At 55.7% G+C, this 461373-nt stretch carries 405 protein-coding genes, 5 tRNA genes, 3 rRNA genes, 1 other RNA gene, 6 pseudogenes, 1 riboswitch and 1 other annotated feature (2 of these 422 running past the window's edge); of the genes and pseudogenes, 239 read left to right on the forward strand and 181 right to left on the reverse strand.

Annotation, left to right across the window (positions count from 1 at the left end; genetic code table 11):
* The 9 genes from fkpB to folA form a co-directional block, all read left to right on the forward strand.
* Positions 1-205, forward strand: the final stretch of a protein-coding gene (gene fkpB, locus DG357_RS03635) for an FKBP-type peptidyl-prolyl cis-trans isomerase (protein ID WP_003856450.1). It extends 245 nt beyond the left edge of the window; the window shows 205 of its 450 coding nt (coding positions 246-450); its start codon lies off the left edge, out of view; it ends in the stop codon at positions 203-205.
* 1 nt (position 206) lies between these two features.
* Positions 207-1157 carry a 4-hydroxy-3-methylbut-2-enyl diphosphate reductase gene (gene ispH, locus DG357_RS03640; protein ID WP_028015471.1) on the forward strand — a complete coding sequence of 317 codons (951 nt, stop codon included), beginning with the start codon at positions 207-209 and terminating at the stop codon, positions 1155-1157.
* Positions 1158-1362: 205 nt separating this feature from the next.
* Positions 1363-2184: a 4-hydroxy-tetrahydrodipicolinate reductase gene (dapB, locus tag DG357_RS03645; RefSeq protein ID WP_088204586.1), complete on the forward strand. Its 822-nt coding sequence runs from the start codon at positions 1363-1365 to the stop codon at positions 2182-2184.
* A 454-nt stretch (positions 2185-2638) separates the two neighbouring features.
* Positions 2639-3787, forward strand: coding sequence for a glutamine-hydrolyzing carbamoyl-phosphate synthase small subunit (gene carA / locus DG357_RS03650; RefSeq protein WP_041911264.1), 1149 nt, complete (start codon positions 2639-2641; stop codon positions 3785-3787).
* A gap of 18 nt (positions 3788-3805) precedes the next feature.
* The gene (gene carB / locus DG357_RS03655) at positions 3806-7030 is read left to right on the forward strand and encodes a carbamoyl-phosphate synthase large subunit (RefSeq protein ID WP_041911263.1); all 3225 of its coding nucleotides are present in this window, start codon (positions 3806-3808) and stop codon (positions 7028-7030) included.
* Positions 7031-7170: 140 nt separating this feature from the next.
* Positions 7171-7404 (forward strand): YgdI/YgdR family lipoprotein, encoded by a 234-nt coding sequence (locus DG357_RS03660; RefSeq protein WP_003856439.1) that lies wholly within the window; start codon positions 7171-7173, stop codon positions 7402-7404.
* A 105-nt stretch (positions 7405-7509) separates the two neighbouring features.
* Positions 7510-8040, forward strand: coding sequence for a glutathione-regulated potassium-efflux system oxidoreductase KefF (kefF, locus tag DG357_RS03665; RefSeq protein WP_088204585.1), 531 nt, complete (start codon positions 7510-7512; stop codon positions 8038-8040).
* Positions 8033-9898 (forward strand): glutathione-regulated potassium-efflux system protein KefC, encoded by a 1866-nt coding sequence (gene kefC, locus DG357_RS03670; protein ID WP_048960661.1) that lies wholly within the window; start codon positions 8033-8035, stop codon positions 9896-9898. Before kefF ends, kefC begins: the two co-directional genes overlap by 8 nt.
* 114 nt (positions 9899-10012) lie before the next feature.
* Complete coding sequence (gene folA / locus DG357_RS03680; protein WP_006173915.1) at positions 10013-10492, forward strand: type 3 dihydrofolate reductase; 480 nt, start codon at positions 10013-10015, stop codon at positions 10490-10492.
* Between the two features lie 35 nt (positions 10493-10527).
* Here the strand turns inward: folA and apaH are convergent, their stop codons facing one another.
* Genes apaH through lptD form a run of 6 tightly spaced genes read right to left on the reverse strand, consistent with a single transcriptional unit; the run spans position 10528 to position 17257 of the window.
* On the reverse strand, positions 10528-11376 hold the full coding sequence (gene apaH, locus DG357_RS03685) for a bis(5'-nucleosyl)-tetraphosphatase (symmetrical) ApaH (RefSeq protein WP_047367308.1): 849 nt from the start codon (positions 11374-11376) through the stop codon (positions 10528-10530).
* A gap of 4 nt (positions 11377-11380) precedes the next feature.
* Complete coding sequence (gene apaG / locus DG357_RS03690; protein WP_014882505.1) at positions 11381-11758, reverse strand: Co2+/Mg2+ efflux protein ApaG; 378 nt, start codon at positions 11756-11758, stop codon at positions 11381-11383.
* Positions 11759-11761: 3 nt separating this feature from the next.
* Positions 11762-12583 (reverse strand): 16S rRNA (adenine(1518)-N(6)/adenine(1519)-N(6))-dimethyltransferase RsmA, encoded by an 822-nt coding sequence (gene rsmA / locus DG357_RS03695; RefSeq protein WP_028015479.1) that lies wholly within the window; start codon positions 12581-12583, stop codon positions 11762-11764.
* Positions 12580-13566 (reverse strand): 4-hydroxythreonine-4-phosphate dehydrogenase PdxA, encoded by a 987-nt coding sequence (pdxA, locus tag DG357_RS03700; protein ID WP_041911259.1) that lies wholly within the window; start codon positions 13564-13566, stop codon positions 12580-12582. Before pdxA ends, rsmA begins: the two co-directional genes overlap by 4 nt.
* Positions 13566-14852 carry a peptidylprolyl isomerase SurA gene (gene surA, locus DG357_RS03705; RefSeq protein WP_049137722.1) on the reverse strand — a complete coding sequence of 429 codons (1287 nt, stop codon included), beginning with the start codon at positions 14850-14852 and terminating at the stop codon, positions 13566-13568. The genes pdxA and surA overlap by 1 nt, the downstream gene beginning before the upstream one ends.
* A gap of 53 nt (positions 14853-14905) precedes the next feature.
* A complete protein-coding gene (lptD, locus tag DG357_RS03710) occupies positions 14906-17257 on the reverse strand; it encodes an LPS assembly protein LptD (protein WP_088204584.1) in 2352 nt (783 codons plus the stop codon).
* 239 nt (positions 17258-17496) lie between these two features.
* On the opposite strand from lptD, the gene djlA reads away from it, so the two are divergent.
* Entirely contained in the window at positions 17497-18312 is an 816-nt protein-coding gene (djlA, locus tag DG357_RS03715; protein WP_028015483.1) for a co-chaperone DjlA, read from the forward strand.
* 30 nt (positions 18313-18342) lie between these two features.
* Here the strand turns inward: djlA and rluA are convergent, their stop codons facing one another.
* The 6 genes from rluA to araB form a co-directional block, all read right to left on the reverse strand.
* On the reverse strand, positions 18343-19002 hold the full coding sequence (gene rluA / locus DG357_RS03720) for a bifunctional tRNA pseudouridine(32) synthase/23S rRNA pseudouridine(746) synthase RluA (RefSeq protein WP_088204583.1): 660 nt from the start codon (positions 19000-19002) through the stop codon (positions 18343-18345).
* Positions 19003-19014: 12 nt separating this feature from the next.
* Entirely contained in the window at positions 19015-21921 is a 2907-nt protein-coding gene (gene rapA / locus DG357_RS03725; protein ID WP_088204582.1) for an RNA polymerase-associated protein RapA, read from the reverse strand.
* A 128-nt stretch (positions 21922-22049) separates the two neighbouring features.
* Complete coding sequence (gene polB / locus DG357_RS03730) at positions 22050-24407, reverse strand: DNA polymerase II (RefSeq protein ID WP_088204581.1); 2358 nt, start codon at positions 24405-24407, stop codon at positions 22050-22052.
* 73 nt (positions 24408-24480) lie between these two features.
* A complete protein-coding gene (araD, locus tag DG357_RS03735) occupies positions 24481-25176 on the reverse strand; it encodes an L-ribulose-5-phosphate 4-epimerase (RefSeq protein WP_088204580.1) in 696 nt (231 codons plus the stop codon).
* A gap of 47 nt (positions 25177-25223) precedes the next feature.
* The gene (gene araA / locus DG357_RS03740; protein WP_048960667.1) at positions 25224-26726 is read right to left on the reverse strand and encodes an L-arabinose isomerase; all 1503 of its coding nucleotides are present in this window, start codon (positions 26724-26726) and stop codon (positions 25224-25226) included.
* Between the two features lie 10 nt (positions 26727-26736).
* Positions 26737-28446 (reverse strand): ribulokinase, encoded by a 1710-nt coding sequence (gene araB, locus DG357_RS03745; RefSeq protein ID WP_088204669.1) that lies wholly within the window; start codon positions 28444-28446, stop codon positions 26737-26739.
* Positions 28447-28781: 335 nt separating this feature from the next.
* On the opposite strand from araB, the gene araC reads away from it, so the two are divergent.
* Together araC and DG357_RS03755 are read left to right on the forward strand one after the other, a co-directional pair.
* A complete protein-coding gene (gene araC, locus DG357_RS03750) occupies positions 28782-29627 on the forward strand; it encodes an arabinose operon transcriptional regulator AraC (protein WP_028015490.1) in 846 nt (281 codons plus the stop codon).
* Between the two features lie 118 nt (positions 29628-29745).
* Positions 29746-30513, forward strand: a complete 768-nt coding sequence (locus tag DG357_RS03755; RefSeq protein WP_045259445.1) for a DedA family protein — start codon at positions 29746-29748, stop codon at positions 30511-30513.
* Between the two features lie 43 nt (positions 30514-30556).
* Here the strand turns inward: DG357_RS03755 and thiQ are convergent, their stop codons facing one another.
* The 4 genes from thiQ to sgrR all read right to left on the reverse strand — a co-directional run bounded on the left by thiQ (position 30557) and on the right by sgrR (position 35635).
* Positions 30557-31258: a thiamine ABC transporter ATP-binding protein ThiQ gene (gene thiQ / locus DG357_RS03760; protein WP_088204578.1), complete on the reverse strand. Its 702-nt coding sequence runs from the start codon at positions 31256-31258 to the stop codon at positions 30557-30559.
* Positions 31242-32852, reverse strand: a complete 1611-nt coding sequence (gene thiP, locus DG357_RS03765) for a thiamine/thiamine pyrophosphate ABC transporter permease ThiP (RefSeq protein WP_063943832.1) — start codon at positions 32850-32852, stop codon at positions 31242-31244. The genes thiQ and thiP overlap by 17 nt, the downstream gene beginning before the upstream one ends.
* On the reverse strand, positions 32828-33811 hold the full coding sequence (gene thiB / locus DG357_RS03770) for a thiamine ABC transporter substrate binding subunit (RefSeq protein WP_048960671.1): 984 nt from the start codon (positions 33809-33811) through the stop codon (positions 32828-32830). Before thiB ends, thiP begins: the two co-directional genes overlap by 25 nt.
* 31 nt (positions 33812-33842) lie before the next feature.
* Positions 33843-33943: riboswitch (TPP riboswitch) on the reverse strand.
* A gap of 36 nt (positions 33944-33979) precedes the next feature.
* Positions 33980-35635, reverse strand: a complete 1656-nt coding sequence (sgrR, locus tag DG357_RS03775) for an HTH-type transcriptional regulator SgrR (protein ID WP_088204577.1) — start codon at positions 35633-35635, stop codon at positions 33980-33982.
* Positions 35636-35723: 88 nt separating this feature from the next.
* Between sgrR and sgrT the strand changes: the two genes are divergently transcribed.
* The 3 genes from sgrT (at position 35724) to DG357_RS03790 (ending at position 37545) form a co-directional block, all read left to right on the forward strand.
* Positions 35724-35876, forward strand: a complete 153-nt coding sequence (sgrT, locus tag DG357_RS03780; RefSeq protein ID WP_088204576.1) for a glucose uptake inhibitor SgrT — start codon at positions 35724-35726, stop codon at positions 35874-35876.
* A 120-nt stretch (positions 35877-35996) separates the two neighbouring features.
* Complete coding sequence (locus DG357_RS03785) at positions 35997-37175, forward strand: sugar efflux transporter (protein WP_028015496.1); 1179 nt, start codon at positions 35997-35999, stop codon at positions 37173-37175.
* A gap of 217 nt (positions 37176-37392) precedes the next feature.
* A complete protein-coding gene (locus DG357_RS03790; protein WP_010427008.1) occupies positions 37393-37545 on the forward strand; it encodes a Hok/Gef family protein in 153 nt (50 codons plus the stop codon).
* Between the two features lie 92 nt (positions 37546-37637).
* On the opposite strand, the gene leuD is transcribed toward DG357_RS03790, so the two are convergent.
* The 5 genes from leuD to leuL all read right to left on the reverse strand — a co-directional run bounded on the left by leuD (position 37638) and on the right by leuL (position 42497).
* Entirely contained in the window at positions 37638-38243 is a 606-nt protein-coding gene (gene leuD / locus DG357_RS03795; RefSeq protein WP_028015497.1) for a 3-isopropylmalate dehydratase small subunit, read from the reverse strand.
* A gap of 10 nt (positions 38244-38253) precedes the next feature.
* Positions 38254-39654, reverse strand: a complete 1401-nt coding sequence (gene leuC / locus DG357_RS03800) for a 3-isopropylmalate dehydratase large subunit (protein WP_088204370.1) — start codon at positions 39652-39654, stop codon at positions 38254-38256.
* A gap of 2 nt (positions 39655-39656) precedes the next feature.
* On the reverse strand, positions 39657-40748 hold the full coding sequence (leuB, locus tag DG357_RS03805) for a 3-isopropylmalate dehydrogenase (protein WP_088204371.1): 1092 nt from the start codon (positions 40746-40748) through the stop codon (positions 39657-39659).
* Positions 40748-42319, reverse strand: coding sequence for a 2-isopropylmalate synthase (gene leuA / locus DG357_RS03810; RefSeq protein WP_088204372.1), 1572 nt, complete (start codon positions 42317-42319; stop codon positions 40748-40750). Before leuA ends, leuB begins: the two co-directional genes overlap by 1 nt.
* Positions 42320-42410: 91 nt before the next feature.
* Positions 42411-42497: a leu operon leader peptide gene (gene leuL, locus DG357_RS23320; protein WP_108780318.1), complete on the reverse strand. Its 87-nt coding sequence runs from the start codon at positions 42495-42497 to the stop codon at positions 42411-42413.
* Between the two features lie 609 nt (positions 42498-43106).
* On the opposite strand from leuL, the gene leuO reads away from it, so the two are divergent.
* From leuO to mutT, 23 genes are all read left to right on the forward strand, one after another.
* Entirely contained in the window at positions 43107-44051 is a 945-nt protein-coding gene (gene leuO / locus DG357_RS03820; protein WP_041911249.1) for a transcriptional regulator LeuO, read from the forward strand.
* Positions 44052-44431: 380 nt separating this feature from the next.
* The gene (gene ilvI / locus DG357_RS03825) at positions 44432-46156 is read left to right on the forward strand and encodes an acetolactate synthase 3 large subunit (protein WP_045259451.1); all 1725 of its coding nucleotides are present in this window, start codon (positions 44432-44434) and stop codon (positions 46154-46156) included.
* Between the two features lies 1 nt (position 46157).
* Entirely contained in the window at positions 46158-46649 is a 492-nt protein-coding gene (ilvN, locus tag DG357_RS03830; RefSeq protein WP_045259452.1) for an acetolactate synthase small subunit, read from the forward strand.
* 179 nt (positions 46650-46828) lie between these two features.
* Positions 46829-47836: a catabolite repressor/activator gene (gene cra, locus DG357_RS03835; protein ID WP_014168621.1), complete on the forward strand. Its 1008-nt coding sequence runs from the start codon at positions 46829-46831 to the stop codon at positions 47834-47836.
* Between the two features lie 599 nt (positions 47837-48435).
* On the forward strand, positions 48436-48894 hold the full coding sequence (gene mraZ, locus DG357_RS03840) for a division/cell wall cluster transcriptional repressor MraZ (protein ID WP_014882537.1): 459 nt from the start codon (positions 48436-48438) through the stop codon (positions 48892-48894).
* Positions 48895-48896: 2 nt separating this feature from the next.
* On the forward strand, positions 48897-49838 hold the full coding sequence (rsmH, locus tag DG357_RS03845; protein WP_028015503.1) for a 16S rRNA (cytosine(1402)-N(4))-methyltransferase RsmH: 942 nt from the start codon (positions 48897-48899) through the stop codon (positions 49836-49838).
* The gene (gene ftsL, locus DG357_RS03850) at positions 49835-50200 is read left to right on the forward strand and encodes a cell division protein FtsL (protein ID WP_006173860.1); all 366 of its coding nucleotides are present in this window, start codon (positions 49835-49837) and stop codon (positions 50198-50200) included. Before rsmH ends, ftsL begins: the two co-directional genes overlap by 4 nt.
* 15 nt (positions 50201-50215) lie before the next feature.
* Positions 50216-51982 carry a peptidoglycan glycosyltransferase FtsI gene (locus DG357_RS03855; protein ID WP_028015504.1) on the forward strand — a complete coding sequence of 589 codons (1767 nt, stop codon included), beginning with the start codon at positions 50216-50218 and terminating at the stop codon, positions 51980-51982.
* On the forward strand, positions 51969-53456 hold the full coding sequence (murE, locus tag DG357_RS03860) for a UDP-N-acetylmuramoyl-L-alanyl-D-glutamate--2,6-diaminopimelate ligase (RefSeq protein ID WP_014882540.1): 1488 nt from the start codon (positions 51969-51971) through the stop codon (positions 53454-53456). Before DG357_RS03855 ends, murE begins: the two co-directional genes overlap by 14 nt.
* Positions 53453-54811, forward strand: coding sequence for a UDP-N-acetylmuramoyl-tripeptide--D-alanyl-D-alanine ligase (gene murF / locus DG357_RS03865; protein ID WP_088204373.1), 1359 nt, complete (start codon positions 53453-53455; stop codon positions 54809-54811). The genes murE and murF overlap by 4 nt, the downstream gene beginning before the upstream one ends.
* Positions 54805-55887 carry a phospho-N-acetylmuramoyl-pentapeptide-transferase gene (gene mraY, locus DG357_RS03870; protein ID WP_008501985.1) on the forward strand — a complete coding sequence of 361 codons (1083 nt, stop codon included), beginning with the start codon at positions 54805-54807 and terminating at the stop codon, positions 55885-55887. The genes murF and mraY overlap by 7 nt, the downstream gene beginning before the upstream one ends.
* A gap of 2 nt (positions 55888-55889) precedes the next feature.
* Positions 55890-57206, forward strand: a complete 1317-nt coding sequence (murD, locus tag DG357_RS03875; protein ID WP_088204374.1) for a UDP-N-acetylmuramoyl-L-alanine--D-glutamate ligase — start codon at positions 55890-55892, stop codon at positions 57204-57206.
* Entirely contained in the window at positions 57206-58450 is a 1245-nt protein-coding gene (ftsW, locus tag DG357_RS03880) for a cell division protein FtsW (protein ID WP_028015508.1), read from the forward strand. The genes murD and ftsW overlap by 1 nt, the downstream gene beginning before the upstream one ends.
* Positions 58447-59511 carry an undecaprenyldiphospho-muramoylpentapeptide beta-N-acetylglucosaminyltransferase gene (gene murG / locus DG357_RS03885; RefSeq protein ID WP_028015509.1) on the forward strand — a complete coding sequence of 355 codons (1065 nt, stop codon included), beginning with the start codon at positions 58447-58449 and terminating at the stop codon, positions 59509-59511. The genes ftsW and murG overlap by 4 nt, the downstream gene beginning before the upstream one ends.
* A gap of 56 nt (positions 59512-59567) precedes the next feature.
* Positions 59568-61043, forward strand: a complete 1476-nt coding sequence (gene murC / locus DG357_RS03890) for a UDP-N-acetylmuramate--L-alanine ligase (RefSeq protein WP_028015510.1) — start codon at positions 59568-59570, stop codon at positions 61041-61043.
* Positions 61036-61956 (forward strand): D-alanine--D-alanine ligase, encoded by a 921-nt coding sequence (locus DG357_RS03895; protein ID WP_041911244.1) that lies wholly within the window; start codon positions 61036-61038, stop codon positions 61954-61956. The genes murC and DG357_RS03895 overlap by 8 nt, the downstream gene beginning before the upstream one ends.
* 1 nt (position 61957) lies before the next feature.
* Positions 61958-62800 (forward strand): cell division protein FtsQ, encoded by an 843-nt coding sequence (gene ftsQ / locus DG357_RS03900; RefSeq protein WP_045259458.1) that lies wholly within the window; start codon positions 61958-61960, stop codon positions 62798-62800.
* Positions 62797-64053: a cell division protein FtsA gene (gene ftsA / locus DG357_RS03905; RefSeq protein WP_006173845.1), complete on the forward strand. Its 1257-nt coding sequence runs from the start codon at positions 62797-62799 to the stop codon at positions 64051-64053. The genes ftsQ and ftsA overlap by 4 nt, the downstream gene beginning before the upstream one ends.
* 63 nt (positions 64054-64116) lie before the next feature.
* Positions 64117-65268 carry a cell division protein FtsZ gene (gene ftsZ, locus DG357_RS03910; protein ID WP_008501978.1) on the forward strand — a complete coding sequence of 384 codons (1152 nt, stop codon included), beginning with the start codon at positions 64117-64119 and terminating at the stop codon, positions 65266-65268.
* A gap of 101 nt (positions 65269-65369) precedes the next feature.
* Positions 65370-66287: a UDP-3-O-acyl-N-acetylglucosamine deacetylase gene (gene lpxC / locus DG357_RS03915; RefSeq protein WP_006810110.1), complete on the forward strand. Its 918-nt coding sequence runs from the start codon at positions 65370-65372 to the stop codon at positions 66285-66287.
* A 280-nt stretch (positions 66288-66567) separates the two neighbouring features.
* The gene (secM, locus tag DG357_RS03920) at positions 66568-67071 is read left to right on the forward strand and encodes a secA translation cis-regulator SecM (protein WP_048960901.1); all 504 of its coding nucleotides are present in this window, start codon (positions 66568-66570) and stop codon (positions 67069-67071) included.
* Between the two features lie 58 nt (positions 67072-67129).
* Positions 67130-69835 carry a preprotein translocase subunit SecA gene (secA, locus tag DG357_RS03925; protein ID WP_047367326.1) on the forward strand — a complete coding sequence of 902 codons (2706 nt, stop codon included), beginning with the start codon at positions 67130-67132 and terminating at the stop codon, positions 69833-69835.
* 57 nt (positions 69836-69892) lie between these two features.
* A complete protein-coding gene (gene mutT, locus DG357_RS03930) occupies positions 69893-70285 on the forward strand; it encodes an 8-oxo-dGTP diphosphatase MutT (RefSeq protein ID WP_028015515.1) in 393 nt (130 codons plus the stop codon).
* Between the two features lie 34 nt (positions 70286-70319).
* On the opposite strand, the gene yacG is transcribed toward mutT, so the two are convergent.
* Genes yacG through coaE form a run of 3 tightly spaced genes read right to left on the reverse strand, consistent with a single transcriptional unit; the run spans position 70320 to position 71887 of the window.
* Positions 70320-70514, reverse strand: coding sequence for a DNA gyrase inhibitor YacG (gene yacG / locus DG357_RS03935; protein ID WP_028015516.1), 195 nt, complete (start codon positions 70512-70514; stop codon positions 70320-70322).
* A gap of 9 nt (positions 70515-70523) precedes the next feature.
* A complete protein-coding gene (zapD, locus tag DG357_RS03940) occupies positions 70524-71267 on the reverse strand; it encodes a cell division protein ZapD (protein WP_028015517.1) in 744 nt (247 codons plus the stop codon).
* Positions 71267-71887: a dephospho-CoA kinase gene (gene coaE / locus DG357_RS03945; protein ID WP_041911241.1), complete on the reverse strand. Its 621-nt coding sequence runs from the start codon at positions 71885-71887 to the stop codon at positions 71267-71269. The genes zapD and coaE overlap by 1 nt, the downstream gene beginning before the upstream one ends.
* A gap of 228 nt (positions 71888-72115) precedes the next feature.
* On the opposite strand from coaE, the gene DG357_RS03950 reads away from it, so the two are divergent.
* Positions 72116-73159, forward strand: coding sequence for a GMP reductase (locus DG357_RS03950; protein ID WP_028015519.1), 1044 nt, complete (start codon positions 72116-72118; stop codon positions 73157-73159).
* A gap of 41 nt (positions 73160-73200) precedes the next feature.
* On the opposite strand, the gene hofC is transcribed toward DG357_RS03950, so the two are convergent.
* The 4 genes from hofC to nadC form a co-directional block, all read right to left on the reverse strand.
* The gene (gene hofC / locus DG357_RS03955; protein WP_063943824.1) at positions 73201-74385 is read right to left on the reverse strand and encodes a protein transport protein HofC; all 1185 of its coding nucleotides are present in this window, start codon (positions 74383-74385) and stop codon (positions 73201-73203) included.
* Positions 74375-75757 carry a type II secretion system protein GspE gene (gene gspE / locus DG357_RS03960; protein WP_063943822.1) on the reverse strand — a complete coding sequence of 461 codons (1383 nt, stop codon included), beginning with the start codon at positions 75755-75757 and terminating at the stop codon, positions 74375-74377. Before gspE ends, hofC begins: the two co-directional genes overlap by 11 nt.
* Before the next feature lie 10 nt (positions 75758-75767).
* Positions 75768-76205, reverse strand: a complete 438-nt coding sequence (gene ppdD / locus DG357_RS03965; protein ID WP_045259464.1) for a prepilin peptidase-dependent pilin — start codon at positions 76203-76205, stop codon at positions 75768-75770.
* 174 nt (positions 76206-76379) lie between these two features.
* Positions 76380-77273 carry a carboxylating nicotinate-nucleotide diphosphorylase gene (nadC, locus tag DG357_RS03970; protein ID WP_045259465.1) on the reverse strand — a complete coding sequence of 298 codons (894 nt, stop codon included), beginning with the start codon at positions 77271-77273 and terminating at the stop codon, positions 76380-76382.
* 87 nt (positions 77274-77360) lie between these two features.
* On the opposite strand from nadC, the gene ampD reads away from it, so the two are divergent.
* Both ampD and ampE read left to right on the forward strand, forming a co-directional pair.
* Positions 77361-77912, forward strand: coding sequence for a 1,6-anhydro-N-acetylmuramyl-L-alanine amidase AmpD (gene ampD / locus DG357_RS03975; protein ID WP_028015524.1), 552 nt, complete (start codon positions 77361-77363; stop codon positions 77910-77912).
* A 9-nt stretch (positions 77913-77921) separates the two neighbouring features.
* The gene (gene ampE / locus DG357_RS03980) at positions 77922-78776 is read left to right on the forward strand and encodes a beta-lactamase regulator AmpE (RefSeq protein ID WP_088204375.1); all 855 of its coding nucleotides are present in this window, start codon (positions 77922-77924) and stop codon (positions 78774-78776) included.
* 18 nt (positions 78777-78794) lie between these two features.
* Here the strand turns inward: ampE and DG357_RS03985 are convergent, their stop codons facing one another.
* The 4 genes from DG357_RS03985 to DG357_RS04000 form a co-directional block, all read right to left on the reverse strand.
* On the reverse strand, positions 78795-79745 hold the full coding sequence (locus tag DG357_RS03985) for a glycoside hydrolase family 43 protein (protein WP_048960896.1): 951 nt from the start codon (positions 79743-79745) through the stop codon (positions 78795-78797).
* Positions 79746-79755: 10 nt separating this feature from the next.
* A complete protein-coding gene (locus DG357_RS03990) occupies positions 79756-81153 on the reverse strand; it encodes a glycoside-pentoside-hexuronide (GPH):cation symporter (protein WP_049000515.1) in 1398 nt (465 codons plus the stop codon).
* 164 nt (positions 81154-81317) lie between these two features.
* Complete coding sequence (aroP, locus tag DG357_RS03995; RefSeq protein WP_028015528.1) at positions 81318-82688, reverse strand: aromatic amino acid transporter AroP; 1371 nt, start codon at positions 82686-82688, stop codon at positions 81318-81320.
* A gap of 46 nt (positions 82689-82734) precedes the next feature.
* Entirely contained in the window at positions 82735-82962 is a 228-nt protein-coding gene (locus DG357_RS04000) for a hypothetical protein (RefSeq protein WP_088204376.1), read from the reverse strand.
* Between the two features lie 263 nt (positions 82963-83225).
* On the opposite strand from DG357_RS04000, the gene pdhR reads away from it, so the two are divergent.
* The 4 genes from pdhR to lpdA all read left to right on the forward strand — a co-directional run bounded on the left by pdhR (position 83226) and on the right by lpdA (position 90290).
* On the forward strand, positions 83226-83990 hold the full coding sequence (gene pdhR / locus DG357_RS04005) for a pyruvate dehydrogenase complex transcriptional repressor PdhR (RefSeq protein WP_006173806.1): 765 nt from the start codon (positions 83226-83228) through the stop codon (positions 83988-83990).
* Positions 83991-84113: 123 nt separating this feature from the next.
* Positions 84114-86777, forward strand: coding sequence for a pyruvate dehydrogenase (acetyl-transferring), homodimeric type (gene aceE, locus DG357_RS04010; RefSeq protein WP_028015529.1), 2664 nt, complete (start codon positions 84114-84116; stop codon positions 86775-86777).
* Positions 86778-86791: 14 nt separating this feature from the next.
* Positions 86792-88690 (forward strand): pyruvate dehydrogenase complex dihydrolipoyllysine-residue acetyltransferase, encoded by a 1899-nt coding sequence (aceF, locus tag DG357_RS04015; RefSeq protein ID WP_045259471.1) that lies wholly within the window; start codon positions 86792-86794, stop codon positions 88688-88690.
* Positions 88691-88865: 175 nt separating this feature from the next.
* Entirely contained in the window at positions 88866-90290 is a 1425-nt protein-coding gene (gene lpdA, locus DG357_RS04020) for a dihydrolipoyl dehydrogenase (protein ID WP_023332094.1), read from the forward strand.
* A 52-nt stretch (positions 90291-90342) separates the two neighbouring features.
* Here lpdA and DG357_RS04025 read toward each other — a convergent pair.
* Positions 90343-91134 (reverse strand): annotated as a pseudogene (locus DG357_RS04025) (DUF2950 family protein).
* Positions 91135-91144: 10 nt separating this feature from the next.
* Entirely contained in the window at positions 91145-92701 is a 1557-nt protein-coding gene (locus DG357_RS04030; protein ID WP_048961411.1) for a DUF3300 domain-containing protein, read from the reverse strand.
* Between the two features lie 892 nt (positions 92702-93593).
* Between DG357_RS04030 and acnB the strand changes: the two genes are divergently transcribed.
* Entirely contained in the window at positions 93594-96191 is a 2598-nt protein-coding gene (acnB, locus tag DG357_RS04040; protein WP_048338844.1) for a bifunctional aconitate hydratase 2/2-methylisocitrate dehydratase, read from the forward strand.
* Between the two features lie 190 nt (positions 96192-96381).
* Entirely contained in the window at positions 96382-96744 is a 363-nt protein-coding gene (gene yacL / locus DG357_RS04045; RefSeq protein WP_041911228.1) for a protein YacL, read from the forward strand.
* A 31-nt stretch (positions 96745-96775) separates the two neighbouring features.
* Here yacL and speD read toward each other — a convergent pair whose 3' ends face one another.
* The 3 genes from speD to DG357_RS04060 form a co-directional block, all read right to left on the reverse strand.
* Positions 96776-97570 carry an adenosylmethionine decarboxylase gene (speD, locus tag DG357_RS04050; protein WP_028015535.1) on the reverse strand — a complete coding sequence of 265 codons (795 nt, stop codon included), beginning with the start codon at positions 97568-97570 and terminating at the stop codon, positions 96776-96778.
* Positions 97571-98440, reverse strand: a complete 870-nt coding sequence (gene speE, locus DG357_RS04055; protein ID WP_028015536.1) for a polyamine aminopropyltransferase — start codon at positions 98438-98440, stop codon at positions 97571-97573.
* Positions 98441-98555: 115 nt separating this feature from the next.
* The gene (locus tag DG357_RS04060; protein WP_014882582.1) at positions 98556-98903 is read right to left on the reverse strand and encodes a YacC family pilotin-like protein; all 348 of its coding nucleotides are present in this window, start codon (positions 98901-98903) and stop codon (positions 98556-98558) included.
* A 145-nt stretch (positions 98904-99048) separates the two neighbouring features.
* Between DG357_RS04060 and cueO the strand changes: the two genes are divergently transcribed.
* Positions 99049-100608, forward strand: coding sequence for a multicopper oxidase CueO (gene cueO / locus DG357_RS04065; RefSeq protein ID WP_088204377.1), 1560 nt, complete (start codon positions 99049-99051; stop codon positions 100606-100608).
* 74 nt (positions 100609-100682) lie between these two features.
* Here cueO and DG357_RS04070 read toward each other — a convergent pair whose 3' ends face one another.
* Positions 100683-103073: a glucose/quinate/shikimate family membrane-bound PQQ-dependent dehydrogenase gene (locus DG357_RS04070; protein ID WP_063154793.1), complete on the reverse strand. Its 2391-nt coding sequence runs from the start codon at positions 103071-103073 to the stop codon at positions 100683-100685.
* Positions 103074-103281: 208 nt separating this feature from the next.
* Here DG357_RS04070 and hpt point away from each other — a divergent pair, with 208 nt between their 5' ends.
* Positions 103282-103818 (forward strand): hypoxanthine phosphoribosyltransferase, encoded by a 537-nt coding sequence (gene hpt / locus DG357_RS04075; RefSeq protein ID WP_032644976.1) that lies wholly within the window; start codon positions 103282-103284, stop codon positions 103816-103818.
* Positions 103819-103879: 61 nt separating this feature from the next.
* Here the strand turns inward: hpt and can are convergent, their stop codons facing one another.
* Complete coding sequence (gene can / locus DG357_RS04080) at positions 103880-104542, reverse strand: carbonate dehydratase (RefSeq protein ID WP_014882586.1); 663 nt, start codon at positions 104540-104542, stop codon at positions 103880-103882.
* A gap of 107 nt (positions 104543-104649) precedes the next feature.
* Here can and DG357_RS04085 point away from each other — a divergent pair, with 107 nt between their 5' ends.
* The 4 genes from DG357_RS04085 (at position 104650) to DG357_RS04100 (ending at position 108199) form a co-directional block, all read left to right on the forward strand.
* Positions 104650-105576: an ABC transporter ATP-binding protein gene (locus tag DG357_RS04085; RefSeq protein ID WP_028015540.1), complete on the forward strand. Its 927-nt coding sequence runs from the start codon at positions 104650-104652 to the stop codon at positions 105574-105576.
* A complete protein-coding gene (locus DG357_RS04090; protein ID WP_023334536.1) occupies positions 105573-106343 on the forward strand; it encodes an ABC transporter permease in 771 nt (256 codons plus the stop codon). Before DG357_RS04085 ends, DG357_RS04090 begins: the two co-directional genes overlap by 4 nt.
* A gap of 104 nt (positions 106344-106447) precedes the next feature.
* Complete coding sequence (locus tag DG357_RS04095; RefSeq protein WP_088204378.1) at positions 106448-106888, forward strand: PTS sugar transporter subunit IIA; 441 nt, start codon at positions 106448-106450, stop codon at positions 106886-106888.
* Between the two features lie 63 nt (positions 106889-106951).
* Positions 106952-108199, forward strand: a complete 1248-nt coding sequence (locus DG357_RS04100; RefSeq protein ID WP_049137768.1) for a polysaccharide deacetylase family protein — start codon at positions 106952-106954, stop codon at positions 108197-108199.
* A 1-nt stretch (position 108200) separates the two neighbouring features.
* Here the strand turns inward: DG357_RS04100 and DG357_RS04105 are convergent, their stop codons facing one another.
* The 16 genes from DG357_RS04105 to thpR all read right to left on the reverse strand — a co-directional run bounded on the left by DG357_RS04105 (position 108201) and on the right by thpR (position 122492).
* Positions 108201-109283 carry a fimbrial protein StkG gene (locus DG357_RS04105; protein WP_047367342.1) on the reverse strand — a complete coding sequence of 361 codons (1083 nt, stop codon included), beginning with the start codon at positions 109281-109283 and terminating at the stop codon, positions 108201-108203.
* A 34-nt stretch (positions 109284-109317) separates the two neighbouring features.
* On the reverse strand, positions 109318-109950 hold the full coding sequence (locus DG357_RS04110; protein WP_309264704.1) for a fimbrial-like protein: 633 nt from the start codon (positions 109948-109950) through the stop codon (positions 109318-109320).
* The gene (locus DG357_RS04115; protein WP_088204379.1) at positions 109950-110507 is read right to left on the reverse strand and encodes a fimbrial protein; all 558 of its coding nucleotides are present in this window, start codon (positions 110505-110507) and stop codon (positions 109950-109952) included. Before DG357_RS04115 ends, DG357_RS04110 begins: the two co-directional genes overlap by 1 nt.
* Before the next feature lie 23 nt (positions 110508-110530).
* Positions 110531-111109, reverse strand: coding sequence for a fimbrial protein (locus tag DG357_RS04120; RefSeq protein ID WP_047367345.1), 579 nt, complete (start codon positions 111107-111109; stop codon positions 110531-110533).
* Positions 111110-111122: 13 nt separating this feature from the next.
* Positions 111123-113702, reverse strand: coding sequence for an outer membrane usher protein (locus DG357_RS04125; protein WP_048961414.1), 2580 nt, complete (start codon positions 113700-113702; stop codon positions 111123-111125).
* 65 nt (positions 113703-113767) lie between these two features.
* Positions 113768-114505, reverse strand: a complete 738-nt coding sequence (locus DG357_RS04130; RefSeq protein WP_088204380.1) for a fimbrial chaperone — start codon at positions 114503-114505, stop codon at positions 113768-113770.
* Positions 114506-114567: 62 nt separating this feature from the next.
* Entirely contained in the window at positions 114568-115155 is a 588-nt protein-coding gene (locus DG357_RS04135) for a fimbrial protein (protein ID WP_048961416.1), read from the reverse strand.
* A gap of 399 nt (positions 115156-115554) precedes the next feature.
* Entirely contained in the window at positions 115555-115935 is a 381-nt protein-coding gene (panD, locus tag DG357_RS04140) for an aspartate 1-decarboxylase (RefSeq protein ID WP_003856284.1), read from the reverse strand.
* Positions 115936-115967: 32 nt separating this feature from the next.
* Positions 115968-116819 (reverse strand): pantoate--beta-alanine ligase, encoded by an 852-nt coding sequence (panC, locus tag DG357_RS04145; protein ID WP_088204381.1) that lies wholly within the window; start codon positions 116817-116819, stop codon positions 115968-115970.
* Between the two features lie 11 nt (positions 116820-116830).
* Positions 116831-117622 carry a 3-methyl-2-oxobutanoate hydroxymethyltransferase gene (gene panB, locus DG357_RS04150; RefSeq protein WP_045259479.1) on the reverse strand — a complete coding sequence of 264 codons (792 nt, stop codon included), beginning with the start codon at positions 117620-117622 and terminating at the stop codon, positions 116831-116833.
* Between the two features lie 123 nt (positions 117623-117745).
* Complete coding sequence (gene folK / locus DG357_RS04155; protein WP_047367349.1) at positions 117746-118225, reverse strand: 2-amino-4-hydroxy-6-hydroxymethyldihydropteridine diphosphokinase; 480 nt, start codon at positions 118223-118225, stop codon at positions 117746-117748.
* Positions 118222-119619 carry a polynucleotide adenylyltransferase PcnB gene (pcnB, locus tag DG357_RS04160; protein WP_028015552.1) on the reverse strand — a complete coding sequence of 466 codons (1398 nt, stop codon included), beginning with the start codon at positions 119617-119619 and terminating at the stop codon, positions 118222-118224. The genes folK and pcnB overlap by 4 nt, the downstream gene beginning before the upstream one ends.
* 42 nt (positions 119620-119661) lie before the next feature.
* A complete protein-coding gene (gene gluQRS / locus DG357_RS04165; RefSeq protein WP_088204382.1) occupies positions 119662-120552 on the reverse strand; it encodes a tRNA glutamyl-Q(34) synthetase GluQRS in 891 nt (296 codons plus the stop codon).
* A 59-nt stretch (positions 120553-120611) separates the two neighbouring features.
* Positions 120612-121067, reverse strand: coding sequence for an RNA polymerase-binding protein DksA (dksA, locus tag DG357_RS04170; protein WP_013095632.1), 456 nt, complete (start codon positions 121065-121067; stop codon positions 120612-120614).
* Positions 121068-121243: 176 nt separating this feature from the next.
* On the reverse strand, positions 121244-121948 hold the full coding sequence (gene sfsA, locus DG357_RS04175; RefSeq protein ID WP_041911210.1) for a DNA/RNA nuclease SfsA: 705 nt from the start codon (positions 121946-121948) through the stop codon (positions 121244-121246).
* Entirely contained in the window at positions 121938-122492 is a 555-nt protein-coding gene (thpR, locus tag DG357_RS04180; protein WP_047367352.1) for an RNA 2',3'-cyclic phosphodiesterase, read from the reverse strand. The genes sfsA and thpR overlap by 11 nt, the downstream gene beginning before the upstream one ends.
* A 73-nt stretch (positions 122493-122565) precedes the next feature.
* On the opposite strand from thpR, the gene hrpB reads away from it, so the two are divergent.
* From hrpB to fhuB, 10 genes are all read left to right on the forward strand, one after another.
* Positions 122566-124995, forward strand: coding sequence for an ATP-dependent helicase HrpB (hrpB, locus tag DG357_RS04185; RefSeq protein WP_088204383.1), 2430 nt, complete (start codon positions 122566-122568; stop codon positions 124993-124995).
* A gap of 145 nt (positions 124996-125140) precedes the next feature.
* Entirely contained in the window at positions 125141-127666 is a 2526-nt protein-coding gene (gene mrcB, locus DG357_RS04190; RefSeq protein WP_088204384.1) for a bifunctional glycosyl transferase/transpeptidase, read from the forward strand.
* A gap of 333 nt (positions 127667-127999) precedes the next feature.
* Positions 128000-128572, forward strand: coding sequence for a fimbrial protein (locus DG357_RS04195; RefSeq protein ID WP_088204385.1), 573 nt, complete (start codon positions 128000-128002; stop codon positions 128570-128572).
* A 43-nt stretch (positions 128573-128615) separates the two neighbouring features.
* On the forward strand, positions 128616-129329 hold the full coding sequence (locus DG357_RS04200; protein ID WP_041911205.1) for a fimbrial biogenesis chaperone: 714 nt from the start codon (positions 128616-128618) through the stop codon (positions 129327-129329).
* Positions 129330-129348: 19 nt separating this feature from the next.
* Positions 129349-131829 carry a fimbria/pilus outer membrane usher protein gene (locus tag DG357_RS04205; protein WP_088204386.1) on the forward strand — a complete coding sequence of 827 codons (2481 nt, stop codon included), beginning with the start codon at positions 129349-129351 and terminating at the stop codon, positions 131827-131829.
* An 8-nt stretch (positions 131830-131837) separates the two neighbouring features.
* Entirely contained in the window at positions 131838-132842 is a 1005-nt protein-coding gene (locus DG357_RS04210; protein ID WP_080351183.1) for a fimbrial protein, read from the forward strand.
* Between the two features lie 201 nt (positions 132843-133043).
* Positions 133044-135299 (forward strand): ferrichrome porin FhuA, encoded by a 2256-nt coding sequence (gene fhuA / locus DG357_RS04215; RefSeq protein WP_045259489.1) that lies wholly within the window; start codon positions 133044-133046, stop codon positions 135297-135299.
* A 50-nt stretch (positions 135300-135349) separates the two neighbouring features.
* Positions 135350-136147 (forward strand): Fe3+-hydroxamate ABC transporter ATP-binding protein FhuC, encoded by a 798-nt coding sequence (fhuC, locus tag DG357_RS04220; protein ID WP_028015563.1) that lies wholly within the window; start codon positions 135350-135352, stop codon positions 136145-136147.
* Entirely contained in the window at positions 136147-137037 is an 891-nt protein-coding gene (fhuD, locus tag DG357_RS04225; protein WP_088204387.1) for a Fe(3+)-hydroxamate ABC transporter substrate-binding protein FhuD, read from the forward strand. The genes fhuC and fhuD overlap by 1 nt, the downstream gene beginning before the upstream one ends.
* Positions 137034-139016 (forward strand): Fe(3+)-hydroxamate ABC transporter permease FhuB, encoded by a 1983-nt coding sequence (gene fhuB, locus DG357_RS04230; RefSeq protein WP_047367358.1) that lies wholly within the window; start codon positions 137034-137036, stop codon positions 139014-139016. The genes fhuD and fhuB overlap by 4 nt, the downstream gene beginning before the upstream one ends.
* 84 nt (positions 139017-139100) lie before the next feature.
* Here fhuB and hemL read toward each other — a convergent pair whose 3' ends face one another.
* A complete protein-coding gene (gene hemL, locus DG357_RS04235) occupies positions 139101-140381 on the reverse strand; it encodes a glutamate-1-semialdehyde 2,1-aminomutase (RefSeq protein ID WP_041911201.1) in 1281 nt (426 codons plus the stop codon).
* A gap of 177 nt (positions 140382-140558) precedes the next feature.
* Between hemL and clcA the strand changes: the two genes are divergently transcribed.
* Complete coding sequence (clcA, locus tag DG357_RS04240) at positions 140559-141959, forward strand: H(+)/Cl(-) exchange transporter ClcA (protein ID WP_041911200.1); 1401 nt, start codon at positions 140559-140561, stop codon at positions 141957-141959.
* A 79-nt stretch (positions 141960-142038) separates the two neighbouring features.
* A complete protein-coding gene (gene erpA / locus DG357_RS04245) occupies positions 142039-142383 on the forward strand; it encodes an iron-sulfur cluster insertion protein ErpA (RefSeq protein WP_008501923.1) in 345 nt (114 codons plus the stop codon).
* Positions 142384-142441: 58 nt separating this feature from the next.
* Here erpA and DG357_RS04250 read toward each other — a convergent pair whose 3' ends face one another.
* Genes DG357_RS04250 through mtnN form a run of 3 tightly spaced genes read right to left on the reverse strand, consistent with a single transcriptional unit; the run spans position 142442 to position 144578 of the window.
* Complete coding sequence (locus tag DG357_RS04250) at positions 142442-143065, reverse strand: TRIC cation channel family protein (protein WP_028015568.1); 624 nt, start codon at positions 143063-143065, stop codon at positions 142442-142444.
* Between the two features lie 21 nt (positions 143066-143086).
* Positions 143087-143887 (reverse strand): vitamin B12 ABC transporter substrate-binding protein BtuF, encoded by an 801-nt coding sequence (btuF, locus tag DG357_RS04255; RefSeq protein ID WP_088204388.1) that lies wholly within the window; start codon positions 143885-143887, stop codon positions 143087-143089.
* Positions 143880-144578 carry a 5'-methylthioadenosine/S-adenosylhomocysteine nucleosidase gene (mtnN, locus tag DG357_RS04260; RefSeq protein ID WP_028015570.1) on the reverse strand — a complete coding sequence of 233 codons (699 nt, stop codon included), beginning with the start codon at positions 144576-144578 and terminating at the stop codon, positions 143880-143882. The genes btuF and mtnN overlap by 8 nt, the downstream gene beginning before the upstream one ends.
* A gap of 82 nt (positions 144579-144660) precedes the next feature.
* Here mtnN and dgt point away from each other — a divergent pair, with 82 nt between their 5' ends.
* The 3 genes from dgt to cdaR all read left to right on the forward strand — a co-directional run bounded on the left by dgt (position 144661) and on the right by cdaR (position 149047).
* Positions 144661-146175 (forward strand): dGTPase, encoded by a 1515-nt coding sequence (dgt, locus tag DG357_RS04265; RefSeq protein ID WP_028015571.1) that lies wholly within the window; start codon positions 144661-144663, stop codon positions 146173-146175.
* Between the two features lie 131 nt (positions 146176-146306).
* A complete protein-coding gene (gene degP, locus DG357_RS04270; RefSeq protein ID WP_028015572.1) occupies positions 146307-147743 on the forward strand; it encodes a serine endoprotease DegP in 1437 nt (478 codons plus the stop codon).
* Between the two features lie 146 nt (positions 147744-147889).
* Positions 147890-149047 (forward strand): DNA-binding transcriptional regulator CdaR, encoded by a 1158-nt coding sequence (cdaR, locus tag DG357_RS04275; protein WP_032644978.1) that lies wholly within the window; start codon positions 147890-147892, stop codon positions 149045-149047.
* A gap of 92 nt (positions 149048-149139) precedes the next feature.
* On the opposite strand, the gene DG357_RS04280 is transcribed toward cdaR, so the two are convergent.
* From DG357_RS04280 to DG357_RS04290, 3 genes are all read right to left on the reverse strand, one after another.
* On the reverse strand, positions 149140-149526 hold the full coding sequence (locus DG357_RS04280) for a DUF3461 family protein (protein WP_014168696.1): 387 nt from the start codon (positions 149524-149526) through the stop codon (positions 149140-149142).
* 213 nt (positions 149527-149739) lie between these two features.
* Positions 149740-151422: a hypothetical protein gene (locus tag DG357_RS04285; protein WP_159087772.1), complete on the reverse strand. Its 1683-nt coding sequence runs from the start codon at positions 151420-151422 to the stop codon at positions 149740-149742.
* A gap of 9 nt (positions 151423-151431) precedes the next feature.
* Positions 151432-151968, reverse strand: coding sequence for a hypothetical protein (locus DG357_RS04290; RefSeq protein WP_088204390.1), 537 nt, complete (start codon positions 151966-151968; stop codon positions 151432-151434).
* A 251-nt stretch (positions 151969-152219) separates the two neighbouring features.
* Here DG357_RS04290 and DG357_RS04295 point away from each other — a divergent pair, with 251 nt between their 5' ends.
* Positions 152220-152852, forward strand: a complete 633-nt coding sequence (locus DG357_RS04295) for an ECs1377 family protein (RefSeq protein WP_088204391.1) — start codon at positions 152220-152222, stop codon at positions 152850-152852.
* On the opposite strand, the gene dapD is transcribed toward DG357_RS04295, so the two are convergent.
* From dapD to map, 3 genes are all read right to left on the reverse strand, one after another.
* Complete coding sequence (gene dapD, locus DG357_RS04300) at positions 152849-153673, reverse strand: 2,3,4,5-tetrahydropyridine-2,6-dicarboxylate N-succinyltransferase (protein WP_008501915.1); 825 nt, start codon at positions 153671-153673, stop codon at positions 152849-152851. The genes DG357_RS04295 and dapD overlap by 4 nt on opposite strands.
* Positions 153674-153705: 32 nt before the next feature.
* The gene (gene glnD, locus DG357_RS04305) at positions 153706-156381 is read right to left on the reverse strand and encodes a bifunctional uridylyltransferase/uridylyl-removing protein GlnD (protein WP_088204401.1); all 2676 of its coding nucleotides are present in this window, start codon (positions 156379-156381) and stop codon (positions 153706-153708) included.
* Positions 156382-156443: 62 nt separating this feature from the next.
* Positions 156444-157238 carry a type I methionyl aminopeptidase gene (gene map, locus DG357_RS04310; protein ID WP_028015578.1) on the reverse strand — a complete coding sequence of 265 codons (795 nt, stop codon included), beginning with the start codon at positions 157236-157238 and terminating at the stop codon, positions 156444-156446.
* A gap of 322 nt (positions 157239-157560) precedes the next feature.
* On the opposite strand from map, the gene rpsB reads away from it, so the two are divergent.
* From rpsB to tilS, 20 genes are all read left to right on the forward strand, one after another.
* A complete protein-coding gene (gene rpsB / locus DG357_RS04315) occupies positions 157561-158286 on the forward strand; it encodes a 30S ribosomal protein S2 (RefSeq protein WP_003856207.1) in 726 nt (241 codons plus the stop codon).
* Positions 158287-158403: 117 nt separating this feature from the next.
* Positions 158404-159255, forward strand: coding sequence for a translation elongation factor Ts (tsf, locus tag DG357_RS04320; protein WP_028015579.1), 852 nt, complete (start codon positions 158404-158406; stop codon positions 159253-159255).
* A 150-nt stretch (positions 159256-159405) separates the two neighbouring features.
* Positions 159406-160131 carry a UMP kinase gene (gene pyrH, locus DG357_RS04325; RefSeq protein ID WP_008501910.1) on the forward strand — a complete coding sequence of 242 codons (726 nt, stop codon included), beginning with the start codon at positions 159406-159408 and terminating at the stop codon, positions 160129-160131.
* A gap of 167 nt (positions 160132-160298) precedes the next feature.
* Complete coding sequence (gene frr / locus DG357_RS04330) at positions 160299-160856, forward strand: ribosome recycling factor (protein ID WP_003856180.1); 558 nt, start codon at positions 160299-160301, stop codon at positions 160854-160856.
* Positions 160857-160951: 95 nt separating this feature from the next.
* Entirely contained in the window at positions 160952-162151 is a 1200-nt protein-coding gene (ispC, locus tag DG357_RS04335; protein ID WP_088204392.1) for a 1-deoxy-D-xylulose-5-phosphate reductoisomerase, read from the forward strand.
* Between the two features lie 185 nt (positions 162152-162336).
* Positions 162337-163095 carry a (2E,6E)-farnesyl-diphosphate-specific ditrans,polycis-undecaprenyl-diphosphate synthase gene (gene ispU / locus DG357_RS04340; RefSeq protein ID WP_028015581.1) on the forward strand — a complete coding sequence of 253 codons (759 nt, stop codon included), beginning with the start codon at positions 162337-162339 and terminating at the stop codon, positions 163093-163095.
* A 12-nt stretch (positions 163096-163107) separates the two neighbouring features.
* Positions 163108-163965, forward strand: coding sequence for a phosphatidate cytidylyltransferase (gene cdsA / locus DG357_RS04345; protein WP_048960351.1), 858 nt, complete (start codon positions 163108-163110; stop codon positions 163963-163965).
* An 11-nt stretch (positions 163966-163976) separates the two neighbouring features.
* Positions 163977-165329: a sigma E protease regulator RseP gene (rseP, locus tag DG357_RS04350; protein WP_041911192.1), complete on the forward strand. Its 1353-nt coding sequence runs from the start codon at positions 163977-163979 to the stop codon at positions 165327-165329.
* Positions 165330-165360: 31 nt separating this feature from the next.
* Complete coding sequence (gene bamA, locus DG357_RS04355; protein WP_088204393.1) at positions 165361-167793, forward strand: outer membrane protein assembly factor BamA; 2433 nt, start codon at positions 165361-165363, stop codon at positions 167791-167793.
* A 122-nt stretch (positions 167794-167915) separates the two neighbouring features.
* Positions 167916-168410 carry a molecular chaperone Skp gene (gene skp, locus DG357_RS04360; RefSeq protein ID WP_014882635.1) on the forward strand — a complete coding sequence of 165 codons (495 nt, stop codon included), beginning with the start codon at positions 167916-167918 and terminating at the stop codon, positions 168408-168410.
* Positions 168411-168413: 3 nt separating this feature from the next.
* Positions 168414-169439, forward strand: a complete 1026-nt coding sequence (gene lpxD / locus DG357_RS04365) for a UDP-3-O-(3-hydroxymyristoyl)glucosamine N-acyltransferase (RefSeq protein ID WP_088204394.1) — start codon at positions 168414-168416, stop codon at positions 169437-169439.
* A 102-nt stretch (positions 169440-169541) separates the two neighbouring features.
* On the forward strand, positions 169542-169997 hold the full coding sequence (gene fabZ, locus DG357_RS04370; protein ID WP_010426706.1) for a 3-hydroxyacyl-ACP dehydratase FabZ: 456 nt from the start codon (positions 169542-169544) through the stop codon (positions 169995-169997).
* A gap of 3 nt (positions 169998-170000) precedes the next feature.
* Positions 170001-170789: an acyl-ACP--UDP-N-acetylglucosamine O-acyltransferase gene (lpxA, locus tag DG357_RS04375; RefSeq protein ID WP_041911189.1), complete on the forward strand. Its 789-nt coding sequence runs from the start codon at positions 170001-170003 to the stop codon at positions 170787-170789.
* Positions 170789-171937 carry a lipid-A-disaccharide synthase gene (gene lpxB / locus DG357_RS04380; protein WP_088204395.1) on the forward strand — a complete coding sequence of 383 codons (1149 nt, stop codon included), beginning with the start codon at positions 170789-170791 and terminating at the stop codon, positions 171935-171937. Before lpxA ends, lpxB begins: the two co-directional genes overlap by 1 nt.
* Complete coding sequence (gene rnhB, locus DG357_RS04385) at positions 171934-172530, forward strand: ribonuclease HII (protein ID WP_028015588.1); 597 nt, start codon at positions 171934-171936, stop codon at positions 172528-172530. The genes lpxB and rnhB overlap by 4 nt, the downstream gene beginning before the upstream one ends.
* A gap of 38 nt (positions 172531-172568) precedes the next feature.
* Positions 172569-176051, forward strand: coding sequence for a DNA polymerase III subunit alpha (dnaE, locus tag DG357_RS04390; protein ID WP_041911187.1), 3483 nt, complete (start codon positions 172569-172571; stop codon positions 176049-176051).
* 12 nt (positions 176052-176063) lie between these two features.
* Positions 176064-177023: an acetyl-CoA carboxylase carboxyl transferase subunit alpha gene (accA, locus tag DG357_RS04395; protein ID WP_013095666.1), complete on the forward strand. Its 960-nt coding sequence runs from the start codon at positions 176064-176066 to the stop codon at positions 177021-177023.
* 100 nt (positions 177024-177123) lie between these two features.
* Complete coding sequence (locus DG357_RS04400) at positions 177124-179256, forward strand: lysine decarboxylase LdcC (protein WP_088204396.1); 2133 nt, start codon at positions 177124-177126, stop codon at positions 179254-179256.
* 65 nt (positions 179257-179321) lie between these two features.
* Positions 179322-179711, forward strand: coding sequence for a VOC family protein (locus DG357_RS04405; RefSeq protein ID WP_088204397.1), 390 nt, complete (start codon positions 179322-179324; stop codon positions 179709-179711).
* Between the two features lie 58 nt (positions 179712-179769).
* A complete protein-coding gene (tilS, locus tag DG357_RS04410; RefSeq protein ID WP_088204398.1) occupies positions 179770-181059 on the forward strand; it encodes a tRNA lysidine(34) synthetase TilS in 1290 nt (429 codons plus the stop codon).
* A gap of 28 nt (positions 181060-181087) precedes the next feature.
* Here the strand turns inward: tilS and rof are convergent, their stop codons facing one another.
* Together rof and DG357_RS04420 are read right to left on the reverse strand one after the other, a co-directional pair.
* Positions 181088-181348: a Rho-binding antiterminator gene (rof, locus tag DG357_RS04415; RefSeq protein ID WP_028015593.1), complete on the reverse strand. Its 261-nt coding sequence runs from the start codon at positions 181346-181348 to the stop codon at positions 181088-181090.
* A complete protein-coding gene (locus DG357_RS04420) occupies positions 181335-181535 on the reverse strand; it encodes a YaeP family protein (protein WP_008501889.1) in 201 nt (66 codons plus the stop codon). Before DG357_RS04420 ends, rof begins: the two co-directional genes overlap by 14 nt.
* A 196-nt stretch (positions 181536-181731) precedes the next feature.
* Here DG357_RS04420 and DG357_RS04425 point away from each other — a divergent pair, with 196 nt between their 5' ends.
* From DG357_RS04425 to nlpE, 3 genes are read left to right on the forward strand one after another with little or no spacing between them, the layout of a single operon-like run.
* Positions 181732-182277 (forward strand): YaeQ family protein, encoded by a 546-nt coding sequence (locus DG357_RS04425; RefSeq protein WP_049000573.1) that lies wholly within the window; start codon positions 181732-181734, stop codon positions 182275-182277.
* On the forward strand, positions 182274-182696 hold the full coding sequence (arfB, locus tag DG357_RS04430; protein ID WP_028015595.1) for an alternative ribosome rescue aminoacyl-tRNA hydrolase ArfB: 423 nt from the start codon (positions 182274-182276) through the stop codon (positions 182694-182696). Before DG357_RS04425 ends, arfB begins: the two co-directional genes overlap by 4 nt.
* Before the next feature lie 34 nt (positions 182697-182730).
* On the forward strand, positions 182731-183429 hold the full coding sequence (gene nlpE / locus DG357_RS04435) for an envelope stress response activation lipoprotein NlpE (protein ID WP_048960338.1): 699 nt from the start codon (positions 182731-182733) through the stop codon (positions 183427-183429).
* A 47-nt stretch (positions 183430-183476) separates the two neighbouring features.
* Here nlpE and proS read toward each other — a convergent pair whose 3' ends face one another.
* From proS to metN, 6 genes are all read right to left on the reverse strand, one after another.
* Positions 183477-185195 carry a proline--tRNA ligase gene (gene proS / locus DG357_RS04440; RefSeq protein ID WP_028015597.1) on the reverse strand — a complete coding sequence of 573 codons (1719 nt, stop codon included), beginning with the start codon at positions 185193-185195 and terminating at the stop codon, positions 183477-183479.
* A 112-nt stretch (positions 185196-185307) separates the two neighbouring features.
* Complete coding sequence (tsaA, locus tag DG357_RS04445; protein WP_041911179.1) at positions 185308-186015, reverse strand: tRNA (N6-threonylcarbamoyladenosine(37)-N6)-methyltransferase TrmO; 708 nt, start codon at positions 186013-186015, stop codon at positions 185308-185310.
* Positions 186012-186416 (reverse strand): Rcs stress response system protein RcsF, encoded by a 405-nt coding sequence (rcsF, locus tag DG357_RS04450; RefSeq protein ID WP_008501883.1) that lies wholly within the window; start codon positions 186414-186416, stop codon positions 186012-186014. Before rcsF ends, tsaA begins: the two co-directional genes overlap by 4 nt.
* Before the next feature lie 106 nt (positions 186417-186522).
* Positions 186523-187338 carry a methionine ABC transporter substrate-binding lipoprotein MetQ gene (gene metQ / locus DG357_RS04455; RefSeq protein WP_014168729.1) on the reverse strand — a complete coding sequence of 272 codons (816 nt, stop codon included), beginning with the start codon at positions 187336-187338 and terminating at the stop codon, positions 186523-186525.
* A 40-nt stretch (positions 187339-187378) separates the two neighbouring features.
* Positions 187379-188032, reverse strand: coding sequence for a methionine ABC transporter permease MetI (locus tag DG357_RS04460; protein WP_003856130.1), 654 nt, complete (start codon positions 188030-188032; stop codon positions 187379-187381).
* Positions 188025-189056, reverse strand: a complete 1032-nt coding sequence (gene metN, locus DG357_RS04465) for a methionine ABC transporter ATP-binding protein MetN (protein ID WP_028015600.1) — start codon at positions 189054-189056, stop codon at positions 188025-188027. Before metN ends, DG357_RS04460 begins: the two co-directional genes overlap by 8 nt.
* A 188-nt stretch (positions 189057-189244) precedes the next feature.
* Here metN and gmhB point away from each other — a divergent pair, with 188 nt between their 5' ends.
* The 8 genes and pseudogenes from gmhB to dkgB all read left to right on the forward strand — a co-directional run bounded on the left by gmhB (position 189245) and on the right by dkgB (position 196347).
* Positions 189245-189811, forward strand: a complete 567-nt coding sequence (gene gmhB, locus DG357_RS04470) for a D-glycero-beta-D-manno-heptose 1,7-bisphosphate 7-phosphatase (protein WP_028015601.1) — start codon at positions 189245-189247, stop codon at positions 189809-189811.
* Positions 189812-190180: 369 nt separating this feature from the next.
* Positions 190181-191720 (forward strand): 16S ribosomal RNA (locus DG357_RS04480).
* Positions 191721-191789: 69 nt separating this feature from the next.
* Positions 191790-191866 (forward strand) — tRNA-Ile (locus DG357_RS04485).
* Positions 191867-191904: 38 nt separating this feature from the next.
* Positions 191905-191980 (forward strand) — tRNA-Ala (locus DG357_RS04490).
* A 181-nt stretch (positions 191981-192161) separates the two neighbouring features.
* Positions 192162-195066, forward strand: a 23S ribosomal RNA gene (locus DG357_RS04495).
* A gap of 67 nt (positions 195067-195133) precedes the next feature.
* Positions 195134-195249, forward strand: a 5S ribosomal RNA gene (gene rrf, locus DG357_RS04500).
* The 16S, 23S and 5S rRNA genes sit together here with 3 tRNA genes alongside, the layout of an rRNA operon.
* 56 nt (positions 195250-195305) lie before the next feature.
* Positions 195306-195382: transfer RNA gene (locus tag DG357_RS04505), tRNA-Asp, on the forward strand.
* Between the two features lie 160 nt (positions 195383-195542).
* Positions 195543-196347, forward strand: a pseudogene (gene dkgB / locus DG357_RS04510) (2,5-didehydrogluconate reductase DkgB).
* 28 nt (positions 196348-196375) lie between these two features.
* On the opposite strand, the gene yafC reads toward dkgB, so the two are convergent.
* A complete protein-coding gene (gene yafC, locus DG357_RS04515) occupies positions 196376-197281 on the reverse strand; it encodes a DNA-binding transcriptional regulator YafC (protein ID WP_028015603.1) in 906 nt (301 codons plus the stop codon).
* Between the two features lie 104 nt (positions 197282-197385).
* Between yafC and DG357_RS04520 the strand changes: the two genes are divergently transcribed.
* The 3 genes from DG357_RS04520 (at position 197386) to DG357_RS04530 (ending at position 200347) form a co-directional block, all read left to right on the forward strand.
* Positions 197386-198561, forward strand: a complete 1176-nt coding sequence (locus tag DG357_RS04520; RefSeq protein ID WP_028015604.1) for an MFS transporter — start codon at positions 197386-197388, stop codon at positions 198559-198561.
* 136 nt (positions 198562-198697) lie between these two features.
* Positions 198698-199498, forward strand: coding sequence for an endonuclease/exonuclease/phosphatase family protein (locus DG357_RS04525; RefSeq protein ID WP_028015605.1), 801 nt, complete (start codon positions 198698-198700; stop codon positions 199496-199498).
* Positions 199499-199573: 75 nt separating this feature from the next.
* Positions 199574-200347, forward strand: coding sequence for a class I SAM-dependent methyltransferase (locus tag DG357_RS04530; RefSeq protein ID WP_088205277.1), 774 nt, complete (start codon positions 199574-199576; stop codon positions 200345-200347).
* A 52-nt stretch (positions 200348-200399) separates the two neighbouring features.
* On the opposite strand, the gene mltD is transcribed toward DG357_RS04530, so the two are convergent.
* Positions 200400-201764: a murein transglycosylase D gene (gene mltD / locus DG357_RS04535; RefSeq protein ID WP_028015607.1), complete on the reverse strand. Its 1365-nt coding sequence runs from the start codon at positions 201762-201764 to the stop codon at positions 200400-200402.
* A 68-nt stretch (positions 201765-201832) separates the two neighbouring features.
* Positions 201833-202591, reverse strand: coding sequence for a hydroxyacylglutathione hydrolase (gloB, locus tag DG357_RS04540; RefSeq protein ID WP_049137417.1), 759 nt, complete (start codon positions 202589-202591; stop codon positions 201833-201835).
* 32 nt (positions 202592-202623) lie between these two features.
* Here gloB and DG357_RS04545 point away from each other — a divergent pair, with 32 nt between their 5' ends.
* Complete coding sequence (locus DG357_RS04545) at positions 202624-203340, forward strand: class I SAM-dependent methyltransferase (RefSeq protein ID WP_028015609.1); 717 nt, start codon at positions 202624-202626, stop codon at positions 203338-203340.
* On the opposite strand, the gene rnhA is transcribed toward DG357_RS04545, so the two are convergent.
* Complete coding sequence (rnhA, locus tag DG357_RS04550; RefSeq protein ID WP_028015610.1) at positions 203341-203808, reverse strand: ribonuclease HI; 468 nt, start codon at positions 203806-203808, stop codon at positions 203341-203343.
* Positions 203809-203872: 64 nt separating this feature from the next.
* Here rnhA and dnaQ point away from each other — a divergent pair, with 64 nt between their 5' ends.
* Both dnaQ and DG357_RS04560 read left to right on the forward strand, forming a co-directional pair.
* The gene (gene dnaQ, locus DG357_RS04555) at positions 203873-204604 is read left to right on the forward strand and encodes a DNA polymerase III subunit epsilon (protein WP_088205276.1); all 732 of its coding nucleotides are present in this window, start codon (positions 203873-203875) and stop codon (positions 204602-204604) included.
* 132 nt (positions 204605-204736) lie between these two features.
* Positions 204737-204813: transfer RNA gene (locus DG357_RS04560), tRNA-Asp, on the forward strand.
* Positions 204814-204850: 37 nt separating this feature from the next.
* On the opposite strand, the gene DG357_RS04565 is transcribed toward DG357_RS04560, so the two are convergent.
* Positions 204851-205783 carry a DMT family transporter gene (locus tag DG357_RS04565; protein ID WP_088205275.1) on the reverse strand — a complete coding sequence of 311 codons (933 nt, stop codon included), beginning with the start codon at positions 205781-205783 and terminating at the stop codon, positions 204851-204853.
* A 101-nt stretch (positions 205784-205884) separates the two neighbouring features.
* On the opposite strand from DG357_RS04565, the gene DG357_RS04570 reads away from it, so the two are divergent.
* Together DG357_RS04570 and DG357_RS04575 are read left to right on the forward strand one after the other, a co-directional pair.
* Positions 205885-206799, forward strand: a complete 915-nt coding sequence (locus DG357_RS04570) for a LysR family transcriptional regulator (RefSeq protein ID WP_041911171.1) — start codon at positions 205885-205887, stop codon at positions 206797-206799.
* A 144-nt stretch (positions 206800-206943) separates the two neighbouring features.
* Positions 206944-208890, forward strand: coding sequence for a TonB-dependent copper receptor (locus DG357_RS04575; protein WP_088205274.1), 1947 nt, complete (start codon positions 206944-206946; stop codon positions 208888-208890).
* A gap of 78 nt (positions 208891-208968) precedes the next feature.
* On the opposite strand, the gene DG357_RS04580 is transcribed toward DG357_RS04575, so the two are convergent.
* The 3 genes from DG357_RS04580 to DG357_RS04590 all read right to left on the reverse strand — a co-directional run bounded on the left by DG357_RS04580 (position 208969) and on the right by DG357_RS04590 (position 213671).
* Positions 208969-209655, reverse strand: a complete 687-nt coding sequence (locus tag DG357_RS04580) for a LuxR C-terminal-related transcriptional regulator (RefSeq protein WP_041911170.1) — start codon at positions 209653-209655, stop codon at positions 208969-208971.
* An 84-nt stretch (positions 209656-209739) separates the two neighbouring features.
* Positions 209740-213072 carry an ATP-binding protein gene (locus DG357_RS04585; protein ID WP_088205273.1) on the reverse strand — a complete coding sequence of 1111 codons (3333 nt, stop codon included), beginning with the start codon at positions 213070-213072 and terminating at the stop codon, positions 209740-209742.
* Between the two features lie 2 nt (positions 213073-213074).
* A complete protein-coding gene (locus DG357_RS04590) occupies positions 213075-213671 on the reverse strand; it encodes a response regulator transcription factor (RefSeq protein ID WP_028015617.1) in 597 nt (198 codons plus the stop codon).
* 536 nt (positions 213672-214207) lie between these two features.
* Between DG357_RS04590 and DG357_RS04595 the strand changes: the two genes are divergently transcribed.
* The 4 genes from DG357_RS04595 (at position 214208) to DG357_RS04610 (ending at position 217738) form a co-directional block, all read left to right on the forward strand.
* Positions 214208-214948 carry a winged helix-turn-helix domain-containing protein gene (locus DG357_RS04595; RefSeq protein WP_159087774.1) on the forward strand — a complete coding sequence of 247 codons (741 nt, stop codon included), beginning with the start codon at positions 214208-214210 and terminating at the stop codon, positions 214946-214948.
* Complete coding sequence (locus tag DG357_RS04600) at positions 214918-215397, forward strand: hypothetical protein (RefSeq protein ID WP_126296587.1); 480 nt, start codon at positions 214918-214920, stop codon at positions 215395-215397. Before DG357_RS04595 ends, DG357_RS04600 begins: the two co-directional genes overlap by 31 nt.
* Before the next feature lie 208 nt (positions 215398-215605).
* Positions 215606-217147 (forward strand): glycosyl hydrolase family 18 protein, encoded by a 1542-nt coding sequence (locus DG357_RS23245; RefSeq protein ID WP_063942888.1) that lies wholly within the window; start codon positions 215606-215608, stop codon positions 217145-217147.
* Between the two features lie 63 nt (positions 217148-217210).
* A complete protein-coding gene (locus DG357_RS04610) occupies positions 217211-217738 on the forward strand; it encodes a cytochrome b (RefSeq protein ID WP_041911166.1) in 528 nt (175 codons plus the stop codon).
* Here DG357_RS04610 and DG357_RS04615 read toward each other — a convergent pair.
* Entirely contained in the window at positions 217701-218897 is a 1197-nt protein-coding gene (locus DG357_RS04615; RefSeq protein WP_088205271.1) for a hypothetical protein, read from the reverse strand. The genes DG357_RS04610 and DG357_RS04615 overlap by 38 nt on opposite strands.
* Positions 218898-219064: 167 nt before the next feature.
* Here DG357_RS04615 and DG357_RS22915 point away from each other — a divergent pair, with 167 nt between their 5' ends.
* Positions 219065-219283: an ANR family transcriptional regulator gene (locus DG357_RS22915; RefSeq protein ID WP_120247323.1), complete on the forward strand. Its 219-nt coding sequence runs from the start codon at positions 219065-219067 to the stop codon at positions 219281-219283.
* 45 nt (positions 219284-219328) lie between these two features.
* Positions 219329-220078, forward strand: a complete 750-nt coding sequence (locus DG357_RS04620; protein WP_088205270.1) for a prepilin peptidase — start codon at positions 219329-219331, stop codon at positions 220076-220078.
* Positions 220079-220195: 117 nt separating this feature from the next.
* Here DG357_RS04620 and DG357_RS04625 read toward each other — a convergent pair whose 3' ends face one another.
* The 3 genes from DG357_RS04625 to DG357_RS04635 form a co-directional block, all read right to left on the reverse strand.
* Positions 220196-221962, reverse strand: coding sequence for a lytic polysaccharide monooxygenase (locus DG357_RS04625; protein WP_126327432.1), 1767 nt, complete (start codon positions 221960-221962; stop codon positions 220196-220198).
* A 16-nt stretch (positions 221963-221978) separates the two neighbouring features.
* Entirely contained in the window at positions 221979-222416 is a 438-nt protein-coding gene (locus DG357_RS04630) for a hypothetical protein (protein WP_041911163.1), read from the reverse strand.
* A gap of 378 nt (positions 222417-222794) precedes the next feature.
* Complete coding sequence (locus DG357_RS04635) at positions 222795-224516, reverse strand: S8 family serine peptidase (RefSeq protein WP_224222666.1); 1722 nt, start codon at positions 224514-224516, stop codon at positions 222795-222797.
* A gap of 739 nt (positions 224517-225255) precedes the next feature.
* Between DG357_RS04635 and DG357_RS04640 the strand changes: the two genes are divergently transcribed.
* Both DG357_RS04640 and DG357_RS04645 read left to right on the forward strand, forming a co-directional pair.
* Positions 225256-231978 carry an inverse autotransporter beta domain-containing protein gene (locus DG357_RS04640; protein WP_159087775.1) on the forward strand — a complete coding sequence of 2241 codons (6723 nt, stop codon included), beginning with the start codon at positions 225256-225258 and terminating at the stop codon, positions 231976-231978.
* A 97-nt stretch (positions 231979-232075) separates the two neighbouring features.
* Positions 232076-232336, forward strand: a complete 261-nt coding sequence (locus DG357_RS04645) for a hypothetical protein (protein WP_048960600.1) — start codon at positions 232076-232078, stop codon at positions 232334-232336.
* Between the two features lie 20 nt (positions 232337-232356).
* On the opposite strand, the gene DG357_RS04650 is transcribed toward DG357_RS04645, so the two are convergent.
* Entirely contained in the window at positions 232357-232551 is a 195-nt protein-coding gene (locus tag DG357_RS04650; protein ID WP_045259773.1) for a hypothetical protein, read from the reverse strand.
* Between the two features lie 60 nt (positions 232552-232611).
* A complete protein-coding gene (locus DG357_RS04655; protein ID WP_048960602.1) occupies positions 232612-232983 on the reverse strand; it encodes a hypothetical protein in 372 nt (123 codons plus the stop codon).
* 225 nt (positions 232984-233208) lie between these two features.
* On the opposite strand from DG357_RS04655, the gene DG357_RS04660 reads away from it, so the two are divergent.
* Positions 233209-234168, forward strand: a complete 960-nt coding sequence (locus DG357_RS04660) for a hypothetical protein (protein WP_136486565.1) — start codon at positions 233209-233211, stop codon at positions 234166-234168.
* 80 nt (positions 234169-234248) lie between these two features.
* On the opposite strand, the gene DG357_RS04665 is transcribed toward DG357_RS04660, so the two are convergent.
* The 13 genes from DG357_RS04665 to gspG all read right to left on the reverse strand — a co-directional run bounded on the left by DG357_RS04665 (position 234249) and on the right by gspG (position 244991).
* Positions 234249-235802 carry a hypothetical protein gene (locus tag DG357_RS04665; RefSeq protein ID WP_088205265.1) on the reverse strand — a complete coding sequence of 518 codons (1554 nt, stop codon included), beginning with the start codon at positions 235800-235802 and terminating at the stop codon, positions 234249-234251.
* Positions 235803-235929: 127 nt separating this feature from the next.
* The gene (locus DG357_RS04670) at positions 235930-236418 is read right to left on the reverse strand and encodes a type II secretion system protein (RefSeq protein ID WP_047367555.1); all 489 of its coding nucleotides are present in this window, start codon (positions 236416-236418) and stop codon (positions 235930-235932) included.
* On the reverse strand, positions 236405-236767 hold the full coding sequence (locus DG357_RS04675) for a type II secretion system protein (RefSeq protein ID WP_080339181.1): 363 nt from the start codon (positions 236765-236767) through the stop codon (positions 236405-236407). The genes DG357_RS04670 and DG357_RS04675 overlap by 14 nt, the downstream gene beginning before the upstream one ends.
* Positions 236754-237230: a type II secretion system protein gene (locus DG357_RS04680; RefSeq protein ID WP_028012053.1), complete on the reverse strand. Its 477-nt coding sequence runs from the start codon at positions 237228-237230 to the stop codon at positions 236754-236756. The genes DG357_RS04675 and DG357_RS04680 overlap by 14 nt, the downstream gene beginning before the upstream one ends.
* Positions 237230-239023, reverse strand: coding sequence for a secretin N-terminal domain-containing protein (locus tag DG357_RS04685; protein WP_223824739.1), 1794 nt, complete (start codon positions 239021-239023; stop codon positions 237230-237232). The genes DG357_RS04680 and DG357_RS04685 overlap by 1 nt, the downstream gene beginning before the upstream one ends.
* Positions 239024-239115: 92 nt before the next feature.
* Positions 239116-239628, reverse strand: coding sequence for a hypothetical protein (locus tag DG357_RS04690; protein WP_063155402.1), 513 nt, complete (start codon positions 239626-239628; stop codon positions 239116-239118).
* The gene (locus DG357_RS04695; RefSeq protein WP_028012056.1) at positions 239625-240143 is read right to left on the reverse strand and encodes a hypothetical protein; all 519 of its coding nucleotides are present in this window, start codon (positions 240141-240143) and stop codon (positions 239625-239627) included. The genes DG357_RS04690 and DG357_RS04695 overlap by 4 nt, the downstream gene beginning before the upstream one ends.
* Complete coding sequence (locus DG357_RS04700; protein WP_088205264.1) at positions 240127-240642, reverse strand: hypothetical protein; 516 nt, start codon at positions 240640-240642, stop codon at positions 240127-240129. Before DG357_RS04700 ends, DG357_RS04695 begins: the two co-directional genes overlap by 17 nt.
* A complete protein-coding gene (locus tag DG357_RS04705; protein WP_088205263.1) occupies positions 240620-241336 on the reverse strand; it encodes a hypothetical protein in 717 nt (238 codons plus the stop codon). Before DG357_RS04705 ends, DG357_RS04700 begins: the two co-directional genes overlap by 23 nt.
* Positions 241320-242939 (reverse strand): GspE/PulE family protein, encoded by a 1620-nt coding sequence (locus DG357_RS04710; protein ID WP_028012059.1) that lies wholly within the window; start codon positions 242937-242939, stop codon positions 241320-241322. Before DG357_RS04710 ends, DG357_RS04705 begins: the two co-directional genes overlap by 17 nt.
* Positions 242939-244108 (reverse strand): type II secretion system F family protein, encoded by a 1170-nt coding sequence (locus tag DG357_RS04715; RefSeq protein ID WP_088205262.1) that lies wholly within the window; start codon positions 244106-244108, stop codon positions 242939-242941. The genes DG357_RS04710 and DG357_RS04715 overlap by 1 nt, the downstream gene beginning before the upstream one ends.
* Entirely contained in the window at positions 244105-244569 is a 465-nt protein-coding gene (locus DG357_RS04720; RefSeq protein WP_032644836.1) for a lytic transglycosylase domain-containing protein, read from the reverse strand. The genes DG357_RS04715 and DG357_RS04720 overlap by 4 nt, the downstream gene beginning before the upstream one ends.
* A gap of 2 nt (positions 244570-244571) precedes the next feature.
* The gene (gene gspG, locus DG357_RS04725; RefSeq protein WP_045630682.1) at positions 244572-244991 is read right to left on the reverse strand and encodes a type II secretion system major pseudopilin GspG; all 420 of its coding nucleotides are present in this window, start codon (positions 244989-244991) and stop codon (positions 244572-244574) included.
* Between the two features lie 316 nt (positions 244992-245307).
* On the opposite strand from gspG, the gene DG357_RS22920 reads away from it, so the two are divergent.
* The 8 genes from DG357_RS22920 to DG357_RS04765 all read left to right on the forward strand — a co-directional run bounded on the left by DG357_RS22920 (position 245308) and on the right by DG357_RS04765 (position 255277).
* On the forward strand, positions 245308-247137 hold the full coding sequence (locus tag DG357_RS22920; RefSeq protein WP_088205261.1) for a glycosyl hydrolase family 18 protein: 1830 nt from the start codon (positions 245308-245310) through the stop codon (positions 247135-247137).
* A 365-nt stretch (positions 247138-247502) separates the two neighbouring features.
* Positions 247503-248222: a FadR/GntR family transcriptional regulator gene (locus DG357_RS04735; RefSeq protein WP_028012064.1), complete on the forward strand. Its 720-nt coding sequence runs from the start codon at positions 247503-247505 to the stop codon at positions 248220-248222.
* On the forward strand, positions 248219-249232 hold the full coding sequence (locus tag DG357_RS04740; protein ID WP_047367562.1) for an ABC transporter ATP-binding protein: 1014 nt from the start codon (positions 248219-248221) through the stop codon (positions 249230-249232). Before DG357_RS04735 ends, DG357_RS04740 begins: the two co-directional genes overlap by 4 nt.
* Complete coding sequence (locus tag DG357_RS04745; RefSeq protein ID WP_088205260.1) at positions 249229-250311, forward strand: ABC transporter ATP-binding protein; 1083 nt, start codon at positions 249229-249231, stop codon at positions 250309-250311. Before DG357_RS04740 ends, DG357_RS04745 begins: the two co-directional genes overlap by 4 nt.
* A gap of 2 nt (positions 250312-250313) precedes the next feature.
* The gene (locus DG357_RS04750) at positions 250314-251828 is read left to right on the forward strand and encodes an ABC transporter substrate-binding protein (RefSeq protein ID WP_028012067.1); all 1515 of its coding nucleotides are present in this window, start codon (positions 250314-250316) and stop codon (positions 251826-251828) included.
* Between the two features lie 18 nt (positions 251829-251846).
* On the forward strand, positions 251847-252788 hold the full coding sequence (locus DG357_RS04755) for an ABC transporter permease (RefSeq protein ID WP_028012068.1): 942 nt from the start codon (positions 251847-251849) through the stop codon (positions 252786-252788).
* Positions 252789-252790: 2 nt separating this feature from the next.
* On the forward strand, positions 252791-253666 hold the full coding sequence (locus DG357_RS04760; RefSeq protein WP_028012069.1) for an ABC transporter permease: 876 nt from the start codon (positions 252791-252793) through the stop codon (positions 253664-253666).
* Between the two features lie 9 nt (positions 253667-253675).
* Entirely contained in the window at positions 253676-255277 is a 1602-nt protein-coding gene (locus DG357_RS04765) for a gamma-glutamyltransferase family protein (RefSeq protein WP_088205259.1), read from the forward strand.
* A 56-nt stretch (positions 255278-255333) separates the two neighbouring features.
* Here DG357_RS04765 and DG357_RS04770 read toward each other — a convergent pair whose 3' ends face one another.
* Both DG357_RS04770 and fadE read right to left on the reverse strand, forming a co-directional pair.
* Positions 255334-256104 carry an amidohydrolase gene (locus tag DG357_RS04770; protein ID WP_041911141.1) on the reverse strand — a complete coding sequence of 257 codons (771 nt, stop codon included), beginning with the start codon at positions 256102-256104 and terminating at the stop codon, positions 255334-255336.
* Positions 256105-256212: 108 nt separating this feature from the next.
* Complete coding sequence (fadE, locus tag DG357_RS04775; RefSeq protein ID WP_088205258.1) at positions 256213-258657, reverse strand: acyl-CoA dehydrogenase FadE; 2445 nt, start codon at positions 258655-258657, stop codon at positions 256213-256215.
* 239 nt (positions 258658-258896) lie between these two features.
* Here fadE and lpcA point away from each other — a divergent pair, with 239 nt between their 5' ends.
* Both lpcA and DG357_RS04785 read left to right on the forward strand, forming a co-directional pair.
* Positions 258897-259475, forward strand: a complete 579-nt coding sequence (gene lpcA / locus DG357_RS04780) for a D-sedoheptulose 7-phosphate isomerase (protein WP_003863232.1) — start codon at positions 258897-258899, stop codon at positions 259473-259475.
* A 48-nt stretch (positions 259476-259523) separates the two neighbouring features.
* Positions 259524-260291, forward strand: a complete 768-nt coding sequence (locus DG357_RS04785) for a class II glutamine amidotransferase (RefSeq protein ID WP_028012073.1) — start codon at positions 259524-259526, stop codon at positions 260289-260291.
* On the opposite strand, the gene dpaA is transcribed toward DG357_RS04785, so the two are convergent.
* The gene (gene dpaA, locus DG357_RS04790; RefSeq protein WP_041911140.1) at positions 260262-261002 is read right to left on the reverse strand and encodes a peptidoglycan meso-diaminopimelic acid protein amidase; all 741 of its coding nucleotides are present in this window, start codon (positions 261000-261002) and stop codon (positions 260262-260264) included. The genes DG357_RS04785 and dpaA overlap by 30 nt on opposite strands.
* Before the next feature lie 298 nt (positions 261003-261300).
* Between dpaA and DG357_RS04795 the strand changes: the two genes are divergently transcribed.
* From DG357_RS04795 to nqrM, 7 genes are read left to right on the forward strand one after another with little or no spacing between them, the layout of a single operon-like run.
* Positions 261301-262644: a Na(+)-translocating NADH-quinone reductase subunit A gene (locus DG357_RS04795; RefSeq protein ID WP_088205257.1), complete on the forward strand. Its 1344-nt coding sequence runs from the start codon at positions 261301-261303 to the stop codon at positions 262642-262644.
* 2 nt (positions 262645-262646) lie between these two features.
* Positions 262647-263882 (forward strand): NADH:ubiquinone reductase (Na(+)-transporting) subunit B, encoded by a 1236-nt coding sequence (locus DG357_RS04800; RefSeq protein ID WP_088205256.1) that lies wholly within the window; start codon positions 262647-262649, stop codon positions 263880-263882.
* Complete coding sequence (locus DG357_RS04805; protein WP_063942698.1) at positions 263875-264669, forward strand: Na(+)-translocating NADH-quinone reductase subunit C; 795 nt, start codon at positions 263875-263877, stop codon at positions 264667-264669. Before DG357_RS04800 ends, DG357_RS04805 begins: the two co-directional genes overlap by 8 nt.
* A complete protein-coding gene (locus DG357_RS04810) occupies positions 264662-265300 on the forward strand; it encodes an NADH:ubiquinone reductase (Na(+)-transporting) subunit D (protein ID WP_028012078.1) in 639 nt (212 codons plus the stop codon). Before DG357_RS04805 ends, DG357_RS04810 begins: the two co-directional genes overlap by 8 nt.
* Before the next feature lie 6 nt (positions 265301-265306).
* Positions 265307-265903 (forward strand): NADH:ubiquinone reductase (Na(+)-transporting) subunit E, encoded by a 597-nt coding sequence (gene nqrE / locus DG357_RS04815; RefSeq protein WP_003863217.1) that lies wholly within the window; start codon positions 265307-265309, stop codon positions 265901-265903.
* Positions 265904-265913: 10 nt separating this feature from the next.
* Positions 265914-267137, forward strand: a complete 1224-nt coding sequence (gene nqrF / locus DG357_RS04820) for an NADH:ubiquinone reductase (Na(+)-transporting) subunit F (protein ID WP_045259789.1) — start codon at positions 265914-265916, stop codon at positions 267135-267137.
* Positions 267138-267139: 2 nt separating this feature from the next.
* Complete coding sequence (gene nqrM, locus DG357_RS04825) at positions 267140-267340, forward strand: (Na+)-NQR maturation NqrM (protein ID WP_041911135.1); 201 nt, start codon at positions 267140-267142, stop codon at positions 267338-267340.
* Between the two features lie 30 nt (positions 267341-267370).
* On the opposite strand, the gene DG357_RS04830 is transcribed toward nqrM, so the two are convergent.
* A complete protein-coding gene (locus DG357_RS04830; protein WP_088205255.1) occupies positions 267371-268234 on the reverse strand; it encodes a glycerophosphodiester phosphodiesterase family protein in 864 nt (287 codons plus the stop codon).
* A gap of 158 nt (positions 268235-268392) precedes the next feature.
* Between DG357_RS04830 and dinB the strand changes: the two genes are divergently transcribed.
* Positions 268393-269451 (forward strand): DNA polymerase IV, encoded by a 1059-nt coding sequence (dinB, locus tag DG357_RS04835; RefSeq protein WP_041911133.1) that lies wholly within the window; start codon positions 268393-268395, stop codon positions 269449-269451.
* 55 nt (positions 269452-269506) lie between these two features.
* Here dinB and pepD read toward each other — a convergent pair whose 3' ends face one another.
* Positions 269507-270964: a cytosol nonspecific dipeptidase gene (gene pepD / locus DG357_RS04840; RefSeq protein ID WP_088205254.1), complete on the reverse strand. Its 1458-nt coding sequence runs from the start codon at positions 270962-270964 to the stop codon at positions 269507-269509.
* Positions 270965-271224: 260 nt separating this feature from the next.
* On the opposite strand from pepD, the gene gpt reads away from it, so the two are divergent.
* From gpt to crl, 3 genes are all read left to right on the forward strand, one after another.
* On the forward strand, positions 271225-271683 hold the full coding sequence (gpt, locus tag DG357_RS04845; RefSeq protein ID WP_003863205.1) for a xanthine phosphoribosyltransferase: 459 nt from the start codon (positions 271225-271227) through the stop codon (positions 271681-271683).
* Between the two features lie 104 nt (positions 271684-271787).
* Positions 271788-273032: an esterase FrsA gene (gene frsA / locus DG357_RS04850; protein ID WP_028012084.1), complete on the forward strand. Its 1245-nt coding sequence runs from the start codon at positions 271788-271790 to the stop codon at positions 273030-273032.
* A gap of 57 nt (positions 273033-273089) precedes the next feature.
* Positions 273090-273491, forward strand: coding sequence for a sigma factor-binding protein Crl (gene crl, locus DG357_RS04855; protein ID WP_008500249.1), 402 nt, complete (start codon positions 273090-273092; stop codon positions 273489-273491).
* Positions 273492-273602: 111 nt separating this feature from the next.
* Here crl and phoE read toward each other — a convergent pair whose 3' ends face one another.
* The gene (gene phoE / locus DG357_RS04860) at positions 273603-274655 is read right to left on the reverse strand and encodes a phosphoporin PhoE (RefSeq protein WP_028012086.1); all 1053 of its coding nucleotides are present in this window, start codon (positions 274653-274655) and stop codon (positions 273603-273605) included.
* A gap of 305 nt (positions 274656-274960) precedes the next feature.
* Here phoE and proB point away from each other — a divergent pair, with 305 nt between their 5' ends.
* The 5 genes from proB (at position 274961) to DG357_RS04885 (ending at position 280673) form a co-directional block, all read left to right on the forward strand.
* Positions 274961-276064, forward strand: coding sequence for a glutamate 5-kinase (proB, locus tag DG357_RS04865; RefSeq protein ID WP_014882684.1), 1104 nt, complete (start codon positions 274961-274963; stop codon positions 276062-276064).
* A gap of 11 nt (positions 276065-276075) precedes the next feature.
* Positions 276076-277329, forward strand: coding sequence for a glutamate-5-semialdehyde dehydrogenase (gene proA, locus DG357_RS04870; protein ID WP_088205253.1), 1254 nt, complete (start codon positions 276076-276078; stop codon positions 277327-277329).
* 111 nt (positions 277330-277440) lie between these two features.
* Positions 277441-277516 (forward strand) — tRNA-Thr (locus DG357_RS04875).
* A 389-nt stretch (positions 277517-277905) separates the two neighbouring features.
* Positions 277906-278397: a DNA-binding protein gene (locus DG357_RS04880; protein WP_224222667.1), complete on the forward strand. Its 492-nt coding sequence runs from the start codon at positions 277906-277908 to the stop codon at positions 278395-278397.
* A 560-nt stretch (positions 278398-278957) separates the two neighbouring features.
* A complete protein-coding gene (locus DG357_RS04885) occupies positions 278958-280673 on the forward strand; it encodes an AIPR family protein (protein WP_088205252.1) in 1716 nt (571 codons plus the stop codon).
* 606 nt (positions 280674-281279) lie between these two features.
* Here the strand turns inward: DG357_RS04885 and DG357_RS04890 are convergent.
* From DG357_RS04890 to DG357_RS23365, 5 genes and pseudogenes are all read right to left on the reverse strand, one after another.
* Positions 281280-282026, reverse strand: a complete 747-nt coding sequence (locus tag DG357_RS04890) for an SAM-dependent methyltransferase (RefSeq protein ID WP_088205251.1) — start codon at positions 282024-282026, stop codon at positions 281280-281282.
* 10 nt (positions 282027-282036) lie between these two features.
* Entirely contained in the window at positions 282037-282294 is a 258-nt protein-coding gene (locus tag DG357_RS04895; protein ID WP_028012097.1) for a YjhX family toxin, read from the reverse strand.
* A gap of 239 nt (positions 282295-282533) precedes the next feature.
* Positions 282534-284471, reverse strand: a complete 1938-nt coding sequence (locus DG357_RS04905; protein ID WP_047367578.1) for a putative bifunctional diguanylate cyclase/phosphodiesterase — start codon at positions 284469-284471, stop codon at positions 282534-282536.
* 17 nt (positions 284472-284488) lie between these two features.
* Entirely contained in the window at positions 284489-284983 is a 495-nt protein-coding gene (locus DG357_RS04910; RefSeq protein ID WP_028012099.1) for a molybdopterin-dependent oxidoreductase, read from the reverse strand.
* Positions 284984-285330: 347 nt separating this feature from the next.
* Positions 285331-285477 (reverse strand): annotated as a pseudogene (locus DG357_RS23365) (L-dopachrome tautomerase-related protein); the annotation flags it as partial.
* On the opposite strand from DG357_RS23365, the pseudogene DG357_RS23095 reads away from it, so the two are divergent.
* Positions 285454-285555: pseudogene (locus DG357_RS23095) on the forward strand (LysR family transcriptional regulator); the annotation flags it as partial. The pseudogenes DG357_RS23365 and DG357_RS23095 overlap by 24 nt on opposite strands.
* A gap of 36 nt (positions 285556-285591) precedes the next feature.
* On the opposite strand, the gene DG357_RS04920 reads toward DG357_RS23095, so the two are convergent.
* A complete protein-coding gene (locus tag DG357_RS04920; RefSeq protein ID WP_088205249.1) occupies positions 285592-287376 on the reverse strand; it encodes a diguanylate cyclase in 1785 nt (594 codons plus the stop codon).
* 119 nt (positions 287377-287495) lie between these two features.
* Positions 287496-288605 (reverse strand): AI-2E family transporter, encoded by a 1110-nt coding sequence (locus tag DG357_RS04925; protein WP_047367583.1) that lies wholly within the window; start codon positions 288603-288605, stop codon positions 287496-287498.
* 337 nt (positions 288606-288942) lie between these two features.
* Between DG357_RS04925 and mmuP the strand changes: the two genes are divergently transcribed.
* The 6 genes from mmuP to tauD all read left to right on the forward strand — a co-directional run bounded on the left by mmuP (position 288943) and on the right by tauD (position 294846).
* A complete protein-coding gene (gene mmuP / locus DG357_RS04930; RefSeq protein ID WP_041911121.1) occupies positions 288943-290343 on the forward strand; it encodes an S-methylmethionine permease in 1401 nt (466 codons plus the stop codon).
* Positions 290330-291262 carry a homocysteine S-methyltransferase gene (gene mmuM, locus DG357_RS04935; RefSeq protein WP_048959544.1) on the forward strand — a complete coding sequence of 311 codons (933 nt, stop codon included), beginning with the start codon at positions 290330-290332 and terminating at the stop codon, positions 291260-291262. Before mmuP ends, mmuM begins: the two co-directional genes overlap by 14 nt.
* A 174-nt stretch (positions 291263-291436) precedes the next feature.
* A complete protein-coding gene (gene tauA, locus DG357_RS04940) occupies positions 291437-292399 on the forward strand; it encodes a taurine ABC transporter substrate-binding protein (protein WP_088205248.1) in 963 nt (320 codons plus the stop codon).
* Positions 292400-292409: 10 nt separating this feature from the next.
* Positions 292410-293177, forward strand: a complete 768-nt coding sequence (gene tauB, locus DG357_RS04945; protein ID WP_048957570.1) for a taurine ABC transporter ATP-binding subunit — start codon at positions 292410-292412, stop codon at positions 293175-293177.
* Positions 293174-294001: a taurine ABC transporter permease TauC gene (gene tauC, locus DG357_RS04950; RefSeq protein ID WP_041911117.1), complete on the forward strand. Its 828-nt coding sequence runs from the start codon at positions 293174-293176 to the stop codon at positions 293999-294001. Before tauB ends, tauC begins: the two co-directional genes overlap by 4 nt.
* On the forward strand, positions 293998-294846 hold the full coding sequence (tauD, locus tag DG357_RS04955; protein ID WP_041911116.1) for a taurine dioxygenase: 849 nt from the start codon (positions 293998-294000) through the stop codon (positions 294844-294846). The genes tauC and tauD overlap by 4 nt, the downstream gene beginning before the upstream one ends.
* A 69-nt stretch (positions 294847-294915) precedes the next feature.
* On the opposite strand, the gene DG357_RS04960 is transcribed toward tauD, so the two are convergent.
* Positions 294916-296616, reverse strand: a complete 1701-nt coding sequence (locus DG357_RS04960; protein WP_088205246.1) for a lysophospholipid acyltransferase family protein — start codon at positions 296614-296616, stop codon at positions 294916-294918.
* A gap of 72 nt (positions 296617-296688) precedes the next feature.
* Positions 296689-297663, reverse strand: a complete 975-nt coding sequence (hemB, locus tag DG357_RS04965) for a porphobilinogen synthase (protein ID WP_045259875.1) — start codon at positions 297661-297663, stop codon at positions 296689-296691.
* 445 nt (positions 297664-298108) lie between these two features.
* On the opposite strand from hemB, the gene DG357_RS04970 reads away from it, so the two are divergent.
* Both DG357_RS04970 and DG357_RS04975 read left to right on the forward strand, forming a co-directional pair.
* Complete coding sequence (locus DG357_RS04970; protein ID WP_088205245.1) at positions 298109-300883, forward strand: autotransporter outer membrane beta-barrel domain-containing protein; 2775 nt, start codon at positions 298109-298111, stop codon at positions 300881-300883.
* An 89-nt stretch (positions 300884-300972) separates the two neighbouring features.
* Positions 300973-301599 carry a helix-turn-helix domain-containing protein gene (locus DG357_RS04975; RefSeq protein WP_048959626.1) on the forward strand — a complete coding sequence of 209 codons (627 nt, stop codon included), beginning with the start codon at positions 300973-300975 and terminating at the stop codon, positions 301597-301599.
* Between the two features lie 2 nt (positions 301600-301601).
* Here DG357_RS04975 and ampH read toward each other — a convergent pair whose 3' ends face one another.
* The gene (ampH, locus tag DG357_RS04980) at positions 301602-302762 is read right to left on the reverse strand and encodes a D-alanyl-D-alanine-carboxypeptidase/endopeptidase AmpH (protein WP_047367588.1); all 1161 of its coding nucleotides are present in this window, start codon (positions 302760-302762) and stop codon (positions 301602-301604) included.
* A gap of 204 nt (positions 302763-302966) precedes the next feature.
* On the opposite strand from ampH, the gene DG357_RS04985 reads away from it, so the two are divergent.
* From DG357_RS04985 to DG357_RS04995, 3 genes are all read left to right on the forward strand, one after another.
* A complete protein-coding gene (locus tag DG357_RS04985; RefSeq protein WP_048959627.1) occupies positions 302967-303500 on the forward strand; it encodes an isochorismatase family protein in 534 nt (177 codons plus the stop codon).
* 114 nt (positions 303501-303614) lie between these two features.
* Entirely contained in the window at positions 303615-304835 is a 1221-nt protein-coding gene (gene sbmA / locus DG357_RS04990; RefSeq protein ID WP_028012117.1) for a peptide antibiotic transporter SbmA, read from the forward strand.
* A 14-nt stretch (positions 304836-304849) separates the two neighbouring features.
* Positions 304850-305947 carry a DUF1615 domain-containing protein gene (locus tag DG357_RS04995; RefSeq protein ID WP_045259878.1) on the forward strand — a complete coding sequence of 366 codons (1098 nt, stop codon included), beginning with the start codon at positions 304850-304852 and terminating at the stop codon, positions 305945-305947.
* On the opposite strand, the gene DG357_RS05000 is transcribed toward DG357_RS04995, so the two are convergent.
* A complete protein-coding gene (locus DG357_RS05000; RefSeq protein WP_014882725.1) occupies positions 305944-306243 on the reverse strand; it encodes a DUF2755 family protein in 300 nt (99 codons plus the stop codon). The genes DG357_RS04995 and DG357_RS05000 overlap by 4 nt on opposite strands.
* A gap of 249 nt (positions 306244-306492) precedes the next feature.
* Here DG357_RS05000 and DG357_RS05005 point away from each other — a divergent pair, with 249 nt between their 5' ends.
* On the forward strand, positions 306493-306723 hold the full coding sequence (locus DG357_RS05005) for a DUF2754 domain-containing protein (protein WP_028012119.1): 231 nt from the start codon (positions 306493-306495) through the stop codon (positions 306721-306723).
* On the opposite strand, the gene ddlA is transcribed toward DG357_RS05005, so the two are convergent.
* Positions 306720-307823: a D-alanine--D-alanine ligase gene (ddlA, locus tag DG357_RS05010; RefSeq protein WP_088205244.1), complete on the reverse strand. Its 1104-nt coding sequence runs from the start codon at positions 307821-307823 to the stop codon at positions 306720-306722. The genes DG357_RS05005 and ddlA overlap by 4 nt on opposite strands.
* Positions 307824-307926: 103 nt before the next feature.
* Here ddlA and DG357_RS05015 point away from each other — a divergent pair, with 103 nt between their 5' ends.
* The 5 genes from DG357_RS05015 to adrA all read left to right on the forward strand — a co-directional run bounded on the left by DG357_RS05015 (position 307927) and on the right by adrA (position 312267).
* A complete protein-coding gene (locus DG357_RS05015; protein ID WP_088205243.1) occupies positions 307927-308610 on the forward strand; it encodes an extensin-like domain-containing protein in 684 nt (227 codons plus the stop codon).
* Positions 308611-308778: 168 nt separating this feature from the next.
* A complete protein-coding gene (locus tag DG357_RS05020) occupies positions 308779-309993 on the forward strand; it encodes a multidrug efflux MFS transporter (RefSeq protein WP_041911106.1) in 1215 nt (404 codons plus the stop codon).
* A gap of 211 nt (positions 309994-310204) precedes the next feature.
* Positions 310205-310465: an anti-adapter protein IraP gene (gene iraP, locus DG357_RS05025; RefSeq protein ID WP_049001853.1), complete on the forward strand. Its 261-nt coding sequence runs from the start codon at positions 310205-310207 to the stop codon at positions 310463-310465.
* A gap of 275 nt (positions 310466-310740) precedes the next feature.
* Positions 310741-311061, forward strand: a complete 321-nt coding sequence (psiF, locus tag DG357_RS05035; protein ID WP_041911105.1) for a phosphate starvation-inducible protein PsiF — start codon at positions 310741-310743, stop codon at positions 311059-311061.
* A gap of 102 nt (positions 311062-311163) precedes the next feature.
* Positions 311164-312267 carry a diguanylate cyclase AdrA gene (gene adrA / locus DG357_RS05040; RefSeq protein ID WP_047367591.1) on the forward strand — a complete coding sequence of 368 codons (1104 nt, stop codon included), beginning with the start codon at positions 311164-311166 and terminating at the stop codon, positions 312265-312267.
* A gap of 14 nt (positions 312268-312281) precedes the next feature.
* Here adrA and proC read toward each other — a convergent pair whose 3' ends face one another.
* Positions 312282-313091, reverse strand: coding sequence for a pyrroline-5-carboxylate reductase (gene proC, locus DG357_RS05045; RefSeq protein ID WP_041911103.1), 810 nt, complete (start codon positions 313089-313091; stop codon positions 312282-312284).
* Positions 313092-313188: 97 nt separating this feature from the next.
* On the opposite strand from proC, the gene DG357_RS05050 reads away from it, so the two are divergent.
* The 5 genes from DG357_RS05050 to ppnP all read left to right on the forward strand — a co-directional run bounded on the left by DG357_RS05050 (position 313189) and on the right by ppnP (position 315826).
* Positions 313189-313647 carry a YaiI/YqxD family protein gene (locus DG357_RS05050; protein WP_010428006.1) on the forward strand — a complete coding sequence of 153 codons (459 nt, stop codon included), beginning with the start codon at positions 313189-313191 and terminating at the stop codon, positions 313645-313647.
* A gap of 144 nt (positions 313648-313791) precedes the next feature.
* Positions 313792-314316 carry a shikimate kinase AroL gene (gene aroL / locus DG357_RS05055; protein ID WP_028012127.1) on the forward strand — a complete coding sequence of 175 codons (525 nt, stop codon included), beginning with the start codon at positions 313792-313794 and terminating at the stop codon, positions 314314-314316.
* Positions 314317-314360: 44 nt separating this feature from the next.
* Positions 314361-314552, forward strand: coding sequence for a protein YaiA (gene yaiA, locus DG357_RS05060; protein WP_003859135.1), 192 nt, complete (start codon positions 314361-314363; stop codon positions 314550-314552).
* Positions 314553-314789: 237 nt separating this feature from the next.
* Positions 314790-315467 carry an AroM family protein gene (locus DG357_RS05065; RefSeq protein WP_028012129.1) on the forward strand — a complete coding sequence of 226 codons (678 nt, stop codon included), beginning with the start codon at positions 314790-314792 and terminating at the stop codon, positions 315465-315467.
* A 71-nt stretch (positions 315468-315538) separates the two neighbouring features.
* Positions 315539-315826: a pyrimidine/purine nucleoside phosphorylase gene (ppnP, locus tag DG357_RS05070; RefSeq protein ID WP_008503270.1), complete on the forward strand. Its 288-nt coding sequence runs from the start codon at positions 315539-315541 to the stop codon at positions 315824-315826.
* 46 nt (positions 315827-315872) lie between these two features.
* On the opposite strand, the gene rdgC is transcribed toward ppnP, so the two are convergent.
* A complete protein-coding gene (gene rdgC / locus DG357_RS05075; RefSeq protein ID WP_014882739.1) occupies positions 315873-316787 on the reverse strand; it encodes a recombination-associated protein RdgC in 915 nt (304 codons plus the stop codon).
* Between the two features lie 123 nt (positions 316788-316910).
* Here rdgC and mak point away from each other — a divergent pair, with 123 nt between their 5' ends.
* Positions 316911-317816 carry a fructokinase gene (gene mak / locus DG357_RS05080; RefSeq protein WP_088205242.1) on the forward strand — a complete coding sequence of 302 codons (906 nt, stop codon included), beginning with the start codon at positions 316911-316913 and terminating at the stop codon, positions 317814-317816.
* A gap of 80 nt (positions 317817-317896) precedes the next feature.
* Here the strand turns inward: mak and sbcC are convergent, their stop codons facing one another.
* Positions 317897-321028 carry an exonuclease subunit SbcC gene (gene sbcC, locus DG357_RS05085; RefSeq protein ID WP_088205241.1) on the reverse strand — a complete coding sequence of 1044 codons (3132 nt, stop codon included), beginning with the start codon at positions 321026-321028 and terminating at the stop codon, positions 317897-317899.
* Entirely contained in the window at positions 321025-322230 is a 1206-nt protein-coding gene (gene sbcD, locus DG357_RS05090) for an exonuclease subunit SbcD (protein ID WP_048957502.1), read from the reverse strand. Before sbcD ends, sbcC begins: the two co-directional genes overlap by 4 nt.
* 187 nt (positions 322231-322417) lie before the next feature.
* Here sbcD and phoB point away from each other — a divergent pair, with 187 nt between their 5' ends.
* From phoB to DG357_RS05125, 7 genes are all read left to right on the forward strand, one after another.
* Complete coding sequence (phoB, locus tag DG357_RS05095) at positions 322418-323107, forward strand: phosphate response regulator transcription factor PhoB (protein WP_008503265.1); 690 nt, start codon at positions 322418-322420, stop codon at positions 323105-323107.
* Between the two features lie 21 nt (positions 323108-323128).
* Complete coding sequence (gene phoR / locus DG357_RS05100) at positions 323129-324424, forward strand: phosphate regulon sensor histidine kinase PhoR (RefSeq protein WP_047363942.1); 1296 nt, start codon at positions 323129-323131, stop codon at positions 324422-324424.
* A 410-nt stretch (positions 324425-324834) separates the two neighbouring features.
* Complete coding sequence (gene brnQ, locus DG357_RS05105) at positions 324835-326154, forward strand: branched-chain amino acid transporter carrier protein BrnQ (protein ID WP_028012134.1); 1320 nt, start codon at positions 324835-324837, stop codon at positions 326152-326154.
* 81 nt (positions 326155-326235) lie between these two features.
* On the forward strand, positions 326236-327609 hold the full coding sequence (proY, locus tag DG357_RS05110; protein ID WP_088205240.1) for a proline-specific permease ProY: 1374 nt from the start codon (positions 326236-326238) through the stop codon (positions 327607-327609).
* A gap of 141 nt (positions 327610-327750) precedes the next feature.
* Complete coding sequence (malZ, locus tag DG357_RS05115; RefSeq protein WP_088205239.1) at positions 327751-329568, forward strand: maltodextrin glucosidase; 1818 nt, start codon at positions 327751-327753, stop codon at positions 329566-329568.
* Positions 329569-329653: 85 nt separating this feature from the next.
* Positions 329654-332275 (forward strand): DUF2339 domain-containing protein, encoded by a 2622-nt coding sequence (locus tag DG357_RS05120; RefSeq protein WP_088205238.1) that lies wholly within the window; start codon positions 329654-329656, stop codon positions 332273-332275.
* Entirely contained in the window at positions 332272-333657 is a 1386-nt protein-coding gene (locus DG357_RS05125) for a DUF3999 domain-containing protein (RefSeq protein ID WP_088205237.1), read from the forward strand. The genes DG357_RS05120 and DG357_RS05125 overlap by 4 nt, the downstream gene beginning before the upstream one ends.
* A 42-nt stretch (positions 333658-333699) precedes the next feature.
* Here the strand turns inward: DG357_RS05125 and DG357_RS05130 are convergent, their stop codons facing one another.
* Positions 333700-334302 (reverse strand): peroxiredoxin, encoded by a 603-nt coding sequence (locus DG357_RS05130; protein ID WP_008503347.1) that lies wholly within the window; start codon positions 334300-334302, stop codon positions 333700-333702.
* A gap of 127 nt (positions 334303-334429) precedes the next feature.
* Entirely contained in the window at positions 334430-335011 is a 582-nt protein-coding gene (gene acpH / locus DG357_RS05135; protein ID WP_041911095.1) for an ACP phosphodiesterase, read from the reverse strand.
* A 92-nt stretch (positions 335012-335103) separates the two neighbouring features.
* Between acpH and queA the strand changes: the two genes are divergently transcribed.
* The 7 genes from queA to DG357_RS05170 all read left to right on the forward strand — a co-directional run bounded on the left by queA (position 335104) and on the right by DG357_RS05170 (position 341770).
* Positions 335104-336174, forward strand: coding sequence for a tRNA preQ1(34) S-adenosylmethionine ribosyltransferase-isomerase QueA (queA, locus tag DG357_RS05140; protein ID WP_047367601.1), 1071 nt, complete (start codon positions 335104-335106; stop codon positions 336172-336174).
* 53 nt (positions 336175-336227) lie between these two features.
* A complete protein-coding gene (gene tgt / locus DG357_RS05145) occupies positions 336228-337355 on the forward strand; it encodes a tRNA guanosine(34) transglycosylase Tgt (RefSeq protein ID WP_045259930.1) in 1128 nt (375 codons plus the stop codon).
* A gap of 22 nt (positions 337356-337377) precedes the next feature.
* Positions 337378-337710: a preprotein translocase subunit YajC gene (yajC, locus tag DG357_RS05150; RefSeq protein ID WP_000007630.1), complete on the forward strand. Its 333-nt coding sequence runs from the start codon at positions 337378-337380 to the stop codon at positions 337708-337710.
* Positions 337711-337737: 27 nt separating this feature from the next.
* Complete coding sequence (secD, locus tag DG357_RS05155) at positions 337738-339585, forward strand: protein translocase subunit SecD (RefSeq protein WP_072031998.1); 1848 nt, start codon at positions 337738-337740, stop codon at positions 339583-339585.
* Between the two features lie 10 nt (positions 339586-339595).
* Positions 339596-340567: a protein translocase subunit SecF gene (gene secF, locus DG357_RS05160; protein ID WP_088205236.1), complete on the forward strand. Its 972-nt coding sequence runs from the start codon at positions 339596-339598 to the stop codon at positions 340565-340567.
* A gap of 142 nt (positions 340568-340709) precedes the next feature.
* Positions 340710-341075, forward strand: a complete 366-nt coding sequence (locus tag DG357_RS05165; RefSeq protein ID WP_045259891.1) for a VOC family protein — start codon at positions 340710-340712, stop codon at positions 341073-341075.
* 14 nt (positions 341076-341089) lie between these two features.
* Positions 341090-341770, forward strand: coding sequence for a helix-turn-helix transcriptional regulator (locus tag DG357_RS05170; RefSeq protein WP_088205235.1), 681 nt, complete (start codon positions 341090-341092; stop codon positions 341768-341770).
* A gap of 118 nt (positions 341771-341888) precedes the next feature.
* Here DG357_RS05170 and DG357_RS05175 read toward each other — a convergent pair whose 3' ends face one another.
* Complete coding sequence (locus DG357_RS05175) at positions 341889-342773, reverse strand: nucleoside-specific channel-forming protein Tsx (RefSeq protein ID WP_028012146.1); 885 nt, start codon at positions 342771-342773, stop codon at positions 341889-341891.
* A 270-nt stretch (positions 342774-343043) separates the two neighbouring features.
* Positions 343044-343583 (reverse strand): SadB/YajI family lipoprotein, encoded by a 540-nt coding sequence (locus DG357_RS05180; RefSeq protein WP_028012147.1) that lies wholly within the window; start codon positions 343581-343583, stop codon positions 343044-343046.
* 152 nt (positions 343584-343735) lie between these two features.
* Here DG357_RS05180 and nrdR point away from each other — a divergent pair, with 152 nt between their 5' ends.
* The 5 genes from nrdR (at position 343736) to thiL (ending at position 347341) form a co-directional block, all read left to right on the forward strand.
* The gene (nrdR, locus tag DG357_RS05185) at positions 343736-344185 is read left to right on the forward strand and encodes a transcriptional regulator NrdR (RefSeq protein ID WP_008503337.1); all 450 of its coding nucleotides are present in this window, start codon (positions 343736-343738) and stop codon (positions 344183-344185) included.
* A gap of 4 nt (positions 344186-344189) precedes the next feature.
* Entirely contained in the window at positions 344190-345293 is a 1104-nt protein-coding gene (gene ribD / locus DG357_RS05190) for a bifunctional diaminohydroxyphosphoribosylaminopyrimidine deaminase/5-amino-6-(5-phosphoribosylamino)uracil reductase RibD (RefSeq protein WP_069733284.1), read from the forward strand.
* An 87-nt stretch (positions 345294-345380) separates the two neighbouring features.
* Positions 345381-345851, forward strand: coding sequence for a 6,7-dimethyl-8-ribityllumazine synthase (gene ribH / locus DG357_RS05195; protein ID WP_006176874.1), 471 nt, complete (start codon positions 345381-345383; stop codon positions 345849-345851).
* A gap of 21 nt (positions 345852-345872) precedes the next feature.
* Positions 345873-346292 carry a transcription antitermination factor NusB gene (gene nusB / locus DG357_RS05200; RefSeq protein ID WP_006809908.1) on the forward strand — a complete coding sequence of 140 codons (420 nt, stop codon included), beginning with the start codon at positions 345873-345875 and terminating at the stop codon, positions 346290-346292.
* 77 nt (positions 346293-346369) lie between these two features.
* Positions 346370-347341, forward strand: coding sequence for a thiamine-phosphate kinase (gene thiL, locus DG357_RS05205; protein ID WP_041911088.1), 972 nt, complete (start codon positions 346370-346372; stop codon positions 347339-347341).
* Positions 347342-347390: 49 nt separating this feature from the next.
* Here thiL and DG357_RS05210 read toward each other — a convergent pair whose 3' ends face one another.
* From DG357_RS05210 to xseB, 4 genes are all read right to left on the reverse strand, one after another.
* Positions 347391-348365: an aldo/keto reductase gene (locus DG357_RS05210; RefSeq protein WP_088205234.1), complete on the reverse strand. Its 975-nt coding sequence runs from the start codon at positions 348363-348365 to the stop codon at positions 347391-347393.
* A 62-nt stretch (positions 348366-348427) separates the two neighbouring features.
* Positions 348428-350290, reverse strand: a complete 1863-nt coding sequence (gene dxs, locus DG357_RS05215; RefSeq protein WP_088205233.1) for a 1-deoxy-D-xylulose-5-phosphate synthase — start codon at positions 350288-350290, stop codon at positions 348428-348430.
* Between the two features lie 24 nt (positions 350291-350314).
* On the reverse strand, positions 350315-351214 hold the full coding sequence (gene ispA / locus DG357_RS05220; protein WP_028012152.1) for a (2E,6E)-farnesyl diphosphate synthase: 900 nt from the start codon (positions 351212-351214) through the stop codon (positions 350315-350317).
* On the reverse strand, positions 351215-351457 hold the full coding sequence (xseB, locus tag DG357_RS05225; RefSeq protein ID WP_003859094.1) for an exodeoxyribonuclease VII small subunit: 243 nt from the start codon (positions 351455-351457) through the stop codon (positions 351215-351217). It lies immediately after the preceding gene.
* A 178-nt stretch (positions 351458-351635) separates the two neighbouring features.
* Here xseB and thiI point away from each other — a divergent pair, with 178 nt between their 5' ends.
* Positions 351636-353084 carry a tRNA uracil 4-sulfurtransferase ThiI gene (gene thiI / locus DG357_RS05230; RefSeq protein ID WP_045259896.1) on the forward strand — a complete coding sequence of 483 codons (1449 nt, stop codon included), beginning with the start codon at positions 351636-351638 and terminating at the stop codon, positions 353082-353084.
* 87 nt (positions 353085-353171) lie between these two features.
* Here the strand turns inward: thiI and yajL are convergent, their stop codons facing one another.
* Both yajL and panE read right to left on the reverse strand, forming a co-directional pair.
* A complete protein-coding gene (gene yajL, locus DG357_RS05235; RefSeq protein WP_045259897.1) occupies positions 353172-353765 on the reverse strand; it encodes a protein deglycase YajL in 594 nt (197 codons plus the stop codon).
* Positions 353728-354639 (reverse strand): 2-dehydropantoate 2-reductase, encoded by a 912-nt coding sequence (gene panE, locus DG357_RS05240; RefSeq protein WP_041911083.1) that lies wholly within the window; start codon positions 354637-354639, stop codon positions 353728-353730. The genes yajL and panE overlap by 38 nt, the downstream gene beginning before the upstream one ends.
* Before the next feature lie 121 nt (positions 354640-354760).
* On the opposite strand from panE, the gene DG357_RS05245 reads away from it, so the two are divergent.
* Entirely contained in the window at positions 354761-355252 is a 492-nt protein-coding gene (locus tag DG357_RS05245; protein ID WP_023293165.1) for a YajQ family cyclic di-GMP-binding protein, read from the forward strand.
* A 34-nt stretch (positions 355253-355286) separates the two neighbouring features.
* Here the strand turns inward: DG357_RS05245 and DG357_RS05250 are convergent, their stop codons facing one another.
* The 8 genes from DG357_RS05250 to DG357_RS05285 all read right to left on the reverse strand — a co-directional run bounded on the left by DG357_RS05250 (position 355287) and on the right by DG357_RS05285 (position 364158).
* Positions 355287-356648, reverse strand: a complete 1362-nt coding sequence (locus DG357_RS05250) for an MFS transporter (RefSeq protein WP_088205232.1) — start codon at positions 356646-356648, stop codon at positions 355287-355289.
* Between the two features lie 148 nt (positions 356649-356796).
* Entirely contained in the window at positions 356797-357684 is an 888-nt protein-coding gene (gene cyoE, locus DG357_RS05255; RefSeq protein ID WP_003859062.1) for a heme o synthase, read from the reverse strand.
* Between the two features lie 11 nt (positions 357685-357695).
* Positions 357696-358022 (reverse strand): cytochrome o ubiquinol oxidase subunit IV, encoded by a 327-nt coding sequence (locus DG357_RS05260; protein ID WP_006176899.1) that lies wholly within the window; start codon positions 358020-358022, stop codon positions 357696-357698.
* A complete protein-coding gene (locus DG357_RS05265) occupies positions 358022-358636 on the reverse strand; it encodes a cytochrome o ubiquinol oxidase subunit III (protein WP_003859057.1) in 615 nt (204 codons plus the stop codon). The genes DG357_RS05260 and DG357_RS05265 overlap by 1 nt, the downstream gene beginning before the upstream one ends.
* Positions 358626-360617, reverse strand: a complete 1992-nt coding sequence (gene cyoB, locus DG357_RS05270; protein ID WP_028012157.1) for a cytochrome o ubiquinol oxidase subunit I — start codon at positions 360615-360617, stop codon at positions 358626-358628. Before cyoB ends, DG357_RS05265 begins: the two co-directional genes overlap by 11 nt.
* A gap of 16 nt (positions 360618-360633) precedes the next feature.
* On the reverse strand, positions 360634-361581 hold the full coding sequence (cyoA, locus tag DG357_RS05275; RefSeq protein WP_048999051.1) for a cytochrome o ubiquinol oxidase subunit II: 948 nt from the start codon (positions 361579-361581) through the stop codon (positions 360634-360636).
* 477 nt (positions 361582-362058) lie between these two features.
* Positions 362059-363534: a muropeptide MFS transporter AmpG gene (gene ampG / locus DG357_RS05280; RefSeq protein ID WP_028012159.1), complete on the reverse strand. Its 1476-nt coding sequence runs from the start codon at positions 363532-363534 to the stop codon at positions 362059-362061.
* Positions 363535-363579: 45 nt separating this feature from the next.
* A complete protein-coding gene (locus DG357_RS05285) occupies positions 363580-364158 on the reverse strand; it encodes a lipoprotein (protein WP_028012160.1) in 579 nt (192 codons plus the stop codon).
* Positions 364159-364464: 306 nt separating this feature from the next.
* Between DG357_RS05285 and bolA the strand changes: the two genes are divergently transcribed.
* The 9 genes from bolA to DG357_RS05340 all read left to right on the forward strand — a co-directional run bounded on the left by bolA (position 364465) and on the right by DG357_RS05340 (position 374825).
* Entirely contained in the window at positions 364465-364782 is a 318-nt protein-coding gene (gene bolA, locus DG357_RS05290) for a transcriptional regulator BolA (RefSeq protein ID WP_003859051.1), read from the forward strand.
* 330 nt (positions 364783-365112) lie between these two features.
* A complete protein-coding gene (tig, locus tag DG357_RS05295; protein WP_008503318.1) occupies positions 365113-366411 on the forward strand; it encodes a trigger factor in 1299 nt (432 codons plus the stop codon).
* 260 nt (positions 366412-366671) lie between these two features.
* Positions 366672-367295: an ATP-dependent Clp endopeptidase proteolytic subunit ClpP gene (gene clpP / locus DG357_RS05300; protein WP_014069126.1), complete on the forward strand. Its 624-nt coding sequence runs from the start codon at positions 366672-366674 to the stop codon at positions 367293-367295.
* Positions 367296-367420: 125 nt separating this feature from the next.
* On the forward strand, positions 367421-368695 hold the full coding sequence (gene clpX, locus DG357_RS05305; RefSeq protein WP_028012161.1) for an ATP-dependent protease ATP-binding subunit ClpX: 1275 nt from the start codon (positions 367421-367423) through the stop codon (positions 368693-368695).
* A 183-nt stretch (positions 368696-368878) separates the two neighbouring features.
* Positions 368879-371233, forward strand: coding sequence for an endopeptidase La (gene lon / locus DG357_RS05310; RefSeq protein ID WP_023334706.1), 2355 nt, complete (start codon positions 368879-368881; stop codon positions 371231-371233).
* A gap of 210 nt (positions 371234-371443) precedes the next feature.
* A complete protein-coding gene (gene hupB, locus DG357_RS05315; RefSeq protein ID WP_002444653.1) occupies positions 371444-371716 on the forward strand; it encodes a nucleoid-associated protein HU-beta in 273 nt (90 codons plus the stop codon).
* 212 nt (positions 371717-371928) lie between these two features.
* On the forward strand, positions 371929-373800 hold the full coding sequence (ppiD, locus tag DG357_RS05320) for a peptidylprolyl isomerase (RefSeq protein WP_088205231.1): 1872 nt from the start codon (positions 371929-371931) through the stop codon (positions 373798-373800).
* 148 nt (positions 373801-373948) lie between these two features.
* Complete coding sequence (locus DG357_RS05330) at positions 373949-374329, forward strand: helix-hairpin-helix domain-containing protein (RefSeq protein WP_041911079.1); 381 nt, start codon at positions 373949-373951, stop codon at positions 374327-374329.
* A gap of 97 nt (positions 374330-374426) precedes the next feature.
* Entirely contained in the window at positions 374427-374825 is a 399-nt protein-coding gene (locus DG357_RS05340) for a YbgC/FadM family acyl-CoA thioesterase (RefSeq protein ID WP_014830880.1), read from the forward strand.
* A gap of 61 nt (positions 374826-374886) precedes the next feature.
* On the opposite strand, the gene queC is transcribed toward DG357_RS05340, so the two are convergent.
* Entirely contained in the window at positions 374887-375582 is a 696-nt protein-coding gene (queC, locus tag DG357_RS05345) for a 7-cyano-7-deazaguanine synthase QueC (protein WP_088205229.1), read from the reverse strand.
* 66 nt (positions 375583-375648) lie between these two features.
* Positions 375649-377349, reverse strand: a complete 1701-nt coding sequence (locus DG357_RS05350; RefSeq protein ID WP_088205228.1) for an SgrR family transcriptional regulator — start codon at positions 377347-377349, stop codon at positions 375649-375651.
* 101 nt (positions 377350-377450) lie between these two features.
* Between DG357_RS05350 and cof the strand changes: the two genes are divergently transcribed.
* Positions 377451-378269 carry an HMP-PP phosphatase gene (cof, locus tag DG357_RS05355; RefSeq protein ID WP_028012168.1) on the forward strand — a complete coding sequence of 273 codons (819 nt, stop codon included), beginning with the start codon at positions 377451-377453 and terminating at the stop codon, positions 378267-378269.
* Positions 378270-378310: 41 nt separating this feature from the next.
* Here the strand turns inward: cof and DG357_RS05360 are convergent, their stop codons facing one another.
* A complete protein-coding gene (locus DG357_RS05360; RefSeq protein ID WP_048999055.1) occupies positions 378311-379357 on the reverse strand; it encodes a PLP-dependent cysteine synthase family protein in 1047 nt (348 codons plus the stop codon).
* A gap of 115 nt (positions 379358-379472) precedes the next feature.
* Between DG357_RS05360 and DG357_RS05365 the strand changes: the two genes are divergently transcribed.
* The 5 genes from DG357_RS05365 (at position 379473) to amtB (ending at position 385390) form a co-directional block, all read left to right on the forward strand.
* Positions 379473-379931, forward strand: coding sequence for an Lrp/AsnC family transcriptional regulator (locus DG357_RS05365; protein ID WP_008503307.1), 459 nt, complete (start codon positions 379473-379475; stop codon positions 379929-379931).
* A 30-nt stretch (positions 379932-379961) separates the two neighbouring features.
* A complete protein-coding gene (locus tag DG357_RS05370) occupies positions 379962-381734 on the forward strand; it encodes a SmdA family multidrug ABC transporter permease/ATP-binding protein (RefSeq protein ID WP_045259904.1) in 1773 nt (590 codons plus the stop codon).
* On the forward strand, positions 381727-383508 hold the full coding sequence (locus tag DG357_RS05375) for a SmdB family multidrug efflux ABC transporter permease/ATP-binding protein (protein ID WP_049137520.1): 1782 nt from the start codon (positions 381727-381729) through the stop codon (positions 383506-383508). The genes DG357_RS05370 and DG357_RS05375 overlap by 8 nt, the downstream gene beginning before the upstream one ends.
* A gap of 221 nt (positions 383509-383729) precedes the next feature.
* Positions 383730-384068 carry a P-II family nitrogen regulator gene (gene glnK / locus DG357_RS05380; protein WP_088205227.1) on the forward strand — a complete coding sequence of 113 codons (339 nt, stop codon included), beginning with the start codon at positions 383730-383732 and terminating at the stop codon, positions 384066-384068.
* Positions 384069-384103: 35 nt separating this feature from the next.
* On the forward strand, positions 384104-385390 hold the full coding sequence (gene amtB / locus DG357_RS05385) for an ammonium transporter AmtB (protein ID WP_014882787.1): 1287 nt from the start codon (positions 384104-384106) through the stop codon (positions 385388-385390).
* Between the two features lie 94 nt (positions 385391-385484).
* Here amtB and tesB read toward each other — a convergent pair whose 3' ends face one another.
* Positions 385485-386345, reverse strand: a complete 861-nt coding sequence (gene tesB, locus DG357_RS05390) for an acyl-CoA thioesterase II (RefSeq protein ID WP_028012172.1) — start codon at positions 386343-386345, stop codon at positions 385485-385487.
* Between the two features lie 203 nt (positions 386346-386548).
* Here tesB and DG357_RS05395 point away from each other — a divergent pair, with 203 nt between their 5' ends.
* A complete protein-coding gene (locus tag DG357_RS05395; protein ID WP_028012173.1) occupies positions 386549-387076 on the forward strand; it encodes a YbaY family lipoprotein in 528 nt (175 codons plus the stop codon).
* A gap of 33 nt (positions 387077-387109) precedes the next feature.
* On the opposite strand, the pseudogene DG357_RS05400 reads toward DG357_RS05395, so the two are convergent.
* A pseudogene (locus tag DG357_RS05400) lies at positions 387110-387506 on the reverse strand (MGMT family protein).
* Between the two features lie 84 nt (positions 387507-387590).
* Here DG357_RS05400 and ffs point away from each other — a divergent pair.
* The 3 genes from ffs (at position 387591) to DG357_RS05415 (ending at position 388409) form a co-directional block, all read left to right on the forward strand.
* Positions 387591-387687: signal recognition particle sRNA small type (ffs, locus tag DG357_RS05405), an RNA gene on the forward strand.
* Between the two features lie 258 nt (positions 387688-387945).
* Entirely contained in the window at positions 387946-388197 is a 252-nt protein-coding gene (locus DG357_RS05410) for a hypothetical protein (protein WP_006176926.1), read from the forward strand.
* Complete coding sequence (locus tag DG357_RS05415; RefSeq protein ID WP_028012176.1) at positions 388194-388409, forward strand: hypothetical protein; 216 nt, start codon at positions 388194-388196, stop codon at positions 388407-388409. The genes DG357_RS05410 and DG357_RS05415 overlap by 4 nt, the downstream gene beginning before the upstream one ends.
* 80 nt (positions 388410-388489) lie before the next feature.
* Here DG357_RS05415 and yczR read toward each other — a convergent pair whose 3' ends face one another.
* On the reverse strand, positions 388490-389911 hold the full coding sequence (gene yczR / locus DG357_RS05420; RefSeq protein WP_048961232.1) for a MocR-like transcription factor YczR: 1422 nt from the start codon (positions 389909-389911) through the stop codon (positions 388490-388492).
* An 86-nt stretch (positions 389912-389997) separates the two neighbouring features.
* Here yczR and yczE point away from each other — a divergent pair, with 86 nt between their 5' ends.
* From yczE to DG357_RS05435, 3 genes are all read left to right on the forward strand, one after another.
* A complete protein-coding gene (yczE, locus tag DG357_RS05425) occupies positions 389998-390609 on the forward strand; it encodes a membrane protein YczE (protein WP_028012178.1) in 612 nt (203 codons plus the stop codon).
* A gap of 76 nt (positions 390610-390685) precedes the next feature.
* Positions 390686-391756, forward strand: coding sequence for a LacI family DNA-binding transcriptional regulator (locus DG357_RS05430; protein ID WP_028012179.1), 1071 nt, complete (start codon positions 390686-390688; stop codon positions 391754-391756).
* A 102-nt stretch (positions 391757-391858) separates the two neighbouring features.
* A complete protein-coding gene (locus DG357_RS05435) occupies positions 391859-394951 on the forward strand; it encodes a beta-galactosidase (RefSeq protein WP_088205226.1) in 3093 nt (1030 codons plus the stop codon).
* Positions 394952-394984: 33 nt separating this feature from the next.
* Here the strand turns inward: DG357_RS05435 and DG357_RS05440 are convergent, their stop codons facing one another.
* Positions 394985-395803, reverse strand: coding sequence for a nickel/cobalt efflux protein RcnA (locus DG357_RS05440; RefSeq protein WP_088205225.1), 819 nt, complete (start codon positions 395801-395803; stop codon positions 394985-394987).
* 135 nt (positions 395804-395938) lie between these two features.
* On the opposite strand from DG357_RS05440, the gene DG357_RS05445 reads away from it, so the two are divergent.
* A complete protein-coding gene (locus DG357_RS05445; RefSeq protein ID WP_028012182.1) occupies positions 395939-396211 on the forward strand; it encodes a metal/formaldehyde-sensitive transcriptional repressor in 273 nt (90 codons plus the stop codon).
* Here the strand turns inward: DG357_RS05445 and DG357_RS05450 are convergent.
* Complete coding sequence (locus DG357_RS05450; protein ID WP_088205224.1) at positions 396204-397769, reverse strand: EAL domain-containing protein; 1566 nt, start codon at positions 397767-397769, stop codon at positions 396204-396206. The two genes, DG357_RS05445 and DG357_RS05450, sit on opposite strands and share 8 nt — an antisense overlap.
* A 219-nt stretch (positions 397770-397988) precedes the next feature.
* Here DG357_RS05450 and DG357_RS05455 point away from each other — a divergent pair, with 219 nt between their 5' ends.
* Together DG357_RS05455 and ykgO are read left to right on the forward strand one after the other, a co-directional pair.
* A complete protein-coding gene (locus tag DG357_RS05455; protein WP_006176933.1) occupies positions 397989-398249 on the forward strand; it encodes a type B 50S ribosomal protein L31 in 261 nt (86 codons plus the stop codon).
* 2 nt (positions 398250-398251) lie between these two features.
* Positions 398252-398392 carry a type B 50S ribosomal protein L36 gene (ykgO, locus tag DG357_RS05460; RefSeq protein WP_003859006.1) on the forward strand — a complete coding sequence of 47 codons (141 nt, stop codon included), beginning with the start codon at positions 398252-398254 and terminating at the stop codon, positions 398390-398392.
* Here the strand turns inward: ykgO and DG357_RS05465 are convergent.
* On the reverse strand, positions 398389-399099 hold the full coding sequence (locus DG357_RS05465) for a GNAT family N-acetyltransferase (protein WP_088205223.1): 711 nt from the start codon (positions 399097-399099) through the stop codon (positions 398389-398391). The genes ykgO and DG357_RS05465 overlap by 4 nt on opposite strands.
* Before the next feature lie 101 nt (positions 399100-399200).
* On the opposite strand from DG357_RS05465, the gene pdxR reads away from it, so the two are divergent.
* Positions 399201-400661, forward strand: a complete 1461-nt coding sequence (gene pdxR, locus DG357_RS05470) for a MocR-like pyridoxine biosynthesis transcription factor PdxR (protein ID WP_088205222.1) — start codon at positions 399201-399203, stop codon at positions 400659-400661.
* Here the strand turns inward: pdxR and DG357_RS05475 are convergent.
* The 6 genes from DG357_RS05475 to acrA form a co-directional block, all read right to left on the reverse strand.
* Positions 400633-401100, reverse strand: coding sequence for a YlaC family protein (locus tag DG357_RS05475; protein WP_028012186.1), 468 nt, complete (start codon positions 401098-401100; stop codon positions 400633-400635). The two genes, pdxR and DG357_RS05475, sit on opposite strands and share 29 nt — an antisense overlap.
* A gap of 116 nt (positions 401101-401216) precedes the next feature.
* On the reverse strand, positions 401217-401768 hold the full coding sequence (gene maa / locus DG357_RS05480) for a maltose O-acetyltransferase (RefSeq protein WP_028012187.1): 552 nt from the start codon (positions 401766-401768) through the stop codon (positions 401217-401219).
* A 209-nt stretch (positions 401769-401977) separates the two neighbouring features.
* A complete protein-coding gene (locus DG357_RS05485; protein WP_008499287.1) occupies positions 401978-402196 on the reverse strand; it encodes an HHA domain-containing protein in 219 nt (72 codons plus the stop codon).
* Positions 402197-402223: 27 nt separating this feature from the next.
* Positions 402224-402598: an Hha toxicity modulator TomB gene (gene tomB, locus DG357_RS05490; RefSeq protein ID WP_028012188.1), complete on the reverse strand. Its 375-nt coding sequence runs from the start codon at positions 402596-402598 to the stop codon at positions 402224-402226.
* 509 nt (positions 402599-403107) lie between these two features.
* Positions 403108-406254: a multidrug efflux RND transporter permease subunit AcrB gene (gene acrB / locus DG357_RS05495; protein ID WP_047367620.1), complete on the reverse strand. Its 3147-nt coding sequence runs from the start codon at positions 406252-406254 to the stop codon at positions 403108-403110.
* Positions 406255-406276: 22 nt separating this feature from the next.
* The gene (gene acrA / locus DG357_RS05500; RefSeq protein ID WP_028012190.1) at positions 406277-407470 is read right to left on the reverse strand and encodes a multidrug efflux RND transporter periplasmic adaptor subunit AcrA; all 1194 of its coding nucleotides are present in this window, start codon (positions 407468-407470) and stop codon (positions 406277-406279) included.
* 141 nt (positions 407471-407611) lie between these two features.
* Between acrA and acrR the strand changes: the two genes are divergently transcribed.
* Positions 407612-408265: a multidrug efflux transporter transcriptional repressor AcrR gene (acrR, locus tag DG357_RS05505; protein WP_088205221.1), complete on the forward strand. Its 654-nt coding sequence runs from the start codon at positions 407612-407614 to the stop codon at positions 408263-408265.
* 112 nt (positions 408266-408377) lie between these two features.
* The gene (mscK, locus tag DG357_RS05510) at positions 408378-411725 is read left to right on the forward strand and encodes a mechanosensitive channel MscK (RefSeq protein WP_048957834.1); all 3348 of its coding nucleotides are present in this window, start codon (positions 408378-408380) and stop codon (positions 411723-411725) included.
* A 1-nt stretch (position 411726) separates the two neighbouring features.
* On the opposite strand, the gene rsmS is transcribed toward mscK, so the two are convergent.
* Positions 411727-411903: a pleiotropic regulatory protein RsmS gene (gene rsmS / locus DG357_RS05515; RefSeq protein WP_063155348.1), complete on the reverse strand. Its 177-nt coding sequence runs from the start codon at positions 411901-411903 to the stop codon at positions 411727-411729.
* Between the two features lie 14 nt (positions 411904-411917).
* A complete protein-coding gene (gene priC, locus DG357_RS05520; protein WP_088205220.1) occupies positions 411918-412445 on the reverse strand; it encodes a primosomal replication protein N'' in 528 nt (175 codons plus the stop codon).
* Between the two features lie 50 nt (positions 412446-412495).
* Between priC and DG357_RS05525 the strand changes: the two genes are divergently transcribed.
* The 9 genes from DG357_RS05525 to DG357_RS05570 all read left to right on the forward strand — a co-directional run bounded on the left by DG357_RS05525 (position 412496) and on the right by DG357_RS05570 (position 421864).
* The gene (locus tag DG357_RS05525) at positions 412496-412873 is read left to right on the forward strand and encodes a DUF454 family protein (RefSeq protein WP_028012194.1); all 378 of its coding nucleotides are present in this window, start codon (positions 412496-412498) and stop codon (positions 412871-412873) included.
* Positions 412874-413024: 151 nt separating this feature from the next.
* Positions 413025-413576 carry an adenine phosphoribosyltransferase gene (gene apt, locus DG357_RS05535; RefSeq protein ID WP_000127359.1) on the forward strand — a complete coding sequence of 184 codons (552 nt, stop codon included), beginning with the start codon at positions 413025-413027 and terminating at the stop codon, positions 413574-413576.
* 88 nt (positions 413577-413664) lie between these two features.
* On the forward strand, positions 413665-415593 hold the full coding sequence (gene dnaX / locus DG357_RS05540) for a DNA polymerase III subunit gamma/tau (protein WP_041911056.1): 1929 nt from the start codon (positions 413665-413667) through the stop codon (positions 415591-415593).
* Positions 414923-414987: a sequence feature (DnaX frameshifting element), on the forward strand. It overlaps the preceding gene by 65 nt.
* A 54-nt stretch (positions 415594-415647) precedes the next feature.
* Positions 415648-415980 carry a YbaB/EbfC family nucleoid-associated protein gene (locus DG357_RS05545; RefSeq protein ID WP_003858972.1) on the forward strand — a complete coding sequence of 111 codons (333 nt, stop codon included), beginning with the start codon at positions 415648-415650 and terminating at the stop codon, positions 415978-415980.
* Complete coding sequence (gene recR / locus DG357_RS05550) at positions 415980-416585, forward strand: recombination mediator RecR (protein WP_047367625.1); 606 nt, start codon at positions 415980-415982, stop codon at positions 416583-416585. The genes DG357_RS05545 and recR overlap by 1 nt, the downstream gene beginning before the upstream one ends.
* A gap of 110 nt (positions 416586-416695) precedes the next feature.
* Complete coding sequence (gene htpG / locus DG357_RS05555; RefSeq protein WP_088205219.1) at positions 416696-418570, forward strand: molecular chaperone HtpG; 1875 nt, start codon at positions 416696-416698, stop codon at positions 418568-418570.
* Between the two features lie 195 nt (positions 418571-418765).
* Positions 418766-419410, forward strand: coding sequence for an adenylate kinase (adk, locus tag DG357_RS05560; protein WP_006809841.1), 645 nt, complete (start codon positions 418766-418768; stop codon positions 419408-419410).
* Positions 419411-419534: 124 nt separating this feature from the next.
* Entirely contained in the window at positions 419535-420497 is a 963-nt protein-coding gene (hemH, locus tag DG357_RS05565; protein ID WP_088205218.1) for a ferrochelatase, read from the forward strand.
* A 62-nt stretch (positions 420498-420559) separates the two neighbouring features.
* A complete protein-coding gene (locus DG357_RS05570) occupies positions 420560-421864 on the forward strand; it encodes an inosine/guanosine kinase (RefSeq protein WP_045260696.1) in 1305 nt (434 codons plus the stop codon).
* Between the two features lie 93 nt (positions 421865-421957).
* Here the strand turns inward: DG357_RS05570 and ybaL are convergent.
* Together ybaL and DG357_RS05580 are read right to left on the reverse strand one after the other, a co-directional pair.
* Positions 421958-423635 (reverse strand): annotated as a pseudogene (ybaL, locus tag DG357_RS05575) (YbaL family putative K(+) efflux transporter).
* A 232-nt stretch (positions 423636-423867) separates the two neighbouring features.
* Positions 423868-425076 (reverse strand): MFS transporter, encoded by a 1209-nt coding sequence (locus tag DG357_RS05580; protein WP_088205217.1) that lies wholly within the window; start codon positions 425074-425076, stop codon positions 423868-423870.
* A 164-nt stretch (positions 425077-425240) separates the two neighbouring features.
* On the opposite strand from DG357_RS05580, the gene ushA reads away from it, so the two are divergent.
* Entirely contained in the window at positions 425241-426893 is a 1653-nt protein-coding gene (ushA, locus tag DG357_RS05585; protein ID WP_088205216.1) for a bifunctional UDP-sugar hydrolase/5'-nucleotidase UshA, read from the forward strand.
* Between the two features lie 119 nt (positions 426894-427012).
* On the opposite strand, the gene ybaK is transcribed toward ushA, so the two are convergent.
* From ybaK to copA, 3 genes are all read right to left on the reverse strand, one after another.
* Complete coding sequence (gene ybaK, locus DG357_RS05590) at positions 427013-427492, reverse strand: Cys-tRNA(Pro)/Cys-tRNA(Cys) deacylase YbaK (protein WP_008499307.1); 480 nt, start codon at positions 427490-427492, stop codon at positions 427013-427015.
* Positions 427493-427690: 198 nt separating this feature from the next.
* A complete protein-coding gene (locus DG357_RS05595) occupies positions 427691-428485 on the reverse strand; it encodes a TraB/GumN family protein (protein WP_045631425.1) in 795 nt (264 codons plus the stop codon).
* Positions 428486-428535: 50 nt separating this feature from the next.
* Positions 428536-431034, reverse strand: coding sequence for a copper-exporting P-type ATPase CopA (copA, locus tag DG357_RS05600; RefSeq protein ID WP_069733264.1), 2499 nt, complete (start codon positions 431032-431034; stop codon positions 428536-428538).
* Positions 431035-431142: 108 nt separating this feature from the next.
* On the opposite strand from copA, the gene cueR reads away from it, so the two are divergent.
* Positions 431143-431553 (forward strand): Cu(I)-responsive transcriptional regulator, encoded by a 411-nt coding sequence (cueR, locus tag DG357_RS05605; protein ID WP_028012206.1) that lies wholly within the window; start codon positions 431143-431145, stop codon positions 431551-431553.
* Here cueR and DG357_RS05610 read toward each other — a convergent pair.
* From DG357_RS05610 to DG357_RS05620, 3 genes are all read right to left on the reverse strand, one after another.
* The gene (locus DG357_RS05610; RefSeq protein ID WP_028012207.1) at positions 431550-432002 is read right to left on the reverse strand and encodes an NfeD family protein; all 453 of its coding nucleotides are present in this window, start codon (positions 432000-432002) and stop codon (positions 431550-431552) included. The genes cueR and DG357_RS05610 overlap by 4 nt on opposite strands.
* The gene (locus tag DG357_RS05615; protein WP_008499312.1) at positions 431999-432913 is read right to left on the reverse strand and encodes an SPFH domain-containing protein; all 915 of its coding nucleotides are present in this window, start codon (positions 432911-432913) and stop codon (positions 431999-432001) included. The genes DG357_RS05610 and DG357_RS05615 overlap by 4 nt, the downstream gene beginning before the upstream one ends.
* Positions 432914-433023: 110 nt before the next feature.
* A complete protein-coding gene (locus DG357_RS05620; RefSeq protein WP_041911048.1) occupies positions 433024-433881 on the reverse strand; it encodes a hypothetical protein in 858 nt (285 codons plus the stop codon).
* Positions 433882-434127: 246 nt separating this feature from the next.
* Here DG357_RS05620 and fetA point away from each other — a divergent pair, with 246 nt between their 5' ends.
* Positions 434128-434799, forward strand: a complete 672-nt coding sequence (gene fetA, locus DG357_RS05625; RefSeq protein WP_088205215.1) for an iron efflux ABC transporter ATP-binding subunit FetA — start codon at positions 434128-434130, stop codon at positions 434797-434799.
* Positions 434792-435574: an iron efflux ABC transporter permease subunit FetB gene (gene fetB / locus DG357_RS05630; RefSeq protein WP_045260704.1), complete on the forward strand. Its 783-nt coding sequence runs from the start codon at positions 434792-434794 to the stop codon at positions 435572-435574. The genes fetA and fetB overlap by 8 nt, the downstream gene beginning before the upstream one ends.
* 50 nt (positions 435575-435624) lie before the next feature.
* Here fetB and DG357_RS05635 read toward each other — a convergent pair whose 3' ends face one another.
* The 3 genes from DG357_RS05635 to tesA are packed head-to-tail and all read right to left on the reverse strand — an operon-like array spanning position 435625 to position 437960.
* Positions 435625-436479, reverse strand: coding sequence for a co-chaperone YbbN (locus tag DG357_RS05635; protein ID WP_088205214.1), 855 nt, complete (start codon positions 436477-436479; stop codon positions 435625-435627).
* 58 nt (positions 436480-436537) lie between these two features.
* The gene (locus tag DG357_RS05640) at positions 436538-437347 is read right to left on the reverse strand and encodes an SDR family oxidoreductase (protein ID WP_088205213.1); all 810 of its coding nucleotides are present in this window, start codon (positions 437345-437347) and stop codon (positions 436538-436540) included.
* Positions 437337-437960, reverse strand: coding sequence for a multifunctional acyl-CoA thioesterase I/protease I/lysophospholipase L1 (tesA, locus tag DG357_RS05645; RefSeq protein ID WP_028012213.1), 624 nt, complete (start codon positions 437958-437960; stop codon positions 437337-437339). Before tesA ends, DG357_RS05640 begins: the two co-directional genes overlap by 11 nt.
* On the opposite strand from tesA, the gene ybbA reads away from it, so the two are divergent.
* The 3 genes from ybbA (at position 437931) to DG357_RS05660 (ending at position 442356) form a co-directional block, all read left to right on the forward strand.
* Entirely contained in the window at positions 437931-438617 is a 687-nt protein-coding gene (ybbA, locus tag DG357_RS05650) for a putative ABC transporter ATP-binding protein YbbA (protein ID WP_041912055.1), read from the forward strand. The genes tesA and ybbA overlap by 30 nt on opposite strands.
* On the forward strand, positions 438614-441028 hold the full coding sequence (ybbP, locus tag DG357_RS05655; protein WP_088205212.1) for a putative ABC transporter permease subunit YbbP: 2415 nt from the start codon (positions 438614-438616) through the stop codon (positions 441026-441028). Before ybbA ends, ybbP begins: the two co-directional genes overlap by 4 nt.
* Before the next feature lie 182 nt (positions 441029-441210).
* On the forward strand, positions 441211-442356 hold the full coding sequence (locus DG357_RS05660; protein WP_047367634.1) for a porin: 1146 nt from the start codon (positions 441211-441213) through the stop codon (positions 442354-442356).
* A gap of 122 nt (positions 442357-442478) precedes the next feature.
* Here DG357_RS05660 and mnmH read toward each other — a convergent pair whose 3' ends face one another.
* From mnmH to ppiB, 5 genes are all read right to left on the reverse strand, one after another.
* Positions 442479-443549 (reverse strand): tRNA 2-selenouridine(34) synthase MnmH, encoded by a 1071-nt coding sequence (gene mnmH, locus DG357_RS05665; RefSeq protein ID WP_088205211.1) that lies wholly within the window; start codon positions 443547-443549, stop codon positions 442479-442481.
* Positions 443550-443633: 84 nt separating this feature from the next.
* The gene (gene purK / locus DG357_RS05670) at positions 443634-444701 is read right to left on the reverse strand and encodes a 5-(carboxyamino)imidazole ribonucleotide synthase (protein WP_028012218.1); all 1068 of its coding nucleotides are present in this window, start codon (positions 444699-444701) and stop codon (positions 443634-443636) included.
* Positions 444698-445207, reverse strand: coding sequence for a 5-(carboxyamino)imidazole ribonucleotide mutase (gene purE, locus DG357_RS05675; RefSeq protein ID WP_006809824.1), 510 nt, complete (start codon positions 445205-445207; stop codon positions 444698-444700). The genes purK and purE overlap by 4 nt, the downstream gene beginning before the upstream one ends.
* A 119-nt stretch (positions 445208-445326) precedes the next feature.
* Positions 445327-446049 (reverse strand): UDP-2,3-diacylglucosamine diphosphatase, encoded by a 723-nt coding sequence (gene lpxH / locus DG357_RS05685; RefSeq protein ID WP_045260708.1) that lies wholly within the window; start codon positions 446047-446049, stop codon positions 445327-445329.
* Positions 446050-446052: 3 nt separating this feature from the next.
* On the reverse strand, positions 446053-446547 hold the full coding sequence (gene ppiB, locus DG357_RS05690) for a peptidylprolyl isomerase B (RefSeq protein ID WP_000256009.1): 495 nt from the start codon (positions 446545-446547) through the stop codon (positions 446053-446055).
* Positions 446548-446722: 175 nt separating this feature from the next.
* Between ppiB and cysS the strand changes: the two genes are divergently transcribed.
* Positions 446723-448108 (forward strand): cysteine--tRNA ligase, encoded by a 1386-nt coding sequence (gene cysS / locus DG357_RS05695; RefSeq protein ID WP_041911037.1) that lies wholly within the window; start codon positions 446723-446725, stop codon positions 448106-448108.
* Between the two features lie 42 nt (positions 448109-448150).
* On the opposite strand, the gene DG357_RS05700 is transcribed toward cysS, so the two are convergent.
* The 5 genes from DG357_RS05700 to folD all read right to left on the reverse strand — a co-directional run bounded on the left by DG357_RS05700 (position 448151) and on the right by folD (position 452649).
* Positions 448151-448672, reverse strand: a complete 522-nt coding sequence (locus DG357_RS05700; RefSeq protein ID WP_088205210.1) for a metal-dependent hydrolase — start codon at positions 448670-448672, stop codon at positions 448151-448153.
* Between the two features lie 73 nt (positions 448673-448745).
* Positions 448746-449762 (reverse strand): Mal regulon transcriptional regulator MalI, encoded by a 1017-nt coding sequence (gene malI, locus DG357_RS05705; RefSeq protein WP_028012222.1) that lies wholly within the window; start codon positions 449760-449762, stop codon positions 448746-448748.
* Positions 449763-449845: 83 nt separating this feature from the next.
* Entirely contained in the window at positions 449846-451345 is a 1500-nt protein-coding gene (locus DG357_RS05710; protein ID WP_028012223.1) for a PTS transporter subunit EIIC, read from the reverse strand.
* A 223-nt stretch (positions 451346-451568) separates the two neighbouring features.
* The gene (gene ybcJ / locus DG357_RS05715) at positions 451569-451781 is read right to left on the reverse strand and encodes a ribosome-associated protein YbcJ (protein WP_045356450.1); all 213 of its coding nucleotides are present in this window, start codon (positions 451779-451781) and stop codon (positions 451569-451571) included.
* 1 nt (position 451782) lies between these two features.
* Positions 451783-452649 (reverse strand): bifunctional methylenetetrahydrofolate dehydrogenase/methenyltetrahydrofolate cyclohydrolase FolD, encoded by an 867-nt coding sequence (gene folD, locus DG357_RS05720; protein WP_028012225.1) that lies wholly within the window; start codon positions 452647-452649, stop codon positions 451783-451785.
* Positions 452650-452959: 310 nt separating this feature from the next.
* On the opposite strand from folD, the gene fimA reads away from it, so the two are divergent.
* The 6 genes from fimA (at position 452960) to sfmF (ending at position 458971) form a co-directional block, all read left to right on the forward strand.
* On the forward strand, positions 452960-453523 hold the full coding sequence (gene fimA, locus DG357_RS05725; protein WP_028012226.1) for a type 1 fimbrial major subunit FimA: 564 nt from the start codon (positions 452960-452962) through the stop codon (positions 453521-453523).
* Between the two features lie 68 nt (positions 453524-453591).
* Positions 453592-454137 (forward strand): type 1 fimbrial protein subunit FimI, encoded by a 546-nt coding sequence (fimI, locus tag DG357_RS05730; RefSeq protein ID WP_088205209.1) that lies wholly within the window; start codon positions 453592-453594, stop codon positions 454135-454137.
* Between the two features lie 34 nt (positions 454138-454171).
* Positions 454172-454864, forward strand: coding sequence for a type 1 fimbria chaperone FimC (fimC, locus tag DG357_RS05735; protein ID WP_028012228.1), 693 nt, complete (start codon positions 454172-454174; stop codon positions 454862-454864).
* Positions 454865-454878: 14 nt separating this feature from the next.
* Complete coding sequence (locus tag DG357_RS05740; RefSeq protein WP_088205208.1) at positions 454879-457440, forward strand: fimbrial biogenesis usher protein; 2562 nt, start codon at positions 454879-454881, stop codon at positions 457438-457440.
* Positions 457433-458440: a type 1 fimbria D-mannose specific adhesin FimH gene (gene fimH, locus DG357_RS05745; RefSeq protein WP_088205207.1), complete on the forward strand. Its 1008-nt coding sequence runs from the start codon at positions 457433-457435 to the stop codon at positions 458438-458440. The genes DG357_RS05740 and fimH overlap by 8 nt, the downstream gene beginning before the upstream one ends.
* Before the next feature lie 9 nt (positions 458441-458449).
* On the forward strand, positions 458450-458971 hold the full coding sequence (gene sfmF, locus DG357_RS05750) for a fimbria assembly protein (RefSeq protein WP_028012231.1): 522 nt from the start codon (positions 458450-458452) through the stop codon (positions 458969-458971).
* Positions 458972-459022: 51 nt separating this feature from the next.
* On the opposite strand, the gene fimZ is transcribed toward sfmF, so the two are convergent.
* The 3 genes from fimZ to DG357_RS05765 form a co-directional block, all read right to left on the reverse strand.
* Positions 459023-459655: a fimbria biosynthesis transcriptional regulator FimZ gene (gene fimZ / locus DG357_RS05755; RefSeq protein WP_088205206.1), complete on the reverse strand. Its 633-nt coding sequence runs from the start codon at positions 459653-459655 to the stop codon at positions 459023-459025.
* 812 nt (positions 459656-460467) lie between these two features.
* On the reverse strand, positions 460468-461184 hold the full coding sequence (locus tag DG357_RS05760) for a helix-turn-helix transcriptional regulator (RefSeq protein WP_028012233.1): 717 nt from the start codon (positions 461182-461184) through the stop codon (positions 460468-460470).
* A gap of 24 nt (positions 461185-461208) precedes the next feature.
* On the reverse strand, positions 461209-461373 hold the final stretch of the coding sequence (locus tag DG357_RS05765; protein ID WP_049001006.1) for an EAL domain-containing protein. The gene runs 534 nt beyond the window's last position; only the last 165 of its 699 coding nucleotides appear in the window; the start codon falls outside the window, past its right edge; it ends in the stop codon at positions 461209-461211.

The raw sequence follows: 461373 nt of genomic DNA on the forward strand, positions 1-461373 counted from the left end.
CTCGCGCCGCGAGTTTATGGACGCGGGCGAACCGGAAATCGGGGCGATTATGCTCTTTACCGCTATGGACGGCAGCGAAATGCCTGGCGTGATCCGCGAGATTAACGGCGACTCTATTACCGTTGACTTCAACCATCCGCTTGCCGGGCGTACCGTTCATTTTGATGTTGAAGTGCTGGAGATCGATCCGGCACTGGAGGCCTGAAATGCAGATCCTGTTGGCTAACCCGCGCGGCTTCTGCGCCGGTGTAGACCGCGCTATCAGCATTGTTGAAAACGCGCTGGAGATTTACGGCGCGCCGATTTACGTGCGTCACGAAGTGGTGCATAACCGCTATGTGGTGGACAGCCTGCGCGAGCGCGGGGCGATTTTCATCGAGCAGATCAGCGAAGTGCCGGACGGCGCGATCCTGATCTTCTCCGCGCACGGCGTCTCTCAGGCGGTCCGTAACGAAGCGAAAAGCCGCGATCTGACCGTATTCGATGCCACCTGTCCATTAGTGACAAAAGTGCATATGGAAGTGGCGCGCGCCAGCCGTCGCGGTGAAGAGTCGATTCTGATTGGCCACGCCGGTCACCCGGAAGTTGAAGGCACCATGGGCCAGTACAGCAACCCGGAAGGGGGAATGTACCTGGTGGAGTCGCCGGAAGATGTCCTGACGCTGAACGTGAAAAACGAAGCGCGTCTGTCGTTTATGACCCAGACCACGCTCTCCGTAGACGACACCTCAGACGTGATTGACGCCCTGCGCCAGCGCTTCCCGAAAATCGTCGGGCCGCGTAAGGATGATATCTGCTACGCCACCACTAACCGTCAGGAAGCGGTGCGCGCGCTGGCTGAACAGGCGGACGTGGTGCTGGTTGTCGGCTCTAAAAACTCCTCTAACTCCAACCGTCTGGCCGAACTGGCGCAGCGTATGGGGAAAGCGGCGTTTTTAATCGACGACGCGACGGACATCCAGGAAGCGTGGGTGAAAAATGCGGCCTGCGTTGGCGTTACCGCAGGCGCTTCCGCGCCGGATATCCTGGTGCAGAACGTGATTGCTCGTCTGCAGGAGCTGGGCGGGGGCGAAGCGGTTCCGCTGGAAGGACGCGAAGAGAATATCGTCTTCGAAGTGCCGAAAGAGCTGCGTATCGACGCCCGCGAAGTTGAATAATTTCTTTTCTGATGAAAGGCCAGCACCTCCTGTGCTGGCCTTTTTTTTGCCCCGGACTTTATCGTGACGACAAAATCATGTCTTTTACTGATATCTGAGTCGGTTTCACGTTAAATTCTAATTATTGGTGTTTTCAGTTGGCAGCCTTTACGAAGGCTGGTTAATCTGAAAACGGTTTACATCATTTTAACGTAAGAGAATAACTATGCATGATGCACAGATCCGTGTCGCCATTGCGGGCGCGGGTGGACGTATGGGTCGCCAGCTGATTCAGGCGGCAATACAAATGGATGGCGTGGCACTCGGCGCGGCGCTGGAGCGTGAAGGTTCATCCCTGCTGGGATCCGATGCGGGTGAACTGGCCGGCGCGGGCAAGACAGGTGTTACCGTTCAGAGCAGCCTTGATGCGGTGAAAGATGACTTTGACGTGTTCATCGACTTTACCCGTCCCGAAGGCACCCTGTCTCACCTGGCGTTTTGCCGCCAGCACGGTAAAGGGATGGTGATTGGCACTACCGGCTTCGATGATGCGGGTAAACAGGCCATTCAGGATGCAGCTACCGACATTGCGATTGTCTTTGCCGCGAACTTTAGCGTAGGCGTTAACGTCATGCTGAAGCTGCTGGAAAAAGCGGCGAAGGTGATGGGCGACTACACCGACATTGAGATTATTGAAGCGCACCACCGCCATAAAGTTGATGCTCCATCAGGCACGGCGCTGGCGATGGGCGAAGCGATTGCTTATGCAATGGATAAAGATTTAAAAGACATCGCGGTCTATTCCCGTGAAGGGCATACCGGAGAACGCGTGCCGGGCACCATTGGTTTCGCAACCGTCCGGGCGGGCGATATCATCGGCGAACACACGGCGATGTTCGCCGATATTGGCGAACGTGTTGAGATTACGCACAAAGCGTCAAGCCGCATGACGTTCGCCAATGGCGCAGTACGCTCCGCATTGTGGCTGAAATCGAAAGAAAAGGGTCTTTTTGATATGCGAGATGTGCTGGATCTCAACAATTTGTAAGCTTTATTACCCATCGTGATGTGGTTATTGCAGTCGTAATGTATTGATTGCATAGGGCAATAATTTATTGCCCTCTTATTTTATTTGTTTTAAATGGATTTTGATTGTTAATGGTCATAAATCTGAGTTTTATGCCATTATTATGTGAATTGAATGTAAATTTTGACCATTTGGTCCACTTTTTGTCGCTCGCATCTCTTAAATTCCATAAAACCTACCGCGCAAGCGTTTTCCAGGATGATTTACCTGATCTTTTTGCCCATTAAATCCCATTCAAGCCGCCAGTCCTGCAAAAGAATAAACAAAATATCCGTTTTAAGTTGACTTTTACCCACCAAATCTCCAGAATGCCGCCGTTTGCCAAAAATCCGCTGGCAACACATTTGCATTGATCTATGACATAGTCATGAATTAATATGCAAATAAAGTGAGTGAATATTCTCTGGAGGGTGGTTTGATTAAGTCAGCGCTATTGGTTCTGGAAGACGGAACCCAGTTTATCGGTCGGGCCATAGGGGCAACGGGTTCGGCGGTTGGGGAAGTCGTTTTCAATACTTCAATGACCGGTTATCAAGAAATCCTCACTGATCCTTCCTATTCTCGCCAAATCGTTACTCTTACTTATCCTCATATCGGCAATGTCGGCACCAATGCGGCTGACGAAGAATCCTCTCAGGTACATGCGCAAGGCCTGGTCATTCGCGACCTGCCGCTGATTGCCAGCAACTTCCGCAACACTGAAGACCTCTCTTCTTACCTGAAGCGCCATAACATCGTGGCGATTGCCGATATCGATACCCGTAAGTTAACGCGTCTGCTGCGCGAGAAGGGTGCACAGAACGGCTGCATCATCGCGGGTGATAACCTCGATGCGACGCTGGCGCTGGAAAAAGCGAAAGCCTTCCCGGGCCTGAACGGTATGGACCTCGCGAAAGAAGTGACTACCGCCGAAGCCTACAGCTGGACGCAGGGGAGCTGGACGCTGGAAGGCGACCTGCCGGAAGCGAAAAAAGAGAACGAACTGCCGTTCCACGTGGTGGCCTATGATTTTGGTGCCAAGCGCAACATCCTGCGCATGCTGGTTGACCGCGGCTGCCGCCTGACGGTGGTACCGGCGAAAACCTCCGCTGAAGAGGTGCTTAAGATGAACCCGGACGGCATCTTCCTCTCTAACGGCCCAGGCGACCCGGCACCGTGCGATTACGCTATCGACGCCATCAAGTCCTTCCTGGAAACCGACATCCCGGTATTCGGCATCTGCCTCGGCCATCAGCTGCTGGCGCTGGCGAGCGGTGCGAACACCGTCAAGATGAAGTTCGGCCACCACGGTGGTAACCACCCGGTGAAAGACATTGATAACAATACGGTGATGATTACCGCGCAGAACCACGGTTTCGCCGTCGATGAAGCCTCTATGCCAGCTAACCTGCGCGTGACGCACAAATCACTGTTCGATGGCACCCTGCAGGGTATCCACCGTACCGATAAGCCAGCGTTCAGCTTCCAGGGCCACCCGGAAGCCAGCCCGGGCCCGCACGACGCCGCGCCGCTGTTCGATCACTTCATCGAACTTATCGAGCAATACCGTAAGACCGCTAAATAATCAGGAGCCGAGAAGACCATGCCAAAACGTACAGACATAAAAAGCATCCTGATCCTTGGCGCTGGACCGATCGTCATCGGCCAGGCCTGCGAATTCGACTACTCCGGCGCGCAGGCGTGTAAAGCGCTGCGCGAAGAGGGTTACCGCGTTATCCTGGTTAACTCTAACCCGGCGACCATCATGACTGACCCGGAAATGGCGGATGCCACCTACATCGAGCCGATTCACTGGGAAGTGGTGCGTAAAATCATCGAAAAAGAGCGCCCGGACGCGGTGCTGCCAACCATGGGCGGCCAGACGGCGCTGAACTGCGCGCTGGAGCTGGAGCGTCAGGGCGTGCTGGCAGAATTTGGCGTCACCATGATTGGTGCGACCGCCGACGCGATTGATAAAGCCGAAGACCGTCGCCGCTTTGACGTGGCGATGAAGAAAATCGGCCTCGACACCGCGCGTTCCGGTATTGCGCATAACATGGAAGAGGCGCTGGCCGTTGCGGCTGAAGTGGGCTATCCGTGCATCATCCGTCCATCGTTCACCATGGGCGGCACCGGTGGCGGTATCGCCTACAACCGCGAAGAGTTCGAAGAGATTTGCGAGCGCGGTCTGGATCTCTCCCCAACCAAAGAGCTGCTGATTGATGAATCGCTGATTGGCTGGAAAGAGTACGAGATGGAAGTGGTGCGTGATAAAAACGACAACTGCATCATCGTCTGCTCCATCGAAAACTTCGATGCGATGGGTATCCACACCGGCGACTCCATCACCGTTGCGCCAGCCCAGACGCTGACCGACAAAGAGTATCAAATCATGCGTAACGCCTCGATGGCGGTACTGCGTGAAATCGGCGTGGAAACCGGCGGCTCTAACGTGCAGTTCTCCGTTAACCCGAAAACCGGCCGTCTGATTGTTATCGAAATGAACCCGCGCGTGTCCCGCTCCTCCGCGCTGGCCTCCAAAGCCACCGGCTTCCCGATTGCGAAAGTGGCGGCGAAGCTGGCAGTGGGTTACACCCTCGACGAGCTGATGAACGACATCACCGGTGGCCGCACGCCTGCGTCCTTCGAGCCGTCCATCGACTACGTTGTGACTAAAATTCCTCGCTTTAACTTCGAGAAATTCGCGGGCGCGAACGACCGTCTGACGACCCAGATGAAATCTGTGGGTGAAGTGATGGCGATTGGCCGCACGCAGCAGGAATCCCTGCAAAAAGCGCTGCGCGGTCTGGAAGTGGGCGCCACCGGCTTTGACCCGAAAGTGAGCCTGGACGACCCGGAAGCGCTGACCAAAATCCGCCGCGAGCTGAAAGACGCGGGCGCAGAGCGTATCTGGTACATCGCCGATGCCTTCCGCGCGGGCCTGTCCGTCGACGGCGTATTTAACCTGACCAACATCGACCGCTGGTTCCTGGTGCAGATTGAAGAGCTGGTGCGTCTGGAAGAGAAAGTGGCGGAGCTGGGTATCAACGGCCTGGACGCAGACTTCCTGCGCATGCTGAAGCGTAAAGGCTTCGCAGATGCGCGTCTGGCTAAGCTGGCGGGCGTGCGCGAAGCGGAAATCCGCAAGCTGCGCGACCAGTATGACCTGCACCCGGTTTACAAGCGCGTGGACACCTGCGCGGCCGAGTTCTCGACCGATACCGCGTACATGTACTCCACCTATGAAGACGAGTGCGAAGCGAACCCGTCCGTCGACCGCGACAAGATTATGGTGCTGGGCGGCGGTCCAAACCGTATCGGCCAGGGCATCGAGTTCGACTACTGCTGCGTACACGCCTCGCTGGCGCTGCGCGAAGACGGGTACGAGACCATCATGGTCAACTGTAACCCGGAAACCGTTTCTACCGACTACGACACCTCTGACCGTCTCTACTTCGAGCCGGTTACCCTGGAAGACGTGCTGGAAATCGTGCGCATCGAGAAGCCAAAAGGCGTTATCGTGCAGTACGGCGGTCAGACCCCGCTGAAGCTGGCGCGCGCGCTGGAAGCGGCAGGCGTACCGGTTATCGGTACCAGCCCGGACGCGATTGACCGCGCGGAAGATCGTGAGCGTTTCCAGCAGGCGGTTGACCGTCTGAAGCTGAAGCAGCCGGCGAACGCCACGGTGACCGCCATTGAAATGGCCGTTGAGAAGGCGAAGGAGATTGGTTACCCGCTGGTGGTGCGTCCTTCCTACGTCCTGGGCGGCCGCGCGATGGAAATCGTCTACGACGAAGCCGACCTGCGTCGCTACTTCCAGACGGCGGTGAGCGTTTCCAACGATGCGCCAGTACTGCTTGACCGCTTCCTCGACGACGCGGTTGAGGTGGACGTTGACGCCATCTGCGACGGCGAAATGGTGCTGATTGGCGGCATCATGGAGCACATCGAGCAGGCGGGCGTGCACTCCGGCGACTCCGCCTGTTCTCTGCCGGCCTACACGCTGAGCCAGGAAATTCAGGACGTGATGCGCCAGCAGGTGCAGAAGCTGGCCTTTGAGTTGCAGGTTCGTGGCCTGATGAACGTTCAGTTCGCGGTGAAAGACAACGAAGTTTATCTGATTGAAGTCAACCCGCGTGCGGCGCGTACCGTACCGTTCGTCTCTAAAGCGACCGGTATTCCGCTGGCGAAAGTGGCGGCGCGCGTGATGGCTGGCCAGACGCTGGCTCAGCAGGGCGTGACAAAAGAGATCATCCCGCCGTATTACTCGGTGAAAGAGGTGGTGCTGCCGTTCAACAAATTCCCGGGCGTTGACCCGCTGTTAGGGCCAGAAATGCGTTCAACCGGGGAAGTGATGGGCGTGGGCCGCACCTTCGCAGAAGCGTTTGCCAAGGCGCAGCTGGGCAGCAGCTCAACCATGAGAAAATCGGGCCGTGCGCTGCTCTCCGTTCGCGAAGGCGATAAAGAGCGCGTGGTTGACCTGGCCGCCAAGCTGCTGAAACAGGGCTTCGAGCTGGACGCAACCCACGGTACGGCGATTGTGCTGGGTGAAGCCGGTATTAACCCGCGTCTGGTGAACAAGGTGCATGAAGGTCGTCCGCACATTCAGGATCGTATCAAGAATGGCGAATATACCTACATCATCAACACCACCGCAGGACGCCAGGCGATTGAAGACTCCAAGCTGATTCGCCGCAGCGCGCTGCAATACAAAGTGCACTACGACACCACCCTGAACGGCGGTTTCGCAACAGCGATGGCGCTGAATGCGGATGCCACCGAAAAGGTGATTTCGGTGCAGGAAATGCACGCGCAGATTAGCAAGTAACCCCCATTGCCCGGTACCGTTCGGTTACCGGGCAATTTTCTCATCTTAAGAACCTTCTGGTTTTTCATCCGCTTTCAGTCAGTTAGCCTAAAATAGTTAGGTCGATAACGAAAATTCAACTGAGAGCAGGGGAAAACACCATGCAAAATAAATTACTGATCGCTTCCGTTCTGGCTGCCACCGCAATGTTTACCGTCGCGGGCTGTTCGTCCAATCAGGCAGTAAAAACCACCGATGGTAAAACCATCGTGACTGACGGGAAACCGCAGGTGGATGACGATACCGGCCTGGTGTCGTACAAAAACGCCGAAACCGGTCAAACTGAACAGATTAATCGCGACCAGGTGAAATCCATGGGCGAGCTGGATAACTAATTCAGAATTCTGACGTAAGCCCGTCAATAATATTCACTATTAGCCTGTTGAATTACTGACTACACTCTTCTGGTAAAAGAAGGCAGTAAAACAACAGGCTACTCAATGATTGTGATAATTTATGCGCACCCTTATCCGCAGCACTCGCATGCGAATAAGCGGATGCTTGAGCAGGCAAGGACGCTGGATAACGTAGAGATACGTTCCCTCTATCAACTCTATCCCGATTTTAATATCGATATCGCCGCCGAACAGGAGGCGCTCTCCCGTGCCGATCTGATCGTCTGGCAGCACCCGATGCAGTGGTACAGCACGCCGCCGCTCCTGAAGTTGTGGATTGATAAAGTCTTCTCCCACGGCTGGGCTTACGGCCACAACGGCCATGCGCTAAAAGGAAAAAGCCTGATGTGGGCGGTCACTACGGGCGGAGGAGAAAGCCACTTTGATATTGGTACCTTCCCGGGGTTTGACGTCCTGGCGCAGCCGCTGCAGGCTACGGCGCTTTACTGCGGGCTGAACTGGCTCCCGCCTTTTGCGATGCATTGCACCTTTGTTTGCGACGATGAAACGCTGCAGGCGCAGGCTCGCCATTATAAACAACGCTTGCTTGAGTGGCAGGAGACGCATCATGGATAGCCATACGCTGATACAGGCGCTGATTTATCTCGGCGCGGCGGCGCTGATTGTGCCGGTGGCGGTACGTCTGGGGCTGGGGTCGGTTCTCGGCTACCTGATTGCGGGCTGCGTCATTGGGCCCTGGGGCTTTCGACTGGTAACGGATGCGGAGGCGATCCTCCATTTCGCTGAAATTGGCGTCGTGCTGATGCTGTTTGTGATTGGTCTGGAGCTGGATCCGCAGAGGTTATGGAAACTTCGCGCCTCGGTATTTGGCGGAGGCGCGCTGCAGATGGTGGCCTGCGGCCTGCTGCTCGGTGGGTTCTGCATCCTGTTGGGCATGGACTGGAAAGTGGCGGAGCTTATCGGCATGACGCTGGCGCTCTCCTCGACGGCCATCGCCATGCAGGCGATGAACGAGCGAAATCTGACGGTCTCGCAGATGGGACGCAGCGCGTTCTCGGTGCTGCTGTTCCAGGATATCGCCGCTATTCCGCTGGTGGCGATGATCCCGTTGCTGGCGGCAAGCGGCTCATCCACGACGCTGGGGGCGTTTGCGCTGTCGGCATTAAAAGTCGTGGGGGCGCTGGCGCTGGTGGTCCTGCTTGGCCGCTACGTGACCCGCCCGTTACTGCGGTTTGTTGCCCGTTCAGGTCTGCGCGAAGTGTTCAGCGCCGTGGCGCTGTTCCTGGTGTTTGGCTTTGGTTTGCTGCTGGAGGAAGCCGGGCTGTCGATGGCGATGGGGGCGTTCCTCGCAGGCGTTCTGCTGGCGAGCTCTGAATATCGTCACGCCCTAGAAAGCGATATCGAGCCGTTCAAAGGGCTGCTGCTGGGGCTGTTTTTCATCGGCGTGGGGATGTCCGTCGACTTCGGCACGCTGGTCACGCACCCGCTGCGGATCGTCATCCTGCTCGTCGGTTTCCTGGTGATTAAAATGGCGATGCTGTGGCTGATTGCGCGTCCATTGAAGGTGCCGAACAAGCAGCGCCGCTGGTTTGCCGTACTGCTGGGTCAGGGGAGCGAATTTGCATTCGTGGTCTTTGGTGCCGCGCAGATGGCAAACGTGCTCGATCCCGAGTGGGCGAAAGCGCTGACGCTGGCGGTCGCGCTGTCGATGGCGGCAACGCCTGTTCTACTGGTGGTGCTGACGCGTCTGGAAAAATCAGGCAGCGAGCAGGAGCGCGAAGCCGACGAGATCGATGAGGAGCAGCCGCGCGTCATCATCGCCGGATTTGGTCGCTACGGGCAGATCGTCGGGCGTTTACTGCTGTCAAGCGGGGTGAAAATGGTGATTCTCGATCACGATCCTGACCATGTCGATACCCTGCGTAAATTTGATATGAAGGTGTTTTACGGCGATGCGACTCGCGTCGATCTGCTGGAATCCGCCGGGGCGGCAAAAGCTGAGGTATTGATTAACGCCATTGACGATCCTGAGACCAGCATGCAGATGGTGGAGCTGGTAAAAGAGCATTTTCCGGGGCTGACCATTATCTCCCGCGCGCGCGATGTGGATCATTACATCCGGCTGCGTCAGGCGGGCGTAGAGGCGCCGGAGCGTGAAACGTTCGAAGGCGCGCTGAAGTCTGGCCGCCTGGCGCTGGAGAATCTGGGGCTCGGCGCGTATGAAGCGCGCGAACGTGCGGACCTGTTCCGCCGCTTTAACACCGGGATGGTGGAAGAGATGGCGGCGATGGCCGGCAGTACGGCCACGGAGCGTGCGGCGGTGTTTAAACGCACCAGCGCCATGCTGACAGAAATCATTAACGAGGATCGCAATCACCTGTCGCTGATCCAACGTCATGGCTGGCAGGGCACGGAAGAGGGCAAGCATACCGGCGATCCGGCTGACGAGCCCGAGAGTAAACCTTCCGCGTGAAGTGGAGTTGCCAGCAATAATAAAAAATTTCTGTATCTTTACTCTGCCGCCAGTCGACGAAAGATTAAGCTTTCCGTATAGTGGCGGCAATTTTTTGCATCCGGGAAATTTTCAATGATCAGTCTGATTGCAGCGCTGGCGGTGGACCGCGTTATCGGTATGGAAAATGCCATGCCGTGGAACCTGCCTGCCGATCTCGCATGGTTTAAACGTACTACGTTAAACAAGCCGGTAGTGATGGGCCGCCTGACCTGGGAGTCGATTGGTCGTCCATTGCCGGGCCGTAAGAATATCGTTATCAGTAGCCAGCCGGGCACTGACGATCGCGTCGAATGGGTTAAGTCCGTTGATGAAGCGATTGCCGCCTGCGGTGACGCCGAAGAGATCATGGTGATCGGCGGCGGCCGAGTGTATGAGCAGTTCCTGCCTAAGGCGCAGAAGCTGTATCTGACCCACATTGATGCGGAAGTGGAAGGGGACACCCATTTCCCGGATTACGATCCGGACGAGTGGGAATCGGTATTCAGCGAGTTCCACGACGCGGATGCACAGAACTCCCACAGCTACTGCTTCGAGATTCTGGAACGTCGTTAAGTGATGTCCCTCTCCCGCCCGGGAGAGGGAATGATTCAGGAGGCAACGGCCTCACTTCCCCCTAAGTCCAGCTGTCGGTTGGACGGCTGAACAAAGTAAGTTTTATCTTCCCAGCGTAAGCAGGTCAACTCTCCGCCCCAGCAGCATCCGGTATCCAGACCGTAGATCCCGTCCGGCGTGCCTTTTCCTTCCAGCGCAGCCCAGTGGCCAAAGACGACGTTGTACTCGCTTGTCACGGGTCCAGGAATGGCAAACCACGGTTTGAGCGGGGCAGGCGCGCTTTCCGGCGTCTCTTTGGAATACATGTCCAGCTGCCCGTTCGGGAAGCAGAAACGCATGCGCGTAAAAGCGTTGGTAATAAAGCGCAGGCGGGCCAGACCGCTGAGATCCTCGCTCCAGTGATTCGGCATATCGCCGTACATGGCATCAAGGAAGAAGGGGTACGAGTCGCTCGCCAGCACCGCCTCAACGTCACGCGCGCAGGTTTTAGCCGTCTCAAGATCCCATTGCGGGGTGATCCCGGCATGAGCCATGACCAGCTTTTTCTCCTCATCGACCTGCAGTAAAGGCTGGCGGCGCAGCCAGTTAATCAGGTCGTCCGCGTCTGGCGCATCCAGCAGGGGAGAGAGGCGATCTTTAGGTTTGTTGCGGCTGATCCCGGCAAATACGGCCAACAGGTGAAGATCGTGATTGCCCAGCACCATGCGCACGCTGTCGCCCAGAGATTTGACGAAACGTAAAACCTCAAGCGAGCCCGGACCACGCGCGACTAAATCGCCCGTCAGCCAGAGCGTGTCCTGTCCTGGCGTAAAGTCGACCTGTTTTAACAATGCGATCAGTTCATCGTAGCAACCGTGAACGTCGCCAATCAGATATGTAGACATTAGATTAATGAATGAGTGTGGTTACGGCGAGACGGAACACAGGAATAGCAACGCGGAACACATTGCCATCGACGTCGACCATTTCATAATGGCCTTGCATGGTACCCAGCGGCGTTTCAATTACCGCGCCGCTGGTGTACTGATACTCTTCGCCAGGGGCGATGTGGGGCTGTTCACCGACCACTCCTTCACCCTGAACTTCAATTTCGCGGCCATTGCCGTTGGTGATAAGCCAGTAGCGCCCGCGCAGCTGCACGGGCATCCGCCCCAGATTGCGAATGGTCACGGTGTAAGCAAAGACAAAACGCTCTTCATCCGGCGAGGATTGCGATTCAACATAGACGCTTTGTACATGGACACATACGCGGGGCGAATCAATCATGGCTTAACTCTCCTTCGGCGGCGCATTTTCGCTGATGTAATTAGCCAGCTTGCAGTACTGCTCTACGGAAATGTTTTCCGCACGCATTGCCGGGTCGATCCCCAGCTCTGCTAACACCTCAACGGTAAACGAATTGCTCAGACTGTTACGGATCGTTTTACGGCGCTGGTTAAAGGCTTCCGTGGTGATGCGGCTGAGTACACGCAGATCTTTAACCGGATACGGTTTCGTTTTGTGCGGCACAAGGCGCACAACCGCAGAATCTACTTTCGGTGGCGGCGTGAACGCTGATGGCGGTACTTCGAGTACCGGGATCACGTTGCAGTAATATTGTGCCATCACGCTTAAACGACCATACGCTTTACTGTTCGGCCCTGCAACCAGACGGTTAACAACCTCTTTTTGCAACATGAAGTGCATGTCGGCAATGGCATCAGTATAGCTAAAGAGGTGGAACATTAGCGGCGTGGAGATGTTATACGGCAGGTTGCCGAACACGCGCAGCGGCTGGCCCATTTTTTCCGACAGTTCGCCAAAATTCATGGTCATGGCATCCTGCTGATAGATGGTCAGCTTTGGTCCGAGGAACGGGTGCGTTTGCAGGCGTGCGGCAAGGTCGCGGTCCAGTTCGATAACGGTCAGCTCGTCGAGGCGTTCGCCTACCGGCTCGGTCAGTGCGGCAAGGCCCGGGCCGATTTCGACCATAGCCTGACCCTTCTGCGGATTAATAGCAGAGACGATGCTGTCGATCACGAATTGATCGTTGAGAAAGTTTTGCCCGAAGCGTTTACGGGCTAAGTGGCCCTGATGGACTCGATTAGTCATTGAGTATTAACAATCATTTTGATGGCGAGATTAAGCGCCGTAATAAAACTGCCGACATCCGCTTTCCCCTGGCCTGCCAGATCCAGCGCAGTGCCGTGGTCAACGGACGTTCGAATAAAGGGTAAACCGAGGGTGATATTCACCCCGCGGCCAAAGCCCTGGTATTTTAGCACGGGCAGACCCTGATCGTGGTACATCGCGAGGACGGCGTCGGCATTATCCAGGTATTTTGGCTGGAAAAGGGTGTCCGCAGGCAGCGGCCCGCTGAGATTCATCCCTTTGGCGCGCATTTCTTCAAGCACCGGAATAATGGTGTCGATCTCTTCGGTGCCCATGTGCCCGCCTTCGCCGGCGTGCGGATTGAGGCCGCAGACCAGCACATGCGGCTGCGGGATCCCGAATTTTGTCTGCAGATCGTGATGCAGGATCCCGATGATCTCCCGCAGCAGTTCCGGGGTGATGGCATCAGGAATGGCCTTGATCGGTAGATGGGTGGTCACGAGAGCAACGCGCATCGCTTCCGTCGCCAGCATCATCACCACTTTCGGGCTGTGCGAGCGCTCTTCGAAAAACTCGGTATGCCCGGTAAACGGTATGCCCGCTTCGTTGATGACGCCCTTATGCACGGGGCCGGTGATCAGAGCGGCAAATTCCCCCTTCAGGCAACCGTCGCAGGCGCGGGCAAGGGTTTCCACGACGTAGTGGCCATTTTCCGTGCTGAGCTGGCCTGGAACAACGGGAGTACGAAGGGGAACAGAAAGAAGAGTGAGCGTACCGGCCTGCTGTGGTGCGGGCTGTTGGCCTTCAACGTAAGGGATGAGCGTTAAGGGCAGACCGAGCAGATTCGCCCGGTCTTGTAACAGTGTTGCATCCGCGCAGACAACCAATTCTACTGGCCAGCTGCGCTGGGCGAGCTGGACAACGAGGTCAGGCCCAATCCCGGCGGGTTCGCCGGGAGTGATAACAACACGATGCTGTTTCATTAGTTGCTCAGGACTTTCACGTAAGCACTGGCGCGCTGTTCCTGCATCCAGGTTGCCGCTTCTTCGGAGAATTTACGGTTAAACAGCATACGATAGGCTCTGTCTTTCTGCGCCGCATCCGTTTTGTCCACGTTGCGGGTGTCCATCAGCTCGATCAGATGCCAGCCAAATGAAGAGTGAACCGGGGCACTGATCTGGCCTTTATTCAGCTTCATCAGCGCATCGCGGAAGGCAGGATCGTAAATGTCCGCAGTCGCCCAGCCCAGATCGCCGCCCTGGTTCGCAGAGCCAGGATCCTGAGAGAACTCTTTCGCTGCATTGGCAAACGACGTTTTACCGCTCTTAATATCTGCGGCAATTTGCTCCAGCTTCGCACGCGCCTGATCGTCAGTCATGATCGGTGACGGCTTCAGCAGAATGTGGCGAGCGTGAACTTCAGTCACGGAGATATTCTGGCTCTGACCGCGCAGATCGTTCACTTTCAGAATGTGGAAGCCCACCCCTGAACGGATTGGACCGACGATATCGCCTTTCTTCGCCGTGCTCAGCGCCTGAGCAAAGATAGATGGCAGCTCCTGGATACGTCCCCAGCCCATCTGACCGCCTTTCAGGGCCTGTTGGTCAGCAGAGTAGGTGATAGCCAGCTTGCCAAAGTCGCCGCCGTTACGCGCCTGGTCGACAATTGAACGTGCCTGACTTTCTGCTTCAGCAGCCTGATCTGACGTTGGGTTCTCTGGCAGTGGGATCAGAATGTGGCTCAGGTTCAGCTCTGTGCTCGCATCGTTCTGGTTGCCCACCTGTTTTGCCAGCGCATCCACTTCCTGAGGCAGGATCGTGACGCGACGACGCACTTCATTGTTACGCACTTCCGAGATCAGCATCTCTTTACGGATCTGGTTACGGTAGGTAGCGTAGCTGATGCCGTCATAGGCCAGACGGCTGCGCATCTGGTCCGGCGACATGTTGTTCTGCTTTGCAATGTTAGCGATAGCCTGATCAAGCTGCTCGTCAGTCACCTTCACGCCCATTTTCTGACCCATCTGCAGGATAATCTGATCCATGATCAGACGCTCCAGAATCTGGTGGCGCAGCGTGGCGTCATCCGGAAGTTGCTGACCCGCTTCGCCCGAATTGAGCTTCACGGATTTCATCAGACCATCAACGTCACTTTCGAGCACGACGCCGTTGTTAACGACAGCGGCGACCTTATCAACAACCTGGGGGGCCGCGAAGCTGGTATTCGCAACCATAGCGACACCAAGCAGCAGCGTTTTCCAGTTCTTCATACTTTTTCCATTTCAATTAACCGCAAAGCGGATTACGTTGTAAATCAAGCACATTACAAAGAACTACTGTACGGCAGAATGTTCGAACGCAGCATCTGATGCGTGCCCAGGCCGTAGTTGGAGCTCAGGCCGCGCAGTTCGACATTAAAGCCAATCACGTTATCGTATTTGCTCTGATTGTTTACAGTGTCCCAGCCGTTAAGCTTACGCTCGTAACCGACGCGCAGCGCGTAACAGCAGGAGTTATATTGCAGACCAACCATCTGGTCCGCTGGCTTATTCGCGTTGGTGTCAAAGTAGTAAGCGCCTACGATTGACCAGCGGTCGGCGATAGGCCAGCTAGCTGCACCACCAACCTGCGAGATGCCGTCTTTATACTGTTCTGCGCCTGCATAAGAAGGCAATGTTGCCTGAATATATTCCGGGCTGGCATAACGATACGTCAACTGTACCATGCGGTCTTCATCGCGACGGTACTCAATAGCGGCACTGCTTGTGGCGATATTATCGAGGCGAGTGTCATATTGCACACCACCACGCAGGCCCCAACGGTCAGTCATGCGCCAGTACGTATCTCCCGCCCATACCAGCGATCCCGTTTTGTTGTCTTTCTCCCACTGAATGTTGTCATCACCGGTACGTGACTCGGTGAAATAGTAGATTTGACCAACAGAAACGTTAAAACGTTCAACGGCGGCATCATCATAAACGCGTGTTGTGACGCCGGTCGTTAACTGGTTAGCGGAGGCGATACGGTCCAGACCGCCGTAAGTACGGTCACGGAACAGGCCGCTGTAGTCAGACTGCAGTAAAGACGAGTCGTAGTTCTGAATCTTGCTCTGATCGCGGTACGGTACGTACAAATACTGCATACGTGGCTCAAGCGTCTGGGTATAACCATCCGCCAGCAGGCCCATATCACGCTCGAAGATCAGCTTCCCGTCCATTTTGAACTGCGGGAGCGTTCGGTTAACCGACTCTTCCAGATGCGCATTCTTCGTGGTGTTGTAATTATCAATATTTTTTTGCTGATAGTGCGTCGCCATCAGCTTGGCTTCGGTATTCAGGCTTGCCCAGTCGTTAGACCACGGCAGATTGATCGTCGGCTCCAGGTGAACACGCGTAGCTTCCGGCATGTCCGAATCCGTGTTCACGAAATGTACCGCCTGAGCGTAAACCCGGGTGTCGAATGGACCTACATTATTCTGATACCAGTTAACGTCCAGCTGCGGCTCTGCACCATAGGTAGGCGTGGACTGGTCAGAGAATACCTGGAACTGCTTGGTTGAGACGGTTGCATCAAAGTTCTGCACCGCATAGCCTACGCTGAACTTCTGCGTGGCATAGCCATCCGTGCTCGAACCGTATTTAGACGAGAAGTCGTTAAAATAAGATGAGTCGCTGACTTTGGTATAGTCAACGTTAAAGCGCCACACCTGATCCATCACTCCGGCATGCTGCCAGTAGAATAGCCAGCGGTGTTTATCGCCTTCTGTAGGGTGCTCATCCTGGAAGACCTTATCCGACGGCAGATAATCCAGCTCCATCAGGCCAGCACCGGCCTGAGTCAGATAGCGGAACTCGTTTTCCCACATGATGTTGCCGCGCTTGTGGATATAATGCGGCGTGATCGTGGCGTCCATGTTGGGCGCGATGTTCCAGTAATACGGCAGGTAGAACTCAAAGTAGTTCGAGGTGCTGTATTTGGCATTCGGGATCAGGAAGCCCGAGCGACGCTTGTCACCCACGGGAAGCTGGAGATAAGGGCTGTAGAATACCGGCACCGGACCCAGCTTAAAGCGTGCGTTCCAGATCTCTGCGACCTGCTCTTCACGGTCATGGATAACTTCGCTCCCGACCACGCTCCAGGTATTTGAACCCGGCAGACATGATGTAAAGGAGCCATTCTCCAGAATCGTATAGCGGTTTTCACCGCGCTGTTTCATCAGGTCCGCTTTACCGCGTCCCTGGCGACCCACCATCTGGTAATCACCTTCCCAGACGTTAGTATCTTTGGTATTCAGGTTTGACCAGGCTTTCGGACCTTTCAGGATGACCTGATTGTCGTCATAGTGCACATTACCCAGCGCATCCACCGTTCGTACCGGCTCGACCGCGCCTTCCGGCTGCTTCTGGTGCAACTGCACTTCATCAGCCTGCAGGCGGCTATTGCCCTGGTTAATATCCACATTGCCCGTAAACGTGGCATTGTCAGGATAAGTACCTTTGGAGCTATCGGCAGTAATGGTTACCGGCAAGCTATTTGTATCGCCCTCCACCAGTGGGCGATTATAACTTGGGACGCCAAGCATACACTGCGAGGCGAGATCGGCCGCCAGCCCCTGTTGACTGTACAGGGCGGAGCCAATCATTGTGGCCAGGAGGGTGGGGATACGTTTTTTCATACGTTATATTTTATTGTTCCGTCATCAGTGGCTACGGCTTACAAACGCTCAGAGACTATCTTACTCATCAGCGCAGTACCAGCGTTAATCCTGCCCGTTTGCGCGCCAGAGTGTTAGGCTCGCTATCGAATGACGAGTATGATAAAGCAAATTATAGGCGATGTCCTTCAATTGACCGTGGCTTGAACACTGTGATGATGACGTTGCGTCGGCAGGGAATATGACTATCCGGGGAGTATATGCAGTATTGGGGTAAAATAATCGGCGTTGCGTTCGCCATCATCATGGGTGCCGGGTTCTGGGGAATTGTGCTTGGGCTTATCATTGGCCATATGTTTGATAAGGCACGCAGCCGCAAAATGGCCTGGTTTGCCAATCAGCGCGAGCGCCAGTCGCTCTTTTTCTCCACCACCTTTGAGGTCATGGGGCACTTAACCAAATCCAAAGGCCGCGTGACCGAAGCGGATATTCAAATTGCCAGCGTTTTTATGGATCGCATGAACCTGCATGGTGAGTCCCGCCTGGCGGCGCAGAATGCGTTTCGCATCGGTAAATCGGATAACTATCCGCTGCGTGAAAAGATGCGCCAGTTCCGTAGCATCTGCTTCGGACGTTTTGATTTAATTCGGATGTTTCTGGAAATCCAAATCCAGGCGGCGTTTGCCGACGGCTCGCTTCACCCCAATGAACGCGATGTCCTGTACGTTATTGCGGAAGAACTGGGTATTTCCCGTATGCAGTTTGACCAGTTCCTGCGCATGATGCAGGGCGGCGCCCAGTTTGGCGGCGGCTATCACCAGCAGTCTTCCGGCGGTGCATGGCAGCAGGCGCAGCGTGGCCCGACGCTGGAAGATGCCTGCAACGTGCTTGGCGTGAAGCCCACGGACGATCAAACCACGATTAAACGTGCCTACCGTAAGCTGATGAGCGAGCATCATCCTGACAAGCTGGTGGCGAAAGGTTTACCGCCGGAAATGATGGAGATGGCGAAGCAAAAAGCGCAGGAAATCCAGAAGGCGTACGAGCTCATTAAAGAGAAGAAAGGTTTCAAATAAGAAAAAGCCCGACAATGTCGGGCTTTTTTTTCAGAAGTCCACCGGGGCTTTAAACGTCATCGCGTTACCGAAAGTAGGGTGGGTGATGGTGAGCGTCTGCGCATGGAGCTGCAGGCGTGGCGCTAACGCCAGGGCCTCTGGCGGGGCGTAGAAACGGTCACCCAGAATCGGGTGACCCAGCGCAAGCATATGCACGCGCAGCTGGTGTGAACGTCCGGTAATCGGCTTAAGCAGGACGCGCGCGGTGTTATCCGGCGCGTACTCCAGCACTTCATATTCGGTTTGCGCGGCCTTGCCGGTTTCATAACACACCTTCTGCTTTGGCCTGTTCGGCCAGTCGCAAATCAGCGGTAAATCCACCAGCCCTTCCGCCTGCACCGGGTGGCCCCAGACGCGGGCAACATACTGCTTCTTCGGCTCGCGCTCGCGGAACTGACGCTTCAGCTCGCGCTCCGCCGCTTTATTCAGCGCCACCACAATCACGCCGCTGGTGGCCATGTCCAGGCGATGGACGGACTCGGCCTGCGGATAATCGCGCTGAATGCGCGTCATCACGCTGTCTTTGTGCTCATCCAGACGGCCCGGCACGGACAACAGGCCGCTCGGCTTGTTGACCACCATAATGTGTTCATCCTGATACAGAATGACCAGCCAGGGATCCTGCGGCGGATTATACGGCTCCATCACCATCTTGCGCTCCGTTTACTGATGCGTCACAACGATAAGACGCAGGGCATCCAGACGCCAGCCTGCCTGATTCAGGCTTTCCAGCACCTGCTGACGGTTGCTTTCAATTGCCGCCAGTTCGTCGTCGCGGATGTTCGGGTTGACCGCTTTTAACGCTTCCAGACGGGACAGCTCGGCAGACAGTTTCTCGTCGGCTTCATTGCGCGCGGCGTCAATCAGGTCTCGGGCCGCTTTTTCAATCTGGATTTCGCCCTGCTGGAGAATGGCGTGCACGTCCTGCTGCACCGCGTTCACCAGCTTGCTGCCGGTATGGCGGTTCACCGCGCTCAGCTGGCGGTTGAAGCTTTCGAACTCCACCTGTCCTGCCAGGTTCGTACCGTTTTTATCCAGCAGCAAACGCACCGGCGTTGGCGGCAGGAAGCGGTTGAGCTGAAGCTGTTTCGGCGCCTGTGCTTCCACAACATAGATCAGCTCCAGCAGCAGCGTGCCTACGGGCAGCGCCTTGTTTTTCAACAGGGAGATGGTGCTGCTGCCGGTATCACCGGAGAGGATCAGATCCAGCCCGTTGCGGATCAGCGGGTGTTCCCAGGTGATGAACTGAGCATCTTCACGGGACAGCGCCACGTCACGCTCGAAGGTGATGGTACAGCCATCTTCCGGCAGGCCCGGGAAATCGGGCACCAGCATGTGGTCTGACGGGGTTAACACGATCAGGTTCTCGCCACGATCGTCCTGGTTAATCCCGACAATGTCGAACAGGTTCATGGAGAAGCCGATCAGGCTGGTGTCGTCATCTTGTTCTTCAATGCTCTCGGCAAGCGCCTGCGCTTTTTCGCCACCGTTGGAGTGGATCTCCAGCAGGCGGTCGCGCCCCTGTTCAAGCTGCGCCTTCAGCGCTTCATGTTTCTCGCGGCAGGATTTAATCAGATCGTCAAAACCGTCGGTATTTTCCGGCGCGGCCAGGTAACCGATCAGATCGCCGTGTACCTGGTCATAAATGGTGCGACCCGTCGGGCAGGTATGCTCAAACGCATCCAGACCTTCGTGGAACCAGCGCACCAGCACGGACTGAGCGGTTTTTTCCAGGTACGGCACGTGGATCTGAATATCATGCGCCTGGCCGATACGATCCAGACGGCCGATACGCTGCTCCAGCAGATCCGGGTTGAACGGCAGATCGAACATCACCAGATTGCTGGCGAACTGGAAGTTACGCCCTTCAGAACCGATTTCGGAGCACAGCATCACCTGCGCGCCGCTGTCCTCTTCACTGAACCACGCCGCCGCTCGGTCGCGCTCGACGATGGACATGCCTTCGTGGAACACGGCGGCACGAATGCCTTCGCGCTCGCGCAGAACCTGTTCCAGTTGCAGAGCGGTGGCGGCTTTGGCGCAGATCACCAGCACTTTCTGGGAGCGGTGCGCGGTGAGGTAGCCCATCAGCCACTCCACGCGCGGGTCGAAGTTCCACCAGGTGCCGGTATCGCCTTCAAATTCCTGATAAATCTGTTCCGGGTAGAGCATGTCACGCGCGCGCTCTTCCTGAGTTTTGCGCGCGCCCATAATGCCGGAGACTTTAATCGCCGTCTGATACTGCGTCGGCAGCGGGAGCTTGATGGTGTGCAGTTCGCGTTTAGGGAACCCTTTCACGCCGTTACGGGTGTTGCGGAACAGCACGCGGCTGGTGCCGTGACGGTCCATCAGCATGTCGATCAGCTCTTTACGCGCGGATCCCGCATTCTCGCTGTCGCTGTTCGCAGCCTGCAGCAGCGGTTCGATATCCTGCTCGCCAATCAGATCGCTCAGGGTGTTGAGTTCATCGTTTGAGAGACGTTTACCCGCCAGCAGCAGCGCGACGGCATCCGCAACCGGACGGTAGTTGTTCTGCTCTTCCACGAACTGAGCGAAGTCGTGGAAACGGTTTGGATCGAGCAGGCGCAGACGGGCGAAGTGACTTTCCAGACCGAGCTGCTCCGGCGTTGCGGTCAGCAGCATGACGCCGGGCACGCGCTCGGCAAGCTGTTCAATCGCCATATATTCGCGGCTTGGGGCATCTTCGCTCCACACCAGGTGGTGCGCTTCGTCGACGACCATCAGGTCCCATTCGGCATCGCACAGATGCTCAAGACGCTGCTTGCTGCGGCGCACGAAATCCAGCGAGCAGATCACCAGCTGTTCGGTTTCAAACGGGTTGTCCGCGTCGTGCTGCGCTTCGGCATAGCGCTCGTCGTCGAAGAGGGAGAAGCGCAGGTTAAAGCGGCGCAGCATCTCCACCAGCCACTGGTGTTGCAGCGTTTCCGGCACGACAATCAGCACGCGCTCGGCAGCGCCGGAGAGCAGCTGCTGGTGCAGGATCATGCCCGCTTCGATGGTTTTACCCAGGCCCACTTCGTCAGCCAGCAGCACGCGGGGCGCATGGCGACGGCCCACGTCATGGGCGATATTCAACTGGTGGGGGATCAGGCTGGTGCGCTGGCCGCGCAGGCCACTCCACGGCATGCGGTACTGTTCGCTCTGGAACTTACGCGCGCGGTAGCGCAGCGAGAAGCGATCCATACGGTCGATTTGCCCGGCAAACAGGCGGTCCTGCGGCTTGCTGAACACCAGTTTGCTGTCGAGCAGTACTTCACGCAGGATGACGTTCGTCTCTTCGGTATCAAGACGCGTTCCGATGTAGGCGAGCAGTCCATTCTCTTCTTTTACGTCTTCAACCTTTAGCTGCCAGCCTTCGTGGCTGGTCACGGTGTCGCCCGGATTGAACATTACGCGGGTCACAGGGGAGTCATTGCGGGCGTACAGGCGGTTTTCACCGGTAGCAGGGAAGAGGAGGGTAACCATGCGCGCATCAACGGCAACGACGGTTCCTAATCCAAGTTCGCTTTCTGTATCGCTGATCCAGCGTTGACCAAGTGTAAAAGGCATAGTTGTTCGGCTCTAATCTTTAATTGCAGGCAATAGTTCGACCCCCGTCAAAAAAGACGGTCATCGAAAAATGGGTCCGGGAATGGAAAGGGCGCTATGGTACTGGATGGCAGCCATTTCGTCACGCGTCAAAATAGGCCAAGTTGCCCTGTCACAAGTGTAGCAAAATCGTCGTCGATGAACGGTAAAATTCCCTCCGCAACCGGCTGAAGCTGGCGGGTCAGGTAGTGATCGTAATCGAGAGGCGACTGCTGGTAATCAACGGGCTCCGGCCCGTTCGTTGTCCAGACGTATTTTATCGTCCCCCGGTTCTGATACTGCGGCGCGCGTCCCCGGCGCACATTCTCTTCGTCCGCCAGGCGCGCGGCGCGCACGTGGGGTGGGACGTTGCGCTGGTACTCCGCCAGCGGGCGGCGCAGGCGCTTGCGATACACCAGCTGGTCATCCAGCTCGCCGGCCATCAGGCTGGCGATGGTTTCGCGGATGTAGTCCTGATAGGGCTCGTTGCGGAAAATCCGCAGATAGAGCGTCTTCTGGAACTGCTGGGCCAGCGGTGTCCAGTCAGTGCGCACCGTCTCCAGCCCCTTAAACACCATTCTCTGCTTTTCACCCTCCTGGATCAGCCCGGCGTAGCGCTTCTTGCTGCCCTGGTCAGTACCGCGGATGGTGGGCATTAAAAAACGGGCAAAATGGGTTTCAAATTCCAGTTCTAATGCGCTGGTTAACCGCTCTTTTTGCAAATGTTCCTGCCACCAGTCGTTTACGAAGGCCACCAGTTCTTTGCCGATTCGTGAGGCGTCGTCTTCTGAATGTGCGCCCTTAAGCCACACAAAGGTTGAATCCGTGTCGCCGTAGATAACGTCATAGCCCCGGGATTCAATCAGCGCTTTGGTCTGACGCATGATGTCGTGTCCGCGCATGGTGATGGACGACGCCAGACGCGGATCGAAGAAGCGGCAGGCGCTGGTACCCAGCACGCCGTAGAAAGCGTTCATAATAATTTTCAGGGCCTGCGAGAGCGGCTTGTTGCCATGACGTTTCGCCTCGTCGCGGCCGTGCCAGATGTTCCCCACAATCTCCGGCAGACAGTGTTTTTCGCGCGAGAAGCGTGCCCCGAGAAAACCTTCGGTGCTGTGCGCGTCGTCTGGCTGCGCCATCCCCTCCACCAGCCCCACCGGGTCAATAAGGAAAGTGCGGATAATTGACGGGTAGAGGCTTTTGTAGTCCAGCACCAGAACCGAATCATACAGTCCTGGGCGGGAGTCCATCACGTAGCCGCCGGGGCTGGCCTGCGGCGGTACGTCCCCGAGGTTGGGCGCAACATAGCCCGCACGGTGCATTCGTGGGAAATAGAGGTGGCTAAAGGCGGCTACCGAGCCGCCGTGCCTGTCAGCCGCGAGGCCATTTACCGTCGCGCGCTCCAGCAGGAACGGCATGATCTCGGTTTTGTGGAATATCTGCGTCACCAGCTCGCAGTCTTTCAGGTTATAGGTGGCGAGCGCCGGTTTGTCTTCGTTGAAGCGCCGGTCAATCTCGTCCATGCGGTCCCACGGATTGTCGATGGATTTGCCTTCACCGAGCAATTCCTGCGCTACCGCTTCCAGAGAGAAGGAGGAGAAATTCCAGAACGCGGATTTCAGCGCCTCGATGCCGTCGATAATCAGGCGGCCGTTGGCCTGCGCAAAGAACACGCCGTTCTTAAAGCCGTGCTCACGCCACTCCAGCTCCGTATTTCCGCGCCCGAGCATCAGTGGGATGCGATACCGCTCTGCGTGTTTTTGCAGTACGCGCAGGTCAAACTGCACCACGTTCCAGCCGATCAGCACGTCCGGGTCGTGCTCGGCAAACCACTGGTTAAGCTTCTCCAGCAGCTGCGGTCGGCTGTTGACGTACTCAAGCTGAAAATCGAGCGCGGACGCATCGCCGTTCGGCGGCCCGAGCATATAGACAACCCGCTGCCCGCAGCCTTCCAGGCCGATGCAGTATAGCTCGCCGTGACGGGTGGTTTCGATATCCAGGGAAACCCACTTTAGCGGGGGGCGATAATGCGGATTAGGCTTCAGGCGAGCGTTGATAAGGGTGCCGTTTTGCTCAGCGCCGTCAACCCAGACGGGGGCGGTAATAAACCGCTCCATCAGAAAGCGTTCCGGCGGACGAATGTCCGCTTCGTAGAGCGTCACGCCCGCTTCGCGTAGTAATTTTTCGTAGCGCATCAGTTGGCGATGGGCGCGGCAGTATAGGCCATACACCGGCTGACGATGGAAATCTTTTAGCTCAAGAGGAGTGAGGCGCCAGCCGTTCTCATCGCGCAGCAGTTGTTTTACCTTCTCGACGTAATGTTCAGGGATAAACGCCACGGATTCCTGAGGAGGAAGCGTAACGTGCAGCGGGCCGTTATCTGTCGCCAGCCAGAACGCAACCTCGGTGCCCTGAGGGGTATCCCGCCAGTGTCGGGTCAGTAAAAAGCCTTCTTGCGCCTGTGCCACGCCATTATCCCAAAAACAAAACCAGGCCTGATTATAGCCTGGTTGAATGTTTTATGCTGGGGATATATACAGTTTATTGTCCGTAATAGGCCTTCGCGCCGTGCTTGCGCAGGTAGTGTTTATCCAGCAGGGTTTGCTGCATATCCGGCAACTGCGGTGCCAGCTGGCGGCAGAAGATCCCCATATAGGCGATTTCCTCCAGCACTATTGCGTTATGCACCGCGTCTTGCGCGTTTTTACCCCAGGCAAACGGGCCGTGAGAATGCACCAGTACGCCGGGCATTTGCGCCGCGTCGATCCCCTGTTTTTCAAAGGTTTCGACGATCACGTTCCCGGTTTCCCATTCGTACTCACCGCTAATCTCCGCATCGGTCATCAGACGCGTGCAGGGAATGGTGCCGTAAAAGTAGTCCGCGTGGGTGGTGCCGGTGGCCGGAATGGACTGGCCCGCCTGCGCCCAGATGGTCGCGTGACGCGAGTGGGTATGCACGATGCCGCCGATAGTCGGGAAGGACTGATACAGCAGACGGTGGGTGGGCGTATCGGATGACGGTTTTTTGTTACCTTCCACCACTTCACCCGTTTCGATGCTGACCACGACCATATCCTCTGCGGTCATCACCGTGTAATCCACGCCCGAAGGCTTGATCACGAATACCCCTTTATCCCGGTCAACGGCGCTGACGTTGCCCCAGGTCAGAGTCACCAGGTTATGTTTTGGCAGCGCCAGGTTGGCTTCAAGTACCTGACGTTTGAGATCTTCTAACATCGTTGTCTCCCTGCCCGGCGAGCGCAGCGCCACCGGGCATTACGTACTTAGCGTTTTGAACCGTAATAGACTTCGTTCCAGCGCAGCGCGTCTTTAAAGGCTGGCAGACGGGTGTCGTTATCAATCACGGTCAGCTCGATATCGTGCAGCTCGGCAAACTGGCGCATATCGTTCAGGTCCAGCGCGTGGCTGAAGACGGTGTGGTGCGCGCCACCCGCCAGGATCCAAGCCTCTGACGCGGTTGGCAGGTCCGGCTGCGCTTTCCACAAGGCATTGGCGACCGGCAGCTTCGGCAGAGAGTGCGGGGTTTCAACCGCATCGACGCAGTTCACCAGCAGGCGGAAGCGGTCGCCGAGGTCGATCAGGCTGGCGTTGATGGCCGGACCGGTACGGGTGTTGAAGATCAGACGGGCCGGATCCGCTTTGCCGCCGATGCCGAGGTACTGCACGTCAAGGATCGGTTTCTCTTCAACCGCGATGGAGGGACACACTTCCAGCATGTGCGAACCGAGCACCAGATCGTTGCCGTTCTCGAAGTGGTAGGTGTAGTCCTCCATAAAGGAGGTGCCGCCCTGCAGACCGGTCGACATCACCTTCATGATGCGAAGCAGAGCGGCAGTTTTCCAGTCGCCTTCACCCGCAAAGCCGTAGCCCTGCTGCATCAGACGTTGTACTGCCAGACCCGGCAGCTGTTTAAGGCCGTGCAGGTCTTCAAATGTAGTGGTAAAAGCGTGGAAGCCGCCCTGTTCCAGAAAACGCTTCATGCCCAGCTCAATGCGTGCGGCATCCAGCACGTTCTGGCGCTTGTCGCCGTTGATTTGTGCCGCAGGCGTCAGGCGGTAGCTGCTTTCGTACTCGTCCACCAGCGCGCTCACGTCGCCGTCGCTGATGTCATTCACCACCTGCACCAGGTCGCCCACCGCCCAGGTATTCACGGAGAAGCCGAACTTGATCTGCGCCGCGACTTTATCGCCGTCGGTCACCGCCACTTCACGCATGTTGTCGCCGAAACGCACCACTTTCAGGTGACGGGTATCCTGCTTAGAGACCGCCTGACGCATCCAGGAGCCGATACGCTGTTGTGCCTTGCCGTCCTGCCAGTGGCCGGTGACCACAGCGTGCTGCTGGCGCATGCGCGCGCCGATGAAGCCGAACTCGCGGCCGCCGTGCGCGGTCTGGTTCAGGTTCATGAAGTCCATGTCGATGCTGTCCCACGGCAGGGAGGCATTGAACTGAGTGTGGAACTGCAGTAGCGGTTTGTTGAGGATTGCCAGGCCGTTGATCCACATTTTGGCCGGTGAGAAGGTGTGCAGCCACACGACCAGGCCGGCGCATTTGTCGTCGTAGTTGGCGTCACGGCAGATATTGGTGATTTCGTCCGGCGTCGTACCCAGCGGCTTCAGCACCAGTTTGCACGGCAGTTTGGCTTCCGCGTTCAGCGCGTTAACCACGTGCTCCGCGTGTTTCGTTACCTGCTGCAGCGCTTCCGGTCCGTACAGATGCTGGCTGCCAATCACAAACCACACTTCATAATTATTAAAAATGGTCATCATCGTGTCCTTAATGGGTCAGGGTTGCCGTAGTGTCCGCGGTGCTTTTGGCCGGGGCGGCGACAGGGAGATAGTGAAGCTCGGCGCTTTTTGCCCATTGCTGGTAGCGCTGATAAAGCTGTTCAAAGCGTTGTGCCTGCTGGACACGCGGCTGGAGCGTGTTTTCGACGGCGCTTGCCATGTGCTGCTGCGCGGTCGGGATATCCGCATGAACGCCTGCGGCCACGGCAGCGAAAATCGCGGCGCCCAGCGCGCAGCACTGATCGGAGGCCACAATCTGCAGCGGACGGTTCAGCACGTCGCAGCAGGCCTGCATAATCACCGGGTTTTTACGGGCGATACCGCCCAGCGCCATCACGTTGTTCACGTCGATGCCCTGTTCGGTGAAGCACTCCATAATGGCGCGCGCGCCGAACGCGGTGGCGGCAATCAGACCGCCGAACAGCGCCGGGGCATCGGTCGCCAGGTTGAGATCGGTAATCACCCCTTTCAGGCGCTGGTTGGCAAACGGCGTGCGGCGACCGTTAAACCAGTCCAGCACCACCGGCAGGTGGTCGAGAGACGGATTTTTTGCCCAGGCTTCGGTGAGCTGCGGCAGGAGCTGTTTTTTGCTCGCGGTAATCTGCGTTTTCAGCTCAGGATGCGCGGCAGCCAGCTGATCCAGCGGCCAGCCGAGCACCCGGCCAAACCAGGCGTAGATATCGCCAAATGCGGACTGACCGGCTTCGAGGCCGATAAAATCTGGCACCACGCTGCCGTCAACCTGGCCGCAAATCCCTTTCACCGCGCGGTCGCCGACGCTGGCTTTATCTGCCGTCAGAATGTCGCAGGTGGAGGTGCCAATCACTTTCACCAGCGTGTTAGGCTGCGCACCCGCGCCCACGGCGCCCATGTGGCAGTCGAACGCGCCGCCGGAAATGGTCACGTTTTGCGGCAGGCCGAGACGCGTCGCCCACTCTTCGCAGAGCGTGCCGACCGGAATATCGGCGGTGAAGGTGTCGGTAAAGAGCGGGTATTTCAGGTTTTTGTTGATGATCGGGTCAAGTTCATCGAAGAACGCTGCCGGAGGAAGACCGCCCCAGCCTTCATGCCACAGGGATTTATGCCCGGCGCTGCAGCGGCCGCGGCGGATATCCTGCGGGCGAGTGGTGCCGGAGAGCAGGGCGGGAACCCAGTCGCACAGCTCAATCCAGGATGCCGCGGCCTGGGCGACCGAAGCGTCCGTGCGGGTAACGTGCAGGATTTTGGCCCAGAACCATTCGCTGGAGTAGATGCCGCCGATGTAGCGCGAGTAGTCGGTTTTGCCCGGCTGATGGCATAAGCGGGTGATGGCTTCCGCCTCTTCCACGGCGGTATGGTCTTTCCAAAGCACGAACATGGCGTTCGGGTTGTCGGCAAACTCCGGGCGCAGCGCCAGCACGCGGCCTTCAGCGTCCACCGGGGCTGGCGTTGAACCGGTGCTGTCGACGCCAATCCCCACGACGTCGGCCCGCTGGGCGTCCGTCAGTTCAGCCAGCACGGTTTTGACCGCCGCTTCCATCGATTCAATGTAATCGCGCGGGTGGTGACGGAACTGGTTGTTTGGCGCATCGCAGTAGCGCCCCTCTTGCCAGCGCGGATACCACTCAACGCTGGTTGCTATCTCCTGGCCAGTCGTACAGTCCACTGCCAGCGCGCGAACCGAGTCGCTGCCAAAATCGAGGCCAATTGCAATTGCCATGGTGTTGCTCCATCCGAAACAGGTATGGAAGAACATTAGAGACTGGGGATAAAAATCGTCAGGCAGGATCCGCTAATCTTATGGACTAAATTGCTGTTACGACGGAAAGTGTGACGCCGTGCAAATATTCAATGTGGACATTTCTGCCGCACTTATAGACACTTTTGTTACTGCTTCTCTGCCCGTGTCGGCAGAAAAATCAGGGGAAAAGGCTGAAACATGGCGGACGTAAAAGAGGCGTGATGCTTTTTGGATCTTTTCGCAGGCCATTTTTATACTGCTTTTATCGATATGGACAAATGGTTTCCTTCAGGACCCTTGGGAGAACTGAATCTATGGCCGAACCGCAAAACGATCCCCTGCTGCCGGGATACTCATTTAACGCCCATCTGGTGGCGGGGCTGACGCCAATTGAGGCCGAGGGGTATCTCGATTTTTACGTTGACCGGCCGCTCGGCATGAAAGGGTATATTCTGAACCTGACCGTACGCGGGGAAGGGGTGATAAAAAACGGCGATCGGCAGTTTGTTTGCCGCCCGGGCGATATGCTGCTGTTCCCGCCGGGGGAGATCCACCACTACGGGCGTCACCCGGACGCCAAAGAGTGGTATCACCAGTGGGTCTATTTCCGTCCGCGCGCCTACTGGCAGGAGTGGCTCTCATGGCCGGCTATTTTCGCGCAAACGGGTTTTTATCGTCCGGATGAGGCGCATCTGGCGCAGTTTCGTGAACTGTTCGCACAAATTATTGAGGCGGGGCAGGCGGGCGGGCGCTATGCCGAACTGCTGGCGATCAACCTGCTTGAGCAGGTGCTGCTGCGCCGCATGGAGGCGATCAACGAGTCGCTTAACCCGCCGCTGGATAACCGCGTCCGCGACGCCTGCCAGTACATCAGCGACCATCTGGCCGACAGCCAGTTTGATATCGCCAGCGTTGCCCAGCACGTCTGTCTTTCGCCGTCCCGCCTGTCACACCTGTTCCGCCAGCAGCTTGGCGTGAGCGTGCTGAGCTGGCGTGAGGATCAGCGCATCAGCCAGGCAAAGCTGTTGCTCAGCACCACCCGGATGCCTATCGCGACCGTCGGACGCAACGTGGGCTTTGAAGATCAGCTCTATTTCTCTCGCGTGTTTAAGAAGTGCACCGGCGCCAGTCCCAGTGAATTCCGCGCGGGATGTGAATAAACGGTAAACATTCAGGTGAACTTCAGGAGCATCCTGTAAACTATTCAGACAATTGATGCCTTGACGCGGTGCGGGGCGCTAAGCAGAATCGCTGATTCGTTTTCTGACCGGAATAGTTATGCAGGCATTGCTGGAACACTTTATTACCCAGTCCGTTATGTACTCGCTCATCGCCGTGGCGCTGGTGGCGTTTCTGGAATCGCTGGCGCTGGTTGGGCTGATCCTGCCTGGCACCGTGATGATGGCGGGGCTTGGGGCGCTGATCGGCAGCGGTGAGGTCAATTTCTGGCAGGCGTGGCTGGCCGGGATTATCGGCTGCCTGCTGGGGGACTGGATCTCCTTCTGGCTGGGCTGGCGCTTTAAGAAGCCGCTGCACCGCTGGTCGTTCATGAAAAAGAACAAAGCGCTGCTGGATAAAACCGAACATGCGCTGCACCAGCACAGCATGTTCACCATTCTGGTAGGCCGCTTTGTCGGGCCAACGCGTCCGCTGGTGCCGATGGTGGCGGGGATGCTGGATCTGCCCGTCGCAAAATTCGTGGTGCCGAACATTATCGGCTGCGTATTCTGGCCGCCGTTTTACTTCCTGCCGGGGATCCTCGCGGGTGCGGCCATTGATATCCCTGACGGTATGCAAAGCGGTGAGTTCAAGTGGCTGCTGCTGGGAACGGCGGTACTGCTGTGGCTGGCGGCCTGGCTCTGCTGGCGGCTATGGCGCAGCGCGAAAGCCAGCGTCGATCGCCTGACGCGCTATCTCCCGCGCGCGCGCCTGCTCTGGCTGGCCCCGCTGACGCTGGGCGTGGCGGTGGTGGCGCTGGTCGCGCTGATTCGTCACCCGCTGATGCCGGTGTACGGCGAGATCCTGCTGAAGGTGGTGAGCCGTTAAGGTGTTTTCCCTCTCCCCGTGGGAGAGGGCCAGGGTGAGGGCGTCAGACCGCACGAATGCCTAACAATGAAGACGCCTCCGCGTTACCACTCAGAAGTTCTTGTGTTTCTCCATCCCACAAAATCCGTCCCTCCGCGATCACTACCGATCGCGGCGCAATGCGTGCGGCATCTTCAATGCTGTGCGAAACCATCAGCATCGTGATCTGCTGGCGCTGGCAAACCTCTTCCACCAGCGAGAGCATCTCCTGGCGCAGGGCCGGGTCGAGTGCCGAGAAGGGTTCATCGAGCAGCAGCAGCGGCTGCTCGCGCACCAGACAACGTGCCAGCGCCACGCGCTGACGCTGGCCGCCGGAAAGCTCACCGGGCAGTCTGGAAATCAACGCGGACAGGCCCATTTGTTCGGCAATCTCCTCCAGCTTCTGACGCTGCGCAGCATTGAGTTTTAACCCCGGATCGATTCCCAGCGCGATGTTCTGCCACACCGTAAGGTGATTAAACAGATTGTTTTCCTGAAACAGCATCGACACCGGGCGCTTAGCCGGCGGAGCGTAGGTATACTCGCCATTATCAATGACTATCGACCCGCTGACAGGCTGCAAAAAACCGGCAATCAAATTGAGCAGGGTACTTTTACCGGCCCCGCTTGGGCCAAGCACCGCAATTCGCTCTCCCTGACGAACAGAGAGGGTAAAACGCATCGGCAGATGCTGGTAAAGCCAGGTTACATCAGTCAGTTTTAACATCACGCCCCGGAAGTTTTTCGATAACGGTAAATAAGGCAAAGCACAGCAGTAACAGGAGCAGCGCCGTGACGGCACCGTCCTGGCTGCGGTAGGAGCCAATTTGCTGGTAAAGCCAGAACGGCAGCGTGCGGAAATCCTCGTTGCCAAAGAGGGCCACCACGCCAAAATCCCCAATCGACAGCACGCAGGCGAAGGCCATCGCCTGGGCGAGCGGCCGCTTCAGGGCGCGTAGTTCGACCACTTTCAGCCGCCGCCAGCCCATAATGCCAAGGGACTGACACAGGGCGCTGTACCGGCTGTTAACATCCCGCATCGGGTTTTCCAGTACCTTCAGCGCGTACGGTATGGCCATTAAGGCGTTGGTAAAAATGACGATGCCGTCGGCGCTTTCCGGCAGGCCGATGGTGCTGTTAAACAGTAAAAAGAAGCCGGTCGCCAGCACAATGCCCGGCATCGCCAGGATCAGCATGCCCGTCAGTTCCAGCGCGTGTCCGGCTTTACGGGCATGTCGCGCGTACAGCTCGCGGCTGCTCCAGAGCAGCATCATGGTCAGCGTCACGCAGATTAGCCCGGCTGCCAGCGCGATACGCAATGAGGTCCACGTGGCCTGCCACAGGACCGGCTGTTGAAGTACCGATACCACATTCCGGTTGAGGCCATCGGCGATCACGGCCAGCAGCGGCGGCAGCAGAAGCAGGAGCGCCAGCGCGATCAGCATCACGTCCGAGATGCGGCTGTGCAGGCTGTCCTGCGGATCGCGCCAGCCAGAAAGATTATTGCTTCCTGCGGGGATCGCTTTGCTCAGCCGCTGGCTGAGTAACACCAGCGCCAGGCAGCACACCATCTGTACGATCGCCAGCAACGCGGCGCGGCCCGGATCGTAGTCGTAACTTAATGCCTGATAGATCGCCAGCTCAATAGTGGTGGCCTGCGGGCCGCCGCCGAGAGAAAGCACGGTCGCAAAGCTGGCGAAACAGAGCATAAAGATCAGCGCGGCCACCGGGGCAATCTGGCGTCGCAGCCACGGCCATTCGACAAAGCGGAAGAATGACCATCCGCGCATGCCAAGCTGGGCGGCAATCTGGCGCTGCTCGCCGGGTATGTTCTCCAGCGCCTGCAAAAAGAGGCGCGTCGCCATCGGCATATTGAAGAAAATGTGTGCCAGCAGGATGCCCTTCAGGCCGTAAGGGGAGAAGGTCCATTCCAGGCCTAAAGACGCGAAGAGCGAGGCCAGCCAGCCCTGGCGACCGTATACGCTCAGAATACCAAAAACGGCCACCAGTACGGGCAGGATCAGCGTCATGGCGCACAGGCGCAGCAGGGCCAGCCTGCCGGGGAAACGTCTGCGATAGAGGGCGCGCGCAAGGAAAATGGCCGGGATGACTGACAGCAGCGCGGAAAGAAACGCCTGCCAGAAGGAGAAACGGATGACGTGCCAGAGATAGCTATCGTGCCAGAGCGCGAGCAGATCGCTCTCTGGCGCGTTAAACCACAGCGCCAGAAACGCTCCCAGACTGACGACCACCATCAGTATGGCGGCAATCAGTCCGGGAACTAACCAGCCGGGGATCAGCGGCTGACGGCGCGTTGCCATTCGCTTATCCATGCGGCGCGCTGAGCGGCAACCTGCTGCGGCGTAAATTCCAGCGCGGTCTGCGGTTTGTTCAGCTGCTCAAAGCCTGCCGGCAGCGCCGCGTCGGTGACCGGGTACATCCAGTTGCCCGTCGGAATGGCGTTCTGGAATGCCGGGGAGACCATAAATTTCAGGAACTTCTCGGCCAGTTCCGGCTGTTTGCTGGCGGCGGTGCGGGCAGCCACTTCAACCTGCAGGTAGTGACCTTCAGCGAAATTCGCAGCCGCGTAGTTGTCTTTCTTCTCGGCAATAATATGATAGGCCGGAGAGGTGGTGTAGCTCAGCACCAGATCGCTTTCGCCTTTCAGGAACAGGCCGTAGGCTTCGCTCCAGCCTTTAGTGACCGTAACTGTTTTCGCAGCCAGCTTTTGCCACGCCTCCGGCGTTTTGTCGCCGTAGACTTTCTGCATCCACAGCAGCAGCCCCAGGCCCGGCGTGCTGGTGCGCGGATCTTCATAAATCACGCGCCATTTCTGGTCGCTTTCGACCAGCTCTTTCAGGCTCTTCGGCGGGTTCTTCAGCTTGTTTTTATCGTAGACGAATGCAAAGTAGCCGTAATCGAAGGGAACGAAGGTGTCGTTTTTCCAGCCGCCCGGCACGTTGACGGCATCTGCCGCTACGCCGCTTTTGGCAAACAGTCTGGTTTGCGTGGCGGCTTCCAGCAGGTTGTTATCCAGACCGAGCACCACGTCGGCCTTGCTGTTTTTCCCTTCCATGCGCAGGCGGTTAAGCAGCGACACGCCATCTTCCAGCGCCACGAACTTCAGCTCGCAGTTGCAGTCGGCTTCAAAGGCTTTTTTAACCACCGGGCCGGGGCCCCAGTCGGCGGAGAAGGAGTCGTAGGTATAGACCGTCAGAACAGGCTTAGCAAAAACAGGCAGCGCAACCAGCGCCAGCAGAGGAAGAACGTTTTTTAACACTTTGCACCTCAGGGTTGAGTGGCAAAGGATTTTGAGAAACAGCCTCAAATCCCTTCGCCGGCGTTATCCGGATCAGGTTCGACGGGTATTATCTCAGCGCACATCTGTGATGCAGCACCCCGTTGAGAACGGCGCTATTGTAATGATTTGGTGAATATTACGAAAGCGTTATGGCTCCGGCGGCGCAAACCAGGCGGATTTAAAATCAAACCAGCCCAGGGTATTCATCCGCAGGCCGCGCATGCTGCGCTGTCCCTGGATCAGCAGCCAGTGGTGGATCAACGGTACGATCGTCTGCCCGGCCAGCAGCTCCTGGCACCACGCGGCCAGATCCATCTCTCCTGCCCGCCACTTCGCGGCGTCCTGCTGCCAGTCCCGGCTGATGCAGTGCTGAATGAGAGGCACTTCATACAGGTGTGAAAAGAGCGAGAAATCCAGCGGCAGCGTGAAGTTGGCGCTGTTGAGCCAGATATCGCTGACGACATCCCCGCGGTGCCATTCATCATAATCGACTTCCTGTATCGCCAGCGTCACGCCTTCGGCTGCAAGCAGCTTGCTCATGATCCTCGCGATAAACCGGTGCTCAATGTGATCGCGATAGTAGCTGAGGGTGATGGTTTCCAGCCCGGCGGGTTTTTCACTGCGCACCGGCTGAGCATGGTGCCAGCGCGGAAGCAGGCCATAGGCCGGAAACCACCAGGTCTGGTATTGCTCTTCAGCATGATAAATCAGGTTAGCCGGGGCCAGAATATGGCTGATCCACTTGCGGACGTCGTGATTCGCCCCGCGATGGCTGCGGCTGTCAAAAAGAAGATAGTAGCAGCCCTCCTCCAGGCGACTCTCGAACGCCTTTTCGCTGGTTGTGGGCCCCTCCAGGGTGAGGCCTGCACTCAGCTCTTCGTTGAGGTCCGGTAACACCCAGACGTTCACTTCGTCGATCAGCGCCCGATAGCCAAAATAGTCATCAAAGGCGCGGATCTTCAGCTGATTATTGTTATTGCGCGACACGGCGTAGGGGCCCGTTCCAATCGGCTGGCTGGAAAAATTGTTCAGGGATCGCCACTCGGCAGGCAGGATCATCGAGGGCACATAGCCAAGAAGCCACGGAAGCCAGTTGTCCGGCTGCGATAGCTCAATATCCAGCGTCCAGGCCGTGGGGGAGTGGATCCGCGTGATATGCGAATAGAGCGGCAGCGTGCGGGCACGCTCCAGAGAGGTGATGACGTCACTCATCTCCAGTTCGCGGCCATGGTGGAAGTGAATGCCCGGGCGTAAAAAGAAACGCCAGTGCAGGGGGGAAAGCTGCTGCCAGTGGTGCGCGATATCTGCTTCCAGTTCCCCGTTTTCCTCATTTATTTTCGTCAGACCGCTGAATATCTGCCGGGCCATGTGGGTTTCAGAACGTCGCAATGCCGTGCCGGGCAACAGGTTTTTCATCGGACGATAGTAGAGCACCCGCAGAATGTGGCGTCCCTGACGAAAGCTGCGTCCCAGGTGTGAGACCAGCATCTGGCGCACGGCGGCTTTGTCGCCCACCAGTTGGACCAGCTGATCGATGCGGTCCTGCTCCAGCAGATCCTCCGCCCGCTGCTGCTGCAGGGCCAGGCCGGTATACAGGAAGGTCAAGCGTGAGCGCTTGCCGCGTCCCGCCTCGGCCTCCCAGCTTAGCCAGCCCTGCTGCTGCATAGTGTTGAGTAACGTGCGCATATGGCGGCGAGAGCAGTTGAGGAGTTCTGCCAGCTCGTTAAGCGTGGTCTCCTGCGATTGACCCTCGCAGCACTGCCACAGGCGAATGAATTGTTGTTGCAGTCGACCGGACGGCATAAAAGAGGAACTCCTGACAAAAAATCAGCAATTTATTAATCCCTATATTAAGCCAATAATGCTTCCCGATGAAGTGAGGAGGTAAATTATGAAGAGGTCTACCGCACGTCAGTTTTATCAGCAGTACTTTTCAGCGACAAAGGGAATGTCCTGGCTGGCCCGCCAGTGTGCAGAGCAACGGCTGAGAATCCTGGAAGATCTGATGCAGTGGGACGTTACGAAGCCGACCTCTTCTCGCTAACTCGCCTCGATCATGTGTGACTGAGTATTGGTGTTTATCACCCGCCAGCAAAATGTTTTTGCTGGCTTTTTTCGTTTATTCTTTCACCCAATTTCGATTCGCTTTCACAAGGACTTGCGCATGCTGTGGTTGATGACGATGGGGCGCCGCCTGAATGGCGTGTACGCTGCTTTTATGCTGGTGGCCTTCATGATGGGCGTGGCCGGTGCGCTACAGGCACCGACGCTGAGCCTGTTTCTCAGCCGCGAGGTGGGGGCGCAGCCGTTTTGGGTGGGCCTGTTTTATACCGTTAACGCGATTGCCGGGATCCTCGTTAGCCTGGGGCTGGCGAAACGATCCGACAGCCAGGGCGATCGCCGCAGGCTGATCCTCTTTTGCTGCGCCATGGCCGTGGGCAACGCGCTGCTTTTTGCCTTTAACCGTCATTACCTGACGCTCATCACCTGCGGCGTGCTGCTGGCCTCTCTGGCGAACACCGCCATGCCGCAGCTGTTCGCGCTGGCCCGTGAATACGCCGACAGCTCGGCGCGAGAGGTAGTGATGTTCAGCTCGGTGATGCGCGCACAGCTCTCGCTGGCGTGGGTCATCGGCCCGCCGCTGGCCTTCATGCTGGCGCTGAACTATGGCTTTACGGTCATGTTTTCTATCGCGGCAGGCATTTTTATTATCAGTCTGGCTCTGATTGCCTTTGCGCTGCCGTCTGTCGCCCGGGTTGAGCAGACGACGGATAAGCCCATCACTCAGGTGAGCGGCTGGCAGGATAAAAACGTGCGGATGCTGTTTATCGCCTCCACGCTGATGTGGACCTGCAACACCATGTACATTATTGATATGCCGCTGTGGATCAGCAGCGATCTAGGCCTACCGGACAAGCTTGCGGGGATCTTAATGGGGACCGCCGCCGGGCTGGAAATTCCGGCGATGATTCTGGCGGGGTATTACGTTAAGCGCTTCGGAAAGCGTCGGATGATGATCGTTGCCGTAGCGGCTGGGGTGCTGTTCTACGCGGGGCTGCTTCTTTTCCATTCGCGTGAAGCGTTGCTGGCGCTGCAGCTGTTTAATGCCGTGTTTATTGGCATCGTTGCCGGGATCGGCATGCTCTGGTTCCAGGATCTCATGCCCGGCCGCGCCGGCTCTGCGACTACGCTTTTTACCAACAGTATTTCAACGGGCGTTATTCTGGCGGGAGTGATTCAGGGCGCGCTGGCGCAAAGTTATGGTCATGCCTCGGTTTACTGGATGATTGCGGCGATTTCGGTGGTAACGCTTGGGCTGACCTGCCGGGTCAAGGATGTTTGATTCTGGAAGGCGGCTTCACGAAATGAAACGATTTTCTGACAGATACAGAGAAGGCGCATAGAGTGCGTGACGGGTGCTTGAGGCTGTTTGCCTCAAGCTTTCGCAAGAGGCAAACAGTGGAGAGTCCCACATCAAAAAAACTGATGGGGAGACAAACTTCACAACCAACATTGCGAGGTTAGTCTCTTCATTGCCGAAAAGCAATAAGGAGGCTGGAATGCCAAAACGTACTCTGCTGTTAGGTTTGTTTCTGATCTGTACGACGCTATTGATCTTCACCTGGATGGTGCGTGATTCGCTGTGTGAGTTGCACTTCAGACAGGAGAAAACAGAGCTGGCGGCAGTGTTGGCTTACGAAGCAAAACGTTAGCGGTATTGGCGGGGGAAGTGTCCCCGCCTCTCCAGAGTGGTTGAGCCTCAACGCACCCTTATCAATGGCCCGCGCCCTGCGGGCCATTGCCTTTAGCCCATAAACGCAGGCTGTTTTTTCTCGTACGCTGAGATGGCGTCCTCGTGCTGGAGCGTCAGGCCAATGCTGTCCAGACCGTTCAACATGCAGTGGCGACGGAAGGCATCAATGCTGAAGCTGTAGGTCTTATCCCCGGCTTTCACCACTTCCGCTTCCAGATCCACCTCAAACGCCATCCCCGGATTTGCTTTAACCAGCGCGAACAGTTCATCGACCTGCTCGTCGCTCAGCGTCACCGGCAGCAACTGGTTGTTGAAGCTGTTGCCGTAGAAGATATCCGCGAAGCTCGGGGCGATAACCACCTTAAAGCCGTAGTCGGTCAGCGCCCAGGGCGCATGCTCACGCGAGGAGCCGCAGCCGAAGTTTTCCCGCGCCAGAAGAATGGATGCACCTTTGTATTCCGGGAAGTTCAGGACGAACTCCGGGTTTGGCACTTCGCCTTTGTCGTCCAGAAAACGCCAGTCGTTGAACAAGTGTGCGCCAAAACCGGTGCGGGTCACTTTCTGCAAAAACTGCTTCGGAATGATCGCGTCCGTATCGACGTTAGCGGCGTCCAGCGGGACAACACGGCCCGTATGTTGGGTAAATTTCTCTGCCATGATTGTCTCCTTATTTCAGGCTGCGAATATCGGCGAAATGGCCGGTAACTGCCGCAGCGGCGGCCATTGCCGGGCTGACCAGGTGAGTGCGTCCACCCCGGCCCTGACGGCCTTCAAAGTTACGGTTGCTGGTGGAGGCACAGCGCTCACCCGGGTTCAGGCGGTCGTTGTTCATCGCCAGACACATGGAGCAGCCCGGCAGACGCCATTCGAAGCCTGCTTCGATAAAGATCTTATCCAGTCCTTCCGCTTCCGCCTGGGCTTTCACCGGACCGGAGCCAGGAACCACCAGCGCCTGCACGCCCGGCGCCACTTTGCGGCCTTTGGCAATCTCTGCCGCCGCGCGTAAGTCCTCGATACGGGAGTTGGTGCAGGAGCCGATGAACACCTTATCAATGTTCACCTCGGTCAGCGGTACGCCGGGTTTCAGCCCCATATAGGCCAGCGCTTTTTCCGCACTGGCGCGTTCGACCGGATCGGCGAAGGAAGCCGGGTCAGGAATGCTGTCGTTGACGGAGATGACCTGGCCAGGATTGGTACCCCAGGTGACTTGCGGCGCAATCTCTTCCGCCTGCAGCGTGACAACGGTATCAAAGTTGGCACCGTGGTCAGTTTTCAGGGTTTTCCAGTACGCGACCGCGTCGTCAAAATCCTGACCTTTCGGCGCGTGCAGACGGCCTTTCACATAGTTGAAGGTGGTTTCGTCCGGTGCGACCAGGCCTGCTTTAGCACCCATCTCAATCGCCATGTTGCACAGGGTCATACGGCCTTCCATGCTCAGCGCCTGAATGGCTTCACCGCAGAATTCCACCACGTGACCGGTACCGCCTGCGCTGCCGGTTTTGCCGATAATCGCCAGCACGATATCTTTCGCGGTGATGCCCGGCGCGGCTTTGCCCTTCACCTCAATCTTCATGGTTTTGGCGCGGCCCTGTTTCAGAGTCTGCGTCGCCAGAACGTGCTCAACTTCCGATGTGCCGATGCCGAACGCCAGCGCGCCAAACGCGCCGTGGGTCGCGGTATGGGAGTCGCCACAGACGATGGTCATGCCCGGCAGCGTAATACCCTGCTCAGGTCCCATCACGTGGACGATGCCCTGATACGGGTGGTTCAGATCGTACAGCTCCACGCCAAATTCGTTGCAGTTCTTGATCAGCTCCTGCATCTGGATGCGCGCCATCTCGCCGGAAGCATTGATGTCTTTGGTCTGGGTGGAGACGTTGTGATCCATCGTGGCAAAGGTTTTACCCGGCTGGCGCACCGGACGCTTGTGCGCGCGCAGGCCGTCGAAGGCCTGCGGAGAGGTCACTTCGTGCACCAGGTGGCGGTCAATGTACAGCAGCGGGGTTTCGTTTGGCGCCTCGTAGACAACGTGCGCATCAAACAATTTTTCATATAACGTCTTGGCCATGATTACACCCCTTCAGCGACATAGCGGGCAATGATGTCGCCCATTTCATCAGTACTGACTGCTGCCGTGCCGCGCGCTAAGTCACCGGTACGGACGCCTTCTTCTAACGCCCGGTTAATGGCGTTTTCAATTGCGGTTGCTGCGTCGCCTGCATCGAGGCTGTAGCGCAGCAGCAGGGCCAGGGAGAGGATCTGCGCAATCGGGTTCGCAATGTTCTTGCCTGCGATATCCGGCGCGGAACCGCCCGCCGGTTCGTACAGGCCAAAGCCTTCTTCATTCAGGCTGGCGGATGGCAGCATGCCCATAGAGCCGGTGATCATCGCGCACTCGTCAGACAAAATATCGCCGAACAGGTTGGAGCAGAGCAGCACGTCAAACTGGGACGGATCCTTAATCAGCTGCATGGTCGCGTTGTCGATGTACATATGCGACAGCTCAACGTCCGGGTACTGCTTAGCGACTTCACTGACGATCTCGCGCCACAAAATGGACGACTGCAGCACGTTCGCTTTATCAATAGAAGTCACCTTATGGCGGCGCTTGCGTGCAGATTCAAAGGCGATATGGGCGATACGTTCAATTTCGAAACGGTGGTACACCTCGGTATCAAACGCTTTCTCGTGCTGACCGCTGCCTTCGCGACCTTTTGGCTGACCGAAGTAGATCCCGCCCGTCAGCTCACGCACGCACAGGATGTCGAAACCGTTGGCCGCGATATCCGCGCGCAGCGGACAAAACTCTTCCAGCCCCTGATACAGCTTAGCCGGACGCAGGTTACTGAACAGTTTAAAATGTTTACGCAGCGGCAGGAGCGCGCCGCGCTCTGGCTGCTCTGCTGGCGGCAGGTGTTCCCATTTTGGACCACCGACGGAGCCAAACAGCACGGCATCGGCATTTTCGCAGCCTTCAACGGTGGCTTTCGGCAATGGCGTTCCGTGGTTATCAATCGCAATACCGCCCACGTCGTAGTGGCTGGTGGTAATTTTCATCGTAAAACGCGAGCGAACGGCTTCCAGTACTTTCAGCGCCTGTGCCATCACTTCCGGACCAATACCGTCACCCGGCAACACAGCAATATGGTAGTTCTTCGACATTACACGGTTTCCTTGTTGTTCTCTTTATTCTGAGCTTTGCGTTGCAACTCTTTTTCGACTTCAGCGGCGCGCCAGATGTTGTTCAGGACGTGCACCATCGCTTTCGCGGAGGATTCGACAATATCCGTCGCCAGGCCCACACCGTGGAAACGGCGGCCATTATAGTTGACGACGATATCCACCTGACCCAGCGCGTCTTTACCGTGCCCTTTCGCCGTCAGGTCGTATTTCACCAGCTCTACGTCGTACTCGGTAACGCGGTTGATCGCCTGATAGATGGCATCCACAGGGCCGTTACCGTTGGCGGCTTCCGCTTTAGTTTCATCACCGCAGGCCAGCTTGACCGAGGCGGTAGCGATGTCGCTGGAGCCGGACTGCACGTTGAAGTAGTCCAGACGGAAGTGCTCTGGCTCTTCCTGCTGCTTGTTGATGAAGGCCAGCGCTTCCAGGTCGTAATCGAATACCTGGCCTTTCTTGTCGGCCAGCTTCAGGAACGCGTCGTACAGTTGATCCATGTTGTAATCGCTGTCCTGATAGCCCATCTCTTCCATCCGGTGTTTCACTGCCGCACGACCGGAACGGGAGGTCAGGTTCAGCTGAACCTGGTTCAGGCCGATGGATTCCGGAGTCATGATTTCGTAGTTTTCACGGTTTTTCAGCACGCCGTCCTGGTGAATACCGGAGGAGTGGGCGAACGCGCCGGTTCCAACAATCGCCTTGTTAGCCGGGATCGGCATGTTGCAAATCTGGCTGACGGTCTGGCTGGTGCGCCAGATTTCATTGTGATTGATGCGGGTGTGCACGTTCATGATGTCTTTGCGCACCTTGATCGCCATGATCACTTCTTCCAGTGAACAGTTGCCCGCGCGTTCACCGATACCGTTCATTGCACCTTCTACCTGACGTGCACCGGCGTGCACCGCAGCGATGGCATTGCCTACGGCCAGGCCCAAATCATCATGGGTATGTACTGAGATGATTGCTTTATCAATGTTAGGTACGCGCTCATACAGGCCGGTAATGATGCTGGAGAACTCAAACGGCATGGTATAGCCGACGGTGTCCGGGATATTGATGGTTTTAGCGCCCGCGTTGATGGCGGCTTCGACTACGCGCGCCAGGTCTTCAATCGGCGTACGGCCCGCATCTTCACAGGAGAATTCAACGTCATCGGTGTAGTTGCGTGCGCGCTTAACCATGTATACCGCGCGTTCAATGACCTCATCCAGCGTGCTGCGCAACTTGGTTGCGATGTGCATTGGTGAGGTTGCAATAAAGGTATGAATACGGAAGGCTTCGGCCACCTTCAGCGACTCAGCCGCAACGTCGATGTCTTTCTCTACGCAGCGCGCCAGACCGCACACGCGGCTGTTTTTAATGGTGCGGGCGATAGTCTGTACGGATTCAAAATCACCCGGAGAGGAGACGGGGAAACCGACCTCCATCACGTCGACGCCCATACGCTCGAGAGCCAGCGCAATCTGCAGTTTCTCTTTTACACTCAGGCTTGCCTGTAATGCCTGTTCACCGTCACGTAAAGTAGTATCGAAAATAATGACTTGCTGGCTCATGGGTTAGGTCCTTGTCAGTCTTAGGGCGCCTTGCTACGAGCATAAAAAAACCCGCGCAGTGGCGCGGGTTTTTAGTCTTACTGGTGACGATTCAACGCTGAATTTCGCCCGCCAGTCTACCGCGCACAGTGGATGCGTTTAGTAGTAGTAGACTGATGAAACGAATGGTGCGTGTCATGAATCGTGCTCCGTTAAATTCAATATGCTTTTAGTGGTACTGGATACCGCTGTGCATGTCAACCCCTGATGGTAAAAACGGCCCCAGAAGGCTAAACAGAGAGGGTGTGTTGTTTAGCTTATTGTGCTGGGTTTTTGATTTTTAACTTAACTAATTGTCTATTTTTGGACTTAAAAAACATTTGCAGAAACGAATAAACATAACGGGTATTTTTCAGGTGACGCAGTCCTCACAAATGCTTTCTCTTTAAACCGTTTTACTATCATGGAGTTATCTTTTTTTGAGAGAGCTTTTTCTCCCTTCAAATAGAATCATTGATAACAGATTGTTAACTTAATTCTGCTCAATGTCGATAACAGTTTAATTATACTTAAGTCATCCTTAACTGGATGGTTATTGTATATTGATTTGGTTTATGGTTTCATTCAAACACTAAAGTTAAGCATATCCTTTGTGCCGTTTTGTATTATAGCATTATTAGATAATCTTTATATATTCCGATTTTTAAACAATTTTCTTTCGCTGGTCGTATCTGCATGGTAAATCATATTTTTCGAAATTATTACAGTGCGTTGGCGAAGGGAGTGTAGCGTGACAGTGGAGTCAGAAGTGCCAGAAAATAATATTAAACAACCACAGATTACTGATGGAATTAAACCACAGTTACGCACGGTGGATCTTAATCTACTGACGGTGTTTGATGCTGTCATGCAGGAGCAGAATATCACGCGTGCGGCACAAGCCCTGGGGATGTCACAGCCTGCCGTAAGTAATGCCGTTGCCAGGCTTAAGGTTATGTTCAACGACGAATTGTTTGTTCGTTATGGAAGAGGGATCCAGCCTACAGCGCGGGCTTTCCAGCTTTTCGGCTCCATCCGCCAGGCGCTGCAGCTGGTGCAAAATGAGCTGCCGGGCTCGGGCTTTGAACCCTTAAGCAGTGAGCGAGTATTCCATCTCTGCGTCTGCAGTCCATTAGATAATTATCTGACATCAATTATTTATAATAAAGTTGAAGAGATCGCACCTAATATTAATCTCGTCTTTAAATCGTCCTTAAATCAAAACACCGAACACCAGTTACGTTACCAGGAAATCGAATTCGTCCTGGGTTATGAAGAATTCCGCCGTCCTGAATTTTCCTGTGTACCGCTGTTTAAAGATGAAATGGTGCTGGTTGCCAGCAAAAAACATCCACGACTGAATGCGCCGTTACGTGAAAGTGACGTTTATAGCGAACAGCATGCCGTTGTTGCGCTCGACAGATATGCCTCCTTTAGCCTGCCCTGGTACGACACTGCGGAGAAACAGGCGAGCGTGGCTTATCAGGGGATGGCCATGGTCAGCGTGTTAAACGTCGTTTCCCAGACGCAGCTGGTGGCAATTGCCCCACGCTGGCTGGCAGAAGAGTTCTCTGGCGCGTTAAATCTGCAAATTTTGCCTCTGCCGCTCAAGCTAAATAGCCGCACCTGCTATCTCTCCTGGCATGAAGCTGCTGGACGGGATAAAGGACATCAGTGGATGGAAGAGCTACTTATTAGCATCTGCCGTCGGTAATCGAGTCAGGATAAATTGCATCTTTGCATGTGATTTATCCTGGTTTTGTTTCTTTTATTAATATTTTGTTCTGTTGCGTATTTTATCTGGTGGCTGCCAGGCCCGTAAAAATAGATGATTTTCTACATCGCCGCGCTTTTCAGCGATGATTTATCATCTCATCCCCTAATTTCAGATGAATTAACCATATCCTCTGACAATGTCTGTTTTTTCTGCTTTCACGGCCTCTTATCTCTCCTGGTTTGCGAATTGCCTGCCTCATAACGAGCGGTTAAGGTAAGTATCACTCTGCAAAATAGAAGACGGGTTCATCCCGATCGCAAGACGGTGCGGAAATGAATTCGGCGGTCCGTCTATAACAAAATGCCTGGAGGCAAAGCATGGAGATGTTGTCTGGCGCGGAAATGGTCGTCCGGTCGCTGATCGATCAGGGCGTAAAGCAAGTGTTCGGCTATCCTGGCGGCGCGGTCCTCGATATTTATGACGCACTGCATACGGTAGGGGGTATTGACCATGTGCTGGTACGCCATGAGCAGGCGGCGGTACATATGGCCGATGGCCTGGCGCGTGCGACGGGTGAAGTGGGCGTGGTCCTGGTCACGTCGGGGCCCGGTGCGACAAACGCCATTACCGGCATTGCGACCGCGTACATGGACTCTATTCCGCTGGTGATCCTTTCCGGACAGGTCGCGACATCACTGATTGGCTATGATGCGTTTCAGGAGTGCGACATGGTCGGGATTTCGCGTCCCGTCGTGAAGCACAGCTTCCTGGTCAAGCAAACCGAAGACATTCCTGGCATTCTGAAGAAGGCGTTCTGGCTGGCGGCAAGCGGGCGCCCGGGGCCGGTGGTGGTCGATCTCCCTAAAGATATCCTGAACCCGGCAAACAAGCTGCCCTATGTCTGGCCGGAATCGGTGAGCATGCGCTCTTACAACCCAACAACGCAGGGTCACAAAGGTCAGATCAAACGCGCGCTGCAAACGCTGCTGGCCGCTAAAAAACCGGTGGTCTATGTCGGTGGCGGGGCCGTCAATTCAGCGTGTGAGGCACAGCTTCGTGAACTGGTTGAAAAGCTCAATCTTCCTGTTGCGTCATCGCTGATGGGACTCGGAGCGTTTCCCGCCACCCACCGTCAGGCGCTCGGCATGTTGGGTATGCACGGTACCTATGAAGCCAACATGACGATGCATCATTCTGACGTCATCTTTGCCGTCGGCGTGCGTTTTGACGATCGTACGACCAACAACCTGGCGAAGTATTGCCCGAACGCCACCGTGCTGCACATTGATATCGATCCGACGTCAATTTCAAAAACGGTGTCGGCTGATGTACCTATCGTCGGCGACGCGCGACAGGTCCTTGAACAAATGCTGGATCTGCTGGCGCTGGAAAACACAGCGCAACCGCTGGATGAAATCCGTGACTGGTGGCAGCAAATTGAGCAATGGCGCGCGCGGCAGTGTCTGAAATATGACACCCAAAGCGAGCATATTAAGCCGCAGGCGGTCATCGAAACGGTATGGCGACTGACGAAAGGCGACGCGTATGTGACCTCTGACGTGGGCCAGCATCAAATGTTTGCCGCCCTCTATTATCCGTTTGATAAACCGCGTCACTGGATCAACTCGGGAGGTTTAGGCACGATGGGCTTTGGCCTGCCTGCCGCGCTGGGCGTGAAGCTGGCGCTGCCAAATGAAACCGTCGTCTGCGTGACCGGAGACGGCAGTATTCAGATGAACATTCAGGAACTTTCCACCGCGATGCAATATGAGCTGCCGGTACTGGTGCTCAACCTTAATAACGGCTATCTCGGTATGGTGAAGCAGTGGCAGGATATGATCTACTCGGGCCGCCACTCTCAGTCATATATGAAATCGCTGCCGGATTTTGTTCGTCTTGCTGAAGCTTACGGTCATATAGGGATGCGGGTGACCGATCCGGCTGAGCTGGAAACGAAGCTCGCCGAAGCGCTTGAGCACGTTAAAAACAACCGCCTCGTCTTTATGGATGTCATCGTTGATGGAACCGAGCACGTTTATCCGATGCATATTCGCGGCGGCGGTATGGACGAGATGTGGTTAAGCAAAACGGAGAGAACCTGATATGCGCCGGATATTATCGGTATTACTGGAAAACGAGTCTGGCGCACTGTCGCGCGTCATTGGGCTTTTTGCGCAGCGTGGCTATAACATTGAAAGCCTGACCGTGGCACCAACGGACGATCCGACGCTGTCGCGTATGACGATTCAGACCGTTGGCGATGCCAAGGTAATTGAGCAGATCGAGAAACAGCTGCATAAGCTGGTCGATGTGCTGCGCGTAAGCGAGTTGGGGCAGGGCGCTTACGTTGAGCGTGAGGTCATGCTGGTAAAAATACAGGCCAGCGGTTACGGGCGCGAAGAGGTCAAACGCAATGCGGATATCTTCCGCGGGCAGATCATCGACGTCACGCCTTCTCTTTATACGGTTCAACTGGTCGGAACCAGTGACAAGCTGGACGCTTTCCTGGCATCCGTGCGGGATGTAGCAAAAATTGTTGAGGTGGCGAGATCGGGGATCGTTGGTCTGTCACGCGGCGAGAAAATCATGCGGTAGTTGTTAAAAAGGTTCGCCTCTTTCAGCCCGGTCACCAAAGCCGGGCTTTTTTTTGCGTAATCAGCCGACAACGCAGATAAAAGCGGTTGCCGCGAAGGCTTTTCTGCGTTTAGATGTTAAAAGATTTAACCATAACCTTGACAGGGCCATGGACTCTTTTCTTTTTTTAAGGGGCAATTGTGAAACTGGATGAAATCGCCCGGCTAGCCGGCGTGTCACGAACAACGGCCAGCTATGTGATTAACGGCAAAGCAAAGCAGTACCGCGTCAGCGATAAGACCGTTGAAAAAGTTATGGCGGTGGTTCGTGAGCATAACTACCATCCGAATGCTGTCGCTGCCGGCCTGCGTGCCGGGCGCACCCGCTCTATTGGTCTGGTGATCCCGGATCTGGAAAACACCAGCTATACCCGTATCGCCAACTATCTCGAACGTCAGGCCCGCCAGCGCGGTTACCAGCTGCTGATAGCCTGTTCTGAAGACCAGCCCGATAACGAGATGCGCTGCATTGAACATCTGCTCCAGCGTCAGGTCGATGCCATCATCGTCTCGACCTCCTTACCGCCGGAGCATCCGTTTTACCAGCGCTGGGCGAACGATCCGTTCCCCATCGTGGCGCTGGACCGCGCGCTCGATCGTGAGCATTTCACAAGCGTAGTGGGTGCCGATCAGGATGACGCGGAAATGCTGGCCGCTGAGCTGAGAACCTTCCCCGCTGAAACGGTGCTATATCTTGGCGCGCTGCCCGAGCTTTCCGTAAGCTTCCTGCGTGAGCAAGGGTTCAGAACCGCCTGGAAAGACGATCCGCGTGAAGTCCACTATCTCTATGCCAACAGCTATGAACGCGAAGCCGCTGCGCAGCTGTTCGAAAAATGGCTGGAGACGCACCCGATGCCCCAGGCGCTGTTCACCACGTCATTTGCCCTTCTGCAGGGGGTAATGGATGTCACCTTGCGTCGTGAAGGCAAGCTTCCCTCTGACCTGGCGATCGCCACGTTTGGGGATAACGAGCTTCTCGATTTCCTTCAGTGCCCGGTGCTGGCGGTGGCCCAGCGTCACCGAGATGTAGCGGAACGCGTCCTGGAGATTGTTCTGGCGAGCCTGGATGAGCCGCGCAAACCGAAGCCGGGTCTGACGCGTATCAAACGTAATCTCTATCATCGCGGAATTTTGAGCCGCCATAAATGAAATGACGGGGCGGCGAAAAACCGCCCCTTTTTACTGGAATAATTCGCCGAGTTAATTCCCGCAGTGAAATTAGGATAATTCTTGAGAGATCCTAATCTACTATTTTTCTTAATTCATTTTGCCGTTTAAAATGGTCCTTAAAGAATCATGAAGCGATTTTTAAAAGCCTCTCTTTGTATTACTTTGTTACAAACCCTCTTCGGTCGATGAATATTCAGACGTTTTTCCTTCCCCCCGACCGGCCAGCAACGCAACCGCCGCTTCCACCGACCGATTGAGTGAATCTGGCGCTGTTATCCCCTGACAATCTGTCATAAAATGCTGCCCGCGTCGCAAACTGACACTTTATATTTATCTGCGATGATATTGAGTGAGCCTTAACGCTAGTGTGCATATTCGGTTTTTTTCTTACAAATATTCATAACGTTAATTTGCCTCGCCAGTTGTGCAGTTATTAACCAGGACTGTTTATCTCTGTAAATAGAGGGCTTTCGGGTCTCTACAGGGAGAGTCCTGGCTTGACAAGCTTTTCCCTCGCTCCGTAAACTCCTTTAGGTGGGAATTTGTGGGTTAAAGTGGTGAGGAGGGGTGAGACTGGCATGTTCCGTGGAGCTACGTTAGTCAATCTCGACAGCAAAGGGCGTTTATCGGTCCCAACCCGATACCGCGACCAGCTGATTGAGAATGCTTCGGGTCAAATGGTTTGCACCATTGACATCAACTCCCCCTGCCTGCTGCTTTACCCCTTACCTGAATGGGAAATCATTGAGCAAAAGCTGTCGCGACTGTCGAGCATGAACCCGCAAGAGCGCCGCGTGCAGCGGCTGTTATTGGGACATGCCAGTGAGTGTCAGATGGATAGCGCCGGGCGATTACTGATTGCGCCCGTGCTGCGGCAACATGCCGGTCTGACCAAAGAAGTGATGCTGGTCGGGCAGTTCAACAAGTTTGAACTGTGGGACGAAACGACCTGGTATCAACAGGTCAAGGAAGATATCGACGCTGAGCAGTCTGATTCCGCAACTTTATCGGAACGGCTGCAGGACTTGTCTCTATAAATATGATGGAAAATTATAAACATAAAACGGTGTTACTGGACGAGGCCGTGAACGGCCTGAATATTCGTCCGGATGGCATCTACATTGATGGCACGTTTGGTCGCGGTGGTCACTCGCGTTTGATCCTCTCCCAGCTTGGAGAGGAAGGGCGACTGCTGGCAATCGATCGCGATCCGCAGGCGATTGCCGTGGCACAGACCATCAATGACCCACGCTTTTCCATCGTGCATGGACCTTTTTCTGCGCTCGCTGATTACGTGGCCGAGCGCGATCTTACGGGCAAGATCGACGGGATTCTTCTCGATCTTGGCGTATCTTCACCCCAGCTTGATGATGCAGAACGCGGCTTCTCCTTTATGCGCGACGGTCCCCTGGACATGCGTATGGACCCGACGCGCGGCCAGTCTGCCGCAGAATGGCTGCAGACCGCTGACGAAGCAGATATTGCCTGGGTGATCAAAACCTTCGGCGAAGAACGTTTTGGCAAGCGCATTGCGCGCGCCATCGTTGAGCGCAACCGCGTTGAGCCAATGACCCGCACCAAAGAGCTGGCCGAAGTGATTGCGGCGGCGACGCCGGTGAAGGATAAGCACAAACATCCCGCGACCCGTACCTTCCAGGCGGTTCGCATCTGGGTAAACAGTGAACTGGAGGAAATAGAGCTGGCGCTAAAAAGCTCGCTCGACGTGCTGGCCCCGGGTGGGCGGTTATCCATCATCAGCTTCCATTCGCTGGAAGACCGCATTGTAAAACGCTTCATGCGTGAACAGAGCCGCGGTCCTCAGGTTCCAGCGGGGCTGCCGATGACGGAAGAACAACTCAGGAAGCTGGGGGGCCGTCAGTTGCGAGCATTAGGCAAGTTGATGCCGGGCGAAGAAGAGGTGGCAGAGAATCCACGTGCCCGTAGTTCAGTGCTGCGAGTTGCAGAGAGGACGAACGCATGATCGGCAGAGTGACAGAAACCCTAAGCAAAGTTAAGGGATCGTTAGGAAGCAACGAGCGCCATGCCTTGCCTGGCGTGATCGGCGACGATCTTTTGCGATTCGGGAAACTGCCACTCTGCCTGTTCATTTGCATCATTGTTACGGCAGTTACGGTGGTGACCACAGCTCACCATACACGTTTATTGACTGCGCAACGCGAGCAGCTGGTGCTGGAACGCGATGCGCTGGATATTGAATGGCGAAATCTGATCCTTGAAGAAAACGCGCTCGGCGATCACAGCCGGGTTGAACGGATCGCAACGGAAAAGCTGCAACTGCAGCATGTTGATCCTTCCCAGGAAAATATCGTAGTACAAAAATAAGGGAACACGCGACGCATGAAAGCAGCGGCAAAAACGCTTAAACCAAAACGTCAGGAAGAACAGGCCAACTTCATCAGTTGGCGTTTTGCGTTGCTTTGCGGCTGCATTTTACTGGCGCTGGGTTTCCTGCTGGGACGCGTGGCGTGGTTGCAAATCATCGCCCCTGACATGCTGGTACGCCAGGGCGATATGCGCTCCCTTCGCGTTCAGGAAGTGTCGACTTCTCGCGGAATGATCACTGACCGTTCAGGTCGCCCGCTGGCGGTGAGCGTGCCGGTGAAAGCGATTTGGGCCGACCCGAAAGAGCTGCACGACGCCGGTGGCATCACGCTTGATAACCGCTGGAAAGCGCTTTCAGATGCGCTCAAAATGCCGCTGGATCAGCTAGCCTCCCGCGTCAACGCGAACCCGAAAGGGCGTTTTATCTATCTGGCGCGCCAGGTTAACCCTGACATGGCGGACTACATTCGAAAACTGAAGCTGCCGGGCATTCATCTGCGCGAAGAATCGCGTCGTTACTATCCGTCCGGCGAAGTAACCGCTCACCTCATCGGCTTCACCAACGTCGACAGCCAGGGGATTGAAGGCGTTGAAAAAAGCTTCGATAAGTGGCTCACCGGCCAGCCTGGCGAGCGAATTGTGCGTAAGGACCGCTACGGGCGCGTCATTGAAGATATCTCCTCTACGGACAGCCAGGCTGCGCACAACCTGGCTCTGAGTATCGACGAGCGCCTGCAGGCGCTGGTCTACCGCGAGCTGAACAACGCCGTGGCGTTTAACAAGGCAGAATCCGGCAGCGCCGTGCTGGTGGATGTCAGCACCGGAGAAGTGCTGGCCATGGCCAACAGTCCTTCCTACAACCCGAACAACTTTACCGGCACCGCAAAAGATGCGATGCGTAACCGGGCGATTACCGACGTGTTCGAACCCGGCTCCACGGTGAAACCGATGGTGGTGATGACGGCGCTTCAGCGCGGTATCGTCAATGAAAACACGGTCCTGAACACGATCCCTTACCGTATTAACGGCCACGAGATTAAAGACGTGGCGCGCTACAGCGAATTGACCCTGACCGGGGTGTTACAGAAGTCGAGTAACGTCGGTGTTTCAAAGCTGGCGTTAGCGATGCCGTCCTCAGCGTTAGTAGAGACTTACTCACGTTTTGGACTTGGAAAGGCGACCAATTTGGGGTTGGTCGGAGAACGCAGTGGCTTATATCCTCAAAAACAACGGTGGTCTGACATAGAGAGGGCCACCTTCTCTTTCGGCTACGGGCTAATGGTAACCCCGTTACAGTTAGCGCGAGTCTACGCAACGATTGGCAGCTACGGCGTCTATCGCCCGCTGTCCATCACCAAAGTTGATCCACCGGTTCCGGGCGAGCGTATCTTCCCGGAATCCATCGTTCGTACCGTTGTGCACATGATGGAAAGCGTGGCGCTGCCGGGCGGTGGCGGCGTGAAGGCGGCCATCAAAGGCTATCGCATCGCCATTAAAACCGGTACGGCGAAAAAGGTGGGGCCAGACGGCCGCTACATCAACAAATACATTGCCTATACCGCAGGCGTTGCGCCTGCTAGCAATCCGCGTTTTGCGCTGGTGGTCGTGATTAACGATCCACAGGCGGGTAAATACTACGGCGGCGCCGTTTCCGCGCCTGTGTTTGGCGCCATCATGGGCGGCGTGTTACGCACCATGAACGTTGAACCAGATGCGCTGGCGACGGGCGAAAAAAGTGAATTTGTAATTAATCAAGGCGAGGGTACAGGTGGCAGATCGTAATTTGCGCGACCTTCTCGCTCCGTGGGTGCCAAATGCACCGGAGCGAGCACTGCGAGAGATGGTACTGGACAGCCGCGTGGCTGCTTCTGGCGATCTTTTTGTGGCGGTGGTTGGTCATCAGGCGGACGGGCGTCGTTATATCCCGCAGGCGATTGCGCAAGGTGTGGCTGCCATTATTGCTGAGGCTAAAGACGAGGCAACCGACGGTGAGATCCGTGAAATGCACGGGGTGCCGGTTATCTATCTCAGCCAGTTGAATGAGCGTCTCTCTGCACTGGCAGGACGTTTTTATCACGAACCTTCCGACCAACTGCGTCTGGTTGGCGTGACGGGCACGAACGGAAAAACCACCACCACGCAGCTGATGGCGCAGTGGGCTCAGCTGCTGGGTGAAACCGGTGCGGTGATGGGTACCGTGGGTAACGGCCTGCTGGGTAAAGTGAGCCCGACGGAAAACACCACCGGTTCGGCGGTTGACGTACAGCACGTGCTTGCCGGTCTGGCAGGGCAGGGGGCAACCTTTGCCGCGATGGAAGTTTCTTCGCACGGCCTGGTACAGCACCGCGTCGCGGCACTGAAGTTTGCTGCTTCAGTGTTCACCAACCTGAGCCGCGATCACCTTGATTATCATGGTGATATGGAGCACTACGAAGCCGCGAAATGGCTGCTGTTCTCTACTCACCATTACGGCCAGGCCATCATCAACGCCGACGACGAAGTGGGCCGCCGCTGGCTTGCGAAGCTGCCAGACGCGGTAGCGGTGTCGATGGAAGACCATATCAATCCGAACTGCCACGGCCGCTGGCTGAAGGCCGTTGACGTTAACTATCACGACAGTGGCGCGACGATCCGCTTTGCCTCTTCCTGGGGTGAAGGTGAAATTGAAAGCCGCCTGATGGGGGCGTTCAACGTCAGCAACCTGCTGCTGGCGCTGGCAACGCTGCTGGCGCTGGGTTATCCGATGGCGGAACTGCTGAAAACGTCAGCGCGTCTCCAGCCGGTTTGCGGCCGTATGGAAGTGTTTAGCGCGCCGGGCAAACCGACCGTGGTTGTCGATTATGCCCACACGCCGGATGCGCTGGAAAAAGCGCTGGAAGCGGCACGCCTGCACTGCACCGGTAAACTCTGGTGCGTCTTCGGCTGCGGTGGCGATCGCGACAAAGGTAAACGTCCCCTGATGGGCGCCATTGCGGAGCAGTTCGCGGACATTCCTGTGGTCACCGATGACAATCCGCGTACCGAAGAGCCGCGCGCCATCATCAACGACATTCTGGCGGGTATGCTGGACGCCGGTCGCGCCCGTGTGGTGGAAGGCCGCGCGGAAGCCGTGACAAACACCATCATGCAGGCAAAAGAAAATGATGTCGTTCTGCTGGCCGGTAAAGGTCATGAAGACTATCAGATTGTTGGCAATCGTCGTCTGGACTACTCCGACCGCGTAACGGCAGCGCGTCTGCTGGGAGTCGTCGCATGATTAGCATCACCTTAAGCCAGGCCGCTGCGGTACTGCACGGCGAGCTGCTGGGCCAGGATCTGACCATTGACGCGGTCACCACCGACACCCGCAAAGTGACCGCGGGCTGTCTGTTTGTGGCGCTGAAAGGCGAACGTTTTGACGCGCATGATTTTGCCGGACAGGCCAAAGAAAACGGCGCTGGCGCGCTGCTGGTCAGCCGCAGGCTGGATATCGATTTGCCGCAGATAGTGGTGAGCGATACGCGTCTCGCGTTCGGTGAACTGGCCGCCTGGGTTCGTCAGCAGGTGCCTGCTCGCGTTGTCGCGCTGACCGGGTCATCGGGCAAAACGTCAGTGAAAGAGATGACGGCGGCCATCCTCAGCCAGTGCGGTAATACGCTTTATACCTCAGGCAACCTCAATAATGACATTGGCGTGCCGATGACATTACTTCGCCTGACCAAAGAGCATGAGTTTGCGGTGATCGAGTTAGGGGCAAACCACCAGGGCGAAATCGCCTGGACCGTGAGCCTGACTCGCCCGGAAGCGGCGCTGGTGAATAACCTCGCGGCAGCGCATCTGGAAGGCTTTGGCTCGCTGGAAGGCGTGGCAAAAGCGAAAGGCGAAATCTACACCGGTCTGCCTGCTGACGGCATTGCCATTCTCAATGCCGACAACAACGACTGGCTGAACTGGCAGAGCATCATTGGCTCGCGTAAAACCTGGCGCTTCTCGCCGAACGCGGCCAACAGTGACTTTACCGCGACCAATATCCATGTGACGTCGCACGGTACGGAATTCACGCTTGCTACCCCAACGGGTGACGTAGACGTGCTGTTACCGCTGCCGGGACGCCATAACATCGCCAATGCGCTGGCGGCAGCGGCCTTGTCGACGGCGGTGGGAGCGTCACACGAGGCGATTAAAACCGGGCTGGCGAATTTGAAAGCCGTGCCGGGACGCCTGTACCCGATCCCGCTTGCAGAAAACAAATTGCTGCTTGATGACTCCTACAACGCGAACGTCGGCTCAATGACGGCGGCGGTGCAGGTGCTATCTGAAATGCCGGGCTACCGCGTCATGGTGGTTGGCGACATGGCGGAGCTGGGCGATGAAAGCGAAGCCTGTCATACCCAGGTGGGTGAAGCGGCGAAAGCGGCGGGACTGGACTGCGTGCTGAGCGCAGGAAAACTGAGCCAGGCGATTAGCCATGCCAGCGGCGTTGGCGAACATTTTGCCGACAAAGCCGCGTTGATTGAGCGCCTTAAGGCATTAATTACAGAAAAACAAATTGTGACAGTGTTAGTGAAAGGTTCACGTAGTGCCGCCATGGAAGAGGTTGTGCACGCATTACAGGAGAACGGGACATGTTAGTTTGGCTGGCCGAACATTTGGTCAAATATTATTCAGGCTTTAACGTCTTTTCGTATCTGACGTTTCGCGCCATCGTCAGCCTGCTGACTGCGCTGTTCATCTCGTTGTGGATGGGCCCGCGCATGATTGCCCGTCTGCAAAAACTCTCTTTCGGCCAGGTCGTACGTAACGACGGTCCGGAGTCGCACTTCAGCAAGCGCGGTACGCCGACGATGGGCGGGATCATGATCCTGACCGCGATCGTCGTTTCCGTACTGCTGTGGGCCTATCCGTCTAACCCGTACGTCTGGTGCGTGCTGACCGTACTGGTGGGCTACGGCATTATCGGGTTTGTGGATGATTACCGTAAAGTCGTCCGCAAAGACACGAAGGGCCTGATTGCCCGCTGGAAGTATTTCTGGATGTCAGTGATTGCGCTGGGCGTTGCCTTCGCGCTGTATCTGGCAGGAAAAGATACGCCCGCCACCGAACTGGTGGTGCCGTTCTTTAAAGACGTGATGCCGCAGCTGGGGCTGTTCTACATCCTGCTGGCCTACTTTGTGATTGTTGGTACCGGTAACGCCGTTAACCTGACCGATGGCCTGGATGGTCTGGCGATTATGCCAACCGTCTTCGTGGCGGCTGGTTTTGCGCTGGTGGCGTGGGCGACCGGTAACATGAACTTTGCGAACTACCTGCACATTCCTTATCTGCGTCACGCGGGTGAGCTGGTGATCGTCTGTACGGCGATAGTCGGCGCGGGGCTGGGCTTCCTCTGGTTCAACACCTATCCGGCGCAGGTCTTTATGGGTGACGTCGGTTCTCTGGCGCTGGGCGGCGCGCTCGGCATTATCGCCGTGCTGCTGCGTCAGGAGTTCCTGCTGGTGATCATGGGCGGCGTGTTTGTGGTTGAAACCCTGTCGGTGATTTTGCAGGTCGGCTCCTTCAAGCTGCGCGGTCAGCGCATCTTCCGTATGGCGCCGATCCACCACCACTATGAACTGAAAGGCTGGCCGGAGCCGCGCGTGATTGTGCGCTTCTGGATTATTTCGCTGATGCTGGTGCTGATTGGCCTGGCAACGCTGAAGGTACGTTAATCATGGCAGATTACCAGGGTAAAAAAGTCGTTATCATCGGGTTAGGCCTCACTGGCCTCTCCTGCGTGGACTTTTTCCTTGCGCGCGGTGTGACGCCGCGCGTGATGGATACGCGTGTCTCTCCGCCGGGTCTGGACAAGCTGCCGGAACAGGTTGAACGCCACCTTGGTGGTCTGAATGATGACTGGCTGCTGGCAGCCAATCTGATTGTCGCCAGCCCGGGTATGGCGCTGGCGCACCCTTCACTGAGCGCTGCTGCGGATGCGGGCGTTGAGATTGTCGGCGATATCGAGCTGTTCTGCCGCGAAGCGCAGGCGCCGGTTATCGCGATCACCGGTTCTAACGGCAAAAGCACCGTCACTACCCTGGTGGGTGAAATGGCGAAAGCCGCGGGCATGAACGTAGGGGTAGGCGGCAATATCGGCCTGCCCGCGCTGATGCTGCTGGACAAAGGCTGCGAGCTTTACGTTCTGGAACTTTCCAGCTTCCAGCTTGAAACCACCTCCAGCCTGCATGCGGCGGCGGCAACGATCCTCAACGTGACGGAAGATCATATGGATCGGTATCCGTTTGGTCTGCAGCAGTATCGCGCGGCCAAGCTGCGTGTTTACGAAAATGCCAAAGTTTGCGTGGTTAACGCCGACGACGCGCTGACCATGCCGGTGCGCGGCGCGGACGAGCGCTGCATCAGCTTTGGTATCACCATGGGTGATTATCATCTGAACCGCCAGCTGGGCGAAACCTGGCTGCGCGTGAAAGGTGAAAAGGTGCTGAACGTGAAGGAGATGAAGCTTTCCGGCCAGCACAACTATACCAATGCCCTGGCGGCGCTGGCGCTGGCAGATGCCGTAGGGCTGCCGCGCTCTTCCAGCCTGAAAGCGTTGACCACGTTTTCCGGCCTGGCACACCGTTTCCAGCTGGCGCTGGAGCATAACGGCGTGCGCTGGATTAACGACTCCAAAGCGACCAACGTGGGAAGCACAGAGGCCGCGCTGAACGGTCTGCACGTTGACGGCACCCTGCATCTTCTGTTGGGTGGCGACGGCAAATCCGCTGATTTCTCCTCCCTGAAACAGTACCTCACCGGCGATAACATCCGCCTGTACTGCTTTGGCCGTGACGGCAGCGAGCTGGCTGAACTACGCCCGGAAGTTGCTGAGCAAACTGAAACGATGGAACAGGCGATGCGCCTGATTGCCCCGCGCGTGCAGCCTGGCGACATGGTTCTGCTCTCCCCGGCGTGCGCCAGCCTCGATCAGTTTAAGAATTTCGAACAGCGTGGCGATGTCTTTACCCGCCTTGCGAAGGAGTTAGGCTGATGCGTTTATCTCTCCCTCGCCTGAAAATGCCGCGCCTGCCAGGATTTGGAATTCTGGTGTGGCTGTTTGCGGCGCTGAAAGGCTGGGTGATGGCTTCACGGGATAAAGATTCCGATAGCCTGATTATGTACGACCGCACCCTGTTCTGGCTGACGCTGGGGCTGGCGGCGATCGGCTTTATCATGGTGACGTCGGCCTCTATGCCCGTTGGACAGCGTCTGGCGAACGATCCCTTTCTGTTCGCCAAGCGTGACGGGCTGTACATCATTCTGGCGTTCTGCCTGGCGCTGGTAACGCTTCGTCTGCCGATGGCGTTCTGGCAGCGCCACAGTACCGCGATGCTGATCGCCTCCATTATCATGCTGCTGATCGTGCTGGTTGTCGGGAGCTCCGTTAACGGGGCATCACGCTGGATCGCCTTCGGCCCGCTGCGTATTCAGCCTGCGGAGTTCACCAAGCTTTCGTTATTCTGCTACCTGGCAAACTACCTGGTGCGAAAAGTCGATGAGGTGCGTAACAACCTTCGCGGCTTCTTAAAGCCGATGGGCGTCATTCTGGTGTTGGCGATCCTGCTGCTGGCGCAGCCTGACCTCGGGACCGTTGTCGTACTGTTTGTCACCACGCTGGCGATGCTGTTCCTGGCAGGGGCCAAGCTGTGGCAGTTCATCGCCATCATCGGGATGGGGATTTCAGCAGTGGTGCTGCTGATCCTCGCCGAGCCTTACCGTATCCGCCGCGTGACCTCGTTCTGGAACCCATGGGAAGATCCGTTCGGTAGCGGTTACCAGCTGACGCAGTCGCTGATGGCGTTTGGCCGCGGTGAAGTCTGGGGGCAAGGTCTGGGCAACTCGGTACAGAAACTGGAGTATTTACCGGAGGCGCACACCGACTTCATCTTCTCCATTATTGGGGAAGAACTGGGTTATATCGGTGTGGTATTAGCGCTTTTAATGGTATTCTTCGTCGCTTTCCGCGCCATGTCGATTGGCCGAAAAGCGCTGGAGATCGATCACCGCTTCTCAGGCTTCTTAGCCTGCTCAATTGGTATCTGGTTTAGCTTCCAGGCGCTGGTTAACGTCGGGGCCGCAGCGGGTATGCTGCCGACCAAAGGTCTGACGTTGCCGCTGATCAGCTATGGTGGTTCGAGCCTGTTGATCATGTCGACGGCCATTATGTTTTTGTTACGCATAGATTATGAGACGCGTCTGGAGAAAGCCCAGGCGTTTACACGAGGTTCACGATGAATCAACCGAAGCGGTTAATGGTGATGGCAGGCGGTACCGGTGGACACGTGTTCCCGGGGCTGGCGGTTGCGCACCATTTAATGGAGCAGGGCTGGCAGGTACGCTGGCTGGGAACCGCAGACCGCATGGAAGCCGACCTGGTACCGAAGCACGGTATTGAGATCGACTTTATTCGTATTTCCGGCCTGCGAGGCAAAGGCCTCAAGGCCATGCTGCTGGCGCCGGTGCGTATTTTTAATGCCTGGCGTCAGGCGCGCACCATCATGAAGCGCTTTAAGCCCGATGTGGTGCTGGGTATGGGCGGCTATGTTTCTGGTCCCGGCGGGCTGGCCGCGTGGTCGTTAGGCATTCCCGTTGTTCTGCACGAGCAGAACGGTATTGCCGGTCTGACCAACAAGTGGCTGGCGAAAATCGCCACCAAAGTGATGCAGGCGTTTCCCGGCGCGTTTCCGAAAGCGGACGTGGTGGGTAACCCGGTGCGCGTCGACGTGTTGGCTCTGCCGCTGCCGGATGCCCGCCTGGCGGGACGTGAAGGCCCGGTTCGTGTTTTGGTCGTTGGTGGTTCTCAGGGTGCGCGCATTCTGAATCAGACAATGCCGCAGGTGGCGGCAAAGCTGGGTGATGCCGTGACTATCTGGCACCAAAGCGGTAAAGGCGCTCAGCAGACCGTTGAGCAGGCGTACGCTGATGAAGGCCAGCCGCAGCATAAAGTGACGGAATTTATTGACGATATGGCCGCAGCCTATGCCTGGGCCGATGTCGTGGTCTGCCGCTCTGGCGCGCTGACGGTGAGCGAAATCGCCGCCGCCGGCTTGCCAGCGCTGTTCGTGCCGTTCCAGCACAAAGACCGACAGCAGTACTGGAACGCGCTGCCGCTTGAGAAAGCCGGCGCGGCGAAAATTTTTGAGCAGCCACACTTTACCGCCGATGCGGTCGCCACCACCCTGGCGGGCTGGAACAGAGACGCACTGCTAGAGATGGCACAGCGCGCGCGCGCTGCCGCTATCCCGGATGCGACAGAACGGGTGGCAAAAGAAGTGAGCCTGGCAGCCCAGGCTTAACCCTCGCAGCGCGTGTTGCGCTGCACGAATTTTAAGTAGTCGATGGCGTTTAGAGAATGAATACACAACAACTGGCAAAACTGCGTTCAATCGTGCCCGAGATGCGTCGCGTCCGGCACATTCACTTTGTTGGCATCGGTGGTGCCGGCATGGGCGGTATTGCCGAAGTGTTAGCTAACGAAGGTTATCAGATCAGCGGGTCCGACCTGGCGCCAAACCCTGTCACGCAGCAGCTTGCGTCGCTTGGGGCGACTATCTATTTCAACCATCGCCCGGAAAACGTGCGCGATGCAAGCGTGGTGGTGGTATCGAGCGCCATCTCCTCTGACAATCCGGAAATCGTTGCCGCGCACGAAGCGCGCATTCCGGTGATCCGCCGCGCAGAAATGCTGGCGGAACTGATGCGGTTCCGTCACGGCATTGCGATTGCCGGTACCCACGGTAAAACCACGACCACGGCGATGGTTTCCAGCATTTATGCGGAAGCGGGTCTCGATCCGACGTTTGTCAATGGCGGTCTGGTGAAAGCCGCAGGCGTGCATGCGCGTCTGGGCCATAGCCGTTATCTGATTGCGGAAGCGGATGAGAGCGACGCGTCGTTCCTGCACCTGCAGCCGATGGTGGCGATTGTCACCAATATCGAAGCTGACCATATGGATACCTACCAGGGCGACTTCGAAAACTTAAAGCAGACCTTCATCAACTTCCTGCACAACCTGCCGTTTTATGGCCGCGCGGTGATGTGCGTGGACGACCCGGTGATCCGCGAGCTGCTGCCGCGCGTCGGTCGTCAAATCACCACCTACGGCTTCAGCGAAGACGCTGACGTCCGCGTGGAAGAGTACAAACAGATTGGTGCGCAGGGGCATTTCACTCTGGCGCGTCAGGACAAAGAGCTGCTGCACGTCACGCTGAATGCGCCAGGGCGCCATAACGCGCTCAACGCCGCAGCGGCAGTGGCTGTTGCGACGGAAGAAGGCATTGATGATGAGGCGATCCTGCGCGCGCTGGAAAGCTTCCAGGGGACGGGGCGTCGCTTTGACTTCCTCGGCGAGTTCCCGCTGGATGCGGTGAATGGTAAGCCAGGTACCGCGATGCTGGTGGACGACTACGGCCACCATCCGACGGAAGTGGACGCGACCATCAAAGCCGCACGCGCGGGCTGGCCGGAGAAGAATCTGGTGATGATCTTCCAGCCGCACCGCTTCACGCGTACCCGCGATCTGTATGACGATTTCGCCAGCGTGCTGTCACAGGTGGATACCCTGCTGATGCTGGATGTTTACGCCGCCGGCGAAACGCCAATTCCAGGCGCAGACAGCCGTTCCCTGTGTCGTACCATCCGCGGGCGCGGTAAAGTTGACCCTATTCTGGTTTCTGACCCGGCACAGGTGGCGGAAATTCTGGCACCGGTCCTGACCGGTAACGATCTCATCCTGATTCAGGGTGCGGGAAATATCGGCAAGATCGCCCGTACCTTAGCTGAAATCAAACTGAAGCCGCAAACCCAGGAGGATGAGCATCATGGCTGATAAGATTGCAGTCCTCTCTGGCGGCAACTCCGCCGAGCGCGAGGTTTCTCTGAATTCCGGCGCTGCCGTGCTGGCGGGCCTGCGTGAAGGCGGCGTAAACGCACATATTGTCGATCCAAAAGAGGTCGACGTGACGCAATTAAAAGCGATGGGCTTCGATAAGGTCTTTATCGCGTTACATGGTCGTGGCGGTGAAGACGGAACCCTGCAAGGGCTTCTGGAGCTGATCGGCCTGCCTTACACCGGAAGCGGCGTGATGGCATCCGCCATATCTATGGATAAACTGCGCAGTAAGTTACTCTGGCAGGGAGCGGGTTTACCCGTTGCGCCGTGGGTGGCGCTGACGCGCGGCGAATTTGAATTGGGCCTGTCGGACAGCGTTAATACACGCATTGCGGCACTGGGCTTACCGGTTATTGTAAAGCCGAGCAGGGAAGGGTCGAGCGTCGGGATGTCAAAGGTCGATAAAGCTGAAGATTTAACATCTGCTTTAGCGCTGGCATTTCAACACGATGAAGAAGTTCTGATTGAAAAATGGCTCAGCGGGCCGGAATTTACCGTCGCGATGCTTGGCGAAGAAATTTTACCGTCAATTCGCATCCAACCCGCCGGAGTCTTCTATGATTATGAGGCGAAGTATCTCTCTGATGAGACGCAATATTTCTGCCCTTGTGGTCTTGAAGCAGAGCGCGAAGCCGAATTACAGTCCCTGGTGCTTAAAGCCTGGAATGTTTTGGGCTGCAGCGGCTGGGGACGCATTGATGTGATGCAGGACAATGACGGGCAGTTTTATCTGCTGGAAGCCAATACGTCACCGGGAATGACCAGCCACAGCCTTGTGCCGATGGCGGCGCGTCAGGCGGGAATGAGCTTCTCGCAGTTAGTCGTACGTATTCTGGACCAGGCGGGCTGATATGTCTCAGGCTGCATTGAACACGCGCAACCGCGATGACGAAGAAGAATACACTTCTTCACGCCGGAGTAATGGAACGCGTCTTGCAGGGATAATCTTCCTGCTCGGGGTGCTGTGCACCGTGTTTATCAGCGGCTGGATGGTGCTGGGCTGGATGGAAGACGCACAGCGGTTGCCGCTGTCAAAGCTGGTGGTGACCGGCGAGCGTCACTACACGCGTAACGATGATATTCGCCAGTCTATTCTGGCGCTGGGATCGCCCGGCACCTTTATGACGCAGGACGTCAATATTATCCAGAGCCAGATTGAACGTCTGCCCTGGATAAAACAGGCGAGTGTCAGAAAACAATGGCCTGATGAATTGAAGATTCATCTGGTTGAATATGTGCCCATTGCGCGTTGGAATGATCAGCACATGGTTGACGTAGATGGAAATTCCTTCAGCGTCCCGAGCGATCGTGTCAACAAGCAAAATTTACCGATGTTGTATGGCCCTGAAGGCAGCGAAAACGAAGTATTGCAGGGTTTTCGTGAAATGGGGCAGGTGCTGGCGAAGGACAGGTTTACGTTAAAAGATGCTGCGATGACGGCGCGCCGCTCCTGGCAGCTGACGTTGACGAACGGCATTAAGCTCAACCTGGGACGCGGCGACACAATGAAACGTCTTGCGCGTTTTGTAGAACTTTACCCGGTTTTACAACAGCAGGCGCAGGCGGACGGCAAACGGATAAGCTACGTTGATTTGCGCTATGACTCAGGCGCAGCAGTCGGTTGGGAGCCGGCTCCGGTCGAGGAACCTAATCAGCAACAGAATCAGGCACAGGTACAGGCAGAACAACAATGATCAAGGCGACGGACAGAAAACTGGTAGTTGGACTGGAGATTGGCACCGCGAAGGTTGCCGCTTTAGTAGGGGAAGTTCTGCCCGACGGTATGGTCAATATCATTGGCGTGGGCAGTTGCCCGTCCCGTGGTATGGATAAAGGTGGGGTAAACGACCTTGAGTCGGTGGTGAAATGCGTACAGCGCGCCATCGACCAGGCTGAATTAATGGCAGATTGCCAGATTTCTTCTGTCTATCTGGCCCTTTCTGGCAAGCACATTAGCTGCCAGAACGAAATCGGTATGGTGCCGATTTCTGAAGAAGAAGTGACGCAGGAAGATGTTGAAAACGTTGTGCATACGGCGAAGTCCGTGCGCGTTCGCGATGAGCATCGCGTGCTGCACGTGATCCCGCAGGAATATGCGATTGACTACCAGGAAGGGATCAAGAACCCGGTTGGTCTGTCTGGCGTTCGTATGCAGGCAAAAGTGCACCTGATCACATGTCACAACGATATGGCGAAGAACATCGTAAAAGCCGTTGAACGTTGTGGCCTGAAAGTTGACCAACTTATTTTCGCCGGTCTGGCGGCAAGTTATTCCGTGCTGACCGAAGACGAACGTGAACTGGGTGTCTGTGTGGTGGATATCGGTGGTGGTACAATGGACATGGCCGTGTATACCGGCGGTGCGCTGCGCCATACCAAAGTGATCCCTTACGCAGGGAACGTTGTGACCAGCGATATTGCTTACGCTTTTGGTACGCCACCGAGCGATGCAGAAGCGATTAAAGTACGCCACGGCTGTGCGCTGGGGTCTATCGTTGGTAAAGATGAGAGCGTTGAGGTGCCGAGCGTGGGTGGCCGTCCGCCGCGTAGCCTGCAGCGCCAGACGTTGGCAGAGGTAATTGAGCCGCGCTATACCGAGCTGCTCAACCTGGTCAACGAAGAGATTTTACAGCTTCAGGAACAGCTTCGTCAGCAGGGGGTTAAGCATCATCTTGCGGCGGGGATTGTATTAACCGGCGGTGCAGCGCAAATTGAAGGTCTTGCGGCCTGCGCTCAGCGCGTGTTCCATACGCAGGTGCGTATTGGTGCGCCGCTGAATATTACCGGTTTAACGGATTATGCTCAGGAGCCGTACTATTCAACGGCTGTGGGCCTGCTCCACTACGGGAAGGAATCTCATCTCAGTGGTGAAGCGGAAGTGGAAAAACGCGTCTCAGTGGGGTCGTGGGTCAAACGACTGAACAACTGGCTGCGAAAAGAGTTTTAATTTTTTAAAGAGACCGGAGAGAATTAGCGGTCTCGGGCGACAGGCACAACGGAGAGAGAAATTATGTTTGAACCTATGGAACTGACCAACGACGCGGTGATTAAAGTCATCGGCGTCGGTGGCGGCGGCGGTAACGCCGTAGAGCATATGGTGCGTGAACGCATTGAAGGTGTTGAATTCTTCGCAGTTAACACCGATGCGCAGGCACTGCGTAAAACGGCAGTCGGCCAGACTATCCAGATCGGCGGTGGCATCACCAAAGGGCTGGGCGCTGGGGCTAACCCGGAAGTCGGTCGCAACGCGGCTGAAGAAGATCGTGAAGCCCTGCGTGCTGCACTGGAAGGTGCGGACATGGTCTTCATCGCAGCAGGCATGGGCGGCGGTACCGGTACCGGTGCAGCACCTGTTGTCGCTGAAGTAGCTAAAGATTTAGGTATCCTGACCGTTGCTGTCGTGACCAAGCCTTTCAACTTCGAAGGCAAAAAGCGTATGGCCTTCGCGGAACAGGGTATCACCGAGCTGTCCAAGCATGTGGACTCGCTGATCACCATCCCGAACGACAAGCTGCTGAAAGTTCTGGGTCGTGGTATCTCCCTGCTTGACGCCTTCGGCGCAGCAAACGACGTGCTGAAAGGTGCGGTCCAGGGTATCGCAGAACTGATTACCCGTCCTGGCCTGATGAACGTTGACTTTGCAGACGTTCGCACCGTCATGTCCGAAATGGGCTACGCGATGATGGGCTCTGGCGTGGCGAGCGGCGAAGACCGTGCGGAAGAAGCGGCTGAAATGGCTATCTCTTCTCCACTGCTGGAAGATATCGATCTGTCCGGTGCGCGCGGCGTGCTGGTCAACATTACTGCTGGCTTTGACCTGCGTCTGGATGAGTTCGAAACCGTGGGTAATACCATCCGCGCGTTCGCTTCTGACAACGCGACCGTGGTAATCGGTACTTCCCTTGACCCGGAAATGAACGACGAGCTGCGTGTTACCGTTGTTGCGACCGGTATCGGTATGGACAAGCGTCCTGAGATCACCCTCGTGACCAACAAGCAGACTCAGCAACCGGTAATGGATCGTTACCAGCAGCACGGTATGTCTCCTCTGACTCAGGAGCAAAAACCGGCCGCGAAAGTGGTAAACGACCCAACGCCGCAAACGGCAAAAGAGCCAGATTATCTGGACATCCCGGCGTTCCTGCGTAAGCAAGCTGACTAAGAATTGGCTGGAATTTGGGGATTTGCGCTCTTTGTGCTAAACTGGCCCACCGTTAGTGATATACACTCTCGGTTGGATAGTTAATTTGGCGAGATTATACGATGATCAAACAAAGGACACTTAAACGTATCGTTCAGGCGACGGGTGTCGGTTTACATACCGGCAAGAAAGTCACACTGACGTTACGCCCTGCGCCGGCCAATACCGGGGTCATCTATCGTCGCACCGACTTGAATCCACCGGTAGATTTTCCGGCCGATGCCAAATCTGTGCGTGATACAATGCTCTGTACTTGTCTGGTGAACGAGCATGACGTGCGGATTTCTACCGTAGAGCACCTGAACGCCGCCCTGGCGGGTCTGGGTATCGACAACATTATTGTTGAAGTCGATGCGCCAGAAATCCCGATTATGGATGGTAGTGCTGCGCCGTTCGTTTATCTGTTGCTGGATGCCGGCATCGAAGAACTGAACTGTGCGAAGAAATTTGTTCGCATCAAAGAGACCGTTCGCGTCGAAGATGGCGACAAGTGGGCTGAATTCAAACCGTACAATGGTTTCTCGTTGGACTTTACCATCGACTTTAACCATCCGGCGATTGACTCCAGCACCCAGCGCTACGCGATGAACTTCTCTGCTGATGCGTTTATGCGCCAGATCAGCCGCGCACGTACGTTTGGCTTCATGCGTGATATCGAATATCTGCAGTCCCGCGGCCTGTGCCTGGGCGGCAGCTTCGATTGTGCCATCGTTGTTGACGATTATCGCGTACTGAACGAAGACGGCCTGCGTTTTGAAGATGAATTCGTTCGTCACAAAATGCTGGATGCGATCGGCGACCTGTTCATGTGTGGTCACAACATCATTGGTGCATTTACCGCGTTCAAATCCGGTCATGCACTGAACAACAAATTGTTGCAGGCCGTCCTGGCAAAACAGGAAGCCTGGGAATATGTGACCTTTGAAGACGAAGCGGAACTGCCGCTGGCGTTCAAAGCACCGACTATGGTCCTGGCGTAACGGTTAACGCCGTTTCGTAAGAAAAGCGACTGGTTCACCTGGTACTCTCTCCGACCAGGGAAGCCAGTCGTTTTTATTTCTACCCTTCTTTGATTTGCCCCTCTACTCCCTGGCCATTGTCGGGTGCCGAATAACGGTGTGTTCGCTGCATTATTGACCGTTTTTACCTGCTGCAAGGTGTCATTCCTGCTGCTGCGTATTGGCTTTAGTGGTAATATCTGGGCGCTAAAAAAGAATAACTGAACTCAGCCTGCACTGGCGGGCGATTGTGGTGGAGCAAGTGAGCGGAATACTGACGCGCTGGCGACAATTTGGCAGACGTTACTTCTGGCCGCATCTCTTATTAGGGATGGTCGCGGCGAGTTTCGGCTTGCCTGCGCTCAGTAACAGTGCGGAAGCGGCGACGCCAGCACGTTCCACGACAACTAAACACGATCTCTCGACGCGGGTTAACTTTACTAATCTCGCGTGGCTTGAAGCCAGCCGTCGTCCTAATTTCTCCGTTGATTACTGGCAGCAGCACGCCATCCGCACGGTTATTCGTCATCTGTCGTTCGCGATGGCGCCGCAGACGATGCCTGTTGCTGAAGAGTCGCTGCCGGTTCAGGCTCAGCATCTTGCCCTGCTCGATACGCTTAATGCGCTTCTGACGCAGGATAACCAGCCGCCCGTGACCGTGAGTCAGACGGCGCAAACCTGGTTTGTTCCTCCTCTATCATTCTCCGTTTCGACATGGATTAGCCAGGTTCACGGCATCCGTGCCGGGCCTCAACGCCTCAGCTAAATTAACCTTTTTCAATACCTTAATTTATCTGCCCGTCTGGGGCGTTTGAGAATTTATTATGCTAATCAAATTATTAACCAAAGTTTTTGGTAGTCGTAACGATCGTACCCTGCGCCGTATGCGCAAAGCTGTTGCCGTCATCAACGGTATGGAACCGGCGATGGAGAAGCTCTCTGATGATGAGCTGAAAGCGAAAACGGCGGAATTCCGTGCGCGTCTGGAAAAAGGTGAAACCTTAGAAAGCCTGATCCCGGAAGCTTTCGCCGTTGTGCGTGAAGCGAGTAAACGTGTGTTCGGCATGCGTCACTTCGACGTTCAATTGCTGGGCGGTATGGTGCTTAACGAACGCTGCATCGCGGAAATGCGTACCGGTGAAGGTAAAACCCTGACCGCAACGCTGCCGGCTTACCTGAATGCACTGACCGGTAAGGGCGTTCACGTCGTTACCGTCAACGACTATCTGGCCCAGCGTGATGCCGAAAACAACCGTCCGCTGTTCGAATTCCTCGGCATGACCGTCGGCATCAACATGTCCGGACTGCCGGCACCCGCCAAGCGCGAAGCCTACAACGCGGACATCACCTACGGCACCAACAACGAATACGGCTTCGACTACCTGCGCGACAACATGGCGTTCAGCCCGGAAGAGCGCGTCCAGCGTAAGCTGCACTATGCGCTGGTGGATGAGGTTGACTCCATTCTGATCGATGAAGCGCGTACCCCGCTGATCATCTCCGGCCCGGCCGAAGACAGCTCTGACATGTACCGTAAAGTCGACAAAATCATTCCACACCTGCTGCGTCAGGAGAAAGAAGACTCCGATACCTTCCAGGGTGAAGGCCACTTCTCCGTAGATGAAAAAGCGCGCCAGGTGAACCTGACCGAACGCGGTCTGGTGAAAATCGAAGAGCTGCTGGTGGCTGAAGGCATTATGGAAGAGGGCGAGTCCCTGTATTCCCCGAGCAACATCATGCTGATGCACCACGTGACCGCCGCGCTGCGCGCCCACGCGCTGTTCACCCGCGACGTTGACTACATCGTGAAAGACGGCGAAGTCATCATTGTCGATGAACACACCGGCCGTACCATGCAGGGTCGTCGCTGGTCTGATGGTCTGCATCAGGCCGTTGAAGCGAAAGAAGGCGTGGATATCCAGAACGAAAACCAGACGCTGGCATCCATCACCTTCCAGAACTACTTCCGTCTGTATGAGAAGCTGGCGGGGATGACCGGTACCGCAGATACCGAAGCGTTTGAATTCAGCTCCATCTACAAGCTGGATACCGTGGTTGTGCCAACCAACCGTCCGATGATCCGTAAGGATATGCCGGACCTGGTGTACATGACCGAAGCGGAAAAAATTCAGGCGATCATCGAAGATATTCGCGACCGTACTGCCAATGGTCAGCCGGTTCTGGTGGGGACCATCTCCATCGAGAAATCCGAGGTGGTTTCCAATGAGCTGACCAAAGCAGGCATCAAGCACAACGTTCTGAACGCCAAGTTCCACGCTAAAGAAGCGGACATTGTTGCTCAGGCGGGCTATCCGGGAGCCGTGACCATCGCCACCAACATGGCGGGTCGTGGTACCGATATTATGCTCGGCGGTAGCTGGCAGGCTGAAGTCGCAGAGCTGGAAAACCCAACGCCAGAGCAGATCGAGCAGATCAAAGCCGACTGGCAGGTGCGTCACGACGCGGTGCTGGCATCCGGTGGTCTGCACATCATCGGTACCGAGCGTCACGAATCTCGTCGTATCGACAACCAGCTGCGCGGCCGTGCGGGCCGTCAGGGTGATGCCGGTTCTTCCCGCTTCTACCTGTCTATGGAAGATGCGCTGATGCGTATTTTCGCCTCCGACCGCGTGTCCGGCATGATGCGTAAGCTGGGCATGAAGCCTGGTGAAGCCATTGAGCACCCATGGGTGACTAAAGCGATCGCTAACGCCCAGCGTAAAGTGGAAAGCCGCAACTTCGATATTCGTAAGCAGCTGCTGGAATATGATGACGTGGCCAACGATCAGCGTCGCGCGATCTACACCCAGCGTAACGAACTGCTGGACGTGTCCGACGTGAGCGAAACCATCAACAGCATCCGCGAAGATGTGTTCAAAGCCACCATCGACGCGCATATTCCACCGCAGTCTCTGGAAGAGATGTGGGACGTTGAAGGCCTGCAGGAACGTCTGAAAAACGACTTCGATCTCGATCTGCCAATCAAAGAGTGGCTGGACAAAGAGCCTGAGCTGCATGAAGAGACCCTGCGCGAACGTATCTTTGAAACCGCGCTGGAGGTTTATAAGCGTAAGGAAGAAGTGGTTGGCGCTGAGATGATGCGTCACTTCGAAAAAGGCGTGATGCTGCAGACGCTGGACTCCCTGTGGAAAGAGCACCTGGCGGCGATGGACTACCTGCGTCAGGGTATCCACCTGCGCGGCTATGCGCAGAAAGATCCGAAGCAGGAGTACAAGCGTGAATCCTTCTCCATGTTTGCCTCTATGCTGGAGTCACTGAAGTACGAAGTGATCAGCACCCTGAGCAAGGTTCAGGTGCGCATGCCGGAAGAAGTGGAAGCGATGGAGCAGCAGCGTCGTGAAGAAGCTGAGCGTCTGGCGCAGATGCAACAGCTGAGCCACCAGACTGACGAAAGCGAAGCCGCAGCAGCGATCGCCGCGCAGACCGGCGATCGTAAAGTCGGTCGTAACGATCCGTGCCCGTGTGGTTCCGGTAAAAAATACAAGGCGTGCCACGGCCGCCTGAGCTAAGAACATAACTAACTGAAAAGGCGCAGATATCTGCGCCTTTTTTATGGAAGTGACGCTATGAAAATACTGCAAATTGCCGTCGGGATTATTCGCAACCCGCAAAACCAAATCTTCATCACCCAGCGCGCTGCTGACGCCCATATGGCGAACAAGTGGGAGTTTCCTGGCGGGAAAATCGAATCAGGAGAAACACCGGAAGAGGCGCTGGTGCGTGAGCTGCAGGAAGAGGTGGGGATTACCCCGCTTGGCGCCACGCTGTTCGATAAGCTGGAGTATCAGTTTCCCGACAGGCACATCACGCTGTGGTTCTGGCTGGTGGAAAGCTGGGAAGGTGAACCCTGGGGAAAAGAGGGACAGCCGGGTAACTGGGTGGAACTTCAGGTCAGTGATGCCGACAAATTCCCGCCAGCCAATGAGCCTGTGATCCGCCGCTTAGCGACAAACATGTAGGCCTGCCGAACGAATCGCCAGCAGGCTTTGAACGTTACTGCTGGCTTTCGCTCCAGTCATCGCTATCCGAGAGGTCGCCTTCACTCGGAATACGTTTCTCTTCCGCCGCCCATTCGCCCAGATCAATGAGCTGACAGCGCTTGCAGCAGAACGGGCGAAACGGACTCACTTCTCCCCAGACGACAGTTTTCCCACAGGTTGGGCAGTTTACGGTGGTGACGTCAGACATTGGCACTCCTTAACAACAGGCCAGTTCAAAATCGAGGCGTTCCGGCACGGTGCCATTTTCACTGTCCAGCGGCATAAAGCGGATCGCGAAACGGCTTTTATGCCCGGAAATTTGTGGATAAAGCTGCTCGCCAAGCGACAAATTTAGACGCAGAAGATCGGCGTCGTCGCCGTTGTCCTGATAAAAACCGTTGAGACTGGTTTGCTTGCGGAACGGGGCAGAGTTACGCACAAGATCGAGGATCAGCGATAGCGTCTGATTCATCGGCTCCAGGCTACCCAGCCAGCTGTTTACCTGGCGATCGCGCTGTTCCTGCGGCATATGCAGCCACATATGCAGCGTTGGCAGATCAAAGCTACAGCAACCGCCCGGTATGCTCAGGCGCTGGCGCACCAGCGCTATCAAACGGTCTTCTCGTAAATATTGCCCAACGCGCGGCGCGGCCATCAGCGTCGTGCTGCTGTTTTTCAACTGCTGGCGTAAGGCGTCAATTCGACTTTGATCCACGCCCGGTACTTCGGCCCAGGCCTGTAATTTACGCTGCTGGCGCTCCAGCTCTTTCAACAGCTCCGTGCGGACATCGCCACGTTCAATCACATCCAGCAGATCGCCTACGTTGCGAAAGAAGTGCAACGCCGTGGCATGATCGTTAACAGGCAGATGTTGTGAAAGCTGTTGGATGAGAAATTCAATGCGCAGCCAGGTACGCATTTTTTCATTAAGCGGGTGCTCAAAAAGGATGTGAGTCGACATTATGGTTTTTCCTGTGCAACGGCCTGCGCGGCGAAGGTTAGATACTGCTCGTGCAGGCGGGCAACATCCGATGCAATGGCATCTGGTGCGCCGTTATTATCAATAACATCATCCGCAACGGCAAGGCGCTGAGCGCGAGTGGCCTGAGCGGCAAGAATTTGTTCAGCATGTTCACGCGAGACGTGGTCGCGCGTCATGGTTCGCTGGATTTGCGTCTCGGGTGTGACATCAATCACCAATACCCGATTGGCTTTCTTATACAGCTGATTTTCGACCAGGAGCGGAACCACCCACAGGACATAGGGCGAGCGGGCTGCGGCTATCTGACGCTGAGTTTCCTGGTGGATAATGGGGTGGAGCAGGGCATTAAGCCAGGCTTTTTCCGCAGAATCGGAAAAAATATATTCGCGAAGCTGACGGCGGTTCAGTGTGCCATCGGCATTGATGATTGCCTGACCGAAATGGTCGGCGATGGCCTTTAGCGCGGGTGTATTGGGCTCTACCACCTGACGGGCAATAATATCAGCATCAATAATCGCGATGCCGAGACGAGAAAACGCGTCCGCAACGGTACTTTTGCCACTACCGATGCCGCCGGTTACTGCGACGATATACCCCATTAAATCAAATCCTGGGAATTATTCATTATGGAAATCAGTTGCTTAAAAAACAAACGTGCGACAGTAATTGTTTGATTCTCTTTACCGGCTTTTTACCAGGTAAATTTATAGGATTGTAGCGTAAAAAAAGAGAATTTCGCAGTCTTGCGGAGCAGGTATTAGTGCGTATGATAGCGTCACTGGAGTTGTGCTTTTAACATATTTGCCTCTAACCCCAGGAATCCGCACATGCGTATCGAAGAAGATCTGAAGTTAGGTTTCAAAGACGTTCTTATCCGCCCTAAACGCTCTACACTGAAAAGTCGCTCAGACGTTGAACTCGAACGTCAATTCACCTTTAAGCATTCCGGTCAGACGTGGTCTGGCGTGCCAATCATTGCTGCCAACATGGATACAGTCGGTACCTTTGAGATGGCAACGGCGCTGGCTCAGTTCGATATTCTTACTGCAGTCCACAAGCACTACACTCCTGAAGAGTGGAATGCGTTTGTTGCGTCCGCCTCTGCTGACGTGGTGAAGCACGTGATGGTTTCCACCGGTACTTCCGATGCCGATTTCGAGAAAACCAAACAGATCCTGAATGCCAACCCGGCGCTTAGCTTCGTTTGTATTGATGTGGCGAACGGTTACTCCGAGCACTTCGTGCAGTTCGTCAGCAAGGCGCGCGAAGCTTGGCCGACCAAAACCATCATCGCGGGTAACGTGGTGACCGGTGAAATGTGTGAAGAGCTGATCCTCTCCGGTGCCGACATCGTGAAAGTGGGCATTGGCCCGGGCTCCGTATGCACCACGCGCGTGAAAACCGGAGTTGGTTATCCGCAGCTTTCCGCGGTCATTGAATGTGCCGACGCGGCGCACGGCCTGGGCGGCCAGATCATCAGCGACGGCGGTTGCACCATGCCGGGCGATGTCGCAAAGGCCTTTGGCGGCGGCGCGGACTTCGTCATGCTCGGCGGTATGCTGGCAGGCCACGAAGAGAGCGGCGGCACCGTGGTGGAAGAGAACGGCGAGAAATTCATGCTGTTCTACGGTATGAGCTCTGAATCTGCGATGACCCGCCACGTCGGTGGCGTGGCAAAATACCGTGCGGCAGAAGGCAAAACCGTGAAGCTGCCTCTGCGCGGCCCGGTTGAAAACACCGCGCGCGACATTCTGGGCGGTCTGCGCTCAGCCTGTACCTACGTGGGTGCATCCCGCCTGAAAGAGCTGACGAAACGCACAACGTTTATTCGCGTTCAGGAGCAGGAAAACCGCGTTTTCAATAGCCTGTAATGGCTTTCGCTGGCGCATGCTTGTGCGCCAGCGCTACTGCACTACCCCGCGCTCATCGCATCACCCAGATGGAAAATCGGCAGATACATTGCCACCACCAGCGTGCCGATGATAACCCCCGTAACAACCAGGAGCAGTGGCTCCAGAAGCGCCGCCAGGTTGTCTGCCCGTTGAAAGGTCTGTTCCGTGTGATGGCGAGCAAGGTTTGCCAGCATGACGTCCAGCGAACCTGACATCTCGCCGGTTCGTAAAAGCTGAATACAGAGCGGGGTAAACATTGCCGCCTTCTGAAAGGACGACCAGACGGGGAGACCTTTTTCAATGTTCTCGCGTATGCTGCGGAGTATTCCCTGCCAGTACCGGCTTTCAACAGTCTCTTCTGCACTTTCAAGCCCCTGTAAGAATGCAATGCCCGCCTGCTGCGTGAGCGACAGCACGGTGAAGATCTGCCCCAGTTTTTGCCCTTTCGCCAGCGCGCCCATTACGGGAAAACTCAGCAGAATACGCTGCCAGCGAGGATGGTGTCGCAGAGGCCAGGCTGCGGTTACGGGAACAAGCAGCATCGCGAACAGCGCAAGGGCATATGACTGCATAAACGCGGCTATCCCCATAACAATTCGCGTCAGCGCCGGAAGCGGGGTATTAAAGGTTTTGTAGATCGCGGCAAATTCGGGCAAAACCAGGGTGACCATTGCCAGCACGACGAGCACGGCCAGCGTCAGGACGATCGCCGGGTAGCGCAGCGCTTTTTTCACCTTCGCGCTGAGCTGCTGCTGCGCTTTTTGCTGCTCTGCAAGCTCTCGGCAGCACGCTTCAAGCTTCCCCGTTAGCTCTCCGGTTTTCACCATTGAGATATGCAGTGGGCTAAAGACTGCTGGCCACCGTTTGAGCGCCTCAGAAAAAGGACAGCCTTCACTGAGTTCATCGGCAACGTTTTGCAGTAGCCCCCGCCACGGTTCTACTGGATGTTGGTCTGCCAGCATTTGCAGACTATGCGCGAGCGTCAGCCCGGCCTGCAGGAGCGTTGCGAGCTGACGAAACATCTCGTAGCAGTGATGTGGACGCCAGCGGTGCCTTTGAGCGCATCGGGTCAGGGCCAGAGGATGGAGGTCGTTACGCATCAGCCTGGTGAAGGCTGCGTTGCGGTCGGTGGCCCAGAGTACCCCGTTTCGGGGTTCTCCTTCAGCGGAGAGTGCTCGCCAGCGCCAGAGTTGATTAGCAGCCATCGGGCATACCCAGAACACGCACTAACTCTTCAAGCGTGGTCATCCCTTGTTCAACGGCCATGCAGCCGTGTTCAAACAGCGAGATGAGTCCAGCCTGTCGGGCGCTGGCTTCAATCACCTCGGTGCCTGCCCCGCTGGCAATAGCCTGGCGCAGGGGATTATCGATCGCAAGTACTTCAAAAATGGCCACGCGCCCGTAAAAACCGTGATAACAACGATCGCAGCCTGCAGGTTGCCAGCGAGGAAGTTGCCGCGGCCAAACCGAGCGCGGCAGGTCCGTATGCTCCCCTGTTTTCTGTCGGCAGTGCGGGCAAAGGCGCCGAACCAGCCGCTGGGCAATCACCATCGAAAGCGCGGAAGAGATCATCCAGCGCGCCACGCCCATCTGCTCCAGACGAATGAGGGTTTCCGTCGTCGAGTTGGTGTGCAGCGTCGACAATACCAGATGCCCGGTCTGCGCGGCTTTAATGGCAATTTCTGCCGTTTCACCATCGCGAATTTCCCCGACCATAATGATGTCCGGATCCTGACGGAGCAGCGCTCTCAGTACGCTCTGGAATGTTAAGCCCGCGCGGGGGTTAACCTGCGTCTGATTTAACCCCGCAAGCGGGATCTCGATGGGATCCTCCACGCTGCAGATGTTGACGTCAGGGGTGTTACGCGCCTGCAGCGCGCTGTAGAGCGTTACGGTTTTGCCGCTGCCCGTCGGGCCGGTGACCAGAATTAGCCCCTGAGGCTGGTGGAGTACCTCATTAAAACAGGCCAGCTGTTTAGCGCTCATGCCAAGCGCGTTCGGCTCCAGCGCCTGCTGAACCTGATGTAGCAAACGCAGCACAATTTTCTCACCGCCGTTGCAGGGAAGCGTGGCGATACGAAACGAGACCGGCTCGTTTGTCAGCTCAATCGTAAACTGACCGTCCTGCGGCAAGCGTCGTTCCGCAATATCCAGATTACCCAGCACTTTTAACCGGGCGCTGAGCATCGTCGCCAGCGCGGCGGAAAGGGGAGGCTGCGGATAAAGTACCCCGTCGATACGTAAGCGGATCTGGCACGCGTGCTCCATTGGTTCGATATGGATGTCAGACGCGCGCTGGTTTACTGCCTGCTGCAGCGTATGGTTGAGGATGTCCACCGCGGAGTGGGGTTGCGAAACGACGGGCAGATGCGATTGCGCGGTTAACTGCCGGTGCTTTTCCATGCGTTCAGCGCTCCAGCATTCGATATCAATCCGCTTCTGGGTCGCGAAGCGCAGGGCCTCCATCAGTTCAGGCGCGGGGGTTCCCACGACGGCGATGCTAATCATGTCGCTGTCGCTGGTGAGCAGCAGGGCATGGTGGCGAAGACAAAGCGCCACGAGTTGATCGGTGTTCATTATCCGCTCCTTAGTTAGTGTCGAAGCGGAAGACGTCTTCGCAGGCCTGCTTAAGCGCGCTGTCAGCACTGATATTGCAGTCACGCGTCCAGCCCGTCATGCCATTGCCGTTGCTCCACTGCGGCGTCATGGTTACCGTCAGCCCGTTCAGGCTCTCCTGGCCTGTTAAGGTCACGATCCCTTTCGCCACGCTCATTCCTGAAACGTAACGCGTCGTGGCAGGAGAGGGAATACCGTTACTGCCGGCATCGCAGCTTTCCACGCCGCCGCGATCGAGCGCGCAAAGCTCAATGGCAGTGCGATAGGGAACGAAAGTTTGCAGCATATCGGTGAGGGCTGCTTTACGCAGGTAGTTCTGATAGGCGGGAACGCCGATGGCGCTCAGAATCGCAATGATGCCAATGACCACCATCAGCTCAATGAGTGTGAATCCTTGTTGTCTGTCCATATCTGCTCCTTATGCAAAGTGGCTCTACTTTGTCAGCGGGACAGGGCAGAAACGAGGGGCAAAAAAGAGAACGAGAAAGGAGCTTCAGAGAATTCATTCCGTGTTGCAGAGAAGGACAATGGATTTGCGAGCGAGGCTGAAATTCCCCTCTCCGGACAGAGAGGGGAGCGTGCGTTATTTGAAGCGCATTGAGAGATCGAGGGCGCGAACGTGCTTGGTCAGCGCGCCAACGGAGATGTAATCCACGCCGGTTTCGGCGAACTCACGGATCGTCTCGAAAGTGACGTTTCCGGACACTTCTAGCTGGGCCCGGCCGTTGGTCAGTTTCACCGCCTCGCGCATCTGCTCCGTCTCGAAGTTATCGAGCATGATGATATCGGCCCCGGCCTTGATCGCCTGCTCCAGCTCTTCCAGGCTTTCAACTTCCACCTCAACCGGCACATCCGGATGCAGCCAGAAGGCCTTTTCCACCGCCTGACGCACGGAGCCAGAAGCGATAATGTGGTTCTCTTTAATCAGGAAAGCATCGGATAAGCCCAGACGATGGTTTGCGCCGCCGCCGCAGAGCACCGCGTACTTCAGCGCAGTGCGCAGGCCCGGCAGCGTTTTGCGGGTATCAAGCAGCTGGGTACGGGTGCCGGCCAGCAGGTCAACGTAGCGGCGCACTTCACTGGCGACGCCAGAGAGCGTTTGGACAAAATTGAGCGCGGTACGCTCGCCGGTCAGTAATACGCGGGAAGGACCGTCCAGCTCGAACAGCGGCTGATTGGCGGTCACTGCATCACCATCATCAACGTGCCATGTCACCTGTACATCGTCACCCGCCAGCTGAGTAAAGACCTCTTCAACCCAACGCTTGCCGCAGAAAACGCCCTCCTCACGGGTGATAATGACCGCGTGCGAGCGTGTCTCTTTTGGCAACAATTGTGCGGTAATATCTTTATCGGCGTTAACGTCACCCCCCAGGTCTTCTTTCAACGCATGGGCGACGCTTGCCGGAATATCCATATTAATACGTTCCAGAAGCGCTTCACGTCGGTGGTCGGGGTTGTAGCGGCGAGGCGGCATGATAAAACTCCAAATTGGTAACGAATCATAATATTGAAACATGCTACTCTGAACCGAGTCATTGCACCATACAGAAGGAGTTCCAGCATGTTGTTAGAAAACGGATGGCTGGTGGATGCGCGGCATGTGCCCTCGCCGCACCACGACTGCCGCCCGGAGGATGAAAAGCCCACACTGCTGGTGGTTCATAATATTAGCCTCCCGCCGGGTGAGTTTGGCGGCCCGTGGATCGATGCGTTATTCACGGGAACGATAGATCCCAATGCTCATCCCTTCTTCGCTGAGATTGCGCATCTGCGCGTGTCGGCTCACTGCCTGATTCGGCGTGATGGTGAGGTGGTTCAGTATGTTCCTTTTGATAAGCGCGCCTGGCATGCCGGGGTATCGATGTATCACGGGCGCGAACGGTGCAACGATTTCTCGATTGGGATTGAGCTGGAAGGCACGGATACTACCCCCTACACCGATGCCCAGTATCAGCAGCTGGTTGCTATTACCCACACGCTTATCGGACTCTACCCGGCAATCGCCGACAATATTACCGGGCACAGCGATATCGCTCCGGCGAGAAAAACCGATCCCGGCCCGGCATTTGACTGGCCGCGGTTTCGCGCCATGCTTGCCGCGTCGTCAGAATAAGGAGATACCATGACGTTGTTTACCATGCTGCTGGTTATCATCGCTGAACGCCTGTTCAAGCTCGGCGAGCACTGGCAACTGGATCACCGGCTGGAGGTGTTATTCCGCCGCATCAAGCACTTTTCCATGCTGCGCACGCTGCTGATGATGGCGGGCGTCATGCTTATTACCTTCCTGCTGCTGCGCTCGCTGTACGGACTCTTTTTCAACGTGCCGCTGCTGGTGGTGTGGATCCTGCTCGGCGTGCTGTGCATTGGTGCGGGCAAGGTGCGTTTGCACTATCACGCCTACCTGAAAGCCGCCTCCCGTGACGATGCCCACGCGCGCGGCGCGATGGCGAGCGAGCTGACGATGATCTACGGCGTGCCGCCGGACTGCGACGAGCGCGAGTTCCTGCTCGAGCTGCAAAACGCGCTGCTGTGGATTAACTTCCGCTACTACCTTGCTCCGCTGTTCTGGTTTGTGGTGGGCGGCCCGTGGGGGCCGGTACTGCTGATGGGCTATTCGTTCCTGCGCGCCTGGCAGACCTGGCTTGCCCGTTATCTGACGCCGCATGAGCGTTTGCTGTCCGGCATTGATGCCATCCTGCACGTGCTCGACTGGCTCCCGGTGCGTCTGGTGGGCGTGGTGTACGCCTTAATTGGGCACGGTGAAAAAGCGCTGCCCGCATGGTTCGCTTCTCTTGGGGACCGCCATACGTCCCAGTACCAGGTGTTGACGCGCCTGGCGCAGTTCTCGCTGGCGCGCGAACCGCATACCGACAAGATCGAAACGCCAAAAGCCGCCGTCTCCATGGCGAAGAAAACCTCGTTTGTGGTGGTGGTGATTGTGGCGCTGCTGACGATTTACGGCACGCTGGTGTAACCCAGCGCGCCGCAGAGGCTATAACGTATCCGCAGGCGGGATGCCGAAATCAGGCATCCCGTTTTCGTCCCAGCGGACAAGCTTCAGGCGGGTATGACGGTTCGGATCGTAAAGCGGATCGCCTTCAATTTCGGTGTAATTTCTTGCGTGGTATACCAATACATCTTCCCCTTCCGGCGTTTGCGTAAAGCTGTTGTGGCCTGGCCCGTACTGGCGGTTCTCGTAGCTGGTGACGAAAACCGGGCGAGGGGATTTGTGCCAGTTTGCCGGGTTTTGCGGATCGGCGTTCAGGTCTATCCACAGTAATCCCATGCAGTAGTTCTCATCGGTGGCGCTGGCGGAGTAGCTGATAAACAGCTTATCGCCGTGAACCAGCACCGCCGGACCTTCGTTGACCCAGAAACCACGGCATTCCCAGTCGTATTCTGGCTTGCTGAGCATCACCGGCTCGCCTTTCAGCGTCCACGGGTTCTCCATTTCGCACAGATAGAGGTTAGAGTTACCGGAAATATCCGGGGCTTTTTGCGCCCACAGGTACCAGCGTTTGCCCTGATGAACAAAGGTGGTGGCGTCCAGGGCGAAGGTGTCGAACGGGGTGTTGATTTGCCCTTTCTCGATCCAGGTACCGCTGAGCGGATCGCGGTCCACACACTCAATCGCAAACATGCGGTGCTGGAACATCCCGAGCGCGTCGAGCGCCTGGGTGTGCGTCGCGGCAAAATAGATGTACCACTTGCCGTCAACGTGGTGCAGTTCTGGCGCCCAGATTAGCTGGCTCATCGGGCCGGTCTCGGGTTTGCGCCAGACCACCACCTCTTCAGCGTCGCGTAGTCCTTCCAGCGAGTCTGCGCGGCGGATCGCCAGCCTGTCGTACTGCGGCACGGAGGCAATAAAATAGTACTGTCCCTCATGGCGTAAAATGTACGGGTCGGCGCGTTGTTCGATAAACGGGTTTGGCCAGTTATGCATGCGGCTTTCCTTATTTAGTCTCAGCGGCTTTGAGTTCCTGATAGTCATTCAGCTCGCGGTAATTGTTGCGGCGTTTTTCCAGATCGGACTGGATCTGCTTCATGGTCTCACGGTCCACTTTCAGCAGACGTACCACCCCAGCGGTAATTAAGTATCCAATGCCCGGAATGACGGTAAAGAGCAGCACGATCCCGTTAATGGCATCCGCGCTTTGCGCTTTTGCGCCCGCGTCATAACCGTACCAGGAGAGCAGGAAGCCGACCATCGCACCGGCAATCGCCAGGCCCAGTTTCAGGAAGAAGATGTTACCCGAGAAACTGATCCCGGTGATGCGTTTCCCGGTTTTCCACTCGCCGTAGTCGTCCACGTCGGCCATCAGCGACCAGTGCAGCGGAGACGGGATCTGGTGCAGGATGTTAAGCAGGAAATAGAGCACAACGATGGTAACGGTGGCTTTCGGGTCGAAGAAATAGAAGGCGCAGGAGAATGCCGCCAGCACGATATTGGTCCAGAAGAAGACCTTCAGCTTACACCAGCGGTCGGTCAGCACTTTCGCCAGCACGCTGCCAAGCATCATGCCGACAACGCCCAGGCTGATAAACAGCGTGGCGAAGTGGGTGCTCTGGCCCATCACCCAGGTGACGTAATACATGGTCGCAGCCATGCGGATAAAGCCCGGGCAGACGTTGCACAGCGTGAGCAGCAAAATGCGCACCCACTGGTCGTTTTTCCACACGTCTTTCAGGTCGTTTTTCAGCTCGTCGTTGGTCTGCACTGCCGGACGCACGCGCTCGCGCACGGTGGCGAAGCAGAACAGGAACATACAGGTACCAATCAGCGCCAGGACGGTCATCGCCATCTGGTAGCCTTTGGCTTTGTTATCCCCGCCAAACCAGTCGGCCATCGGTAGCAGCGTTAAGGAGAGCAGCAGCGTGGCGATGCCGACCAGCACGAAGCGATATGACTGGCAGGCCACGCGCTCTTTTGGATCGTTGGTGATCACTCCACCTAACGAGCAGTAAGGGATGTTGATGGCCGTATAGGTTAACGAGAGCAGGAAGTAGGTGACAAACGCATAGATAACTTTGCTGTTATAGCTCCACTCCGGGGTGGTGAACATCAGAATGCTGAACAGCGCGTAGGGGAACGCAATCCACAGCAGCCATGGACGAAACCGGCCATATTTACTGCGGGTACGGTCGGCAATCGCCCCCATAATCGGGTCCGTTACGGCGTCAATCACGCGGACGGACAGCAGCAGCACGCCGACCAGCGCAGGCGCCAGGCCAAAAATATCCGTATAGAAATAGTTAACAAACAGCATGATGGCGCCGAAGATGATGTTGCATCCCGCGTCGCCCATCCCATAGCCGATCTTTTCTTTTACTGACAGTTTGTTGTTATCCATCGACAGCTCTCCGGTTTACGGTATGGGGAGAATTATTCGCTGGCAAAGGAATATATGCGTTGCAGTATCAGGGCGGTGATATGGATAAATGTGCTGTTGGCGTGAAAGTGTGAAGGAGGTAACAACGCGCGGCACCCTCAAAAACAGGTGCCGCGGCGAGAGGTTTAGTGCGCCTTCATGGCATTACGGCTTTTCTGGCTGAAGAGATAGCCAACGCCAAGGATCGCAATCCAGACCGGGATCAGGTAGACGGAAATCGCCATGCCCGGCGTGATCAGCATGATCACCAGCACGGCCGCCATAAACAGCAGGCAAATCCAGTTACCCAGCGGATAGAGCAGGGCAGGGAAGCGCGTGGTGACGCCCTGCTGCTGTTTCGCGCGGCGGAACTTCATGTGCGCCAGGCTGATCATCGCCCAGTTGATAACCAGAGCGGAGACTACCAGCGCCATCAGCAGGCCAAACGCCGATTCCGGTGCCATGTAGTTAATCAGCACGCACAGCGCGGTCACGATGGCTGAAACAATGATGGTATTCACCGGCACGCCGCGTTTATCCACGTTGAGCAGCATCTTCGGCGCGTTGCCCTGCTGGGCCAGGCCGAACAGCATACGGCTGTTGCAGTATACGCAGCTGTTGTAAACGGAGAGCGCTGCGGTCAGCACCACGATGTTCAGGGCGTTGGCGACAAAGGTATCGCCCAGCTCGTGGAAGATGAGAACAAACGGGCTGGTGTCAGCGGTCACGCGCGTCCACGGCAACAGGGAGAGCAGCACGGCCAGTGAGCCCACATAGAAGATCAGAATACGGTAGATAACCTGATTTGTGGCTTTCGGAATGCTTTGCTCCGGGTTATCGGCTTCGGCGGCGGTAATACCCACCAGCTCCAGGCCGCCGAAGGAGAACATGATGATCGCCATCATCATCACCAGACCGGTCATGCCGTGAGGCAGGAAGCCGCCCTGTTCCCAGAGGTTACGCACGGTAGCCTGCGGGCCGCCGTTGCCGCTGAACAGCAGCCAGCCACCGAAGATGATCATCGCCACAACGGCAATGACTTTGATAATGGCAAACCAGAACTCCATCTCGCCGAATACTTTTACGTTGGTCAGGTTAATGGCGTTGATAATCACGAAGAAGGCTGCAGCAGACGCCCAGGTGGGGATCTCCGGATACCAGAACTGAATGTACTTCCCGACGGCGGTCAGCTCGGCCATAGCAACCAGAACGTACAGCACCCAGTAGTTCCAGCCGGAGGCGAAGCCCGCAAAGCTGCCCCAGTATTTATAGGCAAAGTGGCTGAACGAGCCTGCGACCGGCTCTTCAACGACCATTTCGCCAAGCTGGCGCATGATCAGAAAAGCAATGAAACCCGCAATCGCATAACCCAAAATAATACCCGGACCGGCTGACTGGATAACGGATGCGCTGCCCAGAAACAGGCCGGTACCAATCGCACCGCCCAGTGCGATGAGCTGTATGTGGCGGTTTTTAAGTCCGCGCTTTAGCTGATCGCCGTGCTGTTGAGCTTCCATTTGAAACCTCGTGTGTGGTTGTTATGTTCACGCTGTGCGTGTGTAATTATGAAAGTCCATATTCTGTATTTATTTCTTTACGGTTAAACAAACCGAAAAAAGCGGAGATGACTTCCGTAATCGCCAGAATAGTGGTAAGCGCCTGCGAATGCACCTGCTTTATGAAGGGATGCTGACGACTTGAATAAAAAGAAAGCATTTGTAAATCGGCCCGCTTATTCTTCCTAACCCAACCTATAGAATAGAAATGCTTCTTTAGTGGGCGAATTTTCATTATTTGCCATGTTGAATCGCTTCAGATTGCAAAACCCCTCGTTTCATTATGGTTAAAACTCCCTCTTTGGGAGTAATCAACTCATTTGTGCAAAGTTACATTTCTGAAACGTTATTTCTGTAAGGTTGTTAAAATGTGCAGGGTTTACTGATTTCAATCAAAACCAATATGGACAGAAGGTGAATACTTTGTTACTTTAGCGATACGAACTAGAAATTGGTAAGACCAATTGACTCCGGGCAAAAAGGCGTAAGACAGGGAATATGGCCTACAGCAAAATTCGCCAACCAAAACTATCTGATGTGATTGAGCAGCAGCTGGAGTTTTTAATCCTCGAAGGGACTCTGCGCCCGGGTGAGAAACTTCCGCCAGAACGCGAGCTGGCAAAACAGTTCGACGTTTCACGTCCCTCTCTGCGTGAGGCGATTCAACGCCTCGAAGCAAAGGGCTTGCTGCTTCGTCGCCAGGGCGGCGGAACCTTTGTGCAAAACAGCCTGTGGCAGAGCTTCAGCGATCCGCTGGTAGAACTTCTCTCTGACCACCCAGAATCCCAGTTTGACCTGCTTGAGACCCGTCACGCGCTTGAAGGTATTGCGGCCTATTACGCCGCCCTTCGCAGCACTGATGAAGATCGCGTGCGTATCCGCGAACTGCATCAGGCCATTGAACGGGCACAGCAGTCCGGCGATTTAGACGCCGAGTCCAGCGCCGTTGTCCAGTATCAAATCGCCGTCACCGAAGCGGCACACAACGTGGTGCTCCTCCATCTGCTACGCTGCATGGAGCCAATGCTGGCCCAGAACGTTCGTCAGAATTTTGAATTGTTGTATGCCCGTCGGGAGATGCTCCCGCTGGTAAGCAACCATCGCACCCGAGTATTCGAGGCGATAATGGCCGGGGAGCCGGAGCAGGCGCGCGAAGCGTCGCACCGTCACCTGGCTTTCATTGAGGAAATCTTGCTGGACCGCAGCCGTGAACAATCGCGTCGCGAACGTTCATTACGCCGCATACAGCAACGAAAGGATTAAGCGCCAGGTACTTTTAGAGCGCGGCAACTAAACGCAGAACCTGTCTTATTGTGTTCTTGCCCAAGAGCACAATGGGACAGGTTCCAGACAAATCAACGTATTAGATAGATAAGGAATACCCCCATGTCAGAACGTCTCCAAAATGACGTGGATCCGATCGAAACTCGCGACTGGCTACAGGCGATCGAATCGGTCATCCGTGAAGAAGGTGTTGAGCGCGCTCAGTATCTGATTGATCAGCTGCTTTCTGAAGCCCGCAAAGGCGGCGTGAAGGTTGCTTCAGGTGCAGGGGCTAGCAACTACGTAAACACGATTGCCGTTGAAGACGAACCGGAATACCCGGGCAATCTGGATCTGGAACGTCGTATCCGTTCTGCAATCCGCTGGAACGCCATCATGACCGTTCTGCGCGCGTCCAAGAAAGACCTGGAGCTGGGTGGCCACATGGCGTCCTTCCAGTCTTCTGCGACCGTTTACGAAGTGTGCTTCAACCACTTCTTCCGTGCAGCGAACGAGAAAGACGGCGGCGATCTGGTGTACTTCCAGGGCCACATCTCTCCGGGCATCTATGCACGTGCATTCCTGGAAGGTCGTCTGACTGAAGAGCAGATGAACAACTTCCGTCAGGAAGTTCACGGTAAAGGTCTGTCTTCTTATCCGCACCCTAAACTGATGCCTGAATTCTGGCAGTTCCCGACCGTATCTATGGGGCTGGGCCCAATCGGTGCGATCTACCAGGCTAAATTCCTGAAGTATCTGGAACACCGTGGTCTGAAAGACACCTCTGAGCAGACCGTTTACGCCTTCCTGGGCGACGGCGAAATGGATGAGCCAGAATCTAAAGGTGCGATCACCATCGCAACCCGTGAGAAGCTGGACAACCTGTGCTTCATCATCAACTGTAACCTGCAGCGTCTGGATGGTCCGGTAACCGGTAACGGCAAGATCATCAACGAACTGGAAGGCATCTTCGCAGGTGCTGGCTGGAACGTGATCAAAGTCATGTGGGGTTCCCGTTGGGACGAACTGCTGCGTAAAGACACCAGCGGTAAACTGATCCAGCTGATGAACGAAACCGTTGACGGCGACTACCAGACCTTCAAATCTAAAGACGGTGCCTACGTGCGTGAGCACTTCTTCGGTAAATACCCTGAAACCGCAGCGCTGGTTGCAGACTGGACTGATGAGCAGATCTGGGCCCTGAACCGCGGTGGTCACGATCCGAAGAAAATTTACGCTGCACTGAAAAAAGCGCGTGAAACCAAAGGTAAAGCGACTGTAATCCTGGCCCACACCATCAAAGGTTACGGCATGGGTGATACCGCAGAAGGTAAAAACATCGCTCACCAGGTTAAGAAAATGAACATGGACGGCGTGCGCTATATCCGCGACCGTTTCAACGTTCCAGTGACCGATGAGCAGGTAGAAAACCTGTCTTACATCACCTTCCCGGAAGGCTCTGAAGAGCACAAGTACCTGCACGAACGTCGTCAGGCGCTGAAAGGCTACCTGCCAGCTCGTCAGCCTAACTTCACCGAGAAGCTGGAACTGCCAGCGCTGGAAGACTTCTCTCAGCTGCTGGAAGAGCAGAACAAAGAGATCTCTACCACTATCGCTTTCGTTCGTGCCCTGAACGTGATGCTGAAGAACAAGTCGATCAAAGATCGCCTGGTGCCAATCATCGCCGACGAAGCGCGTACTTTCGGTATGGAAGGTCTGTTCCGTCAGATCGGTATCTACAGCCCGAACGGCCAGCAGTACACCCCGCAGGACCGTGAGCAGGTTGCATACTACAAAGAAGACGAGAAAGGTCAGATCCTTCAGGAAGGTATCAACGAGCTGGGCGCAGGCGCATCCTGGCTGGCTGCTGCGACCTCTTACAGCACCAACAACCTGCCGATGATTCCGTTCTACATCTACTACTCCATGTTCGGGTTCCAGCGTATCGGTGACCTGTGCTGGCAGGCAGGCGACCAGCAGGCTCGCGGCTTCCTGATCGGTGGTACTTCTGGTCGTACGACTCTGAACGGTGAAGGTCTGCAGCACGAAGATGGCCACAGCCACATTCAGTCTCTGACTATTCCTAACTGTATCTCTTACGACCCGTCTTACGCGTACGAAGTGGCAGTCATTATGCATGACGGTCTGCAGCGCATGTACGGTGAAGCGCAAGAGAACATTTACTACTACATCACCACCCTGAACGAAAACTACCACATGCCGGCAATGCCAGCAGGTGCCGAGGAAGGTATCCGTAAAGGTATCTACAAACTCGAAACCATTGAAGGTAGCAAAGGTAAAGTTCAGCTGCTGGGCTCCGGTTCTATCCTGCGTCACGTTCGTGAAGCAGCGCAGATCCTGGCGAAAGACTACGGTGTCGGTTCCGACGTTTACTCTGTGACTTCCTTCACCGAACTGGCGCGTGATGGCCAGGATTGTGAGCGCTGGAACATGCTGCACCCAATGGAAACCCCACGCGTACCGTACATCGCTCAGGTGATGAACGACGCGCCAGCGGTGGCGTCTACTGACTATATGAAACTGTTCGCTGAGCAGGTTCGTACTTACGTTCCAGCTGATGATTATCGCGTTCTGGGTACTGACGGCTTCGGTCGTTCTGACAGCCGCGAAAACCTGCGTCACCACTTCGAAGTTGATGCTTCTTACGTGGTTGTAGCAGCACTGGGCGAACTGGCTAAACGTGGCGAAATCGATAAGAAAGTGGTTGCGGACGCAATTACCAAATTCAACATCGATGCAGAAAAAGTTAACCCGCGTCTGGCGTAAGAGGTAAAAGAATAATGGCTATCGAAATCAATGTACCGGACATCGGGGCTGATGAAGTTGAAATCACCGAAATCCTGGTCAAAGTGGGCGACAAAGTTGAAGCTGAACAGTCGCTGATCACCGTAGAAGGCGACAAAGCCTCTATGGAAGTCCCGTCTCCTCAGGCTGGCATCGTTAAGGAGATCAAAGTCTCCGTTGGCGATAAAACCGAGACTGGCAAACTGATCATGATTTTCGATTCCGCCGACGGTGCAGCAGCAGCTGCACCTGCGCAGGAAGAGAAGAAAGAAGCCGCTCCGGCCGCCGCTGCTCCAGCAGCTGCCGCGGCAGCGAAAGAAGTGAACGTGCCTGACATCGGCGGTGACGAAGTTGAAGTCACTGAAATCCTGGTGAAAGTGGGCGATACCGTTGCGGCCGAGCAGTCACTGATCACCGTAGAAGGCGACAAAGCCTCTATGGAAGTGCCGGCTCCGTTCGCCGGTACCGTAAAAGAGATCAAGATCAACACCGGCGACAAAGTGTCTACCGGGTCGCTTATCATGATCTTCGAAGTGGCGGGTGCTGCACCTGCTGCCGCGCCTGCACAGGCCGCTGCTCCGGCTCCGGCCGCTGCACCAGCCGCTGCTGGCGGTGCGAAAGACGTTAACGTACCGGACATCGGCGGTGACGAAGTTGAAGTCACCGAAGTGATGGTAAAAGTGGGCGACAAAGTTGCCGCTGAACAGTCACTGATCACCGTTGAAGGCGACAAGGCTTCCATGGAAGTGCCTGCGCCGTTCGCCGGTACCGTTAAAGAGATCAAAATCAGCACCGGCGACAAAGTGTCTACCGGCTCCCTGATCATGGTCTTCGAAGTGGAAGGCGCTGCGCCTGCCGCAGCTCCTGCTGCCGCGGCTGCTCCAGCACCGGCTGCTGCACCGGCTCAGGCTGCTAAACCAGCCGCTGCTCCTGCTGCAAAAGCAGAAAAATCAGAGTTCGCTGAAAACGACGCTTACGTCCACGCCACCCCGCTGATTCGTCGCCTGGCGCGCGAATTCGGTGTGAACCTGGCGAAAGTGAAAGGTACCGGCCGTAAGGGTCGTATCCTGCGCGAAGACGTTCAGGCTTACGTGAAAGACGCGGTGAAACGCGCCGAAGCTGCACCTGCGGCAGCCGCTGGCGGCGGTATCCCGGGCATGCTGCCATGGCCGAAAGTGGACTTCAGCAAGTTCGGCGAAATCGAAGAAGTGGAACTGGGCCGTATCCAGAAAATCTCGGGTGCTAACCTGAGCCGTAACTGGGTGATGATCCCGCACGTTACGCACTTCGATAAGACCGATATCACCGATCTGGAAGCGTTCCGTAAACAGCAGAACGCCGAAGCCGAGAAGCGTAAGCTGGACGTGAAATTCACCCCAGTGGTCTTCATCATGAAGGCGGTTGCTGCGGCTCTGGAACAGATGCCACGCTTCAACAGCTCCCTGTCTGAAGACGGCCAGAAGCTGACGCTGAAGAAATACATCAATATCGGTGTTGCGGTAGATACGCCAAATGGTCTGGTTGTTCCGGTCTTCAAGGACGTGAACAAGAAGAGCATTACCGAGCTGTCCCGTGAACTGACCACCATCTCCAAGAAAGCGCGTGATGGTAAGCTGACTGCCGGCGAAATGCAGGGCGGCTGCTTCACTATCTCCAGCATCGGCGGCCTGGGTACTACCCACTTCGCGCCGATTGTGAATGCGCCGGAAGTGGCTATCCTCGGTGTGTCCAAGTCCGCGATGGAGCCGGTGTGGAATGGCAAAGAGTTCGTGCCGCGTCTGATGATGCCAATCTCTCTGTCCTTCGACCACCGCGTGATCGACGGGGCTGATGGTGCGCGTTTCATCACCATCATCAACAACATGCTGAGCGACATTCGCCGCCTGGTGATGTAATCGAAAAGCCGGCCAGTCGGCCGGCTTTTTTCTGATAATCTCATGGTGTTTATGAGGTTATTGGTGAAAGCGACAATTCGTGAGCCGTTTGTTGTTTCAAAATTGTTAACAATTTTGTAAACTGCGGGCGGATAGAACGACCCGGTGGACGACGGGTATAAACTAAGAGGTCATGATGAGCACAGAAATCAAAACTCAGGTCGTAGTACTTGGGGCAGGCCCGGCAGGTTACTCCGCAGCATTTCGTGCAGCGGATTTAGGTCTGGAAACCGTCATCGTAGAACGTTACAGCACCCTCGGCGGTGTTTGTCTGAACGTCGGCTGTATCCCTTCTAAAGCGCTGCTGCACGTAGCGAAAGTTATCGAAGAAGCCAAAGCGCTGGCTGAACACGGTATCGTCTTCGGCGAGCCAAAAACCGATATCGACAAAATCCGTACCTGGAAAGAGAAAGTTATCACTCAGCTGACCGGCGGTCTGGCGGGTATGGCCAAAGGCCGTAAAGTGAAAGTGGTAAACGGTCTGGGTAAATTCACCGGTGCGAACACCCTGGAAGTGGAAGGCGAAAACGGCAAAACCGTTATCAACTTCGACAACGCGATCATCGCGGCAGGCTCTCGCCCAATCGAACTGCCATTCATTCCACATGAAGATCCACGCGTGTGGGATTCCACTGATGCCCTGGAGCTGAAAACCGTTCCTAAGCGTCTGCTGGTTATGGGCGGCGGTATCATCGGTCTGGAAATGGGTACCGTGTACCATGCGCTGGGTTCAGACATTGACGTGGTTGAAATGTTCGACCAGGTTATCCCGGCTGCTGACAAAGACATCGTTAAAGTCTTCACCAAGCGCATCAGCAAGAAGTTTAACCTGATGCTGGAAACCAAAGTGACTGCCGTTGAAGCGAAAGAAGACGGTATTTACGTTTCCATGGAAGGCAAAAAAGCCCCATCCGAACCACAGCGTTACGACGCCGTGCTGGTGGCTATCGGTCGTGTACCGAACGGTAAAAATCTCGACGCGGGCAAAGCTGGCGTGGAAGTGGATGACCGTGGCTTCATCCGCGTTGACAAACAGCTGCGCACCAACGTGCCGCACATCTTTGCTATCGGCGACATCGTCGGTCAGCCAATGCTGGCGCACAAAGGCGTTCACGAAGGTCACGTTGCCGCTGAAGTTATCGCCGGCATGAAGCACTACTTCGATCCGAAAGTGATCCCATCTATCGCGTACACCGAGCCAGAAGTTGCATGGGTCGGTCTGACCGAGAAAGAAGCGAAAGAGAAAGGCATCAGCTACGAAACCGCCACCTTCCCGTGGGCTGCTTCTGGCCGTGCTATCGCGTCCGACTGCGCAGACGGTATGACCAAACTGATCTTCGACAAAGAGACTCACCGCGTTATCGGTGGTGCAATTGTCGGCACCAACGGCGGTGAGCTGCTGGGTGAAATCGGTCTGGCTATCGAAATGGGCTGTGACGCGGAAGACATCGCGCTGACCATCCACGCGCACCCGACGCTGCACGAGTCCGTGGGCCTGGCGGCTGAAGTGTTTGAAGGTAGCATTACCGACCTGCCAAACGCGAAAGCGAAGAAGAAATAAGTTTCTTCAGATGAAAAAAGCGGCCTGAGGCCGCTTTTTTTATGCGCGGCGTTCAGGGGGCTACAGGCTGCCAGGTGTTATCAGGTGCGTATGAGGCCAGCGCCCGGGCCTTCTGCTCCGAATCGCTGCCGAGATCGGACTGGTACACCTTGTCGTCCTGGTTTATCACAAAGCTCATGACGCCTGTCTGACCATAGCTGACAGGCCACGCCACCATCGCGAAACCGTGATTATCCGGCAGGATGCGGAAGCGATAGCCATGGTAGCCCGCACCTGGCTCTTTCGGACTGAACGCCGGACCGAGCGGGCTTGGCGCTTCACCAGGCGAAACGGGCCAGTACAGACCGTCCTTTTTACCCTCAGAACTGACAATCTTCTGCGCGTATTTCTGGTTCATCGCGAAATAGCTCTGCTGAGCGGCCACGTAGGCATGCAGGGCTTCGATGGCGGCAAGTTCGTTGCGCCCAATTTCGCGGGTCAGGATCTCCTCGGCGCCTTATTTGATGTCAAACTGCCAGCCGGAGGCGGTTTTGATCACCGGAATGGGAAGTTGCCAGCCGCTGTCTCCGACAACCAGATGCGCTTTATCGCCTTCGACAATGGTGTTATGACGGACTTTCCAGTCGCGCAGAAAGCGATCGACTGCGTCAGGATCAACGCCTTCAGGGGGCAGGAAGTCGCGCCAGTTCTCACCGAGCAGGTTGCTCATCGCGCTTTCGTTTTGATCGCGGATGGCGCTTTGCAGCGCATTGGTAGCCTGTTCTGGTGAGCTGAAGGATTGCTGCGCCATGACGGTCGCCGAGACCATGAACAACACCATTCCACTGAGTAATTTACGTTTCATGTCGGCTCCCTTAGCGATGACGGAATTCACGGTGTTCAGCACGTCCAGCCGCTGCCGGGCGTAGCTGCTGCTGACGAGCGGCTAGGTGTCTGCTTTGCGCCCCACGCTGCTGCTGCGCCTGCCAGTTGGCGGAACGGCTGTCGTTGCCGCTCAGTGCATTGGCCCGGAGCTGACTGTTTCGCTGCTGGAAGGGACGTTGCTGAGAAGGCTGGACCCGTTTCTCTTGTCTCTGCGCGGTGGTCTGGCGGTTTTCTCGCTGCTGCGTGGTGGCCCGCTTCGCCGTCTGCGGTTTGGTGTCATAGCCACGGTAGTTATTGCGCTGAGAAATCTGTTTCAGCTGTTCACTTGAGGCCTGTCGCTGCGCCGCTTTCGTGCCCGGGCGAGCAGTCTGTGGGAAGGTTTTACCTGTCGATTTCTCCATCTGGCTCAGCGCCGCCTGACGCTGGCTATCGCGATTAACCGGTTGTTGCGTTGCACTAAGCCCCGTGGCCGTGTTGGTGGAGTGGAAACGCGTGTTGAGCTGGTTTGTCGGGTAGGGGACACCTTCCCGATAGGCCGGGTTGTGCTGCCAGATACGGTTGGCGTCCGTCAGGCGTTGTCCGCTGATTTTATTGAAGTTCTCAACGTTAATATTGATGTTGTTATCACCGTTGCGGTTGTAGCCGCCGTGATTATCCCAGTCACCGTCATGATGATGGTCCCAGTCATCGTCATCATCCCAGTCGATGTTGCTGAATATGGCATAAGTTGTGGCGACACCCAGGCTGAAACCTAAGCCGTTGACGAAGCTGTTGCCAAACTGCTCCCCGGGTGACGGCGGGAGATAGGTTGGCGGATAGGCGGTATTAGGCCAGGTCCCGTAAACCGTATTCGGGTTATAGGTGGGGACGTAAACCACCTGCGGGTCGGCAGATTCAATTTTGATCACCGTCGGGGCCGGTGCGGACGTGGTGGTTGACGTTGACTCGGTGGTGCTGGTTTTTGCCGGTGCGGGTTTCGTTACCGTGGTGACCGTCTGCTGAGGCGTAGATTGCAAGGCGCCGGTCTTCTGCGCCAGCGCGCGCAGGCGTTGTACCGAATCCATCACATCTTTCGGCTGCGCGAGAAACGCATCGCCCAAATTTTGTACCCACGGCGGATTCTCTCCCATCAGCGACATAAGCTGAGGAAACGCGACCAGGGATTTTACGCTGGGATCCCAGGGCTGGCTGGCAACGGCCTGAATCGCGGCGTCCCCATCCATTTTGGGGTTGTCTTTGGACCACTGCGCCGCTTGAATCACGTTGGCTGGGTAGGTCGAGGCCATCAAGATTTGTGACAGCAGAGCATCCGGGTAGAGCGCGATGGGGGCAACCCACTGATCGATTTGCGCGGCGGTGTAGGTTGGCGCGACAACAGGAGCGGGTTGTGCTACTGCCGGCGTAGCCGGAGCAACTGGCTGTTGCGCGACGGGGGCCGACGCAGCGGGTTCCGTTGCACGGCTTTTGACAAACATGACGCCTGAGGCGGCAAACAGCCCGGCACTGCACAGAAGGACAAGCAGATGTGGCTTAAAGGGCAACTTCATAAAATGACTCCAACGAGACAGGCGCTGTGCCGTGAGGCGTTACGGTTGGCGTGAGTATTATTCACCCGTCTTTTACTGTTTTGACTTTTATTGGGAAGCGTCCGGTACGTCCGGATAAAGAGTGTGAGTATTTATTACACAATTATATGCGATGCGGGAAAAGGCGCCGGGAATTCAGAAGGCCGCTCTTGCGAGCGGCCAGCAGCTAGTTGCCGAGGTTGACGACAAACAGCACCGTGATGTCGGATATGTTCCAGCCACCGTGCAGTGCGGTAAGCAGTAAACCGATCGCAACGATCAGCGCAGTGATTCGCATCTCCATTGCGTGCGTTCCTGTACAGGCTACGCGGGTTCCTTCTTCACCGGAAAAGGCAGAACCTGGCAAGTTGGGATTGCCGCGTAGGTTACGGAACTGCTCCCGGGCCCGGTGACTGGTTGCTACACCAGCGAAGCAGGCCGAGGGGAAAGAGTAATCGACTCAGTGGTAATTCTAAAGGCGAGAGATGAATTTAAACGGGGTTTCATTCGAAATGGGAAGGTGCTACGCAAAATTGACATAATGGCTTGCAAGCCTGCAGGGTGTGATGCAAAATTCATTGCGTTGGGGTTGCCGCAAATCTGCCAACCCGGTGTGCTACCACCGCAAGGCAACAAAATAACCGCTACCAGGCGGTTTTTTTGTCCCCAAAATTCACCTCGTCTCCCCGCTACACCATGCTTAACGATTCAGCAAACTTTTTAATGTTGCTTTTTTGTAAACGGATTAACACTGTGCAGAAATCCTGCTATGCTGCCCGACGCGGTATCGGGCATTTACCCTACAAACTGCTGTCTCACAGGAGCGTGAAGAGAACGCCCGCCGCATATGACAATGAGAGCGAGGAGAACCGTCGTGCTAGAAGAATACCGTAAGCACGTAGCAGAACGTGCCGCCGAGGGAATTGTACCCAAACCTTTAGATGCAACCCAAATGGCCGCGCTCGTCGAGCTGCTGAAGAACCCGCCTAAGGGCGAAGAAGAATTCCTGTTAGATCTGTTGATCAACCGCGTACCGCCTGGCGTAGATGAAGCTGCCTACGTAAAAGCCGGATTCCTTGCTGCTATCGCCAAAGGCGAAGCCACCTCCCCACTGGTTACTCCTGAAAAAGCCATTGAACTGCTCGGCACCATGCAGGGTGGTTACAACATTCATCCGCTGATTGACGCGCTGGATAACGACAAGCTGGCACCGATTGCTGCTAAAGCGCTCTCTTCCACGCTGCTGATGTTCGATAACTTCTACGACGTAGAAGAAAAAGCCAAAGCGGGCAACGTCTATGCGAAGCAGGTGATGCAGTCCTGGGCCGATGCCGAATGGTTCCTGAACCGCCCTGCGCTGGCGGAAAAAATTACCGTGACCGTCTTTAAGGTGACCGGTGAAACCAACACCGATGACCTGTCTCCGGCACCGGACGCGTGGTCTCGTCCAGATATCCCGCTGCACGCCCTGGCGATGCTGAAAAACGCCCGTGAAGGCATTGAGCCAGATCAGCCGGGCGTGGTGGGCCCGATCAAACAGATCGAAGCGCTGCAACAAAAAGGTTTCCCGCTGGCCTACGTCGGTGACGTTGTGGGTACCGGCTCTTCCCGTAAGTCCGCCACCAACTCCGTACTGTGGTTCATGGGCGACGATATTCCGCACGTGCCGAACAAGCGCGGCGGCGGTCTGTGCCTCGGCGGCAAAATTGCGCCAATCTTCTTCAACACCATGGAAGATGCGGGCGCGCTGCCAATTGAAGTAGATGTGAGCAACCTGAACATGGGCGACGTGATTGACGTCTACCCGTATAAAGGCGAAGTGCGCAACCATGAAACCAACGAGCTGCTGGCAAGCTTCGAACTGAAAACCGACGTGCTGATTGACGAAGTGCGTGCCGGTGGCCGTATTCCGCTGATCATCGGGCGCGGCCTGACCACCAAAGCGCGTGAAGCGCTGGGTCTGCCGCACTCCGACGTTTTCCGTCACGCGAAAGACGTGGCAGAAAGCAACCGCGGCTTCTCGCTGGCACAGAAAATGGTGGGTCGCGCGTGCGGCGTAGCTGGTATTCGCCCTGGCGCATACTGCGAGCCGAAGATGACCTCCGTGGGCTCTCAGGACACCACTGGCCCAATGACCCGTGACGAACTGAAAGACCTGGCGTGCCTGGGCTTCTCTTCTGACCTGGTGATGCAGTCCTTCTGCCACACGGCGGCCTATCCGAAGCCGGTTGACGTGACCACGCACCACACGCTGCCAGACTTCATCATGAACCGCGGCGGCGTGTCACTGCGTCCAGGTGACGGCGTCATCCACTCCTGGCTGAACCGCATGCTGCTGCCGGATACCGTGGGTACCGGCGGTGACTCCCATACCCGTTTCCCAATCGGTATCTCCTTCCCGGCGGGCTCCGGCCTGGTGGCGTTTGCTGCAGCGACCGGCGTAATGCCGCTGGACATGCCTGAATCCGTGCTGGTGCGCTTCAAGGGCAAAATGCAGCCGGGCATCACCCTGCGCGACCTGGTTCACGCGATCCCACTGTATGCCATCAAACAGGGCCTGCTGACCGTTGAGAAGAAAGGCAAGAAAAACATCTTCTCTGGCCGTATCCTGGAAATTGAAGGTCTGCCGGATCTGAAAGTTGAGCAGGCATTTGAGCTGACCGACGCCTCCGCCGAGCGTTCTGCGGCTGGCTGTACCATCAAGCTGAACAAAGAGCCGATCATTGAGTATCTGACCTCCAACATCGTGCTGCTGAAGTGGATGATCGCAGAAGGTTACGGCGACCGCCGCACGCTGGAGCGTCGTATTCAGGGTATGGAGAAATGGCTGGCGGATCCGCAGCTGCTGGAAGCTGACGCAGACGCAGAGTACGCGGCGGTGATCGACATCGATCTGGCGGATATTAAAGAGCCAATCCTCTGTGCGCCGAACGATCCGGACGATGCGCGTCTGCTCTCTGACGTGCAGGGCGATAAGATCGACGAAGTGTTCATCGGCTCCTGTATGACCAACATCGGCCACTTCCGCGCCGCCGGTAAGCTGCTGGATACCCACAAAGGCCAGCTGCCGACCCGCCTGTGGGTGGCACCGCCAACCCGTATGGACGCGGCTCAATTGACCGAAGAGGGTTACTACAGCGTGTTCGGTAAGAGCGGGGCGCGTATCGAAATCCCTGGCTGCTCCCTGTGTATGGGTAACCAGGCGCGCGTGGCCGACGGTGCGACGGTGGTTTCCACCTCTACCCGTAACTTCCCGAACCGTTTAGGTACTGGTGCGAACGTCTACCTGGCCTCTGCGGAGCTGGCGGCGGTTGCGGCGCTGATTGGCAAACTGCCAACGCCGGAAGAGTACCAGACCTTTGTGGCTCAGGTGGATAAGACGGCGGTGGATACCTATCGCTATCTGAACTTCGACCAGCTTTCTCAGTACACCGAGAAGGCTGACGGGGTGATCTTCCAGACGGCGGTATAATCAGCAAAACCGTCTCTACGAGACGTTTTTTAGTATTTGCACCCTCTCCCGTGGGAGAGGGACGGGGTGAGGGCATCAGGCCGCAGGGTCTTGCTCTCACCTTTTTATTTTCATTCCTCCCACCTCTCCCGCTTTTTTTCTTTCCCTCTGCTGCGATAATTACCCTAATGGCTTTGCAGAGGAAAACGCTATGGATTACGAATTTTTGCGCGACATCACCGGCGTGGTGAAAGTGCGCATGTCGATGGGGCACGAAGCCGTTGGACACTGGTTTAACGAAGAGGTGAAAGAAAATCTCGCCCTTCTTGATGAAGTCGAACAGGCGGCAAATACGGTGAAAGGCAGCGAGCGCTCCTGGCAACGCGCCGGGCATGAGTACACCCTGTGGATGGACGGCGAAGAGGTGATGGTGCGCGCCAACCAGCTTGAGTTTTCAGGGGATGAGATGGAAGAGGGGATGAGCTACTACGACGAAGAGAGCCTGTCGCTGTGCGGCGTGGAAGACTTCCTGCAGGTAGTGAATGCCTACCGTGAGTTTATGAAACAGAAGTAACTCCCCGAAGCATCCTTGCTCCGGGCAACACTTACACGGCCGGAATATTGCGGCCGTAGTAGATTTCGCGCATCTCTTTCCAGAGCAGGTCGGTGATGACCTTGCGCTCTTCTTCACTTAAATCTTCCGGCTTCGTGTGGAACATGTAGTGCTTAAGGTCGAACTCCTTAAGCATCATCTTGGTATGGAAGATGTTTTCCTGGTACACGTTCACGTCCATCATGTCATACAGCGATTTCATGTCCTCGGACATAAAGTTCTGAATGGAGTTGATCTCGTGGTCGATGAAGTGCTTCATGCCGTTGATATCACGGGTAAAACCGCGCACGCGATAATCAATCGTGACGATGTCCGATTCCAGCTGGTGGATTAAATAGTTCAGCGCGTTCAGCGGGGAAATCACGCCACAGGTCGACACTTCAATATCCGCGCGGAACGTGCACAGCCCGCCTTCCGGGTGGCTTTCCGGGTAGGTGTGAACGCAGATATGGCTTTTGTCGAGGTGGGCGACGACCACTTCCGGCAGCGGACCCGGGTGTTCAGTTTTGTCGATAAGCTGCGGGTCGACCGGCTCTTCGCTGACCAGAATGGTGACGCTGGCACCCTGGGGCTCATAATCCTGTCGGGCGATGTTCAGAATATTGGCACCGATGATCGAGCAGGTTTCTGACAGGATCTCGGTCAGACGGTTGGCGTTGTAGAGTTCATCGATATAGGCGATGTAACCATCGCGTTCTTCCGCTGTTTTGGCATAGCAGATATCGTAAATACAAAAACTCAGGCTTTTAGTCAGGTTGTTAAAGCCATGTAGTTTAAGCTTTTTCAATTAGCTCACCCCCTTAGTGGATAATGCGTCTTGCAGGTACTGCGGCAGAGCAAACGCTGCGGTATGAATAGCCGGATTGTAGTAGCGGCACGTGAGCCCGGCCTGATGGAAGCGGGCCTGGATAATTTCGGTAGAGAGATGACGCAGCACGTCGTTATCCGTTGCCCATGCAAAGGTCATGATCCCGCCGTAATAGGTTGGAATCGCCGCCTGATAGAAGCTGACGTCGCCGAAATAGGTGCTCAGCTTACGGTGGCTGTCGAGGGCTTCGTCCTGCTGCAGGAAGCAGACACCGTTTTGTGCGACGAAGATCCCGCCCGGGTTCAGGCAGCGCTTGCAGCCTTCGTAGAACGAGGAGGTAAACAGCGACGCGCCGGGGCCGATGGGGTCGGTGCAGTCAGAGATAATCACGTCGAAGGTCTGCGTGGTCTGGTTAACAAAGTTAACGCCGTCGTCGATAACCAGATTAAAGCGCGGATCGTCATAGCTGCCGGCATTATGGTTGGGCAGGTACTGGCGGCAGAAAGAGACCACGCCCGCATCAATCTCAACCATGGTGATGGTTTCAATGGAACGATGACGTGAAACCTCGCGCAGCATTGCGCCGTCGCCGCCGCCGATAATCAGAACATGCTTCGCGTGTCCGTGGGCCAGCAGCGGAACGTGGGTCATCATCTCATGATAGATAAACTCGTCGCGCTCGGTCGTTTGCACTACGCCATCCAGGGCCATCACGCGGCCAAAGGCGGCGTTTTCGAAGATGATCAGATCCTGGTGATCCGTTTTCTCATGATAGAGCACGTTATCAACGGCAAAGTACTGACCAAACTGGTCATGCAGTGTTTCATGCCACAACGTGTGGTCGGCCATACGCGGACTCCTCCTTTGTTAACATCCGTAACGCTCACAAAAAATGAGCGAAACATGATAGCTAACTATAACCGTGGTTGCACGGGTATAGGTTGAACAGGGGGCGTCGGGAAGGTTATTTCACGTAGGCGAGCAGGCTGAGCGAATCGCGGGCCAGCGCTTTGCATTTTTTAGCCGTGGGAATGCCAATACCGCTCAAGTCACGGTAGCTGTCTTCACCGAGCGCCTTCATGTCAAAGCTGTCGTAATTGCTGAGATCCCACTGGTTCTGCTGGGCGAAAAAGACCAGCGCGCGGCGAATTTGCCCGTTGGGTAAATTCTGGTAGCCACAATCATTTTTCAGGAATACAAAAACCGCCGTTAAATCGGCCATATCTTCCGCTTCATTTTCACTGAGCGCATAGCTGTTCGCACACATTGCCATCAGGCTTCCGAACAAAATTGTCCTGAAAAACGTCTTCATTGCTTCTACCACTTCTTCACGGAAAATTAACGTTAGCACACTTGATGCCAGTGCGACGATCTTTATTATTGCCGCTTTACTTGACCTTCCGGTAAGGGGAGGGTTTATGCTCAAAAGATCGCCTGCTGGAAATAAGGAAATGAACATGCAACGTCGTGATTTTTTAAAATATTCCGCTGTGCTGGGGGTTACCAGCGCATTACCACTCTGGAGCCGCGCGGTTTTTGCGGCTGAAAGGCCTGCCTTACCCATTCCTGACTTACTGACCGCAGACGCCCGTAGCCGTATTCAGCTCGTGGTTCAGGCCGGTAAAACCTCCTTCGGTGGGCACAGCGCCACAACCTGGGGCTACAACGGCAATCTGCTCGGCCCGGCGCTTCAGTTACGCAAAGGGAAAGCGGTGACGGTGGATATCCATAATACGCTTGCCGAGGAGACCACGCTGCACTGGCACGGGCTGGAAGTTCCGGGCGAAGTGGATGGTGGTCCCCAGGGTTTTATCAAGTCTGGGGGTAAACGCAGCGTAACCTTTACCCCTGACCAGCGGGCGGCAACCTGCTGGTTCCACCCGCATCAGCACGGCAAAACGGGCCATCAGGTGGCAATGGGGCTGGCCGGACTGGTGTTGATTGAGGATGACGAAAGCCGTCTCCTGCGCCTGCCGAAACAGTGGGGTATCGACGATGTGCCGGTGATTGTGCAGGACAAAAAATTCAGCGCGGACGGGCAGATTGACTACCAGCTGGACGTGATGAGCGCGGCGGTCGGCTGGTTTGGCGATACGCTGCTGGCCAACGGTGCGATCTATCCGCAGCACGCCGCCCCGAAAGGCTGGCTGCGCCTGCGCTTGCTTAACGGCTGTAACGCCCGCTCGTTGAACTTCGCCACCAGCGATAAGCGCCCGCTTTACGTGGTGGCAAGCGACGGCGGCCTGCTGCCGGAACCGGTAAAAGTGAGCGAGCTGCCGATGCTGATGGGCGAACGCTTCGAAGTGCTGGTGGACATCAGCGATGGCAAAGCGTTTGACCTCGTGACCCTGCCGGTCAGCCAGATGGGGATGGCCGTCGCACCGTTTGATAAACCGCATCCGGTGCTGCGCATTCAGCCACTACAGATCACCGCCTCCGGTACGCTGCCGGACACCTTAGCCACGCTGCCAGCTCTCCCGTCGCTGGATGGGCTCACGCAGCGTAAGCTTCAGCTCTCCATGGACCCGATGCTTGACATGATGGGCATGCAGGCGCTGATGAAAAAGTATGGCAATCAGGCCATGGCGGGAATGCACCACGGCCAGATGATGGGCCACATGAATATGGACCACGGCAAAATGGGCGGTATGGATCACGGCGGTCACGGGTTCGATTTCCACAACGCCAACAAGATCAACGGCAAAGCGTTCGATATGAACACGCCGATGTTTGCCGCCACGAAGGGGCAGTTTGAGCGCTGGGTGGTTTCAGGGGAAGGGGACATGATGCTGCATCCGTTCCATATCCACGGCACGCAGTTCCGTATTCTGTCTGAGAACGGTAAAGCGCCGGAAGCGCATCGAGCAGGCTGGAAAGATACGGTGAGAGTGGAAGGCGGCGTCAGCGAGGTGCTGGTGAAGTTCGACCACGAAGCGCCTGAAGAGTTTGCCTATATGGCGCACTGTCATCTGCTGGAGCATGAAGATACGGGGATGATGCTCGGTTTTACCGTATAAAAAAAGCCGGGTGGCGGCTTCGCCTTACCCGGCCTGCATTGCTAAATACGGCAACTTTCGTTGCCGTTTTGCTTTTATTTGCCTTCGTCCGGCAATGCATACGCGACAATATAGTCGCCCATCTTCGTACCAAACGAACCGTGACCACCCGCAGAAATGACAACGTACTGCTTGCCATTCACTTCATAGGTCATCGGCGTTGCCTGTCCACCGGCCGGCAGACGGCCTTGCCACAGTTTTTCACCGTTGGTCATGTTATACGCGCGCAGGTAGTTATCTGCGGTTGCCGCGATGAACAGCACGTTACCAGCGGTGGAGATTGGACCACCCAGCATTGGCATACCCATATTGAACGGCACCGGAACCGGCATCGGGAACGGCATGCTGTCCTGTGGGGTACCAATACGTTTTTTCCAGACGATCTGGTTGGTTTTCAGATCCAGACCGGAGATGTAACCCCAGGCAGGCTGTTTACACGGCAGACCAAACGGAGACAGGAACGGGTTCAGGGTAACGCCAAACGGTACGCCATACTGCGGCTGGATACCGGCTTCGGTCCCGCTGCCTTTCGCGTCTTTCGGCTGCTCCATCGGGTTACCCGGACCGCGTGGGATCAGACGGGAAACGAACGGCAGCGCCATTGGGTTGGCAATCGCCACCTGACGGTTAGGGTCGACGGAAATACCGCCCCACTCAAACATTCCCAGGTTGCCCGGGAAGACCAGCGTGCCCTGCTCAGACGGCGGCGTGAAGATGCCTTCATAGCGCAGCTGATGGAACATCACGCGGCACACCAGCTGGTCAAACATGGTGGCACCCCACATGTCTGCACCGCTGAGGTCTTTCTTCGGACGGAAGCTCAGGTCAGAGAACGGCTGGGTTTTGCTGACGTAATCGCCTTTGGCCGCACCCTGCGGAACCGGTTTTTCCGGGGCAGGCACAACCAGCTTACCGTTGCTGCGATCCAGCACGAAGATGTTGCCGGTTTTAGCCGGAGCGTAAATGACCGGCACGGTTTTGCCGTTAACGGTAATGTCCGCCAGCGTCGGCTGGGACGGCATATCCATATCCCACAGATCGTGGTGAACGGTCTGGTAGCTCCACGCCAGCTTACCGGTGGTTGCGTTCAGCGCCAGGATAGCGCTCGCATAACGTTCCTGCTCCGGTGTGCGGTTACCTCCCCAGATATCCGGCGTGGATACGCCCATCGGCAGGTAGACCAGGTCCAGCTTCGCGTCATACGCGGCTGGTGCCCAGGAGTTCGGCGAGTTGAAGGTAAAGGTGTGCTCGTCAGACGGGATCGCGTTTGGATCTTTCGCGCCTGGGTCGAAAGCCCACAGCAGTTTACCGGTGTTCACGTCGAAACCACGGATAACGCCGGAGGTTTCACGCGTAGAGAAGTTATCCGTTACCGAACCGGCAATCACGATGGTTTTATCGGTGATGATTGGCGGGGAGGTTGGCTCATACAGACCCGGCGTGGTGTCCGGCATGTTGGTCTGCAGGTTCAGAATGCCTTTGTTGGCGAAGGTTTCGCACAGCTTGCCGGTCTCAGCGTTGATGGCAAACAGACGGCCATCGTTCACCGGCAGCATAATGCGGCGAGGACAGTCAGCAATGACTTCCGGGCTGGCATTATCGGCGCGCGCTTCGTGGTAAGAAACGCCGCGGCAGGTGACATGCTGGAAGGACGGGTTGGAGTTCAGCTGTGGATCAAAGTGCCATTTCTCTTTACCGGTGGCCGCGTCGAGCGCGAACAGACGCTGGTGCGCCGTACACAGGTAGAGCATATCGCCGACTTTAATTGGCGTCACTTCATTGGTCAGTTCACCCGGATCGTTCGGCATCTTCAGGTCGCCGGTACGGAATACCCAGGCTTCTTTCAGGTTCTTAACGTTGTCCGCGTTGATCTGCTTCAGCGGGGAGTAACGTTGACCTTCCTGGTTACGGCCATAAGCTGGCCAGTCACCGTCAGCGACCTGCGAGATAGCTGCCGCAGGCGTGGATTCCGCGTTCAGCGTACCGTTGATCTCCTGCGGGTCGTTAAAGCCAGCCCAGGTGAGAATGCCGCCGCTGATTAACAGCGCCACCAGCAGGGCTGCAACGGCACCGCTGGAAGGAACAATCAGGCGGCGCCAGACAAACGGCAGGATCAGCCAGATACCGAAGAAGACCAGGATGTCGCTGCGCGGCGTCAGGGCCCAGAAATCGAAACCGACTTCCCAGACGCCCCAGAGCATGGTGGCAAGAAGGAGGGCGGCATACAGCCACAGTGCGGATTGTTTTCTACGCCAGAGCAGGACGGTTACGCCAAGCATAACCAGGCCCGCAATCGGGTAGTACCAGGAGCCGCCGATCGCGACCAGCCAGACGCCACCGATTAACAGGTATAGGCCGCAGAAGGCGGCGAATAGCGCTGTTAGTGTCACCAGTAGACGCGGCTGTTTAGTGTTTGTTTCAGCCATAGAAAGTGTACTCGTCAGTTTTTGTTAATAATTTGCTAGCAACTAATTATAGGTGTTAACAAGTGTGATCGGAATCACAATATTTGCTTTTTATAACTCATACGCCAGGCTTATCCATTTACTGATATAATGGCTGGCTTGCGTATCGATGCCGGAGCAAGATTCATCCGCATTGAAAGATTTTCATCAAAATCATTTGGTTAGTAATATGAAACATACTGTTGAAGTGATGATCCCGGAAGCCGAGATCAAAGCGCGTATCGCCGAACTGGGTCGTCAAATCACCGAGCATTACAAGGACAGCGGCAGCGAAATGGTGCTGGTTGGTCTGCTGCGCGGTTCTTTCATGTTCATGGCAGACCTGTGCCGTGAAGTGCAGGTACCGCACGAGGTCGATTTTATGACCGCTTCCAGCTACGGCAGCGGCATGTCCACAACCCGTGATGTGAAAATCCTGAAAGATCTGGATGAAGATATTCGTGGCAAAGATGTGTTGATCGTTGAGGACATTATCGACTCCGGCAACACCCTTTCAAAGGTGCGCGAGATCCTGAGCCTGCGCGAGCCGAAATCGCTGGCGATTTGTACGCTGCTGGATAAACCGGAGCGTCGTGAAGTGCAGGTGCCGGTAGAGTTTGTCGGTTTCTCCATCCCGGACGAGTTCGTGGTGGGTTACGGTATTGATTACGCGCAGCGTTATCGTCATCTGCCGTATGTTGGGAAAGTGGTATTGCTGGACGAGTAATTGCGGGCTGATGCCCTCACTCCGACCCTCTCCCACGGGGAGAGGGCGAAAACCCCCGGCTTTATTTATGGTTCACATGCTTAAGCTTGAGGTTGGCAATCCCCGAACGGTAACGCTGCTCCAGCGTTTCGCGATTGGTGGCGGTGACTTCCAGATTGCGCAGCAGGCCATCGTGAATACCGTACGCCCAGCCGTGGATTGATACCTTCTGCCCGCGTTTCCACGCCGACTGCATGATGGTCGAATGCCCAAGGTTATATACCTGCTCCATCACGTTCAGCTCGCACAGCGTGTCCATGCGTCGCTCCTGCGGCATTTCGCCGAGCAGTGAACTATGTTTGAACCAGATATCGCGGATGTGCAGCAGCCAGTTATCAATTAAACCCAGTTCCGGGTTTTCAACCGCCGCCTGCACGCCGCCGCAGCCGTAGTGGCCGCAAATAATGATGTGCTCGACTTCCAGGACGTCAACGGCATACTGAACCACGGAAAGGCAGTTGAGATCGGTATGAATCACCAGGTTGGCGACGTTGCGGTGAACAAACAGTTCGCCGGGCTCAAGGCCGGTCAGGCGCTCGGCAGGTACGCGGCTGTCTGAACAGCCAATCCAGAGAAAGCGCGGGTTCTGGGCTTGTGCGAGTTTTCCAAAAAATCCGGGGTCTTCCTCCACCAGCATTTTTGACCATAGTGCATTGTTGCTAATGAGTGTATCTATGTCGTTCATGGAGGTTAGCGACCTGTAACCGAGTAATTGCGTTGCGCTACTATAGGGTAACCCGACTTTTAATGAAACCACACAACGTGTGTAAGAACTGAAGGTAAGTTAAATTCATGGCAATTGCACTGGAGCTTGAGCAGCTTAAAAAAACCTATCCGGGTGGCGTTCAGGCGCTACGCGGGATAGACCTAAAAGTAGAGGCCGGGGATTTTTACGCGCTTCTGGGGCCGAACGGGGCGGGGAAATCCACCACCATCGGGATCATCAGCTCGCTGGTGAATAAAACGTCCGGACGGGTGAGCGTCTTTGGTTACGACCTGCAAAAAGATGTGGTAAACGCCAAGCGCCAGCTGGGGCTGGTACCGCAGGAGTTCAACTTCAACCCGTTTGAGACGGTGCAGCAGATTGTCGTTAACCAGGCGGGTTATTACGGCGTTGAGCGTAAAGAGGCGCTTGAGCGTAGCGAAAAGTACCTGAAACAGCTTGATTTGTGGGAAAAGCGTAACGAACGTGCACGGATGTTGTCCGGCGGGATGAAGCGCCGCCTGATGATTGCCCGTGCGCTGATGCACGAGCCGAAGCTGCTGATCCTTGATGAACCCACCGCAGGCGTGGATATCGAACTGCGTCGTTCTATGTGGGGTTTCCTCAAGGATCTCAACGACAAAGGCACCACCATCATTTTGACCACCCACTACCTTGAAGAAGCAGAGATGCTATGCCGCAACATCGGCATCATTCAGCACGGCGAGCTGGTGGAGAACACCTCGATGAAGGATCTGCTCTCCAAGCTGAAATCCGAAACGTTTATTCTCGATCTGGCGGCAAAAAGCCCGCTACCGAAGCTTGAAGGGTACCAGTATCGCCTGGTTGATACCTCAACGCTGGAAGTGGAAGTGCTGCGCGAGCAGGGGATCAACAGCGTGTTCTCCCAGCTGAGCGCGCAGGGGATTCAGGTTTTAAGCATGCGTAACAAAGCGAACCGACTGGAAGAGCTGTTTGTCTCTCTGGTGCAGGATAAACAAGGAGACAAGGCATGACGCATCTTTATTGGGTCGCGCTGAAAAGTATCTGGGCGAAAGAGATAAACCGCTTTATGCGTATCTGGGTGCAAACCCTGGTACCGCCGGTCATCACCATGACGCTCTATTTCATCATCTTCGGCAACCTGATTGGTTCCCGCATTGGTGAGATGCACGGTTTTACCTATATGCAGTTTATCGTGCCGGGCCTGATTATGATGGCGGTGATCACCAACGCCTACGCAAACGTGGCCTCGTCGTTCTTCAGCGCTAAGTTCCAGCGTAATATTGAAGAGTTGCTGGTGGCGCCGGTGCCAACGCACGTCATCATAGCCGGTTACGTGGGCGGCGGCGTGGCGCGCGGGCTGTGCGTGGGCATCCTGGTGACGGCGATTTCGCTGTTCTTCGTGCCGTTCCAGGTGCACTCGTGGCTGTTCGTGGCGCTGACTCTGCTGCTGACGGCAATTCTGTTCTCGCTGGCCGGTCTGTTGAATGCGGTGTTCGCTAAAACGTTTGACGACATCAGCCTGATCCCGACCTTTGTGCTGACGCCGCTGACCTATCTCGGCGGGGTGTTCTACTCCCTGACGCTGCTGCCGCCGTTCTGGCAGGCGCTGTCGCATCTGAACCCGATCGTCTACATGATCAGCGGCTTCCGCTTTGGCTTCCTCGGCATTACCGATGTTCCGCTGTTTACCACGGTGGCGGTGCTGGTGGTATTCATCATCGCCTTCTACCTGCTGTGCTGGTATCTGATACAGCGCGGGCGCGGTCTGCGTAGTTAACCCTCTGCCCGGCGACGCTCTGGTTGCCGGGCACTTTCTTTGACGGTTATCACCGTAAGCAAACCTTCACTCCGCTAAACTACTTGCCTGCTAAGGAGAGAGTTATGCTGGGATGGGTGATCACCTGCCACGATGAACGAGCGCAGGACATGCTGGATACGCTTGAGGCCAAATTTGGCCCGCTGGCGCAATGCCGGGCGGTGAATTACTGGCGCGGGCTAAGCACCAACATGCTCAGCCGCATGATGTGCGATGCCCTGCATGAAACCGACTCTGGAGAGGGCGTCATTTTTCTTACCGATAAATCCGGCGCGGCGCCTTACCGCGCGGCCGCTTTGCTGAGCCACAAGCATGATAACTGTGAAGTGATCTCCGGTATCAGCCTGCCTTTACTCGAAGCCCTCTATCCGCTTCGCGCCTCATTGAGCAGCGCAGAGTTTCGGCACGCTATCGTGGCGGAGGGCCAGCCGGAGGTGAGCAGCCTGTGGCACCAGCAGCAGAAAAACCCGCCTTTCGTTCTGCTTCACGATCTGTATAAGCATTAAACATTGGTATTGATGTCGCTTTTGCTACAATGGCGACTGATTTCCCGTGTCGATTTATATCCTATGTTCATGCGCGTGTTCTTTCTCCTTTTGCTGCTGGTTTCCGGCGGGGCGTCTGCTAGCCTGATAAGTCAGCAAGGGCTTCCTGCTCAATATATGCAAACCACTGAGGATGCTGCCATCTGGGCTCAGGTAGGTAACTCCGTGGTTAATGTGGGCAATATTCGCGCAGGGCAGATCATCGCGGTCTTTCCCGCGGCGGCGGATTATTACGAATTTCGCTTCGGGTTCGGTACCGGCTTTATTGATAAAGACCACCTTGAGAAAGTGCAGGGTAAGCAACGCGTTGAGGACAGCCTGGGCGACCTGAACAAGCCGCTCAGTAACCAGAACCTCATCACCTGGAAAGATACGCCCGTCTATAACGCGCCCAATAGCGGAAGCGCGCCCTTTGGCACCCTGAGCGCCAACCTGCGCTATCCCATTCTGAATAAACTCAAAGACCGCCTGAACCAGACCTGGTATCAGATCCGCATCGGCAACCGCCTGGCGTGGATAAGCAGCCTGGACGCGCAGGAAGATAACGGCATTCCGGTTCTGACCTATCACCATATCCTGCGCGATGAGGAGAACACCCGTTTTCGTCATACCTCCACCACCACCAGCGTGCGCGCGTTCAGCAACCAGATGACCTGGCTTCGCGACCAGGGGTACACCACGCTGACGATGTATCAGCTGGAAGGCTACGTGCGCAACAAGATGAACCTGCCCGCGAAGGCGGTGGTGATTACCTTTGACGACGGCCTGAAGTCGGTGAGCCGCTACGCGTATCCTGTGCTGAAAGAGTATGGCTTCAACGCGACGGCGTTTATCATTTCGTCACGTATTAAAGGCCATCCGCAGAAGTGGGATCCGAAATCGCTGCAGTTTATGAGCGTTCAAGAAATCAAAGGCATTCAGGATGTGTTCGACATTCAGTCGCACACTCACTTCCTGCACCGCGTGGACGGGTATAAACACCCGATCTTACTGAGCCGCAGCTATCACGTGATCCTGTTTGATTTTGAGCGTTCTCGTCGCGCGCTGTCACAGTTCAACCCGCGTGTGCTCTACCTTTCTTATCCCTTTGGCGGCTATGACAATAAGGCGATCAAGGCGGCGAATGATGCCGGTTTCCATCTGGCCGTGACCACGGTGAAGGGGAAGGTGAAGCCGGGGGATAATCCGTTCTTACTCAAACGACTCTATATTTTAAGAACGGATTCGCTGGAGACGATGTCGCGGCTGATCAGCAATCAGCCGCAGGGATAAGCTATTCGTAGGTGATCTGCAACGTGCCGATGGCGCTGAACGTTCCTGAAGTGACTTTTTCTGTACCAGATTTAACCAACTGAGCCGTGAGAGACTCGCTAAATGACGGGATGATAGTGTTCCCTTTTGTCGCATAGTTGTTAGTTGAATTAGGCACCGCCAGGCTGTTGTCCGGCCACTTCAGCAACACGCCCACGCCTTTTGCCGCATTCGACGATGCGGTGTTCGCGAGTAAAGAGCCATCAGTCCCGGTTGTCTTGCTGGTGGTCAACTTCATCGTAATTTTGCGTGTGTTGGTGCAATTCCCTGACACGGTAGCAGAGACTTTTTGCGTGTTATCGTTCTCGACATCGGAAACATCATACTCCCCCAGATCTACGCTTTTAGGAGCCGTAAGAGTGCAGGTTGGTTTTTCAACAGGAACATTGAAGGCCATATCGGGTATCGTGATTAACGGACGTGGATGGTCACTTTCATCTGAGCTCCAGGGGTTACCTACGACAATATTGCCAATATTCCCGGCCACTGGACCAATCTGTGTGACGCTTGCGGGCACGCCAGCATATGAGGGTAATTGATAAAATTCCATACGGGCATACCACCATACTGCTTTAACCAGATCTGAATTATCCCCCTGATTGGCCGTTTCTACATAACTTCCTGTAGTCGAAGGGAAAAAGGCATTAAAAGCGTTGTTGGTCGGGTACATGGCCAGCGTATAGGCGATCCCCGTTACGTTAGTTTTAAAGAGTGCTTTTCCGTCCACGCCACCGACGACCAGTGTACTGTCCGTTTTCTGATAGACGCGCTCGCCATCTCTACCCATTGAGCACCAGGAGTAGAGGCCCGGAGTCACCTGCAAATCAATAAGGCCGCTTATTTTTGTTGGCGCGCTGACGCTCTCCAGGGGAACGATCTTGGGCTTTGCACCTTTGACATCCGAAATAGGCTGAACACTGTAACCATTAAATTTGCATTCATACAAATCGGCCGATGCAGAAAAACTTATTGCAAGAATTGACAAAGCAAGGCCTGCACCTTTTATGAAGAAATGACTTGTTCCGGCTCCTGCTATATAACACATTCAAAAATTCCTTATATCCGATGCTTGGTATATTTTAATTGTAAGTAACGCTGACCAGCACGCTTGTGGTAACTTTCCCCGCGCTGACAATCCCTGTGTCTTGATAACGGGCATAGAAATTATAATTTGTTAAATACTGGCTTTCGGTTTGGTTAGATACATCAAAAATAACATCTGACGTTCCTGACGCATTGACCACATTGGTATTGTCTTTTTCTGAGAAAATCACAACGCCGACGTTCTCTGCTCCTCCCCCAGAGGCGGGAATTTCATTGGCGAACACCTGTTGAGAGCTTCCGATAACTATCCCACTTTGAGGTTTAAACTCAAAATGCAGGGTTTTTGCCAGTCCAGATTCACTTTCCGCACAGCTTTTCAGCTGAATTTCGAAGCGAGTTCCCCCAGCTGCGTCACCGGGTTGTAGCCGTGGGCTGCCGTCGGAGTTATAAAACCAACCTTTGCCAACGATCGGTAAAATAACTTTGCCATCATTCGGAATACTTACCTGACACGTATTGTTGATGATGTTTGCCGTCATATCCATCTCCAGGCTCGAGGCAAAACCTGCTGCGGGAAACCCCAGACAGCAGGCGAGCCATAACATCGCACTTCTAAAGTTTAAGCGGGAGTGGAACATCCTGTTTAAGCTATCAGTCTTAATAAACATTATTGATAGGTCACGATAAAAGTCACAGGGGCGCTGACCGAACCAGTGGTCACGTCAGAAATGGTTTTATCTTTAGCAATAACGATGCGCGCATCCATTTCAAATTTTCCCGCCCCGTTAGACAGGTTGACGATAGAAGTTGGGGCCGTGGCGCAGTTCAGCAGGGAACCTGAGTCGACAGAACCTTTCCAGATTTCAAAACCAACGTTATGCCCGGCTTCATATGAGTTCCCATTTTTGGCATTGCCAGTACAGGACCCGCCAGCACCCGGCGTGGCTTGAACGGAGGCATTTTTGACCCCGGCACAGTTAGTGAACGCGATTTTGAATGCCCCTGTTCGGTTCTGGCTCACCAGATCGGACTTAAATACATCGCCAAACGGCAAAATGCTAATAGGAGCCCCGCTCGCATCCTGAATCTCGGCATTACAGGTTCCGGCTTCAATGGTGGACGTAAAGGTGGCCTGAACGCTCGTCGTACCCGTAATGGCGCTCAAACAAACGGAAGGCAGGATGGCAGTCATCGCAAACACCAGTGATGTCATTTTCTTTTTCATATTAACGCTCCGTATTGCGCCAGTTATTCATAGGTGAAATTAAACGTAGCGATACCGCTAAAGTTGCCAGTCATGCCTTGCCCGCTTGCAGTTTCCACCAGCGTCGCCAGGAGTTGAACTTCGCCAGCACTTATTTCTCCGCTCGACCAGACGAGGCGCTGAGTATCAGTGGATGAATTAATGACAAAAGGGGCATCCGGAGTGGCGGTGCGGGAAATCGCCACGCCAATATTTTCTGCGCTGCCCTCACCGGAGAGTGAATTTTTAATTGCCGTATTCAGTGGGCTGGCACTACCGCTAATGGTCGTGTTCAGCTTTGTCAGACTCGAAGGGCATGAGACCATTTTGAGTTTAAAATTTGTTGTTGCTTTGGCATTTTTGAGGATGATGTAATCCAGGCGTACCTTGCCGTCGGTGCCAATGGGAATAACGTTGCTGGAGCCATCACCGCTGCCACCTTCAATTTTCATATCGCAGGTGGTGTCACGGATATTAGCGGTAAAGGTAATATCGAGATTATCGGCGTATGTTCCGAGCGACAGCGCCATCAGACTCGAACTTAATACCCATAATCCTGTTTTTTTCCCAGGTTTAAAAAGCATGCTCTAACTCCTTTTATAATACTGTGATGCGGCAGGTCTGGCCTGTCAGCAGCGTTGTTGGTCCAATCTTTTTCGCATTGGGCGGAATCTGATAGGAGACAGTACAGGATGTGCCGGACTCACTTCCCCAGACGATTTTTAACAACCCTTTATCTTCAATTCCGCGAATCCAGGCTTGCCCGGCCTGGCCTACGCTACCTACGGATACGCCTTGCTCAGTTTGAACATCGGCACCAAGCGGAATAAACCCACCGTCGTCACGCGTCAGTTCCATTAACACTGAACGCCCTTGATCGGTCTCAAAATTAACCAGCACAACGGCACCGCTACGAGGGACAGTAGTGGAACGGGTATTTTTCACTTCAACGTCAGAGCGCATATCGCTGATATCAAGACCGACGTTGTTTTCACGGTAGGCAGACAGATAGGGCATAAGGGCATAGCCTGAAGAGCCAATTTCACCGTTACCGATGGAGACTCGGGCACCTTCTGCTCCCTCAGCTTTAATCAGCGCAAGCGTATCGCTTTCGCTAATGCTGCCAGGGGCGAGTGTTATGCCACCAGAGTGCAGGATCATCCCGCCGCTATAGCTGGCGGAATATTGTCGGCTATCGTCATCGGATGCGGAGACGGAAAGACTCACCGGTCCATGCGGGCCGTTATAACTCCCGTAACCGCTTAGCTGATTTAATGTATCGTCGTTACGCGTGGTGCTTTCGGTGATGCTGTAACTGAACCGGTTATCTTCGGTGTTGCCGTTGGCGCTGGCGTTAAAACTTCCACCGCCTTTTAGATCGCTGCCGATGCCCGTGGTGAGGGATGAGAACCCGCCTGCACGCTTGCCGTTACCCATCAGCGTGTCGAAAGGAATTGTGAGGCTCAGATAGACACTATCATCTTTTTCCCCGAACTCGTTGTAGGTGCGCTGTACGGAGAGGCTGTAACTTCCCCAGCTTAACGATTGACTGTGGCCAACCGAGTACTGCGCTGATGAGCTGCTTTCATTCCAGTAGTCCTGCCAGGTGGAGTTGACATACAGCGATCCCAAATCAAGGCCGTTAAAGGCCAACGGCTGGCTGATGTTCACCTGGATCTGGTTCTTCATGCGCTGGAAAGTCTGGTACACATCGCTGTTATCACGGTCAGGGTTAAGCTCCCTGTCACGGTATTTGATCTCGTTGGTCAAGGAAGCTGCATCGCTCAGGCTGAGATAGTCAGATGTCGAAAACCGGTATGCTGCTACGTTGAAAGAGGTATTCGTGGCTTCCATGAGTTTGCTGTAGGAGATACGATAACTCTCACCCTTAAGATGCCGTAAGCCGTCGATCCGGGCATCAGAATGCGTGACATCAAAGGCGAATGCGCCAATGCGGGTGTTCATCGCCAAACCCACCAATGCGGCGTAAAAATCGCTATCGGTGTACTCCAGACCCGCATAACCTGTGAAGGTATTGGTTAATCCATAATAGCCCGTGGCGTAACCTACCTTTGGCTTGTCACGTAAGTTATCGTCACGCAGTTCACCCACGCCGACATCCCATCGGGAGTAGCCCGGGCGCAGCATTTGCGCGACCGAGGAATACGCGACCGAGAAGGAACGTTTGCTGCCATCCGCTTCTTCTACAGTGACGATAAGATCGCTGCCATAACCCGTCGTACTGAGATCTGAGATTTCAAAGGGCCCCGGCGGGACGGAGGTTTCGTAAATCGTGTTTCCGCTCTGGGCGATCGTGACTTTGGCGTTGCTGTTTGCCACACCCCGAATCACCGGCGCATAAGTCGATATGCCATTAGGAAGCATACGATCATCGTTATATAAACGCGCCCCGCGCAGACTAATGGAATCGAAAGCATCTCCACGGGTGTAGGAGTCTCCCGCGATAAACTGTGCTTTCAGCGGCGTGATATCACGCTGGAGATAAATGTCCTGGCTGGCGTAATGGGTACCGGAATCCCGATCCCAGTTCAGATTACCTCGTGCCCGGAGCCGCCACGGGCCCAGGTTTGCTCCATAGCGCAACCCTGCGTAGGCCGTATCGGTGCTGTAATCAGACGTGTCCGCATGCCAGCCGTTAAGATCCCAGGAGAGCATCGCCGCCGGGATCCCGTCTTCCCAAAGTGAAGGATCGACAAATCCCGCCGGGCGCTGAATGACGAAAGCCTGGGGAATAGAAAGGTCCAACTCCTGCGTGGAAGGATCGTAAGCCACACGTGAGCCGGGATAGGCGTCTGACACAGAGATGCACGTATCTTCGGAATCATCCCCTGCTGGTTTAAGTTGCTCGGTTGCTACATTTGTCTGGGTGAGCAGTTTACGCGTGATGCAGGGCGTGGCGCGCGGTGTACCATTCTCCTTAAACACAAGATCCGTGGTAATGGAAGGTTTTCCGTTAATAACCACCTTCACCTTATACGTCCCGGCAAGAACAGGGTTGCCTTTTGAAAAACGGCTGACATCAATTGATGTACCGGTGTTATAAAGAAACTGATCGTTAAACTGCACGTCTTCTTCTTTATTATTTTCAGCAGCAAATGCACAAAACGGCAATACCGCACTTATCGATAAACATAGTAGTGAACGTTTAAACCGCATGATGTACTCTGTCCCAGAGTTAAGCTAATTATAGTTATTCCGAATGATACGAGGCGGATAAATAATCAATTCTGTATGGATTCATATTTATCAATTCCACCGAAATCATTGATGGCTTGCCAGGTGATTTTGTTATACCCCAGGGTGTTATGATTCTTTACGTTCATAGTCTGGCTTGAGAATGGTTCAATATAATGCGTTTCAATATCGTAGCTTTTAGCACCAGCAATAAGCGTTGCCCCCGCCAGTGATACATAATACGGTGAATCATTCTTCGCACTTAAAACGATATTTTGACCTTGACGGGTTTCAGTCCATTTAAGATTTTTAGCCGCATCTGTCGGTTCTCCTTTCAAACCTGTAGGCCGGAAAAAGAGTTTTATGCGGGTACGGAATGCCAGCTGAAGCATGCTTTGCGTATCGCTTTCCTTTGCCTTTGGCGGAACTTCCAGAACGTTAAACCAGAACAGGGATTCTTTATCTTTTGGCAATGACTGACCAAGCCAGGTGATTCTGACCGTTTGCCCTTTTTGCGGTTCTACACGCGATACAGGAGGCGTGACAATAAAGGGAAGTTTCAGCTCTTGAGGATTAGTGGTATCTCTTCCGTCATCGAGCCAGGTTTGTACCAGTAAAGGTCTGGTGCCACGGTTATCCATAGTCACCGTTACGTCTTTTGCTGATTCTGGATAAATGACACGGGTGCCGGAAATCACAATATCTGCACTGGCGTTAAGAGCAAAAACGCTCACCGAGGCCAGCAGCAGGGCTTTTAATCCGCTCTTAATATTCAGTAAGTACATGTCTACTCTCAAATAATACGAAAAAATGTGCCCGGCTGGGCACATTAACAGGACGAATAAAATTATTCGTAGCTCATGGTGAAGTAAGCGTTGGCGCTGACTTTACCTGACTGTACAGGGCTAGTATCTTTCACCCAGTTGGAGCCAGGGACATAAGCAACACGGTAGAACAGTTTACCGGAGCCGGCTTTCAGGTCTGTTTTCTGCGTATTATTGTCAGGCTGGCCTACCATAATACGAGATGAAACGGTTGGGGCATTGTTAAACAGGGCAAGTGCAACGTTGGTTGCAGAGCCTTGTACGTTAGCATCGGGTTCAATAGTACCGTTCGCAATAGCGCCCATATTTTTTGACATGAAGCTTGCAGAGGCATTCTTTAATGTCTCAGGGCAATTGGTGAGCAGCAGTTCAAAGTTTTTGGAACCGACGCCAGTATCAATAGTTGTGGATTCAACTTCAGATTTTTTAACGACGGGTAAGGTAATAGTAATATTGCTTTGTGATTCACCATTAGAGGTGGAAATATTACATGTTGTGTCTGTTACCGCACCATCAAAGGTGATTAAACCAAGATCCGTATCTGCGATTGCTGAAAAAGAACCTACTGCAAACAAAGCTACAGCTGAAGCTAATAACGTTTTTTTTAACATAATTGAAATTCCATTTAAAAAACATTGTAATGATTTAATACAAGCAAAATGATGATAGGGATCTCTGTATACGTTGGGTATTTAGAATTACTAAAAGTTATAATTAGAAAAAATTAAAGATTGATAAGTCATTGAAAAAGATCTTGAAAATGATCTCAAAAAAAACACTGGGAGTTATTTTTTATTGCGTTGATATGCTATTGGCAGGCTTGGATTATTAATGGCATTGATCATTTTCCCTTCGTATATAACTGAGGGGAATGTTTATTTAAGAAAGGAGACGCGAAAAGAGAGGTGAAAATAAGAGAAATGAGTAAAGAGATGCTATTTACATAATTCACAATGATGTGTTTTTTCCTGTTAAGGAGCGGATCCAGAGGGTTCCGCTCCTTGTTGGAATCAGGCAACCTGAACCGGAATCGCCTTTGCGGTGCGCTTCATTTCATTGTCGCCTTCGAAGTAGGCCACTTTAGGCTGCCAGCGGCGGGCTTCTTCGTCAGACATCATCACGAAGCTGGCGATGATCACAATGTCGCCCACGTCCGCACAGTGCGCCGCAGCGCCGTTAACGGAGATGATTTTAGAACCGCGCTCGGCGGCAATCGCATAAGTAGAGAAGCGTTTACCGTTGTTCACGTTCCAGATATCAATCGCTTCGTTTTCAAGGATACCCGCCGCGTCGAGAAAATCCTGGTCAATGGCGCAGGAGCCTTCATAGTGCAGGTCGGCCTGCGTGACTTTCACACGGTGAAGCTTACCTTGCAGCATTTTGCGAATCATTACGTTTACCTTTAATTATCAAGGGCGAAGAACTACGCCAGCTCAACCACTTTATTGTCAATCAGGCGTGCCTGGCCGAGCCATGCCGCCACCAGGATGACTGCGCGCTTGCTGTTCTGAGTTAATTCCAGCAGCGTATCAGCATCACGAATTTGTACGTCGTCAGCACGAAGGCACTTATCGTTAAGCGCCTGCTCGGCAAGGGCAATAATCTCTTCTGCTGTTAACTCTTTTGCCAGCATCTGCTCTGCCATGGTGTTCATAACCTTGCTCAGGCCCGGCGCGATTTTACGCTGTTCGGCGGTCAGGTAACCATTCCGCGAGCTGAGCGCCAGACCGTCTTTCGCACGCACAATCGGTACGCCGACGATCTCAATATCGTAACCCATGTCAGCAACCATCTTGCGGATCAGCGCCAGCTGCTGGAAATCTTTCTCACCGAAGCAGGCAACGTCCGGCTGCACCAGGTTAAATAGCTTGCTGACGATGGTGGAGACGCCGCGGAAGTGGCCCGGACGGCTTGCTCCTTCCAGCATGGTGGAAATGCCCGGGACGTCAACGTAGGTCGCCTCTTCGGTACCCTGCGGGTAAACGTCCGCCGGTGCAGGTGAGAAGACGATATCCGCGTGGCGTTTTTTGAGCTTCTCGCAATCTTCCTGCAGGGTGCGCGGATAGCGTGCCAGATCGTCGGCGCGGTCAAACTGCATGGGGTTCACGAAGATACTGACCACCACGATATCTGCTCGCGCACGGGCTTCGTCGACGAGCTTCATGTGGCCGTCATGCAGATTGCCCATGGTCGGGACCAGTGCGATACGTTTACCTTCCTGACGCGCGCGGCGGATATGCTGGCGAAGCAGCGGCAGGGTTTCAATGATTAGCACAACGAGACTCCTTAATGGAAACTGTGTTCTTCACCCGGGTAAACACCGGATTCAACGTCGGCAATATACTGCCTGACCGCAGCGCGCATGTCGCCCGCTTCAGTGAGGAAATTTTTGGCAAACTTCGGGATATGCCCGCCAGTAATACCAAAGGCGTCGTGCATCACCAGAATCTGACCGTCGGTCACGTTGCCTGCACCAATACCAATCACCGGAATGGAGAGTGCGTCGGTGATGCGTTTCGCCAGCTCAACCGGCACGCACTCCAGCACCAGCAGCTGGGCGCCTGCGGCTTCCAGCGCCAGGGCATCCTCAAACAGCGTCTGCGCTGCGTCGCCGCGGCCCTGCACCTTATACCCGCCAAAGATGTTGACGGACTGCGGGGTCAGGCCCAAATGACCACACACCGGCACGGCGCGTTCGGTGAGCATTTTCACCGTCTCCACCAGCCAGGCGCCGCCTTCAATTTTGACCATGTTAGCGCCAGCGCGCATCACTGCCGCCGCGTTTTCAAATGCCTGCTCTGGCGTGGCATAGGCCATAAACGGCAGGTCGGAAAGCAGAAGGCAGCCTGGCGCACCGCGGCGTACCGCACGGGTGTGATATGCAATATCTTCGACCGTGACCGGCAGGGTGGAATCATGTCCTTGTACCGTCATCCCTAACGAATCTCCGACCAGCATGACGTTGATACCCTCTTCGGCAAACAGTTTGGCGAAGCTGTAGTCATACGCGGTGATGGTGGCGAAGCGTTTTTTTTCCTGTTTGCATTTCTGCAGTAAGGAGATGGTGGTTGGTTTCATATTGTTTCCTGATAGCCCAAAAGCGAATCTTTGCGCATTCTAACAGTAACATTCGAGGGAACAATGATTTTAGGCAACCGATTAACCACAATTATTCTGTGGTCAACCGGTGAGGGAAGAGGATCACCAGCGAGCGGGTCTTTCCGCGTTCAGGTTGTCCAGAACGGCCTTGAGCGGGATGCCTTCCGGGAAGGTGAGATCGGGCGCCACTTCAAAGAGCGGCCAGAGCATAAAGCCACGATTTTTCATGTCGTAATGCGGTACGGTGAGGCGTTCAGTGTTAATCACCTCATGGCCGAACAGCATAATATCGAGATCAAGCGTGCGCGGCCCCCAGCGTTCGGCTTTGCGTACGCGCCCCTGCTGCAGTTCGATGCGCTGAGTGTTGTCCAGCAGCGTTTCGGCATCGAGGGATGTTTCCAGCACCACGGCGGCGTTCAGATAATCAGGCTGATCCTGCGGGCCTAGCGGCGGCGTGCGGTAAAAGGAGGAGACCGCCACGATACGGCTTTGCGGGATCTCACCCAGCGCCTGTACGGCAGCATTCACCTGCTCCAGCGGAGAGGCTAAATTGCTGCCGATGGCGATATACGCAAGGGTCATGCTGTCCCTTCACGACGCGGTGCGCGTTTGCGCGGACGACGATGACGGCGACGCGGGGCAGGTTCTTCATCCAGCCCGGTCAGCATATCTTTCTGCTCCGGCGGGGCGGAAACCTGGAATTCGGCCCACCACTGCGCCAGGCGCTGCAGCTCCTGATTGCGTTCAGTTTCCGCACGCAGCGACAGCAGGTCGAAGGCGGCGCGGAACTTTGGATGCTCCATCAGCTTCCAGGCACGTTTGCCCTGACGGCGGGACATGCGCAGCTGAAGCTGCCAGATGTCGCGCACCAGCGTGGTAATGCGTTTTGGGATAGCCAGCGTGCGGCACCCTTCGTCCAATACATCGTTCGCGGCCAGCGCGAAGGCATCGTAATAGGCGAGGCCGCTCTCCTGGGTGATTCTTTGAGCCGTTTCCAGCAGCGGGTACCAGAACATTGCCGCAAACAGGAATGCCGGGTTCACGCGCATATCGTTATGGATGCGGGTGTCAGTATTTTTCAGCACCTGCGCAATCATCCGCTCCATTGGGCTGTCGCCGTTTTCGGTGAAGTAACGGGTAATGGTCGGGAACAGTGGCTGGAACAGGTTGTATTCGCGCAGCAGATTGTAGGTTTCGAACCCGTAGCCGGCCTGCAGCAGCTTCAGCGCCTCTTCAAACAGGCGGGCAGGCGGCACGTCGTTAATCAGCGTCGCCAGACGCGGGATCGGCTCTGCGGTTTCCGGGCTGATGCGCATGTTCAGCTTGGCGGCAAAACGCACGGCGCGCAGCATGCGCACCGGATCTTCGCGATAGCGCGTTTCCGGCGTGCCGATCAGGCGGATCAGACCCTCTTTCAGGTCCTGCATGCCGCCGACGTAATCACGCACGGTGAAATCCGCCACGCTGTAATAAAGGCTGTTGATGGTGAAGTCGCGACGCTGGGCATCTTCTTCGATAGAGCCGAAGATATTGTCGCGCAGCAGCATACCGTTCTGGCCGCGCTGTGACGTGGTGCGGTCGGATGCACCCGCTTCGTGGTGGCCGCGGAAGGTCGCCACTTCAATGATTTCCGGCCCAAACATCACGTGAGCCAGACGGAAACGGCGGCCAACGAGACGGCAGTTGCGGAATAATTTACGCACCTGCTCGGGCGTGGCGCTGGTCGTCACGTCGAAATCTTTCGGTTTTTTGCCCAGCAATAAATCACGCACCCCACCGCCAACGAGATAGGCCTCGTAGCCCGCTTTATTCAGACGATAGAGTACCTTGAGGGCATTTTCACTGATATCTTTGCGGGAAATATTGTGCTGCTCACGCGGAATAACCGACATGTGTGGCTGTGCAATAGCGTCGTTCGCCATGCTCTCTTCGCGGCTTAGCACTTTACGGCAAAAATTAGCGACTCGGGTAAAAATGGTACACCTCGTAGTGTGTTTTGTTATGAAAAAAGCGGCTAATCATAGCTCAGCGCAACGCATTTGAGAATGCTGGATTTTTGGCACTGCCGCGAGCGTCCAGTTGGCAATGGCTATTTTCAGCAATTCGTCAATGCGCAGAACCTGCCATTCGTTGGTTACATTCTGGTTGAGAAATCGCAGCGCGTCGATCAAAACAGGACGCGGATCGCCGTCTGGCAGGGCCGGGGCGTGGTTTTGCTTGGAGAGCTTAATGCCCTGCGCATTGACCGCCAGCGGCAGATGAATGTAATCCGGCACCGTCCAGCCAAACTGATGATAAAGCGAGATTTGCCGTACGGTCGGTTCGACCAGGTCCGCCCCGCGCACAATTTCCGTCACGCCCTGGAAATGATCGTCGACGACCACCGCCAGGTTATACGCAAACAGACCATCACGACGGTGAATAATAAAATCTTCACATGCCAGACGTTCATCCGCCCTAATCTCACCGGAGAGCCGATCGTGGAAGCGGGTGACGGGCGCGCGCTGTAGCAAGCGTACGGCGGCATTTTCCGGGGGAAGATTCAGCGTGCGGCAGTGGCCGTCATACACACCTCCCACGCTCTGGATACGCGCGCGGGTGCAGGTGCAGTTATAGGAGAGCCCCTGAGCGCTGAGCCAGGCCAGACGTTCCCGATAAGCCTCATGACGTTGTGACTGCCACAGAACGTCGCCGTCCCAGTGAAGACCGTAATGTTCCAGCTGACGCAGAATGGTGTCTGCAGCACCGGGAACTTCACGCGGAGGGTCAATATCTTCGATGCGGACGAGCCATTTACCCTGACTGGCGCGAGCCTGCAGGTAGCTGCCAAGCGCGGCAATTAATGAGCCGAAGTGTAATTCACCGGAAGGAGATGGCGCAAAGCGCCCGATATAGTGTGATTCAGACATATCAACAGTAACAAGGCGGGAGAGACTCCCGCCTTTGAAGTGTATAAACAGCGCTGGCGTTAGCCGGCCATCTGTTTTTCGCGGATTTCGGCCAGCGTTTTACAGTCGATGCACAGATCGGCGGTTGGACGCGCTTCCAGGCGACGAATACCGATTTCAACACCGCAGGATTCGCAGTAGCCAAAATCTTCGTCTTCGACTTTTTTCAGCGTTTTCTCGATCTTTTTGATCAGCTTGCGTTCGCGGTCACGGTTACGCAGTTCGAGGCTGAACTCTTCTTCCTGAGCGGCACGGTCTACCGGATCCGGGAAGTTAGCAGCTTCATCCTGCATATGCGAAACGGTGCGATCCACTTCATCCCTGAGTTGATTACGCCATGCTTCAAGAATACGCTTGAAGTGCGACAGCTGGGCTTCGTTCATATACTCTTCGCCCGGCTTCTCTTGATACGGCTCCACCCCAGCGATGGCGAGAATACTCAGGGACGATGTTTTACGGTTTTGCCCTTCTTGCATGTTGCTTCTCCTTAACACGCACTATCGATCCCCGTGTTGGGGGAAAAATCAGGTCGCTATAAATAGCAGATGCTTTTCCGTATGGCAATTATCTAAACGTAACACTTGACAAGCCTGTGAGGAAAAGCGTATTTGCGCACGCGGCCAGAACACTTATTCATCAATCGTCTAATCCCTTATAAGACAATGGGAAGAGACGATCTCAGAGTCATATTATCGGCAGAAAGTTCCGCTTTATAAGCTAAAACCTCTACCCCCTGCTTTTGTGCCTCATTCAACAGTTGTGCGTATTTAGGATCGATATGGCGGGCAGGGGAAAACCGTTCAATCGCTGTATGCAACACCGCAAACAGCAATACGGCGCGTTTGCCCGCCGCCGCAACACTCATTAGCTCTCGCAGATGCTTCTGCCCGCGTAGCGTTACCGCATCCGGAAAGAAGCCGTTTTCCTGTTCCGCTAACGTCACTGATTTTACTTCAATATAGCACTCAGGACGGCCTTCCGCCTGTAACATGAAGTCAATTCTGCTGCCTTCATCGCCGTATTTCACTTCTGTTTTATGCGTACCGTAACCCACCAGTTCGGGAATGGCGCCATTCGTCAGCGCTTCCTTAACCAGCTGATTTGCACGCAGAGTATTAACACAAATAAACGCCCCGTTTTGCGTTTCGGTTATTTCCCAGGTATGGGGATATTTGCGTTTAGTATTTTCTGAAGTGGAATACCAGACCGTGTCACCCGGCGCGGCGCAACCGGTCATGGCGCCGGTGTTGGGGCAGTGCAGGGTGAGCTCTTCGCCTTCCGGCGTCACTACGTCGGCGAGGAAGCGTTTGTAGCGTTGGATCAGCGTGGCGGACTGGAGTGCAGGACTAAACTTCATCGGAATTCCTTGTGGTGTCGCCCAACGTCCAGCGCTGTAGCGGCCTGTAGCGGGTGCGTCCCCGTGCAAAGACGGATTCATAAAGCGCGAATTCATTAACCGGAAAAGCCCAGTGAAAACCCGGCGGCGGAATGGCAACGGCCTGCCCGGCATCGCGCAGGAGCGTGACGTGCGGATGAAACGGCTGCGGGCTCTGGTAACAGCCACTGCGCGCTGCCTGCGCGCGCAACATATTGGCGAGCTGTAACAACCCGCGCGGCGGCTGGCGCGTACCCAGCCAGACCACGCGCGAACGCAGCCACTGACCCGCATCGTCAAGGTGCAGCGTAAACGCCGGCTGGGCAATACGCCCGGCCATGGCGGCTAATGCCCGCTGTTTTTCGGCGCTCACGTCACCCAAAAAGGCCAGCGTCAGGTGCAGGTTTGCCGCCGCAACGGGTCGGCCCGCTTCCGGTGGAAAATGTTCCGCGCGCCAGCGAACGATTTGCCGCTGTAGGGTGGTGGGCAATTCAATGGCAAAAAACAGCCGTTTCGAATCAGACATACGGGGGACTCGGTAATGATATGCGCCGATGCTACAATGTACGCCGACTAATGTTAACCCTCTGGAGCTGTTAGTGTCCTCATTGCCGGTCGCCGTCGTTCTTCCTGAGCTTCTCGCTGCCTTACAACATGCCCCGCAGGTTTTGCTTAACGCGCCTACGGGGGCGGGTAAATCTACCTGGCTGCCGCTGCAGATCCTTAAAGAGGGGAAGATTGCCGGGAAAATTATCCTGCTGGAGCCGCGCAGGCTGGCCGCGCGCAACGTGGCGCAGCGCCTGGCGGAACTGCTGAATGAAAAACCGGGTGAAACGGTAGGCTACCGGATGCGCGCCGAAACCTGCGTCGGCCCGTCCACGCGGCTTGAGGTGGTCACCGAGGGCATTCTTACCCGCATGCTGCAAAACGACCCGGAGTTGAACGGCGTCGGGCTGGTGATCCTGGATGAATTCCACGAGCGCAGCCTGCAGGCCGATCTGGCCCTCGCGCTGTTGCTCGACGTTCAGCAGGGGCTGCGCGACGATCTGCGGCTGCTGATTATGTCGGCGACGCTGGATAACGAGCGGCTACGACAGGCATTACCCGATGCGCCGGTCATCAGCTCAGAAGGACGGGCATTTCCTGTTGAGCGTCGCTATCAGCCGCTTCCTGCCCATCAGCGCTTTGACGAAGCGGTAGCTATTGCCACTGCTGACCTGCTTCGCCAGTCGCCTGGCTCGCTGCTGCTGTTTTTGCCCGGCGTGGGGGAGATTCAGCGCGTGCAGGAGCGGCTGGCCTCCAGGGTGGGCAGTGACGTACTGCTTTGCCCGCTCTATGGCGCCCTGTCGTTGACCGAGCAGCGTAAAGCCATCCTTCCCGCCCCGGCGGGGCAGCGTAAAGTCGTGCTGGCAACCAACATTGCCGAAACCAGTTTAACCATCGAAGGCATTCGCCTGGTGGTGGATAGCGCGCAGGAGAGGGTGGCGAGCTTTGATCCGCGCACCGGGCTGACTAAACTGCTGACACAACGCATCAGTCAGGCGTCAATGGTGCAGCGCGCGGGCCGTGCGGGGCGTCTAGAGCCGGGTATTTGCCTGCATTTGACCAGCGCGGAGCAGGCTGAACGGGCGGCACAGCAAAGCACGCCGGAGATTTTACAAAGCGATCTCTCCGGGCTGGTGATGGATCTCCTGCTTTGGGGCTGCCCGGATCCTGAACAGCTCACCTGGCTTAATCCACCGCCTGTCGTGAATCTCGCCGCCGCGCGCAGCCTGCTCACCCAGCTTGGCGCGCTGGAAGGTGAACGTCTGACGGCGCGCGGTCAGAAAATGGCGGCGCTGGGCAACGATCCGCGTCTGGCGGCGATGCTGGTGGCCGCTCAGGGCGAAGATGAAATTGCCACAGCGGCGAAACTGGCGGCTATTCTTGAGGAGCCGCCGCGCGGAGGCAGCAGCGATCTGGGGCAGGCGTTTTCGCGCAATCAGGGAAACTGGCAGCAGCGGGCGCAGCAGCTGTGCAAACGCCTGAACTGCCGGGGCGGTTCACCTGACGGCGATAAGATTGCCTCCCTTCTGGCGCTGGCCTTCCCGGACAGGATTGCGCGCCGCCGCGGGCTGGATGGACGCTACCAGCTGGCAAACGGCATGGGGGCGATGCTGGACAGCGATGATGCCCTGACGCGACATGAATGGCTGATCGCGCCGCTCCTGCTTCAGGGCAGCCAGTCTCCTGATGCCCGTATTTTACAGGCGATTGCCGTGGACATAGATGCCCTGACGCGTACCTGCCCGCAGTTGCTCCAGCAATCGGACATCGTGGAATGGGATGACGCTCAGGGGACGCTAAAGGCGTTTCGGCGTAGTCAGATTGGCAAACTGATCCTCGGGACGAAACCGCTGGCGAAGCCGTCGGAAGAAGAGTTACACCAGGCAATGCTGAACGGCATTCGGGAAAAGGGCCTTAACGTCCTGAACTGGACGCCGGAAGCTGAACAGTATCGCATTCGTCTGCACTGCGCCGCGAAGTGGCTACCGGAATACGGCTGGCCCGCGGTGGATGATGAGACGCTGCTCGCGACGCTTGAGCAGTGGCTGCTGCCGCAAATGAGCGGCGTGCACTCTCTGCGCGCCCTTAAGGCGCTTGATGTTAAGACCGCGTTACAGAATTTACTGGACTGGTCATTACGTCAACGTCTGGATAGTGAGCTTCCTGGGCATTACACTGTGCCCACCGGGAGCCGGATTGCCATTCGTTATCATGAGGATAATCCTCCGGCGCTGGCGGTTCGGATGCAGGAGATGTTTGGTGAGGCAACCACGCCGTCTATTGCGGAAGGGCGGGTGCCGTTGGTGCTTGAGCTGCTCTCGCCTGCGCATCGTCCGTTGCAGATCACCCGCGATCTGGGAGCGTTCTGGGCGGGAAGCTACCGTGAAGTGCAGAAAGAGATGAAGGGGCGCTACCCCAAACACGTATGGCCGGACGATCCGGCGAATACGGCGCCGACGCGGCGGACGAAGAAATATTCGTAGTGGGGAAAGTGCGGCCTGATGCCCTCACCCCGGCCCTCTCCCACGGAGAGAGGGAGAAAACCAATTTTGAGAGATTTCTTCTTTCACAGGCCTGTGAAAGAAAAGAAAATCTGGCCTTTGCGCCTGAAAGTTGCGGAGAAAAAGCATGGCGGGGAATGACCGCGAGCCAATAGGACGTAAGGGAAAACCCGCGCGTCCGGCGAAAGAAAAGGTAAGCCGTCGTCGCCTCAGAGATGAGGAGTATGACGATGACTATGAAGACGATTATGAGGATGAAGAACCCATGCCGCGTAAAGGAAAAGGCAAAGGGCGTAAGACTCGTGGGAAGCGCGGCTGGTTCTGGCTGCTGCTGAAGCTGTTCATTGTTTTTGTTGTGCTGATCGCGATTTACGGCGTTTATCTGGATCAGAAGATCCGCAGCCGTATCGACGGGAAAGTCTGGCAATTGCCGGCGGCAGTGTATGGTCGCATGGTGAACCTTGAGCCGGACATGTCCATCAGCAAGAACGAGATGGTGAAACTGCTGCAAGCTACGCAGTATCGTCAGGTCACGAAAATGACCCGCCCGGGCGAATTTACCGTCCAGGCGAAGAGCATTGAGATGATCCGCCGCCCGTTCGACTTCCCGGACAGCAAAGAGGGGCAGGTGCGCGCGCGTCTGACTTTTGACGGCGATCGGCTGGAAACCATTGAGAACATGGACAATAACCGCCAGTTCGGTTTCTTCCGTCTTGATCCGCGTCTGATCACCATGCTCTCGTCCGCCAATGGCGAACAGCGCCTGTTCGTGGCGCGTAACGGCTTCCCGGATCTGCTGGTGGATACCCTGCTGGCAACTGAAGACCGCCATTTCTACGAGCACGACGGTATCAGTCTCTACTCCATCGGTCGTGCGGTGCTGGCGAACCTGACTGCGGGCCGTACCGTGCAGGGGGCGAGTACGCTTACCCAGCAGCTGGTGAAGAACCTGTTCCTCTCCAGCGAGCGTTCTTACTGGCGTAAAGCCAACGAAGCGTACATGGCCGTGCTGATGGATGCGCGCTACAGCAAGGATCGTATCCTTGAGCTTTACATGAACGAGGTGTACCTCGGCCAGAGCGGCGATAACGAGATCCGCGGCTTCCCGCTGGCGAGCCTGTACTACTTTGGCCGTCCGGTGGAAGAGCTCAGCCTTGACCAGCAGGCGCTGCTGGTGGGCATGGTGAAAGGGGCGTCCATTTATAACCCGTGGCGCAACCCGAAACTGGCGCTGGAGCGTCGTAACCTGGTACTGCGTCTGCTGCAACAGCAGCAGGTGATTGACCAGGAATTATACGACATGCTTAGCGCACGTCCGCTGGGCGTGCAGCCGCGCGGTGGGGTGATCTCTCCGCAGCCTGCTTTCATGCAGATGGTGCGCCAGGAGCTGCAAAGCAAGCTCGGTGATAAAGTCAAAGATCTCTCCGGCGTGAAGATCTTCACAACCTTTGACTCGGTAGCCCAGGACGCTGCAGAAAAAGCGGCGGTGGAAGGGATCCCGGCGCTGAAGAAACAGCGCAAGCTGAGCGATCTGGAAACCGCGATGGTGGTGGTTGACCGTAACACCGGCGAAGTGCGCGCGATGGTGGGCGGCGCAGAGCCGCAGTATGCGGGCTACAACCGTGCCATGCAGGCGCGTCGTTCGATTGGCTCTCTGGCTAAACCAGCGACCTATCTCACCGCGCTGAGCCAGCCGAATTTGTATCGCCTGAACACCTGGATCGCCGATGCGCCAATCTCCCTGCGTCAGCCTAACGGCCAGGTCTGGTCACCGCAGAACGATGATAAACAGTTCAGCGGCCAGGTGATGCTGGTGGACGCGTTAACCCGCTCCATGAACGTACCTACGGTTAACCTCGGTATGGCGCTGGGCCTGCCGGCCATTGTCGACACCTGGCAGAAGCTGGGCGTACCGAAAGATCAGCTGCACCCTGTTCCGGCGATGATTCTGGGGGCGCTTAACCTGACGCCGATCGAAGTGGCGCAGGCGTTCCAGACCATTGCCAGCGGGGGTAACCGCGCACCGCTCTCTGCCCTGCGTTCGGTGATTGCCGAAGATGGCTCCGTGCTGTATCAGAGCTTCCCGCAGGCTGAACGTGCCGTTCCTGCGCAGGCGGCCTACATGACGCTGTGGACGATGCAGCAGGTTGTGCAGCGCGGTACCGGTCGTCAGCTGGGGGCGAAGTATCCTGGTCTGCATCTGGCGGGTAAAACCGGGACCACCAACAACAACGTCGATACCTGGTTTGCCGGTATTGATGGCCGTGAAGTGGTGATCACCTGGGTAGGTCGTGACAACAACCAGCCGACCAAACTTTACGGGGCGAGCGGGGCGATGTCGATTTACCAGCGCTACCTGGCGAACCAGTCACCTGTGCCGCTGAACCTGGTCGCGCCGGAAGATATCGTCGATATGGGCGTGGATGGTTCCGGGAACTTTATCTGCGGCGGCGGGATGCGAACCCTCCCGGTCTGGACGACCAACCCGGACTCACTGTGCCAGCAGAGCCAGCCTGAACAGCCAACGGGCAACCCGTTCGATCAATCTTCTCAGCCGCAGCAGCCGCAGCAACAACCGGCCCAGCAGCAGAACGAGAAGAAAGACAGTGATGGCGTGGCCGGTTGGATCAAGGATATGTTTGGTGGGAATTAATTAATTCCCTGAATAAAAAGCCGCTTTAATATAAAGCGGCTTTTTTGTTTTTTACATTCTGCAATTTTTAAAAAAATTAAATATCTAATTTAGAATTTTTAAGTCCTCATTTTTTTCATCTAAAACATGCATTTGAAATCTTCTACATGTTGCGTGACTTTATCCTCTCTGGACACAATGAAGAATAATCTGATGTAATCGCCATAAGAAATTCACTGGCTCAAAGGATATTCCTATTTAGTCAGTCATGTGTAACATGCTGGATAACATTTCGACTCAAAATATTTGTAGTGCGAATGGATGCCACAATTGTCAAATATAAGGATATTTTTCATGAACAAAAAAATTGTCTCTACATTTTTAGCCGGAAGCGTTATGGCCGCGCTGTCTCTGCCTGTATTTGCATCAAACGATTCCGGTACGGTGAACTTCGCCGGAAAAATTGTTGCCGATACCTGTGAAATTAACGTTGATGGCACAGGGACTAACGCTTCCACCGTCACTTTCGCAGATACCTATCCTTCGGATTTTGGCGCTGACGGTACGGTTGGCACCTCAAAAGCCTTTAAGATTGAAGTGAAAAAATGTGACCCGCTGGTCGCTAAACTGAACCTCAAGTTTAGCGGCACGACAACAGACGCCGCTAACAAGCGCTTGAAGAACGATCTGACTGGCGCAGGCAATGCGACCAACGTTGGCATCATCGTTAGCAATGAGAACGGCGCTAAAGGCGATGTTGTTTTCGACGGTTCAGTACCGGATACGGGTACCGATGTGAATAACGACGCGACCGGGGCAACGGCTTCTGTCTTTAACTACACCGCGAAAGTGATTCAGGTGGGGGATACCGCGCCAACCGCGGGCCATTACTCCTCCTCTGCAACATTTGAGGTTGTCTATCGCTAAGCAATGACGGGCAGCCTGAACGGCTGCCTTTTTGGAACATTGTATGAAGACTTTATTTAAATTGTTATGTGGTTGTTTAATTATTTCCTGCTGTTCAGTACAGGCAAGTGTTGTTCTCGGTGGTACGCGAATTATTTATCCATCGAATAAATCAGAAGTTCAGATAGCACTTAAAAATAAAGATCCGCATACACGTTATCTGGTGCAAAGCTGGGTCAGTTACCCCAATGATGCGAAAGCGCCATTTATTATTACTCCTCCTGTTTACAAATTGCAGGAAAATCGTCAAACCCTTTTGCACGTTATTTTTACCGGCGATAAAAAAAGCCTGCCCGCAGACCGGGAATCTCTGTTTCTGGCAAACGTTAAATCCGTATCGGCACTCTCGCCGGAGCTGAAAGAGAAAAACACGCTGCAATTTGCGATGAAAACGCGCCTGAAGCTTTTCTGGCGTCCGGCTCAGCTGAAGGAAAGCGATGCCCTGGAAGCCTACGCAAAAATCACATTCCAGCGTCAGGGCGACACGCTAATTGCAAACAACCCGACCCCGTTTTACGTCTCGTTTGGCGAGCTTGCCGTTGGTGGGAAAAGTGTTCCGGTGAAAGAGACCAAAACCACGCCAGGCGCCATTTCAATGATGGTGGCTCCGTTCAGTGAGCAGCGTTTCGCGTTACCGAATTCAGCAAAGGGCGCGGTGACCTGGACGGCAATCAATGATTTCGGTGGGCAAACCCCACAGCGCAAGCAGGCTCTTTAAATCATCATGTTGGTATTTTATGTCGTCATCTCTGCTTCACAAACAGGTACTGTACGGGATCGCGCTGACGCTGCTCGCCGCGATCCAGCCTGCCTGTGCTGATGACGAATTTAACCTGCGGATCCTTGAGCTGGATACGCCCCTCGAAAATACCTCTACATTAAAAAACTTCATTAACGATAACGGGCTACTTGCCGGAAGCTACCTTACGACTGTTATGTGGGATCGGGATGTAGTGGATAAACGTCCCATCGCTTTCGTGCTGTCTGACGATAAACAGCGCCTGCTGCCGGAGCTGACGAAAGCGGACCTGCGCGATTACGGCGTGAAAGTCGACACGATCCCGGACTTAAAAGATCTGGATGACGGCGCTTATGTCCGCGATATCTCCCATTTCATTGAAAATGCCCGTTACGAATACAATCAGGATGACCAGACCCTGAAGCTGGTCATCCCGCAGGCGTATCGCGACCATGCTGCCGCTGGCGCGATACATCCAAAATTCTGGGATGACGGCGCGCCTGCCGCCTGGACAAGCTATCAACTCAGCGGTTCTCAGCAGCACTACAGTTCGGGCAAAACCTCTTCGACCTGGCTTGGCCTGGAGTCGGGGATTAACCTTGGGGCGTGGCGGCTGCGGAATAACAGCACCTGGAGCGACGCTTCCGGCTGGGAGGGCATTGCCAGCACGTTACAACGCGACATCAAAACGCTGAAAAGCCAGCTTGAGATTGGTCAGACATATACCAATGGTGAACTTTTTGACAGCGTCCAGATGACCGGCGTGAAGCTGGAAACGGATACTTCTATGCTGCCTGTTAGTCAGCAGGGCTTTGCGCCCGTCGTGCGCGGTATTGCCAATAGCGATGCGAAAGTCACTATCAAGCAAAACGGCTACACAATCTATCAGACAAACGTCTCGCCGGGGCCGTTTGAGATCCGCGATTTAAGCCAGGTAACATCCGGAGCCGATCTGGAAGTGACTGTCGAAGAGGCGGACGGCAGCGAACATAGCTTCATCCAGGCCAGCGCGTCGGTGCCGGTGTTACAGCGGGAAGGCGGCTTTAAGTATTCGCTGGCCGCAGGGCGCTATCGCGGTAATGAAGGTGAAGACGAACCCACCTTTGCGCAAGGCACAGCCATCTATGGTCTGCCTTACGGCGTCACGGCGTATACCGGCGCGCTGGGTTCATCACTGTATCACGCGCTGCTGCTGGGGCTCGGTGCCGATCTGGGGCATTTCGGCTCCGCCTCTGTCGACCTCACGGCCGCGCGTACCGCGTTTGATGACGGGCGTGACGATGCCAGTGGTTTATCCTGGCGGGCGCAGTATTCAAAAGATATTCCAGATACGGATACCACCATCACGCTTGCCAGCTATCGCTACTCCACATCGGGGTTCTATACCTTTCAGGAAGCTATCGATCAGCGTGACAGCGAAATCGATGACGGCATTTATACCTACCGCAGAACTAATAACCGCCGTAGCCGCATGCAGCTCAACCTTTCCCAGCGGGTTTCTGACTGGGGCTCGGCCTATCTCAACGGCTATCAGCAGGACTACTGGGATATGGACGGCCATGAGCGTAGCGTCAGCGCGGGGTTCAGCTCCAGCTGGCGCGACATCACCTGGTCGATAAGTTACAACCTGACCCGCACGCCAGATGCCGATACCGACCGGCAAATGGCGTTGACGGTCAACATTCCGTTATCAAAGTGGCTGCCGAATTCCTGGGCAACCTACAGTACCAATACCTCCAGTGGCGGATTTGTCTCGCATCAGGTTGGGCTTGGCGGTACCGCGCTGGAGGACAATAAGCTGAGCTACAACCTCCAGCAGACCTATGCCAACCAGGATACGGGTTACGGCGGCAGCCTGTCCGGGCGTTATCGCGGGGCTTCCGGTGAGGTAGGGATGGGGTACAGCTACGGTGGTAACAATCGGCAGTGGAACTACAGCGCTCAGGGGTCAATCGTTGCTCACGAGCATGGCGTGACGCTGGGTCAACCCGTACGCGACGCCTTCGCCATTGTGCACATTAAAGATGGTGATAACGTCAAAGTGCAAAACGGGCGCGGCATCACGACGGACCGTTTTGGTAACGCGATTGTTCCTTCTCTGACGGCCTACCGGCACAACATCATCACCGTGAATACGCAGGATCGGGAAGATATTGATATCGACGCGGCAACGCTGGATCTCGTGCCGACGAAAGGGGCGGCAGTGCCGGCCACGTTCGACGCGCGCGTGGGACGACGCGCGCTGGTGACCTTGCTCTACGCGGGTAAGCCCGTGCCGTTTGGTGCCCTGGTGGCGCTGGACAACACCACGGCCATCGTGGGCGATGATGGGGAGGTTTACCTGACAGGGCTGTCCGGCAAAACAACGTTTAGCGTGCAGTGGGGAGAAGAGCGCGATCGGCAGTGTCACGGGACGCTGGATCTTCCCTCGCACAGCGCGGCAGGGATCGTGAAAGCCACGGTCAACTGCCTTAACTGAGGTATCTCATGAACCTACGACGTATCGTTAACACATTTCTGCCACCGGTACTGCTTGTGCTGGCGGGGGCATTTTGCCATTCAGCCCGGGCAGATTGTACCTTCAACGGCAGCGCTGACGCGGATGCCGTGGTGACGTTTCAGCTTCCCCCGGTCATTATTGTCGCCCCCGACACGCCCGTCGGCACCGTGCTTTATGACGCCAGCGTCGAGAGTAAAGCGGTGACGGTGGATTGTAGCGGTGACGCGCAAATTCGACGCGGGTATTTGTACCTCACGGATGCGGATGCGCGCGAAGGTGTGATGAGCGGGGTTTATCAGACCAACGTGCCGGGTATTGGCATCCGTGCGGCGTCATCGACCGAACGGCTTCCCGGTTACACTGAACAGGATTTAGTCCGGCCCATGCAATTTCTGGGATCGATCCACGGCTCTTCGACAAGTACATCTGTATTTCGCGCCGCTGCCCAGCTGGTCGTCACGGGCGCTATCCAGGAGGGCGATCTTGATACCTCACGGTTAACCTCAATGGATATCATGGGCAACGCGCCGATCGGTGAAATGCGCTTCTCTCCCACCACTATTCGCATCACCACAAACACCTGTAACCTGGTCAATCGCAACATCTATGTGCCGCTGAAAACGGTCAATACCCAGGACTTTAGCGGCCAATACTCTGACATCCTCACGGACGGCAGCTTTAAGATTGAGATCACCGACTGCGCGGCAGGCACAAAGGTGGATTATCAGTTTACCAGCGCGGGATCAACGGGCGTCACGAACGGCAATATTTTGGGGATCGCCTCCGGAGATTCCGCCGCTGAAGGCGTCGGCATTCAGATCCTTGACCAGAATGATACTGTACTGCAGTTCGATCGGAACTATACGGCGATAACCGGCACGCAGGACAACGTTCCTGTCGAGATCCCACTCAAGGCTCGCTACGTCAGGACGGGGGAGATAAAAGCCGGCAAAGTCGATTCTGTCGCGACGTTCGAGCTCTTTTACCGTTGATTCATCCTGCCCGCTCTGGCGGGCTAAGGATCATTTCACTAACTTCGTTAACCCTCTCTTTTCATCTGGTTAATTCTTAAACCCTTAAATCTTGTAGGGCCGCTTACTGCTTGCTATGCAACCAGCGTTTCGCATATTATTCTGCGGTCATAATAATAATTCTCGTTTACGTTATCATTCACTTTTCCATCAGAGATAAACATGGCGCTTTCCAATACTGCTCAGCCAATTAACACGTCGCTGCGTAAAGTCGCGGTTGTCGTAGCCACAGCGGTTGCCGGCATGTCTGCATTTGCTCACGCTGCCGAAACCCCGAAAAAAGAAGATACTATTACCGTTACCGCTGCACCTGCTGCACAGGAGAGTGCCTGGGGACCTGCTGCGACTATCGCCGCTCGCCAATCTGCGACCGGTACCAAAACAGACACCCCAATTCAAAAGGTTCCACAGTCTATTTCTGTGGTAACGGCCGAAGAGATGGCGCTGCATCAGCCACGTTCCGTTAAAGAAGCTCTGAGCTATACCCCGGGCGTTGCAGTAGGCACCCGTGGTGCTTCCAATACTTACGACTACCTGGTTATTCGCGGTTTCGCGGCCGATGGCCAGAGCCAAAACAACTACCTCGACGGCATGAAAATGCAGGGGAACTTCTACAACGACGCGGTAATTGACCCGTACATGCTGGAGCGCGCCGAAATCATGCGCGGTCCGGTTTCCGTTCTGTACGGTAAAAGCAGCCCAGGCGGCCTGCTGAATATGGTAAGTAAGCGCCCAACAACCGAGCCGCTGAAAGAGATCCAGTTTAAAGTGGGTACCGACAGCCTGTTCCAGACAGGCTTTGACTTCAGCGATGCGATCGACGATGACGGTGTCTATTCATACCGCCTGACGGGCGTTGCGCGCTCGAACAATTCGCAGCAGGAAGATAAGGGCGAGCAGCGTTATGCCATCGCGCCATCCTTCTCCTGGCGTCCGGATGACAAAACCACCTTCACGTTCCTCTCCTACTTCCAGAACGAGCCTGAAACGGGCTACTACGGCTGGCTGCCAAAAGAGGGGACGGTTGACCCGCTGCCAAACGGCGATCGTCTGCCGACTAACTTCAATGAAGGCGCGAAGAACAACACCTATTCCCGTAACCAGAAAATGGTGGGATACAGCTTCGACCACGAATTCAACGATACTTTCACCGTGCGTCAGAATCTGCGCTTTGCCGAGAACAAAACCTCGCAAAACAGCGTTTACGGCTACGGCATGTGTTCCGATCCGCTCTATTCGAGTAATCCGGCATCCAGCCCTTGCGCGAGCATTCCTCAGTCACAATGGGGGCATACGCTGACTCGCCAGTATGTGATCGATGACGAGAAGCTGCAAAACTTCACCGTTGATACGCAGCTTCAGAGCAAGTTCGCGACGGGGGCTCTCGACCATACTCTGTTGACAGGCGTTGATTTCATGCGCATGCGTAATGACATTAACTCCTGGTTCGGCTATGCCGGCTCCGTTGCGCCATCCGATATTTACGATCTCGATCGTGGCGATTTCGATTTCGGTTCACACCCTGGACCATCTGGTGCTTACCAGGTGCTGAACAAGCAGAAGCAGACCGGCGTTTACGCTCAGGATCAGATCGAATGGGATAAAGTGCTGGTGACACTGGGCGGCCGTTACGATTGGGCCGATCAGGAGTCCTACAACCGCGTATTAAATACCACCGCCAAGCGTGATGATACTCAGTTCACCTGGCGTGGCGGCGTTAACTACCTGTTCGACAACGGGGTAACTCCTTATTTCAGCTACAGCGAATCCTTTGAACCGGCTTCCCTGACCGACGCTCAAGGTAAACCATTCTCACCGTCTAAAGGCAAACAGTACGAAGCGGGCGTGAAATACGTGCCTAACGATCGTCCGATCGTGATCACCGGTGCAGTGTATCAGCTGACCAAAACCAACAACCTGATGGCTGACCCAACTGGCTCACCCTTCTCCGTTGAAGGCGGCGAGATCCGCGCCCGTGGCGTAGAGCTGGAAGCGAAAGCGGCGCTCTCTGCCAGCGTGAACGTTGTCGGTTCTTATACCTATACCGATGCGGAATACACCACCGACACCAACTACAAAGGCAACACGCCGGCGCAGGTGCCAAAACATATGGCATCCCTGTGGGGTGATTACACGATGTTTGACGGCCCACTGTCTGGCCTGACGCTGGGTACCGGTGTGCGTTATACCGGCTCCAGCAAAGGTGACCCGGCGAATAGCTTCACTGTTGGAAGCTATACACTGGTTGATGCACTGGTCAGATACGATCTGGCGCGTGTAGGCATGGCCGGATCAAACGTCGCGCTTCACGTGAACAACCTGTTCGATCGTGAGTACGTTGCCAGCTGCTTCAACACCTACGGTTGCTTCTGGGGTGCTGAACGCCAGGTTGTCGCCACCGCGACCTTCCGCTTCTAACCTCTTTATGGGCACGGTTCGCCGTGCCCTTTTTATTTAAGTTGGCTGACATGCAGGATAATAAAACGCAATCCGACACCACCTTTACGCTCAATAATCTCTCCTTTCGCGTACCCGGGCGCACCCTGCTGCATCCGCTCTCTCTGACGTTTCCTGCCGGTAAAGTGACGGGCCTGATTGGCCACAACGGTTCCGGTAAATCCACGCTGCTCAAGATGCTGGGACGCCACCAGCCACCTTCTGAAGGGGATATTCTGCTGGACGATCGGCCGCTGGAGGGCTGGAGCAGTAAAGCCTTTGCCCGCAAGGTGGCCTACTTGCCGCAGCAGCTGCCGCAGGCGGAAGGGATGACGGTGCGTGAGCTGGTAGCGATTGGCCGCTATCCGTGGCACGGGGCGCTTGGCCGCTTCGGCGTCGCCGACCGGGAGAAAGTAGAAGAGGCGATTGCGCTGGTAGGGCTAAAACCGCTGGCGCATCGCCTGGTGGATAGTCTGTCCGGCGGTGAACGTCAGCGGGCGTGGATTGCGATGCTGGTGGCGCAGGACAGCCGCTGCCTGCTGCTGGATGAACCGACCTCTGCGCTGGATATCGCCCATCAGGTCGACGTGCTGGCGCTGGTGCATCGCTTAAGCCAGCAGCGCGGCCTGACGGTGATCGCTGTCCTGCACGATATCAACATGGCGGCGCGCTACTGTGACTACCTCGTCGCGCTGCGCGGCGGTGAAATGATCGCTCAGGGCACGCCGTCTGAGCTGATGCGCAGCGAAACGCTGGAACATATTTACGGTATTCCGATGGGTATTTTGCCTCACCCGGCCGGGGCTGCTCCCGTGAGCTTTGTCTACTGATGCTGGATTCAACATACATAAGCCGCCGTCGCCTGCTGACGGTCATGGCGCTCTCGCCGCTGCTGTTGAAGATGGCCCCGGCCCGCGCCGCCGCTATCGATCCGCACCGCATCGTGGCGCTGGAGTGGTTACCCGTCGAGCTGATGATGGCCCTGGGTATCACGCCCTACGGCGTGGCCGACATTCCCAACTACACCCTGTGGGTGAATGAGCCAAAACTGCCGGACTCGGTCATCGACATCGGTCTGCGCACGGAGCCAAACCTTGAGCTTCTCACGCAGATGAAACCGTCTTATTTATTCTGGTCTGCGGGGTATGGCCCGTCGGAAGAGATCATGGCGAAGATTGCGCCGGGACGAGGCTTTTCCTTTAGCGACGGTAAAAAGCCGCTGACCATGGCAAAAAATTCCATCCATGAGATGGCCCAGTTCCTCAACCGGGAAGCGGAAGCAAAACAGCATCTCGATGAGTTTGACGCGCTGATTGAGTCTCTTAAGCCGCGCTTTGCCCGCCGTGGCGATCGGCCTTTGCTGATGGTGACGCTGCTGGATGCCCGCCATATGCTGGTCTTTGGAAAGAACTGCCTGTTCCAGGAAGTGCTCGACAACTTCGGCATTCGCAACGCCTGGGAAGGCGAGATGACTTTCTGGGGAAGCACCGCCGTGGGCATCGACCGCCTGGCGGCGTTTCGCGACGTCGACGTGCTGTGCTTTGACCACGGCAACGAGCGTGAAATGCAAACCCTGATGGCGACCCCGCTCTGGCAGGCGATGCCGTTCGTGCGCGAGCAGCGCTTCCTGCGCGCCCCTGCGGTATGGTTTTACGGCGCGACGCTGTCGGCAATGCACTTTGCCCGCGTGCTGGACAACGTGATGGGGGGCAAAGCATGAGTACGCGTATTGCCCGTTTCCCGGCGCTGCTGCTGGGGCTGATTTTTCTGGCGGCGCTGGCGCTAACCGGGTTCAACCTCTCCACGGCACTGCCGCGCGAGCAGTGGGCGGCCGCGTTTGCCGCTCCGGATATCGACAATATTCAGCAGATGTTGTTCCACTACAGCCTGCTGCCGCGTCTTAGCATCTCCCTGCTGGTCGGGGCGGGGCTGGGGCTGGTGGGCGTGCTGTTCCAGCAGGTGCTGCGTAACCCGCTGGCAGAGCCAACCACGTTGGGCGTGGCGACGGGGGCACAGCTGGGGATCACCATCACCACCCTCTGGACCCTGCCGGGGGCATTAACCTCGCAGTTTGCCGCGCTGGCAGGAGCCTGCGTCGTGGGCGCGCTGGTCTTTGGCGTGGCCTGGGGAAAACGTCTCTCGCCGGTCACGCTGATCCTCGCCGGGCTGGTCGTCAGCCTCTACTGCGGCGCGATCAACCAGCTTCTGGTGCTGTTTCACCACGACCAGCTGCAAAGCATGTTTATGTGGAGCACCGGCACGCTCACCCAGACCGACTGGAGTATCGTCCAGCGCCTGTGGCCACAATTGTTTGGCGGCGTGGTGCTCACGCTGCTGCTGCTGCGCCCGCTGACGCTGATGGGGCTGGATGATGGCGTGGCGCGCAACCTGGGGCTGGCGCTGTCGCTGGCTCGTCTGGCGGCGCTCACGCTGGCGATTGTGTTAAGCGCTCTGCTGGTTAACGCGGTTGGCATCATCGGGTTTATCGGCCTCTTTGCGCCGCTGCTGGCGAAAATGCTCGGGGCGCGTCGCCTTCTGGCACGTCTGCTGCTGGCGCCGCTGATCGGGGCGCTGATCCTCTGGCTTTCCGATCAGATCATTCTCTGGCTGGCGCGCGTCTGGATGGAAGTGTCTACCGGGTCGGCAACGGCGCTTATTGGGGCGCCGCTGCTGCTGTGGCTGCTCCCGCGCCTGCGCAGCATCAGCGCTCCAGCGATGGACGCGGGTGATAAGGTCTACGCTGAACGTCAGTCGGTGCTGTGGTTCAGCCTTGCCGGTCTGGCGGTGTTGCTTATCGCCTCGTTTGCCGCCCTCGCGTTTGGGCGCGATGCCGCAGGCTGGCACTGGGCAACGGGTGACTTACTCAACGAACTGCTGCAGTGGCGCTGGCCGCGTATTCTCTCCGCGCTGATTGCCGGGGTGATGCTGGCGGTGGCGGGCTGTATTATTCAGCGTCTGACCGGTAACCCGATGGCAAGCCCTGAAGTGCTGGGGATCAGTTCCGGCGCGGCCTTTGGCGTGGTGCTGATGCTCTTCCTGGTGCCGGGCAATGCGTTTGGCTGGCTGATGCCTGCCGGGAGTATCGGTGCGGCGGCCACGCTGATGATTATTCTGGTTGCCTCTGGCCGCGGCGGATTTTCTCCGCACCGCATGCTGTTGGCTGGTATGGCGCTCAGCACCGCCTTTACTATGCTGCTGATGATGCTGCAGGCGAGCGGCGATCCGCGCATGGCGAAGATCCTGACCTGGATTTCCGGCTCAACGTACAACGCCACCGCCAGCCAGGTTGCCTGGTCAGGAAGCGTTATGATCGTGCTGCTGGCGATGGTACCGCTGTGCCGTCGATGGATGACCATTCTGCCGCTGGGGGGCGAAACCGCGCGTGCGGTTGGCTTAGCGCTGACGCCAACGCGCGTCGCGCTTCTTCTGCTGGCGGCGTGTCTGACGGCAACCGCCACCATGACCATCGGTCCACTAAGCTTTGTAGGGTTGATGGCGCCGCATATCGCCAGAATGATGGGTTTCCGACGGACGATGCCACATATTGTGATGTCGGCCCTGACGGGCGGGGTCATTCTGGTGTTTGCCGACTGGTGTGGAAGGATGGTGCTGTTCCCGTATCAGATCCCGGCGGGCCTGCTGTCGACCTTTATCGGTGCGCCTTACTTTATCTATCTGTTGAGAAAGCAGAGTCGGTAGTCAGGTGCGGCCTGATACCCTCTCCCACGGGGAGAGGGAGAACATCGTAGGCCGGGTGAGCGTTAGCGCTACCCGGCAATGCCCTTAAAGCTTCGCAAACACCTTACGCGCCGCGTCGATGGTGTTATTGATATCTTCTTCGCTGTGCGCCACGGACATAAAGCCCGCTTCGAACGCGGACGGTGCCAGGTACACGCCTTCTTCCAGCATCAGGTGGAAGAAGCGCTTGAAGCGTTCAACGTCGCACTTCACCACGTCCTGATAGCGGGTCACGGTTTTCGCATCGGTGAAGAAAATCCCGAACATGCCGCCCACGTGGTTAACAACCAGCGGAATTCCCGCTTCTTCTGCGGCTTCCAGCAGACCGTTTGCCAGCTGCGTGGTACGGTCCGTCAGGGTTTCATGAATACCCGGCTGCGCCACTTCGGTCAGACAGGCGAAGCCCGCAGCCATGGCAATTGGGTTACCGGAGAGCGTGCCCGCCTGGTAAACCGGGCCGGTTGGTGCCAGGGCTTCCATCACGTCCTTACGACCGCCGAAAGCACCGACCGGCATGCCGCCGCCGATGATTTTGCCGAGGCAGGTCAGGTCCGGCTCAACCTCATAATAAGACTGGGCGCCCGCCAGTGCCACGCGGAAGCCGGTCATCACTTCATCGATGATCAGCAGCGCGCCGAACTCATCGCACAGCGCGCGCAGGCCCGGCAGGAAGTCAGGCTGCGGCGGGATGCAGTTCATATTGCCCGCAACCGGTTCAACGATAATGCAGGCGATCTCCTGCGGATACTGCTCGAACGCCGCGCGAACGGTGTTCAGATCGTTGTAGGTGCAGGTCAGGGTGTGCTTCGCGAAATCAGCAGGTACGCCAGGCGAGTTTGGCTGGCCGAGGGTCAGCGCGCCGGAGCCCGCTTTCACCAGCAGGCAGTCCGCATGGCCGTGGTAGCAGCCTTCGAATTTGATGATTTTGTCGCGACCGGTAAAGCCGCGCGCCAGACGGATGGCGCTCATGGTGGCTTCGGTACCGGAGTTCACCATACGCACCATGTCCATGGTCGGCACCAGTTCGGTAACCAGCTCCGCCATTTTCACTTCCATCTCGGTCGGCGCACCGAAGCTCAGGCCGCGCTGTGCGGCTTCGATGACCGCGTTACGAATGGCGGGATGGTTATGTCCGAGAACCATCGGCCCCCAGGAACCGACGTAATCGATATAGGCTTTGCCATCGACATCATACAGATACGCGCCGTCAGCACGTTCAATAAACAGCGGCGTGCCGCCCACGCCGGTAAAGGCGCGTACTGGCGAGTTCACGCCACCGGGGATTAGCTCGCGGGCTGCACTGTAGAGGTTTTCAGACTTGCTCATGGCGTCGTTCCTGGTTCGTATAAAATGATTAAGCACACTATTCTAAGTGATCCGCAGAAGGTTATGAAATTTTTAGCCTGTTAATGCTTTAAGATTTGTTAAGTATTTTTCAGGCGTCGCAGGGAAGGTCTCTGGTAAAATCTTCGCGGCTTTTTGTATGACGAATAAGAACAGGACATGAAATCAGATTCCCCGTCTTTTGAAGAACAACAGTTTACGCGCGCCCAGCACCGAATCAGCATTCGGCGGCTGCTCAATCGCGATAAAACGCCGCTGGCGATCCTGCTGGCCGCTGCCGTGGTGGGTACCCTTGCAGGGCTGGTTGGCGTGGCGTTTGAAAAAGCGGTTAATGCCGTACTCAACTGGCGAGTGGGTACCGTAGCCGGTTTTGCCGATCGCGAATGGCTGGTCTGGGTAGCGGCATTCGGCCTGTCTGCGCTGTTTGCCATGGTGGGGTATTTTCTGGTGCGTAAATTCGCCCCGGAGGCGGGCGGGTCTGGCATCCCGGAAATTGAAGGCGCGCTGGAGGAGCTGCGCCCGGTGCGCTGGTGGCGGGTGATCCCGGTTAAGTTTATTGGCGGCATGGGGACGCTGGGCGCAGGGATGGTGCTCGGCCGGGAAGGGCCAACGGTGCAGCTGGGGGGGAACGTCGGCCGCATGGTGGGCGATCTGTTCCGCATGCGCAGCGCCGAGGCGCGCCATACGCTGCTGGCCACCGGTGCAGCGGCGGGGCTTTCTGCGGCGTTTAACGCGCCGCTGGCCGGTATTTTGTTTATCATCGAAGAGATGCGCGCGCAGTTCCGCTACAACCTGATCTCCATTAAAGCGGTGTTTACCGGCGTTATTATGTCGAGCATCGTCTTTCGCATCTTTAATGGCGAAGGGGCGGTGATTGAAGTCGGTAAACTGACCAACGCACCGGTTAACACCCTGTGGCTATACCTGATCCTCGGCATGATTTTTGGTGTGGTGGGCCCGCTGTTTAACACCTTTATCTTACGCGCTCAGGATATGTTCCAGCGCGTTCACGGCGGCAATACCACGAAATGGGTGCTGATGGGCGGCCTGCTGGGCGGCATTTGTGGCGTGCTCGGCTTTATCGAACCGAATGCCGCGGGTGGCGGTTTCGGGCTGATTCCCATTGCCGCAGCCGGGAATTTCAGCGTGGGTTTGCTGCTGTTTATGTTTTTCTCCAGGGTCATTACGACGGTACTGTGCTTCTCCTCCGGCGCGCCCGGCGGAATTTTTGCCCCGATGCTGGCGCTGGGAACGCTGCTCGGCACCGCGTTTGGTATGGCGGCTGAGGCAGGTTTCCCCGCTTACCACCTGGACGCCGGCACCTTTGCAGTGGCCGGGATGGGGGCGCTGCTGGCCGCGTCCCTGCGCGCGCCGTTAACCGGCATCGTGCTGGTGCTGGAGATGACGGATAATTACCAGCTCATTTTGCCAATGATCATTACCTGTCTCGGCGCGACACTATTAGCCCAATTCCTGGGTGGAAAACCGCTATACTCCACCATCCTCGCGCGTACCCTGGCAAAACAAGAGGCGGAGCGGGCCGCCACGCAGAATACTTGAATGAATTACCAGGGTATTAGATAATGACGAAAAGAATTGGGTGAATTTTACCCAATAGCAGTATTCATGGGAGCATAAGATGAGTGATGACGTAGCTGTGCCGCTGGAGTTTACCGAAGCAGCAGCCAACAAAGTGAAAACCCTGATTGCCGACGAAGACAATCCGGATCTGAAACTGCGTGTCTATATTACCGGTGGCGGCTGCAGCGGCTTCCAGTACGGTTTTACCTTTGACGATCAGGTGAACGACGGCGATATGACCATCGAGAAGCAGGGCGTCGCGCTGGTAGTTGACCCGATGAGCCTGCAGTATCTGGTGGGCGGTTCGGTGGATTACACCGAAGGTCTGGAAGGTTCGCGTTTTGTGGTGACCAACCCGAACGCAACAAGCACCTGCGGGTGTGGTTCTTCGTTCAGCATTTAAGCCTGAATGCGGATTGTAGGCCCGGTAAGCGAAGCGCCTCCGGGCTTATAAACGACGCCTATCTTGAAGTTTCATCCAGCGCAAACGTCGGCAGCTTCAGGTGCCAGCGTATCGCCGCTAAACGTATCACCAGCGTCACGACCATCCCCAGCATCGCGGCGTTTTCCAGCGGAAGTGCAAACGTGTAGTACGCGGTCGCGTGGACAATGCCGCCCGCAATACAGGCCGTTGCGTAAATTTCAGTACGCAGGATCATCGGCACCTCCCGCGCCAGAATGTCGCGAATGATGCCGCCGCCCACGCCGGTTAACACGCCCATGCAGATCGCCACCATCGGGCCGGTGCCCGCATTAAACGCCTTATTGACGCCAATACCGACAAACACGGCCAGACCGACGGCATCCAGCACCGGCAATATCCATTTGGGTAATCGGCGGGGCTGGCGAACCAGCACAATGGTTAACAGACAGGTGACCATCGCGACCACAAGATCGGTAGGATCTTTCACCCAAAACACCGGGCCATTTGCCAGCGCCATATCGCGGATTGTCCCGCCGCCAACGGCGGTCACCACGCCAAGCACCAGCACGCCAAACGGATCCATGCGTAGTTTTCCGGCGAGCAGGACGCCGGAGATAGCAAAAACGGCTGTACCAAGAATATCCAGCCAATAAACGAGCATCGTTAAATCCTCGAACGTATGTTAATGACCCTCTGCCAGGGCGGCACAGAGCTGTTTTGCGGCGAGGATAATACGCGGGCTGGCGCGTTCAAACCAGTCACTGTTGAGTGGGATCACCGGAATTTTTAGCTGACTCTGCCAGAATTGTTTAATTTTAGGAATCTCGCTCGCATTTCCGACCACGACGATGGCCTGTGGCTGGCGCGCCAGAACCTGCTCACGGCTCACCTGAGGCCACGGTACCCGGCTGGCAGCAAAGATATTTTCACCGCCGCACACTTCCAGCACCTGGTTCTGAATCGAGCCTTTTCCGGTGGTAAACAGCGGCTGGCTGCCGAACTGCAGGAAGATGCGCTTTTTAACAGGCGTATCGTATTGGGCTTTCAGCGCGGCATAGTCGCTGAGCATCTGGTTCGCCGCACTCTCGGCTTTTTGAGGCGCAGGGCTATAAGGGGCCAGGGCGCGCAGAGCCTGAGCGACCTGCTCAATACTTACCGCGTCAACCCACATGACCTTGATGCCAAGCGAGGTGAGCTGGTTCACCTGCCGCTCGGCGTTACCGCCGCGCCAGGCCAGCACGAGATCCGGCTTAAGTGCCACAATGCGCTCAAGGTTCATCCCTTGCCAGGTTGCCACTTGCTCAATGCCGGCCGCCTGTGGGGGGTAATCCGAAAAGCTGCTGACGCCAACGGGGGTGATCCCGGCGGCAAACGCCAGTTCGGTATTAGCGGGAGAAAGGGTAATCACACGCGGCGCGGCGAACAGCCACGCCGGTGCAAGCAGCAGCAGGGCGGCCAGCGCCCTGATAGACCGTTTAGCCACGCGCCAGGTTCTGCACCAGGCGTTCCACCATCACGGTGGACTGTTTTGCCGCAACGGCCAGGAACTCGTCGAAGCTGATGTGAGACTGCTGGTCTGCCACGTCAGAGATGGCGCGAACCACCACGAACGGTACGCTGAAATTGTGGCAAACGTGCGCAATCGCGGTCGCTTCCATCTCTACGGCAACCGCCTGCGGGAAGTTATGACGGATTTTCGCCAGACCGACGGAGCCATTGATGAACGCATCACCGCTGACAATCAGGCCGCGTACCGCGTTGAGATTGAGCTCAGCAATGCAGGCTTCAGCCGCCGCAATCAGTTTATCGTCAGCTTTAAACCCTGCCGGGCAGCCCGGAAGCTGGCCATACTCGTAGCCGAACGCGGTGACGTCAGCATCGTGGTAACGCGCTTCGTCGGAGACAACGATATCGCCCACTTTCAGCGTCGGTGCCAGACCGCCTGCTGAGCCCGTGTTAATGATGACGTCCGGCTTGCAGCGCTCAAGCAGCAGGGTCGCACCCAGCGCAGCAGCCACTTTACCGATGCCTGATTTCAGCAGAGCCACCTCAACACCGTTCAGCTGCCCGGTGTAGATCTCACAACCCCCGAGAGAGAGGGTCTGACGGTTCTCAATTTTGTCACGCAGGAGCGTAACTTCTTCTTCCATTGCACCAATAATGCCGATTTTCATAGATTTACTCGCGATGTGCCTTGTTAAGAGGCATAGTCTATCATGCGGTTAAGGGGAAACGCATTCTCACGCGGGGGAGCACATGTCACCAATCGATTTTCGTACCAAAATTAACTGGCACCGACGTTTCCGTTCGCCGCAGGGCGAAAAGAGCGAACATGAGATCCTGCGCATCTTCGAAAGCGATCGCGGCAGGATTATTAACTCGCCCGCCATCCGGCGTCTGCAGCAAAAGACCCAGGTATTCCCGCTGGAGCGTAACGCGGCGGTGCGCACGCGCTTAACCCACTCCATGGAAGTGCAGCAGGTCGGGCGTTATATTGCCAAAGAGATTTTAAGCCGCCTCAAAGAGCAGCGTTTACTGGAAACCTATGGCCTGGATGAGCTGACGGGGCCTTTCGAGAGCATCGTTGAGATGGCCTGCCTGATGCATGACATCGGCAACCCGCCTTTTGGCCATTTTGGCGAGGCGGCTATTAATGACTGGTTTAAACAACGGCTTTATCCGTCGGATGCGGCAAGCCAGCCACTCAGCGATGACCGCTGCATCGTGCGCGATTTACGCCTGCGTGAAGGCGAAGAAGGGCTGAACGATCTGCGCCGCAAAGTGCGCCAGGATCTCTGTCACTTTGAGGGCAACGCGCAGGGGATCCGGCTGGTGCACTCCCTGATGCGCATGAACCTGACCTGGGCGCAGGTTGGCTGCATTTTGAAATATACGCGTCCCGCGTGGTGGATGGGGGAGACGCCCGCATCCCACAGCTATTTAATGAAAAAACCGGGCTATTACCTTTCCGAAGAGGCCTATATAGAACGGCTGCGTAAAGAACTATCCCTGACGCCAAACGGCCGATTCCCATTGACGTGGATTATGGAAGCCGCCGACGATATTTCCTATTGCGTGGCTGACCTGGAAGATGCCGTTGAGAAAAGAATATTCAGCGTCGAGGAGCTTTATCAGCATCTTTATGCGGCATGGGGAACCCATGAAAAAGGATCGCTGTTTGCGCAGGTAGTCGAAAATGCCTGGGAAAAATCGCGCTCAAATACGTTGAGCCGCAGTACGGAAGATCAGTTCTTTATGTATTTGCGGGTCAATACATTAAATAAACTGGTGCCGTATGCCGCCTCGCGCTTTATTGATAATTTGCCGCAAATCTTTAGCGGGGAATTCAATCATGCGCTGCTGGAAGATGACAGCAGTTTCAGCCAACTCCTTGAGCTTTATAAACATGTGGCGATGCGGCATGTGTTCAGCCATCCTGATGTCGAGCAGCTGGAACTGCAGGGATACCGTGTAATCAGTGGATTACTGGAAATTTATTCACCGTTGCTTCAACTCTCCGTCGAGGAGTTTAGCGAGCTGGTGGAAAAAGAACGCGTGCGGCGAATTCCTATCGAATCCCGGCTTTATCAGAAACTTTCTACCCGCCATCGGCTGGCGTATGTCGAAGCGATGGGTAAGCTGGATCGCCACGCTCTGGAATGGCCGGTGATGGAATATTATTATCGCTGCCGTCTAATCCAGGACTATATCAGCGGCATGACCGATTTGTATGCCTGGGATGAATACCGCAAGCTCATGGCCGTGGAATAATTCCGGAGTTTTGTAAAGAAGGCCAATAAATTTTTACCTTTTCCATAAACTTATGGCCGGAACTAAGCGGTATAAAATGAATCTGAGTTACACAGCAATTTTGCGTTACCTGTAAATCGAGATTGAGAAACATGAAAAAAACCACATTAGCAATGAGTGCACTGGCTCTGAGTTTAGGTTTAGCGCTGTCTCCTCTGACTGCTACTGCAGCCGAGACCGCGTCGTCGGCAGCAACCGCGCAGCAGATGCCAAGCCTGGCACCGATGCTCGAAAAAGTGATGCCATCGGTGGTGAGTATTAACGTTGAGGGCAGCACGACCGTCAATACGCCGCGCATGCCGCGTAACTTCCAGCAGTTCTTCGGTGACAATTCACCGTTCTGCCAGGACGGTTCGCCATTCCAGAGTTCTCCGTTCTGTCAGGGCGGTGGCGCAGGGGATGACGGCCAGGGCGGCGGCCAGCAACAGAAATTCATGGCGCTTGGTTCCGGTGTGATTATTGATGCCGCAAAAGGCTACGTGGTCACCAACAACCACGTTGTGGATAACGCCAGCACCATTAAAGTTCAGCTGAGCGATGGTCGTAAATTCGATGCTAAAGTGGTGGGTAAAGATCCGCGCTCCGACATCGCGCTGATCCAGATTCAGGATCCGAAGAACCTGACGGCGATTAAAATTGCCGACTCCGACGCGCTGCGCGTGGGCGATTACACCGTCGCTATCGGTAACCCGTTCGGTCTGGGTGAAACCGTGACCTCCGGTATTGTCTCTGCGCTGGGCCGTAGCGGCCTGAATGCGGAAAACTATGAAAACTTCATCCAGACGGATGCGGCCATTAACCGTGGTAACTCCGGCGGTGCGCTGGTGAACCTGAACGGCGAGCTGATCGGTATCAACACCGCTATTCTGGCGCCGGACGGCGGCAACATCGGTATCGGCTTTGCTATCCCGAGCAACATGGTGAAAAACCTGACTGCTCAGATGGTGCAGTACGGCCAGGTGAAACGCGGTGAGCTGGGTATTATGGGTACCGAGCTGAACTCCGAGCTGGCGAAAGCGATGAAGGTGGATGCGCAGCGCGGTGCGTTCGTCAGCCAGGTTATGCCGAACTCCTCTGCAGCGAAGGCGGGCATTAAAGCGGGTGATGTGATCACCTCTCTGAACGGTAAACCGATCAGCAGCTTTGCCGCCCTGCGTGCGGAAGTGGGCTCGATGCCAATTGGCAGCAAAGTGACCCTTGGCCTGCTGCGTGACGGCAAACCGGTTAACGTAAGCCTGGAGCTGCAGCAGAGCAGCCAGAATCAGGTGGACTCCAGCACCATCTTCAGCGGAATTGAAGGCGCAGAGATGAGTAACAAGGGCCAGGACAAAGGCGTGGTGGTGAACAACGTGAAAGCAAATTCACCTGCTGCCCGTATCGGCCTGAAAAAAGGCGATGTGATCATGGGGGCTAACCAGCAACCGGTGAAAAACATCGCTGAACTGCGCAAAATTCTCGACAGCAAACCGTCCGTGCTGGCGCTGAATATCCAGCGCGGTGACACCTCAATTTACCTGCTGATGCAGTAATTCTCTTAAGCCCCTGTACGCAGGGGCTTTCTCGTTTCTGTGACGCCTACCGCAACTCCATACTTCCCCCTTTCACTTTGTGCATTCGCACAATGCAGTCGCTGCTGAACTTCCCTATGCTTGAGCTCTGCTCACAGGAGGGTTACATGGCTGGCTGGCATCTTGATACCAAAATGGCGCAGGATATCGTGGCGCGCACCATGCGCATCATTGATACCAATATCAACGTAATGGATGCCCGCGGGCGCATTATTGGCAGCGGCGATCGCGAGCGTATTGGGGAATTGCACGAAGGAGCCCTGCTGGTGCTCTCTCAGGGCCGCGTGGTTGATATCGATGATGCGGTAGCGAAACACCTGCACGGCGTGCGTCAGGGGATCAACCTGCCGCTGCGTCTGGAAGGGGAAATTGTTGGCGTCATCGGCCTGACGGGCGAACCGGAATCCCTGCGTAAATACGGCGAGCTGGTCTGCATGACGGCGGAAATGATGCTGGAGCAGTCGCGTCTGATGCATCTTCTTGCTCAGGACAGCCGCTTACGTGAAGAGCTGGTGATGAACCTGATTCAGGCGGAAGAACATACGCCTGCACTCAGCGAATGGGCGCAGCGTCTGGGGATCGATCTGAACCAGCCGCGCGTGGTGGCGGTGATTGAGGTCGATAGCGGACAGCTTGGCGTAGACAGCGCGATGGCCGAGCTGCAGCAGCTGCAAAATGCGCTGGCGACGCCGGAGCGCGACAACCTGGTGGCGATCGTCTCGCTGACGGAAATGGTAGTACTCAAACCCGCGCTCAATGCGTTCGGCCGCTGGGATGCTGAGGACCATCGCCGTCGCGTGGAACTGCTTATTTCCCGTATGCAGGAGAACGGCCAGTTGCGTTTTCGCGTTGCCCTGGGCAATTACTTTACCGGGCCGGGCAGCATCGCCCGGTCCTGGCGTACCGCGCGCACCACCATGATGGTGGGCAAGCAGCGGATGCCGGAGAGCCGCAGTTATTTCTATCAGGATCTGATGCTGCCGGTGCTGCTCGACAGCCTGCGCGGCGGCTGGCAGGCCAATGAGCTGGCGCGGCCATTAGCGCGCCTGAAGGCGATGGACAACAATGGGTTGCTGCGCCGGACGCTGCAGGCGTGGTTTCGCCATAATGTGCAACCGCTGGCGACCTCAAAAGCGCTGTTTATTCACCGCAATACGCTTGAGTACCGGCTAAACCGGATCTCGGAGCTGACGGGGCTGGATTTGGGGAACTTTGACGACAGGCTGCTGCTCTATGTCGCCTTGCAACTGGACGAACAGAGATGACTGAGTGCGGTCTGGTGCCCTCACCCCATCCCTCTCCCACGGGGAGAGGGCGCAAACACTAAAAAAGGCAATCAGGGATTGCCGTTTTGCTTTTATTTCCGCGTTAATTTCTCAAGATCCGCTTCAATCTCGCTGATCTTGTTGGTGACAACGCTTTCAAGGTGACGCAGATCGTCGAGGATCTTACGCTTGAGATCGACTTCGGTGCGATCGCGCTGGCAAATCTGATCGAGTTCATCGATCACATAGCGCAGGTTAGGGCTGATTTCCTGCACCTCTTTGTACCCTTGTCCTACGCCGTCAGCGACGACGGTCTTACGCTGGCGTGGATATTTAAACTTCACGCTCTTGGCGAAAAACTCTCCTTTATCCTTGTGAAAATAGATTTTTAAAATGTCGTTGTTGGCTTCCTGGCGAAGGCTGTAACGATCGATTTCATCAGGATTGGTAATGCCCAGACTTTTCAGATTATCGTACATAGCGGTACCCTTATCTCAACATAACCTTTGAATAATTAATGAAAAAATTCCTTTTTGCCACCCTCATATACAAAAAAAGCGGGGTCGATCCTGATTACATTTCACTGAAATTACCGGGCAGGGAAGGTGCATTGCCCCCACTCGTTTATTGTTGTTTTTAACGACTACGTCAAGTGGAAATCAATTTAATACCAAAACCTGACGATCTGAGCGCTAGCGCAGTAAGGCGATGGAGGCCAGCATTTCGCTTTCCGTGGTGGTAATTTCCTGTTCCAACAGTTCGTCGATCCGCTGTTTTTTGATTGCCTGATTGACGCCGAACAGATCGAGCTTATCCAGCAGGAACATCACCAGCGCCGTAATCACGGCGGTCAGGACCGATGAGAGTAAAATGGGGAGCGGTCCTGGTAGACCAAGGCCGCTGAGCCATGACTCAAGGCCAATAGCCGCAAAGATGGAAAGAGAACCTGCTACAAGCTTAAGAATGGCATCGCCTTTTTGGGCCATACTGCTGTGTTTATCCCTGAGGATCGGTACCGTCTGCATCAGGACCTTAAAGCCTTCTTTTACCATCCGCATGATGTTTTTAAACACGCCAACGAAGCAGTTAACCATCCCTTCCAGCAGCATCGACACGAAGTTTTTAATAAAGCCGACGGCAACATCTTTTAATAAAACAACAGCGTTTTTGAGAATGTGATCTTTCATGCGACCAAGACGAATCGACAGAGCCTGCGAAAAATCGCTCGCACCTACGCCAGCTTCAATACCGTGCGTTAAACAGCTGCGCAGCTCATAGTAAAGAGGCTTGATAATGAAGAGAATGAGATCGCCCAGCGACTGATGACCTGATGCCTGGGCCGCATCTTTCGCCAGAACTTTTTGGACGTCGCGATCCTTGCGGATATTATCAAATACGGTTTCATTGGTTTTGGTATCCATCGTTTGCTGCGCGATGTCCATTTTCTCGACCATCACCTGCCGCGTTTTGATTTCCTCTTCTGTCAGCGGATGTGCGACATCTTTTTTCCCTTTTTTGACAACTACAAAGCCCTGATCGATCTCCTGCTGGAGTTCTTCGCGGGTTTTAGCGAACTTACCGGTTTTCTCGCCACGGTTATTTTGCATGCTGGTAACAGCATAATTTTCGTCAATATTGAGAATATTTTTGATGTCATCAAGCTTCAGAGCCTTGTTGCTTTTGAGGTTGTTGCATACTTCGGCGCAGGAGACGACATGATCGACTTCGGCAGCCTGCTTCTGCTCTCCCTCGCTTTTCGCATGTTTTTTGTACTGGTAGATCGTGCCGTTACCATATTCATCCTCAGCGCGCAGATTATCGGAGAAATGGTTCTCTTTACGGGCCTTCATTTTTGCACCATCGCGCATGTTCAGAGAGTCGTTGTTGCGCGTCATTTCGCCGCCGTTAAACGACGATTGTTCAGAAAAACGGTCAATGTTTTGACGCTCGTTCAAGTGCTCGCTGTAGTTATCCAGCATAAAGGCATTTCTTTCGGGCGCTTCGTAGCTGAACGCCCGGCACTCCTGGTACAGGCGGGACGGGGTAACACCTTGTCGGGTGCCGATATTGCAGGCGCGCATTGTGCCGTCGAGCAGGCTGAGAAACACGGGTTCGAGGATATTGTCGATGGCGCTGCCCGTTGAGATTACGTCCAGGCGGGCCATAACGTCGTCGTTGCTGACCGTCAGGTTGGCCCCCATGATCGCTTCGTGGTAAATGCTGCCGGTATCGCACCCCTTTATAAATGCAGCATCGACTTCTCCGGTCAGATGAGCTTCGATGGCGGACGCCGTCGCCACGGATTTTAGCGCAGGGGCATTCCGCACCTGTTGCAGCTTTTTCATTCTGGCGAGATGTGCATTAAGATTTGTCATCCGTCGTCCTCAGGCCGCAACCAGTAAGTTCCAGGAGGCCATAAAATCACTTTCGCTTTGTGTTCTTAGCTCATCCTGACTTGCCATCATGCCAACAATGAGGCTAAACCTCTCCAGGCTTTTCGCATCGTTAAGCTGATATTCATTTATAAGTGACCAAACCGTTGGCAGATTGGGCGGTGTTTCGACCATCTCGACGATCTTCTGCTGAACGGCTTGAGGTAACTTTTCCCGCGGAACAAGACCAGACACTGCATCATCCAGCAGGGCAATATTTTCCGCTGGGGTCTTGCCATTAGCCTTGATGCAGCATGTCCCCAGCGCATACGCCGCGAGGATAAAGTCATCCCGTTTACTGATATCGTGCATCTTGTCCGCCAGTTCAGTCTGGAGTTTTTTGATCTTTTCGGCGTATTCAGCTTTTGCGATCTGCTGCCCTTCGGCAATCCCTTCGTCTTTGCCGTTATTTTTTCCCCATAAATACGTCCCGGCCAGAGTGACCAGACCTGCAATACCCGCACCAATTATTTTGCCGTAATGACTCATTGCACGATTCCCGTTTATTGCCCGCAAGGCCAGATTATTATTTGCAGTTCACGAATAATATCGTTAATCCTGTTTTCCAACAAACCTATGTTTTAAAAGAAAAAATTTGCATTAAGTAACGAGGTGAACTTCCTTGTAAAGAGATTCATCATTGTTACTTCAGCTGAGAAAAGGCGAGCGAGACGGGTATTCAAAAGCGGGGAAATGAGGCAAAGTTATCGCACGAAAGCGTAGCCCGCGGGGATAATGACATGTCAGGACGCATTGATTATCAGATCGAAAAATACAGCTTTGGCGCCGCAGATGAGAGCCCAAGGCTCACGCACCAGTGGGCAGAAGTTGCCGCAGAGTGCCGCCAGCTAAAGGCGGGTGCGGAAGAGCGTTTACGTATTGCCTTACTGAACGTGGATTATGTCACCAGCTTCGAACTGCCGTTCCGACTGGTGCTGACCCGCGCCCCTCAGCTTATCGCCGGGCTGCGCGATGAGTTTCAGCTAAGCCAGAAGAACGTCATCTTTAACGGCAAGCGCTTTGGCTGCGTCTACAGCCTGAAAGCCGATCTCAATGCGATTCCTGAGGCTTTTCAGTACCGCATGAGCACCCGCATTCGGCGGATCGATCCCACCGGACTTACTGCAGAGCCCTTCCGGCAGATCGCCAAAGAGGTAAAAGCGCCGCGTGAGCGACTGAAGCTGGCGCTGGAGTCGGGTCTGGCCGTGACGGCTCTCGACGGGCTTTTCTGGCTGGGGAGCCAGCGTATGGCGGCGGATATCGCAGGGTTGAGAAAAAAGGGAATGGCAATCGCGACTGCGGAAACGGACGTTTTTGATGATTATACCGGGACGTACAGGCGCGTCCCGGTTTATCAACGCGTCGGGGATTAGTCGATGGTGCGCAGCAGTTCGTTGATGCCCACTTTACCGCGGGTTTTCGCATCCACTTTCTTCACGATAACGGCACAGTAAAGGCTGTATTTACCGTCTTTTGACGGCAGGTTACCGGAAACGACCACTGAGCCCGCCGGAACGCGACCGTAGTGCACTTCGCCGGTTTCGCGATCGTAAATGCGGGTGCTCTGGCCGATGTAAACGCCCATGGAGATCACGGAGCCTTCTTCCACGATCACGCCTTCAACTACTTCTGAACGCGCGCCGATGAAGCAGTTGTCTTCGATGATGGTCGGGTTAGCCTGCAGTGGCTCCAGAACGCCACCGATGCCAACGCCGCCGGACAGGTGAACGTTTTTACCGATCTGCGCGCAGGAACCGACGGTTGCCCAGGTATCGACCATGGTGCCTTCGTCAACGTACGCACCGATGTTCACATAGGATGGCATCAGCACGGTGTTGCGTGCGATGAATGCACCCTGACGTACTGCTGCCGGTGGTACCACGCGGAAGCCTTCTTTCTGAAAACGCGCTTCGTCGTAATCCGCGAATTTCATTGGCACTTTATCGAAGTAGCGGCTTTCTGCTCCGTCGATAACCTGGTTATCGTTGATGCGGAAAGAGAGCAGCACGGCCTTCTTCAGCCATTGATGAGTGACCCACTGACCGTCGATTTTTTCTGCCACGCGCAGGGCGCCGGAATCCAGCAGGGAAATAACCTGGTTTACCGCTTCACGGGTCACGGTATCCACATTTGCCGGAGTGATCTCGGCGCGACGCTCAAAAGCGGACTCAATAACGTTCTGTAACTGCTGCATTGTTTACTCTTTCCATTTCACTAAAAAACACGTCACCCTTTATCGTTTGGATTGAGGGCTGCTGTCAACCGTTGTTGCACTTCAAGCTGCAGGTCATTATTAAGGGCACGTCGGTCTGCGGTGGCGATTATAAATAAATCTTCTACTCGCTCGCCAATGGTTGTAATTCGGGCCCCATGAAGCGAAATTCCCAGATCGGCAAAAACCTGGCCGACGCGGGCAAGCAGCCCTGGCTGGTCGAGCGCGATCAGCTCCAGGAACGATTTACGGTCGGTGTGGGTCGGCAGGAAGTTGACCTCGGTATCGACGGTAAAGTGGCGTAACTTAGCCGGCTGACGGCGCGGCTGCGGTGGTTGCCAGCTGCGCTGCGTGATCGCCTGCTCCAGACCGAAGCGTATCCCTTCATGCCTGTCCGACGACAGCGGGCTGCCGTCCGGCTCCAGCACAATAAAGGTATCCATCGCCATGCCGTCGCGGGTGGTAAAAATCTGCGCGTCGTGAACGCTCAGGTTACGTCTGTCCAGCTCGGCGCAGACGGCAGCAAACAGATAAGGCCGGTCCGGGCTCCAGATGAATATCTCCGTTCCACCGCGCGTGGCCTGCGGGCTCAGCAGGATCATCGGTTGAGACAGATCGTGCTTCAGCAGGTGCCGCGCGTGCCAGGCAAGCTGGTTTGGGCTGTGGCGCACAAAATAGTTGGCACGGCAGCGGGCCCAAATCTGATGCAGCGCTTCTTCATCAATGTTATCCATCCGCAGCAGCGCCAGCGCCTGCAGCTGGTGATGACGCACGCGCTCGCGCATGTCCGGGGTGTTTTGCATCCCGCGTCGCAGCTGTTTTTCGGTGGCGAAGTACAGCTCGCGCAGCAGGCTTTGCTTCCAGCTGTTCCACAGGGTCTCGTTGGTGGCGCAAATATCGGCCACCGTCAGGCAGACCAGATAGCGCAGACGGTTTTCCGTTTGAACTTCTTCGGCGAACTGCTTAATAACCTCAGGGTCCTGAATATCGCGACGCTGGGCGGTGACCGACATCAGCAGGTGATGGCGCACCAGCCAGGCGACCAGCTGCGTTTCGCGCGAATTGAGACCGTGCAGTTCGGCAAATTTCAGCACGTCCTGCGCGCCCAGCACCGAGTGATCGCCGCCGCGGCCCTTAGCGATGTCGTGGAACAGGGCGGCAATCAGGATCAGTTCCGGATGGGTCAGGCGCGGCCACAGCTCCACGCACAGCGGGTGGCGGGAGCGCGTCTCTTCTTTGGCAAAGCTTTCCAGCTTGAGCATCACGCGGATGGTGTGTTCATCCACCGTGTAGGCGTGGAACAGATCGAATTGCATCTGCCCAACGATGTGCGACCACTGCGGCATATAGGCCCACAGCACGCTGTGGCGGTGCATCGGCAGCAGCCCGCGGCTGACGGCACCCGGATGGCGGAGCATGCTCAGGAACAGCGAGCGTGCTTCCGGGATGTAACACAAAGGCTGCGTCAGATGGCGGCGCGCGTGGCGCAGATGGCGCAGGGTGGTGGAGTAGATCCCGGTGATGGTGCTGTTGCGCACCATGGTGTAGAACATCCGCAGAATCGCTTCCGGCTCACGGATAAACAGCGTTTCGTCGCGCAGATCGATAAGCGTGCCGCGCAGCTGGAATTCGTCATCAATCGGGCGCGGCTTTTCGTCGGCAGTCAGGGCCAGAATGGCCTCGTCGAACAGCTGCAACAGCATCTGGTTCAGCTCGGTGACCCGGCGGGTGACGCGGAAGAAATCCTTCATCATCTGCTCAACCGGCTCGTTGCCTTCGCCCTGATAGTTCAGCCGCTGCGCTACGCTGAGCTGACGGTCAAACAGCAGGCGGTTATCGTAGCGGGTCACTTCCAGATGCAGGGCAAAACGGATGCGCCACAGCAGGTGCAGACACTCGTTCAGCTCGTTACGCTCGGCCTCGGTCAGGAAGCCAAAGCCGACCATCTCGTCCATCGAGGTGGCACCAAAGTGGCGACGGGCGACCCACTGTAACGTGTGGATGTCGCGCAGGCCGCCGGGGCTGCTTTTAATATCAGGTTCAAGATTATAGCTGGTGCCGTGGTAGCGCTGGTGGCGCTGGTTTTGCTCCTCGACCTTGGCGGCGAAGAATTTCTCAGATGGCCAGAAGCCGTCGCTGAAAATATGCTTTTGCAGCTCCAGGAACAGCGCGACGTCGCCAATCAGCAGGCGGGTTTCAATCAGGTTGGTGGCGACGGTCAGGTCCGATAGCCCCTCCAGCAGGCACTCTTCCAGGGTGCGCACGCTGTGGCCCACTTCAAGCTTGACGTCCCACAGCAGAGTCAGCAGCTCGCCTATTTTCTGCGCCTGTTCTTCCGGCAGCTTTTTGCGGCTCAGGATCAGCAGGTCGATATCGGAAAGCGGATGCAGCTCCCCGCGGCCATAGCCCCCGACGGCAACCAGCGCGACGTCGCTTACCTGCCCGAAACCGTAGTCGATCCACAGACGTTGCAGGAGCTGGTCGATAAATTCGGTGCGCGCTTCGATGAGCTGCTCGGCAGAGACGCCCGCGTCGAACGCGCTGCCCAGCCAGCGGTGGAAAACATCCATATGGGCTTTTATGTGCGCGCAGGTCAGCTCGTGCGGCGGCCAGACGCCCGGGTTATCGGGCTGGTCGGGGAGGGTGGGAAGTGCTGTGTTAGCATACTGTTCGGGTAATAGATTACTCATCGTGCGCCACCCATAAGAAAAAGCTATCGCCATTAAAAAAGCCGGCATTTGCCGGCTTCTTATCACTCAATGTTCGTCAGTATCGCCGGGATGGTGTCATCCTTGCGCAACGTCATAATTTCGCAGCCGTTGTCCGTTACCACAATAGTATGCTCGTACTGGGCAGACAAGCTTCTGTCTTTGGTTTTCACCGTCCAGCCGTCTTTCATAGTGCGGATGCGGTAGTCACCGGCGTTGACCATCGGTTCGATGGTGAAGGTCATCCCTTTTTGCAGCACCACGCCGCCGTCATCGGCATCATAGTGCAGAACCTGCGGCTCTTCATGGAAGACGCGGCCAATGCCGTGACCGCAGTATTCGCGCACCACGGAGAAACCTTCCGCTTCCACGAATTTCTGAATTGCGGCACCGAGGGTGCGCAGGCGGATGCCCGGCTTAACCATTTTCAGCGCCAGGTACAGGCTCTCTTGCGTCACTTTGCACAGACGCTCGCCCAGAATCGTTGGTTTGCCAACGATGAACATCTTCGAGGTGTCACCGTGGTACTCGTCTTTAATGACGGTCACGTCGATATTGACGATATCGCCATCTTTAAGCAGTTTTTCGTCGTCCGGAATACCGTGGCAAACCACTTCATTAATAGAGATGCAGACGGATTTCGGGAAACCGTGGTAGCCGAGACAGGCGGAAACCGCGTGCTGCTCGTTAACAATATAGTCATTACAGATGCGATCCAGTTCGCCGGTGCTGACGCCCGGCTTCACGAACGGCTCGATCATTTCCAGCACTTCCGCGGCCAGACGACCGGCGACGCGCATCTTTTCAATTTCTTCAGGTGTCTTAATAGAGATAGCCATGTAATCTGTCCATCGATGTCGATTTTTTCGACAATACTAGTCTAAGTGTCGTCAATGGTATCAGTCAGGCACGCCCCGTGCCAAATTGAGAATCATTAACAGCACACTCCGCCAACAACTGTTGGTTTCTGGTCGTGTTTTGTGGTATAAAGCGCGCCGGACTTCCGATCCATCTCAGATACACAGGCTGGACGGAAGCGACAAATCTCACTTTGTGTAACAACACACACGTATCGGCACATATTCCGGGGTGCCCTTCGGGGTCGGTAATATGGGATACGTGGAGGCATAACCCCAACTTTCAATATAGAGGTTTTAAAACATGGCAACTGTTTCCATGCGCGACATGCTCAAGGCTGGTGTTCACTTTGGTCACCAGACCCGTTACTGGAACCCGAAAATGAAGCCTTTCATCTTCGGCGCGCGTAACAAAGTTCACATCATCAACCTTGAGAAAACTGTACCAATGTTCAACGAAGCCCTGGCTGAGCTGAACAAGATCTCTTCCCGTAAAGGTAAGATTCTGTTCGTTGGTACTAAGCGCGCTGCAAGCGAAGCTGTGAAAGATGCTGCTAACAGCTGCGACCAGTTCTTCGTGAACCATCGCTGGTTGGGCGGCATGCTGACCAACTGGAAAACTGTTCGTCAGTCCATCAAGCGCCTGAAAGATCTGGAAACCCAGTCTCAGGACGGTACTTTCGACAAGCTGACTAAGAAAGAAGCGCTGATGCGCACTCGTGAACTGGACAAGCTGGAAAACAGCCTGGGCGGTATCAAAGATATGGGCGGCCTGCCAGACGCGCTGTTCGTAATCGATGCAGACCACGAGCACATCGCTATCAAAGAAGCTAACAACCTGGGTATCCCGGTATTCGCTATCGTTGATACCAACTCCGATCCGGACGGTGTTGACTTCGTTATCCCGGGTAACGACGACGCAATCCGTGCTGTTAGCCTGTACCTGAGCGCTGTAGCTGCTACCGTTCGTGAAGGCCGTTCCCAGGATCTGGCTTCTCAGGCGGAAGAAAGCTTCGTAGAAGCTGAATAATAAGGTTTTACCCCTTATTAGTACCGTGTATGAATAGGGGCCCATTATCGGCCCCTTTTTTCAATTTACACTGTTTGGCCTCCGGCCGGGCAGTTCACATCTCCCGAGGATTTAAGAATGGCTGAAATTACCGCATCCCTGGTAAAAGAGCTGCGCGAGCGTACTGGCGCAGGCATGATGGATTGCAAAAAAGCGCTGACTGAAGCGAACGGCGACATCGAGCTGGCAATCGAAAACATGCGTAAATCCGGTGCGATCAAAGCAGCTAAGAAAGCAGGCAACGTTGCTGCTGACGGCGTGATCATCACTAAAATCGACGGCACCTACGGCATCATTCTGGAAGTTAACTGCCAGACTGACTTCGTTGCTAAAGATGGCGGTTTCCAGGCATTTGCGAACAAAGTTCTGGACGCAGCTGTTGCTGGCAAAATCACTGACGTTGAAGTTCTGAAAGCACAGTTCGAAGAAGAACGTGTTGCGCTGGTTGCTAAAATCGGTGAGAACATCAACATCCGTCGCGTATCTTCCCTGGAAGGCGAAGTACTGGGTTCTTACCAGCACGGCGCACGTATCGGTGTTCTGGTTGCGGCTAAAGGCGCTGACGAAGAGCTGGTTAAACAGCTGGCAATGCACATCGCTGCAAGCAAACCAGAATTCGTTAAGCCAGAAGACGTGTCTGCTGAAGTGGTAGAAAAAGAGTACCAGGTTCAGCTGGACATCGCGATGCAGTCTGGTAAGCCAAAAGAAATCGCAGAGAAAATGGTTGAAGGCCGCATGAAGAAATTCACCGGCGAAGTTTCTCTGACTGGCCAGCCTTTCGTTATGGATCCAAGCAAGTCTGTTGCTCAGCTGCTGAAAGAGCACAACGCTGACGTAACTGGCTTCATCCGCTTCGAAGTGGGCGAAGGCATCGAGAAAGTTGAGACTGACTTCGCAGCAGAAGTTGCTGCAATGTCCAAGCAGTCTTAATGATTGAAAAGGAGCCGCCTGAGGGCGGCTTCTTTTTGTCACCCGTCACAGGAAATCAGACAGGCTCCAGTATCGCCGTGCTGATTTGCGGCATATTATGTCGCCAGAATTAACTCCCATCTTAATCGTTGACAGTCTCAGGAAAGAAACATGGCTACCAATGCAAAACCCGTGTACAAACGCATTCTGCTTAAGCTGAGTGGCGAAGCGCTGCAGGGATCGGAAGGCTTCGGTATTGACGCAAGCATCCTTGATCGCATGGCACAGGAAATCAAAGAACTGGTCGAACTGGGTATCCAGGTTGGCGTGGTCATTGGCGGTGGCAACCTTTTCCGTGGTGCTGGTCTGGCGAAAGCGGGGATGAACCGCGTTGTGGGCGACCACATGGGTATGCTGGCAACCGTGATGAATGGCCTGGCAATGCGTGATGCGCTCCATCGCGCCTACGTGAATGCCCGCCTGATGTCCGCGATTCCCCTGAATGGCGTATGCGATAATTACAGCTGGGCAGAGGCCATCAGCCTGCTGCGCAACAACCGCGTGGTGATCCTCTCCGCCGGTACGGGTAACCCGTTCTTTACCACCGATTCCGCTGCCTGCCTGCGCGGTATCGAAATTGAAGCCGACGTGGTGCTGAAAGCGACCAAAGTAGACGGCGTGTTTACTGCCGACCCGGCAAAAGATCCTTCTGCGACCATGTACGATCAGCTGAGCTACAGCGAAGTGCTGGATAAAGAGCTGAAAGTGATGGATCTTGCCGCCTTCACGCTGGCTCGCGACCACAAACTGCCGATCCGTGTCTTCAACATGAACAAGCCTGGCGCACTGCGTCGCGTGGTCATGGGCGAAAAAGAAGGCACTTTGATCACGGAATAATTTCCGTCGACGATAAATACAGGTAAGATTCCGCTTTACTTTGTAGTGGTATCTTACCTGGACGCGCCTTTGGCGTTGTCATGAATTAAACGCGACTATACTTAGCACACCTGTAGCGCTGTGCTGGCGGATAGTCTGCCTGAGACAAGTTTTCAAGGATTCGTAACGTGATTAACGACATCAGAAAAGATGCTGAAGTACGCATGGACAAATGCGTAGAAGCGTTCAAAAACCAAATCAGCAAAATCCGTACTGGCCGTGCTTCTCCAAGCCTGCTGGATGGCATCATCGTAGAATACTACGGTACGCCAACCCCTCTGCGTCAGCTCGCGAGCGTGACGGTTGAAGATACCCGTACGCTGAAAATCAACGTCTTCGATCGCTCTATGAGCCCGGCCGTTGAGAAAGCGATCATGGCTTCTGACCTGGGTCTGAACCCAAGCTCAGCGGGTGCTGACATCCGCGTTCCGCTGCCTCCGCTGACGGAAGAGCGTCGTAAAGATCTCATCAAAGTGGTTCGCGGTGAAGCTGAGCAGGGTCGTGTTTCCGTGCGTAACGTGCGTCGCGATGCGAACGATAAAGTGAAAGCACTGCTGAAAGAAAAAGAGATCAGCGAAGATGACGATCGTCGTTCTCAGGACGACATTCAGAAAATGACCGACGCTGCCATCAAGAAAATTGATGCGGCGCTGGCAGAAAAAGAAGCGGAACTGATGCAGTTCTGATTTCTGTCGTACACTGATAAACGCCGTTCAGAGGGACTTCGGGTCTTGCTGGCGGCGTTTTGCTTTTATCTGGTCTAACTTTTTTCGGGCATCTCATGAAGCATTTAACACTCCTCGGCTCAACCGGTTCCATTGGTTGCAGTACTCTCGACGTCGTCCGCCATAATCCTGAACTTTACACCGTGACAGCGCTGGTGGCCGGTAAGAATGTGCAGCGTATGGTCGAGCAGTGCCTGGAGTTTATGCCCCGCTATGCGGTGATGGATAACGAAGAGAGCGCACGCCTGCTAAAAGCCCAACTGCGTGAGAAGGGCAGCCGAACCGAGGTGCTGAGTGGCCAGCAGGCGGCCTGCGAGATGGCGGCGCTGGATGAGGTTGACCAGGTTATGGCGGCCATTGTCGGCGCAGCCGGGCTGCTGCCGACACTTGCTGCGATCGATGCCGGTAAAGATGTTTTGCTCGCCAATAAAGAGTCGCTGGTGACCTGCGGACGTCTGTTTATGGACGCGGTAAAACAGCGCGGGGCGCGTCTTTTACCGGTCGACAGCGAGCACAACGCCATTTTTCAGAGTTTACCGCAACCTTTTCAACAGAACCTGGGGTACGCTGACCTGGAGCAGAATGGCGTTGTGTCGATTCTGCTTACCGGGTCTGGTGGCCCGTTCCGTGAAACGCCACTCTCTGAACTGCGCGCAATGACGCCGGATCAGGCGTGCCGTCATCCGAACTGGTCAATGGGGCGTAAAATCTCCGTGGATTCTGCCACCATGATGAACAAAGGTCTGGAATACATTGAAGCGCGCTGGCTGTTTAATGCCTCGGCGAAACAGATGGAAGTACTGATCCACCCGCAGTCGGTGATTCACTCGATGGTGCGCTATCAGGATGGCAGCGTGCTGGCACAGCTCGGCGAGCCGGATATGCGTACGCCTATTGCCCATTCAATGGCATGGCCGAACCGGGTGAAATCCGGCGTGAAGCCGCTTGATTTCTGTAAGCTCAGTTCTCTGACGTTCAGTGAACCAGACTACGATCGTTATCCTTGTCTGAAGCTTGCAATGAACGCCTTTGACCAGGGGCAGGCGGCGACGACGGCACTGAATGCAGCCAATGAAATTACCGTTGACGCATTTCTGAATCAGCAGATCCGTTTTACCGATATCGCGTCCTTAAATTTATCGGTACTGGAAATGATGGATTTGCGCGAGCCACAAAGCGTGGAAGAGGTACTGGCGGTGGATACAGCTGCTCGTGATATTGCGCGTAAACAGGTGACACGTCTCGCAAGCTGGTGATAAAGCAAGCACTAGTGGTCGTGCTATTTGTTAGCGTTGGGCTTCAGTGATATAGTCTGCGCCACCTGATCGCAGGAATTTGACTTTATGTGGTCAGGTAAGCCGTGGTTTGACACGGCTTTTTTATGTACAGGCTTAAGTATTCCTGAGTACCGTTAAATCCTTTCAGGGACAAAAAACGCGTTATGTTGTCTGCGAATCAACCAATAAGCGAAAACTTGCCAGCTCATGGCTGCCGTCATGTAGCAATCATTATGGATGGCAACGGGCGCTGGGCGAAAAGACAAGGGAAAATACGAGCCTTTGGGCATAAAGCGGGAGCGAAATCTGTTCGCCGCGCCGTCTCTTTTGCCGCCAATAACGGCATTGATGCGTTAACGCTCTATGCTTTTAGCAGTGAAAACTGGAATCGACCTCCGCAGGAAGTGACTGCGTTGATGGAATTGTTCGTGTGGGCGCTAGACAGCGAAGTAAAAAGCCTGCACCGCCACAACGTTCGCCTGCGCATCATTGGCGATACCAGTCGTTTTAACTCACGTTTGCAGGAGCGGATTCGTAAAGCAGAAGCGCTGACGGAAAATAATACCGGTCTGACGCTCAACGTTGCGGCGAATTACGGTGGACGCTGGGATATTATCCAGGGCGTTCGGCATCTGGCCGAACAGGTTCAGGAAGGGCTGTTGAGACCCGACCAGATTGATGAAGAGGCGCTGAGCAAGCAAATCTGCATGAATGAACTGGCACCTGTGGATTTGGTAATTAGGACAGGGGGGGAACATCGCATAAGTAACTTTCTGATATGGCAAATTGCCTATGCTGAACTTTACTTTACGGATGTTCTTTGGCCCGATTTTGATGAACAAGACTTTGAAGGTGCGCTGCATGCCTTTGCCAATCGAGAGCGTCGTTTCGGCGGCACCGAGCCAGGTGGCGACAAAGCCTGATGGGGGTAGCTTTTGCTGAAGTATCGCCTGATTTCCGCTTTTGTTTTAATACCCATTGTCATTGCGGCGCTGTTTTTACTGCCCCCGGTGGGATTCGCCATTGTCACGCTGGTAGTGTGCATGCTTGCCGCATGGGAATGGGGACAGTTTAGCGGCTTTACCTCGCGCAGCCAGCGAGTATGGCTTGCGGTACTCTGTGGCTTTATCCTGGCCATAATGCTGTTTACGTTGCCTGAATATCACCATGATATTCATCAACCGCTGGTTGCCGGCTCCTTGTGGATGTCGTTGGCCTGGTGGGTTGTTGCGCTGTTGCTGGTGCTTTTTTATCCAGGTTCGGCCGCAATCTGGCGTCATTCAAAAGTGCTGCGACTGATTTTTGGTTTGCTCACCATTGTTCCGTTTTTCTGGGGCATGGTCGCGCTGCGCGCCTGGCACTATGACGAAAATCACTACAGCGGTGCGATCTGGCTGCTTTATGTGATGATTCTCGTCTGGGGGGCTGACTCCGGGGCCTATATGTTTGGTAAACTGTTTGGCAAACATAAGCTGGCACCAAAAGTTTCGCCGGGGAAAACCTGGCAAGGCTTCATCGGCGGCTTGTTTACGGCAGCGATCATCTCCTGGGGCTATGGCGTCTGGGCGAATCTTGAAGTGGCACCGTCAATACTGCTGGTGTGCTCGATTTTTGCTGCGCTTGCCTCTGTGCTCGGTGATTTAACCGAAAGTATGTTTAAGCGTGAAGCAGGGATTAAGGACAGTGGACACCTGATTCCAGGGCATGGCGGTATACTGGATCGCATTGACAGCCTGACAGCGGCTGTTCCAGTATTTGCTTGCCTGCTTTTACTGGTATTCGGGACGATTTAACGGAAGGTTTTATGCTGAGCATTCTCTGGAATCTGGCGGCGTTCATTGTTGCACTGGGTGTACTGATTACCGTGCATGAATTTGGCCATTTCTGGGTTGCTCGCCGTTGTGGTGTGCGGGTAGAGCGATTCTCCATTGGTTTTGGCAAATCACTCTGGACGCGCACCGACCGTCACGGCACGGAATTTGTCATCGCCCTTATCCCGCTTGGCGGCTACGTCAAAATGCTCGACGAACGTGTTGAGCCTGTCGCTCCCGAACTGCGACACAGTGCGTTTAACAACAAAACCGTTGGACAACGCGCCGCTATCATCGCTGCCGGACCGGTAGCCAACTTCATCTTTGCGATTTTCGCTTACTGGCTGGTGTTTATCATCGGCGTCCCTGGCGTGCGTCCGGTAGTGGGGGATATTGCCCCTGACTCCATCGCGGCGAGTGCGCAAATTACCTCCGGGATGGAACTTAAAGCGATTGATGGCATCGAAACCCCTGATTGGGATGCCGTGCGACTGCAGCTGGTAGCCAAAATTGGCGATCCGCAGACAACTATCAGCGTATCGCCGTTTGGGTCAGACGCGCGTCAGGACAAAGTACTGGATTTACGCCACTGGCGTTTCGAGCCAGACAAAGAGGATCCCGTCGCTGCGCTGGGCATTCGTCCCCGCGGCGCGCAGATTGAGCCGGTATTAGCCGAAGTACAGGCAAATTCGGCGGCGAGCAAAGCGGGTTTGCAAGCTGGCGACAGGATCGTTAAAGTCGATGGTCAACCATTAACAGAGTGGATGACCTTTGTTACTCTGGTGCGCGATAATCCGGGGACGTCCCTCGCGCTGGAAGTTGAAAGGCAAGGCAGTCCGCTTTCGCTGACGCTGATCCCGGATACGAAGTCGGTCGGCAAAAAGGCAGAAGGGTTTGCAGGCGTTGTGCCAAAAGTGATCCCGCTGCCAGATGAGTACAAGACAATACGCCAGTATGGGCCGTTCAGCGCCATTCTTGAAGCCACGGATAAAACATGGCAACTAATGAAGCTGACGGTCAACATGTTGGGGAAATTGATAACCGGTGATGTGAAACTGAACAACCTCAGTGGGCCAATCTCGATTGCTCAGGGGGCTGGGATGTCAGCGGAGTTCGGGGTGATTTACTATCTCATGTTCCTCGCGCTTATTAGCGTGAACCTTGGGATTATCAACCTGTTCCCGCTTCCCGTTTTAGACGGGGGTCATCTGCTGTTTTTAGCGATTGAAAAGCTAAAAGGCGGGCCGGTATCCGAGCGAGTTCAAGACTTTAGTTATCGCATTGGCTCGATTTTGCTGGTGCTGTTAATGGGGCTTGCACTTTTCAATGATTTCTCTCGGTTGTAAGAGAGTTAGTTAGGAAGAACGCATAATAACGATGGCGATGAAAAAGTTGCTCATAGCGTCGCTGCTGTTTAGCAGCGCCACCGTATACGGTGCTGACGGGTTCGTAGTGAAAGATATTCATTTCGAAGGCCTTCAGCGTGTCGCCGTTGGTGCGGCCCTCCTCAGTATGCCTGTGCGCCCCGGCGATACGGTTAATGATGAAGATATCAGTAACACCATCCGTGCTCTGTTTGCCACCGGCAACTTCGAGGACGTCCGCGTCCTGCGCGATGGTGATACGCTGCTGGTACAGGTAAAAGAACGTCCAACGATCGCCAGTATCACTTTCTCCGGCAACAAGTCGGTGAAAGATGACATGCTCAAGCAAAACCTTGAAGCATCGGGTGTTCGTGTGGGTGAATCTCTGGACCGCACAACCCTTTCAGACATTGAAAAAGGTCTGGAAGACTTCTACTACAGCGTCGGTAAATACAGCGCCAGCGTGAAAGCGGTTGTCACTCCGCTCCCGCGTAACCGTGTTGACCTGAAGCTGGTCTTCCAGGAAGGTGTTTCTGCGAAGATCCAGCAGATCAACATCGTGGGTAACCACGCGTTCAGCACCGACGAACTGATCTCGACCTTCCAGCTGCGCGATGAAGTGCCGTGGTGGAACGTGGTTGGCGATCGTAAATACCAGAAACAGAAGCTGGCGGGCGACCTTGAAACCCTGCGCAGCTACTATCTGGATCGCGGTTATGCCCGCTTCAACATCGACTCGACTCAGGTCAGTCTGACTCCGGACAAGAAAGGTATCTACATTACGGTTAACATTACTGAAGGCGATCAGTACAAGCTTTCTGGTGTTGAAGTGAGTGGTAACCTGGCGGGGCATTCTGCTGAGATCGAATCGCTGACCAAAATTCAGCCGGGCGATCTGTACAGCGGATCCAAAGTCACCAAAATGGAAGACAGCATTAAAAAGCTGCTCGGCCGCTATGGTTATGCCTATCCGCGCGTACAAACTCAGCCGGAAATCAACGATGCGGATAAAACCGTTAAGCTGCACGTTAACGTTGATGCGGGTAACCGTTTCTACGTGCGTAAGATCCGCTTCGTCGGTAATGACACCTCTAAAGACTCCGTTCTGCGTCGTGAAATGCGTCAGATGGAAGGGGCGTGGCTGGGCAGCGACCTGGTCGACCAGGGTAAAGAGCGTCTGAACCGTCTGGGCTATTTTGAAACCGTAGATACTGAAACTCAGCGTGTACCGGGCAGCCCGGATCAGGTTGATGTCGTTTATAAAGTGAAAGAGCGTAACACCGGTAGCTTTAACTTCGGCGTGGGCTACGGCACGGAAAGTGGCGTGAGTTTCCAGGTAGGCGTCCAGCAGGATAACTGGCTGGGTACGGGTTACTCTGTTGGTATTAACGGTACCAAAAACGACTACCAGACCTACTCTGAGTTCTCCGTTACCAACCCATACTTCACCGTTGACGGTGTGAGCCTGGGCGGTCGTATCTTCTATAACGACTTTAAAGCGGATGATGCAGATCTGTCTTCCTACACCAACAAAAGTTACGGTGTGGACGGAACGCTTGGCTTCCCGGTTAACGAATACAACACCCTGCGAGCGGGCTTAGGTTACGTGCATAACGACCTGTCCAACATGCAGCCGCAGGTGGCGATGTGGCGTTATCTGGATTCCATCGGTCAGTCGGCGAGTACCTCCAGCGATGACAACGGTTTTGCTGCAGATGACTTCACCTTCAACTATGGCTGGACCTACAACCGTCTTGACCGCGGTTTCTTCCCAACGGAAGGCTCTCGCGTCAACCTGAACGGTAAGGTGACCATTCCTGGTTCCGATAACGAGTTCTACAAGGTGACGCTGGATACCGCGTCCTACTTCCCGATTGATGACGATCACAAGTGGGTGGTGCTGGGTCGTACCCGTTGGGGCTATGGTGACGGTATCGGCAGTAAAGAGTTGCCGTTCTATGAGAACTTCTACGCGGGTGGTTCAAGCACCGTGCGTGGCTTCCAGTCTAACAACATTGGTCCGAAAGCGGTTTATTACGGCGGTAATGACCAAGATAACTGCAACAAACCGGCTACGGATGGAGCAGGTAATAAGAACGTATGTAGCTCTGATGATGCGGTAGGCGGTAACGCCATGGCCGTGGCGAGCCTCGAGTTCATCACCCCAACGCCATTTATCAGTGATAAATACGCGAACTCCGTACGTACGTCCTTCTTCTGGGATGCGGGTACGGTGTGGGATACCAACTGGGAGAATACTGCCCAGATGCGCGCGGCTGGCGTTCCAGACTATAGCGATCCGGGCAATATTCGCATGTCTGCCGGTATCGCATTACAATGGATGTCACCGCTGGGGCCGTTGGTCTTCTCCTACGCCCAGCCGTTTAAGAAATACGATGGAGACAAAGCGGAGCAATTCCAGTTTAACATTGGTAAAACCTGGTAATAATTCGCTGCAATGGAATGCGTTGGCAGTGTAGCGCTGACAACCGGCGATCGGTAAAACGGTCGCCTTGCCACGCAAAGAACGGTACCTTCTGGTGCCAATGGGATGGTAAGGAGTTAATTGTGAAAAAGTGGTTATTAGCTGCAGGTCTCGGTTTAGCGATGGCAACTTCTGCTCAGGCAGCAGACAAAATCGCAATCGTCAACATGGGTAATTTGTTCCAGCAGGTCGCTCAGAAAACAGGTGTTTCTGCGACTCTGGAAAACGAATTCAAAGGCCGTGCGAGCGAACTGCAGCGTATGGAAGGCGATCTTCAGTCCAAAATGCAGCGTCTGCAGCGTGATGGTTCTACCATGAAAGCAAGCGATCGCAGCAAACTGGAAAAAGACGTTATGGCTCAGCGCCAGACCTTCTCCCAGAAAGCGCAGGCTTTCGAGCAGGATCGTCAGCGTCGTTCTAACGAAGAGCGTGGCAAGCTGGTGACTCGCATTCAGACTGCTGTTAAAGCAGTTGCTGCCGATCAGAGCATCGATCTGGTTGTTGATGCGAACGCCGTTGCTTTCAACAGCAGCGATGTTAAAGACATCACCGCTGATGTTCTGAAACAGGTTAAATAAGTAATGCCTTCAATTCGACTGGCTGATTTAGCTCAGCAGTTGGATGCAGAATTACACGGTGATGGCGATATCGTCATCACCGCTGTTGCGTCCATGCAATCTGCTAAAGCTGGCACGATTACCTTCATGGTAAGCCCTAAGTACCGTGAACAACTGGCTCAATGCCAGGCGTCAGCTGTTGTTCTGACGCAGGACGATCTTCCTTTTGCCACTGGAAGCGCGCTGGTAGTGAAAAATCCCTACCTGACGTATGCACGCATGGCTCAAATTCTTGATACCACGCCGCAGCCGGCGCAGAACATTGCTACCAGTGCAGCGATTGATCCGACGGCTAAGCTGGGTAACAACGTGGCCGTTGGCGCGAATGCGGTTATTGAATCTGGCGTTGAGCTGGGCGATAACGTCATCATTGGCCCCGGATGCTTCGTTGGGAAAAATACGAAAATCGGCGCTGGCACCCGTTTATGGGCCAATGTGTCCGTTTATCATGAAGTTGAAATCGGCGAAAATTGCCTCGTCCAGTCCAGTACCGTGATTGGTTCTGATGGCTTTGGTTACGCGAACGATCGCGGTAACTGGGTTAAGATCCCGCAGCTTGGTCGCGTTATTATTGGCGATCGCGTGGAGATCGGAGCCTGTACCACGATCGATCGTGGTGCACTCGACGACACGATCATTGGCAATGGTGTTATCATCGATAACCAGTGCCAGATTGCGCATAACGTTGTGATTGGCGACAATACCGCGGTTGCGGGGGGCGTCATCATGGCGGGCAGCCTGAAAATTGGTCGTTACTGCATGATTGGCGGCGCGAGCGTGATTAATGGCCATATGGAAATATGCGACAAGGTGACGGTGACGGGTATGGGCATGGTAATGCGTCCTATCACTGAACCTGGCGTCTATTCCTCCGGTATTCCGCTGCAACCCAACAAGGTATGGCGTAAAACAGCAGCTCTGGTGATGAACATTGATGATATGAGCAAGCGACTCAAGTCTCTTGAGCGTAAGATCGATCAACAAGACTAAACGTCACCCGTTTAACGCTATCTTTCCCGGCCTGTCGGCTTTCTAATAAACCGGCAGGCCGTGTTATTATTGTTATCAGTACATTTTGACAGGAAGAGTATTTTGACTACTGACACTCATACTCTGCATATTGAAGAGATTTTAGAACTTCTGCCGCACCGCTACCCGTTTTTGCTGGTAGACCGTGTGCTGGATTTTGAAGAAGGTCGTTTTCTGCGCGCAGTGAAAAATGTTTCCGTGAACGAGCCGTTCTTCCAGGGACACTTCCCGGGTAAGCCTATCTTCCCGGGTGTGTTGATTCTGGAAGCGATGGCTCAGGCTACCGGTATTCTGGCGTTTAAAAGCGTCGGTAAGCTGGAGCCGGGTGAACTGTATTACTTCGCAGGTATTGATGAAGCACGCTTCAAGCGTCCTGTCGTGCCTGGTGATCAGATGATCATGGAAGTCACTTTTGAAAAAACGCGTCGTGGCCTGACTCGCTTCAAAGGCGTAGCGCTGGTTGACGGCAAAGTTGTTTGCGAAGCGACGATGATGTGTGCTCGTAGCCGGGAGTCCTGATACGTGATTGATAAATCCGCCTTTATTCATCCTACCGCTATTGTGGAAACCGGTGCCATTATTGGCGCAAACGTCCACATTGGCCCGTTCTGTATTGTTGGACCCCATGTCGAAATTGGTGAGGGTACAGTACTGAAATCTCACGTTGTCGTGAATGGTCACACTACCATTGGCTGCAATAACGAGATCTATCAGTTCGCTTCCATCGGCGAAGTTAACCAGGATCTGAAATATGCTGGTGAGTCGACCCGTCTGGAAATTGGCGATCGTAACCGTATTCGCGAAAGCGTCACCATTCATCGTGGAACAGTGCAGGGTGGTGGGTTGACGAAGGTGGGCAGCGACAACCTGTTCATGGTGAATGCGCACATTGCGCACGACTGTGCCGTGGGCGATCGCTGTATTCTTGCCAACAACGCAACGCTGGCAGGACACGTATCGGTTGATGACTTCGCAATTATTGGCGGCATGACCGCAGTCCATCAGTTCTGCATCATTGGTGCACACGTGATGGTCGGCGGATGCTCCGGTGTGGCGCAGGACGTCCCGCCGTATGTGATTGCGCAGGGCAACCATGCCACGCCGTTTGGCGTGAACATCGAAGGCCTCAAGCGTCGTGGCTTTAGCCGCGAAGCGATTACTGCTATCCGCAACGCGTACAAACTGCTGTACCGTAGCGGTAAAACGCTGGAAGAGGCGAAGCCGGAAATTGCCGAGCTGGCGAATAAGCATCCTGAAGTGAACGCGTTCATGGAGTTCTTTGACCGTTCCACGAGGGGTCTGATTCGTTAATGGTCGACAGTCGTCCGCTTACGATAGCCCTGGTCGCCGGAGAAACCTCCGGCGATATTCTTGGTGCAGGTCTCATCCGGGCGCTTAAGGCGCGCGTACCCAATGCTCGCTTTGTTGGCGTGGCTGGCCCGCTGATGCAGGCCGAAGGCTGTGAAGCCTGGTATGAAATGGAAGAGCTGGCCGTGATGGGCATCGTCGAGGTGCTGGGGCGCCTGCGACGCCTGCTGCATATTCGTGCCGATCTCACCCGCCGCTTTACCGAACTCAAACCCGATGTGTTTGTCGGTATCGATGCACCTGATTTCAACATTACCCTCGAAGGTAATCTGAAAAAGCAGGGCATCAAAACCATTCACTATGTCAGTCCGTCCGTCTGGGCGTGGCGACAGAAACGCGTTTTCAAAATCGGACGGTCCACCCATCTGGTGCTGGCTTTCCTGCCTTTCGAAAAAGCGTTTTACGACAGATTTAATGTTCCGTGCCGTTTTATCGGTCATACCATGGCGGATGCGATGCCGCTGGATCCGGATAAAAACGCGGCGCGCGACGTGCTGGGTATCCCGCATGATGTGCACTGTCTGGCGTTGCTGCCGGGCAGCCGTGGCGCAGAGGTCGAGATGCTGAGCGCTGATTTCCTGAAGACCGCGCAGATTCTTCGCCAGACCTGGCCCGATCTTGAAGTAGTTGTGCCGCTGGTGAATGCCAAACGCCGCGAGCAGTTCGAGCGTATCAAAGCCGACGTTGCCCCGGATCTTCACGTTCGTCTTCTCGACGGGAAAGGGCGGGAAGCCATGTATGCAAGCGATGCCGCACTGCTGGCTTCCGGCACGGCAGCGCTGGAGTGTATGCTGGCGAAATGCCCGATGGTGGTCGGTTATCGCATGAAGCCGTTTACCTTCTGGCTGGCAAAACGTCTGGTGAAAACGGATTATGTCTCCCTGCCAAACCTGCTTGCCGGGCGCGAGCTGGTGAAAGAGCTGTTGCAGGATGAATGCCAGCCGCAGGCGCTTGCGGATGCCCTGCTGCCGCTGCTGGCCAACGGCAAGACCAGCCACCAGATGCACGATACTTTCCGTGAACTGCATCAGCAGATCCGCTGTAATGCTGATGAGCAGGCGGCTGATGCAGTGCTGGAGTTAGCAAAATGATGGAATTTACTTATCCCCACACGCACCTCGTTGCCGGAGTGGATGAAGTCGGGCGCGGCCCGTTGGTCGGTGCCGTGGTGACCGCGGCGGTGATCCTCGATCCAACGCGCCCGATTATGGGTCTGAACGACTCAAAAAAACTCAGTGAGAAGCGCCGCCTGGCGCTGTTCGATGAAATTAAAGAGAAGGCGCTGGCGTGGAGCGTAGGGCGCGCAGAGCCGAATGAAATCGACGATCTGAATATTCTGCACGCCACGATGCTGGCAATGCAGCGAGCCGTTGCTGGCCTGAAGGTTGTGCCTGAATATGTGCTGATCGACGGTAACCGTTGCCCGGCGCTGCCGATGCCTTCGATGGCCGTCGTTAAAGGCGACAGCCGCGTCGCAGAGATCAGTGCAGCTTCTATTATTGCCAAAGTGACGCGCGACGCCGAAATGGCCGCGCTGGACCTCACTTATCCCGCGTATGGTTTCGCCCAGCATAAGGGATATCCAACGGCTTTCCATCTGGAAAAGCTGGCTGAACATGGCGCAACTGAACATCATCGGCGCAGCTTTGGCCCGGTGAAGCGCGCGCTGGGACTGGTGTCCTGAATCAAGACGCAAGCAATTAAGTAACGCGGGATCTGAAGATGGCTGAACCACGTTTCGTACACCTGCGGGTGCATAGCGACTACTCCATGATCGATGGGCTGGCAAAGACCGGGCCGCTGGTAAAAAAGGCGGCCTCGCTTGGCATGCCTGCGCTGGCGATCACCGATTTTACCAACCTGTGCGGCCTGGTTAAGTTCTACGGGACGGCGCATGGCGCGGGGATGAAGCCTATTGTCGGTGCGGATTTCCATGTGCAGAGCGATCTCATCGGCGATGAACTGACGCAAATCTCCGTGTTGGCGATGAACAATACTGGTTACCAAAACCTCACTCTGCTTATCTCAAAAGCCTATCAGCGCGGTTATGGGGCGCTGGGTCCGTGGATTGACAGGGAATGGCTGGCTGAGCTGAACGAAGGGCTGCTGCTGATCTCCGGCGGCCGCATGGGCGATGTCGGTAAATCCCTGCTGCGCGGTAACAGCGCGCTGGTGGATCAGTGCGTCTCGTTCTATGAAGAGTACTTCCCGAATCGTTACTATCTGGAGCTGATTCGCACCGGCCGCCAGGATGAAGAGAACTATCTGCACGCTGCTGTCGCGCTGGCAGAAGAGCGCGGCTTGCCCGTGGTGGCAACGAATGACGTGCGTTTCCTGGAGTCCGGCGATTTTGATGCGCATGAAATTCGCGTCGCTATCCACGATGGCTTCACTCTCGACGATCCAAAGCGTCCGCGGAACTACTCATCGCAGCAGTATATGCGCAGCGAAGAGGAGATGTGCGAGCTCTTCTCCGACATTCCGGAAGCGCTGGAAAACAGCGTAGAGATTGCCAAGCGCTGTAACGTGACCGTGCGCCTCGGCGAATACTTCCTGCCGCAGTTCCCGACCGGGGACATGACCACGGAAGATTTCCTGGTCATGAAATCGAAAGAAGGTCTGGAAGAGCGTCTCGAATTCCTGTTCCCGGATGAAGAAGAGCGTAAAAAACGTCGTCCGGAGTATGACGAACGCCTGGATATTGAACTCCAGGTGATTAACCAGATGGGCTTCCCGGGCTACTTCCTGATTGTAATGGAGTTTATCCAGTGGTCGAAGGATAACGGCGTGCCGGTAGGTCCGGGTCGTGGCTCGGGTGCGGGCTCGCTGGTGGCGTATGCGCTGAAAATTACCGACCTCGATCCGCTGGAGTTTGACCTGCTGTTCGAACGTTTCCTTAACCCGGAACGTGTCTCCATGCCCGACTTCGACGTCGACTTCTGCATGGAAAAACGCGACCAGGTGATTGAGCACGTGGCCGATATGTACGGTCGTGACGCGGTTTCGCAGATCATTACCTTCGGTACCATGGCGGCGAAAGCGGTTATCCGCGACGTGGGCCGCGTGCTGGGGCATCCGTACGGTTTTGTCGATCGTATTTCAAAGCTGGTGCCGCCCGATCCGGGCATGACGCTGGCAAAAGCCTTTGAAGCCGAACCTCAGCTGCCGGAAATCTACGAAGCTGATGAAGAGGTAAAAGCGCTGATCGACATGGCGCGCAAGCTGGAAGGCGTGACGCGTAACGCCGGTAAGCATGCGGGGGGCGTGGTTATCGCCCCGACCAAAATCACCGACTTTGCGCCGCTCTACTGCGACGAAGCGGGCCAGCACCCGGTCACCCAGTTCGATAAAAACGACGTGGAATACGCCGGGCTGGTGAAGTTCGACTTCCTCGGCCTGCGCACGTTGACCATCATCAACTGGGCGCTGGAGATGATCAACGCCCGCCGCGAGAAGAACGGCGAGCCGCCGCTGGATATCGCGGCCATCCCGCTTGATGACAAGAAAAGTTTCGACATGCTGCAGCGCTCGGAGACGACAGCCGTCTTCCAGCTTGAATCCCGCGGCATGAAAGATCTGATTAAACGCCTGCAGCCCGACTGCTTCGAAGATATGATCGCGCTGGTGGCCCTGTTCCGTCCGGGCCCGCTGCAGTCAGGGATGGTGGATAACTTTATCGACCGTAAACACGGGCGCGAAGAGATTTCCTACCCGGACGTGCAGTGGCAGCATGAAAGCTTGAAGCCTGTGCTGGAGCCGACCTACGGCATCATCCTGTATCAGGAACAGGTCATGCAGATCGCCCAGGTACTTTCCGGCTATACCCTTGGCGGCGCGGACATGCTGCGTCGTGCGATGGGTAAGAAAAAGCCGGAAGAGATGGCCAAGCAGCGCTCCATCTTTGAAGATGGGGCGAAGAAAAACGGCGTCGATGGCGAACTGGCGATGAAAATCTTCGACCTGGTGGAGAAATTCGCCGGGTACGGATTTAACAAATCTCACTCCGCCGCCTATGCTTTGGTTTCGTATCAAACGCTGTGGCTCAAGGCCCACTATCCCGCTGAGTTTATGGCGGCGGTAATGACCGCCGATATGGACAACACCGAGAAGGTGGTTGGCCTGGTGGACGAGTGCTGGCGCATGGGGCTGAAGATCCTGCCGCCGGATATTAACTCGGGTCTGTACCATTTCCACGTTAACGATGACGGGGAGATCGTCTACGGGATCGGCGCGATCAAAGGCGTGGGTGAGGGGCCGATCGAGGCGATCATCGAAGCGCGTAATAACGGCGGCTACTTCCGTGAGCTGTTCGATCTGTGCGCCCGTACCGATACCAAAAAACTGAACCGCCGCGTGCTGGAAAAACTGATCATGTCCGGCGCGTTTGACAGGCTGGGGCCACACCGTGCCGCGCTGATGAACTCGCTCGGCGATGCGTTGAAGGCGGCCGATCAGCATGCAAAAGCGGAAGCCATTGGCCAGGCGGATATGTTCGGCGTGCTGGCGGAAGAGCCAGAGCAGATCGAGCAGTCCTATTCCAACTGCCAGCCGTGGCCAGAACAGGTGGTACTGGATGGAGAGCGGGAAACGTTAGGTCTGTACCTGACGGGGCACCCGATCAACCAGTATCTTAAAGAAATTGAGCGCTATGTCGGCGGCCACAGGCTTAAAGACATGCATCCGACAGAACGTGGTAAGATCACCACGGCTGCGGGGCTCGTGATTGCTGCAAGGGTAATGGTCACCAAGCGCGGCAATCGTATCGGCATCTGTACGTTAGATGACCGTTCCGGGCGTCTGGAGGTGATGCTGTTCACCGACGCGCTGGATAAATACCAGCAATTGCTGGAAAAAGACCGCATACTTATCGTCAGCGGACAGGTCAGCTTTGATGACTTCAGCGGGGGGCTTAAAATGACCGCCCGCGAAGTGATGGACATTGACGAAGCCCGGGAAAAATATGCTCGCGGGCTTGCTATCTCGCTGACGGACAGGCAAATTGATGACCAGCTTTTAAACCGACTCCGTCAGTCTCTGGAACCCCACCGCTCGGGGACCATTCCAGTACATCTCTACTATCAGAGGGCGGATGCACGTGCGCGGTTGCGCTTTGGTGCAACGTGGCGTGTCTCTCCGAGCGATCGTTTACTGAACGATCTCCGTGGCCTCATTGGTTCGGAGCAGGTGGAACTGGAGTTTGACTAATACAGGAATACTATGAGTCTGAATTTCCTTGATTTCGAACAGCCGATTGCTGAGCTGGAAGCGAAAATCGATTCTCTGACAGCGGTAAGCCGTCAGGATGAAAAACTGGATATTAACATCGACGAAGAAGTGCATCGTCTGCGCGAAAAAAGCGTAGAGCTGACGCGCAAAATCTTTGCCGATCTCGGCGCATGGCAGATCGCGCAGCTGGCGCGTCATCCACAGCGTCCGTACACCCTGGATTATGTCCGCCTGGCGTTTGACGAATTTGACGAACTGGCAGGCGACCGCGCATACGCTGACGATAAAGCTATCGTTGGCGGTATCGCGCGTCTGGATGGACGTCCGGTGATGATCATTGGTCACCAGAAAGGCCGTGAAACCAAAGAGAAGATCCGTCGTAACTTCGGTATGCCAGCACCAGAAGGCTACCGTAAGGCCCTGCGTCTGATGGAGATGGCTGAGCGTTTCAACATGCCCATCATCACCTTCATCGACACCCCGGGTGCATACCCAGGCGTAGGCGCGGAAGAGCGCGGCCAGTCTGAAGCCATCGCACGCAACCTGCGCGAGATGTCTCGCCTGAAGGTACCGGTCATCTGTACCGTTATCGGTGAGGGTGGTTCTGGCGGTGCGCTGGCGATTGGCGTGGGCGATAAAGTGAATATGCTGCAGTACAGCACCTATTCCGTTATCTCCCCGGAAGGCTGTGCGTCCATTCTGTGGAAAAGCGCCGACAAAGCGCCGCTGGCCGCTGAAGCGATGGGCATCATTGCGCCGCGTCTGAAAGAGCTGAAGCTGATCGACACCGTTATCCCGGAACCGCTGGGCGGCGCGCATCGTAAGCCGGAAGTGATGGCTGCTTCCCTGAAAGCACAGCTGCTGGCCGACCTGGCCGATCTGGACGTCCTGAGCAAAGAAGACCTGCTCAACCGTCGTTACCAGCGTTTGATGACCTACGGTTACGCGTAAGCTTCACAATTATCTGAAAAGCCGCACATTGTTGCGGCTTTTTTTATACCTGCCGTTTACCTTAACTATGCTTATCTGATGTTTTTCAAGGAGGTAAACCATGAACATCATCGCCATCATGGGGCCACGCGGCGTCTTTTATAAAGACGAGCCCATCAAGGAGCTGGAGCAAGCTCTTAAAGCACGCGGATATCAGCTGATCTGGCCGCAAAACAGCGCCGATCTGCTGAAATTCATCGAACATAATCCGCGCATCTGTGGCGTGATATTCGACTGGGACGAATACGACATGGAGCTGTGCAGCGAGATCAACAGGCTGAATGAGTACCTTCCGCTCTACGCCTTTATCAACACTCACTCGACTATGGACGTCAGCGCGCACGATATGCGCATGGCGCTGTGGTTCTTCGAATACGCGCTCGGCGTGGCCGAGGACATTGCGACCCGCATTCAGCAGTACACCGGTGAATACCTTGATAACATCACGCCGCCGTTTACGCGCGCGCTGTTCACCTATGTGAAAGAGGGGAAATACACCTTCTGTACGCCGGGACACATGGCCGGAACGGCCTATCAAAAAAGCCCGGTGGGGTGCCTGTTCTACGATTTCTTCGGCGGCAACACCCTGAAAGCAGACGTGTCGATTTCAGTGACAGAACTGGGTTCTCTGCTGGATCACACCGGCCCGCATCTGGAAGCCGAAGAGTATATCGCCCGCACCTTTGGCGCCGAGCAGAGCTATATGGTGACCAACGGCACCTCGACCTCGAACAAAATCGTCGGGATGTACGCCGCGCCAACCGGAAGCACGTTGCTGATTGACCGTAACTGCCATAAATCGCTGGCGCACCTGCTGATGATGAGCGACGTCGTCCCGATCTGGCTGTCACCCACGCGTAACGCGCTCGGTATCCTCGGCGGCATTCCGCGCCGGGAGTTCACGCACCAGGCCATCGAAAGTAAGGTTGCGGCAATCCCCGACGCAAGCTGGCCTGTCCACGCGGTAATCACCAACTCCACTTATGACGGTCTGCTGTATAACACGAACTGGATCAAGCAGACGCTGGACGTACCGTCGATCCACTTCGATTCCGCGTGGGTGCCCTATACCAACTTCCACCCGATTTACTCGGGCAAAAGCGGGATGAGCGGCGAGCGCGTGCCGGGCAAGGTATTTTTCGAAACGCAGTCGACGCACAAAATGCTGGCCGCGTTTTCGCAGGCTTCGTTAATCCATATTAAAGGCGAGTACGACGAGGATACGTTTAACGAAGCCTTTATGATGCACACCACCACCTCACCGAGCTATCCGCTGGTGGCCTCTATCGAGACGGCGGCGGCGATGCTGCGCGGCAATCCGGGTAAACGCCTGATTAACCGCTCGGTGGAACGGGCGCTGCATTTCCGTAAAGAGGTCCAGCGGCTGAAGGATGAGGCCGACGGCTGGTTCTTCGATATCTGGCAGCCGGAAGAGATCGACGAGGCGGAGTGCTGGCCCGTCGCGCCGGGAGAGAGCTGGCACGGCTTCCGGGATGCTGATGCGGACCATATGTTCCTCGATCCGGTTAAGGTGACGATCCTGACGCCGGGGATGGACGAACAGGGCGTGATGGGCGAGGAGGGGATCCCCGCCGCGCTGGTGGCGAAGTTCCTTGACGAACGCGGCGTGGTGGTGGAGAAGACCGGTCCTTACAATCTGCTGTTCCTGTTCAGCATCGGGATCGATAAAACACGGGCGATGGGGTTGCTCCGCGGGCTGATGGAGTTCAAGCGCGCCTACGATCTCAACCTGCGGGTGAAGAACATGCTGCCAGATCTCTACGCGGAAGATCCTGACTTTTACCGCAACATGCGCATTCAGGATCTGGCCCAGGGGATCCACCGGCTGATCCGCCAGCACGATCTGCCGCGCCTGATGCTCCAGGCGTTTGACGTCCTGCCTGATATGAAGCTGACGCCGCACAAGGCCTGGCAGCGGCAGGTGAAAGGCGAAGTCGAAACCGTTGAACTGGAAAATCTGGTCGGGCGGGTATCGGCCAACATGATCCTGCCGTATCCGCCGGGCGTGCCGCTGCTGATGCCGGGTGAGATGATCACCGAGGAGAGCCGGGCGGTGCTCGATTTTCTGCTGATGCTCTGTTCGGTAGGACGTCACTATCCAGGCTTTGAAACGGATATCCACGGCGCGAAGCGCGATGAAAACGGCGTGTACTGGGTGCGAGTCCTAAAATAAAGGTGACCGCTTGCCAGGTGTGGGTTTTCGGTTGTAACGTTCAGGCATCATAAAAAGGAGAAGCTATGCTGGGTTTAAAAGCGGTTCACCATATTGCGATCATCGCCACCGATTACGCGAAAAGTAAGGCCTTCTACTGCGACATTCTTGGCTTTACGCTCATGAGCGAGGCCTACCGCGAGGAGCGTGACTCCTGGAAGGGCGATCTCGCGCTAAACGGGCAGTATGTGATTGAGCTGTTCTCTTTTCCTTTCCCGCCTTCGCGTCCATCCCGCCCGGAAGCCTGCGGCCTGCGTCATCTGGCTTTCAGCGTTGATGACCTTGATAGCGCAGTAAAACATCTGGAAGCCCACGGCGTGGCCTGTGAAGCGATTCGCGTCGATCCGTTTACCAACAAGCGGTTTACCTTTTTTAACGATCCGGACGGCCTGCCGCTGGAGCTTTACCAGCAGTAATGTTTGTCCTGTGTGATAATGCCCGCTCAGTTCGGGCATTTTTTATGTGTAATTTCCTATGACCTTACCCGCTATCGCACAAGCCGTTTCACCGTACCGCCAGCTGCTGGTGGGGTTTAGCGGTGGCCTGGATTCCACCGTGTTGCTGCATCGCCTTAAGCTCTGGCGCGACCGGGACCCTGGCGTCCAGCTTCGGGCTATACATATCCACCACGGACTAAGCCGTCATGCAGAGGATTGGGTGGCGCACTGTGAAGCCTTGTGTGAGGCGTGGGCTATCCCGCTCATCGTTGAGCGCGTCACGCTTGCTGATGAAGGATTGGGTATTGAGGCGCAGGCGCGTAAAGCCCGCTATACCGCTTTTGCAGGCGTATTGCTGCCCGGCGAAGCGCTGGTCACTGCGCAGCATCTGGACGATCAGTGCGAAACTTTTTTGCTGGCGCTTAAGCGTGGCAGCGGACCCGCGGGGCTTTCCGCCATGCCTGCACGTTCAGAGTTTGCCGGAACGCAATTATTGCGTCCGTTGCTTGGCGAGACACGCGCGTCGCTGGAAGCCTGGGCGCGGGAACATCAGCTGAGCTGGATCGAAGATGAGAGCAACCAGGACGACAGCTACGATCGTAACTTCCTGCGTCTGCGCGTCCTCCCGCTTTTAAGTGAGCGCTGGCCGCATTTCGCCGACGCGACGGCAAGAAGCGCCATGCTGTGTGCCGAACAGGAAAGCCTGCTGGATGAGTTACTCAGCGAGGAGCTGTCTGACCTCATTTCAGAAGACGGTGCGCTGGCAATTGCGCCTCTGGAGGCGATAAGCCCGGCGCGTCGGGCCGCGCTGTTACGTCGCTGGCTCGCCACTCATCATGCTGCGATGCCGTCGCGGGCAATGCTGAGCCGTATCTGGGACGAAGTCGCGCAGGCGCGGGAAGATGCTTCCCCCTGCGTACACCTGAGTGGATATGAGGTCAGACGCTATAAAGGCAAACTCTGGTGGGTAAAATACTCCCCCTCGCTGACCGATGTGGTGCTTCACTGGACCTCACCAGAGGCACCGCTGATATTGCCCCGGGACGCTGGGAGTGTCTCTCTGATGCCGACTGGCCATGTGCGTCTGCCAAAGCCCGGTGAACCCGTCAGCGTGCGCTTTAAGGCTGGCGGCTTGCTGCATATCGTCGGACGCAACGGGGGACGGAAGCTGAAAAAGATATGGCAGGAGTACAACGTGCCGCCGTGGCTGCGCGACACCACGCCGCTGCTGTTCTACGGTGAAACGCTGATTGCTGCTGCAGGGGTGTTCATCACGGAAGAGGGGTGGACAGAAGAGGGGGCCAGCTTCGAGTGGCGGAAAGCGTAACGGGCAGCCCGGCTGCCCGTTAATGTCATCAGGATTCGCTCACCACGACGGTGCCGATTTGCGGGTGGCTGAAGCTGGCTATTTTGTCCAGACGCAGCTCGCGCGTCGCACCGGCATCTTCCACGACCAGGTATTCCACATTCTTGCGTGAAAGCAGATCGCTGGCCTTCGCCTTCAACACTTCGCCATCTTTTAGCTCCAGCGTCAGTATTAAATGATGCTGGCAGGCGAGTTCGAGGTTGTCATAGTCATCACAATTGATGGGTTGATAAGTATCATTCATCGACATAATCGCTCACCAGTAAATTCGCCGCAGCATACGCTGCTTTTTCCCTGACCGACTCTGAAAGGCTCTCATCAGAGGCCACTTCATTAAGCACCTTCAATACACAGCCCAACGCGTCCGGGACATACCCCAGATCTCCGCTGGCGATTTCCGCATACCGTTTGCGAATTAACTCACAATAATTATTCACATCCCCTCCCGCCAGCGCACTGACTTACTGTGAGATATCATTAAGCCTACGAAGATAAACTCGGTTTAGCAAGGTGACTATACCATACTCATTTAAGCAATATCAGCGCCTTGATAGCGGTGTATTTATTACTCGGTAACAGCCTTTTGCCTCCGTTTTCGCTACAATGTGCGGCTGATTCGAATGGAGTTCTCTCATGGCGCTGAAAGCGACAATTTATAAAGCAGTGGTCAACGTGGCCGATCTTGATCGCAACCAGTTTCTGGACGCGTCGCTTACGCTGGCACGCCACCCCTCCGAAACACAGGAGCGTATGATGCTGCGCCTGCTGGCGTGGATTAAGTATGCTGATGAACGTCTGCAGTTTACCCGTGGGTTGAGCGCGGAAGACGAGCCTGAAGCCTGGCTGCGCAACGACCATCTGGGGATCGATTTATGGATTGAACTCGGTCTGCCGGACGAGCGCAGAATTAAAAAGGCGTGTACTCAGTCTGCGGAAGTGGCGTTATTCGCCTATAACCAGCGCGCGGCGGAGATTTGGTGGCAGCAAAATAAGAATAAATGCGCGCAGTTTAAAAATCTCGCCGTCTGGTATCTGGATGATGAACAGCTGGCGCAGCTGAGCGAGTTCGCCAGCCGGACGATGGCGCTGCAGGCAACGATTCAGGACGGAGCCATCTGGCTTTCTGATTCTCAGAATAATCTGGAAATTCATCTGGCAGCCTGGCAGCCTGCGCCATGATCGTCTTGTCCCGAAGCGTCAGTATCCCTGATAGCGAGCTGGAGATCGCCGCCATCCGTGCTCAGGGCGCGGGCGGGCAGCACGTCAACAAGGCGTCGACGGCTATCCATTTGCGTTTTGACATTCGGGCATCAAGCCTGCCAGAGTATTATAAAGAAAGCCTGCTTGCCGCCAGCCATCATCTGATTACCAGCGATGGCGTGATTGTGATCAAAGCCCAGGAGTACCGCAGCCAGGAATTAAACCGGGAAGCGGCGCTAGCCAGGCTGGTGGCGGTCATCAAAGAGTTAACGGCAGTACAAAAAAGCCGCCGGGCAACGCGGCCAACCCGCGCATCGAAAGAGCGTCGGCTGTCCTCGAAAGCCCAAAAATCCACAGTGAAAGCATTACGCGGTAAAGTTCGTCGCCCGATGGAGTGACGAAAGGGAACACAATTTTCATAAGGAATTCATTGTGAAAAAAGCATTATTTTCAGCGCTGGCAGTGAGTACACTGTTTGCGCTTTTCGGGTGTAACAACCGTTCTGAAACGCAGGTTTTGCAGCCAGCGCAGAATGAAGAGTTAAAGCCAATGCAGCAGAGCTGGCGCGGCGTATTGCCTTGCGCGGACTGCGAAGGCATTGAAACGTCACTGTTCCTGCAAAAAGACGGTACCTGGGTGATGAACCAGCGCTACCAGGGCGCGAAAGAACCCTCTTCATTTGCCACCTACGGGACATGGGCGCGTACGGCGGAGAAGCTGGTCCTGACGGATACCTCCGGTGACAAAACCTGGTTCCGCCCTAAAGGTGAGAACATGGAAATGCTCGACCGGGAAGGCAATCCGATTGAATCCCAGCTCAACTACACGCTGACGCCGGTGAAAGCGGCGCTGCCAGCCACGCCAATGGCGATGCGGGGGATGTATTTCTATATGGCGGATGCGGCGATCTTTACTGACTGCGCTACCGGTAAGAAAGTCAGCGTGGCAAACAATGCGCAGCTTGAACGTGATTACGCCGTGGCGCGCGGCAATGACAGCAAGCCGGTATTGCTGACGGTTGATGGCCACTTTACGCTCGAGCCAAACCCGGATAGCGGGGAGATGGTGAAAACGCTGGTGGCAGATAAAGACGCGAAGTTTGTCGCGGGTAAAGACTGTAACAGTAAATAAATTGACGTTGAGCCATTAAAAAACCCCGCCAGAGCGGGGTTTTTTGTTTAGCCTTTGATGGCTTTCACCAGGTAATCAAGAATATCGCCGGTCTTGATCATCTGTTTTTCGCCGCTGCGACGGTATTTGTATTCAATCTCATCGCTGTCGAGGTTACGGTCGCCGATGACGACGGTGTGCGGGATACCGATCAGTTCCATATCGGCAAACATCACGCCCGGACGCTCTTTACGGTCATCCATCAGCACTTCGATACCCTGAGCGCGCAGCTCGGCGTACAGCTTCTCGGCCAGCTCCTGCACGCGGTAAGACTTGTGCATGTTCATTGGCAGAATGGCCACCTGGAACGGCGCGATATTGTCCGGCCAGACGATGCCGCGCTCGTCGTAGTTCTGCTCGATGGCCGCAGCCACCACGCGCGTTACCCCTATACCGTAGCAGCCCATGGTCAGGATCTGGTTACGGCCATCTTCACCCTGAACGGCGGCGTTCAGCGCACGAGAGTATTTATCACCCAGCTGGAAGATGTGGCCCACTTCGATACCGCGCTTGATCATCAGCGTACCCTGGCCGTCCGGGCTTGGATCGCCTGCAACCACGTTACGGATGTCTGCCACTTCTGGCGTCGCTACGTCGCGATCCCAGTTGATGCCGAAGTAATGTTTACCGTCGATGTTAGCACCCGCGGAGAAGTCGCTCATTGCAGCAACCGTGCGGTCAATAACGACAGGAACCGGCATATTCACCGGACCGAGAGAGCCTGGGCCTGCATTCACGACGGCGCGGATTTCCGCTTCCGTGGCGAACGTCAGCGGGCTGGCGACCTGCGGCAGCTTTTCGGCTTTCACTTCGTTCAGTTCATGATCGCCACGCACCAGCAGGGCAACCAGCGGGTAAGCGCTGCCTTCGGTGGATTTCACCAGCAGCGTTTTCACGGTTTTTTCGACTGGCAGACTGAACTGCTCAACCAGCTCGGCGATGGTTTTCGCGTTTGGCGTATCAACCAGCGTCATCTCTTGCGTTGCCGCGCCGCGAGGTTCTTTTGGTGCCAGCGCTTCTGCAAATTCGATGTTCGCCGCGTAGTCTGAAGAGTCAGAGAAGATCACATCGTCTTCACCGCTCTGCGCCAGAACCTGGAACTCATGGGATGCGCTACCGCCGATGGAGCCGGTATCAGCCTGCACAGCGCGGAAATCCAGACCCATGCGGGAGAAGATTTTGCTGTAAGCCTCGTACATTTTGTCGTAGGTCTCTTGCAGCGATTCTTGTGACGTATGGAAAGAGTAGGCATCTTTCATCAGGAATTCGCGAGAGCGCATCACGCCGAAACGTGGGCGCACTTCGTCACGGAACTTGGTCTGGATCTGGAAGAAGTTCAGCGGCAGCTGTTTGTAAGAGCTCAGCTCGTTACGAATCAGATCGGTAATGACTTCTTCATGCGTTGGACCGAGAACGAACGGACGCTCGCCGCGATCGACGAAGCGCAGCAGTTCTGGGCCATATTGCTCCCAACGACCGCTCTCCTGCCACAGGTCAGCGGGCTGAACCACGGGCATGGACACCTCGATAGCACCGGCGTTGTTCATCTCTTCACGCACGATGTTTTCGACTTTTTTCAGGACGCGCACGCCGGTCGGCAGCCAGGTGTATAACCCGGAGGCCAGCTTGCGGATCATCCCGGCGCGCAGCATCAGCTGATGGCTGATTACTTCGGCGTCGGCAGGTGTCTCCTTCAGAGTGGAGAGCAGATATTGGCTAGTACGCATGTTGTTACGGTTCCATTTCGACGATTGGAACAGGCTGAAACGCCAGCCTGACACAAAAAAAGTGGTTTAGTTTACCAGTGTGGCAAAGATGCCAAAAGAGAGGAGAACAAAATTACCTGGGTTCAAGGGCAAACACTTCGAAACCTGCCCCAGTGACGCGCCAGCGCACGTTAAAATCCAGCAGCCAGACGGCGTACGTCTTTCCTGCTTCCTCTTCTTTACGGTAGGCCGGACGGGGGTCCTGTGCCAGAACTTCAGTGATGAAATGCCGTAAGCGAGGATAGCGTTTCTCCAGCTGACTCAGCTGTAAGGCTATCTCAGGCGTAAACGAGACTGGCATATCCGCCTGCGGTGCGTCCTGAGCGTAGCTTGCACGCGCATTCGGGAGGGATTCGGCGAAAGGCAAATAGGGTTTAATGTCGATAACTGGCGTGCCGTCAACCAGGTCCAGGCTGCCCAGCTCAAGGATGACCTGATCCTTCTGGCAACGTATGCCTTTCAGTTCAACCAGCGACATCCCGATCGGATTGGGGCGGAAGGTCGAACGAGTCGCAAACACGCCCATTCTCGCATTTCCGCCCAGGCGCGGGGGACGCACGGTGGGACGCCAGCCGCCTTCCATTGTCTGGTGAAAAACAAATACCACCCATAAGTGACTGAAAGACTCGAGCCCGCGTACCGCATCGGCCTGGTTATAAGGTGCCTGAAGATGAAGCTCGCCGCTGCCGCTGGTGACCAGACCGGGCTGGCGGGGCACGGCGAACTTCTCTTTATACGGAGAGTGGATAACGCCTATTTGCTCAAACTGAAATGCACTCATTTCGCCGTAATGTTCAGCGCAGAACCGATGCAAACCGCCTGACGGTAGCAGCCCGGCGTGCCGCTGGTGACTTCGCAGCTGTGCAGCAGCACCGCGTTAGCTTTCATTTTTGCGGCGTTAATCTGCATGCGTTTACGCGCAGTCGGGATATTCGGTGGAGAGTCCTGATTGGTTGCCTGACAGGATTCACCGCTCACTTCACCCAGTTCACGGAACGGTTTGCCGACCAGTTCGTCAGCCTTGGTGATAATGCGAACCGGCGCAGGGCGAACCACTTTCGGTTTTGCAGGCTCTGTTTTTGGCGGGGTTGCCGTGCTTTGAACGGGTTCAACAGGAGATCTGCTTAGCATAGAACAGCCGCTCAGCATGAGTGCTAAAAGACAGATCGGTAAAGCACGCATAATAATTCCTCAATGGATAATCAAAACGTCAGATATTGAATCAGGTGACTGCACAAATGACAAGACGGGCATAAGCCCGTCCTGATGATATTACACTGAGGTGAGATTACCAGCCTTTAACAGCGCCGCCGTTAAACACTTTGTTGGCTTCCTGGTAAACTTCGTCTGACTGATAGGCCTGGACGAACTTCTTCACGTTTTCCGCGTCTTTGTTATCTTCGCGAGTCACGATCAGGTTAACGTACGGAGAGTCTTTATCTTCAACGAAGATACCGTCTTTCGCTGGCGTCAGGCCAATCTGGCTGGCGTAAGTGGTGTTGATAACGGCCAGGGCGATCTGCGCATCGTCCAGAGAACGCGGCAGCTGCGGTGCTTCCAGTTCAACAATTTTCAGATTTTTCGGGTTCTCGGTGACATCCAGAACGGTTGGCAGCAGGCCAACGCCGTCTTTCAGTTTGATCAGGCCCACTTTCTGCAGCAGCAGCAGGGAGCGTCCGAGGTTGGTTGGATCGTTAGGCACGGCTACCTGAGAACCCGGCTGCAGTTCGTCCAGCGATTTAATTTTCTTGGAGTAGCCTGCAATCGGGTAGACGAAGGTGTTACCCACGCCAACCAGCTTATAGCCGCGATCTTTGATCTGCTGATCCAGGTATGGCTTATGCTGGAAGGCGTTGGCGTCGATATCGCCTTTGCTCAGCGCTTCGTTCGGCAGAACGTAATCGTTGAAGGTTACGAGCTCAACGTCCAGACCGTATTTTTCTTTCGCCACTTTCTGAGCAACTTCAGCAACCTGCTGTTCTGCACCTACGATAACGCCCACTTTAATATGGTTTGGATCTTTTTCGTCCTGACCGCAACCCACCAGTGCCAGAGATCCAATCAGCGCGCCTACTGCTGCAAAGGTCTTTAATTTAAACGCCATGTTTTATCCTTAACTCGTCGAGTTTGTGTTGTGTGTAACGTTATTTGTGAGTAACAGCCCGGACGATGCGATCGCCAGAGAACTGGATTAAGTAAACCAGAACAACCAGCAATACCAGAACGGTGTTCATCACGGTAGCGTTATATCCAATATAGCCGTACTGATAACCAATCTGTCCTAAACCGCCAGCGCCAACTGCACCGCCCATCGCGGAATACCCTACCAGAGTAATAAGCGTAATCGTTGCCGCGTTCACCAGGCCCGGCAGTGCTTCAGGCAGCAGAACCTTGCGGACGATCTGCATAGGAGTTGCCCCCATTGCACGAGAAGCTTCAATCAAACCGGTTGGGATCTCCAGCAGGGCGTTCTCCACCATACGGGCGATAAACGGCGCAGCGCCTACGGTCAGCGGAACGATAGCCGCCTGCAGACCAATCGATGTGCCGACGATCACGCGGGTAAACGGAATCATCCACACCAGCAGAATAATAAACGGGATGGAACGGAAGATATTCACCAGCGCGGAGAGCGTACGGTAGAGCTTTGCGTTCTCAATGATTTGACCCGGACGCGTCACGTACAGCAGTACGCCTACCGGCAGGCCAATCACAAAACCAAAGAAACCCGATACAAAGGTCATTGCCAGCGTTTCCCAAACGCCGCGAACCAGTAGCCACATCATCGGCTCAGACATAACCCAGTACCTCTACTTTTACATGATGTTCTTGCAGCCAGGCGATTGCGGCCTGGGTTTCTTCTTGAGTGCCGTGCATTTCCGTCAGCATGATGCCGAACTTCACGCCACCGGCGTAATCCATCTGCGCGCTGATGATGTTGTTGTTCACGTTAAAGCGACGCGCGGTTTCGGAAAGCAGAGGGGCATCAACGGACTGACCGGTGAATTCCATACGCAACATCGGGACGCTGTCCGCCGTTGCCTCGGTTTTCAAACGCTCCAGATAATCTTCTGGAATATCCAGATGCAGCGTGGACTGAATAAACTGCTGCGCCAGCGGCGTTTTCGGATGGGAAAATACTTCGCTTACCGTGTCCTGCTCGATCAGTTCACCGTTGCTAATGACCGCCACGCAGTCGCAGATGCGTTTCACCACGTCCATCTCGTGCGTAATAAGGAGGATCGTCAGGCCCAGGCGACGGTTAATGTCCTTCAGCAGTTCCAGAATAGAACGCGTGGTGGCCGGATCCAGTGCGCTGGTAGCTTCGTCGCACAGCAGTACTTTTGGGTTGCTGGCCAGCGCGCGGGCAATAGCAACACGCTGCTTCTGCCCACCGGACAGATTTGCCGGGTAGCTATCATGCTTATCACCCAGACCCACGAGGTCGAGCAGTTCGGTAACGCGACGCTTCACTTCTTCTTTCGGCGTGTTATCCAGCTCCAGCGGTAAGGCGACGTTGCCGAACACCGTGCGGGAAGCCAGCAGGTTAAAGTGCTGGAAGATCATGCCAATTTGACGGCGCGCTTTGGTGAGTTCTTTTTCTGAAAGGGCGGTAAGTTCCTGACCGCCAACTTCTACGCTGCCCTGGGTTGGGCGCTCAAGCAGGTTAACACAACGGATCAGCGTGCTTTTACCCGCACCCGATGCGCCAATGACGCCATAAATTTGACCAGCAGGAACATGCAGGCTGACGTTGTTCAGCGCCTGAATGGTTCGGTTCCCCTGCTGGAACACTTTGGTGATATTGGAAAGTTTAATCATTAGATTATTTTTATCGTATGTAAGTTAGCCGTGGCATTTTCTTCTGCCAGATACGGGTGATGACCGTAAACAAAACGGATGTTAAGGCATCCAGACGTCTAAATCAATCCAACTCTGTACGATGAGCACTTTATTGCGCTGCGATTCATGAGATACTAGCTCAACAGGCCTTTTTCAGGAGCAAACCGGTGGCAAAATCAGTACCCGCAATTTTTCTCGACCGTGATGGCACTATTAATGTGGATCACGGTTATGTGCATGAGATCGATGAATTCGAATTTATCGACGGCGTTATAGAGGCAATGCGCCAGCTAAAAGAGATGGGCTATGCGCTGGTGGTCGTAACGAACCAGTCCGGCATCGCGCGTGGTAAGTTCACCGAAGCGCAGTTTGAGACGCTGACGGAGTGGATGGACTGGTCGCTGGCCGATCGCGGGGTCGATCTTGATGGCATTTACTACTGCCCGCACCACCCGCAGGGAACGGTAGAAGAATATCGTCAGACCTGTGACTGCCGTAAACCGCATCCGGGCATGTTTAACTCTGCGCAGGAGTTCTTGCACATTGATATGGCTGCTTCTTATATGGTGGGCGATAAGCTGGAAGATATGCAGGCGGCCGCAGCGGCGGGAGTGGGTACCAAAATATTAGTGCGTACCGGTAAGCCCGTAACACCAGAAGCAGAAAGTGCAGCGGATTGGGTGATTAATAGTCTGGCAGAGCTGCCAAAAGAGATAAAAAAGCATCAGAAATAGCCTTTTTGGCGAAAAGGTGAGCGGTCGAAATAAAAATGCATATTTCCGCTTGTCATTCCTCGGCAGCTCCCTATAATGCGCCTCCATCGACACGGCGGATGTGAATCACTTCACAGTTAACCCGGTCGGTTGAAGAGAAAAAAATCCTGAAATAACGGGTTGACTCTGAAAGAGGAAAGCGTAATATACGCCACCTCGCAACGATGAGCGAAAGCCGCGTTGCACTGCTCTTTAACAATTTATCAGACAATCTGTGTGGGCACTCAAAGTGACATGGATTCTTAACGTCCTCGGACGAAAAATGAATACCAAGTCTCTGAGTGAACATACGTAATTCATTACGAAGTTTAATTCACGAGCATCAAACTTAAATTGAAGAGTTTGATCATGGCTCAGATTGAACGCTGGCGGCAGGCCTAACACATGCAAGTCGAACGGTAGCACAGAGAGCTTGCTCTCGGGTGACGAGTGGCGGACGGGTGAGTAATGTCTGGGAAACTGCCTGATGGAGGGGGATAACTACTGGAAACGGTAGCTAATACCGCATAACGTCGCAAGACCAAAGAGGGGGACCTTCGGGCCTCTTGCCATCAGATGTGCCCAGATGGGATTAGCTAGTAGGTGGGGTAACGGCTCACCTAGGCGACGATCCCTAGCTGGTCTGAGAGGATGACCAGCCACACTGGAACTGAGACACGGTCCAGACTCCTACGGGAGGCAGCAGTGGGGAATATTGCACAATGGGCGCAAGCCTGATGCAGCCATGCCGCGTGTATGAAGAAGGCCTTCGGGTTGTAAAGTACTTTCAGCGGGGAGGAAGGCGGTGAGGTTAATAACCTCATCGATTGACGTTACCCGCAGAAGAAGCACCGGCTAACTCCGTGCCAGCAGCCGCGGTAATACGGAGGGTGCAAGCGTTAATCGGAATTACTGGGCGTAAAGCGCACGCAGGCGGTCTGTCAAGTCGGATGTGAAATCCCCGGGCTCAACCTGGGAACTGCATTCGAAACTGGCAGGCTAGAGTCTTGTAGAGGGGGGTAGAATTCCAGGTGTAGCGGTGAAATGCGTAGAGATCTGGAGGAATACCGGTGGCGAAGGCGGCCCCCTGGACAAAGACTGACGCTCAGGTGCGAAAGCGTGGGGAGCAAACAGGATTAGATACCCTGGTAGTCCACGCCGTAAACGATGTCGACTTGGAGGTTGTGCCCTTGAGGCGTGGCTTCCGGAGCTAACGCGTTAAGTCGACCGCCTGGGGAGTACGGCCGCAAGGTTAAAACTCAAATGAATTGACGGGGGCCCGCACAAGCGGTGGAGCATGTGGTTTAATTCGATGCAACGCGAAGAACCTTACCTACTCTTGACATCCAGAGAACTTAGCAGAGATGCTTTGGTGCCTTCGGGAACTCTGAGACAGGTGCTGCATGGCTGTCGTCAGCTCGTGTTGTGAAATGTTGGGTTAAGTCCCGCAACGAGCGCAACCCTTATCCTTTGTTGCCAGCGGTTAGGCCGGGAACTCAAAGGAGACTGCCAGTGATAAACTGGAGGAAGGTGGGGATGACGTCAAGTCATCATGGCCCTTACGAGTAGGGCTACACACGTGCTACAATGGCGCATACAAAGAGAAGCGACCTCGCGAGAGCAAGCGGACCTCATAAAGTGCGTCGTAGTCCGGATTGGAGTCTGCAACTCGACTCCATGAAGTCGGAATCGCTAGTAATCGTGGATCAGAATGCCACGGTGAATACGTTCCCGGGCCTTGTACACACCGCCCGTCACACCATGGGAGTGGGTTGCAAAAGAAGTAGGTAGCTTAACCTTCGGGAGGGCGCTTACCACTTTGTGATTCATGACTGGGGTGAAGTCGTAACAAGGTAACCGTAGGGGAACCTGCGGTTGGATCACCTCCTTACCTTAAAGAACCTGCCTTTGTAGTGTCCACACAGATTGTCTGATGAAAAACAGCAGTAAAAACCTCTACAGGCTTGTAGCTCAGGTGGTTAGAGCGCACCCCTGATAAGGGTGAGGTCGGTGGTTCAAGTCCACTCAGGCCTACCAAATTTGCGAAGCAAATTTGAAGAGGTTGGCAAAACGATGGGGCTATAGCTCAGCTGGGAGAGCGCCTGCTTTGCACGCAGGAGGTCTGCGGTTCGATCCCGCATAGCTCCACCATCTTTTACTGCGAACACAAGAAAACTTCAGAGTGAACCTGAAAAGGTGCACTGCGAAGTTTTGCTCTTTAAAAATCTGGAACAAGCTGAAAATTGAAACGACACATCTTTAATGGTGTGTTCGAGTCTCTCAAATTTTCGCAAGTCGATGATGAATCGAAAGAAACATCTTCGGGTTGTGAGGTTAAGCGACTAAGCGTACACGGTGGATGCCCTGGCAGTCAGAGGCGATGAAGGACGTGCTAATCTGCGAAAAGCGACGGCGAGGTGATATGAACCCCTGACCCGTCGATGTCCGAATGGGGAAACCCAGTGTGATCCGTCACACTATCGTTAACTGAATACATAGGTTAACGAGGCGAACCGGGGGAACTGAAACATCTAAGTACCCCGAGGAAAAGAAATCAACCGAGATTCCCCCAGTAGCGGCGAGCGAACGGGGAGCAGCCCGGAGTCTGAATCAGCTTGTGTGTTAGTGGAAGCGTCTGGAAAGTCGCACGGTACAGGGTGACAGTCCCGTACACGAAAATGCACAGGTTGTGAACTCGAAGAGTAGGGCGGGACACGTGGTATCCTGTCTGAATATGGGGGGACCATCCTCCAAGGCTAAATACTCCTGACTGACCGATAGTGAACCAGTACCGTGAGGGAAAGGCGAAAAGAACCCCGGCGAGGGGAGTGAAAAAGAACCTGAAACCGTGTACGTACAAGCAGTGGGAGCACCTTCGTGGTGTGACTGCGTACCTTTTGTATAATGGGTCAGCGACTTATATTCTGTAGCAAGGTTAACCGTATAGGGGAGCCGAAGGGAAACCGAGTCTTAACTGGGCGTTAAGTTGCAGGGTATAGACCCGAAACCCGGTGATCTAGCCATGGGCAGGTTGAAGGTTGGGTAACACTAACTGGAGGACCGAACCGACTAATGTTGAAAAATTAGCGGATGACCTGTGGCTGGGGGTGAAAGGCCAATCAAACCGGGAGATAGCTGGTTCTCCCCGAAAGCTATTTAGGTAGCGCCTCGTGAACTCATCTTAGGGGGTAGAGCACTGTTTCGGCTAGGGGGCCATCCCGGCTTACCAACCCGATGCAAACTACGAATACCGAAGAATGTTATCACGGGAGACACACGGCGGGTGCTAACGTCCGTCGTGAAGAGGGAAACAACCCAGACCGCCAGCTAAGGTCCCAAAGTCATGGTTAAGTGGGAAACGATGTGGGAAGGCACAGACAGCCAGGATGTTGGCTTAGAAGCAGCCATCATTTAAAGAAAGCGTAATAGCTCACTGGTCGAGTCGGCCTGCGCGGAAGATGTAACGGGGCTAAACCATGCACCGAAGCTGCGGCAGCGACACTTAGGTGTTGTTGGGTAGGGGAGCGTTCTGTAAGCCGTCGAAGGTGTGCTGTGAGGCATGCTGGAGGTATCAGAAGTGCGAATGCTGACATAAGTAACGATAAAGCGGGTGAAAAGCCCGCTCGCCGGAAGACCAAGGGTTCCTGTCCAACGTTAATCGGGGCAGGGTGAGTCGACCCCTAAGGCGAGGCCGAAAGGCGTAGTCGATGGGAAACAGGTTAATATTCCTGTACTTGGTGTTACTGCGAAGGGGGGACGGAGAAGGCTATGTCAGCCGGGCGACGGTTGTCCCGGTTTAAGCGTGTAGGTGTGTGTTCCAGGCAAATCCGGTTCACTTTAACACTGAGGCGTGATGACGAGGCACTACGGTGCTGAAGTGATAAATGCCCTGCTTCCAGGAAAAGCCTCTAAGCATCAGGTAACACGAAATCGTACCCCAAACCGACACAGGTGGTCAGGTAGAGAATACCAAGGCGCTTGAGAGAACTCGGGTGAAGGAACTAGGCAAAATGGTGCCGTAACTTCGGGAGAAGGCACGCTGATATGTAGGTGAAGTCCCTGCGGACGGAGCTGAAATCAGTCGAAGATACCAGCTGGCTGCAACTGTTTATTAAAAACACAGCACTGTGCAAACACGAAAGTGGACGTATACGGTGTGACGCCTGCCCGGTGCCGGAAGGTTAATTGATGGGGTTAGCGGCAACGCGAAGCTCTTGATCGAAGCCCCGGTAAACGGCGGCCGTAACTATAACGGTCCTAAGGTAGCGAAATTCCTTGTCGGGTAAGTTCCGACCTGCACGAATGGCGTAATGATGGCCAGGCTGTCTCCACCCGAGACTCAGTGAAATTGAACTCGCTGTGAAGATGCAGTGTACCCGCGGCAAGACGGAAAGACCCCGTGAACCTTTACTATAGCTTGACACTGAACACTGGTCCTTGATGTGTAGGATAGGTGGGAGGCTTTGAAGCGTGGACGCCAGTCTGCGTGGAGCCGTCCTTGAAATACCACCCTTTAATGGCTGGTGTTCTAACGTGGACCCGTGATCCGGGTTGCGGACAGTGTCTGGTGGGTAGTTTGACTGGGGCGGTCTCCTCCCAAAGAGTAACGGAGGAGCACGAAGGTTAGCTAATCCTGGTCGGACATCAGGAGGTTAGTGCAATGGCATAAGCTAGCTTGACTGCGAGAGTGACGGCTCGAGCAGGTGCGAAAGCAGGTCATAGTGATCCGGTGGTTCTGAATGGAAGGGCCATCGCTCAACGGATAAAAGGTACTCCGGGGATAACAGGCTGATACCGCCCAAGAGTTCATATCGACGGCGGTGTTTGGCACCTCGATGTCGGCTCATCACATCCTGGGGCTGAAGTAGGTCCCAAGGGTATGGCTGTTCGCCATTTAAAGTGGTACGCGAGCTGGGTTTAGAACGTCGTGAGACAGTTCGGTCCCTATCTGCCGTGGGCGCTGGAGAATTGAGGGGGGCTGCTCCTAGTACGAGAGGACCGGAGTGGACGCATCACTGGTGTTCGGGTTGTCATGCCAATGGCACTGCCCGGTAGCTAAATGCGGAAGAGATAAGTGCTGAAAGCATCTAAGCACGAAACTTGCCCCGAGATGAGTTCTCCCTGAGACTATAAGTCTCCTGAAGGAACGTTGAAGACGACGACGTTGATAGGCCGGGTGTGTAAGCGCAGCGATGCGTTGAGCTAACCGGTACTAATGAACCGTGAGGCTTAACCTTACAACGCCGAAGCTGTTTTGGCGGTGAGAGAGACGATTTTCAGCCTGATACAGATTAACAGAATTTGCCTGGCGGCTTTAGCGCGGTGGTCCCACCTGACCCCATGCCGAACTCAGAAGTGAAACGCCGTAGCGCCGATGGTAGTGTGGGGTCTCCCCATGTGAGAGTAGGGAACTGCCAGGCATCAAATTAAGTAGTAAGCCGGTGCATTAATCCGGTGGTTACAAGCAGTCTTCGGTGGAGCGGTAGTTCAGTCGGTTAGAATACCTGCCTGTCACGCAGGGGGTCGCGGGTTCGAGTCCCGTCCGTTCCGCCACTTATTAAAAGCCCTGAGTTAACGCTCAGGGCTTTTTTCATATCTGACGATTAATTATTGCGAAATTAGCAAAAATCCTCTGCGTTTTACGATCTTTTTCTCTATAACACCGCCAGCGATAATCGTCCTCAGTTAACGAACATAACGATTGAGGAATATTATGACTCTCCCTGCATTTGGTCTGGGCACTTTCCGCCTGAAAGACGACGTAGTTATCGCATCAGTTAAAACCGCTCTTGAACTTGGCTATCGCGCAATTGATACGGCACAGATCTATGAAAACGAAGCTGCTCGTTGGACAGGCTCTTGAAGAGAGCGGTGTACCGCGTAATGAACTGTTCATCACCACCAAAATCTGGATCGAAAACCTCAGCAAAGACAAGCTCATTCCAAGCCTGAAAGAGAGCCTGAAGAAACTGCGTACCGACTATGTCGATCTGACGCTGATCCACTGGCCGTCACCGAACGATGCCGTTTCTGTGGAAGAGTTCATGCAGGCGCTGTTGGAAGCGAAAAAGCAGGGCCTGACCCGTGAAATTGGTATTTCCAACTTCACCATCCCGCTGATGGAAAAGGCGATTGCCGCTGTTGGCGCTGAGAATATTGCGACCAACCAGATCGAGCTGTCTCCATACCTGCAAAACCGCAAAGTCGTGGACTGGGCAAAACAGCACGGGATCCATATTACCTCTTACATGACGCTGGCCTACGGTAAGGCTTTGAAAGACGAGGTAATTATCCGTATCGCAGAGAAACATAACGCGACTGCTGCGCAGGTTATTCTGGCATGGGCAATGGGTGAAGGCTATGCCGTGATCCCATCATCAACCAAGCGCGAAAACCTGGCCAGCAACCTGCTAGCGCTGGATCTTCATCTGGATGACGATGATAAAAAAGCGATCGCAGCACTGGAGTGCAACGACCGCCTGGTGAGCCCGGAAGGTTTAGCCCCTGACTGGGATTAATAAGACCCTCCCTCTGTAACCCGAACCCTCACACAGCTCCTCCGGGAGCTGTTTTTATATGCTCGCTCAGGAAGTCGATAAAGGCGCGTATGCGCGTGCTTACCGCTCTGTCGCTGTAATACACCGCGCTGAAAGGCATCTCTACCGGCAAACGTTTATCGGCCATTAGCTCTACCAGTTCACCCCGCGCTATCTCTTTATCAATCATATAGTCTGACAAGCAGGCGATCCCATTCCCTTCCAGGCAAAGCTGCTTCAGCGTTTCTCCGCTGTTAGACGATAACCCGCAGGTAATTTCATGAAGCTGGCCATCATGACAGGCAACAGGCCAGGTGTTCAGCGACACCGGCTCCGTAAAGCCCAGGCACAGATGCTGCTTCAGTTCTTCAACCGTCTCCGGTTTACCATGTTCAGCAATATACTGTGGCGACGCGATAATTTTACGGTAGCTGGCAAACAGCGGGCGGGCCCGCAGGCTGGAATCCGTCAGGGTTCCCGCCCGAATAGCCACATCCACTTTCCGCTCGATAAGGTTAATAAACGTCTCGGACGAGACCAGAGAGAGCGTCATCTCCGGATAGCGTTCACGGAAAGGTTTGATTAACGGCATCAGAAAATGAAGCACAACCGGCGTGGCAGCATCAATGCGCAGCAACCCGCGCGGCGTGCTGCGGGTTTCCATAATCTCCGTCTCCGCTGCGGCCATCTCCTGCAGCACCGACTGCACGCGGCGGAAATAACGTTCCCCTTCTTCCGTCAGACTGAGCTGCCGCGTCGTTCGGTTGAGCAGACTCACCCCGAGCTTCATCTCCAGCTTTTTCACCGAACGGCTAATGGCCGAGTTAGCCTGTCCCAGCTGCTCGGCTGCGCGGCTAAAGCTGCCGCTTTCGACGACGGCGACAAAGATTGTCAGCTCTTCAGACGTAGCTTTCATTGTTGCACCACCTGCAAAATTCTATTGATATTTTGACCATTTTTGTTATTTAAGCACTGGCGCATACTGCCTGTCATCTTAATCCTGATGATACGGAGTATTTTATGCCACTGGCGCTACTTGCCCTGACGATCAGTGCCTTTGCAATTGGCACGACCGAATTTGTTATCGTGGGACTGGTTCCCACCATCGCTAACCAGCTTGCCATCTCGCTGCCCTCAGCCGGGTTACTGGTGTCCATCTACGCCCTGGGCGTTGCCGTCGGCGCGCCGGTGCTGACGGCCCTGACCGGACGTTTTCCGCGTAAGCAGCTGTTAGTCGCGCTGATGGTGCTGTTTACCGCCGGGAACGTTCTGGCCTGGCAGGCACCGGACTACACCACGCTGGTGATTGCCCGCCTGCTGACCGGTCTGGCACACGGCGTGTTCTTCTCGATTGGTTCCACCATTGCAACCAGCCTGGTCCCCAAAGAGAAAGCGGCTTCAGCGATCGCGATCATGTTCGGTGGGTTGACCGTCGCACTGGTCACAGGCGTACCGTTGGGAACGTTTATCGGACAGCATTTCGGCTGGCGTGAAACGTTTCTGGCCGTCTCCTTACTGGGCGTTATCGCTCTGGTGACTAGCCTGCTGCTGGTACCATCGAATATTCCAGGCCGGGCGAGCGCCAGCCTGCGCGATCAGCTGAAAGTGCTTACCCATCCGCGTTTGCTTATCATCTATGCGGTTACGGCTCTGGGCTATGGCGGCGTATTCACTGCCTTCACCTTCCTGGCACCGATGATGCAGGACCTGGCGGGCTTCTCCCCGAATGCCGTGAGCTGGATTTTGCTGGGATACGGTATTTCTGTGGCCATTGGCAATATCTGGGGCGGTAAGCTTGCGGATAAGCATGGTGCGGTACCGGCGCTGAAATTTATCTTCGCCGCCCTGGTGGTTCTGCTGATGATTTTCCAGTTCACGGCTTCAATGCAATACGCCGCGCTGGTCACGGTACTGGTGATGGGGATCTTCGCCTTCGGTAATGTGCCAGGGCTTCAGGTTTACGTTGTCCAGAAAGCCGAGCTCTATACGCCGAATGCGGTGGATGTGGCATCCGGTCTGAATATTGCCGCTTTTAATATTGGTATCGCGCTGGGCTCCATTATTGGCGGACAAACCGTCGAACACTTCGGATTAACCCAGACCCCATGGATTGGCGCGGTGATTGTCCTGGTCGCCTTCCTGCTGATTGGCCTGAGTGGACGCCTCGATAAGCCAGCCCGCGTAGCGCTGGGATAACATCAGTAAGTGCTTGCTTACAAAACTGGAAAGCGGTTTCTCAGAAATTGCGTTGAAAGTGTGACCTAAAGTCCCTATAACATTAGAACCAGTCCGTTTTCAGGGCTGGTTCATGTTACAGGGGCTGTTTCCAAAAGTGCGAAAAAATACCTATGCCATGCGTTATGTTGCCGGAATGCCCGCGGAGAGGATCTTACCTCCGGGGTCGTTTGCGAGCATAAGCCAGGCATTACCCGCCGGCACACCGTTAAGCAGCGATGATAAAATCCGGGTTCTGGTCTGGAACATCTTCAAGCAGCAGCGCGCGGAGTGGTTATCGGTACTCAAAAATTTTGGAAAAGATGCCCACCTGGTTCTGCTCCAGGAGGCGCAAACTACCCCTGAACTGGTACGGTTTGCCACCACGAATTACCTTGCCGCCGACCAGGTGCCGGCATTTGTTCTGCCGCAGCATCCCTCTGGCGTAATGACGCTTTCTGCTGCCCATCCGGTCTACTGTTGCCCGCTCCGCGAGCGCGAACCTATCCTGCGTCTGGCGAAATCAGCGCTGGTGACGGTCTATCCGCTGCCGGATACCCGTATGCTGATGGTCGTCAATATCCACGCGGTAAACTTTAGCCTCGGCGTGGATGTGTATAGTAAGCAGTTACTTCCTATTGGCGATCAGATTGCGCATCACAGCGGGCCCATCATCATGGCCGGCGATTTTAATGCCTGGAGCCGTCCGCGCATGAATGCGCTGTATCGCTTTGCGCGCGAAATGTCGCTGCGTGAAGTTCGCTTCAGTGATGATCAGCGTAAAAAAGCTTTTGGTCGTCCTCTCGACTTTGTCTTCTATCGCGGTTTGAGCGTGCACGACGCCTCCGTTCTGGTGACGCGCGCTTCGGATCACAACCCTCTACTCGTTGAATTCAGTCCCGGCAAACCTGATAAATAATGGTGTGTCAGGTCTGCCGTGGGGCAGGCCGCGCGGGTGCTGCCCTTTTATTTTTAACCAACAAAGGACAGTACGATGACAACAACACACTCCCATCATGACAACGTAGAAAAACAGTTTGGTTCTCAGGCAAGTGCTTATCTGAGCAGCGCCGTGCATGCTTCAGGTCGCGATCTGGTGCGTCTCGGTGAACGTCTGGCGGCATTCCCGCAGGCGCACGTGCTGGACCTGGGATGTGGGGCAGGGCACGCCAGCTTTACGGCTGCGCAGCAGGTAGCCCACGTTACCGCATATGATTTATCGAGCCAGATGCTGGACGTCGTTGCTGAGGCGGCGAAAGCGAAAGGGCTGAAAAATATAGATACGCGGCAGGGCTATGCGGAGTCTTTACCGTTTGATGACGCGTCGTTTGATGTCGCGATCAGCCGGTATTCCGCACACCACTGGCATGACGTCGGCCAGGCATTGCGGGAAGTCAGACGTGTTCTGAAGCCGGGGGGCTCCTTCATCATTATGGACGTGATGTCTCCCGGACATCCGGTGCGTAATATCTGGCTGCAGACGGTCGAAGCGCTGCGCGACACCTCGCACGTGCAAAACTACGCCAGCGGGGAGTGGTTATCGTTTATCACTGAAGCCGGGCTGATTGCGCGCTCGTTAATAACAGACCGTTTACCGCTGGAGTTCAGCTCCTGGATAGCCCGTATGCGTACCCCGGAGGCGTTAAGCCAGGCGATTAGGCTTTACCAGGAGAGTGCGTCCGCAGAGGTGAAGGCGTACTTTGAACTGCAGGCGGATGGCTCATTTACGAGCGATACCATCATGGCTGAAGCGCAAAAAGCGGGATAAACAAAAAAGGCACCGAGGGGAATCGGTGCCTTTTTATCTTTCGATCGTGTTATCAGGAGTCTGGCGTGGCGCTGTTCTTCACAAACAGCGTCAGCTGGTCGCCCGGTTTCAGATTGTCAGTATCATTATTCCAGCGCATCACATCTTTGATGTTCACGCCGTGTCGTTTTGCGATACTGGACAGTGAATCGCCTTTGCGCACGCGATAGGTGATGCTATCGCTGTTGCTGGCGAGACGCTGTGCGCTGCTACCTGCACCCACGGTCAGTGTCTGACCCACCTTCAGCCCAGAGCTGCGCAGATTATTCCACTGCTGCAGATCTTTCGCCGTCACGCCAAGACGTGAGGCAATGCCTGAAAGGGTATCCCCTGAACGCACCTTATAGCTGCGGCTGCTAACGGATGAAGCATCGGCGATCAGCGTTGACTGAACGGCGGCAATTTCACCCGATGCTAAAGACTCACGTAACTGCGCCGCATGTTTCTGCGGAACCATCACATACTGCGGGCCGCTTGCCCCCAGCGTCGAGCCTTTGACGCCTGCATTAAAGGTTTTCAATTTACTTACCGACATACCCGTCATATCAGCAACTTGTTGAATATCAACCGGATTGCTGAGGCGCACGCGCGCCAGTGCACGACTTTCGTCTGGTGTTGGCAGTTGTACACCGTAACGCTTGCTGTTCTTGAGAATATCGCTCAAGGCCAGCATCTTCGGTACGTAAATCTTCGTTTCCTGTGGCAGTGAGAGCGACCAAAAATCGGTGGATTTACCCCGTGCTTTATTCGCTTTCATTGCCTTCAGTACACGACCTTCGCCACTGTTATACGCTGCGACCGTTAACAGCCAGTCGCCGTCAAACATCTTGTTCAGACGTTGCATCATGTCGAGAGCGGCTGTCGTTGAAGCGACAACATCGCGACGCGCATCATAGTTGCGGGTCTGTTTCAGACCATAGTTTCGCCCGGTGCTCGGAATGATCTGCCAAATGCCTGCGGCATTGGCGCCAGACGTCGCGTGTGGGTCAAAAGCGCTCTCCACTATGGGTAGGAGTACCAGCTCCATAGGCATGTTACGTTTTTTAACTTGCCCGGCTATCCAGTACATATACGGCTCTGCCCGTAACGTTACATCGTGGAGATAGCTCTTATTTCTTAAATACTTCTGTTTCTGTTCGCGAATCCGGCTGTTTTCCGGAATTCCCATCTTTAGCTCGTCGCCAATAGAGGTCCACAAGTCTTGCTCCTGCGCGAAAGATGTCCCATCGTCCATCCAGCGCGCCGAACTTGTAAACTTCCCTGCTTCCCCTTGACCAGCTGCAGAAAGGCTCTGTGCGTGCTGTTGTACGTTGCTGCCGTTCTGCGACTGGCAACCTACAAGCAGGACAGAGGCGAGTAATATCGCTTTTGCCTTCATGTGTGTGTCAATAGTTGCTTAAAAGACGAGCGATGATAACGGCGAAATTTTGAAAAGGCAACCCGCATTTATCTGAAGTTATCTTTCTTTGACCTTAACCATGCAAATCGCTGTTCAGGTTGTTGCAAATTTGTTTCTTGGTTAATTTTATTAATTAAATCAATATCATCTGTTCGTAAAAATAAATTAATCTGGCGCTCATTTTTCAGAATTACGGGCAGTGTATTTTGGTTTTTTGCACGTAACTCCTTCACTTTGTGATAATAATCCTGAATCGCCCGATCCTCAGGTAAGAGGCTTGCAGCAAACTTCATATTTCCTAATGTATACTCATGGGCGCAACAAATAAGGGTGTCATCCGGTAACGCACTAATCTTTTGTAAAGACTGATACATCTGTTCCGGCGTGCCTTCAAACAGTCTTCCGCAGCCGCCAGAGAACAAGGTGTCGCCACAAAAAAGATAAGGTTTGCTGTAGAAACACAGATGTCCCAAAGTGTGACCCGGTGTAGCAAATACGGAAAACTCCCACTCGTGGATGAGGATATTTTCGCCTTCTTCGACTACTTGCGTCGTTCCCTTATTTTGTGCCTCAGCCGGTCCGTACACCACAAGATGCGGAAATTGGGCGCGCAGTTCCTGCACGCCGCCAGTATGATCGTTATGATGATGCGTCAACAGAATGGCGTCAGGCTGCCAGCCGTTATCATTTATGGCGCGCAGTACAGGGGCGGATTCGCCGGGATCGACAATGACGCATCGACGATCGTCATCGACCAAAACCCAGATGTAATTGTCCTCAAAAGCGGGAATACTGATAAGATTCATACATTACCTCTTATAGCGTGGCGGGTGTTTTGATGAAACCGGCAAGGATACCTCAGACTGTCGCAGCACCGGAACGTTGGGCGGAATTGCCATGGGGTGAATACTATCGCGAGGCACTGGAGCAGCAGCTGAAGCCCTGGCTCGCGAAAATGTATGGCTTTCACCTGCTTAAGATTGGCAATCTCAGCGCGGAAATCAATACCGAAAGCTGCGCTATCTCACATCAGGTTAACGTCTCTCTCGGCGGATCGCCGGTTCAGGTGAAGGCAGACCCGTTGCATCTGCCATTTGCAGAGAAATCCGTTGATGCATGCCTTCTTGCACACGCGTTGCCCTGGTGCAGCGATCCTCACCGTATGCTGCGTGAAGCCGATCGCGTTCTGATTGATGACGGCTGGCTGATCCTCAGCGGATTCAATCCGCTGAGCCTGATGGGGCTGCGCAAGCTGGTACCCGTGCTGCGCCGAACGCCACCCTATAACAGCCGAATGTTCACCATGATGCGCCAGCTCGACTGGCTTTCACTGCTGAACTTTGAAGTGCTCTGCTACGGCGGTTTTCAGGTACTGCCGTGGGCGCGGAAGGGGGGAGTGTTGTTAAGCACGCATTTGCCCGCCTTAGGCTGCATGCAGTTTATCGTCGCGCGTAAGCGAACCATCCCCCTTACGCTTAACCCGATGAAGCAGAGCAAATCGAAAACGCCTATCCGGCAGACCGTTGGCGCAACGCGGCAGTACAGAAAGCCCTGATCAGGATTCAGGCTGGTAGCCTGCATCTTCATGGGCCGGGTTTAAAGCCGCCGCGCGCGCCAGTTCGTCGCAGCGTTCGTTCTCAGGGTGACCAGCATGCCCTTTTACCCATTCCCATTTTATTTGGTGCTGACCTAATGCCGCATCCAGCCGCTTCCAGAGATCGACATTTTTAACCGGCTTTTTATCCGCAGTTTTCCAGCCGCGTTTTTTCCAGTTGTGGATCCACTGGGTGATACCCTGGCGCACGTACTGGCTATCGGTACTGAGCACCACGTCGCAGTGTTCTTTTAAGGCTTCCAGCGCCACAATGGCCGCCATCAACTCCATACGGTTGTTGGTGGTCAGGAAATAGCCTTCGCTAAAAGTTTTTTCATGCTGGCGATAGCGCATAATCGCGCCGTAGCCGCCGGGCCCTGGGTTGCCGAGACAAGATCCATCGGTGAAAATTTCTACCTGTTTACGCATCTCTGGTAGACTTCCTGTATTTGAAACGTTCAGTTAAACGATAAGTCTGACATAAATGACCGCTATGAGCACTGCAATTACTCGCCAGATTGTCCTCGATACCGAAACCACCGGTATGAACCAGATCGGCGCGCACTACGAAGGGCATAAGATCATTGAGATCGGTGCCGTTGAAGTGGTGAACCGTCGTCTCACGGGGAACAACTTCCACGTGTATCTCAAACCCGATCGGCTGGTGGATCCAGAGGCGTTCGGCGTTCACGGTATTGCCGATGAGTTCTTGCTGGATAAACCGACCTTTGGAGAGGTGGCAGACGAGTTTCTGGAGTACATCAAAGGCGCCGAACTCATCATCCATAACGCCTCGTTCGATATCGGCTTTATGGACTATGAGTTTAGTAAGCTCCATCGCGATATTCCGAAAACAAACACCTTTTGCAAAGTGACCGATAGCCTGGCGCTGGCGAGGAAGATGTTTCCCGGCAAGCGTAACAGCCTCGATGCGCTCTGTTCACGTTACGAAATAGACAACACCAAGCGAACGCTGCACGGGGCATTGCTCGATGCCCAGATCCTGGCCGACGTCTATCTGGCAATGACCGGCGGACAGACGTCGATGAAGTTCAGCATGGAAAATGAGTCACAGCAGACGCATGGCGAAGCGGGCATTCAGCGCGTTGTCCGTCAGGCAAGCCGCTTGCGGGTTGTTTTAGCCAGTGATGAAGAGCTACTTAACCATGAATCCCGTCTCGACCTGGTGCAGAAGAAGGGCGGAAGCTGTATGTGGCGCGCCTGAAAAAACGCCACAATGCCTGTAAAATCATCGGTTGGGTGAATTTTGCAGCAAACGATTCAAAACGTGAGAAAAAGCGTTGACGAGATCGGAGGCACACCGTAATATGCGCCTCGTTCCCCAAGCGGGAACAGTGGAGCGGTAGTTCAGTCGGTTAGAATACCTGCCTGTCACGCAGGGGGTCGCGGGTTCGAGTCCCGTCCGTTCCGCCACTATTCAGGCCCACGTTATTTATAACGTGGGCCTTTTTCATATCTGTACTTTTTCGTCTGCGCGTTCGATCTTCGCGACTTTCCTTTGCGAGGCGCGAGAGCAGAGGGCAATGCCAAACAGAATCAGTACCGTGCTGACCAGATGATACGAATGCAACGTAACGTGCAGGAACATCACGCTGAACAGACCGCCGCTCAGCGGAATAAGGTGGGAATAAATCTCCCCGCGGGTTGCACCGATAGCCGCAATGCCTTTATTCCACAGCAGGTAAGAGAGCCAGGAAGGAAAGACCACCAGGTACATCAGCCCGCTTAAAAAGCCCGGTGCGGTATAGGCCGTCCACTCAGGTAAGCCGGTCTTTATCAACGATATCGCCAGTACCGGTAACAACACCAGGGCACCGAGGACCGCGCTCACGGCCACAAAGGCATTCCCACCGACGCTTTTCGGCTTCATCCGCAAGAAAGCACAATAAACGGCCCAGCTGGCGGCAGAGCCCACGGTCCAGATATCGCCGCGATTCAGATTTTTAAGCGTATCCAGATGCAGCAGATCGCCCTGCATGACCAGCCAGACGACGCCCAATGAACTGAGAACAACGCCAGCAATATTCTGTACTGATATTTTCTCTTTAAAGACCAGCTTATTTATCAATAAAACCAGGGCAGGCGTTGTAGATAAATAAATAGCTGCATTAAGAGATGAAGTATATTGCAGACCGATATACAGCGTGAGTGGGAACATAACCTGTCCGCACAGCGCAAGAAATATGATCGTACCTTTCGCCTTTTTCATCATCGGCCACTGGGCGCGAATCTGTCTGATATAAAGCATCGATAAAAGAAGAGCCGTAATTATCCAGCGTGCGGCGGATAATATAATCGGGTCTGCATGCGCCACCAGTAAATGACCGACGACATAATTACCCCCCCAAAAACAGGCCGCGAGACTGAGTAAAAAATAGGGCATAAAGGCTCCTGATAATAAACATTTTGTCTGCCTTTAGAGTACTGCCGGTGCAGAATTAAATGCTAATATAATATTTTCATCTCACGGTATTGGCTGAAACTATGAAGTTTACTCTCAGGCAACTTGAGTTCTACATTGCGTTAGCGGAAACATTACAAATTTCCAAAGCGGCCAGCCGTTGTCATATATCGCAATCTTCCATGACGGTCTCTATGCGCAACCTGGAGGAGGCGGTGAATGCCCCTCTCTTTATCCGTCATGCAAAAGGGATCCAGTTAACTCCCGTCGGCGAGCGATTTCTCAATCATGCCCGCAAGATCCTCCACGATAGCCGCGCGGCGGTGGAGGATCTCCATCAGCAGCCTGAGGCGATTAACGGCGTCGTGCGCATCGGCATTGCCGAAACCCTTTCCGCTTATCTGCTGCCCAATCTCTGGGGCGATATCGCGCAGCGTTTTCCGCTGCTGGAGACGGCATTTCATGAGGCGCCCGCATCGCAGCTGCTTCAGGCCTTGCGTCAGGGAGATCTCGATTTTTGTCTTTTGCTAACCTCCAATATCAGCCACGATAGTACGCTTGAGGTCGAAACGTGGATCCGTTCGCCGCGCCGGTTATGGACCGCCATCGGCCATCCTCTTCTCAGCGTGCCGGAGCTACGGTTAAAGGATGTGGAAAAGGCGCCATTTCTCTTGCTGGTGACGGACGACTATCCCGATGTGATATCCGACTACTGGCAAAGCAGGGGCTGCCATCCTGACATTCATTTTCGCACCAACTCCTTTGAGGCGATTCGAAGTCTGGTCGCGCAGGGAAAGGGGGTGACGATTTTATCCGATCTGGTCTATCGCCCGTGGGCGCTCGGCGGTCAGCGCGTGATCCGGCGCACCATTGACGACTGCATTACCTATATGGATGTGGGCATCGTCAAAAACGTCGGGCAGCCGCTTTCGCCGGCCTGTTTGCGGTTGATGGATTTTTTACGACAGCAAACGGCACGCCTGGGCGAAGCGCGCTGAACTGCGTCCCTGAGATTTCCGTTATCCGCCAGATATTTCCTGATTTCCCTGAGGGCCTTCTTGCCCGCAGGTCGTGTATTCCGCTGCTGGGGATGAAGACAATAAGCGCCTTGCTTATTTTCTTTACCGAAACGGAATTGTGCTATGTCTGGTATCACCGCGAGCGGTATTCGTTCCCTGCTCGCCTCCCGTCCACTCTTGTTGGTTCTCTGCTGTGCCACCGCTTTGCCGGCATACGCTGAAGAGTCGATGACCGTTGAGGGGTATTATCGCGATCCCGCGTCATTTATCGCTCCGGCTCATACTCCAGCACAACAATTGCCTGCCAGCGACGGTGCGGGCGCGCTAAAAAACATCCCGGGTTTTTCCGTACTGCGCAGCGGCGGGAGTAACGGCGATCCGGTGTTGCGCGGGATGTTCGGTTCCCGGCTGACGTTGCTTGCAGACGGCGTCAGCACTCAGGGGGGCTGCGGCTCGCGCATGGATACCCCAACGGCCTATATCACTCCGCAAAGTTACGACACGATAACCGTCATCAAAGGCCCACAAAGCGTGCTCTGGGGGCCAATGGGGTCCGCCGGAACATTGCTTTTTGAACGCCAGCCGGACTATTTCAGCGTACCTGAGCTAAAAGGCAGCGCTGAGCTGCTGCGGGGCGCTAACGGACGCGCGGATCAAAACCTTAATCTCGCGTTTGGCGACCCGCGCGGCTACGTCCGCCTGGACGGTAATCATTCGGAGGCGGATGACTACCGGGATGGTCATGGCAACCGCGTGCCGGGCCTGTGGCGCAGATGGAACAGCGGCGTCACGGTTGGGCTCACGCCTGATGAGGACTCGCTGGCGGAGCTAAGCGTGGGAGCCAGCGACGGTAAAGCCCGCTATGCGGGTCGGATGATGGATGGTAGCCGTTTTGCCCGTAAAAGCGCGGCGCTAAAACTGGAGAAATACCACCTGAGCGAGCACGTCAGCAAACTTAGCTGGCAGCTCTATGCCAATGATACTGACCACATCATGGATAACTACAGCCTGCGTCAGCCCGTTGGACCGAAGCGTAAGTCTGAAGTTGGCGGCGTGGTGATGGGCAGCAGACTTGCCGGCGTGTGGGAAGATGAAACCACCACGCTTACCGCCGGCGCGGACGTAATGCGTAAAAGTCACCGTAAAAAAAGCGCGGGATCGTGGCGTGACGATGCCCGTTTTACCCAGGCGGGTCTGTTTAGCGAATGGCGCCAGTCCGTCACGGCGGACGATACGGTTATCGTGGGTGCGAGACTGGATAGCATTCGCGCGGACGATCGGCGCAGCGCGCAAAATAGCTCCCGGCACGACCTCCTGCCCGGCGCATTCACGCGCTATGAGTATCGCGTACCTGACGCACCCGTCATGCTTTATAGCGGCATCGGTTATACCGAACGTTTTCCTGATTACTGGGAGCTATTTTCCGGCAAGGCTGGAGAACAAAGCTTTCGTCAGCTGAAAACAGAAAAGACCCTGCAATGGGATAGCGGCGTGCAATTACACGGCGACAAGGTTAGCGCCTGGGCATCGGCCTATGTCGGGCGAACTACCGATTACATTTTGTTTGATTATAGCCGCACGCCGTCGCAGGCCAGCAACATCAATGCCGCCGTAATGGGCGCGGAGACGGGCGCAAGCTGGAGCCTGACGCCCAACTGGGCACTGACGGGAAGCCTGAGCTACGCCTGGGGCGAGAATCGTAGTGATAAACAGCCGCTGCCGCAGATGCCGCCGCTCGAAGGGCGGCTGGCGCTGGACTATACCGGGCAACAGTGGCGCACCGGATTACTCTGGCGTGTGGTTGCGCCGCAGCATCGCGTGGCGCAAAACAAAGGTAACGTCACCGGCCAGGATCTCGGCCCGAGCGCGGGGTTTGGTGTGCTTTCGTGGAGCGCGGGCTACACATTTAACGACCATTTTGAGTCCCGCGTGGGTATTGAGAATCTGTTCAATAAATACTACAGCGAGCACCTCAACCTGGCGGGCGCCAGCCAGTTCGGATACGCCGCAAATCAGCAAATCCCTGAACCGGGGCGCGTCTGGTGGCTGGCGATGACATACCATTTCTGATCCTGAGCGTCATTGCTGAGAGCGACCGTTGAGGCGTACGTTTGCCTCTACCGCCTGTTTACAGGCGGTTTTTTTATTTCAGATAGCAATATCGAACATTTGCGTTTTCGCCAGCAGGCAATAGAGCTGACAGTCGCTGTTTACCCCCAGTTTTTCCATCGCGCGCAGTTTATGGGCGCTGACGGTTTTATTACTCAAATGCAGCTGTCTGGCGATCTCTGTCAGACTCATCCCTTTGCAGAGCATACGCAACACATCAATTTCACGGGGCGAGAGCTCTTGCTCCGTTTGTGCGCCGGTCTGGAACAGGGAATGCATCAGCTCGCGCTCAATATAAACTTCCCCATTGATCACTGACGTCAGCGTTCTGCTCAGGGTTTTCTCACAGGTGTCCCGACTAATATAGGCTTTGGCGCCTGCCTCCAGCGACATGCGGATAAGCTGCGTGTTTTTGTAGGGCGAAAGCACAATGATTTTAAGCTGCGGATATTTACGGCTGAGCCATTTAATCAGCAATACGCCGTCCATTCCGTTGAGCGGGTTAACGGTTTGGCTGGTGGCAAGAGAAAAGCCAAGGAACAGAATGTCGACAGGCTGTTGGGATAGCAGTGAAAGCAGCTCAGATGGCGTTGCGGTATCGCCCTGAATGCAAAACTCCGGGCGGGGTGAGCCGTCGCTGAAAAGAGAGGGCATATTAGTGATCATGGATAAGACGCCACGACGGATAATGGTGTGCTCATCGGCAATAGCGATACGGACTTTCATGGTTTCTCCTTCGAAAATGTGGGCGACGGTAGGGATAACGCCGCCGGATGACCAGAAAGATACAGATCCTATGCAGAGCATTCTTTAGTACTTGTCAGATAATTCCTTCAGTGCGGTATCAAGTTGCTGCAGATTGGCTTCCATGCGCGCGCAGAAACGCGATGTCAGCGCAGGCAGGGCTTCAGTCGTTATGACCCCTGCCGCCAGCATCTCCGGCAACACTTCAATTGCCTGACAGGTGCGGGTGGCGTTGCGCATGGCAAAAAGGCTCCAGGAGGCCTTCAGACGATGCGCGAGCTGGCTTAGCGTTTGCGGTGACGGGGTGTTTTCCCGTAGCTGTCGAGTATCAAGGGTAATGGCTTCGCGCATTTGCTGGCGCATCAGGGTCATGATCTCCGGTTGACCGTTGGCCAGACGCCGGAGTTCGCTGAGGTCAGGCCCCTGATTGCGCAGGCTGTATTGCTGCGCCAGCGCCTGATGCAGGGCATTGAGGGAGAGCGGTTTTCGCAATAACGCGTCCATTCCGGCATGTTTTGCCCGATCGTCCTCACTCTGCAGCGCGCTGGCGGTGTAACCGAGAATCGCGGCCGGCGCGGTGATGCTGCCGGCAATATCGCGCAGGAGTATTAACGATGTAAGTTGATAGCCGTCCATGAGGGCCATCTGGCAGTCGGTTATCAGGATATCCACCGGCTCGTTTTCCAGGCGCGCAAGGGCTTCGCCAGCGCTGGCGCAAGGAATAACCTCCTGACCCAGCTCCTGCAGCTGGAGCGCTAACACCGTCAGGTTTGCCGGAAAATCGTCAACGATCATAATGCGATGCAGTGGCAGCGGGGTTATTACAGGTGTCTCATAGGCCGTTGCCGCCGGGCTGGCGACATGAAGCGGTATGCTCACCGTCACCTGCGTACCGCTCCCCGCTTCGCTGGCTATCGTCAGCACGCCTCCCATCAGCTCGACTAACTGGTAACAGATCGCCAGCCCCAGCCCGCTGCTTTGCGGCGTGCTGCTGTCAGTCTGAAACCACGGCTGGCCGAGGTGTGGAAGGGCATCGGCCGGGATACCGATGCCAGTGTCGCGAATCAACAGCTGCAAATGTTCACCGTTGAGCTCGGCGTGAAAAACAATTTCTCCCTGCGGCGTATATTTAATGGCGTTGCCCAACAGATTGGCGATGACCTGATTCAGCCGTGCTTTATCGAACAGGAACCAGCCGTCGTGCGGCACGTTCAACTCGCTGCGCCAGTGGAGACCTTTAGCGTTGGCGCTGCTGGCAAAAATCTCCGCGCTGGCGTTAAGCGTCTGCCACAGGGGCCAGGCCTGTGGCTCCAGCCTTAACTCGCCTGCTTCAATGCGCGACAAATCCAGTACGCCGCCAATCACGTCGCGCAATGACCCGGCTGCCTGCCAGGCGATGTTGAGGGACTCGCTTTTGTCGCGCTCCATCTCAAGCAGGCCCAGCATGGCGTTGAGCGGGGTACGAATGTCATGGCTCATGCGGGCGAGGAAGTTCGATTTTTCAGTGCTGGCCTGCTCCGCCTGCGCCAGCGCCTGATTGAGCGCAGCGGTCAGCGCGGCTTTTTCAGTGATATCGATCCAGCCTCCGACCACGCCCTGAGGCCGCCCCCGCGTATCGGTATAGCGGCAAAGCCACCAGTAAAGGGTGGAATTGTTCTGAGTGGTTTCACCCGTTAACGGCGACGCGGCATGGAGCAGCGAGAGGCGATGCGGCAACGTAAACTGTTGGGCAAGCTCGCCCAAAGGCAGGCTGAAAAAGGGGGCGCCCTCTTCGGGCAGTGCCGTGAGTAACGGTGAGTGAATAAAGGAGTCGTTATAGCGCGTCAGCCGCCCGGTCGGATCGCAGACAAACAGCGGCACCGGGACATTGTTCATCAGAGTTTGCCAGAGTGAGAGCGCGTTGTGCAGCTCTGCCGTGTCCCGCTCGCGCTGGCGTCGCTGGCTCTGCGCGGCGCTAAAGGTCAGCAGGGCGACGAATGCCGCGCAAATCGCCACCACGGCGAGCATGACCAGCCATAGCGATTGCACCGGGGCGGTGGGTGTCGTCTGTACGGCCTGCGACAGGTTAAGGCTCGCGTAGATATCAGCCTGCGTTACGGACGCTATGACCGCATTCACCCTTTTGGCATCCGCCGGGTCAGAAATATTTGGTACAAACCATAGCGGCACTTCCGGCAGCGCCAGCGGCGTCAGCGACAGATTGCTGGCGTTATGCTGGCGCAGCAGGTGATGGAGTATAAACGCATCGCCCGCAAGCCCGTCCGCGCCTCCGGCTTTGAGCAATTCAAAACCCTGATCGAGCGAGTTAACCAGCACCAGGTTATCCGCAGGTAACGCCTGACGCAGTAACGTGACGAGCGGAGAGATGCGTATGACGGCAATCCGCTTATGCTGTAATGCGGACAAGGAGCCGGAAAGCGGGTTGCTGTCCTCACTGAGCAGGGCCCAGCTCAGTGAGTCAAACGTGATGGCACTCTTTGACGGTGGCGTCGCGCTGGCGACTATGCGCAACGTGTTCTCCGCATACTGAAGCGGGGGCGCATCAAGGTTGAAGGTCAGGCTATACAGGTTGGACGGAAACAGATTGAGCAGCAAATCGCGCCATACCCCCTGAATATGCCCGTCAGGCGTGAGCGTGACCATTGGCGGCGAAATAGCGGGAAGCAAAACGTGCAGCGTGATTTTGGGCGCATTTTCCTTCACGGGGGAATGGCGGGCGTCAAAGACGCTGCCGTCCGGCAAAAGCCACTTTTGTTCCAGCCATTCAGCATCTTCCGGGTTAAGGGTGTGAATACGCTCGTTGAAGATTTCCAGCGTGTTTGCCTGCTCAGGCAGAGCCCAGGCACGAAAATGTAGCGGGGGAGTATCGTCCAGCGGCGTCAGGGTCAGCGTGGTGGCGGGGGAGTGGGTCAGCCAGTTACGTAAAACAAACTCCGGGGCGATGAATTCCCGCGCTTTCCCTGCTGCCAGCTGCCTGACGTTTTCTCCCGGTGAGGCTGAACCCGTCGCAGAGCAGCGGGTCGCGACCTCTGACGGTAATTCCGGAAAGCACAGTGTAACGCCGCGTCCCTCTTTTATGCTCAGGGACGCCAGCGGGAAAGCGAACATTGGCTCGCTGGCGACCAGATCGGCTGCAGGACGCCGGGCGGCGATTAACACATCGATGTGCTTTCGCTTCAACGCATCCAGCGCCGTTGCCGGGTCGCTAAAACGCTGGACGTCCGGCAGCGTCGTATTGCTAAACAATATGCTGATTTCATCATCCAGAATGCCCGGCGGCCGATCGATTACGAGAAAAGGCGGCGCGGCGCTCAGCAGGCCCACGCGCAGCGTGCCAGCCGCCGCATGCCCGCTTATCAGCATGAGGATAAATAATGTCGCCAGCCAGCCTCTGCGCATGCTCAGCTAACCAGCCCCAGACTTTGCGCGCACTGGAGCAGCTCGAAATCATTCCTGGCGTTGAGTTTGCTCATGGCACTCTTTTTTTGCGTACTGATGGTCTGCTTCGTCCGGTTAAGCTGGGCGCTGATCTCGTTCACGGTGAAACCGCGCACCAGCAGGCGCAGCACTTCTGTTTCCCGTTCGGTCAACTGCGCCTGAGGCTTCACCGGTTCGATTTGCCCCCGCAGGGTGCTGCGCAGCGTCTGCAGCAGATTGTTGGACAAACTGGCTTTGTTGAGAACGGCATGCACCCCGCTGCGCCGCAGCGAGTCCAGAAGCTCAGGATTGGTGATCATGGTGACCACCACAATCATGCTCTGCGGATAATGGCGAATCAGCGAGCGGATCATGGTTAATCCGTCCGGGCTGCGCGTGCCGGGCATACTCAGGTCGGTGATGATGATATCGACAGGCTCGCTCGCCAGTTTATTCATGAGTTCATCAGCACTGAGCGCTTCGTGAACGACCCGATAAAGGTCCGGGCGCGTCTGCAGCAATGTGCGCAAGCCTAATAAATAGACAGGGTGGTCGTCGGCAATCAGAACTGTTTTTAGCATGACATCCGATCCGGCAAGGAAAAGACAGGTGTTCACCGCACATCTTAGCGAATGGCGCTTTAGCATCACTCTTACAGTGTAGAGCAGAGTGAGGTGAAAAAGAGTAGCTAAAAAGTGGTGGGCTGTATAGTTGCTGGGGGGCATCAGCCGATCCTGATGGAAAACCGAAAGGTAAAGTAACGACGTTTTCACATTCTATGATAGAGATTTTTTCCGGAGCAGCTGAATGGTTTGTTATTTATCGCGAAATAGCGGCATGGAGGGCGATATTTCTCAGGTACGGAAAGGAATTCCTTATTGTTCAGGTTGAGTATCAGGTATTACTCAGACGTTACTCAGAATAAACTTTCTGAAATCATGAATTGGTTGTGGAAAAATCAGGACGGGAAATAGCGCAAAGAGCGAAGGTACTATCATTTATAAGGATATGTTGTTAATTTGTGCCTGAATTAGATAACAGACATGTAACTGTTAATACCTGCGCTTTTTCGTCATAACAATGTAAACGCTGTAATTTTATTATCCAGGACCTACCCGTGAATAACGAAGAAATCTCTCTTTCAGCGTCAGTAACGTTCGTACCGGAAAAATCATCTCTGGCAACCGTGGATCATGGTGATATACATCTGACGCCCAACGAACGTCGTTTGCTGGAGTTGATCCTCAGCGGCAAATGTAAAAAAGAGACCATATTTGAAGAGATCTGGCTTAACCAGGGCATGATTGTTAGCGAATCCAGCTATCACCAGCTTATAAAAATGCTCCGCCGCAAGCTGCAAAATGCCGGCCTGCCGGGCTCGATCATTAAAACCATTCCCCGTTATGGTGTAGTACTGGCACCCTGCGAAACGCAGGACAGTGAGGTCGCTTGCCCGCCGCCAGAAGAGGCTGATAACGCGTCTTGTCCCACTCCCGTCGATTGCCCGTCGTTGCCTGCTATCACGGCGGAGTCAATGAAAACTCCCTCACGTCAATACGGGACTCTGCTGGCGGCGCTGTGCAGCTTGTTGATTATCCTTCCAACGGTGGTGGTGGTTTGCACGGCGGACACGCCGCAGGCGTTTCAGGAAAATCTCTACGTAGATGGCGTCATGTTTCATCTCTCTTCGCTGCGCAGTGTCGATCGGCAGGCGCTGGCGAGAAAGCGGCATGCCCTGCCGGCGGGCATCAATAACGTGTACATCGCGTCGAACGGTCCAAAAGTGTTCGTTGCGCAATGTGAAGGCGAACTATCTCAGGAGGGAAAATGCGGTTACGAATACTATTCGTCATATTGATGGTTTGCATCAGCGTTTCGCTGGGTGGCGCGCTGGCTTACCTGACCAGCAACTACCTGGAGAGCAGAAAAGTGCCCGCCGAGCCCTGCAGCAGCGTCATACGTAATGGCAAATTTATTGATGAAAGCCTGCAGCATTACCAGTTTAATGGTGTGATCACCTGGTGGCCTAAACTCCACAGGCTAACGCTATTTGGTGTAAAAACCGATGAGGCCGGTAACCGGGTATTCAACCGAACCCTGCAGTTAAAATCGGTGACACAGAAGGGAAACGTCATTAATGGCCGGGTGGCAGAATTAAAAATTGCCGTTGGCGATCAGCTGCCGGAGAAGACCTTTCTGATAAGTGAAGATGGTCAGTATATTAACCTGTTATTCAAGCCGATTAATAAAGATAGCTGGCTGATGAAAATTAATGATAACTGGGTAGCAATGTGTGAGTATAAATAATCTCACGATAATTTTATTATAAGACATATCCAGGCTGGCGAGTTTTAAATCTGCTGCTGCAGTGAGCTGTTCTCCTGTTTTCAGGGAGATGAATATCCTATCTTGCGGGACAGGATTTCATTATTAAACCTGGAGCAGGATATCTCCCATGTTAAAGAAAAATAAAATATCTCTGAGTGCTATCGCCGCAGGCCTGGCGTTAAGCGGAATGCTGGTCAGCACGTTTAGCCATGCGGCCGCAACCGACGCCGCCTCACAGATGCCGGATATCAGTCAGAAAAAAATTCTCGTAGGTTATTGGCACAACTGGGGAATTAACCCGGAAGAGATAGACAAAGCGCGCGGCTATCAGGGAGGCTTACCTTCTGATATGTCGCTGCGTGAAGTGCCGAGAGGCTACAACGTCGTCAACGTCTCCTTCATGAAAGTTATGGATGGCCAGAGCGGGAATATCCCCACCTTCAAACCCTACAACGCGAGCGATGAGGAGTTCCGCGCTCAGGTTGCAGAGCTGAACGAGCAGGGGCGCGCGGTGTTGATTTCACTGGGCGGCGCTGACGCGCACATTGCACTGAACAAAGACCAGACTGAAGCGCTTGCAGCGGAGATTATTCGCCTGACCGATCGCTATGGTTTTGATGGTCTTGATATCGACCTGGAGCAGACGGCCATTACCGCGGCTGACAACAGTACGGTGATCCCGGCGGCGCTGAAAATGGTGCGCGACCATTATCAGCAGCAGGGCAAACACTTCATCATTAGCATGGCGCCAGAGTTCCCTTATCTTCAGTCCGATCGCGGGGTGAACTACAAAGCCTACCTGCAAAATCTTGAGGGCGTGTATGACTTTATCGCTCCACAGTATTACAACCAGGCGGGCGACGGCGTGAATATGATGACGCAGGAGGAGAAGGACGAAGTCGGTGAATGGTGGCTGCCGCAGGAATGGGGGAAGGGCTATAGCGACCGTCAAAAAGAGCTTTTCCTTTACTATCTCACCGACAGCCTGGCAAACGGGACGCGCGGTTATGTGAAGATCCCGGCGAACAAGCTGGTGATTGGTCTCCCGGCCAATGCGGATGCGGCAGGAACCGGCTATGTGCGAGACGCGCAGAGTGTCTTTAACGCACTTTCGCGACTGGAAGCGAAAAATGAAGCGGTAAAAGGGCTCATGACCTGGTCAGTGAACTGGGACAATGGCAACACTAAAAATGGTCAACATTACGGCTATGAATTTCTGAACCGCTACCAGAGCATCCTTGACGGCAGTCTGCCGGATGGGGGCGACGAAACGGATACTCAGGCGCCAACACAGGTGCAGGGCGTGCAAGCCACGCTGAAGGGGCAGGATGTTTCGCTCAGCTGGCTGCCAGCTAAGGATAATACGGGCGTGGCGGGGTATGCCATCTGGCGCGGTCTGGAAAAGATCGGTGATACCCATGAACTCAACTTTACCGACACCCAAACCCAGCCTGGCATGAGCTATCGCTATACGGTCATCGCCTATGATGCAGCCAACAACTTCGCTACGCCGAGCCAGCCGGTCAACGTTACCGTGCCCGATAATGACGATGGCGGAGGCGAAGAGGGCGGCCAGGGCGGCGACGTTACCCCATTCACGCCGGGCAAACTCTATGCCGTAGGGGATAAAGTGCTCTATGAGGGCAACGTTTATCGCTGTCAGATTGGCCATACAGGTGCCAGCCATTGGTCGCCGGATCGGGCCCGCAACTTGTGGGTAGCTGAATAACCTCTTTTTTAAACAGCATGGCTTCGCAGGGAGCCGTGCTGTTTGTTTTACAGGACAACGACTATGCAAACTTCTCTGGTTATTGCCAAACGTTACGATCGGTTTTCTCGCCTTCTGCACTGGGTGGTCGCAGCCGTCATTATCTACGCGATGTGCATGGGCTATATTCTGCACGCGCTGGAAGGAACCCGCTGGTTTACCTTTTTCTCCGTGCTGAATATGTCGCTGGGTACCATCGCCACGCCTGTCATGATGGTGCGCTTCGTCTGGCGTTTCTTCCGCCCTTCGGTGCCCTATCCGGCAACGGTAGCCGGACGTAAAAAACAGCTGGTGGTATTTATTCATGAGCTGTTTTATCTGACCATTATGGTGGTGCTGGTTAGCGGTTTTCTGATGCTGCAAAAAGACTACAACCTGTTTGGTCTGGTGCCGGTTTCCCGCCCGATTGCCATCGCCGAAGTGAATGCGTTTTTCTTCCAGGTGCATCGCTATAGCTGCATTCTGCTGGGTGTGATTCTGCTTGGGCATGTCGCGGCGGTGTTGAAGTACACCTTTAGCGGGCAGCGGGAGATTCTGCAGCGGATGCTGTGAGAAAGAGGCTCACTCCCCCCATCAGATGCGCGGTGTTGCCGATCCTGTGAAACATCACCATCCCGCGCATCTGCCTTCCGTGCAGCGTTTGCAGAACAACTTCCCGGGCAAAGCTGCTTTCACGTTGCTGTGAGTACCAGGCGCGAAAACCGGGCAGGAACGGCGTATCGCAGTGTGCGTCCAGTAGCGTCAGGGTGCTCAGCGTCTTTTCCTCATCAGGGAACAGCGCTTCCGTACTGCCTTGCCAGAGGATCTCCTCCTCTGGCATCGAGAGGCGAAACACGACGCAAGAACCCGTCTGCGACAGGCGAATAATGATGGCACTGGTGCTGGCCGCGAGCGCCTGTTGCTGTTGGATCCAGCGGCGGTACTGATATAAACAGTTGGCAAAAATCGCCGAAAATACCAGGTACCACTGCGCCTGCCAGATTGCGGGGATGAGATCGGGCGTTAGCGTGTAAAAAATCCCTTCCCGCTGCTGGGTCGCCAGCACCACAATCAGGTATTGAATAAGCAGCAGAGCGCCAACGCCGCGTCCGGAGAGCGCAAACACGCTCAGTAAAACCACCGTCGTTTGCACCAGCAGCAGGTTTAGCCCCTGCCAGAGCGGTGGCAGGAAAAAGTACCCCGTTATCAGCACCAGGGTATTCGCGGCAAGGAGCAGAGCTTCCCGCCCGTTAAACCGCGGGTGCGACGGCATTTTGCTCTCACGCAGCAGCGGCAGAATGGCGAGAATGCCGGTTAATGCCGCCAGCACCCAGGAAAAAAAATGCAGAGGCGCAATCGGATACCCTGAGAGTAACAGCGCCAGATTAAGCAGCAGGCTGCCGCAAAAAATGCTGAAGATTAACTGCAGGGGGTAGATCAGTTCACCAATAATCGGCCTGCGCGCAAAACGCAGCGCAGGCAGTTGCGCATTCAGACGAAAGACGGCGACGCACAGTGGAAATATCGCGACGTCGAAGAGGGCGAACAGGCACGCCAGCGCGAGCGGGCGGCCTATCCAGACGCCAGCAAACACATGCAGCAAGCCCGCGGTAGCCAGCCACAGCGGCCACTCTCGCGGGGCCGTCAGCCATAACGCGGCGAAAAGCAGCGGCGCCGGGAGCCAGAGCGTGGTGGAGAGGCTCCAGCTATCCCGCGTATGAAAGCTCAGCAATGCCAGCAGGATATAGAGACCCGAAAAGGCCAGCCAGCGGATAATATTGGTAATCAGCGTTGTTCTCCCACTGAGGCATTCAGCGTTATTCAGGTATTTATCATTTTAAGCTCAATTATTTTATCGTCGCTATTGATACGCTGGGATTTTTTCTAAAGGGCTTAACGATGGACTGGCAAAGCGACAAACGCGATCCTGCTACCCTGTGGTTTTCACTTTCTTCACGAGCGGCAGAACATGAACAGGGAAAGGAGTGGCATATCGCGGCATTATTGTGGAAAGAAGCGGCACAATATGCAAAAGCGCATCTGAATATTGAATGGGCGAACTTGCGCGGAGACTTTTGTACTTTACGTGCAAACAGGCTGCCTAAATATAACGAGTAGTCTCTGCTATTATCGGAGATTGCATGTCCCTCAGAGTGTGGAACCATGGTTGAGAGTGTAATACTCGTTTTTAGCGTTTTTCTGGGCGCCATTATCGGCAGTTTTTGCAATGTCATCATTTATCGGCTCCCCTTGATTCTCCACGGTGAAGCACTCTCTTTATCGTGGCCTGCTTCCCATTGCCCACGCTGTAAACACCCCATTAAATTTCGCCACAATGTTCCTCTGATGGGCTGGCTGCTGCTGCGCGGGCGCTGCGCCAGCTGTGGTCAGGCGATATCGTGGCGCTATCCGCTGGTTGAAGGGCTTATGGCGCTGCTGTACGGGGTGATTATCTGGCAGCAGGGCGTCACGCCGCAGAGCCTGTTCGACCTGCTGGCGATGACGTTTTTGCTGCCGCTGCTGTTTATTGACCTGCGCACCATGCTCCTGCCCGACCGTCTGACGCTCCCGCTGCTGGTGATGTCGCTGGCGTTTGCCGTCAGCGGCTATAGCCGGGTGGAGCCAACGCAGGCATTAATCGCCGCTCTGCTGGGATTTGGCGTGCCCTGGACGCTCTCTTTGCTGTTCCGTTTATTGCGCGGCCATGAAGGGATGGGGATGGGGGATATGAAACTGCTGGCGGCGATCGGGGCGTGGCTTGGCCCGCTGGCGCTGCTGGATGTTTTTGTTGCCTCGACCCTGCTGGCGCTGATCACGGCGCTGATTCTGTTGCGGATCAAGCCCGGTCAACCGTTTCCCTTCGGACCGTATCCGATTATCGCCGCGATAGGGTGGGTGATCTTATGCCGATAAAAAAGCGCCGGAACGAAGGGGCGATTTCCGGCGCAAAAATGATAACGAAAGTGTAGGCAGGGAATAATAATGTCAGGCGCGGGTCAGTGAAGACCCGGCCAGAGTTAACTTACAGTATTATTTGCACTCTTTAGGCATGTTGGCAGCACCTTCTTTCTTCCAGACGCCCCACTCGCCATCGGAACCAGGCTTAACGCCTCGGGTTTCCCAGCTGTTCAGCCAGATGTTGCCCTCATAGCTCACTTTTTCACAAGGTGTCTTGTAAGTCTTGCTGTGATCCCAGGCTTTTACATCGGTTTGCGCCGGGCGCAGCTTGATCACCTTCGTTGCCGTGGAGACTTTACCGGTGTCAGGCGCCGTCACTTTCACCTGCAGCGTCACGTCCACATTGTCGGTATACGGATGTTTACCCATGAGGTTGGTGCTGAAGTTATTTGGTGACGAGATCTGAATCTTATCGGCGTGATTCAGTGCGGACCATTCAATTTTTGCCCCTTTTAACGAGTCATTGTTTTTGGACACGACGGCGGCAGCAATAACGTCACTGCCAACGATGGTGTCCTGGTTGTTGCCCGTATTGATCTGCACATCAGAAGCCTGCTGCGCTTCCTTCACGGTCACGGTGATATCGTCGGTGCTGGTTTTGCCATTTTTGGCCGTCACCGTCAGGCGATAGGTCACTTTACCGATTTTGCCGGGTTTAATCAGCGCACGGGCTTTTGCCGCGTGGACGGTTGAAACCCATTCGCCACCGTTAGCAACCTGCAACGCACCAATGTCCTGCCCTGAAACGATAGTCCATTGGTATTTTTCAGCATTGACGCTTGCGGAACCGTTAAGGTCATAACCACGTGATTCACTGTTGCTGTGAACGGTGAAGTCACTGCCTGCCTTCGCCTCGGGTGCCGTGCTATCCGCTTCAGCTTTGGCATTCAGGGTAACAGTTTTTGAATCACTCACGTTTTTATCATTGGTGACGGTCAGCTTCACGTTGACGGTAAAATCGCTCTCAGGTTTAGCCTTCAGGCGAATGCTGGCTTTAGCACTGGTGCTGTTTTCCAGAATGACCTTATCGGCATTGCTGGTGACAGCCCAGCTGTACTTCAGCTCTTTCCCCGTTGAGGCGCTACCGTCCAGCGACAGCGTGCTGGTTGACAGGTTATGACTGGATGGCGTGACGTTGGCTACCGGTTTGGTAATGACTTCACCGCCAAAATCGACGTCAATCATCTGATAAAATGCGTTATCGGTATCGCGCACGCGCCAGACGGCATAAATTTTCTGCTTACCTTCACGCTCCGGTACGTCGCAGGTGTGGGTTTCGAAGCCTGTCGGGAGCGAAATATCGGCCGACGGGTTGCCTGGCGCATAGGTATAAACCTTATGGCAGAATGGCTTATCTTCAAACATCGCTCTGGTCAGGCGCGAATCCGCACCCGGAACAGACTGCCAGTCCGGCTTAGTGATGTAGTAGGTAAAATAGGTGGTGCGGTGCTTAGCCGGTAAATGCCATTTAAACTGGTGCGGACCCGCAGACATCGGGTTGTTGTAGGTATTCTGCTTTTCGTCATCAAGCTTGCTGAAGGCGGGAGTTGCCGTTGAACCACCGCTTGCCAGTTTTCCATCCGGCGGGAACTGGAATAGCTGTTCGTTGGCGATCGGGGTTGGGCTCATATCGTTGCCAGCCGGGAGCTTCGGCGCTTCCACGGCGTCAGCAGGCCAGACGTTACTATGCTCACCTTTATCGTTCATCGGCGGGAAATGAATCACCGAACGGGATTTTGGTTCAAAAACATAGCCATGCGCCAGTGCGCCCGTGGAATACATACCAATCAATGCCACGGCTAACGCCGACGTAATATTATTCATCTTGAGTAGTTTCAAAATAATCTTCCCTGAATTAATTGAAGGACACTTCTACGTGACTGAGAGGGTTGTTCTGTTTGGCATACACCTTATTTGGCTCTGACTCATCAGGTGTAATCTCGCCGTTGCTGTGCCTGAAACCGGCACGCAGTTCGGGGTGCTGCTGATTGATAGCCTGGGCGAGGGCGTAGGACCAGTGGGCCTCTTCGCCAGCAAGAATGGTGACGCGCGTTTCCAGATTTGGCAGTTCGGTTCCGTCGTTAAAGAAGCGCGCACGAATCGTTTGCCCTTCAACGACCTTCACTTTCTCACCGTTGACGGCGCGTTCCAGCGTGCCTAGTTCTTTCATGCAGTTCTGGTGACCCTGTTCGCAGTTTGCCGATGGCGAGGTCGTGGCGGCGTTAGCTGAAACGCTGACGCCCGCCCCTGCCAGTAAAGCGGCAAGGACAAAAGCAGATCCTGTTAATTTCATAAGTTCCCTTATTTATTACTGAACAATAACGAAAAGTTAATCTCACCTGCGGCGCAGGTAAAAAGGCGTTATTACCGTGTGATAACAGGGACAAATAGTAACGGGAGGAGACAACCGGCTTGAATAAGAGACTTCTCTGAGCAATTAAGAGTCGGGGAGTTTCGGCAGAGAAGAGCGACCGTTCGTGCTGTAAAGAGGGCGGAGCGCGACAGAGTATGAAATAGTACTGCCAATTTCAGTCCTTGACGCGTATTAATAAAATCTGAGCGAGTACGGAGTTTACGAAATGACGTTTTTACGGTTTTCCTGAGTGTTGAATTAATAAAATAAAGCCTGGCTTATATCCAGGCTTTACTATTATGTTAACCAAAAGGGTTTTTAAGGGCAGCTATTATTAGCTGCATCCGACGTTCGCCATGCCCCCCACTCACCGCCGCTTCCTGGCTCTTCTTGTCCTGCGTTGACATACCACTGATTCAGCCAGATTTTGCCGTTATGCGATACGCGGGTACATTTCACCGGGTAGGCGATCCGCGGGTTATACGCTTCTGAGCTGTCATCAGGAATATCAGGTAACTGTGGTTTTTTCACCGTTACGGTGATCTTCTCAGCGCTCACGCTTCCGTCTTTGCCGGTGACGGTTAACCAGTAGGTTGCTTCTCCGTCTGTATTGGCAGGAATGAGTGCCCGGGCGGTAGGCCCTGAAACTTCACGTACCCAGCCTCCGGCATGTTTCTCCTGTAGCCAGAATGTGCCAGTACTGTTTTTGTCGATAGTCCATTTCCAGGAGACGGCATTCTTGCTGGCGCTCCCGTCTAACTGGTACGCACGGGAAGAATCGGTCGTGCCGGTAACGGTAAAGCTTTCTCCCGGCACTGCCTTTACCTCCTCCTGCTCTTCCTCTTTGAGTTCCAGAATCCTGGCTACCGCTTTTGCCATATTGGGGTGAGTACCTACTTTCGCTGAATCCCCCGCAGCTAAAGGTGTACCGGTTTCCTGGAGAATGGAGCGCATCTGTTGAGGCGTGACGGTGATATTGTGCGCTTTTGCAATGGCCGACAGGCTGGCGACCACGCCTGCGATAATCGGGTTCGCGGAGGACGTGCCGGAGAAACTTGAGGTGTATTCCGCATTTTTTATGCTATGCAAACCGCCGTAACCCGTAGTAACCACATCCCAGCAGCCCCAGCTGGCGCTGGTCACACGTGAGCCATAGGTGCTGAAAGAGGCTTTTTTGCCATTGTTTGCACAAAACGCGCCCGCAATGATCGCGCCGGAATCCCGCTTTTTAACGTCAAATTTTCCATTAAATCCGGCGTGATCGAGGTTGATATTGCCATTGCCTGCCGCCTGAATCACGTGCACGCCCTTATCCGTCAACGCTTTTATCACGTCATAATAGGCTGGAGCGTTTTCCTGGGGGACATAGCAAGAGGAGGTGCAACCTGTCACATCTCCTCCGCCGGTCTGCATACCAATTTGCACCACATCTCCTGCCTGGAGTCTGGGGATCATATTGTAGAGATTATTGGCCTGCCATTTGACGTATCCCATACGGGCGTTCCACGTCAGGCCTTTGATGCCCGCATTGATATCTTTCGCCGCCATAATCCCGACGGAGCTGGTGTCGTGGTCTTCGCCTGGCGTATAGCGCTTATCACCTTCATGGAAATCGATCGGCGGCAAATTCACATGGCTGGTATTCCATGCGTTGTTTTCCATTGAGACCAGCGAAATGCCGCTACCATCGTGCCCTGAATACTGACTTACGCTGTCGCGATTAACGCCACCCATATAGTAGCCGGGCCGTTTTTCATCTGGCGATTTGGTGTAATCCTGCAATCCACGAAAATCCGGGACGGTGGCCTGGCTGGTACTGTTCAGGGCATAGCTCAGCCCGGAATAGGGCGGCAGGTCGGGAACAGTGACCCCCTTTTCCAGCGACACCGGCATGGATTCCGGGTAAGCCAGCTCAATATCTTGTCGCGCCGCCAGTTCATTAATTACGTCATTGATATATGCCGCGTCGTGTTGCTTATCGGCTGGCAGGGCTATACGTAAATAACGGTTAAAGCCGTAGCGTTCATTAAGTGCATCCATCTCGCTTAATTCACTGCTGCGTAAATGATTTGCCGTAAATAACGGACTCACGGCGAGGGTACTGTCGCGTAATGAAAAGGGTGAAGACTTATTAAGCGTTGTACCGGGTTTTAATTTCACGATAACGGAGAGATACGAAGTGCCTTCCCAGGCTTGCTCGAGCGTGACGGAATTTTGCGCAAAAGCGGGGGCACTCAATAGTGCACAAATAAGCAGGGCCAGTCCAGTTTTATTCATGTCAACGATCTTCCTTATTAAATGACATCCAGAGTATTGCTGGGATCATCCTGCCATTAGGGGAAAACCTGCATAAGAAGACGGTCAGCAATAAAATTGCGAGGTGTCTGTTCCATGTTAAGAATTACCTGCTCCGGAAAATATACGGCTGAAGTTGGGCTGAGAAATTTATGAAGCAGGCTGAAAGAATTGTTAAACATCAACGCCTAAGCATTGAATTTAATGAGGGACGGAAAATCTCATGATCATCTCCTGATTACTGTATGGAGTTTAGGAATTATCTGGATCTTAATATCGCTAACCAGGGAGTTTAATTAATTAGGGATGCGTCACAATGCCCAGTGTTTCGTACTGTTCTTTACGTCAAAAATTATCCGTGTGGATAATCCTTTTACATTATTTATTTTCCATCTTTTTGCTCACGGTTCCCCCCGTCGCGCGGGCGCAAACTGAAACTCACGCAACCATTGAAAGCGAAAGCAATCAGCCCCTGCGGGATAAAATGGCCGGCATGTGGGGAAGCGCCCAACAAAACGGCGCGGGTGATGCCCTGCGCGGTGCAGCAAATAGCGAGGTGAATGCCGCGTTAACCCAGGAAGTGGAAGCGTGGTTAAACAATATCGGCGGGAAAGCCCGCGTTACGGCAGACGTCGGTATAGGCGGGAGCGATAGCCGCGATTTCGGGCTGGACTATCTGTGGCCGGTTAAAATCTGGCAACACGACATTCTGTTCACTCAGATGAGCGCACACCGCTGGAACGAGCGCGATATTCTTAACGTTGGCCTGGGCTGGCGACATACCTTTAACCCGCATCTGATGGCGGGTGGAAACCTCTTTTTCGATCAGGATGTCACGCGGCACCATAACCGAATGGGGGCGGGTGCCGAGCTGTGGAGCGATGGGATTCGTGCGTCCGCGAACTACTACCTGCCCCTGAGCGGCTGGCGTCATTCTGACGACAGCATGTTTAATGACGATCCCGACCGCTATGAACTGTATGAACGTGCCGCCCGCGGCTGGGATCTCAATCTGGAGACGGCCCTTTCACAGCACGTCGCGCTTAAATTGGGCTGGTTCCAGTGGTATGGCGACAAAGTGGACGTTAACGGCAGTCGCAGCGAAGCCAGCCACAATCCTCACGGGCTTAACCTCGGGCTTAAGTGGCAACCTGTGCCGCTGTTAGGGGTCAGCGCGGAGCAGAGCATGATTAGCGGGCAGCGGGATAACTTCTCTGTGGGTCTGAATTTCCACTGGGAGTTTGGCCGAAAACTTTCCGAGATGCTGGCAAGTGAAAATGCGGCGGCTTTGCCATCGCTCATGCAGTCCCGCACGGAGTTCGTTACCCGTAATAACAACATCGTTCTCGCCTATAAGCAGGAAGAAAAAGACAGACGTCTCTATTTCAGCCCGACGGAAAAAACCACGCAGGCTGGCGTGCCTTTGCTGCACGCGGTGAAAGGTGGGCAGGGGGGCGTCATTCGCTACACCTCCTCCAGCACGGCGATCGCGACCGTGGAGCCGGGCAGCGGTCTGGTGAACCCAACGCATCGGGGCGATGTCACCATCACAGCGACGGAAACGTCACCTGTCGATCCGGAGCACGTATTAAGTTCCGCCAGCTATCACCTGACCGTGACGCCGGGCGATTTTGCCCCTTCCGTCGAGGGCGTTGCCATTAAGGGGGACATGTCCCCGGGCCAGATCCTGGAGGGGAGTTATCTCTATAAAAGCAATGAAGGGGAGGATGAAGACCCCGAGCAAACCCGGATGCGTTGGTATGACGCAGATTCAGGCGAACTGCTCAAGGAAGGGAGTGCTACGTATGAGGTGCAAACGCGTGATATGGCCCGAAGCGTGGTCTTTGAAGTCACACCGTTCAACAAAAAAGGGATACCAGGGGAGAGCGGAACGGCGAAAGTTACCGGGAGCGCAACGATAACCACCCTGCGTATCGATCATCTGCTTTCACCCGGTGAGATCCGCCGTGACGGCAGCGTGAAGTTCTTCGAAGAGAGTCACGGTGCGTTGCTGGTGTTAGCCGAGGTGAAAGACGGTCAGGGCTCCCCTCTGACCGATCAGATGGTGTACTGGCAGAGCAGGAACTCGCTTGGCTCGTTGTCGCAAAACAGCGTACGCACCGATGAGCACGGTCAGGCGCTGGTAAAAATAGAAAACATCATGGCGGATGGTGAAGATGAAATTACGGCCTCGCTGATCCCGCCAGGCGGGATCCAGACCCAGAGCACCGCCAGTGATAACAATGTTCAGCAGGAGAAGATGGCGCTGGTGGTCGATTTTGCCCACCCGCTTGCCATCCGCTTCGTGGCCTCTCCCGAGCGCGCAGAAGTTGCCACGGAAAAGACGTTCACTATTGAAGTTACCGATCAGGATGGTAAGCCTCTGACGGTTGAGAAGAACGTCACGTGGAGCAGTAACGGTGAAACCCTGAGCGGCAAAACGGATAGCGAGGGAAGAGCATCCATCGCGCTTATCGCGCCGCAAAAAGCAGCAGAGAAGTGGGTGGTGAACGCCACGGTAGATACCGTGAGTAGCCCGTCAGCGCCCGTAAGCCTTGAGCCAGGGCCGGTGGAAAAAGTGGTGCTGGACGTCCCGGAAAACGCGGTCGCAGGCAGTGAGGATAAAACCGTCAGCGCGCAGCTGTATGACCGGTTTGATAACGCGGTTATCAGCCGTAAGCAGGCCATCACCTGGCGGATAGAAGGGAGTCAGTTCCGGGAAGCGCCTACCGGAGACAGCGATGAGCACGGTATTGCCAGTGCAACCATCGTAGTACCTGAAAAAGCGCCAACGCAGGTGAAAGTCTCCGCCGGTGATGAGCAGAAGATCGTCAATGTGACTGTCGGGAAAGTGAATCATGTTGAGCTTAAAGGTACCCCAGATACGCTGAATGCCAATGGGAGCAGCACTTCGACGCTGACCGCCATCGCGCTGGATGAGCACAACAATAGCGTACCGGACGCACCCGTAACGTGGTCGTTAATCACGCAGCAGTTTGGCGCGCTGAGCAACGCGATCGAAAAAACCGATGCAGAAGGCAAAGCGACGGCCACGTTTACGACCGCATCCGCGGGGGGCAATGCGCAAATAGAGGTCGACATTGGCGGCAAAAAACAAGCGACGCAGCTGACGCTCAACGGTTACCCGATTATCCGCAGCATCACGCTGAACCAAACCGCCGGGCTGAAGGTGGGCGATACGGTAAGCGTGGAAAAGGTGGACGTGGAGCAGAACGGCGGCGGCGAGGTGACGCTGAGCTACCAGTGGCACCGTGACGGTGGCGCGATCGATGCCGCCACGTCAGACAGTTATCACCTGACGGAGCAGGATACGGGTGCGACTCTCTTTGTGGTGGTGACCGCGACCAACGAGGCCAAAAATGAAGGCGATAAGGCGTCGGTGAAAACGGAGCCGGTGGTCGGGAAGGCGTCAGATGTTACGGTAACCGCCAGCGCGGACAGCGTGGATGCGAACGGGCTCAACACCATTACCTATACCGCCACGGCGAAGGATCGCTTCGGCCGTGCGGTGGTGGGCGAGGCGATTGTCTGGGACATCGACAAGCCGGAGCTGGTGAGCCGGGGAGAGGCCAGCGCCGTCACCGGTACAGAAGGCACGGGAACGATGATCGTCACCGCGAAAAATACCGGCGGAAACATCACGGTGAGCGCCACAGTCAACGGCAAGAAGGGCGAGTCCGGCGTGGCGCTGCAGGGGATTCCGACGATCAAAAGCATCACGCTGAACCAAACCGCCGGGCTGAAGGTGGGTGACACGGTAAGCGTTGAGAAGGTGGACGTGGAACAGAACGGCGGCGGTGAGGTGAAGCTGAGCTACCAGTGGCACCGTGACGGTGGCGCGATCGACGGCGCCACGTCGGAAAGTTATCACCTGACAGAGCAGGACACAGGGGCAACGCTGTTTGTCGCGGTAACCGCTACCAACGCGGCCAAAAATGAGGGCTATAAGGCGTCGTCAAAAACGGAGCCGGTCACCGGGAAAGCGTCAGCCGTGACGGTCACTGCCAGTGCGGCCAGCGTGGAAGCTAACGGGCTGAACACCATTACCTACACCGCCACGGTGAAGGACCGCTTTGGCCGTGCGGTAGTGGGCGAGGCGATTGTCTGGGATATCGACAAACCGGAACTGGTGGCTCGGGGGGAGACCAGCACCATCACCGGAACCGGAGGCGTGGGGACAATGACCGTCACCACGAAAAATACCGGTGGAACCATCACGGTGAGCGCCACGGTCAACGGCAAAAAAGGCGAATCCGGCGTGGAGATTTACGGCGCGCCGTTGGTGACAGACCTGCATATCTCCGGCACGCCGAAGGTGGGGCAGACCCTGAGTGCGGAATACACCTTCTCGGCAAACGGGAGCGGTGCGGATGCGTCCACCTACCAGTGGCAGTGGAAGGACGGAGAGACATGGAAGAATGCGGCAGCCGCTGGCAATACGGCACGAACGTTCAAGCTGCCGGACAGCTATGCGGGCTACAGCGTGCGGGTGGTGGTGACGCCGAAGGGCAGCAGTCATCCGTCGCTGACCGGAACGTTACAGGAGAGCCAGGCGGTGACGGCTTACGGCACGCCAGCGGTGGAGGATGTGCGTACATCCGGCACGCCGGAGGTAGGACAGACCCTGAGGGCGGAATACACCTTCAAGGCGAACGGAACCGGTGCGGATGTTTCAACCTATATCTGGGCGAGGTATGAGAAAACCAGCTGGATGCCGATCGAAGGGGCCAACGGCCGGGAATACACCCTCCAGGCGGGAGACGCGGGTTACAGCATTAAAGTAACGATAATACCGGAGGGCAGCAGTCAGCCGTCGCTGGTCGGGGCGGTGCAGCACAGCCCGGCATTAGATGTTTATGGTGCGCCATCGGTGGCAGATCTGCACATTTCCGGCACGCCGGAGGTGGGGCAGACCCTGAGGGCGGAATATACCTTCACGGCGAACGGAAGCGGTGCCGATGCCTCAACCTATATCTGGGCGAGGTATGAGAGAACCAGCTGGATGCCGATCGAAGGAGCCACCGGCCGGGAATATACCCTCCAGGCCGGAGATGCGGGTTACAGCATTAAGGCGGTGGTGACGCCGACGGGCAGCAGCCAGCCAGCACTGGCCGGAGCGGTACAGAGCAGCCCGTCGGTAGACGCTTATGGGGCGCCGTCGGTAACCAATCTTCACATCTCCGGCACGCCGAGGGTGGGGCAGACCCTGAATGCGGAATACACCTTAACGGCAAACGGGAGCGGTGCGGATGCGTCCACCTACCAGTGGCAGTGGAAGGACGGTGAGACCTGGAAGAATGCGGCCGCCGCTGGCAATACGGCACGCACGTTCACGTTGCCGGACAGCTATGCGGGCTACAGCGTGCGGGTGGTGGTGACGCCGAAGGGCAGCAGTCACCCGGCTCTGGCCGGAGTGGCGCAGGAAAGTTCAGCGGTCGAAGTATATGGCGCGCCGTCGGTGTCGGGCCTGAAGATTTCCGGCACGCCGAAGGTAGGGCAGACCCTGAGGGCGGAATATACCTTCAAGGCGAACGGAACCGGTGCGGATGCTTCAACCTATATCTGGGCGAGATATGAGAAAACCAGCTGGATGCCGATCGAGGGGGCCAACGGCCGGGAATACACTCTTCAGGCGGGAGACGCGGGTTACAGCATTAAGGCGGTGGTGACGCCGACGGGCAGCAGCCAGCCAGCACTGGCCGGAGCGGTACAGAGCAGCCCGTCAGTAGACGCTTATGGGGCGCCGTCGGTAACCAATCTGCACATCTCTGGCACGCCGAAGGTAGGGCAGACCCTGAGGGCAGAATACACCTTCACGGCAAACGGAAGCGGTACGGATAAATCCACCTTTATCTGGGGGAGGTATGAGAAAACCAGCTGGATGCCGATTGAGGGGGCCACGGGTCGGGAATACACCCTCCGGGCCGAGGATGCGGGTTACAGCATTAAAGTGACGGTAATTCCGGAGGGCAGCAGCCAGCCTCAGCTGCAGGGCGATACACAGCACAGCCCGGCGGTGGATGCCTATGGTGCGCCGTCAATAACCAATCTGCATATCTCCGGCACGCCGAAGGTGGGGCAGACCCTGAGTGCGGAATACACCTTCACGGCAAACGGGTCCGGGACGGACGCCTCCAGCTTCCAGTGGCAATGGCAGGATGGTGCAACATGGAAGAATGCTGCAGGCGGCACGGCAAGAACGTTTACGCTTCCAGACAGCTATGCGGGCTACAGCGTGCGGGTGGTGGTAACGCCGAAAGGCAGCAGCCAGCCGTCGCTGACCGGGGCGGTACAGGATAGTCCGACGATGGCAGCCTATGACGCGCCGTCGGTAACGGGCCTGAGGATCTCCGGCACGCCGAAGGTGGGGCAGACCCTGAGGGCGGAATACACCTTCACGGCAAACGGGGCCGGTACGGACATCTCCAGCTTCCAGTGGCAGTGGCAGGATGGTGCAGCATGGAAGAATGCCGCAGGCGGCATGGCAAGCACGTTTACGCTGCCGGACAGCTATGCGGGTTACAACGTGCGGGTAATGGTAACGCCGAAGGGCAGCAGCCAGCCGTCGCTGACCGGTGCGGTACAGAACAGCCCGGCGGTAGCGGTGTATGGTATGCCGTCTGTGACGGGGCTAAGGATCTCCGGCACGCCGGAGGTGGGGCAGACCCTGAGGGCGGAATATACCTTCACTGCAAACGGGGCCGGTACGGACGTCTCCAGCTTCCAGTGGCAGTGGAAGGATGGCCAGACGTGGAGGAATGTCGCAGGCGGCACGGCAAAAACGTTCACGCTGCCGGACAGCTATGCGGGCTATGACGTGCGGGTGGCCGTGACGCCTAAAGGTTCAGGGCAGCCGTTATCTGGCACTCAGGCCTTTAGTGGTGCTGTTACCATAAGATCTAAGCCTGCGCCTTTCGTTACAAACCTGGGTTACAGTGGCAGTACCGGAGCCTGTAACAGAATAACGGCAACCTACACCTACAACGCTAATGGCGGTGCATCTGAAGGCAACACGATATTTCAGTGGAAGTGGGGAAGCACCGTCGTTTCCAACATAAAAAGCGTTACTTTAGGCTATTGGGGGGAAGTCACGCTTTATGTGACGCCAGTTAATAAGGACGGTATCAGAGGAAAGACGGAATCAAAAACGTTTAAAAATACGGGCTTAAGTAGCTGTGATTGGTAAACACGTTAATTCATTCTAAGGTGTTTTTGTAAACAAGGGGGCATAAGCCCCCTGAACTCTACCTGTCGAATATTTCCAAAGTGCAGGGCTAAAATTCATGAATAATGTCTATCCTGAAAAGCAAGCATCAATACTCATTGGCGATGCCGCCACGCAATTATCCTTGCAGGGGATTAATATTGATCATGTTTCGCTTAGTTATTATCTGGGTAAAAAACTTGAGTATGCCCGGAGTATTAATGATTGCTTGTACGCTGAAGTCATTTGTATTGCGCTATCAATGTTGAAGGAAAACGCTAAGTCATCCGGGCAGTGCTGCTGTAAATATAAGGAATGGCTTGAGGTATCACTTGATTAAGGGATGGACTTATTACGTTTTCAGATCTGCCTTTTACTGTCTCGGGCGATTTTCACTTCTTCAGCAAAATCCAGTGCTTCTTTGTAATCAAAGCTACGCGTTTTGGCATTATGCCTGCCCGGTAACGGTGCCGGTATTTTCACCCCGAACAGCTCACCCGTCGTCATGAGCGCATACACTAATTCAGCCTCGGTGACATCGGCCATTTTCGCCATAACATTCGTCCTGATACAAAAACTTAACTTCACGTCTAGTCCTCCGTTTGCAAAAGATTTTCAGTCATGTTGCCTTCTGTAAAAATCGATAACGCTGTCGAGATTGGGTCGCATAAAGTTCATGGCATCAATGGTTTCGCACCAGCCCGACAGGGATTCATTCGCTCTTACATACCATGCGTGCTGCTCGCTTCGGGTGTGATGACCCGTGATCAAAACAAGCATGTCGGGTTTAATTCTTCTGATGAACTCCAGATACTTCACCAGATGCGTCTTCGTGCCAAACGTGTCAGCATCGATAATGCACAGTATTTTATCTCTGGCGATAAAATAAAATCGCGCTATTTCTTCAAGCCCTTTTTCGAATAAAAAAGAGTTTGTTCGCACGCAAACCCGAATTTTTTCATGAGTCTGTTTAATTGATGGTTCCATCTTATGTCTCGCTCATCAGGGTAAAATATATGAGATGGCTATTAAGCCTACTATTCCTGCCTGAATAGTGGCAAGGCAGTATATTCATTCCTCAGAATAAAATAAGACGGTGCTGGTCTTCTGATTAATAAGAATCTTCTCTGTATCTATGAGTTAAAAATAAATAAACGATGATTTTATCTGGTGGTATGTTTTACGGTCTGAAGCATTAAGATATGGTCACTGTTGCGTAAACTTGTTGTTTTTATTTTTCTCAAAGAGGACATTTTCATGACAAAGACCGTCGTAGCATTAGCCATGCTTAGCGCTTTTTCAACGGCATCAGTATTTGCCAGTGATTATGCGCGTATGATTAACATTGAAAACCCTGACCATCTGAAAATCAGGGTTCAGAATGCTACTTATGAAGAGGGTTACGATAGCGACTTTATTCCTCATGTCTGGTTTGGTAACGAAGATAACGGCGTGATGAATATCATTATCGATAATGGTGCGGTGCTGAACGAATCTATTGAAAACGGCCTTAACTGCAACTATGCCATGATTGTCAGTAAAGACAACGGCGTCAACTTACAGGCAAACGGGAAAAACTGTCGTTATAAGAAAAAGAGTTACCGTTCCATTAACTCTCCGGTGATCACCATTATTAATGATTCATCTTTAACGCTTCGCCCCTATTTTTCCGTTAACGGGAATGACTTTTTTGCTGCCGCCAGCGCGATCATCCCCAACGGGATCCGCATGTTCACCGGGGACAGTGGCGACTGGAAAAAACAGGGCGTTCGCCACGGGGATAACCTGAAAGTGAAATTTAGCTACACGCTGGCAGAGTCGGGTTCGCAAAAAGAGGTCGTCTGCCCGTCTCTTGACACCTTAACGGAAAACCGACTTTATCGCCTTCAGGGCGGTGAGCAAAATGCGATCTGCGTCCTTGAGAGTAATGAGATTCACATTAAAAACGATCGTATTGTTGCCGGATGGAACAAACCTCTGACCAAAGCAGAGCTGCTGCAACGGATTGAAGCCACCGCCGCAGACGATGACGTCATCATAGATATGCCAGATGACAAATACATGGCGCTCTTTACCCAGCCGGATGAATATAAAATCCCGCTGAAAGCAGGGGACGCAAAAGCGACGATTACCTTAGTGGTTATCAAAGGGACCATTCCCATCGCGCAGTAAAAAAGGAAATACATTAGCGAAATGCTAACAAAGTCGTCAGGCAACATCTCAAAGAGCGTGTTGCCTGACGCGCAAGATTTTTATGGAATGGCGGTCATCACCCATTGTGGCCGATATTTTTGCTCTCCACCTTCGACATCACACCAGGCAATAAGCGGGTCTGTAACAGTACCTGTCTTTTCATAGATCAGCATTCCACTGCCATCCGGGTTGGGTTTTGATGCCTTGACCCCGGTGGGTAGCCACCATTTACAGGCATATTGTGAAATTCCAGAATAGTGTAAGTCCGGAAGGATCTGCACAACACTGGCGCTCGTATAGCCTTTCAATGATTTTTGTGCATCAGCCACCTGGCCGTTAATGACAAAAGACGTATCGGGGATCGCGCCATCAGGAAAGAATGCTTTAATCTGCGGCCAGATCCGGGCAATCGGCATTGCCTGATTATAACCATTCACCAGCTCACCGCTGGTACTGAGAGCCAGAACGCGCTGCGTGTAGTTATCGATCAGCGGCGCACCCACGCCAGGCTTCATAGGGTTGTTCTTATTGCCCATATCGTTGTTGTACGTGCTACAACGATGCCGGAATTGACCTGCTTCGCGGTCGTATAGTTCAATAGCACAGTGGGTGCCATCTGACTTATTTACTGCGTCGTACAAACGCGCATTATCTTTTTTAAACTGCGCCTGCGGCAGATAAAATTCCGTTTTTTGAGTGGCAATGTCGTTAACCTTCGTTTCATCTCTTGGATCAATTCCTAAATAACCCAGAGATTTGACGAAATCTTCCTGCGCTTTATCACCCGCAAAATCTAACGACAATAAGCGATATTTACCGTCTCTGCTGGATGATTTGCCAAAGGCTTTCACTTTGGCCGTTTTCTTTATCTGATAACTGGTGCAATCATTTGGATTGACCTCAACCTCCTGAACAAACCAGACCTCTGTGGTTCTTACCTTTTTATCTTCTTTTAACGGGAAACTGCTTAATACCAGCAGATCGCCATCAACTCCTTTTTCGCCGATGCGCCATCCGGTATTGTAATGCGGTTTTTCCCGGTCATAGGTATCGCGGATCACCGCGACGGGTTTTGTATAGTTATAGATAAAAGGTGTGTCTTTAAAGCAGGAGTGCGGGGGCGGGTTTTTGTCACCCGGAATGATATTAAACAATGACACATCCTGAAGCTTTGCCTCGCCCCTGACCTGGAAGGCAATTTCGGCCTGTCGGGAAGAGGGAAGTGCAGAGCCATCGGCAGCTAACAACCGTACCGTTACGCTATCACCAAAGATGGATAATGCATCGAAACTGACATGGTGATCATCCGAGCCGCTCAGGATTTTCTCAGCCGCATAACGGTAAACTTCATTGTTATTTTTACCTGCTATTTCCACTAGTGCATCGGCGGGCAGGTTAGCATACGAGATATGAACATCAAGTAGCGCCGCATCTTCTATAACAATCGTCTCCTGCGTTTTATTTTGATTCAGATAGTGATCAACTTCCTCCAGTGGAATAGCCGTTACGTGATTTTTTGCCTTAATTGCCTGCTCACCAGCAAATACCGGGCTTATGCTTTGAGACACAGCAGCCAGCGAGATGAAAAAATAAGCCAGTCTTTTTATTCGCATATACGCACTCTCCAGTTTGTGTATTTCTGCACGTCCAGAGTGGCGATCAATAACACGATCGCCATGGCCCCGCTGGTAATAAAAAGACATATTTTTATGATATTGCGGCTAATACCTTATTATTCCATTAGCGACCACAAGCCGCAGGCAGCGGGGCCTGCGGATCGCTCTCTACCTGAAATTTCCAGTCGTAATACGTTTTCGCTTTGGCAAACTGTTTTGGATCGTGACGAAAGCCGACTTTTTTCCGTGGCGTACCTTTTCCGAGACTGCGCACGCCAATCCAGCGTCCCTGAGGATCGAGGATCATCCCCCAGTTTTTACTCCCGGTTAGCGGGTCGGCGTAGTGCTGGCGCAGGTGATAAAGCGGTTTTCGCCCGCGTTTATCAATAAGCAGCTGTTCGAAACGCACGGGAAAACAGCCATCACCGTTGCCGCGGTAGGCCTGTATCGCCGCGCGGATTTGTTCGCCGCGAAATAAAAGCTCAGCCTCCTGCTGCGCCTGATAACGCATCTCCACCTCATCGCGGCTTTTCAGCAGCGACAACGCCAGCGTGGAGAGCGCAATCAGCAGCAGCAGATAGGTAAAACCTCCCTGTTGTTTAATCGAACGCATCGCGATGATCCTGACCGGGTTTAGGTGGCGTCTCGACGTCAATAATTTGCCCTTCGTCATCGGTCTTCGCCTCCCAGATATCGCGGCGGTTGGTGATGGGATCCAGCGGCATCTGGCGCAGATAACCGGCCTCGATCAGATCCTCCAGGCTGTACGGCCCCGCCAGGCGATCGCGGCGGTAGTGATCGATCGCGCTGCGCAGCGCATGCAGGTTATGCTCGCGCACCACCTCTTTGGCTCTGTCCGCGTGCTGGAAAAAACGTGGAGCGACCAGGGTCATCAATGTCGCGATGATCGCCATCACCACCAGCAGCTCGATGAGCGTAAAACCTTTTTCACCATTGCGCATAGGGCACTCCATTCAGACCGCTGGCCGTACTGGTACTACTGACATCAAACACGTCTTTCCCGCCGCCGCTGAAATCGCCGGGTGGCTGCGTGGATGCGCGTAAACGCCAGGTCTCTTCATCATTTTTTCCCTCGCAATCGCACATCGGATCGCGCGGTATATGGCGCAGGAAGTAGATCATCGCGCCAGTGGGCGATGTCTTATCCCGGACGCCTTCCACCAGGCTTTTTAGTGTCGGCGGATATCCCGATTCGCTGGTTTTTTTCTCAATGATGCCGTCCACGCTTGCCTGGTGATAACGGTCAATGGCATCGCGTAGCGTGCGCAGCGACTCACGTAGCTGCGTCTCCTGCTGCCGCTGATGGTAGTTACGCATCAGCGGCGCAGCGGCAGCGGCAAGCGTGGCGAGTAGCGCCAGCGTGACGATCATCTCAATCAAGGTAAAACCGCGCTGGCGCTGCATTACGATGCTCCGTTTTCCGTCTCTGACTCATCGAGGATCGGTGGCGGCAGCGTGGCCGCCCGGTCAGGGAAATGGGCCGGCGGCGCTAGCGCCGGTGCGGTAAACCCGCTCCCCGGCTCGTCGTGCTGCAGGTCGCGCAGTTGGATGCTGTCGCCCGTTAAATCGTCGCTGCCCATCTCAATGGTACTGACGTGGCTTCCCGGTAAATCGAGGTTGCGCTCAATGGTCGGCGTAATTAACAGCACCACCTCCGTGCGCTCTTTGTTGTCGGAATTGCTGCTAAACAGGCGGCCCAGCCCCGGAATGTCACTTAATAACGGCGTTCCTTTTTGGGTCGTGGTTTCATCCTGCTTGATCAGCCCTGCCAGCATCTGGGTCTCGCCGTTCATACTGCTGAGCGTGGTATTGGCTTCGCGTTTCGTGGTGCGGTAATACTTTGCTCCGTTCTCACCGGGTTCTTCGGCGCCCAGGGCACTGAGCGTGAACTTCACCTCCATTGAGATATTGTCATCCATACTGACTTCCGGGGTGACTTCCAGCTTCAGGCCGACGTCCTGATAATCCACTTTCTGTTGCGAAATCCCGTCATTGACGGTTGTGGTCAGTACCGGGATCGTTTGACCAATATCAACCAGCGCTTTTTTATTGTTTTTCACCCGGATCCGCGGGTTGGCCAGCACTCTGGCGTTGCTCAACACCTTTTTCATGTCAATGGTCATATTGTCGATATCGACCATGATATTTTTGGCGCTCAGGTCGCCCAGCGGGATCCCGCTTCCCTTTAAATCACCTTCTTTACTTTTCGCAAAACCCGCACTGATGGTTTGCGGCAGCTTCACGCCAAGCGCTTCGAGATCGTTGGTATTTACTTCCAGCACCTCAACGGCCAGCGTGACCTCCGCTTCAGGCCGGTCGAGCGTCACTAACAGGCGCTCCGCTTTTTCCACGTTCTCTTTTGGCCCGCGCAGGGTGACGGAGTTGGTTCGCTCATCAACGTGTACATCCTTCAGCTTGACCATATTGCGCAGGGCGACGTTGACCTCTTTTGCTTTCGCATAACCCAGGAAGATGGTTTTGACGACCACGTCGCGATAGATCTTCTCTTTTTGCGCGGTGGCGGGGTAGATCAGCAACGTATTGCTATTCAGCACCTTCTTCCGCAGGTTGTTCGACAACAGCAGCACGTTGATAGCATCTTCCGCAGTGGTGCGTTTGGCTATCAGGCTGCCGGTAGTGCTGGAGGAAATATCTTTGTCAAAAATGATATTGACCCCGGTCATCTGGCTGATGGTGTTAAAGATGGCCATCAGGCTGTGCTCGCGAAAATTAAGCGCTATCGTTTTTTGCAGTTCCCGGTTCAGACGCTGCTCCGGCTGGTTGATCCGCGACACCTCACGCATCAGGTGATCGCGCAGCGCGCGCGCCTGGGGCCAGTTGGGATCTTCTTCCAGCACCTGCTGGATTTTGTGCAGCGCGCGTGCCGGGTCGCGGGTGCTGTTAGCCACCGCCTCCTTATACAATGCGTCCAGCGCTCTACGGGCATCGAGTTTGCGTAAGCCCTGCAGGGCGCGCAGGTTACCGGGCTCATAGGTAAGCGCATCGCGCCACATTTGCGTCGCCAGGGTGTAATTGTTCTGACGCACCGCGAGATCGGCGTTTTTCAGATAGTCATTGACCAGCTTTTTGCTGATGTCAGCCTGCTCGGCGCGAAGCGCAATATCCTGTGGGCTGGCGATGCGCTGTTGATCTATCTCCTTAAGCCGCTTAACCAGCACCTGCGGCGAGGCGGTCACTGATTCCCGGACCGGAGGCGCCGCACGTTGTGCACAGCCGCTCAGTAGCGCGCATGACAACAAAAAAGTGAGAGCAATAGTTTTTTTCATGATTAATGTGTCGGTTCCGATTGCAGCTCATCCAGTTCCAGCCGCTGCTGGCTATGGGTGGGTTGCCATTCAAACAGGAGGTGGTCGTTCGCCACCGCTTTTAAAATCCAGTTGTTGACCGGCGAACTGCCGATCCAGATCCTGCCGTCCGCCCTGCAGCGCTCGCAGACCGGCCAGGTCTCTTTGCCATCCGTCAGCACAACGATCCTCTGACGGTTTTCCCACCAGGCACCGAGGAGCTGAAGCGGTAGCGGCGGTGCGGTTGGTGTCGCCTCTTCAGGCCGATAGTTTTCCGGCGGCTTTTCTGCTGCGTCTTGCGTCCTGCTATGTGGCGTTGAAAAGAGATCGATGCGCGTTGCGTGAGCCGTCTCCGGCTTTGCTGGCGCGGGGCGCGGGCGTGAGACCGGCTGCGCCTCAAGCGGCGCTTGCGATATCTCGTCATCGGCAAACTGGCTCCAGAAAACAGCACCGGCGGTCAGCACCAGCGCCAGCTGTAAATAGCGCGGCAGTTTCATGGCGACTCCTTCAACAGGCGAAGCTGCACGGTGGCGCTGAGCTGGCTTTCCGATGGCCCGGCGCGCCGCAGGCTTAGCTGCTCAATGCGTAACGGCAAAGTGCGGCTTAGCGTTTCCAGGGCGTCCATCAGCGGCAGATATTCACCGCGCAGCGGAATATCCAGCCGTAGCGCGGTTTTGCCGTCGTCGTTTTCCAGCTGATAGCGGCTGGCGTCGACCTTCATCCCTCGGCTCCTGAACTGCTCAAAAATGAGCCTGACCTGCTGATATTCTCCGAGGCTGATGCGGCTTTGCAGTTCCGGCTGCTGTTTATCCAGCGGCAGCGCGGTTTGTAGCTGCGCCTGGATCCGGGCAAGGTTCTCCTGCAAATGGATGGTGTGCGGCCGCACGCCGCCAAGCCATAACAGCAGCAGTCCTGCGGGCAGCCCGGCGAGCACGAGCGGAACCGTTCCGATGCGCCCGGCAAATAACGCCGCCTGCCAGCGCAGCACGGCGGGTTTATTCTGAAGCCGCATGGTGCGCCTCCGTCGTCACCTTGACGTCGAGTACCGCGTTAATCGGCCAGGCAGGATCGCCCTGCGCCGACTGGCGATGGTTTTCAAGCACCACATGCGCCGGCAACTGCTGTAGCCGCTCGCTAAAGGCGAGCAGGGCGTCAAGATTGCTTGCATTCACCGTAAGCCGCGCATCGCCTTTACTGGCAATGACGTCAATGCTCAGGAGCGCAATATCAGGCGTCAGTACGCTGCCGATGTTGTCCAGCAGCTTGATGGCCGGCGGGACGGCCTGCAGTTGCTGAGCCTGGCGCAACCGGCGCTGCTCCGCTTCACGCAGCTGGCGCAGCGCCTGCTGCCGTTGGGCGAGCTGCTGCTGTACCTGCGACGTCTCCAGCTCAAGGCGCTGGTGCTCAAACAGGCCATACATCACGGCACCGGTGAGCGGTAAGCAGAGGAGTCCGGTTAACAGCAGCGTGCGTGCGGCCCACGGGGAACTACGCGTAAACAGCGGCGTCATGAGGACTCTCCTGTAGCGCGACTTCCTGGTGATGCTCACCGTCGGTATGAATGACGTAGCCAGGACAGTCCTGCATTCCGCTTAGCCGGGCGATAACCCGCAACTGGGCGTCCATCTCCTGCTGTGGCAGGGTGAGTGTCCAGACGTCGCGCCAGCTGTGGTGCTGACGGCTGGCAATCCGGCTATGGTGGGGGCTCATCGCCACAAACAGGCCGTTTTCCGGCAGTGCGGCGGCGAAGTGGCTAAACAGCTTTTGAAACGGCGTGACAACACCGCGAAAACGCAGTCGCTCCCGACGCGCCAGCGTGACAAGCAGGTGCCAGCAAGGTTGCTTCAGGCACGCGGCCAGCGCTGACTGCTGCCAGTTAAGGGTCTCGAAGCGGACCAGCCAGTCGACGGGCGGACTCGCGCGATGAACCGCCTGCTGACGGGCGAGCTGGAGCAGTTCCTGCGGTGTGGTCACGCCGTCATGCCAGGGCTGAATTAAAAACGTCAGATCGTCGGTATCGAGGTGAAACTCCACCGCGTCACGCCACGGTAAGACGGAAGGGCGCAGGCGCAGCAGCGTTTCGAGCGCGGCTTCAAGAGGCTCATCTGGCCGGCGTTCATGGGTGGCGAGAACCACGTTGTTGCGGCGCAACCGCACGGCATGAGGCCAGATGTCGCACTGCCAGGTGTTAGTGAGTGATAACACGGTTCACCTCCTCCCAGGTGGTTTTGCCTTCGACCACGGCGCGCAGCGCGATGGTCGAGAGCGGAACAAAACCGTCATTCAGCGCCACTTCCTTTAGCTTGCGCCGGGGCGATCGCGCCAGCATTGCCTCTTTCATCGCATCGCTGAAATGCAGCACTTCCGCCAGCGCCAGCCTGCCGCGAAAACCGCTGTCGCGGCAGGTATCGCAGCCTCGCCCTCGACGCCAGCGGGGCGTGAGCTGCTGCAGCGGTCCGGATTGCCACGCCGCGAGAAGGTCATCTGTGGGCGTGGTGTCATCAATACAGTCCGGGCAAATCTGGCGCACCAGCCGTTGCGCCACGACGCCGTTAAGGGCGGTGATCAGGCTGGCGGGCTCTACCTGCATATATAAAAAACGTTCCAGTACGCTAAAGACGTCATTGGCGTGAACCGAGGAGAGCACCACGTGGCCGGTGAGCGCCGCCTGCACGGCAATGCCGGCGGTTTCACCGTCGCGGATCTCACCCACCAGGATGATGTCCGGGTCGTGACGCAAAATGGCGCGCAGGCCGCGGGCGAAGGTGAGCCCTTTTTTATCGTTGACCGGAATTTGCAGCACGCTGTTGAGCTGGTACTCCACGGGATCTTCAATGGTGATAATTTTGCATTCACCGCTATTGAGTTCGCTGAGTGCTGAATAGAGGGTGGTGGATTTCCCGCTCCCCGTTGGCCCGGTGACGAGTACCATACCGTGGGGCAGATGGGTTAACTGGCGAATCGCACCCAGCGTGTGCTCATCAAAGCCGAGCGTCTCCAGGCGCAGGTTTTGATCGTGAGATTTATCCAGCACGCGCAGTACGGCATCCTCGCCATAGACGCCCGGCATGATGGACACGCGAAAATCAACAGGACGCTGGAGAATCAACGCCTTAAAGCGCCCGTCCTGAGGCGTGCGTCGTTCGGAAATGTCCATGCAGCTTAATACTTTGAGACGGGAGATCACCTGCTCCGCCTGCTGAAGCCCGGCGCAGTGGCGAATGCTGTGCAGAACGCCATCGATGCGGTACTTCACCATCAACCCATCCGCGACGGCGCAAAGATGAATATCGCTGGCGCGGCTCTGCAGGGCATCAAACAGCGTGGCGTTAACCAGCTTAATGACGGCGTGGGGTTCACTGGCGATGGCTGCTGGGGTGATCTCCAGCCACCGGGCCTCTTTATTCTCTTCACTCTGCTGCTGCTCCAGCTGATCGAGCGTGCGCTGCTGTTTTGCCAGTTCATCAAGGCGGGCATTAAGCTGAGAGAGCGGGGCGAGCGCGGGGAGCGCATTCACGTTATAGGCCCACTGGCGCAGGGCCAGTGAAAACGGATCGCCCAGCGCAACGTGGAGCTGACCGTTAACGCGCAGCGGCAATGCTCGCTGGCTGAGCGATTCGGTCAGCGGCACGGCTTCGAAATCCTCTTCGCTGTCGGCGAGCTGTGTGGGTGAGAGCGGCGTGAGCCCCAGGGAACCGGCGGCTTCTTCTAACGCGCCGGGGAAACTGTCCAGCAGTTCCGCCAGCGCCTGACAGCGCTGCTCGTCTGGCAGGTCGAAAAGGGGTTCTACAGACGGTGAGTGAGACATTATTGCAATCCTCCTGCCAGTTCAAAAATGGGCATGTACAGTAAAAACACGACGAGCCCAACGATGCCGCCAACGACCATCATCAGAATCGGTTCAAAAATTTTGCTAAAGGTTTCAATCGCGCGTTCCAGCGATTCATCATAAAAAGCGGCGATCCGCTCGCACATGGCAGGCAGTTCGCCGCTGCGCTCGCCGACCTGCAGCAGGCGGCTGGCGACAGGAGTCGTCATCTGCTGGGCTTCCAGCATGCGGGAGAGCGACTCGCCGGCGGCGACGTCGCGGATAACCTGTTCAACCTGCTGACGATGCGTGGCGGGCAGGATCTCCCGGCTCAGCATTAACGCATCTGGCGCGGGAAGGCCGCCCTGTAACAGCAGGCCCAGCGTGCGGTAGAAACGCACCAGCACAGAAAGCTGGTGCTGCTGGCGTAAGGCGGGAATGCGCAGCAACAAACCGAGCGCACGCTGGCGCAGGCGCGGGCTGCGCACCGCCATCACGATGCCTGCGACCGCTGCCGCGCAACCGGCCAGCAGCAGCGAGCCATGGGTTTGCGTCAGGCGTCCCCACCAGAGGATAAGCTGTGCGCTGGCGGACGGGTTCTTCATCCCGTCAAACACCACGGAAAAACGCGGAATAATAAAGCCGAGCAGAAAGAACAGAATTATCCCGCCGGCGGCAATGACAATCGTCGGATAGAGCAGGGTTGATTTAATCCGCTTGCGCAGAATTTCCATTCTTGATTCGTAAAACTGAAAACGCTTTAGCGCCTCGGGTAAGTGTCCGGTTTGCTCAGAAGAGGCAACGGTGTTAATCAGCAGAGGCGGAAACAGTGCTGGTAGCGCCATCATCGCCTGGGAGAGTTGCGCTCCTTCGTAGAGCTTTTTAACCAGCGTATCCAGAACCAGCGAGGTGCCACCGTCGCGGCTGCTTTCGCGCAGCGCTTCGACGGCCTCAACCACGACCAGCCCGGCTTCCAGCAGAGCGATAAGCTCCTGCAAGAACAGATTCAGTGGAAAGCGTTTCTCCTTGCGGGCGGGGCGTTCCTGTACCTGCAAAACGATGCCGCCGGCGGCAATAATGCGGGCGCTGGCATCATCAGGCGACGCGGCAAGTACGGTCTGATTGACGCGTTTCCCCCCCTGGAGGATGGTGACGGTATATGGTTTCATTTTGGCGACAGTGTATGGCTCTGCCTTTTAAGGCGGGCATAATGCGGAGCCACTTTTTTTATGTATTGTTGACGAAGCGCGCGGCGCTGGGGGGTATTTGCCGTTCCGGCGTTATACGCCCCCACCGCGTCCCAGGTATAACCAAAGCGCTGGATTTGACCTGCCAGGATCCAGGCGCCGGTCATGACACTTTGGCAAGGGTCGGTTAGCAGATCTTTTTGACTAATACGAAATTTACGCAGCGCATCGAAGTGAATGCTATTGATCTGCATCAGACCGACATCCATTGAGCCATCACGATTTTTGTTGATGGCCCGGGTATTACCGTTGGATTCCACTATCGCTATCGCCTGTAATAGCTCTGGCTCAATGCCGTAACGTTCTCCCGCCAGCTGCCAGCAATCGGCCCGGCAGGAAAATACGCTGAAGATAAACAGCGAATATATGGACAGGCGCAACATATTCAGAACCCGTAAGTGACAGGCTTACCGTCTTTACCGCCGGAGGTTATTTCGACTTCATTAATGGCGTCTTTTGTCCGGGCGGGGTTATGCCACTGGTACGGATTGCCCCAGGGGTCTAACGGCACATGCTGGCTAAGATAAGGGCCATTCCAGTTTTGCGCGTTGGAAGGCTTTTCAGTCAGCGCTTTCAGACCTTGTGTTTCAGTTGGATAACTGCCGGTGTCGAGGCGATATTGCCCGAGTGCCTCAGCAAGCGAGCGCATCTGGCGCATGGCGGTTTTCTCCTTAGCCGAGTCGACATTTGAGAAGACTTTTGGCCCGACAAATCCTGCCAGCAGCGCAATAATCATCAGCACGACCAGCAGTTCAAGCAGGGTGAAACCACCCTGTTTTCGCATCACGTTTGTTGCATATTTCATTGAGAGCGTCCCTAGTTGGATAATAGTTGTGATTAATTCCTGAATTTTCCCTGATAAAAGAGCGGGAACACAGGTATGCCATCTTTTTTAATTGGTGAAGATGGGAAAATTAAATAAAGAAGCGTCTTACAGGATGCGAGAATTCTCCCGCGCTGTCGTTGAAGTATTTATTATAAATGCGAGAGATATTTCTTATTTAATACGGAGGGTTTCCTGATTCACCACTCTATTATCCCCAACGATCTCGGCGCTAAAAAAAAAGACAATTTGCGAGGTAATCCACAGGACTATCATCACAAAGCAATAAGGAACTTTGATGAAAAAACTTACATTATCTCTGTTAATTGGTAGCGCACTAATGGCGCAGTCGGCTTTCGCGGCGCAGGCACCGCGAGCGGTCACCTATCTGACCTCCTGGGGCGTTCCGGTCGAGTCCGTTGAGGATATGAAAGAGGTGAAAGCGGATACGTTCCTGCTTTCATTTGGTGGCTGGGATGCAAGCGGTAAGCTGTCCAGTTCCGATAATATTGTTGCAGTACCACAATATGATCCCTGGTACATTAATGCGCCAGCCTATGTCGTGTGGAGTCAGCTGAAGCTGGCGCACCCGGAGAAAAAAATGATGCTGGCGCTCGGCGGCGAGACGTATTCCGCGATGTGGTCTTATCTGAACAACGCGCAAACGCGAGAAACGCTGGCGCAGAATCTGGTGAATCTGCTGAATACCAACTTCCCGGTATATAAAAAGAACCTGAAGCCGGAAGAGATGGTTGGCGAATGCCTGAGCGCCGACTGGCAAGGCAAATGTAATATGGCGAACTACCAGAAGGCGGGTACCGTTCAGCTTGACGGCATCGATTTTGACTTTGAAAAACCCGATCGCGTCACGCCAGAGGAAAATGCAAACCTGCTGGATCTGGCTGAACGGGTTCGTAGCAAGCTCAATGCGTCCGGCAGCAAAAAGCTGCTGAGCCTGACCACCTATCACGTTGGTGCTGACCCGGAGAACTGCACCAACAGCGCGGTAACCGAGAATTGTTCCTTCGTTGAGGCGGCTCGCTCTTCACACCATGGCGAAGTTCTGCCGCTGCTGACGCAGGGGAAAAACGTTTTCGATTTCTTCAACGTCATGGCCTATGACGCCGGCCCACGCTTTAAGTATGACGTGGCGATGGCTAACTACGCCCGGGCGGTGGGTGATAAGAGCAAAATCGTTCTCGGTCAGACCATCAACTCCCAGTGGGGGCCAGAAGGTCGCTTTGTTGAAAACCGACAGAACAACGTAAACCGTGCGGGCTGGCAGGCGGAAAACGGCTATGGTGGGTTCTTTATCTGGACGTTGGGTTCAAACGATCAGCAGCTGTCCATCCCGCAGCAGGTTGACTATTTCAATGAAATGAAAGAGCGCGCGGACCTGATGTCGCCTGAACGCCCTCAGGACACCGTCGCGCCAACTGCGCCAGCAGGACTGAAGGTGCTGAACAATGGCTTGACTATCACCCTTGCCTGGCAGCCCTCCACCGATGACCGTGGCGTAGTGGGATATGACATCTACCGTAATGACATCAAAGTCGGGTCTTCAACGGACACCCAGTGGACTGATAATGCGGTAGAGACCGGCGGTGTGGTGTACCACTACAGCGTGAAAGCACGTGATGCAGCGAACAATATCTCTGAAAGCAGCAACGTGGTTAAGGTAGAAACCGTACAGGTCGAAGAGGGACGTCCTGACGCGCCAGGCGGCCTGGCCCTGGTTTCTTCGACGGAAAACAGCCTGACGGTGAAATGGAATGCGGTAGACAACGCGGTGAAATACCACGTACTACGCGATGGGGCGGAGTTACTCACCGTAAGCGGAACGCAGATCTTCGACAGCGGCCTGCGCGCGGGAACAACCTACAGCTACCAGGTGATCGCCGAAAATGCCAAAGGTCATCAGTCTCTCGCCAGTACACCGCTTAAAGCCACGACGAAAGAGGGGTCTGTGACGCCTGAGCCGGAAGGCGAGTGGAAAGTCGGTACGCGCTATAAGACTGGAGATATTGTCACGTATAACGGCACACAGTATCGCTGCGTGCAGGGGCATACGTCTCAGTCCGACTGGGCGCCGACTGCGGCTGCGACGCTTTGGCAGCCTATTCCTTAATCTTTCGCGGCCCTCGCAAGGGGGCCATTTTCAGGCGTAAGCACGCCTCATTTATTACTTTTTGTTAACTTATTGTTAGCATTTATAGTGCAAAAAATTAACAATGGCACTATTGTAGTGCAATATTTGCACTGTTTTTGTGCGTTCCATGTTCTTTTCTGGCCTTTATCGTCTCAGGATGCCGCTTGCATCTGTAACAATACGTTGCTGTAACCCCTTCATTTACTACCGCTTTTTTAAATCTCTTTTGAACCATTAAAAAATTGGTTCGTTTATTGCTTAATCATTAGCACGATAAGTAGCACGCCATATCAATAACTTATCGTTCATAAAAAGAAAATAACGATGATAGTGAGCGAACCAATATGGAAAAACCGTCACGGTTTCTGGCCAATTCCAGCACCGCACTTGAGCAACTGCGCGGGCTAATCAACCAGCATGAGTCAACACCAGGCACTCCGCTGCCCACGGAACGTGAGCTGTCGGAAACACTCGGCGTAGGACGACGCGAAGTGCGTCGCGCGCTGGACGTGCTGGAAGAAGAAGGGCGGATCTGGCGTAAACAGGGCAAAGGCACCTTTATTGGTCCGGCTGCCCCTGTTGAACCGCTGGCCCTTCAGGGATTGGTTCAGCAGACCAATCTGCTGGAAGTGATGGAAGCTCGTATACAGATCGAACCCGGCTTAGCCCGGCTTGCGGCACTGCGTGCCACCAGGGAAAACCTCGCGCTCATGCAGCGCATGCTGGAACGCATCGACAAGGTCAGCCCGGATGACCGCGATCTCAATGAACTCTGGGATAGCGCCTTTCACCGCGCCATTGCCGAGGCGGCGGGCAATCGCCTGATGCTCGGCCTGTTTGACGCCATTGACGCCGTGCGGCGCGAACCCGGCTGGCAGCATCTGCGTGAATTAGCCCGCACGCCCGAACGTGTCGACAGCTACAACGACCACCATCACAAGATCATGTCCGCGATTATCCATCGCCAGCCTAATGAAGCAGCGGCCGCCATGCGCGAACACCTGCTAAGCCTGCAAAACGCCCTGATTCAGGCGATCCACCTTGAGGACGATTTCACGCTATGACGACGATCCCGTTTAAGGACTCCACGCCTGTACTCCGGCTGAATAATCTCAACGTTAAGTTTTCCGGCTCGCCGGTCAGCGTCCTGGACGGCATTTCCCTGACGGTCAAAGCGGGCGAAACGCTGGCGCTGGTGGGGGAGTCCGGCTGCGGGAAAAGTATCACCTCACTGGCGCTGATGGGTTTACTGCCCGCCAGCGCGCAGATTGTCAGCGGCGAGATGCAGTTTCGCCGCCACGACCTGCGCAAGCTCTCGCCGCGGGAGTATGCCGATTTGCGCGGGAGCGAGCTGGCGATGATTTTCCAGGAGCCGATGACCTCGCTTAATCCGGCCTTCACGTTAGGCGATCAGCTCAGTGAAGCGGTCATGCGTCATCAGAACGTTACGCGCCCGGAGGCGATGAAGGTCGCGCTGCAGATCCTTGAAAAGGTGCAGATCCCGGCGGCGGAGATGCGCCTCAAGGCGTATCCGCACCAGCTTTCCGGCGGCATGCGCCAGCGCGTGATGATTGCCATGGCCCTGATCAACCACCCTAAACTGCTGATTGCCGATGAACCGACCACCGCGCTCGACGTCACCATCCAGGCACAAATCCTGACCCTGCTGAACACTCTAAAAGAGGAAACCGGCACGGCGGTGCTGATGATCACCCACGATTTGGGCGTGGTGGCCGAAGTCGCCCAGCAGGTGGCGGTGATGTACGCCGGGCAGGTGGTGGAGCAGGGGAGCGTTGAGGCAATATTCGCTGACCCGCAGCACCCGTACACCATCGGCCTGATGGGCTCGATCCCTTCGCTGGGCGCACGCAAAGGCCAGCTCTCCACCATTCCCGGATCGGTCCCGCTGCCGGAGTCCATGCCGAAAGGCTGCCGTTTCGCGACGCGCTGCCCGTTTGCGCAGTCGCGCTGTCATGATGAAAAACCGCAGCTCACCACGCTCGGCGCGGGCCATCAGGTCGCCTGCTTCCGCGTGCCGCTCGAACACCACATTGCCCTGGGAGAGACCGCATGACCACGCCCATTCTTGAAGCCCGGGACCTCAGCAAGCTTTTCCCCGGTCCGAAAAAACTCTTTTCCCCGGCCCGGTTTGTCACGGCGGTCGATCGCGTTTCGCTTGCCGTGATGCCGGGCGAAACGCTGGCGATTGTCGGCGAGTCCGGTTCCGGGAAATCCACCCTTGGCCGTCTGCTGCTGCGTCTGCTGGCCGCCAGCGAAGGACGCGTGTTTTATCAGGGGGAGGAGATTACTCACGCCACAGGCGCCCGTCTGAACCAGCTCCGGCGCGAACTGCAGATTATTTTTCAGGATCCTTTTGCCTCGCTGAACCCGCGCATGACGGTGGAGCAGATCGTCGGTGAGCCGCTGTGGCTGCACCAGAACATGAAGAAAGCGGATCGTCAGTACCGCGTCGCGGAGCTGCTCAAGACCGTTGGCCTGCCTGCCGCCTGGGCCGGGCGCTATCCGCACGAGTTTTCCGGCGGGCAGCGCCAGCGTATCGGCATTGCCCGCGCGCTGGCTTCGGGGCCAAAGCTGCTGCTGGGCGACGAGCCGGTTTCCGCGCTGGATGTGTCGGTGCAGGCGCAGGTGGTTAATTTGCTGGAGAGCCTGAAGCACCAGCTGGGGCTGACGATGGTGATCGTCGCCCACGGTCTGGCGGTGATCCGCCACATGAGCGACCGCGTGGCGGTGATGTACCTTGGGCAAATCGTTGAGCTTGCCACCGTCGACGAGATCTTTGACGCACCGCTGCACCCTTACACCCAGGCGCTGATCGCCTCGGCGCCGCAGATGCAGCCGGGTGTTGAGCGCGACGCGCCGCTGCTGCAGGGGGATCTGCCGAACCCGGCGAATCCGCCGTCGGGCTGTCGCTTCCACACCCGCTGCCCGTACGTCACTGACGAATGCCGCCAGGTCGAGCCGATTAATCAGGTGTTCGACGGCGGGCGTCAGGTTGCCTGCCACCGCTGGCAGGAAATTAACCGCGATCGCAGCGTTATCCAGATCGCACCGCCATCCGCAGCCTTTCTGCGCCGCCGCGCGCTGTTTGAACACGCGGCCACTCACTCCTCCCTTCCTTCAAGGAACTCATGATAATGACAATGCGTAATTCTCTTTTGACCGTACTGGGAAGTGTTATGTTGCTTGGCGCGGCGCTGCCCGCCCATTCTGAAAGCGTGCTGCGAATCGGCCTGGGAGCAGACCCGGACATGCTCGACCCGCACCTGGCGCGCACCTACTATGGCCGCTTCGTGTTTGCCTCCCTGTGCGACAGGCTGGTGGACGTCGACGAGCATCTGAAGGTCGTGCCAGGTCTCGCGAAATCGTGGGCCTGGAGCGCCGACGGCAAAACGCTGACCATGGATCTGCGCGAAGGCGTGACCTTCCATGACGGAGAGAAATTCGATGCCGCCGCCGCGAAATACAACCTCGACCGCGCCCTGACCCTCAAAGGCTCCCTGCGGAAAAGCGAGATCTCCTCCGTGGAATCGGTAGAGGTCACCGGCCCGATGCAGATAGCGCTGCACCTGAAAACGCCGGACGCCGCGCTGCTGATGCAGCTTACCGACCGCGCGGGCGCGATGATGGCGCCCGAGGCTGCGAAAAAGCCTGACTTTGCCGCCCATCCGGTCTGTTCCGGCCCGTACAAGTTCGACAGCCGCGTGTCGCAGGACCGCATCGTTCTGACCCGCTTCGACAACTACTGGAACAAAGGCGCCTACCACTTCGACAAAATTATCTATCTGCCGATCCCGGATGCCTCCGTGCGTCTGGCGAACCTGCGCGCGGGCGATCTGGATCTGACCGAAGGCATCGCCGCCAGCGACGTCAAAACCGTCGAAGCCGACAGCAAGCTGGCGCTGGCTAAGGTCACCGGCCTGGGCTATCAGGGGATCACCTTCAATATTAACAACGGCAAGGTCCCGGCGAACGATCCGTTCAAAGATGCCCGCGTGCGCGAGGCGTTTTCTCAGGCCATCGACCGCGATGCGTTAAACCAGGTGGTCTTTGAAGGGCTGTATACGCCAGCCAACCAGGCGTTTTCGACGGTCAGCCCGTATCACGTGAATCTGCCGGTTCCGCCGCGCGACGTTGATAAAGCCAAAGCGCTGCTCAAAGCGGCAGGCGTCACCGCGCCGCTGACCGTCAACCTGCTGGTGCCGAACAACCCAACCTCGCAGCAGGTGGGTCAGGTATTGCAGGCGATGGTCGCCGAGGCCGGCTTCACGCTGAACCTGCAGATGACCGAATTTGCCACGCTGCTGGATCGCCAGCAGAGCGGTGATTATCAGCTGAGCTTCTCCGGCTGGTCGGGTCGCCCGGATCCGGACGGCAGCATCTACGGCTTTATCCACAGCAATGGCACGCTTAACGATGGCCGTTACAGCAACGCGCAGGTCGATGAGTGGCTGACGCAGGCGCGCCAGAGCACCGACCAGGCCGCCCGCCAGCCGCTGTATGACAAGGTGGTGAAGCAGCTGCAAACCGATATGCCGATTGCCTACCTCTACTTCGAGCCGCGCATTTTTGGCCTGAACAAGCGCGTGCAGGGCTTTAAGCCTTACCCGGACGGCATCGTGCGTCTGGCGGGTTTGACGCTGGCGAAATAAACGTCCTGAGGAGAACCCATGCTGGAACTGATTTGCAAACGTCTGCTGCTGGCCGTCCCGACGCTATTGCTGGTGAGCATGATGGTGTTCGGGCTGCAAAAGCTGCTGCCCGGCGACCCACTGATTGCGATGGCCGGTGAGGAACGCGATCCGGCGGTGATCGCCCAGCTGCGCGCGGAGCTGAACCTGGATGCGCCGATCCCGGTTCAGTATTTCCACTGGCTGACGCGGGCGCTGCAGGGCGATCTGGGCGTCTCCTTGCGCACGCACGAGCCGGTGACCGAGCTTATCGCCAGCAAGCTGCCGGTTACGCTGGAGCTGTCGCTGCTGGCGATGATTATTGCGCTGGTGTTTGGCATCAGCATGGGGATCCTTGCGGCGGTGAACAAAAACAGCTGGGTCGATCACGGGGCGAACTTCGTGGCGATCTCGGGGATCTCTATTCCCCACTTCTGGCTGGGGATCTTGCTGATTCTGGTCTTCTCGGTGAACCTGCAGTGGCTGCCCGCGTCCGGCTACGTGCCGTTCAGTGAAGATCCGCTTCAGAACCTGCGCACGCTGCTGCTGCCCGCGTCCGTGCTCGGAACCGGGCTGGCGGCGACGCTGATGCGCCATACCCGCGCGTCGATGATTGCGGTGCTGAAAGCGGATTATATCCGTACCGCACGCGCCAAGGGGCTGCTGCCGAAGGCGGTCATTCTAAAGCACGCGTTTCGCAACGCGCTGGTACCGGTGATCACCCTCACCACGCTGCTGTTCGGCGAGCTGCTGGGCGGCGCGGTGCTGACCGAGCAGGTGTTCACCATTCCGGGCTTTGGCAAGATGATCGTCGACTCGGTGTTCAACCGTGACTACGCGGTGGTGCAGGGCGTGGTGCTGATCGTGGCGATCGGCTTCCTGCTGCTCAACCTGCTGGCTGACGTGCTCTACGTCCTTATCAACCCGAAAATGCGAGGTTAACGATGGCGGAACTGACGACGCAAACCGTAGCCCCCGCGCTGCCGCGCGCTCAGAACCGGGTGCTGAAGAAATTCCTCGCCAATAAAAGCGCGGTGATTGGCGCGCTTGTGGTGGGTTTCTTTGTGCTGGTGGCGCTGCTGGCGCCGTGGATCGCCCCGTTTGACCCGGTTAAAGCCAACTTCCTCGCGGTGCGCAAAGCGCCGTCAGCGATGTACTGGTTCGGCACCGACGAGCTGGGGCGCGACATTTTGTCCCGCATTATCTGGGGAGCGCGAACCTCGCTGATGGCGGGTTGTATGTCGGTGGTTATCGCGGTGGTCATCGGCGTGCCGCTGGGGCTGGTGGCGGGCTACTTCCAGAAGATGTGGGACGGCGTCATCTCGCGCTTTATCGAGGCGCTGCTGGCCTGTCCGTTCCTGATCATGGCGATCGCGCTGGGGGCATTTTTAGGCCCGAGCCTGACCAATGCGATGATCGCCATCGGTCTTTCGGCGATGCCGATCTTCGCCCGCCTGACGCGCGGGCAGGTGATCGCCATTCGCAACGAAGAGTACATCGACGGCGCGCGAGCGATAGGCCTGCCGGATCGCTGGATCATCATTAAATACGTTCTGCCAAACGTGATGTCGCCGATCCTGGTTCAGGCCACGCTGGCCATTGCCTCGGCGATTATTGCCGAAGCCAGCCTGTCGTTTTTAGGGCTGGGGCAGCAGCCGCCCAATCCGTCCTGGGGGTCCATGCTCAATACCGCGAAAGGTTTCCTTGAGCAGGCGCCGTGGATGTCCGTTTTCCCCGGCGTGGCGATTTTCCTTGCCGTGCAGGGCTTTAATTTACTTGGCGACGGGCTGCGCGATGCGCTCGATCCGCGCCACGACTAAGGAGTCATGATGACCAAAGCGCTTGATTTTACGTCCGGTTACGCTTCACGCCGCCCGCCGATGATGGGCCACAACGCCGTTGCCACTTCGCAGCCGCTGGCGGCGCAGGCGGGAATGAAAATGCTGCAGCTGGGTGGTAATGCCGTCGATGCGGCCATTGCCACCGCCATGGCGCTGACCGTTGTTGAGCCGACCGGCAACGGCATCGGCAGCGATGCCTTTGCCATCGTCTGGGACGGTGAAAAACTTCACGGCCTGAACGCGTCCGGGCGCTCGCCGGCCAGCTGGCATGCGGATCTGTTTGCCGGTAAAAGCGCAGTGCCGGAAATCGGCTGGGACGCGGTGACGGTGCCGGGTGCGGTGTCGGGCTGGGTGGCCCTGGCAGAACGCTTCGGCACGCTGCCGCTGACCACGCTGGCGCAGCCTGCGATTGACTACGCGCGCAACGGCTTCCCGGTCTCGCCGCTGATTGGTCATCTCTGGCAGCGCGGCTATAACAAGCTGAAAGATCAGCCGGGCTTTAGCGCCTGCTTTGCGCCGGAAGGCCGCGCCCCGCGCGTGGGGGAGATCTTCCGTAATCCGGCGCAGGCTCATTCGCTGGAGCTGATTGCCAAAACCAACGGTGAAGCCTTTTACCGCGGCGAGCTGGCGCAGAAAATTGCCGCCTTCGCCCAGGAGCACGGCGCGCACCTGTCAGCGGAAGATCTGGCAAACCATCGCGTGGACTGGGTTGAACTGCTGTCGCGCGACTTCGCGGGCGGCTCGGTACAGGAGCTGCCGCCAAACGGGCAGGGGATCGCCACGCTGATTGCGCTCGGTATTCTGGAGCAGTGCGGCATTGAGAAACATCATCCGGACTCCGTGCAGTCTCTGCACTTATCCATTGAAGCCATGAAGCTGGCGCTGGCGGATCTCGACCGCTACGTGGCGGATGAAGAACATATGGAGTTCGCAGCAAAAGAGCTGCTGAGCGACCACTATCTGAAGTCGCGTGCGGCGCTTATCGATCACGATAACGCCTCTGACTTTGTGTACGGTTCACCGACGCAGAGCGGTACGGTCTACATCAGCACCGCGGACGCCAGCGGGATGATGGTTTCGTTTATCCAGTCCAACTTTATGGGCTTCGGTTCAGGCATTGTGGTACCGGATACCGGAATCAGCCTGCAAAACCGCGGCTGCGGCTTTGTGCTCGATCCCAAACACCCGAACGCGCTGGCGGGCAGCAAGCGTCCTTTCCACACCATCATTCCGGGCTTTGCGATGGACGGCAACGGCAAGCCGCTGATGTCCTTCGGCGTGATGGGCGGCCCGATGCAGGCGCAGGGGCATATGCAGATGGCGCTGCGCATCATGCTGCACGGGCAAAACCCGCAGGCGGCCATCGACGCGCCGCGCTGGCGCGTGGTGCAGGGCAGGGAAGTGATCGTTGAATCGACGTTCGATCGCAACACCATTGCCGCGCTGCGCGAGCGCGGGCATCAGATCGTGGTGGAAGATCCGCTCCAGGATTACAACTTCGGCGGTGCGCAGGTAATCTATCGTATGCCGGAAGGGCACTACGTGGCCGCGACGGAGAGCCGCAAAGACGGGCAGGCGTTAGTGAGTTAAAAGAAGCGAGCAACATTGGTAGGCCGGGTAAGGCGTAGCCGCCACCCGGCATTTTTTCACCCGATGCTAAACGGATCCGCATCCTGCCACGCCGGGAACTTCTCCCGATACTCCTTCAGCGCCGTCAACGACAGCTCCGCATCAATGCGCGTCGCCTGATGCGGCTCGGCGGTGGCAATAATCTCGCCCTGCGGGTTCACCACCCGGCTGTCGCCGCGGTAGTGGTGGCCGTTGCCGTCCGTCCCCACGCGGTTACAGCCCACCACGTACGCCTGGTTCTCAATCGCGCGAGCCACCAGCAGCGCCTGCCAGTGCAGCGAGCGCGGCGCGGGCCAGTTGGCGACGTACAGCGCCAGGTCGTAATCGTTGCGGTTGCGCGACCATACCGGGAAGCGCAGGTCGTAGCAGACCAGCGGCAGGATGCGCCAGCCGCGCCACTCGAACACCACGCGCTCGTTACCGGCTTCATAATGATGATGTTCATCGGCCATGCGGAACAGGTGGCGTTTATCGTAAAAATGCACCTTTCCTTCCGGCTCAACCAGCAGGAAGCGGTTCACCGGGCCGCGTTCCGTCTGCAGTGCGGCGCTCCCGGCGATCAGCGCGTTGGTTTGCTGCGCTTTGGCATGCATCCAGGCGACCACCTCTTCCTGGGGCATCGACTGTTTCGCCGCTTCCATCGCGAAGCCGGTGGTAAACATCTCCGGCAGGACAATCACATCTCGCCCGGTAATCTCTTCCAGTTGACGATCAAAGTGGCGCAGGTTGGCAGGGCCATCCATCCACACTAAAGGCTGCTGCAAAATCGAAATCTTCAAACCAGGCACGATACAGACTCCTCAAACGACCCCTTTTTGACACTGTAGCACGTCATTACGAGAAAATGTGGCAATAAAAAACCCCGCACCGGGCGGGGTTTGTCATAGCGAAGCGGGTTATGCCGCTTCAGGTTTGCGATGCTTCTCCGGCAGCTTTACCGGCTGCGTCGCCAGCTCTTCCGGTTCGAAATCATCCACGTTAATACTGCGCAGACGGCTCTCTTCGGCTTTCACCAGCAGCGCAGCTTCGTCGTTATTGATAATGCCACCGGCCAGCGCCTGTTTCGCCAGTTCGTCCAGACGGGTAAACGGCAGGTTTTTACCCAGCTGTTTGCAGATTTTCTGGTGAATCGGGTCGGCGGCCATCACGTCCAGCAGCGCCTCTTCCAGCAGGCCCACCGGGTTATGCGGCGTTGGTGCCAGATACTGACCGCGGCCAATGCGGGAGCGGGTTGCGCTCGGAACCTGCAGGATCTTCGCCACCTTGTGGTCCAGCTTGTCGGACGGCGCCAGATGATGACGACCGGTCGGGAAGATCACCACGCGCAGAGCGCCAGCCACGAAGCGGTTCGGGAAGTTCGCCAGCAGGTCGTCAATCGCCTGTTCCGCCTGATACATCGCATCCTGCACGCCCCAGTGCACCAGCGGCAGATCCGCTTCCTGACGGCCTTCGTCGTCGTAGCGTTTCAGCACCGCAGAGGCCAGGAAGATCTGGCTCAGCACGTCGCCCAGACGGGCGGAGATACGCTCGCGACGCTTCAGGCTACCGCCCAGCACCGCCATGGAAACGTCGGACAGCAGAGCCAGGTTGGCGCTCAGACGGTTCAGATGCTGGTAGTAACGTTTGGTCGCATCGCCGGTTGGCGTCGCGCTGGTCAGGCCGCGCGTCAGGCCCAGCCAGAAGCTCCGCACCTTGTTGCTGCCCACGTGACCGATATGTTTGAACAGCAGTTTGTCGAAGGCGTCCACGTCGTTATTCTGCGCAGCGGCCATCTCTTCCAGCACGTACGGATGGCAGCGAATCGCACCCTGGCCGAAGATCATCATGCTGCGGGTCAGGATGTTAGCCCCTTCCACGGTGATGGCAATCGGTGCGCCCTGATAGCCGCGCGCCAGGAAGTTGCCTTCGCCGAGCATAATGCCTTTACCGCCCGCGATATCCATCGCGTCAATGATCGACTGCTGCGCGCGGTGGGTACAGTGGTACTTCACAATCGCGGACAGCACGGCCGGTTTTTCGCCCAGCATGATGCCGTAGGTAATCAGGGATGCAGCGGCGTCCATCACGTAGGCGTTGCCCGCGATGCGCGCCAGCGGCTCTTCGATACCTTCCATCTTGCCGATGGAGATTTTGAACTGACGGCGAATGTGGGCATAAGCGCCAATTCCCATCGCGACGGACTTCAGGCCGCCGGTTGAGTTCGACGGCAGGGTAATACCGCGACCCACCGACAGACATTCCACCAGCATGCGCCAGCCCTGACCGGCCATTTTCGGGCCGCCGATGATGTAGTCAATCGGCACGAAGATATCCTGGCCGCGGGTCGGGCCGTTCTGGAACGGCACGTTCAGCGGGAAGTGACGACGGCCAATTTCCACACCCGGCGTCGAGGTTGGGATCAGTGCACAGGTAATGCCCAGATCTTCTTCACCGCCCAGCAGTTTTTCCGGGTCGGAGAGCTTAAAGGCCAGGCCCAGCACGGTGGCGATAGGTGCCAGGGTGATATAGCGTTTGTTCCAGGTCAGGCGCATGCCCAGCACCTGCTGGCCCTGCCACTCGCCCATACAGACCACGCCGGTATCCGGGATTGCGCCTGCATCGGAGCCTGCTTCCGGGCTGGTCAGCGCGAAGCACGGGATTTCCTGACCGCGCGCCAGTCGCGGCAGATAGTGATCTTTCTGCTCTTCCGTACCGTAATGCTGCAGCAGTTCGCCCGGGCCTAAGGAGTTCGGTACGCCGACGGTAATCGCCAGGATCCCGGAAACGCCCGCCAGCTTTTGCAGCACGCGAGCCTGCGCGTAAGCGGAGAACTCAAGACCGCCGTACTCTTTCTTAATGATCATCGCGAAGAAGCGATGCTCTTTCAGGTACGTCCACAGCTCCGGCGGCAGGTCGGCCATTTCGTGGGTGATAGCAAAGTCGTTCGCCATGCGGCACGCTTCTTCCACCGGGCCGTCAATAAAGGCCTGTTCTTCGGCGGTCAGGCGCGGCTGCGGATAGTTGTGCAGCTTTTTCCAGTCCGGGTTGCCCTGGAACAGGTCGCCTTCCCACCAGGTGGTGCCCGCATCAATCGCTTCTTTCTCGGTGCGCGACATCGGCGGCATCACTTTGCGGAAGCCTTTAAATACTGGCGCGGAGATCATCGACTTACGCATCGGGGCCAGGTTAAACGGCAGCAGAATGATGGCAAGAGGGACCAAAATCCAGATATTCCAGAGACCTGCGACGCCAAGCGCAGCCGTCCAGGCCAGAAGAATCAGGCTGCTCAGGAATAAACTGACGCGGTGATAGAACAACACACCGAGCAGTACAACGGTTGCGAGAATGCTCAAAATCATCATAAAGAAAAGCTCCCTTGCTTGTAGGAGGTCTGACCACTTGTGATGATATGGTTGTAGTTGATGTGAATTCCTTTAGCAATGTGTTTACAAAATAATTACAACCTGGTTCACATTGTTCGCGTTTTCGCCGGCACAAAAAATCAAAACGCCGGACGATTCGCATGGCTTTAGCTTCTCGCTTTTCCCGCTATCCGGTACACTCCACTGTGTTATTTCATCAATACTGAAGGATTATCCTCATGTACCAGGATCTTATTCGTAACGAACTGAACGAAGCGGCGGAAACGCTGGCGAACTTTCTGAAAGATGATGCCAATATTCACGCTATTCAGCGCGCGGCGGTCCTGCTGGCCGACAGTTTTAAGGCCGGTGGCAAAGTGCTCTCCTGCGGTAACGGCGGTTCCCACTGTGACGCCATGCACTTCGCCGAAGAGCTGACCGGACGCTATCGCGAAAACCGTCCGGGCTACCCGGCGATTGCGATTTCCGACGTGAGCCACATCTCCTGCGTAGGCAACGACTTCGGTTACGACCACATCTTTTCCCGCTACGTTGAGGCAGTAGGCCGTGAAGGCGACGTGCTGCTGGGTATCTCTACCTCCGGTAACTCCGCGAACGTGATCAAAGCGATCGCCGCCGCGCGTGAAAAAGGGATGAAGGTCATCACCCTGACCGGGAAAGATGGCGGTAAGATGGACGGTACGGCGGATATCGAAATTCGCGTTCCGCACTTCGGCTATGCAGATCGCGTTCAGGAAATTCACATCAAAGTGATCCACATCCTGATCCAGCTGATCGAAAAAGAGATGGTTAAGTAAGACTTCGCTGGGGGGCGCCGGTGCCCCCCGCTGTTGTGGAGGTGATGTATGTGCGAACTGCTCGGGATGAGCGCCAATGTGCCAACCGATATCTGCTTTAGCTTCACCGGGCTGGTTCAGCGCGGTGGGGGAACCGGGCCGCATAAAGACGGCTGGGGCATCACCTTCTACGAAGGCAAAGGGTGTCGCACGTTTAAAGATCCACAGCCCAGTTTTAACTCACCGATTGCCAAACTGGTGCAGGACTATCCCATTAAATCCTGTTCGGTGATCGCGCATATTCGCCAGGCAAACCGCGGCGAAGTTGCGCTGGAAAATACCCATCCCTTTACCCGCGAGCTGTGGGGCCGTAACTGGACCTACGCGCACAACGGGCAGCTTACGGGCTATAAATCTCTGGAAACGGGCAACTTCCGCCCGGTGGGCGAAACGGACAGCGAGAAGGCCTTCTGCTGGCTGCTGCACAAGCTGACGGAACGTTATCCGCGCACGCCCGGCAATATGGCCGCCGTATTCAAATACATCGCGACGCTGGCAGCCGAATTGCGTGAAAAAGGCGTATTTAACATGCTGTTGTCTGACGGGCGCTACGTGATGGCGTTCTGCTCGACGAATCTCTTCTGGATCACGCGCCGTGCGCCGTTTGGCGTTGCTACGCTGCTCGATCAGGATGTGGAGATAGATTTTCAGAAAGAGACCACACCGAACGATGTGGTCACTGTTATTGCAACGCAGCCGCTGACGGGCAACGAAACCTGGCAAAAGATTATGCCAGGCGAGTGGGTGCTATTTTGTCTCGGGGACCGTGTAATTTGACGCCAGCTGCGGGTGGACGACTTCGTGGCTCAGCGGTTTGCTGACCACGTAACGGCCATCGACGATAGAGACTACCGGCGGCTTGTGGGTCTGCTCAAAGTAGTCATAACCCGGCTTCAGCTGTTTCCAGAAATCGGCGTAGTAAGAGTACTTATGGCGCGCCATATTGGCATCGGTCATGCGGAACGGATAGATGCTGACCTGAACGTTAGGCTGCCCAAAGACCAGTGCGCCGGTTACGAACTGGAAAATCTCATCAATGCCGGAGTCGGTCATCGCGTAGCAGCCGACAGACACGCAGGCACCGTGGATCATCAGGTATTTCCCTTCATAACCGTGAGCACGGTCATAGGCGTTCGGGAAACCGATGTTGATGGCTTTATAGAAGCGGCTATCCGGCTTTAACTGGTTACGCTGAACGTTGTAAAAACCTTCCGGGCTTTTGAAATCGCCCTGACGCTGTTTCGGGCCCAGCCCGCCGGAATAGTTACAAATTTTGTAGCTATCAAGCAGCTGATATGTTTCGCCCATTTTTACAAACAGATCGAGCGTGCGCTCTTCCTTGAAGATTTGAATATAAACCGGGGATCCCATTAACTGCTGTTTATATTCTTTGCTGATCGGCGTGGTGGAGCTGTTGCTGCTGAGCAGCCCGGCAAACGACATGCACGGAATCAGAAGCATCGCAATGAACAATGCGATTTTACGCATACTACAAATTCCTTGATAAAACCTGGACTAACTTGCCAGGACGGCAAAAGAGACCCGAAATCAGATTATTCTGTTAGGTGCGCTCACATTAGCACCGCTATAGATTTTCGCAAGAGCCGGGCGGTGAGTTTACAAATTAGTTTTACTTTATAAACCATCAAAAACGCGCTGGCTCCAGGAACTTTGCGTAATAGCTCGCATTTTGGCGCGCCCGACCGTGGATCCCCTGCCCGAGAGAAGGGGGAAATGTTACACTTTGCGCCCACTGGATTGTTGTTTATGGAAACCTGCTAACCACATGTTTAAAATAAAAAAAGGACTTAATTTGCCGATTGCAGGCGTGCCTGAGCAGCACGTCTCGTGTGGCGCAAGCGTCCGTCATGTCGCAATTTTAGGTGACGATTATCTGGGAATGCGTCCTTCAATGCTGGTGCAGGAGGGCGATCGCGTGATCAAAGGGCAGGCGCTCTTTGAAGACAAAAAAAATCCCGGCGTCATGTTCACGGCCCCCGCCAGCGGCACCGTGGTAGCGATCAACCGCGGCGAGCGTCGCGTGCTGCAGTCGGTGGTAATCCGCATTGAAGGCGATGAACAGCGTGAGTTTGCTCGTTATGATGCGGCAGACCTCGCGACGCTTAGCCGCGAAGATGTGCAGGCTCAGCTGCTCGCGTCCGGCCTGTGGACGGCGCTGCGTACGCGTCCTTTCAGCAAATCACCTGTTCCTGATACCGCCCCGGCTGCCATTTTCGTGACGGCCATCGACACCAACCCGCTCAGCGCAGACCCGCAGCCCATTATCCTGGCGCAGCGTAAAGCCTTTGATGCCGGGCTGACCGTTCTGACTCGCCTGACGCCCGGAAAAGTGCACGTTTGCCAGGCCAGCGGCGGCATGCTTGGCGGCCATCCGCAGGGACAGGTTACGTTTAATGAATTTTCCGGCCCGCATCCGGCGGGTCTGGTCGGGACCCATATCCACTTCCTTGAGCCGGTAAGCCTTAAAAAACAGGTCTGGCACCTTAATTATCAGGATGTCATTGCCATCGGTAAGCTCTTTACGACGGGTGAACTTTGCGCTGAACGGATTATCGCTATCGGCGGGCCGCAGGCCGCAAACCCGCGTCTGGTTAAGACGCTTCTGGGAGCAGACATTAATGAACTGCTGGCAGGGGAAACGAAAGAGGGTGAAAACCGCCTCATTTCCGGTTCGGTACTCAGCGGCCGCCGCGCTGTCAGTGCGCACGCGTACCTGGGACGTTTCCATCTTCAGGTGAGCGTCGTTCTGGAAGGGCGTGAGAAAGAGCTGTTCGGCTGGGTTCTGCCTGGCGCAGAAAAATACTCCGTCACCCGCACCACGCTTGGCCACTTTCTGCGTCATAAGCTCTTTAACTTCTCTACCAGCACAAACGGCGGCGAGCGCGCGATGGTTCCGATTGGCAACTACGAACGTGTAATGCCGCTGGATATTCTGCCTACCGTGCTGCTGCGCGATCTTCTGGCAGGCGATACCGACGGCGCGCAGGCGCTCGGTTGTCTGGAACTGGATGAAGAAGATCTGGCGCTCTGTACCTATGTGTGTCCGGGTAAATACGAATATGGACCCGTATTGCGCGAGGTGTTAACCCGCATTGAGCAGGAAGGATAACCATGGGATTAAAGCACCTCTTTGAAAAAATTGAGCCGCACTTTACCGAAGGGAAGCTCAAAAAGTACTACCCGCTGTATGAAGCGACGACGACTATTTTCTACACTCCGGGTCTGGTGACGAAAGGGGCAGCGCACGTTCGCGATGCCATCGACCTGAAACGCATGATGATCCTGGTGTGGTTTGCGGTCTTCCCGGCCATGTTCTGGGGCATGTACAACGTTGGTCTGCAAACCATTCCGGCGCTGCATCATATGTACGACGCTCAGCAGCTGGCGCAGGTGATCCAGTCTGACTGGCACTATCGTCTGGCGCAGTCGCTGGGCGTCAGCTTTGCGGCTGATGCAGGCTGGGTCAGCATGATGACGCTGGGGGCCGTCTTCTTCCTGCCGATCTACATGACCGTCTTTATCGTGGGCGGCTTCTGGGAAGTGCTGTTCGCCATCATCCGCAAACACGAGATCAACGAAGGCTTCTTTGTTACCTCCATTCTGTTTTCGCTGATTGTTCCGCCGACTCTGCCGCTCTGGCAGGCGGCGATGGGGATTAGCTTTGGCGTGGTGATTGCCAAAGAGATTTTCGGCGGCACCGGACGTAACTTCCTCAACCCGGCGCTGGCGGGGCGTGCGTTCCTGTTCTTTGCTTACCCGGCGCAGATTTCGGGCGACCTGGTGTGGACGGCTGCGGACGGATTCTCCGGCGCGACGCCACTTTCACAGTGGGCGGCAGGCGGCGGTGAAACGCTGGTCAACAATGCTACCGGCCAGCCCGTAACCTGGTTCGACGCGTTTCTTGGCAACATTCCGGGCTCCATTGGCGAAGTATCTACCCTGATGATTTTGATCGGCGGGGCCATCATCCTCTTTGGCCGCGTGGCGTCCTGGCGCATCGTCGCGGGCGTTATGCTCGGCATGGTGCTTACCGCCACGCTGTTCAACTTCATTGGTTCAGACACGAACCCGATGTTCTCCATGCCGTGGTACTGGCACCTGGTGCTGGGAGGCTTTGCGTTTGGCATGATGTTCATGGCCACCGATCCCGTCTCGGCCTCCTTTACCGACAGGGGGAAATGGTGCTACGGCGCGCTCATTGGCGTGATGTGTGTACTGATTCGCGTGGTCAACCCGGCCTATCCGGAAGGGATGATGTTGGCCATTCTGTTTGCCAACCTGTTTGCGCCGCTGTTCGACTACCTGGTCGTGCGCGCCAACATTAAGCGGAGGAAGGCGCGTGGCTGAGGTTAAAAATAACGACAGCATCAGCAAAACGCTGCTGGTGGTTTTGGTACTGTGTCTGGTCTGTTCCATCGTGGTTGCCGGTTCCGCCGTAGGGTTGAAACCGCTGCAGCAGGAACAGCGCGCGCTGGATAAACAGCGTAACATCCTGGCCGTGGCCGGGCTGATGCAGGAAGGCATGACGAAGGACGACGTCGCCGACGTGTTTGCTGAACGCATTACCGCACGGCTGGTGGATTTAAAAACCGGCGAGCTGATGGATAAAGACCCGGCGAAATATAACCAGGCGCTGGCATTAAAGGATCCGCAGATGAGCACCGTGCTTGACGCCTCGCAGGATCCGGCTGGCATTAAGCGCCGCAGCAATGTCGCGGAAATTTACCTCGTCCGTGACGAGCAGAAGCGCATACAGGAAATCGTGTTGCCCATCTACGGCAACGGCTTATGGTCAATGATGTATGCGTTTGTGGCACTGGATACCGATGGCCGCACGGTCAAAGGTATTACTTATTACGATCAGGGCGAAACGCCGGGGCTGGGTGGCGAAGTGGAAAACCCTAACTGGCGTGCGCAGTTTATCGGTAAAAAAGTGCTCAATGATAACGGTCAGCCTGCGCTGAAGGTGGTGAAAGGAGGCGCGCGTCCTGGGGATGAATTCGCCGTTGACGGTCTTTCCGGCGCCACACTCACCTCTAACGGGGTGCAGCACAGTTTTGATTTCTGGATGGGTGAACTGGGCTTTGGTCCCTTCCTGAAGAACGTACGTGAAGGAGCGCTGAACAATGGCTGATACGGGTGAACTGAAAGAAGTTAAAAAAGTGCTTATTGGCCCACTTTTAGCCAATAACCCGATAACCCTGCAGGTGCTGGGTGTGTGCTCGGCTCTGGCGGTAACGACCAAGCTGGAAACGGCGGTGGTGATGACGCTGGCGGTAACGCTGGTGACGGCGTTTTCCAGCATGTTTATCTCGATGATCCGCCACCACATCCCCAACAGCGTGAGGATCATCGTGCAGATGGCGATCATCGCCTCGCTGGTGATCGTGGTCGATCAGCTGCTGCGCGCTTTCGCCTACGAAACCTCGAAGCAGCTTTCGGTGTTTGTCGGCCTGATTATCACCAACTGCATCGTGATGGGGCGCGCTGAAGCCTACGCCATGAAAATGCCGCCGCTGGCGAGCTTTATGGACGGTATCGGGAACGGCCTGGGCTACGGCGTGATCCTGCTGACGGTCGGTTTCCTGCGCGAGCTGATTGGCAGCGGCAAGCTGTTTGGCGTTCAGGTGCTGGATACGGTACAGAACGGCGGCTGGTATCTGCCGAACGGCCTGTTCCTGCTGGCCCCAAGCGCGTTTTTCATTATCGGTTTGCTGATCTGGCTGATTCGTACGTTGAAGCCTGAACAGCAGGAAAAGGAGTAACCGACAATGGCTCATTACCTGAGTTTATTTGTGCGCGCGGTGTTTGTTGAAAACATGGCGCTCGCCTTCTTCCTGGGCATGTGTACGTTCCTTGCCGTCTCTAAAAAGGTCTCGACGGCATTTGGCCTGGGCGTGGCGGTCACCGTTGTGCTGGGGCTTTCGGTTCCGATTAACAACCTGGTGTTCAACTTCGTGCTGCGGGACGGCGCGCTGGTGGAAGGCGTCGATCTTAGCTTCCTGAACTTCATCACCTTCATCGGGGTGATTGCGGCGCTGGTACAAATCCTGGAGATGATCCTCGATAAGTATTTCCCGTCGCTGTACAACGCGCTGGGGATCTTCCTGCCGCTGATCGCGGTGAACTGCGCCATCTTCGGTGGCGTCTCGTTTATGGTTCAGCGCGATTACAACTTCAGTGAATCGGTGGTGTACGGCTTCGGTTCCGGTATCGGCTGGATGCTGGCGATTGTCACTATGGCGGGGATCCGTGAAAAAATGAAATATGCCAACGTGCCTGCGGGGCTGCGTGGCTTAGGGATCACCTTTATCACCACCGGCCTGATGGCGTTGGGCTTTATGTCCTTCTCCGGTGTGCAGCTATAAGGGTTAACAAATGGAAATTATTCTTGGCGTGGTGATGTTCACGCTGATAGTACTGGTGCTGTCAGGGCTGATTCTGGCGGCGCGCGCAAAGCTGGTTAATTCCGGGGACGTGATCATTGATATCAATGACGATCCGCAGAACCAGATCCGCACTCCGGCAGGGGACAAGCTGCTTAATACGCTCTCGGGCAACGGGATTTTTGTCTCGTCAGCCTGCGGTGGAGGCGGCTCATGCGGGCAGTGCCGTGTGACTGTGAAAGAGGGGGGCGGTGATATTCTGCCTACTGAACTGTCGCATATCACGAAGCGTGAAGCGAAAGAGGGGTGCCGCCTGGCGTGCCAGGTCGCGGTGCGTCAGAACATGAAGATTGAGCTGCCGGAAGAGATTTTCGGCGTGAAAAAATGGGAGTGCGAGGTTATCTCGAACGATAACAAAGCCACGTTTATTAAAGAGCTCAAGCTGCGTGTCCCTGAAGGGGAGAGCGTCCCGTTCCGTGCAGGTGGGTATATCCAGATTGAGTGTCCGGCGCACACCGTGGCGTATGCGGACTTCGACGTGCCCGATGAGTACCGGGCCGACTGGGATAAATTTAATCTCTTCCGCTTTGTTTCCGAGGTAAAAGAGCCCGCGCTGCGCGCCTATTCCATGGCTAACTACCCGGAAGAGAAGGGCATTATCATGCTCAACGTGCGTATCGCCACGCCGCCGCCAAACGTGCCTGACGCGCCGCCGGGCGTGATGTCGTCGTATATCTGGTCTCTTAAGCCAGGCGACAAGGTGACGATCTCCGGTCCGTTCGGCGAGTTTTTTGCTAAAGATACCGACGCTGAAATGGTCTTTATCGGCGGCGGTGCGGGTATGGCCCCTATGCGCTCGCACATCTTTGACCAGCTCAAGCGTCTCGGCAGCAAGCGTAAAATCAGCTTCTGGTACGGTGCGCGCTCGCTGCGCGAAATGTTCTACGACGATGAGTTTGAACAGCTGGCGCGTGAGAATCCGAACTTTACCTTCCACGTGGCGCTCTCCGATCCGCAGCCGGAAGATAACTGGACGGGCTATACGGGATTCATTCACAACGTGCTGTATGAAAACTACCTCAAACAGCACCCGGCACCGGAAGACTGCGAGTTCTATATGTGTGGTCCGCCAATGATGAACGCCGCCGTGATCAAGATGCTCAAAGATCTCGGCGTGGAAGATGAAAACATCCTCCTTGATGATTTCGGAGGCTGATTATGTTGACCTTTCTGGCAACCTTTGCGGTGTTTTTGCTGGTGGTGTTCGGTATGTCTTTAGGCTGGATCATCAAGCGTAAAAGCATTCAGGGCAGCTGTGGAGGTATCTCTTCCATCGGAATGGAAAAGGTGTGCGACTGCCCCGAACCGTGCGATGCACGTAAAAAGCGCATGGCCCGGGATCAGCAGAGGATCATCTAGGAAAAGGCCGCTTCGTGCGGCCTTTATCATTTATTTTGCCCAGCTTTTGGCTTTGGCTGGTGAGTCTACAAGAACCCCTTCGGCACCCAGTGTTTTCGCCTTCTGGTAATCCTCTTCAGAGTTCACGCCGATAAAAATCAGATGGGCATTGCCCTGAGAGCGGAAGCAGTCAACGGCCTCTTTGTCCCACGTTAATGTTGCAGGAGAGACACCTTCGCCTAAGGTGAATTTCTCGACCACTTCTACTTTTCGGTTTAACTCAAGCCCGTACCAGTAATCGTCCATTTTTTGTGAAGGAGGCAGACATTCATGGCTCAACGAAATCGTGGCCAGACGCGTGCGGGTTTCGCTGCGCGTGACAAAGCGGGGGATTTCGACAGGCAATGCTTCCATATAGCGATCTTCGGTTGAATAAACGCGAACGCGATTCAGGCTGTTGGTCTCTTTCAATACGTTAAGCAGCGCGTTGCCCATGGTCGCCGGATCGGCATCCGGCGATTTGATGTCAATGAAAAAACGCGTATCTGGCCAGGCGCTCAGCACCGACTTCAGCGTCGGTATCGGGGAATTAAGCAGGTTTTCCGGCAGGCCCTTATCTTTCCACTTCACGCTGGCATCCGCTTTTGCCAGTTCTTCAGCGGTATACTGCGACACCTTTCCCTGCAGATTGGTTAACGCTTTCAGATCGGCAGGTCGATAGAGAACCGGTACGCCATCCCGACTGAGCTGCACGGTTATCCAGACGATATCTGCTTTGTTTTCGAGGGCGAGCTTAATGGCTGGCAGGGTATTTTCAGGTGCATCGGCAGTCCCGCCCCGGTGGGCAACGATCGCAGGGCTAGCAGATGCAGCACTCGCCAGAAACAGTAACGAAATCGGGAGAATTTTCTTCATGAATAATTACGCTCCATTGATTTTATAAATGTATGTATATAAAGGCTTTATTACGAATGTTTGTAACACGTTTATATGACAACCGTGAGTAAGGAAAATAGCTGACGCATTTTTTGCCTTTTGTTATACTGTATATAAATACATGTGTGGTATGACCGATGCGCAAAATAATCCATGTCGATATGGACTGCTTTTTTGCCGCAGTGGAGATGCGTGACAACCCGGCGCTGCGGGATATTCCCATCGCCATTGGCGGCAGCCGCGTTCAGCGCGGTGTGATCAGCACCGCCAACTATCCTGCACGCAAATTTGGCGTGCGCAGCGCCATGCCGACGGCGATGGCGCTAAAACTGTGTCCGCACCTTACTCTTTTGCCCGGGCGCTTTGACGCCTATAAAGAAGCGTCAAACCATATACGCGAAATCTTCTCCCGCTACACCTCACTGATTGAACCGCTTTCGCTGGACGAAGCCTATCTGGACGTCACCGACAGCCTGCACTGTCACGGCTCCGCTACCCTGATGGCGCAGGAGATCCGCCAGACCATTTTCAACGAGCTGAATCTCACCGCGTCGGCAGGCGTCGCGCCGGTAAAATTTCTCGCCAAAATTGCTTCCGATTTAAATAAACCCAACGGCCAGTACGTCATCACCCCTGAAGAGGTCCCGGCGTTTTTAAAAACGCTGCCGCTTGGCAAAATCCCCGGCGTAGGCAAAGTCTCCGCCGCGAAGCTGGAAAGTATGGGGTTACGCACCTGCGAAGACGTGCAGCGAAGCGACCTGGCTATGCTGCTCAAGCGCTTTGGGAAGTTTGGCCGCGTGCTGTGGGAGCGCAGTCAGGGCATTGACGACCGCGATGTAAACAACGAACGGCTTCGTAAATCGGTCGGGGTTGAGCGCACGCTGAGCGAAGACATCCATGACTGGTCGGAATGCGAAACCATTATTACGGAACAGCTCTATCCGGAGCTGGAGCGACGCCTGATCAAAGTAAAGCCTGATTTACTGATTGCCCGACAGGGCATCAAGCTGAAATTTAACGACTTTCAGCAGACGACGCAGGAGCACGTCTGGCCGCGCCTGAACAAAGAAGATCTTATCGCAACGGCGAAAAAGGCGTGGGAAGAACGACGAGGCGGACGAGGGGTGAGGCTGGTGGGACTGCACGTCACGCTGCTGGATCCGCAGCTGGAGCGTCAGCTGGTTTTGGGATTGTAGATTACACTCATCGTAGGCCCGGCAAGCGTAGCGCCGCCGGGCAACAGACGACAAATTACTTCGCAGGGATCGCCTTCAGCAGTTCCGTCAACAGCGTCCAGTAATGACCGACGCTTTCAATATGAACCTGCTCATCCGGCGAGTGTGGACCGGTAATGGTTGGCCCGATGGAAACCATGTCCATGTCCGGATACGGCTTCTTAAACAGACCACATTCCAGACCCGCGTGGATCACCTGGATGTTCGGGGTGCTGTTGAACAGACGCTGATAAGTTTCACGCACCAGCGCCATCACCGGAGAGCTTGCATCCGGCTGCCAGCCTGGGTAGCTGCCTTTGGCGGAGGTTTTCGCGCCCGCCAGCGCACCCAGAGATTCCAGCATGCTTACTACATACTCTTTACCGCTGTCGATCAGGGAGCGGATCAGGCAGATAATTTCCGCACTGTCGTCGCTCATAGTCACCACGCCCACGTTCAGAGAGGTTTCCACCACGCCTTTCGCCACGTCAGAGTTGCGAATCACGCCGTTTGGCGTCGCGTTCAGCAGCTGAACGAAGCTGTCGCGAGACTGCGCGGTCAGGGCGGCTTTATCCGTAGACACGGATTCCAGCACCACGGTCAGGTTCTTCTCTTTCGCCGACAGTTCGTTTTTCAGGATATCCAGGTAGACGCTGGAGAGTTTTTTCAGCTCGTCCGCTTTCGCCGCTGGCACCGCCACGGTGGCAAAGGCTTCGCGTGGGATCGCGTTGCGCAGGGTGCCGCCGTTGAAGTCCACCAGACGCAGGTCCAGCTCGGCCGCATGGCCCGCCAGGAAGCGCGCCAGCAGTTTGTTGGCGTTACCCAGGCCCAGGTGAATATCACCGCCGGAGTGACCGCCTTTCAGCCCTTTCAGCGTCAGCTTGAAGGTCTGGTAGCCAGCAGGGATCGCTTCGCGTGACAGCGGCAGGGTAGAGATGAAATCAATCCCGCCCGCGCAGCCCATGTAGATCTCGCCTTCTTCTTCGGAGTCGGTGTTGATCAGGATATCTGCCTGCAGCCAGTTCGCCTGCAGACCGAACGCGCCGTCCATGCCCGCTTCTTCGGTCATGGTCAGCAGCACTTCCAGCGGACCGTGTTCAACGCTGTCGTCAGCCAGCACCGCCAGCGCAGAGGCCATACCGATGCCGTTGTCCGCGCCCAGGGTGGTGCCGCGCGCTTTTACCCAGTCGCCATCGATGTACGGCTGGATTGGGTCTTTAGTGAAGTCGTGAACGGTGTCGTTGTTTTTCTGTGGCACCATGTCCAGGTGCGCCTGCAGTACAACCGGTTTACGGTTTTCCATGCCTGCGGTAGCCGGTTTGCGGATCAGAATGTTGCCAACCTGGTCGCGCTCTGCGTGCAGACCTTTTTCCTTCGCCCAACCCATAATATGTTCGGCAAGCTGTTCTTCATGGTAGGAAGGGTGTGGAATGGAGCAAATTTTGGCAAAAATATCCCACAGCGGCTGCGGAGATAATTGAGACAGTTCAGACACGATAAGTCTCCTTGTCGAGGCGCTGCAAACAGGGTTGCAGGCCACAGGGTTAGCAGGTTAATAGTTACCACAAGACAGGCTTGCGAGATGCAACTGAGAATACCACTTTCTCTGCTGGCTGGTAGCATAAAGCATGTAAAAACTCAGGCAGGGAGCGCTAAACACTGGTTTTTAGTGCGCCAGATCTCTATAATCTCGCGCAACCTATTTCCCCCTCGAACACTTTTTAAGCCGTATAAAAACAGGCTGGGACACTTCACATGAGCGAAAAATACGTCGTCACCTGGGACATGTTGCAGATTCACGCACGCAAACTGGCTGCGCGTCTGATGCCTTCCGAACAGTGGAAAGGCATTATTGCCGTCAGCCGTGGCGGTCTGGTACCGGGGGCGCTGCTGGCACGTGAGCTGGGTATTCGTCATGTCGATACCGTCTGCATCTCCAGCTATGACCATGATAACCAGCGTGAGCTGAAAGTGCTGAAACGCGCTGAAGGCGACGGTGAAGGCTTCATCGTTATTGATGACCTGGTGGATACCGGCGGTACTGCGGTCGCTATTCGCGAAATGTACCCGAAAGCGCACTTCGTGACGATCTTCGCTAAGCCAGCGGGTCGCCCACTGGTTGACGATTACGTCATTGATATCCCACAGGATACCTGGATTGAACAGCCGTGGGATATGGGCGTGGTCTTCGTGCCGCCTATCTCAGGCCGTTAATACCAGTACGTAACTTTACACGCCCGGCTATGCCGGGCGTTGTTCTTTTTATCCCGCCACGCGTTACAATGGGCACTATATGACGTATCCATGGAGGCAACGCAATGACGCAGGCGAATCTCACCGAGACGCTTTTCAAACCCCGTTTCAAACACCCTGAAACGTCGACGCTGGTCCGTCGGTTTAATCCGGGAACCATGCCTGCCGTCCAGTCTGCGTTAGACGGTAAAAACGTGCCCCACTGGTATCGCATGATTAACCGCCTGATGTGGATCTGGCGCGGTATCGATCCCCGTGAAATCCTTGACGTGCAGGCGCGTATCGTAATGAGCGAGTCGGAGCGTACCGACAGCGAGCTCTACGACACGGTGGTGGGCTACCGGGGCGGGAACTGGATCTACGAATGGTCTAAACAGGCGATGCTCTGGCAGCAAAAAGCCAGCCAGGAAGAGGATGCCACGCGAAGCGGTAAGCACTGGCTGCATGCGGCCAACCTCTACGCCATCGCCGCCTATCCGCATTTGAAAGGGGATGAGCTGGCCGAGCAGGCTCAGGCGCTGGCGAATCGTGCCTATGAGGAAGCTGCTCAACGTCTGCCGGGTCAGATGCGCGAGCTTGAGTTCGCCGTTCCGGGCGGTGCGCCCGTCACCGGGTTCCTGCACATGCCTGAAGGCGACGGCCCGTTCCCGACCGTGCTAATGTGCGGCGGGCTGGATTCCCTGCAAATCGACTATTACAGCCTGTATGAGCGCTACTTCGCACCAAAAGGGATCGCGATGCTGACGCTCGATATGCCTTCTATTGGATTCTCATCGAAGTGGAAGTTAACGCAGGATTCGAGCCTGCTGCACCAGCATGCGCTTAAAGCGCTGGAAAATGTTCCGTGGGTTGACCACACCCGCGTCGCGGCGTTCGGCTTCCGTTTTGGTGCCAACGTTGCGGTGCGTCTGGCTTACCTTGAATCTTCACGTCTGAAGGCCGTCGCCTGCCTGGGCCCGGTGGTTCACGCCCTGCTCAGCGATCCTGCCCGTCAGGGCAGCGTGCCGGAGATGTATCTGGACGTCCTTGCCAGTCGACTTGGCATGCATGATGCCTCAGACGAAGCGCTGCGCGTCGAACTCAATCGCTACTCGTTAAAAACGCAAGGGTTGCTTGGACGCCGCTGCCCGACGCCGATGCTGTCCGGTTTCTGGAAAAACGATCCGTTCAGCCCGGAAGAAGAGTCGCGCTTAATCACTTCGTCATCTGCGGATGGCAAATTGCTTGAGGTGCCGTTCAGCCCGGTGTATCAGAATTTTGACAAAGCCTTGAAAGAGATCACGCGCTGGATCGCCCAGAGAGTGTGTTAATAGATTGCTAAATTTCGCTGGTTTGGTAAAACAGTGGCTTCACAAAAGGAGATCGCAATGACGTTACCGAGTGGACACCCGAAAAGTAGGCTGATTAAGAAATTTATGGCTCTCGGCCCGTATATTCGAGAAGAGCAGTGTGAAGAGAATCGCTTTTTTTTCGACTGCCTGGCTGTATGCGTCAACGTGAAGCCTGCACCCGAAAAACGTGAATTCTGGGGCTGGTGGATGGAAATGGAAGCAGAGGAGAAACGTTTTACGTATAGCTATCAGTTTGGCCTGTTTAACAAAGACGGCAACTGGCAGGCTACTACCATCAAAGATCAGGAAGTGATCGATCGCCTGGAATACACCCTGAAAGAGTTCCACGACAAAGCGAGCGCGCTGCTGGCCACCCTGGACCTTAAGTTCGAGCCTGCGGATGACTTTTCCAGCGAAGCGGTGAAGCTGACCGCGTAATGGTTTCTCCCTCTTCCTGTGGAAGAGGGCCGGGGGGAGGGCAGCAGACCGCATTTACCCTGGGCAAAAAAATCCCGGCTTGTATGCCGGGATTTTCTTATCTGGATAATCTTAGAACTGATACGTTACACCCAGCGCAACGATATCATCGCTGCTCACGCCCAGCTTATTATCGTCGTCAATCTGGTTGATTTTATAATCAACAAACGCGGACATGTTTTTGTTGAAGTAATACGTGGCGCCCACGTCAATATATTTCACGATATCTTCGTCGCCAATGCCTTCGATATCTTTACCTTTGGACTGTACATAACCCACGGATGGGCGCAGACCAAAGTCAAACTGATATTGTGCAACCACTTCGAAGTTTTGCGCTTTATTTGCAAAACCACCGGAGATAGGGGCCATATTGCGGGTTTCAGAATAAATAGTGGCCAGGTAAATATCGTTCGCGTCGTATTTCAGACCGGTTGCCCAGCCCTCGGCTTTTTTACCTTCACCGCGCGCCTGCAGGTTCTGCGCGTTGGTGCGATCGGAGCTGGCATAAGCACCAATGACGGAGAAATCGCTGCCGCCGAAGTCATAGGCCAGAGACGTACCAAAGCCGTCACCGTTCTGCTTTTTCACGTCGCGGTTTTCGTTTTTGCCCTGGTACTGCAGGGTCATATCAAGACCGTCTACCATGCCAAAGAAGTCGGTATTGCGGTAGGTGGCCAGTCCGGAGGCACGTTTCGTCATGAAGTTGTCGGTCTGTGCCAGGCCGTCACCGCCGAACTCAGGGAACATATCGGTGTATGCCGCGACGTCATAAAGCGCGCCCAGGTTACGGCCGTAATCCAGTGAACCAAAGTCTTTCAGTTTAATACCGGCGAACGCCAGACGTGTTTTCTGCGAGGAGTCGCTTTCAGCTTTGTTACCTGCGAATTCAGCTTCCCAACGGCCGTAGCCCGTCAGCTGATCGTTAATCTGGGTTTCGCCTTTAAAACCGAAACGAACGTAAGTCTGGTCACCATCTTTGGTGTCATCATCACTGATATAGTGCATAGCTTTCACTTTGCCGTACACGTCCAGTTTATTACCGTTTTTATTATAAACTTCTGCTGCGTGAACAGATGCGGATGCCACCACGCCCATAACCACTAATGCCAGAGTGCTCTTTTTCATTTTCGATCCTGTCTTATAAACGCGCTTTAAAAATTCGCTGGACGATAAGCTGATGCTTAAGTCCCGTGAAAAAACAGGAAGGGTTTTATCGTTCTGGAATGAAACTTTTATGACAAACTAAGAATAATTTTAAAAAACTGTGATTTATTATTACGGTAATAAATTTGTCAAATTCTGCCGCTACGCTTCCTGATCCCGCGCAACAAAGTGCCTGGTGATGCACTAAGGCAGTTGGCAACCGGGCTGACTCCTGTTAAAACGTTCGTTCGACATTACTTTCCCTTATCGTTGAACGGCAGAGAATCATGAGTGACAGCCAGACGCTGGTGGTAAAACTCGGTACCAGTGTGTTAACAGGCGGATCGCGCCGCCTAAATCGCGCCCACATTGTTGAGCTTGTACGCCAGTGCGCTCAGCTGCATGCCGCAGGGCACCGTATTGTGATTGTGACCTCCGGGGCGATTGCCGCCGGGCGTGAACACCTGGGTTACCCCGAACTCCCCGCGACGATCGCCTCTAAACAGCTGCTGGCCGCCGTGGGACAAAGCCGACTCATTCAACTCTGGGAACAGCTGTTCTCTATCTACGGTATTCACGTCGGGCAGATGCTGCTGACGCGTGCGGATATGGAAGACCGGGAGCGCTTCCTGAACGCCCGCGATACCCTGCGCGCGCTGCTGGACAACAATATTGTTCCCGTTATCAACGAAAACGATGCCGTTGCCACCGCTGAAATAAAAGTGGGCGATAACGATAACCTCTCTGCGCTGGCCGCCATTCTGGCCGGGGCCGATAAACTCCTGCTTCTGACCGATCAGCAGGGGCTGTTCACCGCCGACCCGCGCTCCAACCCGGAAGCCGAGCTGATTACCGATGTTCATGGTATCGACGATGCGCTGCGCGCCATCGCCGGTGACAGCGTGTCCGGCCTCGGAACGGGCGGGATGGGGACCAAGCTGCAGGCCGCCGACGTGGCGTGCCGCGCCGGTATCGACACCATCATTGCCGCGGGCAGCCGCCCTGGCGTGATTGGCGACGTGATGGAAGGCATTTCCGTCGGCACCCGCTTCCACGCCCAGGAATCCCCGCTGGAGAACCGCAAGCGCTGGATCTTTGGCGCGCCGCCTGCCGGTGAACTCACCGTTGATGAAGGGGCAACCGCGGCGATTCTGGAACGAGGGAGTTCATTGCTTCCTAAAGGAATTAAAAGCGTGACAGGCAACTTCTCCCGTGGTGAAGTGATCCGCATCCGTAACCTGGAAGGTCGCGACATCGCGCATGGCGTAAGCCGCTATAACAGCGATGCCCTGCGCCGCATTGCGGGCCACCACTCGCAGCAGATCGACGCTATTCTGGGCTATGAATATGGCCCGGTTGCCGTGCATCGCGATGACATGATTATTCGTTAAGGAGCCAGAACATGCTGGAACAAATGGGCGCAGCCGCGAAGGCCGCCTCTTACAAACTGGCGCTCCTTTCCAGCCGCGAGAAAAACCGCGTGCTGGAAAAAATCGCTGATTATCTGGAAGCACAGTCTCAGGACATTTTGCTTGCCAACGAGCAGGATCTGCTGGAAGCGCGTCGAAACGGCCTGAGCGAAGCGATGCTCGACCGCCTGGCGCTGAACCCGGCGCGTCTTAAAAGTATCGCCGACGATGTTCGTCAGGTTTGTAATCTGGCCGACCCGGTAGGACAGGTGATTGACGGTGGGCTGCTCGACAGCGGTTTGCGTCTGGAGCGTCGCCGCGTGCCGCTCGGCGTCATCGGCGTGATTTATGAAGCCCGTCCAAACGTGACGGTTGACGTCGCTTCCCTGTGCCTGAAAACCGGTAATGCCGCCATTTTGCGCGGTGGGAAAGAGACCTGGCGCACCAACGCCGCGACGGTGAAAGTCATCCAGCAGGCGCTGGAAGAGTGCGGCTTGCCGGCGGGGGCCGTGCAGGCGATTGAGAGCCCTGACCGCGCGCTGGTCAACGAGATGCTGCGCATGGACAAATACATCGACATGCTGATCCCACGCGGTGGCGCGGGCCTGCACAAGCTGTGCCGTGAGCAGTCGACCATTCCGGTCATCACGGGCGGCATCGGCGTATGCCATATCGTGGTGGACGACAGCGCCGAAATTGAGCCAGCGCTGAAGATTATCGTCAACGCCAAAACCCAGCGCCCAAGCACCTGTAACACCGTGGAAACGCTGCTGGTGCACCAGAGGATTGCGAGTACTTTCCTGCCAGCCCTGAGCAAACAGATGGCGGAGAGCGGGGTGACGCTGCACGCTGATACCAATGCCCTCGCGCTGCTCGAGGGTGGCCCGGCTAGTGTGGTTCCCGTAAAAGCGGAGCAGTACGACGACGAGTTCCTGTCGCTGGATCTGAACGTGAAGGTGGTTGCGGATCTCGACGACGCTATTGCGCACATTCGTGAACACGGCACGCAGCATTCTGACGCGATCCTGACGCGTACGCTGCGCAATGCCGATCGCTTTGTGAATGAAGTGGATTCCTCTGCGGTATATGTGAACGCCTCCACCCGCTTCACGGACGGCGGCCAGTTCGGACTTGGCGCAGAAGTGGCGGTCAGCACGCAGAAACTGCACGCGCGCGGTCCGATGGGCCTTGAAGCGCTGACCACCTATAAGTGGATCGGCTTCGGTGACGATACGATTCGTGCGTAAATAGTCACGGGTGATGCAAAAATAGCCGTTTGATTCAAAAGGGCATTGACGCATCACCCGGTTAGATCTAACCTTTTGCCCCGTGGTTACACTCGTAACCGGCCTCTCAGGGCCGATATAGCTCAGTTGGTAGAGCAGCGCATTCGTAATGCGAAGGTCGTAGGTTCGACTCCTATTATCGGCACCAGTTCTCTCAAAAAGTTACGCATCATTAGCTCCCTTCTTATCTGCACGATGGGGCAGATTTGGGAAAAAAGCTCCCAAATTCGCATCAATTCTAAGCGCATGTTTGAGCATTCAACAGTTGCGTCTTCTCCTGCTCAGGTTGAAGCAGAGACGGATTTACTGAACGTTATCTTCAACGATTCGGAACCAAATTAGCAGGAAGCAAACATTCTCGATTACGTGAAGAACAAACGCGCATCGGTTAAATCATTGGCATGTACTCATTCCTGGCCTTGATTAGCTAAGCGAACATGTCAGCGCGATGCTCAAAGGCAGCCAGCGGCAGACACATTCAGAAGAGAAGCAGGCCGCCTGAGGGCGGCTTTTTTCTGCCCGGAGGGAAACATCTCGATGCTATTAAGTAAATCAGCCTACGCCAGGCATATGGGCGTCAGCCGGCAAACTGTTTACGGCTGGATAGCCCGCGATGAAATTGTAATTTCAGGCGATAAAGTGGATGTCGAAGCATCGCAGGCTAAACAAAATTCTGCAGGTGCTGGCGAACACCAGACTGAAATGACATGGGCGCAGGCCGCCACGTGGGTATGGGGGCATGACGGCGGGAAAGAGCTGCCGGCTGATATTAATGCTGGCCAGCGAATAGAGGCAGCAGCCGCTGAGCTGGGTTTTGATGTTCAGCACGAGCCCGATGAACAATTGCTGATTCTCTTCCGGCCGGATGAAGAAACCCACAACTTCTATGGCAAAGACCGTGCAGCAGGCGCTTTACGGTTTCTTCGTTCTGAGCTGGCTTACGTTGCCACAATGCACCCCGATACGCCGGATGACTGGAGCAAAACAAGATTAAGGGCGCTCTGCCTGCTGGACGGCGAAAAACTGTAAACCCCCCAGCCCCTCAAACTTGACACTTTTTCGCGAGAAACTGGGAAAAGTGTCAACCCAACCTAACGGATCCTGACGCCAACGAACAGCAGCTACAGCAGAAGTGTAAAGGGCTGGCGTTGAGATTTGTTGAGCCTTGGCTGTTTGCTTTTGTTAATCCTAATGCGAAGCAGGGCAGGTGTCAGCCTGTTATGGTTTGTTATGCCTTACTAGGGAAAACTAGGTGGAAAGTGTCAACCGCTACCGCTTCAGAAAATTTCAGCTATACGTACTCGTGAAGGAGAGGTGTTAAGCACTCCCCCAATGCAACCATCCTCGAGCCTCTTTCAGATCGCTGTTCTGGTTTGCCCGGACGCTGGCGTTCAGATTGAGTTGTCAAAAGTTGTCACCCACCGGCAGCGCCAGTGGGGATTTTTGGCAGAACGCGCTCTAAGTTACAGTTGCTTCAAACTGTATCAATATGACCGACAATATTTGATTTAACGAGCGGTAGATCACAAGCAGAAATCAGTCCTGTAAGGCATAATGGATAAAAATCATCTGTTTAAAAGGACTATACGATGTCGCATGTAAGTATTAATGATTTTAAGTTGCTTAATATTAAATGCCAAAAATACTTTGATTTATTCAGTAAAACTAATCAATTTGTTCAAGAAGTGAATGAACTTAAGTTACAACAAAGGTTTGGTTTTTATCTCTTCATGCTTGAATCATTATGTAATGAAAAAGATATAGATCGAATTAGTGATTACATTACAGATACTGAATACAACTCGTATTTATATGGTAACCGAAATGATGATCATGGTATTGATGCGATATTTATAGATAGTGAAGATAAGGAAATAAAGTTATTTAATTTTAAGTTCAGAGAACGATTCAAGGTTGACCAGAAGCAAAGTTTTAATGAAGCTTTTGTATCAACAAAACTTGTGAATTGTATTATGAATGAAAGTGTCGATGGTTTAGACGGGAAGTTGGCGTTGTATGTGACAAAAATCAATGAATTACTCAATGGTAATGAAGTATGGAAACTTTCTTTATATATGGTGAGCAATGAAGCTTTGCCTATAGAGCATGATGAAAGTGCTATCCAACAATTGAAAAATGTATATGACATGGAAGTTATATCTATATGCCTTCCACATATAACAAGTATTATGTCAATACGTCCCGCTCCAATTAATGCGGAATTGATTATTGACAATGATTCTCTCATGTCTTATTCAGAGAGCTCAATTTCGACATCTAAATCGTATGTCATCAGACTAAATGCTGCCGATGTAATAAGAATTACTTGTCGCAATGCTGATTTACGCGGAGATCACAATTGTGAGAACTTTGAATTATTAGCAAACGAAAAAATAGATTTTGGGGTTCTTTTCGATAACGTGAGGGGGTTTGTTCAACGCTCGCGCTATAATGCTGGCATAGCCAAAACCTTGCGTGAGGAACCAAATAAATTATTCATGTATAACAATGGATTAACTATAGTATCTAATGATATTAAAGCTCATCCAGTAAATGGTCACAGAAAAGTAAGAATCAGTTTATCTGGAATCCAAGTCTTAAATGGTGGGCAAACGCTTAGAACACTTCATGATTTTAATGCGGTGGATAAATCTAATATTACAGAATATATTTCAAAGGGCGAACTTCTTGTTCGGATATTCAATGCATCCAATAATGAAACTGCAAATAAAATAGCGGAATACACAAACAGTCAAAACTCTATTTCTAATGTGGACTTGAAATCTTTAAGCACATTGCAAATACAATTAGAACAGTTACTAGATGAGCATGGTATTATTTATTCCAGAAAAAATGGCGATACCGGTATTCATGACGAAAAAGAATACCGATACAAAATTAGTATGGAGCAATTCGGTCAGATACTTTTCGCTTATCAAGGTTTTCCAGAAAAATCTTCAAACCAAAAGCAACATATTTTTGGGAAATACTACGATAGCATATTTAGCGAAGATAATTTTAATTTTTCAAATGCACCACAGTTAGTGGAAAGTTATTACGAAATAAAAAAGGCTTATTCATCTTCAACCGATAGCATTCAGAAAATAGAACAGAAGATTTTCTATATAATTTACATGCATAAAGTCAGAGAAGATTGGAACTATGAAAAATGCATCAATATGCTTGAAGAGGCTTTATATTCTTATTATCCGTTCAGCGATGTGAACCTCACTGATGCACGAAAAATGATTCAGGTACGATTCAGGGAATCAGTGTGCGAAATGTTGTCCGATAGTGAGCTTTAGTATGCACTTCTAAATATTATAGGGTTCTATTGTGAACCCTATTTTTTAATTTATAACTTATCTTCATTCCGTGCGGTAAATTTAAAATCGTGGTTATTATTTGCTCAGTACCTAAAGAACAAATAAAAGTGATGATTTCTTGTCCATGTTCATAGTAGGCAGTGTGGGGGTACTTTTGGGGGTACCTTATAAATTAAAATGAATAAAATTACTTATGAATCAATTAAGTGATGGTTGCTGTTTTACTCCTATTATCGCACCAGTTCTCTCAAAAAGTTACGCATCATTAGCTCCCTTCTTATCTGCACGATGGGGCAGATTTGGGAAAGAAGCTCCCAAATTCGCATCAATTCTAAGCGCATGTTTGAGCATTCAACTGTTGCGTCTTCTCCTGCTCAGGTTGAAGCAGAGACGGATTTACTGAACGTTATCTTCAACGATTCGGATCCAAATTAGCAGGAAGCAAACATTCTCCAGACTGAATGCGGTAACGGAAAAAGCAATGATAGAAGTTTTTTCATGCCAGGCGTAGCGCAGCGTTCACAATGCTGAGCGCTTCATGCTTAAGGCCGGTATAGCCCCTTCAGGCTATACCGCCACTCCCTCCTATCGTGCAATTAACGCAAATACACCCCAGCCAATATATTCCCTTGTGTAAGCCACATGGCGCTTAGGCGCTGCCGTCAGCTCCGTGCGCACCTCCTGTGCAAAATCATCGTCGGGGTTTTGCTCCAGCCAGCGGCGCAGGGTCATCCATTTCGCAGCTTCGTATCTGTCCCAGCCTTCCTGATCTGCCAGCACCATTTCGACCAGGTCATAGCCCTGGCGATCGAAAGACGCGACAAGGTCGGGCAGGGTGAGAAAGTCTGCGGTTGACGAGACGCCGCAAGCCCGAGCCGTCTCCTCCGTTGTGGGAACCTGTCGCCAGTAAGGTTCACCGATGAGCATGATTCCCCCGGGCTTAAGGCTTTGTGCCAGCAGGTCCATCGTCCCGGCGACGCCGCCCGCAATCCACGTGGCGCCAACACAGGCCGCCACGTCGCATTGTTCATCAGCCACGTAGCCAGCCGCGTCGTTATGCACAAAATGGACGCGTTCGCTGACGCCGAGCGCCTCTGCGCGCCGCGTTGCCTGCGCGGTAAAGAGCAGGCTCATGTCGATGCCGGTACCGGTAATCCCGTGATCGCGTGCCCAGGTGCAAAGCATCTCTCCCGAACCGCTGCCGAGATCGAGAAGGCGCGCGCCTGGCTTCATGCGTAACACGCGCCCCAGCGTGGCATATTTTTCTGGCGTGAAGGGGTTATGAATGCGGTGTTCGCTTTCGCTAACAGTAAATATGCGTGGGATATCCATCATCCTCTCCTTAACGATTATCAGGCTGAGCACGGACGTTGTTCAGCCCGGTAGTATTGATACGGTAGGGCTGACCGTTAACGGATTTGATCAGCTTTTTGGTTTTGAGCTTTTTGAAAACGGCGAGAGTGCAGTCGCTGAGCAATAGCCCTTCACGGCTGTAACATTCAACGGCGGTGACGCGGCCGGACGTATCGCGGACGTGCACAATACGGCCACCTTTGGCGAGAACGTGTAAGGTACGCTGTTCCTGACGGGATAAATTCATACTGGAAAACCTGTTTAATCATCATGTGCAAAACGTGCAAACACACAGCGGTGTCCGCATTCGATTTCGGCGCATTGATAATCAGTCCGGCCTGAAAAGGTCGGGGAGCTGATTATCGGATGATTACATTCTCCAGCATCAAAGCCTCGGATTGAGTTGAAAGGTATTTACGGGGTGAATGATAACACCCGGTCATTGTATGTGTATACCCAGGGTTGAAAAGTGTGATCCCGGTAAGATCACACTGTACCGTTTTTTATATTTTTATCGATTTCAGCCTGTGGCTTTCCGAACAGATAGCCCTGCACGAGATCGCAGCCCAGCGCCTGAAGCCGTTCAAGCTGCGCTTCGGTTTCCACACCTTCTGCAATGACCCGCATATTGAGGCTCTTCGCCATGCCGGTTATCAGTTTAACGATATTAAGCGCGTCGTCTTGGGTGGATATCGGATTCACAAAGGATTTATCAATTTTAATTTTATCAAAATTGAGTTCACTCAGCCTCGAGAGCGAGGAATAACCCGTTCCGAAATCATCAATGGAGATTTTTACCCCCAGCGATCTGAGTTTTTTGAGAATAGTGAGCGGCGTGTTGCTGTCACTGAAGAGCGAAGACTCCGTAACTTCCAGTTCAAGGCGGCTGGCCGGCAGGCCTGTCTCTTTCAGGATGGACTGAACCATTGCCGTAAATGATTTAGTCCCCAGCTGAACAGGTGAGACGTTTACCGAGATTCTGGCCGGAACCGCCCAGGAAGCCGCCTCCCGGCAGGCAAGTTCAAGCACATTTTTGCCAATCTCATTGATCATCCCTGTTTTTTCAGCAACAGAAATAAAGTAATCAGGCGACAAAATCCCCTTTACCGGGTGTATCCAGCGAATAAGCGCTTCATAGCCGTAAATTTCATTGCTGAATGAATCGACAATAGGCTGGTAATAAACAACGAATTCATGGTTGCTGATCGCGAGAGCCATATCATGCTCAAGGGTTCTGCTTTCCTGCAGCTTCTGCAGCATCCACTGACGGAAGACTTTTATCTGCTGTGAGCCCTCTTTTTTGGCTTCGTAGAGGGCCAGATCGGCAAATTTATAGAGATAATCAGAGCGCCGCTCATTATCAGATAAAACGATACCTACACAGGTGGCAATTTTTATCAGCTGGTTATTGATCGTATAGGGCAGACTGATGTGAGCGCTAATCTCTTTGGCGCGCGAAACCGCCGCGTTCTCGGTCAGGCCGCTGGAGAGAAGTGCAAATTCGTCACCGCCCAGGCGGTAAAACGTATCCGTCGCGTTACTCATTGAGGTAAGCCGTCGGGATACCTGATTCAACAGTAAATCGCCGGCGTCATGGCCATAGGTATCGTTGACCTCTTTGAACCGGTCTAAATCAAATAACATCACCGTGACAGGGGTATGGTTTTTATCTGCCTGAAGGGTAATTTTATTGAGATCGTCCCAGAAGAACAGACGGTTTTTCATGCCGGTAAGGGAGTCATGATACACATCATATTCCAGCTTCGAATTCTGTATTTGCAGTGTTTCTTTTGACCGCTGAAGTTCGTCAGCGAGGGTTTTAACCTGCATGTGGGCTTTAAGAATATTTTTATTCTGATAGATCATTAAGAATCCCAGAATAAAGCTTAATATCACCAGAAGTAACGAAAGTACAGAGTAAATATAATATAGGATCTGTATTTTATGGTTGGATTCATTAATTGTGTTAATATCTTTGGTTAATGCGCTTGAAGACAGTTGACTGAGCGGCGCGTCGAGCAGGTGCATATTTGCCAGGTACTTTTTTAATTCCTCATGGCTCATTTTTTCCAGGTTACTGTCCAGATACGCCAGTATTTCTTTCAGGCGTGCAGCGATCTCTTGATGCGTTTTATCGCTCTCAATATAGCGGCCTAAGTCTCCCCCGTTCAGTAACTCGCCCTGGCTGAGCATAATTTCGAGACGCATGCGGGCCTGGTCTATCGTAACGTCATCGGTATCGGTTGCGTATAGACCAAGCCATGATTCAAATCGGTAGTACTCTGATACCAGTTGAGCCACGGACCAGGACTCAGTGTAGTGAGTCAGTTTTTGCAGCTCTTGCTGACGATCGTAAACAAGAAATGCAATATATCCCGTCGTGATAAAAAGAGAAAAAATGATACCAACCAGTATCCTGTTCATTATGTTCTCCTGAACTGCTATTCAATCTTCATTTTGCTAACCTGCCATGCTGAACGCGAGTAATAAATTTGATTATTCAACTCAGGAAGACTGTCATAAGGGTATACAATGAATGATGGGCCTTTATCGCGGATACGCATATATTCGCCATTAATCTTTAAGGCAAGAATAGCGTTATATTTCTTAAAATCGCTGAGAGGAATAGCGGTTGCGTAATCATTAAGGGCAATAACATTAACGACAGAACCCTTTGCTCCAACATAATCCATGAGTTTGTTCATTGGAACACCCTCAAACTTCGTCCTGCCCGTATACCAGGGAGATGTCGTCTCGAAACTCACCATCCCGAGTTTTTCAAGGCTTGCGAGATCAAACACTGCTTTTCCATCTTCGTTAGTATTTTCTATATTCCCGTAAATCGTCAAAATGGGTTTTCCGGCGGGTTTCGGCAGTTCACCCGCCCAGGCTAAACTCTGAACCAGACAGCATACCAGCATTAGGATTAATCGCATTATGGCCTCCACTTTTGCACAGAAGTATATGAATTATAATTTAGTTATCACAGTAGTTTATGTATTTTATTGCGTCGCTATTACTTCTGTACGCGAATGAGGGGTAATTGCAATGTAATCAAATGGTTATGAGGTTGCGGAAGAGTGATTTCAATCACATACAACACCTCTTTTTTTTGAGGCACGCTACGCTTACTTGAATAAACTCTCTTACGTTTAAAAAACGATCGCTTTAATTGAGCGTTATATCCTCACCTCAAAGAATGTACCTGTGATGGACAGGTAAAAAAAACGCCACCCAATGGGCGGCGTCGTCATATTTAGCGATTGTTCAGCACGGTGCTCCGTTACTTTTTTGCGCCCGGTGAAGCGCTGAGCGGCAAACGCCATAGCTCGTAGCGTTCATGACCGGGTTTGACCGCGCCAGCAAAGTGGTCATTGAGGCTGCTTGAGGTGAAGATCAGGTCACCGTCCGGACGTATAGCCGGCCTTTCTCGCTGATTTATGCACCTCACCGGCGTCAGTCGGCTGCCACCCGGGCCATGATCGATCTTCTGACCACGGAACAATGACGGGGGTGTCTCCGTCATGAAAAAAGCGTCTTATTCTTAACCCGCCTCCAGCATCCCAAAACTCACAATTCGCGAGCGTCCCAGCTCTTTCGCCCGGTACAGTGCCACGTCCGCGGCGCGCAGCAGGTTGTCACTTTGAGCATGCTCTGGATAGCTGGCGATACCAATTGACACATCCACCGGCCCAATCTCGGTCAGCCCGTAGCGAAGCGATAGCGCATGCACGCCGTTGTAAATCTTCTGCGCGCAGGCGTGCGCTTCTGCTTCACCGGCCCCGGGAAGCAGAACCAGAAACTCCTCGCCCCCGTAGCGGAATGCCAGCCCGCCGTCGTGCGCGGCCCGCTGAACAATCGTCGCCACGTTTTTGATTACCTGGTCGCCAGCCTCGTGACCAAAGCGGTCGTTAATGCTTTTAAAGTGATCGATGTCGATCATCATGCAGCTTAACGGCTCGCCGTTGCGCATGGCCTGCGTCATTTGCGTGTGCAGGGTGTCTTCCAGATGATGACGATTACGCAGGCCGGTAAGCGGGTCAAACAAGGCTTTTTCCAGCAGCGCGTCGCGCAGGCGCTGATTCGCCAGCGCCAGTCCGAGCGCCTCGGCCATCAGTTCCAGATACGCGCGTGCAGGAGCATTTTCCGGGGTGATGTTCTGGAACGAGAGCAACCCAATGGCCTCGCCCTGGGCGATAAGCGGTACGCACAGTGCGCTTTCCGCCTGTGATTCTGGGAGATGATAGCAGGCGACATCCGGTTCACCGTTAACCGGCGGGTGGCTCTGACCGCGACGCACGGCCCAGCACGCATCGGGGTGGAACGTGGCCTCATCATCTGCCGGTGAAAGCCACTGGGCGACGCAGCGCATTTGCCACGGATCGCGGTCAAAAACGTAGAGCCGGCCCGCTATCCCCGGCGCGATATTGGGCGCAAACAGCTCCGCCACGTTGATCACATCGTCAAAGTTTTCACACCCCTGCAGCCGCTGCGTCATACGCGCCAGCAGCTCGCGGATGGCCCAGTCGGCGTCACGCTCTTTTTCCAGACGCTGTCGCGCAAGGCCGTTTTCACGAAAGATGCGGATGGCCTGGGCCATATCGCCAATCTCATCAATCTGGTTAAAGTTGGGCGTTTCAACGGCGAAGTCCTGAGAGGCCAGACGGTGAACCACGTCGCTCAGGCGTACCACCGGGCGCAGCACGCGGCGTTTTAATATAAAGCCGAGCACAAACAAGAACAGCAGGGCGGTCAGGCCAACCATCACTTCAGAAGCCGTGCGCAGCGCTTTCGATTTTTTCGTCGCCTCCCGCACGGAGGCAATGACACGTTTGTCGAGTATCTGGCGAAAGCGATCGATTTGGGTTTGTGCGCGCTCAAGCTCCTGCTCGTAGGGCATGCCATAGAGCAGGGCAACGGCCTGCGCATCTTCACCCCGGGCCGCGCTCGTCAGTGCTGCCTGCTGCTCATCCTGCAGTGCATCAATGATTTTTAAACCATCATGTAGCAGGGCCAGCTCGTCATCTGAAGCGCCGGTGTCCTGCAGTTTCTCCAGCTTCAGCTCGATGCTCTTCAGTTTTTTCTCTGACGCATTGTACTCATCCAGGATTTGCGGATTTTTTTTGATGACATACAGGCGCGCTAAATCGGACTGTTTCCAGGCGTCGGTTTCAATATTTTCTGTAAGCTCATCAAAATTTTGACGTAGTTCAATGGCCTGACGTTCGGCAGTGTCAGCACCGGAGGCCATCAGCATGATAATGCCGGAGGCGATAGTCAGGCAGACCGTGGCACCGTAGGCCCAGTTGGTTATTGTCGCGATTCGCACCTGGAGATCCTTTTACTGCATAAAGAGGATGGCGTTCTTCAAATTATAGAAAACGTATGATTTAAGGCGAAAAAAAAGGCGGCACAGCGCCGCCTGATGTGGTCGTTATCGTCACGTCCCTACAAATCTGGAGAGTTTTTTCCCTCTTCGATGAACTCGGCGTCCAGCTCTTCGGCATTGCCCGCGTGATCGCGGCCGGAGAAGAGGTTCCAGCAGGCGATAAACAGCGCGGCGATGAGCGGCCCAATCACAAAGCCGTTAATGCCGTACAGCTCCATACCGCCGAGGGTAGTGATTAAAATCAGGTAGTCCGGCATTTTGGTGTCTTTCCCCACCAGCAGCGGGCGCAGGATATTGTCCACCAGCCCGACAATAATCACGAAGAAGCCAACAATAAACAGCCCCTGCCAGAGCTGGTGCGTGGCGAACAGGTAAATGGCGGCTGGCACCCAGACAATCGCCGAGCCGACGGCGGGGACCAGCGAGAGGAACGCCATCAGCGCGCCCCAGAGCACGCTGCCGTCGATGCCCACGATGGCAAACGCGATCCCGCCAAGCGTGCCCTGAACGACGGCCACCACTGCCGTCCCTTTCACCGTCGCCCGGGAGACGCCGACGAACTTGGCGAACAGGTGCTGTTTAACAAAATCAGACAGCGGCAGGGAGTCGAGGATCTGGCGTACCAGATACGGTCCATCCTTCAGCAGGAAGAACAGCAGATAAAGCATGATGCCGAAGCTAATCGCAAAGCCAAACGTGCCTTTGCCGATCAGGAACGCGCTGCCCGCCAGATACTGCCCGCCCTGCAGCGCAACGTCGGAGAGTTTTTTCTGGATCTGCGCCGCGTTGGTCAGGTTGTGATCCGCCAGGAAGCCGCTGGCCCAGTCCGGCAAGTGGTTGAAGATGCTCGCCACTACCTCCGGGAATTGGGTGTTGTTCTCCTGAAGCTTCGTGTAAACCACGTTCAGCTCAATGGCGAGCGAGGAGAGGATCACCATCAGCGGGATGAAGACGATCAGGCAGATAATGCCAATCGTCAGCAGCGAGGCCAGCCCGTTGCGATCCCCCAGAGCGGCGCGCAATTTGTTTTTTACCGGGTTGAAAATGACGGTCAGAATAGCGGCCCACAGTATCGCGGAGAAATAGGGCGACAGCACGTCGAAGAAGGCCCAGGTCACAAGGGCGAGAATGAAAATAAAGAAACCTTTGGTCAGTCCGTTAAAGCGCATCAGTCAGTCCTGGTTACTAAGAAACTGTGACGACTATAGAACCGATTGCGAGAATTACCAACCCGGCGGCCAGTTCAGCAATATCGCAGTATGAATTTGCGCTTCTCGGATAGCACTTTCGACTGACCGAAGATCGCACGTTCCCGCACCATGCTGTTAGTATCTGCTTGCGGAGGTGCTTATGGCCTGGCGTCCCATTCTTTATGTGATCCTCACAACCCACCCCAGACTCAGCGCGCGGCGTGCCCGTTTACGTCTGGTCATCTAGCTTTTTATTAACAATCGCGGTATAACACCTTCTTTGGATGTTTAGATGTCCATACGTATAGAAGGTAATATGCAAACACAACAAGAAAATGGACAGCTTAAGCGCACCATGAAAACACGCCACCTGATAATGCTCTCGCTGGGCGGCGTGATTGGGACAGGGTTATTCTTCAATACCGGATACATCATTTCCACCACCGGTGCGGCGGGCACGCTGCTGGCGTACCTGATCGGCGCGCTGGTGGTCTGGCTGGTGATGCAGTGTCTGGGTGAACTCTCCGTGGCGATGCCGGAAACCGGCGCGTTCCACGTCTATGCCGCCCGCTATCTCGGCCCGGCGACGGGCTATACCGTGGCGTGGCTCTACTGGCTCACCTGGACGGTTGCGCTCGGCTCGAGCTTTACCGCCGCCGGGTTCTGCATGCAGTACTGGTTCCCGCAGGTGCCCGTCTGGGCGTGGTGCGTAGTCTTTTGCGTGGTGATTTTCGGCCTTAACGTCATCTCCACGCGCTTCTTTGCCGAAGGGGAATTCTGGTTCTCGCTGGTGAAGGTCATCACCATCATCGCCTTTATCATCCTCGGCGGGGCGGCGGTCTTTGGTTTCATCCCGATGCAGGACGGTTCACCCGCGCCGGGCTTAAGCAACCTCACCGCCGAGGGCTGGTTCCCGCACGGCGGCCTGCCGATCCTGATGACCATGGTGGCGGTGAATTTTGCCTTCTCCGGGACCGAGCTTATCGGCATCGCAGCGGGTGAAACGGAAAATCCGCACAAGGTCATTCCGGTTGCGATCCGCACCACCATCGCGCGGCTGATCATCTTCTTTATCGGCACCGTGTTTGTGCTGGCGGCGCTGATCCCGATGCAGCAGGCGGGCGTGGAAAAAAGCCCGTTCGTGCTGGTGTTTGAAAAGGTCGGTATTCCTTATGCCGCTGATATTTTTAACTTCGTGATCCTGACGGCGATCCTCTCGGCGGCGAACTCCGGGCTGTACGCCTCCGGGCGCATGCTGTGGTCGCTCTCGAATGAGAAAACGCTCCCGCGCTGCTTTGCCCGCGTGAACAAAAACGGCGTGCCGCTGACGGCGCTCTCGGTTTCCATGCTCGGCGGCGTGCTGGCGCTGTTCTCAAGCGTGGTGGCCCCGGACACGGTGTTTGTCGCACTCTCGGCCATTTCTGGCTTTGCGGTGGTGGCGGTGTGGATCAGCATCTGCGCGTCGCACTTCGTTTTCCGTCGCCGTCATCTGCAGTCCGGCCAGCCGCTCTCTGCGCTGCAGTACCGCGCGCCGTGGTATCCGCTGGTGCCGGTGCTCGGTTTTATCCTCTGCGTGGTGGCCTGCGTCGGCCTGTGGTTTGACCCCAGCCAGCGCATTGCCCTTTATTGCGGGCTTCCGTTCGTCGCCCTGTGTTATGGTGCCTACTACCTGACCCGAAATATGACATCGCAGGAGCCTGAACATGTCGCAGAATAATCCGCTTACCGCCATCCTTGAAAAACAGCCGTTTGTGGTGCTGGATGGCGCAATGGCAACGGAGCTGGAAGCGCGCGGCTGTAACCTTGCAGACAGCCTCTGGTCGGCCAAAGTGCTGGTGGAAAACCCGGATCTTATCCGTGAAGTGCATCTTGATTACTACCGCGCGGGCGCGCAGGTGGCGATCACCGCCAGCTACCAGGCCACGCCTGCGGGCTTTGCGGCACGCGGTCTGGATGAGGCGCAGTCCCGCGCGCTGATTGGCAAAAGCGTGGAGCTGGCGCGTAAGGCGCGCGAAGCGTACCTGGCCGAAAACCCGCACGCGGGCACGCTGCTGGTAGCGGGCTCCGTTGGGCCGTACGGCGCGTATCTGGCAGATGGCTCAGAGTATCGCGGCGACTACGTGCGCAGTGCCGAAGAATTCACAGAATTCCATCGCCCGCGCGTGGAAGCGCTGCTGGACGCGGGTGCAGACCTGCTGGCCTGCGAAACGCTGCCGTCGTTCACGGAAATAAAGGCGCTGGCCGCGTTGCTGACGGCGTATCCCCGCGCACGGGCGTGGTTCTCCTTCACCCTTCGCGACAGCGAGCACCTGAGCGACGGTACGCCGCTGCGGGAGGTGGTTTCTTCTCTGGAGGACTATCCGCAGGTCGTCGCGCTGGGCATCAACTGTATCGCGCTGGAAAACACCACGGCGGCGCTGAAGCAGTTGCAAAGCCTGACGCCGCTGCCGCTGGTGGTCTACCCGAACTCGGGCGAGCATTATGATGCGGTAACCAAAACCTGGCACCACCACGGCGAAGCGTGCGAGACGCTGGCGGGGTATCTGCCGCAGTGGCTGGCGGCTGGAGCGAAGTTAATCGGCGGATGCTGTCGCACCACGCCGAAGGATATTGCAGAGCTGAACGCGCAGCGCTGAGTTTGTGCCGGGTAAGGCGCAGGCGCCACCCGGCACAAACCAACCGCACAAAATCAACTATCCTTTCCCGCTTTTTTTCTAAAAACGAATCGTCATTAGCGATTCTTTTTTATTCCTTTATCAAAATTCCCGCGCCGGAAATACTGCCCTCATAACAACAGGGGAGCAGGCATTATGGCAATTTCATCGCGAATCACACTTCTCGGCGCGCTGGCGCTGTGGGCATTTCAGGCGCAGGCGGTGGACGTTACCGTCGCATATCAAACCTCGGCTGAGCCGGCGAAGGTTGCGCAGGCGGACAATACCTTTGCGAAAGAGAGCGGCGCGAAAGTCGACTGGCGCAAGTTCGACAGCGGCGCGTCCGTCGTGCGTGCGTTAGCGTCCGGCGACGTGCAGATTGGCAATATCGGCTCCAGCCCGCTGGCGGTCGCGGCCAGCCAGCAGGTACCGATTGAGGTGTTCCTCCTCGCCTCTCAGCTCGGTAATTCCGAAGCGCTGGTGGTGAAGAAAAACATCACCAAACCGGAAGACCTGATCGGCAAACGCATCGCCGTGCCGTTTATCTCCACCACCCACTACAGCCTGCTGGCGGCGCTCAAACACTGGGGCATCAAGCCGGGGCAAGTGCAAATCATCAATCTTCAGCCGCCGGCGATTATCGCCGCCTGGCAGCGCGGGGATATTGACGGGGCCTACGTGTGGGCACCGGCAGTAAACGAGCTGGAAAAAGACGGCACCGTGCTGACCGACTCCGAGAAAGTGGGCCAGTGGGGCGCGCCGACCCTCGACGTGTGGGTGGTGCGCAAAGACTTTGCCGAGAAACATCCTGAGGTGGTGAAAGCCTTCGCCAAAAGCGCGATTGCCGCCCAGCAGCCGTACATCAGCAACCCGGATGAGTGGCTGAAGCAGCCCGCCAACCTGGAAAAACTCTCCCGCCTGAGCGGCGTGCCGGAAGCGGACGTGCCGGCGCTGGTGAGGGGCAATACCTATCTGACCCCCGCGCAGCAGGTGCAGCAGCTAAACGGGCCGGTGAGCAAAGCGATTGTAGATACCGCCACCTTCCTAAAAGAGCAGGGCAAAGTGCCTGCGGTCGCGGCGGATTACAGTCAGTACGTCACCGACCGCTTTGTGAAATAAGGAGTTCGCCATGCTGAACATTACGAACCTGTATGCCGATTACGGTGGTAAACCCGCGCTGGAGGACATCAACCTGACGCTGGGCAGCGGTGAACTGCTGGTGGTGCTCGGCCCGTCCGGCTGCGGAAAAACCACGCTGCTGAATCTGATCGCCGGGTTTGTACCGTATCAGCACGGCACCATTCAACTGGAAGGCAAAAAGGTGGATGGCCCTGGCGCCGAGCGCGGCGTGGTCTTTCAGAACGAAGGATTGCTTCCGTGGCGCAACGTGCAGGAGAACGTGGCGTTTGGGCTACAGCTTGCGGGTGTGAACCGTGAACAGCGGCTGGCAACCGCGCGGGCGATGCTGAAAAAAGTGGGGCTGGAAGGGGCGGAAAAACGCTTTATCTGGCAGCTTTCCGGCGGCCAGCGTCAGCGCGTCGGGATCGCCCGCGCGCTGGCGGCGAATCCGCAGCTGTTGCTGCTGGACGAGCCGTTCGGGGCGCTGGACGCCTTTACCCGCGAGCAGATGCAAACCCTGCTGCTGCGCCTGTGGCATGAGACGGGCAAGCAGGTGCTGTTAATTACCCACGATATCGAAGAGGCGGTGTTTATGGCGACCGAGCTGGTGCTGCTCTCGCCGGGGCCGGGGCGCGTGCTGGAGCGGCTGCCGCTGGATTTCGCACGCCGCTACGTCGCGGGAGAACCCGTGCGCAGCATCAAATCCGATCCGCGGTTTATTGAGCAGCGTGAATACGTCTTAAGCCGCGTGTTCGAACAGCGGGAGGCCTTCTCATGAGCATCGTCTTTAGTGAAAAAACGCGCCGCACGCGTCTGGCGCTGCGCTGGCCTTTCTCACGTCAAATTACGCTGAGCGTCGGTACGCTGTTGGTGCTGCTGGCAGCGTGGTGGGCGGTTGCGGCCCAGCAGTGGGTCAGCCCGCTGTTTCTGCCGCCGCCGGGACAGGTGCTGGCGAAACTCATCTCCATCGCCGGGCCGCAGGGCTTTATGGACGCTACGCTCTGGCAGCATCTCGGCGCAAGCCTGACGCGCATTCTGGTGGCGCTGCTGGCGGCGGTGGTTATCGGTATCCCGGTCGGGATCGCGATGGGCCTAAGCCCGACGGTGCGCGGCATCCTTGACCCGCTGATTGAGCTTTACCGCCCGGTGCCGCCGCTGGCCTATTTGCCGCTGATGGTGATCTGGTTCGGTATCGGCGAAACGTCGAAAATTCTGCTGATTTATCTGGCGATTTTCGCGCCGGTTGCCATGTCGGCGCTGGCGGGCGTGAAGAGTGCCCAGCAGGTGCGCATTCGTGCGGCGCAGTCGCTGGGGGCCAGCCGCACGCAGGTGCTGCTGTTCGTGATTCTACCCGGCGCGCTGCCGGAGATTTTAACCGGGCTGCGCATCGGCCTCGGCGTGGGCTGGTCCACGCTGGTGGCGGCAGAGCTGATCGCCGCCACGCGAGGATTAGGGTTTATGGTTCAGTCGGCGGGAGAGTTCCTGGCGACTGACGTGGTGCTGGCAGGGATCGCGGTGATTGCCGCGATCGCCTTCGGATTAGAACTGGGGCTGCGCGCGCTACAGCGCCGCCTGACGCCCTGGCATGGAGAAATACAATGAGTGAACGACTGACCATCACCCCGCTGGGGCCGTATATTGGCGCGCAGGTGTCGGGCCTGGATGTGTCCCGCCCGCTGAGCGATAACCAGTTTGAGCAGCTGTACCACGCGGTGCTGCGCCATCAGGTGGTGTTCCTGCGCGAGCAGGCGATCACCCCGCAGCAGCAGCGCGCGCTGGCGTTGCGTTTTGGCGACCTGCATATCCACCCGGTCTATCCGCATGCGGAAGGGGTGGAGGAGATTATCGTTCTGGATACCCACAACGATAACCCGCCTGACAACGACAACTGGCACACGGACGTCACCTTTATCGAGACGCCGCCCGCCGGGGCGATTCTGGCAGCAAAATTACTGCCAGAGACCGGCGGCGATACGCTGTGGGCGAGCGGGATTGCGGCGTTTGAGGCGCTCTCTGCGCCGTTCCGGACGCTGCTGAGCGGCCTGCGGGCGGAGCACGATTTCAAAAAATCGTTCCCGGAATATAAGTACCGTAAAAGCGAAGAGGAGCATCAGCGCTGGCTGGAAGCGGTGGCGAAGCATCCGCCGCTGCTGCACCCGGTGGTGCGCACCCATCCGGTCACGGGCAAGCAGGCGCTGTTCGTGAACGAAGGATTCACGACGCGCATTGTGGACGTGACGGAGAAAGAGAGCGACGCGCTGCTGGGATTCCTGTTCGCTCATATCACTAAACCGGAGTTTCAGGTGCGCTGGCGCTGGCAGGAGAACGACCTGGCGATCTGGGATAACCGCGTGACGCAGCACTACGCCAACGCGGACTATCTGCCGCAGCGAAGGATTATGCAGCGTGCGACGATTTTGGGCGATAAGCCATTTTACCGCCCCTGATCCTGGAGTACCCGTAGGCCGGGTAAGCGCAGCGCCACCCGGCGAAAACGGTGCACAATTGCCGGCCAATTAAAGGTGCGCCTCAATATACCGCTGATATCGGTTCGCCTTCAGGTAGCACAAATCCACCAGCACCAGACCGTCTACGCAGTTGTTGAACGCCGGGTCGCTGCCAAAATCAATAAACTGCACGCCGCCGGGCTCGCATAGCTCGGAATACTGTTTATACAGCGGCGGTATGCCGCAGCCCAGATTGCCGAGCAGGGATTTCAGCTTCGTCAGATCGTCCACGTAATCCAAGCCGCCAAACTGTGCCAGCACGTCCGGTAAGGATGCCGGATACGGCTGACGTGACGCGGCTAGCGGATGCGTCGCCGGGAACCACAGGCGGTAAAAGGCGACCAGCAGATCCCGTGCCGCAGGCGGTAAGCCGCCGGAGATGGAGACGGGGCCAAACAGGTAGCGATAATGTGGGTAACGCGCCAGGTAAGCCCCGATGCCGGACCATAAATAGTCCAGACCGCGACGCCCCCAGTAGCGCGGCTGAATAAAGCTGCGCCCGAGCTCAATGCCGTGCTCAAGCACGTCCTGCATTTTGTCGTCGTAGTGGAACAGGCTGTAGCTGTACAGACCTTCAACGCCGCGCTTTTCGATCTGCATGGCCGTCGGCATAAAGCGATACGCCCCGACGATCTCCAGATCCTCTTCATCCCAGAGGATCAGGTGCAGATAATCGTCATCGTAGCTGTCGGTGTCCCGGCGTTTACCGCTCCCTTCCTCCACCGCGCGAAACGCAATCTCGCGCAGGCGGCCCAGTTCGCGCAGAAGAGGCGCCTCTTCCTGCCCGTTGCGCTGCCACAGGTAGATGGTTTTACCGTCGCTGGTTTTACCCAGACACTCCGCCTGCGCCAGCTCGCGTTTCAGGGTGGCCCGGTCTTCCGGACGGGCAATGGCGCACTGGGTTTTGAAGACGCCAGGCAATCCCTTGCCAAGACGCATCACGTGCTGACGGCACTGCTCGGCCATCTCACGTGACGAAAGCGTGGCGCTATGCCAGTGATGCCAGGCGATTTGCTGGCCGATTTTAATCGGCAGCTGGCTGTGGCGGCGGCGGAACATCTGCTGCATTAGCAGCAGCATCGACAATGTCGGCGACACCAGCGTGCTGGCATAAAAGAGCAGGCTGTTATGCGCCTGAATATGCACCGGCAGCAGCGGGGCGCGCAGCTTGCTGGCGAGTTTGATAAAGCCGGAGTGCCATTTTTTATCGCGAATGCCTTTGCGCGTGGGGCGTGAAACTTCACCCGCCGGGAAGAAGATCAGCACGCCCGCGTTTTGCAGATGCTGCTCCATCTGAACCAGAGACGATTTCGCCGTCCTGCCGCCCATATTGTCCACCGGAATAAACAGCGAACTGAGAGGCTCAAGGTGGGTCAGCATCCGGTTGGTCACGACTTTAACGTCGCGCCGCACGCGGGAGACGGCGTACATCAGCGCCAGCCCGTCCAGCGTGCCTGTCGGGTGGTTGGCAATAATAACCAGTGGGCCATGTTCGGGGATTTGTTCGAGATCGCGGGCGGAAACGGTGCAGAGAATATCAAGGTGCTCCAGAACTTGCTCCACCATATCCAGTCCTTTCAGGTGGCGGTGAGCGGCGGCAAACTGCTGGAATTCTTCTTCGTAAAACAGCCTTTTTAACAGACTTTTTTGCCAGGGTGCAGGCCTCGCCTGAGGCCAAAGATCGTCGAGAACGCTATCGAGGCTAAACATGATTACTCCTCCTGCCGTCTTGCGAAGACAGTAGAAGGAGCAGATGTCGGTTGTATTGCAGTTTGGTGAAGATTAGCGGAGGATTTTTTTCTCGGCCAGATCCAGCGCGAAGTAGCTGAAGATCAGATCCGCGCCCGCGCGTTTGATCGCGCCCAGGCTTTCGAGGATCACTTTCTCTTCGTCGATGGCACCGGCCAGCGCAGCGAATTTGATCATCGCGTATTCACCGCTCACCTGGTATGCCCCCAGCGGCAGTTCGGTGCGCTCGCGGATGTCGCGCAGAATATCGAGATAGGCGCCAGCCGGTTTCACCATCAGGCAGTCTGCGCCCTGGGCTTCATCAAGCAGGGATTCACGAATCGCTTCCCGGCGGTTCAGCGGGTTCATCTGGTAGGTCTTACGATCGCCCTTCAGCGCCGTACCCGCCGCTTCACGGAACGGGCCGTAGAAGGAAGAGGCAAACTTGGTGGAGTAGGACATGATGGCGGTGTCGGTAAAGCCTGCCGCATCCAGCGCCTGACGGATAGCCTGAACCTGTCCGTCCATCGCCGCAGAGGGCGCGATAAAGTCCGCACCCGCAGCGGCAGCCACGACCGCCTGCTTGCCGAGGTTCAGCAGGGTGGCATCGTTGTCCACGCCGTGATCGCACAGTACGCCGCAGTGCCCGTGGGAGGTGTATTCGCAGAAGCAGGTGTCGGACATGACCACCATTTCTGGCACGGTATCTTTGCAGATGCGGGACATGCGGGCCACGAGGCCATCCTCTTTCCATGCATCGCTGCCGGTGGCGTCGGTATGGTGGGAGATGCCGAAGGTCATCACCGAGCGGATCCCCGCGTTGGCAATGCGTTCAATCTCGCGGGCCAGGTATTTTTCAGGAATGCGCATCACGCCCGGCATGGCTTCGATGGCTTTGTAGTCATCAATCTCTTCTTCAACAAAAATCGGCAACACCAGATCGTTTAAGCTCAGTGTTGTCTCTTCAAACATAGCGCGCAGTGCGGGTGACTTACGCAGGCGGCGGGGACGTGCAATTAAATCGGTCATGGTATGCCTGATGTTTGTGGAACAAAGAAGGTTAGTGTACCTCAAAGTGAAGTGAGGTGTTTTACTAAAGTGGGCATTTTGATACCGATTAATGCGGCCTGTCTATGATTGCCAGTGAATTATATATAATTAACTAATCCTGCGGAATGTCGGTTCGAATTATTGATGTTAATTCTATTACGAAGGGAATGTATAAATAAAAATGATCTGTTTATAAAACTTATATCACCTTTGCTTGTTTAGTTTATTTTGACTTTTTCTTTATAGTATTTATATTTAGCGCTCTTTTTCTCTCGTTTTACATCTGCTGATTGTCTGGATACGGACTTAAATGAATCATTCATTGAACCTTTTCTGAATGAAACTGCATAATTCACTCCGCAATTAAACATTGCTAATTGATTTACGGACAAACATGCTTACGTCCCTGAGGAGGGATGACCCAATGCAAACATGGAAAAAGAAACTGGTTGTATCTCAACTTGCATTAGCTTGTACGCTGGCTATCGCTTCTCAGGCTAATGCGAAAGATATTTCCGGTACGACATATAATACTTTTGGATATGATAATACCGCATCTACGCCGTGGTATTATGGCTACGCAGATTGGGATTACTCGGATGCCACCCATGATGGTGACATTTATCCGGTCATCAATAAATCAACCGTAAACGGTGTTATTTCGACTTACTATCTGGATGATGGGGTCAATGGCCGTGCGAACGCGTTGAGTATTTCTAACAGCACCATTAACGGCATGATCACGTCAGAGTGTATGACCACGACGTGTGCAGATGGCGTGGATACTGACGGCACCAGTCATACCCAGTACGATCGTTTTAGCCTGACCGTTGATAACTCCACCATCAACGATGCCTACGAGCATTACGCGTATGATGTCGTCAATGGCGAGAATACTGAAACGCATTATCTGGACACCTATGGTCTGGGTAACGCAATTACCCTGGACGTTGAATCTGATATCGTTATTCAGAACAACTCCCACGTCGCGGGTATCACGCTGACGCAGGGTTATCAGGAACTGGATAACACACCATACGACGGCGTTGAAGGCGTTGCTAACAGCAGCAATGTCTTTACCGATACGCTGGTGGTGAAAGACTCCGTACTGACCTCTGGTGCGTACAGCGATCTGGGCACCAACGGGTTCTACGGTCAAACGGCGAAGCCGAGCGACTACGGTGAAACCAACGCCTCGGCTGCGGATGATGCGGCGCTGATCGTTGCGGCCGGCGCGTCTGATAACGCCATGCAGACCACCGCTACCTTCGATCACTCTACCGTAACGGGTGACATTCTTTTCTCCAGCACCTTTGATAACAACTTCTACGAGAATGGCGATCCGGCAACGGATACCACTGAAGATGGTGTCTATAACCCAACCACCAACGGCTGGGACGGTACCGATACACTGGATGTTACGCTGACTAACGGCAGCAAGTGGGTCGGTGCAGCGCAGTCCAGCGTTGAAGCTATCGGCACTGCGCAGATGTATGGCCAGGGCTACAGCAACGTTGACTGGCACGCTCTGTCCCCGAACAGCATCTGGCCTGATTCTACCTTCGACAGCAACGGTCACGTTGCCGGTGAAGAGGTGTACCAAAGCGGCCTGTTCAATGTGGCGCTGGATAACGGTTCCGAGTGGGATACCCGCAAGGTCTCCAACATTGATGCGCTGACGGTGAACAACCAGTCTCAGGTCAATGTTGAAAACTCCGGCCTGCTGGCGGATTCAATCACCCTGACCAATGCTTCAACCATGAATATTGGCGACAGCGGAGCCGTGGCAACCGACAGCCTGTATCTGGACAGCTATAGCCGTGCGGCACTGACTGAAGAGACAGCAGAGCTGTATGCCAACACCATTACCGTAGACAACGGTGCCGAGCTGGCGCTGGGTCTGGGTCAGGTTGATACGCACAATATGGTACTGACCGATGGCGGCGTGCTCAACGTTGCCAGCCGCGATTATGTGCTGAACAGTGATCTGAACAACGCACGCTATATCACTAACGATCGCTACAACGCGGAGTATGACTACGGTGTTGTCGCGCTGAACTCCGACGGCCATCTGGCGGTGAATGGTGACGTTGCCGGTAACTACAAGGTGCGCATCGACGATGCAACCGGCGCTGGTTCAGTTGCCGACTACAAAAACAAAGAGATCATTCGCGTCTACGACAATAACGCAGATACCGCAGCCAGCTTTACTGCTGCAAACAAAGCTGATTTAGGTGCTTATACCTATCAGGCGCAGCAGGAGGGTGACACCGTTGTTCTCCAGCAGAAAGAGCTGACTGACTACGCCAACATGGCGCTGAGCATTCCTTCTGCCAACACCAATATCTGGAATCTCCAGCAGGATACCGTGGGTACGCGTCTGACCAACAGCCGTCATGGCCTGGCAGACAACGGCGGAGCGTGGGTGAGCTATTTCGGCGGCAATTTTGACGCGGATAACGGCACCGTCAGCTACGATCAGGACGTAAGCGGCATTATGGTCGGTCTGGACACGCAGATTGACGGTAATAATGCGAAGTGGATCGTCGGTGGTGCAGCTGGTTTTGCGAAAGGCGATATCAGCGATCGTACGGGTCAGGTCGATCAGGACAGCCAGACTGCGATGATCTACGCGTCTGCGACGTTTGCGAACAACGTCTTCCTCGACAGCTCACTGAACTACACGCGCTTCAACAACGAACTCTCAGCCACGATGAGCAACGGTCAGTATGTTGACGGTGATACAACCTCTGACGCTGTCGGCTTCGGGATGAAGCTGGGCTATGACTGGAAACCAAACCTCTCAGGCTATATCACCCCTTATGCGGCGATTTCCGGTCTGTTCCAGTCAGGCGACGACTACCAGCTGAGCAACGACATGCGTATCGATGGTCAGTCTTACGACAGCATGCGTTATGAACTTGGCCTGGATGCGGGTTATACCTTCAACTACGGCGGCGAACAGGCGCTGACCCCGTACTTCAAGCTGGCTTACGTCTATGACGATGCTGACAATAATGCTGATATCAACTCTGACAGCATTGATAACGGCGTCGAAGGCTCTGCGGTTCGCGTGGGGCTGGGCACTCAGTTCAGCTTCACCAAAAACTTCAGTGCTTACACCGATGCGACTTATCTGGGCGGCGGCGACGTTGACCAGAACTGGGGAGCAAACCTGGGTGTGAAATATACCTGGTAAATAGAAAGCGCGGGGGATATTTTCCCCCGCTTTTTTATATGGTTTAAAAATAATAAAGAACCGACAGATACAGATGCTTTGAGGTATGCATGAACGTTAATGCGAAACCACTTTCTGAATTAAGCCGGCTCGCAAAATGTCTGGAAGTCGCCGGTACCCCCTTTAAGATCGAACCACAGCAATTAATAACAACCGGCAATAATGATGATGAGCCATTTACTTTTATAATACAGTCTGGTCTTACCGCTATCCATCGTAAATCTGATGAACTTCTGATGGGCATTGCGCAGGCACCTTTTATCTATGGTTTGAATGCATGGATAAATGATAGTTATCTGGAATATTCCATGATGACACACACAACCTGTTCTGGATTTTATTTACCGGTCTCTGCCACGCGTCAACTTATTCAGCAAAATCATCTCTGGCAGGATGCTTTCTGCTGGGTGTCATGGATTAACCATATTCTGGGCAAGCGTGACCTGCAGCTGGTGGGAAATAACTCTTATAGTCAGATCCGGGCGATGTTGATCAATATGGCCGAGTGGGATGACTCGCTGCGCTCAAAAATTGGCGTTATGAATCATATTCAGCGTAGTACACGTATTTCACGTTCGGTCGTTGCAGAAGTCCTGGCTGCGCTGCGTCAGGGGAACTACATCAATATGAGCCGGGGCAAGCTGGTCAGCATCAACCGCTTGCCCACGGAATATTAAGATCAGTTAGACGCAGTAAGCACCTGGGCTTTATTGGCGCTCAGTTCGGTCACCAGGTTATTGATGCCGTCACTCATATTAACGAAGCGCGTGTTCGGAGAACGGGTGACTACCACAAACGCGCCCACGTTGGACTGCGGAATCATTGCCATGTAGGTAATGAATCCGCCGCCGCCGCCGGTTTTCTGAATGATGCCCGGACGACCATTTTTCGGTGCCATATAGACCCAGCCCAGGCCGAGCGCATCGGCTTTACCCGGCACGTCCATCCCGATGACGCGATGCAGCTGAGTACGCTGATAGATAAGAGTCTGCATACGATCGGCCTGGCTGCTGCGGGAGTAAAAATCCGAAGAAAGGAACTGCTGCATCCAGCGCATCATGTCGCCAGGGGTGGAATAGACCCCGCCGCTGCCCACGGCCGCCAGCGTGTTGTTACAGGGGCTTGCGCCTTTCTCTGCCACCATCAGGCGTTTGCACTGGTCCGGGGAAGGGGTAAAGGTGGTGTCTTTCATGCCCAGCGGACGCGTGATCTGCTCTTCAAAAAGCTGCGGGTAAGGTTTGCCCGCCGCCGTTGAAAGCGCATCCGCCAGCAGATCGAACGCCAGGTTCGAGTAAGAGGCCTGCGAGCCCGGCGCGGATTTCAGCGTGGCGGTGCTCAGGTAGTTCCAGCGCTGTTGGCGCGTTGGCCAGACAAAAACGTCGCGGTGCGCCGCGCCGCCCGGCTGCTCGCGCGGCAGAGCGCTGGTGTGCGTCGCGAGGTTCACCAGGCGAATTGGCGTGCCCTGATACGTCGGCACGCGGGCACCCGGCGGGGCGTATTTGCTGAGCGGATCGTCGAGTTTTACCACGCCCTGGTCGAGCAGCTTCACCAGCATTTCGCTGGTCATCAGCTTGGTTAAGGACGCGACGCGCACAACGGAATCCAGCTGCGGACGAACGTTATTACCTGGACGCGTTTCACCAAAGCTGCGGAAAACGCGCTGGTTGCCGTCGATGACCACCATTGCCATCCCGGTCGCGCCGCTGCCGTAATAGATAAGGTTCGCGTAGCGATCGGCAATATCGGAAGCCAAAACGGGCGCCGTCAGCGGCTGGGCTGCCTGGGCGGTGGAGAAGCTCACCGCACACAGCGCGGCAAAAGAGAGCAGACAACGTTTCAACGAAAAGCATCCATGAAGTGAATGAGGAAAGTAATGGGTATTTATACTACTAATCGGCACCGTGCAATGCCCCGAATAGCATAACCATAGCGAGAAAAACGTAACCATGGGTAAATATGAAGAATTTCCCTGCGAGCGCTCTCCCATTTTGTGACATCGGGCTTATGATAGGCACCAGTGTTACTCAATCTTGCGGAGAACGGTATGTCTGAAAAGCGTGTGGTAATGGTGGTTGATATGCAGAACGGGGTGTTTGAAACCCCGCGTCATCAGCGCGAGACGTGTGTCTCTCTGATCAACCAGCTTACGCAGGCTGCCGACACGGTGATTTTTATTCAGCATGCCGAGGCCGGGGGGCTGGAAGAGGGAAGTGACGGGTTTGCGTTGCTGCCTGAACTCCATCAACCTGCTGGTGCGCTGTACGTGACCAAAACCGCCTGCGATGCCTTCTATAACACCGGGCTTGAGGCACTGTTACGCGCGCAGGGCATTCGCGAGTTTGTCATCTGCGGCTGCGCCACCGATTACTGCGTTGACGCCACGGTCAAGAATGGCGTCAGCCGGGGTTACCACATTACCGTGGCGGAAGATGCCCACACCACCGCCAACCGCCCGGCTGCTGAAGCACAGATCCTGATTCACCACCACAACGACGTCTGGCGAAACTTCATTGCGCCGGCGAACCCTGTCGCGGTGAAACGCACCGAAACAATTCTCGAAAACTGGAAAGCGAACTAATAATCAACCCACGGGTCTGACCTTTTTGCCCGAGCCGGGGTCCGGCTCGGGCAAGGTATTCGTGTGGTAATGTGTTGAGCACAGCAACAACCATAACAACAAGAAGGAAGTATCATGTTTAAGTCTTTTTTCCCAAAGCCGGGGCCTTTTTTCCTGTCGGCATTTATTTGGGCACTGATCGCAGTCGTGTTCTGGCTGGCGGGCGGCGGTGCATGGCTGACACGCATCGTGGGGGCGACAGGCGAGGTGCCGATTAGCGCGGCGCGCTTCTGGTCGTTCAGCTATCTGCTGTTTTATGCCTATTACGCGCTGTGCGTCGGGCTGTTTGCGCTGTTCTGGTTTAATTATTCCCCTCATCGCTGGCAGACGTGGTCCATTCTCGGAACGTCGCTGATTATTTTTGTCACCTGGTTTCTGGTCGAAGTGAGCGTAGCCATTAACGCGTGGTATGCCCCGTTCTACGATCTCATCCAGAAAGCGCTTAGCGCCCCTAACAGGGTGCCAATTGGCGAGCTTTATAATCAGTTAAAAATTTTTATGGGCATTGCCATGATCGCTGTCACCGTGGCGGTGCTGAATAATTTCTTCGTCAGCCATTACGTCTTCCGCTGGCGTACGGCGATGAACGAATTCTACATGACCCACTGGGAGCGTCTGCGCCATATTGAAGGTGCTGCTCAGCGTGTTCAGGAAGACACCATGCGTTTTGCGTCAACGCTTGAGGATATGGGCGTCAGCCTGCTTAATGCCATCCTGAAACTGTTTGCGTTCTTACCGATTCTGGTCGCGCTTTCTCCGCATATTTCAGCATTGCCGATTGTCGGACATTTACCGTACGGCCTGCTCATCCCGGCGCTGATTTGGTCGCTTATGGGCACAGGCCTGCTTGCCGTCGTCGGGATTAAGCTGCCGGGCTTAGAGTTTAAGAATCAGCGTGTGGAAGCGGCCTATCGTAAGGAGCTGGTCTACGGAGAGGACGACCCAACGCGCGCTGCGCCCCCGACGATAAAAGAGCTGTTCCGCAACGTCCGTTTCAACTATTTCCGGCTCTATTTCCACTACATGTATTTCAATATTGCCCGTATTTTCTATCTGCAGGTCGATACTGTTTTTGGACTATTCCTGTTGTTCCCGTCTATTGTTGCGGGAACAATCACGCTGGGCTTACTGACCCAGATTACCAACGTGTTCGATCAGGTCAGAAACTCGTTCCAGTATCTGATCAACTCCTGGACCACGCTGGTGGAGCTGATGTCCATCTACAAACGTCTGCGCAGCTTTGAACATGAGCTGGACGATCGGGACCTGCAGGAAGTCACCAACACATTTAGCTAATACAGGGAGTTGCTATGTCTTTTGCCGTACCGCGTGCGTTACCGCTGTCCTTGCTGGCTGCCCTCGTTCTGGCAGGCTGTGCCGAAAAAGGGGCCGCTCCGCTTAAAAAGGGCGAGAAGCCCGTGGATGTCGCAAGCGTTGTGCGGCAAAAAATGCCCGCCAGCGTGAAGGATCGCAATGCGTGGGCGGATGCGCTGGCAAAAACCTTTGAAAGCCAGAAGATTGCCCCAACCGAGGAGAATATCTGCTCGGTGCTGGCGGTGGCGCAGCAGGAGTCGATGTACCAGTCAGACCCGGTGGTGCCGGGTCTCAACAAAATTGCCTGGAAAGAGATCGACCGCCGCGCGGAATCGATGCATATCCCGGTATTCCTCGTGCATACCGCGCTGAAAATCACCTCGCCAAACGGCAAAAGCTACAGCGAGCGGCTGGACACGGTGAAAACCGAAAAACAGCTCAGCGCCATCTTTGATGATTTCATTAACATGGTGCCGATGGGGCAGAAACTGTTTGGCTCACTGAACCCGGTTCACACCGGCGGCCCGATGCAGGTGAGCATTGCGTTTGCCGAGAAGCATACCGACGGCTACCCGTGGGAAATTGACGGTACGGTGCGTCAGGAGGTCTTCTCCCTGCGCGGCGGGCTGTGGTTCGGCACGTATCATCTGCTGAACTATCCGGCGAACTACAGCGAGCCCTTGTACCGCTTTGCAGACTTTAACGCGGGCTGGTATGCCAGCCGTAACGCGGCGTTTCAGAGCGCGGTTAGCCGCGCAAGCGGCGTCAAGCTGGCGCTGGACGGCGATCTTATCGCCTACGGCAGCAGCGAGGCGGGAAGCACCGAGCGGGCGATCCGGAAATTATCGACAACGCTTGATATGAGCAACAGCGACATTCGCCGTCAGCTTGAGAAAGGCGACAGCCTGGCATTTGAGAAAACGGATCTCTACAAGAAAGTGTTTGCGCTTGCCGATAAGAAGAGTGGGAAAACGTTGCCGAGGGCAATTCTGCCGGGGATTCAGCTGGAAAGCCCGAAGATCACGCGTAACCTGACCACCGCATGGTTCGCAAAACGCGTGGACGATCGCCGGGCTCGCTGTATGGGGCTTTAATGGCGACGACGAAAGCGCAGGACGAGCGCGACAACGCCTAAAATCATACACCCCGCGAGGAAGGGAACGAGGCCAAACAGCGTGCTCACGCCAAACCCGATTTCAACCCGCGGGCGTCCGTTATCCTGCACCTGCATCAGGTGTTCATAAACGCCCGGCGCGTGCACCAGCATATTAAGCAGCTGGGAGCCAGCCCAGAAGCAGAACAGGACAAACAGGGCATACGCGATATTACCCGCCGTGGAGGTTTTTGGTTTGCCGCCAAAAATCGGTTTCGACAATGTAAAGTCAGCCATGTTGACCTCCCGAAATATCACTCTGTTTTAATACGCGTCTTACGGGGTGAGTTTGACAGGTCATCGCATTTGTCAATATCAGAATCGTGGTAATTTTCGCTCAGGATTTCTCCTGGATTGTTGATTTCTGCAGCATGTCACAATTTGTTAACTTAAATGAAACTGCACCGCATTTCAGAATTTCCGCATCTGCCACAGACCTGGCGGTGAAACTGTGAGAGGATGTCTTTTTTTCCTGCCGGAGTTGTTATGAAGCTCACGTCCAAACTTCGCCGTGACTGGCACTACTACGCCTTTGCTATCGGGCTGATCTTTATTCTTAACGGCGTCGTGGGGCTGTTGGGATTTGAAGCAAAAGGCTGGCAAACCTATGCCGTGGGCCTGGTGACCTGGGTAATCAGTTTCTGGCTGGCAGGGCTGATAATCCGCCGCCGTCCGGAAGAGACGACAGCGGAGGAGACGGCTAAGGGTGCCGATTAGCCGTTAACGGAACTTTTCAGGGCGCTGTCGGCGGCATGACGCTCCAGCGCCAGCTCGATCAGGCGGGTGATCAGCTCAGAGTAGCCAAGCCCGCTGGCCTGCCACAGTTTTGGATACATGCTGATATTGGTGAAACCCGGCAGCGTGTTGATTTCATTGATCACCACCTCGTTCTCCGGCGTCGTCAGGAACACGTCCACGCGCGCCATGCCGCTGCAGCCGAGTGTCTGATAGGCCTGAATGGCGATCGCCCGGATCTTATCGTTAATGGCCGGATCGATATCCGCAGGAACAACAACCTGGGCGCCTTTATCATCAATGTATTTGGTGTCGTACGAGTAGAAGTCGCTGTTTAAGACCACTTCACCGCAGGTGCTGGCCTGTGGGAAATCGTTGCCCAGCACCGCGCACTCAATTTCGCGGCCTTTGATCCCCTGCTCAACCACCACTTTATGGTCGAACTCAAACGCCAGACGGACGGCTTGCGTGAACTCTGCTTCGGTGGTGACTTTGCTGACGCCCACGGAGGAGCCCTGGTTGGCTGGCTTCACAAACAGCGGCAGACCCAGTTCAGCGCTAATTTGCGCGAAGCTGTGTTTGTCGCGGTTGGCGCGGGTGAGCGTCACGAACGGCGCGATATTCAGCCCGGCATCGCGCAGCAGGCGTTTGGTGACGTCTTTGTCCATGCAGGCGGCGGAGCCCAGCACATCCGAGCCCACGAACGGCAGGTTGGCCATGCGTAACATTCCCTGCAGGGAACCGTCTTCGCCGAGGGTGCCGTGCACGATGGGGAAGACCACGTCGATCTGGGCGAGAGCCTGCGCGTTGCCGGCGTCGATGAGCTGACCCTTCACGACGCCGGGTACGGTGGCGACGCTAATTTCCGAAGGATTAAGGGCGATGTGTGCCGGATCGTGGGCATTCAGCAGATACTGGCTGGCATCGTTAACATGCCACTGGCCCTGTTTATCAATGCCCAACAGCACCACGTCGAAACGGCTTTTATCGATCGCATCGACGATATTTTTAGCCGATTGCAATGAAACCTCGTGCTCCGCTGATTTTCCCCCAAAGACAATACCTACGCGCTGCTTTGCCATCTCACTCTCTTCCAGTCTGACGAAAAGCCAATAACATACCACGATGCCCTGCGGGTTTCGCGGCCTTCTGCCATAATGTTTTGGGGAACAGTGAGGGGGGAGAGTGAAAGGAAAAACGCTGCTGACCATTTTCATCCTTGGGGCAATCGCAATGGCGGGCTATCGCTGGCTGCCGTCTTACTACAACCCTTTCACGCCGCTGAACCTGGACGACCCGCCTGGCCGTATTACCCAGTATAAGCTACGGCGCTTAACGCCCGAAGCCTGCGCGAGTCTGTTAGCGCAGGCTAATCAAAAAAACCTGATCCGCACGCAGGCGGTCGCTGACAGCGGCGGGGAATGCCCGCTGAACAACGTCGTGCGCGTGCGTGACTTTGGCCCGGTGAGCCTGAACGGCAGTTTTCTTGCCAGCTGTCCGCTGGCGCTCAGCTCAGCCCTGTTTGTCAGCCAGCAGGCCCGGCCCCTGACTAAACGCTTTACCGGCAGTGAACTGACGCGCATTGAGCACCTCGGCAGCTTTGCCTGCCGCAATATCTACCACCGGCCCGATGCGCGGCGCAGCGAGCATGCCACGGCAGAGGCGCTGGATATCGCCGCTTTTCGGCTGGCGAACGGAGAGCGCGTTACGGTACTTAACGGCTGGAAATCGGCAAAAATGCAGCCATGGCTGAAGGCTCTGCTGGCGGCAAGCTGCGGTTACTACGGAAACGGTCTTGGGCCGGAATATAACGCGGCGCACGCCAGCCATTTTCATCTGGGAATGCGCGGCTTTGGTCTCTGCCGCTGAAGCATAATCTTCCGCCAGAAAATGGATGAATTGTGACTTATTTCACAAATATGATGACTGGGAAGATAAAACACCAAAGTCAGCGAGGCCGCATCTCTGGTGCGACGTTAAGGCGCGTAACTTGCTAATCTGACGGCGAATTCGCCTAAAAATGAAGACTATTTCTGTATGGAATCCTGGAAAGTTAATCTCATCTCGGTCTGGTTCGGCTGCTTCTTCACCGGGCTTGCCATCAGCCAGATCCTGCCGTTCCTGCCGCTGTACGTGTCACAGCTGGGGGTCAGCTCCCACGAAGCGCTGTCCATGTGGTCCGGGCTGACGTTCAGCGTCACGTTTCTGGTCTCCGCCATTGTGTCACCGATGTGGGGCAGTCTGGCGGATAGGAAAGGGCGCAAGCTGATGCTGCTGCGCGCCTCCCTCGGGATGGCGATTGCTATTCTGCTCCAGGCCTTCGCCACCAACGTCTGGCAGCTGTTTTTCCTGCGGGCGGTGATGGGGCTGACGTCCGGGTATATTCCCAACGCCATGGCGCTGGTTGCCTCTCAGGTGCCGCGCGAGCGCAGCGGCTGGGCGCTGAGTACGCTCTCCACCGCCCAGATCAGCGGCGTTATCGGCGGCCCGCTGCTGGGAGGCTTTCTGGCTGACCATGTCGGTCTGCGCGCGGTATTCATCATCACCGCAATCCTGCTGGTGATCAGCTTTCTGGTTACGCTCTTTCTTATCAAAGAGGGGGGCCGCCCCGTTATCAGTAAATCTGAGCGCCTGAGCGGCAAGGCCGTCTTCGCCTCGCTGCCATACCCGGGACTCGTGATTAGCCTGTTTGTCACCACCATGGTGATCCAGCTCTGCAACGGTTCGGTCGGCCCGATTCTGGCGCTGTTTATCAAGTCGATGGAGCCGGACAGCAACAATATCGCCTTTCTCAGCGGCATGATTGCCGCCGTGCCGGGCGTCTCCGCGCTGATCTCTGCCCCGCGTCTGGGAAAACTGGGCGACAGGATCGGCACGGCGCGCATCCTGATGGCGACGCTGATATTTGCGGTGGTGCTCTTTTTCGCCATGTCGTTTGTTACCTCTCCGCTTCAGCTGGGCGTGCTGCGGTTTTTACTCGGCTTTGCGGATGGCGCTATGTTGCCCGCCGTACAGACATTGCTGGTCAAATATTCCAGCGACCAGGTCACGGGGCGTATTTTTGGCTATAACCAGTCGTTTATGTATTTAGGCAACGTCGCCGGTCCGCTTATTGGTGCGTCCGTTTCTGCAATGGCGGGTTTTCGCTGGGTATTTGCCGCGACGGCGATTGTCGTTTTAATCAATATTATCCAGCTGGCTATTGCCCTGCGTCGCCGCAGACAAATAGCGGAAGCGAAATCAGCGAAATAACCTTTTCGCTGATGTATTATATATTATTATGGTAGCCGCATTTTTATATAACAAAATGCGGCGTTTTTTTTATAGAAAAACGTTTCGCTGAAAAGATCGCTGCGCTAATTTGGCGGCAATGTCACTTTTGCATAAGATAATACTTTTCTCCGCTTTGCATATTTCATTCCTGGTGTTAATTTCAGAGGAAATCCCATAAGGAAATAGCACGATGAAAAATCTCATTGCTGAGTTGCTGGTTAAGCTTGCACAAAAGGAAGAGGAGTCGAAAGAGCTGGTCGCCCAGGTCGAAGCGCTGGAAATAGTTGTCACCGCGCTGCTGCGGCAGATGGCAACATCGGATCAGCAGGCGTTAATTGAAAGCATTGAAGGAGCGCTGGATAAGGCGCGGCCCGATACGCAGGTTCCGCCACAAGATGCCGAGTTGCTGCAGCAATACGTAAAGAAGCTGTTGAGGCATCCGCGCAGTTAAGCCGTTACTGACATGTCATAGGATTGTCATGCAGGATGCCTGGAGTCGCTCTGTTTTATTTTTGTATTTGTACATGAAGAAAATAAATTGAAACAGAGCGCGCTTTTTAGCGCGTTACATTCCCTGTTAATTACCCCTGCCATTTATGCTGATACCGTCAATTCCTGCGCGCTGGAACTGAAATGATAAATTCCCGGCGGAAATCACATCTGCCGGGTGGTTTTTTTCCTGTCACGAACCAGACTTACAGAGAATGTTCACAAAAGGATGGTGCAATGAAAACAACATTACTGGTTACTCTGCTCTCCGGCCTGTTCCTGATCTCCTCGGCGAACGCGGAAGAAAAAACATTAACGCCGCAACAGCAACGCATGACCACCTGTAATCAACAGGCGACGTCCCAGAGTCTGAAGGGGGATGCACGTAAAACCTACATGAGCGACTGCCTGAAAAACGGCGCCGCGAAACCCGGCGAAAAAAGCCTGACGCCGCAGCAGCAAAAAATGCGCGAGTGTAATGCGAAAGCAACCGAACAGTCCCTCAAGGGCGACGATCGCAGCAAGTTCATGAGTGCCTGCCTGAAGAAAAAAGTGTAGTTCTAACGGGTGAGCGGCTCCGGCGGCTCACCCGAAATTTCATACTTTCCCCGCAGTCCCCCTCTCTATAATTTGGGAAAATGTTTCAGAATATTCCCAAAAATGATGAATGATGACATTTATTACTACAAAAAGCGCATTCGGGAAGAGTGGAGTTTAACCCTTTCTCAGGATGACCCTCACCGTACCGGCATCCAGTTTGCCAGGCGAGCCCGGCTGGCGCGCGTTGTCGGTCTGGCGGCGATGTTTGTCCCGGTGGCGGAAATTCTGGTCAGCCATTTTTTACCCGGCGGCTGGTGGTTGTTGCTGGTGGGGTGGGCATTCATCTGGCCGCACTTTGCCTGGCAGTTATCCTGCCGCGCCGCTTCACCTCATCAGCAGGAAATTTTTAACCTCAAGATGGATGCCGTTATCGCCGGGGTCTGGATCGGCGTGATGGGGATGTATGTATTACCCACAGCGGCGCTGGTGATGATGGTGGGGATGAATATGATGGGCTCTGGCGGCTGCCGCCTTTTTATCGCGGGGATCGTGCTCACCCTGCTTACTGCGCTGCTTACGTTACCGCTTGCTGGCAGAGCGCAGCCCTTTAATCCGGGGGCGCTGGAGTGGGGCTTAACGCTTCCTGTCCTTATGCTTTATCCCATGCTGTTTGCCTGGCTTAGCCATCGAACGGCCGTCAGGCTGGCGGAACATAAGCGGCGGCTGGAAATGATGAGCACCCGTGACGGTATGACCGGGGTCTTTAACCGCCGACATTGGGAAATGCTGCTGCGCAATGAATTTGAGCACTGTCGCCGGAGCCACTGCACCGCCACGATATTGCTGATTGATATCGACCACTTTAAAAACATCAACGATACCTGGGGGCACGACGCAGGCGACAAGGCCATCGTGGCCATTACCCGCCAGCTTCAGATGTCGGTACGGTCAGGCGATGCGATAGGCCGGTTTGGCGGGGATGAGTTCGCGGTGATTATGTCCCAGACGGCCGCTGAAAGCGCCATCGCCGTCATGTCGCGGGTTCACGCGCGGCTGGAAACGCTGTCGTTACCCTGCGCGCCGAAGGAGCCTCTGCGCATCAGCGTGGGCGTGGCCCCCTGGGGGCCGCAGTTTGTACACTATCGGGAATGGTTGAAGGCGGCAGATGTGGCGCTGTATAAGGCGAAAAATGCCGGGCGCGGCCGCACCGAAGTGGCCGCCTGACGCCCGGCCAGACATCAGGATTTACTCAGCTTCTCTGATTTTTCCATGCATTTTGCCATCGCTTCGATAACCGCAGAACGGAACCCGCGTTCTTCCAGCACCCGCACCGCTTCGATGGTGGTACCGGCCGGGGAGCAGACCATATCCTTCAGTTCACCCGGGTGTTTACCGGTCTCCAGCACCATTTTGGCGGAGCCCATCACTGCCTGCGCGGCGAATTTATACGCCTGCGCGCGCGGCATACCGCCAAGCACGGCGGCGTCCGCCATCGCTTCTAAAAACATGAAAACGTACGCGGGGGCTGAACCGCTCACGCCGACTACTGGATGGATCATGGATTCTGCAATCACTTCCGCCTCGCCGAAGCAGCGGAAAATGTTTAGCACGTCCGCCACCTCTTCTGAAGTCACCAGCGCGTTAGGGGTGACGGAGGTCATACCGGCGTTGACCAGTGAGGGGGTATTCGGCATCGCGCGGACGATTTTACGATCGTGGCCCAGCGCGCGCGCCAGCTGATCGAGCGTCACGCCTGCGGCAATCGACACGACCAGCGTCTCTTTATTCAGGCTGGAGGTGATGTCGCTTAACACTTTGATCATGATGTTCGGCTTAACGGCACCAAAGACGATATCGGCAACCTGGGCCACCTCCTGCGCGCTTTCGGCGGCGTTGATCCCGTATTGATCGCGCAACGCGGCGACGTTATCCGGTGACGGGGTATAAACCCAAATCTGACCCGGCAGAACCTGCCCGCTGGCGATCAGGCCGCCCAGGATGGCTTTGCCCATGTTACCGCAGCCGATAAACCCGATTTTCTTGTCCATCATGATTCTCCGTCATTATGCGTTGTTTTCTCTGATTGATAGCTTAACAACGAAATGCAGGCGACAATAGTCGGCAGAGTCATTATGGGGAGACAACATGGCGATTTGGGTTGATGCGGACGCGTGTCCGAATGTGATTAAAGAGATTTTATTCCGCGCCGCCGAGCGCGTTCAGATGCCGCTGACGCTGGTGGCGAACCAGAATATTCGCGTCCCGCCTTCGCGGTTCATTCGCTCCCTCCGCGTGCCGGCCGGGTTCGACGTGGCAGATAATGAAATTGTTCGTCTGTGCAGCGCGGAAGATCTGGTCATCACCGCCGATATTCCGCTGGCGGCGGAAGTGCTGGAGAAAGGGGCGGCGGCGCTCAATCCGCGCGGCGAGCGTTATTCGCCTTCAACCATCCGGGAAAAACTCACTATGCGTGATTTTATGGATACGATGCGGGCCAGCGGCGTGCAGACCGGTGGACCGGACAGCCTGTCCCAGCGCGATCGCCAGCAGTTTGCTGCCGAACTGGATAAATGGCTGCTGGAAGTGAAGCGCCGTACGGCGTAATGATAATTATTGTCAATATGTGGTACAGTGTGGCCTCCACAGGGTTGTCATCCCGTACCGCTTTGCAGTAAAGTATTCGACACATCTTCTGCAATTATTTCTTTACACTCTTCAGCCATTCGGCATCAAGGGGAACACCTGGCTATGACCCAACCCATCTTTTTAGTTGGCCCCCGCGGCTGTGGGAAAACCACCGTTGGCGTGGAACTGGCACGCGCATGTCATCGTCAGTTTGTTGATACCGACCACTGGCTGCAGACCGAGGCCGGCAAAACCATCGCAGACATCGTGGAGCAAGAGGGATGGGAAAGCTTTCGCGCCCGCGAAACGGCCGCGCTGAAAGCGGTCACCACGCCGTCAGCCGTCATTGCGACGGGAGGCGGTATTGTTCTGGCCGAATGTAATCGTCACTTTATGCGCGAAAAAGGCATTGTGATCTATCTCTGCGCGCCGGTGGCGGCTCTGGTAGGGCGACTTGAAGCATTTCCTGAAGAGGGACAACGCCCGGCGCTGACGTCACGACCGCTCAGCGAAGAGGTGAGCGAAGTGCTGGCCGAGCGTGATGCCCTCTACCGTGAAGCGGCACACCATGTCGTGGATGCCTCTGCGGCCCCGGAAGATGTGGTAATTCAGATTATTACCGCCCTGCGTCTGGCGTGTGCCAGCTAACCGCCGTCTATACTGATAGCTCAGACATAAAAAAAGGATGAGCTATGCCAACCAGACCTCCCTATCCGCGCGAAGCACGTATTGTTACCGTTGAAAAAGGCAATGGCGACCAGACCGTCACCTGGTACCAGCTGCGTGCCGATCACCCCAAACCGGACTCGCTGATCAGTGAACATGAGACTGAACAGGAAGCGCTGGATGCCAAGCGGCGCTACGAAGATCCCGAAAAGTCGTGAATGTTTTCCTAAACGCTCCAATACCGTGCCTGAATCACACTTTTTACTCATCGCAAATGTTAAGCAGGAGTTAATATTTAGTTATTACAGGTAGCTCCGTTACCGGCAGGCGATCTTTACATTTCGGGGCAGAGATCGCCTGCTACGCTTGGTGCTGTTTTGTTGAAAAAACGAACTGTACAGCGTAGAGAGCCTGTACCTGTGTTTACGTTTTTGTAGTGATGGAAGGCGAAGAAGATGAAGGCAACGTTGGCGATCCTCACCATTGGTGTGGTCCCTGTAAGCGAAGTGTTACCGCTCTTAACCGAGCATGTATCTGAACAACAGATCACGCATCTCAGCCTGCTGGGTAAGATGAGCCGGGAAGAGGTCATGGAAGACTACGCTGTAGAGGCGGGGGAGGATCCCCTGGCGACGTTATTAAGCGACGGTAAACTGGCGCATGTTTCTCGGCAGAAAATTGAGCGTTCGCTGCAGGCAGTAATAGAAGTACTCGATAATCAGCAATATGACGTTATTTTGCTGATGAGCACCGCCCCCATTAAGGGACTCATCGCGCGCAATGCGATTTTGCTTGAGCCGATGCGCATTATTCCTCCGCTGGTAGCCTCCATTGTTGACGGGCATCAGGTGGGGGTCATTGTGCCCATCGAGGAGCTTATGGACAACCAGGAAGCAAAGTGGCACGTGCTCGAAAAAACGCCCCTGTATGCGCTGGCAAACCCCTTCTGGGACAGCGAGGCTAAACTCATTGCTGCCGGGAAGGAGCTGCTGGAGAGAGGGGCGGATGTATTGATTCTGGACTGTCTTGGTTTTCACCAGCATCACCGGGATTTACTGCAAAAGGCGCTGGACGTGCCGGTGCTGTTATCCAACGTTCTGATGGCTCGCCTGGCCTCAGAACTTCTGACGTAATGATTTTGCGTGACAGGTGATGAGCATGGCCCCTATAGTGAATTTTTATCTCTGAATATAAGGGCCAGTTCATGCTTCAAAGTAACGAATACTTTTCCGGTAAAGTGAAATCCATCGGTTTTACCAGCAGCAGCACTGGCCGCGCCAGTGTGGGCGTTATGGCTGAAGGGGAATACACCTTTGGCACGGCGGAAGCGGAAGAGATGACGGTGGTCAGCGGCGCGCTGAACGTCTTACTGCCGGGTGAAACGGAATGGAAAGTTTACGCTGCCGGGCAAGTTTTCAACGTCCCTGGCCACAGCGAATTTCATTTGCAGGTCGCTGAACCGACCTCTTATCTGTGCCGCTACCTGAAATAATCGTCTTTCCTCTCCCCTTAGGGGAGAGGATCAGGGTGAGGGGAAATTATCTCTGCGCTTCGCCGCCGAGACCTTCCACCAGATTCTGAATTAACGCGGCCAGTTCGCCGGTCATCAGGATAAAGTCCGCGTCAAAGCGCTGGGCGTAATCTTCCCGGTCGATATCTTCGTTTTGATCGCGCAGCTCGTCGCAGAACTTCAGACGCTTCACGGAACCGTCGTCGCACATCACGAACTGAATGCGCTGCTGCCAGTCGAGCGCCAGTTTGGTGACCACTTTGCCCGCTTCAATGTGTACGGCGATCTCGTCGCTCACCAGATCCTGCTTTTTCGCACGGATCACGCCGCCATCTTCCAGCAGGGCTTTCAGCTCGGCTTCGTCCAGGATCTGGAAACCTTGCGCCGCGGTACCGCTGCGGACCCACTCGGTCAGGGTCAGCTCAATCGGCGTTTCCAGCGCCAGCGGTACGACCGGTAAAGAGCCGATGCTTTTACGCAGCAGGGCCAGCGTATCTTCCGCTTTTTTGGCACTGGCGCAGTCCACCATGATCAGCCCGTTAACGGTATCGATCCACATCATCGTCTGGCTGAAGCGGCTGAAGGCGCGCGGCAGCAGAGAGTGCAGCACTTCATCCTTCAGCGAATCTTTTTCGGTTTTTTTCAGCTTGCGGCCCTGCTCGGCTTCCAGCTTGAAAATTTTTGCTTCAAGCGCCTGCTTAACTACCGGCGTGGGCAGAATTTTCTCTTCTTTGCGGGCGCAGACGATGATTTGACCCGTGCTGCTGGCGTGGGTCAGTGCATCGCTTTGCGAACCCATTGGCGGAACCCAACCGGTTTTCGCCATATCCTGGCTACCGCAAGGGGAAAAGCTATAAGCGGCTAACTGTTTTTCCATCTCTTCTGCGCGCAGCGAAACGTCGCGGCTGAGACGGTAAACCATCAAATTTTTGAACCACAGCATGATAATTTCCACGGCCTTGTCGTTAAATCAGCGGGCATGATAACGAATTGTCGCATCGCTTGCATTGCTAATCGGGAAGCGTGCTTCTACTCTGTTGATAATCAAAATAATGAGGAGAGTCTTGTGCGTATTGGGATTGATTTGGGCGGCACCAAAACAGAAGTCATCGCATTAAGTGAGCAGGGGGAACAGCTGTTCCGCCATCGTCTGCCGACGCCGCGCGATGATTATCACCAGATGATCGAGACGATTGCCCGGCTGGTTGATATGGCCGAGCAGGCGACGGGCGAGAGGGGCACGGTCGGGATGGGGATCCCCGGCTCCATTTCGCCTTATACGGGTGTGGTGAAAAACGCCAACTCTACCTGGCTCAACGGTCAGCCGTTTGATAAGGATTTGAGCCAGCGTCTGAACCGGGAAGTGCGTCTGGCGAATGACGCAAACTGCCTGGCGGTCTCAGAGGCCGTTGATGGTGCAGCCGCAGGAGCGCAGACCGTGTTTGCGGTGATTATCGGTACCGGCTGCGGCGCGGGCGTGGCCTTTGGCGGACGTTCACATATCGGCGGCAACGGCACGGCGGGTGAGTGGGGGCACAACCCGCTGCCGTGGATGGATGAAGACGAGCTTAAATACCGCGCTGAAGTCCCGTGCTACTGCGGCAAGCAGGGCTGTATCGAGACCTTTATCTCCGGCACCGGTTTTGCAACCGACTACCACCGCCTGAGCGGCCAGCCGCTCAAGGGGAACGAGATAATGCGTTTGGTGGAAGAACAGGATCCGGTGGCCGAACTGGCGCTTAGCCGCTACGAAATGCGTCTGGCGAAATCGCTGGCGCACGTAGTGAACATTCTCGATCCGGACGTGATTGTGCTCGGCGGTGGCATGAGCAACGTTGACCGGCTGTACGCCACGGTACCAAATCTGGTGAAACAGTGGGTCTTCGGCGGCGAGTGCGAAACCCCGATCCGCAAAGCCGTCCACGGCGATTCCAGCGGCGTGCGCGGCGCGGCGTGGTTATGGCCGGAGTAAACGCAAAACGGCAACTTGCGTTGCCGTTTTTGATGTTTAGAGGGCCAGGGAGAGGGCACCAGACCGAATCGACCCAACACTCACCCCACCGCAAACTCCCTGTCCAGCCTGCTATACCCCAGTCCGTTGATCTTCTTCACCTTGATCTGCACCGGAATGCGCTCTTTCATCGCCTCGACGTGGCTAATCACCCCGATGGTTTTCCCGGTGGCGTTCAGCGCGTCGAGCGCATCCAGCGCGGTATCCAGCGTTTCACTGTCGAGCGTGCCGAATCCCTCATCCAGGAACAGGGAATCAATCCGCGTTTTGTGACTGACCAGGTCAGAAAGCGCTAACGCCAGCGCAAGGCTCACCAGGAAGCTCTCGCCGCCGGAGAGCGTGCGCGTATCGCGCACCGCATCGGCCTGCCAGGTGTCGACCACTTCCAGCTCCAGCGCCTCGCTGGCCTTACGCTGTAGGAGATAACGGCCGTGCAGGCGGTTAAGCTGCTGGTTTGCGAGCCAGACCAGGTTATCCAGCGTCAGCCCCTGAGCGAACTTGCGGAATTTGTCGCCGGAGCTGGAGCCGATCAGCGCGTTGAGATAGCCCCAGTCGTCGGCCTGGCGCGCAGCCTCTTCAATTTGCAGCATTAACGCCTGCTGATGCTGGCGGTTATCGCTGTCCTGCTTAAGCTGCTGGCGGATCTCGCCCTGATGCGTGGTGTTCTCACGAAGCCGTTGCGCCAGCTGCTGCAGCTGGCTTTGCAGGGTAGACGCATCCGCGTCAAGTTCTTCCGGGCGCAGCGCAAGGTGCGCCTGCAGCTGCTGATTAGCCTGGCCGGAAAGGGCCGCGGCCTGCTGTATCTGGTTTTCCAGCGACTGTTTCAGCTGTTCGAGGCGGCGAATAGCATCGTCATCCAGCAGCGCGGCAAGGAACGCATCCCGATCGGCAAAACAGCTTGCGGAGAGCGCTGCGGTGAACTGCGTCTGCGATTGCTGCAGGCGCTCGCGCTCCAGCGCCTCCTGCTGCTGCAGGGCGGCGAGCTGGCTTTGCAGCGACACGCATTCATTGTGGATGTCGCGCCAGTCATCAGGAATGGCCGGCTCAGCCTCTTCGCCGTGTGTTGCCGGAAGCGTGTCGAGCAGCGGCTTCAGCGCGCTCATGCGTTCCTGAAGCACGCCGTGCTGCGTTTGCTTCTCCTGCCAGTGGGCAAATTCCGCTTCGCGGGCGTGCAGCCAGTCGGCCTCATTGCCCTCTTCGGGAACGCTAAGCGAGAGCGCGAGAAGAGTATGTTCCAGCGCCTGGCGGGTTGCGGTGCGCTGCTGCTGATACTGGCGTTCCTGCGCTTCCTGCTCGTTCAGCTGGTTTTGCAGGTTCAGACGCTGGCTGAGCTGGTAAAGCTGGCGCTCGTAGTGTTCCTGCTCGTTCATCCATGGCGCGATATCCTCCTGAATATTCAAAGCGATATTCAAAGACGCGCACGCCTCCAGCCACGCTTTAGTGAGTGCTTGCTCTTCCTGAGAAAGCGTCTGCGCTTCGTCTGTCTCACGCTGGATCTGTTGAGCCAGAGCATTAACCTGTCCCAGCACCAGCAGGCCTTCCTCCTTAAGCGCGGCGACCTCTTTTTCGAGTACATCACGGCGACGCTGGTTATCCGTCAGCTCAAGCGACCGGTAGGTCTCCACGGCAGGATGCTCGTGGGAGCCGCACAGCGGGCAGGGTTTGCCTGCCTCAAGCTGTGAGCGATAGCTTTCCAGATTTTTAATCGTCGCTTCGCGTTCGCACAGGGCTTTCAGGTCCAGATAGTGCTGGTGTTTCTCTTTGTACTGCTGGCGGCGCAGCGCCAGGGTTTCATTGAGCTTGCTCTGCTCCGCCAGGGCTTTCTGCACGCTTTCACCGTTCTGGCTCAGGCGCTTTTGCAGCGGCTGATAGCGGGCATGCAGCGACGTCAGCTGCTGGCGCAGCGTGCGGGACCGGGACTGCTGCTCCATGGCCGCGCTGACCTCATCCGCCGTCAGCGTCAGCGTATTTTCCGGCATCTCAGCCAGCTTCTGACGTAGCTCAGTCATCCGCGCAGCAAGCGCGACGAGCTGACTTTTGTCACGGTTTAGCTGTGAGAACTGGGCGCGCCAGCCGGCAATTTCCTGGCCCAGCAGACGATAACGCTCATTCTCCGCCAGCCACTGTCCCAGCGCCGTCAGTTCGGCCTGTAGCCGCTCATGGGTACGCAGGGCGGTATTGCGGATCCGCGCGCGCAGTGCGGTTTTGGTCTGTAAGCGAGTATTTACTTCGTTAATTCGCTGCTGGGTTTGCGTCAGACGTGCGGTTTGCTCCTGCTGATGCTCCCAGAGCGGACGAAGCTGGGCGGCGGGCTGGGCAAGCTGGAGTTTTGCCAGTTCCGGCGCCGCGTTCGCCTGCGCCTGTTGCGCCTGCTGCTGCAGGGCGGCAACGCGCTGCTGCTCCCGCACGAGCTCGTCATGACGCGTAAGCCACTGAAAATCTTTCTGTTGGCTTTGCTGCTGGGCCAGCAGAGTTTTCTCTTCGTCAGTAAGTGCCTGCAAACTTTGCTGCAACTGCTGCTGTTGTTCTTCGCTGAGCAGCACGACACCCGCCGCCTGCGCCTCGCATTTTTCCAGCACGCTGCGGGCGGCTTTGTGTTTCTCAAACACCATCGCGGAAATCTGGCCGTAGATTTCGGTGCCGGTGAGTTCTTCCAGCAGTTCTGCGCGGTCGGCCGGTTTGGCATTGAGGAAGGCGGCAAATTGCCCCTGCGAGAGCAGCATTGAGCGGGTAAAACGGCCGTAGTCCAGCCCGGTGAGCGCCGCGGTTTGCTCCAGTTTATCCGACACCTTATCGGCCAGAATCTTGCCATCCTCGCAGCGGGCCAGCTCCACGCGCGGTGCCTGCAAGTTCCCGTCCGGCTGGTTGCGCGCCCGGTTCTGGCTCCAGAATGCGCGATAGGCAACGCCTTTCACCTCAAACTCCACTTCCGCCAGGCACTCGGCGGTATCGCGCGTCATCAGATCGTTTTGCGCCTGAGAGACCTTATTCAGGCGCGGGGTTTCGTGGTAGAGCGCCAGGCAGATGGCATCGAGCAGGGTGGTTTTACCCGCGCCGGTTGCGCCAGTGATGGCAAACAGGCCGTTGCTGGCAAAAGGCTCCGCAGTGAAGTCAATTTTCCACTCGCCCTTGAGGGAGTTGAGATTTTTCAGGCGCAGGCTCAGAATTTTCATGCGTTTTCTTCCTCGTCATTGAGGGCGTGCAGAGTATGGCTGAACAGCTCGTTGAGCCTGACGCGCTTTGCATCATCGATCTCTTCCTGCGACAGTCGGCGCTCGAACACCTCTTCTACGCGCAATTCGCTAAGCGTTTCGCGCTGGGCACCGAGCAGAATTTTCTCGCGCTGCTCGCGGCTGCGGCGCACCAGCAGCACCTCAACCGGCAACTCTTCGGTCAGCGCCTGAATTTTCCGCTGCATATCGTGCAGGTAGTCATCGGTGGTGATTTCAATATCCAGCCAGACGGGCGGGTTAAGCTCAGCGCCGCGCCACTGCTCAAGCTGGGCGGTGATGGCAGCCAGATCGCCCTTCAGCACCGCCAGCGGCTGGGTGACCGGCACTTCCAGCGTCTCGACGGCGCTGAGTTTGCCCTCATCAAAGCTCACCAGATGCACGGATTTGGCTTTTCCGGTTTCATCGAAGCTGAGCGAAATAGGGGAGCCACAGTAGCGGATATGCTCGCAGCCGCCGATGACCTGGGCGCGGTGAATGTGCCCGAGTGCGATGTAGTCCGCGGGCGGGAAGTTTTGCGCCGGAAAGGCGTCCAGCGTACCGATATAGATCTCGCGGACCGCGTCACTTTTGCTGGCCCCGACGGTAGTGAGGTGCCCGGTGGCAATGACCGGAATGGCCTGTTCACCGCGCAGGGCACAGGCTTCCGCGTGCTGCTGGTGATAATAGTCGGTGATGGCCTGCAATAAATGCTGCTGCTTTTCCGCGCCCGATAGTCCCGCCTGGCTTTGCACGATGTCCCGCGGACGTAAAAAGGGAATCGGACACAGTACCGCGCCCGGCGACCCGTCGCGTTTTTTCAGGATCTGCGGCGCGTGCCCGGCGCTGGCGACCACGGTGGTATTGAGAAACGCCAGGATGTCGCGGGATTCATTGAGCGTGGCGACGGAGTCATGGTTACCGGCGACAATCACCAGATGACAGCCGGTCTGCTGCAGGTTCACCACGAAGCGGTTATACAGTTCACGCGCATAGCTCGGCGGCGAACCGGTATCAAAGATGTCACCCGCCACAATAATGGCATCCACCTCGTGCGCCTGGGCCGTTTCCAGAAGCCAGTTCAGGAACGCTTCATGTTCAGCCGCACGGCTTTTGCTGTAAAAATTTTGACCCAGATGCCAGTCCGAGGTGTGAAGTATGCGCATAGGAGATCCGTGGCGAAAAACGATGCGGGCGATTATAAACTGTCAGGGAAAGGAAAATAACCGCTGTAATAAAACAACAGTTTGCCATTTATAGTGGTACTGTTTTTCATAAATCTGTCATAAATCTGACGCATAATGGCGCCGCATTACAAACTTGTAACTTAAATAAGATAAGACAGGGCAAAGTATGGCGAGACGTATTCTGGTCGTAGAAGATGAAGCTCCAATTCGTGAAATGGTGTGCTTCGTGCTCGAACAAAATGGCTTCCAGCCGGTTGAAGCGGAAGATTATGACAGCGCGGTGAACCAGCTGAATGAACCCTGGCCCGATCTGATTCTGCTTGACTGGATGTTGCCCGGCGGCTCCGGACTGCAGTTTATCAAACATCTGAAGCGTGAAGCGCTGACCCGCGACATCCCGGTGGTGATGCTCACGGCGCGCGGAGAGGAAGAGGATCGCGTGCGCGGTCTGGAGACCGGCGCGGACGATTACATTACCAAGCCTTTCTCCCCGAAAGAGCTGGTTGCCCGCATTAAGGCCGTCATGCGCCGTATTTCCCCGATGGCGGTGGAAGAGGTGATCGAGATGCAGGGCCTCAGCCTTGACCCAACGTCACACCGCGTGATGACCGGCGAAAATCCCCTCGACATGGGGCCTACCGAATTTAAACTCCTGCACTTCTTTATGACCCATCCGGAACGCGTTTACAGCCGCGAGCAGTTGCTGAATAACGTCTGGGGAACTAACGTGTATGTCGAAGACCGGACGGTTGACGTACATATCCGCCGCCTGCGAAAAGCGCTGGAACTGAGCGGCCACGATCGCATGGTACAGACGGTCCGCGGCACGGGTTATCGTTTCTCGACCCGTTTCTGAATAATGACAGGAGTGTGACGCGTGCTGGAACGTCTGTCATGGAAAAGGCTCGTCTTTGAACTGATCTTATGCTGTATTCCGGCCCTTCTTCTGGGGGCCTTACTTGGGCATCTGCCGTGGTTTCTGCTGGCGGCGGTCACCGGGCTGTTAGCCTGGCATTTCTGGAACCTGCTGCGTCTCTCCTGGTGGCTGTGGGTGGACCGCAGTATGACCCCGCCGCCGGGAAGCGGCAGCTGGGAGCCGCTGCTGTACGGCCTGCACCAGATGCAGATGCGTAATAAAAAGCGTCGCCGCGAGCTGGGAAGCCTGATCAAACGCTTTCGCAGCGGCGCAGAGTCGCTGCCGGATGCGGTGATCCTGACGACAGAAGAAGGAACTATTTTCTGGTGTAACGGGCTTGCGCAACAGCTGCTGGGCCTGCGCTGGCCGGACGACAATGGTCAGAACATCCTCAACCTTCTGCGTTATCCCGAGTTCACGCTGTATCTGAAAAAGCGTGATTTCACCCGTCCCCACAATCTGAAGCTGAATAACGGTCGCCATCTGGAAATCCGCGTGATGCCCTACAGCGATCGCCAGTGGCTGATGGTGGCGCGCGACGTCACCCAGATGCACCAGCTGGAAGGGGCGCGTCGTAACTTTTTCGCCAACGTCAGCCACGAACTACGCACCCCGTTGACCGTGCTGCAGGGCTACCTGGAGATGATGCAGGAGCAAACCCTGGAAGGCGCGCCGCGTGAAAAAGCGCTGCATACGATGCGCGAGCAAACGCACCGTATGGAAGGGCTGGTGAAGCAGCTGCTGACGCTGTCAAAGATTGAAGCGGCGCCTTCTCTTGCGCTGAATGACACCATTGATGTGCCAATGATGCTGCGCGTCGTCGAGCGTGAAGCGCAGACGTTAAGCCATAAAAAACATCAGCTGACCTTTGACGTCGACAACACGCTGAAGGTGCTGGGCAGCGAGGATGAACTGCGTAGCGCCATCTCCAACCTGGTGTACAACGCGGTAAACCATACGCCGGAAGGAACGGATATCGTGGTGCGCTGGCAGCATACGCCGGCAGGCGCCGAGTTTAGCGTTGAGGATAACGGGCCGGGGATCGCCCCGGAGCATATTCCGCGCCTGACCGAGCGCTTCTACCGGGTGGATAAAGCGCGATCGCGGCAGACGGGGGGAAGCGGCCTGGGGCTGGCGATTGTGAAACACGCGGTGAATCACCATGAAAGCCGTCTTGATATCCAGAGTACCCTGGGTAAGGGAACCCGCTTTAGTTTCGTTATCCCGGAACGATTAATTGCCAAAAAGAGCGCCTGACGGCAGGCGTGTCATTTTACCTTTCCACGGGTCAGCCATCGCTGGCCCGTTTGCTTTGCAGTCAAGCGAAACGCGTGTGAATTTTATACGGTTGGCTGTTTTTTGTTCGCATGATTAGCCATGGGTTTTTCCTATAATTAGCGCATTGTTCTGGTGCGCGTTTTCATACTGGCATATTGTTCTGGTTTTGCGATCCCTCCTTGCCTTTAAACGTTATAAGCGTTTAAATTGCCCCCCAGATACTGTCAGACCGACTGTATTTGCGTGGTAAATCGAAAAACTATTCTTCTCCACGCCAGGACGGGAGCATTTCCCGCTGAAATTGAGCAAATTTTCGGCTGTATCGTCCCGTCAGGGAAATCGAAAAATCTCAACGTTTTCAACACCACATCCACAGGCAGTAAGGTTTTATGACCCATCACTTAAAATCGCGTGACATTATCGCGCTGGGCTTTATGACATTTGCGCTGTTCGTTGGCGCAGGCAACATCATTTTCCCTCCAATGGTTGGCTTACAGGCGGGTGAACACGTCTGGACCGCCGCGTTTGGTTTCCTGATTACTGCCGTGGGCCTGCCGGTACTGACCGTTATCGCACTGGCGAAAGTCGGTGGCGGCGTGGATAGCCTTAGCACCCCGATTGGCAAAGTGGCTGGCGTTCTGCTGGCTACCGTCTGCTATCTGGCCGTTGGTCCGCTGTTTGCCACTCCGCGTACCGCGACCGTTTCCTTCGAAGTGGGCATCGCCCCGCTGACCGGCGACGGCGCGATGCCGCTGTTCATCTACAGCCTGATTTATTTCGCCATCGTGATTCTGGTTTCCCTCTATCCGGGCAAGCTGCTGGACACGGTAGGTAACTTCCTGGCGCCGCTGAAAATTGTAGCGCTGATCGTGCTGGCCGTGGCGGCCATCATCTGGCCAGCCGGCCCGATTAGCGACGCGATGGATGCCTATAAAAACGCCGCGTTCTCTAACGGCTTTGTGAACGGCTACCTGACGATGGATACGCTGGGCGCGATGGTGTTTGGTATCGTTATCGTTAACGCCGCGCGTTCCCGCGGCGTGACCGAAGCGCGTTTGCTGACCCGTTATACCATCTGGGCTGGCCTGATGGCCGGTGTGGGCCTGACGCTGCTGTATCTGGCGCTGTTCCGCCTGGGCTCTGACAGCGCGATGCTGGTTGATCAGAACGCGAACGGTGCGGCTATCCTGCACGCTTACGTTCAGCACACCTTCGGTGGGGCGGGCAGCATGCTGCTGGCGGCGCTGATCTTCCTGGCGTGTCTGGTAACCGCGGTTGGCCTGACCTGCGCCTGCGCAGAGTTCTTTGCGCAGTATCTGCCGCTCTCTTACCGTACCCTGGTGTTTATCCTCGGTATCTTCTCGATGGCGGTGTCTAACCTCGGTCTGAGCCACCTGATTCAGGTCTCTATTCCGGTGCTGACGGCGATCTATCCGCCGTGCATCGTGCTGGTGGTGCTGAGCTTCACCCGTCCGTGGTGGCATAACTCCTCACGAATTATTGCGCCAGCCATGTTTATCAGCCTGATTTTTGGTATCCTTGACGGGATTAAAGCATCAGCGTTCGCTGAAATTCTGCCAGCCTGGACACAGCGTCTGCCGCTGTCCGAGCAGGGCCTGGCCTGGCTGATGCCTACCGTTGTTGCACTGGTTCTGGCGGTTATCTGGGACCGTGCTGCAGGGCGTCAGGTCACATCGAACGCTCATTAATCAACGGCAACAAACTGTTTAACCACGGGGCTTAAGGCCCCGTGGTTTTTTGTTTTTTTCGTGTTGAATGGCAAGATTTAAATGGAAAGCACTAACAAACTTAAACGTGGATTGAGCACGCGCCACATCCGCTTTATGGCGCTGGGCTCTGCTATCGGCACCGGTCTTTTTTATGGCTCGGCAGATGCCATCAAAATGGCCGGTCCAAGCGTGCTGCTGGCGTACATCATCGGCGGCGTGGCGGCGTATATCATCATGCGCGCCCTCGGCGAAATGTCGGTTCACAACCCGTCTGCCAGCTCCTTCTCCCGCTACGCGCAGGAAAACCTCGGCCCGCTGGCCGGGTTTATCACCGGCTGGACCTACTGCTTCGAAATTTTGATTGTGGCGATTGCCGACGTAACCGCATTCGGCATCTACATGGGCGTCTGGTTCCCGGCGGTGCCGCACTGGATCTGGGTGCTGAGCGTGGTGTTGCTCATTTGCGCCGTCAATCTGATGAGCGTGAAGGTGTTCGGCGAGCTGGAGTTCTGGTTCTCCTTCTTCAAGGTCGCGACCATCATCATCATGATTGTGGCGGGTTTCGGGATCATCATCTGGGGGATTGGCAACGGCGGCCAGCCGACCGGCATCCATAACCTCTGGAGCAATGGCGGCTTCTTCAGCAACGGCTGGCTCGGGATGGTGATGTCGCTACAGATGGTAATGTTCGCCTACGGCGGCATCGAGATTATCGGCATCACCGCCGGGGAAGCGAAAGATCCGGAGAAATCCATTCCGCGCGCCATCAACTCGGTACCGATGCGTATTCTGGTGTTCTACGTGGGTACGCTGTTCGTGATTATGTCCATCTACCCGTGGAACCAGGTAGGCACTAACGGTAGCCCGTTTGTCCTGACCTTCCAGCATATGGGCATTGCCTTTGCTGCCAGCATTTTGAACTTTGTGGTGCTGACCGCGTCGCTTTCGGCCATCAACAGTGACGTCTTTGGCGTGGGCCGCATGCTGCACGGCATGGCGGAGCAGGGCAGCGCGCCGAAGGTGTTCGCCAAAACTTCACGCCGCGGTACGCCGTGGGTGACGGTGGTGGTGATGACCGTAGCGCTGCTGTTCTCGGTTTACCTGAACTACATCATGCCGGAGAACGTCTTCCTGGTGATTGCGTCCCTGGCGACTTTCGCGACCGTGTGGGTGTGGATCATGATCCTGATGTCGCAGATTGCCTTCCGCCGCCGTCTGTCGCCGGATGAGGCGAAAGCGCTGAAGTTTAAGGTGCCGGGCGGGGTGGCGACGACCGTGGTCGGGCTGATCTTCCTGGTGTTTATCATTGGCCTGATTGGCTACCATCCGGATACCCGCATTTCCCTGTACGTGGGCTGTGCGTGGATCGTTCTGCTGCTGATCGGCTGGGTGTTTAAGTGCCGCCGTGACCGTCAATTGGCAGAAGCACAGTAATATTTTTATCCCCCCTCCCTCGCGGGAGAGGGGATTTTTGCCTCCTCCCCCGTCCTCCTCCCCCAATAAATCTCGTCATGGTGAGCTATCCTTAACCACCCTGTGGCAAGGTGACGTCAATTTCATCAGAGGGGATTCGTGATGTTAAACGCCTGGCACCTTCCGGTTGCCCCATTTGTTAAGCAAAACAAAGACAACCTTGTGATTACGCTCTGGCTGGCGGGGGAAAATCAGCCGGAACGCGTGACGCTCCGCGCCGAAATTGATAACGAAGAGACCGGGCTGAAAATGCACAAGCTGCGCAGCCAGCCGCAGCCGGGGATTACGGCGTGGCGGGCGAATATCGATTTGCGCAGCGGGCAGCCGCGCCGTCGCTATAGCTTTAAGCTTTTATGGAACAACCGCCAGCTGTGGTTTACCCCGCAGGGGTTTAGCCGTTTCCCACCGGCCCGGCTGGAGCAGTTTGCCGTCGATTACCCGGATAACGGCCCGCAGTGGGTTAACGATCAGGTCTTTTATCAGATTTTCCCGGACCGCTTTGCGCGCAGCGAAAAACGCACCGCCGGCCAGGACAAGGTCTATTACCATCATGCCGCGGGTCACGACATCATCCTGAAAAAATGGGATGAACCGGTGACGGCGCAGGCGGGCGGCTCGACGTTCTACGGCGGCGATCTCGACGGCATCAGCGAAAAGCTGCCGTACCTGAAAAAACTCGGCGTGACGGCGCTGTATCTTAACCCGGTGTTTAAAGCCCCGAGCGTACACAAATACGATACCGAAGATTATCGCCACGTTGACGCGCAGTTTGGCGGCGACGAGGCGCTGCTGCGCCTGCGTAAGAACACCCAAAAAGAAGGCATGCGCCTCATTCTGGACGGTGTCTTCAACCACAGCGGAGATTCGCACGCGTGGTTTGACCGTCATAACCAGTCGATGGGCGGGGCGTGCCATAACCCGGATTCGCCGCAGCGCGACTGGTACAGCTTTAGCGAGGAGGGCCGCGCGCTGGACTGGCTGGGCTACGCGAGCCTGCCGAAGCTGGACTTCCAGTCGCCGTCACTGGTGAGCGAGATTTACGGCGGGGAAGACAGCATCGTGCGTTACTGGCTGAAGGCGCCGTGGAATATGGACGGCTGGCGTCTGGACGTGGTGCATATGCTCGGTGAAGCGGGCGGGGCGCGAAATAACCTTCAGCACGTGGCCGGGATCGCGCGTTCGACGAAAGCGGCTCAGCCGGAGGCGTTTGTCTTTGGCGAACACTTTGGCGACGCGCGCCAGTGGCTGCAAAACGATGCCGAAGATGCGGCGATGAACTATCGCGGCTTTACCTTCCCGCTGTGGGGATTCCTGGCTAACACCGATATCTCCTACGATCCGAACCATATCGACGCCGAAACCTGCGCCGCGTGGATGGATAACTATCGCGCTGGCCTGTCGCATCAGCAGCAGCTGCGGATGTTTAACCAGCTCGATAGCCACGACACCGCGCGCTTTAAATCCCTGCTCGGCAAGGATGTGGCGCGTCTGCCGCTGGCGGTCACCTGGCTCTTCACCTGGCCGGGCGTACCGTGCATTTACTACGGAGACGAAGTGGGGCTGGACGGCAACAACGATCCGTTCTGCCGCAAAACCTTCCCGTGGGAGGCAGAGAAACAGGATAAGGTGCTGTTCAGCCTGTATCAGCGGCTGGCGAAGCTGCGCAAACAGAGTCTCGCCCTGCGCTACGGCGGCTGTCAGGTGGCGTACGCCCACGATAATGTGGTGGTCTTTGTCCGCGTCTATAATCAGCAGCGCGTACTGGTGGCGATTAACCGGGGCGAGGCCTGCGAAGTAGTGCTGGATGATTCGCCGCTGCTTAAGGTGGCGACGTGGACGAACAAAGAGGGCAAGGCGACGATACAGGATGGCGTGCTCGCGCTGCCTGCGGTATCCGCGACGGTCTGGCTCGGCAGCTAATGCGCTAAAGTTTCCCCTTTTAAGATGGCGCAAATGCAACGATTTGTGTCAATCTTAACGGATCGTTTACGGTGAAGGTGGAAACATGGACGAGCTTTACATCCTTGGCTGTTTATTCCTGGTTTTTGCGCTGCTGGTTGCGCCCGTGCTTGCGGTTATCGGGTTTAATCGAAGCACGGCGGCGCAGCAGGAGATCGCCCGGCTACGCCAGCGCATTGAGGTGCTTGAGCAGCGCGGCGCAGTTCAGGTAGCGCCGGAGACAGAACAGGTGCAAGCGGTCACTCCGGCTGTCGTGACCGCGCCTGTGGCTGAGGACGCGCCCGCGCCTGTCGATCCCTGGCGTCCCGACATTCCCGCAGCCGAGGCAAAACCCGCTCCGGCCCCTGCGCCTGCGGCTAAACAGCCATCTGCCTTTGGCGGCATTGTGACGTCGCTGACGCGCTGGTTTATGCAGGGTAATCCCCTGGCGAAGCTTGGCATTCTGCTGCTCTTCCTCGGCCTCTCTTTCCTGCTGCGCTATACCGTTGAACACTCCCTATTCCCGCTTGAGCTACGCCTGGTGGCGACGGCGCTGTTTGCCATCGTGCTGCTGGCGGTTGGGTGGCGGCTGCGGCACAAGCAGCCGATCTACGCGCTTATCTTACAGGGCGGGGCGACGGGCATTCTCTACCTGACGGTCTTTGGCGCCTTCCGGCTCTGGCAGATGCTGCCGATGACGCTGGCCTTTGCGCTACTGGTGGTGATTTGCGCCGCGAGCGTTGGGCTGGCCGTGCTGCAGAAAGCGCTGAGCCTTGCCATGCTGGCGAGCCTCGGCGGGTATCTTGCGCCGCTGCTGCTATCTACCGGGGGCGGCAGCTTTGTGGCGCTGTTTTCCTTCTATCTCCTGCTTTCCATCGGCATTCTCGCCATCAGCATCTGGCAGCACTGGCGCGAGCTCAACCTGCTCGGGCTGCTCTTTACCTTTGGCGTGGGCGGCCTGTGGGGGCTAAGTGAGTACCAGCCTGAAGACTATTGGATCTGCCAGCTGTTCCTGATTGCCAATACGCTGATATTCGGCGTGCTGAGCGTGGCGCTGTCGCTGCGGGCGCAGGAAAAAGGAAAGCAGATTATTGACGGCGTGCTGCTGTTTGCCCCGCCGCTGATAGGCTTTGGGATGCAGTACGGTATGACCCGGCACTGGGAATATGGTCCGGCCCTGAGCGCTTTGGGATACGGCGCATTTTATCTTGCCCTCGCTTTCCTTGCGCTGCGCCGCTATCCGTCCATCGGGCGACCGCTGGTGATGGCGGCGCTGGCGATCGGCGGCGGGTTTGCCACGCTTGCGATTCCGCTCGCGCTCTCCGCGCGGTGGACGGCGATGGCCTGGGCGCTGGAGGGGCTGGGCATCCTCTGGCTGGGCGTGCAGCAGCACCAGCGGCGCATGAGCTATAGCGGGACGGCGCTGCTGGTGCTGGCGCTCGGCAGCGCGCTGTGGGCGCAGATGAACGGCGTTACTCCGCTGAGCCTGCTGCTTATCTTCGCCATCCTCAGCCTTTGCTGGCTGGCTGCGGCCTGGCTGTGGCGGAACCTCTTTCTGCCGGTTAGCTGGGCGCTGCTGGCAGGCGGGCTGCTGTTCTGGCTCGTGGCGCTATTTGGCGCGTCGCGGCTGGTGTTGAAGCAGGAACTGCCTGTTCTGGCAGGCGTGCTGGCGCTGACGGCGGCGTCGGTCTGGGGCTGGCGTCAGGCTGCCGCTAGTCTGGCGTGGCGGGAGCTGGATGCCAGCAAATGGCTGCTGTGGTCGCTGATGCTGGTGATGGTGGGCTATCAGCTCTCGCACCAGCAGATGTTTGCCGCCGGCTGGTCAAATCTGGCCTGGGGTATTGCGCTTCCCGCCGCGCTGATGCTGCTGCGGCGCGACGGTGCCCGTTTAGCGCCGCGCATCTCTATGGGGCTCCATCTGTCGCTGTTCTGGATGATTTTACTGGCGCTGGCGGCGGAGCTTTACTGGTTTGCCCGGTCACTGCCGTGGGGCATGGCGGCCTGGGGCAGCGGGCTGGCGATGGCCGCAGGCGGCGGGGTGATTATGGCGCTCTCTGCTGCGGTGCGCCGTCGCGGGTGGCCGTTCCGGGAGTGGCCCGCGCTCTACGCGTGCATAGCACCGATCCCCGTGCTCGCGGCGCTGCTGGTATTGCTGGTGGTGACCAATTTCCAGGACGGCGTGGTTTATCGTCAGACCTGGCTGCCGCTGGTGAACCCGCTTGAAGAAGGCGCGGCGTTTGCGCTGCTGGGGCTGGTGGTCTTTTACCGGGCGGTGGATCGCTACTACCCGACGCAGCTCTCGCTGGCCCGTCCGTGGCCTGCCGTCGCGATTATGGCGTTTGGCTTCTGGTGGCTTAACGGTGCGCTGATGCGCGCCCTGGCCTGGTACGGCGACGTGGCCTGGAATATGGCGTCGCTGTGGGATTCGCGGCTGATCCAGACCTCGTTTGCCCTGTTCTGGATGCTGAGCGCGCTGGTGATCATGGTCCACGCCACCCGTAGGGCTTCCCGTCAGGAGTGGCTTGGCGGTGCCGCGCTGCTGGGCGTGGTGATGGTTAAACTGATGCTGGTGGACAGCGCGGGTGGAGGCGGTCTGTCTCGTGCGGTGGCGTTTATCGGCGTGGCAATACTGGTGCTGATCGTGGGGTATTTCTCGCCGCTACCGCCCAAAACAGGAGATGAAAAATGAAATGGATGAAAGCGGTAGCTTGTACCGCTCTGCTGGCGCTTGCAGGCCCGGTGTTCTGCGACGAGGTACAAACGGAATCGCCCCGGGACTATGCCTTTGGCCGCTCGCTGGATACGTCTGCTCCTTCCCAGTGGTATCGGGTGACGCTGCCGCTCGCCGTCTATACGCAGAGCACGTCGCCGGATCTGCATGACGTTCGCGTCTTTAACCAGTCGGGCGAGCCGGTTCCTTTCAGCCTGGTCACCGCGACGCGTCCGCAGGTGGCAGCGCAATCCACGGCGCTGCGCCTCTTTCCTCTGGACGCCTCACCGCTTGCGCCTGCGCGTGGGGATGAGGGCAGCGATAAGATCCTGCTCCGTTCCGGAAACGGCGTAGAGATTGTGCTGGAGGGGCAAAAAGCCGCCGCAGCCGGGCAGCATTATCTGCTGACCCTGCCGGAGCAGGCTACGGGTGAGATTGCCCTGTCCCAGCTGCAGCTGCTCTGGAATACCCCTCAGGCGCCGTGGCAGGGAACGGCGTCGGTCTATTACAGCGAGGATCTTAAGCGCTGGTATACCCTGCGCGAGGATATGCCGCTGCTGGACGTGATGAGCGGGCAGGATCGTCTTAAGCTCGATCGGATCGATACCGATATCGTTTTGTCTCCCGATACGAATCGCTATCTCCTGGTTGTGCTGAATGCTCAGAGCCAGGGGGTGACCTTAACCGGCGTTAACGCGATTAGCGCTCCTGTGCGGGCGACGCCGGACGCGATCGCTCTTGAGGGGGTAGGGGAGCAGCTATCGACAAGCGAAGCGCAGTGGCACTGGGCGCAGCCGCAGCCGCTGAGTGCTATCAGCATTTTACTGAATGGCGACGGCGTCCTTCCCGTCGAGATAGCGTGGCGGAGTACGGAAAAAGACACATGGCACCCCCTGAAAAAAGAGGTGCTTTACCGTCTGGAGGGCAAAACGTCTCCACCGGTTTCGCTTAGCGGAGGCCTGGTGCAGGCGGTGAAAATCACGACGCTGAATGCGCGCCTGCCGGAATATCTGCCGGGCGTCACCGGGCATCGTGACCGCTATGACCTGGTGTTCAACGCGCAGGGAAAAGCGCCGTACGTGCTTGCCTGGGGCAATGGCGCTGCAAAGCCTGCCAGCGTGGAACCTGACATGCTGATCCCCGCCGACCTGCGCAAAACCTATGATATGGAGCGCCTGCCGCAGGCCGACATTCTGGATGATGTCGCGTTAGGTGGCGAGGGGCGTCTGACCGCTACCTCTGCGTCCGAGCGGGAGAGCCGGATGAACGCGCTGCTGGTGTGGGGCGTGCTAATTGCGGGCGTAATTCTGCTGGCGGGAATGGCCTGGCGCATCTGGCGAGAGACGCAGCGTAAGGCATAAAAAAGGCCCGCATAAGCGGGCCTTCTTCGTAAACCGTGCCGATTACAGGCTGGATACGTTCTCAGACAGGTATTTAGCAACGCCGTCTGGGGACGCAGCCATACCTTCTTTACCTTTTTCCCACTGAGCCGGGCACACTTCGCCGTGCTCTTCGTGGAACTGCAGCGCGTCAACCATGCGCAGCATTTCGTCGATGTTACGGCCCAGCGGCAGATCGTTCACAACCTGGTGACGAACGATGCCGTTTGCGTCGATCAGGAAGGAACCGCGCAGCGCAACGCCAGCGTCCGGATGTTCGATACCGTAAGCCTGCTGGATTTCGCGTTTGATGTCCGCAACCATTGCGTATTTCACCGCACCGATGCCGCCTTTGTCGACAGGGGTGTTACGCCATGCGTTGTGTACAAATTCAGAGTCGAAGGAGACGCCAACCACTTCCACGCCACGCTTCTGGAATTCTTCATAACGTTTGTCGAACGCGATCAGCTCAGACGGGCAAACGAAAGTGAAGTCCATTGGCCAGAAGAACAGAACGGTCGCTTTACCGTTGGTGTGCTGTTTGAAGTTGAAGTTTTCAACGATTTCACCGTTGCCCAGAACTGCTGCAGCTGTAAAATCCGGAGCCGGACGAGTTACCAGAACCATATGATTCTCCTGTAGATACTAAGGTTATTTGGAACGCAACGCGAGCCAGTATAGAGAGTGTTGGTGGATAAGACAAAGAGGTGGTGACAATCGTTCCGCCAGCTTTTACCTATCAATGATCGTGCTGTCAGAGCTGCTTGTTTTTCGCCTGCGCCATCATGCGCGGATAGAACTGCCAGAATTGGCTCTCCAGCGCATCGTAATGCTCATCCAGGTCGTACCAGGAGTCGCGCAGCGCATCCAGCCGCGGGCGACGGCTCGCCATGCCATTCAAGACATTCTGGATAAAGTCCATCTCGCGATAGCGCTCCAGCCAGCGTTCCGACCACAGGTAGTTATTCAGATTCACAAAGCGCGGCGGCGAGTCGGGCAAAATGATCGACACCTGCTGGTGGGCGTAGCGCACAAACGCCGGCAACGGCATCTCCGGCGAGAGCTGTTCCCAGTGGCGAGACAGGAAGTGGTCCCACATCACGTCGAGCGTGATCGGCGCAACGCGGCGCGTTTCAGGGCGAAACCACGCTTTCGCTTCCGTCACCTCGGGCAGATTATCAGTGATGACATCAATGCGGCGGTGCATAAAAATCCCGTCGACAACCTCGGGAGAATACGCTTCAGCGGGGTTGCCGCGCACGAAATCGGCCAGCAAATTGCCGGAAAGGGAGCTGTCAGCGAGGTGAGCGAGATGCAGGTGAGCGAGAAAATTCATGCGTTTTATTTGTCCAGTGGCGGCTAGTTGTTGCAGCAAAAGGGTGTGAGCACTAGACTATGCCGCCTGTTTTTAAGTCACGAGTATACGTCATGCGCGTCGCCGATTTCTCCTTTGAACTACCTGAATCCCTGATTGCTCACTATCCCATGCCTGAGCGCAGCAGCTGTCGCTTACTGTCACTGGATGGGCCAACGGGCGAGCTGACGCACGGTACTTTCACCGATTTGCTCGACAAGCTCAACCCTGGCGATCTGCTGGTCTTTAACAATACCCGCGTGATCCCGGCGCGCCTGTTTGGCCGTAAGGCCAGCGGCGGCAAGATTGAAGTGCTGGTCGAACGTATGCTCGATGATAAACGTATTCTGGCACATATTCGCGCTTCCAAAGCGCCGAAGCCGGGCGCGGAGCTGCTGCTGGGTGATGACGAAAGCATCAAGGCGACCATGACCGCGCGCCACGACGCGCTGTTCGAGGTGGCGTTCGACGACGAGCGCACGGTGCTCGACATCCTGAACGCCATCGGCCATATGCCGCTGCCGCCGTACATTGAGCGCCCGGACGAAGAGGCCGATCGCGAGCTGTACCAGACCGTCTACAGCCAGAAGCCTGGCGCGGTCGCGGCACCAACCGCAGGTCTGCACTTTGATGAACCGCTGCTGGAAAAGCTGCGCGCGAAGGGCGTTGAGATGGCGTTTGTGACGCTGCACGTCGGCGCGGGCACTTTCCAGCCGGTGCGCGTGGACAGCATTGAAGACCACATCATGCACTCCGAGTATGCCGAAGTGCCGCAGGATGTGGTGGACGCGGTGCTGGCGGCGAAAGCGCGCGGTAGCCGCGTCGTGGCCGTCGGTACGACGTCCGTGCGTTCACTGGAAAGCGCTGCGCAGGCTGCAAAGCGCGATCTTATCGAGCCGTTCTTTGGCGATACGCAGATCTTCATCTACCCGGGCTATCAGTACAAAGTGATTGACGCGCTGGTGACCAACTTCCATCTGCCTGAATCGACGCTGATTATGCTGGTCTCTGCGTTTGCGGGTTATCAGCATACGATGAATGCGTACAAGTCTGCGGTAGAACAAAAATATCGCTTTTTTAGCTACGGGGACGCGATGTTTATCACGTACAATCCGCTGGCTTTGAATGAGCGTGTCGGGGAATAAGTCCGCGGCACCGTATGACAACGTTGGACTGTTTTTCTGACGTCGGAGAAAAAATGAAATTTGAACTCGATACCACCGATGGCCGCGCGCGTCGCGGTCGCCTGGTGTTTGATCGCGGCGTGGTGGAAACCCCCGCGTTTATGCCTGTGGGCACGTACGGCACCGTAAAAGGGATGACGCCGGAAGAAGTTGAAGCCACGGGCGCACAGATTATCCTCGGCAATACCTTCCACCTGTGGCTGCGTCCAGGTCAGGAGATCATGAAGCTCCACGGCGATCTGCACGATTTTATGCAGTGGAAAGGCCCGATCCTGACCGACTCCGGCGGCTTCCAGGTCTTCAGCCTGGGCGATATCCGCAAGATCACCGAGCAGGGCGTACACTTCCGTAACCCGATCAACGGCGATCCGATTTTCCTCGATCCCGAAAAGTCGATGGAGATTCAGTACGATCTCGGCTCCGACATCGTGATGATCTTCGACGAATGTACGCCGTACCCGGCAGACTGGGACTACGCGAAACGCTCTATGGAGATGTCTCTGCGCTGGGCGAAGCGCAGCCGCGACCGTTTTGACTCCCTGCAGAACAAAAATGCGCTGTTCGGCATCATTCAGGGCAGCGTTTACGAAGATTTACGCGATATCTCTGTTAAAGGTCTGGTAGAGATAGGTTTTGATGGCTACGCTGTCGGCGGTTTGGCTGTGGGTGAGCCGAAGGAAGACATGCACCGCATTCTGGAGCACGTCTGCCCGCAAATCCCGGCGGATAAACCACGATACCTGATGGGTGTGGGTAAACCCGAAGATCTGGTGGAAGGCGTACGTCGCGGCATTGATATGTTCGACTGCGTGATGCCAACCCGCAACGCGCGTAACGGTCATCTGTTCGTTACCGATGGCGTGGTGAAAATCCGTAACGCGAAGCATAAGAGTGACACCAGCCCGCTCGATTCCGAGTGCGATTGCTATACCTGTCGCAATTATTCTCGCGCGTATCTGCATCATCTCGATCGTTGTAATGAGATTTTGGGCGCGCGTCTCAATACGATTCATAATCTTCGCTACTATCAGCGCTTAATGTCTGGTTTACGCAAGGCTATCGAAGAGGGTAAATTAGAGAGCTTCGTGACCGATTTTTACCAACGTCAGGGGCGGGATGTTCCACCGTTGAACGTTGATTAATATTAATAATGAGGGAATTTGAATGAGCTTTTTTATTTCTGATGCGGTAGCGGCAACAGGTGCTCCGGCGCAGGGCAGCCCGATGTCTCTGATCCTGATGCTGGTTGTGTTCGGTCTGATCTTCTACTTCATGATCCTGCGCCCACAGCAGAAGCGTACCAAAGAGCACAAAAAGCTGATGGACTCCATCGCGAAAGGCGATGAAGTGCTGACCAACGGTGGTCTGGTCGGCCGCGTAACCAAAGTGGCTGAAAGCGGCTACATTGCTATCGCCCTGAACGACACCACTGAAGTGGTTATCAAACGTGACTTCGTAGCTGCCGTTCTGCCGAAAGGCACCATGAAGGCGCTGTAATCCCAACTTTTCCCAAAGGGAACTGCCGTGTTAAACCGTTATCCTTTGTGGAAGTACATCATGCTGGTCGTCGTGATTATCGTCGGCCTGCTGTACGCGCTTCCCAACCTGTATGGTGAGGATCCGGCCGTTCAAATCACTGGCGCGCGCGGTGTCGCCGCCAGTGAGCAAACGCTGATCCAGGTCCAGAAAACGTTACAAGAAGAAAAAATTACCGCTAAGTCTGTGGCTCTGGAAGAGGGTGCAATTCTTGCTCGCTTCGACACCACCGACACGCAGCTCCGCGCTCGCGAAGCGCTGATGGGCGTGCTGGGTGACAAATATGTCGTGGCGCTTAACCTTGCTCCTGCAACCCCTCGCTGGCTGGCTGCGCTGAACGCAGAGCCAATGAAGCTGGGTCTTGACCTGCGTGGCGGCGTTCACTTCCTGATGGAAGTGGATATGGATACCGCGCTCGGCAAGCTGCAGGAACAGAATATCGACAGCCTGCGCAGCGATCTGCGCGACAAAGGCATCCCATACACTACCGTGCGTAAAGAAGATAACTACGGCATGAGCATCACGTTCCGCGACAGCGCGGCGCGCGATCAGGCTGTAGATTACCTGACCCAACGTCACCGTGACCTGGTGATCACCTCTCAGGGCAGTAACCAGCTGCGTGCGGTGATGACCGATGCGCGTCTGAAAGAAGCGCGTGAATATGCCGTTCAGCAGAACATCAACATTCTGCGTAACCGTGTAAACCAGCTGGGCGTGGCTGAGCCGCTGGTACAGCGTCAGGGTGCTGACCGTATCGTGGTTGAACTGCCGGGTATCCAGGATACCGCGCGTGCGAAAGAGATCCTCGGTGCGACCGCGACGCTGGAATTCCGTCTGGTGAACTCCAATGTCGATCAGTCTGCCGCGGCGTCTGGCCGTATTCCGGGTGACTCCGAAGTGAAACAGACCCGTGAAGGTCAGCCGGTTGTGCTGTACAAGCGCGTGATCCTGACCGGTGACCACATCACCGACTCCACTTCAAGCCAGGATGAGTACAACCAGCCGCAGGTTAACATCTCGCTGGATAGCGCGGGTGGTAACATCATGTCTAACTTCACCAAGGACAACATCGGCAAACCGATGGCGACCCTGTTCGTGGAGTACAAAGACAGCGGTAAGAAAGATGCAAACGGCCGTGCGGTGCTGGTGAAAGAGGAAGAGGTGATTAACATCGCCAACATCCAGTCTCGTCTGGGTAACAGCTTCCGTATTACCGGTATTAGTAACCCGAACGAAGCGCGTCAGCTCTCGCTGCTGCTGCGTGCCGGTGCGCTGATTGCGCCAATTCAGATTGTTGAAGAACGTACCATTGGTCCAACTCTGGGTATGCAAAACATCCAGCAGGGTCTGGAAGCGTGTCTGGCCGGTCTGGCGGTCTCTATCCTCTTCATGATCTTCTTCTATAAGAAGTTCGGTCTGATTGCGACCTCCGCGCTGATCGCAAACCTGGTGCTGATCATCGGCATTATGTCCCTGCTGCCGGGGGCGACGCTGACCATGCCGGGTATTGCGGGTATCGTTCTGACCCTTGCGGTGGCGGTCGACGCCAACGTACTGATTAACGAACGTATCAAAGAAGAGTTGAGCAATGGTCGCTCTGTTCAGCAGGCGATTGATGAAGGTTACAAAGGCGCGTTCAGCTCTATCTTCGATGCGAACGTAACAACACTGATTAAGGTTCTTATCCTGTATGCAGTGGGTACTGGCGCGATCAAAGGCTTTGCGATTACCACCGGTATCGGTGTCGCAACGTCAATGTTTACCGCTATTGTCGGCACCCGTGCCATCGTGAACCTGCTGTACGGCGGCAAGCGCGTCAAAAAGCTGTCTATCTGAGGAGTGCGTTGTGGCACAGGAATATACTGTTGAACAATTGAACCACGGCCGTAAAGTCTGGGACTTTATGCGCTGGGACTACTGGGCCTTCGGCATTTCAGGTTTCCTGCTGATTCTGTCCATCGTCATTATGGGCGTGAAAGGCTTTAACTGGGGTCTCGATTTCACCGGTGGTACGGTCATCGAGATCTCCCTGGAAAAACCGGTCGATATGGACCAGATGCGCGAATCGCTGCAGAAAGCGGGCTTTGAAGAGCCGCTGCTGCAGAACTTCGGCAGCAGCCGCGACATCATGGTGCGTATGCCGCCGGTGCACGATGCCAACGGCAGCCAGGAGCTGGGCAGCAAGGTCGTACAGGTCATTAACGAAACCACCAGCCAGAGCGCGGCGGTCAAGCGTATTGAGTTCGTCGGCCCGAGCGTGGGTGCGGACCTGGCGCAAACCGGCGCCATGGCGCTGCTGGTGGCGTTGATCTCCATCCTGGTGTACGTCGGTTTCCGCTTCGAGTGGCGACTGGCGGCCGGTGTGGTTATCGCCCTGGCGCACGACGTGGTGATCACCATGGGCATACTGTCTCTGTTCCACATTGAGATTGACCTGACCATCGTGGCATCCCTGATGTCCGTAATCGGTTACTCACTGAACGACAGTATCGTGGTATCTGACCGTATCCGTGAAAACTTCCGTAAGATCCGTCGCGGCACGCCGTACGAAATCTTTAACGTGTCGTTGACCCAGACGCTGCATCGTACCTTGATCACCTCTGGTACTACCCTGATGGTGATCCTGATGCTGTTCCTCTTCGGTGGCCCGGTGCTGGAAGGCTTCTCGCTGACCATGCTGATCGGTGTCTCCATCGGTACGGCGTCGTCTATTTACGTGGCGTCCGCTCTGGCACTGAAACTTGGCATGAAGCGCGAGCACCTGCTCCAGCAGAAGGTCGAGAAAGAAGGGGCGGATCAGCCGTCCATTCTGCCGTAAGGCGACGTTTAGCGCGTTATCGGAATCCCGGTCTGTTGACCGGGATTTTTTTTATCTGCTCCTGACAAACACTCCTGACAGTATGCTGTCAGGAGCCCTGCCGTAGACTCCTTCTGAACCCAAACAACAGGCAGGAGGATGTATGAAAAGCGTAATTAACTGGTTTGAAATTCCGGTTTCGGATATGGATCGCGCCATCAAATTTTATGAGCCGGTGATGCAGCTCGCGCTGCGTCGCGAGAAAATGGACATTGCCGAGCTGGCGGTTTTCCCGCATGAGGATCCCGCCACCGGAGGAGCGCTGGCAAAATTTGACGGCGTTACGCCCTCTTTGCAGGGCGCTATTATTTACCTGCATACTGACAATCTGGCGGCCACGCTCGATCGCATTGCCTCTGCGGGCGGCGAGTGCGTGTTTGGCCCGCTGGAGCTGCCGCATGGTATCGGCACTATCGCACTGTTTACCGACAGCGAGGGTAACCGCGTCGGCCTTCATCAACCTGCCTGAGAGCGAATGACGTTATGACCCGACGCGCTGACCGTTTGTTTCAGATTGTGCAAATCCTGCGGGGCAGGCGTCTGACAACGGCAGCGCATCTGGCGGACCGGCTTGGCGTGTCCGAGCGCACGGTCTACCGCGATATCCGCGACCTGTCGCTTTCCGGCGTGCCGGTGGAAGGCGAGGCGGGAAGCGGATATCGGCTGATGTCGGGTTTTGACCTGCCGCCGCTGATGCTGACAAATAAGGAATCCGAAGCGCTGATGGTCGCGATTCGCCTGCTCAAAACCTGGGGAGGTGAATCGCTGTCGCGCGAGCTGGAGTCGGCCCAGGAGAAGGTGCTGGCTATTCTGCCCGAGGAGAGCCGCAGAAAGGCGGAGCAGACGCGGATCTACGCCCCGGATTTTTGCATGCAAAGCCACTCCCGCAGCGATTTTGACATGATTCACCAGGCGATTTCCGCTCAGCGCGTATTGGCGCTGCATTATCGTGATGAAGCCGGGCTGCTCTCAAAACGTGAGGTACAGCCGCTGGGGTTGTTCTTCTGGGGGGAGCGCTGGCTGCTGGCGGCATGGTGTGAACGGCGCGATGACTACCGCTGTTTCCGGCTCGACCGGTGTCTCAATGTTGTAATGACGGAGAGGCGGTTCAGTGAGACTGCGGACAGGTCTTTGGCGGATTTTTTGCGCAAGGTGAAGCAGTAAAAAGCCGGGTGGCGAGGTAAAAGCAAAACGGCAACGATGTTGCCGTTTTTTGTGTTTGCGCCCTCTCCCGTGGGAGAGGGAAGGGGTGAGGGCACCAGCCCGCACAATCCCGCACTGATTAGAAGTTGTAACCCACGACCAGGTAACCACCCCAGCCGGTAGAGCGGACGCTAAAGTCGCCGTTACCGAAGTTCAGGCTCGCGTCGTCGTTCCACTGGCCACCGTTGTGCCAGTAACGCGCAACAACAGAGTAGTGCCAGTGATCGTAGTTCAGCGCCAGGATGTGGCTGGAGGCGATGGAATCGTTGGTACGCGCTTTCTTGCCGTTCAGGTCACGGAAATCGTCGTCGCCCAGGTCTGAGCCCCAGTCAAAGTTAGTGAAACCGATGTAGCTCAGATTACCGCCCCACAGCTGGGTAATTGGCACGAAGTATTTCACTTTGAAACGGTAGCCGTCCCACTCGTTTTCATTCGCTGCGCCGTAGTTCTGCCACTGGTATTTTGCATAAACGTTCAGGGACAGGCTCATTGGCAGGCCGGTGTCAATGTCAGTACCCAGACCCATATACCAGGTGCTCTGACGACCAGACTTATTGCGGCCCATGTCGTAGATGTAGTTGTTCGCGAAGTACCACTCTTTGAACGGACCAAACGCCAGGCTGGTACCGGTCAGTTTGTCGATGGAGAAGCGCGGTTCAATCTCCATGAACAGTGGGGAACCGTGGTTCCAGATACCTTTTGCATCGGTGTTACCACCGAAGAACACAGGCGCATCCATATAGCCGTAGAAATCAAACCAGTCTTTCTTGGCGAACGCTTCATATTCCAGGTAGGTATCGTTGCGGATCTGCGGTCCGAAACGGGTGTGGTAGCTGCCTACCACGTTAACGCTCTGGTGCCACCAGTCGGAGAGGTATTGTGGTTTCTCGTTTTCCGCTGCGTTAACAGTGAAAGAGGAGGACAGTGCCAGAACTGCACCGGCTGCGAGTAATGTTTTTTTCATAATCATGCCACTGATTGAAATTCCCTTCCGGGAGTGAAAAATGCGCGAATTGCGTTTCTAAATATTTCGTGTTTCTGCGGTGCCTATTATAGGAATCCCTGCTCACAAAAATATGTGTTGTTTCACATATCTCTCACACGCGTAATCGATTGCGTTCACGTTTGCGTACTTTAAACGGCCGGGATTGTAGCGGCAATCATTTCTGTTGCCAATCCATACGAAATGTAAATGTTAGCGGAGTGACATTTCACTCCGCTCAAAAGGAAGGGATTACTGCGCGGCAGGTTGGATGTCGTGAATGCGGATAAAGCCTAACTGCTCAGGCGTAAGTCCGCTTAGCTGAAGTGGAATATCCACATCGCTGGGCGCTAACACGCTGGCCGGAGCGGTGAACAGCTGGTTCTTCACATTCACCTCCTGGTAGCTCTCCGTGGTGCCCTGGATCTGGCCCCACTCTACGGTGCCGCTGAAGGCGGGCAGCGGATCGTTGGACTCACCGTGAATACGTAATGTTGCGCGCGTACCATCCGCATTCGCCGCCACATTCACCAGAGACATCTTCAGCGTGCCAATCTGGCTATTAAGCAGGGCAGGCGTATTCGCTCCTGGCAGCAGATATACCCCGCTGGTGGATTTAGCGTTCAGCGCGTTTTGCTGGGTGATCTTCACCGTTTCTTTGTTCAGTTTGTCCATCGCCGTGTTGAGCGTATTCACGCTTTGTTTCATCTGGCGGACTTCGGTTTGCTGTGCACAGGCACTAAGGGTGAAGAGGCTCCCCACCAGTAAAATTTTCAGGTAACGTCTTGTCATAGCGTTTATTCCTTGAAATGACGGATCCCCATAATGGTAGCCAGCAACGTACCGCCAGACATAGATCCTTTATCTCAAAAAAGCTCCTCCTTTGTTGTCAGGCCAGATCAGGGTAAAATGAAAATCAGTTAACCAGATAACAGGGATACCGTATGCATTGCCCATTCTGCTCCGCTGTGGATACCAAAGTCATCGACTCTCGCCTTGTGGGCGAAGGGTCTTCTGTGCGCCGTCGTCGGCAGTGTCTGGTGTGCAACGAGCGTTTCACGACCTTTGAGGTTGCAGAGCTGGTAATGCCGCGCGTAGTAAAAAGTAACGACGTGCGCGAGCCGTTTAACGAAGAGAAACTGCGCAGCGGAATGCTGAAGGCCCTCGAAAAACGGCCCGTCAGCGCGGATGATGTCGAAATGGCGTTAAACCACATTAAATCTTACCTGCGTGGCCTGGGCGAGCGTGAAGTGCCGAGCAAAATGATCGGCAACCTGGTGATGGAGCAGCTGAAAAAGCTCGATAAGGTCGCCTATATCCGCTTCGCCTCTGTCTACCGCAGTTTCGAAGATATCAAAGAGTTTGGCGAAGAGATCGCCCGCTTACAGGATTAAGCCCATGCAGGATGAGAAGTACATGGCGCGAGCCATGAAGCTGGCGCAGCGCGGTCGTTTTACCACCCATCCTAACCCCAACGTCGGGTGCGTTATCGTGAAAGATGGCGAGATCGTGGGGGAAGGGTTTCACTATCGCGCAGGCGAGCCGCATGCTGAAGTGCATGCCCTGCGTATGGCTGGGGAGAAAGCGCGAGGCGCGACGGCCTACGTGACGCTGGAGCCATGCAGTCACCACGGGCGCACGCCGCCGTGCTGTGAAGCGCTGATTGCGGCAGGGGTTTCGCGCGTGGTCGCCGCTATGCAGGATCCTAACCCGCAGGTGGCGGGCCGCGGCCTGTATCGTCTGCAACAGGAAGGGATCGACGTCAGCCACGGCCTGATGATGCAAGATGCGGAAGCCATCAACAAAGGCTTCCTGAAGCGCATGCGCACCGGCTTCCCGTTTATTCAGCTCAAGCTGGGCGCCTCGCTGGACGGGCGTACGGCAATGGCGAACGGTGAAAGCCAGTGGATCACCTCGCCGCAGGCAAGGCGCGATGTGCAACGTCTGCGCGCGCAAAGCCATGCTATCCTCACCAGCAGTGAAACCGTTCTGGCTGACGATCCGGCCATGACCGTGCGCTGGGATGAGCTGAATGCCGATACCCAGGCGCTTTATCCGCAGGAGAACCTGCGCCAGCCGCTGCGTATTATTATTGATAGCCAGAACCGCGTGACCCCGGAGCACCGCATCGTGCAGCAGCCGGGTGAAACCTGGATTGCGCGCACCAAAGAAGATACGCGCGAATGGCCGGAAGGCGTGCGCAGCATTATGGTGCCGGAGCATAACGGACATCTGGATCTCGTGGTGCTGATGATGTTGCTCGGCAAGCAGCAGGTGAACAGTATCTGGGTCGAAGCCGGTCCGACGCTCGCCGGCGCGCTGCTCCAGGCGGGGCTGGTGGATGAACTGCTCGTCTACGTTGCGCCTAAACTGTTAGGTCACGACGCGCGCGGACTGTTTGTGCTGCCTGGCCTTGAAAAACTGGCCGATGCACCGCAACTCACATTCAGCGAGATTCGTCCGGTGGGTCCGGATGTCTGCCTCCATGTAAAGACAGCGTAATTGCTCCCGAAATAGGGAAGCAGTGCGCAAAGTATTATGATAAAATCCGCCCCCCTGCGGGGCCAAATGAACCCGTAAAGGAAGAGTATGAACATTATTGAAGCTGCTGTAGCTACCCCGGACGCTCGCGTCGCCATCACCATTGCGCGTTTCAACAACTTCATCAACGATAGCCTGCTGGAAGGTGCGATTGACGCCCTGAAACGTATCGGCCAGGTTAAAGATGACAACATTACCGTTGTTTGGGTTCCAGGCGCTTATGAACTGCCACTGGCGGCGGGCGCGCTGGCGAAAACCGGTAAATACGACGCGGTGATTGCGCTGGGTACCGTTATTCGTGGCGGCACTGCGCACTTCGAATACGTTGCGGGCGGTGCAAGCAACGGTCTGGCACACGTTGCGCAGGATGCTGAAATTCCTGTCGCGTTCGGCGTGCTGACCACCGAAAGTATTGAACAAGCCATCGAACGTGCTGGCACCAAAGCCGGTAACAAAGGTGCAGAAGCTGCACTGACCGCGCTTGAAATGATCAATGTATTGAAAGCCATTAAGGCCTGATTTTTTTGTAAGGGGAATTCCGTGAAACCTGCTGCTCGTCGCCGCGCCCGTGAATGTGCCGTCCAGGCACTTTACTCCTGGCAGTTGTCCCAGAACGACATCGCTGATGTTGAATACCAGTTCCTGTCAGAACAGGACGTGAAAGACGTTGACGTTCTGTACTTCCGTGAACTGCTGTCGGGAGTGGCGACTAATAGCGCGTATCTCGATGGCCTGATGAAGCCATACCTGTCCCGTTTGCTCGAAGAGCTGGGTCAGGTGGAAAAAGCAGTGTTGCGTATCGCGCTGTTTGAGCTGTCTAAACGTGATGATGTGCCGTACAAAGTGGCCATCAACGAAGCGATCGAACTGGCGAAAACCTTCGGCGCTGAAGACAGCCACAAGTTCGTTAACGGCGTACTTGATAAAGCCGCACCTGCGATCCGTCCCCACAAAAAGTGATCCGCAAACCGGAGTTCTGCATTGCCTGACGGGCAGTGCGGCTCCGGTTTTTTCTTTTATTTGCTGAGGCATAACGTATGGCATGCGGCGAATTCTCCCTGATTGCCCGTTATTTCGACCGTGTCAGAACCTCTCGTCTTGATGTTGAAACCGGCATTGGCGATGACTGTGCACTTCTCAATATTCCTGAAAAGCAGACGCTGGCAATCAGCACCGACACCTTAGTGTGCGGACGTCATTTCTTACCTGATATCGATCCTGCCGATCTGGCGTATAAAGCGCTGGCGGTCAACGTCAGCGATCTGGCGGCAATGGGCGCCGACCCGGCCTGGCTGACGCTGGCCCTGACGCTGCCGGAGGTGGATGAAGCCTGGCTTGAAGCGTTCAGCGATGCGCTGTTTGAACAGCTGAACTACTACGATATGCAGCTGATTGGCGGCGATACGACTGCCGGGCCGCTGTCGATGACGCTGGCGATCCACGGCTATGTGCCGCTCGGTCGCGCGCTGAAGCGCTCGGGCGCTAAACCGGGCGACTGGATCTACGTGACCGGGACGCCGGGAGACAGCGCGGCAGGGCTGGCGATCCTTCAGGATCGCTTAAACGTGAAGGACGCTGACGATGCGGCGTATCTGGTGAAGCGCCACCTGCGCCCGACACCGCGTATTCTGCACGGTCAGGCGCTGCGCGAGCGGGCCAGTTCGGCTATCGATCTCTCTGACGGTCTCATCTCGGACCTCGGCCATATCCTCAAGGCCAGCGGGGTGGGCGCGCGCGTTGACCTGGATCTGTTCCCGCTGTCGGAGCAGCTGCTTCGCCATGTGGAGCCTGAGCAGGCGCTGCGCTGGGCGTTATCCGGTGGCGAGGATTACGAACTGTGCTTCACCGTTCCTGAGCTGAACCGTGGAACGCTGGACGTGGCATTGGCCCATCTTGGCGCAAAGTTTACCTGCATCGGTCAGATCATGCCGGAGAGTGAAGGGCTGAAGTTTGTGAAAGACGGTGCGCCCGTTACGCTGGACTGGAAAGGGTACGATCACTTCGGGTAAGTTTGTGCGCTCAGCATTGCCGGGTAAGCACACGCCACCCGGCAAGTGTTTACTTAAACCCCACCACCGGATGCTGCTGATACGGCGTCTCCAGCTCGGCAACCTGCTCCGGCGTCAGCGATAAATCCACCGCGCTTAACAACTCGTCCAGCTGTTCTTCCCGCGATGTACCAATAATCGGTGCGGCGACACCCCGCTTGCCCAGCAGCCACGCCAGCGCCACCTGCGCGCGCGTTGCGCCGATATCGTCGGCGATCCCGGCTAAACGTTCGGCAATCAGCGCATCGCTGGCTTCGGTACCGGAATAAAGATTTTTACCCACTTCATCTGATACCAGCCGCGCCGTGGTTGCTCCCCACGGACGGGTTAAGCGTCCGCGCGCCAGCGGGCTCCACGGGATCACCGCCACGCCTTCCTGGTAGCAGAGCGGCAGCATCTCGCGTTCTTCTTCCCGGTAAATCAGGTTGTAGTGATCCTGCATGGTGACAAAGCGTGCCCAGCCGTGCTGCGCCTGGAGATCGAGCGCCTGAGCAAATTGAGATGCGTGCATTGACGACGCGCCGATATAGCGCGCTTTACCCGCTTTCACGACATCGTTCAGCGCTTCAAGGGTTTCTTCAATTGGCGTGTTGTAATCCCAGCGGTGAATTTGCAGCAGGTCGACGTAATCCATGTTCAGGCGTCTGAGACTGTCATCAATGGAGCGCAGGATCTGCGCGCGAGAGAGGCCTTCAGCCAGATCGCCTGACGGGTAGTACACCTTGGTGGCGACCACAATCTCATCCCGACGGGCAAAATCACGCAGAGCGCGGCCCACAATCTCTTCGCTGCTGCCGTCAGAGTAGCTGTTGGCGGTATCGAAGAAGTTGATGCCGCCGTCTATAGCGCGCTTGATGATAGGGCGGCTGCTCTCTTCCGGCAGCGTCCAGGCGTGATTTCCCCGGTCAGGCTCGCCAAAGGTCATGCAGCCCAGGCAAAGCCGGGACACCCTGAGGTCCGTTTTTCCTAATGTCGTGTATTGCATGGTTCCGCTCCTGCTGTTTAAACAATACGTTTAAGCATAGCAGGAGCAGAAAAGGGGAGGGATCAGGCCAGCCAGCTGCGGATTCTGGCTTCGATACCGGCGGCGTCCAGGCCGATATCGGCACGCGCCTCGTCCTGAGTGCCTTGCGGGATGAAGTGGTCCGGCAGGCCGAGGTTCAGCACCGGAACCAATTTACGGTTCGCCATCAGCACTTCGTTAACGCCGCTACCCGCACCGCCCATGATGGCGTTCTCTTCCAGCGTGACTAGCACGTCGTGGCTTTCCGCCATGCTCAGAATCAGAGATTCATCGAGCGGCTTCACAAAGCGCATATCCACCAGCGTCGCGTTCAGGGTTTCAGCGACTTTTGCCGCTTCCGGCATCAGCGTACCAAAGTTCAGGATCGCCACTTTTTCGCCGCGACGTTTCACCAGACCTTTACCGATCTCGAGTTTTTCCAGCGGCTGAAGTTCAACGCCAAGGGCATTGCCGCGCGGATAACGTACCGCGCAGGGGCCGTCCTGATAGTGGTAGCCGGTATACAGCATCTGACGACACTCGTTTTCGTCGCTTGGCGTCATGATGACCATGTCCGGGATGCAGCGCAGGAAGGAGAGATCAAACGCCCCCTGGTGCGTCTGGCCGTCGGCCCCCACGATGCCCGCGCGGTCGATAGCAAACAGCACCGGCAGCTTCTGGATGGCAACGTCATGGATCACCTGGTCGTAAGCGCGCTGCAGGAAGGTGGAGTAAATCGCCACCACCGGCTTGTAGCCGCCAATCGCCAGCCCTGCCGCAAAGGTGACCGCGTGCTGCTCGGCAATGGCGACGTCGAAATACTGGTCCGGGTATTTTTTGGAGAACTCGACCATGCCGGAGCCTTCACGCATGGCAGGCGTGACCGCCATCAGCTTGTTATCTTTTGCCGCCGTCTCGCACAGCCAGTCGCCAAAGATTTTTGAGTAGCTTGGCATTCCGCCGCTGCTTTTCGGCAGGCAGCCGCTGGTATGGTCGAACTTTGGCACTGCGTGGAAGGTGATCGGATCTTTCTCCGCCGGTTCGTAGCCACGCCCTTTTTTGGTCATGATATGCAGGAACTGCGGGCCTTTCAGGTCGCGCATGTTTTTAAGTGTGGACACCAGACCCAGCACATCGTGCCCGTCCACCGGGCCGATATAGTTAAAGCCCAGCTCTTCGAACAGCGTGCCCGGCACGACCATGCCTTTGATGTGTTCTTCGGTACGCTTGAGCAGCTCTTTGATCGGCGGCACGCCGGAGAAAACTTTTTTCCCGCCTTCCCGCAGCGACGAGTAAAGCTTGCCGGAAAGCAGCTGCGCCAGATGGTTGTTCAGCGCGCCGACGTTCTCGGAGATCGACATTTCGTTATCGTTGAGGATAACCAGCATGTCCGGCTTGATATCGCCCGCGTGGTTCATGGCTTCAAAAGCCATCCCGGCGGTGATGGCCCCGTCGCCAATCACGCAGACGGTGCGGCGCTGCTTGTTCTCTTTCTCGGCAGCAACGGCAATACCGATGCCCGCGGAAATGGAGGTCGATGAGTGGCCGACGCTCAGCACGTCATACTCGCTCTCACCGCGCCACGGGAACGGGTGCAGGCCGCCTTTCTGACGAATGGTGCCAATTTTATCGCGACGTCCGGTCAGAATTTTGTGCGGATAAGCCTGGTGGCCCACGTCCCAGATAAGCTGATCGAACGGCGTGTTATAGACGTAATGCAACGCCACGGTCAGCTCAACCGTGCCAAGCCCGGAGGCGAAGTGGCCGCTGGAGCGGCTAACGCTGTCGAGCAGGTAACGACGCAGCTCGTCACACAGCTTCGGCAGACTCTCTTTCGGCAACAGACGTAACTCCTGGGTGGAGTCAACTAACGCCAGTGTCGGGTATTTGGCAATATCAAAACTCATCAAAGGCTCATCGAGATATATAGTTTATTTATCACGCTGGATTATATAGTCCGCTAGCGCTTCCAGTGCCGAGGTATCCAGCGATTGCGCGGCCAGCTCATTCAGCGACTGGCGGGCATCGTCAATCAGATCCCGGGCTTTACGTTGGGCTTGCTCAAGACCCAGCAGGGCGGGATAGGTACTTTTGCCAAGCTGCTGATCCGCACCCTGACGTTTACCCAATGTTGCAGTATCGCCCACCACATCCAGAATGTCATCCTGAACCTGGAATGCCAGACCGATACTTTCTGCGTATCTGTCCAGAATCGGCAGGGCTTTGCGCCCTTGCTCACCCGCGCTCAGCGCGCCCAGGCGAACGGCGGAACGAATAAGCGCGCCCGTCTTATGGCGATGAATACGCTCCAGCTGTTCCAGATTAACCTGACGTCCTTCCGCTTCAAGATCCAGCGCCTGACCGCCGCACATGCCGGCCACGCCGCTGGCCATTGCCAGTTCGGAGATCATCGCCAGGCGGTCGCGGTCGGCCACTTCCGCCATCGGCGCATCGCTCAGAATCGAGAACGCCAGCGTCTGCAAGGCATCGCCCGCCAGAATGGCATTCGCCTCGCCAAACTTAATGTGGCAGGTTGGCTGACCCCGGCGCAGATCGTCGTCGTCCATCGCCGGGAGATCGTCGTGGATCAGCGAGTAGGCATGGATGCACTCCACGGCGGCAGCCGGGGCGTCCAGCGTATTATCGCTGATGCCAAACATATTGCCCGTGGCATACACCAGGAACGGACGCAGGCGTTTTCCCCCTAAGAGTGCGCCATAGTGCATGGCTTCAACCAGTGGAGTGTTCTGAAAAGGCTGCGGCTCAATAAAACGGCGCAGGGCGTCGTTGGCGCGAACGACGCGCGCCTGAAGCGCGTTGGTAAAATCCATTTACTCGGCGTCCGGTGTGAATGGCGTGGTTTTAGCGTCTTCGCTGTCGGAAAGCAGGATCTGCACACGCTGCTCGGCCTGCTGGAGTTTTACCTGCCCCTGGCGCGCAAGCTGCACACCGCGCTCAAATTCGTTGAGGGCGTCTTCCAGCGGTAAATCGCCGCTCTCGAGGCGGGTAACAATCTGCTCAAGCTCACTCAGCGCAGTTTCAAAACTGGCCGGTGCGTCGTTCTTCTTCGGCATAGTGAATTAACTCTTATATTCTTCGCCCCAACATGGTAACGGACTCGGGGCAATTATCAAATAACGCGAGTGGCGCGATGGTGGTATACTTGCGCGCCTGGATGCAGCCACGGGTGTGGGCTGCTGTATCATTTTCCACTACAAGCCTTTATAAGCTTGCCTAAGAAACATTGCCGCCATGAAGTTTATCATTAAATTGTTCCCTGAAATCACCATCAAAAGCCAATCTGTGCGTTTGCGCTTTATTAAAATTCTCACCGGGAACATTCGTAACGTATTAAAACACTACGACGAAACGCTCGCCGTAGTGCGTCACTGGGACCACGTTGAAGTCCGCGCGAAAGACGAAAGCAAACGCCTTGATATTCGCGACGCGCTGACCCGTATTCCAGGTATTCACCATATTCTGGAAGTGGAAGACGTTCCGTTCAGCGATATGCACGATATCTTCGAAAAGGCGCTGGTACAGTACCGCGATCAGATCGAAGGCAAAACCTTCTGCGTGCGCGTGAAGCGTCGCGGTAAGCACGAGTTTAGCTCGATTGAAGTCGAGCGCTACGTCGGCGGCGGTCTGAACCAGCACGTTGAGACGGCGCGCGTGCGCCTGACTAACCCGGACGTCACCGTTAACCTTGAGATCGAGAACGATCGTCTGCTGCTGGTTAAGGGCCGTTATGAAGGTATTGGCGGTTTCCCGATCGGCACGCAGGAAGATGTGCTGTCGCTGATCTCGGGCGGCTTCGACTCCGGCGTCTCCAGCTACATGCTGATGCGTCGCGGTTGCCGCGTGCACTACTGCTTCTTCAACCTGGGCGGCGCGGCGCATGAAATTGGCGTTCGTCAGGTGGCGCATTACCTGTGGAACCGCTTCGGCAGCTCCCACCGCGTGCGTTTTGTGGCGATCAACTTTGAGCCGGTAGTGGGCGAAATCCTTGAAAAAGTGGATGACGGCCAGATGGGCGTCATCCTCAAACGTATGATGGTTCGCGCGGCGTCCAAAGTCGCCGAACGTTACGGCGTGCAGGCGCTGGTCACCGGCGAAGCGCTGGGCCAGGTCTCCAGCCAGACGCTGACCAACCTGCGTCTGATCGACAACGTATCAGATACGCTGATCCTGCGTCCGCTGATCTCCCACGATAAAGAGCACATCATCGACCTGGCGCGCGAAATCGGCACCGAAGACTTTGCCCGCACCATGCCGGAATACTGCGGCGTGATCTCAAAAAGCCCGACCGTCAAGGCAGTGAAGGCGAAGATCGAAGCGGAAGAAGAGAACTTCGATTTCAGCATCCTGGAAAGAGTGGTGGCAGAAGCGTCCAACATCGACATCCGCGAGATTGCCCAGCAGACCGAGCAGGAAGTGGTTGAAGTGGAAACCGTGAGCGGTTTCGGTGCGAACGATGCGATTCTGGATATCCGCTCCATTGACGAGCAGGATGACAAGCCGCTGAAGGTGGAAGGCGTAGAGGTGGTTTCTCTGCCGTTCTACAAGCTGAGCACTAAGTTTGGCGACCTCGATCAGAGCAAAACGTATCTGCTGTGGTGTGAGCGCGGGGTGATGAGCCGCCTGCAGGCGCTGTACCTGCGCGAGCAGGGATTCGCGAATGTGAAGGTGTATCGTCCGTAGCGTGCGGCCTGGTGCCCTCACATTAAAAACGGCAACCAAAGGTTGCCGTTTTGCTTTTACCTCGCGCCACCCGGCTTTTTTTATGCACTACTCTTCATAGTAATTATAAATCCCCGCCGGCATCACCAGCGACGACGCCACTTCGTAGGCCTTCTCCCGCCCGACCAGCAGATCAATAATCTTTAAGCCAAAATCAATCGCGGTGCCGGGTCCCTGGCTGGTCAGCAGGTTGACGCGCGGATCCCAGACGACGCGTTTATCCACCCAATGCTCTTCCGGGATCGTATCCTTAAGCCCCGGGAAGCCGGTCATATTGCCGATAGGGAAGATATCGTGCGGAATCAGAACCGTTCCAGCGGCGGCACAGATTGCCGCGACGATACGACCCGACAGATGAAACTGACGCACGGTTTCAACCAACAGCGGGCTGTCGCGGAAACATTCCGCGCCTTTTAAGCCGCCGGGCAGGACGATGATGTCGTAATCGCCGTCAGCAACCTGGACAAGCGGTGCGTCTGCCAGGATTTTCACCCCTCGTGAACAGGTGATTGCCAGATTGCCGTCGCTGGCTACGCTGGCGGTTGTTACCTTAATGCCGCCACGTACCAGTAAATCAATGGTGGTGACCGCTTCCATCTCTTCGCTACCAGGAGCGAGGCAAATCAGTGCCGACGCGCTCATATTCACTCTCCTTACGTTTAACCAGGTCATACAGACGGGCGTTTTCCGGCACGGCGATGCCGTGCGAGCGGGCGCGCTTTAGCAGATAGCCGGTAATGTAATCTATCTCCGTATGGCGTAATGCCCGAACGTCCTGCAGCATCGAGGAGATGTTCTCAGCCGTACTCTCAATAACCTGCTCGACATAACAGCGTAAATCCTCTGCTGAGGTGTGCAGGCCTTCTCGCTCAATGACCGACGCGACTTCTGCACACAGGGATGCCACCTCCTGCGGATGGTTTTTCAGCTCCCCGTTCGGGCAGTTCCACAGCGCCGTCAGCGGATTGATCACGCAGTTTACGGCCAGCTTGCGCCACAGCTGAGGGCGGATGTTGTTGTGCCAGGCGACGTCCGGCAAGACCTTTTGCAAAACATCGGCCAGATAGCTGTAGTCGCCATCCTGTGTTCTGGCCGGGCCGATGTGCGTCACGCCGCTGGCGACATGCACGATAATAGTCCCGTCGCGACGCGCAGCGTGGGTGGTGGTCGCCATTAGCAGAGGCTGCGGGACGCTTTTCAGCTCATCAAGGGTTCCCATACCGTTATGCAGCAGCAGAATGGGGGACGTGGGGGGGAGCTGCGCGGCCAGAGTCTTAACCGCATCTGAGACCTGCCACGCCTTGAGCGTCACCAGCAACAGGTCGCTTTGCGCCAGGAAATCAGGATCGTTCGCGGTGAGGGATTCGTTAAAAATGCTTCCGTCTTCACCAATCAGGTTGACACTGCAATAGGGCTGGGGCACGCGCAGCCAGCCTTGAACCTCATGTCCGTGCTTGCACAGCGCGGTCAGCCACAGCTGGCCGAGCGCTCCGCATCCGAGCACCGTAATTTTCATTGTTCCTCCTCACCTGCAACTGCGCCAGGTGTTACAGCTTAATTATACAGCTAAGCTTCTGTTGAGTTATGCCTCGTAGCGGGTATTATGCAACGCAACAAAAGTGAAGGGAGAAGAAAAGATGCCATCTTTCGATATTGTTTCCGAAGTTGATATCCAGGAAGTTCGCAACGGCGTTGAGAACGCAACCCGCGAAGTTGAGTCACGTTTCGATTTTCGCGGCGTTGAGGCGTCGTTTGAGCTGAACGACGCAAATAAGACTATTAAGGTGCTGAGCGAGTCTGATTTCCAGGTGAATCAGCTGCTCGACATTCTGCGCGCCAAGCTGTTAAAACGTGGCATCGAAGGAACGTCTCTGGACGTGCCGGACGAGTTTGTCCACAGCGGTAAGAACTGGTTTGTAGAAGCCAAACTGAAGCAGGGCATCGAGAGCGCGGTGCAGAAGAAGATCGTTAAGCTGATTAAAGACAGCAAGCTGAAGGTGCAGGCGCAGATCCAGGGCGAAGAAATTCGCGTCACCGGTAAATCCCGCGACGATCTCCAGTCCGTGATGGCGCTGGTGCGCGGCGGGGATTTGGGACAGCCGTTCCAGTTTAAAAACTTCCGCGATTAAGACAAAAAAAAGCCCGGTTCAACCGGGCTTTTTTTCAGGCCTTCAGCGCCTGCTCCACCTCAAAGCGGTTGGTCACTTTGCTGTCAATTTTGACATAAGCGCTGCGCTCTTCGGGAACAATCAGCACCTCTGTGACCCCTTCTTTTCCTTCCAGACGCTGCTTCAGCGCGTCGCTAATCCCCACGTCATCCGGGATCTCCACGCGCAGGCTGCTCACATAGCGCGGTTCTTTCATGGTGCTGGCAACCAGCAGCCAGACTGTTGCCAGCAGCGCGCCCGCGAGAAACACGGTTTGTGAATCAAACAGGCCGTCGACCCAGCCGCCAAGCGATCCGCCGATCGCCACGCCGAGGAACTGGCTGGTGGAGTAAATGCCCATTGCCGTGCCTTTGTAACCGGCGGGGGACTCTTTGCTGATCAGTGACGGCAGCAGCGCTTCCATCAGATTAAACGCCAGGAAGAACAACTGCACGCCTGCGATCAGCTCCCAGAAGTGCGGGCCGGCACCCCACAGCACGATCTCGGCAATCAGCAGTAACGCCACGCAGCCCACGAAGACGCGCTTCATTTTGCGCTTCACTTCGGCGTAGATGATGAACGGCACGACAGAGACAAACGAAATCAGCATCGTGACCAGATAAATTTTCCAGTGCTCGGCCGCCGGGAAACCTGCTGCGGCAAGCTGGCCGGGCAGGGCGACGAAGGTGGACATCAGCAGAATATGCAGGCACATAATGCCGAAGTTAAGTTTTAGCAGACGCGGCTCGGCGATGACTTTGCTAAAGCAGCCTTTAACCATCCCGGATTCACGGTTAAGGACGTGATTTTTACTGTCTGGCACAACCCACAGGGTGAGTGCGATCCCGATAGTCGCCAGCACCGCAATCATCCAGAACAGGGCGTGCAGACCCAGTTTGTGCGTAATGATGGGACCGAGCACCATCGCAATCGCAAACGTCACGCCAAAGCTCACGCCGATGAACGCCATCGCTTTGGTACGGTTTTGCTCGCGTGTCAGGTCAGAAAGCAGCGCCATCACCGCGGCGGCAATCGCCCCGGACCCTTGCAGGGCGCGGCCCAAAATAATGCCCCAGATGGAGTGGGAGAGGGCGGCAATAACGCTCCCGAGCACAAAGACCAGCAGCCCGCCGACAATCAGCGGCTTGCGGCCCACCCGATCAGAGAGCAGGCCAAAGGGGATCTGGAACACCGCCTGCGCCAGACCGTAAATGCCAATAGCAAGGCCAATCAGCGCTTCGCTGGCACCCTGTAACGCCATGCCGTACGTGGTCAGAACGGGCAGGACCATAAACATGCCAAGCATCCGCAGCGAGAAAACAGTCCCTAAACCCCAGGTCGCACGCAGCTCGCCCGGCGTCATTTTATAATCGTTCATTACCACCTCAATTTAAAAGCAGGCCATAGTGTAGTGCGGGGAAGGGGCGGGGTAAATAAAGGCTTATTTAACAAATATTACATGCGTAATTAATATATTTCGTGAATAAAAAAGGGTGCCGAAGCACCCTTTTCATCATCACATAAACTTACCAGACGTAAGTCAGCAGGTTTTGCGAGTCCGGCACCATGAAGTCTACGGACATCATCACGGACAGGGAGGTGATGGCGACAATCGAGAACACAAACAGCTTGCGCGCCCAGACTTTGTCATCTTCCACCTTGTAGCCGCGCAGGGCCATGCCGAGCCACCAGACGCTCACCGCGGCTGCTACCACCAGATATTTATATCCGGCGTAACCGCCCAGAGAGAGCATCAGCGTTGCCACGGCAAAGGCGATGATATACAGCGTGATGTGGTTCTTGGCAACCGAGATACCTTTCACGACCGGCAGAACCGGAATGTTCGCCGCCTGATAATCCTTGAAGCGGAAAATCGCGATGGCATAGGAGTGCGGCATCTGCCACAGGCTAAAGATAGCCAGCAGGATGAGCGCACCGCTGTCGAACTCGTTCGTGACGGCGCAGTAGCCAATCACCGGCGGCGCAGCGCCGGAGAGAGAACCAATCAGCGTGCCGTAGACGGAGTGACGCTTCATATACAGGCTGTAGACGCCTACATACACCACGAACCCCATCACCCCCAGCCAGCAGGCCAGCGGGTTAGCACCAAACCACAGCAGCATAAAGCCAGCAATACCCAGCAAGGTGGCGTACACCAGCGAGACGGAAGGGGCAATCAGGCCTTTAACCAGCACCCGATTCTTGGTCCTTTCCATCTTCTTGTCGATATCCATGTCGATGTAGTTGTTAAATACACAACCGGACGCAACCACCAGTGACACACCGACCAGCGTGTAAATAAAGAGGGTGTAATCAATGCTGCCTTTAGAGGCCAGCAGGAACCCTCCGATTACGGAGATCAGGTTGCCAAAGATGATGCCTGGTTTCGTGACTTGCAGGTATTGCTTAAACATACTCGCCGCTCTTAGTGAACCATCATGTTGTAGTTGAGGTTCCACATAATCCAGATGGAACCGACTACCAGGATAGCGATGATAATCACGGTAAAGATAAAGGCAGTCATATTCCAGCCTTCATCGGACTTGGTGTTCATGTGCAGGAAGCAAACCAGATGCACCAGAATCTGAATCACCGCGGTCACCAGGATTGCTCCCAGGATAACCGGCTTGGACGCAGAACCGCTCATCACCATCCAGAACGGGATCACCGTCAGGATGATCGACAGGATGAAACCTGTCATGTAGGTTTTTACGCTGCCGTGGGAAGCGCCATGATCGTTAGAATGACTCATTACATCGCCCCCATCAGATAGACAACAGAGAACACGCAGATCCATACCACGTCCAGGAAGTGCCAGAACAGGCTCAGGCACATGATACGGGTACGGTTAGTGCTGGTCAGGCCGCGGCGGGAGATCTGGAACATCAGTACTGCCATCCAGATCAGACCCGAGGTCACGTGCAGACCGTGGGTACCCACCAGCGCGAAGAACGCGGACAGGAAGCCACTGCGATCCGGTCCGAAGCCTTCCATAATCAGGTGGTGGAATTCATAGATTTCCATCCCGATAAAGCCAGCACCAAACAGCCAGGTCAACGCCAGCCAGGAGACAACCTGGCTCTTGTTGTTTTTGTACATGGCGATAGCCGCCATGCCGTAGGTGATGGAGCTGAATAACAGCAGTGCGGTTTCAACCAGAACGAACGGCAGTTCAAAGATGTCCTTGCCGGTCGGGCCGCCCGCTGTGCCGTTCACCAGAACGGCATAGGTCGCGAACAGACAGCAGAACAGAATGCAGTCGCTCATCAGGTAGATCCAGAAACCGAAGACTTTGGTCGGTCCTGTATCATGGTGCGCATGTTCATGCGCGTGGGCAGTTGAGTGCGCCAGAGTATCAGTTGCCATTTTTCAGCCCCGCTTTAGAAATCTCGTCGAAATGCTGATTTTCCAGCTTTTCAACTTCACGGACTGGTACGTAGTAGTCCACGTCCTCGTCAAAGCTCTTCACAATCCAGCTGATTACGATGCCAGCGAAGCCAACAATCGCCATCCACCAGATGTGCCAGATCATTGCGAAACCAAATACCGTTGCGAAAGCGGCAATCACGATGCCCGCAGCGCTGTTTTTCGGCATATGGATCTCTTCGTAATGCTCAGGTTGCTTGTACGCTTCACCTTTTTCTTTCATTTCCCAGAATGCGTCACGCTCGTGAATGTGCGGCACTACGGCAAAGTTATAGAACGGTGGTGGAGAAGAGGTTGCCCACTCCAGCGTACGGCCACCCCATGGGTCACCGGTCAGGTCGCGGTTCAGGTTACGGTCGCGGATGGACACGTAGTACTGAATCAGCTGGCACAGAATACCGCAGGCAATCAGCGCTGCACCGCCCGCTGCAACCATCAGCATTGGGTGGAACTGCGGATCGATCTGCTGGCTCAGACGACGGGTCATACCCATGAAGCCCAGCACGTACAGCGGCATAAACGCCACGAAGAAGCCAATGATCCAGAACCAGAACGCGCGTTTACCCCAGGTTTCGTTCAGCGTGAAGCCAAACGCCTTAGGCCACCAGTAAGTCACACCTGCGAAGCAGCCGAAGACCACGCCGCCGATGATAACGTTATGGAAGTGCGCAATCAGGAACAGGCTGTTGTGCAGAACGAAGTCAGCACCTGGCACCGCCAGCAGTACGCCGGTCATCCCACCTACGGAGAAGGTCACGATGAAGCCGATGGTCCACAGCATTGCTGAGTGGAACACGATACGGCCCTGGTACATGGTGAACAGCCAGTTGAAGATCTTCACCCCGGTAGGGATGGCGATAATCATGGTGGTGATACCGAAGAAGGCGTTTACGTTCGCGCCCGCACCCATGGTAAAGAAGTGGTGCAGCCAAACGATGAACGACAGAACGGTAATACACACGGTTGCCCACACCAGAGAGGTGTAACCAAACAGACGCTTACGCGAGAAGGTTGCCGCGATTTCGGAGAACACACCGAAGACAGGCAGAACCAGAATGTACACTTCCGGGTGACCCCAGGCCCAAATCAGGTTGATGTACATCATCATGTTGCCACCCATATCATTCGTGAAGAAATGGGTGCCCAGGTAGCGGTCCAGGGTCAGCAGCGCGATGGTGACGGTCAGAATTGGGAACGACGCGATAATCAGTACGTTGGCGCACAGAGATGCCCAGGTAAATACCGGCATCTTGAACATCGTCATACCTGGTGCACGCATCTTCAGGATGGTCACGAAGAAGTTGATACCGGTCAGGGTGGTACCGACACCGGAGAGCTGAAGCGCCCAAATCCAGTAGTCAACGCCTACACCCGGACTGTACTCAATTCCCGAAAGCGGCGGGTAAGCCAGCCAGCCGGTCTGTGCGAATTCGCCCACGCCCAGTGACAGGTTAACCAGGATAACGCCGACAACCGTGAACCAGAAGCTCAGGTTGTTCAGGAACGGGAACGCTACGTCGCGCGCGCCAATTTGCAGCGGAACGACAACGTTCATCAGACCGATTACCAGCGGCATCGCCACGAAGAAGATCATGATAACGCCGTGGGCGGTAAAGATCTGATCGTAGTGGTGCGGTGGCAGGAAGCCGGCTTCGCCCGCAGACGCGAGTGCCTGCTGGCTACGCATCATGATTGCATCCGCAAAGCCACGAATTAACATGACGATACCGACGATGCAGTACATGATACCGAGTTTTTTGTGGTCAACCGAAGTCAGCCACTCATTCCACAGGTAGCTCCACTTACCGAAGTAAGTGATTAGGCCAACTAAGGCCGCGCCACCAATGATAATTGCAGCCACCGTAACCATGATAATCGGTTCATGGTAGGGCACTGCATCCAGTGTCAATTTTCCGAACATTTTCTTCCTCGGCCCCTTAGTGAGCGGTTTCCGCGTGGCTCATGTCCATGCCTTCCATACCTTCGTGCGCGCTGTGCTCGCCTTCTGGCTGGGTCATGTCCATGCTCTTGCCGTGATCCATAAATTTGCCAATAACGTCTTTGAACAAATCTGGTTTCACGTTAGAGAAGTACTCCACCTTGTTGTATTCGCTAGGTGCAGCCACTTTTTCGAACGCCGCCATGTCAGACATGGTGTTTGGAGACTGCTTCGCTTTTTCAACCCACTGGTCGAAAGCGGCACGGTCCGGCGTCGCAATAGCTTTGAACTTCATACCTGAGAAGCCCGGGCCGCTATAGCTGGCGGAGATACCATCGTAGGTGCCTGCTTCATTCGCGATCAGATGCAGGTTCGTCTGCATACCGGCCATCGCGTAAATCTGGCTACCCAGACGCGGGATGAAGAAGGAGTTCATTACGGAGTTGGAGGTCACTTTGAACTGAACCGGAGTGTTCGCCGGGAAGGCGATTTCATTCACGGTAGCAATGCCCTGCTCTGGATAGATGAAGAACCATTTCCAGTCCATGGAGACCACTTCAATGGTAATAGGTTTTTCATCGTGAACCAGCGGCTTGCTTGGCTCAAGTGAGTGAGTGGTTTTCCAGGTCAGCACGGCAAGGAACAGGATGATCAGGATAGGTACCGTCCAGACCACAGCTTCAACTTTGTTGGAGTGTGACCAGTTCGGGCTATACTTCGCATCTTTATTGCTCGCACGATACTTCCAGGCGAAACCAACAGCCATCAAAATGGCAGGAATAACCACAATCAACATCAGGCCAAAAGCCGTCAATATCAGTGAACGTTGTTCCAGTCCAATCTGTCCTTTGGGGTCTAGTAGTGCAGAATCACAGCCACTGAGTAATACAGTACCTGCGAATAATGACAACCATCCCAAACTTTTATTGTATTTCCTGAGTCTCATTTAACGACCTCAATTCCACGGGAGTCTGGTGGCGTTTAAAGTGTGCGGGCATTTTACGGGAAGGTTACATTACTGTAAACATCATTAGGCCTGTGTCAGGAAGGTGTTACCGGGTTCTGCCGCACGTGTCACAAGTGTTGCAGATTATGTCGGTTTTTATGACCGAAGCCGCATGATATGGGCTTTATAACGAAAGGACCCCCAAGCATACCCTAAAAGGGGCAATTGGTATAACCATTGTTAAAAATATACAAAAAATTAACAATTAATTATCAATAAAAAGACATCTAAAAAACGAAAAATCAAACTTTCCAATGCTGAATCGTTTAATGAAAAATAGCGTTTTGGAATTGGCTCCAATAATTTCCAAATCCTATCCCGCACAAAACAACAAATATTTTTTTAGCGGCTGTTGGCTATTTCACCGTTATAATTTCGGTTAGTGATTACAACGGGAAATAACCTTTCACTTTTTCTTCAGGTCATCTGCGTTTTACGCAATGCCATAAAATCGAGCAGACCGCCCGTCAGGATCCCGGCGATGGCCAGCAGGGCTCCAGCATCCAGCAGAAGGGCTTCGAGGGGGAGCGCCAGAGACGTACTGGCGTTAACGATAAGTACCACAAGCCATAGCGCCAGCGCGCCGCAGCCCGCCATTAGCAGACGTAACGCAAATCGGTAGGCGCGGTGATATTCAGTACGCGGCATAAAGTGTTCGGTCCGCTGGGTATATTCCAGCGTCTGGCGACACACCAGCAATAATAAAATCCCCGGCACGGCAGCCGCGACCGAGAAGAGATAAAACGTTGGCCAGCCGTGGGCTTCTACAAACCAGCCGGCAATCGGGCCTACGTACACGCGGCCAACGGCCGAGAGCGCCGAGAGCAGCGCAAACTGCGTAGCGGAAAACGATTTATTGCACAGGGTCATCAGCAGGGCGACAAATGCCGCCGTCCCCATGCCGCCACAGAGATTTTCAAAGAACACCGCCGCGGCCATGCTGAACATATGCTTGTCAGTCACCGACAGCAGCCAGTAGCCCGCGTTAGATGCGCCCTGCAGGATGCCGAAGATCAGCAGCGCGCGGAACAGCGTCAGGCGCTGCATCAATACGCCGCCATAAAGCGCACCGACGATGGTCGCAAACAGCCCCAGCGTTTTATTCACCACGCCCACTTCACCGGCATCAAAACCGACGCCGCGGATCAGGAAGGTGGTGGTCAGGCTCATGGCAAAGGCATCGCCCAGCTTATAAAGGACAATGAGCAGCAGGATCAGCCAGGCATTGTTGCGGCCAAAAAAGTCACGCAGCGGTTCGGCCACGGCCTGTTCCAGCGAGCGGGGAACCGGAATGACGTCGCTCGGTTCGGGTGCAAATAGCGTAGCGATAATGCAGGGGATGAGCAGGGCAGCCATCAGCCAGTACATACCCTGCCAGCCGAGATAACGGTCGGCCAGCCACAACGCCAGCCCGCCGGAGACCAGCATCCCGAGGCGATAGCCCAGCACGCTGATCGCCGCACCGGCACCGCGCTCTTCCGCAGGTAACACGTCCGTCTTCCAGGCGTCGAACACGATATCCTGAGAGGCGGAACAGAAGGCTATCACCACCGCAAGCGCGGCCATCCAGCGGAGCTGTGTGGTCGGCTCAAGAAAGCCCATCGCCGCAATCGCCAGCAGCAGCAGGACCTGTGTCATCACTAACCAGCCGCGACGACGCCCCAGAAACGGCGGCGTATAGCGATCCATCACCGGCGACCACAGGAACTTAAAGACATACGCCTGACCGACAAGCGAGAAGAAACCAATGGTTTTGAGATCGATGTTCTCAACCGTCATCCACGCCTGAAGCGTGCCGGAGGTGAGCGCGAGGGGTAAACCGGAGGCAAAGCCGAGGATCAGCAGAATCGCTGATTTCGGTTGCTGGAAAATGCGTAAGTAGTGACTGGACATGTTCTTATGAACTGACCCGGTGAAGCACCGGGTCAGTGAGCAGGATTAACGTGCGTTCTGCTTGATAAAGTCGTGAATGCTGGTGTCCTGCGCCATATCGGCGATGGTGTCCGTCAGCACGCTGTTAACGGCGTTAGCAATATTCTTGTTAGAGGCCTGGAACGCGCCTTCAACAGAGTAGCTGGCGCGGTAGTTTTTGGTCATCTTGTTGCCGTTCTTCGCGGTGGCAATGATGGCGATATCCGCTTTGGTCGCAATGTTGTAGCGCACGTTGCCCTGAGAGACGTCTGCGTACAGGTTGTTGACGATAATCTGCAGATCAACCGCGCCGCTTGGGCCAATCATGTAACCGCGAGCGGTCATTTGCTTCTCAAGCACTTCCTGCAGCAGGAAGCGCAGGTCGCGGGACGCGGTCAGCGTCACCTGCTGGTTGTCGCGGGTTACTTTTGCCAGCGCCTGGTCCTGACGCTGATCGGCACCGTTAATGCTCACGGTGACGCCCATCAGGCTTGGGTCCTGCTGAGGCAGGGTGATTTTTGGTGAGACATCAATAGTGGTAGGCGGAGTCGCACAGCCTGCCAGCATAAAAAGGGCTACCAACGGAAAGAAGAGTTTTTTAAACATTTTCAGGTTCTCAACGAATCGTAAGCATTAAAGAGAGAAAAATTGCCGCCATCATATCATCGACTACGGCCAGGGGAAGTGGTCAACGCATGTAAATTCATCGTCTTGTCTGAAAACTGACCAGCTCATCCTTTTTCTCCTCCCGCCAGAGACGACGGGTATGAGTCTCACAGTGAACTTCATGCATTTGAATGAGAAAATCAGACGAAAGCTAAATATTTGTTGTCAAGGTGTAATGGAAACGGTAAAAGCGGCTAACATTTAAAGGGATGGGTGACATCTTAGCGTTGTCGGAGGAGTAATTTCATGATGATACGTGAACAGATAGAAGAAAAATTAAGGGCAGCGTTCAACCCTGTGTTCCTCGAAGTCGTCGACGAAAGCTATCGTCATAACGTGCCGGCAGGTTCTGAAAGCCACTTTAAAGTGGTTCTGGTTAGCGATCGCTTCACGGGAGAACGTTTCCTGAACCGACATCGCCTGATCTACAGCACCTTGACGGAAGAACTCTCCACGACCGTGCATGCGCTGGCACTGCATACCTACACCATTAAGGAATGGGAAGGCTTGCAGGATACGGTTTTTGCGTCGCCGCCGTGTCGCGGTGCAGGCACCATCGCCTGATAAATCGGATTTGCAACGGCTGGAGCTTTTCCAGTATGTTGCTTACAGATTTCCTCAAAACGGCCTCCGGGCCGTTTTGTTTTGTCTGAGTTTTGAGCGGATGGTGCGATTTTAAGGCTAAAAATAGCCTTAAAGTGTGAAAAAAGCCGCAGCAACATGCTCCAACCGTTCTCGACTCACCTAAGTGATGCCGCTATAATGCCGCGTCTTATTGAATGTCTTCGGGATGATTCTGGCGACAGGGAATGTGAATCTGCACTAAGAGAGCATCCCGGTATAACAGACAGATTCAGAGTTGACCGAGCACTGTGATTTTTTTGAGGTAACAAGATGCAAGTTTCAGTTGAAACCACTCAAGGCCTTGGCCGCCGTGTAACGATTACTATCGCTGCTGACAGCATCGAAACTGCTGTGAAAAGCGAGCTGGTCAACGTAGCAAAAAAAGTACGTATTGACGGCTTCCGTAAGGGCAAAGTACCAATGAATGTTGTTGCTCAGCGTTATGGCGCTTCCGTGCGTCAGGATGTGCTGGGTGAACTGATGAGCCGCAACTTTATCGACGCGATCATCAAAGAAAAAATCAATCCAGCCGGCGCGCCAAACTACGTGCCAGGCGAATACAAACTGGGCGAAGACTTCACCTACTCCGTAGAGTTCGAAGTGTACCCGGAAGTTGAGCTGAAAGGCCTGGAATCTATCGAAGTTGAAAAACCGATCGTTTCCGTGACTGACGAAGACGTTGACGGCATGCTGGACACCCTGCGTAAGCAGCAGGCGAACTGGAAAGAGAAAGAAGGCGCTGTTGACGCGGAAGACCGCGTAACCATCGACTTCACCGGTTCTGTAGACGGCGAAGAGTTCGAAGGCGGCAAAGCGTCTGACTTCGTACTGGCAATGGGCCAGGGTCGTATGATCCCAGGCTTCGAAGACGGCATCAAAGGCCACAAAGCGGGCGAAGAGTTCACCATCGACGTGACCTTCCCTGAAGAGTACCACGCTGAAAACCTGAAAGGTAAAGCAGCGAAGTTCGTCATCAACCTGAAGAAAGTTGAAGAGCGCGAACTGCCAGAACTGACTGAAGAGTTCATCAAGCGTTTCGGCGTGGAAGATGGTTCTGTTGCTGGCCTGCGTACCGAAGTGCGTAAGAACATGGAGCGCGAGCTGAACGGTGCTGTGCGTAACCGCGTGAAATCTCAGGCGATTGAAGGTCTGGTAAAAGCGAACGAAATCGACGTTCCTGCTGCCCTGATCGACAGCGAAATCGACGTACTGCGCCGTCAGGCTGCACAGCGCTTCGGTGGCAACCAGCAGCAAGCGATGGAACTGCCGCGCGAGCTGTTCGAAGAGCAAGCGAAACGCCGCGTTGTTGTTGGCCTGCTGCTGGGCGAAGTGATTCGCACCCACGAGCTGAAAGCTGACGAAGAGCGTGTGAAGGGCCTGATCGAAGAAATGGCGTCTGCATACGAAGATCCATCAGAAGTGATCGAGTTCTACGGTAAGAACAAAGAGCTGATGGACAACATGCGCAACGTCGCACTGGAAGAGCAGGCTGTTGAAGCGGTACTGGCGAAAGCTAAAGTGACCGAAAAAGCGACCTCTTTCAACGAACTGATGAACCAGCAGGCGTAATTTCGCTCTAACGGTTTAAAGTTTGAACAAAAAACCCGTTGCCTTCCGGCGACGGGTTTTTTTTATCGCTGCATGGGTTCTGGAAGGGTGCTAAAACGCCCTTTCAGTGTTAGCGTTACAACAAAAGGTTGTTATGCTTGAAATAGGGCGTGGCGAACCCCATAAGTATGTAATCACGATGATTGAGACTGGCTGATAATCCGTCCATAAGGTTACAATCAGTACAGCAGGTGTTTTCAATTTTGAACCAGGAGACGGAAATGTCATACAGTGGCGAACGAGATAACTTTGCACCCCATATGGCGCTGGTGCCAATGGTTATTGAACAGACCTCACGCGGTGAGCGTTCTTTCGATATCTATTCCCGTCTGCTCAAGGAACGCGTTATCTTTCTGACCGGCCAGGTAGAAGACCATATGGCTAACCTGATCGTGGCGCAGATGCTGTTCCTGGAAGCGGAAAACCCGGAAAAAGACATTTACCTGTACATCAACTCGCCTGGCGGTGTGATTACGGCGGGCATGTCCATTTATGACACCATGCAGTTCATCAAGCCAGATGTCAGCACTATCTGTATGGGGCAGGCTGCATCCATGGGGGCCTTCCTGTTAACCGCAGGGGCGAAAGGTAAGCGTTTCTGCCTGCCTAACTCCCGCGTGATGATTCACCAGCCGCTGGGGGGTTACCAGGGGCAGGCGACGGATATCGAAATCCACGCCCGCGAAATTCTGAAAGTAAAAGCGCGCATGAATGAACTTATGGCGCAGCATACAGGTCAATCTCTTGAGCAGATCGAGCGCGATACCGAGCGCGATCGCTTCCTCTCTGCTCCAGAGGCAGTTGAGTACGGCTTAGTCGACTCCGTATTGACCCATCGTAATTGATGCCCGCGACGCGAGTGTGCCGCTATACTAAGGTAGGGCGGCACGCTGCTTAAAGCACACGCGTCTTAGAATGGCATTTGCGTCGTCATGTGCGGCACAAAGAACTTAAAAAGAGGTTTGGACTCATGACAGATAAACGCAAAGATGGTTCGGGCAAACTGCTGTACTGCTCTTTTTGCGGCAAAAGCCAGCATGAAGTGCGTAAACTGATTGCCGGGCCGTCCGTGTATATCTGCGACGAATGCGTCGATTTATGTAACGACATCATTCGCGAAGAGATTAAAGAAGTTGCGCCGCACCGTGAGCGTAGCGCATTGCCAACGCCGCATGAGATTCGTCATCACCTTGACGACTATGTCATCGGTCAGGAGCAGGCCAAGAAAGTGCTGGCGGTGGCGGTATACAACCACTACAAACGTCTGCGTAACGGCGACACCAGCAATGGCGTAGAACTGGGCAAAAGTAACATTCTGCTGATCGGGCCAACCGGCTCCGGTAAAACGCTGCTGGCGGAAACCCTGGCGCGCCTGCTGGATGTTCCGTTTACCATGGCGGATGCCACCACCCTGACCGAAGCCGGTTATGTGGGTGAAGACGTTGAGAACATCATTCAGAAGCTGCTGCAGAAGTGCGATTACGACGTTCAGAAAGCACAGCGCGGGATTGTTTATATTGATGAGATCGACAAGATCTCCCGTAAATCAGACAACCCGTCCATCACCCGTGACGTGTCGGGTGAAGGCGTGCAGCAGGCCCTGCTGAAGCTGATCGAAGGTACGGTTGCGGCCGTTCCGCCGCAGGGTGGACGCAAACATCCGCAGCAGGAGTTCCTGCAGGTCGATACCTCCAAGATCCTGTTCATTTGCGGCGGCGCGTTTGCTGGTCTGGATAAAGTCATTTCCCACCGTGTTGAAACCGGCTCCGGCATTGGTTTTGGCGCAACGGTGAAGGCGAAGTCCGAGAAAGCCAACGAAGGTGAACTGCTTTCGCAGGTTGAGCCTGAAGATCTGATCAAATTTGGTCTGATCCCTGAATTCATTGGCCGTCTGCCGGTTGTGGCAACGCTGAATGAGCTGAGCGAAGACGCGCTGATTCAGATCCTGAAAGAGCCGAAAAATGCGCTGACCAAGCAGTATCAGGCGCTGTTCAATCTGGAAGGCGTTGAGCTGGAATTCCGTGACGAAGCGCTGGATGCGATTGCCAAGAAAGCGATGGCCCGTAAAACCGGTGCGCGTGGTTTGCGCTCTATCGTTGAAGCGGCATTGCTCGACACCATGTACGATCTGCCGTCGATGGAAGACGTTGAAAAAGTGGTTATCGACGAGTCCGTGATCGGCGGCCAATCCAAGCCGCTGCTGATTTACGGTAAACCGGAAGCCCAGCAGGCATCTGGCGAATAATTCACCAAATCATACAAGCAGTTAATCAAAAAGGGGGGATTTTATCTCCCCTTTACTTTTTCCGTATTCATAGCGTTGAATGTGTGGGAAACATCCCCATATACTGGATACATGTTAATGGTTATGTGAAGCACTGTGACATGACCAGCTTACCTGGCGGACACTAAACTAAGAGAGAGCTCTATGAATCCTGAGCGTTCTGAACGCATTGAAATCCCCGTATTGCCGTTGCGCGATGTGGTGGTTTATCCGCACATGGTCATACCCTTATTTGTAGGGCGGGAAAAATCTATCCGTTGCCTCGAAGCCGCCATGGATCATGATAAAAAAATCATGCTGGTGGCCCAGAAAGAAGCATCAACGGATGAGCCGGGTGTAAACGATCTTTTCACCGTCGGGACCGTGGCCTCTATTTTACAAATGCTGAAGCTGCCGGACGGCACCGTGAAGGTGCTGGTCGAAGGCTTACAGCGTGCGCGTATTACCACGCTGTCAGATGATGGCGAACACTTCTCTGCCAAGGCAGAGTACCTTGATTCGCCTGAACTTGATGAGCGCGAGCAGGAAGTGCTGGTACGTACCGCGATTAGCCAGTTCGAAGGCTATATCAAGCTGAACAAGAAAATCCCACCAGAAGTGCTGACGTCACTGAACAGCATCGACGATCCTGCGCGTCTGGCGGACACCATCGCTGCACACATGCCGCTGAAGCTGGCTGACAAACAGTCCGTGCTGGAGATGTCCGACGTTAACGAACGTCTGGAATATCTGATGGCGATGATGGAGTCTGAAATCGATCTGCTGCAGGTTGAGAAGCGCATTCGTAACCGCGTGAAAAAGCAGATGGAAAAATCTCAGCGTGAGTACTATCTGAATGAGCAAATGAAGGCCATTCAGAAAGAGCTGGGCGAGATGGACGACGCACCGGACGAAAACGAAGCGCTGAAGCGTAAAATCGACGCGGCGAAGATGCCGAAAGAGGCGAAAGAGAAAGCCGAAGCAGAACTGCAGAAGCTGAAAATGATGTCTCCGATGTCGGCTGAAGCAACCGTCGTGCGCGGCTACATTGAGTGGATGGTGCAGGTTCCGTGGAACGCTCGCAGCAAGGTCAAGAAAGACCTGCGTCAGGCCCAGGAGATCCTCGATACTGACCACTACGGCCTGGAACGCGTGAAAGACCGCATCCTTGAGTACCTCGCGGTACAAAGCCGAGTAAACAAAATTAAAGGCCCAATTCTGTGCCTGGTAGGACCGCCGGGGGTGGGTAAAACCTCTCTGGGCCAGTCCATCGCCAAAGCGACCGGACGTAAGTACATCCGTATGGCGCTGGGCGGCGTGCGTGATGAAGCGGAAATCCGCGGTCACCGCCGTACCTACATCGGTTCTATGCCGGGTAAACTGATCCAGAAAATGGCGAAAGTGGGCGTTAAAAACCCGCTGTTCCTGCTCGATGAGATCGACAAGATGTCTTCGGACATGCGTGGCGACCCGGCGTCTGCTCTGCTGGAAGTGCTTGATCCAGAACAGAACGTGGCGTTCAGCGATCACTATCTGGAAGTGGACTACGACCTCAGCGATGTAATGTTCGTGGCGACCTCCAACTCCATGAACATACCGGCACCGCTGCTGGACCGTATGGAAGTGATCCGCCTCTCCGGTTATACCGAAGACGAAAAGCTGAACATTGCTAAACAGCACCTGCTGCCGAAGCAGATTGAGCGTAACGCGCTGAAAGCCAACGAGTTGACCGTCGAGGACAGCGCGATTATCGGCATCATTCGCTACTACACCCGTGAAGCGGGCGTGCGTAGCCTTGAGCGCGAAATATCTAAGCTGTGCCGTAAGGCGGTAAAACAGCTGCTGCTGGATAAGAGCCTGAAGCACATCGTGATTAACGGTGACAATCTGCATGCCTACCTGGGCGTTCAGCGCTTCGACTATGGCCGCGCGGATAACGAAAACCGCGTGGGTCAGGTGACCGGTCTGGCATGGACGGAAGTGGGCGGCGATCTGCTGACCATCGAAACCGCCTGTGTGCCGGGCAAAGGCAAGCTGACCTACACCGGCTCGCTGGGTGAAGTGATGCAGGAGTCCATCCAGGCTGCGCTGACTGTGGTGCGCGCGCGCGCGGAAAAACTGGGTATCAACCCTGATTTCTACGAAAAACGCGACATTCACGTTCACGTTCCTGAAGGGGCGACGCCGAAAGATGGCCCAAGCGCGGGTATTGCCATGTGTACCGCTCTGGTTTCCTGTCTGACGGGCAACCCGGTACGTGCCGATGTGGCAATGACCGGTGAAATCACCCTGCGCGGTCAGGTCCTGCCAATCGGCGGGTTAAAAGAAAAACTGCTGGCGGCACACCGCGGTGGGATCAAAACCGTATTGATCCCTTACGAAAACAAACGCGATCTGGAAGAGATTCCGGACAACGTGATTGCCGATCTGCAGATCCATCCTGTTAAGCGAATTGAGGAAGTTCTCAGTCTCGCACTGCAGAATGAACCCTCCGGAATGCAGGTTGTAACCGCAAAATAGTGACCTCGCGCAAAGAGCGTCAATAAAAACAAGGCTGGTAAGTCATTTCGCACTTGCCAGCCTTTTTTTGTATAGCTAATTTAGATTGCTGATTAGGTCAGCCATCAACAACGGGTGTTGTAAGGTCATGGCAGGCCTGATATAACTGCTGCGCGGTCGCGTTGTGAAGGACTCAGGCGCGATATAAATTATAAAGAGAGGAAGAGAACAGTGAATAAATCTCAACTGATTGACAAAATTGCTGCTGGTGCTGATATTTCTAAAGCTGCAGCTGGACGTGCGTTAGATGCATTAATTGCTTCTGTTACTGAATCTCTGCAGGCTGGGGACGACGTTGCACTGGTAGGCTTCGGTACTTTTGCTGTTAAAGAGCGTGCTGCCCGTACTGGCCGCAACCCTCAGACCGGTAAAGAGATCACCATTGCTGCTGCTAAAGTGCCGGGTTTCCGTGCAGGTAAAGCGCTGAAAGACGCAGTAAACTGATTGCTTTCCCGTTTCAGGGAAGCCGGATAGTACAAGGGCGCATCGTTTGATGTGCCTTTTTTGTTTGTCCAGACCTGATTTGTGCGAGTTTATGCGAGTTGTGGGCTGACAATCGCCCCGTTTTCTTGTCACAATACGCCTTCACGCGCGACGGGCAGGATTTTCCGTCAGCGTCAGGTAACCAGTCACCTACAGCGGAGTGTTGTTACACCATGATGGACAGCTTACGCACGGCTGCTAACAGTCTCGTGCTCAAGATTATTTTCGGTATCATTATCGTGTCGTTCATATTGACCGGCGTGAGCAGTTACCTTATTGGCGGTGGCGCGAACTATGCCGCAAAAGTGAATGGCCAGGAAATCAGCCGTGGTCAGTTCGAGAATGCTTTTGCCGGTGAGCGTAACCGTATGCAGCAACAGCTGGGCGACCAATTCTCTGAACTGGCGGCGAATGAAGGGTACATGAAAACCCTGCGCCAACAGACACTGAACCGTCTTATCGACGAAGCGCTGCTGGATCAGTATGCCAAAAAGCTGGGCCTTGGCATCAGCGACGAGCAGGTCAAAAAAGCGATCTTCGCCACTCAGGCATTCCAGTCTAACGGTAAATTCGACAACGCGCGTTACAACAGTATCGTTAACCAGATGGGCATGACGGCGGATCAGTACGCGCAGGCGCTGCGTAACCAGCTGACAACCCAGCAGCTCATTAACGCTGTCGTGGGTACCGATTTCATGCTTAAAGGTGAAACCGACGAACTGGCCGCGCTGGTGGCACAGCAGCGCGTGGTCCGTGAAGCGACCATTGATGTGAACGCCCTGGCGGCGAAACAGCAGGTGAGCGACGCAGACGTTAATGCTTACTACGAGCAGAATAAAAACGCCTTTGTTTCTCCGGAGCAGTTCCGCGTCAGCTACATCAAGCTGGATGCAGCTGCGCTGCAGGAAAGCGCGTCTGATGCCGAGATCCAGTCTTACTACGACCAGCATCAGGATCAATTCACTCAGCCGCAGCGTAACCGCTACAGCGTGATTCAGACCAAAACTGAAGCAGATGCTAAGGCGGTACTGGATGAGCTGAACAAAGGCGCTGATTTCGCCACCCTTGCGAAAGCGAAATCCACCGACATTATCTCTGCGAAAAACGGCGGTGATATGGGCTGGCTGGAAGACGCAACCACGCCCGACGAGCTGAAAAATGCCGGCCTGAAAGAGAAAGGCCAGCTGTCTGGTGTGATTAAATCATCCGTTGGTTTCCTGGTCGTGCGTCTGGACGACATCACCCCGGCGAAAACCAAGCCGCTGGCTGAGGTTCGTGATGATATTGCCGCGAAAGTGAAACAGGAAAAAGCCCTGGATGCCTACTACGCGCTGCAGCAGAAGGTGAGCGATGCTGCCAGCAACGACAACGAATCTCTGGCAGGTGCAGAGCAGGCGGCGGGTGTGAAAGCGGTTGAGACCGGCTGGTTTGGTCGCGACAACCTGCCGGAAGAGCTGAACTTCAAACCGGTTTCTGATGCCATCTTTAACGGTGGTCTGGTGGGCGAGAACGGCACGCCGGGCAGCAACTCTGACATCATTACCGTTGACGGCGATCGCGCCTTTGTTCTGCGCGTCAGCGAGCACAAGCCAGAAGCGGTCAAACCGCTGGCGGAAGTGAAGGATCAGGTCGTCGCTCAGGTTAAGCATAACAAAGCAGAACAGCAGGCTAAACTGGACGCTGAGAAGATTCTGGCCGATCTGAAAGCGGGTAAACAGGACGCGCTGAAAGCGGCAGGTCTGAGCTTCGGTGAGGCGAAAACGTTGAGCCGCACCGGTCAGGACCCAATCAGTCAGGCCGCGTTTAGTCTGACGCTGTCGGCAAAAGACAAGCCAAGCTTCGGTACCACCACCGATATGCAAGGTAACGTTGTTCTGCTGGCGCTGGACGACGTGAAAGCCGGCACTCTGCCAGAAGCGCAGAAGAAGGCGATGGTTCAGGGCATTACTCAGAACAATGCTCAGATTGCTTTCGAAGCCATGATGAGCAACCTGCGTAAAGACGCCAAAATCAAGCTGGGCGATGTCATGACTCAGCAGCAGTAATTACGTGTCTGCTCGCAGATTTTCGTAACGCTGTGCAAAAACTAAAGGCCGCTTTCGCGGCCTTTTCCATTTCTGCAATCTGCTGTTTGTGCCTGTTTTCACAGGCGGCTATCGTTGCGTGGCTGTCAACAAACAAGGAGATAACAGCATGAAATGTGGAATCAAAGCACTGTTAATTACGCTGGCTATTGCCACCACCGGGATGAGCGCGGGCGCGCAGGCGGCGGCGACCGCCGCCAAACCACAGGCTACGCAGAGCAAGTCTGACGCGGCCGCGCCGGTACAAGGGCAGACCAAAGCGGCTGACGTCGGTAAAAATGCGGATGATGACGGTACGCGGGTCAGCATTAACTCGGCCTCGGCAGAGGATCTCGCCCGTGCAATGAATGGCGTGGGCCTGAAAAAAGCGCAGGCTATCGTCAGCTATCGTGAAGAGTACGGCCCATTCAAAACGGTCGACGATCTCAAACAGGTTCCGGGCATGGGCAGCGCGCTGGTTGAGCGCAACCTCTCACACCTGACACTGTAAAAACGCAATTTCTTGCACTGTGGCAAAAGTTTGCCAGGATAAAGAGGTCATACCAGTTATGACCTCTGATCCTATAACAATGAAAGGCTATTGCGCTATGCAGACAAAAATCAAAGTACGCGGTTTCCATCTTGATGTTTATCAGCACGTCAATAACGCTCGCTATCTTGAGTTTCTTGAAGAAGCGCGCTGGGACGGGCTGGAAAACAGCGAAAGCTTTCAGTGGCTGACCGCGCACAACATCGCGTTCGTGGTCGTCAATATCAACATCAACTATCGCCGTCCGGCCGTGCTGGGCGATGTGCTCACCGTGACCAGCCAGGTACAACAGCTAAACGGCAAGAGCGGCGTGTTAAGCCAGGTGGTGACGCTCGATCCAGAAGGGCAGGTGGTGGCTGATGCACTGATCACCTTTGTCTGTATCGATCTGAAAACTCAGAAAGCGCTGCCGCTGGAAGGGGAATTGCGGGAAAAGCTGGAGTTGATGATCGTATAAGACATATTAAGGCGCACTCGTGCTGTCGACACCTGTTTTGCGACAGCACGGTCAAAAAACGCTATTTAAGCCCGGTCTTTTGCTTCATTGCCTCCATCACGCCGACTTTATCAGCCAGGTAATGGTTAAGCCCGTTAGCGCGCAGATTACAGGCGGCGCACTGGCCGCAACCGTCGCCTTTGATACCGTTATAGCAGGTGAGGGTTTCGCTGCGAACCAAATCCAGCTTGCCCCAGTAGTCGGCCAGCGCCCAGGTTTCGGCTTTATCCAGCCACATGAGCGGGGTTTCAAAGCGCGTCTCTTTCGCCATCCCCAGATTGACGGCGTGGTTGAGCGCTTTGACAAACTCATCGCGGCAGTCCGGGTATCCTGAGAAGTCGGTCTCGCATACGCCCGTAATTACCGCTTCGGCTTTTACCTGATAGGCATAAATCGCCGTCAGGGTCAGGAACAGAATATTTCGCCCCGGCACAAATGTGTTCGGAATGCCGCTGGCATCGGGTTCGTAGTCCGGTACAGGAATACTGTCCCGGGTGAGGCTGCTGACGGCCAGTTCATTTAACAGCGTAACGTCCAGCACCTTGTGCGCGCGTGCCCCTAGTTTGAGGGCCAGTTCACGGGCAACGTCGATTTCAGCGCGGTGACGCTGGCCATAATCGAAAGTCACACAGTGAACTTCATCATACTGATGAAGGGCCTGAACCAGGCAGGTTGTAGAGTCTTGTCCTCCGCTGAACACGACGACGGCACGTTTCATAAATCATCTCGACTGTTACGGTAAAACCGTTATGTTACCGTCTGGCTACGGCGGCGACCAGCTTCTTCACGATTTGGGGGCGGGTAGCCAGGCTTCGGTAAAATCAAACCAGCCGCGGGTGTTGAGGCGTATGCCGTTGACTCCCGGCGGGGCGCTGATTTGATATTGATAGTTAAAAAGCGGCGTCAGCACCGCATTCTCCATCAGGCGGTTGAAAATGGCTTGCAGACCGGCGTGTCGGTCCCGAGCTTCGGCCTGAGACTGCACCGCATCCAGCGTGGCTTGCAGATGGGCGTAGGCCGGTGCGCTTAACACGTGCGGCCACAGGGCATCGCAGCGCAGCCACTGCTCAAGCGTATACGCTGGCGCTTCGCCAATCAGCCTGTCCCCCATCATGATGTCTGCATCGGCAAGCTGCTGGCATCCGTCCCACGTCTTGGCGTCGTGGAAGATGACGGTCAGGTCACAACCCTGTCGCGCCAGGTACGCCTTTAACTGGCTGGCCATGGTGTGAAGCTCAACGGGAAGATGGTAAACCAGCGTCAGCGCCTCAGGCAGGGCAACGTCCGTTAAGTCAGGCCATTCGGGGATTGTCCAGCCGGGAAGCAGTTCCCCGGTGGGCGTAATGAGTCCTTCGTTGAGCGGAAGCGTGTGCAGAAGCCTGGAGAGATGGATGATATTGATAAGCCGCTTCGCCTGGATCTCACTCAGACGCGCGCTCTGTTTCAGCGTGAGGTAACAGAAGCCCAGGCTGGTGCTGCTGCTGACCAGCCTCAGGGTTTCAAGCTCATCGGCCTCGCCAATCGCGATTTGCACCGGGTGACGACAGCTGGTGCCCAGCCTGTAATCAAACAGCTGGGGGGTGATCCAGTATTCGATGGCTTTGAGCAGCGGATGGCTCAGGTGGTATTGCTCATGGCTTTCCAGACGAACCAGGTCGGGCTCAAAGGCGGCCAGCCGGAAGGGGCCGCAGCCAAGTTCAGGATAGTCGGGATGCGCCAGACGGCTGCAGTAGGTTGCCAGCCTGTGCGCCAGCCAATAGTCCGGTTGATGCAGCATAAATGTCAGACACTGTGGATGCGTTGTTTCGATACGTAAAACGCTCCTGAACAGAGTGCGCAGGGCGGGAAGCGTCAACAGTGCCGTCAGGCTTCGCTGGAGCTGCGCCGTTTCTATTTTATCGCCGTTATGCCAGTGCAGGGTGGAGCGAATGTAGAAATGCCAGCGCAGCCCGTCAGCAGAGACCTCCCAGTGATGCGCGAGATCGCCCGTGGGTTCACTGCTGTTACCGTTAAAACGCGTCAAGCCTGAAAATACCTGTCCTGCCAGATGCTGCTCCGCGCGGCCAGGCAAAAAGCCCGGCTGAAGCGGCTCCAGCGAGCGATAGTAGGGGATGCGCAGCGTCGGCGTGTCGTTTTGCCACTGCCCGCCTAAAAACGGATGCAGCAATGATCTCAGCGCTTCAGGAGCAAGCTGGGCCAGCTCCAGCGCGTTATGCTGCTGCCCGCTCTTCAGCGCCTCTTCCATCATCGCATTGCGCAGTGACTCCGGGCTGGCATGGAACGTCAGCTCACCGCGCTTGCCGCGACCAGACCGCGCGTGCCAGCTGAGCCAGCCCGCCTCCTGAGCCTGACGCAGCAGGGTGCGGACATGGCGCTCGCTACAAAAACAGCGGCTGGCAAGCTCACTTATGGTGACCTGCTGTGGAGCGCCAGCGGAAGGTTGCCACAGGCGTTGATACTGGTTAAGACGGTTAAGCTGGCGCATAAGAAACCCGGAACAATAATTTTCATCTATTCACTATTACTTCCGTATATCTCACACGATACTGATGCACAAGTTAATCGCATCACATTTCAGGAGTAATCATGGCCCGCCTCGCTGCATTTGATATGGACGGTACGTTGTTAATGCCAGATCACCGTCTGGGGGAGAAAACGCTGAGTACCCTGAAGCGTCTGCGCGAGCGTGATGTCACCCTGACGTTTGCCACTGGCCGCCACGTGCTGGAGATGCGTCATCTGCTGGGCACGTTTTCCCTGGATGCGTTTTTAATCACGGGTAACGGAACGCGCATTCACACCGTTGAAGGAGAGGTGCTGCACCGCCAGGATCTCAACCCGGAAGTGGCGGATATTGTTCTGCACAGCACGTGGGACACGCAGGCCAGTATCCACGTATTCAACGATCAAGGCTGGTTTACCGGAAGCGAAATCCCCGAATTGTTGCACGCGCATGTTTATAGCGGCTTCAAATACCAGCTTATCGATCTGCGTCGGATCCCTGCCCACGCGGTGACCAAGATTTGCTTCTGTGGCGATCACGACGATCTTTGCCGCTTACGCATTCAGTTAAATGAGGCGCTGGGCGACCGGGCGCACCTGACCTTCTCGGCGGTGGATTGTCTTGAAGTCCTGCCGGTGGGCTGTAACAAAGGTTCAGCCCTGGCGGTGCTCAGCGACCACCTGGGCTTAACGCTGCAGGAGTGTATGGCGTTTGGCGACGCCATGAATGACCGCGAAATGCTGGGCAGCGTGGGGCGCGGCCTGATTATGGGGAATGCGATGCCGCAGCTGATCGCAGAGCTTCCTCATCTGCCGGTTATCGGACACTGCGGCAACGAAGCGGTGTCCCATTTTTTGACACATTGGCTGGACAACAACAACCTCCCATATTCCCCCGAATAGTGAGACCCTTCCAGCAAGCCAGACTTCGGTCTGGCTTTTTTTTATTTCAGCAGCTGCGCAATCTGCGCTTTCCACGGGGTGATGTCGCCGATGTTGGCCTGTACCCACTCCGCATTGTAGTAGGTCTCAAGGTAGCGCTCGCCGCTGTCGCACAGCAGCGTGACGATGGAGCCGGTACGGCCTTCCTCGCGCATGCGTGCCGCAAGCTGCAGTACGCCCCACATGTTGGTGCCCGTTGATGCACCCACTTTGCGGCCGAGCTGCGTCTCCAGCCAGTGCGCGGTGGCGACGCTGGCGGCGTCCGGCACGCGGAGCATTTCGTCGACAACGTCAGGAATGAACGACGGTTCCACGCGCGGGCGGCCAATTCCTTCAATTTTACTGCCCACCGGACTGCGCAGGCCAGCATCGCGGCTTTGCCAGTAGTCGAGAAACACGGAGTTCTGAGGGTCAACTACCATCAGCTGGGTATCGTAGCCCTGACAGCGAATGTAGCGTCCGATAGTGGCTGACGTGCCGCCCGTACCGGCGCTCATCACAATGTACGACGGAACCGGATGCGGTTCGTGGGTCATCTGGCGGAAAATACTGTCGGCAATGTTGTTATTGCCGCGCCAGTCCGTTGCGCGCTCGGCAAAGGTGAACTGGTCCATATAGTGGCCGTTTAGCTCGCGGGCGAGCATTTCAGAGGCGGCATAGATTTCGCAGGCGCTTTCCACAAAATGGCAGCGTCCGCCGTAAAATTCGATCTGCTCGATTTTTCGTTTTGCGGTGCAGGAGGGCATCACGGCGATAAACGGCAGGCCCAGCAGACGAGCGAAATAGGCTTCAGACACCGCCGTTGAACCGGATGAGGACTCAATAATGGTCGTGCCTTCTTTGATCCAGCCGTTGCACAAACCGTATAAAAACAGAGAGCGCGCCAGGCGATGCTTCAGGCTACCGGTAGGATGGGTGCTTTCATCCTTCAGGTAGAGCTGAATACCGTCAAATCCCGGCAGGGGGAGGCGAATCAGGTGGGTATCCGCCGAGCGCTGGTAGTCGGCATTGATTTCGCTGATGGCATGTTTAACCCAGGTGCTATTCATCGTAGTTATCCGTTTGTCATTTTGTGCCCAGCATAGCGAAAAGCACAGAAAAAATTGTTGCTATCTGGCCTTTAAAATAGAATGAAGGGAGAAAAATTTTCTCTATGAGGTGGGTATGCTAGATAAAATTGACCGCAAGCTCCTTTCATTGCTGCAAAGTGACTGTACCCTCTCTTTGCAGGCGCTGGCAGATGCCGTTAATCTGACCACCACACCGTGCTGGAAGCGCCTAAAAAAGTTGGAAGATGACGGCATTCTTCTGGGGCGCGTCGCATTACTCGATCCCGAAAAACTGGGGCTTGGGCTGACGGCATTTGTGCTGATAAAAACCCAACACCACAGCAGCGAGTGGTATTGCCGCTTCGTCACTCAGGTGTCTGAGATGCCCGAGGTGCTCGGCTTCTGGCGTATGGCCGGCGAGTACGACTACCTGATGCGCGTCCAGGTGGCTGACATGAAGCGCTATGATGATTTCTACAAGCGGCTGGTGAACAGCGTCCCGGGCTTGTCGGACGTCACCTCAAGCTTCGCCATGGAACAGATTAAGTACACCACAGCCTTACCCATTGAATAACTTCGTAAAATACCTTCAGGAACAAACCGCGTGCGATTATTTGCCCAATTAAGCTGGTACTTTCGTCGGGAGTGGCAACGCTACCTCGGTGCAGTCGCCCTGCTTATTATCATTGCCATTTTGCAGCTGATCCCGCCGAAGGTGGTGGGCTACGTCGTGGATGGCGTCACTGAACAGCATTACACCACCGCACGGGTGTTGATGTGGGTCGGCACGCTGGTGCTGACGGCGGTCATTGTTTATCTCCTGCGCTACGTCTGGCGCGTGCTGCTGTTTGGTGCGTCCTATCAGCTGGCCGTTGAGCTGCGTGAAGATTTTTACCGCCAGCTGAGCCGACAGCATCCCGAATTTTATCTGCGTCATCGCACCGGGGATCTCATTGCCCGCGCGACCAACGACGTCGATCGCGTGGTCTTTGCCGCCGGGGAAGGGGTGCTGACGCTGGTGGACTCGCTGGTGATGGGCTGTGCGGTGCTGATCGTCATGTCCACGCAGATCAGCTGGCAATTAACCCTGCTCGCCCTGCTGCCGATGCCGATCATGGCGCTGGCGATCAATCGCTACGGCGAACAACTGCACGAGCGCTTCAAGCTGGCGCAGGCGGCGTTTTCTTCTCTGAACGATCGCACCCAGGAGAGCATGACCAGCATCCGCATGATCAAAGCGTTTGGCCTGGAAGATCGGCAGTCCGCGCTGTTTGCGGCCGATGCGGCAGACACGGGGGCGAAAAACATGCGTGTCGCGCGTATTGATGCGCGATTTGATCCAACGATTTATGTCGCAATCGGCATGGCAAACCTGCTTGCGATTGGCGGCGGGAGCTGGATGGTGGTGCAGGGCACATTGACCCTGGGGCAATTGACCAGCTTTGCGATGTATCTGGGGCTGATGATCTGGCCGATGCTGGCGCTGGCCTGGATGTTTAACATCGTAGAGCGCGGCAGCGCCGCCTACAGCCGCATCCGCGCCATGCTGGCCGAAGCGCCGGTTGTCAATGACGGCAGCGAAGCGGTGCCGGAAGGGCGCGGCGTTATGAACGTCGACGTTCGCAAATTTGTCTATCCGCAAACGGAACATCCGGTGCTGGAGAACGTTAGCTTTACGCTGCGGCCGGGCCAGATGCTGGGCATCTGCGGCCCGACGGGGTCCGGAAAAAGTACCGTGCTCTCTCTGCTTCAGCGCCACTTTGACGTCACCGAGGGCGATATCCGTTTCCATGATATCCCCCTGGCGAACCTGCTGCTGGACGAGTGGCGTGGCCGACTGGCGGTAGTCAGCCAGACGCCGTTTTTATTTTCGGACACCGTGGCGAATAACATTGCGCTTGGTCACCCGTCGGCGACGCAGGAAGAGATCGAACATGTGGCGCGCTTAGCCAGCGTACATGACGATATTTTGCGTCTGCCGCAGGGCTACGAAACGGAAGTCGGGGAACGTGGCGTCATGCTGTCCGGCGGGCAGAAACAGCGAATCTCGATTGCCCGCGCGCTGCTGTTGAATGCTGAAATCCTCATTCTGGATGATGCGCTCTCCGCCGTGGATGGTCGTACCGAGCATCAGATTCTGCATAACCTGCGCCAGTGGGGAGACGGACGCACGGTAATTATCAGCGCCCACCGTTTGTCAGCGCTCACCGAGGCCAGCGAAATTCTGGTCTTACAGCACGGACACATTGCCCAGCGCGGGCAGCATGAAACGCTTGCCGAGCAACCGGGCTGGTATCGCGATATGTACCGCTATCAACAGCTTGAGGCGGCGCTGGACGATGCGCCGGAACAGGATCAGGAGGCCACCAATGCGTAAGCTCGGAACGATGTGGCCGACGCTCAAACGTCTGCTGGCCTACGGCTCGCCGTGGCGCAAACCGCTCTCCGTGGCCGTGCTTTTACTCTGGATAGCGGCGATTGCTGAGGTGAGCGGGCCGCTGCTCATCAGCTACTTCATCGACAATATGGTCGCCAAAAGCTACCTGCCGCTGGGGCTGGTGGCGGGCTTAGGCGTGGCCTACGTTGGGTTGCAGCTGGCGGCGGCAGGGCTGCACTATGCGCAGTCGCTGCTGTTTAATCGTGCCGCCGTGGGCGTGGTTCAGCAGCTGCGCACGGATGTCATGGACGCGGCGCTTCGCCAGCCGCTCAGCGAGTTTGATATCCAGCCGGTCGGGCAGGTGATTTCGCGCGTGACCAACGATACCGAAGTGATCCGCGACCTGTACGTCACCGTGGTCGCGACGGTGTTACGCAGCGCGGCGCTGATCGGCGCGATGCTGGTGGCGATGTTCAGCCTCGACTGGCGCATGGCGCTGGTGGCGATTACCATCTTCCCGGCGGTGCTGATCGTGATGATCATCTACCAGCGCTACAGCACGCCAATCGTGCGTCGGGTGCGCGCCTATCTGGCCGACATTAACGATGGCTTCAATGAAGTGATTAACGGCATGAGCGTCATCCAGCAGTTCCGCCAGCAGGCGCGCTTTGGCGAGCGGATGGGCGAAGCCAGCCGATCGCACTATATGGCGCGTATGCAGACGCTGCGCCTCGACGGCTTCCTGCTGCGTCCGCTGCTCAGCCTTTTCTCTGCGCTGGTGCTTTGCGGTTTACTGATGCTCTTTGGCCTGAGCTCAAGCGGTACGATTGAAGTGGGCGTGCTGTACGCTTTTATTAGCTATCTGGGGCGCCTTAACGAGCCGCTGATCGAGCTCACGACCCAGCAATCGATGCTGCAGCAGGCGGTCGTCGCCGGCGAGCGCGTGTTTGAGCTGATGGACAGGCCGCGTCAGGCCTACGGTCGTGACGAGCGACCTCTGCAAAGCGGCGCCATTGCCTTTGATAACGTCTCGTTTGCCTATCGCGAAGACCGGCTGGTGTTGCAGGACATTACGCTGGATGTCCCGTCGCGCGGTTTCGTGGCGCTGGTGGGACATACGGGCAGCGGCAAGAGCACGCTCGCCAGCCTGTTGATGGGCTACTACCCGGTCACGCAAGGCGAAATCCGCCTCGACGGACGCCCGCTCGCGTCTCTCAGCCACAACGTGTTGCGTAAAGGCGTCGCGATGGTGCAGCAGGATCCGGTCGTCCTGGCCGATACCTTCTACGCCAACGTGACCCTGGGGCGAGACTACTCTCAGGAGCAGGTATGGGAGGTGCTGGAAAAAGTGCAGCTGGCAGACCTTGCGCGCGGGTTTAGCGACGGGATTAATACCCGGCTGGGCGAGCAGGGAAACAACCTCTCCGTTGGGCAAAAGCAGCTTCTCGCGCTGGCGCGGGTGCTTATTGAAACCCCGCAGGTGCTGATTCTGGATGAAGCGACGGCCAGCATTGACTCCGGCACCGAGCAGGCCATCCAGCAGGCGCTGGCTGCGGTACGCGACCATACGACGCTGGTGGTGATTGCCCATCGCCTTTCCACCATTGTCGATGCCGATACCATTCTGGTGCTGCATCGCGGACAAGCCGTGGAGCGCGGGACGCACCGTGAACTGCTGGAAGCCAAAGGGCGCTACTGGCAGATGTATCAGCTTCAGCTGGCGGGCGAAGAGCTCGCGGCCAGCGTGCGCGAGGAAGAGTCCCTCAGCGCCTGATGCACCAAAACAAAGCAACGCGCTAACAGTCATTCCTGTTGGTGCAATACTGAAACGCACCGTGCACCGACATGGTGCGTTTTTTTTTCGCCGGTTCATAAAGGAAGACGGCATAACGCTCGTCGCACCGCTTTTCTCCCTCGATTTCATTTCTGGCACACCCCTTGCAATACCTTCTGCGTGAGCTGCGGCCATTACCGAATTCTGACTGGAGGGGATCTATGAAGCTGGTTACGGTGGTAATCAAACCATTCAAACTGGAAGACGTGCGTGAAGCATTGTCCTCAATGGGTATTCAGGGACTGACTGTCACCGAAGTGAAAGGCTTTGGTCGTCAGAAGGGTCATGCCGAGCTTTATCGCGGGGCGGAATACAGCGTTAACTTTCTGCCAAAAGTAAAAATTGATGTCGCGATTGCTGACGATCAGCTTGAAGAAGTGATTGATGTGATTAGCAAAGCGGCCTACACCGGCAAAATTGGCGACGGCAAAATTTTCGTTGCCGAACTGCAGCGCGTCATTCGCATTCGTACCGGCGAATCTGACGAAGCGGCACTGTAAATAACGCCTGGCACACAGTGATAGGGATCGAGAAAATGAAGATAGCAACACTTAAAACGGGTCTGGGTTCGCTGGCACTGCTGCCGGGCCTGGCGCTGGCTGCTCCTGCCGTGGCAGACAAAGCCGATAACGCCTTTATGATGATCAGCACCGCGCTGGTGCTGTTCATGTCTATCCCGGGCATTGCGCTGTTCTACGGCGGCCTGATCCGCGGCAAAAACGTTCTCTCCATGCTGACGCAGGTTGCCGTGACGTTCGCGCTGGTCTGCGTGCTGTGGGTGGTTTACGGTTACTCGCTGGCCTTCGGTACCGGCAACGCCTTCTTTGGTAACTTCGACTGGGTAATGCTGAAAAATATTGAGCTGACCGCGCTGATGGGCAGCTTCTACCAGTACATCCACGTCGCGTTCCAGGGCTCGTTCGCCTGCATTACCGTCGGGCTGATTGTGGGGGCGCTGGCGGAGCGCATCCGTTTCTCTGCCGTTCTGATCTTCGTGGTGGTCTGGCTGACCCTCTCCTATGTGCCGATTGCGCACATGGTCTGGGGCGGTGGTCTGCTGGCAACGCACGGCGCGCTGGACTTTGCGGGCGGTACCGTTGTCCATATCAACGCCGCGGTAGCGGGCCTGGTGGGCGCATACTTGATTGGCAAACGCGTGGGCTTCGGTAAAGAGGCGTTCAAACCGCATAACCTGCCGATGGTGTTTACCGGTACGGCTATCCTCTACTTTGGCTGGTTCGGCTTCAACGCCGGCTCCGCAAGTGCCGCGAACGAAATCGCCGCGCTGGCCTTCGTGAACACCGTTGTGGCGACGGCGGGTGCAATTCTCTCCTGGGTATTCGGCGAGTGGGCGGTACGCGGTAAACCTTCCCTGCTGGGTGCCTGTTCAGGGGCGATTGCCGGTCTGGTCGGTATCACCCCGGCGTGTGGCTATGTGGGTGTCGGTGGTGCGCTGCTGGTGGGACTGGTCGCGGGTCTGGCAGGTCTGTGGGGCGTCACCGCACTGAAACGCGTGCTGCGCGTGGATGACCCTTGCGATGTGTTCGGCGTCCACGGCGTGTGCGGCATCGTCGGCTGTATCATGACCGGCATCTTCGCCGCGAAATCACTGGGTGGCGTGGGCTACGCAGAAGGTGTCACCATGGTTCATCAGGTGCTGGTGCAGCTGGAAAGTATCGCTATCACCGTGGTGTGGTCTGCCGTTGTCGCCTTCATCGGCTATAAGCTGGCGGATATGACCGTTGGGCTGCGCGTACCGGAAGAGCAGGAGCGCGAAGGTCTGGACGTCAACAGCCACGGCGAGAATGCGTATAACGCCTAATAAAAAGCAAAACGGCAACTTCGGTTGCCGTTTTTAATGTTTATTACCTCTCCCATGGGAGAGGGTCAGGGTGAGGGCATCAGGCCGCACACCATTACCCGCGATTACGCATTACCCCTTCCTGCACCGTAGAAGCGACCAGCACGCCGTCCTGGGTATAAAACTCTCCACGCACAAACCCGCGAGCGCTCGACGCTGACGTACTCTCCACGCTGTAAAGCAGCCACTCATTCATATTGAACGGACGGTGGAACCACATGGAGTGATCGATGGTTGCGACCTGCATCCCTTTTTCAAGGAAACCAACGCCGTGCGGCTGTAGCGCAACCGGCAGAAAGTTAAAGTCTGACGCGTAGCCCAGCAGATACTGATGCACGCGGAAATCTTCCGGCACGGTGCCATTGGCGCGGATCCAGACCTGACGCTTCGGCTCGGCGGTGTGGCCTTTCATGGGGTTGTGGAACTCAACCGGGCGGATCTCCAGCGGTTTATCGCAGAGAAACTTCTCTTTGACCTGCGGCGGAAGCAGATGCGCCAGCGCGCGGGCGATATCGGTCTCTGATTTGAGTTCGTCCGGCGACGGTGCTGGCGGCATCACTTTCTGATGTTCATACCCCGGTTCCGGCGCCTGGAAAGAGGCGGTCATATAAAAGATAGGCTTACCGTTCTGAACGGCCGCCACGCGGCGTGCGCTGAAACTGTTGCCGTCTCTCAAAACTTCAACGTCATACACAATCGGTTTTGCGCTGTCGCCAGGGCGTAAGAAATAGCTGTGGAATGAGTGCACCAGGCGGTCTGCAGGGACGGTCTCCTTTGCAGCGTAGAGCGCTTGTCCAACGACCTGGCCGCCGAAAACCTGACGTAAGCCGAGGTCTTCGCTCTGCCCGCGATAGAGTCCTTCCTCAATTTTTTCCAGATTCAGTAATGTCAGCAGATTGTTCAGTGCCTGACTCATAATTATCCTCAATAAACGCCGTAGCGAAAGATAGGCAGAGTATAACGCAGAAATGAAAGTGGTCCGATGGGTAGAATAATCTGAATGTCGGCACGTTTTTAGGCATTAATCGGTGATCTGTGCCACACTTAAAAACGTTATGTGATTGAAACGACATCGGATGGGATCGATCCCGCTGGTGCATTGATGATAAGGAGACTTCAATGAAACTCGTGCCCATGCTAAGTGGTGTAGCTATTGCGGTGGCGTTGTCCGCCTGTGCCGGTAAGAGCGCCCAGGTGCCGGTACCAGCTGCAGATCCGAACGGGATTAATACCCTTTCACAGCAATCCATTCAGCAGCCTAACGTTTCCGGTACAATCTGGATTAAACAGAGAGTCGCTCTGCCGCCGGATGCGGTATTAACGGTCACGCTGTCTGATGCTTCCCTGGCGGACGCGCCGTCGAAGGTGCTGGCTCAGCGCGCGGTCCGTACTGAAGGTAAGCAGGCTCCGTTTAGCTTCGTGTTGCCGTATAACCCGTCAGACGTGCAGCCGAATGCCCGTATTCTGCTGAGCGCAGCGGTAACCATCAACGGCAAGCTGGTCTTTATCACCGATACGGTCCAGGAAGCGATTAACCACGGTGGAACCAAAATCGACCTGAATCTGGTGCCGGTGCAGCAAACCGAAGTCCCGGTTGCTCCACAGACCAATCAGCCGTCTCTGCCAACCCCACCGACCCAGATGTAACTGTTGCTCTTACCCTCTCCTTCGGGGGAGGGTTTAGTACACCCAGCGGTATTTCTGCAAATCAATCTGTCCTGCGCCCGACACCTGCACACCCTCTGAAAGCAATGCCTGACGCTGACGCTGGAGATCCGGCCCGGTCAGCGAGATACCGCCATGACGGTTCACCACCCGATGCCAGGGCAGCGTACTGCCTTCCGGCAACCGCTTCAGGACGCCACCGACCTGTCGCGCCGCGCGTGGAGAGCCTGCCAGCCTTGCCACATCACCGTAGGTGGTGACATAGCCTTCCGGAATCGAGGCCACGATTTGCCATACGCGCTGGGGAAAGGAGTCGTTTTCGTCCATACCTTCACCTGTGGGGATGTTTGGACCGTCATGGTAAACGAAGATCGCCCTGATTGCTGCGCCTGTTTGCGCAAGAAACCAGCATCCGGTTCCTGGTCGCTTGCAATTGGCTCTTCGCACAGGGATAATGCGCCAGCGCGTTGGTTATCAACGCTCTCAATGGGGGCTCTGTTGGTTCTCCCGCAACGCTACTCTGTTCACCAGGTCAGGTCCGGAAGGAAGCAGCCAGGGCAGACGACGTGGGTGCCGGGATGTAGCTGGCAGGGCCCCCACCCATTTGTGGCCTCATCCATCTTTCCTGTTCCCATCTCTTTTTAGCCTTTATTCCACAATAATATAATGCCTATACCGTGTAATATATATTTCATCGCTCTGAAATATTACTGTCATAAACCTGTAATAATAGACTGGCATTTTATAATTGGACGTCTATTTTCGTCAAAATTCAAAAAAATATAGATCTGGATAACAGTGATAACTTCGTGTATTAAATAAAGTACTTATTCCGAAGGGAAGTGACAAACATGGCTACTGCAGTTTTAAATGTTAAAATTGACGAAGCGCTAAAAGAAAGACTCCGCCACTATGCGGAAGTAAATAACGAAAATTTAAGCGTGACCACAGAGAAACTGCTGCTGCTGGCGTTTGAAGCAGTAGAAGAGGCGGGAGTATCGGAAGAGGATATTGATAATCAGCATACGGAAGAAGAGAGTGTTTCTCCTTTTACTCCTAAAGAAATCAAGGCTCTACGTAAACTTCTGAAGAAGAGAAAATGAAACAACAACTGTCAACTGCCAGTGACTACAACGAGGCCTGCGCTCTGTTGCGCTCAGGCTACGTGAAGCATGTACGTCTTGGCTGGAATGTTGGAAGCGATGAGTTCTTTCGTATTGCGTCTGACTGGTGTGATACCGGTGCAAAAATAAAGAAAGACGGTGATAATTTCGTTATTTCCCTGAAAGGTTTCCCCATTCCTCCTCAGCACTAAATCCTGACCAGTGAAAACTGCTGACTGCATATATTACAGTCAGCAGTTTTTATTTTATGACCCAGTTCAAAATTTTAATATTAAACCAGGCGGCGTTTGACTGCTGGCGTATTTGAATTTAGCGCGAGCCATAACGGTTTAATCCGCAGCAATGCCGCTTCCAGCTCCGCTGGCTCCAGCGAAAAGGGCATACGTAAAAAGCGGTCAAACGCCCCCGATAAGCCAAACCGCGTCCCGGTGCCCAGGTTAATCCCGATGATTTCTGCCCGTGCGGCAAGCTGTGTCGCCAGCATGCCAGGAAGTTCGATCCAGTAAGAGAGTCCGCCCTCCGCCTCATGAAACGTCCACTCCGGGAAATGTTCTCGCAGCAGGTTACTGCATCGATCGCGCCGTTCCGCCAGCATCTTGCGGCGAGCGGGCAGAAAACGCTCGCTATTGTCGATAAGCCACAGCGTTGCCAGCTGCTCTAGCAGCGGCGAGCCTAAATCCAGCGTATCGCGCGTCTGGGCGAGCGTGGCGATAGTCCGCGAGGAGGCGCGGATCCAGCCGAGACGCAGCCCGCCCCAGAAGCTTTTTCCGGCAGAGCCTAGCGTAATCACGCTGGCCTGCGGGTTAAACGATGCCAGCGGTGGCGGCGGTGGCGAATCAAACCAGAGATCGACCATCGTTTCATCCACGACCAGCGCCGTGCGGGTCTGGGCTGCTATATCAGCGATTGCCTGACGGGTGGCGATATCCATGCATCGACCGGTTGGGTTGTGAAAATCGGGCATCAGGTAGGCCAGGCGCGGCGCGGTCTGGGCAAGCGTAGCCGCAAAGCCATCCGTATCCCAGCCCGTTTCCGGCAACGACACTCCTACTGGCCGACACTGTGCTCCCTGAATAGCGGCAATCGCCAGCGGATAGGTGGGGTGATCGACCACGACGCGATCCCCCGGTCCGGCCATCATCCGCAGCACCAGCGCGAACCCGCTGACGGCACCGTTGACCACCATCACCTCGTCTGCCCGGGTTGGAAGACCTCGCGCGGTATAGCGCGCAGCGATGGCCTCCCGTAGCGCCGGCAGCCCAAGCTGCTCGTAGCCCGTCAGCGAGAGGTGTTGAGTAATAGCCGTAAGTGCATGGGTGTAAGCCTGGTGGATCTCCGGCCCGGCGCTGAGGGCGGCAGTGGAAAGATCCAGGGCGACGCTCGCTGCGGAAAGGGTGGGAACGGCGCGTGCATCCGGGAGGATGACGCGCGACCCGCTGCCGTGGCGGCTTTCAAGATAACCCTCTTCACGCAGGTGGGCGAGGGCGCTGCTGACGGTGGTTCGGCTGACGTTCAGCGCCGTCGCCAGCTCACGCTCACCCGGCAGGCGCGTATGCAGTGCCAGCCGGCCATCAAGGATTAATAAGCGCAGCGCGTCAGCCAGCTGGCGCCAGAGCGGAGTGCGGGATGAAGTTTGCTGCCAGTGCCCTAAAAGGCGTACCAAAGACTGGCTTCCGAAGCGGCGTGATGACATAAGCAGTCCACTATTTAAAAACTGGACATTAATCTTAGTGCCATTTTAGGTCAGGATGAAAGTCGGGTTCACTGGAGAAGATAAAAATGGTACGTCGTCTGCTACAACTTTATGTCGGTTTAGGGCTGTATGGGCTTTCCACCGCGATGTTTATTCGTGCGGATTTGGGGGTCGATCCGTGGGATGTGTTTCACCTTGGCGTGGGAATACAGCTGGGGATGAGCATCGGGACGGTGATCATTTTGACCGGGGCTGCGGTGCTCTTACTGTGGATCCCACTGCGTCAGATGCCCGGTCTTGGCACGATCAGCAACGTGATTTGTATCGGTCTGGCGGCGGACGCCAGCATGGCGCTTATCCCCGAACTGAGTTCGTTATCCGTGCGCATCGCTTTCCTGGTGTCGGGCATCGTGATGAACGCGATCGCCACCAGCATGTACATCGGGGCCGGTTTCGGGCCTGGTCCGCGCGACGGCCTGATGACCGGCATTCACGCCCGGCTGGGGTGGTCCATTCGCAGCGTGCGTACCTCCATCGAAGTGTCCGTCCTGCTGATTGGGTGCGTGCTGGGTGGCTCGTTTGGGGTGGGAACCGTGGCGTATGCTCTGACCATTGGCCCGCTTATCCAGCTCTGTTTGCCCTGGTTCCGCCAGAAGCCGCGCGGTGAGAAAATGACGCAGCCGGAGCGGGTTGTTTAATTTGCGAAGCGCTCACATGTTTTAACGGCGTCGCTGTGCCAGAATAGACGCTTCGAAAATCGCGATGCCAGAACGCATGAAAGCAATCACTCTTTATGATGTCGCCCTCCTTGCGGGGGTTTCTTATCAGACCGTTTCCCGCGTGATTAACGACGCGGAGCACGTCTCTGCCCGCACGCGGGAAAAGGTGCAGCAGGCAATGGCGGAGCTGCATTACGTTCCCAACCTGCGGGCGCAGCAGCTGGCGGGGAAACGCACCCGTACGCTGGGGCTCATCACCACCGATCTGGCGCTGCACGCGCCTTCGCAAATTGTCTCGGCGGTAAAATCCCGGGCTGCAGGGCAGGGGGCGAGCGTCCTGATTTCCATGGTGGAGCAGCCGCAGCAGTGTCAGGCGGCGCTTCAGGCGCTGCTGGCGCAGCGGGTAGACGCGCTGCTGGTAAATGTGCCGCTTGACGATCCGCACGCCGAAGCGCTCAGGTCGCTGGCGACGCCCGTCCCGGTGCTGTTCCTCGACGTGTCACCGTCAGCGCAGGTAAATAGCCTCGTGTTTAACGCCGAAGAGGGGGCACGCCTGGGCGTTGAGCATCTGCTTTCGCTGGGGCATCAGCATATTGCCCTGCTGAGCGGGCCGGAAAGCTCGGTCTCTGCGCGCGCGCGTCTGGCGGGATGGAAAGCGACGCTGGCGCAGGCGGGTCTCGACGCGGCTGCGGTGGCCTACGGCGACTGGAGCGCGGCCAGCGGCTATGAGAAGGGACATGTGCTGCTCTCGGGGGCGGTACTGCCGGATGCCATTCTGGTGGCGAACGATCAGATGGCGCTTGGGGTAATGCGCGCCTGTGCGGAAAAAGGGATAGCTGTTCCTGGCCAGATATCGGTGGTCGGGTTTGACGATACGGCCGACAGCGCCTGGTTTTCTCCGCCGCTGACGACCATTCGTCAGGCGTTTCGCGAGGCGGGCGAGCGCAGCGTGGAGTGGCTTCTGTCCCCCAGCGGGGGGGAGGAATGCTGGCAGGTTCAGCTGCCGGTAACGCTGGTGACCCGACATTCCAGCGCGCGCCGCACCCCGCAGCAGGCCGAACGCGAGGATCTGGCGCAGCAGCTCAGAAGCCTGGCCCTCCTTGCCGGGCAGCTTGCCCGCAAATAAAACTTTGTGATCGGACTCGCTACCCCGCGATTGCGTGCTTTACCGTCGCCGGGTGCCAGGGCATGTTAACCAAAATTGTGAGCGCTTCGCAAAGAGGTTAATATGCCCAACACTTTATCGCTGACTCTCAGCGCCATTCTGGCCCGACGGGACTGGGAAAACCCGGGTGTCACCCAGTGGAACCGTCTGGAGGCACATGCGCCGTTACACAGCTGGCGTCTTGAACAGCCTGCCCTGGATGATGCTGTATCCGCCAGCAGACGCTCCCTCAATGGGGTGTGGCGATTTAACTACTTTCCTGCACCTGAGCAAATCCCGGAGGCGTGGGTAACCGAAGACTGTGCGGACGCCGTTGCGATGCCCGTGCCGTCGAACTGGCAGATGCAGGGGTTTGACACGCCCATCTATACCAACGTCACCTATCCTATCCCCGTTAATCCGCCTTTTGTGCCGCAGGAAAACCCAACCGGCTGTTACTCGCTCACATTTAATGTGGATGACGCGTGGCTTCAGAGCGGGCAGACCCGCATCATCTTTGACGGCGTGAACTCTGCGTTTCATCTGTGGTGCAACGGGCGGTGGATGGGCTATTCCCAGGACAGCAGGCTGCCTGCCGAATTCGATCTCTCGACGGTCCTGCGGCCAGGTGAGAACCGCCTGGCGGTCATGGTGTTGCGCTGGTGCGACGGCAGCTATCTGGAAGATCAGGACATGTGGCGCATGAGTGGTATTTTCCGCGATGTGACGCTGCTGCATAAACCCGAAACGCAGATTGCCGATTATCGCGTGGTGACGGACCTGAATGCGGAACTGGACCGCGCGGTGCTTAAGGCAGATGTCGCGCTGGCAGGGGCGGGCTTTGCAGACTGCGAGGTGGTCTTTACCCTGTGGCGCAAGGGTGAAAAATGCGCCAGCGTTTCCCGGCGTCCGGGGTCTGCCGTTGTGGACGAGCGTGGCAGCTGGGACGAACGCTTAACGGTGGCGATCCCCATTGACCGCCCCGCGCTCTGGAGTGCTGAAACGCCGGAACTGTATCGCCTGACGATGGCGCTTCTCGGCCCGCAGGGTGAGGTGCTGGAGGTTGAGGCGTGCGATGTGGGCTTCCGCCGCGTTGACATCAGCAACGGCCTGCTGAAGCTTAACGGTAAGCCGCTGCTGATCCGCGGGGTTAACCGACACGAGCATCACCCGGAAAACGGTCAGGTGATGGACGAGGCGACCATGCGTCGCGACATCGAAATCATGAAGCAGCATAACTTCAACGCCGTTCGTTGCTCGCACTACCCGAACCATCCGCTGTGGTACCGGCTTTGCGATCGCTACGGGCTGTACGTCGTTGACGAAGCCAATATTGAAACCCACGGCATGGTGCCGATGAGCCGCCTCGCTGACGATCCGCGCTGGCTGCCCGCCATGAGCGAGCGCGTAACCCGCATGGTGCAGCGCGATCGCAATCATCCCTCAATTATCATCTGGTCGCTGGGTAACGAGTCCGGCCACGGCGCGAATCATGATGCGCTGTACCGCTGGCTGAAAACCACCGATCCCACGCGCCCGGTGCAGTACGAAGGCGGCGGGGCGAATACGGCGGCGACCGATATTGTTTGCCCGATGTACGCCCGGGTCGATTGGGATCAGCCTTTCCCGGCGGTGCCTAAATGGTCAATCAAGAAATGGATCGGCATGCCCGACGAAACGCGTCCGCTGATCCTCTGTGAATACGCCCACGCGATGGGAAACAGCTTCGGCGGGTTTGCGAAATACTGGCAGGCGTTTCGCAGCCATCCTCGCCTGCAGGGTGGGTTTGTCTGGGACTGGGTCGATCAGGCGTTGACGAAGAAAGACGAAAAGGGCAACGCGTTCTGGGCCTACGGCGGGGACTTTGGCGATACGCCGAACGATCGCCAGTTCTGCCTCAATGGCCTGGTCTTCCCCGATCGCACGCCGCACCCGGCGCTGTACGAGGCGCAGCGCGCCCAGCAGTTCTTTACCTTTACGCTGGTCAGTACCTCTCCGCTGGTGATTGAGGTGCAAAACGGCTACCTGTTCCGCCCTACCGATAACGAAGTGCTGAGCTGGACGGTTGCCCGGGATGGGAAGGTACTGGCTTTGGGGGAGGTGACGCTGGCGATAGCCCCTGAAGGCGTTCAGCGTCTGGAGATCGCTCTGCCGGAATTGAAAGCCGAGCCGGGGGAAGTCTGGCTGAATGTTGAAGTGCGCCAGCCGCTGGCAACGCCGTGGTCACCGGCAGGCCATCGCTGCGCGTGGGAGCAGTGGACGCTTCCCGCTCCACTCTTTATTGCACCGCCAGTCCCGGCGGGCGAGCCGCCAGTTTTAACGCAAAACGATCGCATCCTGGAGGTCACGCATCGTCAACAGCGATGGCAGTTCGATCGCGCATCCGGATACCTGACTCAATGGTGGCGAAATGGCGTTGAAACGCTGCTTTCACCCGTGACGGATAACGTCAGCCGCGCGCCGCTGGACAACGACATTGGGGTGAGCGAAGCGACGCGCATCGATCCAAACGCGTGGGTTGAACGCTGGAAAGCGGCGGGCATGTACGATCTCACCTCGCGCATGCTGCACTGTGAGGCAGAGCAGCATGCGCGTGAGGTGGTGGTTACCACGCTTAATGTCCTGGAGCATCGCGGCAGGGCGCTGTTCCTGAGCCGTAAAATCTGGCGGGTGGACGAGCAGGGTGTTCTGCATGGCGACATTCAGGTCGATATTGCGTCTGATATCCCGGAGCCCGCGCGCATTGGCCTGAGCGTTCATCTCGCTGAAACGCCAGAAAAGGTTGACTGGCTGGGGCTGGGCCCGCATGAAAACTACCCGGACAGAAAGCTGGCGGCGCAGCAGGGGCGCTGGACACTGCCCCTGACAGACATGCACACGCCGTATATCTTCCCGACGGAAAATGGTTTGCGCTGCGATACCTGCAAACTTGTGCTGGGTGCGCATCAGCTGAATGGCGCGTTCCATTTCTCAGTGGGCCGCTATAGCCAGCAGCAGCTGCGTGAGACAACCCATCATCATCTGCTGCGGGAAGAGCCGGGGTGCTGGCTCAACCTCGATGCGTTTCATATGGGGGTGGGCGGCGATGACTCCTGGAGCCCCAGCGTTTCGCCGGAATTTATCCTGCAGACGCGCCAGCTTCGTTATACCTTTAGCTGGCAGCAGACTCTTACCTGACCAGAGAGGCGGCCACCGGGCGTGGCCGCCTGCTTACGCCAGAATGCCGCTCAGGCCATGCAGGCTCATGTAAATCCCTACCACGATAATCAGCGCGGCGGAGATCCACGGCGCTTTGCGGGAAAGTTCGCTGAATCCGGGCCAGCGTTTTGTCGCGTGCTTGAGGCTTAAGGCGGCAATCGCGCCGGAAGCGACCAGCGTTAACGCCAGACCGATGCTGAAGCTGAATACCAGCGTCGCGCCGAGCGCAAAATGCTTCAGCTGCAGGCAGATCAGCAGAACGGTGATGGACGCCGGGCAAGGGATAAGCCCGCCGGTCAGGCCAAACATCGCGATCTGTCCTGTCGTCACGTTTTGTCCGTTAAAACGCCGGTTGATATCCTGCGCGTGCGCGCGCTGGTGGGCGTCCTGCCACTCCTCTTCAACCAGCGGGTGTTCATGGTGATGGTCATGATCATGGTGGTGATCATGGTCATGATGGTGGTGGCAATCGTGATGATGATCGTGTGGCCGGCTCTCTTTCCAGGTTCGCCACGCCATCCACAGGGCGATTGCAACGATCAACACTCCGGAGATCAGCTGAAACCAGGGTTCAGACGTATGTGCGTCCCAGCCGCGGCCAAACCATAGTCCTGCCATGGCAATGATCCAGACTACCGCCGTATGGGAAAGCGTAGCCGCCAGACCGAGCAACACCGCCTGCTTCAGCGTGCCGCGGATAGCCACGATAAAGGCAGCCATCATTGTTTTTGAGTGGCCCGGCTCCAGGCCATGCAGCGCACCGAGCAGGATAGCGCTGGGAACAAACAGCCAGGCATTACCCTGCTGCAGGAGTGAAGCAAAATCGTTCATTGAAATTTCCAGTATGGAAAGCGTGCGCAAATAGTACTCCCCCCCAGTAGTTGAATACTACCCCCCCCAGTAGAAAAATACTCAGGGGGAGTAGAGCGTGATATGCTTTAAAAGCCAAAACTGAGGGAGACAGAGATGTCACATACCGTTCGCGATAAGAAGATGTTATTGACTCGCCTGAAGAAAATTCAGGGGCAGAGCACCGCGCTGGAGAAAATGCTCAACAGCGATCACGAATGTGCCGAGGTGTTGCAGCAGCTGGCGGCGATCCGTGGCGCGGTCAATGGCATGATGATGCAGGTGATTGAAGGGCATCTTACCGATCATGTCGTGAAAGAGCCCGAAGAGGCGCAGCGTGAAGCCGATCTTGGCGTCGTGCTGCAGGTGATCAAATCCTATCTTAAGTAGAGCGCGTGGCGAGGTTGTTCTCTGCCCAAAGGATAAATTCCGTCCTGGGCAGCGCCTTACTGTAGAACCACCCCTGCCCATACTGCACGCCGTGGCGGTGCAGCCAGGTAAGCTGCCCTTCGGTCTCCACGCCTTCCGCCACCATTGCCAGCTGCAGCGACTTCGCCATTTCGATAATGTGCGGCGTTACGTTTTTGTACTCCAGTGCATCCACGAACGATTTGTCAATTTTTAGCGTGTCGACATCGAGATGCTGCAGATAGCTGAGGCTGGAATAGCCCGTGCCAAAATCATCAATGTAGACAGGGTGGCCCGAACGGCGAAACGCGGCGATAGCCGGCGCGCTGATTTTGGGGTCGGCAAAGCCACGCTCGGTTAACTCAAGGGCGATTTGTCGGGGATGAATCTGCCACTTATTCAGGAGTTGACTCAGTAAAGGCGGCAGATTACCGGAGGTCAAATCGGCCGGGGCGAGGTTGATGGAGATATGCTGATCGGGGTGGAGCTGCAGCCAGTGGCCCATATCTTCAAACACTTTTTCCATAACTAACTGCGTCAGCTGCGAGATGAGGCCGGTTTGCTCGGCAAGCGGCACAAATATATCAGGCGAGAGACTGCTTCCGTCTGGCTGGGGCCAGCGCGCAAGCGCTTCCGCACCCACGATTTTTCCACTGCACAGCGCCACGATGGGCTGATAGTGAACCACAAAATCGCGGCTGTTAATGGCGTCCAGCAGGCGATTGCGCGGCGACTGGATTCGTCGCAGGATCCGCAGGACAAACAGTGCCGCCAGCAGGCTTATCAGGACGCCAAACGGCAGCCAGAAAAGCAGCTGTCGGTGCCAGCTTTCAGCCAGGGGGGTGAGCGCTGCCCACGTGACGACAGTAAATCCAAGCTCAGGGACTGGCTTCATGACGTACATGGAGCCCTTGTACTGAACGCTGGAGACGCCTCGATCGTTGATCCGATCGCGGATATGCGGATCAAGCGTGTTACTGCTGGCGAAAATAAGATGCGTTGCGCTTCCCACCAGAGCGGCATCAATGGCAATCGCCCCGAAAGGGATCACATCCACAAGCGAGGCAGGATCGACCAGAACAAGGTAATGGCCCTTCCCAAGCACGGCCATATAGCGGTGAAAGCCAAGATCGTTCTGTGCGGTAAGCCACGCGCTGTAGCCATCTTCGGTGATACGCATGGGAGGAGGATAAGCGGCGGATTTACTCGCCTGCTCAAGCGAAGAGCAGAGGGGTTTAAGGTTGTCGATATAGATCACCTCCTGGATATAGCGCCACGAGAACGCGACCCGACGTATTTCCCTCAAATGCAGCGGACTACAGGGAACGCCCTTAAATCCCTGCAGGTGATTTAACGCTTCTTTAGCCTGATCCACGACCCTGTCGGTGCGCATCAGCACCCGAGAAGCATAGCTATCCAGCGCATCAACAAATTTCTCTTCTGCCTGGCGATGGGCAAGCCAGATGCTGAGGCAAATGGGAACCAGCACGGAAAAGATAAGTACGCCAGTCACCAGACTGACCAGATGTCGGGTTTTCATGCTGTCGTTTCCTTTCTCATATGCCCGAATCCGGACGCTGAGTTTCCTGCCTGAAGAGAAAGATTTTACCGCGAAATGAAATAGTTATAGCACGTGGGGGCAGGGTTTTCATGTTATCTAAAGCAAATTAGAAAATATCCTCAGGAGAGAGAGGGTTGTTTTTTCAACCTTGCCTGGATATTATTTTGTTATGTTATAACAAAACACAAAGGGTTTATGATGAAACCAAACATCCATCCAGCGTATCGCACCGTGGTATTCCACGACACCAGTGCCAATGAATACTTTAAAGTGGGTTCAACCATTAAAACCGACCGCGAAATTGAACTCGACGGTGAAACGTATCCGTACATCACTATCGAGGTTTCTTCAAAATCGCATCCGTTTTATACCGGTAAGCAAAAAACGTTTTCCACGGATGGCAGCGCAGCGCGCTTCCGCAAGCGTTTTGGCGGTTTTCTTAATGCGAAGCGGGGCTAACCATGCAGGTGCTTAACTCATTGCGCAGCGCAAAACAGCGTCACCCGGATTGCCAGATAGTCAAACGCAAGGGACGCTTATACGTGATTTGCAAATCTAATCCGCGCTTTAAGGCGGTGCAGGGACGTAAAAAAAGACGCTAGACGCGCGTTTCTCGCCAGCTTTCCAGGGATCTTTTCTGTTTGCCATCGGCAGTAAAATTGTCGGTGGCAAGCCAGCCTTCAAAGGCGCTCGCCAGCGCCGGCCACTCTTTGTCGAGAATCGAAAACCAGTCGGTATCCCGGTTACGGCCTTTTATGACAAGCGCCTGGCGAAAACGGCCTTCAAACTGAAAGCCCAGACGCAGTGCCGCTTTGCGTGATGGTTCGTTCAGGCTGTTGCACTTCCATTCATATCGCCGGTAGCCCAGGGTATCGAACGCGTACCGCATCAGCAGAAATTGCGCTTCTGTTGACATGGGCGTGCGGCTTAACAGCACGGAGAAGTGAACGTGTCCCACTTCCACAACGCCGTTTTTAGGATCGATCCGCATCAGGGCCAGCGTCCCGACCGGGGCCTGGGTCTGATTATCTATAACGGTAAAGTGCATCGGGTCAGATAACTCACACACGCTTGCCACCCATTCGGCAAACTCAGCGGCCGTGGCATCGGGTTCACGCAGTAGCCACGTCCAGCTCCGGGTGTCTCCGGCCAGAGCATAGGCGGAGAACAGCGCCCCGGCATGCTCCACGCGCAGCGGTTCAAGCCGACAATAATGCCCCTGCAGTACCACCCGGGACGGATGAGGGCGAGGCTGCCAGTCGGTAAGGGCTTCGCCCACAGGTTGTCCAAACTCATTGAATGTCTTCATCTTTATTTCCGTGACGTTGAGAAGAGTTCCAGATTAGAAAATTACTGGTTCCTTAAAAAGAACCACTCAGCTATGTTTTGGTGGTACCACAAGGAGATGAGATGAACATACCGGGCGATGAACTTTATACCTTGCTCCATGCTGCGCTTAAAACGCGTGGGGAAGAGACGCTCCAGCGCGCGCTCTATCTCGCTTTGCGGGAGACCATACTGGGCGGAAGGCTTCGGTCCGGCAGCCAGCTGTCCGGCTCGCGAACGCTGGCGCAGCAGCTTTCCGTTTCACGGAACACCGTCAATGCGGCGCTGGACCAGCTCACGCTCGAAGGCTATTTGCTGCGTAACCGTCAGGGGACGCGGGTGGCGCAATTCGCCCATCGTGCCAGCCCGCGGGTTCTGACCGATCCTGAGGTCAGGCTGGCAAAACGTGTCGTCCAGCTGCCTGCGCCTGTGACGCGCGACACCCCGGTGATGGCCTTTACGCCGGGAACGCCCGCCATCAACTATTTCCCCTTGCCGCTGTGGCGGCGATTGTACGATCGTGTCCTGCGGGAGGAGGGGAGCGCTCTGCTGGGCTATGGCGACCCGGCCGGTGAGCCGTCGCTGCGGGCAGCCATCGCCCGTCACCTTGCGCTTTCTCGCGGCATTGACTGCGACGCCAGCCAGATTGTGATAACCGAAGGGGCGCTGGAGGGCGTCAATCTGTGCACGATGCTGTTAAGCGAGCCGGGGGATGTCGCCTGGGTGGAAAATCCCGGCTACAGCGGGGCCAAAAGCGCCTTCGTCAAAACCGGCCTTGCGATGATCGGCATACCGGTGGATGACGAGGGAATGTGCTGGGAAGGGCTGCATGCGCCTTCACCTGCGCTCGTTTTCACTTCGCCGTCGCATCAGTTTCCTTACGGGAGCGTGCTCAGCGCGCGGCGGCGTCTGGCGCTGCTGGAACTGGCCCGCCAGCACAAGGCGTGGATCATTGAGGACGATTACGACAGCGAGTTCCGCTATGTCGGCGAGCCCGTACCGGCGATGCTGGGCATGGTCAACAACGCGCCCGTTGTGTATCTGGGGACGTTCAGTAAAACGCTGTTTCCGTCGCTCCGAATGGGGTTCATGGTGTTACCGCCAGCGCTGGCGAAAGCAGCGCGTCCGGCCATCGGCTCGCTGCTGCGCGGCGGGCATCGCGCAGAACAGCGCACCCTGGCGCTGTTTATCGAGGAGGGGCACTATGCCCGTCATCTTGCCGCCATGCGTCGCCTGTATCGTAAGCGTTACCGCCAGCTGCGGGAGGTGCTGAGCGCAGAGCTTTATACTCCGCACCGTGTTCTTGCCGGTGAAGGGGGAATGCACCTGACATTGGCGATTGACGGTATCGACGACCAGCGGCTGGTGGAGAAAGCGAGGGCATTTCAGCTGGCACCCGCTGCGCTGAGCGGCTATTACCTGGAGACGAAGCAGGGGCAAACCGGCCTGGTTTTAGGTTACGGCAACACCTCTGCTTCGCAGTTTGCGCCGGGTATCCGACGCCTGCAGGCGTTAATTACGCAGCAGCAGGGCGGGAAAGGGTAAAAACATCATAAAAAGAGAGCTGGCCTTTCGTTGCGACCATTTTCTGCAGCTTCTCTTTGTGCACGGTTTCGACAGCCGGAGAGTGCAGGATGCTGTCGATAAGCTCATTCGGCACAAAACGCGTGTTGTACCATTCGCCGTTGTAGCAGACCCGGAAATCGAGGACGTCGATATCTTCGTAACGGTAGCGGGGATTCACGTCGAAAAAGAAAAAGGCGTTAAACACGACAAACAGCACCACCAGCAGCCAGACGGAGTCCACCAGCGTTTCGGACTTCAGCATGACAATCAGCGTCGCCAGCCAGGCGGCATACATGGCAACAAACAGCCCGGGATGTTTGCGGATAAAGCTAATGCTAAAGCGCGGGCGATTGTCTCGCTTTTCGCGGTGGTTAAGATCGTCGATGGTAGCGGTAAGCAGGCGCTGTATCTCGGTCATTTTTGGCCTTTTGAGAGTTGACAATACAGGGTATCTGCCAATTTTAGGGGAGCCATCCGGCTGAAAAAAGTAACAGTCGGGCGCTAAAAGACCATAACAGTTGGCTCCCCGGATCGTTACAGCGTTTTGATGATTTTCGCCGGGTTGCCGCCCACGACGACGTTAGCCGGCACGTCTTTCGTCACGACGGCACCGGAAGCCACAACCACATTATCCCCGATGGTGACGCCTGGGTTAATGACCGCACGTCCACCAATCCAGACATTATTGCCAATGGTGACGGGCTTACCAAACTCCACTCCGCTGTTACGTTCTTGCGCATCCAGCGGATGGGTGGCCGTATAAATATGAACGCCCGGCGCGAGCATGCAGTTGTCGCCAATATGTACAGGGCAGACATCCAGCATTACGCAATCGAAGTTGGCGTAAAAGTCTTTGCCCAGATAGATGTTATATCCATAGTCACAGCGGAAGCTCGGCTCAATATACGCCCCTTCGCTTTGTCCCAGCAGTTCCGCCAGAATGTTCTGGCGTTCTGTTTTTTCGTCAGGCGCGGTGTGGTTATAGCGGTGAAGCAGATGGCGCGCCCGAAGCCGGTCGGCGCGTAACGTCTCATCACCAGGGCGGTAATGTTCACCTGAAATCATCTTCTGTTTTTCTATGCTCATCGGAAACCTCTCTGGATGTTATTCCTGAAGGGTAATCGCAACAGGCGTTAAGGGGAACGTTCCCGGAAGGCCGATGTGACCACAGTCACAACATTGTTGCTGATGAGCGCGTTTAACACGGAGACCTGGCTTTCGCGCAGGGAGCATAACGGGACAGGTGAATACAGCTTATAACGTGGCGTAGAACCTCTACAGACACACTTCAAAGATTAACGGACAAATTTCCATACAGAAGTAGGGATTTTGTCATACAGCTTATTCATCGTTAGCTCTGCAAGGCGATGGTCAGCGGCTGAATAAAATACCGCCAGTTCATTATCAGAAAGCTCGTATTTATTCTTTTCAATGACGCGTTCAAGGGTGTCAATTGACTGACAACGTCGTAAGCGCATCAAATAATCGATTTTTGTGAGTGGTTTATCAGACATAAATTCACCTTAGTAATTGTAATAATTTTAACAGGAAAGACTAACCGGGTTAGCTCTGCTCACGTTGACGAAACAGCGGAATAGCCGGTTTCCCGATTTACGCCATTTTTGCAAATCCTGAGTGTTAATGCCGTAACTGCTGAACAACATAAAGGTGTCGTCCAGGTATTCATCAATTTGCTCAATGAGCTTATTATCTTCATTGTACTTAATTTTATAATTAAGTGCGAAGGTAGCGATATGCTCTATCAGCTCATTCAACTGTAAATTGATGGCAGACGTTGGGTCATTTACCCAGCCATGGTTGCTTTCATCAAGATTGGCAAGGCAGTCATGGTACAAGGATTCGCAGAGAAATTTCAACTGCGCGATATCATGCCTTTTTGGCGAGTACTCGTCCATAGCGCATCCCCTTCTGAGTGATTTCTTACTCACCGAACATCATTGTCGGGATGGATACATCTGACTTAGCTACATGAGCGCTGTGTTCCTGATAACCTAACTATAAGCCACTCCTTCCTGGATTTCACCGCGCTATTACGAAAAATTACAAATAAAACCGCAGGCTGCGAACGTCTACGCAAATGTTCATCCGAAACTGAACTTTTTTATCAGGATTAACGATAGTTTTTTCGCTTCCTTACATTTCATTGGCTTAGCTTACAGCCATAAGAAAGGTTCACATCCGGAGTTCCGTTTGTCTTAACTTTTAATTAGGAATATTCCTAACAACTTAAGCAGGAAAATAGATTTAAAAAAATCCTGAGTTCACCTATTAAGTTATCAGTTAAATATGATATGTCTGTTTAAGATGACAGAAAATAAATAGGACCTCAATAAGCTTATTTTATGATTTTTTCTGAAAATGAAAAAGGCCGCAAATGCGGCCTTTTTATTATATGAAACCGGTATCAGTGAGGTTCTACCGAATGACTGTGCTCAACATCTTCATTCTTCCGGCTGAAGCGGCGGCGCACCACCACGAAGAACACCGGGACGAAGAAGATAGCCAGTACGGTCGCGGTGATCATACCGCCCATTACACCTGTACCGACCGCGTTCTGCGCACCGGAGCCTGCACCGGAGCTAATAACCAGCGGCATTACGCCGAGGATGAACGCCAGAGAGGTCATCAGGATTGGACGCAGACGCATACGCACTGCTTCCAGCGTCGCCTCAATAAGGCCTTTACCCTCTTTCTCCATCAGATCTTTGGCGAATTCAACGATAAGTATCGCGTTCTTCGCCGACAAGCCAATGGTTGTCAGCAGGCCTACCTGGAAGTACACGTCGTTGGTCAATCCACGGAACGTTGCCGCAAGCAGCGCACCAATAACCCCGAGTGGAACCACCAGCATAACGGAGAACGGAATTGACCAGCTCTCGTACAGCGCCGCCAGACACAGGAAGACCACAATCAGTGAAATGGCGTACAGGGCAGGGGCCTGGTTACCGGACAGACGTTCCTGATAGGACATACCGGTCCAGTCATAGCCGATACCCGCAGGCAGTTTGCTGGCCAGCTCTTCCATCAGGTTCATGGCTTCACCGGTGCTTCGGCCCGGTGCGGCCTGACCCAGGATTTCCATCGACGGCAGACCGTTGTAACGTTCCAGACGCGGAGAGCCGTATTCCCAGTGTGACGTTGAGAAGGATGAGAACGGCACCATCTGACCGTTGCTGCCGCGAACGTACCAGTTGTTAATATCGTTCGGCAACATACGGTACTGCGCTTCGGACATGACATACACTTTCTTCACGCGACCACGGTCGATGAAGTCGTTGACGTAGCTACCGCCCCAGGCCGCGCCCAGCGTGGTATTGATGTCGCTGATGGACACGCCCAGCGCTTGCGCTTTTTCCTGATCGATGTTGATCTTATACTGCGGCGTATCTTCCAGTCCGTTTGGACGTACGCCGACCAGCAGGTCAGGGTGTTTAGCCACTTCGCCGAACAGCTGGTTACGCGCCTGTGTCAGTTTCTCGTGACCCAGACCGCCCTGGTCGATCAGCTGGAAGTCGAAGCCGGTCGCCGTACCCAGTTCAACAATCGCTGGCAGGTTAAAGGCGAAGACCATCGCATCTTTAATCTGCGAGAAGGTGCCCATGGCACGGCCCGTGATCGCTTCAACTTTATTCTCATCGCCCGGACGATCCGCCCAGTCTTTCAGAGAAACGAAGGCGATACCGGTGTTCTGACCACGACCCGCAAAGCCAAAGCCGTTAACCGCAAACACGGATTCAACGTTCGCTTTCTCTTTGGTGAGATAGTAGTCCGTCACTTCGTCCAGCACCTTCTGGGTACGCTCTTGCGACGCCCCTGCCGGAAGCTGTGCCATCGTCAGGAACACGCCCTGGTCTTCATCTGGCAGGAACGAGCTTGGCAGACGAACGAACAGGAACGCCATCCCCACTACGATGATGATATAGAGCAGCAGATAACGACCGGTGCTGCGCAGGATATTACCCACGCTGTCGGTGTAGTGGTGCGCGCTCTTATCAAACATGCGGTTAAACCAGCCGAAGAACCCTTTATGCTCGCCGTGACCGCCTTTCTGAACCGGCTTCAGCATGGTGGCACACAGCGCTGGCGTCAGGATTAACGCTACCAGTACCGACAGCGCCATCGCGGAGACGATGGTAATGGAGAACTGGCGGTAAATCGCACCCGTAGAGCCCCCGAAGAAGGCCATCGGGATAAATACCGCGGACAGCACCATCGCAATACCGACCAGTGCGCCCTGGATCTGGCCCATAGATTTACGGGTGGCTTCCTTCGGCGGCAAACCTTCTTCCGCCATCACGCGCTCGACGTTTTCTACCACCACGATGGCGTCATCCACCAGCAGGCCGATGGCGAGCACCATCCCGAACATCGTCAGGGTGTTTATCGAGAACCCAAAGGCTGCAAGGATGGCGAAGGTCCCCAGCAGAACGACCGGCACGGCGATGGTTGGGATCAGCGTCGCGCGGAAGTTTTGCAGGAACAGATACATCACCAGGAACACCAGGATGATCGCTTCTACCAGCGTTTTAACCACTTCGTGGATCGAAATTTTAACGAACGGCGTAGTGTCATACGGATAAACGATTTTCAGGCCTGACGGGAAGAACGGTTCCATCTTCTTCAGTTCCGCACGGATCGCCGTCGCGGTGTCCAGGGCGTTCGCGCCTGTCGCCAGTTTGATACCCAGACCGGACGCCGGTTTACCGTTAAACTTCGCGATGATGTCGTAGTTCTCACCACCCAGCTCAACCCTGGCCACGTCGCGCAGACGAACCTGCGAACCGTCCTGGTTCACTTTCAGCAGAATTTTGCTGAACTCATCGGCGGAGGTCAGACGGGTTTGCGCGATAATGGACGCGTTAAGCTGCTGGCCTTTCACCGGCGGCGTACCGCCTAACTGACCGGCTGCCACCTGGGCGTTCTGCGCTTTAATCGCGTTAATCACGTCAACCGGCGTCAGCTGGAAGTTGTTCAGTTTGTTCGGATCCATCCAGATACGCATCGCGTACTGGGAACCGAACAGCTGAACGTCACCCACACCGGACGTACGGCTGATGGCGTCCTTCATGTTGGCGCCCACGTAGTCGGAAATATCCTCCTGCGTCATGGTGCCGTTGGTGTTAATAACGCCGACAACCATCAGGAAGCTGCTGGACGATTTCTCGACGCTCACACCCTGCTGTTGCACTTCCTGCGGCAGAAGAGGCATTGCCAGCTGCAGTTTGTTCTGCACCTGAACCTGCGCAATGTCCGCATCCGTACCGGATTCAAAGGTCAGGGTGATCTGAACCGTACCGGTGGAGTCACTGTTTGAGGACATGTACATCAGGTTATCGATACCGTTCATGTTCTGTTCGATAACCTGAGTCACGGTATCCTGCACCGTTTTCGCATCAGCCCCCGGGTAGGTTGCGGAGATCGTTACCGCCGGTGGCGCAATCGTTGGATATTGCGCAACAGGCAGCTTCAGGATCGCAAGTCCCCCGGCCAGCATGATGATAATTGCGATCACCCACGCAAATATGGGGCGATCGATAAAGAAATTAGGCATGTCTTAACGGCTCCTGTTTAAGTTAAGACTTGGTTTGTTCTGACTGGCCAGCGGCCGAAGCTTGTTGTTTATCGTCAGATGTCACTTCCTGTGCTTTTACCTGCGCGCCAGGACGTACTTTTTGCAAACCAGTAACAATCACGCGATCGCCATCTTTCAGACCTTCCGTCACCAGCCATTTATCGCCAATCGCCTGCGTGGCGGTGATATTGCGCGTTTCGACTTTGTTATCTGCCCCAACAACCAGTGCGCTCGCATCGCCGCGTGGCGTACGGGTCACACCCTGCTGTGGAACAAGAAGTGCGGTTGGATTCGTTCCTTCTTCCAGACGCGCGCGAACGAACATACCTGGCAGCAGATTTTTGTCAGGGTTCGGGAAAATCGCACGTAAGGTGATGGAACCGGTGGTCTGGTCGACCGTCACATCAGAGAATTCCAGAGTACCTTCCTGCGGGAACTTGATACCGTCGTTGGTAACCAGCTCCACTTTGGCTTTGCCGTTTTCCTGTTTCAGGGTGCCGTTAGCCAGCTCCTGTTTCAGGCGCAGGAAATCGTTGCTGGACTGCGTCACGTCAACGTAGATCGGATCAAGCTGCTGCACGGTAGCCAGCGCAGTGGTCTGCCCGTTCTGCACCAGCGCCCCTTCTGTCACGGCAGATTTACCAATACGACCGCTGATAGGGGAGGTCACTTTGGTATAGGCCAGGTTAATGCGTGCAGTTTCGACAGCCGCTTTGGCTGCTACCACGGCCGCGTTAGCCTGCTGGGCATCTGCCAGCGCGGTATCGTAATCCTGTTGGCTGATGTACTTCGTGCCGAGCAGTTTCTGATAGCGGTTCAGCGTCAGCTGAGCGATTTTTGCCGCCGCTTGTGCTTTAGCCAGGTCACCTTTCGCGCTTTCATAAGAAGCCTGATAGGTTGCGGGATCAATCTGATACAGAGACTCACCGGCCTTCACATCGCCGCCTTCGGTAAAGTTACGTTTCAGGATAATGCCGCTAACCTGAGGACGCACTTCCGCAATGCGGTAAGCGTTTGTACGGCCTGGTAATTCTGTGGTGATCTGCAGAGGTTCAGATTTGAGTGTCACAACGCCGACTTCTGGCGCCTGCTGAGCTCCTTGTTGAGCCGGTTTGTCGTCACATCCTGTAAGCGCTAAGCTGCCTGAGAGCATCAGAACGACCGCCAGAGGCGTTAACCCTCTGTTTTTGTTCATATGTAAACCTCGAGTGTCCGATTTCAAATTGATCAAGGGTCCTGAGTCTAAAAACCCATTGCTGCGTTTATATTATCGTCATGCTATGGTACATACATTCACAAATGTATGTAAATCTGACTCCTGTAAATTCACCCACCTATGGCACGAAAAACTAAACAACAAGCGCTGGAAACCCGACAACACATTCTGGATGTGGCAATACGTTTGTTCTCTCAGCAGGGTGTTTCTTCTACCTCGCTGGCGCAAATTGCTCAGGCTGCCGGTGTGACGCGGGGAGCGATTTACTGGCACTTTAAAGATAAGTCAGATCTGTTCAGTGAAATCTGGGAGCTTTCAGAGTCCAGCATTAGCGATCTCGAGAGTGAGTATCGGGTAAAATTCCCTGACGATCCACTCTCAGTATTAAGAGAAATATTAGTATATATCCTTGAAGCAACGGTAGTTGAAGAGCGTCGCAGATTAATGATGGAAATTATCTTTCATAAATGTGAGTTCGTGGGCGAAATGGCGGTGGTGCAACAGGCGCAGCGCAGCCTCAGCCTGGAGAGCTACGATCGTATCGAACAGAACCTGAACCTGTGTATGCAGGCAAAGCTGTTACCGGCCAATTTACTCACCCGCCGGGCGGCCATCCTGATGCGCAGCTACATTTCAGGTCTGATGGAAAACTGGCTTTTTGCGCCGCAATCCTTTGACCTCAAAGAGGAAGCCCGCAGCTACGTGGCGATTTTACTGGAAATGCTACAGCTCTGCCCGACGCTGCGCAGCGACGCGCCTTCGCTCACGGCCTGAGCCCTTCCAGGATTTATCTCAGAGGCTTACGTTCTCGCTATTCTGCTTCCGACGAGCGTGATATTCTTCACGCCGGACTATTTTCGGTCATCTGCTGACATCATTCACAACTATGCTGCCCATCAATCGCTCGCAACATCCTGTATTTGCATTGCTCTTTGCTATGCTGTTTTTCTTCTCCACCGCGCCGCTTACCTGGGCCCGCGCAGACAACAGCACTGATATTCCCTCGCGCAGTGAAATTCAGTCGCAGCTCGACACCCTGAACAAACAAAAAGAGCTCTCTCCTCAGGAGAAACTCACCCAGCAGGATCTGACGGAAACGCTGGAAAACATTGATAAGATTGAGCGCGTTAAAGCTGAAACCACCCAGCTTCGTCAGAAGGTGGCGCAGGCGCCGGAGAACATGCGTAAGGCCACGGAAGCGCTGAGCGCGCTGAGCGACGTCGATAACGACGATGAAACGCGCAAAACGCTCTCCACGCTCTCCTTACGCCAGCTGGAATCGCGCGTCGCGCAATTGCTCGACGATCTGCAAACCGCACAGTCTGACCTCGCGACCTACAACAGTCAGCTCGTCTCCCTGCAAACCCAGCCCGAGCGCGTGCAAAACGCGATGTACGCCGCGTCTCAGCAGCTGCAGCAGATCCGCAACCGCCTGAACGGCACGACGGTAGGGGAGGGCACGCTGCGCCCGACCCAGCAAACCCTGCTGCTGGTTCAGCAGTCGCTGCTCAATGCGCAAATCGAACAGCAGCGTAAAAGCCTGGAAGGGAATACGGTGCTGCAGGACACGCTCCAGAAACAGCGTGATTACGTGACGGCGAATATTAATCGTCTGGAGCATCAGCTTCAGCTGTTGCAGGAGGCGGTAAACAGCAAACGCCTGACCCTGACGGAAAAAACCGCTCAGGAAGCCGTCTCGCCGGACGAAACTGCCCGCATTCAGGCCAACCCGCTGGTGAAACAGGAGCTTGAGGCTAACCACCAGCTCAGCCAGCGCCTGATACTGGCGACGGAAAGCGGCAACTCGCTGGTTCAGCAAAATATCAAAGTGAAGAACTGGCTGGATCGCGCGCTGCAGGCGGAACGCAACATCAAAGAGCAGATCGCGGTCTTGAAGGGCAGCCTCCTGCTGTCGCGTATTCTCTACCAGCAGCAGCAGACGCTGCCGTCTGCCGACGAGCTGGAGGACATGACCAACCGCATTGCGGATTTACGTCTGGAGCAGTTTGACGTCAACCAGCAGCGCGATGCCCTTTTCCAGAGTGATGCCTTCGTCGCCAAAATTGAAGAGGGGCACTCCAGTGACGTAAACCCGGAAGTGCATGACGCGCTGCTCCAGGTGGTGGATATGCGCCGTGAACTGCTGGACCAGCTCAATAAACAGCTGGGCAACCAGCTGATGATGGCAATTAACCTGCAGATCAACCAGCAGCAGCTGGTCAGCGTGTCAAAAAGCCTGCAGGAGATTTTGACGCAGCAGATTTTCTGGGTGAACAGCAACAAGCCGATGGACTGGGACTGGATTAAGTCCTTCCCGGAGACGCTGAAAACGCAGATTAAGAGCATGAAAATCACCGTGAACTGGGAGAAAGCCTGGCCTGCGGTAATGATTGCTTTCCTGGCGGGCTTACCGCTGCTGCTGATTGCCGGTCTGATCCGCTGGCGTTTGAAATGGCTGAAACAGTACCAGGCGAAGCTGGCCTCGGAAGTGGGGCAACTGCGTAACGACAGCCAGCTCCATACGCCAAAAGCGATTCTGATCGATCTCATTCGCGCGCTGCCGGTGTGCCTGATTATTCTGGCCGTGGGCCTGATCCTGCTCACGATGCAGCTTAACGTCAGCGATCTGCTCTGGGCGTTCAGTAAAAAACTGGCGCTGTTCTGGCTGGTATTTGGCGTGTGCTGGAAGGTGCTCGAAAAAGACGGCGTGGCGGTGCGTCACTTCAACATGCCGGCTCAACTGACCAGCCACTGGCGTCGCCAGATTGTGCGCGTCAGCCTGGCGCTCCTGCCGCTGCACTTCTGGTCGGTAGTCTCCGAGCTTTCCCCGCTGCATCTGATGGATGATGTGCTGGGTCAACTGGTCATTCTGCTCAACCTGCTGCTGATTGCGATCCTGATGTGGCCGATGTGCCGCGACAGCTGGCGTGATAAAGAGTCCCACAATATCCGTCTGGCCACCGTGACGGTGCTGGCGATCATTCCGCTGGCGCTGATGGTGCTTACGGCAACGGGCTACTTCTACACCACGCTGCGCCTGTCCGGGCGCTGGATCGAGACGGTCTATCTGGTGATCGTCTGGAACCTGCTCTATCAGACCGTGCTGCGCGGCTTAAGCGTCGCGGCCCGCCGCATTGCTTACCGTCGTGCCATTGCGCGTCGTCAGCATCAGGTGAAAGAGGGGGCCGAAGGCGCGGAGCCGCAGGAAGAGCCGACCATCGCGCTGGAGCAGGTTAACCAGCAGACGCTGCGTATCACCATGCTGGTGATGATCGCGCTCTTTGCGGTGATGTTCTGGGCGATCTGGTCTGATTTAATTACCGTCTTCGCCTATCTCGACAGTATTACCCTCTGGCAGTACAACGGTACCGAAGCCGGCGCGGCGGTGATGAAAAGCGTCACCATGGGCAGCCTGCTGTTTGCGCTGGTGTCGTCGGTGGTGGCCTGGGCGCTGATTCGTAACCTGCCGGGTCTGCTGGAAGTGCTGGTGCTCTCAAGGCTGAACCTGCGCCAGGGGGCGTCTTACGCCATCACCACCATCCTGAATTACGTCATCATTATCGTCGGGGCGATGACGGTATTCGGCTCGCTGGGCGTCTCGTGGGATAAACTGCAGTGGCTGGCGGCGGCCCTCTCGGTCGGTCTTGGTTTTGGCCTGCAGGAGATCTTCGGTAACTTTGTCTCCGGCCTGATTATCCTCTTCGAACGTCCGGTGCGTATCGGCGATACCGTCACCATCGGTACGTTCTCCGGGACCGTCAGCAAGATCCGAATTCGTGCGACCACCATCACTGACTTCGATCGTAAAGAGGTGATCATCCCGAACAAAGCGTTCGTGACCGAGCGTCTGATCAACTGGTCGCTCTCGGATACCACCACGCGCGTGGTGATTCGCCTCGGCGTGGCCTACGGTTCCGATCTGGATAAAGTGAAAGAGGTATTGCTTAAAGCCGCTAAATCGCATCCAAAAGTCATGCACGATCCTGCGCCAGACGTCTTCTTCACCACCTTCGGGCCAAGCACGCTGGATCACGAGCTGCGTTTATACGTGCGTGAACTGCGCGATCGCAGCTACACCGTTGATGAACTGAACCGCGCGATCGACCGCCTGTGCCGTGAAAACAACATTAACATCGCCTTCAACCAGCTTGAGGTTCACCTGCATAATGAGAAAGGTGATGAGCATACGGAAGTGAAGCGCGACATTAAGGGCGACGACCCGACTCCGGCTTAATCTATTTTCCCTCTCCCACAGGGAGAGGGTTAGAGTGAGGGGGAAGTTTCCCCTCAAAATCCCGCCGCACAATCTCCAGCGCTTTAAGCACCGTCTCGGCCGGGATCTCATGATTCTCCAGCAGCATAATCAAATCGACGGCCAGCTTGACCTCGTCGGGTGCATTTTCCAGTGACATAGATGTGGCTCCAGTTAACGGGTCAGGCGTTCAATCACGCGTTCAATCTCATCCAGCGCCTGACGGCAGCGGACGATGCGGCCTTCCAGCGCGCTAATCTCGCGCATCAATAGCTGCTGCTCTTCCAGCGTTTCGCTGTTGTTCAGGCGGGCTTCGCGCTCGCGCTTCATCTCAAACAGACGCCGCTCAAACTCCTGGTTCTCCAGCCGCTTGCGCTGCCATTTTCCCAGCCCAGGCGAGACGCTGTCCCACGCCCGTAGCGGCCAGGCGGCGATTTCGCGGTGCAGGGCGGTGATCTGCTCGGTAAGATGCTCCGCAAGCCACACCACCTGTTCCTGCTGTTCACTCTCAACCGCGTGGCGAAGCTCATCGAGGTTGGTCTGCATCTCAGCAAGGTAATCCTGAATGACGGTGCTGCGGGTGCGGAAAAGCTGCCGGTCAAAGCGCGGTTTCAGCGTGGCGTGTCCCATCAGCGGCGTGGCCTGCGCCCGCAGAGCGATCAGCTGATTTTGCAGCTTCTCAAGAAGCAGTGCTGTTTTCAATGCGCTCTCCAGTGGTAAAGTAGCCGTTCAGTTTGATAACGATTCGCATTATGCAGCGTACTATTTTAATCATCATTGGCTGGCTCGCGGTAGTGCTGGGTACGCTGGGTGTGGTTTTGCCCTTGCTGCCGACCACGCCGTTTATCCTGCTGGCCGCCTGGTGCTTCGCCCGCTCGTCGCCGCGTTTTCACCACTGGCTCCTGTACCGCTCGTGGTTTGGCGGCTACCTGCGGCACTGGCAAAAACACCGGGCCATGCCGCCCGGGGCCAAGCCGCGCGCCATTGCCTTTATCCTGATCACCTTCGCCGTTTCGTTATGGCTGGTGAACATGATGTGGGTGCGTATTCTGCTGCTGGCGATCCTGGCCTGCCTGCTGATCTTCATGTGGCGGATCCCCGTGGTTGATGAAAAGCAACAAAAGCACTGAAGCCTCATCATGGCGGTTGCAATTATGGCGCGCAGCCAGTAAATTCGACCGTTTTCGAGCACAGGTGCGCCTGGTCAAAGGTTAAACAACTGTTACTTTGACCGACTCGTCGCGCGCCGTGAGTAACACTGTTTCATTTAGGCACAAACCGATGACCGCAACTGCACAGCAGCTTGAATATCTGAAAAATAGCATCAAAAGCATCCAGGACTATCCAAAGCCTGGCATTCTTTTCCGTGATGTCACCAGCTTGCTGGAAGACCCGAAAGCGTACGCGCTCAGCATTGAACTGCTGGTCGAGCGTTATAAAAACGCCGGGATCACCAAAGTAGTAGGTACCGAAGCCCGCGGCTTCCTGTTTGGCGCACCGGTTGCGCTGGCGATGGGCGTGGGTTTTGTGCCGGTGCGTAAGCCGCGCAAACTGCCGCGTGAAACCATCGCGGAGAGCTACGAGCTGGAGTACGGCACCGATCAGCTGGAGATCCACGTTGACGCGATCAAGCCCGGCGACAAAGTGCTGGTGGTGGACGATCTGCTGGCAACCGGCGGCACCATTGAAGCGACCGTCAAGCTGATCCGCCGTCTGGGTGGTGAAGTGACCGACGCGGCCTTCATCATCAACCTGTTCGATCTTGGCGGTGAACAGCGCCTGGAAAAACAGGGCATTACCAGCTACAGCCTGGTGCCTTTCCCGGGTCATTAATCCCGGTTTTCACAACCTCGCTCAATGGGTGAGGTTGTGATAGCATTCCCCTCCATAAATTCACCTTCCAGCGTTGCAGAGCCTGCCCATGAGTTATCAGGTGTTAGCCCGTAAATGGCGACCACAAACCTTTGCTGACGTTGTCGGTCAGGAACATGTGCTGACGGCCCTGGCGAACGGCTTGTCGCTAGGTCGCATCCATCACGCCTATCTTTTTTCCGGCACCCGCGGCGTCGGTAAGACTTCTATTGCCCGTCTGCTGGCGAAAGGTCTGAACTGCGAAACCGGGATCACCGCCACCCCGTGCGGCGTGTGTGACAACTGCCGCGAGATCGAGCAGGGGCGTTTTGTCGATCTGATCGAGATCGACGCCGCCTCGCGTACCAAGGTGGAAGACACCCGCGATCTGCTCGACAACGTGCAGTACGCCCCGGCGCGCGGCCGCTTCAAGGTCTACCTGATCGATGAAGTGCACATGCTGTCGCGCCACAGCTTTAACGCCCTGCTGAAAACGCTGGAAGAGCCGCCCGCGCACGTTAAATTCCTGCTGGCGACCACCGATCCGCAAAAGCTGCCGGTCACCATCCTGTCGCGCTGCCTGCAGTTCCACCTGAAGGCGTTGGACGTTGAGCAGATCCGCGCTCAGCTTGAGCACATCCTTGACGAAGAGAAGATCGTTCACGAGCCGCGCGCCCTGCAGCTGCTGGCCCGCGCGGCTGACGGCAGCCTGCGTGATGCGCTAAGCCTGACCGACCAGGCGATTGCCAGCGGTGACGGCAAGCTCTCGACCGAAGCGGTCAGCACCATGCTCGGCACGCTGGATGACGATCAGGCGCTGTCGCTCATCGAAGCGATGATTGCCGCCAACGGCGAGCGCGTGATGTCGCTGGTGAACGCGGCCGCTGCCCGCGGTATTGAGTGGGAAGCGCTGCTGGTCGAGATGCTCAGCCTGCTGCACCGCGTGGCGATGCTGCAGCTGTCTCCGTCGGCCATCGGTGCGGATATGGCCGCTATTGAACAGCGGATGCGTGAACTTGCCCGCACCGTGCCGCCTGCCGACGTGCAGCTGTATTACCAGACGCTGCTGATTGGCCGCAAAGAGTTACCGTTCGCACCGGACCCCAGGATGGGCGTCGAAATGACGCTGCTGCGCGCGCTGGCGTTCCACCCGCGCATGCCGTTGCCGGAACCGGAAGCGCCGCGGCAGTCTTTTGCCCCGGTCGCCCCTACGGCGGTGATGTCACCGCAGCAGGTGCCGCCGCAGCCGACGCCGCCGCCACAGCAAAACGTGCCGCTGTCGGATGCCACCAGTTCGGTGCTTGCCGCACGCAGCCAGCTGCAGCGTGCGCAGGGAGTAACCAAACCAAAAAAGAGTGAACCGGCAGCGCCAGGAAGAGCGCGGCCGGTGAACAACGCCGCGCTTGAACGACTGGCCTCGGTAACGGAGCGCGTACAGTCGCGTCCGGCACCGTCCGCGCTCGAGCAGAAAGCCCCGGTGAAAGAAGAGGCTTACCGCTGGAAGGCGACCACCGTTGTTGAAACGGTCAAGGAAGTGGTCGCCACGCCGAAAGCGCTGAAAAAGGCGCTGGAGCATGAAAAAACGCCGGAGCTTTCAGCGAAGCTCGCCGAAGAGTCCATCGCGCGCGACGCCTGGGCCGCTGAGGTCAGCAAACTCCAGTTGCCGAAGCTGGTGGAGCAGGTCGCGCTAAACGCCTGGAAAGAGCAGGACGGCAATCAGGTGCGTCTGCATCTGCGTCCGGGCCAGCGGCACCTCAATTCCCCTGGCGCGCAAAAGGCGCTGGCCGAGGCGCTTGCTGCTTTACAGGGTTCACCGGTTGAATTGACTATCATTGAAGATGATAATCCGGCAGTGAAAACGCCGCTCGAGTGGCGCCAGGCCATTTATGAAGAGAAGCTCGCGCAGGCGCGCGAGGCAATTATTGCGGATAACAACATCCAGACCCTGCGCCGGTTCTTCGACGCCGATCTGGATGAAGAGAGTATTCGCCCCATTTGATCGTGAGTCTGACTTACGGTTGTAATCCTTAAACGTGAAAGAAGAGAGAAGCCTATGTTTGGTGGAAAAGGCGGTCTGGGTGGCCTGATGAAGCAGGCTCAGCAGATGCAGGAAAAAATGCAGAAGATGCAGGAAGAGATCGCTCAGTTGGAAGTCACGGGTGAATCCGGTGCCGGTCTGGTCAAGGTGACCATCAACGGTGCGCACAACTGCCGTCGCGTTGAAATCGACCCGAGCCTGCTCGAAGACGACAAAGAAATGCTGGAAGATCTGGTTGCAGCCGCGTTTAACGATGCCGCTCGCCGTATCGACGAAACCCAGAAAGAGAAAATGGCCTCTGTTTCCAGCGGTATGCAGCTGCCGCCGGGCTTTAAGATGCCATTCTGATGCAAACCAGTCCGCTGCTCACGCAGTTAATGGAAGCACTGCGCTGCCTGCCGGGCGTTGGCCCGAAGTCAGCGCAGCGCATGGCGTTTACGCTATTGCAGCGCGACCGCAGCGGCGGGATGCGCCTGGCGCAGGCTTTAACCCGCGCCATGTCAGAAATTGGTCACTGTGCGGATTGCCGGACCTTTACCGAGCAGGACGTGTGTAACATCTGTACGAACCCGCGTCGTCAGGAAAACGGTCAGATTTGCGTGGTGGAGAGTCCGGCGGACATCTACGCCATCGAACAAACCGGGCAGTTTTCCGGCCGCTACTTTGTGCTGATGGGGCATCTCTCCCCGCTGGACGGCATTGGCCCGGACGATATCGGTCTCGATCGCCTTGAACAGCGTCTTGAGTCCGAAACCATCAAAGAGGTGATCCTCGCCACCAACCCCACGGTGGAAGGGGAGGCAACCGCCAACTATATCGCCGAGCTGTGCACGCAGTACGGCGTTGACGCCAGCCGCATCGCCCACGGCGTGCCGGTCGGCGGCGAGCTGGAGATGGTCGACGGCACCACGCTGTCGCACTCGCTGGCCGGACGACACAAGATTATTTTCTGACCAAACGGAGGCTGCGCGCGCGGCCTCCGCTTGAAAATTTCCCCCCTTATCCCCATCTCTCACTCAACGTTTTACAACCCCATTAAATGGCATTGTTGAGGTCGACTTAGATGAAAGGACAAGAAACCCGTGGTTTCCAGTCAGAAGTAAAACAGCTTCTGCACCTGATGATCCATTCCCTGTATTCCAACAAAGAAATTTTCCTGCGTGAGCTGATTTCCAACGCCTCCGATGCGGCGGACAAGCTGCGCTTCCGCGCGCTGTCCAACCCGGATCTGTATGAAGGCGACGGCGAACTGCGCGTGCGCGTCTCTTTCAACAAAGAGAACCGCACCCTGACCATCGCTGATAACGGCATCGGGATGAACCGCGACGAGGTGATCGACCACCTCGGGACCATCGCCAAATCCGGCACCAAAGCGTTCCTGGAGTCCATGGGCTCTGACCAGGCGAAAGACAGCCAGCTGATTGGCCAGTTCGGCGTGGGCTTCTACTCGGCGTTTATCGTGGCGGACAAAGTCACCGTGCGCACCCGTGCCGCGGGCGACAGCGCCGAGAACGGCGTGCTGTGGGAATCCAAAGGGGAAGGCGAATACACCGTTGATGACATCACCAAAGCGGATCGCGGCACCGAAATCACCCTCCACCTGCGCGAAGGCGAAGATGATTTCCTGAACGACTGGCGCGTACGCTCCATCATCAGCAAATATTCCGACCACATCGCGCTGCCAGTAGAGATTGAAAAACAGGAAGAGAAAGACGGTGAAACCGTTGTTTCCTGGGAGAAAATCAACAAGGCGCAGGCGCTGTGGACGCGTAACAAGGCTGAAATCAAAGACGACGAGTACAACGAGTTTTATAAGCACATCGCCCACGACTTTACCGACCCGCTGACCTGGAGCCACAACCGCGTGGAAGGGAAGCAGGAGTACACCAGCCTGCTGTATATCCCGGCACAGGCGCCGTGGGACATGTGGAACCGCGATCACAAGCACGGCCTGAAGCTGTACGTGCAGCGCGTCTTCATCATGGACGACGCCGAGCAGTTCATGCCGAACTACCTGCGCTTTGTTCGTGGCCTGATAGACTCCAACGATCTGCCGCTGAACGTCTCCCGTGAAATCCTCCAGGACAGCACCGTTACCCGTAATCTGCGTAACGCCCTGACCAAACGTGCGTTGCAGATGCTGGAAAAACTGGCGAAAGACGACGCGGAAAAATACCAGACCTTCTGGAAACAGTTCGGCCTGGTGCTGAAAGAAGGTCCGGCGGAAGACATGGCGAACGTTGAAACCATCGCTAAACTGCTGCGCTTCGCCTCTACGCACACCAACTCCTCCGCCCAGACCGTGTCGCTGGAAGAGTACGTCTCCCGCATGAAGGAAGGGCAGGAGAAGATCTACTACATCACCGCCGACAGCTATGCGGCAGCGAAGAGCAGCCCGCACCTGGAGCTGCTGCGTAAGAAAGGCATCGAAGTGCTGCTGCTTTCTGACCGCATCGACGAGTGGATGATGAACTACCTGACCGAGTTCGACGGTAAGGCGTTCCAGTCCGTTGCCAAAGCCGACGAGTCCATCGACAAGCTGGCGGATGAAGTGGACGAAAGCGCGAAAGAAGCCGAGAAGGCGCTGGAGCCGTTCGTTGAGCGTGTCAAAACCCTGCTGGGCGACCGCGTGAAAGAGGTACGCTTCACGCACCGTCTGACCGATACTCCGGCGATTGTCACCACCGATGCGGACGAAATGAGCACCCAGATGGCGAAGCTGTTCGCCGCGGCGGGCCAGGCCGTGCCGGAAGTGAAATATATCTTTGAGCTTAATCCGGATCATCCGCTGGTGAAACGCGCGGCGGATACCCAGGATGAAGCTCGCTTTGCCGAGTGGGTTGAACTGCTGCTGGATCAGTCCCTGCTGGCCGAGCGCGGCACCCTGGAAGATCCTAACCTGTTCATTAAACGTGTGAATGCGCTGCTGCTGGCGTAACTGACCACGTCTCCCCTGGTCTTCTCCCTCCCACCGTGGGAGAGGGCCGGGGTGAGGGCACCAGACCGCACTCTCCCAAATTATCTCCCCCCATTAACCGTTTCAGCCTTCCCGCCTTCCTTGAGCCACGCCCGTTCTGGTGGTATTGTTTAGCGCTTTTGAAAAATTGAAACGACATTTGAGGGGATTTTCGCAATGCGTATTATTCTGCTTGGCGCTCCGGGCGCGGGTAAAGGAACTCAGGCTCAGTTCATCATGGAGAAATACGGTATTCCGCAAATCTCCACCGGTGACATGCTGCGCGCCGCTGTAAAATCTGGCTCCGAGCTGGGTAAACAAGCGAAAGACATCATGGACGCAGGCAAGCTGGTAACCGACGAGCTGGTTATCGCGCTGGTTAAAGAGCGCATTGCGCAGGAAGACTGCCGTAACGGTTTCCTGCTGGACGGCTTCCCGCGCACCATTCCTCAGGCTGACGCCATGAAAGAAGCGGGCATCAACGTGGACTACGTTCTGGAGTTCGACGTACCGGACGAGCTGATCGTTGACCGTATCGTTGGCCGTCGCGTGCACGCTGCCTCTGGCCGCGTTTACCACATCAAATTCAACCCGCCTAAGGTTGAAGGCAAAGACGACGTGACCGGCGAAGAGCTGACCACCCGTAAAGACGATCAGGAAGAGACCGTGCGTAAACGCCTGGTGGAATACCATCAGATGACCGCGCCGCTGATTGGCTACTACACCAAAGAAGCGCAGGCGGGTAACACCAAATACGCCAAAGTTGACGGCACCAAAGCCGTGGCTGACGTACGTGCAGAGCTGGAAAAAATCCTCGGCTAATCGCGCGCCTCTCACCCGGGCTCCCGGGTGAGAAATATTCTCATCTTACCTATTACAGCAATGGGTTTCGTTTAAACGCATTTCCGCTACAATTGACAACCTATCAAATGGTTAAGAGGCGTGAATGAGTCAGGCGAAAACCGGCATCCTGCTTGCCAATCTGGGCACCCCAGAAGCACCCACTCCAGCGGCGGTAAAACGCTACCTGCGACATTTTTTAAGCGACACGCGCGTCGTGGATTTTCCGAGACTGCTGTGGTGGCCGCTGCTGCGTGGCGTCATTCTGCCGATTCGCTCTCCGCGCGTCGCCAAACTTTATCAGTCCGTCTGGATGGAAGAGGGCTCGCCGCTGATGGTGTACAGCCGTCGTCAGGAAAAAGCGCTGGCCGCCCGTCTGCCGGATATGCCCGTCGCACTCGGCATGAGCTACGGTAAACCTTCGCTGGAAAGCGCCGTCGATGCGCTGCTGGCACAGGGCGTGGATCATATCGTCGTGCTGGCCTTGTATCCGCAGTACTCCTGCTCGACGGTGGCTGCCGTCTGGGACGAGCTGGCCCGCATTCTGGCAACCCGCCGCCGCATTCCGGGCGTGACCTTTATTCGCGATTACGCCGATAACGACCTCTACATCAAGGCGCTTGCCAACAGCGCCCGAGCATCGTTTGAGAAGCACGGTGAGCCGGATCTGCTGCTGCTCTCCTATCACGGTATTCCGCAGCGTTTCGCCAACGAAGGGGATGATTACCCCCAGCGCTGCCGCGATACCACCCGCGAGCTGGTCTCCGCCCTTGGCCTGCCGCCGGAGAAGGTGATGATGACCTTCCAGTCGCGCTTTGGCCGCGAGCCGTGGCTGACGCCGTACACCGATGAAACCCTCAAAATGCTTGGCGAGAAGGGTGTGAAGCACATTCAGGTGATGTCGCCGGGCTTCTCGGCGGACTGCCTTGAAACGCTGGAGGAGATCGCGGTGCAAAACCGGGAATTTTTCCTTGAGGCCGGCGGCGAAAAGTATGAGTACATTCCGGCGCTTAACGACTCACCTGAGCATATCGACATGATGGTCTCGCTGGTGACGAACAGCCGCTGATCGCACTCCGGACCGGGTTTGTGCTACCATTCCCGGCCCATATTCTTCGTACAGTTCAGACCATGAAATTTCCCGGTAAACGCAAATCCAAACACTACTTTCCCGTCGATGCCCGCGATCCGCTCCTGCAGCAAATCCAGCCTGAAAATGAAACCAGCGCGGCCTGGGTTGTCGGTATCGACCAGACGCTGGTGGACATTGAAGCGAAAGTGGATGATGAGTTTGTCGCCCGTTACGGTCTGAGCGCCGGTCACTCGCTGGTGATTGAGGACGACGTTGCCGAAGCGCTGTACCAGGAGCTGGTGCGCGAAAATCTGATTACCCATCAGTTCGCTGGCGGCACCATCGGCAACACCATGCACAACTACTCGGTGCTGGCAGATGACCGCTCGGTGCTGCTCGGCGTGATGTGCAGCAATATCGAAATCGGTGGCTACGCCTACCGCTACCTGTGCAACACCTCCAGCCGCACCGATCTGAACTATCTCCAGGGCGTAGACGGGCCGATTGGCCGCTGCTTTACGCTGATCGGCGAATCCGGCGAGCGTACCTTTGCCATCAGCCCGGGCCACATGAACAAGCTGCGCGCGGAAAGCATTCCCGAAGAGGTGATCGCGGGCGCGTCTGCGCTGGTGCTGACCTCCTACCTGGTGCGCTGCAAGCCGGGCGAGCCGATGCCTGAGGCGACCATGAAGGCGATTGAGTACGCGAAAAAGTACGACGTGCCCGTCGTTCTGACGCTGGGCACCAAATTCGTGATTGCCGATAACCCGGAGTGGTGGCAGACCTTCCTGAAAGAGCACGTCTCGATTCTGGCGATGAACGAAGAAGAGGCCGAGGCGCTGACCGGTGAAAGCGATCCGCTGCTGGCGTCCGACAAAGCGCTGGACTGGGTGGATCTGGTGCTCTGCACCGCGGGTCCGGTTGGGCTGTATATGGCGGGGTTCACGGAAGAAGAGAGCAAGCGCAAAACCCAGCACCCGCTGCTGCCGGGGGCGATTGCGGAGTTCAACCAGTACGAGTTCAGCCGCGGCATGCGCCACAAAGACTGCGTGAATCCGCTGCGTATCTACTCCCACATTGCGCCGTATATGGGCGGGCCGGAGAAGATCATGAACACTAACGGCGCGGGCGACGGCGCGCTTGCCGCGCTGCTGCATGACATTACCGCGAACGCCTATCACAAAACTAACGTGCCGAACTCCAGCAAGCACAAGTTCAGCTGGCTGACCTATTCGTCGCTGGCGCAGGTGTGTAAGTACGCCAACCGCGTGAGCTACCAGGTACTGAACCAGCATTCTCCACGCTTAACGCGTGGACTGCCGGAACGAGAAGACAGCCTCGAAGAGGCGTACTGGGACAGGTAAAAGCAAAACGGCAACCTGTGGTTGCCGTTTTTAGTATTTGTTCCCTCTCCCTGTGGGAGAGGGCCAGGGTGAGGGCATCAGGCCGCAGCAAACTTACCCCGTAACCGCCTCTTCAACTGGCGGCTTCGTCAGCAGCGTCAGCATGGTGTTCGCAATCTCACGCTCGCCCATCACCACCTGATTCGCGCCGCGCTCGGTGATGTACTCTACCTCGTCGTCATAGTGCGCTCGGGCAATGATCTCAATACCGGGGGCACTTCTCACGCGCGGAGGCCACAATCTCACCCGCTTCATAACCGTTTGGAATGGTCAGCAGCAGCCAGCGGGCGCAGTCCAGATGTGCCAGCTCCATGATCTCTTCGTTTGCCGCATTGCCCAGCACCGCACGAATCCCGCGCTCGCGAAGCTCATCCACGCGGGTGCGTGACGTCTCAATCACCACCAGCGGGATCCCCTGCGCCATCAGCTTCTCGCCGAGCAGGCTACCCACGCGGCCAAAGCCCACCAGCAGGGCGTGATTACAAATATCCACCGGGATCTGCTTCTCTTCTTCCGTTGCCTCTTCCAGCGTCTGCTCTTCGAGGGTTTCGGTCTTCTCGAGGTATTTTTCCAGCAAGGCAAACAATACCGGGTTTAGCATGATGGAGAGGATTGCCCCCGCCAGCACCAGATTTTGCCCCGCCTGCGGCAGCAGGTTCAATGCCATGCCCAGACCGGCCAGAATAAAGGCGAACTCACCGATCTGCGCCAGGCTGGCGGCAATGGTCAGCGCCGTGCGCGGGGAGTGGCCGAACATTCGCACCAGGAAGAAAGCCGCGAGCGACTTACCAAAAATAATGATCGCCAGCGTGCCCAGCACGGCCAGCGGCTGCTGGATCAGCACCAGCGGATCGAACAGCATCCCGACGGAGACGAAGAACAGCACGGCAAACGCATCGCGCAGCGGCAGGGTATCGTGCGCCGCGCGGTGGCTCAGCTCGGATTCGTTCAGCACCATCCCGGCGAAGAACGCCCCCAGGGCAAAGGAGACATCAAACAGCTCAACGGCACCGAAGGCGATGCCCAGCGCCAGCGCCAGCACGGAGAGGGTAAACAGCTCGCGGGAGCCGGTTGCCGCGCTGCGGGACATGATCCACGGCACCAGACGGCGACCCACCAGCATCATGATGGCGATAAAGGCCACCACTTTACCGATGGTGATGCTCATATCCAGCGCCAGCGAGGCGAAGCCGACGTTGTCTTTTTCCATCATCCCGGCGACGGCGGGCAGCAGTACCAGCGTCAGGACCATGACCAGATCTTCTACAATCAGCCAGCCAATCGCGATTTGCCCGCGCTGGCTGTCTATCAACTGCCTCTCTTCAAGCGCGCGCAGCAGCACCACGGTACTGGCGGTGGAGAGGCACAGCCCAAAGACGATGCCGGTCATCAGCGACCAGCCCAGCACTGCCGAAAGCGCCATGCCCAGCAGCGTCGCCACCCCTATCTGGGCGATCGCTCCGGGTATGGCGATCGACTTTACCGCCATCAGGTCCTTCAGCGAAAAATGCAGACCGACGCCAAACATCAGCAGAATCACGCCCAATTCCGCCAGTTCAGGAGCCAGTTTGGTATCCGCAACAAAACCTGGCGTAAACGGTCCCGCCAGCACACCTGCCAGCAGATAGCCGACAAGAGGAGAAATACGCAGCTTATTGGCAATCATGCCAAGGATAAAAGCGAGCACAAGTCCACCAACAATGGTGGTAATAAGCGGTGTGGCGTGGTGCATTCCGTCTCCTTTCGTGGTGAGTGTTCCATTTTTGGCGTGAATACCAAAAAGCCAGGTAATAGTTTATGACAATTTTTACCCTTATGTTTATGAATAATTGTTGAAGTTTGAATAAAACAGCAATATGCGCGTAAAAAAGCGCATTTTGATAAATTACGCAAGAGGAGAAAGAAGAAACCCTTATGGCATCAGGCTGTCAGGCAGCCAAAGTCAAACTTTGGCTGCCCGTAATTTACGCTTTGTGGCGGTTATCAGGCAGGAATATGGTCAACATCCCAAGAAGTGGCAGGAAAGCGCAGATTTTATAAACCAGGAAGATGCTGGTGTGATCCGCAACCATCCCTAATACCGCTGCACCCAGCCCGCCCATGCCGAAGGCGAAACCGAAAAAAAGTCCGGAAACCATACCGATACGACCCGGCAGCAGCTCCTGGGCATAGACCAGAATGGCGGAAAACGCGGAGGCGAGGATAAAACCAATAATCACGGTCAAAAACCCCGTCCATTCAAGGCTGGCGTACGGCAAAATGAGGGTAAAGGGCGCCACGCCGAGGATAGAGCCCCAAATGACATATTTACGGCCAATTTTATCCCCCACCGGCCCGCCAATGACCGTTCCTGCGGCCACCGCGAAGAGGAAAGCAAACAGGTGAAACTGCGCGTTTTGTACCGATAATCCGAATTTTTGCATCAGATAAAAGGTGTAATAGCTGCTAATGCTCGCCATATAGAAGTATTTGGAGAAAATCAGCACCAGCAGCACGGAGACCGCAAGAATGACCTTATTACGAGGCAGGGGATTGATAACCTTCGCTTTAGGTTTCCCTTTGTTCACGCGATGCTGGGCGGCGTACCAGCGGCTGATCTGTGCCAGCACGACAATGGCGAGCAGGGCGGCCAGCACAAACCAGGCCACATTGCCTTTGCCATACGGGGCGATAATCACCGCCGCCAGCAGCGGGCCGAGGGAGCTACCGAAGTTGCCCCCTACCTGGAAGAGTGACTGCGCCAGCCCGTGACGGCCACCGGAGGCCATACGCGCCACGCGGGACGATTCCGGATGGAAGACGGACGAGCCGGTCCCCACCAGCGCGGCGGCGAGCAGAACCGCTTCAAAACTGCCTGCCATGGCCAGCAGCACCAGCCCGCTTAAGGTAAAGCACATGCCTATCGGCAGCGACCACGGCATCGGGTATTTATCCGTCCAGTAACCCACCACCGGCTGCAGCAGCGACGAGGCCAGCTGGAAGGTCAGGGTGATCATCCCGATCTGTACGAAGGTTAACGAAAACTCGGACTGCAGCAGCGGGTAGATCGCCAGAATCAACGACTGGATCATGTCGTTGAGCAGGTGCGAGAGGCTGATTGCGCCTAAAACTTTAAAAGAGGTGCGCGACGCCGGCGCGCCCGGAGCGGGCTGGGTTGATTCACTGATTGCCATAAATACCACGTCAATTTGTTATTAGAGATGCAGGGAGTAATTATTATCCGACTAACATACTCGTCCGTGACATTTGAAGAAAGTCGCAATTCTGAAAACTTATTTGTCTATTCTTGTTAGTCACTGTAATTTTTGCCTTTGTCTATTGGTCAGGGAGAGAGAAGATGAAGTTAATGAAGCGGGGCGTCGCGCTGGCGCTTATTGCCGCATGGGGCCTGGCAAGCCTGCCCGCGCAGGCGTATGAAAAAGATAAAACCTATAAAATCACCATTCTGCATACCAACGATCATCACGGTCATTTCTGGCGCAGTGAATACGGCGAGTATGGTCTGTCGGCGCAAAAAACGCTGGTGGACGGCATTCGCAAAGAGGTGGCGTCCCAGGGTGGCAGCGTGTTGCTGCTGTCGGGCGGGGATATTAATACCGGCGTGCCGGAATCGGATTTACAGGATGCTGAACCCGATTTCCGCGGCATGAATTTAATCGGTTACGACGCGATGGCCGTCGGCAACCACGAGTTTGACAATCCGCTGAGCGTGCTGCGCCAGCAGGAGAAATGGTCCAAATTCCCGTTCCTCTCCGCCAATATTTACCAGAAAAGCACCGGCGAACGTCTGTTTAAACCGTGGGCGCTGTTTAAGCGTCAGGATCTCAAAATCGCGGTCATCGGCTTAACCACCGACGATACGGCAAAAATCGGTAACCCTGAGTTCTTCACCGATATCGAATTCCGCAAACCGGCAGACGAAGCGAAGCTGGTGATTCAGGAGCTGCAGCAGAACGAAAAGCCGGACGTGATTATCGCCACTACCCACATGGGACACTACGATAACGGCGAGCACGGCTCCAATGCGCCCGGCGACGTGGAGATGGCGCGCAGCCTGCCAGCGGGCTCGCTGGCGATGATTGTGGGCGGTCACTCGCAGGATCCGGTGTGCATGGCGTCGGAGAACAAAAAGCAGGTGGACTACGTGCCGGGCACGCCGTGTGCGCCAGATCGTCAGAACGGGATCTGGATTGTGCAGGCCCACGAGTGGGGTAAATACGTGGGGCGGGCGGACTTTGAGTTTCGTAACGGTGAGATGAAGCTGGTGCGCTATCAGCTCATCCCGGTGAACCTGAAGAAGAAAGTCACCTACCCGGACGGGAAAAGCGAGCGCGTACTTTACACGCCAGAGATTGCTGAAAACCAGCAGATGCTCTCTCTGCTGACGCCGTTCCAGAATAAAGGCAAGGCGCAGCTGGACGTGAAAATCGGCACGCTGAACGGTCGTCTGGAAGGGGACCGCAGTAAAGTCCGCTTCGTGCAGACCAACATGGGCCATCTGGTGCTGGCGGCGCAGATGGCGCGCACGAATGCGGACTTCGGCGTGATGAGCGGCGGCGGCATTCGTGACTCCATCGAAGGCGGAAACATCACCTATAAAGACGTGCTGAAGGTGCAGCCGTTCGGCAACGTGGTGGTGTATGCGGATATGAGCGGGAAAGAGGTCGTTGACTACCTGACCGCCGTAGCGCAGATGAAGCCGGACTCGGGTGCCTATCCGCAGTTTGCTAACGTCAGCTTTGTGGCGAAGGACGGCAAGCTCAACGATCTGAAAATCAAAGGCGAGCCGGTAGACCCTGCGAAAACCTACCGTCTGGCGACGTTAAGCTTTAACGCCACCGGCGGCGACGGCTATCCGCACATCGATAATAAACCGGGCTACGTAAACACCGGTTTTATCGATGCGGAAGTGCTGAAGCAGTACATCGAGCAGAACTCGCCGATTGACGTGAATGCCTATGAGCCGAAAGGTGAGGTGAGCTGGCAGTAGTGTTGTGCGGCCTGATGCCCTCACTCCAACCCTCTCCCACCGGGAGAGGGCGCGAACACAAAAAACGGTAACGCCTGTTACCGTTTTGCTTTTACCTCGTAGCCGCCACCCGGCTTTTTTTACTCCCGGCGCGCAATATCCGCAAACTTCGCGTCCAGCATTTTCGCCAGATCGCCCGCGGCCAGTTCAATATCCAGCCCGCGTTTACCGCCCGAAATATAGATCGTCTCAAATTCCTGCGAAGGCGCATCGATCAGCGTCGGCAGCCGTTTTTTCTGTCCGAGCGGGCTGATCCCGCCCACCAGATAGCCCGTGGTGCGTTGCGCAACCATCGGGTCCGCCATATCCACCTTTTTCGCCCCCAGCGCTTTCGCTACCTTTTTGAGATCGAGCTGTCCGGCAACGGGTGTTACCGCCACGGCGAGGTGCTTCATATCGCCATTCACCGCCACCAGCAGCGTTTTATAGACTTGGTCAGCGTTCAGCCCCAGCTTGCGCACCACTTCATCACCAAAGTTGGTTTCGTTCGGATCATGATCGTAGGTATGGATCCGGAAAGAAATATTGTTTTTTTCGAGTAATTTAACGGCGGGAGTCATAGCTATCCTTCTTACGACAGACAATTCATGCAGCCAGCATACGCCTGACGTTTGTCTAAAAAATAGCACCATCTTGCGCAATAGTGTTGGCAGTGATGGTCACTTTGAGCGACAATCGGCTCAGCCGAAGGTCACTTCGGTATAATAAAAACGATGAAATTCCTCTTTGACGGGCCAATAGAGATATTGGCCATTTTTTTATTTCAACAGCGACGGCAAATTCCCTTCGCCGTATAAATGCAGCGCCCCGACCGCGACCACGTACTCCCCCGCAGGTAAAGCATGCAGCGTCTCTCGCCAGGCTTTGTTGCGCGCATTCATCAGCACATCATAAAGCGATTCACTGAACGTCGACGGAAGCGCCAGCTTACCGTCCGCGGGCGGCGCATCCAGCCACCAGCCAATCATGGTTTGCAGCAGACGCGCGTTGGTGTGCCAGTGGGTCAGGGTATCATCCAGCAGCATCAGACCGTCGTCAGGAAGCTGGCGCAGGAGCGCAATCTGGCTGTCCGTTCCTTCCAGCTCGATGATGGGCATACGGCGCGCCCGCGCCACGTTCAGCAGCTGGTAATCAATGCCGTAGTCACCGCGCAGGCCCAGACGCTGCGCCTGCGTGGCCTGCAGCACCATCGCAATTTGCCACAGCGGCAGGGTGTCAATCATGGAGAGCGACACGCCGGTTTCTGCCGCCACGCGCCTCAGCTCCGCGAGCTGGTCGTCGTTCAGGCGCTCCGCCAGCGGGAGATCGCTTTCAAGCCCGGCAAACGGCGACTCGTGGCCGGAAATGTCCGCCTCGACGACCAGCGCGTCGGCGCGCTTCAGGCGTTTTATCAGACCGGATGGCAGAGGAGACATTCCCTGCGTGCCCATATGGATGCTGCCGACCAGGTGCAGGTGTTGCCCGCCGGGAAGCGAGATATCCAGGCCGGGCCAGGCATAGCGGCGGGGAAAGAGGGCGCGAAACGATGCTTTTATACGATTAAACAGACTCATACGCGCTCCATGACCGGAAAGGGTCATGCTAGCGCGTACGAGAACAAGGTTCAATCCTTCGGTTTAAACCGCAGCAGACGGTTGGCGTTGCTCACCACGGTAATGGAGGAGAGTGCCATCGCCGCACCCGCAACCACCGGGTTCAGCAGGGTACCGGTCAGCGGCCACAAAATGCCGGCAGCAACCGGAATACCGAGCGAGTTATAGATGAACGCCCCCAGCAGGTTCTGCTTCATGTTGCGCAACGTAGCTTTCGAAATGGCCAGGGCGTCGGCAACGCCCATCAGGCTGTGGCGCATCAGCGTGATGGCCGCGGTTTCAATGGCGACATCACTCCCGCCACCCATGGCTATCCCTACGTCCGCCTGGGCCAGCGCCGGGGCGTCGTTGATGCCGTCGCCCACCATCGCCACCTGGCGACCCTGGCTTTGCAGGTTCTTGATGGCGTCCGCTTTGCCGTCCGGCAGCACGCCCGCAATCACCTCATCAATACCGGCCTCTTTCGCGATAGCGTTGGCGGTGGTCGGGTTATCCCCGGTCAGCATCACCAGGCGATAGCCCGCGCGGTGCAGGCGCTGTAAGGCATCCACGCTGTCCTGGCGAAGCGGATCGCGCACGGCCAGCAGCGCGGCGGCTTTGCCATCCACCGCCAGCAGAACCGGGGTGGCGCCCCGAGACGCCTGTGCTTTCAGCTCTTCTTCCAGCGCGGACGTATCAACACCGTTTTCATTCAGCAATGCCTGGTTACCCAGCAGCAGCGCGTGGCCGTCGGCTTCACCGCTGACGCCAAGCCCGCGCAGGGTACGGAAATTGCTGACCTGCGGCAGGGCAGAAGCATTCGCCTTATCGAGAATGGCGCGGGCCAGCGGGTGGCTGGAACCCTGCTCCAGCGCGGCGGCAAGGCGCAGCGCGTCCTCTTGCGCAATGCCAGCGGTACTCACGGCCACTACCTGCGGTTTGCCCTCGGTCAACGTGCCGGTTTTATCAAAGACAATCGTATCCAGGGTGCTCGCCCGCTGCAGGGCATCCGCATCACGGACCAGCACGCCAAACTCGGCGGCACGGCCCACGCCGGAGATAATCGACATCGGCGTCGCCAGACCAAGAGCGCACGGACAGGCGATGATCAGCACCGTGGTGGCGATGACCAGGGTGTAGACAATCTGCGGTGCCGGGCCGAAGAAATACCAGATCGCCGCGCTCAGCAGAGCAATGCCGACCACTACCGGCACAAAAATGGCCGAGATTTTGTCAGCAAGCTGGCCAATCTCCGGCTTGCTGCTCTGGGCCTGGCGGACCATGCGGATAATACGCGACAGCGTGGTGTGGCTACCGACGGCACTGGCGCGGAACAGCACGCTGCCGTCCTGCACTACCGTGCCGGCATGAACCGCATCGCCCTGTGATTTTTGCTGGGGGATCGGCTCCCCGGTCAACATCGCTTCATCCAGCCAGGCGTCGCCCTGGGTGATTTCACCGTCGACGGGCACCCGGTCGCCGGTGGTCAGGCGCAGCGTCATGCCCGGCTGTACCTCCGCCAGCGGGACGCTTTTTTCCCCATCGTCCGTGACCACGCGGGCCGTCGGCGGGGTTAAATCGAGCAAGCGTTCCAGCGCTTTCGAGGAGCGCTGACGAGCACGCGCTTCCAGCATGTGGCCCAGGTTAATCAGGCCGATAATCATGGCGCTGGCTTCATAATAGAGATGGCGGGCTTCCATCGGGAACCACTGGGGCCAGACGTTCACGCTCATGGAGTACAGCCACGCCGCGCCGGTACCGAGCGCAACCAGCGTATCCATCGTCGCCGTGCGGTTTTTCAGGCTCTTCCAGGCGCTGGTATAAAAATGCCCACCTGCAAAGACCATGACCGCAAGGGTAATTAAACCAATCACCAGCCACAGCGTGCGGTTGTCTGCGGTGACCATCATGTTGTCACCCATCATGCCCCACACCATCACCGGAATACCGACCAGCAGGGCGACGATCGCCTGCCAGCGGAAGCGCTTCATGGTGGCAATAGCCGTTTCCTGCTGGCGTTCGCGGCGCTCGGCATCATCTTCGATGGCCTCCGCCCCGTAGCCCGCTTTTTCCACGGCCTGCACTAAATCTGCGGCGGAGGCACTGCCCATCACCAGCGCAGTACGCTCCGCAAGGTTGACCCGTGCCTGTGCGACGCCCGGTACCGCCTGCAGGGCGTTCTGCACGCGGGAGACGCAGCTGGCGCAGCTCATGCCGTTGATCAGCAGCTGTTGGCTGTCATCAATATCATCCGCTGCCGGAAGCTCAGGAGTGGCCGCTGTCAGCGCTTCCGACGGGGATGATGACTCTGCCAGCGGGTTAGCCTTTGGGTGGCTTAACTCCGCCCCATAACCGGCCTGTTTAATGGTATCAATCAGCGCGTCCGCGCTGGCGCTGCCGGTCACGGCGGCATGGTCGATAGTCACTTCAGCGCTTTCAACGTCAGGACGCTGTTCCAGGCTTTCTTTAACGCGTTTGACGCAGTGGCCGCAGGAGAGGCCGTCCAGCGTCAGGTCGATAGTGTGAGACATAACAAAACTCCCGTATAATATATTGGTCAGTTGTTGACCGGAGTAACGCTTTTCGCTAACTGTTATGAAGGTTAAACCTTCCATCAAGGGGAAGGTCAAGGGGGAAATGTGAATATCAGTGACGTGGCAAAAAAAACCGGCTTAACCAGCAAGGCGATCCGCTTTTATGAAGAGAAGGGGCTGGTAACGCCACCGCTGCGCAGTGAAAACGGCTACCGCAGCTACACGCAGCTGCATCTCGATGAACTGACGCTGCTGCGCCAGGCAAGACAGGTGGGGTTTAACCTGGAAGAGTGCGGCGAGCTGGTTAACCTGTTTAACGATCCGAAGCGCCACAGCGCGGACGTGAAAAAACGCACGCTGGAAAAAGTGGCGGAGATCGAGCGCCACATCATCGAGCTACAGGCGATGCGCGAACAGCTGCTGCAGCTGGCGGAATCCTGTCCGGGTGATGACAGCGCCGACTGCCCGATTATTGACAATCTTGCCGGCTGCTGCCATCGCAAAACCCACGTCTAGCAGGCTTTTACCCGCAGCGTAATCCCTTCCACCGCAATGACCTCAACCTGCGTTCCGGCGCTGAGGTCGTCGTCGGCCACCACCGGCCACGAGCTGTCGCCCACCCGCATGTGCCCGCGCCCGTTCACCAGCGCGGCGTCGAGCGTAAAGCGCTTGCCGACAATTTGCTGTCCGCGCTGGTTGAGATGCGCGTCCAGCGGTTTCTGCTCTTTGACCTGACGGTTAAGCCAGCGCCACCACAGCCAGGCGGCAACCAGCGTCAGCACGGCAAACAGCGCGCCCTGCCACGCCCAGCCCAGAGGAAGGATCCAGACCAGCAGGCCCGTAATGACAGCGGCAACACCGCTCCAGAGCAGGTAGCCGTTGCCGCCAAGCATCTCCGCCGCCAGCAACAAGCCACCGAGGCTTAGCCAGAAGGCATGAGGATGTGCAACGATGAGCTCAATCATTTTTTACGCTCGTTTCCGCTGTCTTTGATCAGTTCGGCGATCCCTGCGATAGAGCCCATCAGGCTGCTGGCGTCCAGGGGCATCATCACCACTTTGCTGTTGTTCGCGGAGCCGATCTCTTTCAGCGCATCGGTATATTTTTGCGCCACGAAGTAGTTCACGGCCTGGATATCACCGGCGGCAATCGCCTCGGAGACCATCTGCGTTGCGCGGGCTTCCGCTTCAGCGGAACGTTCACGCGCTTCCGCCTGTAAGAACGCGGACTGACGGTCGCCTTCGGCTTTCAGGATCTGCGACTGTTTTTCCCCTTCCGCTTTGAGGATCTCCGCCTGACGGACCCCTTCGGCTTCCAGAATATAGGCACGCTTGGTACGCTCGGCCTTCATCTGCGCGTTCATGGAGGCGATCAGCTCTGCCGGTGGGCGCACGTCGCGGATCTCAATACGGGTGACTTTGATCCCCCACGGGTTCGTTGCCTCATCAACAATGTGCAGCAGGCGGGTATTGATGCTGTCGCGCTGGGAGAGCATTTCGTCCAGCTCCATCGAGCCGAGCACGGTACGGATGTTGGTCATCGTCAGGTTGACGATCGCCAGCTCCAGGTTGCTCACCTCATAGGCCGCTTTCGGCGCATCAATCACCTGAATAAAGCAGACGGCATCAATGGTAACGTTGGCGTTATCTTTAGAGATCACTTCCTGAGAGGGGATATCCAGCACCTGCTCCATCATGTTGATTTTGCGGCCAATCCGGTCCATGAACGGAACAATGAGGCTTAGGCCGGGCTGCAGCGTGTTGGTATAGCGGCCGAAGCGCTCTACGGTCCACTGGTAACCCTGAGGGACAATTTTGACACCTGCGCCCACGATAACCAGCGCAACGAATATAAGGACGGGAACAACGATGAGCATAAAAACCTCCTGTTTTGCATGCTTTGATGAGAAAAAGCGCGTGTTTGCTATTCGTAAGTATATCGGCTAATGGGCTAAAATTCGCCCCGTCCGACGGGCGGGGCAGAGCGTTAGTGGTAGCTGTAGGTAAAGTCAGCGATCAGCGCATCGTCACCCGCATCGGCGATGGCTTTCGACAGGCCGTGATAGAAGGTCTCCAGCCCAATCTCTTCGACCTGGCGCAGCTGCTCGCGGATCGGCGCGCAGAACAGTTCCGCATTGCCCGCGCCCACGCGCTTGTTGTTCGGCGGAAGCTGACCGGTGATCCCTTTGAACCAGGTGCGTACCGCGCCCTTCAGTGAGGTGGGCGCGTCGTTGACGGCGTCGTGTCCCGTCAGAATTTGCAGCGTCGGGAACTGGTCTGCACAGACTGCCGTTTTCATACGCGCATAAAACTGGCTGAAGAGTTCGAAAGACTGCAGATCGGTGACTTTGGGTTTGGTCGTTTTGCCCTGAACGTTGCCTGTCTTTTTCGCCGCGGGCTGCGCGGGCGCCAGCTTATTGAGCTGCAGATCGAACAGCAGGTTCGCGTGTTCGCGTCGTTTGCTTACGTCCGGGAAGCGCTCAATAAACGCGCGGATAAATTCCGGCGTCATCAGGTCCGCAAAATCATGGTTGACCAGCCACTGGCCGCGGGCAAACTCACCGGGAGACTGGAACCAGGCCGGAACCTTGCCCGGCTCGAACTCTTTGACATTCCCTCTGCCGTCGATTTCAACGAAGCGAGTGCCGTTATCAAACGCAAAGCGGCAATTCTTCAGCTGAATGACCGGCTTCATCTTCAGCAGGCCCTTAACGAACCGGACAAGCTCTCCCCCGAACACATAAGCCGTAACGGATTCTGAAGCAATGGCGGCAAGCAGCTGATCGATGGTTTTCACGCCGGGTTCAAGTTCAGAAAACTCATAAAAAGTGTGAATATTAGACATTCTTGTACTTCCTTATTGTGTTGCGGGCAGAGCTTAACACCACTTTAACGAATGTTCTAAACCAGGGATACGGAAGTGTCGCTAAGGTCACGGCGTAAACTGTAAAGCTAAAGTGTAAAGCATGTCTAATGAATACACGGTAAACACAATCGGAAGTCTTGGTGGCGAAAGGGGGCGCTAAAACGCGTTGTGACGAACGTGCGGCACGGATTATGCTAATAACGCTCAGGAGTTACTGGAAAAAATATGAACAACGAAAATGCAGTTTTGCAGATAAAGGACGTCGGCTTTCGTGTCGCAAATAACACGATCCTTCAGCATGTCGGGTTTAACCTTTCTCCCGGTGAGTTCAAGCTGATAACGGGGCCGTCAGGCTGCGGTAAAAGCACCTTACTGAAGATCGTGGCCTCTCTGCTGAGCCCAACGGAGGGAACCATTCTGTTTGAAGGGCAGGATATTGCGTCACTTTCCCCGGAAAGCTATCGCCAGCAGGTCTCTTATTGCGTCCAAACGCCCGTACTTTTTGGCGACACGGTTTTTGATAACCTGATTTTTCCGTGGCAAATCCGCAATAAAACGCCGGAGCCGGCAAAATTCATCGACGATCTGGCCCGTTTTGGCCTGGCGAAGGAGACGCTGACCAAATCCATCAGTGAGCTCTCGGGCGGCGAAAAGCAGCGCGTCTCGCTGATCCGTAATTTGCAGTTCTTACCGAAGGTATTACTGCTGGATGAGATCACCAGCGCGCTCGATGATACCAACAAACGCAACGTCAACGAGATTATTCATCGTTACGCCCGCGAGCAGAATATTGCCGTGCTGTGGGTGACGCACGACTCAAACGAAATTACCCATGCGGATGACGTGATTACGCTCCAGCCGCACGGTGGGAAAATGCAGGAGGCCAACCGTGGGTGAGCATAACATTACCAATGAATCTCTGGCGTTTTCGATGGTGCTGGTGCTGATTGCTATCGTCGTCAGCTACCGGGAAAAGCTGGGCCTGGAAAAAGATATTGTCTGGAGTATCTGCCGCGCGGTGGTTCAGCTCATCATCGTCGGCTATGTGCTGAAGTATATTTTCAACGTCAACCACGCGGTGCTGACGCTGCTGATGGTGCTCTTCATCTGCTTTAACGCGGCGTGGAACGCGCAGAAACGCAGTAAATATATTGATAAGGCGTTTATCTCGTCATTTATCGCGATTACCACCGGGACGGCGCTCACCCTGGCGGTGCTGGTGCTCTCTGGCTCGATTGAGTTTACGCCGATGCAGGTGATCCCTATCTCCGGGATGATTGCGGGAAACGCTATGGTGGCCGTTGGCCTGTGCTACAACAACCTCGGCCAGCGTTTCAGCAGTGAACAGCAGCAGCTGCAGGAGAAGTTAAGCCTGGGGGCGACGCCAAAAGTGGCTTCAGCGCGGCTGATTCGTGAGAGCATTCGCTCATCGCTGATCCCGACCGTGGATTCTGCCAAAACGGTGGGGCTGGTGAGCCTGCCGGGCATGATGTCGGGGCTGATCTTTGCCGGTATCGATCCGGTAAAAGCGATTAAGTATCAGATCATGGTGACGTTTATGCTGCTTTCCACGGCGAGCCTGTCCACTATCATTGCCTGCTACCTGACCTATCGGAAGTTCTACAACCCGCGCCACCAGCTGGTGGTGACGCAGTTGAAAAAGACGGGGTAATATCGGTTTTTGTAGGCCCGGTAAGCGTTAGCGCCACCGGGCATTTTTTGTTAGTAGAGCAGCGCGTACAACTGACGACGATACTTCGACGCCAGCGCGTCTCCGGTGCCCAGCGCGGCCAGGATCTCCTGGAACATCTTGCGCGCCTGACCGTCTGCGGCAGCCAGATCTTTCTGCAGGTGGCCGAACAGCAGCTCCAGCGCCTCTTCGTTACGTCCCACCTGATGCAGCTGGAGCGCCAGCTGGCTTGCCAGCGCGGCATCCGCCGGGTTGTCGGCCACCTGCTGCTGCAGTTGCTGAATTTCCGGGGTGTCCGCCGCCTGCTTCAGCAGTTCAATCTGCGCCACCAGCCCCTGATAGCGGGTGTCCTGATCCTGCATTGGAACCGTCTTGAGCACGGCTTCCGCGTCTTCTGAACGGTGCAGGGCGATCTGCGTTTCCGCCAGCAGCAGGCCGATCTGGCTGTTCTGGTTCGACAGCTGCCACGCCTCTTTCAGTAGCGGCAGCGCCTCGTCGTATTTGCCTTCCTGCATCAGCGCCATCGCTTCCCGCGCTTTCAGCTCTTCTTCGCGCGGCAGCACTTTATCCAGCAGGGCGCGAATCGCCTCTTCCGGCTGGGGGCCCTGGAAGCCATCGACAGGCTGGCCGTTCTGGAACAGATAAACGGTTGGAATGGCGCGCAGACCAAACTGCGACGCCACCATCGGCTCGGCGTCACAGTCCAGTTTCGCCAGAATGAACTGACCGTTGTACTGCGCGGCAAGGCTTTCCAGCACCGGCGTCAGCTGCAGACAGTGCTGGCTGCGCTCAGACCAGAAGTAGAACAGCACCGGTTTAGCCATCGACTGTTCGAGGACCTGTTGCAGGTTTGCTTCTGTAATATTGACGATATTCTGTACGGACATGCGGCTTTCTCTTTTGTCGGTTTACTCTTTACATGGGGATGAGCGTCGTCGCTTCAACTCAGCCGTGCAAAATTTTGTCCATTATCCTGCCCGGCAGCAGGCGCTTTAACCAGCCGACGGCATGGGTGACCAGCGTCACTGGATAGCGCATTTTGGGATGCTCGCTCTCAAAAGCATGGCGCACTTTGGCAACCACCGCCTCTGGCCCGAGGGTAAAACGTGCGGCGATGCCGGGGTTTTCGACCGGTTTATCCGCCTGGGTCTGGTTAACGTTTTCGGTAAAGCGGGTGCGGATCGGGCCGGGTTCAATCAGGCTGACCTTGATGCCGCTGTGGCGCAGCTCCATGCGCAGGGCGTCGGACCAGGCTTCCAGCGCATATTTGCTGGCCGCGTAGGCGCCGCGGCCCGGGGTGGAAATCAGCCCCATCACTGACGATGTCATCACGATGCGCCCTTCGCCGTGCGGCAGCATGGCCGGGAGCAGACGCATGGTGAGCTGATGGACGCCAAAGAAATTGGTTGAAAACTGCTTCTCCAGCGTTTCGCGCGAGAGCGTATCCAGTGGGCCATACACGCCGTAACCGGCATTATTAAAGAGACCGTACAGACGGCCTTCGGTCAGGGCTATCACCTCGTCGGCGGCGCGTTCAACGCTCTCCGGCGAGTCCATATCCAGCTGTATGCCGGTAAAGCCCAGCCCGTTCATGCGCTCGACATCGTCAGGCTGGCGGCACGCTGCCAGCACCCTGAATCCCTGGCGCTTTAGTTCAAGCGCGCTTTCAAGGCCGATTCCGCTGGAACATCCTGTAATTAAGACCGATTTTTGCATAACTTTACCTGTCAGGAACTCCGCTGAATTACGAGTCATGTTTAACTAAAGGAGCCAGCCGCGTTGCCATCCAGTCGGCAATAAACGGCTGCGCATCGCGATTGGGGTGGATACCGTCGTCCTGCATCCACTGAGGTTTGAGATAGACCTCTTCCATGAAAAATGGCAGGAGCGGAATATCAAACTCTTTGGCAAGCTTAGGGTAGATCGCGCTAAAGGCCTCATTATACCGACGACCGTAGTTGGCGGGCAGGCGAATTTGCATCAGCAGCGGCTGGGCGTTTGCCGCCTTGATGTCCCGCAAAATGGTACGCAGCGTTTGCTCGGTTTGCTGAGGCTGGAAGCCACGCAGGCCGTCATTACCGCCAAGCTCAACCAGCACCCAGCGCGGCTGATGCTGCTTAAGCAGCGCAGGCAGGCGCGACAGACCCTGCTGCGAGGTATCGCCGCTGATGCTGCCGTTGATAACGGTCGTCTTGCTTTGCCATTTGTCATTGAGCAGAGCCGGCCAGGCCGCGCTGGCCGCCATGCGGTAGCCCGCGCTCAGGCTGTCGCCAAGAATCAGTAACGTGTCCGCTGCCGCCGCGCGGAAGGTCATCAGCATCAAAAACAGGAAGGGCAAATGCCAGCGGAAAACAGTGTTGAAGTTCATCGTCTTAAGAAGTCCGTCGGTCAGGGGGAGCAGGAGCTTTCAATCCTTACCGGAGTTGAACTCGTTGTCAAACGCGCCGAAACCATCGCGCTGATTGGCGAATCCGGTTCCGGCAAGTCTACGCTGCTGGCGATTCTGGCCGGTCTGGACGATGGCAGCAGCGGCGAAGTCCACCTGGTCGGGCAACCGCTGCACCAGCTTGATGAAGAGGCGCGAGCCGCGCTGCGCGCGCGGCATATCGGTTTTGTCTTTCAGTCTTTTATGCTGATCCCGACCCTGAACGCGCTGGAAAACGTCGAACTCCCGGCGCTGCTGCGCGGCGAAAAGAGTCGCGAAAGCCGCACGCATGCGAAGGCGCTGCTGGAACAGCTCGGCCTGGGCAAGCGCCTCGACCATCTTCCGGCACAGCTTTCTGGTGGCGAGCAGCAGCGCGTGGCGCTGGCGCGGGCGTTTAACGGCCGCCCGGAAGTGCTGTTTGCCGATGAACCCACCGGCAACCTTGACCGTAAAACCGGGGATAAAATTGCTGATCTGCTGTTTTCGCTTAACCGCGAACATGGCACCACGCTGATCCTCGTGACCCACGATCCGCAGCTGGCCGCCCGCTGCGACCGCCGCCTGCGGCTGGTGAACGGTATTCTTCAGGAGGAAGCATGATCGCCCGCTGGTTCTGGCGCGAATGGCGCTCGCCCTCGCTGCTGATTGTCTGGCTGGCGTTAAGCCTGGCGGTGGCCTGCGTGCTGGCGCTCGGCAGCGTCAGCGACCGTATGGAAAAAGGGCTCAGCCAGCAGAGCCGCGAATTTATGGCCGGGGACCGGGCGCTGCAAAGCTCGCGTCCTGTGCCGCCTGGCTGGATTGAGGAAGCGCGCAAGGAAGGGCTAAAGGTGGGAGAGCAGCTCACCTTCCAGACCATGACCTTCGCGGGGGACACCCCGCAGCTCGCCAGCGTGAAGGCCGTGGACGACATCTACCCGATGTACGGGGAATTACAAACCAGCCCGCCGGGGCTAAAGCCGACGCCCGGCACGGTGCTGCTGGCATCGCGCCTGATGGCGCTTCTTAACCTGAAGCCCGGCGACAGTATTGACGTTGGCGATGCCACGCTGAAAATCGCCGGGGAAGTGGTGCAGGAGCCCGACTCCGGCTTTAATCCGTTCCAGCTCGCGCCGCGCCTGCTGATGAACACCACCGATGTCGCGAAAACCAACGCCGTCCAGCCGGGAAGCCGCGTCACCTGGCGCTACAAGTTTGGCGGCACGCCCGCGCAGCTGGAGGCGTATGAAAAATGGCTTCTGCCGCAGCTCAAGCCGGAACACCGCTGGTACGGGCTGGAGCAGGACGAAGGCGCGCTCGGCAAATCCCTCGAACGTTCCCAACAGTTCCTGCTGCTGTCGGCGCTGTTAACCCTGCTGCTGGCGGTGGCGGCGGTTGCCGTGGCGATGGGGCACTACTGCCGCAGCCGCTACGACCTGGTGGCGATCCTTAAAACCCTCGGCGCGGGGCGGGCGCAGCTGCGCAAGCTGATCGTCGGCCAGTGGCTGATGCTGCTGGCCCTCTCTGCGCTCACTGGCGGAATAATAGGCCTGCTGTTTGAAAAACTGCTGATGGTGATGCTGAAACCGGTGCTGCCGGCCGCGTTGCCCCCGGCAAGCCTCTGGCCGTGGCTGTGGGCGATGGGCGCGATGACGGTAATCTCGGTGCTGGTGGGGCTGCGCCCGTACCGCCTGCTGCTCGCGACGCAGCCGCTGCGGGTGCTGCGCAATGATGTGGTGGCGAACGTCTGGCCGCTGAAGTTCTATCTCCCGGCGATTATTGCTGTTGCGGTCGGGCTGCTGGCCTGGCTGATGGGCGGCAGCACCCTGCTGTGGGCCGTGCTGGCCGGCGCGGTGGTACTGGCGCTGCTGTGCGGAGTGCTGGGCTGGATACTGCTCAACGTCCTGAAAAGGCTGACGGTAAAATCCCTGCCGGTGCGGCTGGCGGTCAACCGCCTGCTGCATCAGCCCTGGTCAACGCTCAGCCAGCTGTCGGCCTTTTCGCTGTCGTTTATGCTGCTGGCGCTGCTTCTCGTGCTTCGCGGGGATCTGCTGGATCGCTGGCAGCAGCAGCTTCCGCCGGAAAGCCCGAACTATTTCCTGATCAACATCGCACCGGAACAGGTAACGCCGCTGAAGGGCTTCCTGTCGGAGCATCACATTATTCCCGAGTCGTTCTATCCCATCGTCCGTGCGCGTCTGACGCAGATCAACGGTCAGTCAACTGAGGGGAACAAGGACGAGTCGCTTAACCGCGAACTCAACCTGACCTGGCAGGAGAAACGTCCCGACCATAACCCGATTACCGCCGGTAGCTGGCCGCCGAAAGCGGGAGAGGTGTCGATGGAAGAGGGGCTGGCGACGCGCCTGAACGTGAAGCTCGGGGACAGCGTGACCTTCACCGGTGATACCCAGGATTTTACCGCCAAAGTCACCAGCCTCCGTAAAGTGGACTGGGAAAGCCTGCGGCCAAACTTCTTCTTCATCTTCCCGCCAGGCGCGCTGGACGGGCAGCCGCAGAGCTGGCTGACCAGCTTCCGCTGGGAAAACGGCAACGGCATGCTGACGCAGCTTAACCGGGAGTTCCCGACGGTGAGCCTGCTGGATATCGGCGCGATCCTCAAACAGGTCGGGCAAGTGCTGGAGCAGGTGAGCCGCGCGCTGGAGGTGATGGTGGTGCTGGTGACAATCTGCGGCATATTGCTGCTGCTGGCGCAGGTGCAGGTGGGCATGCGCCAGCGTCATCAGGAACTGATAGTCTACCGCACGCTCGGCGCGGGTAAGCGGCTGCTGCGGGCGACGCTCTGGAGCGAGTTTGCGCTGCTTGGGCTGGTGGCGGGTCTGGTCGCGGCGATTGGCGCGGAGACGGCGCTGGCGGTGCTGCAGACAAAGGTCTTCGACTTCCCGTGGGAGCCTGACTGGCGTCTCTGGCTAGTACTCCCTCTCTGCGGCGCGGTGCTGCTCTCCCTCTGCGGGGGCTGGCTCGGGGCGCGATTGTTAAAGGGCAAGGCCCTGTTCCGGCAGTTTGTGAATTGATTTGGCATGGTAATAATTACGCACCGGTTTTTATGCCGGTGCGTAATGCTTAAATAGCACAAAGTGATAATGCCAACGCATTTAGTAGCACAAAACATTAAAAACCCGCCCACACAGCCCGAAAATTTCCGGTTAATATTCACCAGCTAAATATTTAGCAGCGTGTCTATTAAGGAAAAATAATGACTATAAAAAAATCAGCGCTGGCGGCAACGATCGGCGCGGCAGTGGCATTGACTACTTTTGCATCTCAGGCAGAAATCACCGTACTTAAGCAGGATCCTCAGGCGGGTAACCCGCTGAGCCGCCTGAACTTCACCGTTGGCGGTAGTATTCGTCCTCAGTTCCAGAACATGACCGGCGATGACGGCAAAAACGGCTACAAGCGTAACGGCTTTGACGGCGGTACCCGCTTCCGTTTCGCGGCAGACTACTACCTGTTCGATGACATCAGTTGGATCAGCTACTACGAGCTGGGGGTGAACATTCCGGCGCAGTTTAACTGGGATAACCACTACGCCGACGGCGCGCACGACACCTCACGCCGTATGCTCTACACCGGCCTGAAGAGCGATACCTGGGGTACGCTGACCTTCGGCCAGCAGAACAGCGTGTACTACGATGTGGTGGGCGCGAAAACCGATATCTGGGACTACGACATGATCGGCCAGGCGCCGGGTAACGGGATCAATGGCGACTACGACGGCTCTTACCGTTCACGCCAGATGCTGAAATATAAGAAAACCGTGGGCGATGCGGACATCTATGCATCCTACCTGTTTGAAGACAGCGAATACCTGCCGGGCAACGGCCTGCGCTACAAGCGTAAAGGCGGCGGCTCACTGGGTATCGATTACCACCTGACCACCGATCTGACCTGGGGCGCTGCGTGGAACTACACCCGCGCGGACATGCGTAACCCGGACAACGGCGACAGCAAATCCTACGACCAGAATATTGTCGGTACCGCGCTGAGCTGGACGCCGGACAACTGGACCTTCTCCGCTGGCGGCGGCTGGTACCAGAACTTCCTGACCACCAAAAAAGTGTCTGTTAACGACTACTTTGCGGGCGACGCGTGGGGTATTGAATACTTCGCAGGGTACAAATTCCCAATCGGTCAGTACGCGGTGAAATCCATCCAGCCTTACTTCATGGGTGACCGCATCGAGTACGTGAACGGCCGTAACTACCAGCGCATCGACAACGGCGTGGGTATCAGCTTCCAGCTGGATTACGGTTTCCGCGTGGATTACGAACACGTGTTCACCTCCAGCACCGACAACCTGGGCGACATGAACCTGGTGCGTCTGCGTTACGACTTCTAAGATGTCATGTAGGGTGCGGCCTGATGCCCTCACCCTGACCCTCTCCCACGGGGAGAGGGAAAAAACATTAAAAACGGCAACCCAGGTTGCCGTTTTGCTTTTACCTCGCCACCCGGCTTTTTTTAGCGATTAAGCCACTCGGCAATTTCTGCGAACGTCCCGCGATAGACAATCTTCTCCGCTTTCTTCTCCAGCTGATAGCCGTACATCGGGTCGTAATAGTCCTTCAGCAGCGGTACAAGCCAGCTGAAGTGCGCGTCGGTGCTGCCCGTTCGCTGTTGTTCGGCAAGGGCCGCGTCCAGCAGCGCCGTAAATTCCGCAAAACGCTGTAGCCCAAGCCGACGGCGAATGGCAAACAGGCCGTGGTGCAGGTACTCGCTGTACTCCTTCCAGCCCGCCTCCTCACCGTACGCGGCAGAAAAATCCGCCCACATGTGGTCAAAATACTCTTCGCGCAGGCGCTCAAGTCGGGTTTCAAACGGGTCTTCGACGACAACGATAGGGGCGTCAACCATGCGGTCGCGCAGGCACTCCGGCAGGTGGTTGGAGCCAATCATCCGGCCCTCGTCCTCCAGCACCCAGCGCGCGGCGTCTTTTTTCAATAGCTCAACCGCAAGGTGATTCTCGAAGCTCGCCTGGGAAAGCTGCGGCGTAAGCGTGCGGCCAAACGACGAGCCGCGATGGTGCGCCAGCCCTTCCAGATCGATGCCCTGCGCGTGCTGCTTCACCAGCAGCGTTTTACCGTTGCCGGTACAGCCGCCAATAAGCACCATCGGCTTTTGCGACTGCTCAATGGTGGCCTGAATCGCCGTCTGGCGCAGGGCCTTATAGCCGCCGCGGATCAGCGGGTAGTCGATGCCAGCCTCTTTCAGCCAGGCCTGAGAGATATGCGAGCGCTGACCGCCACGCGCACAGCAGAGATAGCCCTCGGGGTGCGCAAGGCTGGCTTCGCGCCAGGCGTTAATGCGCGCCTCCCGCGTCTCGCCGCTCACCAGGCTATGGCCGAGCGCCAGCGCGGCGTCGGGTCCCTGGCGCTTATAGCAGGTACCGACGGCGGCACGCTCGTCGTCGTTCATTAAGGGCAGGTTGAGTGCGGCGGGCATCGCACCCTGGGCAAATTCGATCGGCGCGCGAACGTCGATTAAAGGGGTATCAGACGCGAGGATCGCGCGATAGTCCGTTCCATCGTTCATGGTGATTCCAGAAGAAAACTCAGCAGCAATGGGCGGGGATTGTACGCCGGGGAAGGGGAAGGTCAACTCCCCGGCGCAGATGTCTTACTTGAGCTTTGACTGTGCCCAGACAATTCCGCTCGCGTATTCTGGCGGCAGGAGAGGAACGATCGCCTCCAGGGTGGCGCTCAGGCGGTCGGTATCGCTGTCGTTCAGGTTGAGATGACCCACTTTACGACCCGCGCGAACCTCTTTGTCATACCAGTGCAGATGCACCAGCGGCAGCTTCAGCCAGTCGTAGTTCAGATCGGTCCCGATCAGGTTGATCATCACCGACGGGCTGTTAACAACGGGCTGTGGCAGCGGCAGGTCGGTGATGGCGCGCAGGTGCAGTTCGAACTGGCTGATGGAGGCGCCGTTTTGCGTCCAGTGGCCGCTGTTGTGCACGCGCGGCGCCAGCTCGTTGATCAGCAGGCCCGACGGCGTGACGAAGCACTCCATCGCCATCACGCCCACGTAGCCCAGCTCGTGCATGATGGCAGAAAGCATCTCTTCCGCCTGCGCCTGCTGGTCGGCATTGGCGTGCGGGAAGGCGACGCTGGTGCGCAGAATGCCGTCCTGATGCAGGTTATGCGTCAGCGGGTAAAACACCGTGCGGCCATCGTGCCCGCGGGCGCCTACCAGCGACACTTCGCCGCTAAAGTTGATGCCCTGCTCAACGATGCACTCGCCGTAGCAGTCGTCCGGCAGTTCGGCGGTGTCGCCTGCGCGCAGGCGCCACTGGCCGCGGCCGTCGTAGCCACCCACGCGGCGCTTCACAATCGCCAGCTCGCCCAGCATGGCGAAGACGTCATTCCACTCGCTTTTATCAGACAGGAGCTGCCACGGGGCGGTTGCGAGGCCCAGCTTGTCGAACAGCTGCTTCTGCGTCAGACGGTCGGCAATGATCGGGAACACGTCGCGGTTCACAAAGGCGTTATGGCGCGCCAGCTCGCGGGTCAGGGCGGTTTCCGGCCAGCGTTCAATTTCGGCGGTGATCACGCTCTGATGGAACGGCACCGCTTCCGGCTCGGCGTCCAGCCCGACGGGCCAGACGGCAATCCCCAACGGTTCGCCAGCCTGACGCAGCATGCGGCCCAGCTGGCCGTTGCCGAGGACGCAAACCTGCTTCATGCCGCACCCCGCGGGTCCGGGTTATCCAGCACCTCGTCGGTCTGGGCTTTACGCCACTCCGCCAGACGCTGGTGTAAATCTTTGTCGTGCGTTGCAAGAATTTGCGCGGCCAGCAGGGCGGCGTTCGCCGCGCCCGCTTTGCCAATTGCCAGCGTGCCGACAGGAATACCGCGCGGCATCTGGACGATGGAGTAGAGGCTATCGACACCGCTTAACGCGGCGCTTTGAACAGGGACGCCCAGAACCGGCACCAGCGTTTTGGCGGCAATCATGCCCGGCAGATGTGCTGCGCCGCCCGCACCGGCAATAATCACCTCATACCCGTTCTCTTCGGCGCTTTCGGCGAAGCTGAACAGTTTGTCCGGCGTACGGTGTGCGGAAACCACTTCAACGTGGTGCGGAACATTCAGGATTTCAAAGATTTCGGCGGCGAACTGCATGGTAGCCCAGTCGCTTTTGGACCCCATCACGATGGCGACACGCGCCGGATTATTGCGGGAAGACATGCGTCTTAAAACTCCTGTGGTGCGAAACACACTGCTTTCGAGGGCACAGAGAATAGCATGTTATACGGGCAAGGAAAACGGTTGCGTGGCTGAGAAATAAGCGAAACGACGAGAAAACGTTAAAACGGAAAAGCGATCAGTTCGACACCTTCCGGGGTGACTTTGACCATCGAACCCTCAGTGTGCCATGCGCCCAATACCACGCGATGGGCCGGTTCACCGTTGGCGCTCAGAGAATGCACGTCAGGGCGATGGGTATGACCGTGGATCAGCCACTGAACGCCATGCTTTTCCATCACGCTCACCACAGCTTGCGGGTTGACGTCCATGATGGTCAGGGATTTGCTGCTGTTGGCGGCTTTGCTGCCCGCACGCATTCTGGCGGCGATGCGGTTGCGGATAAACAGCGGCAGGGCAAGGAACACCTTCTGGATCCACGGGGTGTGGACCTTGGCGCGAAACGCCAGATAGCCGGTATCGTCAGTGCAGAGCGTGTCGCCGTGCATGATGAGTACCTTGCGGCCATAGAGATCGAGCACCTGTTCTTCCGGCAGCAGCGTCATACCGCTTTCGCGGGCATAGCGCTTACCGAGCAGGAAATCACGGTTGCCGTGAATGAAGTAGCAGGGGACGCCGGAATCTACCAGCGTTTTAATGGCGGCAGCCATTTCACGATGCAGCGGGTTAGGGTCGTCGTCGCCAATCCAGGCTTCAAACAGATCGCCCAGGATGTACAGCGCATCGGCGCTTTTCGCTTCACCGCGTAAAAAACGCAGAAAACCGGCGGTTATCGCCGGTTCTTCTGTTTGCAGATGCAGATCCGCAATAAAGAGTGTCGCCACGAATTACTCGCTGACGGTCACGCTTGTAATCACAACGTCTTCTTTAGGAACGTCCTGGTGCATGCCGCTGCGGCCGGTAGAGACGGCTTTGATCTTGTCGACCACGTCCATACCTTCAACCACTTCTGCGAACACGCAGTAGCCCCAGCCCTGCAGGCTTTCGCCGGAGAAGTTCAGGAAGTCGTTATCCGCTACGTTGATGAAGAACTGCGCGGTGGCAGAGTGAGGCGCCTGAGTACGGGCCATTGCCAGCGTACCGCGGGTGTTTTTCAGGCCGTTGTTCGCTTCGTTTTTGATCGCCTCTTTGGTCTCTTTCTGGCGCATGCCAGGCTCGAAACCGCCGCCCTGGATCATAAAGCCGTTGATCACGCGGTGGAAAATAGTGTTGTTGTAGAAACCTTCGCGACAGTAGTCCAGGAAGTTTTTAACTGTTTCAGGCGCTTTGTCATCAAAGGTCTTGATTACGATATCGCCATGATTAGTGTGGAAAGTAACCATTTTTGCATCCTGTTCCGTTATTGTGGTACGTCGACCCGCCTTCGGGTCATATATAGGGGCTTGTTATAGCATAACCACAGGACGCGATCACCTTGCATTGTGTGCTGATCCTATTCCGAATTATGGGTATTATATGGAACAAACAACTCACACACGTGTTTACATGGAATCTTCGATGTTAAAAATCTTTAATACAATGACGCGCCAGAAAGAGGAATTTAAACCTATCCATGCCGGGGAAGTCGGCATGTACGTGTGTGGTATTACGGTTTACGATCTCTGTCATATCGGCCATGGCCGTACCTTTGTCGCGTTCGACGTGGTCTCTCGCTACCTGCGCTTCCTGGGCTATAACCTGAAGTACGTGCGTAACATCACCGACATCGACGACAAAATCATCAAGCGCGCTAATGAAAACGGCGAAAGCTTTGTTGCGCTGGTGGATCGCATGATTGTTGAGATGCACAAAGATTTTGATGCCCTCAATATTCTGCGTCCGGACAGCGAGCCGCGTGCGACCCACCATATCCACGAAATTATCGAGATCACCGAAAAGCTGATCGAACGCGGTCATGCGTACGTAGCGGAAAACGGCGACGTGATGTTCTCCGTGCCGACGGACCCAACCTACGGCGCGCTTTCCCGTCAGGATCTGGACCAGCTGCAGGCCGGCGCGCGCGTGGACGTGGTTGACGTGAAGCGTAACCCGATGGACTTCGTGCTGTGGAAGATGTCCAAAGAGGGTGAACCGAGCTGGCCATCCCCGTGGGGCGAAGGCCGTCCGGGCTGGCACATTGAATGTTCAGCGATGAACTGCAAGCAGCTGGGCAACCATTTCGACATTCACGGCGGCGGTTCGGATCTGATGTTCCCGCACCACGAAAACGAAATTGCGCAGTCCACCTGCGCCCACGGCGGCGAGTACGTTAACTACTGGATGCACTCCGGGATGGTGATGGTTGACCGCGAGAAGATGTCGAAATCGCTGGGCAACTTCTTCACCGTGCGCGACGTGCTGAAGTATTACGACGCGGAAACCGTGCGCTACTTCCTGATGTCTGGCCACTATCGTAGCCAGCTGAACTACAGCGAAGAGAACCTGAAGCAGGCGCGCTCGGCGCTGGAGCGTCTGTACACCGCGCTGCGTGGCACCGACAAATCTGTGCCTGCGGCGGGCGGCGAAGCGTTCGAAGCGCGCTTCGTTGAGGTGATGAACGATGATTTCAACACCCCGGAAGCCTACTCCGTACTGTTCGACATGGCGCGCGAAGTGAACCGCCTGAAGTCAGAGGACATGGCAGCGGCGAATGCGCTGGCATCTCATCTGCGTAAGCTCTCTTCCGTGCTCGGCCTGCTGGAGCAGGAGCCGGACGCGTTCCTGCAGAGCGGCGCGCAGGCGGACGACGGTGAAGTGGCGGAAATTGAAGCGCTGATCAAGGCGCGTCTGGAAGCGCGTCAGGCGAAGGACTGGGCGGCGGCAGATGCGGCGCGTAACCGTCTGACCGAGATGGGCATTATTCTGGAAGACGGCCCGCAGGGGACGACCTGGCGTCGTAAGTAAGTCTGTAACGCCCGGTGGCGCTAACGCTTACCGGGCCTACTTTTACCTTCTTTTCCACCACAACATCCCTATCAGCACCACCCCCGGCAGCCACACCCACAGCAGTTCCGAGATAATGACCTCATGCCCGTACGGCGTGGCGTAGCGCGACAGCGCAAACGGCGCGACCTTGATCACCTGCCACGGCGCAAAGAAGCGCTCGTCTGACCACGGCCACAGCCAGCCGACGCCTTTTCCGCCGGTGGTAACGGAATCCAGCAGGCTGTGCGACAGCAGTGAAACGGTTAAGAACAGCCAGCAGCGCGTCAGGCTGGCCCGGAACCATCGTCGGCCAATCAGCACGCAGAGTATCGGTACCGCAAAGGCAAACAGCAGCGAATGGGTAAAGCCGCGGTGGCCGAAAATATTCCCGTAGGCGACGCCGAATTTGAACGCCAGCACGTCGGCGTCCGGCAGCATGGCGAGCACGATCCCGGCAAACAGCAGGCGGGGAGGGATGACTTTCGTTCCCAGACCTAAGCCCAGGCAAAGGGGAACAGCAGCGTGAGTGATAACGGTAGGCATTGCAATTATCCATGGCAAATCACAGCAATATAGCAGCGAATCCGCTGCAGCAAACCTGTGTCAAATTCTGATTTTACGCCGACTCGCGGGCGATAAGCTGCCCGGACAGCGTAATGCGCTGGGTTTGCAGATCCGGCTCCTTCAGCTTGCGGATAATCAGCCCCGCCGCCTGTCGTCCGGTTTCATCGCTGGCCGAAGAGACGTAGGTGAAGGAAGGGGAGGTGAGGTTGACGTGGAGCATATCTTCAAAACCGATCAGCGCCACCTGCTGGGTCAGGAACACGTCTTTCCCCACGGTGCGGCCCACCTGATGAATGCCGGAAATGGAGCCGATCATCGCATCCGGGGAGTGGCAAAGCAGGGCGGTGATGGAGCTGTTTTTCTCCAGCAGCTGGCGCGTTGCCATCGCGGCGGCCTGGGTGTCGTCGCTGCAGGCCGGTGAATAATCATCGCGCCAGACCAGCCCGTTTTGCGTCATCGCGCTGCGAAAGCCGAGCAGGCGCTGCTCGCGGATAAGACAGCCCTCGCGCCCGCCAATGTAGGCGATCGTGCGGTGTCCGCGTTCGATAAGATAGCGTGCGGCCAGGTTCGCCGCCTGGCGATTATCGCGCATGACCAGATTGCATTTTTCGTCCAGCAGAGACTGAGAGACCGCCACCAGCGGCAGCGGGCACTGGCGGATCTGCTCCGGTAAAGCAGCGTTACGGGTGTCAGACGCCAGATAAATAACGCCCGCGACGCCCTGCTGCTTAAACGACAGCAGGGTCCGTTCCAGATGTTCCTGGTCGTTCAGCGGCTGGCCGAGAAACACCATATAACCCTGCTTCTCCAGCTCCTGAACGATGCTCGCCATCACCTTGATGGAAAAGCTGTCGCTGAAGTCGCGCAGGATCAGGCCGATAAGATTGGAGGTGTTGGCGCGGAGGTTGGCAGCGGCAACGTTATGAACATAGCCCAGCGTCGTGATGGCGGCATTGACCTTCTCGATCGTCGCCTCTGAGATTTTCCCTTTCTGACGTAGCACCAGCGACACGGTAGAGACCGAGACGCCCGCGTGCTTTGCGACATCAATGATGCTGACTTTCTTCAAAACCGCTCCCTGAAATTTACCGATTATCAGCCGGATAAGACACGTCTCCCAGCGTACAGGAGACGTGTCGTTCAGGCATCTTATTATTTGCCGATCATGGTGGACATGGTCTGGGCGATAAACTGTGCTCTGGCACCGAAAATCACCTGGATCCCGTTGTCGCCGACGAAGACCACGCCGCGCGCGCCAAGCCCGTTCAGTCCGTCCCTGTCCACCGCATCGCTCTTCGCCACTTCCAGACGCAGGCGGGTGATGCAGGAGCCGACGGAGTCAATGTTCTGCGCGCCGCCCAGCAGGCCGATGATTTCGGTGGCAAGTTCGGAATCGGACTTGTCATTCGCGCTGGCGGTCACCTCCGTACGGCCCGGCGTTTTCACATCGAAGCGACGGATCACGAAGCGGAACGTGAAGTAGTAAATCAGCGCCATCGGAATGCCGATGATAATGGCACTCAGGAAGTTGGTCTGATAGCCGTTAAACGACGGCAGGATCCCGAACGACAGGTAGTCGATAAAGCCCGCCGAGAACGATTTGGCGATATGCGCGTGCAGCAGGTACATGGTCATGTACGCCAGGCCCGCCATGATGGCGTTGAAGACGTACAGAATCGGCGCCACGAAGATAAAGGTGAACTCTACCGGCTCGGTGATCCCCGTCAGGAAGCAGGTGAGGGCAGCGGAGAAGAGAATACCGGCCGCGATTTTCTTATTCTTCGTATGCGCTTCGTGGTACATCGCCAGGCATGCCGCAGGCAGCGCGAACAGCATCAGCGGGAACTCGCCCTGCATGAACTTACCGGCGTTCTGGTAGGTGTCGCTGCTGAAGGATTTCACCCCCTCTTCGAGCATTTTGAACCAGATGGTCTGGTCACCGTGGATCACCTGGCCCGCCTGGGTGGTGTAATCCCCGAACGAATACCAGAAGGACGGATACCAGATGTGGTGCAGGCCGAGCGGGATCAGCGCGCGCTCCACCAGCCCGAAGATAAAGGTTGATGCCGCCTGGTTATCACCGTTTACGATCACCGAGAGCGCGTCGATACCGGCCTGAATATGCTGCCAGACGTACGGCAGTAGCAGCCCCATCAGGAAAGAGAGGAACGCCGTGGCGATCGCCACAAAGCGCTTCCCGGAGAAGAAGCCGAGGAACTCCGGCAGCTGCATGGTGTGGAAGCGGTTGTAGCACCAGGCTGCGAGAATGCCGCAGATAAGCCCGCCGAAGACGCCCATCTGCAGCGTCGGGATGCCGACCACCATGGCATATTTTCCGCCCTGTGAGGCCATTTCCGGCGTAATGCTCAGCACGGTGCTGATGGTGATGTTGGTGACAAACACCGACACCGCCGCCGAGAGTGCTGCAATGCCGGATTCCGAGGCCAGACCGACAGCAGAGCCGATGGCAAACAGCATCGGCAGGTTATCAAAGATAACCCCGCCGGCGTTCATCATTAGCGGCAGGTGGAACTTATCGCCGAAGGCCAGCAGCAGGCCCGCAGCGGGAAGCAGTGAAATTGGCAGCATTAAGGCGCGACCAATCATCGATAACTTAGACAGCGATTTAACAAACCCTGATATCAGACTCATGCTGATTTCCCCCGAGTAGCGCTTTTTAAGCGCTGTTATTGTAAGTAGAACGTTTTAGTAGAACGTTCTACTTATCGTGGGGAAAGAGTGAAAAACACGCAACTGAAATCTCACCTTTCAACAGATGAAATAGTGATTATTTGAAGTTGATCGATAATTAACCGTGATGGATATGGGGGGATTTTTGATCCCCTCTCCCCTTTGGGGAGAGGGTGAGGAGGACTCAGGCCGTCACGGTCACGCTCTGCCCTTCAAAGCTCACGGTCTGGCCGGCGACAATTTTGCAGCGCTTGCGGGTTTCCACCACGCCGTCGACTAAAACCCGCCCGTCGGCGATAACGATTTTCGCCTGCGCGCCGCTTTCGCTCCAGCCTTCGAGCTTGAGCAGATCGCACAGCTCAACGTGCGGGTGTTTGCCTAATGAAAATGTGGCCATCTTATGCTTCCTCTACATCGTGGTACTCTTCGCATGCCTGCAAAGTATTCTGAATCAGCGTTGCTACAGTCATCGGGCCAACGCCGCCCGGCACTGGCGTAATGTAAGAGGCGCGAGCCGCCGCATCTTCGTACACCACGTCGCCGACCACTTTGCCGTTTTCCAGACGGTTAATCCCGACGTCCACGACAATCGCGCCCTCTTTGATCCACTCGCCCGGAATAAAGCCCGGCTTGCCGACCGCGACGATCAGCAGATCGGCGTTTTCAACGTGGTGGCGAAGGTTTTTGGTAAAGCGGTGGGTCACGGTGGTGGTGCAGCCGGCCAGCAGCAGCTCCATGCTCATCGGACGGCCCACGATATTGGACGCGCCGATGACCACGGCGTTCAGACCGTAGGTGTCGATGTTATAACGCTCCAGCAGCGTCACGATGCCGCGCGGGGTGCACGGGCGCAGACGCGGCGCGCGCTGGCACAGGCGGCCCACGTTGTACGGATGGAAACCGTCGACGTCTTTATCCGGCGCGATACGCTCCAGCACCTTCACGTTGTCGATGCCCGCAGGCAGCGGCAGCTGAACCAGAATGCCGTCGATCTCTTTATCGGCATTCAGGGTGTCAATAAGTTCCAGCAGTTCCGCTTCGCTGGTGGTTTCCGGCAAATCGTAAGAGCGGGAGACGAACCCCACCTCTTCACACGCTTTGCGTTTGCTGCCGACATAAATCTGTGATGCCGGGTTGCTGCCAACCAGCACAACGGCCAGCCCGGGAGCGCGTTTTCCGGCGGCTTTACGCGCCTTCACTTTTTCCGCGACCTCAGAGCGCACCTGCTGCGCAATCGTTTTACCGTCAATAATCTTTGCTGCCATCAGAGAGAAGATTCCGTCTGTAACGTTTGAAAGGGGGGATTGCTTGTATTTTGTCAGAAGCGAGCGCCGCTGTCAGTCACCCTTTACGAGTTTTCATCCGTGAGGCGCAAAAACCCTTCTTAAGTGATGGTCAATTTCTTAGACGGGATTAGGATGTGACCTGGCGAAATGGCAGTGTTTTGACATATTTAAAAATTACATCCTGAGCTACTTTGTCTCCTCCGAAATAAGTTTTCAATTATGCAATTGAACGTATTTCTTATTCCCGATTTTTCGCGGGAAGGGTTATTTACATTTTAAAGGAATAGACATGAAACTCAGCAACATTGCTTCTTCTGTTATTGCAACACTGGCCCTGGTCGCGGGTGCCGCTAATGCAGCCGATCCCGTTACGCCGGTTACCGTAAATGGCGGTACCGTGCATTTTAAAGGTGAACTGGTTAATGCTGCTTGTTCAGTAAATACCGATTCTTCCGAGCAGACGGTTAATCTCGGTCAGTATCGTACCGCGAAATTCACCAAAGTGGGCGACACCACCTCTAATATTCCGTTCAACATTGAACTGAATGACTGCGATCCGCTGGTTGCGAAAACCGCTGCCGTTGCTTTCACCGGCCAGATCGACGCGACCGACAAAACCCTGCTGGCCGTGACGTCCGGTAACAACGACAACACCGCGAAAGGCGTGGGTATCGAGATCCTCGACAGCAAATCTAGCGTGCTGACCCCGGACGGTGCCACCTTCTCTGCCGCGAAAGACCTGATTAAAGGGACTAACACCCTGCAATTCACCGCGCGCTACAAATCAACGGCTGCAACCACCGAGCCAGGCCAGGCGAACGCTGACGCCACCTTCGTAATGAAATACGAATAATACCCTCGCACAGGGATGTTCAGGCCTCAGGGACGAGGCCCGTCATACGCTACTGCCAGGAACGAAGGATGACAAGGACTGGAACACTACTGCTGTTAACCCTTGCGATGGCCTGCCCGGCATCGGCGCATACCGTGGTGATCGAAGGCGGCAAGGTGCATCTTCGTGGGGAGCTGGTAAACGGCGGCTGCGCCGTGGCGCCCGACAGCCAGAATATGCGCATCGACATGGGGCAGTACCGAACCAATTCATTTTCCGGTGTGGGCAGCTTTTCAACGGTTAATGTGCCGTTCACCGTGCGGCTGCTGGACTGCAGCGTGGATGTCTCCCGCATCGTGGGGATCCAATTTCAGGGCGTGACGCCCGCGGAAGATCCGCAGGTTTTTCTGGCGACATCGCGGCCAGGTGAAAGGCCTGTCAGCAGCGGTGTAGGGCTGGCGCTTTTTGATGAGCAGCAGCGTCAGATTATCCCGAATGCGACGGCCGTCAGCTGGTTGCCCGTGAATACCAGCGAGCTCGCATTTCATTTTAGCGCCCGCTATCGCGCTATTTCCGAACACCTCGTGCCAGGCAATATTCAGTCGGATGTCTGGTTTACGTTGATTTATCCATAACACCTGCGAACACATTATTAAAGGTACGGTTTTGATGAATATGCTAATTAAACCAGGACTGCTTTTATCGTTTATTTTAATGATGGTTTCTGCTTGCGCGAATGCTTCCGGCGGTATTGCGCTGGGGGCCACGCGCGTTATTTATCCGGCGGATGCGAAGCAAACGTCGCTGGCGATCACCAACAGCAATAAACAAGAACGCTACTTAATTAACGCGTGGATCGAAAATGCCAGCGGGCAAAAGGAAAAAACCTTTGCCGTCACGCCGCCGCTGTTCGTTAGCGAGCCGGACAGCGAAAACACGCTGCGTATTATTTACGCCGGGCCCGCGCTGCCCGCCGATCGCGAATCGCTCTTTTACATGAACGTGAAGGCGATCCCGTCAGTGAACAAAGCGAAAACGGAAAACAATAACGTGCTGCAGCTGGCGATCCTTTCGCGCATCAAGCTGTTTGTGCGCCCGAATAACCTGGCGATGCAGCCGGATGAGGCGCTTTCCCAGCTGCGCTTTGAGCGCGTGGGGAACCATCTCAAAGTCAGCAACGCCTCGCCGTATTACATCACTCTGGTCAACCTGAAGCTGGGCGGTCAGACGCTGGAAAACCTGATGGTCGCGCCGAAAAACTCGGCTCAGCAGGTGCTGCCCGCCGGGGCCGGCGGTACGCTCTCCTGGCAGAGCGTGAATGACTACGGCGCCATTACACCGGCGCGCAGCGTCAACCTGTGAGCAGAGTCAGGGCGATGAAAAACCACCAGGGACGTTACTGCCCGGTTGCACTGGCGCTGATGGCCGCGCTCTGGCCGCAGGCTGGCTGGAGCGAAAGCTACTTCAACCCGGCCTTCTTATCCGACGACACCGCCAGCGTGGCGGATTTGTCGCGTTTTGAACAGGGGCACCAGCAGGCACCCGGCATCTATCGCGTGGATATCTGGCGTAACGATGAGTTTATCGGCACCCAGGACGTGCGTTTTGAACAGGCCGAGAACACGCCGCCGGTGGCGGGCGGCCTGTCGCCGTGCATTACGCGCGCGATGCTCGATCGCTTTGGCGTCAACGTTGCCGCATTTCCCGAGCTGGCGAAGGTGCAGGGTGAAACGTGCGTTCCATTGACCACGGCCATTCCCGGCAGCGAAACGGTATTTAACTTTGCTTCACAGCGCCTGAACGTCAGCCTGCCGCAGGTGGCAATGCAAAACAGCGCGCGCGGCTATATTCCGCCTGAACAGTGGGATGAAGGCATTCCCGCCGCGCTGGTGAACTACAGCTTTACGGGCAACCGGGGAAGCGAAGACGACAGCTATTACCTGAACCTGCAGAGCGGGCTGAACTATGGTGCCTGGCGTTTACGCAACAACGGCGCATGGCGCTACACGCAAAATAACGGGAAGCGGCGCAGCGAGTGGCAGAATATTGGCACCTGGGCGCAGCGCACCGTTATCCCACTGAAAAGTGAGCTAGTGCTGGGCGACAGCAACACCGGGAATGACGTTTTCGACAGCGTCGGTTTTCGCGGCGGGCGGCTCTATTCGTCTGACAGCATGTACCCCGACAGCCTGCAGGGTTACGCGCCGACCGTACGCGGTATTGCCCGTACGCCTGCCAAAGTGGTGGTTCGCCAGAACGGCTACGTTATCTATCAAAGCTACGTCCAGCCCGGCGCGTTCGCCATTACCGATCTTAACCCGACCTCCTCCAGCGGTGACCTTGACGTCACGGTGGAAGAGAAAGACGGCAGCCAGCAGCGCTACACCGTGCCGTACTCCACCGTGCCGCTCCTGCAGCGTGAAGGGCGCTGGAAATATGACCTCGTGGCGGGGGATTACCGCAGCGGTAACAGCGACCAGGATACACCGTTCTTCGCCCAGGGCACCCTGATTACCGGCCTTGCTAACGGCTTTACGCTCTATGGCGGCACCCAGCTGGCGTCACGCTATACCGCAGTGGCCGTCGGGGCCGGGAAAAACCTCGGTGACTGGGGCGCAGTCTCCGTCGATATCACCCACGCCCGCAGCCAGCTCGCGGACGACAGCAAACATGAAGGTCAGTCCCTGCGTTTTCTGTATGCAAAATCGCTGAACGGGTTTGGCACCAACTTCCAACTGCTGGGCTACCGCTACTCAACGAAGGGGTTTTACACCCTGGACGACGTCGCCTGGCGCTCAATGGAGGGCTACCAGTATGCCGATAGCCAGGACGATAACGATGTGCCGGACGTGCAGAGCTATCACAACCTGACGTGGAATAAAAAAGGCCGCTTCCAGCTCAACATTTCCCAGTCGCTGGGGGATTACGGCTCGGTCTATATCTCCGGGAGCGAGCAAACCTACTGGGGGACGGACGAAACGAACCTCTGGTATCAGTTGGGCTACGCGGGGGGCGTGAAGGGGATCAACTACTCCCTGTCATGGTCGTGGAACAAATCCGTCGGGATCGACGGTACCGACCGGATCGCGTCGTTTAACGTCTCCGTGCCGTTTAGCCTCTTTACCCGCCAGGGCTATCGCCGGGACAGCGCGATCGATCGCGCCTATGCCACCGCATCCGCCAGCCGAAACAGCGATGGCGACACGAGCTGGCAAACCGGCGTCAGCGGCACGCTGCTTGAGGACCGCAACCTGAACTACAGCGTGACCCAGGGACACGCCAGCAACAACGGCTCAAGCGGAAGCGCCAGCGCCAACTGGCAGGCAACCTACGGCACGCTGGGCGTGGGCTACAACTATTCCCGCGATCAGCACGATCTCAACTGGCAACTCTCCGGCGGGGTGGTTGGCCATTCAGACGGCGTGACCTTCAGCCAGCCGCTGGGCGATACCAACGTGCTGATTAAGGCGCCGGGGGCATCAGGCGTCAGCGTGGAAAACCAGACCGGCGTGAAGACCGACTGGCGAGGCTACGCGGTCATGCCGTATGCCACCGTCTACCGCTACAACCGCGTGGCGCTGGATACCAATACCATGAGCAACAACACCGACATCGAAAACAACGTGAGCAGCGTGGTGCCGACCAAAGGCGCGCTGGTCCGCGCCAGCTTTGATACCCGCATTGGCGTGCGCGCCCTGCTGACGGTAACGCGCGGCAACCAGCCGGTGCCGTTCGGCGCCGTGGTGCGCGAAACCCAGAGCGGCGTGACCAGCATGGTGGGGGATGACGGGCAAATTTACCTGAGTGGGCTGCCGCTGGAAGGCGAACTGCTGGTCCAGTGGGGTAACGGGGTGCAGTCCCAGTGCCGTGCGCCTTACAGCTTGCCTGAAAAGAGCCTGCAACAGGCGATCACACTTAAGGGGATCCGCTGTGATTAAAATCCATATCTTTGCCTTGTCGCTTCTGGCACTCCTGCCCGCGACAAACGCGTTAGCCACCGTGTGCGTCAATGAAAAGGGCGTGCCGACGGAGGTGCATTACGACCTGACGGATAAATTCAACAGCTCGAATAACCAGGTTGGGCAGGTTGTCACCCTCAGCGAGAAATCGCAGTGGGTGGGGGTAAACGCCGTCTGCCCGAAGGGCACCGTCGGGAATACCACCAAGCGCAGCTACGTGACGGATTACCCGATCACCGGGACCAGCGATGGCTATCAGTATCTGAAGCTTAACGACTATCTGGACGGGGCGATGAAGATCACGGACAGCTATGCTGGCGCGTTTTATCCACCCAAAAGCTATATCCAGATGGGGAGCCATCCGAACGTTTCAAAAAACAAACCGTTTGGCGTGCAGGATTCCAGCCTTATTTTCCGTCTTAAGGTGACCCGACGCTTTATCAATATGGTGGTGATCCCGCGTGCCACCATGTTCCGCGTTTACGTCACCACAACCTCCTCCGATCCGTTGACCACGCCGGTCTACACCATCAGCTACAGCGGAACCATTCAGGTGCCGCAGAGCTGCGCCATCAACGCCGGCAATGTGGTTGAATTTGATTTCGGCGACATTGGCGCCTCCCTGTTCAGCAAGGCAGGCGTGGGTAACAAGCCGGAGGGCGTCTCATCGCAAAGCAAAACCATCGCGATTAAATGCACCAACGTGGAGGCAAACGCTATGCTGACGATGCGCGTCGAGGCTGAAAAGGTCTCCAATAATGTGGTGGTGTCGGATAACCCGGATGTGGGGTTTATCATTGCCAACGAGAGCGGTGCGCCGCTCACGCCTAACAAGCTGACGAGCAAAATTCCGTTCCGCCTGGACGACAGCGCGCAGGCGCAGGTGGGGATCCGGGTCTGGCCGGTGAGCGTGACGGGCAACAAGCCAGCGGAAGGGCGCTTTACCTCGCGCGGATATTTGCGTGTGGATTACGACTAAGGAGCAGACATGCGAAACGGGATCCGTTTTATCACCGTGGCGCTCTTTGCGCTTTGCACCCAGGCTCAGGCGGAAACCGCATTGGGCGAAATTAATATTCGGCTCTACGGCAATATTGTCGATTTCACCTGCGTGGCAGAGGGTAACGATAGCGACAAAACGGTCACGCTGGGCACCTGGCCCACGAAGCAACTCAACACCACAGGGAGCCGCACGCAGCCTATGCCCTTCACGCTGAAGCTGACCGGCTGTCCGCCCGGGGCGGCGTCCATTACGTTCTCGGGTAAGGCTGACGGGAGCAATAGCGGGTTGCTGGCGCTGAATGATGCCAGTACAGCGAGCCACGTCGCCGTCGAGATCAGGGATGCGGATAAAACGCGTCTGGCGCTTCAGCAGGCCAGCCAGCCGGTGACGGTTGATGCACAGGGGAATGCGACCCTATCATTTTATGCCAATTATATTGCCACGGCCGATAACCCTCAGCCCGGACGGGCTGATGCGGATGCTACCTTCATGATTAATTATAATTAGCACTGACCGCACTCCCTGCAGCTCGGATAAACTGCAGGGAGTGAATTCAGGTTATAGTAGCTCGTGCGCTTTGGCGTAATCTATTAATTCCACGATGCTTTGTACGCCAAGCTTGGAATAAATATTGGATTTGTGCGCACTGATGGTCTTATTGCTCAACAGTAACTGTTCAGCAATCTCCTTATTGGATAATCCATTCGCCAGATAACGTAATACCGTGACCTCGCGATTCGATAATGGCATATCCACTGCCATCCCTTTTCCCGAACCCATATGGTTTATAAAATTCAGCGTTTCCGACGGGAAAAAAGAATAACCCATCAGAATCATCTCTACGGCGTTGTAGATCTCACCCAAATCTTTTCGTTTACTGACGAAGCCGTTGGCCCCGGCGCGAATCGCACGACCCGCGTAAAATAACTCTGATTTAGAGGAGAGGAACAGAATCTTGATGTCTTTGTTTAAGTTTCTGATTCTCTTCAGTAAAGCGAAGGCGTCTGTGCCCGTAAGTTCGATGTCAAGGATCACCAAATCGATAGGATGATTACGAATACAGTCAAGAACTTCATGGCTATCGCCAGACTTAAGCTTGACTGTGATATTTTTATTTTTCTGTAGCAGGACCTCTATCGACATTCTGACGATAGGATGTTCGTCCATAATGATAACGGATGCCGGTTTCATTTTTAATGCCTCAGATTGTTAAAAGCGTTATGCAGAGTTTTGTAAAACTCTCGAAATGCCGGAAGGATATAAAGTGCAGATCCCTATACCGTAGTATTTCCCTGGAAAGAGCGAAAGCATCCTTGTTTACGTAATGAAAAGAACAGTGCCTCAGCGCGGTCATCTCATTTGGCTGGTGTTGGCAAAAAGATTTTTCTTATTCAGATTTGGTACGCATCTTATTATACAGAGTAAGTTTTTTCCGAAAACCCTGTAAATTAGTCTCCGCTTATTGGTTTGTATTATCTTCTGGATCTTAATGGCTATGTTTTTAAATTTAGCGGAAATATCCTGTTATCCCATTTACCGCATCTTTTCATCTTTATGTAATAACAAAAAATAACAGATGTCTCTTTATGTTGCGTAATTGTTAATAAAAAAGGCCGTCGATTCGGCGGGCGACCCAGGGTCAAAGAGGCGAAAAAGTGCCCTCGCAAGGTGTCAAACCTTCATCTGAAAGTGCTTAAGGCGCATCAACGTCACGCCATCATCGCGCAGGAGAACATGCTATCCACTTTGCTTTCCACTCCTGGAGAGTGAAGCGAAGCTGCTTGTTTTTACATCATTATCATCTTATTAACGCATTCTGCATTCACTTAACGGATGGAGGAAAGTGCTGCCTTTGGTTCATTCTGTGACATTTCACATGGTTCCGAAGCATAAATTAGGAATAGTTATAAAATCGAATACATTGTTAAAATTTAACCATTTAATAACATGCGTGGTAAGTAAATTCCTAAAGCGCTTTAGGAAATAAGAAGTTAGTGCGTAAGTTAAAACGTGCAGTCAGAGAGGTTATTAAGAAGGTGTAACAATTCCTGGCGATGGCTCAGCCCCAGCTTAAGCAGGATGCAGCTAAGACGATAGATAATGCGGCTATAGGGGCGATTCTGCAGAAGGGCAATCTGACGCAGCGTCTTACCGCGGGCAAGCTCCTGCAAAATGGGCCATTCATTGCGGGAAAACCAGTCTTTATCGGACCCCTGCGGTGGGCGGGCATCCATCAGGCTGTGTTGAAGCCCTGCCGCGTTCATCTGACGTTCCAGCACGTGAAAAGGCCCCGCCGCTTTGCAGAAGAGGCGGGTATCATAATTATCTGCCCGGACCAGTAGCCACGGCGTCAGGAAGGGGGGATACAGGCTATGCCTTCTTAACTGATCCAGTTGATCAATCAGCCCGGTGGAACGGCTTTCTACATCCACCACCAGACGCGCTGAAGGCCATTGTGCCTGAGCGCCGAGCGCATCATCCAGCGAGATATAGTCGCAACAGCTGCTCAGGGGAAACTGCCCATTGAGAAAACCGGTGCGCAGAAAATGATCCTCCGTGACCAGAATGATAAACGGAGCGTCGGTTTTTCGGGGCTGGCTGATGGACTGGCTCAAAAACTCGAGCCGGTCGAAAAAGGGGGGAGCAAAAGGTGAGCGCGTAAATCCCAGTGCATCACTTCCTGTACGCCGCCGCCGGTAACGGCGCACTGTCATTCGCATGGTCTCCCTCCTGGAAATGGCTCTTTAATCCTCCGGCCATGTCCAGGACGGCCAGTAATATCCCTGGCCGAGATCTGCGCCTGCCTGCAGTGCCCAGGTGCGATCGCGTTCAGTCTCAATACCTTCGATGAGCACGCTCCCGGCCAGCTGAAAGCAACGTGAAACCAGTTGCCTCAGCGCGGGTGTGGC

This window comes from Enterobacter bugandensis (genome assembly GCF_900324475.1).
Classification (GTDB): domain Bacteria; phylum Pseudomonadota; class Gammaproteobacteria; order Enterobacterales; family Enterobacteriaceae; genus Enterobacter; species Enterobacter bugandensis.

Coding starts and splice junctions, on each gene's coding strand:
- ispH (WP_028015471.1), top strand. CDS start 207: ATGCAGATCCTGTTGGCTAACCCGCGCGGCTTCTGCGCCGGTGTAGAC.
- dapB (WP_088204586.1), top strand. CDS start 1,363: ATGCATGATGCACAGATCCGTGTCGCCATTGCGGGCGCGGGTGGACGT.
- carB (WP_041911263.1), top strand. CDS start 3,806: ATGCCAAAACGTACAGACATAAAAAGCATCCTGATCCTTGGCGCTGGA.
- DG357_RS03660 (WP_003856439.1), top strand. CDS start 7,171: ATGCAAAATAAATTACTGATCGCTTCCGTTCTGGCTGCCACCGCAATG.
- kefF (WP_088204585.1), top strand. CDS start 7,510: ATGATTGTGATAATTTATGCGCACCCTTATCCGCAGCACTCGCATGCG.
- kefC (WP_048960661.1), top strand. CDS start 8,033: ATGGATAGCCATACGCTGATACAGGCGCTGATTTATCTCGGCGCGGCG.
- folA (WP_006173915.1), top strand. CDS start 10,013: ATGATCAGTCTGATTGCAGCGCTGGCGGTGGACCGCGTTATCGGTATG.
- apaH (WP_047367308.1), bottom strand. CDS start 11,376: ATGTCTACATATCTGATTGGCGACGTTCACGGTTGCTACGATGAACTG.
- apaG (WP_014882505.1), bottom strand. CDS start 11,758: ATGATTGATTCGCCCCGCGTATGTGTCCATGTACAAAGCGTCTATGTT.
- rsmA (WP_028015479.1), bottom strand. CDS start 12,583: ATGACTAATCGAGTCCATCAGGGCCACTTAGCCCGTAAACGCTTCGGG.
- pdxA (WP_041911259.1), bottom strand. CDS start 13,566: ATGAAACAGCATCGTGTTGTTATCACTCCCGGCGAACCCGCCGGGATT.
- surA (WP_049137722.1), bottom strand. CDS start 14,852: ATGAAGAACTGGAAAACGCTGCTGCTTGGTGTCGCTATGGTTGCGAAT.
- lptD (WP_088204584.1), bottom strand. CDS start 17,257: ATGAAAAAACGTATCCCCACCCTCCTGGCCACAATGATTGGCTCCGCC.
- djlA (WP_028015483.1), top strand. CDS start 17,497: ATGCAGTATTGGGGTAAAATAATCGGCGTTGCGTTCGCCATCATCATG.
- rluA (WP_088204583.1), bottom strand. CDS start 19,002: ATGGTGATGGAGCCGTATAATCCGCCGCAGGATCCCTGGCTGGTCATT.
- rapA (WP_088204582.1), bottom strand. CDS start 21,921: ATGCCTTTTACACTTGGTCAACGCTGGATCAGCGATACAGAAAGCGAA.
- araD (WP_088204580.1), bottom strand. CDS start 25,176: ATGTTAGAAGATCTCAAACGTCAGGTACTTGAAGCCAACCTGGCGCTG.
- araA (WP_048960667.1), bottom strand. CDS start 26,726: ATGACCATTTTTAATAATTATGAAGTGTGGTTTGTGATTGGCAGCCAG.
- araB (WP_088204669.1), bottom strand. CDS start 28,446: ATGGCAATTGCAATTGGCCTCGATTTTGGCAGCGACTCGGTTCGCGCG.
- araC (WP_028015490.1), top strand. CDS start 28,782: ATGGCCGAACCGCAAAACGATCCCCTGCTGCCGGGATACTCATTTAAC.
- DG357_RS03755 (WP_045259445.1), top strand. CDS start 29,746: ATGCAGGCATTGCTGGAACACTTTATTACCCAGTCCGTTATGTACTCG.
- thiQ (WP_088204578.1), bottom strand. CDS start 31,258: ATGTTAAAACTGACTGATGTAACCTGGCTTTACCAGCATCTGCCGATG.
- thiP (WP_063943832.1), bottom strand. CDS start 32,852: ATGGCAACGCGCCGTCAGCCGCTGATCCCCGGCTGGTTAGTTCCCGGA.
- sgrR (WP_088204577.1), bottom strand. CDS start 35,635: ATGCCGTCCGGTCGACTGCAACAACAATTCATTCGCCTGTGGCAGTGC.
- sgrT (WP_088204576.1), top strand. CDS start 35,724: ATGAAGAGGTCTACCGCACGTCAGTTTTATCAGCAGTACTTTTCAGCG.
- DG357_RS03785 (WP_028015496.1), top strand. CDS start 35,997: ATGCTGTGGTTGATGACGATGGGGCGCCGCCTGAATGGCGTGTACGCT.
- DG357_RS03790 (WP_010427008.1), top strand. CDS start 37,393: ATGCCAAAACGTACTCTGCTGTTAGGTTTGTTTCTGATCTGTACGACG.
- leuD (WP_028015497.1), bottom strand. CDS start 38,243: ATGGCAGAGAAATTTACCCAACATACGGGCCGTGTTGTCCCGCTGGAC.
- leuC (WP_088204370.1), bottom strand. CDS start 39,654: ATGGCCAAGACGTTATATGAAAAATTGTTTGATGCGCACGTTGTCTAC.
- leuB (WP_088204371.1), bottom strand. CDS start 40,748: ATGTCGAAGAACTACCATATTGCTGTGTTGCCGGGTGACGGTATTGGT.
- leuA (WP_088204372.1), bottom strand. CDS start 42,319: ATGAGCCAGCAAGTCATTATTTTCGATACTACTTTACGTGACGGTGAA.
- leuL (WP_108780318.1), bottom strand. CDS start 42,497: ATGACACGCACCATTCGTTTCATCAGTCTACTACTACTAAACGCATCC.
- ilvI (WP_045259451.1), top strand. CDS start 44,432: ATGGAGATGTTGTCTGGCGCGGAAATGGTCGTCCGGTCGCTGATCGAT.
- ilvN (WP_045259452.1), top strand. CDS start 46,158: ATGCGCCGGATATTATCGGTATTACTGGAAAACGAGTCTGGCGCACTG.
- mraZ (WP_014882537.1), top strand. CDS start 48,436: ATGTTCCGTGGAGCTACGTTAGTCAATCTCGACAGCAAAGGGCGTTTA.
- rsmH (WP_028015503.1), top strand. CDS start 48,897: ATGATGGAAAATTATAAACATAAAACGGTGTTACTGGACGAGGCCGTG.
- ftsL (WP_006173860.1), top strand. CDS start 49,835: ATGATCGGCAGAGTGACAGAAACCCTAAGCAAAGTTAAGGGATCGTTA.
- DG357_RS03855 (WP_028015504.1), top strand. CDS start 50,216: ATGAAAGCAGCGGCAAAAACGCTTAAACCAAAACGTCAGGAAGAACAG.
- murF (WP_088204373.1), top strand. CDS start 53,453: ATGATTAGCATCACCTTAAGCCAGGCCGCTGCGGTACTGCACGGCGAG.
- mraY (WP_008501985.1), top strand. CDS start 54,805: ATGTTAGTTTGGCTGGCCGAACATTTGGTCAAATATTATTCAGGCTTT.
- murD (WP_088204374.1), top strand. CDS start 55,890: ATGGCAGATTACCAGGGTAAAAAAGTCGTTATCATCGGGTTAGGCCTC.
- ftsW (WP_028015508.1), top strand. CDS start 57,206: ATGCGTTTATCTCTCCCTCGCCTGAAAATGCCGCGCCTGCCAGGATTT.
- murG (WP_028015509.1), top strand. CDS start 58,447: ATGAATCAACCGAAGCGGTTAATGGTGATGGCAGGCGGTACCGGTGGA.
- murC (WP_028015510.1), top strand. CDS start 59,568: ATGAATACACAACAACTGGCAAAACTGCGTTCAATCGTGCCCGAGATG.
- DG357_RS03895 (WP_041911244.1), top strand. CDS start 61,036: ATGGCTGATAAGATTGCAGTCCTCTCTGGCGGCAACTCCGCCGAGCGC.
- ftsQ (WP_045259458.1), top strand. CDS start 61,958: ATGTCTCAGGCTGCATTGAACACGCGCAACCGCGATGACGAAGAAGAA.
- ftsA (WP_006173845.1), top strand. CDS start 62,797: ATGATCAAGGCGACGGACAGAAAACTGGTAGTTGGACTGGAGATTGGC.
- ftsZ (WP_008501978.1), top strand. CDS start 64,117: ATGTTTGAACCTATGGAACTGACCAACGACGCGGTGATTAAAGTCATC.
- lpxC (WP_006810110.1), top strand. CDS start 65,370: ATGATCAAACAAAGGACACTTAAACGTATCGTTCAGGCGACGGGTGTC.
- secA (WP_047367326.1), top strand. CDS start 67,130: ATGCTAATCAAATTATTAACCAAAGTTTTTGGTAGTCGTAACGATCGT.
- mutT (WP_028015515.1), top strand. CDS start 69,893: ATGAAAATACTGCAAATTGCCGTCGGGATTATTCGCAACCCGCAAAAC.
- yacG (WP_028015516.1), bottom strand. CDS start 70,514: ATGTCTGACGTCACCACCGTAAACTGCCCAACCTGTGGGAAAACTGTC.
- zapD (WP_028015517.1), bottom strand. CDS start 71,267: ATGTCGACTCACATCCTTTTTGAGCACCCGCTTAATGAAAAAATGCGT.
- coaE (WP_041911241.1), bottom strand. CDS start 71,887: ATGGGGTATATCGTCGCAGTAACCGGCGGCATCGGTAGTGGCAAAAGT.
- DG357_RS03950 (WP_028015519.1), top strand. CDS start 72,116: ATGCGTATCGAAGAAGATCTGAAGTTAGGTTTCAAAGACGTTCTTATC.
- hofC (WP_063943824.1), bottom strand. CDS start 74,385: ATGGCTGCTAATCAACTCTGGCGCTGGCGAGCACTCTCCGCTGAAGGA.
- gspE (WP_063943822.1), bottom strand. CDS start 75,757: ATGAACACCGATCAACTCGTGGCGCTTTGTCTTCGCCACCATGCCCTG.
- ppdD (WP_045259464.1), bottom strand. CDS start 76,205: ATGGACAGACAACAAGGATTCACACTCATTGAGCTGATGGTGGTCATT.
- nadC (WP_045259465.1), bottom strand. CDS start 77,273: ATGCCGCCTCGCCGCTACAACCCCGACCACCGACGTGAAGCGCTTCTG.
- ampD (WP_028015524.1), top strand. CDS start 77,361: ATGTTGTTAGAAAACGGATGGCTGGTGGATGCGCGGCATGTGCCCTCG.
- ampE (WP_088204375.1), top strand. CDS start 77,922: ATGACGTTGTTTACCATGCTGCTGGTTATCATCGCTGAACGCCTGTTC.
- DG357_RS03985 (WP_048960896.1), bottom strand. CDS start 79,745: ATGCATAACTGGCCAAACCCGTTTATCGAACAACGCGCCGACCCGTAC.
- DG357_RS03990 (WP_049000515.1), bottom strand. CDS start 81,153: ATGGATAACAACAAACTGTCAGTAAAAGAAAAGATCGGCTATGGGATG.
- aroP (WP_028015528.1), bottom strand. CDS start 82,688: ATGGAAGCTCAACAGCACGGCGATCAGCTAAAGCGCGGACTTAAAAAC.
- DG357_RS04000 (WP_088204376.1), bottom strand. CDS start 82,962: ATGAAAATTCGCCCACTAAAGAAGCATTTCTATTCTATAGGTTGGGTT.
- pdhR (WP_006173806.1), top strand. CDS start 83,226: ATGGCCTACAGCAAAATTCGCCAACCAAAACTATCTGATGTGATTGAG.
- aceE (WP_028015529.1), top strand. CDS start 84,114: ATGTCAGAACGTCTCCAAAATGACGTGGATCCGATCGAAACTCGCGAC.
- aceF (WP_045259471.1), top strand. CDS start 86,792: ATGGCTATCGAAATCAATGTACCGGACATCGGGGCTGATGAAGTTGAA.
- lpdA (WP_023332094.1), top strand. CDS start 88,866: ATGAGCACAGAAATCAAAACTCAGGTCGTAGTACTTGGGGCAGGCCCG.
- DG357_RS04030 (WP_048961411.1), bottom strand. CDS start 92,701: ATGAAGTTGCCCTTTAAGCCACATCTGCTTGTCCTTCTGTGCAGTGCC.
- yacL (WP_041911228.1), top strand. CDS start 96,382: ATGGATTACGAATTTTTGCGCGACATCACCGGCGTGGTGAAAGTGCGC.
- speE (WP_028015536.1), bottom strand. CDS start 98,440: ATGGCCGACCACACGTTGTGGCATGAAACACTGCATGACCAGTTTGGT.
- DG357_RS04060 (WP_014882582.1), bottom strand. CDS start 98,903: ATGAAGACGTTTTTCAGGACAATTTTGTTCGGAAGCCTGATGGCAATG.
- cueO (WP_088204377.1), top strand. CDS start 99,049: ATGCAACGTCGTGATTTTTTAAAATATTCCGCTGTGCTGGGGGTTACC.
- DG357_RS04070 (WP_063154793.1), bottom strand. CDS start 103,073: ATGGCTGAAACAAACACTAAACAGCCGCGTCTACTGGTGACACTAACA.
- hpt (WP_032644976.1), top strand. CDS start 103,282: ATGAAACATACTGTTGAAGTGATGATCCCGGAAGCCGAGATCAAAGCG.
- can (WP_014882586.1), bottom strand. CDS start 104,542: ATGAACGACATAGATACACTCATTAGCAACAATGCACTATGGTCAAAA.
- DG357_RS04085 (WP_028015540.1), top strand. CDS start 104,650: ATGGCAATTGCACTGGAGCTTGAGCAGCTTAAAAAAACCTATCCGGGT.
- DG357_RS04090 (WP_023334536.1), top strand. CDS start 105,573: ATGACGCATCTTTATTGGGTCGCGCTGAAAAGTATCTGGGCGAAAGAG.
- DG357_RS04095 (WP_088204378.1), top strand. CDS start 106,448: ATGCTGGGATGGGTGATCACCTGCCACGATGAACGAGCGCAGGACATG.
- DG357_RS04100 (WP_049137768.1), top strand. CDS start 106,952: ATGTTCATGCGCGTGTTCTTTCTCCTTTTGCTGCTGGTTTCCGGCGGG.
- DG357_RS04105 (WP_047367342.1), bottom strand. CDS start 109,283: ATGTGTTATATAGCAGGAGCCGGAACAAGTCATTTCTTCATAAAAGGT.
- DG357_RS04110 (WP_309264704.1), bottom strand. CDS start 109,950: ATGTTTATTAAGACTGATAGCTTAAACAGGATGTTCCACTCCCGCTTA.
- DG357_RS04115 (WP_088204379.1), bottom strand. CDS start 110,507: ATGAAAAAGAAAATGACATCACTGGTGTTTGCGATGACTGCCATCCTG.
- DG357_RS04120 (WP_047367345.1), bottom strand. CDS start 111,109: ATGCTTTTTAAACCTGGGAAAAAAACAGGATTATGGGTATTAAGTTCG.
- DG357_RS04125 (WP_048961414.1), bottom strand. CDS start 113,702: ATGCGGTTTAAACGTTCACTACTATGTTTATCGATAAGTGCGGTATTG.
- DG357_RS04130 (WP_088204380.1), bottom strand. CDS start 114,505: ATGTACTTACTGAATATTAAGAGCGGATTAAAAGCCCTGCTGCTGGCC.
- DG357_RS04135 (WP_048961416.1), bottom strand. CDS start 115,155: ATGTTAAAAAAAACGTTATTAGCTTCAGCTGTAGCTTTGTTTGCAGTA.
- panD (WP_003856284.1), bottom strand. CDS start 115,935: ATGATTCGCAAAATGCTGCAAGGTAAGCTTCACCGTGTGAAAGTCACG.
- panB (WP_045259479.1), bottom strand. CDS start 117,622: ATGAAACCAACCACCATCTCCTTACTGCAGAAATGCAAACAGGAAAAA.
- folK (WP_047367349.1), bottom strand. CDS start 118,225: ATGACCCTTGCGTATATCGCCATCGGCAGCAATTTAGCCTCTCCGCTG.
- gluQRS (WP_088204382.1), bottom strand. CDS start 120,552: ATGTCTGAATCACACTATATCGGGCGCTTTGCGCCATCTCCTTCCGGT.
- dksA (WP_013095632.1), bottom strand. CDS start 121,067: ATGCAAGAAGGGCAAAACCGTAAAACATCGTCCCTGAGTATTCTCGCC.
- sfsA (WP_041911210.1), bottom strand. CDS start 121,948: ATGAAGTTTAGTCCTGCACTCCAGTCCGCCACGCTGATCCAACGCTAC.
- thpR (WP_047367352.1), bottom strand. CDS start 122,492: ATGTCTGATTCGAAACGGCTGTTTTTTGCCATTGAATTGCCCACCACC.
- mrcB (WP_088204384.1), top strand. CDS start 125,141: ATGGCGGGGAATGACCGCGAGCCAATAGGACGTAAGGGAAAACCCGCG.
- DG357_RS04195 (WP_088204385.1), top strand. CDS start 128,000: ATGAACAAAAAAATTGTCTCTACATTTTTAGCCGGAAGCGTTATGGCC.
- DG357_RS04200 (WP_041911205.1), top strand. CDS start 128,616: ATGAAGACTTTATTTAAATTGTTATGTGGTTGTTTAATTATTTCCTGC.
- DG357_RS04205 (WP_088204386.1), top strand. CDS start 129,349: ATGTCGTCATCTCTGCTTCACAAACAGGTACTGTACGGGATCGCGCTG.
- DG357_RS04210 (WP_080351183.1), top strand. CDS start 131,838: ATGAACCTACGACGTATCGTTAACACATTTCTGCCACCGGTACTGCTT.
- fhuA (WP_045259489.1), top strand. CDS start 133,044: ATGGCGCTTTCCAATACTGCTCAGCCAATTAACACGTCGCTGCGTAAA.
- fhuC (WP_028015563.1), top strand. CDS start 135,350: ATGCAGGATAATAAAACGCAATCCGACACCACCTTTACGCTCAATAAT.
- fhuD (WP_088204387.1), top strand. CDS start 136,147: ATGCTGGATTCAACATACATAAGCCGCCGTCGCCTGCTGACGGTCATG.
- fhuB (WP_047367358.1), top strand. CDS start 137,034: ATGAGTACGCGTATTGCCCGTTTCCCGGCGCTGCTGCTGGGGCTGATT.
- hemL (WP_041911201.1), bottom strand. CDS start 140,381: ATGAGCAAGTCTGAAAACCTCTACAGTGCAGCCCGCGAGCTAATCCCC.
- clcA (WP_041911200.1), top strand. CDS start 140,559: ATGAAATCAGATTCCCCGTCTTTTGAAGAACAACAGTTTACGCGCGCC.
- erpA (WP_008501923.1), top strand. CDS start 142,039: ATGAGTGATGACGTAGCTGTGCCGCTGGAGTTTACCGAAGCAGCAGCC.
- DG357_RS04250 (WP_028015568.1), bottom strand. CDS start 143,065: ATGCTCGTTTATTGGCTGGATATTCTTGGTACAGCCGTTTTTGCTATC.
- mtnN (WP_028015570.1), bottom strand. CDS start 144,578: ATGAAAATCGGCATTATTGGTGCAATGGAAGAAGAAGTTACGCTCCTG.
- dgt (WP_028015571.1), top strand. CDS start 144,661: ATGTCACCAATCGATTTTCGTACCAAAATTAACTGGCACCGACGTTTC.
- degP (WP_028015572.1), top strand. CDS start 146,307: ATGAAAAAAACCACATTAGCAATGAGTGCACTGGCTCTGAGTTTAGGT.
- cdaR (WP_032644978.1), top strand. CDS start 147,890: ATGGCTGGCTGGCATCTTGATACCAAAATGGCGCAGGATATCGTGGCG.
- DG357_RS04280 (WP_014168696.1), bottom strand. CDS start 149,526: ATGTACGATAATCTGAAAAGTCTGGGCATTACCAATCCTGATGAAATC.
- DG357_RS04285 (WP_159087772.1), bottom strand. CDS start 151,422: ATGACAAATCTTAATGCACATCTCGCCAGAATGAAAAAGCTGCAACAG.
- DG357_RS04290 (WP_088204390.1), bottom strand. CDS start 151,968: ATGAGTCATTACGGCAAAATAATTGGTGCGGGTATTGCAGGTCTGGTC.
- DG357_RS04295 (WP_088204391.1), top strand. CDS start 152,220: ATGTCAGGACGCATTGATTATCAGATCGAAAAATACAGCTTTGGCGCC.
- dapD (WP_008501915.1), bottom strand. CDS start 153,673: ATGCAGCAGTTACAGAACGTTATTGAGTCCGCTTTTGAGCGTCGCGCC.
- glnD (WP_088204401.1), bottom strand. CDS start 156,381: ATGAGTAATCTATTACCCGAACAGTATGCTAACACAGCACTTCCCACC.
- map (WP_028015578.1), bottom strand. CDS start 157,238: ATGGCTATCTCTATTAAGACACCTGAAGAAATTGAAAAGATGCGCGTC.
- rpsB (WP_003856207.1), top strand. CDS start 157,561: ATGGCAACTGTTTCCATGCGCGACATGCTCAAGGCTGGTGTTCACTTT.
- tsf (WP_028015579.1), top strand. CDS start 158,404: ATGGCTGAAATTACCGCATCCCTGGTAAAAGAGCTGCGCGAGCGTACT.
- pyrH (WP_008501910.1), top strand. CDS start 159,406: ATGGCTACCAATGCAAAACCCGTGTACAAACGCATTCTGCTTAAGCTG.
- ispC (WP_088204392.1), top strand. CDS start 160,952: ATGAAGCATTTAACACTCCTCGGCTCAACCGGTTCCATTGGTTGCAGT.
- ispU (WP_028015581.1), top strand. CDS start 162,337: ATGTTGTCTGCGAATCAACCAATAAGCGAAAACTTGCCAGCTCATGGC.
- rseP (WP_041911192.1), top strand. CDS start 163,977: ATGCTGAGCATTCTCTGGAATCTGGCGGCGTTCATTGTTGCACTGGGT.
- bamA (WP_088204393.1), top strand. CDS start 165,361: ATGGCGATGAAAAAGTTGCTCATAGCGTCGCTGCTGTTTAGCAGCGCC.
- lpxD (WP_088204394.1), top strand. CDS start 168,414: ATGCCTTCAATTCGACTGGCTGATTTAGCTCAGCAGTTGGATGCAGAA.
- lpxB (WP_088204395.1), top strand. CDS start 170,789: ATGGTCGACAGTCGTCCGCTTACGATAGCCCTGGTCGCCGGAGAAACC.
- rnhB (WP_028015588.1), top strand. CDS start 171,934: ATGATGGAATTTACTTATCCCCACACGCACCTCGTTGCCGGAGTGGAT.
- dnaE (WP_041911187.1), top strand. CDS start 172,569: ATGGCTGAACCACGTTTCGTACACCTGCGGGTGCATAGCGACTACTCC.
- accA (WP_013095666.1), top strand. CDS start 176,064: ATGAGTCTGAATTTCCTTGATTTCGAACAGCCGATTGCTGAGCTGGAA.
- DG357_RS04400 (WP_088204396.1), top strand. CDS start 177,124: ATGAACATCATCGCCATCATGGGGCCACGCGGCGTCTTTTATAAAGAC.
- DG357_RS04405 (WP_088204397.1), top strand. CDS start 179,322: ATGCTGGGTTTAAAAGCGGTTCACCATATTGCGATCATCGCCACCGAT.
- tilS (WP_088204398.1), top strand. CDS start 179,770: ATGACCTTACCCGCTATCGCACAAGCCGTTTCACCGTACCGCCAGCTG.
- rof (WP_028015593.1), bottom strand. CDS start 181,348: ATGTCGATGAATGATACTTATCAACCCATCAATTGTGATGACTATGAC.
- DG357_RS04425 (WP_049000573.1), top strand. CDS start 181,732: ATGGCGCTGAAAGCGACAATTTATAAAGCAGTGGTCAACGTGGCCGAT.
- arfB (WP_028015595.1), top strand. CDS start 182,274: ATGATCGTCTTGTCCCGAAGCGTCAGTATCCCTGATAGCGAGCTGGAG.
- proS (WP_028015597.1), bottom strand. CDS start 185,195: ATGCGTACTAGCCAATATCTGCTCTCCACTCTGAAGGAGACACCTGCC.
- tsaA (WP_041911179.1), bottom strand. CDS start 186,015: ATGAGTGCATTTCAGTTTGAGCAAATAGGCGTTATCCACTCTCCGTAT.
- rcsF (WP_008501883.1), bottom strand. CDS start 186,416: ATGCGTGCTTTACCGATCTGTCTTTTAGCACTCATGCTGAGCGGCTGT.
- metQ (WP_014168729.1), bottom strand. CDS start 187,338: ATGGCGTTTAAATTAAAGACCTTTGCAGCAGTAGGCGCGCTGATTGGA.
- DG357_RS04460 (WP_003856130.1), bottom strand. CDS start 188,032: ATGTCTGAGCCGATGATGTGGCTACTGGTTCGCGGCGTTTGGGAAACG.
- metN (WP_028015600.1), bottom strand. CDS start 189,056: ATGATTAAACTTTCCAATATCACCAAAGTGTTCCAGCAGGGGAACCGA.
- yafC (WP_028015603.1), bottom strand. CDS start 197,281: ATGAAAGCTACGTCTGAAGAGCTGACAATCTTTGTCGCCGTCGTCGAA.
- DG357_RS04520 (WP_028015604.1), top strand. CDS start 197,386: ATGCCACTGGCGCTACTTGCCCTGACGATCAGTGCCTTTGCAATTGGC.
- DG357_RS04530 (WP_088205277.1), top strand. CDS start 199,574: ATGACAACAACACACTCCCATCATGACAACGTAGAAAAACAGTTTGGT.
- mltD (WP_028015607.1), bottom strand. CDS start 201,764: ATGAAGGCAAAAGCGATATTACTCGCCTCTGTCCTGCTTGTAGGTTGC.
- gloB (WP_049137417.1), bottom strand. CDS start 202,591: ATGAATCTTATCAGTATTCCCGCTTTTGAGGACAATTACATCTGGGTT.
- DG357_RS04545 (WP_028015609.1), top strand. CDS start 202,624: ATGAAACCGGCAAGGATACCTCAGACTGTCGCAGCACCGGAACGTTGG.
- rnhA (WP_028015610.1), bottom strand. CDS start 203,808: ATGCGTAAACAGGTAGAAATTTTCACCGATGGATCTTGTCTCGGCAAC.
- dnaQ (WP_088205276.1), top strand. CDS start 203,873: ATGAGCACTGCAATTACTCGCCAGATTGTCCTCGATACCGAAACCACC.
- DG357_RS04565 (WP_088205275.1), bottom strand. CDS start 205,783: ATGCCCTATTTTTTACTCAGTCTCGCGGCCTGTTTTTGGGGGGGTAAT.
- DG357_RS04570 (WP_041911171.1), top strand. CDS start 205,885: ATGAAGTTTACTCTCAGGCAACTTGAGTTCTACATTGCGTTAGCGGAA.
- DG357_RS04575 (WP_088205274.1), top strand. CDS start 206,944: ATGTCTGGTATCACCGCGAGCGGTATTCGTTCCCTGCTCGCCTCCCGT.
- DG357_RS04580 (WP_041911170.1), bottom strand. CDS start 209,655: ATGAAAGTCCGTATCGCTATTGCCGATGAGCACACCATTATCCGTCGT.
- DG357_RS04585 (WP_088205273.1), bottom strand. CDS start 213,072: ATGCGCAGAGGCTGGCTGGCGACATTATTTATCCTCATGCTGATAAGC.
- DG357_RS04590 (WP_028015617.1), bottom strand. CDS start 213,671: ATGCTAAAAACAGTTCTGATTGCCGACGACCACCCTGTCTATTTATTA.
- DG357_RS04600 (WP_126296587.1), top strand. CDS start 214,918: ATGCGGTTACGAATACTATTCGTCATATTGATGGTTTGCATCAGCGTT.
- DG357_RS23245 (WP_063942888.1), top strand. CDS start 215,606: ATGCTGGTCAGCACGTTTAGCCATGCGGCCGCAACCGACGCCGCCTCA.
- DG357_RS04610 (WP_041911166.1), top strand. CDS start 217,211: ATGCAAACTTCTCTGGTTATTGCCAAACGTTACGATCGGTTTTCTCGC.
- DG357_RS22915 (WP_120247323.1), top strand. CDS start 219,065: ATGGACTGGCAAAGCGACAAACGCGATCCTGCTACCCTGTGGTTTTCA.
- DG357_RS04620 (WP_088205270.1), top strand. CDS start 219,329: ATGGTTGAGAGTGTAATACTCGTTTTTAGCGTTTTTCTGGGCGCCATT.
- DG357_RS04630 (WP_041911163.1), bottom strand. CDS start 222,416: ATGAAATTAACAGGATCTGCTTTTGTCCTTGCCGCTTTACTGGCAGGG.
- DG357_RS04635 (WP_224222666.1), bottom strand. CDS start 224,516: ATGGATGCACTTAATGAACGCTACGGCTTTAACCGTTATTTACGTATA.
- DG357_RS04640 (WP_159087775.1), top strand. CDS start 225,256: ATGGCCGGCATGTGGGGAAGCGCCCAACAAAACGGCGCGGGTGATGCC.
- DG357_RS04645 (WP_048960600.1), top strand. CDS start 232,076: ATGAATAATGTCTATCCTGAAAAGCAAGCATCAATACTCATTGGCGAT.
- DG357_RS04650 (WP_045259773.1), bottom strand. CDS start 232,551: ATGGCGAAAATGGCCGATGTCACCGAGGCTGAATTAGTGTATGCGCTC.
- DG357_RS04655 (WP_048960602.1), bottom strand. CDS start 232,983: ATGGAACCATCAATTAAACAGACTCATGAAAAAATTCGGGTTTGCGTG.
- DG357_RS04665 (WP_088205265.1), bottom strand. CDS start 235,802: ATGCGAATAAAAAGACTGGCTTATTTTTTCATCTCGCTGGCTGCTGTG.
- DG357_RS04670 (WP_047367555.1), bottom strand. CDS start 236,418: ATGCGTTCGATTAAACAACAGGGAGGTTTTACCTATCTGCTGCTGCTG.
- DG357_RS04675 (WP_080339181.1), bottom strand. CDS start 236,767: ATGCGCAATGGTGAAAAAGGTTTTACGCTCATCGAGCTGCTGGTGGTG.
- DG357_RS04680 (WP_028012053.1), bottom strand. CDS start 237,230: ATGCAGCGCCAGCGCGGTTTTACCTTGATTGAGATGATCGTCACGCTG.
- DG357_RS04690 (WP_063155402.1), bottom strand. CDS start 239,628: ATGAAACTGCCGCGCTATTTACAGCTGGCGCTGGTGCTGACCGCCGGT.
- DG357_RS04695 (WP_028012056.1), bottom strand. CDS start 240,143: ATGCGGCTTCAGAATAAACCCGCCGTGCTGCGCTGGCAGGCGGCGTTA.
- DG357_RS04700 (WP_088205264.1), bottom strand. CDS start 240,642: ATGACGCCGCTGTTTACGCGTAGTTCCCCGTGGGCCGCACGCACGCTG.
- DG357_RS04710 (WP_028012059.1), bottom strand. CDS start 242,939: ATGTCTCACTCACCGTCTGTAGAACCCCTTTTCGACCTGCCAGACGAG.
- DG357_RS04715 (WP_088205262.1), bottom strand. CDS start 244,108: ATGAAACCATATACCGTCACCATCCTCCAGGGGGGGAAACGCGTCAAT.
- DG357_RS04720 (WP_032644836.1), bottom strand. CDS start 244,569: ATGTTGCGCCTGTCCATATATTCGCTGTTTATCTTCAGCGTATTTTCC.
- gspG (WP_045630682.1), bottom strand. CDS start 244,991: ATGAAATATGCAACAAACGTGATGCGAAAACAGGGTGGTTTCACCCTG.
- DG357_RS22920 (WP_088205261.1), top strand. CDS start 245,308: ATGAAAAAACTTACATTATCTCTGTTAATTGGTAGCGCACTAATGGCG.
- DG357_RS04735 (WP_028012064.1), top strand. CDS start 247,503: ATGGAAAAACCGTCACGGTTTCTGGCCAATTCCAGCACCGCACTTGAG.
- DG357_RS04740 (WP_047367562.1), top strand. CDS start 248,219: ATGACGACGATCCCGTTTAAGGACTCCACGCCTGTACTCCGGCTGAAT.
- DG357_RS04745 (WP_088205260.1), top strand. CDS start 249,229: ATGACCACGCCCATTCTTGAAGCCCGGGACCTCAGCAAGCTTTTCCCC.
- DG357_RS04750 (WP_028012067.1), top strand. CDS start 250,314: ATGACAATGCGTAATTCTCTTTTGACCGTACTGGGAAGTGTTATGTTG.
- DG357_RS04755 (WP_028012068.1), top strand. CDS start 251,847: ATGCTGGAACTGATTTGCAAACGTCTGCTGCTGGCCGTCCCGACGCTA.
- DG357_RS04760 (WP_028012069.1), top strand. CDS start 252,791: ATGGCGGAACTGACGACGCAAACCGTAGCCCCCGCGCTGCCGCGCGCT.
- DG357_RS04765 (WP_088205259.1), top strand. CDS start 253,676: ATGACCAAAGCGCTTGATTTTACGTCCGGTTACGCTTCACGCCGCCCG.
- fadE (WP_088205258.1), bottom strand. CDS start 258,657: ATGATGATTTTGAGCATTCTCGCAACCGTTGTACTGCTCGGTGTGTTG.
- lpcA (WP_003863232.1), top strand. CDS start 258,897: ATGTACCAGGATCTTATTCGTAACGAACTGAACGAAGCGGCGGAAACG.
- DG357_RS04785 (WP_028012073.1), top strand. CDS start 259,524: ATGTGCGAACTGCTCGGGATGAGCGCCAATGTGCCAACCGATATCTGC.
- dpaA (WP_041911140.1), bottom strand. CDS start 261,002: ATGCGTAAAATCGCATTGTTCATTGCGATGCTTCTGATTCCGTGCATG.
- DG357_RS04795 (WP_088205257.1), top strand. CDS start 261,301: ATGTTTAAAATAAAAAAAGGACTTAATTTGCCGATTGCAGGCGTGCCT.
- DG357_RS04800 (WP_088205256.1), top strand. CDS start 262,647: ATGGGATTAAAGCACCTCTTTGAAAAAATTGAGCCGCACTTTACCGAA.
- DG357_RS04810 (WP_028012078.1), top strand. CDS start 264,662: ATGGCTGATACGGGTGAACTGAAAGAAGTTAAAAAAGTGCTTATTGGC.
- nqrE (WP_003863217.1), top strand. CDS start 265,307: ATGGCTCATTACCTGAGTTTATTTGTGCGCGCGGTGTTTGTTGAAAAC.
- nqrF (WP_045259789.1), top strand. CDS start 265,914: ATGGAAATTATTCTTGGCGTGGTGATGTTCACGCTGATAGTACTGGTG.
- nqrM (WP_041911135.1), top strand. CDS start 267,140: ATGTTGACCTTTCTGGCAACCTTTGCGGTGTTTTTGCTGGTGGTGTTC.
- DG357_RS04830 (WP_088205255.1), bottom strand. CDS start 268,234: ATGAAGAAAATTCTCCCGATTTCGTTACTGTTTCTGGCGAGTGCTGCA.
- dinB (WP_041911133.1), top strand. CDS start 268,393: ATGCGCAAAATAATCCATGTCGATATGGACTGCTTTTTTGCCGCAGTG.
- gpt (WP_003863205.1), top strand. CDS start 271,225: ATGAGCGAAAAATACGTCGTCACCTGGGACATGTTGCAGATTCACGCA.
- frsA (WP_028012084.1), top strand. CDS start 271,788: ATGACGCAGGCGAATCTCACCGAGACGCTTTTCAAACCCCGTTTCAAA.
- crl (WP_008500249.1), top strand. CDS start 273,090: ATGACGTTACCGAGTGGACACCCGAAAAGTAGGCTGATTAAGAAATTT.
- phoE (WP_028012086.1), bottom strand. CDS start 274,655: ATGAAAAAGAGCACTCTGGCATTAGTGGTTATGGGCGTGGTGGCATCC.
- proB (WP_014882684.1), top strand. CDS start 274,961: ATGAGTGACAGCCAGACGCTGGTGGTAAAACTCGGTACCAGTGTGTTA.
- proA (WP_088205253.1), top strand. CDS start 276,076: ATGCTGGAACAAATGGGCGCAGCCGCGAAGGCCGCCTCTTACAAACTG.
- DG357_RS04880 (WP_224222667.1), top strand. CDS start 277,906: ATGCTATTAAGTAAATCAGCCTACGCCAGGCATATGGGCGTCAGCCGG.
- DG357_RS04885 (WP_088205252.1), top strand. CDS start 278,958: ATGTCGCATGTAAGTATTAATGATTTTAAGTTGCTTAATATTAAATGC.
- DG357_RS04890 (WP_088205251.1), bottom strand. CDS start 282,026: ATGGATATCCCACGCATATTTACTGTTAGCGAAAGCGAACACCGCATT.
- DG357_RS04895 (WP_028012097.1), bottom strand. CDS start 282,294: ATGAATTTATCCCGTCAGGAACAGCGTACCTTACACGTTCTCGCCAAA.
- DG357_RS04905 (WP_047367578.1), bottom strand. CDS start 284,471: ATGAACAGGATACTGGTTGGTATCATTTTTTCTCTTTTTATCACGACG.
- DG357_RS04910 (WP_028012099.1), bottom strand. CDS start 284,983: ATGCGATTAATCCTAATGCTGGTATGCTGTCTGGTTCAGAGTTTAGCC.
- DG357_RS04925 (WP_047367583.1), bottom strand. CDS start 288,605: ATGCGCTTTAACGGACTGACCAAAGGTTTCTTTATTTTCATTCTCGCC.
- mmuP (WP_041911121.1), top strand. CDS start 288,943: ATGCAAACACAACAAGAAAATGGACAGCTTAAGCGCACCATGAAAACA.
- mmuM (WP_048959544.1), top strand. CDS start 290,330: ATGTCGCAGAATAATCCGCTTACCGCCATCCTTGAAAAACAGCCGTTT.
- tauA (WP_088205248.1), top strand. CDS start 291,437: ATGGCAATTTCATCGCGAATCACACTTCTCGGCGCGCTGGCGCTGTGG.
- tauB (WP_048957570.1), top strand. CDS start 292,410: ATGCTGAACATTACGAACCTGTATGCCGATTACGGTGGTAAACCCGCG.
- tauC (WP_041911117.1), top strand. CDS start 293,174: ATGAGCATCGTCTTTAGTGAAAAAACGCGCCGCACGCGTCTGGCGCTG.
- tauD (WP_041911116.1), top strand. CDS start 293,998: ATGAGTGAACGACTGACCATCACCCCGCTGGGGCCGTATATTGGCGCG.
- DG357_RS04960 (WP_088205246.1), bottom strand. CDS start 296,616: ATGTTTAGCCTCGATAGCGTTCTCGACGATCTTTGGCCTCAGGCGAGG.
- hemB (WP_045259875.1), bottom strand. CDS start 297,663: ATGACCGATTTAATTGCACGTCCCCGCCGCCTGCGTAAGTCACCCGCA.
- DG357_RS04970 (WP_088205245.1), top strand. CDS start 298,109: ATGCAAACATGGAAAAAGAAACTGGTTGTATCTCAACTTGCATTAGCT.
- DG357_RS04975 (WP_048959626.1), top strand. CDS start 300,973: ATGAACGTTAATGCGAAACCACTTTCTGAATTAAGCCGGCTCGCAAAA.
- DG357_RS04985 (WP_048959627.1), top strand. CDS start 302,967: ATGTCTGAAAAGCGTGTGGTAATGGTGGTTGATATGCAGAACGGGGTG.
- sbmA (WP_028012117.1), top strand. CDS start 303,615: ATGTTTAAGTCTTTTTTCCCAAAGCCGGGGCCTTTTTTCCTGTCGGCA.
- DG357_RS04995 (WP_045259878.1), top strand. CDS start 304,850: ATGTCTTTTGCCGTACCGCGTGCGTTACCGCTGTCCTTGCTGGCTGCC.
- DG357_RS05000 (WP_014882725.1), bottom strand. CDS start 306,243: ATGGCTGACTTTACATTGTCGAAACCGATTTTTGGCGGCAAACCAAAA.
- DG357_RS05005 (WP_028012119.1), top strand. CDS start 306,493: ATGAAGCTCACGTCCAAACTTCGCCGTGACTGGCACTACTACGCCTTT.
- ddlA (WP_088205244.1), bottom strand. CDS start 307,823: ATGGCAAAGCAGCGCGTAGGTATTGTCTTTGGGGGAAAATCAGCGGAG.
- DG357_RS05020 (WP_041911106.1), top strand. CDS start 308,779: ATGGAATCCTGGAAAGTTAATCTCATCTCGGTCTGGTTCGGCTGCTTC.
- iraP (WP_049001853.1), top strand. CDS start 310,205: ATGAAAAATCTCATTGCTGAGTTGCTGGTTAAGCTTGCACAAAAGGAA.
- psiF (WP_041911105.1), top strand. CDS start 310,741: ATGAAAACAACATTACTGGTTACTCTGCTCTCCGGCCTGTTCCTGATC.
- adrA (WP_047367591.1), top strand. CDS start 311,164: ATGATGAATGATGACATTTATTACTACAAAAAGCGCATTCGGGAAGAG.
- proC (WP_041911103.1), bottom strand. CDS start 313,091: ATGGACAAGAAAATCGGGTTTATCGGCTGCGGTAACATGGGCAAAGCC.
- DG357_RS05050 (WP_010428006.1), top strand. CDS start 313,189: ATGGCGATTTGGGTTGATGCGGACGCGTGTCCGAATGTGATTAAAGAG.
- aroL (WP_028012127.1), top strand. CDS start 313,792: ATGACCCAACCCATCTTTTTAGTTGGCCCCCGCGGCTGTGGGAAAACC.
- yaiA (WP_003859135.1), top strand. CDS start 314,361: ATGCCAACCAGACCTCCCTATCCGCGCGAAGCACGTATTGTTACCGTT.
- DG357_RS05065 (WP_028012129.1), top strand. CDS start 314,790: ATGAAGGCAACGTTGGCGATCCTCACCATTGGTGTGGTCCCTGTAAGC.
- ppnP (WP_008503270.1), top strand. CDS start 315,539: ATGCTTCAAAGTAACGAATACTTTTCCGGTAAAGTGAAATCCATCGGT.
- rdgC (WP_014882739.1), bottom strand. CDS start 316,787: ATGCTGTGGTTCAAAAATTTGATGGTTTACCGTCTCAGCCGCGACGTT.
- sbcC (WP_088205241.1), bottom strand. CDS start 321,028: ATGAAAATTCTGAGCCTGCGCCTGAAAAATCTCAACTCCCTCAAGGGC.
- sbcD (WP_048957502.1), bottom strand. CDS start 322,230: ATGCGCATACTTCACACCTCGGACTGGCATCTGGGTCAAAATTTTTAC.
- phoB (WP_008503265.1), top strand. CDS start 322,418: ATGGCGAGACGTATTCTGGTCGTAGAAGATGAAGCTCCAATTCGTGAA.
- brnQ (WP_028012134.1), top strand. CDS start 324,835: ATGACCCATCACTTAAAATCGCGTGACATTATCGCGCTGGGCTTTATG.
- proY (WP_088205240.1), top strand. CDS start 326,236: ATGGAAAGCACTAACAAACTTAAACGTGGATTGAGCACGCGCCACATC.
- malZ (WP_088205239.1), top strand. CDS start 327,751: ATGTTAAACGCCTGGCACCTTCCGGTTGCCCCATTTGTTAAGCAAAAC.
- DG357_RS05120 (WP_088205238.1), top strand. CDS start 329,654: ATGGACGAGCTTTACATCCTTGGCTGTTTATTCCTGGTTTTTGCGCTG.
- DG357_RS05125 (WP_088205237.1), top strand. CDS start 332,272: ATGAAATGGATGAAAGCGGTAGCTTGTACCGCTCTGCTGGCGCTTGCA.
- DG357_RS05130 (WP_008503347.1), bottom strand. CDS start 334,302: ATGGTTCTGGTAACTCGTCCGGCTCCGGATTTTACAGCTGCAGCAGTT.
- acpH (WP_041911095.1), bottom strand. CDS start 335,011: ATGAATTTTCTCGCTCACCTGCATCTCGCTCACCTCGCTGACAGCTCC.
- queA (WP_047367601.1), top strand. CDS start 335,104: ATGCGCGTCGCCGATTTCTCCTTTGAACTACCTGAATCCCTGATTGCT.
- tgt (WP_045259930.1), top strand. CDS start 336,228: ATGAAATTTGAACTCGATACCACCGATGGCCGCGCGCGTCGCGGTCGC.
- yajC (WP_000007630.1), top strand. CDS start 337,378: ATGAGCTTTTTTATTTCTGATGCGGTAGCGGCAACAGGTGCTCCGGCG.
- DG357_RS05165 (WP_045259891.1), top strand. CDS start 340,710: ATGAAAAGCGTAATTAACTGGTTTGAAATTCCGGTTTCGGATATGGAT.
- DG357_RS05170 (WP_088205235.1), top strand. CDS start 341,090: ATGACCCGACGCGCTGACCGTTTGTTTCAGATTGTGCAAATCCTGCGG.
- DG357_RS05175 (WP_028012146.1), bottom strand. CDS start 342,773: ATGAAAAAAACATTACTCGCAGCCGGTGCAGTTCTGGCACTGTCCTCC.
- DG357_RS05180 (WP_028012147.1), bottom strand. CDS start 343,583: ATGACAAGACGTTACCTGAAAATTTTACTGGTGGGGAGCCTCTTCACC.
- nrdR (WP_008503337.1), top strand. CDS start 343,736: ATGCATTGCCCATTCTGCTCCGCTGTGGATACCAAAGTCATCGACTCT.
- ribD (WP_069733284.1), top strand. CDS start 344,190: ATGCAGGATGAGAAGTACATGGCGCGAGCCATGAAGCTGGCGCAGCGC.
- ribH (WP_006176874.1), top strand. CDS start 345,381: ATGAACATTATTGAAGCTGCTGTAGCTACCCCGGACGCTCGCGTCGCC.
- thiL (WP_041911088.1), top strand. CDS start 346,370: ATGGCATGCGGCGAATTCTCCCTGATTGCCCGTTATTTCGACCGTGTC.
- DG357_RS05210 (WP_088205234.1), bottom strand. CDS start 348,365: ATGCAATACACGACATTAGGAAAAACGGACCTCAGGGTGTCCCGGCTT.
- dxs (WP_088205233.1), bottom strand. CDS start 350,290: ATGAGTTTTGATATTGCCAAATACCCGACACTGGCGTTAGTTGACTCC.
- ispA (WP_028012152.1), bottom strand. CDS start 351,214: ATGGATTTTACCAACGCGCTTCAGGCGCGCGTCGTTCGCGCCAACGAC.
- xseB (WP_003859094.1), bottom strand. CDS start 351,457: ATGCCGAAGAAGAACGACGCACCGGCCAGTTTTGAAACTGCGCTGAGT.
- thiI (WP_045259896.1), top strand. CDS start 351,636: ATGAAGTTTATCATTAAATTGTTCCCTGAAATCACCATCAAAAGCCAA.
- yajL (WP_045259897.1), bottom strand. CDS start 353,765: ATGAGCGCGTCGGCACTGATTTGCCTCGCTCCTGGTAGCGAAGAGATG.
- panE (WP_041911083.1), bottom strand. CDS start 354,639: ATGAAAATTACGGTGCTCGGATGCGGAGCGCTCGGCCAGCTGTGGCTG.
- DG357_RS05245 (WP_023293165.1), top strand. CDS start 354,761: ATGCCATCTTTCGATATTGTTTCCGAAGTTGATATCCAGGAAGTTCGC.
- DG357_RS05250 (WP_088205232.1), bottom strand. CDS start 356,648: ATGAACGATTATAAAATGACGCCGGGCGAGCTGCGTGCGACCTGGGGT.
- cyoE (WP_003859062.1), bottom strand. CDS start 357,684: ATGTTTAAGCAATACCTGCAAGTCACGAAACCAGGCATCATCTTTGGC.
- DG357_RS05260 (WP_006176899.1), bottom strand. CDS start 358,022: ATGAGTCATTCTAACGATCATGGCGCTTCCCACGGCAGCGTAAAAACC.
- DG357_RS05265 (WP_003859057.1), bottom strand. CDS start 358,636: ATGGCAACTGATACTCTGGCGCACTCAACTGCCCACGCGCATGAACAT.
- cyoB (WP_028012157.1), bottom strand. CDS start 360,617: ATGTTCGGAAAATTGACACTGGATGCAGTGCCCTACCATGAACCGATT.
- cyoA (WP_048999051.1), bottom strand. CDS start 361,581: ATGAGACTCAGGAAATACAATAAAAGTTTGGGATGGTTGTCATTATTC.
- ampG (WP_028012159.1), bottom strand. CDS start 363,534: ATGTCCAGTCACTACTTACGCATTTTCCAGCAACCGAAATCAGCGATT.
- DG357_RS05285 (WP_028012160.1), bottom strand. CDS start 364,158: ATGTTTAAAAAACTCTTCTTTCCGTTGGTAGCCCTTTTTATGCTGGCA.
- bolA (WP_003859051.1), top strand. CDS start 364,465: ATGATGATACGTGAACAGATAGAAGAAAAATTAAGGGCAGCGTTCAAC.
- tig (WP_008503318.1), top strand. CDS start 365,113: ATGCAAGTTTCAGTTGAAACCACTCAAGGCCTTGGCCGCCGTGTAACG.
- clpP (WP_014069126.1), top strand. CDS start 366,672: ATGTCATACAGTGGCGAACGAGATAACTTTGCACCCCATATGGCGCTG.
- clpX (WP_028012161.1), top strand. CDS start 367,421: ATGACAGATAAACGCAAAGATGGTTCGGGCAAACTGCTGTACTGCTCT.
- lon (WP_023334706.1), top strand. CDS start 368,879: ATGAATCCTGAGCGTTCTGAACGCATTGAAATCCCCGTATTGCCGTTG.
- ppiD (WP_088205231.1), top strand. CDS start 371,929: ATGATGGACAGCTTACGCACGGCTGCTAACAGTCTCGTGCTCAAGATT.
- DG357_RS05330 (WP_041911079.1), top strand. CDS start 373,949: ATGAAATGTGGAATCAAAGCACTGTTAATTACGCTGGCTATTGCCACC.
- DG357_RS05340 (WP_014830880.1), top strand. CDS start 374,427: ATGCAGACAAAAATCAAAGTACGCGGTTTCCATCTTGATGTTTATCAG.
- queC (WP_088205229.1), bottom strand. CDS start 375,582: ATGAAACGTGCCGTCGTCGTGTTCAGCGGAGGACAAGACTCTACAACC.
- DG357_RS05350 (WP_088205228.1), bottom strand. CDS start 377,349: ATGCGCCAGCTTAACCGTCTTAACCAGTATCAACGCCTGTGGCAACCT.
- cof (WP_028012168.1), top strand. CDS start 377,451: ATGGCCCGCCTCGCTGCATTTGATATGGACGGTACGTTGTTAATGCCA.
- DG357_RS05360 (WP_048999055.1), bottom strand. CDS start 379,357: ATGAATAGCACCTGGGTTAAACATGCCATCAGCGAAATCAATGCCGAC.
- DG357_RS05365 (WP_008503307.1), top strand. CDS start 379,473: ATGCTAGATAAAATTGACCGCAAGCTCCTTTCATTGCTGCAAAGTGAC.
- DG357_RS05375 (WP_049137520.1), top strand. CDS start 381,727: ATGCGTAAGCTCGGAACGATGTGGCCGACGCTCAAACGTCTGCTGGCC.
- glnK (WP_088205227.1), top strand. CDS start 383,730: ATGAAGCTGGTTACGGTGGTAATCAAACCATTCAAACTGGAAGACGTG.
- amtB (WP_014882787.1), top strand. CDS start 384,104: ATGAAGATAGCAACACTTAAAACGGGTCTGGGTTCGCTGGCACTGCTG.
- tesB (WP_028012172.1), bottom strand. CDS start 386,345: ATGAGTCAGGCACTGAACAATCTGCTGACATTACTGAATCTGGAAAAA.
- DG357_RS05395 (WP_028012173.1), top strand. CDS start 386,549: ATGAAACTCGTGCCCATGCTAAGTGGTGTAGCTATTGCGGTGGCGTTG.
- DG357_RS05410 (WP_006176926.1), top strand. CDS start 387,946: ATGGCTACTGCAGTTTTAAATGTTAAAATTGACGAAGCGCTAAAAGAA.
- DG357_RS05415 (WP_028012176.1), top strand. CDS start 388,194: ATGAAACAACAACTGTCAACTGCCAGTGACTACAACGAGGCCTGCGCT.
- yczR (WP_048961232.1), bottom strand. CDS start 389,911: ATGTCATCACGCCGCTTCGGAAGCCAGTCTTTGGTACGCCTTTTAGGG.
- yczE (WP_028012178.1), top strand. CDS start 389,998: ATGGTACGTCGTCTGCTACAACTTTATGTCGGTTTAGGGCTGTATGGG.
- DG357_RS05430 (WP_028012179.1), top strand. CDS start 390,686: ATGAAAGCAATCACTCTTTATGATGTCGCCCTCCTTGCGGGGGTTTCT.
- DG357_RS05435 (WP_088205226.1), top strand. CDS start 391,859: ATGCCCAACACTTTATCGCTGACTCTCAGCGCCATTCTGGCCCGACGG.
- DG357_RS05440 (WP_088205225.1), bottom strand. CDS start 395,803: ATGAACGATTTTGCTTCACTCCTGCAGCAGGGTAATGCCTGGCTGTTT.
- DG357_RS05445 (WP_028012182.1), top strand. CDS start 395,939: ATGTCACATACCGTTCGCGATAAGAAGATGTTATTGACTCGCCTGAAG.
- DG357_RS05450 (WP_088205224.1), bottom strand. CDS start 397,769: ATGAAAACCCGACATCTGGTCAGTCTGGTGACTGGCGTACTTATCTTT.
- DG357_RS05455 (WP_006176933.1), top strand. CDS start 397,989: ATGAAACCAAACATCCATCCAGCGTATCGCACCGTGGTATTCCACGAC.
- ykgO (WP_003859006.1), top strand. CDS start 398,252: ATGCAGGTGCTTAACTCATTGCGCAGCGCAAAACAGCGTCACCCGGAT.
- DG357_RS05465 (WP_088205223.1), bottom strand. CDS start 399,099: ATGAAGACATTCAATGAGTTTGGACAACCTGTGGGCGAAGCCCTTACC.
- pdxR (WP_088205222.1), top strand. CDS start 399,201: ATGAACATACCGGGCGATGAACTTTATACCTTGCTCCATGCTGCGCTT.
- DG357_RS05475 (WP_028012186.1), bottom strand. CDS start 401,100: ATGACCGAGATACAGCGCCTGCTTACCGCTACCATCGACGATCTTAAC.
- maa (WP_028012187.1), bottom strand. CDS start 401,768: ATGAGCATAGAAAAACAGAAGATGATTTCAGGTGAACATTACCGCCCT.
- DG357_RS05485 (WP_008499287.1), bottom strand. CDS start 402,196: ATGTCTGATAAACCACTCACAAAAATCGATTATTTGATGCGCTTACGA.
- tomB (WP_028012188.1), bottom strand. CDS start 402,598: ATGGACGAGTACTCGCCAAAAAGGCATGATATCGCGCAGTTGAAATTT.
- acrB (WP_047367620.1), bottom strand. CDS start 406,254: ATGCCTAATTTCTTTATCGATCGCCCCATATTTGCGTGGGTGATCGCA.
- acrA (WP_028012190.1), bottom strand. CDS start 407,470: ATGAACAAAAACAGAGGGTTAACGCCTCTGGCGGTCGTTCTGATGCTC.
- acrR (WP_088205221.1), top strand. CDS start 407,612: ATGGCACGAAAAACTAAACAACAAGCGCTGGAAACCCGACAACACATT.
- mscK (WP_048957834.1), top strand. CDS start 408,378: ATGCTGCCCATCAATCGCTCGCAACATCCTGTATTTGCATTGCTCTTT.
- rsmS (WP_063155348.1), bottom strand. CDS start 411,903: ATGTCACTGGAAAATGCACCCGACGAGGTCAAGCTGGCCGTCGATTTG.
- DG357_RS05525 (WP_028012194.1), top strand. CDS start 412,496: ATGCAGCGTACTATTTTAATCATCATTGGCTGGCTCGCGGTAGTGCTG.
- apt (WP_000127359.1), top strand. CDS start 413,025: ATGACCGCAACTGCACAGCAGCTTGAATATCTGAAAAATAGCATCAAA.
- dnaX (WP_041911056.1), top strand. CDS start 413,665: ATGAGTTATCAGGTGTTAGCCCGTAAATGGCGACCACAAACCTTTGCT.
- DG357_RS05545 (WP_003858972.1), top strand. CDS start 415,648: ATGTTTGGTGGAAAAGGCGGTCTGGGTGGCCTGATGAAGCAGGCTCAG.
- recR (WP_047367625.1), top strand. CDS start 415,980: ATGCAAACCAGTCCGCTGCTCACGCAGTTAATGGAAGCACTGCGCTGC.
- htpG (WP_088205219.1), top strand. CDS start 416,696: ATGAAAGGACAAGAAACCCGTGGTTTCCAGTCAGAAGTAAAACAGCTT.
- adk (WP_006809841.1), top strand. CDS start 418,766: ATGCGTATTATTCTGCTTGGCGCTCCGGGCGCGGGTAAAGGAACTCAG.
- hemH (WP_088205218.1), top strand. CDS start 419,535: ATGAGTCAGGCGAAAACCGGCATCCTGCTTGCCAATCTGGGCACCCCA.
- DG357_RS05570 (WP_045260696.1), top strand. CDS start 420,560: ATGAAATTTCCCGGTAAACGCAAATCCAAACACTACTTTCCCGTCGAT.
- DG357_RS05580 (WP_088205217.1), bottom strand. CDS start 425,076: ATGGCAATCAGTGAATCAACCCAGCCCGCTCCGGGCGCGCCGGCGTCG.
- ushA (WP_088205216.1), top strand. CDS start 425,241: ATGAAGTTAATGAAGCGGGGCGTCGCGCTGGCGCTTATTGCCGCATGG.
- ybaK (WP_008499307.1), bottom strand. CDS start 427,492: ATGACTCCCGCCGTTAAATTACTCGAAAAAAACAATATTTCTTTCCGG.
- DG357_RS05595 (WP_045631425.1), bottom strand. CDS start 428,485: ATGAGTCTGTTTAATCGTATAAAAGCATCGTTTCGCGCCCTCTTTCCC.
- copA (WP_069733264.1), bottom strand. CDS start 431,034: ATGTCTCACACTATCGACCTGACGCTGGACGGCCTCTCCTGCGGCCAC.
- DG357_RS05610 (WP_028012207.1), bottom strand. CDS start 432,002: ATGATTGAGCTCATCGTTGCACATCCTCATGCCTTCTGGCTAAGCCTC.
- DG357_RS05615 (WP_008499312.1), bottom strand. CDS start 432,913: ATGCTCATCGTTGTTCCCGTCCTTATATTCGTTGCGCTGGTTATCGTG.
- DG357_RS05620 (WP_041911048.1), bottom strand. CDS start 433,881: ATGTCTAATATTCACACTTTTTATGAGTTTTCTGAACTTGAACCCGGC.
- fetA (WP_088205215.1), top strand. CDS start 434,128: ATGAACAACGAAAATGCAGTTTTGCAGATAAAGGACGTCGGCTTTCGT.
- DG357_RS05635 (WP_088205214.1), bottom strand. CDS start 436,479: ATGTCCGTACAGAATATCGTCAATATTACAGAAGCAAACCTGCAACAG.
- DG357_RS05640 (WP_088205213.1), bottom strand. CDS start 437,347: ATGACTCGTAATTCAGCGGAGTTCCTGACAGGTAAAGTTATGCAAAAA.
- ybbA (WP_041912055.1), top strand. CDS start 437,931: ATGCCAGCGGAAAACAGTGTTGAAGTTCATCGTCTTAAGAAGTCCGTC.
- tesA (WP_028012213.1), bottom strand. CDS start 437,960: ATGAACTTCAACACTGTTTTCCGCTGGCATTTGCCCTTCCTGTTTTTG.
- ybbP (WP_088205212.1), top strand. CDS start 438,614: ATGATCGCCCGCTGGTTCTGGCGCGAATGGCGCTCGCCCTCGCTGCTG.
- DG357_RS05660 (WP_047367634.1), top strand. CDS start 441,211: ATGACTATAAAAAAATCAGCGCTGGCGGCAACGATCGGCGCGGCAGTG.
- mnmH (WP_088205211.1), bottom strand. CDS start 443,549: ATGAACGATGGAACGGACTATCGCGCGATCCTCGCGTCTGATACCCCT.
- purK (WP_028012218.1), bottom strand. CDS start 444,701: ATGAAGCAGGTTTGCGTCCTCGGCAACGGCCAGCTGGGCCGCATGCTG.
- purE (WP_006809824.1), bottom strand. CDS start 445,207: ATGTCTTCCCGCAATAATCCGGCGCGTGTCGCCATCGTGATGGGGTCC.
- ppiB (WP_000256009.1), bottom strand. CDS start 446,547: ATGGTTACTTTCCACACTAATCATGGCGATATCGTAATCAAGACCTTT.
- cysS (WP_041911037.1), top strand. CDS start 446,723: ATGTTAAAAATCTTTAATACAATGACGCGCCAGAAAGAGGAATTTAAA.
- DG357_RS05700 (WP_088205210.1), bottom strand. CDS start 448,672: ATGCCTACCGTTATCACTCACGCTGCTGTTCCCCTTTGCCTGGGCTTA.
- DG357_RS05710 (WP_028012223.1), bottom strand. CDS start 451,345: ATGAGTCTGATATCAGGGTTTGTTAAATCGCTGTCTAAGTTATCGATG.
- ybcJ (WP_045356450.1), bottom strand. CDS start 451,781: ATGGCCACATTTTCATTAGGCAAACACCCGCACGTTGAGCTGTGCGAT.
- folD (WP_028012225.1), bottom strand. CDS start 452,649: ATGGCAGCAAAGATTATTGACGGTAAAACGATTGCGCAGCAGGTGCGC.
- fimA (WP_028012226.1), top strand. CDS start 452,960: ATGAAACTCAGCAACATTGCTTCTTCTGTTATTGCAACACTGGCCCTG.
- fimI (WP_088205209.1), top strand. CDS start 453,592: ATGACAAGGACTGGAACACTACTGCTGTTAACCCTTGCGATGGCCTGC.
- fimC (WP_028012228.1), top strand. CDS start 454,172: ATGAATATGCTAATTAAACCAGGACTGCTTTTATCGTTTATTTTAATG.
- DG357_RS05740 (WP_088205208.1), top strand. CDS start 454,879: ATGAAAAACCACCAGGGACGTTACTGCCCGGTTGCACTGGCGCTGATG.
- sfmF (WP_028012231.1), top strand. CDS start 458,450: ATGCGAAACGGGATCCGTTTTATCACCGTGGCGCTCTTTGCGCTTTGC.
- fimZ (WP_088205206.1), bottom strand. CDS start 459,655: ATGAAACCGGCATCCGTTATCATTATGGACGAACATCCTATCGTCAGA.
- DG357_RS05760 (WP_028012233.1), bottom strand. CDS start 461,184: ATGCGAATGACAGTGCGCCGTTACCGGCGGCGGCGTACAGGAAGTGAT.